This is a genomic window from Paenibacillus sp. FSL K6-0108 (genome assembly GCF_045040695.1).
Taxonomy (GTDB): Bacteria; Bacillota; Bacilli; order Paenibacillales; family Paenibacillaceae; genus Paenibacillus; species Paenibacillus pabuli_B.
This window is the reverse complement of the sequence record NZ_CP150288.1, coordinates 1,845,482-2,306,854: the sequence shown is the minus strand read 5'-3', so window position 1 is coordinate 2,306,854 and position 461,373 is coordinate 1,845,482. Positions and strand designations below refer to the sequence as shown.

The 461,373-nt window shown below is 45.0% G+C and carries 461 protein-coding genes, 2 tRNA genes, 10 pseudogenes and 1 riboswitch (2 of these 474 only partly in view); of the genes and pseudogenes, 102 read left to right on the top strand and 371 right to left on the bottom strand.

Going from position 1 to position 461,373, the window contains the following annotated elements:
- The 3 genes from mdh to citZ form a co-directional block, all read right to left on the bottom strand.
- A protein-coding gene (gene mdh, locus MHB49_RS10730) for a malate dehydrogenase (protein WP_247901816.1) crosses the window boundary here: on the bottom strand, positions 1–282 show its 5' portion. It extends 660 nt beyond the left edge of the window; only the first 282 of its 942 coding nucleotides appear in the window; the start codon lies at positions 280–282; its stop codon lies beyond the left edge, outside the window.
- Positions 283–297: 15 nt separating this feature from the next.
- Positions 298–1,590 (bottom strand): NADP-dependent isocitrate dehydrogenase, encoded by a 1,293-nt coding sequence (icd, locus tag MHB49_RS10725; RefSeq protein ID WP_247901815.1) that lies wholly within the window; start codon positions 1,588–1,590, stop codon positions 298–300.
- Between the two features lie 146 nt (positions 1,591–1,736).
- A complete protein-coding gene (gene citZ, locus MHB49_RS10720) occupies positions 1,737–2,849 on the bottom strand; it encodes a citrate synthase (protein WP_247901814.1) in 1,113 nt (370 codons plus the stop codon).
- A 479-nt stretch (positions 2,850–3,328) separates the two neighbouring features.
- Between citZ and ytvI the strand changes: the two genes are divergently transcribed.
- Positions 3,329–4,447: a sporulation integral membrane protein YtvI gene (ytvI, locus tag MHB49_RS10715; protein ID WP_405156102.1), complete on the top strand. Its 1,119-nt coding sequence runs from the start codon at positions 3,329–3,331 to the stop codon at positions 4,445–4,447.
- Between the two features lie 108 nt (positions 4,448–4,555).
- Here the strand turns inward: ytvI and MHB49_RS10710 are convergent, their stop codons facing one another.
- The 9 genes from MHB49_RS10710 to MHB49_RS10670 all read right to left on the bottom strand — a co-directional run bounded on the left by MHB49_RS10710 (position 4,556) and on the right by MHB49_RS10670 (position 14,828).
- Positions 4,556–4,957: an FxsA family protein gene (locus MHB49_RS10710; protein WP_405156101.1), complete on the bottom strand. Its 402-nt coding sequence runs from the start codon at positions 4,955–4,957 to the stop codon at positions 4,556–4,558.
- 7 nt (positions 4,958–4,964) lie between these two features.
- Positions 4,965–5,471 (bottom strand): acyl-CoA thioesterase, encoded by a 507-nt coding sequence (locus MHB49_RS10705; RefSeq protein ID WP_405156100.1) that lies wholly within the window; start codon positions 5,469–5,471, stop codon positions 4,965–4,967.
- Between the two features lie 129 nt (positions 5,472–5,600).
- On the bottom strand, positions 5,601–7,028 hold the full coding sequence (pyk, locus tag MHB49_RS10700) for a pyruvate kinase (protein WP_063568089.1): 1,428 nt from the start codon (positions 7,026–7,028) through the stop codon (positions 5,601–5,603).
- A gap of 105 nt (positions 7,029–7,133) precedes the next feature.
- The gene (locus MHB49_RS10695; protein ID WP_405156099.1) at positions 7,134–8,177 is read right to left on the bottom strand and encodes an acetyl-CoA carboxylase carboxyltransferase subunit alpha; all 1,044 of its coding nucleotides are present in this window, start codon (positions 8,175–8,177) and stop codon (positions 7,134–7,136) included.
- Positions 8,178–9,071 carry an acetyl-CoA carboxylase, carboxyltransferase subunit beta gene (gene accD, locus MHB49_RS10690; RefSeq protein WP_247903097.1) on the bottom strand — a complete coding sequence of 298 codons (894 nt, stop codon included), beginning with the start codon at positions 9,069–9,071 and terminating at the stop codon, positions 8,178–8,180.
- Positions 9,072–9,134: 63 nt separating this feature from the next.
- A complete protein-coding gene (locus tag MHB49_RS10685) occupies positions 9,135–9,455 on the bottom strand; it encodes a hypothetical protein (protein ID WP_247901809.1) in 321 nt (106 codons plus the stop codon).
- A gap of 22 nt (positions 9,456–9,477) precedes the next feature.
- A complete protein-coding gene (locus MHB49_RS10680; protein WP_017689496.1) occupies positions 9,478–9,666 on the bottom strand; it encodes a hypothetical protein in 189 nt (62 codons plus the stop codon).
- A gap of 286 nt (positions 9,667–9,952) precedes the next feature.
- Positions 9,953–10,444: a phosphatidylglycerophosphatase A gene (locus tag MHB49_RS10675; protein WP_024629130.1), complete on the bottom strand. Its 492-nt coding sequence runs from the start codon at positions 10,442–10,444 to the stop codon at positions 9,953–9,955.
- Positions 10,445–10,736: 292 nt separating this feature from the next.
- Positions 10,737–14,828, bottom strand: a complete 4,092-nt coding sequence (locus tag MHB49_RS10670; protein WP_405156098.1) for a DNA polymerase III subunit alpha — start codon at positions 14,826–14,828, stop codon at positions 10,737–10,739.
- A gap of 305 nt (positions 14,829–15,133) precedes the next feature.
- Between MHB49_RS10670 and MHB49_RS10665 the strand changes: the two genes are divergently transcribed.
- From MHB49_RS10665 to MHB49_RS10655, 3 genes are all read left to right on the top strand, one after another.
- Positions 15,134–15,463 carry a YtrH family sporulation protein gene (locus tag MHB49_RS10665; RefSeq protein WP_024629128.1) on the top strand — a complete coding sequence of 110 codons (330 nt, stop codon included), beginning with the start codon at positions 15,134–15,136 and terminating at the stop codon, positions 15,461–15,463.
- Positions 15,464–15,484: 21 nt separating this feature from the next.
- Positions 15,485–15,973 carry a hypothetical protein gene (locus tag MHB49_RS10660; RefSeq protein WP_405156097.1) on the top strand — a complete coding sequence of 163 codons (489 nt, stop codon included), beginning with the start codon at positions 15,485–15,487 and terminating at the stop codon, positions 15,971–15,973.
- A 97-nt stretch (positions 15,974–16,070) separates the two neighbouring features.
- Positions 16,071–16,412, top strand: a complete 342-nt coding sequence (locus tag MHB49_RS10655) for a YtpI family protein (RefSeq protein WP_405156096.1) — start codon at positions 16,071–16,073, stop codon at positions 16,410–16,412.
- 159 nt (positions 16,413–16,571) lie between these two features.
- Here MHB49_RS10655 and MHB49_RS10650 read toward each other — a convergent pair whose 3' ends face one another.
- The 3 genes from MHB49_RS10650 to MHB49_RS10640 form a co-directional block, all read right to left on the bottom strand.
- Positions 16,572–17,906, bottom strand: coding sequence for a DRTGG domain-containing protein (locus MHB49_RS10650; protein WP_247901805.1), 1,335 nt, complete (start codon positions 17,904–17,906; stop codon positions 16,572–16,574).
- A 239-nt stretch (positions 17,907–18,145) separates the two neighbouring features.
- Positions 18,146–18,433 (bottom strand): hypothetical protein, encoded by a 288-nt coding sequence (locus tag MHB49_RS10645; protein ID WP_029880748.1) that lies wholly within the window; start codon positions 18,431–18,433, stop codon positions 18,146–18,148.
- Between the two features lie 93 nt (positions 18,434–18,526).
- Complete coding sequence (locus MHB49_RS10640) at positions 18,527–18,874, bottom strand: YlbF family regulator (protein WP_247901804.1); 348 nt, start codon at positions 18,872–18,874, stop codon at positions 18,527–18,529.
- Positions 18,875–19,153: 279 nt separating this feature from the next.
- Here MHB49_RS10640 and MHB49_RS10635 point away from each other — a divergent pair, with 279 nt between their 5' ends.
- The 5 genes from MHB49_RS10635 to MHB49_RS10615 all read left to right on the top strand — a co-directional run bounded on the left by MHB49_RS10635 (position 19,154) and on the right by MHB49_RS10615 (position 25,521).
- Positions 19,154–20,521: a YheC/YheD family protein gene (locus tag MHB49_RS10635; protein ID WP_247901803.1), complete on the top strand. Its 1,368-nt coding sequence runs from the start codon at positions 19,154–19,156 to the stop codon at positions 20,519–20,521.
- A gap of 30 nt (positions 20,522–20,551) precedes the next feature.
- Positions 20,552–21,742: a YheC/YheD family protein gene (locus MHB49_RS10630; RefSeq protein ID WP_405156095.1), complete on the top strand. Its 1,191-nt coding sequence runs from the start codon at positions 20,552–20,554 to the stop codon at positions 21,740–21,742.
- A 61-nt stretch (positions 21,743–21,803) separates the two neighbouring features.
- A complete protein-coding gene (locus MHB49_RS10625; protein WP_247901801.1) occupies positions 21,804–23,177 on the top strand; it encodes a YheC/YheD family protein in 1,374 nt (457 codons plus the stop codon).
- Positions 23,177–24,283 (top strand): YheC/YheD family protein, encoded by a 1,107-nt coding sequence (locus tag MHB49_RS10620; protein ID WP_405157100.1) that lies wholly within the window; start codon positions 23,177–23,179, stop codon positions 24,281–24,283. The genes MHB49_RS10625 and MHB49_RS10620 overlap by 1 nt, the downstream gene beginning before the upstream one ends.
- Before the next feature lie 35 nt (positions 24,284–24,318).
- Positions 24,319–25,521, top strand: coding sequence for a YheC/YheD family protein (locus MHB49_RS10615; RefSeq protein ID WP_405156094.1), 1,203 nt, complete (start codon positions 24,319–24,321; stop codon positions 25,519–25,521).
- 86 nt (positions 25,522–25,607) lie between these two features.
- Here MHB49_RS10615 and MHB49_RS10610 read toward each other — a convergent pair whose 3' ends face one another.
- Positions 25,608–26,294 carry an HAD hydrolase-like protein gene (locus MHB49_RS10610; protein ID WP_405156093.1) on the bottom strand — a complete coding sequence of 229 codons (687 nt, stop codon included), beginning with the start codon at positions 26,292–26,294 and terminating at the stop codon, positions 25,608–25,610.
- A gap of 288 nt (positions 26,295–26,582) precedes the next feature.
- Here MHB49_RS10610 and MHB49_RS10605 point away from each other — a divergent pair, with 288 nt between their 5' ends.
- Positions 26,583–28,301, top strand: coding sequence for a methyl-accepting chemotaxis protein (locus MHB49_RS10605; protein WP_405156092.1), 1,719 nt, complete (start codon positions 26,583–26,585; stop codon positions 28,299–28,301).
- Between the two features lie 120 nt (positions 28,302–28,421).
- Here MHB49_RS10605 and MHB49_RS10600 read toward each other — a convergent pair whose 3' ends face one another.
- Entirely contained in the window at positions 28,422–29,393 is a 972-nt protein-coding gene (locus tag MHB49_RS10600) for a Gfo/Idh/MocA family protein (protein ID WP_405156091.1), read from the bottom strand.
- A 407-nt stretch (positions 29,394–29,800) separates the two neighbouring features.
- Here MHB49_RS10600 and MHB49_RS10595 point away from each other — a divergent pair, with 407 nt between their 5' ends.
- The 4 genes from MHB49_RS10595 to MHB49_RS10580 all read left to right on the top strand — a co-directional run bounded on the left by MHB49_RS10595 (position 29,801) and on the right by MHB49_RS10580 (position 33,397).
- Positions 29,801–31,432 (top strand): thiamine pyrophosphate-binding protein, encoded by a 1,632-nt coding sequence (locus MHB49_RS10595; RefSeq protein WP_405156090.1) that lies wholly within the window; start codon positions 29,801–29,803, stop codon positions 31,430–31,432.
- A 12-nt stretch (positions 31,433–31,444) separates the two neighbouring features.
- On the top strand, positions 31,445–31,813 hold the full coding sequence (locus MHB49_RS10590; protein WP_405156089.1) for a carboxymuconolactone decarboxylase family protein: 369 nt from the start codon (positions 31,445–31,447) through the stop codon (positions 31,811–31,813).
- A 186-nt stretch (positions 31,814–31,999) separates the two neighbouring features.
- The gene (locus tag MHB49_RS10585; RefSeq protein WP_405156088.1) at positions 32,000–32,350 is read left to right on the top strand and encodes a hypothetical protein; all 351 of its coding nucleotides are present in this window, start codon (positions 32,000–32,002) and stop codon (positions 32,348–32,350) included.
- Positions 32,351–32,404: 54 nt separating this feature from the next.
- A complete protein-coding gene (locus MHB49_RS10580; RefSeq protein ID WP_405156087.1) occupies positions 32,405–33,397 on the top strand; it encodes a 3-oxoacyl-[acyl-carrier-protein] synthase III C-terminal domain-containing protein in 993 nt (330 codons plus the stop codon).
- An 82-nt stretch (positions 33,398–33,479) separates the two neighbouring features.
- Here the strand turns inward: MHB49_RS10580 and MHB49_RS10575 are convergent, their stop codons facing one another.
- The 7 genes from MHB49_RS10575 to MHB49_RS10545 all read right to left on the bottom strand — a co-directional run bounded on the left by MHB49_RS10575 (position 33,480) and on the right by MHB49_RS10545 (position 40,288).
- A complete protein-coding gene (locus MHB49_RS10575) occupies positions 33,480–34,049 on the bottom strand; it encodes a manganese catalase family protein (RefSeq protein ID WP_247901792.1) in 570 nt (189 codons plus the stop codon).
- Between the two features lie 93 nt (positions 34,050–34,142).
- Positions 34,143–34,418: a spore coat protein CotJB gene (locus tag MHB49_RS10570; RefSeq protein WP_063564297.1), complete on the bottom strand. Its 276-nt coding sequence runs from the start codon at positions 34,416–34,418 to the stop codon at positions 34,143–34,145.
- Positions 34,408–34,647 carry a spore coat associated protein CotJA gene (locus MHB49_RS10565; RefSeq protein ID WP_113051690.1) on the bottom strand — a complete coding sequence of 80 codons (240 nt, stop codon included), beginning with the start codon at positions 34,645–34,647 and terminating at the stop codon, positions 34,408–34,410. Before MHB49_RS10565 ends, MHB49_RS10570 begins: the two co-directional genes overlap by 11 nt.
- Before the next feature lie 237 nt (positions 34,648–34,884).
- Entirely contained in the window at positions 34,885–36,264 is a 1,380-nt protein-coding gene (locus MHB49_RS10560) for a hemolysin family protein (RefSeq protein ID WP_405156086.1), read from the bottom strand.
- 46 nt (positions 36,265–36,310) lie between these two features.
- Positions 36,311–37,447, bottom strand: coding sequence for a radical SAM/CxCxxxxC motif protein YfkAB (gene yfkAB, locus MHB49_RS10555; RefSeq protein WP_247901790.1), 1,137 nt, complete (start codon positions 37,445–37,447; stop codon positions 36,311–36,313).
- Between the two features lie 222 nt (positions 37,448–37,669).
- Positions 37,670–38,788 carry an HD-GYP domain-containing protein gene (locus MHB49_RS10550; RefSeq protein WP_247901789.1) on the bottom strand — a complete coding sequence of 373 codons (1,119 nt, stop codon included), beginning with the start codon at positions 38,786–38,788 and terminating at the stop codon, positions 37,670–37,672.
- A 69-nt stretch (positions 38,789–38,857) separates the two neighbouring features.
- A complete protein-coding gene (locus tag MHB49_RS10545; RefSeq protein WP_405156085.1) occupies positions 38,858–40,288 on the bottom strand; it encodes a bifunctional metallophosphatase/5'-nucleotidase in 1,431 nt (476 codons plus the stop codon).
- Positions 40,289–40,408: 120 nt separating this feature from the next.
- Between MHB49_RS10545 and MHB49_RS10540 the strand changes: the two genes are divergently transcribed.
- Positions 40,409–41,155, top strand: coding sequence for a molybdenum cofactor biosynthesis protein (locus tag MHB49_RS10540; RefSeq protein ID WP_405156084.1), 747 nt, complete (start codon positions 40,409–40,411; stop codon positions 41,153–41,155).
- 124 nt (positions 41,156–41,279) lie between these two features.
- Entirely contained in the window at positions 41,280–42,329 is a 1,050-nt protein-coding gene (locus MHB49_RS10535) for an HD-GYP domain-containing protein (RefSeq protein WP_405156083.1), read from the top strand.
- A gap of 142 nt (positions 42,330–42,471) precedes the next feature.
- On the opposite strand, the gene MHB49_RS10530 is transcribed toward MHB49_RS10535, so the two are convergent.
- From MHB49_RS10530 to MHB49_RS10490, 9 genes are all read right to left on the bottom strand, one after another.
- The gene (locus tag MHB49_RS10530) at positions 42,472–42,600 is read right to left on the bottom strand and encodes a YjcZ family sporulation protein (protein WP_247901786.1); all 129 of its coding nucleotides are present in this window, start codon (positions 42,598–42,600) and stop codon (positions 42,472–42,474) included.
- Positions 42,601–42,745: 145 nt separating this feature from the next.
- Complete coding sequence (locus tag MHB49_RS10525) at positions 42,746–43,465, bottom strand: M23 family metallopeptidase (RefSeq protein WP_405156082.1); 720 nt, start codon at positions 43,463–43,465, stop codon at positions 42,746–42,748.
- Between the two features lie 316 nt (positions 43,466–43,781).
- A complete protein-coding gene (gene sufB, locus MHB49_RS10520) occupies positions 43,782–45,179 on the bottom strand; it encodes a Fe-S cluster assembly protein SufB (protein WP_247901785.1) in 1,398 nt (465 codons plus the stop codon).
- Between the two features lie 20 nt (positions 45,180–45,199).
- Positions 45,200–45,631 (bottom strand): Fe-S cluster assembly sulfur transfer protein SufU, encoded by a 432-nt coding sequence (gene sufU, locus MHB49_RS10515; RefSeq protein WP_063564289.1) that lies wholly within the window; start codon positions 45,629–45,631, stop codon positions 45,200–45,202.
- On the bottom strand, positions 45,621–46,841 hold the full coding sequence (locus MHB49_RS10510) for a cysteine desulfurase (protein WP_405156081.1): 1,221 nt from the start codon (positions 46,839–46,841) through the stop codon (positions 45,621–45,623). Before MHB49_RS10510 ends, sufU begins: the two co-directional genes overlap by 11 nt.
- The gene (sufD, locus tag MHB49_RS10505; protein ID WP_405156080.1) at positions 46,838–48,142 is read right to left on the bottom strand and encodes a Fe-S cluster assembly protein SufD; all 1,305 of its coding nucleotides are present in this window, start codon (positions 48,140–48,142) and stop codon (positions 46,838–46,840) included. The genes MHB49_RS10510 and sufD overlap by 4 nt, the downstream gene beginning before the upstream one ends.
- A 25-nt stretch (positions 48,143–48,167) precedes the next feature.
- Entirely contained in the window at positions 48,168–48,950 is a 783-nt protein-coding gene (gene sufC / locus MHB49_RS10500; protein ID WP_095288227.1) for a Fe-S cluster assembly ATPase SufC, read from the bottom strand.
- 368 nt (positions 48,951–49,318) lie between these two features.
- Positions 49,319–49,894: a DUF1802 family protein gene (locus MHB49_RS10495; RefSeq protein ID WP_405156079.1), complete on the bottom strand. Its 576-nt coding sequence runs from the start codon at positions 49,892–49,894 to the stop codon at positions 49,319–49,321.
- Between the two features lie 126 nt (positions 49,895–50,020).
- Entirely contained in the window at positions 50,021–50,482 is a 462-nt protein-coding gene (locus MHB49_RS10490) for a Dps family protein (RefSeq protein WP_247901781.1), read from the bottom strand.
- A gap of 299 nt (positions 50,483–50,781) precedes the next feature.
- Here MHB49_RS10490 and mtnK point away from each other — a divergent pair, with 299 nt between their 5' ends.
- Both mtnK and mtnA read left to right on the top strand, forming a co-directional pair.
- Positions 50,782–51,999, top strand: coding sequence for an S-methyl-5-thioribose kinase (gene mtnK, locus MHB49_RS10485; protein ID WP_405156078.1), 1,218 nt, complete (start codon positions 50,782–50,784; stop codon positions 51,997–51,999).
- A gap of 22 nt (positions 52,000–52,021) precedes the next feature.
- Positions 52,022–53,095: an S-methyl-5-thioribose-1-phosphate isomerase gene (gene mtnA, locus MHB49_RS10480; protein WP_405156077.1), complete on the top strand. Its 1,074-nt coding sequence runs from the start codon at positions 52,022–52,024 to the stop codon at positions 53,093–53,095.
- Positions 53,096–53,199: 104 nt separating this feature from the next.
- Here mtnA and MHB49_RS10475 read toward each other — a convergent pair whose 3' ends face one another.
- From MHB49_RS10475 to MHB49_RS10460, 4 genes are all read right to left on the bottom strand, one after another.
- Entirely contained in the window at positions 53,200–53,502 is a 303-nt protein-coding gene (locus MHB49_RS10475; RefSeq protein WP_017689545.1) for a YunC family protein, read from the bottom strand.
- A gap of 1,443 nt (positions 53,503–54,945) precedes the next feature.
- Positions 54,946–55,959, bottom strand: a complete 1,014-nt coding sequence (locus tag MHB49_RS10470; protein ID WP_405156076.1) for a hypothetical protein — start codon at positions 55,957–55,959, stop codon at positions 54,946–54,948.
- Positions 55,960–56,333: 374 nt separating this feature from the next.
- Positions 56,334–56,432, bottom strand: coding sequence for a hypothetical protein (locus MHB49_RS10465; RefSeq protein ID WP_405157099.1), 99 nt, complete (start codon positions 56,430–56,432; stop codon positions 56,334–56,336).
- 516 nt (positions 56,433–56,948) lie between these two features.
- Positions 56,949–58,742 (bottom strand): ATP-dependent nuclease, encoded by a 1,794-nt coding sequence (locus MHB49_RS10460; protein ID WP_405157098.1) that lies wholly within the window; start codon positions 58,740–58,742, stop codon positions 56,949–56,951.
- A gap of 210 nt (positions 58,743–58,952) precedes the next feature.
- On the opposite strand from MHB49_RS10460, the gene MHB49_RS10455 reads away from it, so the two are divergent.
- The 3 genes from MHB49_RS10455 (at position 58,953) to MHB49_RS10445 (ending at position 60,673) form a co-directional block, all read left to right on the top strand.
- Positions 58,953–59,204, top strand: coding sequence for a stalk domain-containing protein (locus MHB49_RS10455; RefSeq protein WP_405156075.1), 252 nt, complete (start codon positions 58,953–58,955; stop codon positions 59,202–59,204).
- A gap of 290 nt (positions 59,205–59,494) precedes the next feature.
- A complete protein-coding gene (locus MHB49_RS10450) occupies positions 59,495–59,725 on the top strand; it encodes a hypothetical protein (protein WP_405156074.1) in 231 nt (76 codons plus the stop codon).
- Positions 59,726–59,890: 165 nt separating this feature from the next.
- Complete coding sequence (locus tag MHB49_RS10445; RefSeq protein ID WP_405156073.1) at positions 59,891–60,673, top strand: hypothetical protein; 783 nt, start codon at positions 59,891–59,893, stop codon at positions 60,671–60,673.
- A 222-nt stretch (positions 60,674–60,895) separates the two neighbouring features.
- On the opposite strand, the gene MHB49_RS10440 is transcribed toward MHB49_RS10445, so the two are convergent.
- From MHB49_RS10440 to MHB49_RS10385, 12 genes and pseudogenes are all read right to left on the bottom strand, one after another.
- Positions 60,896–61,702 (bottom strand): hypothetical protein, encoded by an 807-nt coding sequence (locus MHB49_RS10440; RefSeq protein ID WP_405156072.1) that lies wholly within the window; start codon positions 61,700–61,702, stop codon positions 60,896–60,898.
- A 67-nt stretch (positions 61,703–61,769) separates the two neighbouring features.
- Positions 61,770–61,904 (bottom strand): hypothetical protein, encoded by a 135-nt coding sequence (locus MHB49_RS10435; protein WP_405156071.1) that lies wholly within the window; start codon positions 61,902–61,904, stop codon positions 61,770–61,772.
- A 76-nt stretch (positions 61,905–61,980) separates the two neighbouring features.
- Positions 61,981–62,160: a hypothetical protein gene (locus MHB49_RS10430; protein ID WP_405156070.1), complete on the bottom strand. Its 180-nt coding sequence runs from the start codon at positions 62,158–62,160 to the stop codon at positions 61,981–61,983.
- Between the two features lie 43 nt (positions 62,161–62,203).
- Positions 62,204–62,953, bottom strand: coding sequence for a DUF6710 family protein (locus MHB49_RS10425; protein WP_340018391.1), 750 nt, complete (start codon positions 62,951–62,953; stop codon positions 62,204–62,206).
- A gap of 63 nt (positions 62,954–63,016) precedes the next feature.
- Positions 63,017–63,794, bottom strand: a pseudogene (locus MHB49_RS10420) (LA2681 family HEPN domain-containing protein).
- 806 nt (positions 63,795–64,600) lie between these two features.
- Entirely contained in the window at positions 64,601–64,903 is a 303-nt protein-coding gene (locus tag MHB49_RS10415; protein WP_340018393.1) for a YjcQ family protein, read from the bottom strand.
- A 45-nt stretch (positions 64,904–64,948) separates the two neighbouring features.
- Positions 64,949–65,587 (bottom strand): hypothetical protein, encoded by a 639-nt coding sequence (locus MHB49_RS10410; protein ID WP_405156069.1) that lies wholly within the window; start codon positions 65,585–65,587, stop codon positions 64,949–64,951.
- 50 nt (positions 65,588–65,637) lie between these two features.
- Positions 65,638–66,414, bottom strand: a complete 777-nt coding sequence (locus tag MHB49_RS10405) for a hypothetical protein (RefSeq protein WP_405156068.1) — start codon at positions 66,412–66,414, stop codon at positions 65,638–65,640.
- A gap of 34 nt (positions 66,415–66,448) precedes the next feature.
- Entirely contained in the window at positions 66,449–67,267 is an 819-nt protein-coding gene (locus MHB49_RS10400) for a type II CAAX prenyl endopeptidase Rce1 family protein (protein ID WP_405156067.1), read from the bottom strand.
- A gap of 47 nt (positions 67,268–67,314) precedes the next feature.
- Positions 67,315–67,857, bottom strand: a complete 543-nt coding sequence (locus tag MHB49_RS10395; RefSeq protein WP_405156066.1) for a hypothetical protein — start codon at positions 67,855–67,857, stop codon at positions 67,315–67,317.
- Positions 67,858–67,974: 117 nt separating this feature from the next.
- Positions 67,975–69,329 (bottom strand): IS3 family transposase gene (locus MHB49_RS10390; RefSeq protein ID WP_405156065.1). Its coding sequence is split into 2 segments (ribosomal slippage): positions 67,975–68,876 and positions 68,876–69,329, totalling 1,356 coding nucleotides; the frame shifts between segments, so codons are not numbered across the junction.
- Positions 69,330–69,409: 80 nt separating this feature from the next.
- Entirely contained in the window at positions 69,410–70,375 is a 966-nt protein-coding gene (locus tag MHB49_RS10385; protein ID WP_405156064.1) for a DUF4062 domain-containing protein, read from the bottom strand.
- Positions 70,376–70,550: 175 nt separating this feature from the next.
- Here MHB49_RS10385 and MHB49_RS10380 point away from each other — a divergent pair, with 175 nt between their 5' ends.
- Positions 70,551–70,724: a hypothetical protein gene (locus tag MHB49_RS10380; RefSeq protein WP_405156063.1), complete on the top strand. Its 174-nt coding sequence runs from the start codon at positions 70,551–70,553 to the stop codon at positions 70,722–70,724.
- Positions 70,717–71,280: a hypothetical protein gene (locus MHB49_RS10375; protein WP_405156062.1), complete on the top strand. Its 564-nt coding sequence runs from the start codon at positions 70,717–70,719 to the stop codon at positions 71,278–71,280. Before MHB49_RS10380 ends, MHB49_RS10375 begins: the two co-directional genes overlap by 8 nt.
- 544 nt (positions 71,281–71,824) lie before the next feature.
- Here the strand turns inward: MHB49_RS10375 and MHB49_RS10370 are convergent.
- Positions 71,825–72,040, bottom strand: a complete 216-nt coding sequence (locus tag MHB49_RS10370; protein ID WP_405156061.1) for a hypothetical protein — start codon at positions 72,038–72,040, stop codon at positions 71,825–71,827.
- A 231-nt stretch (positions 72,041–72,271) separates the two neighbouring features.
- On the opposite strand from MHB49_RS10370, the gene MHB49_RS10365 reads away from it, so the two are divergent.
- The gene (locus MHB49_RS10365) at positions 72,272–72,850 is read left to right on the top strand and encodes a hypothetical protein (protein WP_405156060.1); all 579 of its coding nucleotides are present in this window, start codon (positions 72,272–72,274) and stop codon (positions 72,848–72,850) included.
- Between the two features lie 148 nt (positions 72,851–72,998).
- Here the strand turns inward: MHB49_RS10365 and MHB49_RS10360 are convergent, their stop codons facing one another.
- On the bottom strand, positions 72,999–73,385 hold the full coding sequence (locus MHB49_RS10360) for a DUF423 domain-containing protein (protein ID WP_405156059.1): 387 nt from the start codon (positions 73,383–73,385) through the stop codon (positions 72,999–73,001).
- A 279-nt stretch (positions 73,386–73,664) separates the two neighbouring features.
- Between MHB49_RS10360 and MHB49_RS10355 the strand changes: the two genes are divergently transcribed.
- On the top strand, positions 73,665–74,141 hold the full coding sequence (locus MHB49_RS10355; RefSeq protein WP_405156058.1) for a hypothetical protein: 477 nt from the start codon (positions 73,665–73,667) through the stop codon (positions 74,139–74,141).
- A gap of 78 nt (positions 74,142–74,219) precedes the next feature.
- Positions 74,220–75,068: a DegV family protein gene (locus MHB49_RS10350; protein WP_405156057.1), complete on the top strand. Its 849-nt coding sequence runs from the start codon at positions 74,220–74,222 to the stop codon at positions 75,066–75,068.
- A 119-nt stretch (positions 75,069–75,187) separates the two neighbouring features.
- Here MHB49_RS10350 and pdaA read toward each other — a convergent pair whose 3' ends face one another.
- Together pdaA and MHB49_RS10340 are read right to left on the bottom strand one after the other, a co-directional pair.
- On the bottom strand, positions 75,188–75,967 hold the full coding sequence (gene pdaA, locus MHB49_RS10345; RefSeq protein ID WP_405156056.1) for a delta-lactam-biosynthetic de-N-acetylase: 780 nt from the start codon (positions 75,965–75,967) through the stop codon (positions 75,188–75,190).
- Between the two features lie 156 nt (positions 75,968–76,123).
- Positions 76,124–76,390: a hypothetical protein gene (locus MHB49_RS10340; protein ID WP_405156055.1), complete on the bottom strand. Its 267-nt coding sequence runs from the start codon at positions 76,388–76,390 to the stop codon at positions 76,124–76,126.
- Between the two features lie 280 nt (positions 76,391–76,670).
- On the opposite strand from MHB49_RS10340, the gene cysC reads away from it, so the two are divergent.
- On the top strand, positions 76,671–77,309 hold the full coding sequence (gene cysC / locus MHB49_RS10335; RefSeq protein WP_405156054.1) for an adenylyl-sulfate kinase: 639 nt from the start codon (positions 76,671–76,673) through the stop codon (positions 77,307–77,309).
- Between the two features lie 109 nt (positions 77,310–77,418).
- Here cysC and MHB49_RS10330 read toward each other — a convergent pair whose 3' ends face one another.
- From MHB49_RS10330 to MHB49_RS10290, 9 genes are all read right to left on the bottom strand, one after another.
- Entirely contained in the window at positions 77,419–79,320 is a 1,902-nt protein-coding gene (locus MHB49_RS10330; RefSeq protein WP_405156053.1) for an ABC transporter ATP-binding protein, read from the bottom strand.
- Between the two features lie 3 nt (positions 79,321–79,323).
- The gene (locus MHB49_RS10325) at positions 79,324–80,514 is read right to left on the bottom strand and encodes a nucleotidyltransferase family protein (RefSeq protein ID WP_247901770.1); all 1,191 of its coding nucleotides are present in this window, start codon (positions 80,512–80,514) and stop codon (positions 79,324–79,326) included.
- A complete protein-coding gene (locus tag MHB49_RS10320) occupies positions 80,504–80,986 on the bottom strand; it encodes a lasso peptide biosynthesis B2 protein (protein ID WP_405156052.1) in 483 nt (160 codons plus the stop codon). The genes MHB49_RS10325 and MHB49_RS10320 overlap by 11 nt, the downstream gene beginning before the upstream one ends.
- Positions 80,987–80,990: 4 nt before the next feature.
- The gene (locus tag MHB49_RS10315) at positions 80,991–81,290 is read right to left on the bottom strand and encodes a lasso peptide biosynthesis PqqD family chaperone (RefSeq protein WP_247901768.1); all 300 of its coding nucleotides are present in this window, start codon (positions 81,288–81,290) and stop codon (positions 80,991–80,993) included.
- Positions 81,277–82,233, bottom strand: coding sequence for an HPr kinase/phosphorylase (locus tag MHB49_RS10310; protein WP_405156051.1), 957 nt, complete (start codon positions 82,231–82,233; stop codon positions 81,277–81,279). Before MHB49_RS10310 ends, MHB49_RS10315 begins: the two co-directional genes overlap by 14 nt.
- Before the next feature lie 144 nt (positions 82,234–82,377).
- Positions 82,378–82,512: a paeninodin family lasso peptide gene (locus MHB49_RS10305; RefSeq protein WP_405157097.1), complete on the bottom strand. Its 135-nt coding sequence runs from the start codon at positions 82,510–82,512 to the stop codon at positions 82,378–82,380.
- An 84-nt stretch (positions 82,513–82,596) separates the two neighbouring features.
- Positions 82,597–84,528 carry an asparagine synthase-related protein gene (locus MHB49_RS10300; RefSeq protein ID WP_405156050.1) on the bottom strand — a complete coding sequence of 644 codons (1,932 nt, stop codon included), beginning with the start codon at positions 84,526–84,528 and terminating at the stop codon, positions 82,597–82,599.
- Positions 84,525–85,793: a sulfotransferase family protein gene (locus MHB49_RS10295; RefSeq protein ID WP_405156049.1), complete on the bottom strand. Its 1,269-nt coding sequence runs from the start codon at positions 85,791–85,793 to the stop codon at positions 84,525–84,527. The genes MHB49_RS10300 and MHB49_RS10295 overlap by 4 nt, the downstream gene beginning before the upstream one ends.
- Before the next feature lie 381 nt (positions 85,794–86,174).
- On the bottom strand, positions 86,175–87,515 hold the full coding sequence (locus tag MHB49_RS10290; protein WP_247901763.1) for an MFS transporter: 1,341 nt from the start codon (positions 87,513–87,515) through the stop codon (positions 86,175–86,177).
- A 262-nt stretch (positions 87,516–87,777) separates the two neighbouring features.
- On the opposite strand from MHB49_RS10290, the gene yhbH reads away from it, so the two are divergent.
- Together yhbH and MHB49_RS10280 are read left to right on the top strand one after the other, a co-directional pair.
- Positions 87,778–88,944, top strand: a complete 1,167-nt coding sequence (yhbH, locus tag MHB49_RS10285; RefSeq protein WP_247901762.1) for a sporulation protein YhbH — start codon at positions 87,778–87,780, stop codon at positions 88,942–88,944.
- Positions 88,941–90,380, top strand: a complete 1,440-nt coding sequence (locus MHB49_RS10280) for a SpoVR family protein (protein ID WP_405156048.1) — start codon at positions 88,941–88,943, stop codon at positions 90,378–90,380. The genes yhbH and MHB49_RS10280 overlap by 4 nt, the downstream gene beginning before the upstream one ends.
- Positions 90,381–90,445: 65 nt before the next feature.
- On the opposite strand, the gene MHB49_RS10275 is transcribed toward MHB49_RS10280, so the two are convergent.
- The 6 genes from MHB49_RS10275 to MHB49_RS10250 all read right to left on the bottom strand — a co-directional run bounded on the left by MHB49_RS10275 (position 90,446) and on the right by MHB49_RS10250 (position 101,072).
- Positions 90,446–92,917: an EAL domain-containing protein gene (locus MHB49_RS10275; protein WP_405156047.1), complete on the bottom strand. Its 2,472-nt coding sequence runs from the start codon at positions 92,915–92,917 to the stop codon at positions 90,446–90,448.
- A gap of 249 nt (positions 92,918–93,166) precedes the next feature.
- Entirely contained in the window at positions 93,167–94,936 is a 1,770-nt protein-coding gene (locus tag MHB49_RS10270; RefSeq protein ID WP_405156046.1) for a sensor histidine kinase, read from the bottom strand.
- 11 nt (positions 94,937–94,947) lie between these two features.
- Positions 94,948–96,564 carry a response regulator gene (locus tag MHB49_RS10265; protein ID WP_405156045.1) on the bottom strand — a complete coding sequence of 539 codons (1,617 nt, stop codon included), beginning with the start codon at positions 96,562–96,564 and terminating at the stop codon, positions 94,948–94,950.
- Positions 96,565–96,794: 230 nt separating this feature from the next.
- Entirely contained in the window at positions 96,795–97,799 is a 1,005-nt protein-coding gene (locus MHB49_RS10260; RefSeq protein WP_247901715.1) for a LacI family DNA-binding transcriptional regulator, read from the bottom strand.
- Between the two features lie 129 nt (positions 97,800–97,928).
- On the bottom strand, positions 97,929–98,933 hold the full coding sequence (locus tag MHB49_RS10255; protein WP_405156044.1) for a protoglobin domain-containing protein: 1,005 nt from the start codon (positions 98,931–98,933) through the stop codon (positions 97,929–97,931).
- Between the two features lie 243 nt (positions 98,934–99,176).
- Positions 99,177–101,072: a PrkA family serine protein kinase gene (locus MHB49_RS10250; RefSeq protein WP_247901713.1), complete on the bottom strand. Its 1,896-nt coding sequence runs from the start codon at positions 101,070–101,072 to the stop codon at positions 99,177–99,179.
- Between the two features lie 360 nt (positions 101,073–101,432).
- Between MHB49_RS10250 and MHB49_RS10245 the strand changes: the two genes are divergently transcribed.
- On the top strand, positions 101,433–102,281 hold the full coding sequence (locus MHB49_RS10245; protein ID WP_405156043.1) for a DUF2161 domain-containing phosphodiesterase: 849 nt from the start codon (positions 101,433–101,435) through the stop codon (positions 102,279–102,281).
- A gap of 96 nt (positions 102,282–102,377) precedes the next feature.
- Here MHB49_RS10245 and MHB49_RS10240 read toward each other — a convergent pair whose 3' ends face one another.
- The 3 genes from MHB49_RS10240 to MHB49_RS10230 form a co-directional block, all read right to left on the bottom strand.
- A complete protein-coding gene (locus MHB49_RS10240; RefSeq protein WP_247901711.1) occupies positions 102,378–103,004 on the bottom strand; it encodes an FMN-dependent NADH-azoreductase in 627 nt (208 codons plus the stop codon).
- A gap of 244 nt (positions 103,005–103,248) precedes the next feature.
- A complete protein-coding gene (locus tag MHB49_RS10235) occupies positions 103,249–104,472 on the bottom strand; it encodes a PLP-dependent aminotransferase family protein (RefSeq protein ID WP_405156042.1) in 1,224 nt (407 codons plus the stop codon).
- A 142-nt stretch (positions 104,473–104,614) separates the two neighbouring features.
- Entirely contained in the window at positions 104,615–105,271 is a 657-nt protein-coding gene (locus tag MHB49_RS10230; RefSeq protein WP_405156041.1) for a response regulator, read from the bottom strand.
- A gap of 441 nt (positions 105,272–105,712) precedes the next feature.
- On the opposite strand from MHB49_RS10230, the gene MHB49_RS10225 reads away from it, so the two are divergent.
- The gene (locus tag MHB49_RS10225) at positions 105,713–106,123 is read left to right on the top strand and encodes a hypothetical protein (RefSeq protein ID WP_063564256.1); all 411 of its coding nucleotides are present in this window, start codon (positions 105,713–105,715) and stop codon (positions 106,121–106,123) included.
- Complete coding sequence (locus tag MHB49_RS10220) at positions 106,120–107,184, top strand: phosphodiester glycosidase family protein (protein ID WP_405156040.1); 1,065 nt, start codon at positions 106,120–106,122, stop codon at positions 107,182–107,184. The genes MHB49_RS10225 and MHB49_RS10220 overlap by 4 nt, the downstream gene beginning before the upstream one ends.
- Positions 107,185–107,533: 349 nt before the next feature.
- Here the strand turns inward: MHB49_RS10220 and MHB49_RS10215 are convergent, their stop codons facing one another.
- The 7 genes from MHB49_RS10215 to MHB49_RS10185 form a co-directional block, all read right to left on the bottom strand.
- Positions 107,534–108,550, bottom strand: coding sequence for a LacI family DNA-binding transcriptional regulator (locus MHB49_RS10215; protein ID WP_247901707.1), 1,017 nt, complete (start codon positions 108,548–108,550; stop codon positions 107,534–107,536).
- A 108-nt stretch (positions 108,551–108,658) separates the two neighbouring features.
- On the bottom strand, positions 108,659–112,030 hold the full coding sequence (locus MHB49_RS10210) for a GH36-type glycosyl hydrolase domain-containing protein (RefSeq protein ID WP_405156039.1): 3,372 nt from the start codon (positions 112,028–112,030) through the stop codon (positions 108,659–108,661).
- Positions 112,031–112,076: 46 nt separating this feature from the next.
- Entirely contained in the window at positions 112,077–114,242 is a 2,166-nt protein-coding gene (bglX, locus tag MHB49_RS10205; RefSeq protein WP_405156038.1) for a beta-glucosidase BglX, read from the bottom strand.
- Positions 114,243–114,375: 133 nt separating this feature from the next.
- The gene (locus MHB49_RS10200; protein ID WP_405156037.1) at positions 114,376–115,974 is read right to left on the bottom strand and encodes an ABC transporter substrate-binding protein; all 1,599 of its coding nucleotides are present in this window, start codon (positions 115,972–115,974) and stop codon (positions 114,376–114,378) included.
- Between the two features lie 54 nt (positions 115,975–116,028).
- Entirely contained in the window at positions 116,029–116,931 is a 903-nt protein-coding gene (locus tag MHB49_RS10195; protein ID WP_247901703.1) for a carbohydrate ABC transporter permease, read from the bottom strand.
- Positions 116,932–116,949: 18 nt separating this feature from the next.
- Positions 116,950–117,909, bottom strand: coding sequence for a sugar ABC transporter permease (locus MHB49_RS10190; protein ID WP_247901702.1), 960 nt, complete (start codon positions 117,907–117,909; stop codon positions 116,950–116,952).
- 11 nt (positions 117,910–117,920) lie between these two features.
- Positions 117,921–118,685, bottom strand: a complete 765-nt coding sequence (locus MHB49_RS10185; protein ID WP_405156036.1) for an alpha/beta hydrolase — start codon at positions 118,683–118,685, stop codon at positions 117,921–117,923.
- A 471-nt stretch (positions 118,686–119,156) separates the two neighbouring features.
- Here MHB49_RS10185 and MHB49_RS10180 point away from each other — a divergent pair, with 471 nt between their 5' ends.
- Both MHB49_RS10180 and MHB49_RS10175 read left to right on the top strand, forming a co-directional pair.
- Positions 119,157–120,074, top strand: a complete 918-nt coding sequence (locus MHB49_RS10180; RefSeq protein WP_405156035.1) for a serine hydrolase domain-containing protein — start codon at positions 119,157–119,159, stop codon at positions 120,072–120,074.
- Complete coding sequence (locus MHB49_RS10175) at positions 120,071–120,502, top strand: GNAT family N-acetyltransferase (RefSeq protein WP_405156034.1); 432 nt, start codon at positions 120,071–120,073, stop codon at positions 120,500–120,502. The genes MHB49_RS10180 and MHB49_RS10175 overlap by 4 nt, the downstream gene beginning before the upstream one ends.
- A 116-nt stretch (positions 120,503–120,618) precedes the next feature.
- Here the strand turns inward: MHB49_RS10175 and MHB49_RS10170 are convergent, their stop codons facing one another.
- From MHB49_RS10170 to MHB49_RS10090, 17 genes are all read right to left on the bottom strand, one after another.
- Positions 120,619–120,873 (bottom strand): AbrB/MazE/SpoVT family DNA-binding domain-containing protein, encoded by a 255-nt coding sequence (locus tag MHB49_RS10170; RefSeq protein WP_024629045.1) that lies wholly within the window; start codon positions 120,871–120,873, stop codon positions 120,619–120,621.
- Positions 120,874–121,043: 170 nt separating this feature from the next.
- On the bottom strand, positions 121,044–121,508 hold the full coding sequence (gene trmL, locus MHB49_RS10165) for a tRNA (uridine(34)/cytosine(34)/5-carboxymethylaminomethyluridine(34)-2'-O)-methyltransferase TrmL (protein ID WP_247901698.1): 465 nt from the start codon (positions 121,506–121,508) through the stop codon (positions 121,044–121,046).
- Positions 121,509–121,645: 137 nt separating this feature from the next.
- Positions 121,646–122,734 (bottom strand): 3-phosphoserine/phosphohydroxythreonine transaminase, encoded by a 1,089-nt coding sequence (serC, locus tag MHB49_RS10160; RefSeq protein WP_405156033.1) that lies wholly within the window; start codon positions 122,732–122,734, stop codon positions 121,646–121,648.
- Between the two features lie 233 nt (positions 122,735–122,967).
- Positions 122,968–124,392, bottom strand: a complete 1,425-nt coding sequence (gene glnA / locus MHB49_RS10155; RefSeq protein ID WP_405156032.1) for a type I glutamate--ammonia ligase — start codon at positions 124,390–124,392, stop codon at positions 122,968–122,970.
- Positions 124,393–124,806: 414 nt separating this feature from the next.
- Positions 124,807–125,871 carry a 3-deoxy-7-phosphoheptulonate synthase gene (gene aroF / locus MHB49_RS10150; protein WP_405156031.1) on the bottom strand — a complete coding sequence of 355 codons (1,065 nt, stop codon included), beginning with the start codon at positions 125,869–125,871 and terminating at the stop codon, positions 124,807–124,809.
- 232 nt (positions 125,872–126,103) lie between these two features.
- Positions 126,104–127,057: a 4-hydroxy-3-methylbut-2-enyl diphosphate reductase gene (locus MHB49_RS10145; RefSeq protein ID WP_405156030.1), complete on the bottom strand. Its 954-nt coding sequence runs from the start codon at positions 127,055–127,057 to the stop codon at positions 126,104–126,106.
- A 68-nt stretch (positions 127,058–127,125) separates the two neighbouring features.
- Positions 127,126–128,586 (bottom strand): sensor histidine kinase, encoded by a 1,461-nt coding sequence (locus MHB49_RS10140; protein ID WP_405156029.1) that lies wholly within the window; start codon positions 128,584–128,586, stop codon positions 127,126–127,128.
- A gap of 1 nt (position 128,587) precedes the next feature.
- On the bottom strand, positions 128,588–129,277 hold the full coding sequence (locus MHB49_RS10135) for a response regulator transcription factor (protein ID WP_109999564.1): 690 nt from the start codon (positions 129,275–129,277) through the stop codon (positions 128,588–128,590).
- A 193-nt stretch (positions 129,278–129,470) separates the two neighbouring features.
- Positions 129,471–131,168, bottom strand: a complete 1,698-nt coding sequence (locus MHB49_RS10130) for a S1C family serine protease (protein ID WP_405156028.1) — start codon at positions 131,166–131,168, stop codon at positions 129,471–129,473.
- A gap of 148 nt (positions 131,169–131,316) precedes the next feature.
- The gene (locus MHB49_RS10125; protein ID WP_405156027.1) at positions 131,317–131,979 is read right to left on the bottom strand and encodes a response regulator; all 663 of its coding nucleotides are present in this window, start codon (positions 131,977–131,979) and stop codon (positions 131,317–131,319) included.
- Positions 131,976–133,013 carry a sensor histidine kinase gene (locus tag MHB49_RS10120; RefSeq protein ID WP_247901693.1) on the bottom strand — a complete coding sequence of 346 codons (1,038 nt, stop codon included), beginning with the start codon at positions 133,011–133,013 and terminating at the stop codon, positions 131,976–131,978. Before MHB49_RS10120 ends, MHB49_RS10125 begins: the two co-directional genes overlap by 4 nt.
- Before the next feature lie 3 nt (positions 133,014–133,016).
- Positions 133,017–133,994: a cell wall-active antibiotics response protein LiaF gene (gene liaF / locus MHB49_RS10115; protein WP_405156026.1), complete on the bottom strand. Its 978-nt coding sequence runs from the start codon at positions 133,992–133,994 to the stop codon at positions 133,017–133,019.
- A 169-nt stretch (positions 133,995–134,163) separates the two neighbouring features.
- Entirely contained in the window at positions 134,164–134,349 is a 186-nt protein-coding gene (locus MHB49_RS10110) for a hypothetical protein (protein ID WP_247901691.1), read from the bottom strand.
- A gap of 111 nt (positions 134,350–134,460) precedes the next feature.
- Positions 134,461–134,994 (bottom strand): 3D domain-containing protein, encoded by a 534-nt coding sequence (locus MHB49_RS10105; RefSeq protein WP_247903091.1) that lies wholly within the window; start codon positions 134,992–134,994, stop codon positions 134,461–134,463.
- 421 nt (positions 134,995–135,415) lie between these two features.
- A complete protein-coding gene (thrS, locus tag MHB49_RS10100) occupies positions 135,416–137,353 on the bottom strand; it encodes a threonine--tRNA ligase (RefSeq protein ID WP_405156025.1) in 1,938 nt (645 codons plus the stop codon).
- Between the two features lie 5 nt (positions 137,354–137,358).
- On the bottom strand, positions 137,359–137,586 hold the full coding sequence (locus MHB49_RS10095; protein WP_247901689.1) for a hypothetical protein: 228 nt from the start codon (positions 137,584–137,586) through the stop codon (positions 137,359–137,361).
- A 195-nt stretch (positions 137,587–137,781) separates the two neighbouring features.
- Entirely contained in the window at positions 137,782–138,726 is a 945-nt protein-coding gene (locus MHB49_RS10090; RefSeq protein ID WP_405156024.1) for a putative sporulation protein YtxC, read from the bottom strand.
- A 180-nt stretch (positions 138,727–138,906) separates the two neighbouring features.
- Here MHB49_RS10090 and MHB49_RS10085 point away from each other — a divergent pair, with 180 nt between their 5' ends.
- The 4 genes from MHB49_RS10085 (at position 138,907) to MHB49_RS10070 (ending at position 142,386) form a co-directional block, all read left to right on the top strand.
- Positions 138,907–139,311 (top strand): hypothetical protein, encoded by a 405-nt coding sequence (locus MHB49_RS10085; RefSeq protein ID WP_405156023.1) that lies wholly within the window; start codon positions 138,907–138,909, stop codon positions 139,309–139,311.
- Positions 139,312–139,629: 318 nt separating this feature from the next.
- Positions 139,630–140,124 carry a cation:proton antiporter regulatory subunit gene (locus MHB49_RS10080; protein WP_247901686.1) on the top strand — a complete coding sequence of 165 codons (495 nt, stop codon included), beginning with the start codon at positions 139,630–139,632 and terminating at the stop codon, positions 140,122–140,124.
- Between the two features lie 4 nt (positions 140,125–140,128).
- Positions 140,129–141,367, top strand: coding sequence for a cation:proton antiporter (locus MHB49_RS10075; RefSeq protein ID WP_090895207.1), 1,239 nt, complete (start codon positions 140,129–140,131; stop codon positions 141,365–141,367).
- A gap of 113 nt (positions 141,368–141,480) precedes the next feature.
- Positions 141,481–142,386, top strand: coding sequence for a YitT family protein (locus MHB49_RS10070; protein WP_405156022.1), 906 nt, complete (start codon positions 141,481–141,483; stop codon positions 142,384–142,386).
- 87 nt (positions 142,387–142,473) lie between these two features.
- Here MHB49_RS10070 and MHB49_RS10065 read toward each other — a convergent pair whose 3' ends face one another.
- From MHB49_RS10065 to metA, 6 genes are all read right to left on the bottom strand, one after another.
- The gene (locus MHB49_RS10065; protein ID WP_405156021.1) at positions 142,474–143,487 is read right to left on the bottom strand and encodes a zinc-binding alcohol dehydrogenase family protein; all 1,014 of its coding nucleotides are present in this window, start codon (positions 143,485–143,487) and stop codon (positions 142,474–142,476) included.
- A complete protein-coding gene (locus MHB49_RS10060) occupies positions 143,484–144,461 on the bottom strand; it encodes an aldo/keto reductase (RefSeq protein ID WP_405156020.1) in 978 nt (325 codons plus the stop codon). Before MHB49_RS10060 ends, MHB49_RS10065 begins: the two co-directional genes overlap by 4 nt.
- A gap of 249 nt (positions 144,462–144,710) precedes the next feature.
- Complete coding sequence (mqnC, locus tag MHB49_RS10055) at positions 144,711–145,847, bottom strand: cyclic dehypoxanthinyl futalosine synthase (protein ID WP_405156019.1); 1,137 nt, start codon at positions 145,845–145,847, stop codon at positions 144,711–144,713.
- Positions 145,848–146,091: 244 nt separating this feature from the next.
- Positions 146,092–147,285, bottom strand: a complete 1,194-nt coding sequence (locus MHB49_RS10050; protein ID WP_405156018.1) for a trans-sulfuration enzyme family protein — start codon at positions 147,283–147,285, stop codon at positions 146,092–146,094.
- On the bottom strand, positions 147,278–148,465 hold the full coding sequence (locus MHB49_RS10045) for an aminotransferase class I/II-fold pyridoxal phosphate-dependent enzyme (RefSeq protein ID WP_405156017.1): 1,188 nt from the start codon (positions 148,463–148,465) through the stop codon (positions 147,278–147,280). The genes MHB49_RS10050 and MHB49_RS10045 overlap by 8 nt, the downstream gene beginning before the upstream one ends.
- Positions 148,466–148,489: 24 nt before the next feature.
- A complete protein-coding gene (metA, locus tag MHB49_RS10040; RefSeq protein WP_247901679.1) occupies positions 148,490–149,407 on the bottom strand; it encodes a homoserine O-succinyltransferase in 918 nt (305 codons plus the stop codon).
- Positions 149,408–149,641: 234 nt separating this feature from the next.
- A riboswitch (SAM riboswitch) is annotated at positions 149,642–149,766 on the bottom strand.
- Positions 149,767–150,220: 454 nt separating this feature from the next.
- Here metA and corA point away from each other — a divergent pair.
- Positions 150,221–151,156: a magnesium/cobalt transporter CorA gene (gene corA, locus MHB49_RS10035; RefSeq protein WP_247901678.1), complete on the top strand. Its 936-nt coding sequence runs from the start codon at positions 150,221–150,223 to the stop codon at positions 151,154–151,156.
- Positions 151,157–151,249: 93 nt separating this feature from the next.
- Here corA and MHB49_RS10030 read toward each other — a convergent pair whose 3' ends face one another.
- The 8 genes from MHB49_RS10030 to MHB49_RS09995 all read right to left on the bottom strand — a co-directional run bounded on the left by MHB49_RS10030 (position 151,250) and on the right by MHB49_RS09995 (position 158,554).
- Positions 151,250–152,251, bottom strand: coding sequence for an HRDC domain-containing protein (locus MHB49_RS10030; protein WP_405156016.1), 1,002 nt, complete (start codon positions 152,249–152,251; stop codon positions 151,250–151,252).
- Positions 152,252–152,435: 184 nt separating this feature from the next.
- On the bottom strand, positions 152,436–153,314 hold the full coding sequence (locus tag MHB49_RS10025) for an ROK family protein (protein ID WP_405156015.1): 879 nt from the start codon (positions 153,312–153,314) through the stop codon (positions 152,436–152,438).
- A 69-nt stretch (positions 153,315–153,383) separates the two neighbouring features.
- The gene (locus MHB49_RS10020) at positions 153,384–154,079 is read right to left on the bottom strand and encodes an MOSC domain-containing protein (RefSeq protein WP_405156014.1); all 696 of its coding nucleotides are present in this window, start codon (positions 154,077–154,079) and stop codon (positions 153,384–153,386) included.
- A 29-nt stretch (positions 154,080–154,108) separates the two neighbouring features.
- Positions 154,109–155,215 (bottom strand): phosphodiester glycosidase family protein, encoded by a 1,107-nt coding sequence (locus MHB49_RS10015; protein ID WP_405156013.1) that lies wholly within the window; start codon positions 155,213–155,215, stop codon positions 154,109–154,111.
- Between the two features lie 5 nt (positions 155,216–155,220).
- Complete coding sequence (locus MHB49_RS10010; protein ID WP_247901673.1) at positions 155,221–156,114, bottom strand: 5'-3' exonuclease H3TH domain-containing protein; 894 nt, start codon at positions 156,112–156,114, stop codon at positions 155,221–155,223.
- A gap of 173 nt (positions 156,115–156,287) precedes the next feature.
- Positions 156,288–156,653, bottom strand: coding sequence for an arsenate reductase family protein (locus MHB49_RS10005; protein ID WP_405156012.1), 366 nt, complete (start codon positions 156,651–156,653; stop codon positions 156,288–156,290).
- Between the two features lie 339 nt (positions 156,654–156,992).
- Complete coding sequence (locus tag MHB49_RS10000; protein WP_405156011.1) at positions 156,993–157,976, bottom strand: RluA family pseudouridine synthase; 984 nt, start codon at positions 157,974–157,976, stop codon at positions 156,993–156,995.
- The gene (locus tag MHB49_RS09995) at positions 157,973–158,554 is read right to left on the bottom strand and encodes a cob(I)yrinic acid a,c-diamide adenosyltransferase (RefSeq protein WP_405156010.1); all 582 of its coding nucleotides are present in this window, start codon (positions 158,552–158,554) and stop codon (positions 157,973–157,975) included. Before MHB49_RS09995 ends, MHB49_RS10000 begins: the two co-directional genes overlap by 4 nt.
- A 225-nt stretch (positions 158,555–158,779) precedes the next feature.
- Between MHB49_RS09995 and MHB49_RS09990 the strand changes: the two genes are divergently transcribed.
- A complete protein-coding gene (locus tag MHB49_RS09990; RefSeq protein ID WP_405156009.1) occupies positions 158,780–159,391 on the top strand; it encodes a DedA family protein in 612 nt (203 codons plus the stop codon).
- Positions 159,392–159,496: 105 nt separating this feature from the next.
- Here the strand turns inward: MHB49_RS09990 and MHB49_RS09985 are convergent, their stop codons facing one another.
- The 7 genes from MHB49_RS09985 to MHB49_RS09955 form a co-directional block, all read right to left on the bottom strand.
- Positions 159,497–160,033 carry a bifunctional adenosylcobinamide kinase/adenosylcobinamide-phosphate guanylyltransferase gene (locus MHB49_RS09985; protein ID WP_405156008.1) on the bottom strand — a complete coding sequence of 179 codons (537 nt, stop codon included), beginning with the start codon at positions 160,031–160,033 and terminating at the stop codon, positions 159,497–159,499.
- Between the two features lie 37 nt (positions 160,034–160,070).
- The gene (locus MHB49_RS09980; RefSeq protein WP_247901667.1) at positions 160,071–160,622 is read right to left on the bottom strand and encodes a hypothetical protein; all 552 of its coding nucleotides are present in this window, start codon (positions 160,620–160,622) and stop codon (positions 160,071–160,073) included.
- A 161-nt stretch (positions 160,623–160,783) separates the two neighbouring features.
- On the bottom strand, positions 160,784–161,005 hold the full coding sequence (locus MHB49_RS09975; protein WP_323374397.1) for an aspartyl-phosphate phosphatase Spo0E family protein: 222 nt from the start codon (positions 161,003–161,005) through the stop codon (positions 160,784–160,786).
- Positions 161,006–161,194: 189 nt separating this feature from the next.
- A complete protein-coding gene (locus tag MHB49_RS09970) occupies positions 161,195–162,403 on the bottom strand; it encodes an aminotransferase class I/II-fold pyridoxal phosphate-dependent enzyme (protein WP_282189454.1) in 1,209 nt (402 codons plus the stop codon).
- 13 nt (positions 162,404–162,416) lie between these two features.
- On the bottom strand, positions 162,417–162,917 hold the full coding sequence (locus MHB49_RS09965) for an Lrp/AsnC family transcriptional regulator (protein WP_247901666.1): 501 nt from the start codon (positions 162,915–162,917) through the stop codon (positions 162,417–162,419).
- Between the two features lie 159 nt (positions 162,918–163,076).
- Complete coding sequence (locus tag MHB49_RS09960; RefSeq protein ID WP_247901665.1) at positions 163,077–163,466, bottom strand: spore coat protein; 390 nt, start codon at positions 163,464–163,466, stop codon at positions 163,077–163,079.
- A gap of 35 nt (positions 163,467–163,501) precedes the next feature.
- Entirely contained in the window at positions 163,502–163,735 is a 234-nt protein-coding gene (locus MHB49_RS09955; protein WP_247901664.1) for a hypothetical protein, read from the bottom strand.
- Between the two features lie 97 nt (positions 163,736–163,832).
- Here MHB49_RS09955 and MHB49_RS09950 point away from each other — a divergent pair, with 97 nt between their 5' ends.
- Positions 163,833–165,053: an NAD(P)/FAD-dependent oxidoreductase gene (locus MHB49_RS09950; protein ID WP_405156007.1), complete on the top strand. Its 1,221-nt coding sequence runs from the start codon at positions 163,833–163,835 to the stop codon at positions 165,051–165,053.
- Positions 165,054–165,127: 74 nt separating this feature from the next.
- Here MHB49_RS09950 and MHB49_RS09945 read toward each other — a convergent pair whose 3' ends face one another.
- The 4 genes from MHB49_RS09945 to MHB49_RS09930 all read right to left on the bottom strand — a co-directional run bounded on the left by MHB49_RS09945 (position 165,128) and on the right by MHB49_RS09930 (position 170,006).
- Positions 165,128–166,327: an MFS transporter gene (locus MHB49_RS09945; protein ID WP_405156006.1), complete on the bottom strand. Its 1,200-nt coding sequence runs from the start codon at positions 166,325–166,327 to the stop codon at positions 165,128–165,130.
- A gap of 130 nt (positions 166,328–166,457) precedes the next feature.
- A complete protein-coding gene (locus tag MHB49_RS09940; RefSeq protein WP_247901661.1) occupies positions 166,458–167,024 on the bottom strand; it encodes a hypothetical protein in 567 nt (188 codons plus the stop codon).
- A 120-nt stretch (positions 167,025–167,144) separates the two neighbouring features.
- Positions 167,145–167,522, bottom strand: coding sequence for a DUF350 domain-containing protein (locus MHB49_RS09935; protein ID WP_053780553.1), 378 nt, complete (start codon positions 167,520–167,522; stop codon positions 167,145–167,147).
- A 114-nt stretch (positions 167,523–167,636) separates the two neighbouring features.
- Positions 167,637–170,006, bottom strand: coding sequence for an endonuclease MutS2 (locus MHB49_RS09930; RefSeq protein WP_405156005.1), 2,370 nt, complete (start codon positions 170,004–170,006; stop codon positions 167,637–167,639).
- A 188-nt stretch (positions 170,007–170,194) separates the two neighbouring features.
- Here MHB49_RS09930 and MHB49_RS09925 point away from each other — a divergent pair, with 188 nt between their 5' ends.
- Together MHB49_RS09925 and MHB49_RS09920 are read left to right on the top strand one after the other, a co-directional pair.
- The gene (locus MHB49_RS09925) at positions 170,195–170,560 is read left to right on the top strand and encodes a phage holin family protein (protein WP_247901659.1); all 366 of its coding nucleotides are present in this window, start codon (positions 170,195–170,197) and stop codon (positions 170,558–170,560) included.
- A gap of 202 nt (positions 170,561–170,762) precedes the next feature.
- Positions 170,763–171,149, top strand: coding sequence for a cytochrome C oxidase subunit II (locus tag MHB49_RS09920; protein ID WP_405156004.1), 387 nt, complete (start codon positions 170,763–170,765; stop codon positions 171,147–171,149).
- 104 nt (positions 171,150–171,253) lie between these two features.
- On the opposite strand, the gene MHB49_RS09915 is transcribed toward MHB49_RS09920, so the two are convergent.
- The 15 genes from MHB49_RS09915 to leuB all read right to left on the bottom strand — a co-directional run bounded on the left by MHB49_RS09915 (position 171,254) and on the right by leuB (position 192,113).
- Positions 171,254–173,962, bottom strand: a complete 2,709-nt coding sequence (locus MHB49_RS09915) for a hypothetical protein (RefSeq protein ID WP_405156003.1) — start codon at positions 173,960–173,962, stop codon at positions 171,254–171,256.
- Between the two features lie 138 nt (positions 173,963–174,100).
- Entirely contained in the window at positions 174,101–176,554 is a 2,454-nt protein-coding gene (pheT, locus tag MHB49_RS09910; protein ID WP_405156002.1) for a phenylalanine--tRNA ligase subunit beta, read from the bottom strand.
- A gap of 72 nt (positions 176,555–176,626) precedes the next feature.
- Positions 176,627–177,661 carry a phenylalanine--tRNA ligase subunit alpha gene (gene pheS / locus MHB49_RS09905; RefSeq protein ID WP_405156001.1) on the bottom strand — a complete coding sequence of 345 codons (1,035 nt, stop codon included), beginning with the start codon at positions 177,659–177,661 and terminating at the stop codon, positions 176,627–176,629.
- A 457-nt stretch (positions 177,662–178,118) separates the two neighbouring features.
- A complete protein-coding gene (gene abc-f / locus MHB49_RS09900; protein WP_405156000.1) occupies positions 178,119–180,011 on the bottom strand; it encodes a ribosomal protection-like ABC-F family protein in 1,893 nt (630 codons plus the stop codon).
- Between the two features lie 485 nt (positions 180,012–180,496).
- A tRNA-Gly gene (locus MHB49_RS09895) sits at positions 180,497–180,567 on the bottom strand.
- An 11-nt stretch (positions 180,568–180,578) separates the two neighbouring features.
- A tRNA-Pro gene (locus tag MHB49_RS09890) sits at positions 180,579–180,652 on the bottom strand.
- Between the two features lie 141 nt (positions 180,653–180,793).
- Positions 180,794–182,920, bottom strand: a complete 2,127-nt coding sequence (locus MHB49_RS09885) for an EAL domain-containing protein (RefSeq protein ID WP_247901654.1) — start codon at positions 182,918–182,920, stop codon at positions 180,794–180,796.
- A gap of 406 nt (positions 182,921–183,326) precedes the next feature.
- Positions 183,327–184,283 carry an aldolase catalytic domain-containing protein gene (locus MHB49_RS09880; protein ID WP_053780435.1) on the bottom strand — a complete coding sequence of 319 codons (957 nt, stop codon included), beginning with the start codon at positions 184,281–184,283 and terminating at the stop codon, positions 183,327–183,329.
- 83 nt (positions 184,284–184,366) lie between these two features.
- A complete protein-coding gene (locus MHB49_RS09875; protein WP_405155999.1) occupies positions 184,367–185,683 on the bottom strand; it encodes a DUF4129 domain-containing protein in 1,317 nt (438 codons plus the stop codon).
- On the bottom strand, positions 185,680–186,795 hold the full coding sequence (locus MHB49_RS09870; RefSeq protein WP_247901652.1) for a DUF58 domain-containing protein: 1,116 nt from the start codon (positions 186,793–186,795) through the stop codon (positions 185,680–185,682). Before MHB49_RS09870 ends, MHB49_RS09875 begins: the two co-directional genes overlap by 4 nt.
- A gap of 3 nt (positions 186,796–186,798) precedes the next feature.
- Positions 186,799–187,767: an AAA family ATPase gene (locus tag MHB49_RS09865; RefSeq protein ID WP_405155998.1), complete on the bottom strand. Its 969-nt coding sequence runs from the start codon at positions 187,765–187,767 to the stop codon at positions 186,799–186,801.
- 127 nt (positions 187,768–187,894) lie between these two features.
- The gene (locus tag MHB49_RS09860; RefSeq protein ID WP_247901650.1) at positions 187,895–188,998 is read right to left on the bottom strand and encodes an ATP-binding protein; all 1,104 of its coding nucleotides are present in this window, start codon (positions 188,996–188,998) and stop codon (positions 187,895–187,897) included.
- A gap of 441 nt (positions 188,999–189,439) precedes the next feature.
- A complete protein-coding gene (locus MHB49_RS09855; RefSeq protein WP_024628323.1) occupies positions 189,440–189,856 on the bottom strand; it encodes a hypothetical protein in 417 nt (138 codons plus the stop codon).
- A gap of 358 nt (positions 189,857–190,214) precedes the next feature.
- Entirely contained in the window at positions 190,215–190,754 is a 540-nt protein-coding gene (locus MHB49_RS09850; RefSeq protein WP_247901649.1) for a peroxiredoxin, read from the bottom strand.
- Positions 190,755–191,027: 273 nt separating this feature from the next.
- Entirely contained in the window at positions 191,028–192,113 is a 1,086-nt protein-coding gene (gene leuB / locus MHB49_RS09845) for a 3-isopropylmalate dehydrogenase (RefSeq protein WP_247901648.1), read from the bottom strand.
- A 231-nt stretch (positions 192,114–192,344) separates the two neighbouring features.
- Here leuB and MHB49_RS09840 point away from each other — a divergent pair, with 231 nt between their 5' ends.
- Positions 192,345–193,325, top strand: a complete 981-nt coding sequence (locus tag MHB49_RS09840; RefSeq protein WP_405155997.1) for an aldo/keto reductase — start codon at positions 192,345–192,347, stop codon at positions 193,323–193,325.
- Positions 193,326–193,557: 232 nt separating this feature from the next.
- Here MHB49_RS09840 and MHB49_RS09835 read toward each other — a convergent pair whose 3' ends face one another.
- The 4 genes from MHB49_RS09835 to ilvB form a co-directional block, all read right to left on the bottom strand.
- The gene (locus tag MHB49_RS09835; RefSeq protein WP_247901646.1) at positions 193,558–195,099 is read right to left on the bottom strand and encodes a 2-isopropylmalate synthase; all 1,542 of its coding nucleotides are present in this window, start codon (positions 195,097–195,099) and stop codon (positions 193,558–193,560) included.
- 118 nt (positions 195,100–195,217) lie between these two features.
- On the bottom strand, positions 195,218–196,210 hold the full coding sequence (gene ilvC / locus MHB49_RS09830; protein WP_024628318.1) for a ketol-acid reductoisomerase: 993 nt from the start codon (positions 196,208–196,210) through the stop codon (positions 195,218–195,220).
- Positions 196,211–196,508: 298 nt separating this feature from the next.
- Complete coding sequence (gene ilvN / locus MHB49_RS09825) at positions 196,509–196,991, bottom strand: acetolactate synthase small subunit (protein WP_076289931.1); 483 nt, start codon at positions 196,989–196,991, stop codon at positions 196,509–196,511.
- A complete protein-coding gene (gene ilvB / locus MHB49_RS09820; protein WP_247901645.1) occupies positions 196,988–198,739 on the bottom strand; it encodes a biosynthetic-type acetolactate synthase large subunit in 1,752 nt (583 codons plus the stop codon). Before ilvB ends, ilvN begins: the two co-directional genes overlap by 4 nt.
- A 599-nt stretch (positions 198,740–199,338) precedes the next feature.
- Between ilvB and MHB49_RS09815 the strand changes: the two genes are divergently transcribed.
- The gene (locus MHB49_RS09815) at positions 199,339–199,782 is read left to right on the top strand and encodes a GNAT family N-acetyltransferase (protein ID WP_405157096.1); all 444 of its coding nucleotides are present in this window, start codon (positions 199,339–199,341) and stop codon (positions 199,780–199,782) included.
- Positions 199,783–199,788: 6 nt separating this feature from the next.
- On the opposite strand, the gene MHB49_RS09810 is transcribed toward MHB49_RS09815, so the two are convergent.
- The 9 genes from MHB49_RS09810 to MHB49_RS09770 all read right to left on the bottom strand — a co-directional run bounded on the left by MHB49_RS09810 (position 199,789) and on the right by MHB49_RS09770 (position 208,571).
- Positions 199,789–200,139 (bottom strand): hypothetical protein, encoded by a 351-nt coding sequence (locus tag MHB49_RS09810; RefSeq protein ID WP_247901644.1) that lies wholly within the window; start codon positions 200,137–200,139, stop codon positions 199,789–199,791.
- A gap of 217 nt (positions 200,140–200,356) precedes the next feature.
- Entirely contained in the window at positions 200,357–201,319 is a 963-nt protein-coding gene (locus MHB49_RS09805) for an ABC transporter permease (RefSeq protein ID WP_063564195.1), read from the bottom strand.
- Positions 201,320–202,399: an ABC transporter permease gene (locus MHB49_RS09800; RefSeq protein WP_247901643.1), complete on the bottom strand. Its 1,080-nt coding sequence runs from the start codon at positions 202,397–202,399 to the stop codon at positions 201,320–201,322. It lies immediately after the preceding gene.
- Positions 202,392–203,930, bottom strand: coding sequence for an ABC transporter ATP-binding protein (locus MHB49_RS09795; RefSeq protein ID WP_405155996.1), 1,539 nt, complete (start codon positions 203,928–203,930; stop codon positions 202,392–202,394). The genes MHB49_RS09800 and MHB49_RS09795 overlap by 8 nt, the downstream gene beginning before the upstream one ends.
- A gap of 339 nt (positions 203,931–204,269) precedes the next feature.
- Complete coding sequence (locus tag MHB49_RS09790; protein WP_405155995.1) at positions 204,270–205,310, bottom strand: BMP family protein; 1,041 nt, start codon at positions 205,308–205,310, stop codon at positions 204,270–204,272.
- Between the two features lie 558 nt (positions 205,311–205,868).
- Positions 205,869–206,228: a 50S ribosomal protein L20 gene (rplT, locus tag MHB49_RS09785; protein ID WP_247901641.1), complete on the bottom strand. Its 360-nt coding sequence runs from the start codon at positions 206,226–206,228 to the stop codon at positions 205,869–205,871.
- A gap of 77 nt (positions 206,229–206,305) precedes the next feature.
- Positions 206,306–206,506, bottom strand: coding sequence for a 50S ribosomal protein L35 (rpmI, locus tag MHB49_RS09780; protein ID WP_062320217.1), 201 nt, complete (start codon positions 206,504–206,506; stop codon positions 206,306–206,308).
- Positions 206,507–206,530: 24 nt separating this feature from the next.
- Entirely contained in the window at positions 206,531–207,025 is a 495-nt protein-coding gene (gene infC, locus MHB49_RS09775; RefSeq protein WP_153980623.1) for a translation initiation factor IF-3, read from the bottom strand.
- Between the two features lie 307 nt (positions 207,026–207,332).
- The gene (locus MHB49_RS09770) at positions 207,333–208,571 is read right to left on the bottom strand and encodes a glycosyltransferase family 2 protein (RefSeq protein ID WP_099854876.1); all 1,239 of its coding nucleotides are present in this window, start codon (positions 208,569–208,571) and stop codon (positions 207,333–207,335) included.
- 713 nt (positions 208,572–209,284) lie between these two features.
- Here MHB49_RS09770 and MHB49_RS09765 point away from each other — a divergent pair.
- On the top strand, positions 209,285–209,812 hold the full coding sequence (locus MHB49_RS09765) for a phosphatase PAP2 family protein (RefSeq protein ID WP_109999523.1): 528 nt from the start codon (positions 209,285–209,287) through the stop codon (positions 209,810–209,812).
- A gap of 50 nt (positions 209,813–209,862) precedes the next feature.
- Positions 209,863–211,011 (top strand): MGDG synthase family glycosyltransferase, encoded by a 1,149-nt coding sequence (locus MHB49_RS09760; RefSeq protein WP_405155994.1) that lies wholly within the window; start codon positions 209,863–209,865, stop codon positions 211,009–211,011.
- Between the two features lie 83 nt (positions 211,012–211,094).
- Here the strand turns inward: MHB49_RS09760 and MHB49_RS09755 are convergent, their stop codons facing one another.
- The 3 genes from MHB49_RS09755 to MHB49_RS09745 form a co-directional block, all read right to left on the bottom strand.
- Complete coding sequence (locus tag MHB49_RS09755; protein ID WP_405155993.1) at positions 211,095–212,648, bottom strand: ABC transporter substrate-binding protein; 1,554 nt, start codon at positions 212,646–212,648, stop codon at positions 211,095–211,097.
- 111 nt (positions 212,649–212,759) lie between these two features.
- The gene (locus tag MHB49_RS09750; RefSeq protein WP_247901638.1) at positions 212,760–213,659 is read right to left on the bottom strand and encodes a carbohydrate ABC transporter permease; all 900 of its coding nucleotides are present in this window, start codon (positions 213,657–213,659) and stop codon (positions 212,760–212,762) included.
- 31 nt (positions 213,660–213,690) lie between these two features.
- Positions 213,691–214,596, bottom strand: a complete 906-nt coding sequence (locus MHB49_RS09745) for a sugar ABC transporter permease (protein WP_113051604.1) — start codon at positions 214,594–214,596, stop codon at positions 213,691–213,693.
- A gap of 402 nt (positions 214,597–214,998) precedes the next feature.
- On the opposite strand from MHB49_RS09745, the gene MHB49_RS09740 reads away from it, so the two are divergent.
- Complete coding sequence (locus MHB49_RS09740; protein ID WP_405155992.1) at positions 214,999–217,245, top strand: AraC family transcriptional regulator; 2,247 nt, start codon at positions 214,999–215,001, stop codon at positions 217,243–217,245.
- Between the two features lie 159 nt (positions 217,246–217,404).
- Here the strand turns inward: MHB49_RS09740 and MHB49_RS09735 are convergent.
- The 3 genes from MHB49_RS09735 to MHB49_RS09725 all read right to left on the bottom strand — a co-directional run bounded on the left by MHB49_RS09735 (position 217,405) and on the right by MHB49_RS09725 (position 219,784).
- Positions 217,405–218,549 (bottom strand): IS3 family transposase gene (locus MHB49_RS09735; RefSeq protein ID WP_111620854.1). Its coding sequence is split into 2 segments (ribosomal slippage): positions 217,405–218,276 and positions 218,276–218,549, totalling 1,146 coding nucleotides; the frame shifts between segments, so codons are not numbered across the junction.
- A gap of 132 nt (positions 218,550–218,681) precedes the next feature.
- Positions 218,682–219,431, bottom strand: coding sequence for a tRNA (guanosine(46)-N7)-methyltransferase TrmB (gene trmB, locus MHB49_RS09730; RefSeq protein WP_405155991.1), 750 nt, complete (start codon positions 219,429–219,431; stop codon positions 218,682–218,684).
- A 152-nt stretch (positions 219,432–219,583) separates the two neighbouring features.
- Positions 219,584–219,784, bottom strand: a complete 201-nt coding sequence (locus tag MHB49_RS09725) for a hypothetical protein (RefSeq protein WP_062320234.1) — start codon at positions 219,782–219,784, stop codon at positions 219,584–219,586.
- Between the two features lie 272 nt (positions 219,785–220,056).
- On the opposite strand from MHB49_RS09725, the gene MHB49_RS09720 reads away from it, so the two are divergent.
- The 4 genes from MHB49_RS09720 (at position 220,057) to MHB49_RS09705 (ending at position 223,821) form a co-directional block, all read left to right on the top strand.
- A complete protein-coding gene (locus MHB49_RS09720) occupies positions 220,057–221,010 on the top strand; it encodes a TIGR01212 family radical SAM protein (RefSeq protein ID WP_064639508.1) in 954 nt (317 codons plus the stop codon).
- A 1-nt stretch (position 221,011) separates the two neighbouring features.
- Positions 221,012–221,596, top strand: coding sequence for a class I SAM-dependent methyltransferase (locus tag MHB49_RS09715; RefSeq protein ID WP_405155990.1), 585 nt, complete (start codon positions 221,012–221,014; stop codon positions 221,594–221,596).
- 186 nt (positions 221,597–221,782) lie between these two features.
- A complete protein-coding gene (locus tag MHB49_RS09710; protein WP_405155989.1) occupies positions 221,783–222,760 on the top strand; it encodes a type I phosphomannose isomerase catalytic subunit in 978 nt (325 codons plus the stop codon).
- A gap of 83 nt (positions 222,761–222,843) precedes the next feature.
- Positions 222,844–223,821 carry an alpha/beta fold hydrolase gene (locus MHB49_RS09705; protein ID WP_405155988.1) on the top strand — a complete coding sequence of 326 codons (978 nt, stop codon included), beginning with the start codon at positions 222,844–222,846 and terminating at the stop codon, positions 223,819–223,821.
- A 134-nt stretch (positions 223,822–223,955) separates the two neighbouring features.
- On the opposite strand, the gene odhB is transcribed toward MHB49_RS09705, so the two are convergent.
- The 11 genes from odhB to MHB49_RS09650 all read right to left on the bottom strand — a co-directional run bounded on the left by odhB (position 223,956) and on the right by MHB49_RS09650 (position 238,343).
- Positions 223,956–225,233 (bottom strand): 2-oxoglutarate dehydrogenase complex dihydrolipoyllysine-residue succinyltransferase, encoded by a 1,278-nt coding sequence (odhB, locus tag MHB49_RS09700; RefSeq protein WP_405155987.1) that lies wholly within the window; start codon positions 225,231–225,233, stop codon positions 223,956–223,958.
- Between the two features lie 5 nt (positions 225,234–225,238).
- On the bottom strand, positions 225,239–228,115 hold the full coding sequence (locus tag MHB49_RS09695; RefSeq protein WP_405155986.1) for a 2-oxoglutarate dehydrogenase E1 component: 2,877 nt from the start codon (positions 228,113–228,115) through the stop codon (positions 225,239–225,241).
- Positions 228,116–228,833: 718 nt separating this feature from the next.
- Positions 228,834–231,908 carry a DUF5704 domain-containing protein gene (locus MHB49_RS09690; protein WP_405155985.1) on the bottom strand — a complete coding sequence of 1,025 codons (3,075 nt, stop codon included), beginning with the start codon at positions 231,906–231,908 and terminating at the stop codon, positions 228,834–228,836.
- A gap of 621 nt (positions 231,909–232,529) precedes the next feature.
- On the bottom strand, positions 232,530–233,816 hold the full coding sequence (locus MHB49_RS09685) for an S-layer homology domain-containing protein (protein WP_405155984.1): 1,287 nt from the start codon (positions 233,814–233,816) through the stop codon (positions 232,530–232,532).
- A gap of 341 nt (positions 233,817–234,157) precedes the next feature.
- Positions 234,158–234,601 carry an NUDIX domain-containing protein gene (locus MHB49_RS09680; protein ID WP_405155983.1) on the bottom strand — a complete coding sequence of 148 codons (444 nt, stop codon included), beginning with the start codon at positions 234,599–234,601 and terminating at the stop codon, positions 234,158–234,160.
- Positions 234,602–234,742: 141 nt separating this feature from the next.
- On the bottom strand, positions 234,743–235,105 hold the full coding sequence (locus MHB49_RS09675) for a cupin domain-containing protein (protein WP_405155982.1): 363 nt from the start codon (positions 235,103–235,105) through the stop codon (positions 234,743–234,745).
- Entirely contained in the window at positions 235,102–235,620 is a 519-nt protein-coding gene (locus tag MHB49_RS09670; RefSeq protein WP_062320254.1) for a GNAT family N-acetyltransferase, read from the bottom strand. The genes MHB49_RS09675 and MHB49_RS09670 overlap by 4 nt, the downstream gene beginning before the upstream one ends.
- A 165-nt stretch (positions 235,621–235,785) precedes the next feature.
- Positions 235,786–236,208: a GNAT family N-acetyltransferase gene (locus MHB49_RS09665; RefSeq protein WP_405155981.1), complete on the bottom strand. Its 423-nt coding sequence runs from the start codon at positions 236,206–236,208 to the stop codon at positions 235,786–235,788.
- A 169-nt stretch (positions 236,209–236,377) separates the two neighbouring features.
- A complete protein-coding gene (locus MHB49_RS09660) occupies positions 236,378–236,746 on the bottom strand; it encodes a YybH family protein (RefSeq protein WP_405155980.1) in 369 nt (122 codons plus the stop codon).
- 27 nt (positions 236,747–236,773) lie between these two features.
- Positions 236,774–237,283, bottom strand: a complete 510-nt coding sequence (locus tag MHB49_RS09655; protein ID WP_405155979.1) for an 8-oxo-dGTP diphosphatase — start codon at positions 237,281–237,283, stop codon at positions 236,774–236,776.
- A gap of 274 nt (positions 237,284–237,557) precedes the next feature.
- Positions 237,558–238,343, bottom strand: a complete 786-nt coding sequence (locus MHB49_RS09650) for a DUF3891 family protein (protein WP_405155978.1) — start codon at positions 238,341–238,343, stop codon at positions 237,558–237,560.
- A 194-nt stretch (positions 238,344–238,537) separates the two neighbouring features.
- Here MHB49_RS09650 and coaA point away from each other — a divergent pair, with 194 nt between their 5' ends.
- Together coaA and MHB49_RS09640 are read left to right on the top strand one after the other, a co-directional pair.
- On the top strand, positions 238,538–239,467 hold the full coding sequence (gene coaA, locus MHB49_RS09645; RefSeq protein ID WP_247901621.1) for a type I pantothenate kinase: 930 nt from the start codon (positions 238,538–238,540) through the stop codon (positions 239,465–239,467).
- 57 nt (positions 239,468–239,524) lie between these two features.
- A complete protein-coding gene (locus MHB49_RS09640; RefSeq protein WP_405155977.1) occupies positions 239,525–239,887 on the top strand; it encodes a DUF423 domain-containing protein in 363 nt (120 codons plus the stop codon).
- A 69-nt stretch (positions 239,888–239,956) separates the two neighbouring features.
- Here MHB49_RS09640 and MHB49_RS09635 read toward each other — a convergent pair whose 3' ends face one another.
- The 23 genes from MHB49_RS09635 to MHB49_RS09525 all read right to left on the bottom strand — a co-directional run bounded on the left by MHB49_RS09635 (position 239,957) and on the right by MHB49_RS09525 (position 259,608).
- Complete coding sequence (locus MHB49_RS09635; protein ID WP_405155976.1) at positions 239,957–240,508, bottom strand: histidine phosphatase family protein; 552 nt, start codon at positions 240,506–240,508, stop codon at positions 239,957–239,959.
- Between the two features lie 31 nt (positions 240,509–240,539).
- Entirely contained in the window at positions 240,540–241,364 is an 825-nt protein-coding gene (murI, locus tag MHB49_RS09630; RefSeq protein ID WP_405155975.1) for a glutamate racemase, read from the bottom strand.
- Positions 241,365–241,396: 32 nt separating this feature from the next.
- On the bottom strand, positions 241,397–241,783 hold the full coding sequence (locus tag MHB49_RS09625) for a hypothetical protein (protein ID WP_405155974.1): 387 nt from the start codon (positions 241,781–241,783) through the stop codon (positions 241,397–241,399).
- Positions 241,773–242,336, bottom strand: a complete 564-nt coding sequence (locus MHB49_RS09620; RefSeq protein ID WP_247901616.1) for a GNAT family N-acetyltransferase — start codon at positions 242,334–242,336, stop codon at positions 241,773–241,775. Before MHB49_RS09620 ends, MHB49_RS09625 begins: the two co-directional genes overlap by 11 nt.
- Before the next feature lie 16 nt (positions 242,337–242,352).
- A complete protein-coding gene (locus MHB49_RS09615; RefSeq protein ID WP_405155973.1) occupies positions 242,353–243,015 on the bottom strand; it encodes a GNAT family N-acetyltransferase in 663 nt (220 codons plus the stop codon).
- A 268-nt stretch (positions 243,016–243,283) separates the two neighbouring features.
- A complete protein-coding gene (locus MHB49_RS09610; protein WP_405155972.1) occupies positions 243,284–244,168 on the bottom strand; it encodes a serine/threonine protein kinase in 885 nt (294 codons plus the stop codon).
- Positions 244,165–244,746 carry a GNAT family N-acetyltransferase gene (locus tag MHB49_RS09605; protein ID WP_405155971.1) on the bottom strand — a complete coding sequence of 194 codons (582 nt, stop codon included), beginning with the start codon at positions 244,744–244,746 and terminating at the stop codon, positions 244,165–244,167. Before MHB49_RS09605 ends, MHB49_RS09610 begins: the two co-directional genes overlap by 4 nt.
- On the bottom strand, positions 244,743–245,324 hold the full coding sequence (locus tag MHB49_RS09600; RefSeq protein ID WP_405155970.1) for a DJ-1/PfpI family protein: 582 nt from the start codon (positions 245,322–245,324) through the stop codon (positions 244,743–244,745). The genes MHB49_RS09605 and MHB49_RS09600 overlap by 4 nt, the downstream gene beginning before the upstream one ends.
- Positions 245,325–245,376: 52 nt before the next feature.
- Entirely contained in the window at positions 245,377–246,297 is a 921-nt protein-coding gene (locus MHB49_RS09595; protein WP_405155969.1) for an SDR family oxidoreductase, read from the bottom strand.
- Between the two features lie 76 nt (positions 246,298–246,373).
- A complete protein-coding gene (locus tag MHB49_RS09590) occupies positions 246,374–247,690 on the bottom strand; it encodes a F390 synthetase-related protein (RefSeq protein ID WP_405155968.1) in 1,317 nt (438 codons plus the stop codon).
- Positions 247,687–248,550 (bottom strand): MBL fold metallo-hydrolase, encoded by an 864-nt coding sequence (locus MHB49_RS09585; protein ID WP_405155967.1) that lies wholly within the window; start codon positions 248,548–248,550, stop codon positions 247,687–247,689. The genes MHB49_RS09590 and MHB49_RS09585 overlap by 4 nt, the downstream gene beginning before the upstream one ends.
- Positions 248,544–249,539, bottom strand: coding sequence for an NAD-dependent epimerase/dehydratase family protein (locus MHB49_RS09580; RefSeq protein ID WP_405155966.1), 996 nt, complete (start codon positions 249,537–249,539; stop codon positions 248,544–248,546). Before MHB49_RS09580 ends, MHB49_RS09585 begins: the two co-directional genes overlap by 7 nt.
- A complete protein-coding gene (locus MHB49_RS09575) occupies positions 249,536–250,837 on the bottom strand; it encodes an ATP-grasp domain-containing protein (RefSeq protein ID WP_405155965.1) in 1,302 nt (433 codons plus the stop codon). Before MHB49_RS09575 ends, MHB49_RS09580 begins: the two co-directional genes overlap by 4 nt.
- A complete protein-coding gene (locus tag MHB49_RS09570; RefSeq protein WP_405155964.1) occupies positions 250,827–251,828 on the bottom strand; it encodes a beta-ketoacyl-ACP synthase III in 1,002 nt (333 codons plus the stop codon). Before MHB49_RS09570 ends, MHB49_RS09575 begins: the two co-directional genes overlap by 11 nt.
- A gap of 240 nt (positions 251,829–252,068) precedes the next feature.
- A complete protein-coding gene (locus MHB49_RS09565; RefSeq protein WP_405155963.1) occupies positions 252,069–252,968 on the bottom strand; it encodes a TIGR01777 family oxidoreductase in 900 nt (299 codons plus the stop codon).
- An 82-nt stretch (positions 252,969–253,050) separates the two neighbouring features.
- Positions 253,051–253,572, bottom strand: a complete 522-nt coding sequence (locus tag MHB49_RS09560) for a hypothetical protein (RefSeq protein WP_405155962.1) — start codon at positions 253,570–253,572, stop codon at positions 253,051–253,053.
- A 39-nt stretch (positions 253,573–253,611) separates the two neighbouring features.
- Positions 253,612–254,169 (bottom strand): DJ-1/PfpI family protein, encoded by a 558-nt coding sequence (locus MHB49_RS09555; RefSeq protein ID WP_405155961.1) that lies wholly within the window; start codon positions 254,167–254,169, stop codon positions 253,612–253,614.
- Between the two features lie 26 nt (positions 254,170–254,195).
- On the bottom strand, positions 254,196–254,711 hold the full coding sequence (locus tag MHB49_RS09550; protein WP_405155960.1) for a DUF4937 domain-containing protein: 516 nt from the start codon (positions 254,709–254,711) through the stop codon (positions 254,196–254,198).
- Positions 254,712–255,175: 464 nt separating this feature from the next.
- Positions 255,176–255,907 carry a YdcF family protein gene (locus tag MHB49_RS09545; RefSeq protein ID WP_405155959.1) on the bottom strand — a complete coding sequence of 244 codons (732 nt, stop codon included), beginning with the start codon at positions 255,905–255,907 and terminating at the stop codon, positions 255,176–255,178.
- A gap of 52 nt (positions 255,908–255,959) precedes the next feature.
- Positions 255,960–256,511: a nucleotidyltransferase family protein gene (locus tag MHB49_RS09540; protein WP_405155958.1), complete on the bottom strand. Its 552-nt coding sequence runs from the start codon at positions 256,509–256,511 to the stop codon at positions 255,960–255,962.
- Positions 256,512–256,769: 258 nt separating this feature from the next.
- Positions 256,770–257,651 (bottom strand): glycoside hydrolase family 43 protein, encoded by an 882-nt coding sequence (locus MHB49_RS09535; RefSeq protein WP_405157095.1) that lies wholly within the window; start codon positions 257,649–257,651, stop codon positions 256,770–256,772.
- A gap of 78 nt (positions 257,652–257,729) precedes the next feature.
- On the bottom strand, positions 257,730–258,587 hold the full coding sequence (locus MHB49_RS09530; RefSeq protein WP_405155957.1) for an EamA family transporter: 858 nt from the start codon (positions 258,585–258,587) through the stop codon (positions 257,730–257,732).
- A gap of 67 nt (positions 258,588–258,654) precedes the next feature.
- On the bottom strand, positions 258,655–259,608 hold the full coding sequence (locus MHB49_RS09525; protein WP_405155956.1) for a metallophosphoesterase family protein: 954 nt from the start codon (positions 259,606–259,608) through the stop codon (positions 258,655–258,657).
- A gap of 272 nt (positions 259,609–259,880) precedes the next feature.
- Between MHB49_RS09525 and MHB49_RS09520 the strand changes: the two genes are divergently transcribed.
- The 3 genes from MHB49_RS09520 to MHB49_RS09510 all read left to right on the top strand — a co-directional run bounded on the left by MHB49_RS09520 (position 259,881) and on the right by MHB49_RS09510 (position 262,453).
- Positions 259,881–260,651 carry a DeoR/GlpR family DNA-binding transcription regulator gene (locus tag MHB49_RS09520; RefSeq protein WP_405155955.1) on the top strand — a complete coding sequence of 257 codons (771 nt, stop codon included), beginning with the start codon at positions 259,881–259,883 and terminating at the stop codon, positions 260,649–260,651.
- A 76-nt stretch (positions 260,652–260,727) separates the two neighbouring features.
- Positions 260,728–261,258, top strand: coding sequence for a TetR/AcrR family transcriptional regulator (locus tag MHB49_RS09515; RefSeq protein WP_405155954.1), 531 nt, complete (start codon positions 260,728–260,730; stop codon positions 261,256–261,258).
- 88 nt (positions 261,259–261,346) lie between these two features.
- Positions 261,347–262,453 carry an MFS transporter gene (locus MHB49_RS09510; protein WP_405155953.1) on the top strand — a complete coding sequence of 369 codons (1,107 nt, stop codon included), beginning with the start codon at positions 261,347–261,349 and terminating at the stop codon, positions 262,451–262,453.
- A 37-nt stretch (positions 262,454–262,490) separates the two neighbouring features.
- On the opposite strand, the gene MHB49_RS09505 is transcribed toward MHB49_RS09510, so the two are convergent.
- From MHB49_RS09505 to MHB49_RS09495, 3 genes are all read right to left on the bottom strand, one after another.
- Positions 262,491–263,534 (bottom strand): formylglycine-generating enzyme family protein, encoded by a 1,044-nt coding sequence (locus MHB49_RS09505; RefSeq protein WP_405155952.1) that lies wholly within the window; start codon positions 263,532–263,534, stop codon positions 262,491–262,493.
- Between the two features lie 70 nt (positions 263,535–263,604).
- The gene (locus tag MHB49_RS09500; RefSeq protein ID WP_405155951.1) at positions 263,605–264,174 is read right to left on the bottom strand and encodes a hypothetical protein; all 570 of its coding nucleotides are present in this window, start codon (positions 264,172–264,174) and stop codon (positions 263,605–263,607) included.
- Between the two features lie 56 nt (positions 264,175–264,230).
- Entirely contained in the window at positions 264,231–264,749 is a 519-nt protein-coding gene (locus tag MHB49_RS09495) for a GrpB family protein (protein ID WP_405155950.1), read from the bottom strand.
- Between the two features lie 241 nt (positions 264,750–264,990).
- Here MHB49_RS09495 and MHB49_RS09490 point away from each other — a divergent pair, with 241 nt between their 5' ends.
- Entirely contained in the window at positions 264,991–265,308 is a 318-nt protein-coding gene (locus MHB49_RS09490; protein ID WP_405155949.1) for a hypothetical protein, read from the top strand.
- 270 nt (positions 265,309–265,578) lie between these two features.
- Here MHB49_RS09490 and MHB49_RS09485 read toward each other — a convergent pair whose 3' ends face one another.
- The 10 genes from MHB49_RS09485 to MHB49_RS09440 all read right to left on the bottom strand — a co-directional run bounded on the left by MHB49_RS09485 (position 265,579) and on the right by MHB49_RS09440 (position 279,524).
- Positions 265,579–266,541 (bottom strand): glycosyl hydrolase, encoded by a 963-nt coding sequence (locus MHB49_RS09485; protein WP_405155948.1) that lies wholly within the window; start codon positions 266,539–266,541, stop codon positions 265,579–265,581.
- A gap of 91 nt (positions 266,542–266,632) precedes the next feature.
- On the bottom strand, positions 266,633–267,643 hold the full coding sequence (locus tag MHB49_RS09480) for a carbohydrate ABC transporter permease (RefSeq protein ID WP_163755022.1): 1,011 nt from the start codon (positions 267,641–267,643) through the stop codon (positions 266,633–266,635).
- Positions 267,644–267,675: 32 nt separating this feature from the next.
- The gene (locus MHB49_RS09475; protein ID WP_405155947.1) at positions 267,676–268,575 is read right to left on the bottom strand and encodes a carbohydrate ABC transporter permease; all 900 of its coding nucleotides are present in this window, start codon (positions 268,573–268,575) and stop codon (positions 267,676–267,678) included.
- Entirely contained in the window at positions 268,572–271,157 is a 2,586-nt protein-coding gene (locus MHB49_RS09470; protein WP_405155946.1) for a DUF5696 domain-containing protein, read from the bottom strand. Before MHB49_RS09470 ends, MHB49_RS09475 begins: the two co-directional genes overlap by 4 nt.
- A 14-nt stretch (positions 271,158–271,171) precedes the next feature.
- Complete coding sequence (locus MHB49_RS09465; RefSeq protein WP_405155945.1) at positions 271,172–271,792, bottom strand: YIP1 family protein; 621 nt, start codon at positions 271,790–271,792, stop codon at positions 271,172–271,174.
- Positions 271,773–273,239 (bottom strand): gluconolactonase, encoded by a 1,467-nt coding sequence (locus MHB49_RS09460; RefSeq protein ID WP_405155944.1) that lies wholly within the window; start codon positions 273,237–273,239, stop codon positions 271,773–271,775. Before MHB49_RS09460 ends, MHB49_RS09465 begins: the two co-directional genes overlap by 20 nt.
- Before the next feature lie 11 nt (positions 273,240–273,250).
- Positions 273,251–274,114: a carbohydrate ABC transporter permease gene (locus tag MHB49_RS09455; protein ID WP_405155943.1), complete on the bottom strand. Its 864-nt coding sequence runs from the start codon at positions 274,112–274,114 to the stop codon at positions 273,251–273,253.
- A 2-nt stretch (positions 274,115–274,116) separates the two neighbouring features.
- Entirely contained in the window at positions 274,117–275,028 is a 912-nt protein-coding gene (locus tag MHB49_RS09450; protein ID WP_247903083.1) for a carbohydrate ABC transporter permease, read from the bottom strand.
- 75 nt (positions 275,029–275,103) lie between these two features.
- Complete coding sequence (locus MHB49_RS09445) at positions 275,104–278,031, bottom strand: extracellular solute-binding protein (RefSeq protein ID WP_405155942.1); 2,928 nt, start codon at positions 278,029–278,031, stop codon at positions 275,104–275,106.
- Between the two features lie 116 nt (positions 278,032–278,147).
- A complete protein-coding gene (locus tag MHB49_RS09440; RefSeq protein ID WP_405155941.1) occupies positions 278,148–279,524 on the bottom strand; it encodes an ABC transporter substrate-binding protein in 1,377 nt (458 codons plus the stop codon).
- A gap of 519 nt (positions 279,525–280,043) precedes the next feature.
- Between MHB49_RS09440 and MHB49_RS09435 the strand changes: the two genes are divergently transcribed.
- A complete protein-coding gene (locus MHB49_RS09435) occupies positions 280,044–281,084 on the top strand; it encodes a LacI family DNA-binding transcriptional regulator (protein WP_247901584.1) in 1,041 nt (346 codons plus the stop codon).
- A 110-nt stretch (positions 281,085–281,194) separates the two neighbouring features.
- Here the strand turns inward: MHB49_RS09435 and MHB49_RS09430 are convergent, their stop codons facing one another.
- From MHB49_RS09430 to pgsA, 9 genes and pseudogenes are all read right to left on the bottom strand, one after another.
- Positions 281,195–282,373 (bottom strand): DUF4272 domain-containing protein, encoded by a 1,179-nt coding sequence (locus tag MHB49_RS09430; protein ID WP_405155940.1) that lies wholly within the window; start codon positions 282,371–282,373, stop codon positions 281,195–281,197.
- Between the two features lie 19 nt (positions 282,374–282,392).
- On the bottom strand, positions 282,393–283,613 hold the full coding sequence (locus MHB49_RS09425; RefSeq protein ID WP_405155939.1) for an RtcB family protein: 1,221 nt from the start codon (positions 283,611–283,613) through the stop codon (positions 282,393–282,395).
- A gap of 199 nt (positions 283,614–283,812) precedes the next feature.
- Positions 283,813–284,235: a hypothetical protein gene (locus tag MHB49_RS09420; RefSeq protein ID WP_405155938.1), complete on the bottom strand. Its 423-nt coding sequence runs from the start codon at positions 284,233–284,235 to the stop codon at positions 283,813–283,815.
- Positions 284,236–284,341: 106 nt separating this feature from the next.
- Entirely contained in the window at positions 284,342–284,782 is a 441-nt protein-coding gene (locus MHB49_RS09415) for a GNAT family N-acetyltransferase (RefSeq protein WP_405155937.1), read from the bottom strand.
- Positions 284,783–284,819: 37 nt separating this feature from the next.
- Positions 284,820–285,245: a GNAT family N-acetyltransferase gene (locus tag MHB49_RS09410; RefSeq protein WP_405157094.1), complete on the bottom strand. Its 426-nt coding sequence runs from the start codon at positions 285,243–285,245 to the stop codon at positions 284,820–284,822.
- A gap of 120 nt (positions 285,246–285,365) precedes the next feature.
- Positions 285,366–285,695, bottom strand: a pseudogene (locus MHB49_RS09405) (GNAT family N-acetyltransferase); the annotation flags it as partial.
- 212 nt (positions 285,696–285,907) lie between these two features.
- A complete protein-coding gene (locus MHB49_RS09400; protein ID WP_405155936.1) occupies positions 285,908–288,001 on the bottom strand; it encodes an S-layer homology domain-containing protein in 2,094 nt (697 codons plus the stop codon).
- A gap of 135 nt (positions 288,002–288,136) precedes the next feature.
- Positions 288,137–290,806 (bottom strand): LuxR C-terminal-related transcriptional regulator, encoded by a 2,670-nt coding sequence (locus MHB49_RS09395; protein ID WP_405155935.1) that lies wholly within the window; start codon positions 290,804–290,806, stop codon positions 288,137–288,139.
- A gap of 190 nt (positions 290,807–290,996) precedes the next feature.
- Positions 290,997–291,584 (bottom strand): CDP-diacylglycerol--glycerol-3-phosphate 3-phosphatidyltransferase, encoded by a 588-nt coding sequence (gene pgsA / locus MHB49_RS09390; protein WP_405155934.1) that lies wholly within the window; start codon positions 291,582–291,584, stop codon positions 290,997–290,999.
- A gap of 116 nt (positions 291,585–291,700) precedes the next feature.
- Between pgsA and MHB49_RS09385 the strand changes: the two genes are divergently transcribed.
- Complete coding sequence (locus MHB49_RS09385; protein ID WP_405155933.1) at positions 291,701–292,162, top strand: hypothetical protein; 462 nt, start codon at positions 291,701–291,703, stop codon at positions 292,160–292,162.
- Positions 292,163–292,273: 111 nt separating this feature from the next.
- Here MHB49_RS09385 and MHB49_RS09380 read toward each other — a convergent pair whose 3' ends face one another.
- From MHB49_RS09380 to MHB49_RS09320, 13 genes and pseudogenes are all read right to left on the bottom strand, one after another.
- A complete protein-coding gene (locus MHB49_RS09380; RefSeq protein ID WP_405155932.1) occupies positions 292,274–294,199 on the bottom strand; it encodes an FtsX-like permease family protein in 1,926 nt (641 codons plus the stop codon).
- Entirely contained in the window at positions 294,196–294,951 is a 756-nt protein-coding gene (locus tag MHB49_RS09375; protein ID WP_405155931.1) for an ABC transporter ATP-binding protein, read from the bottom strand. The genes MHB49_RS09380 and MHB49_RS09375 overlap by 4 nt, the downstream gene beginning before the upstream one ends.
- Positions 294,952–295,051: 100 nt before the next feature.
- A complete protein-coding gene (locus tag MHB49_RS09370; RefSeq protein WP_405155930.1) occupies positions 295,052–296,056 on the bottom strand; it encodes a sensor histidine kinase in 1,005 nt (334 codons plus the stop codon).
- Positions 296,053–296,742 carry a response regulator transcription factor gene (locus tag MHB49_RS09365; protein ID WP_405155929.1) on the bottom strand — a complete coding sequence of 230 codons (690 nt, stop codon included), beginning with the start codon at positions 296,740–296,742 and terminating at the stop codon, positions 296,053–296,055. The genes MHB49_RS09370 and MHB49_RS09365 overlap by 4 nt, the downstream gene beginning before the upstream one ends.
- A gap of 303 nt (positions 296,743–297,045) precedes the next feature.
- Positions 297,046–297,786, bottom strand: a complete 741-nt coding sequence (locus MHB49_RS09360; RefSeq protein WP_405155928.1) for an SDR family NAD(P)-dependent oxidoreductase — start codon at positions 297,784–297,786, stop codon at positions 297,046–297,048.
- Between the two features lie 72 nt (positions 297,787–297,858).
- A pseudogene (locus tag MHB49_RS09355) lies at positions 297,859–298,326 on the bottom strand (class I SAM-dependent methyltransferase); the annotation flags it as partial.
- A 49-nt stretch (positions 298,327–298,375) separates the two neighbouring features.
- Positions 298,376–298,882 (bottom strand): GNAT family N-acetyltransferase, encoded by a 507-nt coding sequence (locus tag MHB49_RS09350; RefSeq protein WP_405155927.1) that lies wholly within the window; start codon positions 298,880–298,882, stop codon positions 298,376–298,378.
- A 30-nt stretch (positions 298,883–298,912) separates the two neighbouring features.
- Complete coding sequence (locus MHB49_RS09345) at positions 298,913–299,386, bottom strand: NUDIX domain-containing protein (RefSeq protein WP_405155926.1); 474 nt, start codon at positions 299,384–299,386, stop codon at positions 298,913–298,915.
- Positions 299,387–299,413: 27 nt separating this feature from the next.
- Positions 299,414–299,938 carry a YfiT family bacillithiol transferase gene (locus tag MHB49_RS09340; RefSeq protein WP_247901561.1) on the bottom strand — a complete coding sequence of 175 codons (525 nt, stop codon included), beginning with the start codon at positions 299,936–299,938 and terminating at the stop codon, positions 299,414–299,416.
- Positions 299,939–299,985: 47 nt separating this feature from the next.
- Complete coding sequence (locus MHB49_RS09335) at positions 299,986–300,525, bottom strand: GNAT family N-acetyltransferase (protein ID WP_405155925.1); 540 nt, start codon at positions 300,523–300,525, stop codon at positions 299,986–299,988.
- Positions 300,525–301,064 (bottom strand): hypothetical protein, encoded by a 540-nt coding sequence (locus MHB49_RS09330; protein WP_405155924.1) that lies wholly within the window; start codon positions 301,062–301,064, stop codon positions 300,525–300,527. The genes MHB49_RS09335 and MHB49_RS09330 overlap by 1 nt, the downstream gene beginning before the upstream one ends.
- Before the next feature lie 20 nt (positions 301,065–301,084).
- A complete protein-coding gene (locus tag MHB49_RS09325; RefSeq protein ID WP_405155923.1) occupies positions 301,085–301,525 on the bottom strand; it encodes a cupin domain-containing protein in 441 nt (146 codons plus the stop codon).
- A 58-nt stretch (positions 301,526–301,583) separates the two neighbouring features.
- Positions 301,584–302,255, bottom strand: coding sequence for a bifunctional 2-polyprenyl-6-hydroxyphenol methylase/3-demethylubiquinol 3-O-methyltransferase UbiG (locus MHB49_RS09320; protein ID WP_256222194.1), 672 nt, complete (start codon positions 302,253–302,255; stop codon positions 301,584–301,586).
- Positions 302,256–302,480: 225 nt separating this feature from the next.
- Between MHB49_RS09320 and MHB49_RS09315 the strand changes: the two genes are divergently transcribed.
- On the top strand, positions 302,481–303,254 hold the full coding sequence (locus tag MHB49_RS09315; protein ID WP_109999463.1) for a sporulation protein: 774 nt from the start codon (positions 302,481–302,483) through the stop codon (positions 303,252–303,254).
- Between the two features lie 102 nt (positions 303,255–303,356).
- Here MHB49_RS09315 and MHB49_RS09310 read toward each other — a convergent pair whose 3' ends face one another.
- Genes MHB49_RS09310 through MHB49_RS09300 form a run of 3 tightly spaced genes read right to left on the bottom strand, consistent with a single transcriptional unit; the run spans position 303,357 to position 304,788 of the window.
- Entirely contained in the window at positions 303,357–303,644 is a 288-nt protein-coding gene (locus MHB49_RS09310) for a hypothetical protein (RefSeq protein WP_405155922.1), read from the bottom strand.
- A gap of 12 nt (positions 303,645–303,656) precedes the next feature.
- Positions 303,657–304,193, bottom strand: a complete 537-nt coding sequence (locus tag MHB49_RS09305) for an AAA family ATPase (RefSeq protein WP_405155921.1) — start codon at positions 304,191–304,193, stop codon at positions 303,657–303,659.
- A 25-nt stretch (positions 304,194–304,218) separates the two neighbouring features.
- Complete coding sequence (locus tag MHB49_RS09300) at positions 304,219–304,788, bottom strand: DUF4375 domain-containing protein (RefSeq protein ID WP_405155920.1); 570 nt, start codon at positions 304,786–304,788, stop codon at positions 304,219–304,221.
- Positions 304,789–304,944: 156 nt separating this feature from the next.
- On the opposite strand from MHB49_RS09300, the gene MHB49_RS09295 reads away from it, so the two are divergent.
- Positions 304,945–306,105, top strand: coding sequence for a glycosyltransferase family 4 protein (locus tag MHB49_RS09295; RefSeq protein WP_405155919.1), 1,161 nt, complete (start codon positions 304,945–304,947; stop codon positions 306,103–306,105).
- A gap of 60 nt (positions 306,106–306,165) precedes the next feature.
- Here MHB49_RS09295 and MHB49_RS09290 read toward each other — a convergent pair whose 3' ends face one another.
- The 46 genes from MHB49_RS09290 to MHB49_RS09065 form a co-directional block, all read right to left on the bottom strand.
- On the bottom strand, positions 306,166–306,696 hold the full coding sequence (locus tag MHB49_RS09290) for a hypothetical protein (RefSeq protein WP_405155918.1): 531 nt from the start codon (positions 306,694–306,696) through the stop codon (positions 306,166–306,168).
- 216 nt (positions 306,697–306,912) lie between these two features.
- Positions 306,913–307,431, bottom strand: a complete 519-nt coding sequence (locus MHB49_RS09285; protein ID WP_405155917.1) for an NUDIX domain-containing protein — start codon at positions 307,429–307,431, stop codon at positions 306,913–306,915.
- A gap of 61 nt (positions 307,432–307,492) precedes the next feature.
- On the bottom strand, positions 307,493–308,155 hold the full coding sequence (locus MHB49_RS09280; protein ID WP_405155916.1) for an HAD family hydrolase: 663 nt from the start codon (positions 308,153–308,155) through the stop codon (positions 307,493–307,495).
- An 84-nt stretch (positions 308,156–308,239) separates the two neighbouring features.
- The gene (locus MHB49_RS09275; RefSeq protein ID WP_094030689.1) at positions 308,240–308,410 is read right to left on the bottom strand and encodes a YHYH domain-containing protein; all 171 of its coding nucleotides are present in this window, start codon (positions 308,408–308,410) and stop codon (positions 308,240–308,242) included.
- Between the two features lie 103 nt (positions 308,411–308,513).
- Positions 308,514–309,293 carry a Cof-type HAD-IIB family hydrolase gene (locus MHB49_RS09270; protein WP_405155915.1) on the bottom strand — a complete coding sequence of 260 codons (780 nt, stop codon included), beginning with the start codon at positions 309,291–309,293 and terminating at the stop codon, positions 308,514–308,516.
- A gap of 227 nt (positions 309,294–309,520) precedes the next feature.
- Entirely contained in the window at positions 309,521–311,056 is a 1,536-nt protein-coding gene (locus tag MHB49_RS09265) for a PH domain-containing protein (protein ID WP_405155914.1), read from the bottom strand.
- Positions 311,053–311,550 carry a PH domain-containing protein gene (locus tag MHB49_RS09260; protein WP_405155913.1) on the bottom strand — a complete coding sequence of 166 codons (498 nt, stop codon included), beginning with the start codon at positions 311,548–311,550 and terminating at the stop codon, positions 311,053–311,055. Before MHB49_RS09260 ends, MHB49_RS09265 begins: the two co-directional genes overlap by 4 nt.
- Before the next feature lie 114 nt (positions 311,551–311,664).
- Entirely contained in the window at positions 311,665–312,225 is a 561-nt protein-coding gene (locus MHB49_RS09255; protein WP_405155912.1) for a GNAT family N-acetyltransferase, read from the bottom strand.
- Positions 312,226–312,253: 28 nt separating this feature from the next.
- Positions 312,254–312,676 carry a hypothetical protein gene (locus tag MHB49_RS09250; protein ID WP_405155911.1) on the bottom strand — a complete coding sequence of 141 codons (423 nt, stop codon included), beginning with the start codon at positions 312,674–312,676 and terminating at the stop codon, positions 312,254–312,256.
- Positions 312,677–312,747: 71 nt separating this feature from the next.
- Positions 312,748–313,449: a hypothetical protein gene (locus MHB49_RS09245; RefSeq protein ID WP_405155910.1), complete on the bottom strand. Its 702-nt coding sequence runs from the start codon at positions 313,447–313,449 to the stop codon at positions 312,748–312,750.
- 63 nt (positions 313,450–313,512) lie between these two features.
- Positions 313,513–314,289, bottom strand: a complete 777-nt coding sequence (locus tag MHB49_RS09240) for a hypothetical protein (RefSeq protein ID WP_405155909.1) — start codon at positions 314,287–314,289, stop codon at positions 313,513–313,515.
- A gap of 195 nt (positions 314,290–314,484) precedes the next feature.
- Positions 314,485–314,817 carry an HIT domain-containing protein gene (locus MHB49_RS09235; RefSeq protein ID WP_247901543.1) on the bottom strand — a complete coding sequence of 111 codons (333 nt, stop codon included), beginning with the start codon at positions 314,815–314,817 and terminating at the stop codon, positions 314,485–314,487.
- A 20-nt stretch (positions 314,818–314,837) separates the two neighbouring features.
- On the bottom strand, positions 314,838–315,287 hold the full coding sequence (locus MHB49_RS09230) for an NUDIX hydrolase (RefSeq protein ID WP_090894908.1): 450 nt from the start codon (positions 315,285–315,287) through the stop codon (positions 314,838–314,840).
- Positions 315,288–315,330: 43 nt separating this feature from the next.
- Entirely contained in the window at positions 315,331–315,933 is a 603-nt protein-coding gene (locus MHB49_RS09225) for an HD family hydrolase (protein ID WP_405157093.1), read from the bottom strand.
- 45 nt (positions 315,934–315,978) lie between these two features.
- Positions 315,979–316,776, bottom strand: a complete 798-nt coding sequence (locus tag MHB49_RS09220) for an inositol monophosphatase family protein (protein WP_405157092.1) — start codon at positions 316,774–316,776, stop codon at positions 315,979–315,981.
- A gap of 34 nt (positions 316,777–316,810) precedes the next feature.
- Positions 316,811–317,578 carry an aminoglycoside adenylyltransferase domain-containing protein gene (locus MHB49_RS09215; protein WP_405155908.1) on the bottom strand — a complete coding sequence of 256 codons (768 nt, stop codon included), beginning with the start codon at positions 317,576–317,578 and terminating at the stop codon, positions 316,811–316,813.
- Positions 317,579–317,604: 26 nt separating this feature from the next.
- Positions 317,605–318,498 carry a PhzF family phenazine biosynthesis protein gene (locus MHB49_RS09210; RefSeq protein WP_405155907.1) on the bottom strand — a complete coding sequence of 298 codons (894 nt, stop codon included), beginning with the start codon at positions 318,496–318,498 and terminating at the stop codon, positions 317,605–317,607.
- Positions 318,499–318,515: 17 nt separating this feature from the next.
- On the bottom strand, positions 318,516–319,154 hold the full coding sequence (locus MHB49_RS09205) for a Type 1 glutamine amidotransferase-like domain-containing protein (protein ID WP_405155906.1): 639 nt from the start codon (positions 319,152–319,154) through the stop codon (positions 318,516–318,518).
- 32 nt (positions 319,155–319,186) lie between these two features.
- The gene (locus tag MHB49_RS09200) at positions 319,187–319,564 is read right to left on the bottom strand and encodes a hypothetical protein (RefSeq protein WP_405155905.1); all 378 of its coding nucleotides are present in this window, start codon (positions 319,562–319,564) and stop codon (positions 319,187–319,189) included.
- Entirely contained in the window at positions 319,561–320,073 is a 513-nt protein-coding gene (locus MHB49_RS09195) for a nucleoside deaminase (protein WP_405155904.1), read from the bottom strand. The genes MHB49_RS09200 and MHB49_RS09195 overlap by 4 nt, the downstream gene beginning before the upstream one ends.
- 107 nt (positions 320,074–320,180) lie before the next feature.
- Positions 320,181–320,747, bottom strand: a complete 567-nt coding sequence (locus MHB49_RS09190; protein ID WP_405155903.1) for a histidine phosphatase family protein — start codon at positions 320,745–320,747, stop codon at positions 320,181–320,183.
- Positions 320,748–320,836: 89 nt separating this feature from the next.
- Positions 320,837–321,685 carry an adenylyl-sulfate kinase gene (locus MHB49_RS09185; protein WP_405155902.1) on the bottom strand — a complete coding sequence of 283 codons (849 nt, stop codon included), beginning with the start codon at positions 321,683–321,685 and terminating at the stop codon, positions 320,837–320,839.
- Positions 321,686–321,723: 38 nt separating this feature from the next.
- Positions 321,724–322,251, bottom strand: a complete 528-nt coding sequence (locus tag MHB49_RS09180) for a hypothetical protein (RefSeq protein WP_405155901.1) — start codon at positions 322,249–322,251, stop codon at positions 321,724–321,726.
- Complete coding sequence (locus tag MHB49_RS09175; RefSeq protein WP_405155900.1) at positions 322,248–322,925, bottom strand: HAD family hydrolase; 678 nt, start codon at positions 322,923–322,925, stop codon at positions 322,248–322,250. The genes MHB49_RS09180 and MHB49_RS09175 overlap by 4 nt, the downstream gene beginning before the upstream one ends.
- 242 nt (positions 322,926–323,167) lie before the next feature.
- Entirely contained in the window at positions 323,168–323,506 is a 339-nt protein-coding gene (locus MHB49_RS09170; protein WP_405155899.1) for a hypothetical protein, read from the bottom strand.
- Positions 323,507–323,511: 5 nt separating this feature from the next.
- On the bottom strand, positions 323,512–323,907 hold the full coding sequence (locus tag MHB49_RS09165; protein ID WP_405155898.1) for a hypothetical protein: 396 nt from the start codon (positions 323,905–323,907) through the stop codon (positions 323,512–323,514).
- A gap of 88 nt (positions 323,908–323,995) precedes the next feature.
- Complete coding sequence (locus MHB49_RS09160) at positions 323,996–324,397, bottom strand: hypothetical protein (protein WP_405155897.1); 402 nt, start codon at positions 324,395–324,397, stop codon at positions 323,996–323,998.
- 191 nt (positions 324,398–324,588) lie between these two features.
- On the bottom strand, positions 324,589–324,972 hold the full coding sequence (locus tag MHB49_RS09155) for a hypothetical protein (protein ID WP_405155896.1): 384 nt from the start codon (positions 324,970–324,972) through the stop codon (positions 324,589–324,591).
- Positions 324,973–325,003: 31 nt separating this feature from the next.
- On the bottom strand, positions 325,004–325,516 hold the full coding sequence (locus MHB49_RS09150; RefSeq protein WP_405155895.1) for a hypothetical protein: 513 nt from the start codon (positions 325,514–325,516) through the stop codon (positions 325,004–325,006).
- 56 nt (positions 325,517–325,572) lie between these two features.
- Positions 325,573–326,076, bottom strand: a complete 504-nt coding sequence (locus tag MHB49_RS09145) for a DUF4188 domain-containing protein (RefSeq protein WP_405155894.1) — start codon at positions 326,074–326,076, stop codon at positions 325,573–325,575.
- Between the two features lie 88 nt (positions 326,077–326,164).
- Positions 326,165–326,647, bottom strand: a complete 483-nt coding sequence (locus tag MHB49_RS09140; protein ID WP_405155893.1) for a GNAT family N-acetyltransferase — start codon at positions 326,645–326,647, stop codon at positions 326,165–326,167.
- 2 nt (positions 326,648–326,649) lie between these two features.
- On the bottom strand, positions 326,650–327,264 hold the full coding sequence (locus MHB49_RS09135; RefSeq protein ID WP_405155892.1) for a hypothetical protein: 615 nt from the start codon (positions 327,262–327,264) through the stop codon (positions 326,650–326,652).
- A gap of 86 nt (positions 327,265–327,350) precedes the next feature.
- The gene (locus MHB49_RS09130; protein ID WP_405155891.1) at positions 327,351–327,812 is read right to left on the bottom strand and encodes an NUDIX domain-containing protein; all 462 of its coding nucleotides are present in this window, start codon (positions 327,810–327,812) and stop codon (positions 327,351–327,353) included.
- Between the two features lie 85 nt (positions 327,813–327,897).
- Entirely contained in the window at positions 327,898–328,305 is a 408-nt protein-coding gene (locus MHB49_RS09125; RefSeq protein WP_405155890.1) for a hypothetical protein, read from the bottom strand.
- Positions 328,306–328,344: 39 nt separating this feature from the next.
- Complete coding sequence (locus tag MHB49_RS09120; RefSeq protein WP_405155889.1) at positions 328,345–328,851, bottom strand: GNAT family N-acetyltransferase; 507 nt, start codon at positions 328,849–328,851, stop codon at positions 328,345–328,347.
- Positions 328,852–329,059: 208 nt separating this feature from the next.
- Positions 329,060–329,548 carry a cysteine hydrolase family protein gene (locus MHB49_RS09115; protein WP_405155888.1) on the bottom strand — a complete coding sequence of 163 codons (489 nt, stop codon included), beginning with the start codon at positions 329,546–329,548 and terminating at the stop codon, positions 329,060–329,062.
- Positions 329,549–329,566: 18 nt separating this feature from the next.
- Positions 329,567–330,130 (bottom strand): AAA family ATPase, encoded by a 564-nt coding sequence (locus MHB49_RS09110; RefSeq protein ID WP_405155887.1) that lies wholly within the window; start codon positions 330,128–330,130, stop codon positions 329,567–329,569.
- A 166-nt stretch (positions 330,131–330,296) separates the two neighbouring features.
- On the bottom strand, positions 330,297–331,010 hold the full coding sequence (locus MHB49_RS09105; RefSeq protein WP_405155886.1) for an AAA family ATPase: 714 nt from the start codon (positions 331,008–331,010) through the stop codon (positions 330,297–330,299).
- Positions 331,011–331,097: 87 nt separating this feature from the next.
- Positions 331,098–331,526, bottom strand: a complete 429-nt coding sequence (locus MHB49_RS09100; protein WP_405155885.1) for a VOC family protein — start codon at positions 331,524–331,526, stop codon at positions 331,098–331,100.
- A gap of 173 nt (positions 331,527–331,699) precedes the next feature.
- A complete protein-coding gene (locus MHB49_RS09095; protein WP_405155884.1) occupies positions 331,700–332,713 on the bottom strand; it encodes a GtrA family protein in 1,014 nt (337 codons plus the stop codon).
- A gap of 2 nt (positions 332,714–332,715) precedes the next feature.
- The gene (locus MHB49_RS09090) at positions 332,716–333,702 is read right to left on the bottom strand and encodes a phosphodiester glycosidase family protein (protein ID WP_405155883.1); all 987 of its coding nucleotides are present in this window, start codon (positions 333,700–333,702) and stop codon (positions 332,716–332,718) included.
- 216 nt (positions 333,703–333,918) lie between these two features.
- On the bottom strand, positions 333,919–334,875 hold the full coding sequence (locus tag MHB49_RS09085) for a radical SAM protein (protein ID WP_405155882.1): 957 nt from the start codon (positions 334,873–334,875) through the stop codon (positions 333,919–333,921).
- A 126-nt stretch (positions 334,876–335,001) separates the two neighbouring features.
- Positions 335,002–335,592, bottom strand: coding sequence for a hypothetical protein (locus tag MHB49_RS09080; protein WP_405155881.1), 591 nt, complete (start codon positions 335,590–335,592; stop codon positions 335,002–335,004).
- A 65-nt stretch (positions 335,593–335,657) separates the two neighbouring features.
- Positions 335,658–336,227 carry a GNAT family N-acetyltransferase gene (locus MHB49_RS09075; protein ID WP_405155880.1) on the bottom strand — a complete coding sequence of 190 codons (570 nt, stop codon included), beginning with the start codon at positions 336,225–336,227 and terminating at the stop codon, positions 335,658–335,660.
- Between the two features lie 67 nt (positions 336,228–336,294).
- Positions 336,295–336,603 carry a hypothetical protein gene (locus MHB49_RS09070; protein WP_274570168.1) on the bottom strand — a complete coding sequence of 103 codons (309 nt, stop codon included), beginning with the start codon at positions 336,601–336,603 and terminating at the stop codon, positions 336,295–336,297.
- Positions 336,604–336,624: 21 nt separating this feature from the next.
- A complete protein-coding gene (locus MHB49_RS09065; protein ID WP_405155879.1) occupies positions 336,625–337,281 on the bottom strand; it encodes a pyridoxal 5'-phosphate synthase in 657 nt (218 codons plus the stop codon).
- Positions 337,282–337,646: 365 nt separating this feature from the next.
- Between MHB49_RS09065 and MHB49_RS09060 the strand changes: the two genes are divergently transcribed.
- A complete protein-coding gene (locus MHB49_RS09060; RefSeq protein ID WP_405157091.1) occupies positions 337,647–337,988 on the top strand; it encodes a GNAT family N-acetyltransferase in 342 nt (113 codons plus the stop codon).
- Here the strand turns inward: MHB49_RS09060 and MHB49_RS09055 are convergent.
- Positions 337,980–338,594, bottom strand: coding sequence for a histidine phosphatase family protein (locus tag MHB49_RS09055; RefSeq protein WP_405155878.1), 615 nt, complete (start codon positions 338,592–338,594; stop codon positions 337,980–337,982). The two genes, MHB49_RS09060 and MHB49_RS09055, sit on opposite strands and share 9 nt — an antisense overlap.
- A gap of 154 nt (positions 338,595–338,748) precedes the next feature.
- Positions 338,749–338,829, bottom strand: a complete 81-nt coding sequence (locus tag MHB49_RS09050; RefSeq protein ID WP_405157090.1) for a DUF2569 family protein — start codon at positions 338,827–338,829, stop codon at positions 338,749–338,751.
- Between the two features lie 230 nt (positions 338,830–339,059).
- Between MHB49_RS09050 and MHB49_RS09045 the strand changes: the two genes are divergently transcribed.
- Entirely contained in the window at positions 339,060–339,998 is a 939-nt protein-coding gene (locus tag MHB49_RS09045) for a hypothetical protein (RefSeq protein ID WP_405155877.1), read from the top strand.
- Between the two features lie 26 nt (positions 339,999–340,024).
- On the opposite strand, the gene MHB49_RS09040 is transcribed toward MHB49_RS09045, so the two are convergent.
- From MHB49_RS09040 to MHB49_RS08995, 10 genes are all read right to left on the bottom strand, one after another.
- Complete coding sequence (locus tag MHB49_RS09040; protein ID WP_405155876.1) at positions 340,025–340,318, bottom strand: RNA polymerase alpha subunit C-terminal domain-containing protein; 294 nt, start codon at positions 340,316–340,318, stop codon at positions 340,025–340,027.
- Between the two features lie 45 nt (positions 340,319–340,363).
- Positions 340,364–341,371: an aminoglycoside phosphotransferase family protein gene (locus MHB49_RS09035; RefSeq protein ID WP_405155875.1), complete on the bottom strand. Its 1,008-nt coding sequence runs from the start codon at positions 341,369–341,371 to the stop codon at positions 340,364–340,366.
- A 3-nt stretch (positions 341,372–341,374) separates the two neighbouring features.
- Positions 341,375–342,364: a GNAT family N-acetyltransferase gene (locus MHB49_RS09030; protein WP_405155874.1), complete on the bottom strand. Its 990-nt coding sequence runs from the start codon at positions 342,362–342,364 to the stop codon at positions 341,375–341,377.
- A 52-nt stretch (positions 342,365–342,416) separates the two neighbouring features.
- Entirely contained in the window at positions 342,417–342,920 is a 504-nt protein-coding gene (locus tag MHB49_RS09025; RefSeq protein ID WP_405155873.1) for a GNAT family N-acetyltransferase, read from the bottom strand.
- Between the two features lie 177 nt (positions 342,921–343,097).
- The gene (locus MHB49_RS09020; RefSeq protein WP_405155872.1) at positions 343,098–344,138 is read right to left on the bottom strand and encodes an alpha/beta fold hydrolase; all 1,041 of its coding nucleotides are present in this window, start codon (positions 344,136–344,138) and stop codon (positions 343,098–343,100) included.
- 87 nt (positions 344,139–344,225) lie between these two features.
- Positions 344,226–344,768, bottom strand: a complete 543-nt coding sequence (locus MHB49_RS09015) for an NUDIX hydrolase (RefSeq protein WP_405155871.1) — start codon at positions 344,766–344,768, stop codon at positions 344,226–344,228.
- 168 nt (positions 344,769–344,936) lie between these two features.
- A complete protein-coding gene (locus tag MHB49_RS09010; RefSeq protein ID WP_405155870.1) occupies positions 344,937–345,614 on the bottom strand; it encodes an ABC transporter ATP-binding protein in 678 nt (225 codons plus the stop codon).
- Positions 345,611–346,735, bottom strand: a complete 1,125-nt coding sequence (locus tag MHB49_RS09005; RefSeq protein WP_405155869.1) for an ABC transporter permease — start codon at positions 346,733–346,735, stop codon at positions 345,611–345,613. The genes MHB49_RS09010 and MHB49_RS09005 overlap by 4 nt, the downstream gene beginning before the upstream one ends.
- 66 nt (positions 346,736–346,801) lie before the next feature.
- A complete protein-coding gene (locus MHB49_RS09000; RefSeq protein WP_405155868.1) occupies positions 346,802–348,178 on the bottom strand; it encodes a sensor histidine kinase in 1,377 nt (458 codons plus the stop codon).
- Positions 348,175–348,852, bottom strand: coding sequence for a response regulator transcription factor (locus tag MHB49_RS08995; protein ID WP_247901499.1), 678 nt, complete (start codon positions 348,850–348,852; stop codon positions 348,175–348,177). The genes MHB49_RS09000 and MHB49_RS08995 overlap by 4 nt, the downstream gene beginning before the upstream one ends.
- Positions 348,853–349,291: 439 nt before the next feature.
- On the opposite strand from MHB49_RS08995, the gene MHB49_RS08990 reads away from it, so the two are divergent.
- The gene (locus tag MHB49_RS08990) at positions 349,292–350,260 is read left to right on the top strand and encodes a cation diffusion facilitator family transporter (protein WP_405155867.1); all 969 of its coding nucleotides are present in this window, start codon (positions 349,292–349,294) and stop codon (positions 350,258–350,260) included.
- A gap of 303 nt (positions 350,261–350,563) precedes the next feature.
- Here the strand turns inward: MHB49_RS08990 and MHB49_RS08985 are convergent, their stop codons facing one another.
- Complete coding sequence (locus MHB49_RS08985; protein ID WP_405155866.1) at positions 350,564–350,776, bottom strand: hypothetical protein; 213 nt, start codon at positions 350,774–350,776, stop codon at positions 350,564–350,566.
- Positions 350,777–350,825: 49 nt separating this feature from the next.
- Here MHB49_RS08985 and MHB49_RS08980 point away from each other — a divergent pair, with 49 nt between their 5' ends.
- Complete coding sequence (locus tag MHB49_RS08980; RefSeq protein WP_247901497.1) at positions 350,826–351,254, top strand: hypothetical protein; 429 nt, start codon at positions 350,826–350,828, stop codon at positions 351,252–351,254.
- A 185-nt stretch (positions 351,255–351,439) separates the two neighbouring features.
- On the opposite strand, the gene MHB49_RS08975 is transcribed toward MHB49_RS08980, so the two are convergent.
- On the bottom strand, positions 351,440–352,303 hold the full coding sequence (locus MHB49_RS08975) for an imm11 family protein (protein WP_405155865.1): 864 nt from the start codon (positions 352,301–352,303) through the stop codon (positions 351,440–351,442).
- A 113-nt stretch (positions 352,304–352,416) separates the two neighbouring features.
- Entirely contained in the window at positions 352,417–352,680 is a 264-nt protein-coding gene (locus tag MHB49_RS08970) for a hypothetical protein (RefSeq protein ID WP_405155864.1), read from the bottom strand.
- Between the two features lie 219 nt (positions 352,681–352,899).
- Here MHB49_RS08970 and MHB49_RS08965 point away from each other — a divergent pair, with 219 nt between their 5' ends.
- Positions 352,900–353,154, top strand: a complete 255-nt coding sequence (locus MHB49_RS08965; protein ID WP_405155863.1) for a hypothetical protein — start codon at positions 352,900–352,902, stop codon at positions 353,152–353,154.
- Positions 353,155–353,176: 22 nt separating this feature from the next.
- Complete coding sequence (locus MHB49_RS08960; protein ID WP_405157089.1) at positions 353,177–353,521, top strand: anti sigma factor C-terminal domain-containing protein; 345 nt, start codon at positions 353,177–353,179, stop codon at positions 353,519–353,521.
- Positions 353,522–353,684: 163 nt separating this feature from the next.
- Here MHB49_RS08960 and MHB49_RS08955 read toward each other — a convergent pair whose 3' ends face one another.
- The 5 genes and pseudogenes from MHB49_RS08955 to MHB49_RS08935 all read right to left on the bottom strand — a co-directional run bounded on the left by MHB49_RS08955 (position 353,685) and on the right by MHB49_RS08935 (position 356,011).
- Entirely contained in the window at positions 353,685–354,548 is an 864-nt protein-coding gene (locus tag MHB49_RS08955; protein ID WP_405155862.1) for a DUF4085 family protein, read from the bottom strand.
- A gap of 193 nt (positions 354,549–354,741) precedes the next feature.
- Positions 354,742–355,131 carry a hypothetical protein gene (locus MHB49_RS08950; RefSeq protein ID WP_405155861.1) on the bottom strand — a complete coding sequence of 130 codons (390 nt, stop codon included), beginning with the start codon at positions 355,129–355,131 and terminating at the stop codon, positions 354,742–354,744.
- A 59-nt stretch (positions 355,132–355,190) separates the two neighbouring features.
- Positions 355,191–355,493 (bottom strand): annotated as a pseudogene (locus MHB49_RS08945) (NUDIX domain-containing protein); the annotation flags it as partial.
- A 12-nt stretch (positions 355,494–355,505) separates the two neighbouring features.
- On the bottom strand, positions 355,506–355,685 hold the full coding sequence (locus MHB49_RS08940; protein WP_405155860.1) for a hypothetical protein: 180 nt from the start codon (positions 355,683–355,685) through the stop codon (positions 355,506–355,508).
- Complete coding sequence (locus tag MHB49_RS08935) at positions 355,682–356,011, bottom strand: winged helix-turn-helix transcriptional regulator (RefSeq protein WP_405157088.1); 330 nt, start codon at positions 356,009–356,011, stop codon at positions 355,682–355,684. The genes MHB49_RS08940 and MHB49_RS08935 overlap by 4 nt, the downstream gene beginning before the upstream one ends.
- Positions 356,012–356,360: 349 nt before the next feature.
- Here MHB49_RS08935 and MHB49_RS08930 point away from each other — a divergent pair, with 349 nt between their 5' ends.
- Both MHB49_RS08930 and MHB49_RS08925 read left to right on the top strand, forming a co-directional pair.
- Positions 356,361–356,948: an NAD(P)H oxidoreductase gene (locus tag MHB49_RS08930; protein ID WP_405157087.1), complete on the top strand. Its 588-nt coding sequence runs from the start codon at positions 356,361–356,363 to the stop codon at positions 356,946–356,948.
- Positions 356,949–357,467: 519 nt separating this feature from the next.
- On the top strand, positions 357,468–357,872 hold the full coding sequence (locus MHB49_RS08925; RefSeq protein WP_405155859.1) for a VOC family protein: 405 nt from the start codon (positions 357,468–357,470) through the stop codon (positions 357,870–357,872).
- 225 nt (positions 357,873–358,097) lie between these two features.
- On the opposite strand, the gene MHB49_RS08920 is transcribed toward MHB49_RS08925, so the two are convergent.
- Positions 358,098–358,970, bottom strand: coding sequence for a carbohydrate ABC transporter permease (locus MHB49_RS08920; protein WP_405155858.1), 873 nt, complete (start codon positions 358,968–358,970; stop codon positions 358,098–358,100).
- Between the two features lie 16 nt (positions 358,971–358,986).
- Positions 358,987–359,844 carry an ABC transporter permease gene (locus MHB49_RS08915; RefSeq protein WP_405157086.1) on the bottom strand — a complete coding sequence of 286 codons (858 nt, stop codon included), beginning with the start codon at positions 359,842–359,844 and terminating at the stop codon, positions 358,987–358,989.
- A gap of 276 nt (positions 359,845–360,120) precedes the next feature.
- On the opposite strand from MHB49_RS08915, the gene MHB49_RS08910 reads away from it, so the two are divergent.
- The 3 genes from MHB49_RS08910 to MHB49_RS08900 all read left to right on the top strand — a co-directional run bounded on the left by MHB49_RS08910 (position 360,121) and on the right by MHB49_RS08900 (position 365,775).
- A complete protein-coding gene (locus MHB49_RS08910; RefSeq protein WP_405155857.1) occupies positions 360,121–361,923 on the top strand; it encodes a sensor histidine kinase in 1,803 nt (600 codons plus the stop codon).
- A gap of 231 nt (positions 361,924–362,154) precedes the next feature.
- A complete protein-coding gene (locus tag MHB49_RS08905; RefSeq protein WP_405155856.1) occupies positions 362,155–363,762 on the top strand; it encodes a response regulator in 1,608 nt (535 codons plus the stop codon).
- A 330-nt stretch (positions 363,763–364,092) separates the two neighbouring features.
- On the top strand, positions 364,093–365,775 hold the full coding sequence (locus tag MHB49_RS08900; protein ID WP_405155855.1) for an ABC transporter substrate-binding protein: 1,683 nt from the start codon (positions 364,093–364,095) through the stop codon (positions 365,773–365,775).
- A 185-nt stretch (positions 365,776–365,960) separates the two neighbouring features.
- Here the strand turns inward: MHB49_RS08900 and MHB49_RS08895 are convergent, their stop codons facing one another.
- Together MHB49_RS08895 and MHB49_RS08890 are read right to left on the bottom strand one after the other, a co-directional pair.
- Entirely contained in the window at positions 365,961–366,302 is a 342-nt protein-coding gene (locus tag MHB49_RS08895; protein ID WP_405155854.1) for a hypothetical protein, read from the bottom strand.
- Positions 366,303–366,338: 36 nt separating this feature from the next.
- Positions 366,339–366,524 carry an aspartyl-phosphate phosphatase Spo0E family protein gene (locus MHB49_RS08890; RefSeq protein WP_405155853.1) on the bottom strand — a complete coding sequence of 62 codons (186 nt, stop codon included), beginning with the start codon at positions 366,522–366,524 and terminating at the stop codon, positions 366,339–366,341.
- Positions 366,525–366,688: 164 nt separating this feature from the next.
- Here MHB49_RS08890 and MHB49_RS08885 point away from each other — a divergent pair, with 164 nt between their 5' ends.
- Complete coding sequence (locus tag MHB49_RS08885) at positions 366,689–366,931, top strand: helix-turn-helix domain-containing protein (RefSeq protein ID WP_405155852.1); 243 nt, start codon at positions 366,689–366,691, stop codon at positions 366,929–366,931.
- A gap of 247 nt (positions 366,932–367,178) precedes the next feature.
- Here the strand turns inward: MHB49_RS08885 and MHB49_RS08880 are convergent, their stop codons facing one another.
- The 8 genes from MHB49_RS08880 to MHB49_RS08845 all read right to left on the bottom strand — a co-directional run bounded on the left by MHB49_RS08880 (position 367,179) and on the right by MHB49_RS08845 (position 375,382).
- Positions 367,179–367,727 carry a hypothetical protein gene (locus MHB49_RS08880; protein WP_405155851.1) on the bottom strand — a complete coding sequence of 183 codons (549 nt, stop codon included), beginning with the start codon at positions 367,725–367,727 and terminating at the stop codon, positions 367,179–367,181.
- Positions 367,728–368,292: 565 nt separating this feature from the next.
- A complete protein-coding gene (locus tag MHB49_RS08875) occupies positions 368,293–368,934 on the bottom strand; it encodes an ion channel (protein ID WP_405155850.1) in 642 nt (213 codons plus the stop codon).
- Between the two features lie 1,030 nt (positions 368,935–369,964).
- Entirely contained in the window at positions 369,965–370,759 is a 795-nt protein-coding gene (locus MHB49_RS08870; protein WP_405155849.1) for a hypothetical protein, read from the bottom strand.
- A gap of 159 nt (positions 370,760–370,918) precedes the next feature.
- The gene (locus MHB49_RS08865; protein ID WP_405155848.1) at positions 370,919–371,758 is read right to left on the bottom strand and encodes a hypothetical protein; all 840 of its coding nucleotides are present in this window, start codon (positions 371,756–371,758) and stop codon (positions 370,919–370,921) included.
- 183 nt (positions 371,759–371,941) lie between these two features.
- The gene (locus MHB49_RS08860; RefSeq protein ID WP_405155847.1) at positions 371,942–372,580 is read right to left on the bottom strand and encodes a DUF4145 domain-containing protein; all 639 of its coding nucleotides are present in this window, start codon (positions 372,578–372,580) and stop codon (positions 371,942–371,944) included.
- Between the two features lie 413 nt (positions 372,581–372,993).
- Complete coding sequence (locus tag MHB49_RS08855; RefSeq protein WP_405155846.1) at positions 372,994–374,025, bottom strand: DUF4062 domain-containing protein; 1,032 nt, start codon at positions 374,023–374,025, stop codon at positions 372,994–372,996.
- Positions 374,026–374,269: 244 nt separating this feature from the next.
- A complete protein-coding gene (locus MHB49_RS08850) occupies positions 374,270–374,959 on the bottom strand; it encodes a hypothetical protein (protein WP_405155845.1) in 690 nt (229 codons plus the stop codon).
- A 219-nt stretch (positions 374,960–375,178) separates the two neighbouring features.
- Positions 375,179–375,382: a helix-turn-helix domain-containing protein gene (locus tag MHB49_RS08845; RefSeq protein ID WP_405155844.1), complete on the bottom strand. Its 204-nt coding sequence runs from the start codon at positions 375,380–375,382 to the stop codon at positions 375,179–375,181.
- 170 nt (positions 375,383–375,552) lie between these two features.
- Here MHB49_RS08845 and MHB49_RS08840 point away from each other — a divergent pair, with 170 nt between their 5' ends.
- On the top strand, positions 375,553–375,840 hold the full coding sequence (locus MHB49_RS08840) for a hypothetical protein (RefSeq protein WP_405155843.1): 288 nt from the start codon (positions 375,553–375,555) through the stop codon (positions 375,838–375,840).
- Positions 375,841–376,005: 165 nt separating this feature from the next.
- Here MHB49_RS08840 and MHB49_RS08835 read toward each other — a convergent pair whose 3' ends face one another.
- Positions 376,006–376,389 (bottom strand): tyrosine-type recombinase/integrase, encoded by a 384-nt coding sequence (locus MHB49_RS08835; protein ID WP_405155842.1) that lies wholly within the window; start codon positions 376,387–376,389, stop codon positions 376,006–376,008.
- A gap of 370 nt (positions 376,390–376,759) precedes the next feature.
- On the opposite strand from MHB49_RS08835, the gene MHB49_RS08830 reads away from it, so the two are divergent.
- Together MHB49_RS08830 and MHB49_RS08825 are read left to right on the top strand one after the other, a co-directional pair.
- Positions 376,760–377,329 (top strand): matrixin family metalloprotease, encoded by a 570-nt coding sequence (locus MHB49_RS08830; protein WP_405155841.1) that lies wholly within the window; start codon positions 376,760–376,762, stop codon positions 377,327–377,329.
- Between the two features lie 23 nt (positions 377,330–377,352).
- Positions 377,353–377,958, top strand: a complete 606-nt coding sequence (locus MHB49_RS08825) for a hypothetical protein (RefSeq protein ID WP_405155840.1) — start codon at positions 377,353–377,355, stop codon at positions 377,956–377,958.
- Between the two features lie 505 nt (positions 377,959–378,463).
- Here MHB49_RS08825 and MHB49_RS08820 read toward each other — a convergent pair.
- From MHB49_RS08820 to MHB49_RS08770, 11 genes are all read right to left on the bottom strand, one after another.
- Positions 378,464–378,757, bottom strand: coding sequence for a hypothetical protein (locus tag MHB49_RS08820; protein ID WP_405155839.1), 294 nt, complete (start codon positions 378,755–378,757; stop codon positions 378,464–378,466).
- A gap of 121 nt (positions 378,758–378,878) precedes the next feature.
- Positions 378,879–380,678, bottom strand: a complete 1,800-nt coding sequence (locus MHB49_RS08815; RefSeq protein WP_405155838.1) for a serine hydrolase domain-containing protein — start codon at positions 380,676–380,678, stop codon at positions 378,879–378,881.
- A 190-nt stretch (positions 380,679–380,868) separates the two neighbouring features.
- Complete coding sequence (locus MHB49_RS08810; RefSeq protein WP_405155837.1) at positions 380,869–381,165, bottom strand: hypothetical protein; 297 nt, start codon at positions 381,163–381,165, stop codon at positions 380,869–380,871.
- A 180-nt stretch (positions 381,166–381,345) separates the two neighbouring features.
- Complete coding sequence (locus MHB49_RS08805) at positions 381,346–381,813, bottom strand: DUF4279 domain-containing protein (RefSeq protein WP_405155836.1); 468 nt, start codon at positions 381,811–381,813, stop codon at positions 381,346–381,348.
- 558 nt (positions 381,814–382,371) lie between these two features.
- A complete protein-coding gene (locus MHB49_RS08800) occupies positions 382,372–382,617 on the bottom strand; it encodes a hypothetical protein (protein ID WP_405155835.1) in 246 nt (81 codons plus the stop codon).
- A complete protein-coding gene (locus MHB49_RS08795; protein ID WP_405155834.1) occupies positions 382,614–382,793 on the bottom strand; it encodes a hypothetical protein in 180 nt (59 codons plus the stop codon). Before MHB49_RS08795 ends, MHB49_RS08800 begins: the two co-directional genes overlap by 4 nt.
- Before the next feature lie 48 nt (positions 382,794–382,841).
- The gene (locus MHB49_RS08790) at positions 382,842–383,150 is read right to left on the bottom strand and encodes a hypothetical protein (protein WP_405155833.1); all 309 of its coding nucleotides are present in this window, start codon (positions 383,148–383,150) and stop codon (positions 382,842–382,844) included.
- Between the two features lie 61 nt (positions 383,151–383,211).
- Positions 383,212–383,649 (bottom strand): oxidoreductase, encoded by a 438-nt coding sequence (locus MHB49_RS08785; RefSeq protein WP_405155832.1) that lies wholly within the window; start codon positions 383,647–383,649, stop codon positions 383,212–383,214.
- Positions 383,650–384,203: 554 nt separating this feature from the next.
- Complete coding sequence (locus MHB49_RS08780) at positions 384,204–387,425, bottom strand: S-layer homology domain-containing protein (protein ID WP_405155831.1); 3,222 nt, start codon at positions 387,423–387,425, stop codon at positions 384,204–384,206.
- 307 nt (positions 387,426–387,732) lie between these two features.
- Complete coding sequence (locus MHB49_RS08775) at positions 387,733–388,101, bottom strand: hypothetical protein (RefSeq protein WP_405155830.1); 369 nt, start codon at positions 388,099–388,101, stop codon at positions 387,733–387,735.
- Positions 388,102–388,339: 238 nt separating this feature from the next.
- A complete protein-coding gene (locus MHB49_RS08770; protein ID WP_405155829.1) occupies positions 388,340–388,909 on the bottom strand; it encodes a TetR/AcrR family transcriptional regulator in 570 nt (189 codons plus the stop codon).
- Between the two features lie 178 nt (positions 388,910–389,087).
- On the opposite strand from MHB49_RS08770, the gene MHB49_RS08765 reads away from it, so the two are divergent.
- Positions 389,088–389,789, top strand: a complete 702-nt coding sequence (locus MHB49_RS08765; RefSeq protein WP_405155828.1) for an NAD(P)-dependent oxidoreductase — start codon at positions 389,088–389,090, stop codon at positions 389,787–389,789.
- A 293-nt stretch (positions 389,790–390,082) separates the two neighbouring features.
- Here the strand turns inward: MHB49_RS08765 and MHB49_RS08760 are convergent, their stop codons facing one another.
- The 6 genes and pseudogenes from MHB49_RS08760 to MHB49_RS08735 form a co-directional block, all read right to left on the bottom strand.
- Positions 390,083–390,493 carry a 3-hydroxyacyl-ACP dehydratase FabZ family protein gene (locus MHB49_RS08760; RefSeq protein ID WP_405155827.1) on the bottom strand — a complete coding sequence of 137 codons (411 nt, stop codon included), beginning with the start codon at positions 390,491–390,493 and terminating at the stop codon, positions 390,083–390,085.
- A gap of 442 nt (positions 390,494–390,935) precedes the next feature.
- A complete protein-coding gene (locus MHB49_RS08755) occupies positions 390,936–391,418 on the bottom strand; it encodes a DinB family protein (RefSeq protein ID WP_405155826.1) in 483 nt (160 codons plus the stop codon).
- A 209-nt stretch (positions 391,419–391,627) separates the two neighbouring features.
- Positions 391,628–392,134, bottom strand: coding sequence for an HIT family protein (locus MHB49_RS08750; protein WP_405155825.1), 507 nt, complete (start codon positions 392,132–392,134; stop codon positions 391,628–391,630).
- A gap of 139 nt (positions 392,135–392,273) precedes the next feature.
- Positions 392,274–393,044: a hypothetical protein gene (locus MHB49_RS08745; protein ID WP_405155824.1), complete on the bottom strand. Its 771-nt coding sequence runs from the start codon at positions 393,042–393,044 to the stop codon at positions 392,274–392,276.
- Positions 393,045–393,293: 249 nt separating this feature from the next.
- Positions 393,294–393,947, bottom strand: a complete 654-nt coding sequence (locus MHB49_RS08740; RefSeq protein WP_044877425.1) for a lysozyme inhibitor LprI family protein — start codon at positions 393,945–393,947, stop codon at positions 393,294–393,296.
- A gap of 261 nt (positions 393,948–394,208) precedes the next feature.
- Positions 394,209–394,301: pseudogene (locus MHB49_RS08735) on the bottom strand (tyrosine-type recombinase/integrase); the annotation flags it as partial.
- Between MHB49_RS08735 and MHB49_RS08730 the strand changes: the two are divergent.
- Positions 394,294–394,521, top strand: a pseudogene (locus MHB49_RS08730) (ABC transporter ATP-binding protein); the annotation flags it as partial. The pseudogenes MHB49_RS08735 and MHB49_RS08730 overlap by 8 nt on opposite strands.
- Before the next feature lie 148 nt (positions 394,522–394,669).
- A complete protein-coding gene (locus tag MHB49_RS08725) occupies positions 394,670–395,095 on the top strand; it encodes an exosporium protein C (protein WP_090894686.1) in 426 nt (141 codons plus the stop codon).
- A gap of 228 nt (positions 395,096–395,323) precedes the next feature.
- Here the strand turns inward: MHB49_RS08725 and MHB49_RS08720 are convergent, their stop codons facing one another.
- From MHB49_RS08720 to MHB49_RS08705, 4 genes are all read right to left on the bottom strand, one after another.
- Positions 395,324–396,160 (bottom strand): carbohydrate ABC transporter permease, encoded by an 837-nt coding sequence (locus tag MHB49_RS08720; RefSeq protein ID WP_405155823.1) that lies wholly within the window; start codon positions 396,158–396,160, stop codon positions 395,324–395,326.
- A 17-nt stretch (positions 396,161–396,177) separates the two neighbouring features.
- Positions 396,178–397,113: a carbohydrate ABC transporter permease gene (locus MHB49_RS08715; RefSeq protein ID WP_405155822.1), complete on the bottom strand. Its 936-nt coding sequence runs from the start codon at positions 397,111–397,113 to the stop codon at positions 396,178–396,180.
- Positions 397,114–397,183: 70 nt separating this feature from the next.
- Positions 397,184–398,485, bottom strand: a complete 1,302-nt coding sequence (locus tag MHB49_RS08710) for an ABC transporter substrate-binding protein (protein WP_405155821.1) — start codon at positions 398,483–398,485, stop codon at positions 397,184–397,186.
- Positions 398,486–398,964: 479 nt separating this feature from the next.
- Positions 398,965–400,089 carry a GntR family transcriptional regulator gene (locus MHB49_RS08705; protein WP_405155820.1) on the bottom strand — a complete coding sequence of 375 codons (1,125 nt, stop codon included), beginning with the start codon at positions 400,087–400,089 and terminating at the stop codon, positions 398,965–398,967.
- Between the two features lie 515 nt (positions 400,090–400,604).
- Between MHB49_RS08705 and MHB49_RS08700 the strand changes: the two genes are divergently transcribed.
- The 5 genes from MHB49_RS08700 (at position 400,605) to MHB49_RS08680 (ending at position 405,357) form a co-directional block, all read left to right on the top strand.
- The gene (locus tag MHB49_RS08700) at positions 400,605–401,312 is read left to right on the top strand and encodes a CAP domain-containing protein (protein ID WP_405155819.1); all 708 of its coding nucleotides are present in this window, start codon (positions 400,605–400,607) and stop codon (positions 401,310–401,312) included.
- 562 nt (positions 401,313–401,874) lie between these two features.
- Entirely contained in the window at positions 401,875–402,243 is a 369-nt protein-coding gene (locus MHB49_RS08695) for a hypothetical protein (RefSeq protein ID WP_405155818.1), read from the top strand.
- A 69-nt stretch (positions 402,244–402,312) separates the two neighbouring features.
- Complete coding sequence (locus tag MHB49_RS08690; protein WP_405155817.1) at positions 402,313–403,413, top strand: ABC transporter permease; 1,101 nt, start codon at positions 402,313–402,315, stop codon at positions 403,411–403,413.
- Positions 403,414–403,417: 4 nt separating this feature from the next.
- Complete coding sequence (locus MHB49_RS08685; protein ID WP_405155816.1) at positions 403,418–404,674, top strand: ABC transporter permease; 1,257 nt, start codon at positions 403,418–403,420, stop codon at positions 404,672–404,674.
- Positions 404,674–405,357 (top strand): ABC transporter ATP-binding protein, encoded by a 684-nt coding sequence (locus MHB49_RS08680; RefSeq protein WP_405155815.1) that lies wholly within the window; start codon positions 404,674–404,676, stop codon positions 405,355–405,357. Before MHB49_RS08685 ends, MHB49_RS08680 begins: the two co-directional genes overlap by 1 nt.
- A 120-nt stretch (positions 405,358–405,477) precedes the next feature.
- Here MHB49_RS08680 and MHB49_RS08675 read toward each other — a convergent pair whose 3' ends face one another.
- The 21 genes and pseudogenes from MHB49_RS08675 to MHB49_RS08575 form a co-directional block, all read right to left on the bottom strand.
- Positions 405,478–407,199 carry a helix-turn-helix domain-containing protein gene (locus MHB49_RS08675; RefSeq protein ID WP_405155814.1) on the bottom strand — a complete coding sequence of 574 codons (1,722 nt, stop codon included), beginning with the start codon at positions 407,197–407,199 and terminating at the stop codon, positions 405,478–405,480.
- A gap of 45 nt (positions 407,200–407,244) precedes the next feature.
- Positions 407,245–408,021 (bottom strand): (2Fe-2S)-binding protein, encoded by a 777-nt coding sequence (locus MHB49_RS08670; RefSeq protein ID WP_405155813.1) that lies wholly within the window; start codon positions 408,019–408,021, stop codon positions 407,245–407,247.
- Position 408,022: 1 nt separating this feature from the next.
- Positions 408,023–409,063, bottom strand: a complete 1,041-nt coding sequence (locus MHB49_RS08665; RefSeq protein WP_405155812.1) for an ABC transporter substrate-binding protein — start codon at positions 409,061–409,063, stop codon at positions 408,023–408,025.
- A gap of 136 nt (positions 409,064–409,199) precedes the next feature.
- Positions 409,200–409,478 carry a hypothetical protein gene (locus MHB49_RS08660; RefSeq protein ID WP_405155811.1) on the bottom strand — a complete coding sequence of 93 codons (279 nt, stop codon included), beginning with the start codon at positions 409,476–409,478 and terminating at the stop codon, positions 409,200–409,202.
- A gap of 102 nt (positions 409,479–409,580) precedes the next feature.
- On the bottom strand, positions 409,581–410,165 hold the full coding sequence (locus tag MHB49_RS08655; protein WP_405155810.1) for a chloramphenicol phosphotransferase CPT family protein: 585 nt from the start codon (positions 410,163–410,165) through the stop codon (positions 409,581–409,583).
- Positions 410,166–410,183: 18 nt separating this feature from the next.
- The gene (locus MHB49_RS08650) at positions 410,184–410,378 is read right to left on the bottom strand and encodes a hypothetical protein (protein ID WP_405155809.1); all 195 of its coding nucleotides are present in this window, start codon (positions 410,376–410,378) and stop codon (positions 410,184–410,186) included.
- 123 nt (positions 410,379–410,501) lie between these two features.
- Entirely contained in the window at positions 410,502–411,242 is a 741-nt protein-coding gene (locus MHB49_RS08645; RefSeq protein ID WP_405155808.1) for a cyclase family protein, read from the bottom strand.
- Positions 411,243–411,583: 341 nt separating this feature from the next.
- A complete protein-coding gene (locus tag MHB49_RS08640) occupies positions 411,584–411,961 on the bottom strand; it encodes a VOC family protein (RefSeq protein WP_405155807.1) in 378 nt (125 codons plus the stop codon).
- A 70-nt stretch (positions 411,962–412,031) separates the two neighbouring features.
- On the bottom strand, positions 412,032–412,799 hold the full coding sequence (locus tag MHB49_RS08635; RefSeq protein WP_405155806.1) for a nucleotidyltransferase domain-containing protein: 768 nt from the start codon (positions 412,797–412,799) through the stop codon (positions 412,032–412,034).
- A 113-nt stretch (positions 412,800–412,912) separates the two neighbouring features.
- On the bottom strand, positions 412,913–413,626 hold the full coding sequence (locus MHB49_RS08630; protein WP_405155805.1) for a hypothetical protein: 714 nt from the start codon (positions 413,624–413,626) through the stop codon (positions 412,913–412,915).
- Positions 413,627–413,631: 5 nt separating this feature from the next.
- Entirely contained in the window at positions 413,632–414,036 is a 405-nt protein-coding gene (locus MHB49_RS08625) for a DUF4259 domain-containing protein (RefSeq protein WP_405155804.1), read from the bottom strand.
- An 87-nt stretch (positions 414,037–414,123) separates the two neighbouring features.
- Entirely contained in the window at positions 414,124–414,594 is a 471-nt protein-coding gene (locus MHB49_RS08620; RefSeq protein WP_405155803.1) for a hypothetical protein, read from the bottom strand.
- Between the two features lie 43 nt (positions 414,595–414,637).
- Positions 414,638–414,844, bottom strand: a complete 207-nt coding sequence (locus tag MHB49_RS08615) for a hypothetical protein (protein ID WP_405155802.1) — start codon at positions 414,842–414,844, stop codon at positions 414,638–414,640.
- Positions 414,845–414,866: 22 nt separating this feature from the next.
- Positions 414,867–415,152, bottom strand: a pseudogene (locus MHB49_RS08610) (GrpB family protein).
- Positions 415,153–415,363: 211 nt separating this feature from the next.
- Entirely contained in the window at positions 415,364–415,792 is a 429-nt protein-coding gene (locus MHB49_RS08605; protein ID WP_405155801.1) for an NUDIX hydrolase, read from the bottom strand.
- A gap of 191 nt (positions 415,793–415,983) precedes the next feature.
- Positions 415,984–416,379, bottom strand: coding sequence for a hypothetical protein (locus tag MHB49_RS08600; RefSeq protein WP_405155800.1), 396 nt, complete (start codon positions 416,377–416,379; stop codon positions 415,984–415,986).
- Positions 416,380–416,544: 165 nt separating this feature from the next.
- Positions 416,545–417,000 carry a hypothetical protein gene (locus tag MHB49_RS08595; RefSeq protein ID WP_405155799.1) on the bottom strand — a complete coding sequence of 152 codons (456 nt, stop codon included), beginning with the start codon at positions 416,998–417,000 and terminating at the stop codon, positions 416,545–416,547.
- Between the two features lie 165 nt (positions 417,001–417,165).
- A complete protein-coding gene (locus tag MHB49_RS08590; protein ID WP_405155798.1) occupies positions 417,166–417,654 on the bottom strand; it encodes a histidine phosphatase family protein in 489 nt (162 codons plus the stop codon).
- 214 nt (positions 417,655–417,868) lie between these two features.
- Positions 417,869–418,588: a ferritin-like domain-containing protein gene (locus MHB49_RS08585; RefSeq protein ID WP_405155797.1), complete on the bottom strand. Its 720-nt coding sequence runs from the start codon at positions 418,586–418,588 to the stop codon at positions 417,869–417,871.
- Between the two features lie 632 nt (positions 418,589–419,220).
- On the bottom strand, positions 419,221–420,291 hold the full coding sequence (locus MHB49_RS08580; protein WP_405155796.1) for an ATP-binding protein: 1,071 nt from the start codon (positions 420,289–420,291) through the stop codon (positions 419,221–419,223).
- A gap of 14 nt (positions 420,292–420,305) precedes the next feature.
- Positions 420,306–420,980 (bottom strand): response regulator transcription factor, encoded by a 675-nt coding sequence (locus MHB49_RS08575; RefSeq protein ID WP_405155795.1) that lies wholly within the window; start codon positions 420,978–420,980, stop codon positions 420,306–420,308.
- A 144-nt stretch (positions 420,981–421,124) separates the two neighbouring features.
- Between MHB49_RS08575 and MHB49_RS08570 the strand changes: the two genes are divergently transcribed.
- Together MHB49_RS08570 and MHB49_RS08565 are read left to right on the top strand one after the other, a co-directional pair.
- On the top strand, positions 421,125–422,078 hold the full coding sequence (locus tag MHB49_RS08570; protein WP_405155794.1) for an ABC transporter ATP-binding protein: 954 nt from the start codon (positions 421,125–421,127) through the stop codon (positions 422,076–422,078).
- Complete coding sequence (locus MHB49_RS08565; protein WP_405155793.1) at positions 422,075–422,776, top strand: ABC transporter permease; 702 nt, start codon at positions 422,075–422,077, stop codon at positions 422,774–422,776. Before MHB49_RS08570 ends, MHB49_RS08565 begins: the two co-directional genes overlap by 4 nt.
- Positions 422,777–423,007: 231 nt before the next feature.
- Here the strand turns inward: MHB49_RS08565 and MHB49_RS08560 are convergent, their stop codons facing one another.
- From MHB49_RS08560 to MHB49_RS08535, 6 genes are all read right to left on the bottom strand, one after another.
- Positions 423,008–423,370, bottom strand: a complete 363-nt coding sequence (locus MHB49_RS08560; RefSeq protein WP_405157085.1) for a group II intron maturase-specific domain-containing protein — start codon at positions 423,368–423,370, stop codon at positions 423,008–423,010.
- Positions 423,282–423,554, bottom strand: a complete 273-nt coding sequence (locus tag MHB49_RS08555) for a hypothetical protein (protein WP_405157314.1) — start codon at positions 423,552–423,554, stop codon at positions 423,282–423,284. The genes MHB49_RS08560 and MHB49_RS08555 overlap by 89 nt, the downstream gene beginning before the upstream one ends.
- Before the next feature lie 322 nt (positions 423,555–423,876).
- Positions 423,877–425,085 (bottom strand): L-serine ammonia-lyase, iron-sulfur-dependent, subunit alpha, encoded by a 1,209-nt coding sequence (locus MHB49_RS08550; protein ID WP_405155792.1) that lies wholly within the window; start codon positions 425,083–425,085, stop codon positions 423,877–423,879.
- A gap of 65 nt (positions 425,086–425,150) precedes the next feature.
- On the bottom strand, positions 425,151–425,969 hold the full coding sequence (locus tag MHB49_RS08545) for an enoyl-CoA hydratase/isomerase family protein (protein WP_405155791.1): 819 nt from the start codon (positions 425,967–425,969) through the stop codon (positions 425,151–425,153).
- Positions 425,970–425,973: 4 nt separating this feature from the next.
- The gene (locus MHB49_RS08540; RefSeq protein WP_405155790.1) at positions 425,974–426,813 is read right to left on the bottom strand and encodes an enoyl-CoA hydratase/isomerase family protein; all 840 of its coding nucleotides are present in this window, start codon (positions 426,811–426,813) and stop codon (positions 425,974–425,976) included.
- Between the two features lie 29 nt (positions 426,814–426,842).
- Positions 426,843–428,069: a M20 family metallopeptidase gene (locus MHB49_RS08535; protein ID WP_405157084.1), complete on the bottom strand. Its 1,227-nt coding sequence runs from the start codon at positions 428,067–428,069 to the stop codon at positions 426,843–426,845.
- A gap of 224 nt (positions 428,070–428,293) precedes the next feature.
- On the opposite strand from MHB49_RS08535, the gene MHB49_RS08530 reads away from it, so the two are divergent.
- A complete protein-coding gene (locus MHB49_RS08530) occupies positions 428,294–429,607 on the top strand; it encodes a transcriptional regulator (protein ID WP_405155789.1) in 1,314 nt (437 codons plus the stop codon).
- Between the two features lie 115 nt (positions 429,608–429,722).
- On the opposite strand, the pseudogene MHB49_RS08525 reads toward MHB49_RS08530, so the two are convergent.
- The 4 genes and pseudogenes from MHB49_RS08525 to MHB49_RS08510 all read right to left on the bottom strand — a co-directional run.
- Positions 429,723–429,845, bottom strand: a pseudogene (locus MHB49_RS08525) (LysR family transcriptional regulator substrate-binding protein); the annotation flags it as partial.
- 261 nt (positions 429,846–430,106) lie between these two features.
- Complete coding sequence (locus MHB49_RS08520; protein ID WP_405155788.1) at positions 430,107–432,149, bottom strand: B12-binding domain-containing radical SAM protein; 2,043 nt, start codon at positions 432,147–432,149, stop codon at positions 430,107–430,109.
- Between the two features lie 595 nt (positions 432,150–432,744).
- Positions 432,745–434,625 carry a DNA helicase RecQ gene (gene recQ / locus MHB49_RS08515; protein WP_247901410.1) on the bottom strand — a complete coding sequence of 627 codons (1,881 nt, stop codon included), beginning with the start codon at positions 434,623–434,625 and terminating at the stop codon, positions 432,745–432,747.
- 343 nt (positions 434,626–434,968) lie between these two features.
- Positions 434,969–435,620: pseudogene (locus MHB49_RS08510) on the bottom strand (Rpn family recombination-promoting nuclease/putative transposase).
- A gap of 329 nt (positions 435,621–435,949) precedes the next feature.
- Here MHB49_RS08510 and MHB49_RS08505 point away from each other — a divergent pair.
- Positions 435,950–436,471: a DUF5412 family protein gene (locus MHB49_RS08505; protein WP_405155787.1), complete on the top strand. Its 522-nt coding sequence runs from the start codon at positions 435,950–435,952 to the stop codon at positions 436,469–436,471.
- 304 nt (positions 436,472–436,775) lie between these two features.
- Here MHB49_RS08505 and MHB49_RS08500 read toward each other — a convergent pair whose 3' ends face one another.
- From MHB49_RS08500 to MHB49_RS08480, 5 genes are all read right to left on the bottom strand, one after another.
- Complete coding sequence (locus MHB49_RS08500; protein WP_405155786.1) at positions 436,776–437,906, bottom strand: glycosyltransferase family 2 protein; 1,131 nt, start codon at positions 437,904–437,906, stop codon at positions 436,776–436,778.
- A 157-nt stretch (positions 437,907–438,063) separates the two neighbouring features.
- On the bottom strand, positions 438,064–438,810 hold the full coding sequence (locus MHB49_RS08495) for a class I SAM-dependent methyltransferase (protein ID WP_405155785.1): 747 nt from the start codon (positions 438,808–438,810) through the stop codon (positions 438,064–438,066).
- Entirely contained in the window at positions 438,797–440,413 is a 1,617-nt protein-coding gene (locus tag MHB49_RS08490) for a nucleotide sugar dehydrogenase (protein WP_405157083.1), read from the bottom strand. Before MHB49_RS08490 ends, MHB49_RS08495 begins: the two co-directional genes overlap by 14 nt.
- A 25-nt stretch (positions 440,414–440,438) precedes the next feature.
- Positions 440,439–441,428 carry a polysaccharide biosynthesis protein gene (locus MHB49_RS08485; protein WP_405155784.1) on the bottom strand — a complete coding sequence of 330 codons (990 nt, stop codon included), beginning with the start codon at positions 441,426–441,428 and terminating at the stop codon, positions 440,439–440,441.
- A 17-nt stretch (positions 441,429–441,445) separates the two neighbouring features.
- Positions 441,446–442,135 (bottom strand): glycosyltransferase, encoded by a 690-nt coding sequence (locus tag MHB49_RS08480; RefSeq protein WP_405155783.1) that lies wholly within the window; start codon positions 442,133–442,135, stop codon positions 441,446–441,448.
- 350 nt (positions 442,136–442,485) lie between these two features.
- Between MHB49_RS08480 and MHB49_RS08475 the strand changes: the two genes are divergently transcribed.
- The gene (locus MHB49_RS08475) at positions 442,486–443,196 is read left to right on the top strand and encodes a GT-D fold domain-containing glycosyltransferase (protein WP_405155782.1); all 711 of its coding nucleotides are present in this window, start codon (positions 442,486–442,488) and stop codon (positions 443,194–443,196) included.
- Between the two features lie 124 nt (positions 443,197–443,320).
- On the opposite strand, the gene MHB49_RS08470 is transcribed toward MHB49_RS08475, so the two are convergent.
- Complete coding sequence (locus MHB49_RS08470; protein ID WP_405155781.1) at positions 443,321–443,728, bottom strand: hypothetical protein; 408 nt, start codon at positions 443,726–443,728, stop codon at positions 443,321–443,323.
- 329 nt (positions 443,729–444,057) lie between these two features.
- Between MHB49_RS08470 and MHB49_RS08465 the strand changes: the two genes are divergently transcribed.
- The 12 genes and pseudogenes from MHB49_RS08465 (at position 444,058) to MHB49_RS08410 (ending at position 453,708) form a co-directional block, all read left to right on the top strand.
- A complete protein-coding gene (locus tag MHB49_RS08465) occupies positions 444,058–445,053 on the top strand; it encodes an RluA family pseudouridine synthase (protein WP_405157082.1) in 996 nt (331 codons plus the stop codon).
- 25 nt (positions 445,054–445,078) lie between these two features.
- Positions 445,079–445,657 carry a DUF1273 domain-containing protein gene (locus MHB49_RS08460; RefSeq protein ID WP_247903072.1) on the top strand — a complete coding sequence of 193 codons (579 nt, stop codon included), beginning with the start codon at positions 445,079–445,081 and terminating at the stop codon, positions 445,655–445,657.
- Between the two features lie 191 nt (positions 445,658–445,848).
- Positions 445,849–446,667, top strand: a complete 819-nt coding sequence (gene speD, locus MHB49_RS08455; RefSeq protein ID WP_405155780.1) for an adenosylmethionine decarboxylase — start codon at positions 445,849–445,851, stop codon at positions 446,665–446,667.
- A gap of 177 nt (positions 446,668–446,844) precedes the next feature.
- A complete protein-coding gene (gene flgB / locus MHB49_RS08450) occupies positions 446,845–447,255 on the top strand; it encodes a flagellar basal body rod protein FlgB (protein ID WP_405155779.1) in 411 nt (136 codons plus the stop codon).
- A 207-nt stretch (positions 447,256–447,462) separates the two neighbouring features.
- Positions 447,463–447,954 (top strand): annotated as a pseudogene (locus MHB49_RS08445) (GNAT family N-acetyltransferase); the annotation flags it as partial.
- A 174-nt stretch (positions 447,955–448,128) separates the two neighbouring features.
- Positions 448,129–448,566 carry an NUDIX domain-containing protein gene (locus tag MHB49_RS08440; RefSeq protein ID WP_405157081.1) on the top strand — a complete coding sequence of 146 codons (438 nt, stop codon included), beginning with the start codon at positions 448,129–448,131 and terminating at the stop codon, positions 448,564–448,566.
- 233 nt (positions 448,567–448,799) lie between these two features.
- Complete coding sequence (locus MHB49_RS08435; RefSeq protein ID WP_247901399.1) at positions 448,800–449,315, top strand: sigma-70 family RNA polymerase sigma factor; 516 nt, start codon at positions 448,800–448,802, stop codon at positions 449,313–449,315.
- Positions 449,312–450,634: a DUF4179 domain-containing protein gene (locus MHB49_RS08430; protein WP_405155778.1), complete on the top strand. Its 1,323-nt coding sequence runs from the start codon at positions 449,312–449,314 to the stop codon at positions 450,632–450,634. Before MHB49_RS08435 ends, MHB49_RS08430 begins: the two co-directional genes overlap by 4 nt.
- A 112-nt stretch (positions 450,635–450,746) precedes the next feature.
- Positions 450,747–451,799: a S66 peptidase family protein gene (locus MHB49_RS08425; RefSeq protein WP_405155777.1), complete on the top strand. Its 1,053-nt coding sequence runs from the start codon at positions 450,747–450,749 to the stop codon at positions 451,797–451,799.
- A 64-nt stretch (positions 451,800–451,863) separates the two neighbouring features.
- Positions 451,864–452,169: a hypothetical protein gene (locus tag MHB49_RS08420; protein ID WP_405155776.1), complete on the top strand. Its 306-nt coding sequence runs from the start codon at positions 451,864–451,866 to the stop codon at positions 452,167–452,169.
- A gap of 374 nt (positions 452,170–452,543) precedes the next feature.
- Positions 452,544–453,239, top strand: a complete 696-nt coding sequence (locus MHB49_RS08415) for a threonine/serine exporter family protein (RefSeq protein WP_247903070.1) — start codon at positions 452,544–452,546, stop codon at positions 453,237–453,239.
- A gap of 19 nt (positions 453,240–453,258) precedes the next feature.
- Positions 453,259–453,708: a threonine/serine exporter family protein gene (locus tag MHB49_RS08410; RefSeq protein WP_405155775.1), complete on the top strand. Its 450-nt coding sequence runs from the start codon at positions 453,259–453,261 to the stop codon at positions 453,706–453,708.
- 127 nt (positions 453,709–453,835) lie between these two features.
- Here the strand turns inward: MHB49_RS08410 and MHB49_RS08405 are convergent, their stop codons facing one another.
- The 8 genes from MHB49_RS08405 to MHB49_RS08370 form a co-directional block, all read right to left on the bottom strand.
- Positions 453,836–455,671 carry a transglycosylase domain-containing protein gene (locus tag MHB49_RS08405; protein ID WP_405155774.1) on the bottom strand — a complete coding sequence of 612 codons (1,836 nt, stop codon included), beginning with the start codon at positions 455,669–455,671 and terminating at the stop codon, positions 453,836–453,838.
- A 20-nt stretch (positions 455,672–455,691) separates the two neighbouring features.
- Positions 455,692–456,498 carry a hypothetical protein gene (locus tag MHB49_RS08400; RefSeq protein ID WP_405155773.1) on the bottom strand — a complete coding sequence of 269 codons (807 nt, stop codon included), beginning with the start codon at positions 456,496–456,498 and terminating at the stop codon, positions 455,692–455,694.
- Between the two features lie 91 nt (positions 456,499–456,589).
- Positions 456,590–457,735: a sensor histidine kinase gene (locus MHB49_RS08395; RefSeq protein WP_405155772.1), complete on the bottom strand. Its 1,146-nt coding sequence runs from the start codon at positions 457,733–457,735 to the stop codon at positions 456,590–456,592.
- A gap of 53 nt (positions 457,736–457,788) precedes the next feature.
- Positions 457,789–458,511: a response regulator transcription factor gene (locus MHB49_RS08390; protein WP_405155771.1), complete on the bottom strand. Its 723-nt coding sequence runs from the start codon at positions 458,509–458,511 to the stop codon at positions 457,789–457,791.
- 88 nt (positions 458,512–458,599) lie between these two features.
- Complete coding sequence (locus MHB49_RS08385) at positions 458,600–459,334, bottom strand: DUF2785 domain-containing protein (RefSeq protein WP_405155770.1); 735 nt, start codon at positions 459,332–459,334, stop codon at positions 458,600–458,602.
- Positions 459,335–459,576: 242 nt separating this feature from the next.
- Complete coding sequence (locus MHB49_RS08380; RefSeq protein ID WP_405155769.1) at positions 459,577–460,038, bottom strand: DinB family protein; 462 nt, start codon at positions 460,036–460,038, stop codon at positions 459,577–459,579.
- 183 nt (positions 460,039–460,221) lie between these two features.
- Complete coding sequence (locus tag MHB49_RS08375; RefSeq protein ID WP_405155768.1) at positions 460,222–461,166, bottom strand: YwqG family protein; 945 nt, start codon at positions 461,164–461,166, stop codon at positions 460,222–460,224.
- Positions 461,167–461,321: 155 nt separating this feature from the next.
- Positions 461,322–461,373: the 3' portion of an ammonium transporter gene (locus tag MHB49_RS08370; protein WP_405155767.1), read on the bottom strand. It continues 1,238 nt past the right edge of the window; 52 of the gene's 1,290 nt are visible here — the last part of the coding sequence; its start codon lies off the right edge, out of view; it ends in the stop codon at positions 461,322–461,324.

The following is a 461,373-nucleotide window of genomic DNA, read 5'->3' as shown; positions in this document are numbered from 1 at the left end:
ATCACGACTCATTCCCGGTTTGCGGGCAATGCCTGCCGTAATAATAACAATCTCCGAACCTGCAGCATCCTCGTAATTGGAAGTACCAACGATATTGCTGTCGAAGCCCTGAACAGGACTCGCTTCCATCATATCGAGTGCTTTACCTTTAGTCGGGTTTTCCAATTGTGGAATATCAACCAGAATAACATCCCCGAGTTCTTTTTGGGCAAGCATCAAAGCCGTTGTAGCTCCGGTAAATCCGGCGCCGACTACTGTGATTTTTTTGCGCTGAATAGTCACGATTCACATCTCCCCTTACAGGTTTTTAATGATTTGATCAGCAAATTCAGAACATTTCACTTCAGTAGCGCCGTCCATCAGACGAGCAAAGTCATAAGTAACTGTTTTGTTGTTGATGGATGTTTCCATACCTTTGTAGATCAGGTTAGCCGCTTCTTGCCATCCCAGGTGCTCAAGCAGCATAACGCCGGACAGAATAACGGAACCAGGGTTCACAACGTCTTTGTCAGCATATTTAGGTGCAGTACCGTGAGTAGCTTCGAAGATAGCATGTCCAGTTACATAGTTGATGTTCGCTCCTGGAGCGATACCAATTCCGCCAACTTGTGCAGCCAGTGCATCGGACAGGTAGTCACCGTTCAGGTTCAACGTTGCGATGACATCGAACTCACCTGGGCGAGTCAATACTTGTTGGAGAGCGATATCGGCAATCGCATCTTTCACGATGATTTTGCCAGCATCTTCAGCAGCTTTTTGAGCTGCATTTGCTGCATCTGTGCCGTCTTTTTCCTTGATGATATCGTATTGTGCCCAAGTGAACACTTTGTCGCCGAACTCATCTTCAGCTACTTCGTAACCCCAGTTTTTGAAGGCACCTTCGGTAAATTTCATGATATTGCCTTTGTGTACCAACGTAACACTCTTACGGTTGTGATCGATCGCATATTGCACTGCTGCGCGTACCAAACGTTTCGAACCTTCAGAGGATACAGGTTTAATACCAATACCGGATGTCTCAGGGAAACGAATTTTGTTAACACCCATCTCCTGTTGCAGGAATTGGATTACTTTTTTCACTTCTTCGGAACCTTCTGCGTATTCAATACCTGCATAGATATCTTCCGTATTCTCACGGAAAATGACCATGTCTACCAGTTCAGGACGTTTAACCGGGGAAGGCACTCCGTCGAAATAGCGTACAGGACGCAGGCAAGTGTACAGGTCAAGTTCTTGACGCAAAGCTACGTTCAGGGAACGAATTCCGCCGCCGATTGGTGTAGTCAGTGGTCCTTTAATCGCTACGATATACTCGCGAATGGCTTCAAGCGTATCGTTTGGCAGCCACTCCCCGTATGTATTGAATGCTTTCTCGCCAGCAAACACTTCATACCATGCGATTTTTTTGCTGCCGTCGTATGCTTTTTCAACAGCTGCATCCAATACACGTTTGGAAGCTTTCCAGATGTCACGGCCTGTACCGTCACCTTCGATAAATGGAATGATCGGGTTATTAGGTACTTGCAGTGTACCGTTATCAATTTGAATTTTTTCGCCTTCAGTTGGGTGAGCAAATTTTTCTAATTTCATTAGTATAATTCCTCCTTGGGTTTCGATGCAGTATGATAACACACCGCTTGTCTTATTGGAGGAAGGGTTATGAACTTGCTGCTCGTTTTAGCCAACAGGTTACATCCCTTCACCCCGTCCTGTTTATTATACTGGTTTTGATGCCATTAGCGAAGTTCGATTGAAACGTACTTCTGATCTGTTGGGCCTGTGTACTCGGCACGCGGACGAATAATGCGGTTATCCGCAAGCTGTTCCAGAATGTGAGCAGTCCAACCTGATACACGGCTAATCGCAAAGATCGGTGTAAACAGTACTTCTTCAATACCCAATTGGGTATATACGGAAGCGGAATAGAAGTCTACATTTGGTTTCAGACCTTTTTGACCTGTCACCAGTTCTTCGATCTTCACCGACATTTCATACAGGCGTGTATCGTTGTTCATTTCGCCCAGTTCCTTGGACATCTTTTGCAGATGTTTCGCACGTGGATCTCCATTTTTGTATACACGGTGTCCAAAGCCCATGATCTTCTCACGGTTGTTCAATTTTTCTTGAATAGCCGCCTCCAGACGATCAGGTGTACCAATTTCATTCAGCATTTTCATAACGGCTTCGTTCGCACCGCCATGCAATGGCCCCTTCAGTGCGCCAATCGCAGAAGTTACTCCCGAATAGATATCGGAAAGCGTAGCAACGGTTACACGTGCTGCAAATGTAGAAGCGTTCAACTCGTGATCCGCATGCAGGACAAGCGCCTGATCAAGGGCTTTAACAGCGGTCTCGGCTGGTTGTTCTCCAGTCATCATATATAAAAAGTTTTCTGCGATGGAAGCGCCTTCTTTTGGAGCCACAGGTTCTTTACCCTGACGGATACGGGCTATGGCTGCCACAATGGTTGGCAACTGCGCTTGCAGCTTAACCGCTTTATTTTCATTCGCTTCCGCTGTCATCTCGTCAGCCTGCTCATCGTAGAGAGCCAGTGCGGATACCGCAGAACGCAGTGCTGCCATGGTACTCATGTTTTTCGGATACAATTGGATTTGTGCAATCAACTCGCTCGGAATCGGCGCGTAATCGCTCAGGCTTTTGCGAAGGGATTTCAGTTCATCCGTAGTTGGCAATTTACCAAACCACAGCAAATAGGCAACTTCTTCAAAGCTTGCATGTTGAGCCAGATCGTCAATATTGTAACCACGGTATGTAAGCACACCGTCTACAATGGAGCTGATCGAAGAGGTTGTTGCAACGATGCCTTCCAGACCTTTGGTAGCTGTCATATTACATCTCTCCTTTAATAAACGAAATCAAGAACCCATCCGGAGTGTCATCTACGTGCTCAAACGCACTCGTCCTTCTTTTGTAACCATTTACATTTTAAAATTAATAAATACCTCATTCTCCGGTTTTCATATCTGTCAATCGGTATTTCCTTATATCATCATACTGGATTTTGTCGTTTATGTGAACATGATGCGAGGTCATCCGCACATCAAACTTCTTTATCAGACCGATAAAGCATTTTTGAAAACCTTTACAAAAGCAAGGTTGACATTTTATTCTTTTTATATAAATCCATGTTATAAATCAAGTTTCTATTGCTATATTTTGTGAATATAAGGCATACTCTAGGCAAAAGAAAAGATATAATTCGACGACATCCTAGCGTTTCAAATTACTGTATTTGCTCTATATTAACTAGATAGCCTCCTGTGCTTCTTTGGTGGGTAGCTTGAAATGGAATAAGGAGAGTTGATGCTTGGATAGAATTATAATGAAACGTCTATTGCGCGGCTTATGGGTGATTATTGCGACCATACTTATTGCCGTTGCCATATACTTGTTATTCCCGTTGTTATATCCTTTTGTCATTGCCTGGATTATCGCCTATGCGATGAACCCTCTGGTTAAGCTGCTTCAATACAGGGCACGATTTCCTCGTTGGCTGGCTGTAACCTTGTCCCTAATCATATATTTCGGTGCCATTGTCGTTGTATTGTCCGCTGCGATCACCCGCATGGTAAAAGAAGTCATTTCACTAACGACGAGCTTCGATCTTCATGTCGATGAGATTAAGGCTACGTTTGTCCGCTGGACCCAGAATGACACCATTCAGAGTTTAATTGGGCAAATCAACGAATTTTACAAAGAGAATCCAAACTATCAGGAAACCATTAACAGCAATATTAGCAAAACAACCGAAACGGTAGGTACAGCAGTAACGGATCTGGTCACCGGATTTTTCAACATGATCCTGAACCTGCTCACTTCTCTACCCAATATGGGAGCCGTATTAATCGTAGTCCTGCTGTCAACTTTCTTTATTAGCAAAAGTTGGACCAGGCACAGCATTACTGTATCGGGCTGGGTGCCCTCATCCATTCGCAAACCGATTACCGACATATGGAATGATTTGAAAAAGGCACTGTTCGGTTATGCACGAGCCCAGTTGATCATGATCTCCATCACCGCATTATTTGTCATGATCGGATTGCTTGTCCTCCAGGTCAAGTCTGCCTTCACGATTGCTTTGCTCATCGGTCTGGTGGATCTGCTCCCTTACCTCGGCGTTGGCCTGGTGATGGTTCCATGGGCGGCATACCTACTTATGAATGGAGACCTGTACTTGGGAATAGGTATCAGTGTTGTTTATCTCATTGTGCTGATTGCCCGCCAAATCATTGAGCCCAAAGTGCTTGCCAGCAGTGTCGGATTGGACCCTCTCGCCACATTGGTTGGCATGTTTGTTGGATTGAAGCTGTTCGGGGTACTCGGTTTGATTATCGGCCCTGTCAGCCTCGTGATTCTTGATGCATTCAATCGGGCAAACGTGTTCCGTGATCTCCGAACATACATTATTAACGGACGTGTTCGCTGATATCATGATTTCTGTTTTCTGTCACCCACATATCATCAAGATCAAAAAAGGCACCGCTCATCAGACTAATCTGGTGGTCGGCGCCTTTTTAACTGACTCTGGTATCCCCTATTGTTTCGGACCACGATAAAACTTAATACTTCCGTTTCTCATTTTTTTCTCCAGCCAGCCCAGGAAGAATAGACGGTACACTGAACGTGTTATTGGAAACAACAGTGTAAACCCGATTAGATCTGTGACAAATCCCGGAATCAGCAGCAGAAAACCACCGACAAAAATAAAAAGTCCATCTACCATTTTTCTACCGGGCACCTTACCGCGCTCCATCTCGGATTTGGCATCGATAAGTACTTTTCGTCCTTCAAATTGCAACATGGCTATACCGATCAAGGACGTGAGAATCATGAGAAGCAATGTCTTTCCGGCGCCAATCCAGTCACTCACAAGAATGAAACCAAACAGTTCAATCACCGGAATGATTAATAGCAGGGCCCACATCCATCTTCGCATTTACGTATTACCCCTTTCCTGAAAGCCACACTTTCTCAAGCGCGCTGTAGAGCTCAGAAGCTGCCTTATCCAGCCTGACTGGCTTCCAATCCCCATTGACCCATACATGTTGGGTAGATCCTGTAACCAATCGTTCACCAGGAAGGGACTCCGCTGAGGACCATACTCTTTGCCCAATACCTATCTGCTCATTAAGGTCTGGAGTCATGCGCCTTATGTCATACTCATAATTCAGTCGCAGACCACTAAATGCAGCAATACGGGTGAAAATAATGATATCATCATCATACCGGGCAGGTTTATGATATTTCACATCCAGTCCGGTTACCGGAAGCAGTAACCCCTGTTCCTCCATTTTACGATATGTATACCCCATTTGGCGAATCATCTCGGTTCGACCGATTTCAAACCAATTCAAATAGTTGGCGTGATAAACCACACCCATCTGATCACTTTCTTGATAACGGACGCGAAGGCGTGCCGTGTACCAACTGCCATTGCTTTGTTGTTGCATATAACGGCCTCCTTCGATATACCATTCCTTACGTATCCAGCGGCGTTAAAGTGTCATAAAGATGGAAAAAAGCAACGGGACGCAAACGCCCCATTGCTTCATTCCTGCTGCTTTTCATCCCAAACTCAATTATGCGTTGTTTGGAATTTGGCTTACTTTGATCAGGTTAGTGGAACCGGAACGACCCAAAGGTACACCCGCTGTAATAACAACAAGATCTCCTTCTTTAACGAGTCCGGATTTCACGCCGCCTTCGATTGCATTTTCAAACAAAGCGTCAGTGGAATCAACAAGTCTTCCTTTGACTGGTGTTACACCCCAAGCTAGTGCAAGACGACGGGAAGTTCTGTCTTCCGTTGTCACTGCGATGATTGGAGATTCTGGACGATATTTAGAAATCATCCGTGCTGTATGACCGGACTCAGTCGAAGTTATGATCGCTTTAGCGTTCAGATCTTGAGCTGACAGGGCAACAGATTGGCTGATTGCTTCAGTAACTGTTGTTTGTTGAGCAACACGTTGTTTCAGATACAGCTCTTGGTAAGGCAGAGCGGATTCTGCTTTTTCGGCAATACGGGACATGGTCAGAACGGATTCAACCGGGTATTTACCCGCAGCTGTTTCACCAGACAACATGATTGCATCTGTACCATCAAAGATCGCATTGGCCACGTCACTTGCTTCCGCACGTGTTGGACGCGGGTTGCGTTGCATGGAATCCAACATTTGTGTAGCTGTGATAACTGGTTTGCCTGCTACGTTACATTTTTCGATCATACGTTTTTGTACCAGTGGTACTTCTTCCGCAGGAATCTCTACACCCAGATCTCCACGAGCAACCATCAAGCCATCAGACACTTCAAGGATTTCATCCAGGTTGTCCACACCTTGTTGGTTCTCAATTTTGGAGATGATTTGGATATGTCCAGCATTGTGTTTTTCAAGCAATTCACGAATTTCAAGAACGTCGCTCGCTTTACGTACAAAAGAAGCCGCGATGAAATCGACACCTTGTTCGATACCAAATACGATATCGTTAGCATCTTTTTCAGTAATACCCGGCAGAGAAATGGCAACGCCCGGAACGTTAACACCTTTTTTGCTTTTGATCGTACCGCCGTTAACGATACGGCATTTGATTTCGGTCCCTTGTACTTCCACCACAGTCAGTCCGATCAGACCGTCGTCGATCAGAATTGTAGATCCCGGTTCAACATCACTCGGAAGATCTGCATACGTAATGGAAAGACGTTCTTTGGTGCCCAGAATTTCTTCTGTTGTCAAAGTGATGTACTCGTCTTGAACCAGTTCGATCGGCTCCACTTCGAGTTTACCTGTCCGAATTTCCGGTCCTTTGGTGTCCAGCAAGATCGCTACTGTCTTGTTCAGCTCTTCGCATGCTTGGCGAATTGCTGTGATCCGTCCGCCGTGCTCATCGAAATCACCGTGGGAGAAGTTCAAACGGGCCACGTTCATACCGGCCATAATCAATTTTTTGGTATTCTCCAATGATTCACTGGATGGACCAATCGTACATACAATCTTTGTTTTGCGCATTTTGGGTTTCCTCCGATTTTAAAGGTCTATCTTTTTATCTCTTTTTCTTTTTCCAACTATTAAATTTACTATACTTTTGCTCATTTGTATAGGAAATTCATCACATCATTCCGCATTTCCCGACAAATTACCTGCTGTATCGACTTCAACAGGCACTTGAGGAGTTTCAAGTGGAGTTTCAATCTGCACTTCAGGTTCAAACGTGACTGATCCAATTTTGCGGAATTTCTCATACCGATCCTGCTTCAATTGGTCACCGCTCCAGCCTTTCATATCATCTAGATGACGAACCAAAGCCTTGCTGATTGCAGCCGCGGATTCTTCATAGTCCCGATGAGCGCCTCCGCGCGGCTCAGGAATTATTTCTTCAATGACTTCCATCTCCAGAAGGTCTTTGGCTGTTATTTTCATCGCTTCGGCCGCTTGATCTGCCTTGGATGCATCTTTCCAAAGAATGGATGCGGCACCGTTCGGAGAGATCGCAGAGTAAATGGCATGCTCCAGCATCAACACACGATTCCCGACTGCCAAAGCAAGGGCCCCGCCGCTTCCGCCTTCACCAATGACCACTACAATAACAGGAACCGAGAGCTTCGCCATTTCCAGAAGGTTTCGGGCAATAGCTTCCGATTGACCTCTCTCTTCAGCAGTATTACCCGGATACGCACCTTTAGTATCAATAAAAGTAATAATTGGGCGACCAAATTTATTTGCTTGCTTCATCAGACGCAGCCCTTTCCGGAAACCTTCCGGATGTGCGCTCCCAAAAAAACGGGCGATGTTATCCTTCGTATCTTTCCCCCGCTGTTGGCCAATGACCGTCACTGTTTTTCCATTCAACTTCGCCAGTCCACCAATAACCGCCAGATCGTCTCCGAACATGCGATCTCCGTGCAACTCAATGAAATCAGTAAATATCAACTGTATCAAATCCAGTGCTGTCGGACGCTGCTGATGCCTCGCCAGATGCATTTTCTGTGCGGCCGTTATGCCGGAATAAATCTCTTCTTCGAGTCTATGATAACGTTCTTCCAGGCGGGCAATTTCGTCGGTAAAGTCAATGCCTTTTTCCTGTCCAAACTGTACGAGCTCTTCAATCTTTTTGCGCATCTCAACCAGAGGCGCTTCATATGGCAACTCACCCGCCATTTAGACCCCTCCTTTTTCACTATGCATGTCTAGAAGCTTGCCAAGGGTGGCTCGAAGTTCTTTCCGATGGACCACCATGTCCAGCTGGCCGTGCTGCAGATTAAATTCTGCTGTCTGGAAATCATCAGGCAGTTTCTGACGGATCGTCTGCTCAATGACGATTCTGCCGGCAAAACCAAATACAGCTCCTGGCTCGGCGATAATGATATCACCAAGGCTCGCAAAACTGGCCGAAACTCCGCCTGTCGTCGGATCGGTGATGACCGAAATATACAACCCGCCCTGTTCATCCAAACGTGACAACGCAGCGCTTGTTTTAGCCATTTGCATAAGGCTAAGAATACTCTCTTGCATCCGGGCTCCCCCGGATGTTGAGAAAATGATCAAAGGCAAACGTTTCTCTGTTGCATGCTCAATCGCACGGGTAATTTTCTCCCCTACAACCGAACCCATACTGCCCGTGAAGAAGTCGAAGCTCATGACAGCAACAACCACAGGCAGACCTTCTATAGTTCCCTCACCCGTAATAACAGCTTCCTTCAGGCCTGACTTCAGACGCTGTTGTTCCAGTTTGTTGCTATATCCAGGGAAATCCAGCGGATCAACTGATATCATATCAGCGTCATACTCTACGAACCCTTGCTCATCTAGAATCATGGCAATCCGTTCCATAGCATTCAAACGCATATGGTAGCCGCAAGCCGGACATACTTTCAAGTTTTTTTCCAATTCCTTGCTATATTGAATCGTGCCGCATTTGCTGCACTTGTTCATAAGCCCTTCAGGTATTTCACGTTTTGGACGTTCTCCAGCTTCCTGACCTTCGCCACGAAGCGTACGCTCGGAAGGTATGGTGGCGTACTTCCGTTTTTTCTGGAATATATCTTTGAACACAACTACACCTCTCCAGCTGTTGATTTGATGGCCGCAACCTGCAGTCCGTTGCATGTAGCAACTTCATCCACGTGCTGCGGTAAACCGCTTACGACCCATACGCTGCCATGGGCCTTGTCCAGCATTCACAACAAAAAAATCCGCCGGTATAAGGCAAGGATCAGCGGCTTCTGTCAGCACGATTGATGTTACCTGCAATAACCGAAAGATTGTTGCGCTGATGATTAAATCTGTCTTGGTAGGGTCTCTGGGAGCAATCTGGTCGGTCCTTGTCCTAACAAAAAAAGAAGGAAGGACAGCAGCATACAATACATGCAAGTCGATTCCTCTTTCCGCTTCCGCGGTCAGTCCCTTATGTACCATTGGTACTTCTACATCTGCCAAGGCACGTCTGATATCGAATGAATCAGGAATGCAAGATCGAATTCAGCACTTCCTGAACCTCTTCCAATTCCCCTGAAGGGACGCGAATTTCAAATTGCTGCTTGGATAAACTGATGGGACGGGTCTGTACCAGAAAACCTTCTTCCGAAAGCTTGGTCTTAATCTTGTCCGCAACCTTTGCTGTCGGTGCAATGTAAATCACCGTCCACATGCCATGTCCGCCCCCTAAGCTAATGTTCAGAGCCCGTATATTGGACTAATGATAACATACCTCACTTTTTTTCTGCAAGGAAGGGTTCGGGACCTTTGGGGAGAAAACAGGAACTAGAGGGACATTTGTCCCGCGAGGATAACCAATATGGTTGATGCAATGTTCCTAGGACTCTCCTTTTTCAAAAAGCAATTTCAGGCCCTCTAGGGCAGCAATAGCCGCCCGGAATGACCTTCAAATGAAATAATAAAAGACAGCAATTGAACGAAAACACAAATAAAGGAATTCAGATGTCCGATGGATATTTCTTGGCTTTAATATTTTTGTGAGCTATTCGGGCGGAGGCAGCTGCGGCGAGTCCGGCAACCAGGTCGTCCAGAAAAACATGGATAGCTGGTCCTGCTTCGTTGAGATCATGAATAACACCAATCTTTTCTTTATCCAGATAACCAAAACTGGTTAAACCGATCATACCATACACATGGGTAATACCAAGAGCAAGAGTCTCGTCCACTCCATACAGGGATTCATCCGCCTCCATAATTGCCTGCAAGGGTTGCGGCAAAAGACGTTTTTCAGCAAGTTCGTCGAGGGCTATACCTGTGTACAGCGTGTATTGCACCTCACGTTTCTGAAGTACCGATTTTACACTCGTGACACAGTCATCCATAGTCAGTTCCGGGTGGTACCCTTTTTGCAGACGATATACAATTTCCGCGATTGCATCAATCTGTACACCCCGCCGGGCAAGCATGGCTTCTACGATTTCATATGACATATCTCGACCTCCCGCATCGCTCCCCGAGGACCCCCAGGTCCTTCGGTGTTCTCAAGTGTATGCGGCAAACTCGTAAAATGTTCATAAAAAATGCAGAATGTGCATTCGCTGTGGCAGTCTGCTTATCCTATAAATTATGTAAAAAGATTCACATGTTATATGCTTGCCTGCGTTGAATATCTCCTTCGCATGCATACCTGATGGAATTGATCAAATAAATACAAAAAACCTGCTCGGCAGTTGGCCGAACAGGTTTCACCATTGGGAATAAATCACGGCTGATAGCCTATTATTATTTTACTTTGACCGTGCCTTCACCCAGCATCTTCTCCATTTCGGAGAACAAAGCGGGCGAAGGTTTAATCCGGTAGGCATCACTCAAGGCGAGCAGCTTCTGCTGCTGTTCGTAGAAGAGAACCGTCGGAACCGGACCCGAATGCTGCTGAAGCAATTGTTTCAGTCGGGCCAGAAGCTCTGGATTCTCCGCCTGCGGAGTGATCTTCACAAACACTCGCTGCTCCACCACTCGCGGCCCACGACTCTGCTCCGTGCCGCCAGCGGCCTCAGCGGCCCGACGAGCCACGGAAGCGGCCTCTTTAGCATCGGCCGCTCCAGGTCCACCCCCAGCGCTGTGCGCCGCTGCCGGGCCCTGGCTTCCGCTGCTGCGCGCAGCTCCAGCATTCACACCTGCGCTGCTGCGCTGCGCTCCGGCGCCCGCGCCAGCCGCCTGCCGCAGAGCGGCCGGGCGCGAAGCACTGCCGCTGCCGGGCTTACCGCGCCGTTCGCGGCTGCGCAGCTGCTGTTCCAGTGCCGCCGGTGACAGCGGCGCCACTTCCTCAGCCAGCAGCTTAAACCCTTCGTCCTGCTGCTGCACCTTGGCACGCACGACGAGCAGTTCACCTTTCCCGACATGCTGCTGGCTGCGCCGCCATACTTCGGGAAAGAGAACCACTTCACAGCGTTCGATCTGGTCTTCCAGCTCCATGAACGCCATCGCCTTGCCCTGTTTCGTCGTAATCGACTTCACAGACACAACCATTCCGGCTGCGACGGCCATCGTATCGTCAGCCGCTTCCGTCAGCTCCATAATACGATCTGCGCCGCTGGATTCAAGCACATCTTCGTAGTCATCCAATGGGTGACCAGAGAGATACAAACCTAAAAGCTCACGCTCCAGTTCCAACTGCTGACTCCCGGAATAAGGCGGGATTTCAGGATATTCAATCTCCCAGTTTGGCGTCTCGACAAAATCAAACAATTGTATTTGCAGATCCTCGCGTTCCTTCCGCCATTTCAGAGCTGCTTCCACGGTTTCATCCAGCATCGCCAGTAATTGGGCACGGTGTCCAGGCAATGTGTCAAAGGCTCCCGCTTGAATAAGCGATTCAATCACACGTTTGTTGCATACACGCAAATCGACACGTCGACAAAAATCGAGCAAACTGTCGAACGGTCTTTCCTGACGTACAATCATGATACTCTCCATCGCCTGGGTACCTACATTTTTCACCGCAGCCAGACCAAACCGTATCGCCCCGGCTGCTTTACCTGCATCCGAATTCTGATTCGGCGATTCTTCTTGCGCGTGCACAGTAGACGATCCACGTGGCTCAACTTGCGAGGACTCCTCTTCCCCAATCCTACTCAGACGTTCTACTGTAGAAACATTCACTACGTCCGAATGAATCCGATCCTCGGACTGCTCTGGCACAGCTGTCATTGCCTGCCACTCATATGCACCAGCATCTTCGTCCGGCACGGGACCCGGGTCATCCGGCAGAGGCGCTTCACCGTACTCCGCTTGTCCCGAATAACGATTTTCATCATGTACGGCATATCCCGTTGCAGGACCTCCTGTTCCGTCCTCGCCATGCTCTCTCCCTGAACGTTGGGTTTCAGCAGCTTGTCCAGCCCTGCTGCTGGATGATACAGGTACAGGTGTAAACAGAATGCCGCTCTCATTCACATCGGGTGGAAGTACTTCAATATCCATGCGTCGGCATTCCACAACGTACTCGGCCACTTTACGGTGACTGCCCATTACAGCCGTTAACATCGAGGCCATAAAATGAATGGGATAATGTGCCTTCAGATAAGCCGTCTGAAAAGCCAGCACGCCATACGCTGCGGCATGGGCGCGCGGGAAACCGTAGTTGGCAAACTTGACGATCATGTCATAGACCAGGTCTGCCTCCGCTTCGCTGTACCCTTGCTTCAGACTGCCCTGAACAAAATGCCCACGTTCGAGATCCAGTACCTCCCGTTTCTTCTTGGAAACCGCTCTGCGGAGCAAATCCGCTTCACCGAGGGAGAATCCGGCCATCCGAGAAGCAATCTGCATGATTTGTTCCTGATATACAATGATGCCATACGTATCCTTAAGGATGGATTCCAAATCCGCATGGGGGTAATCGACTTCGATCTGACCATGTTTGCCCTGAATGTATTTGGAAATGAACTCCATCGGACCTGGACGATACAAGGCCAGTACGGAAATAATATCTTCAAATACACTTGGCTTAAGCTCCTTCAGGACACGGCGTACCCCTGCAGATTCAAGCTGGAAGATACCCATGGTATCGCCTCGACCAAGCATCTCATACGTGAGTGCATCGTCGTCCGGAATATGACGGAAATCCGGAATTTCGCCATTTTCCCCAATCCAGCGCAGACAGCGTTCAATTATCGAAAGGGTACGCAGGCCGAGGAAGTCCATTTTGAGCAGTCCAATAGACTCTAGGTTTTCCATGGAATATTGTGTTAAGGCCGTTCCCTCGCTTCCCTCCTGAAGCGGAACAGCATCCGTTAGCGGATCACGGGAGATAACAACCCCTGCGGCATGGGTGGAAGCATGGCGTGGCATGCCTTCCACTTTCATCGCCATATCGAGCAATTCACGTGTTTTGGGCTTGGTCTCATACAGAGCCTTCAGTTCAGGTGTGGCTTCCATTGCCCGCTGGATGTTAATACCAAGCTGTGCAGGGATCAGCTTCGCTGCCTTGTCCACCTCGCCGTAAGGCACATTCAGTGCACGTCCGACGTCCCGAACGGCTGCACGGGCAGCCATCGTACCAAAGGTAATGATTTGGGCGACATGGGCTTTGCCGTATTTTTTCGCAACATATTCAATAACTTCGTCCCGACGTTCATCGCTGAAGTCGATATCTATATCTGGCATGGAGATACGTTCCGGATTCAAAAACCGCTCGAAGAGCAGGTTATACTTCATGGGATCAACGTCTGTAATACGCAGGGTATAGGCAACCAGACTACCTGCCGAGGAGCCACGACCCGGTCCGGTGACAATTCCCTGCTGATGAGAATAAGCGATAAAATCCCATACGATCAGGAAATAATCCGAGAATCCCATACTGTCTATAACCCGGAGCTCGTAATCCAGCCGCTGTTCAAGTTCGGCTTTGAGCTCCGGGTTCGTCCAACGCGATGATTCAGAATAGCGTACTTCCATTCCCTCTTCGCACAACTGACGCAGATAGGCAGAAGGACCTTTCCCTTCTGGAAGGGGTCTGTACTCCGGCAAAATCGATTTTCCGAATTCCAGCTGCAACTCGCAAGACTCCGCAATGCGAACCGTATTCTCTAATGCCTGGGGCACATGGGGGAACAAACGCGCCATCTCTTGTTCACTTTTGAGATAAAGCTGATTGGTTCCGATTCGCAGCCGATTCTCGTCATCTACCGTTTTCCCTGTTCCGATGCAGATCAACACATCCTGAAGCTCGGCGTCCTCTTCTGAAAGATAGTGTGCATCATTGGTCGCCACTAGTGGAATATCCAGCTCTGCTGCAAGACGAATCAGCTGAGGGTTTACTCTTTTTTGCTCAGATAACCCGTGATCCTGCAGTTCCAGATAGAAATCGGGACCAAAAATATGTTTGTAACGCAGCGCCGCACGCTTTGCCTCTTCCTCGCGTCCATGCAGCAGATGCTGGGGAACCTCGCCTCCCAGACAAGCACTTAAACAGATGATCCCTTCGTGATGGGCGGCCAGACTCTCCATATCAATACGCGGTTTGTAATGGAAGCCTTCCAAATGACCAATGGAGCATAGTTTCATCAGATTTTGATAACCCGTCATATTTTTGGCTAGTAAAATCAGATGATGGATCGGCTGATCTTTGCGGCTTCCCCGCTCTTTGCGAGACCCGGCAGTCATATAAGCCTCACAACCTATGATCGGCTTAATTCCCCGCTCGACGCATGCTTTATAGAAAGGAATAGCACCATACATTACACCGTGGTCGGTCAATGCCAGCGTAGTCATTCCGAGATCCGCGGCCTTATTCACGAGATCCGGTATACGCGCAGCGCCGTCCAGCAAACTATATTCACTGTGAACGTGCAAATGCACAAAAGAACTCATGTTTTTTTCTTCCTTTCGCCAAGGACAGTCGCAGCTCCCGTCTTGAGACAGTTGCTGCACAATCTTCTTCTATCCGTATTTTACGCCCTTCGGTTCAGACCGAAGGGCGCTTTCTGTATTCATTTAAAATGCTGTTATGGATAAATGAATGAAATGTAAGAATTCTTCCTAATGAAGAGTGCTTTATTATTCTATTTTATCATAACGTTCGGGGGCACGCCCATAGAATAGAAGTACAAGCCGCTCCCCCTGTTACGGACCAAAGACAGGAGGTGTGCTGCTGGGTCTGAAAGGGGTGTTGCCGGATGAGCACATTTTTGTCCAAAGCCATTCTTGATTTCTTCATTGCGTTTGGGATCGTGCTGGGCGGCGCGATGATTGGAGGTATAGGAGCAGTGGTCTCTCTCCAGCCTCCAACACAGACGATGCTTGATGTCGCTGGGAAAATTAAAATTTGGGCGCTCGCAGCGGCCGTTGGCGGTACAATCGATCCGATGCGGGTGATTGAAAGCAACGTGCTGGATGGCAACCTGTCTCCGGCAGTCAAACAAATTTTGTATTTGATATCCGCATTCATGGGCGCCCACATGGGTACCGAACTGGTGAAATGGGTATGCGGTGGAGGACGGGGTTAGCATGACTCCAGGACAGCGCCCATGAGAATCCCGCCATTTTCACGTTACCGCCCGCTTATGCGCATGACTGCTGTCTTTGTTCTGGGAATGATCGCCGGTTGTGTCGTGTACAACGGTGTATTTCACTTGAGTTACAACGAGTTGTGGCTCAACAATCAGGAGTTGCAGCTTCAGCTGCATCAGAATGAGGAGGATATTAAAACGCTGAAAAAATACAGTAAACGCCAAACCGTCATCAAAGAAATCAAGGTCCGTGCTGAAGATTCTGACAAAGGTCCGGACGAGGCATCCTTGAAAGTAATGCTGCAGAAGCTGGGGGATGAACTTGAGGTTCTCCGGGGTCGTGACGTCTTTAACATTGACGAGTACAGCAAAATGACCCGGATCATGCTGAACCAAAAAGTGTACACGGTCAGGGAAAAGGAGTATTCCGTGCAGGTGAAAACGATGCTGGTGATGGAAGGTGTGCTGCAAGTTTGGGTACAGATTCGGTTGCACGTTCCAGCTTAAAAATGGATGACAGCCCTTCAAAAAAATTGCCCTTGTCCTCTTCCTGCATGGTACAATAAGGGCAGTCAATGCTTTCCAGAAAAGGAGCTGCGTCTTTGTGTTCATCGATGTATTCAAATATGCCCTAATCGCCATATTTGCCCTGGCCATGGTCTGTTCGGCTCTGAACAGCATTCGTTCGCGCGGAACCACTGATCCCATCGCCACAGGTCTTTATCGCTCATGGACCAATATCTGGATGGGCAGCATGATAATTATTCTTGCCCTGATCCTGATGTTTGTGTTTACCGGTTCTACGTTATCCGTCATCGTGGAAGCGCTATTTCTAATTATCGGAGCGTACAATTTGTTTGCCGGGTTACGTAACCGCAGTTACTATGCACGTCTTCAGCAACATGCAAACAATGAAACGACCAAGACATCCGGACAATCTGTCTGATACATTAATTCGGGATGGCTTGCGACAAAAAGAGAGTATTCTCATGTATCGAATAAGCTTTAGCGCAAGGTGATTCCAGGATACAATGCGCTATTTCGATAAGAGATACTCTCTTTTTTCAAAATATGATATTTTTCAAACCCAAGATCAATCGCATTTCTAAGCATGATCAATGGATTGCAGAGTCATCACCGCTTTGCATACCACATTCCCATCACGGGAAATAACAATATCCATTTTGCAGGTCCGACGGCTTGTCTCCAGAATAATGGGACGGACCAGAATTTGATCTTCAATCTGTACGGGACGAACAAAATACGTTGTTACATTATCCACAATATGATCGTTTCCTGTAACGTCCCAGGCTGCACGCCGTCCCGCCTGTGTCATTACATTCAGCAAAACACCTTCCGAGATGGTACCGAGGTCTGTTGCCATCTGCGGAATGATAAATCCATGGAAAAACAATTCGTTCTGTTCTCCCCGCTCCTCGGCAAATCCGTTCCAGATCAGATGATCAAACGTTTCTCCAAGCTGTGGCTGCTTCTGTGCATCACGCATCGCCTGCAGCACTTCCCTACGCGTGACGGATGCAATCAATTTACGGTTCCGATCCACAATCGGCAGGAAGTCAATTCCCTCCCATGTCATGATCTGTGCAGCCGAAGCAAGTGAGGTTTGCAGTGAAGCTGTAATCGGGCGGCGTACAACACATTTCTCTATACTCTGATCCTCTTTTAGCTCGCTAACATCTTTGAGACTTACAATACCGATAACCCGGTTCCATTCATCCACTACAGGGAAGCGATGCTCTCCCGTCTCCGAAACCAGCAAGTGAAAATCCGCGGCAGAACTGGTCACTTTGAGCACCTGAATTCGGGGTTTCTGACCGATGATATCCTCTACAAGCATAATCTTTTTCTTAATCAGTCGATCAAAGATCGCGCGGTTAATCATTGAAGCCACTGTAAACGTATCATGTCTGGAGGAAATGATGGGTAGACCCAGTTCATCCGCCATCACTCTCACTTCACGGCTTGTACCGAAGCCACCTGTAATCAATACCCCTGCGCCCTGTTCAAGGGCAAGTGAATGGGCATTGTCCCGGTTTCCAACAATCAACAGGCTTCCTGCGTCAATGTAACGGGCCATGGCCTGTTCTTTCATCGCACCGATCACATACTTGTGAAGCGGTTTGGCCAGACCGTCGCTTCCACCCAGCACATGACCTTCAACAATGGTTACCACGTCGGCAAAAGTCAGCTGCTCAGTCATGCCGCGGGGCCTTTTCTCAATCCTCACCGTCCCGATTCGTTCCTTGGTGACGACAAGACCAAAGTTTTCCGCCTCTTTTACCGCCCGATACGCTGTTCCTTCGCTTACGCCAAGCTCCCGTGCCAGTCCGCGCACCGATATTTTACTGCCTACCTTCAGCTGTTCAATATGTTGAAGCAATTGTTCATGCTTCGTCACGTTTTCTTCCTGTCCGTCCATCTGTACCACCCCCGAAGATGCATCTGTACTATTCTGTATCTATTATAACACGACCTTAGGAAAATAACCCCATTCTACTCTCCTTTCTCCTAAAGAACCACGAACATTGATCTAAATTATAGGAACAGAATTACGGTTATCAAAAAAAGACCGGTCCCTTTCATAAAGGGAGTCCGGTCTTACTTGGACAGCTAACTGATAGAATCATCTCTGTCACCATGTCGCATGTGATCCAAACCTTATACAGACTTGCTCTGCTCCTGCTTGTCCACCAGTTTCATCTCCCACTGCCGCAACTTTGCCCGCCGAACAGCCTCCAGTGCACGCTTCTTCTCTTCATCCACACCAAGAATAAAATGCAGATGTGCACCAACGATTAATAACGAGAACAGCACCCATACGATGCCAAAAATATTAACCCAGTCCATTCCACCAGCAAAGGAAATCCGCGGCAACGCGATAACCAGCATTGACAATGCGATAAGCAGATAGATCACATGTTTTGCTTTTTTCAACCTTTTCACCATTCACAGCTCCTTCGTTCTTGATCGACTCTATATGTCTAGTCTATGAACGATAAGAAGCAAATATGAGAGGTTCAGTTAAAAAAGGGACAAGGTTTAGGCCTCAGCACCACCGTACAGATGACCCAGGCTGTCTGCAATAATTTTGTTTACGTCTTCGATAATGACACTCAGGCGACGTTCAGCGTCAAACAGACGACGAATGTTCAGGTTGAGGCTCAGCACTTCAAACAGTTTCTCCATTTTCTCCATCTCGTCCGGTGCAGGCATATCCCCACTCATCATCCGTTGTTGCAATTCCATCTGTTGATCACGGAAATTGTCCAGCATAGCCTTTGCTTCCGGATCTGTTTCGATCAGCTTCATCGCAGAAGTAATTTCTTCCACCTCAGTACTTTCTCTCAGTGCTTTGGCCAAATCATTGGCTTTGTCATAAATGTTCACTATAATTCCTCCTCAAGTTGGGTTGTTCTTCTGTTATCCATTCGCTTTCATTCGAATTCTCATCGCACGTTCATCCGTGTTAATACACGTATTTCACTTCCGTCAAACAAAGCTTATGGAAACATGCCATGCATGAGCTGTCGAGCATCAAATGCATTTAATCCAAATGGGTCAATCACCAAGGGTTATATGTCCTCATATGATGAAGCACATGCCATGTTCAGATGCCGCTCAACTTCGAGATCAGACATCAAGCTGCCGCCCGGAAGGAGATCCGTGATGTCCACTAAAAAAGTAACGATTCAGGTTACCGGCTCGGGCATCCTGCAGGACGACGTCATCATGCTGGGTGAAGGGGTGCTCAAGGCACTTAAAATACCTTCGGGAAGGCCGCTTCAACTGCAATTCGGCTCTTTCCGCCGTGAAGTCACTGTCATCCCTGTTCCAAGGTATGACGGTCTACGCATCAATCAAACGGTAGCCAGCAAAACCGGCCTTGTTCCCCGTTCGGTTCTGAGGATATCCTATCGTTCAGCCAGCCGTACGCTGCGTCTTGGGCCCCACATCAGTGTATTGGTCAGCCGGGATTATCCCGATCAGCCCGATCGGCCCTTTGGCTCCATCACGATGTTCTGTCAAGAACTGGTGAACGCCTGCCGGAAGAAGGGCGCCTATGTATCCTTTTTCACACCGGAGGATATTGGAGCGGTAACGGGTTATATGAAAGGCTGGGTGTACGATGACGGCTGGAAAAAGACTGTTCTGCCTATAGCAGACGTCGTCAATAATCGGCTGACGTCCCGCAAGCTTGAGAACAAACCTAGCGTACAGCATTTTATGAAAGAAGTAAAATCGCTCTACGGTACACAAACCTTCAACGAAAAGTTTCTGGACAAAAATGAAGTATTCGATGCCTTGAAGTCCATTTCAACACTGAAGAAGGTACTGCCGGAATCACATTTACTCAAAGCTTCTGCTACGCTTAAAACAATGTGCAACCGATATCCGGTTGTCTTTCTAAAGCCGGTTCGCGGGTCGCTTGGCAAAGGAATCATTCGGGTCTCCCGTCAAAGTGACGGAAGCTTTCTTACGCTCGCCACTGGCGTTGGAGGTACCCGCAAACAAACATATGCTTCTCTGGATAAACTTTATGCCAGTCTGTCAGGAAAAATGAAAACGACACGTTATCAGATCCAGCAGGGTCTAACCCTTATCGATAATAGTGGCAGACCCGTGGATTTCCGTGCGCTTGTGCAAAAAAACCGCACAGGTAAATGGAGTGTTACTTCCATCGTCGCACGTATTGCAGGGGGCAGCCACTACGTATCCAATCTGGCACGTGGTGGAAGTCTCAGTACCGTTAAGGAAGCAGTAGGTAAAACCCAGTTGTCCGGTTCAGCCAAAGCTTCGGCTTATGCCGGTCTGCATACAGCTGCGCTGGATATTGCCAAGGGCATAGAGGGGGCCATCCCCGCCCATTTTGGCGAACTGGGCATCGACCTGGCCATGGACACCAGCGGAAGGGTCTGGCTGCTTGAAGTGAACTCCAAACCATCCAAGAATGATAATACGCCACTTAGCGAGAGCAAAATCCGGCCTTCGGTCAAAGCGATGCTGGAATACTCGACCTACCTGGCCGGATTCTGAAGAGTCATCCATTAGAGGAGGTGCAGCAGGATGTTCCTGAAACATCAGACAAACACAGTAGCCATCCTAGTTCGGGCAACAGAAGGCTCGCCTCCTTTCGTGGATGAACTCTTCTGTCGTCGTCTCAGTTTGGAAAGCCACCGTTACAATCTAAATATAATCGTGTTGGCTGTAGCGAATAGACCCAGCGCATCCCGGCTCACATACGGCTATGCATTCGACAGAGGAGAATGGAATATCGTCCCCCTTCCTGCTGTGAACCTGATTATGAATCGGTGTCTGCAGCCGCTCCCCAGGACATTCAAGCAGCAGCTTCAGCAGCTAGTTTCCTCAGGCAGCGGACACCTTTGCCGTTACTGGTCTGCTTCCTTGCCTGGTAAATGGAAGGTATACCGCGCCTTGTCTGCTGAACCCAGACTGCGTACTCTTCTTGCGCCTACGACACTCCTTCAGTCGGATACTTTATGGGAGCAGTGGCTGGAGCTCTGGCCGAAAGGTATTTTCTTCAAACCTGTTTCGGGCACCCATGGCAAGGATACGTTTCGCCTTTATCGCGAAGATCACCACCCCTTCTGGAAAGTGGAGGGAAGAAATAAAGACAATGAATTCATTCACCACACATTTGAACGTCGCCAGGATGTCTCTGCCTGGCTGGACTTACAGAAGGCCGGTAAAAAGATGATCTTACAGCCATATCTGGAACTGAATCATCATGGACGACCGTTCGACATTAGGGCCTTGGTGCAAAAAAATGGGCAAGGACGCTGGTCTTTAACCGGATGTATGGTACGGGAAGGACCAGCTGGCTCACTCACTTCCAATTTGCATGGAGGGGGAAAGGCATACCCTGTGCAGCCTTATCTGCTGGACCGATACGGAAGGGAACAGTCCAACACTCTGTTGGAGTCGATCAGGCAGGCTGCTGTACGCATCCCTCTTCTGTTAGAAAGTCGATTTGGCAGGCTGGCCGAACTAGGTCTGGATTTCGGAGCAGATGTTCAGGGGCGCCTTTGGCTGCTCGAAGTGAATTCGAGACCAGGACGTTCCTCGTTTACAGAGGCGGGCGACCCCCGTATGCACAGTCTGGCCTACACCCGACCGCTTGCCTATGCCCGTTATTTGCTGCAGCAACATGTTCTCACGGACGGGAAGCGTCCAATGAAAATGCCGAATACATCCAGCACAGCTGGCCTGAAACCCGTCCCGATTCACGGCAGTTGAGGCACAAAGCGCCCCGCTGGCCATGGAGCCGAAGGATCTTTTCAGGATAGGAGGATAAATCATGAGTTTGACCTTTTGCAATCTGCATTTCACACAGCAGCCGGATAAAGTGGTTTATGTATCCAACGCATTAATGAAAAGCCTCAATCTATCCGGCAAAAAAACGATTCATTTGCGGTTTGGCCGTGACCGGGTTCCCGCAACCATCAAACCGATCAAAAAGGCAGGCAAACATCTTTATCTCGCTTCGGGCATACGCAATCTGATGAACGTTCCGAAACGGGGCAGCATCTACCTCCGCAACTTGCAGAACGATGAAGTCCAATTGGGTCCGCTGATCGGCGTACTGTCTGACGGACCTTCATCTGGTTCCAATCCGTTTGGATCCCGTACCGGTTTTATCAAACAACTGCTCCGCGAAGGGAGCCGTAAATCCTATATTTATGCGTTCACCCCAAGGGATATCAACTGGCAGAATGAAACGGTATCCGGTTTTTTCCTTAACGATAATGGAAGCTTTAGTCGTAAAACGGTACCCCTGCCAGATGTCGTATACAACAGACTGCCCAGCCGCCGCTCAGACTTCTCACCAGCGATCAATCAATTGCGGGATCGATTCGTCAGACGGAAAATTCCTTTCTTCAACTGGAGTTTCTTCAATAAGTCAGATATCTACAATTTGCTGGAGAATGATCCGGCAGCAGGAAGATATATTCCTGAATCCATCACCAATCCGTCAGTAGAGCAGATGAAAGAAATGCTGGAGCGTCATCAGTTTGTTTATTATAAGCCAACAGCAGGAAGTCTGGGCAACGGCATCTACCGACTGACCTATTCGCCAAAACGTGGATATTTCGCTCGTTATCGCAAAAAAGGCGGCAACGCCCTGCTCCGATTCGGCTCATTCAACAGCCTGATGCGCATGCTTCAAGGCAGGCACGGTAAACAGCTTCGCGGTTATGTCGTTCAGCAAGGCATCCGGTTAATTGAGATTGATGAATGCCCCATTGATTTTCGTTTTCACATGCACAAAAATGGCAACAATCAATGGGTGGTCGTCGGCATCGGCGCCAAAAAAGCCGGTCGAGGCAGTGTAACCACGCATATTAAAAACGGCGGCTCCCTGATGACCCCTGAGCAGGCACTCAAACGCAACTTCGGAGATCGCTCTGGAGAAGTGCTTCAGCATGCCAAATCTGTTGCTATTACACTCGCCCAGGCGATTGAAACCCAGCACCAGCATCTGATTGGTGAAATAGGCTTTGATCTGGGCATTGATCAGGAGGAACACGTATGGATGTTCGAAGCGAACGCCAAACCCGGTCGGTCCATTTTCCGTCACCCTTCGCTCAGGCTGGAAGGAAAATCATCGGTGGAGCACATCCTGGAACATTGCCTGTATTTGAGCAAATTCCGGAAGAAAGACGGCATTTGATGAGCTTGCAGGATGATTTTAGACCCATCATTGCCATTCTGACCATGCATGATGATCAACGGATGTTCAGAGGAAACCAACAGAACTTCCTGGATATTGTGCAAACGGGCGAAAATATGGGATATGTGGTGTACGTCGTGACTGTAAGGGATTTAAACGTGAGCGGCCCCACCGTAAAAGGATACACGTACAACAATGGGAGCGGGAAATGGACTTCACAGTCCTTCCCTCTTCCCCATGTGCTCTACAATCGGATTCCCAACCGGGAAGATGAGCGCAAATCTTCAGTACAACGCAAAATTGAAGAATGCATGCGTTCCGGCATCGAACTGTATAACCCGTTTTTCTTCAATAAATGGAATCTGTTCGAATGGCTAAAGAAATCCAAATCCACCCAGCAACTGATTCCCTATACTCGCCGGATGCGAACAGCCTCCGCTCTGGGGACGGTGCTGAGATCATATCCTTACCTGTATCTGAAACCCGAGAGCGGCAAGGCCGGAAAAGGCATCATGATGCTCAAGTTCCAGGAAAAAGAACGCCTGCCTTACCGGCTTAAAATACAGAGTGCCCGAAAGAGTACCACGTACAAAGCGGCAACTCTCTCCAAATTATGGGCAAGAATTCGCAAGGAAACCGGTCATACGCCCTATATCATGCAGCAGGGTATTGAGCTGGCCTCGTCCCACAAGCGTCCATTCGATCTGCGGGTACTCGTGCAGAAAAACGGCAAGGGTCAATGGAGCGTAACCGGTGTTGGCGCCCGTCTCGCCGGCTCTCGAAGCATTACCACCCACGTTCCGCGCGGAGGCACTGTGGAGGACCCGGAGAAGCTGCTCACCGATCTCTTCGGAGAAGAAATGTCGAATACTCTGATGAAACGGGTAAAATCCACTTCATTGTTGATCGCAAGACAAGTGGAACGGGGCTCAGGGCATACGCTTGGCGAAATGTCCATGGATTTGGGTGTTGACGATCTGGGTGAAATCTGGTTTTTTGAAGCGAATGCGAAGCCGATGAAGTTTGATGAACCGCAGATCCGGCGGAGGTCATTAGAACGTATTTTTCAGTACAGCGCCTACCTTGCCCGTCAGTCCAAACGATGATGAACAGGAATAACTGCAAAAGAAGGTGATTGTTTGTGTCCTCACCTGTTCTGGGCATTATGACGCTGTACTTAAATGAACATCGCGCTCTGGAAGAACGGAGCATATACCGCAGAATGATCCTTGAAGGGCGCAAGCGGGGACTCGATATTTATGTGTTCACACCTGCCGATGTACATCCAGGAGGCAAAAAAATTGAGGCAATGGTCTTCCATTCGGATAAAGGCTGGTCCCGGGAATGGCGTTCATTTCCGGATATCATCTTCGACCGATGCCGCATACAGCGAAATCGCAGATTCCAGCAGCTGCTTGCCTTTCGTCAAAAGTATGGTCACTTGCTCTTTCTCAACCGCCCATTACGCAATAAATGGACCATACATCAGACACTCTCGGCGAAGTCAGCCTTTCGCGAGCATTTGCCCGATACTTTCCTGTATCAGGATATGTCCGATGTCAATCGAATGCTGAAGGCCTCCCCCCTAATCTATCTGAAGCCCATTAATGGAACCGGAGGGCGCGGAATTCTTCGCATCGAACGAAATGGCAGCGAGGCCAATACGGTTCTTGTTCAGGGACGGGACCAAAAACGCAAGATCATCACCCCGCGTAAAGTCCATCTGTCACGTCTCGGCTCACTTCTTCAGAACTGGAATATGAAAGACAAATACCTGGTTCAACAGGGTATTCAACTCCAGCTTCCGAATGGCCGTGTTCATGATTATCGAATGCTGGTCCAGAAAAACGGCGAAGGACAGTGGGAACTAACCGGATGTGCAGGACGGATGGGCGCTGAGAAAAGTGTTACCTCGAACCTGCATGGCGGTGGTCAGGCCATAGCAATGAACAAACTGATGAAACAATGGATTACGGATGAACAGCAGCGAGCCGAAATTTACGCCGCGGCTGAGAAATTCGGAATTGATGTTGCTACATTTCTGGAAAATACCTATGGCAGCTTGTGTGAACTCGCACTGGATTTGGCGATTGACAAAAGTGGGCACATCTATCTGCTCGAAGTGAATCCAAAACCCGCACGTGAGGTATTCGCTCGCATTGGTGAGAAGGATATCTATTTCAAAGCGATCACCCAACCATTGGAGTACGCCTTGTGGGTATACCGCAATCACGCAAAAGCAATACGTCCCCCTCAAGGCGTGAAGGTAACCAAACCGGTCAAACGCGTAAAAGGTAAATCTGCCACCCTCAAGAGGACCAGAAAATCCCGGTTAAGACCATAAGACTTCATCCGCAGTGAAATGCATCCTATTTGAACCAAAAAACCGACCTCCCCAACGTCCGAATGGACTTGGAGAGGTCGGTTTTTCTACTCGGCTTCCCGATATAAACGAAGCAGTTCCGTAAAATCAGAGATTAGTACATCTGATCCTGCAAGTTCTTCATTTCTTCCGAACCCTGCATAGGCACAGCCGATGACGGTCTGGTTGTTCATTTTGCCTGCCTCCACATCAGAAGAGCGATCCCCTACCATCCATGCATCCTGAATCCGATGCTTCTCAAGCAGGATCTGAACCAAGTTCACTTTGGAAGGGGTTTTGTACTGTCCTGCACTATAAACGCCTTCAAAGAGCGGCATGATCTCATGGGCAAAGGCCACGCCTTTGACGTAATCCTCCAGCCCATTGCTAGCAACAAATAACCGCACGCCCTGTTCTTTCAACGCTTCCAGCGTCTCTTTGACTTGGGGATACAGGAGAGAGCTTCCCCCATCCAGCCCTTCAATCTCCAACTGAAGAAGCAGTTCGTCTGCACGGCGATGGGCTGCAACGGAAGCTTCAGGCATAACCACTTTCCATATATCTTCCAGCAACATCCCTAAACTTCCCAGCATTCGTTCTTCAGGGGGAGTCTCTCCCTCATAATGCCCTTCGGCCCGCAATGTATCAAACAACTGATGATAAGCTGGCAACAGCAGTGTTTCCGTCTGAAACAATGTACCATCCATATCAAAAATCATCGCTTCCGGTTTTCGCAATACCGTCTCTTTTGTCATGTCCAATGTTCCTTTCGGATTGGGATATGTATTCGGAATCGTTCCCCTTCCATGATAAACATAAACGTTTGGCAGTGTAAACCGCGCAATGTAAAACATAATGTATCTTCAAGGTCATACACTATTCACAAACATTATACAGAAGTTAATCAAACTATGTACATTTGCACTTTCTTTAAGTATAATACTGAAAAATAGTTCTTTAGACACCCAACCCAAAGAACCACCCAAGCGATCATTCAAGTTTTTTCGACAAATACATATACCCCAGGGAGAGGAATAACAAACATGAAAAAGCACAGGACCTTCAAAATTTTTTATAAGATTGGTTTGGGCTATTTGCTCGTACTTGCTGTGTTGGCAGGTTGCATTCTTTTAATTCAAAACAGTACCAGCAAGCTTCAAAGCGAATTGGATTTTCTCGTAGATCACGATATGACTGTACACGCCCTTACTTATGAAATTGAAAAGAATATGGTGGATATGGAGACAGGTCAACGGGGTTACGTTATCACCGGGCAAGAAAATTACCTCGCCCCATATACCAATGGAAAAGAACAAATGGTTACACTCAAAGAACAGCTCGCTGCTTTGATCTCGGACAACCCATCACAGCTGAAGCTTCTGGAAGATGTACATAGTACTATGGAACATTGGATTCAAGTTGCGGGAGAACCGGTTGTTGCACTGCGCCAAGCCGATGATCTTCCTTCTATCCAACAGTTTTTCGAAATAGATCCCGGAAAGACGGACATGGACCAGATTCGGCAATCCCTGAATACGTTCCGAACCAATGAACTGACTCTCACCGAAACCCGTACAGAAGAACTGAAACAGAAAAACAAGTTGCTCAACTTGGAGTTGTACGGAGCCCTGTTCCTTGTTGCCTTAATCTCGGTCATTGCTGCCTTAATCCTGTCCCGATCCATTGTAAGGAACATCCGTACAGTGACACGTGCGCTGAATGATATCGGCTCCTCCAATGGGGATCTGACCCTGCGAATTGCCACGCCGATGAAAGATGAAACACGGGAGTTGGCCGAGGCGGCCAATTCCATGCTCTTTGGTTTGCAGCAAATGATGCTCGATATTCAAAGCAATGCCGCTATTCTGAGCACAGCTTCAGATCGACTGGATAAAGGCGTGTCTGACAATCATATCGCAGGAAAAGAGGTCGCCGCGGCTATGGAACGTGTTGCTGAAGGTGCGGATGAACAAGTTGCCCTTGCTCAAACCATGGTCGCTGCGATGGAACAATCTGTCATCGGACTTAATCGGGCAGCAGCTTCAACTGCAGACGTCGCGGAACGTGCTGTACGCACCGAATCCATTGCCGTTGATGGACAAGAGCGTATTGATAATGCCGTAGGGAAAATAACGTTTATTGAGCAATCTTTCCTCTCTGTACAGGAAGCCATTAACGAAATATCCGAAATGTCTGATCAAGTAATCAACATTGCCGATTCCATGTCGGGAATCGCTAGGCAAACCAATTTGCTCGCACTCAATGCCGGAATTGAAGCCGCTCGTGCGGGGGAACACGGACGTGGATTTGCTGTCGTTGCCTCTGAAATCCGCAATCTCGCAGATCAAAGTGCTGTGTCAGCAAAGGAAATTACAAGCATATTGGAAACCGTTGTAACCGGAGTCCAAAGTACGGCACAAGTTGTGGACGAAAGTACGCTCCATGTCAATGAAGGATTACGGACAATTGAAGATGCAGGGCATGCCTTTACAAATATCACTCAGCATATTCATGATCTTAGCGGTGAGGTTCAGGATGTATCGTCTGTTATAGAACAACTGACAAGCGGCAGTGAAACAGTGATGAAGTCTATCAACGAAGTCTCAGCCGTAGTTGAGGATACCGCATCAGCCACGGAAGAAGTATCAGCTATGACTGAAGAACAACTTGCTTCCTTGCTGGAAATGAAGGACACCTCAAAGCAGTTAAATGAAATGTCAGATGCGCTTGATCAGCTGGTTAACCGATTCAAGCTGTCTTAACTTTATAGAACAGATTCAAATATCACAAAGAAGCAGACCCTCTTCCACGAGAATCTGCTTCTTTTTTTCAAAAGATAAAAATTTAATACAAGTTCGCTTCTGGGTCAGTTCATTTAAGTATCAAGATTGATCTGGATTACGTAAAGCTTCAAGGACAAGCTGTGCATGATAACCATCGTTGAAATCGTATATTTTGGCAGGCTGGCCCTGAACACGGGCAATGACGTGTTTGAGTACCGGCAGCTCGCTCAAGGTTTCCTCTGCTTGGACAGGAACCAGCGGCTCTCCGATGCTTCCACTCCAAAGTTGGTCCCAGTTTTCCAAAGCAATTGTCCCTTCTGTACCGTAAACCACCATGGATACTCGCTCTTCTCCTGCAAAATGAGCGATCCCATTCAACTGAATTCGGGTACCATCCTCCAGCTCCATCGTGGCCAGAACTTCATGTTCACATTCACCTGTATTTTGGGGAAATTGAACCTGACTGTTAATCACACGGATAGCACCAAATACCTTTTGGATCATATGAATCCAGTGAATCCCCACTTCAAGAATGAATCCGCCCTGCTCGCGGCTCGTAATCCAGTCATTTTGCTGCCATGCTCGTGGCCACTGAGGAAACTGAAGGATCAACTCGATTTTGCGAATCTCGCCAATCGTCTCCTGACGGATCAGCTCTTGCAGCTTCACTACAGCGGGTTCATGGGGCATGGAGAAATGTATTGCGTGTATTACACCAGCCTTCTCGGCTGCCTCCAACATGGCTCTTGCTTCCTCTATGCTATTCGCAAGTGGCTTCTCACAGAAAACATGAATCTTGCGCTGCAATGCCTCCATAACGACGGAATAATGATATTTGGGTGGAACGGCAATGTACAGGAGATCCACCGGATGTGTGTCGAGCAATTGCCTGAAATCCGTATACGTCTTCGTCTCCGGATGAGAGGAAACAAACGATGTTAAATTTTCGTTACTTGAATCGCAAACCGCTACAATCTCTACTTTTTTGGACAGTTCTTCCTGTGCAGCCTGATGTATCATATGTAATCCCATTTTGCCCAGCCCGATAACAGCCATTTTTAACGTTGTCATTCAACTCACTCCCATCAAATTTCAGTATAACAGAAAGCTTATTATTGCCAATCCTTGAACGGATGTGAAACAGAAAGCATGCGAACCTAATTTGATCTACACAAAAACAAACTACATTTTTTTATTCCATTTTACATTTTATGCTATAAATATTGTTTATAGGAAATTTGTTGCAGGAGTATATAACTAATTTATTTTCCCATATAGGGCAGTACCTTAAGCGTTTCCAACCTAAGAATCAGGAATTTATACTCATAAAAGCAGTTGACAAAAAACCACAAAAAAAGCTACTCTTCCTATTAACAAGGAATTATTTCCTTTTACTACCTTAGACAACGACATACACTCCAAAAATGGAACTTGACCTGTGGGTCCAAAAACCTATTTTATGAAGCGAGGTGTCCCGCATGAGAACAGTTGCGGATTATTTGGCAGAAGCTCTGCGTAATTTAGGCGTTACTCATGTCTTTGGTATTATCGGAAAATCCATATGTCCTGCCGTCCTGAAAATGGTTGATCATGGCTTGGAATTCATTCCTGGTCGACATGAATCCAGTTCAGGTTTTGCAGCATCTGGCTATGCCCTTCAAACCGGGAAACTGGGTGTGGCCTTCGCAACTTCCGGTCCGGGCGGCACCAACTTGCTCACCGCTGCTGCCCATGCCAAGGCTAATAACTTGCCAGTCCTGTTTATTACGGGTCATCAGTCCATTCAGGAGTTGGGGCTGCCACAATGTCAGGACTCTTCATCCTACTTGGCCGATTTGGCAGAGATGTTCCGTCCTGCCACACTGTTCAGCAAGCTGGTAGAACGCGGTGATCATTTTAGCACCATATTGAATCATGCTCTTTCCATTGCACTCGGTCCCAACAAAGGTCCGGTCCATCTCTGTCTTCCGTTTGATGTACAAACCGAACAGCTCTCTGACTTCCGGGTTGTCATTCCGGAGCCTGAACCCCTGATTAGCGTATCCAACCTGAATCGTATCCTCCCCTTACTTCAACAGTCCAGTCATCCTTTAATTATTGCAGGCAAAGGTGTCAGCCGCGCCAGAGCTCATGATGAATTGCTCCAGTTTGCTGAACATTTCAATATTCCTGTCATTACTTCGCCTGGCGGAAAAGGTGCCATTGCTTGGGATCATCCCCTTTATCATGGGCCTTGTGGTGTTGGCGGCTTCCCACACGCAGACGAACTATTGAATCAAAGTGACCTCTATATCGTACTCGGTTCACGTCTGAGTGATATGACCATCTGTAATTTGAAGCCTGAAAACCATCCTGCACATTTGATTCAATTCGATGCTGATCCAACATTCGTTGGTAAAATACTTAACGCTCAAACCATACATATCACCGGCGACTTGAAGGACAACCTGCAGTTTTTGCTTGGTACACTGACAGAACAACCTGTTGTTCCAAGAGAAACAATAACTGTAGATTACACCCTGCCTCTCCCTGATCTGCCGAACCTGTCCCTGGCTTCCGTCCTGGAAGAAATGAGTGAACTGCTTCCATATGATCATAAGCTGTTTGTGGATGATGGCAGTCATGGTTTTCATGCGGTTCAACGATATAAAATCAAGAAACCCGGCAGCTTTGTGTTTGACGCCTACTTTGCCTGCATGGGTAATGCCATTGGCATGGCTATTGGAGCCAAGACTGCCGCACCGGAAGAAACCATTGTATGCATTACTGGTGACGGATGCTTTATGATGCTTGGAACCGAGATTAACACCGCTGTATGCAACAATCTGCCCGTTATCTTCATCGTGGTGAACAATAAGCAGCTGGATATGGCACTGAAAGGCATGGAAAAAACAACAGGCCGAATCGATGGTACCTTGTACGAGGTTCCCATGGATGCAGCAAAGTTTGCGGAGTCTCTCGGTGCGGTTGCTTTCAAGGCGGAAACCCGGGCTGAATTCACCTCTGCTCTCCAGACCGCGCAGAAGCTAAACCAGGTTACTGTCATTGAGCTTCTTACCGATCGCGACGAAATTCCACCCACGGCTCACCGTACCGTGACTTTGAATTAGGAGGAACATAGCATGAGTGAACAAGTGACTCAAGGATTGGAGCGTTTTGCAAAGCTTTCCGGTGAATATGGCGCAAAAGCACTGGCACCCATTAAGGAGCAGTTCCCTGAGCTAGCTGAGTTTATTATGGGAACGGCTTACGGGGATATTTTTCAGCGTACAATCATTACCGATCAATGGAAGGAAGTTGCGATTATCTCCTCACTGATCTCCATGGGACAATATGAGCAGCTGGGAGTTCATTATGCAATGGCACTTAGCGTCGGTGTAACCGTGGATCAGCTCAAAGGAATTCTGCTGCATCTGGCACCGTGTGTTGGTGCTCCACGGATCATCAGTGCATTTAATGTATTGATCGCTACACTGGATGAAATCCAATAATTCAATCTTCTACATTTTTATACATGATTCGACTTTTTTATTGATCTTATTACATCTCTACCTTTATAATATGGTTAAATTATCCTTCGAATCCGCCTACATCACAGAAGCAGTCAACGAGGGCCTCAAGGCCTATGTCTTGGTTAGCAGGATAGCCTTAACTCATTTAAAGGAGAGAGAACAATCATGGGAAGTTTTATACTGAAAACTGACGTTCCGAACAAGGTGTTAAACATTGAGCTGGAGGGCTCTTTCTCTCAAGAAGACGGTTTACGCTCCATTTCGGCATATCAGGATACAATCGCTTCGATTAATACCAAGGAATATCAGCTGAACATCGATTGCAAAAAGTTGAATGTTACCGCTCCGGAAATTGTGCCTCTTCTCGAGGGCTGCCTGCAGATGTTCAAAAAAGATGAATATAAAAAAGTGGTGTTGACGCTTGAGAATAATGCCATTCTGAAAATGCAGCTGTCCCGTCTTGGACGGTCTGTTGGACTGGACAATCTTGAGATCATCTCCACAGTTACGACCTAATAAACCAGGCGGACAAGCTGAGGGTTCACCCATCCGCTCAAGAGGAGAATGAAGATGGCTGGAATTCGTATTGTAGATATCGATATCTATCATCCCACGAACAAGGTGGGCAATGACTTTTACATTGAACATTTTGATGCAAGAGGTGTAGATATTCGGGGATTGTTAAAGGCACTTGGGCGTGAAACACGTTACAAAATTGACAACGATGATGAAAACTCACTAAGCATGGCCTTTGAGGCCGCCAGTAATCTGCTCGAGAAGACCGGACTTACCGGTGCCGATATTGATCTGATTGCTTATGCAAGTCAAACGCCGGAATACATCTTTCCTACGAATTCCTTAATGATTCATCGCCTGATTAACGGGGCAGCCCATACGATCTGCATTGATAGCAATGCCAACTGTGCAGGCATGACCGCAGCCTTCGAACAAGTTAGCCGTCAGATGCTGGGTAATCCGAGAATTCGTCGTGCTTTGATTATCGGTTCGGATTACGTGGCTCCCCACGCCAGCCCAGATGATCCTGTATACTTCGCAAACTTTGGGGATGCAGCGGCAGCGGTCATTGTTGAACGGGACGAGCAGGCTGTCGGTTTTATTGACTCAATCTATCAGACCGATACTTGTGTTTACGGCAATTCCCTCTTCCCGGCACAAGGTCTTGCAAAACTGGGCCAAACCGGTGTAGATGCAGGTGCATTCCATGTGAAATTCATACCGTTTGATGATTCCATCTGTGTAGGGGCTGCCTCTGAATCGATTCGCACGCTGCTGAGTCGTAACGAGATCGGAGCAGACGAAATCAAAGCTGCTTGTTTCTCCCAATTATCCATTGCGAATATACGTGCTGTATCCGAAAACATTGGCATTGGCGAAGATATTGCCGTCTACATTGGAGACGAGTTCGGTTACACCTCAACCAGTAGTCCGTTTATTGCATTGCATCGAGCCATAACATCCGGCCAAATTCAGCGTGGTGATAAAGTGCTGTTCTGGACCGTTGGCGCCGGGTGGCAAAATGTTGCCATGGTTGTTGAATACTAAGTGCTAACATAGAATCAAAAAAACAGGACAATGCTTTTTATTAAAAAAGATTGTCCTGTTTTTCATTTTTTATGATATTTTTTCAGAAAATTTTCTTCGTCTCCCGATCATCCTTCAAAATCTCGACTGCCTCACGAAAACGCAAGGAATGCACAATCTCCCGTTCCCTTAGAAACTTGAGACTATCCTGCAGATCAACGTCATCCGTCAGATCGATCAACCACTGATATGTAGCCCGTGCCTTCTCTTCCGCTGCAATATCCTCGTACAAATCAGCAATGGGATCTCCCTTCGCTTGAATATAAGTAGCGGTGAAAGGTACACCAGAAGAATTCGTATAAAACAAAGCAGAGTCACGCTGTGCGTAGTTCGGCCCCAGACCGGCTTCTTCTAGTTGCTGTACTGTTGCATCCTTCGTTAACTTGTAAATCATTGTAGCAATCATTTCCAGATGAGCAAATTCCTCCGTGCCTATGTCATTTAACAGCCCGATAATCTTGTCCGGAATGGTATAACGCTGGTTCAAATATCGCAGGGCGGCTGCCAGTTCTCCGTCTGCACCCCCATATTGTTCCGCTAGTAATTTCGCCATACGAGGATCACATTTGCTAACCCGAACGGGATATTGCAATTTTTTCTCATACACCCACATGCAGACGCCTCCTCCTTTAAATCAAATCCAACCTGTTACGATCCCTCGAGTTCCCGGCCTGGAACAACTGCAAGGAAACCCGAGGCTGTTATTTCACACTTGCCAAGGCCAAGGCGTCTGAGACCATTCCCACGGATATTTGGAGAACGCATGCCCAAAGTTCATCAGCGGTCCGTACAATTGCTGAAACTCATGTGCCACCCTCATCCGCTCCTGGCTGAACTTGTTGTATTGCTCAATGCTCTGGTAGTCACCAGGGTGGGTGTCCAGATACAGATTCAGCTCAACCAATACAAAGTCCAGGGCCTGAAGTTCCTCCAGCAGCTCATAGTATTTTGCATCACAGGCTTTAGGTGCTTCAGGTTCCATCTGCTTCCACCTTCCTTCCCTTCGAGCTCGCAGGTGTATAAGGACTGTACAAAGCAGGCCACAACGTTCCAATTCTTAAGGCTTCTGCGGGACTGAACTGCGGCCAACCCATCGGCTGAAAGGGGATAAACAATTGCGGAGGAACCAGGTACGTCCGAATGGTCTTCGGTGGACATGGATCAAACGGCCCCACAAAAGGGGCGTAAGCACGAAGCTGCGGATCTGACACAGAACAACGCCTCCTTCATCACTGATTTGGTACATTCCACATCGCATCATTACAAGCTTTCATTTCCCGTCTCTATATCCATATGTCGCTGTCCCCAAGTTAATCCCATATTTAGCGGAACGCAAAAAAAAGACCTTCGAACGACTCACCCCGCTGGGCAGTCTCCGAAGGTCACTTCAACGATATGGAGGACACACGTTTCAATTATGATTTCATCATCGCTCGGTCCCGGCTATGTTAACGATCATCGTCCTGTATCAAACCTGATTCCTGATCTACCATTTCCACCTGAACTTCCTTGGAATCCGGTTTCTTGTATATCTTCACTCGGGTAATACGGAGACGCGTGGATTCTTCGACTTCAAAGATATAACCGTTCTGCTCCCGTGTTTTACCTTTGACTGCACTACCTTCCAATTCCTTGAACAGCCAGCCGCCAATCGTATCAACTTCCTCATCCTCAATGACAGCACCTGTCCATTCATGGACCTCTTCGATCAGGGAACGACCATCAATGGAAAAAGCTTCTCCACTGCGCTCCATATGCGGACGTTCGTCCTCGAACTCATCATACAGGTCGCCAACAATCTCTTCCAGAATTTCTTCAGCAGTCAGCAAGCCGGCTGTACCGCCATACTCGTCGACCACAAGGGTCATCTGGGAATGCTTTTTCTGCATCAGACGAAGCACATGACTAATCTCCATCGATTCAGGAACATTTAGAATTGGACGAACCAGCGCGGCCAAATCATGCTGCTGGTCTGGTTCAGCCAGGAGCAGATCGGTAATGTGGATAAATCCAATAATCTCATCCTTATCTTCAACAGCTACAGGGTAACGGGAATGTTTCGTTGCATTAATGATTTTCAGGTTTTCTTCCAGCGACATATGGGTGTATAGGCAATCCATATCCGTACGCGGCAGCATAATCTCACGTGCCAGCATATCCGAAAAATCAAAGATGTTATCCATCAGTTTGATTTCATCCTTGTCGATGACACCACTCTTTGCGCTTTGCTTCATCAAGATGCGAAGCTCATCTTCCGAATGGGCTTCCCCTTCGCTCGCGGGTTCAATGCCTGCCAAACGCAGCAGTGCATTGGCTGAGGCGTTCAGCACCCAGATGAACGGGAAGAAAATTTTATAAAATAACAGCAACGGTGCCGATAGCAGTAAAGCCACTCCGTCTGTTTTTTGAATCGCCAGAGATTTGGGTGCAAGCTCACCCAGCACAATGTGCAAAAACGTAATGATACAGAAACCGATAATGACCGATACCGTGGATATTAGTCCTGTATCTGTTACACCAAGCTTGAACATCAGAGGCTCGACCAGCAATTCGGAAATGGCCGGTTCACCGAGCCAACCAAGCCCCAGCGAAGTCAGCGTGATTCCGAACTGGGTTGCCGATAGATAGGCATCCAATTTACCATTCACCTTCAGTGCATAGCCAGCCAACTTATTCCCTTCACTCTGTAATTGAGTAAGGCGCGTTTGTCTAACTTTGACCAGAGAAAATTCCGCTGCGACAAATACGCCATTCAAAAATACGAGCAGAAACACACAGACCAGATTAAAAACCAACTGCCCGAGATGAAATTCGGTATGAATACCCAAGTCGAAACTCCCCTTTTCTATCTATTTCAGGAATACACCTGGAATATCAACGTGTAATTGCTTTTCTCGATTTGAAATCCACACCTTTATAATACATATCTGCCACCAGCAGATTCGGGCCGCAGCAAGAAGCAGCATCACAATGACAGTTCACAGTCTGGTTCAGAGGATGTTCCGCCGACCACTCATGGAATACATCATCCAGCTTACGATCACGAATGTTGCCAAAGGCCGGAATGTCAGCAAAATCGGTAACGTACACGTTCCCGGTGAACATGTTTACATTAACGCGGTTACGACCGTCGGGATCATTACGAACCGTCACCTTCGGCTCGCTGTACAGACGGTTGATGAGTTCGCGATCCTGCTCAGCTGCACTGCAAGCGAAGAATGGCAAAGTACCAAACAGCATCCACATATCCTTGTCACGTACATCCAGCAAACGATGAATCGCCGCTCTCATATGATCAAGAGAAAGCACTGGCAGGGCAGAAGCAAAATTCGAATTATACATCGGATGCACTTCATGACGGACACAGCCCATCTCACGGATCAATTGGTGAATGCCTTCAAGCTTGTTATGGGTACGGAAATTGATCATGGACTCCGCGGAGATAAACATGCCCGCTTCACTGAGTTTACGGGAATTTTCAATCATTTTCTCATACATCTTCACCGCGACTTCCCGCTTTACGGGTCTACCACTGTTGGCAAAACCGACTTGGTGAAAGTCATCGGCATTCAAATAGTTGAATGAGATATGCATAACGTCCAAATAAGGCAGAAGCTGCTCGTACCGACGGTAATCGAGTGTCAGATTGGAGTTGATCTGAGAACGAATCCCCCGTTCCTTGGCATATTTGAGGAGCGGAATAATCATCTCATCCACAGTCTTCTGGCTGAAGCTCGGCTCTCCTCCCGTCAAACTGATCGTCTGAAGGTGCTCCACCTCATCCAGCCTTTTAAGCATCAGAGGCAGCGGAAGCGCAGGTGCTTCGCGCATCGTTAACATATCTCCAACCGCACAATGCTCACAGCGCATATTGCACAGATGTGTTACGGTCATTTCTACACTGGTCAGCACATGGCGTCCATATGTACGCAAAGAGCCGATCGGATCCCATGGATCATTAGTCGGCGATAAAGGCATCGGCTCTACCGATCCTGAGTTTAGCATGGTCATTGTTCTTCACCTTATTCCTTTTATTAACCTAAAAAGTTTTATTTACAACATACCCCGTCTTGATCTTTTGGAGTTATCTTTAATCATAGCACAATTTCCTGCGCTCTGGCATGAGCATGCTCTGTCCATTACATGACAAAAAACGCCCCCGTAATATCAGGCCAACTGGCGCTGATATTACGATATGAGCGTTAACCCATTCTGCATTTAGACGTCAGGATATCAAAATAATTCGCCACGCGATACAGCTGGCGTAGCTTCATCCACACCTTCAACGCCTGTAATCATAACAGACAACGCTGTAGACAAATCGATTTCATAAGGTGCACTTAATGTCTGTCCATCTGCATCCTTGAGAACACGTATGCGTGGTCGTTGCGGCACGCGCGAATGGATGTCTGCTACAACTCCGATCTCCCCCGTACTCAGCGTGACGGAAATACCCAAAGGATAAATGGCTACACAGTCCCGAAATTTCTCCAGCATTCGCTGTTCATATAATGTCCCTGAACCCGTGTATAATACTTCCACAGCCTGATGTGGCAGCAAGGCTTGTTTATATACCCGATTGGTTGTCATTGCATCATACGAATCAGCAAGGGCCAGCCATTTGGCATACTCATGAATCTCATTGTCCTTCAAACCAAAAGGATACCCGCTTCCATCAATCCGTTCATGGTGTTGTAATGCGCAATGGGCAGCAAGAAGCGGTATACCCGGTTCATCTTTGAGAATACGATGTCCATATGTAGTATGCTGCTGTATGATTTTAAATTCCTCATCGCTTAATTTGGCAGGCTTATGCAAAATTTCTGGAGCGATCTGCGTTTTACCAATATCATGCAATAGGGCTCCCAGTCCAATTTCCATTAACTGCTGACGAGTATAGCCCGATGCCACACCAAGTACCAGCGTATACACACACACATTGAGAGAATGATTATACAGATCAAAATCACTGGCGTTCATATCCATCAGCATAATCATCGCTTCCTTCTGACTGCCAATGTCCTCCAGAATCGTATTCATTAACCCGCTAAGCGCTTTTCCGAAGTGAGGGATTCGGCTTTTGGTTTTGAGACCCGACATACTCTGAAACTGCTGTTTGATCTCAACCAGCGCTCTACGCCTGGTCTCTTCCTGCAGCATATCCGGAATGATGATATCCTCTGTTGCGGCATCCGAAATATACACATATCCAATCCCCAAATCCTTCAGACGTCCAATTAACCGATTGGTCAGCTCCACTCCCTCGCTAAGCAGAACCAAACCCTCTTCACTATAAATTCGTTTCCCCAGCTTCATGCCAGGCTGCAATAGGTTTATATGTACTAAACGCACAGCCTATCCTCTCCCGCTCCGTAGATGTAATTTCCACCAGCCGCCGCTTTAGCAGAAGGCAAGTACTTGTTAGATTTCATGCCAACGGGATCGCAGGCTGTCATCCAGCGCCCCTGGCCTTTTTAATTCCGTTTCGAGCAGGTCACGTATAAATTCGGGAAGTCGATACAACGTATCCCTTCCAAGAGCAAGGGACGTATAACCTACATTAAACGTAAACATGTCGAGTGTTCCTACCACATATTCTTGTTCATCACGCATCGGCTCGCCCTCAATATAGATGGCACGGATTTTCTCGTATGGAGGCGAATGGGGATCATACTCCACATCCATTCCATCCATGCACAATGTTCCTAAAATCTCCCCGCGAAATCCGAATCCGATGATCGGTTTACGTGAAAACTCTGGCAAGAGAGACTGTTCCAATGCTTCACGAATTTGACTCCCATTCAAACATATTGTACAGGCATTAATCGGAGATGGACATAGGGAATGTAACATTCCTTTCGTGATATTCCCCTGCGGAAGATCCCCAAGAAGCTGTCCGGCGTTAACAAGAGACAACTGCGCTCCAGTGAACTGACGAACTGCCTGGGCAAGCAATGACGCAAACGGAGACTCATGGTCATAATCAATGATTAGTGTCCTGTCCGTAACAACGGCTGTCTGACCCAGTGCCCGCTCAGCTTCCATCCGGTGTGTGTCTATAGCCAGCGATACGCTTTCTTCGAGCAACATCCTCTGGACCGGAACACAGCCGCTGCTGACCAATGTAAGTTCATTACCTTCATTTTCCCGTTCCAGTACCACTTTACCGAGCCACTGGCCAAACTTGCCTGCCGCTCCAAGCAGCGTTTGACCAATGACTAATGGTTCTTCCAGTACATGATGTGTATGTCCGCCCAAAATGACATCAATGCCCTGGATCTGTTCGGCCAATCTGCGGTCTGTTGAAATCCCCAAGTGGGACAAGATAACGACTACATCCACCTGTGGACGCAAAGCTTCAACCTGCTCACGCAACGTTTCTACTGGATCCAATACATCCCAGCCTAACAATTCATAAAAAGCGGTAAATGGTGCTGTAGCACCAAGCAAACCAATGCGAATTGGCCCCTTCTCCAGGATGAGAGAGGATTTCATCCAGACGGGCGGCAGCCCAGTTGCCTGATCCACAACATTTCCACATACAACAGGACACAGAAGTCCAGAGTATGATTGGGTCAGTTGTTCGGGTGTAAATGTTAATCCTTCATTGTTCCCAATCGTTATCGCATCATAACCGGTCAGATTAATGACGTCCACGTTGGCAGATCCCAGTGTGCCCTCCGTCTCAACTGCCATCCGATCCATGTGGTCACCGATATCCACTACCAGAAATTCTCCACCCTGTTCCCTTTCGTGTCTGATCATGGCGGCGATGGAACTCATGGAGCCAAAATGACTATGGATGTCATTGGTGTGTAGAATCGTTAATGTTTGCGTCTTCTTGGTGCTCATCACACCGCCTCCCTCTTATTGTCTATAACGTACATTCCTCTAATGGATAAGCATAACATTTTCCGCGTCGTTATGATATATTTATAGGGTTTAGAGATTAAAAAGAGGTGAGTTATTTCCATGAGATTAACAATTCAACTATTTGCAGGCATTGCTGAACGACTGGGCACATCCCTGCTTGAATATGATTATCCCGGATCGAATCCGACTCCTGCGCAATTGAAAGAACAGCTGGGCCTTGCTTACCCAGAAGCGGCTGCTCAAATCCGTGTTTCTTTCCTGGCAGTTAACCAACAGTATGCTTCTGCCGATATTATAATCAATGCCGAAGATGAACTCGCCTTAATTCCCCCTGTGTCGGGAGGAGATGGTACCGACTTAACTGGTGATGGATTTCGTCCTTCCCATCCTGAACATCGTACGGAAGACGGACTTTATTTGATTACCCAGTCCCCGCTGTCTGTGGAAGCTACAACAGAGCTAGTCATCACAGCAAACCATGGAGCAGCCCTTACCTTTGTTGGCACCACTCGTGAGATGACCGGACAACAACGAACGGTTCATCTTGAATATGAGGCTTATGTACCTATGGCACTTTCTCAGATGGCAGCTATCGGCAGTGAAATCAATGAACGCTGGCCAGGTGTAAAATGTGCGATTAGCCACCGGATCGGAAAGGTAGACGTAGCAGAGATCAGCGTTGTGATTGCCGTTTCCTCCCCGCATCGCAGTGACTGTTACGATGCAAGCCGTTATGCAATTGAAAGACTCAAACAGAATGTCCCCATCTGGAAAAAAGAAATATGGGAAGATGGTTCCGAATGGAAAGGTCATCAATTAGGACCCTGGAACCCCATAGACAATTAAATAACTAGCCATTCGACCTGTTCAACAGGCGGCGAAATTAGTAAATAAGTCGTTGTCAACCCATTTTTTTCTTGTTATTATAATCATATGTGTCGATATTAGTCGAGGAAAAGGTGGTTTATACGTGAGAGTGCATGTTACTGATCTTAAACCTGGCGACCTGTTAAAAAATGATGTGTACAATAGTTCGGGTCTCCACATGCTGATGAAAGGTTCCACACTCAGCGACGATGATATTGCCAAGCTGCTGCAGCACGGAATCGATTACGCAGATGTAGAACATACAACTTCTGACCTACACTCTGATGCACAAACCTTACCTTCCGATCAAACCCGTCTGTTAACTAACCTGTTTAACGATACGATCAAAGGTACAGAATCTCTGTTTGAACAAGCCATAGAAAAGGGTTTTATTGATGAAACTCAGGTCGACGAGATTTTGATAACCCTAACAGAACAGCTTGAAAAACAAAAGGATGTAGTCTCCTTGCTGCTGATGCTTGACGGGGATAACGATTATACCTACAACCATTCCTTACAAGTCGGAATGCTTGCTTTTTATATCGCCGGCTGGATGGGATACAACCCTGAAGAGTGTCTCACCGTAGCCAAAGCAGGGTATCTTCACGATATTGGCAAGTCCAAGATTCCTTCTGAAATTTTACATAAGCCGGGCAAGTTAACGCCCGAAGAATTCGAAGAAATGAAGAAACATACGTTATATGGTTATGAGATTGTCAAAGAATCCACTCAGGACGAGATTCTTGCAACCGTTGCCCTCCAGCATCATGAGCGCGAGGATGGAAGCGGCTACCCTTATGGACTTAAAGGTGATGAGATTCATCCATTTGCCCGTATAACGGCTGTAGCCGATGTATACAGCGCGATGACGACCAATCGGGTGTATCAGACCAAGCAGGAACTGATCTCCGTGCTATGCGAATTGTACAGCCTCAGCTTTGGTCAGTTGAATGCTGAAGTTACGCAGGAACTCATCAAGCACATGCTGCCCAATTTTATTGGCAAAAGGGTTCTGCTCACGACCGGCGAAACTGGTCTGATTGTATTAAACAACCCCGCGGATTACTTCCGCCCACTCGTTCAGACCTCTACAGTCTTTATTGATTTAGCGAAGGAAAGGGATGTAGCTATCGTTGAAATTTATATTCAATAAGCATTAACATTCCGGTAGATGCAGCAGCATTCAGAGTGACCCAAACTCAAGGGAACATTCTACACATTTACATCGTTTGCACGTGAAAAAAAGGGGAGCCGTTACGGCTTCCCTTTTTGTATTTCATTTCGGTCATATGAGTTTAAACACAGAAGGCTTTTGTGATGATAACCAACAGAATGAACAGTACCAAGATTGCACCCGTGCTTGTGAATGGGTTGTAGCCAATACCAGCTACGTTGCCACCACAGCCATAACCTACTTCGCTCATGTGATTGCCTCCTCTTCATCAGGTATACCCTAACATATGACATTTGGGTTTGAATGAACCGGGCGAACTGGCAACATTAAATAAATGGTTGTCTGCCTGCTTTCAGCTGGAATTCAGGCTTCACGTTCACACTTGAATGGATTAGTTAATTTGGGGAACCGGAGGAGACCCTGATTCCCTTCTCCTTGCGATACATGATGACAAGCAATCTCCAAAAATCGTAACTGCCTGTATCGTTCATGATAAATGGCTGGTAATAATGATAAGCTTCCTTCGCCCAAGACGGACAAGCCATACTTGAAATGTTTTTTTGCTGCTGAATCCAGGCAGACTGGGATTCCAACATCTTCTCCATCGTGGTTAACCGTTCTTTTTCCTCAATCGTCATTGGCATCTCCTCCTGACCTTCAACCGTTGAACCATATTCCGATTGCAAATAGATTCCTGGATCAACAACACCATTCTCACTAGCTGTGTATCCATACGAAGGGGAGCTGGTTTTGCGTACCTCATAATGCACATGAGGCCCCGTACTTTCCCCCGTGCTCCCTTGGTTGCCAAGAAGCTGCCCTCGTTTCACTTGCTGTCCAACTTTTACTGCAATTCGGGAGAGATGAGCATAACAATGCAAGTACCCTCTGTGGTCCTGTACCGCCACCGTAAGCCCGTAACCGCCAAATCCCGAGCCTGTAGCACCTTCCGAAGCAAAACGTACAGTCCCATCCATAAATGCATGTATGGGCCCATTCCATGGCTCTGTGACGAGATCAATTCCACGATGAAATGTCTGTCCGCCAGAAATAGGATGAATTCGGTAGCCAAATGAACTTGTAATCCGATATTCCTTAAACGGATTGTTGCTCATGTATTCACATCCTTTTCTATCATTAGATGCTTAAATCTAGTAAAAGGCTTGTGCTTTTGGTCTTATTTTAGAATAAATAAACCAGGTTAGGTATAAGAACACATCTACTATATTCTCCAATTCCAGTCTGTAAAAGGGTTTAGTCGAAGTGTCGCGTAGTCCACGTTCATACGAACCCTGCATTGACAAAAAAAAGATCAAGGGATGGAACTCCCTCGATCTTTTTTATACCTTATTTAGATTACATGAAACTGATTCTGCATAATTTCGCCACAATCAGAATCGACGTTTTTGAAACGGGCTAGGGCCAGCTGGATTAACCGATGGACCCTTCCATTTCGAATTTAATCAATCTGTTCATCTCTACCGCATATTCCATCGGCAGTTCCTTCGTGAACGGTTCAATGAAGCCCATGATGATCATCTGTGTTGCTTCTGCTTCAGTCAGACCGCGGCTCATCAAGTAGAAGAGTTGATCCTCGGACACTTTGGATACCGTCGCTTCATGCTCCAGCATGATGTTATCATTCATGATTTCATTGTAAGGAATTGTATCGGATGTGGACTCATTATCCAGAATGAGCGTATCACATTTGATATTGGATTTCGCACCTTCCGCTTGGCGACCAAAGGAAGCCAAACCACGGTAGGTTACTTTACCACCATGTTTACTGATCGACTTGGATACAATTGTTGATGTTGTATCTGGAGCCAAGTGAATCATTTTCGCACCTGCATCCTGATGCTGGTTTTTACCAGCTACAGCGATGGACAGAACCGAACCTTTAGCTCCACGGCCTTTTAGTACAACTGCTGGATATTTCATCGTCAGTTTGGAACCGATGTTGCCATCGACCCATTCCATCGTTGCATTTTCTTCAGCAACCGCACGTTTAGTAACCAGGTTGTAAATGTTTGGTGCCCAGTTTTGAATCGTTGTGTAACGAACACGGGCATTTTTCTTGCAGATGATCTCAACAACCGCACTGTGCAGTGAGTTCGTGCTGTAAATCGGAGCTGTACAGCCCTCAACATAGTGAACGAAGCTGTCTTCGTCTGCAATGATGAGTGTACGCTCGAATTGACCCATATTTTCGGAGTTAATCCGGAAATAAGCTTGCAGAGGTACTTCACATTTCACGCCCTTAGGAACGTAGATGAAGCTTCCTCCGGACCATACGGCACTGTTCAGTGCTGCAAATTTGTTGTCCGCTGGCGGAATAACCGTAGCGAAGTATTCACGAAGGATTTCCGGGTGCTCTCTAAGAGCCGTATCGGTATCCATGAAGATTACGCCCTGATCTTCCAATTCTTTTTGCATATTGTGATATACAACCTCGGACTCATATTGAGCCGATACACCTGCGAGGAACTTTTGCTCCGCTTCAGGGATACCCAGTTTATCAAAAGTTTCCTTGATTTCGGAAGGTACTTCTTCCCATGTTTTACCTTGTTTCTCAGAAGGACGAACATAGTACTGAATATCGTTGAAATCCAATTCGTCGAGATCTCCGCCCCATTTAGGCATCGGCATCTTCTCAAATTGTTTCAGGGATTTCAAACGGAATTCCAACATCCATTCCGGTTCGTTCTTAATCTTGGAAATCTCCCTAACGATCTCTGCAGTCAGACCTTTACCGGTTTGAAAGATGGATTTGTGTTCATCGCGAAAACCATATTTATACTCTTCCATTTCTGGTGCTTTTTTAGCCATCTTGCTCTACCTCCCTATCGTTATTGTACATTGTCCTCTTCGTCAATCCCTTTGCGTAATGCATTCCAGGCCAACGTGGCACATTTAATGCGAGCAGGGAACTTGTTCACACCGGATAGGGCTTCGAGATCTTCATAATCGTCGAAATCGACTTCTTCCCCTTTCATCAGTGAGGAGAAACGGTTAGCCATGTCGAGTGCCTGATCCATCGTTTTGCCTTTGACTGCCTCGGTCATCATCGATGCCGAAGACATGCTGATGGAACAGCCTTCCCCCGTATACTTGGCTTCCTGGACGATTCCGTCTTTCAGCAAAAGTTGCAGTGAAATCCGGTCGCCGCACGTTGGATTATTCAAATTCACCGTGACAGCTTCATTATCAAACGTTCCGCGGTTCCGCGGGTTTTTGTAGTGGTCCATTATGACACGCCGGTACAGATCATCAAGTTGCATCGCCAAAATACTCCTTTGTCTGGATTAAGGCGCTAACAAGCCGGTCCACATCTTGTTCGTTGTTATATAGATAGAAACTGGCACGAGCTGTTGAACTGACTTCCAGCCAGCGCATTAGCGGTTGGCAGCAGTGGTGTCCGGCACGAATGGCTACACCACTCGCATCGAGCACAGTTGCCACATCATGCGGGTGCACATCACCAAGGTTAAATGTAACAACTCCAACATGACGCTTCGCTGGACCATAAATGGTCAGACCGCCAATCTCGGCCATACGTTCCGTTGCATAAGCTGCCAGCACACTTTCATGATGAGCAATCTCATCCATGCCAATCTGCTCCAGGAAATCGATAGCAGCGCCCAATCCAACCGCACCTGCGATAATCGGTGTTCCACCTTCGAATTTCCAGGGAAGCTCTTTCCAATTGGATTCATAGAGACCTACATCATCAATCATTTCACCGCCGAACTCAACCGGCTCCATGGACTCCAGCAGCGCCTTTTTGCCGTAAAGTGCACCGATCCCGGTTGGTCCGCACATTTTATGGCCGGATAATGCATAGAAATCACAGTCCAGATCCTGCACATCCACCTTCATGTGCGGTGTGCTCTGCGCGCCATCTACCACGATGACAGCACCTTTGCGGTGTGCAATTTCAGCGATTTGTTTTACCGGATGAACAACACCCATAACATTGGATACATATGCGATTGCAACAATTTTGGTATTGTGTGTAATCGTCTTTTCCACGTCAGCCAAATCAATGTTACCGTCCGGCTGAAGCGGAATGTATTTCAATGTCGCTCCCGTTTCCTTGGCTACCTGCTGCCATGGAATCAGATTGCTGTGGTGTTCCATCTGCGTAATAACAATTTCATCGCCTTCTTTGCAGACTGCGCGTCCGTAGGACGAAGCCACCAAATTCAAAGCGGTCGTTGTCCCACGGGTGAAAATAATCTCCTGTGTGCGCCGTGCATTGATAAACTTGGCAACCTTCTCGCGTGCGCCTTCATATGCGTCCGTTGCACGGCTTCCAAGTGTATGAACACCACGATGCACATTGGAGTTCTCATATTCATAATAATGTTTAATTGCATCGATTACAGCCAGCGGCTTCTGGGAAGTCGCTGCGTTATCTAGGTATACGAGCGGGTGTCCGTTGATTTCCTGGTGGAGGATCGGGAACTGCTCGCGAATGGACGGGTTCATTGTCCCAGTTTCCGTTCAATGAGAGACTGTAATTGGGTGCGCAGTGCTTCCAAAGGAATATCCGCCACCACCGGAGCCAGGAAGCCGTAAATAATCAGGCGTTCCGCATCCGTACGGTTAATCCCGCGCGACATCAAGTAGTGAATTTGTTCTGCATTGACTTGACCTACAGAAGCCGCGTGACCTGCTGTTACGTCATCCTCATCAATAAGAAGAATCGGGTTGGCGTCTCCACGTGCTTTCGGGCTAAGCATCAGTACTTTCTCTGTTTGCTGTCCGTCCGCTTTGGTAGCACCTTTCTCAATCTTCGTGATTCCGTTAATGATTGCAGAAGCTTCTTCACGCATAACTGCACGTGTAATCATCTGACTTGGCGTGTTTTTACCGAAGTGACGAGCTTCTGTCGTATAGTTCAGTTTCTGGGAACCGGAACCTACTGCGATAACTTTGGAATCGGAGCTTGAGCCATTCCCTTTAAGAACTGTCATCGTGTTGCTCGCTGTATCTCCGTTGTTCATTTCACCAACGATCCATTCAATCGAACCGTCGTTCTCCACTACTGCACGGCGGAAAGATACGTCAGTAACATTCGTGCTCAATTGGTGAACGGATGCAAAGCGGACTTTGGCACCTGCTTTCACGAACACTTCCACAACACCGTTATGGAATACAGGAGAAGACAGTTCACCGGATACATAGTTATCCACATAAGTAACGGAACTGTTTGATTCAGCAACTACAAGCACATGTGGTGCAAACGTTGCAGAAGCATCATCTGTGAGAAGTACCGCTTGCAGCGGAACTTCAATCTCTACGTTTTTCGGAACATAGAGGAATACCCCGCCGTTCCAAAGTGCAGCATGCAGTGCTGCAAGAGAATGCTCATCTGCTTTCACAGCCGTATTTAGATATGGTTTCACCAGATCGCTGTATTCGCGAACCGCTGTAGCCAGATCTGTGAAGATAACTCCTTTAGCAGCCAGTTCAGCAGACAACTTGGAGTACACTGCACCGGAATTACGCTGGATAACCAGACTGCCTTCCGCTTGATCCTTGACCAGATCTTTAATGGAAGCTGGTACTTCCTCAAGTGAAGCAATAGCCTCACTAGCTTTATATGTGCCGTACTCGCTGACATTCCAGCGTTCGATTTTTTGTTTTTCCAGTTTGGGAAGCGCAAGCCCACTTGCAAGCTTAAGGGCTTCAAGCCGCTGCTCGGTCAACCAGCCGGGTTCATTGTTGCTTTCCGACAAGGCGCGAAGCGCTTCAGATTCAACCGGAAGAATTGTTTGTGTAGTCATTGATTATCCTCCTCCGTTTTTGTCTTTACGCTTCTTGACCTACAGTTTCGTCTGTAATTCCCAGCTCTTCCTTAACCCAGTCATATCCTTCAGCTTCCAGGCGGTGTGCCAATTCAGGTCCGCCAGATTTCACGATACGGCCTTGCATCATTACGTGTACATAGTCAGGAGTAATGTAGTTGAGCAGGCGTTGGTAGTGAGTGATGATCAAGAATCCACGATCTTCGCTCTTCATTGCGTTTACACCGTTTGCCACGATTTTCAGTGCATCGATATCCAAACCGGAGTCGATTTCATCGAGTACTACAATTTTTGGATCGAGCAGCATCATTTGCAGAATCTCGTTCCGTTTTTTCTCACCACCGGAGAAACCTTCATTCAGATAACGGTGAGCAAATTCAGGATTCATGTCGAGTTCTTTCATTTTACCTTCCATTTGGCGAATGAACTTGATCAACGAGATCTCGTTGCCTTCACCACGACGTGCGTTGATTGCGCTACGCAGGAAGTCAGAATTCGTTACACCAGCAATTTCACTCGGGTATTGCATAGCCAGGAACAGTCCTGCACGAGCGCGCTCGTCCACGGCCATATCCAGTACATCTTCACCATCAAGTGTAACTGTACCGTCTGTTACTTCATATTTAGGATGTCCCATAAGTGCAGATGCCAGTGTTGATTTACCAGTTCCGTTAGGACCCATGATGGCGTGGATTTCTCCACCTTTCATTTCCAGGTTGATGCCTTTCAGGATTTCCTTACCTTCGATCGTCGCTTTCAGACCTTCAATGACGAAATTCGTAGCCATGTGTATTGTTTCCCTCCATTGATTAAATTGATGTTTGCGTCGAAAACGAAAAAGCGCCTATTAATATCTGAACAGGGCTTCCCCTGAATTTCTCCTGTACTCCAATTTTCAAAGCAAGAATCACTTTAGAATAATTCTAAACTGATTCTCAATGATTATCAAGTCATTTCCTAAGAAGAATTGTCCCTTTCAGGAAACATTATTCTATCTGATTCTATAATAAAAGCCAGATTGAATCAAATGACAAAACTTCTTCGTCATAAATAGACAGTGAGAAAAATCACAGGAACCCAATCTTTTATCAACTCTGCACTTCTCACGAAAAAGGACCTATCCATATCATGGACAAGTCCTTCACATAAATAACATTACATTTTGAGCGTCTCGTTAATCTTCTGTACCTGTTCGTCAAAATCCACAACGTCCAACACCGGCGTCATTTCGCGCGGCACCGGACCATTCGGAATGGAAATCCATGAACGGCATCCGTTGTATTCGGGCAATACGGGAATCTCCATCGGTTCCTTCAAACGGTACACTCGAAGTAACAATACGTGGAGCGGATCTTTGCGTTTCCACTTTAAGCGGTCCTCGGCAAAATCCGCAGTCCACATATGAAAATCATGAAGTCGATCCAGCATCTCCTGATCTCTAATCTCCAGATCCTGTGTCACTTCAGCATATGCCGTGAGACGGATCGTCGAAGCTTCAGGCACCCATTCCGCCAGTGATTCCTCAACAGAGGTATGATCAGAAGACTTTATCAGTTCTTTACGCTGATGTTCATATGTCGGATACAGATAGAACGCTGGACTTTTCAACTCAAAACGTTTGGTTTCCTCCACAATCCCGCCTTTTCGCATCACCATAACCTGACGACCCGTTTCCAGCGCTTTGATTGCGGAGGCCCATTCTTTTAACGCAGGTATCGTTGTGCCTAACATAAAGTTCTCCTTCCGAAAGCAGTCTTGTCAGCAGTATAGACGCTTGGCGTCGTCCTGACAACGTGAAAGTTGGTTAGAGTAACTGTATAGTTTATAAGGCAACTAACTCAGCTTGTGAGGATGAAATTAGCCCAAGAAAGAGCGAAGCATCCACATATGTTTCTCCAAATCAGCTTTGAAGCCAGTCAGCATGTCGGAAGTTGGTTGGTCTTCTGCAGCCTCTGCTGCTTCAATACCTTCCTGATACTCGTTTGACAATGTAGCAAAATCCTCGATCAGGTTCTGTACCATTGTATTAGCATCTTCGCCACCTGCTGCTTCCTGAATGGAAGAAAGCTCAAGATACTCTTTCATCGTAGCTGCAGGGCTACCTTTGAGCGTAAGAATGCGTTCAGCGATTTCGTCCATTTGTACAGTCACTTCATTGTAGAATTCTTCGAATTTCACATGCAGTGTGAAAAAGTTAGGTCCTTTTACATACCAGTGATAATTATGGATTTTAACATACAGGACGTTCAGGTTTGCCACCTGACGATTAAGTACTTGTTCCACCGATTTTGCTTGATTTGTTTTGTTTTTTGTAGCCATCTTAATCCCATCCTTTTATTATAAAATTAGTCTGTTAAGCAGTGGTAAGCAGGTTGTCCTGCAATGCATAACAGAGAGTTAACCATGTGTCACCGCTTGGCAACGGAGAGGCTTGCTTGCAACGTTTCTCTTAACCGTCCAGCCTATTTGTTTTTACCCCTGAACAGGAAGATCGAATCAGGATCGACTTGGCTTGTCTCAAAAAAAAGTTCAAAAACCGCGCTATTTCCGATATACTGACATATACCAAGCAAAGAAGTGGGTTTTCCTGTTTCTTCATATATATGGAGGTGGCATTCTTGTCCCAATATCGCCCTTTTACCCCCCAGGATGCAATCGAACTAGCCAAAACATTACCGGGTCCGTTTGCGACAGATGCAAATCTGGAATGTCGTGAGATCGGTGACGGCAATCTGAATTTGGTCTTCCATATCACGGATCAGAACTCCGATAAAAGTATCATTATCAAACAAGCCCTTCCTTATGCGAAAGTGGTTGGAGAATCATGGCCACTGTCTCTGGTACGTGCCAGAATTGAACGGGAAATCCTGCAGGAAGAATATCGCTTATGTCCGGGAATGGTACCCGAAGTGTACCATTATGATGATGATCTCGCCTTAACCGTGATGGAGGATTTGAGCGATCATGTGATTATGCGCAAAGGCCTTATCGACGGTGGAACATATCCTCTTTTTGCCCAACACATTGGGGAGTTTATGGCAAGAACATTGTTTTTCACGTCAGATCTAGGCATGAACCAGCAATTAAAAAAAGAGAAACAGGGCAGATTCGTCAATCCCGATCAATGTAAAATAACAGAAGATCTGATCTTTGATGAACCGTATCGCATTGCGGAGAAAAATAATTATGAAGCTTCCATTGAAGACGAAGCGGAAGCACTTCGTACAGATGAGGAACTTCACCTTGAAGTCGCCTTGCTGCGTGAGAAATTCCTTACGCACGGTCAAGCTCTGATTCATGGGGATTTGCACACAGGCAGTATTTTTGTTACTCCTGAATCGACCAAAGTTATCGATCCCGAATTTGCCTATTTCGGTCCAATGGGCTTCGATGTAGGAGCTGTTCTTGCCAATCTGCTTCTCCATTACGCCTCGCTGCCAGGTCGATTCCAGGATCAGACAGCTCTTCATGAGCGTGAAACGATTTTACTGGATATGGTTCGTGACGTATGGACTGAATTTGAAGCCCGCTTCCGTGGTCTGTGGACTTCAAATTTGGTTGATCCTATGGCTAAAACCCGCGGATACGAAGATCTCTATGTACAACAATTATTCAGAGACTCTGCAGGCTTCGCTGGCGCAAAAATGGTCCGCCGCATCGTCGGACTCGCACATGTCGCAGATATCGATACAATTGAAGATGCGACACAACGTGAACGTGCTCAGCGCAAAGCGCTGGCAATCGGTAAAGCTCTCATCAAGCGTAATCGCAATCTGAATACTGTTGGCGAACTTCTAGATACTGTAGCTACTGCGGTTACTTCTACTAAAGCCTAACTCAAGGAACGGAGGAACATCCATGACAACCCCTGAACATAAGCCTCTGTCCTCCCTTATATGGAAACAGGACAAGCTTGAAATGCTTGACCAGCGTCTGCTGCCTGAAACGATTCTGATGCTGAAACTGTACACGCCCGAGGAAGTATGGGAATCAATACACTCAATGAAAGTACGCGGTGCTCCGGCGATTGGAATCGCTGCTGCATTCGGCGTCGTGCTCGGTGCCAAGGCCTATGACGGACTTGCCATTCAAGGATGGTTGGATCATGTAAAAACTATCTGTGCCCATCTTGCCACTTCCCGTCCTACTGCTGTGAACCTGTTCTGGGCGCTGGATCGCATGATGCAAAAAGCCAGTGACCTCGCTGAATCCGGTGCAAGCATCGAAGATAGCAATGCTGCTCTTGAAGCGGAAGCTCTCTTGATTCAGAAAGAAGACGAAGAAGTCTGCCGTCTTATCGGTGAAAATGCTCTTCCTTTGTTCGCAGACGGTATGGGTGTGCTCACACACTGTAATGCAGGCGGACTTGCAACCGCGAAATACGGAACGGCGACTGCACCGATGTACCTCGCTCACGAGCGTGGCATCAACCTGAAAGTATTCGCAGACGAAACTCGCCCTGTCCTTCAGGGTGCACGCCTTACGGCCTTCGAGCTCCAGCAAGCCGGTATTGACGTTACCTTGATCTGCGACAACATGGCAGGCATGGTCATGTCCAAAGGCTGGATTCAGGCCGTTATCGTGGGTACAGACCGCGTCGCTGCCAATGGGGATGTAGCTAATAAAATTGGAACTTACAGCGTAGCGGTCCTTGCCAAAGCGCACAACATTCCTTTTTATGTTGCCAGCCCACTGTCCACCATTGACCTGTCTACACCATCCGGAGATCTTATTCCGATTGAGGAACGTGCTGCGGAGGAAGTAACCGAAGGTTTTGGCAAACGTACAGCACCGCAAGGTGTGAAAGTATTCAACCCTGCGTTTGACGTAACTCCTAACGAATATGTAACGGCCATTATTACGGAAAAAGGCGTTGTTCGCGCTCCTTTCAAAGAGAATCTGGCTGCCTTGTTCGCCAAGGATGAAGCATAATTAGTGGAAGCATGTTTTAGCGTTTGATATAGGATGGGCACATGTAAGTTAAAGAGAGGGCTTCCCAGTAGGGGAGCCCTTTTTAATCGCCTAATATTCAGGGATTAGATCATCTTGAGCAATGCTTCTACACCCGTCATGCCAACCGTAATGCCCATAGCCTCGGCTTCCGTGGTCACCGACTCCATAGGTGCATGCAGCAGCTGTTCCAATGTGCGCACGCCAACTGCCCGAGCTGCAATAATTTTGCGATCCCCAAGCTTCTCATTAAGTAATCCCACATCGAGTGCTCCGCACATGATATATCCTTTGGATGTATTAATCGTCAGTAATGTCGTTTTGGGCAGCTTCACCTCTACCCCGACCAACACATGCTCCCCAACCACAATCGGCTCCATCGTCACCATAATTTCCCGATACACCTCCTCTTCCACAGGTCACGATAATTGTATGCCTCATTCTGGATAGCCGTGTGGACACCTGCCGTGATTTGAGAAAATGTAAGTTATTTTGGGATGAAATGAATTCATTACTTCTAGATGTGTTAAACGAAAAACGCAAAAAAAGAAATTTGTACATGAATCAAACACTGAAAACCGGAGGGTATTTTTGTTGCGTTGGTAGGAGGCGTACACCTTTAATCGATATAGCAAAGAAAGAGGTTGTTCGTTTGCTAGTATAAAAAGTTGGGTTGGGTTTACGGTCGGATTATGGATAAGGTTATGATTAAATGAGAGCCAGATTATCACAGGAGTTCGTAAAAACCAAAACTGAGAGATAATTGGATAAGTCTGTAGTAACGCATTTAACATAAAAATTGATGGCTTATTTGAACCAGTTGATACACCTGAAACAATGTAAGGTAAGACCAACAATAAGCTAATTACTTTATATACACTTTATCTAAAATAGGACAAAGCAAAAAAACAGCTATTATATTAGCTGTCTGAAATAATTCCTCCAATACTTTATGGTTTCATCGAATCTGCCTACAGTCTGAATAAAAAGCCATTGGTTATTTTCCTCACACATACTCATGTAAGTAAAAGAATGCTTTCATAGAAATATAGTTCACCACTCAATGGGAAAGTGCAGGAAAAGATAACATTTAAATAGCTCCCTAATTTCAATCGGTATGATATCGTACCCAACTGTTCATGTATTTGGGATTACCACATTATAATCACATGGATCGTGATTCCAATCGTGTACGATACAACAACTCCCATTTATCCAGTCATATCAACGTTTTAGCTACTAAGCCAGGTCAATTTATCCTATATCGTAAGTACAATCGTGAAATGACCGAAAAGTCACTAAAAAGCTAGTCGTAGCAACGATTCTAGCCATATTATTAAAATTTATAAATTCGTGATTGAAATTTCAAGAAACCTAGACAGGACAAGGGATTTTAGCGTTTTTAAAAGTTCAATCGTAAGGTAACAGGATTATCTAAAATGATGACTTATTTATGCAATATTTCACGTTTATTCATAATCCTAATAGAGCAAACTTCATGATTGTAATCAAACACTTTAAAAAAAGAAAAGCAAACCCTTAATCGATATCTTAGTATAACAATTAGTATTTATCGAAAGACTTATTTATTACATTTTTATCGATATTCATTTCTTACTTTCTATTCACTTCTTTTCTCAACTTCAACCCTTCCATTACTTTCTAAATAAAAAAGAAGCTGTTTATTAGCAGACTCCTCTTTTAGTATGTAAATGTAACATTTGATCTAGTTTTCATCACACTTAATAAATAAATTTTCTCTAATTATATTAATATGTTTATACAAAAAATAGAAAAGGAACAGCGTGGTTGCTGCTCCCTTTAAGTTTTGCTTAGTTTGATACATACTCATTAACTTCAAACATCTCAATTTTACTGAAAGCAATGAAGTCTTTTCTGCTAATATAGTTTTTTAAGTCATAATTTTTGTTGAATGCGTAAACTTCTTGACCAATACCATCAGCACGATTGTTATACCAAGAAATGAATGCAGTTAGTTCGGAATTGGAAAGGTCATATTCCTTCTCTAAGCCACTGATCAAAGATACTACAACGCGAGCCCTATTTCCACTAACTACAGGTGTTGCAGTAGGGGTAGCTGAGGCTTCATTTGAATATTCGCTTTCAATACCGTTAAGATTTGCGGTCACAACATAATAGTACGTTACTCCATTGGTAACAGTTGTATCCGTGTACTTCGTATCATATACATTATCTGTTACAGTTTGATACGGCCCACCCGATGTTGTCGAGCGTTTGACTTTATAGCTTGTTGCTTCAGGAACAGTGCTCCAAGATAGATCAATTTTGCTGTCTCCTGCGTTAGCTACAAGATCAGCCGGAGCTTGAACTTCTGGCGATTGGACTTGATCGGAATATGCTTCAATTGAATATAATTTTAAAGGTGCTTTATTTGTAACATAAATACGTATTTGTTTAACCTCTTTAGACATTTTAACTTCATCAAGAATTATAGTTTGTTCGGTCGATTTCAATTGTACAGTATAGAGCCCTTTGCCAGCGGCATCTTCAAATCCTATGCTCTTAAAATTTTCGATGCTATCCACTTTAATTCTAACTTTGCTTAAGCTCATTGCTTGAGGCAGTTTATATAAGTATGCATAACTTCCATAAGGATCATTATTAACTGAAAAATTATAATTAGTTTCCAGATATGTGTCATCATCCCCATCTGTTGCATTGCTAATTGAATTTACAAACACTGTCCGTGCAGCATTTACAGGCTCCGTTCCTTTTAATATGTCAACAGATGATGCAGATACACTTGCAAGTGGTAAGCAAAGCATAAGCACTGATAATGTTAATACTAGTAAATACTTTTTCATTCTAAATTATATCCCCTTTTCCTTTTGTTTAAGAACAATTGTTATTATATTCCTACATAGATTTAAAAGTCTAAACACAAGTTGTTATATAATGTATATTATGTAATTATTTATAATTCAATGATTGTAATGAAAACTTAAAATAAAAAACAGCCCCTTGAGGCTGCTTATGAAAGACTGGTTTTATGTAAAATATGTCAGTTGTCTTCTTTTCCTAATAAACGCTAAAATCGTTATGCTCAACGATGATACTGTACCGTAATTTGATATCTATGCAGGGTACTAAAATCAATACTTCCAATACGATACTGCCATGCTAAGACTCCTATTGCTCCAAAAATCATGAGATTTATAACACAGTTCACATAGAATTTTTATTGAGTATTTCTCGTGTGATTTCTTGCTACTGCCAATGATTTGTCTTTATATTGTGGCATTTTAGCCTTTTCAACACTGGCATAAAACGATTGCATGTCAATTAACATGATTGTTCGCTCTCTTTTACCCATTAAAATAGCTACTCCATACACCAATTAAAGCAGTTATCCAGAAAGTCAGTCTTTATGTAGATGGAGCAAAGAAATCCACAACGGATGCAATAACGTACAAAACACTACATATGTACCAGTTAAAAGTATTAGTAATGCGATTGGAAAAAAAGTTTCATTAGAAGAGGGTAATCTCTACATTGGAGAACAAGGAGTTGCAAAGGTTAGCTTAGACAAAGCTTTTAAATTGCTTTACGAAAAAGCAAAGGAAGAAGCTAATGAATACGACCTTAAGTTCATGAACGATGGTATTATGGAGGGTAAGTTTTATCTATTTAGAGCATTTCAGGACATTCCAAACAATATAATTACTTATGGTGATTTCCTTGTAGATATATACACAGGAGATGTCTATTCATGGGATTAGTTAGATAACACCATGGTAAAACTGTAGGGTGGATTTCTCCACCCCTTTTTTTGTCTTCTCGTAAAACTTGTCTTTTATCTGGAGCTACTCTCGTTTTGAGTAACTTGTAAGAAACCAATAACATCGAGAATCTCTTTAAAGTTTGAAACTGTTTCATCTGAAAGTCTAGTGATTTCCTTATTGTGTATTCGCTCGTTGAATTTTTTTGAAACTAACACTTTATCAAACTTTGTTTTTTCTAACGATTCCAAGACAATTTCGTTAAAATCTTCTTCTGAGAACACCCCTTCAATTGCTGAGTAAGCTTTGCTTTTTGCTGGTGTAAACAATATCTTACTGTTTTCAATTCCACATTCAGTTATTAATTTCTTTTCAGTTTGCTTACCTGCTTTATCGTTATCTAATAAAATGTAATAATCCGTTTCGGAATCAATGATCAAAGTTAGAACATTTATTATTTGCGCTGAGCCTAAACAAGGATAAATTTTGAAATTATCAAGTTTAATTTCCAATATCTCATTAAAATAATACCTCATTGCTTCCAGGTAATAATAATCAGAATAGCCCTCGACAAGAACTACTCTTTTACCAAATGTGCTTATATTATTCTTTAGTCCTAATCCTATAGCAGAAAGTATTGGCTTCATGGTGTTATTGTCGGCACCCTTATGAATTTTATTTTCTACATAAGTACGATCATTGTCTTTTAGTACCAATCTAATCCTTTCTAATCTATTGGGGTCCATGAGCCAATGGCTATGCGTGGAAATTACAATAGGACTGCTTATAGCAAGCTTATTAAGCATATTTAAAAGATCTTCCTGGGCAGCAGCATGTAAATACAAGCCAGGTTCATCAATCAACAAGACACTGCCTGTTTTCATTTCTGCTTGTAAAGTTAGATAAAAGGACAGAAACCATTGCAAACCCTGACTTCTCTGTCTTGGCTGAAAGGGTTTCTGACCATCTGTTCCATAGACAAAAAAATTAAGTTCATCCCCATCTAAATTAATTTTAAGTTCAACATTGTCCTGCGAATAATAGCCCATAAAGTCACCCGAAATCTCAGCAGAAATTTTATCGGTTAGAAATCTTCTTCTTTGTGGATTGGCTTCTTCAAATAAAACATCAGGATCTTGATTTACCACTTTAAAAAACCTGTCTACGATAGGAGTTATTTCTTCATCGCTTGAAATTGAGTTTGGAATTATATCTTCAAACGAACTAAAGTATACGAAATTGGGGATTGTTTTTTTAAAATCATCGCTATTGATGTAACTTAGGAATTCGGTTAACGATACTATATAGGAATCAACTTCATCAATAATTGACTTTATTTTATTTAATTGCTCATTATTCAAATTGCTCTTAATATTTATAAAACAAGACTTAATTTCTTCAATTACTTTCGCAAGGTTGTTCGATGTAATTGCTTCTATATCAGGTTTAAACTTAGACTTAAATTCCTTATTAATTGCACTAACAGCTGTACCGATCGCTACTGCAACATTCTCAATGGTGTTCCGATAAAGTTCTACTTCGATAACTTCATTATATATAGATGTTCTAGTTAGTGTCACGCCGTTGCTAATAGTTGGACTGTTTTTATCTAGAGTAAAAGTATCACAAATATATGCTACAATATCTTCCTCTAGTTCATAGTGAACGACGACCTCAGGATATTCATCTATGTAGTCAATTGGGAAATCATTATCTTTATCAAATTTATTATTCGAAAAACAATCTAATGCTTTCAAAATATTAGATTTGCCTGATTCGTTTTTCCCAGCAAGGATTGTTAGATTCCGATTAAAATAAATTCTTCCCGAGTCTTTAATTGATCTAAAGTTCTTAATTTGAGCCCACACTAATTTCAAATTGAGTACCTCCTATTGTCTAAAGTTTCCATGTGTATATTATAGCTTTTACTGACTTCGAATTCTACAACATCAACAACCCCGTTGAAATATGTATTTCATAAATATTGTATCAATTAGAACTCAGGAAAATAGCGGAACTTATGACCTACAAGTGATACTATAGACTCATCTGTCTATATTAAATTGGAGGTTAGAAGTATGAAGAAACGTACATTAATTGTCTCTACAGTTGTACTTTCATCAACAATGTTTGTAACAGGAGCACTAGCAGCTTCAAATGGCTTTTCGATTTTCATTAATGGTTCCAAACTAAGTACTGAAGCAAAAATTATCAATGGAACGACATATGTTCCACTAAGAGCTATCTCTGAGTCATTAGGGGCTCAAGTAAGTGTAAACAACTCACAGAAAAACATCTATATTTTCAAGTCTAAATCAGAATACTTCTAACAACAACACAATAAACCAAGGAACTAACAATAACACGCCTACACCAGCAAGTACTCCCGAAGTCGCATCAAGAAAAAATCCCGCTAAAACTGGAGAAGTTGTACCATTTGTAACAAGTAGCTCTTCCAACAAACGTAAAGGGGAACATCTCCATAACAGAAGTTATCCGTGGTGATGCTGCATGGAAAATTATCTATGACACAAATAGTTTCAATAGACTTCCCAATGATGGGCATGAGTACATATTGACTAAGATTAAATACGAGGTTACATCTAGTGCAAATAGTGAAGTGGCTGATGAAGTTAGTGATTATGACTTCACTTTGGTTTCTGGAAACGGTGTAGATTATCAAAGAGTCTCTGTAGTGTTACCTGACCCAAAATTCAGAACCAAAATTTACGCAGGTGGTTCTTATGAAGGCTGGGCTGCTTTTATGGTTAAAAGTGATGACCCTAATCCATTGTTGGCTTATAACAGAAAACGGGATGGTTCAAGTGGGGTTTGGTTTAAACTGAATTAACTTAAAATCAGGTTGTACCTTTAAGGGGTGCGACCTTTTTTTATGAAGCACGCATTTTATAAATTTACTTATTTATATAATTTATCCTTTAATATCCATAAAAGAAAATGAATATTAAACATAATTGAATCGAACAATAACAGCAAAAAAGGAGTTGAATTTAAATTGGCAATTACATTTAAAGGCCGTATTGCAGAATGTTTCGGTCACACTAAAAACGCAAGAATAACAATAAATTTAGGACAGCCCGAGCCACAAACAGGCCATGTTAACTGGGCTATTCATCAAGATGTCTCAGCGGTTCAAAATGAGATACAAAATGATTCAAGTCAGGTTTCTGCTAAAATTCCAGATGTCAGTAAAGATGTTCTTGACAATGTATTTGGATTTCTTAAAGATGCGCGCCTTGTTCTTACTAGTGGGAAAATCGAAAAATATGACGATCATGTTGCTTGGGCCAAACAGAACGACCGACAGACTGTAATCAATGAAATAAACCATGAAATATCTACAATACAAAATAACAATCAATACTCAACTCTTGATCTCTTCCCAATTGTGGCTTCTGAGCATACTGGATTGGGGCAACACAGAAACATGGAAACTAAAATTACCATATCCAAGAACGGAAGAATTGATGGTGACACACATACAGATACAGGTGACCATTATCAGGGATTCCATGGTTATGTGGCAGTATTCTTGTGTGATGTTATGGGAAATATTCTTTGGTCAACACAAGAAGAACATAAATTTGGCGTAGATGGTGTGTATTCTGGAAAACCGAGTAGAAATGACAATTGGACAGAAAACATTCCTAATGAAGTTTTAGGTGACATTGAAAAATGCGTGATTATTCACTCCACTACCAAAGTTTCATCCTTAACTCCTGAAGAAGTGGGGAAATGGATCAAGGCATTCGAACCAGTAATTAAAGCATTTGCTTGACCTAGGCCAATTACGAGGGCAGATTGCCCTCTTTTTATAAAATAGACCTCTCCGTTAATTCATGATATTATGTAAAATCTCCACCTTATCATTAAGACTGTTTTTAAAATATTTTACCATTATAGTAATTTATTCAAAAATCCACTTTAACAGATCATACTGAAAAACCCGCCATTTAATTGGTGGGTTTAATTATTGAGTCTATGTGAAATCTACATTTCATTATAATTTTCTGATTTGCACGATTCTATTAGCATCAATATTTGTTTCTTCTTTTAAGTAAACCATATGATTGTCATTGCGGTAACCTGTTTTTTCAAAAAGAAGGAATTCAAAATAACTTATTAAGAAATACACCATTATTTCTTCTTTGCTTTTTGCTTGTTGATCGTCCTTAAATGTAGAACCATCAATTTCGTCGATCATTACCTTAAAAGTAATGACTGAAGGAACTGATCTACTCTCCCATTCTCTCACAAGTTGTTCGGTAAACAATAGCTCTCTTCCTATATGGATCACTAATTCAGGCGCGCGCAACAAATGATCTATATTACTATCTTTTTCAACATTAGATTCAAACATAAATCCATTTATACACTTGTCTTTTGTAGCTCTATGGGTTGTATACTTGGTTGATTGAATTTGATCATTAATGTATAACTTGAATACATCATTTTCCCTTTTAAAAGTCACACCAAATTCTTTCAGAAAACGTATGAATGAATTATCCGTTGAGAATAGTTCGTCCAAACTTAGTAACCCAAATTCATAATAGGAATTGGTATCAAGAATTGCTGCTACATGACTAACAGTTATTGAATTAATGATAATATCTTGAATATCCAAATCAAAGTATTCTAGAATATCATCAATAACAATTTTTTTGTAGTCCCAGTGATATCCATCCTTTTTAACTCTATACGTTTGTGCCTTAATAAATTCTTCAATGTCGGAACTTGTTACATTTAAAGCTTTTGCCAAAGATTCATAGATATCCATTAAATTAATTGCACTCAAATTATTTTCCACTATATTCATACCCTCTCGTATCTATCTCTATGTAAAACTTGCATTTCATGATAATGCATTCTAGTGTTTACTTTTTTTCATCTTCATCATCTTTTTCATAAGGATAGTCATTAGGATTGTAGTTCAGACTGCATTTTTCATTGTTAAAAGAAGAACCCTTAGCTGCATATCTTCCACATCCACAAACACAAAGCTCTGCCATATTTTTCACCTCCAAGTTGCCACTCAAATATCATTTCTAGATCATGTTATAAAAATTTCATTGCCAGCTAAATTCCTTAATTAACTTGGCCCACTCTATTGGTATCAATGTATCTTACCTTTGCCTTGTCTGTAAAACCGCATTTATTTTCTATGAAGTCAGTTACTTTAATTTCAGTAATTCTAACACTCCACTGATTTTCTATATTGCGTTCCACATGTACTCTATATCCATCAGGCATGTCTTCAATAAACATAAGTCACCCTCATAAACACTAAGAATATAAAAGATGCCTTTCATTAAATGAGTCTCTTTTCAATCATTATCCTTCCAACCTCAAACAATACAGCAAACTCAACTTCATTAACCTTCTCAATTTTTGAATTATCATCTTTTCTATAGTAGTAAACCCCATCAGTATACACGTAATTGTAAATAGGGCTCATATCATAAACATAATTAGGTTCCAGCGTTCCAATACCTTGGACTATCCCCGAGGTAATTGAATGATTTCCGCCAATGATAAATACAATCCTCATTGGCAACCAAAGTTCCACATTATGATTTAAAACATCCATTTTCCAATTTCCCCAATGTCTATCCTCACCTATACTCACAAGAGAGCCAATCAATCTTTCATAATTCCACGGCCAAGGTAAAACTAAATCATCTTTAAGACTGATAGAATACGATTCATTTGGAAGTTTTTTAAGATAACTAGAAATGTAGCTTCTATTCTCAATCGGTTCCTTAAAAAAAGCTTCATCAGAGGTGATATCTGGGAGTCTAGAATGTGAGGGATCATATAGTTTATTAGTGAGATACTTTGCCTGGATTCGTAGTCCTATCATTTTTATTAAATCATAGATAGGATGTCTTAATGGCGATTGTTCCAGCTCCTCATTTTGAGAGATGGTATCTTTTACTGCTGCTATCATGTTGTCAAACAATTTTTTCTTATCATCGTCACTTTCATTAATGGACTGGTTGTAGACACTTAACTTGCTTTTATTTGAATTAAAAAATATTTTTTTCACTTTTTTTATCAAGATCATTTCACACTCCACGTGCAATTATAATAAAATATCCATCTGATTAAGACTCTTGCATTCCTAGAATGTTTTCCACTCGTCCTTGTATTCGTCCATTGTCACTTGCACTGTGGAACTTTCTCGCCGAACTACTAATCTCTGTCTTTCCTCCACATTTACTAATAATGATAGTAAAACAATTGCTTCTCGAGAATATCTCATTAGTTCTAATGTTGCAGATTGAAAATTTATGAGATCAACTGAATGCGCAAGAGTATCCATGGAATTTTCGTTTTGATGAAGTAATGAGTCATGAATTTTAAGGTAACGATGTTCCAATGCATTTCTTAAATCGTAAAGCTTCAATAGAAGGATCTAAATACTTGTGTTTTATCTGTTTCTTGGCAATATCTTTGCATAACCAATATAAACCGACACCAGGATGATTGTACGTCTCATTATCTGTAATATGTTTCTTTAGATCCAGCTTGTAATCATACCCATTCTTGCCGTATTTCTTATTGTGCCAAATTGATTTATAAGAAACATCCTGTTCTTTTATACCTAAATCGAAGTACTCATTTAGAAAATATGCTATTCTATCAAAAATTGAATAAAGACTTCTAAACCCAAATTTTATTTTTTCAATCCCAATACCATATATAGGATAATCCAAAGTGTTATACATAAAAACTTCTTTGTCTGAGAAATGCGGAGTGTTGTTGTTAATTCCATCATAAATAACAAATCTTGCTGATACATATTCTTGCTTTAACTGATTAAATAAACCATGATATTTAGGGCCAATCCTTATATCAGTTACAATGTCGGGAAGGTGTAGAACGTCGCATGCAACCATCGAAACGTTAAAATAATCATTCAGTGTATTCAAGAATAAGCTGTTGTGCAAACACCAAGATCTATAGTCTTTTTCTTTCTCAGAAGACCCAAGAGAAAATTCATCAAAAATATTCTCATTAACGTAGTCCTTAACACGTTCAACTTCAGCATTAAACACAATACGTGCATATTCATCTACGTCAGGACTTGTAAGAGCTTGTTTCAGCAATCGACTTCCTTCGTTAAGTAGAACCTGACTATGTCCCTCATCGTAGTCAATGCGAGCGTAATCTATAAGTTTAAGTCCCATACTTCCTAAAGCCATAGGAAATTCTTCATTTACTCCGTGCTTTAACTGATTGATTGATCTGGTTAGTCTTCCGATACTATGTAGTTCATTTGCATAATTTGTAGTTGACCTTAAAAAATAGCCAGTGTAATACGCCTCATCTTCCCTTGTAGCTGAAGCCCTTTGCAGTGGTTCACTTTTATACTTGCTAAAGTACTCCAGTGACTTACGATATAAATACAAACTTAATTCAAAATTTTCTTCATTATTGTTTTCATCTGAGTGTTCTAGTTGCCCACTATAGAGCAGACCATTTCTATTTCCTTGAGATGTCGCACCATGATAAGCAAATATAGCTCTTTCAAGATCGTTATAATCTGACGAATCTATAAACTCAAGACACTCTCCCACTATCGTTTCTAAAGAATGAATATCTTTTTCATCGAATGCTTGATCTGCTCTGAGAGCAACACTAAGTACGTTAGGATGCATTGTTTAAATTCTCCCCTTAACCCACAAAATAAACAACCATTACACTAAAGGCTTATCCACTCTTTAATTTCTTTTGCAAATTTATACGCTTTAACGTGCAGCTTGTTGTCATTTAAATACTCTTCACCCTTTTCCGTTAACTTGGAGTTATAGTAGTATATCGTATCGTCAGCATAAAAAGGTTTGGTTAAGTATCTCTCTCTGACCAAAAAGTTAACCTGCTCCTCAAATTGCTCCCAACTGAACCCTAGGTCAAGTTGCTCAAAATTACTCTTGTCAACATTATTGAAAAGAGTGTCTTTCTCAGTTTCTTTGAGAATCACGTATCTAATCTTTTCTTTGTTCATGTTTCTTCAACTCCATTCTAAAAGAAAGTAAACTTCTACGACAACTCAATTCTCAGCAAATTGTGAATCCATTAGTTCTTTTACCTGCATCATATACTTAACAGTCTCTAAAGTAATAAACGGATCGGAAATAGTATTCTTAGAAATTATCGTTGAGAATGCTTTTCCGATATTGTAGTAAATCCCCAATTCAGGCTTCGGAGGATCTTCTCTATACTTTTCACTATATTGAACAACTCTTTCATTGCAGGTTTGAATGTTTACTCCTTTTGATGAGAGAGCATTGTAATACGCATCCATTATCATGGTTTTTGATCGACTCTCCTGAAACGCTTGATATGCTGACAAGTCTACAATGAATGCTATAAGATATACCAACTCTGTCTTAACAAGCTCGTCGTTGTTCTCACTGTAAGTTACACCACGTTGTCTTAATCTAAATGTTGACTTCGCAGCGGCATTTCCCATTTGTACATGCGAATCGATTGGAGTTAAGGAATCGGTTGCAAAAATATCATCATTCTCATTTAAATTCTTTCCTTTCGCTAATAAAAACGAAATAAATGAACCAATTGCAAGCACACCAACACCAGACAAGATTGAACCCCATCCCCAATCGCTATACTTATAGATTGCTAAATAGATAGCAACCAAGATACTAATTCGAAGAACCCACTTTGCCATTAGGACACCCTTATTATGTGTTCTTAGGACAGAAATACTTTATTTGAACTCTATACATCCTTATATAGTCGCCCATCTTTGATGAATCCATATCGACCATAAAATCGTATTAAATCCTCTCTTGTTAGACCTCTTCCCGGCACAATTTTACCAGTAATGTGTGTTATTTTTCTCATCGAATTGCTTGAAGCAATGAAGTCGCCATAGGTTAGTCCAGTATTAAATTCAGAAGCGTATAGTTGCAAATTATATACTTCTATTTTTTCGTTTAGTTTTTCAACGATCTTAAGAAGTGAATTAAGCATTAGACCACCATGTCCTCTTCTCTCTACTCCTGAAAGTAAATCAACTATCTCCAAATAGCCTTTACTGTAATATGATATATACATTTTAGATTGTGGGCCCGTACTTTTACCATAAGATAAATACAATGTAGGATCACATGTGTCTCCTGGTGTAAACTCACCCAAATTAAAAAATACTGCAACCAAGTCACTTAGATTATCTCTATATGTTTGAAAGAACACATCTCCAGATCTAGATTCATATTCTTCATCTGTTAATTGAACCAAATCGCCGATTAAGCCTTTAATATGAATGAACTTTATGTACTCAGAACTGAACTTTATAGCACTAAAGGCACCTATTTTATATTCTAAATCACCATTCATCATCAATATCGAATCAAGATCACCTTTTAGAATTGTGTTCTCTAAGGATTCAATATACTGATACAACAAATCCTTTTGATTATTTATATTTTGTGATGAGTTAATTGGGATGTCATTATTTTTTTTATTGAAAATAGATTTGAACAAATTTCTCATGTCAAGACCTCACTATCTGAATGAAAGGAAAATTTTAATGTAATTCGATCTGACTTGATTCTTTACCTTTTGAATTTGACTTGGCTGATACGTACACTAAAAATATCATTGCAATGCCTAAAACTGAGTATTGTATCAACGTCCCCAGATCTGAATTGTACAAGGATATTGATGTGTACATATTGCCTAAAATATGGGCTATTATTACTGACCACAAATTTCTTGTTGCAAATAATAGCAATCCGTACATTAAGCCCATCAAACTTAGGGCAACAGTAATGTCAGTATTAAACCAGCCTCCGCCGTAAGGAAATGTGTGCAGCCAGCCAAACATTAATGAACTTACCAACAAACCAACCAACAATGATATTTTTGCAAAACGCTGTCTACATATTAGATGCGTTATTTTTGCAACAACAAGAATTGTTGCAAATCTCCATACTTCTTCAGCGCCAGAAAAGAAATTTGAAATTGTACTACGCAGCAACTGATCAAGTGAATATTCTTTTAGACCTTGGGGGTTAGAATCAATTGGGATGACAACCATAAAAAGGCCAACGAGGATTTTCATAATTATTGGTGCTACAAGAGGGATAACAATATAGTTCAGAATGAATCTTTTCATCCCATTCTCATGGATACCTCTACCACCAATTAACTGCTTTTGATATTTAGATACAACGAATAATATGCAAAAATATAATACTAGTAAATAATAAGGGAAATGTAATGACCTCTCCCTGATAATAATCAATGTAGGAAGGCTCACAAAAATCATAAAATTAAGAATTTCTATAGTTCTTGTATTATTCAGGAACACACCTGTTAAGTTCTTAAAATGTCCAGTCTCCATGTTTCTTACCTGCTCTCTCTACAACCTTAGTTGCTGAAATGTACGTTTCACAGATAGTTTATTCTAAGTTGCACTTCTTTTAAGCTCACATAGTACATTTCAAGTCCTTTTAATCCTGCTTCTTGAAGATATCCCGATTCCTTATAAATTTCACGCTTATTTATCTCATCTGTTAAATACATGATCAAACTCTCAAGCCAAACTGTAGTCTTTTCGCGCCCCATATTCTTTAGAACATACTGATCTGCCTCTAATTCATATGGGCTTACAATTCCTTCTGTGACTTTCCCTAGTCTCCCTTTTAGTCCTAATGGGTGTTTATTTTTCACATGTCCAAGTTCATGATACAGCGCGCACCAATCCAACATTGTATTATTTTCAGAAACGATAAACACCAATCCCTTGTTAGCAAAATCTGGTCTGTCCTTAGAAGTCCATCCTTGCGCCTCAAAATTAGTATAAAAAGAATGCTCCCATTTTTTATATGTAATGATAGGGGTATCTTCAAACATAAAAAAATTGAAAGTCTCTTCGTTTCCATCCTTGGTGACTATCGAAAATTTTTGATCGAACACCATTTCTCTTTCCATGGTCAGATCTCCCTAAGTAAAGTATTTGATTTATCAAAAATGAAAACTACACTGGTATCAGAGAAAAGAATCCATGTTAAATGAAGTGACCCCCAAAAGCTAGACACGGTTATCTCATCAAGCAGCTTTCTCAAAATGAGTTCGGTACTGTACCGGACTCATTTTGATTTTTGCTTTTAACCGTTTGGTATTGTAGTATTCAATATATTTTTCCAATTCTTCTTTGAAATGTTCCACATTTTTAAACTCTTTGTAGTACAGAAACTCTGATTTGAGAATGCCGAAGAAATTCTCTATGACGGCGTTGTCGTAACAATTCCCTTTTCGTGACATGCTTTGGAGAATGCCTCTCGACTTAAGCGCATAGCGATATTGCTTCATTTGGTAATGCCAACCTTGATCTGAATGAAAGAGAAGATGGTGCCCTTCCGGCAGACGCTCCAGTCCTGCATCCAGCATCTCAGCTACCAGAGAATATGTTGGTCGTGAACCAATGGTATAGGTGATAATTTCCCCATTGAATAGGTCCAAAATAGGCGACAGATACAGCTTTTCTCCAAATAACTTAAACTCCGTGATGTCCGTTACCCACTTCTCATTTGGCGCCTCCGCCGTGAACTGGCGATCCAAATGATTCGGTGCAGTCTCGCCGACTGTCCCTTTATATGACTTATACTTTTTCATGCGGAATAGGCATTTAAGGCCCATCTCCTTCATGAGCCGCTGAACCTTCTTGTGGTTCACTTTCCGCCCACGGATTGCCAATTCATCACGAATACGGCGATATCCGTAACGTCCGTCATGTTCCGCATAAATGGACTGGATCTCAGCTCTCAAATCCGCATTCGGATCTGGTTGGCTTATACGCTTTATAAGGTTGTAATAGGTGCTGCGCGGGATACCAGACAGCTGTACGAGTGCCTTCACCGGATATTTATGCCTCAGTTCCCAGACGGCTTGTGCTTTGTCCTGTTTGGTGATTTTTCCTTGTTTCGAACTAAGGCGTTCAACTTTTTTAGATACTCATTCTCCATTTCAAGCTGCTTGATACGTTCTTCGAGCGCTTCGACAGACCCTTCAACTACAGATCGTTTAGTAGACGAATTGGAGTTTTTCTTCATGGATGGACGCCCCTTCTTTTTTGGCTCAAGGGCTTCTAAACCGCCTGTCTCCATCTTTTTCTGCCAGGAATGCAAGATGGAGAAGTTCGGAAGGTTGAACAGAGCAGCGGTATTCATGAGAGAAGCTTTCGATTGAGCCATATGATTAAGTACGTCCAGTTTAAAGCTTGCCGGATAATTTGTATAGCCGTTAGTAAAGGCACACTCACCATGCATCTCATAAAGCTTTAACCAATATTGGAATTGGGACTTGTTAACACCCATTTTGTTTGCGTATTCCGTCAGCGACAGAAGATCAGAGTTATACCCTTGAATGATCGCCAATTTCCTATCCTTCGTAAATTTGGTCATAAAAAACTGCACCTCCAACTGTTAGAGTGTGTCTAACATTTGGGGTGCAGTTCATTAGGACTGCTTAATTATTGTTAAAATTAATCTTTTACTGATTTTTTTCGCGCAACTTTATCGATTTCATACTGTGCCAAAAACCTCAAACCTTCTTTTGTAGTCTGTACCTTTTCATACTGTACCCCTGGAACATTAATTTTCTCAACTAAGCCGAATTTCATCAGTTTTGGTGCAACATTGTAATAAATATATAGTGTGAGAGCACTCGATTTCGAACTATTTGTAGCACCCATTGAAAATAAGCTCGCTCTTCTTACAAAAAACCTCAGAAGAGTTGTTTCAGTTTCAGTTTCATCGACTCTTTTCGGTAATTTAACTACTATATTCTCTAGTGTAGATTTGATTTCTGCATATTGATAACCATTTAGGTCTGTTTTTTGAGTTAACCTTTGGTTCAGAGTGTCATTTTCTTTAGATAGTCGTGCATTTTCTTTTAATAACTCTGCATTCTCCAAGAGTATGTTCTCATTACTCTGGATGCTGTCAGATTTAACCCAACCCACTAAATTGTCATCTGTTTCGTATTCTCTAAGAGACTCCATCACTGTTAATTTAATATCTTTGATATCTTCATAAAACTTAGAGATATTGTTCAACACTTCGCTCTTGAAATCTTGATATTTGGCATAGTGCTCGCGTTCCATAAAATTTGGATTTTCTCTAGCCTTATCCATTAATTTTTCATCTGTAATAACGATTGCAAATCTTCTTTTTCCTTGATCACCCGCATAGTCATATTCCCAATGCGTATAACTTTTTCCACTTTCAGGGTCAAGACTACCATAGCGGCCACCCAAAATGAGCATATAAACGTCAGACTCATCAATCCAACGTTTAATGGTTTCCTTTTGAGTTTGATCTCCTGATTTAAACAATTCCATCCCCGCTGGAATGTGCCCTGAATTTAAGACTGCTGTAACTGCTGCTTGTCGCTCTTCAATCATATCTATGTAAGTAGATGAAATAAAAACTTGAAGTTTCTTTTCCATAAATAAAAACGACTCCCTCATGTATAATATTCCCTATTATACTACAGAAGTCGCCAAAACCGTACAATGCTCCTATGTGATTTGACAATGAAATCAGACTTTCGTTTGAAAGAAGTACAGTGTATAGTTTTAAATTATTCGAGATGGTATATTTGAATAAAAAAGGAGTTTTTAAATGTTTTCAATTTATGATCTCTCCAAAGAAGAGGACAGATTAATTCAGAATGCAAAAGATAGCCATGGTCGTTATTTTACATTTACAAAAGAAGTTATAGAATACTCTTGGACTTTTATTGAAAAGATTGATGCCACTGCATATGTATTTAATGTTCTCAACCCAAATGAATAAATCTTTGTCCCTTTCTTTGCTGTCAATAATTAGACTTCACACAATTCAAGCTTACCAATCACTAAGAAATGCAATTGAGTCTGTAGGACTAGCAAGTTACTCACTTTACAAGCCCAATCAAAATAACTACGTTTTAGATAATCCTGAATTTCCAGGACATCTTATTGCGAAAAAAGGCGTTTCAGATAAAGTAAATAAGTGGCTGAACAATAATTATCCTTCCCACTCCGATAAATTGAGAAGCATTAAAAGCGAGCATATAAACAAACATTTTGCACACTCAAATCTAACAGATGCTTTAACTAATGTGCACTACATTGACAATAAAACCTATAATTCTGTTTTTGATGAGACCAGCTTTATACTTACAAAAATACATTTAGTAAGCTTATCAAACATGGCTATACATATGATCGATCTATTGGGTAATGTCTTGAAAGATTATCCTTTAGCTAAAATCAAAACTGGCCACTCAGTAAAACTAGATGGATTTTATAGGACTTGTAGACAACAATACTTAAGCCTCAAAAATGATGCTACATTCCCTAAATATTAGCTGCCCTAGTGGTAGCTTTTTTCTTGAAATTCAACGTTCGTCGTGAATCATGTAATATTCATGGTCTTTAAGAATTATTCTTTCAACCTCTTCATCTGTTGCGTCTTCCCAAACAGTTATCATCCTGTTATACGTAACAATCGGCCTTGCACGTTGGAGAGACAAATTATTGAGATTTATTCTGAATTTAGTAGCCATCATCCCCCCCACTGTTAAGCATAAGATTGGAGGCTTTTCTCCATTACGTTAAAGACCTAATGCCTAAACTATTCCAGTACTAAATCGTTTAGAATAATAATCCCCTACACTTTTAAAAGTTATTTGGGTTATTTTTTATTGTAACTGTATATGCAAGTGAGGGTTTTGACAATATGCCAAAAGGGTTGATAGCAATCATAAAATACGCATAATAACCGTCACAGAAAAAGATTAATTCGCCTTACAAATCCACACCAGTCAACAGCCTGCCCCATCTATCAAACGTTACAAAAAGCGTCACAAAATCGAGTCACAATTGATTTTTTATAGCGTTTCCCAAGTCCTTTCAAACACTTTCGAAAACTAATGAAAGCTTGTCCCATATGGGTCCATGACGTGTACCAGCACTTTGCGACTCTGTTCCAAAATGGGATACGGTAGTTGCTCCGCACATGATATATCCTTTGAATGTATTAATCGTCAGTAATGTCGTTTTGGGCAGCTTCACCTCTACCCCGACCAACACATGCTCCCCAACCACAATCGGCTCCATCGTCACCATAATTTCCCGATACACCTCCTCTTCCACAGGTCACGATAATTGTATGCCTCATTCTGGATAGCTGTGTGGACACCTGCGGAAAAGAACTGGAAATGCATATGGTTTTACTTGAACTAGCCCAAGTGGTTTGCTCATTTTCTATGTCTACAGCACTATGATTATTGCCTTTTTAATGATATAGTGTATTGAAGCATGTTTTTGCTGACATATCTTTTAACGGGGCTGGGATGAATGAAAGAAACCATATCCAACGAAGAAGAAATCGGCTTTTTATTCAATGTCGACATTCTTATTAAGAGCCGCTCGAATGCATTGGCGCTGCAGTCCCTGTTGGAGTTCATTAACAAAGAGGAACAAATTGCGGACTTCCGGATTCAATCCGGCATAGAGCTTGGCAAAATTATTGAAGTGACACTCCAGTCCAAAAAGGACTCATTTGCCTTTCTTCATAAAGAAAGAAAAAAAACACAATCTAATGCAAGACAAAAAAGCTCATCACCAAATCAAGCGACGGCTTCAACCGTTCCTGGTAAACCAGAAAATGAAGCCGAAACACCTGCTTCCCAGAACACTCCTTCAACCGAAGCATCCAACACTACCAACGGAAATTCATTCGACGTATGGATTGATACCCTTATCAAAGAAAACCGTCTTACTCGGATCGTTGTGAACAACAAGAACGGTAAGCACCAGAGCATACCATGCCGCATTTTGAATTTTGATCGGGATAACAGCATTGTAAGCGTCTACCATGTGGATGAAAAACAAGTGTATACATTCCGAACCAATGAAATTGATGAATTTCTCTAACTGAATGAGCATTCAAAACAAAAGCAACTTACGGGGAAATTGGGTACATTTCTCACGCAAGTTGCTTTTTTGGATTTTCTTTCTGATAACTGGTAACTGGAACAACTTCAGCTGTGCCTTGGCCTTTTAATGAGCTTATGAGCACGCATTAAGAGCGATCTTTCCCCCGCTGCCATACGTCGATTGCGAATAACAACCACCCGACAATAAAGGCAACCCCGCCAATTGGCGTGATGGCTCCCAACATTTTAATACCTGAAATACTCAGTACATACAGACTGCCCGAGAATATGATAATTCCTGTAAACAACAGGCGTGCTGCCCACTTGAGCTTGGTTGACGGTCCGAGCTGACCCGCTGTGAGACCAATAATCAGCAGTGCGATTGCATGTATCATGTGGTACTGCACTCCGGTTTCATACACGGCTATTGCGTCTGCACCAATTCTTTCCTTGAGCATGTGTGCACCAAACGCACCAATGGCTACAGAAAGCATTGTAAGTACAGCACCAAGCATCATCCATTTCCGTTGCATTTTCCTTCTCTCCCTTAATTCATCTCTCAATATTCATTTTAGCGAATCCTTGCCGTGTTTACCAGCAAGCTGCAATGCGGAAGGCATTCATATGTCTGGTTATATATACTTTGCTAAGCTTTTGCCCCAAAATGGACGAAAACTGGCGTGAAACCTTGATTTTTATCGATATTTATGGAAAAGTAAAAAGGAATGCCTTCATTCTCTTGAAGAGAATCTTAACACCCGGATTAGGTTAATTACACTCATGACCACGACTAAGGGAGGGACACACCATTTATGGATAATCAGAATAACCAGAATAACAATCAATCTTATCCATCCGGCTCCAGTACGGAGCATTCAGATCCATATCATGACAACCTGTTTACACCTTATCCTTCCGCTCAGGAAGATCCATTCGTGGGTCGTTTGAAACATTCCGGACCTGGCATTGCAAGCTTTGTGATTGGATTGGTCTCGATTATTGGTTACATGCTGACTTTAGTTATTGCCACAATGGCTATCAACAGTTCGATTGGCGCCTTAGTCACTCCGATACAAGTGGAAGAGATCGCACTGCATCCGGCAGTAGTTCTGGCTTCTCTGGCTGTTCTTGTTTGTCTGATTCTGAACCTGGCTGGACTTATTCTCGGGGTAATTGGGCTTATTCTCAAGAATCGAAAAAAAGTCTTTGCAATCATTGGAACCATTCTTAGTGGTGTCATGATCCTGGCGTTTGCAGGGCTTATCATCGCAGGCATCTATATGATGTAAAAGCTAAATGAAATAACAAGGATCCATATCAACCTGATTCATTCTATTGCCAAATTTTCGTATCCAAAGGAGATTGACATGTCACGAATTAAAATTTTCACGGACAGCACAAGTGATCTGGCCCCAGCATGGATCCAGCAGCACGATATTGGTATCATCCCTTTATATGTCGTGTTTGGTGAGGAATCACTAAAGGACGGTGCTGAAATTAAGCCGGAGCAGCTCTATGAACGTGTAAGCAGGGATGGGCGTTTGCCCAAAACGGCAGCGCCTTCACCTGCTGATTTCATGACGGCATTTCAACCTTACATAGAACAAGGGTATGATATCTTGTATATCAGCCTGTCCTCTGAACTTTCATCAACTTACCAAAATGCAAGATTGGCCAGTTCCGAGTTTCCGGAAGGTCGCATCTCTGTCGTGGATTCTTTGAATCTTTCTTCCGGGATTGGCCTGATGGTCATGAAGGCAGTTCATGCAGCTGAACAAGGACAGAGCCTGACGGAGATTACACATCTCGTTGAAGCCATCAAACCGAATGTGCGAACTGAATTTGTCATTGATACATTGGAGTATCTGTACAAAGGTGGACGCTGCTCCGGCATGCAAAATCTGATTGGCAGTCTGCTAAAAATCCGCCCCGTCATTCGGGTAGCCGATGGAAAGATGTCTCCTGCGTACAAAGTCCGTGGCAAACGGGAAAAAGCGCTGGAACAAATGCTGCAAAACACGCTTAACCATAAGGAACAGATCGACCGCGACCTTGTTATCGTTGTGCATACGATGGCCGAGGAAGATGCGCTTGATTTGCAAAAATCACTGCAGGAGCAGACCGGTGCACGAGTGGAATTGACTACGGCTGGTTGCGTAATATGCAGTCATTGTGGTCCCAAAACGATCGGTATCATTTACAACACGATTCTATAAAGGACCTCTCATCATACTGCATGTTCCTTAATAATTAATAGCACGAAAGATCAAGCAAAAAAGGCATCCCAAAGCTACCATAGCTCAGGATGCCCTTTTTCAATTATAAACATGTAACATTAATAAGTTTTTGTTTTCAGGTCATTCAAACTTTTGAACGCATATCCTTGCTTACGCGCTTCATCAATTATGGAGGCTAGCGCCTCCGTGTTATCTTTCGACACAGAGTGAAGCAGAATCACAGCTCCCGGATGCAGTTGTTTCAGGACTTGCTGACGTGCATATTCTGTCCCTCGTTGCACTTTGGTATCCCAATCTTTATAAGCAACGGACCAAAACACACTAACGTAACCTTGTGCATGGCTTTCTGCTAGCGTCCGGTTGTTGAAGATTCCACGTGGCGGTCGCAAGAAGGTCGCCTGCTGTCCAGTTAACCGGTTGACTTCAGACCGTACCTGATCGAGCTCTGTTCTTATTTTTTCATTGGAAACCCGGGTCATATCGGGATGGCTCCAGGAGTGGTTACCCACAATATGTCCCTCTGCTGCCATTCGCTTCACCAATTCAGGCTGATCTTTCAAATAATGTCCGGTGACAAAAAAAGCAGCTGGCACTTTCTTATCACGCAGAACATCCAAGATAGCTGGTGTAAACCCATTTTCATAACCGTTATCAAACGTAAGATACAGTTCTTTCTGTTTCGTATCCCCCAGGAAAATGGCATTGTTATGCTGCAATATTTCCTTAAATCCTTCCTGATCAATGGAAGGCAGCTGGCCGTTTTGGCTTTTTTTGAAACCAAAGTGATAAGCTCCATTTATTGGCGATGCTTCAGTATGTGCCGGTAATACACCGAAAGTCAATATAGCCAGCAGCATGTAAAGAACCATTCGCTTCATTGCTATCCGCTCCTGTTCCTGAAAAATTCGGTTTGTCGCTTCCTATCACGAACACCTTCAGGTAATATGCCACAGGAACAGCTAATGTATGTAAAATTTCAGATCACGATTGTTTCACATACATGACCAAATTGGCCCCAAATCGCATCTCTACGTTCAAAACCGTTTATTGTCTCGCTCCGGATGATGAAACAACTCAAGTAATGTTTCAGGTTTCCCACTGGAAGCCAGCCACTCTCTCACCATTTCTATCGCACGTGTCTGACCATCACCACTATCCCTCCAGGTAAGCAGCTCAATAACCTTAATAATCAGGGCAGACATATTGTGGTTATCATGTTCAGACCGATCTGCCCGCAATTTATGATATAAAGCCTCCTGCTCCCAATCAAGCAAAATCTCATCACCAATGGTAGGTTTCATTAAAGTGTATGCTCTACCACATCCAGAACAGCGAACTGCACTAACCTGCTCTTGAGCAAAAATTGCTAGGATCTCCTGATCGCAATCCGCGCACTGAAAATTGACTTGTATGTTGTGTATGTTATTGTTCATGTTGGTGTTCCTCCTGCTATGTATGTACTACATCTATACCCGAATTATCGTTAACTCACGCTAAATTGCGCCAAGTTCAGAAGGTGCTATAATCTTGTAAATATGTTAAAATATTATTCATATGATACGTAGGAAGAGGCGGATATCCATGTCAAAGGAAGAACGTAATATTACCTGGCAGCAATCCAGCTTAAACAGACAGGACAGGGAGAAACTTAACGGTCATCGCAGTCGTGCCTTATGGTTCACTGGCTTATCAGGTGCAGGCAAATCCTCGCTTGCATTTGCCCTGGAGCAGTATCTCTACGAAAAAGGGATTCATTGTTATGTGCTGGATGGGGATAACGTCCGTCATGGACTGAATCGGGACCTTGGCTTCACGGCTGAGGATCGGCAAGAAAATCTGCGCCGGATTGGTGAAGTTTCCAAGTTGATGGTAGATGCCGGTGTATTTGTTCTTTCCGCCTTTATCTCCCCTGACGCACAAGATCGAAATATGGTTAGACAGCTCTTTGAAGCTGATGATTTCATTGAAATCTATGTGCGTTGTTCAGTTGAAGAATGCGAACGCCGTGATCCAAAAGGACTTTACAAAAAGGCGCGCAGCGGTGCCATTCCACATTTCACAGGGATTTCTGCCCCTTACGATATTCCGGAAGATCCTACACTGATCATTGATACTGAAGAGCTGTCCATCGAAGAAGCAGTGCATAAAATTGTGAAGCATCTGGAACGTGTCGGTGCATTTCATCTTTCACAACCTATTGGTAATGCCATCGTTCATTAATTGAACTTCGGCAATAATTTCGAACTACTTTCCTGATACATACAGATCAAAGGCGCTGCCTCCAATGGCGCGCCTTTTTGCATTTTCATTTCGGAATTTAATGCGACACTCATTGCCCCACAACGCCAGCTTGCATATTCAACAGTTTGCTGAACGTGCCCACCGGGTCCGTTGATAATTGCTGATAGCCCCCCTGTTGGATAACTCGGCCCTCATCCAATACAATCACTCGATCTGCTGTTCGAATGGTGGATAGTCGGTGTGCGATAACAATTACGGTAACGTGCCCTTTCAGGCGCTCAAGGGCCTCATGAATATGCTGTTCATTCTCACTATCCAGCGCACTTGTCGCCTCATCCAATACCAATACAGAAGGGTTCCGAAGCATGGCGCGGGCAAGCACCAATCGCTGACGTTCACCGCCGGACAAGCGGATGCCCCGATCACCAATAATGGTATCCAATCCCTGTGGAAGTTTGCGGACAAACCCTGCAGACGAAGAGAACTGTAAGGCATGCCACATCTGTTCCTCACTGGCATTGGGGTCAACCAGGCGCAAATTTTCGCGAATGCTCGTATGAAACAGAAAAGGGTCCTGAGAAACATAACCAATTGAACTTCTCCAAGCTAACAATCGATTTTCGGTTAACGGCACACCATCCACCAAAATCTGACCGCTTTCCGGACGAATGAGTCCCATAATCAGATCTATCATCGTGCTCTTCCCGGCACCCGATTTGCCTACAATGGCCGTCATGCCTCTCGCAGGGATGGATGCATACGCTTCAAATAACGAGTAGGTATCGCTTCCTTCGTAGCGATAATTGACTTGCTGACACTCGATAGACTCCTTAAGCTCCAAGGGTTCAATGTGTCGCACATCGCCATCGTCCTGCTCATCCGTCTTAACCTGAGCCCTCATTCTAACCGAACGCGGACCGGGAACCATTAATTCCTGATCATATGGTTCACCAGCATGAACTGCTTTTTCACTAATCTCACGGCTTTTCTCCGTCTCGGTCTGTAACTCTCTCACAATCTGAAACGCGGGCAGCATCGAACTCATATACTCCAGATTGGACTGAATGGACGTGAATCGCGGCCACAACCGTGAAAAAATCAGAATGATGAGCAACAAACTTGCCGGAGGTACAGCGAGAACATGCAAGGATAAATAGATAAAAGCAGCAATAATGACAGCCGCCGATACTCGATGAATCAATTGTGTGCCACTGTTCAACTGGCTGAACTGAATCACGTTTTGTTCAATCCGTCCACACATACGCTCAAACCAGCTAATATGTGATTTTTCGAGCATATTGCTCTTAATATCCTTGATTCCGTTAAAGTGCTCTGTAATACCATTATAATAGCTCTGGGAATATTCTGATGTCTGGTCCCCAATCTGTTTTGCCCGTTTCACGAATTTTCTCAAGACAATAAATAATACCAATCCGCAGACCAGGACAAGGGTGGTTAATTTGGCAGACAGCCAGAAGGCCAAGCCAATCTGAATGCCGGTGAAGATCAAGGAAGCCGCCATTTGCAGCATAATGTTCGTTCCCTGGCTAACTCGGGCAAGCTCGGTCGTTAATATATGATTAAAATCGGATTTTCGTTTTTGGAGAAAAAAAGACCACTGTGCCATAATGATGGCACGATAGGTTTCCATGCGCAGCGTTCGAACGAATTGCTGCTGAATTCGAGTGTTGCGAATCGTCTGAAGACGTTGAAGCCACGCCTGTCCTGAGACAATGAGGACAAAAGTCAGCAGCACCAGCAGTAGCCGGCCATTTTCCGGAAAACGATTCAAAAATTCGGATAGCCAGGGTAAGTGCAGACCTGTTGATCCCATTTCAAAAACACCAATGAGACTTAACATCGGAACGAGCATATATATGCTGATTCCTTCCATCAGACTGATACAGATCATGCCCAGCAGGTTCCAATACAACACTGGGCCCGTTACTCGATGCAGCTTGCGCATAAAGAATTGCAATTCCGATATCATACGTTATCCCCTCTCCGTCATCGTGTTCCTTTTGATTCGCCGCCAGAACCAGAGAAACGGACGTAACGGAAAATACAAAAAATGCAATGAACGCGGAAGCGGTAGTTGATCAACATCCCAGGTACTCGGATACAAACGTTCAATGAAGAAAAACAGCTTCTGCCTTGTGCTTCGCAGTGCAAACAAATAGGAACGATAACTCTTCACAGCTGCCGGGGTCTCAATCATTTCATTCATGAACACTACACCGTGTCTGGCTAATTTCTCTCCCTGACGTTTGTGCAAGGATAATAAAGCAAGGTAACTGTTATTTATAGGGGTATCCAGCAGTACAGAAGCTAGATGAAGAGCTTGTGAACCGATGGACAATCTGCCTTCTGCTTTCAGACGCCGCTCCACTTTTTTGACGTCCAAGGGCATACTGCGAATCATCTGATCGATATCCAATAACCAACGCAGTCTGAACCAACCGTGTCTTGCGCCATGTGTCACCAAATATGCCCACAGATCCTCCCTTTCCAGCATACGGACAGGCGTCTGGGTATAGTTGCTGAATCGGCTGCGTTTCCACAGTAATTCAAAATCCGTTTCTCTTCCGGAATCCGGATTAAGCCGCCAATGGATCTCCACTTGGGTTCTTTTGATCGGATGTTTGTAACAGATATGATGTTCCCGCCATTTCCAGCTGGCAACGGTTGGTGTTCTCTTCCCTTCCTTCGATTCATAACCAAGTGATTCAAGGATCTCTTCTGCGGTCTCCACATCATCAAAAGGGATAAGAATGTCCAGATCTTTAGAGGTCCGTAAGGATATATCTCCATATAGATCATGTGCCAACGCGGGCCCTTTGAGCGTAATATTGCGAATGCCTCGTTCGCGCAATGCACCACAAACCTGCTCCATCTCGGCAGTCAGATGCAACATGCGGAATGTATTCGACGTATATTGCTGTCTCAAGTTTTCCACAACAAAAGCGGGAATGATCGCTGAATTCAAATCTTTTATTTTCAGATAGAGAACAGAATACAAGCGATGATGATAGACAAGCCGCAAAAAGAGCTGCCAGTCTGTTCCCTGCAATTGCGTTTTGACATCCTCGGAGGTTAAATCTGTGAATTCACCTCTAATCATGCTCAAAATCAGCTTAAGCTCTTGCGGAAAATTGGTTGTATAGTAATCAAGTTCATGTGTCATAGACAATCTCCCCAGATCCCTTCTCAGGACACCGCTTGCCAAACACGCCGACAACCGTATATTGGTCCATAGTATCAGCTCCGGTCACGATTAATTTCCCACTTCGCAGCCAGGCATGAGCCATCATTTGTCCATTTTCATTCCGTGCAGTTCCCATATATAGAGTACTGTCAATTTTACGATGCTCCAGCATCTTCATCGCGGCTATAGCCATCACCAGACAACGGCTTTCCCATAAGGTGTATTTGCTGGCCACCAGTATGGCTTTGGAAATATTTCGTATCGTCTTCACTTCATTTCTTTGAAGTCCACTCATCGGCGTTTCGTACATTGGTGTGCCCAAACCTGGAGCAATCTTGGCAAAGGGCATCGCCTTCAGGATTCGTGCCCATCCAAGATGGATGTAAGCCTCCCACACCAATCCACGAATTTCACGTGGCAACGAGAAATAAGCTTTTATTTTACGTAACATGGCTTTATTCTCCGCGGGTAACTTCAATCAGACCTTCTTGTGTAAGATGATCCAGAAATTGGACAACCTGATCTTGGCATACTGCTGGTTCAATATCATATTCAGAGGCTAACACCTCTACCAACGCAGCCAACGTTTGTTCCTCACTCAGCAGATCCCAGATGCGTCCACCGGTGCTGCCCAGGTTATAATACTTTCCGGTATGAATGCTCATCATGACTTTCTCTCCGCCCATATCACTGACCAGGTTGCCTTCCTTGCGCATTACACGATCTTCGCCATTCATAGATTTAGTTGTTGTCATTTCCTGTATACACTCCTTTGCGTACATGATCGATAATCCGGTCTGCCATCTCAAAAGCAGTAAAATCAGGTCCTGATCTTGTGATTCTGAAGACTTCGATACTTGCGGACAAACGTGAAACCGTCTCAAATAACCACTGCGCCAAACCTTGTCTGGAGACAAGCCCACTACGGAAGGTATGAGAACAAAGCATATGCAAGCGTTCCAACCCGGCAACTTCCATCAGTTGAACGGGCATTTGTACTTCCTCCGGCTTTGGATCAAGCTCAAATACAGCAGCAAGCGGAACACATCTATCATGAAAATAGTGCTGGACAGGAATCGCGTATTTCGTAATCTCTGCATGAACCGTCGCATAATCCTGCTGCTTCATGCCGAATCCGTCCAAGCTGGGCTGCCACAACTTTTGCTGCGGATACCCGGGCGATACAATCGCTCTACCGCCTGCATCCCACGTCAGTGCCACAACATCATCCGTCAAGAGGGGATAACCACGCGAAGCAAGTGCTGCGGACAATGTGGATTTGCCTGCACCTGAATGTCCTACAAATGCATATGCCCAGCCATCAATGACTACTGCGCTTCCATGTAGAGGCAAAATGCTGCGCTGCATCATAATGACGGCCATACATGTGCCCAGAATAAATAATCGTACCTTTTTATTGTCAGCTCCCGGCTCAGGAGATACTATGATTCTATTTCCCTGTTCCATAAAAAAAAGACCGATATCTTCAATCCGAAAAAAAAGACTTCCATCCCGGGCAACAAAGTTGTCTCTCCCCACGTCCCACTCGTTCCAACGTGTTTTTAAATCCGCTACCTGGATGTATACATCCACACTGGAGGTATCTACATCTGCACCGCCTTGTACGATTTGGAGTTCGGGCAATGGAAATTGGCTCATCCAACGCAAGCCATAAGCTTCATACTGCACAGGCAACAATGAATGACTCCTCCTTTGCAATTCTTCATGTATATAAAAAAGCCCTTATATTCATATTGCTCAAATATAAGGGCGGAGGCGAAAAGATGGATTTGTTGCCTTTCCGCCCTTTAAGTATAATGGCACAGGTTAAAGCTTAAAAACTTAGGAAGTAGACGGATCGTAAAGGTCAGCATCGTGAACAGTTACCCAGTCAATTTGTCTGTAACCTGTTCCCGCCATGGTTTGGTTCACTTCCAACACTTCCAATGCTGGTGCTTGCCATTCCTTTTTTTCCATTTGCATCGTATTCACCTCCTCTCATGAGTAAACTGAAAAATTGAACCTGTATCCTGTTTCATATCGCCACACCCATGAACTGCATCAGAACTTTCGAATGAATCGATACACAATCAGGCTATGCATCATCAACCGCAAGTCGGGGTGGGAAGCAAGCTCCGGACGAGGGTTTGGAAAATTAGCAAGTGCGGACTTGATCCGCTCTGTGTTCAATATGCCAGCGACCCGGCTGTCAGAACATAACGCACGCAATTCGGCAGTAAAATCGCCCCAATTGGGAATCATGCGGTGCAACCAATCCGCGGGCTGAACACCACGCACTCGCTGGTTTAACCTAACTTTGTCAGGCAGCTCAGGTGATGTAGCTCGCCGAATCAAAGCACGATCCGTCCCTTGATTAACATATTGTTCAATCGGTACGGACAGACAGAAACGGATCACTCTGGCGTCACTCGTAGGATCACGCTCCCATGCCCGATAACGAAGAGAGCATTTCGTTGCGACAGCACCATTTTTGTTCGCAATGGCCAGATTGTTGAATTTCTCTGCCCGTACTTTGAGCGCATCTGCCTGAGCACCGCCTTGCAGAACAATAATGGATTTGAGCCGTTCCAATACGCCTGTTCGTCTAGCAAACTCCGGATGGATTAATTGCACCGATGCAGCTTGGGCAGCTCCCTTTGACATGGATTTGAACAATTCCGGATACGCTTTACGGCCCGTAATTTTGGCAATTCGCGAGAACTTCATCCCGGTACGTTCACTGTACTGCTGCATTTCCCGGAGCCACCGGAACCAACGTCCGCTTTTTAGCAAACTGGCGTAATAATCCAGTGCTGGGCCCCAGGAGACCGTGAAGTTGCCCCGCGCTCCAGTCAATAGAATGCCTGCATCCTGCTGGCTCGCTTTTTCATAAAAACCACGAATCCAGAATGAATTCTCAAAGTATTTATAAGGCATTTCCATAATATCAAGCCAGGTGTCCACTTCACTAAGTGGGTTTCTACCCTCAAAATCAAGATAATTCTCCTTGATATTACCAACATGATTAACCGTTGACTGGATAAACGGGCGTTCATCTGCTAACAGTGTTTTGGATGTGTAATCCGTAAAATCAGACACCGGAACGTAGCTGTACGCATTTAATGTTTTCCCTTGACTCCGTAGTGTTCCTGAGGCATATCCAACCACAGCTCCAGAATCCAGCCCTCCACTTAAAGCAGCAGCCACCTGCCGGTGCGTTCGCAAACGCGATCCAACAGCTTGACCAAATACCTCACGGAAAGCTTCTACATATTCCCCGTCGGACTTGAGTCTTAAAGGCTCCACTTCATCCCAGCGATGGTATTGTTTTTGTTCCAGCCTTCCATCTCTGAAGCTGAGGGTATGGGCAGGAGGCAGCTGGCTCACTCCGCGATAGACGGTAGAATGAATATCTGCGGAGTCATGCATATCAGGAATGGCAAGAAATTCGGATAACCAAATTTCATTCAGTTCTTTATGTACGCCCTCCAATTGTAGCAACGGATTCATTAAGGTACAGAAGGCAAACCGCTCGCCATCATGTCGAAAATAAAAGGATCTCATGCCAGTAATATCTCTCGCTGCGAAGAGTCTGCGCTTGCGATCATCCCAGATTGCGAAGGCGAAATCACCAAGCAGCTTCTCGGCCATATGTTCATCCCACCGCTGATAGGCTCGCAATATCAGTTCACTATCCGACAATCCTGCTAACTCCGCTCTCGATATGGACAGTTGATCTGCCAGCTGTTCCCGATTATCCAAAATGGCATCCGACGTGATGGTCAGACCGCTCACTTCATCATGTAAGGGCAATTGCTCGCTAACCGATTCTGGAGTAATCCACTGGGCATGGCAGCTCAGAAAAGCTTCATTGCCTTTCCAGACTCCCGTTGTATCTGCCGGGATGTGTCCCAGACTGGCATATAGGCGCCAACTGTCCTCCCATAACGCTTGCTGACCATCGGTGTGAACAATTCCTGCTATCGCGCTCATGACTTTCCTCCCCGAAGTATCTTGCGCTGTGAAGCCCAGGCGCTTATCTGGTTACCAAAAGGAATCAAGGATTTGATACGCTGAATCTTGCTGTGAGCAGAGGCGAGCTGTGCCTTCAATCGTTCCCGCTCATTGTAACCTCGTTCCAGTCGATTATCGGCTGCACGCAGCGCGGCTTCCAACTGCCTGATCGTTGCCAGTGCGGCCAGTGTCGGGTCAATCGTATCCGGTTCATTCACTGCCCGATTATCCCTGTTTCCATCTTGAGTATTGTTCGCTAGGTTGACAGGCTGCATCCGGTAACCTTGCTGCCAGCTGCTTCCCGTTGCTTCCGAGAATTGACGCGTAAGTTTGGCAATGACTTCCTCATCTGGGCCAGCTTCGTAACGCACACCTGTCCAGCGCTCTGCTTCTTCGAGCTGTTTACTGTATCCCATTCGATGGAACAGATCTGAGCCTATCACCCGGCAATAGAATTCAACTTCCTGTGGATTGAGTATTTTTTTCCAGTTGTTAACAGAATCTTGATGAGCTTCCTGATGCGACGATAGAAACGGATCACCAACACCCATGCTATAAAACATATTGGACTTTGTACTGTCCACAAAACGTCCATATTGCTCTATTCCCTCTTCATATCCGATGCCAAGAAAGCCGCATAACTTCTCCATCTCCTCCCGAGGACTGGAGACGAGCTGTTCGTACTGAACTTCATAGGCATTCGTGTGTTTGTCCGCAAAATAATCATTCAAACGGAGCATACCCAGTGTGAGATCGACTGCTTTCATATTAAGATTCGAACTCTGCAAGCTGCTAATCAAATCGAATCCTTCTCCTGTATGACGGTTTACCTTTTTGTAGGAAGCAGCTATGGCAAGGGGGTTACGCTGGAGATGAATGCGCTTGGACTGTGGAAACAGGCGATCAAGCCATTCCAGCATATAATAGTAACGAGGAGATTTATCTACGATAAGGTCTGCCCCGCTCCCCTCCAGAAATCCGTTATAAATTTCCAGAGCAAAGCTTCTGCAGGCCTTTTCAAAACCTTCGACGGATACCATAGCGCTGTAAAACTGACGGATGATTGCACCCCCGCCATAGGGGCGGGAATCAGCCTTCTGCAAATCTACAAGATTCATCAGAAACCACATTTCCTGTGTGGCAAATACTCGGCTGTGATTTTGCAGCATCACGGTGGATAGCGAACTTCCACTGCGAGGTACACATAATAGCAAGACAAGTCCGTTACCATGAACATCTACCAAGGGCAGCCTCTCCTCTGTACAATTAAAATGAGCATGCAGTTGGTATAGCTCTTTATATCAATATCCGCTTATATACCCACATGGGAATAGGTAAAAGGGATGATGTACTTTCGACAAACTTTAGATACGATATGTATTCATACTTTTACTCTATGATACAAAATGTATCATGTCAATCTTTTATTTTCACCTTTTCATAATATCTTTCTATTCACTCTATTCTGTTCTCTGTCGTTTAAGCACTTCTATATATTCTTTGCCCCTTACTATGTATAACTATTGCACATACATGAAGAAGCTCCGGAGCAGTTTACGAATAAACAGGCCCACGGAGCTACTATTATTAATAATGAATATTAGCTATAAATCGTCAATAACCAATCATCCTGTTGATCTAGCCTCTGTACCTTTCCCCGACTTGGAATGATGTACCCAGCCCTGCCCTTCTTCCTGATCCGCCTGAATCGCATCCGACATCCCCTGCTGCACTTTAACCGTCAATAACACTGCAATCCCGGCAGCAAAAAAGAAAATTAGAGACAGAATGCCCCAACGGGTAGAACCTGTTATCTGGCCCACCCAACCGAATACAAACGGCCCAAAAATGGAAGAAAATTTGCCTGTAATATTAACAAATCCAAAATACTCTCCTGTTCTTCCGGCAGGCATCAAATTGCTGAACAAGGAACGCGCTGTTGATTGACTTACGCCCTGCACTACGCCAACCAGGCCAGCGAGCAGATAGAAATGGATGGCTGATGTCATGAAATACCCCAAGATGACGATGCATATGTAAATGGACAAGCTTACCATCAATACCTGCTTCGCGCCCCAACGCTGTGCCCATGCCCCCAACAGCAATGTACAAGGGAACCCGATAAATTGGGTCAGCAGCAAGGCCAGCATCAGATCGGCTGTCCCGATTCCAATGCTTGTTCCATAGATCGTTGCCATCAGGATAATGGTATTAATGCCGTCATTGAAAAACCAGAAAGCAACCAGCATGCGCATCAACTGTGGAAAACGCCGGATTTGGCGAAAGGTTTGACGAAGCCTGCGAAGGCCTACATTGGCATAGCCTTGCCATGACTTCGGCATATCCGGTGCAGCAGGACGGCGCGGGGCATGGCGAAATAACGGAATGGAGAATACAAGCCACCACAATGCTACGGATATAAAAGCAAGTCTTGTTCCCGCGAGTGTACTCCCCATCCCGAACCATCCCGGCTGCTGAATCATCAGCATATTGATGGCAAGCAGTAATCCTCCGCCAATATAACCATAGGCATAGCCTTTGGAGGAGATCATATCTCTTCGCTCAGCTGATACCAGGTCAGGAAGCATCGCATCATAGAATGTATTGCCACCCGCAAACCCGATAGTCGAGATGACCAGCAGTGCAGAAGCAAGCAGCCAGTCTCCCTCACCAATGATGCTGAATCCGAGGGTTGCGATGATGCCAATGATGGAAAATACCCGCAGGAAATCACCTTTACGCCCTGATAAATCCGCTAATGTCCCCAGCAAAGGAGTTAACAGCGCTACACATAACATGCCAATGGAATGAGTATACGCCAGATAAGATGCTGCGGTATCTGCATCCAGTGTAGCTGCAGCCACTGAAGCGTAGAAGACGGGAAGAACGGCTGCAAGTACCGTCGTCGCATAAGCCGAGTTGGCCCAATCATACATAATCCATGCTTTAACTGCCCGTTTATTCAAATGGTATCCTTCCTTTACACACATCCCTCATAGGGATGCCAAGTAAACACCTGTCCCTATTGTAAAGGAAGTTCGTCACACTTGTTCATCGTTTCTGTAAAAAAGTCCCGGATGATCTGTACAAATTTAGAGGAGCCCAGAAGGGAATCTCGCATAATTGTATCATTTTATCTACTCACGCATCACATATCGTCCCCGCCCGTGAATATACTTAATTACCGACAGGCCAAACTGTGCCGCGTAATCAATGGGGGGTGCCTACATGTCAAATTCACACCAGCCTTACTCGTTCGTCGTTTCCCGGGAAGATTGGTCGCTTCACCGCAAAGGGTACCAGGACCAGCAACGCCATCAGCAAAAGGTTAAAGATGTCATCAAGCAGAATCTGCCTGATCTAATTACCGAAGAAAACATCATTATGTCCGATGGACAACAAATCATCAAGGTACCAATCCGCAGTCTGGATGAGTACCGTTTTGTGTATAATTACCAAAAGCAAAAACATGTGGGCCAGGGAGACGGTGACAGTCAGGTCGGGGATGTCATCGGACGTGATCCCGCTTCGAAGAAGCCGGGCAAGGGTGAAAAGGCCGGAGATCAGCCCGGGCATGATATCGTTGAAGCCGAAGTGAGCATCGAAGAATTGGAAGATATGCTTTTTTCGGAACTGGAGCTTCCGGATCTGAAGCAAAAAGACAAGGATCAGATTGAGACACATACGGTGGTATTCAACGATATTCGCAAAAAGGGCATGCAGTCCAATATTGACAAAAAACGTACCATACTGGAGAACTTGCGCCGTAATGCCACCACTGGCAATCCGGGTATTCACCATATCAGTCCGGACGATCTGCGTTACAAAACATGGGAAGACAAAATCATTCCACAATCCAATGCCGTCATTATTGCCATGATGGACACTTCCGGTTCCATGGGTTCCTTTGAGAAATATTGTGCACGCAGCTTTTTTTTCTGGATGACCCGATTTCTCCGCCGCCAGTATGAGAAGGTTGAGATTGTTTTCCTCGCCCATCATACCGAAGCCAAGGAAGTGACCGAGGAGGAATTCTTTACCCGCGGCGAAAGTGGGGGCACTATCTGCTCCTCTGTATATATGAAGGCATTGGAAATTATTGATAGCCGCTATCCACCTTCCAGCTATAACATCTACCCGTTCCACTTCTCGGACGGGGATAATCTGACCTCAGATAATGAGCGTTGTGTCAAACTGATTGGCGAGCTGATGAAGCGCAGCAACATGTTTGGTTATGGCGAAGTGAACCAGTACAACCGCAGCAGCACACTCATGTCGGCCTATCGTCATATCAAGCTCGACCAGTTCATGTATTATGTGATCAAAGAAAAAGGCGAAGTATACAAAGCTTTGCGCAGCTTTTTCCAGAAAAGAGAGGGAGGCAGCGTAGGATGACAGATGAGATCCGTGACCTTGAATACGCCATTGCCGAAATTATGGAGATTGCCGATGGATTCGGCCTGGATTATTATCCGATGCGTTATGAAATATGCCCTGCCGATATCATCTATACTTTTGGAGCGTATGGTATGCCAACCCGGTTCAGTCACTGGAGCTTCGGGAAAACTTTTCATAAAATGAAGATGCAATATGACTTCGGACTCAGTAAAATTTATGAGCTTGTCATCAATTCCAACCCTTGTTACGCCTTCCTGCTGGATGGCAACTCCCTGATCCAGAACAAACTGATCGTGGCACACGTGTTGGCACACTGCGATTTTTTCAAAAACAATGCCCGTTTCTCCAAGTCCAATCGTAATATGGTGGAGAGCATGGCAGCAACTGCTGATCGGATCAGCAACTATGAGATGGAATATGGTGCAGAGGCTGTCGAAGCATTTATCGATGCTGTCTTAGCCATTCAGGAACATGTTGATCCCCAGTTGATCAAACCCCGCCATTTGGACAAACAACGTTATATGGAGATGAAAATGCGGGAGCAGCGTGGCGAGAAAGCGCCAAGGCCGGAAGGTCGTTATGATGATCTTTGGTCCCTTGATGATACCCCGGCTGAAGAAGCACCTGCGGATGGGATCCAGGTACATCACTTCCCGCCAGAACCGGAAAAAGATATTATGTGGTTCATCCAGGAGTTTTCCGAAGTGTTAACGGATTGGCAGCGGGATATTATGAGTATGATGCGTGAGGAAATGCTCTATTTCTGGCCACAAATGGAAACAAAGATTATGAATGAAGGCTGGGCCTCCTACTGGCATCAACGTATTATACGGGAGCTGGACCTGAACAGTGAGGATACGATTGAATTTGCCAAACTGAACTCTTCCGTCGTGCAGCCATCCAAGCAAAGTTTGAATCCCTACTATTTAGGGCTGAAAATTTTTGAGGATATCGAACGTCGCTGGGATAACCCATCCCGGGAAGAACGGGAACGTTTTGGACGTCAGCCTGGGCAAGGTCGTGCCAAAATGTTTGAGGTTCGGGAATTCGATTCCGATACCTCATTTATTCGCAATTACATGACCAAGCAATTGACCGAAGACCTCGACCTCTATGTATTTGAGAAAAAGGGCCCGGACTGGAAAATCACCGACAAGTCCTGGCAAAACATACGGGATCAGCTTGTTTTCTCCCGCATCAACGGGGGTTCTCCGTATCTGGTCGTTCAAGATGCCGACTATCTGCGCACAGGAGAGCTTGTGCTCAAGCATCAGTATGAGGGCATTGAGCTGGATCTGAAATATATGGAACGGACTCTGCCTTATCTGTACCGCCTTTGGGGGCGTACCGTCCATGTGGAAACACGGGTGGAAGATAAACCGATCTGGTTCACATATGATGGCAAGAAGCACCACCGCAAGTTTTTAACATAAGAACTCAAAAAAGCGGCAAGTCCCTGGCATATGGCGGGGACTTGCCGCTTGGCATTTAAGTAAACCTAGAAGATCGGCGGAGCTTCATGCAGCCGCAGGGGCACAAAAAAGTCATGCTCCACTTCACTTGCCGGCAATGGACGGCTGAAATAGTATCCCTGTATTTCGCGGCAATCATTTTGCATCAGAATGTCCAGCTGTCCTTTCGTCTCAATCCCTTCCGCAATCACTTCCATCTTCAAATTCTGAGCCATCGATATGATCGTGGCCACAATCGCCTGGTCACTTCGACTCTCCGTAATATCCGTCACGAAAGATCGGTCAATCTTTAACTTATGGATTGGAAAATGCTTCAGATAACTCAGCGAGCTATATCCTGTTCCGAAATCATCCAGGCTGATTTTGACCCCAAGCGCTGTAAGTTCATTCAGAATACCGGTGGATACCGACGCATCCATCATCATGCTCTCTGTAATCTCCAATTCAAGATAGCGGGCATCAAGGCCCGTCTCCGTGAGTGCATTTTTGACCTGCTCCACCAGGTTGGACTGATGAAATTGTTGACTGGACAAGTTAACGGATACCGGGATGAGCGGTCCGCCACTGACATGCCAAAGTTTCATCTGCCTGCATGCTTCGCGCAGTGTCCAGTTCCCAATCTCATAGATCAAGCCTGTCTCTTCTGCCAGTGGAATGAACACATTCGGAGACAGAATGCCTTTGTCCGGATGATTCCAGCGAATCAAAGCCTCCACGCCAATCATGCGGCTGTCTTCTGTACGTATCTGAGGCTGATAATAGAGGACCAGTTCGTCCCGTTCCAGTGCTTTGCGCAAATACCCTTCCAGTTCGATTCTTTCATATAGTTCCGAATCCAGTTGGGCCGTGTAAAACTGAAAACCGTTCTTGCCATTTTTCTTGACTTCGTACATGGCAGAGTCTGCATGCTTCAACAACGCATCCGCTCCTGTTCCATGATACGGATACATCGCAATCCCGATACTGGCAGTAACGTAAAAGTCATTTTCCTTTAATCGATAAGGCAGCTGAATCGCTCGAACAATCCCTTCTGCCAGTTCAGCCACCCGCTCCTCATTCCCCTGCTCATTCGTAACAACCAGCGTGAATTCATCGCCCCCCATACGAGCAAGCATGACATTATCCGTCGCTTTCGGGTCTGAATCCTGAATTGCACTCATAATTCTGCTGCTCACTTCACGAAGAAACACATCTCCAATGGAATGTCCCAGAGAATCATTAATCATTTTGAAACGGTCGATATCCATCACCATAACCGCAAATGAACTTTCTGTTGATCCGGAAGTCGTGATTGTGCCCTCCAGCACGTCATCCAGCTTGCGACGGTTTGGGAGCCCGGTCAGCGGATCGTGCAGAGCCTGGTGACGAATGCTCTCCTGGGCCTGTTTCTCCTCGGTAACATCTTTGATCAAAATGTGACTCCCCTGATGTTTACCATCTATCAGCACAGGCACCACAGCAATACTTAGATCAAGATGATCTCCCTGGACGTTTTTCATTTCCCCCATGAAATGCTGCTGCTCACGACTATCATCATCCCACACCACATGCTGCATTTCACTTGTCCAATGTATATGAACATACTGTGAAATCTCATCAATAGAACGATGAATAATTTCACTTTCCTGGTACCCTGTTATTCGAGTGACAGCGGCATTAATCCCCTTGATAGCCCCTTGCTTATCCACCGAGATAATGGCATCTGAATGGTTTTCGTACAGGGCCTGATACCACTGTTCATTCTCATGAATCCGACGATCCTTCTGAGATAAACGCTGATTAATAAAGATACCAAATAAGGTTAGCCCCAATGCAATAAAAGTACCCGCTGCGATCAGATACGCAAGAAGCGAAGGTTCAATCTGCATCCCGGAACCTGTCATCTCATCATGCGCATGATGAAATTGTGCAGCAGACATTCCTGTATAATGCATTCCCGAGATGCCCAGCCCCATAATGAATCCGCTGCCCATCTTGTAAACCCAAGTATAACGTGACTGATGCTGCATGAAGAAAAACATGAGCCATAAGGCAGCGAATGAAGCGATCGCTGCAATTAGGATGGATAATACCACCCTGCCCAGTTGATACGTAATGGTAACCGACATGGCAGCCATCCCGATATAATGCATGGTGCTAATGCCTGCGGTCATGAGCACTCCTGCGATCGGGAGCCTGCTTATTTTACCTGACTGCTGACCTGCAATATTTAACGCTACACCAGATGCAATGATTGCAAGAAGAACAGATAGAAAGACCTCACCTGTGGAATACGACACATGCATGGGAAGAACAAAAGCCAGCATGCCCACAAAATGCATGGACCAGATCCCCAAACCCATGGAGATTGCCCCGCAGGTAAGCCAGATATTACGGGACATACCTTTCGCCATACTTACCCGGCCCGCAAGGTCAAGGGCTGCATAAGAAGCCAACGCTGCAATAATGTAAGATAAAATAACCAATTCCAAGTTGTACGTTCCATGTATGTGCTCCACTTACTCTGTCCTTTCAACCGGGAAAAGCCTTGTATGTAAGCAAAATGTAAAAAAGAAGCGAGTGGCTGTCCGAACGACAGCCACTCGCTCCGCTTCATTTGTCTTGTGACTACAGACTTATGCAAAGCCGGAGTCATACATCTCAAACCCGTTAATAATGATGTATATAGTCTAAACGTCCCAGCTCCGAAAATCAACACTTTTTTCCAGAAAAACTCGCTGAATTCACTAGGTTTTCCCCTAAAATATTTAGTGTTTTGATGAATGGTCCGCTTTCTCCAAAGGGACTCCAATTTCCACTCGCGTACCTTCCCCAGGAGCACTATCGATATGAATATGAAATCGGCTGTCGTAGATCAGCTTCAGACGATAAATGACATTTTGTACACCTACACGATCACCCATTGATTCGTCCATTTCCATGTAAGAGAGCAGTTGCCTTTTTTTGTCTGTTGTCATGCCAGCCCCTGAATCCTCCAGCACACAGATCAGCTCTTTCTCCATTCGCTGAATCCGCAATCGTATTTCTCCACCTTCTTTCAAAGGCTCAACGCCGTGAATGCTGGCATTCTCCACAAAAGGCAGGAGTGTCATCTTGGGAATGGCACACTCCGCAGCTTCCGGGTCCAGATCAATCGTATAATTCAGTTTGTCGCCAAAACGATATTTCTGAATTTCAAGAAAGCAGGTTACATACTCCAATTCTTCACGAATGCTTACTTTATCCCGATTCCAAGTCAGTGCATTTCGGAAAATCTTGGCCATATGCTGGATTATCCTTGCTGTCTCATCCTCATCCTTCATGAGGCTGCGCATGCGGATTGTTTCCAGCGCGTTGAATAGAAAATGCGGGTTGATCTGGCTCTGCAAAGCATTTAATTGGGCATGCCGCCGCTGTAATTCCAAATTTTTATGTTCAATGTCCGCTACATAAACATCGTTAATCAAACGATGGATTGTCAACGTCATACGATTGAATTCAGCCGTTAGCTGCCCAATCTCATCCGATGTTTCAGGCTGTTTGATCGGTTCAAATTGCTGATGCTTCACTTTTTTCATATGTTTCAGGATGTGGGCCAATCTTACGTGAATTGTGCGAGTCATCCAGATGATGATCCAGGTGGGTAGAATCAGATTGATACAGGCCAGAATAATGACAAGATGACTCGGTTTACCTAACTCCTTGTAGATTTCCGATTCATTGAATACCCCATAGATGTTCCACCCCTCTAATTCACCGGATAAGGGATACGCCATTTCGAAATCCTGTTTGTTTTGCTGATTCATGATATCGCCATAGCTCAATCGTTGACTGGTCCAGGGGATGTCAGAGTCTGTCGAGTAGTCTATTTCTCCACCTGAATTTACGAGATACAAATTGCCTTGTGCGTTAAGATTGATGAAAATCTGGCGAAGCAAGGATGGCTTCAGGTCGAATCGCACGAACTTTTCCTTCCATCCCGGCAGCTCTTCATAATAATTCAGTTTGCGCAAAATACTGAGCGTCTGTCGATTCCCTTCAGGGCCGGTTCTGATCAGAAGGGGAGCAGATTGTTTACTTGCTGCCAGCAGCCTGTATGGTTCGGACTGTCGAATCTCTTCGGTCAGAAATTCAACCCCTCCGGAAGGTAATATGCTTTCGTTATCTACATATATCGTCAAACCTTGTAAAAAGCGATATCCGGAATAATAGGTATTAAAAATTTTACGAAGATAGGAATTGTAGGCTTCAATATACTGGACCGGAAGTGTGTAATCTACGTCCAGCATGTCATTTAACATACTGTCAGTATAAAAACTTGAGGAAAGATCGGCCGCATTGCGAATCTCCCCCATAAATTCACTTCGAATCTGCTCCATCGCTTTGGACAAGTCAGCCGTTCGCTGAGACTTTACATTCGCTACGGTCACCTGATAGAAAATAACATTGGTGAGAATCACGGGGAGCAGCACAAAGAAAAGATATAAAATCAGCATCTTGTCCCTCAGACGGATATTATTGAAAAAGTTGAGCTTCACTTTCAGTCTTCCTACCCTTCGTCCAGGATGCGATTACGATATTCCGTAGGGGAGCATAGTTCCGTTTTCTCAAATTGAGTCGTGAAATAATCACTGCTTCCGAATCCGACCTTCTCGGCAATTTCATATATTCGCAGATCCGTCTGACGCAGCAACTTTTTGGCTTTCTCAATCCGCAGCTGAAGCAGGAAGTCGTTGAAATATACGCCATACACCTTGCGGAAGCGTTGACCCAAATAGACCGGATTCATGTAAAATTCAGAGGCAATACTTCTCAAGCTGATATTACTGCTGTAGTTGGTTTCAATATAATTTTTGATTTTCGTCATGGCTCCCCTGTGATAGTATTGACGCTGTTCTGCCAGCTTTCGGGCTGAATCCAGCATGAAAACGGTCAATAACTGCCTGGCCTGAGCCATTGTTCCACGCTCCGCTTGCCATGCCAGAATCGGCCTGAACGAAGAGATCTCCTTCACATTCACCTCGGCCGATTTCAGAATTGACAGTATGGCTGAGATCAGTTGGTGAATTGCCGACGTCACGGCTACAGGAGCATAATGTGCAGTTTTCATACCGGTGAACCATTCACCCAATGCATTCTCCAACGCCTGAACCCTTTGTTCTTCCATAAGTGTCAGGAGCTCCTGCTCCTTTTCATGATTGGTATGCACCCACTGCACAGGTTCATGCTGCATATCATCATACAGGACGATCCCGTTCTTATCTGAAATAAATTTATAGGCGATTGCCTGCAATGCGGTCTGATAGGCATGTCCAATGAGCAAAGGTTCATAACAAATCGCCCCGATATATATGCTTACAGATTCATGACTCATCTCGGCGAAGCAGGATTGTATTTTCCCGGCAACGGCATGGAGATTCATTGAAAAGGGACGAAGTTCTCCTCCGGTTAACAGAAGCCCAACACGTTCACCGTGCTCTTTCACATGAAGATACGAGCGATTCGGATACATCTTTCCAAGAACAGACTGCACAACCCGGCCAAAATTCTCTCCATTCCCGGCTTCCCGCTTCTCCTCCTGAGCAGTATCTGAAACCTGCATGTGTGGCGCGTTATTCTCAAAAAGCAGATACACCAGCGGGTCGTCAGCATATGTACCCGTCAACTCGGTCCACTGTTCAACCGTTTCCAAATTCGACTCGCCATAGATAAACTGATCCAATAATCTGACGTATTCCAGCTCACGTCTGGTTTGTTCAGCAAGCTTGTGACGATTCAACTCCTTCGCCAGCTTGCATAAAGTTCCTTCCAGCTCAACCTCATCAATCGGCTTCAAAATATAATCCTGCACCCCGTACCTTACGGCTTGCTGGGCGTAAGCAAAATCATTATATCCGCTCACGATGATAAAATAAGGCTGTTTGCTCTTGGCTAAAACCTGAGCATCACGCTCAACCATGCGCCGGATCAATTCCAATCCATCCGTCTCCGGCATACGTATGTCTGTAATTACAACGTCGGGCTGCAGCTGTTCGATCTGGGTACAAGCCTCATCTCCGTCATTCGCCTCTCCAGCCACTTCAAACCCGCACGCTTCCCAGCGAATCAGTTTTCGGAGACCTTTGCGTGCGTATACTTCATCATCAACCAGCAGTACCTGGTGCATGAGCATCCCCCTTCCTTTAATGACGATTGCAGTGTCTTTATATTCTTCAGACAAAAGTAAGCGGTTACATAAAAATTTGTTTTGTTCTGCTTTTATTGTTAAGGTCTGTATTGCACAAAGTCAACAACTTTCCTTCCAAATTTGTCCATAAGATTCTGTTAACCGTTTTTTCCAAAAGAAATGGCACATTAAAAAAGCACAGCCCATAGGCTGTGCTGGTTTCAGGACCTTTACACTTTCGCAGGTGCTGTTGTTTGACGAATCACCAGATTGGATGGTTCCGTAATGACAGGAGGAGTATATGCAGAATTCTCAATCATGGCAATCAGATATTCGATGGATTTGATCCCAATCGAATAAATATTCTGATTAATTGTGGTCAATCCTGGTTTGAAGACTTCGGCATAATATGTGTTATCAAACCCAACAACAGACACATCCTCCGGCACCCGTAAACCATGCTTCTCAATTTCGTGGATCGCACCGAAAGCAGACATGTCTGAAGCACAGACAATCCCCGTAGGCTGGTCCTTCAGTGCAAGCAATCGGCGAGCTGCCTTACTGCCGCCATCGAAAGAATAGTCACAAACTTCCAAATACACCGTTGAATATGGAATGCCGCAAACACGCAGTCCTTCCCGATATCCATCCAATCGTAAATTTGCTACGGCAGGCCCAAGTGTACCTGAAATATAAGCAATTTTCTGGTGACCCAGTTCATGCAAATGCTTCACACTCATGGCAATGGCATTTGCATTATCCGTCGTTATGTATCCTGCCCGCTTGCCAAACAAGTCGGTATCAATGAACATCGTCGGAATTTCCGCAGTAACCAATTCCTGAATACTCTTGTTGTCTCTGCCTTCCCCGAATACAACAACGCCGTCCACATTTCGGCTGCGGCAATGTTTAATAAACGAGTATGTTGGATCATCAAAACGTGTAGATAAGCGGACAAGATCGTATCCGCTGTTCTCCAGCGCTGTTTTGATTCCTTCCAGCAGCTCCGATACAAACGGATTGGTAAACGGAACCGTCAACAACACACCTACCGTCCAGGAACGGCGTTTTACAAGTCCACGTGCAACCACATTCGGTTGATATTTCAATAGTTCGATGGCTATATTGACTTTTTTGCGAGTTTTGTCACTTACATCGGGATAATCGTTAAGCACTTTGGAAACGGTTGCAACAGATACGCCCGCCTCTTTGGCCACATCATGGATAGAAGCCACCTGATCACCTCAACCTCTTTCAAATCCCCTGTCTCCGGCTGCATTTACTATAACATCGGCAGGTTTGTCTACCCATTATAGCTTAAAACAGCCAGAAACGGTATCACAGCTTCCAGCCGGTATGACCGCCTATTCCTGATGATCCAATTTTCTTAGATCACATGCCAGTTTCTCCATAGTGGTAGCAAAAACCGCAAGCTCTTCTGAACGGGATGCCTGACGCCTTGCCCCAGAGGCGGTATGTTCCGCCTCCTGTTGAACGCTGCCCAGCTTCTTCATGATTTGAGCCAGATTCGATTGAATTTTCCCTTGGGCCTCACGAGAACTAGCCGCAAGCTTGCGAACCTCACTGGCAACCACCTCGAATCCTCGGCCGAATTCGCCTGCATGTGCAGCTTCAATGGCAGCATTCAAACCCACGAGATGACTCTGGTCCGATATTTCACGAATGATCTCACCCATTTTGCCAATCTGATGAATTTCTTTGGTCAGCTCCTCCAACAGTCCGTTGGCCTGATCCTGAGAGGCAGCCGTTTCCCTGGCCACATCAGAGATCGCCTGAGCATTTTCATTCAATTCACTAATCATGCCTGTCAGCTGCTGGGTAATCTGCGTGATCGCCAGCAACGTATGCTGCTGGTCTTCCGCGAGTTGATTTAATTTTTCCTTTTCCTTCTTCTCGTAAGCCTCCAGTACAAGCTGTGAATCGAGGTTGAACATTTTACTCAGGGCCTGAATAACCAGATGCCAGTGCTCAGGGATGACCTGCTGGAATATGCTTGTTGCAATATCGAGGTAAACCATATACGTGCCCAAATAATAATCTTCGGACAAACCAATGCGAGAATGGACCAGTCCAATCGCAATGCGGTGTTCAATGTATGTATCATCAACTACACCATCGGTCATGGATAACCAGTATAGCTTTTGTGTTTCCTTCAAACGGTCAATGGATGAAAAGCGGGCAATGAGATCGACCAAATTCGGATAATTGCCCACATGATTGTAGAAGTGGTCCACCACTTCATCTACCACTTTCTCAAAAGCAGGTCGATGATCAGCAAGCAATTGCAGATCTCCGGCGGTCAATCCAATATAATCAAGTTGTTGTTGTCTTGCTATAGCAATACTCATAACTGGTTCTGTCAGCTCCTTAATAACCACAAAAAAGATTAAATTGTAAATATATGTATCGATTATAGACTAAATGTCCTAATTTTACATATACCATTAGAACTAATTTGTCATCAAATTGACCTTCTTTGTCAGTTTCCTGATCCCCATTGTACATTTCCCTATATAAAAAGGCCCCCATCCTGCTGCGAAGGAGCCTCACAGCAGGCATAAGGAGCCTGATCCGGAATGGTTCGTTGCTGATCAGCGATTCAACAGACTGCCCACATAACGAAGCAGTTCATTTGCGCTGGCTGCGGTATATCCATGTTCTTCAATCAACCGTTTAATCACTTCATTCATTCGTTTCAGTTGCGTCGCATCGGGTGTCTTGGTCGAGGTTGTGATCTTCACGATGTCCTTCAAGTCAGCGAACAGCTTTTTCTCAATGGCTTCACGCAGACGGTCATGGCTGCTGTATTCGAACTTGCGCTCCTTGCGGGAATAGGCCGAGATACGAATCAATATCTCTTCCCTGAAGGCCTTTTTGGCATTTTCGGAAATACCGATCTGCTCCTCAATTGAACGCATCAAGCGTTCATCCGGATCCATCTCCTCATCCGTTAGTGGATCACGAATTTTGGACCAGTTGCAGAATGCCTCGATATTATCGAGGTAGTTCTCGAACAGCGTTTTGGCCGATTCTTCGAATGAGTAGACAAATGCTTTCTGCACTTCTTTCTTCGCCAGCTCATCATATTCCTTTCGAGCCAGGGCAATAAAATTCAGATAACGTTCGCGTTCCTCTTTTGAAATTGAAGCATGCTGATCCAGACCATCCTTGATGGCGCGGAGGATATCCAGCGCGTTAATGCACTGAAGATTTTGCTTAATCAAAGCACTGGATATCCGGTTGATGACATAACGGGGATCAATGCCTGACATGCCCTCATCCAAATATTCATTTTGCATCTCACGCAGATCGGCTTCTTTGTACCCTTCAACTTCTTCGCCGTCATACATCCGCATTTTTTTGACCAGATCCATGCCCTGTTTCTTCGTTTCTTTCAAGCGGGTAAGTATGGAAAAAATGGCTGCAGTTCGCAAGGCATGCGGTGCAATATGGACATGCTTCATATCACTTTGCTGAATGAGCTTGCCGTAAATCTTCTCTTCCTCGGAAACCTTCAGGTTATAGGGAATAGGCATGACGATCATCCGGGACTGCAAGGCCTCATTCTTTTTGTTGGAAATAAAGGATTTATATTCGGATTCATTCGTATGTGCCACAATCATCTCATCTGCACTAATCAAGGCAAATCGGCCCGCTTTAAAGTTTCCTTCCTGCGTCAGCGACAACAGATTCCACAGAAACTTCTCATCACATTTCAGCATCTCCTGAAATTCCATCAACCCACGGTTGGCCTTGTTCAATTCACCGTCAAAACGATAAGCGCGTGGATCGGACTCGGAACCGAATTCGGTAATGGTTGAGAAGTCGATACTTCCGGTCAGATCGGCAATATCCTGGGATTTCGGATCGGATGGACTGAAAGTTCCGATCCCCACCCGATTATCCTCCGAAATGATGACCCGTTCCACCCGTACCTTGCTGATATCACCGCCATATTCGGTCCGAAGACGCATCTGGCAAGACGGGCACAGATTGCCCTCAATGCGGACACCGATTTCCTTTTCCACTTCGGGACGAAGCTCCAGCGGAATCAGATGCAGAGGTTCCTCATGCATTGGGCATCCTTCAATAGCGTATACAGCACCCTTCTCTGTGCGGGAGAATTGTTCAAGACCACGTTTCAGCAGTGTTACGAGTGTTGACTTTCCTCCGCTGACCGGACCCATAAGCAGCAGAATCCGTTTACGAACATCCAGGCGGCGTGCTGCCGAGTGGAAATATTCTTCCACCAGCTTTTCAATGGAGCGATCCAGCCCGAAAATTTCCTGTTCAAAAAACTTGTACCGTTTGTGCCCCCCAACTTCCTCCACGCCGAACGATTCAATCATCTGGTACACTCGTGCGTGAGCCGTCATTGCCGGAGTCGGGTCCTCTCTCAGCAGTGCAATATAATCTTCAAATGTCCCGTTCCATGATAAACGGTCACTCTCTGCCCGATGTTCCGCAACGCGTTCAAAAATATTCATGCTTGGTACCTCCCATGGCTCCTTTAGTGTGATTGTCAACCATTCCGAATGGTATGAAGAAATCAATAGAATTACGGCTTCTGCTTGAATACCAATCTTGCGGTCCGGATTAGTCCCGCCACCCTCTGTCCAAACATCATGTATTGTTGTGAAAAGTGTATTACATACCTATGCGGCAAATCGGATAAGTTGACCTCTTTTTTTCAATCCCCAGTTCTTAATTTGGGGCTTTCCTTGTTCTATCAGACATCTTGTGTGCTCAGAAAAAAAAGAACGGATATGATATAATGAAGGTTCTAAATTCAGGAAACGGGACATTAGTTGGCCAGAGACAAGCACTTCAGGAAAGGAGCAGAAGCGATGGCAGTAAAGTACGAAACCGAGTTATATTCGCCTGTAAAGGCTTTTTTCGAACGACGCGGTTACGACGTGAAGGCTGAGGTCAAACATTGTGACCTGGTTGGGGTCAGATCAGATCAGAATGAACCACTCATTGTGGAGATGAAAAAAACATTTAATCTGTCTCTGCTGCTACAGGGTATGCAGCGCCTGAAGCTCAGCCCCTTCGTGTATCTAGCCGTTGAGCGAAACCGCAGCAAGCGTAGTGCCGTGAACCAGCGCTGGGGCGAATTGACTGCCCTGTGCAGACAACTCGGACTAGGGCTTATTACCGTTACGTTCTACAAAACCAAATCACCTCTGATTGATGTGCTGTGCGAACCTGCTGTCCAAGCTTTTACACCTGGTAACAGCACCGGTGTACGTAAAGGTGGTATCCGGCGGCAGCGACTGCTAAAGGAATTCGACGAGCGCAGTGGTGACTACAACACAGGGGGAAGCACACGCAGGCAGCTGGTCACTGCTTACAGAGAAAAAGCATTACGTGTGGCTTCCGCCCTACGCGCTCAGGGAGAAGCCTCCCCAGCCTTGATCAGCAAACTGACAAGTGTGGGTTCTGCTGCGGCCATTCTGCAAAAAAATTATTATGGTTGGTTTGAGCGGCTCTCCCGTGGACGATATGTGCTGACGATTAAGGGTGTGCAGGCATTGACCGAGCATGCTCACATGCTTGAGGATAATAATATGTTTGAACGGGATATAAATGAACTAGAAATGGATTCCCCCCTGATTCAACATATTGTTGATACGAAGCTGGAGCATATTGCAGAAATAGCGGTTCCCTATCAGATCCATGGAAGGGATGACTGAGGCACCATTGCTTTATTCCAAAAAATGAAGATGCAAAAAAGCCTGTCATCTCCAATGGAGATAACAGGCTTTTTCGTGTTTCTAAGTATGAGGCTATTAGAAGCTTGCTGCTACTTCAGAAGCCAATTTCAGACCAGCTGCCACGATTTCTTGGGAACGGTCAGGAGAAGCATTGTGACCTTCAACGATAACCAGTTCAGGGTTTTGGATACCCCAGAAGTTCAATACATTCGTAATATATTTCACGGACATTTCAGCGGATGCCATAGGCTCTACGGAGTACACTCCGCCACGTGCGTTCAGCAATGCCACTTTTTTGTCGCCTACCAGACCTACTGGGCCTTCAGCAGTGTATTTGAACATTTTTCCAGCTTGGCTCAGGTAGGAAATGTAGTTCACCAATGGTGCTGGAACAGTGAAGTTCCACAGTGGGAATGCAAATACCACTTTGTCTGCTGCCAAGAATTGATCTTGCAATTGTGCTGCCAGTGCAGCTGCTTTTTGCTCTTCAGCTGTTGCTTCGATACCGTTAGCGGCTTTGTATCCACCTGTAATTACAGTGTTGCCGTAGTAAGGAAGATCTGTATTGTAGAGATCCAGTTCGGTAACTGTGTCACCTGGGTGGGATTCTTTGTATGCGCTCAAAAATGCATCGTACAATTGTACGCTGACTGCTTGATCTGCAGGACGGTCATTTGCTTTGACAAATAAAATATTGGACATGTTTGTTCCCCCGTTAGTTAAAATATATGAGTGCTTCTCCCGAACTTGCAATGAATGCAGCTTATATAAAGAAAACAACAACTCATTAATACATATTATATATAAAAATGTTAGTGGATGCAATAAGGTAATTACTTTTGGGGGTAACATCTTTGCTTCCAAATCCAATGCCTGGATCTTCTGTGAGCCTGAATTCCAGGCATCGATTTGGTCATACTTACTTTCTTTCTTTTCTATATCCGGTTTAACTCCGGGCTGTAAACTCTGTTATGGACTCACTGATCAGATTCATGCCAAGGAGTAACTCATCCCGGCCGGGATGGCTGAAGTTCAATCGAATGTACCGATGATCCTGTTCACCAGTGGAGCAGAGAGAACCGGGAAGAAAAGAAACCCCTTTTAACAAAGCTGCTTTGAGCAGGGCTCCGCTGTCCAATCCTTCCGGCAGCTGTACCCACAGATACATCCCCCCCTCAGGAATGCTGTACTGACTCCCTTTCCAACCTGGACGCTTCAATAATTCAAGCATAAGCTTGAGTCTGGTCTTATATTCTCGGTTCAGCATGGAGAGATGATCGCTCCACTTAAAAGGAGAATGGGCGAGCAGTTGATACAATAACCGCTGATTCATGGGGCTGGACTGTCCATCCGCTATCCGTTTCACGGAGGCCATAGCCTGGATCAGAGCCGGGTGTCCGGCAGCCCAACCTGTACGCAGGGCAGGTGCTACAGTTTTGCTAAATGAACCAATGTAGAGAACATGTCCACCCTGATCCGCTGTATCCAGCGCAAAGAGGGAAGGATACTTTCGGTAGAAGTCCCTCGGTTCCAATCCATCGAAATGAAGTTCACCATAGGAATCGTCCTCCACAAGCAGCACACCATAACGTGAGCACAGATCAAGCACAGCTTCACGCCGTTCCATACTCCACAGCACACCGGTTGGATTGGAAAAACTGGGTGCAGCAAAAAGCAGCTTCGGTCTCACCTGCTGCATGTGATGCTCCAATAGGTCAGGCAGAATACCATCCCCATCACCTGTGACGGGCACGATTTTGGCGCCTTGCATCTCCAGAACCTCGAGACAGCCTGGGGAGGTAGGATGCTCGACCAATACTGAATCTCCAGGCTCAAGCAGCAAACGCATCACAAGATCGATGGCCTGCTGGGTACCTGTGGTCAATAGAATCTGATCTGGTACTGTCCGAATGCCCTTACGGGCATTCCAATCATTGTCCAGCCATTCTCTCAACGGTCCGTACCCTGCCGGTTCGCCGTACTGCAATGCGGAGGGTCCGGAACTGAATACAGAAAGCGCCGCTTCTTCCAGCAGTTTGAATGGAAACAGCTCCTCCGCAGGCAGCTCTTCTGCCAGAGAAATGAAATAATTCCGGCCAGACATCTCACGAATGTCCCTCAGCGGTGATGTCAAAAGCCTGTTTGTACGGGAGGCGAAGAAATATTTCATCGGTCCGTTCCCCTTTCATCCCTAATCCGAACTATGCTCGCAGTCCGTAGCCCCTACAACCTATTCCTCATGGACACTGAATATGACCAGAACGGGACACTTGACGATTCATTGTTCCCATGAGTTCATGGAACCATGCTCATCAGGATACGGTTTTGTTCTGCCTCGCATATAAGGCATAACGTTCAATCGCCTGTGCCCTGCTGCTCACATCCAGCTTCACGTATATTTTGCGCAGGTAATTATCAATTGAACGTCTGCTAACGTTAATCTCACTGGCTATTTTATCATAGGTTACGCCCTGAACAATTCTTTCCATGATAAAAGTTTCGGTTTCTGTTAATTCAACGATAAGTTCTTCTGCCGGAGACTCGACGGGCTGGGCCCATTCCGAACTGGCTAACCAGGATAATGGGATGGATACACATCCCTCACGCAGCCCGGAAATCAGATGAATCAGCTGGCTAGGGGAAGCCTGTTTGGACAGCATACCACTTGCACCAAGACTGATCAGATGACGAAATAATTTTACATTGTCCTCGTCTGTGAGAATAATGATGTGACTATGTGCCGACAGATTTTTCATCTGGGCAATATACTGATCCGCCTGACCCTCAGGAAGCCGATAATCCATCAAAATCAGATCGGGTTGGTGAATATTCACCAGATCAAGTCCTTCGGACCCAGTCGAAGTCATCCCCCGTACCAACAGATCCTGCTGTTCTTCCAAAATCAATTTTGTGCCCAGCATGCTGGTGGGGTGGATATCTATGATGACCACCTGCCATACTTTTTTCATTGTTGTTCCCCCTGTTATGTATTGGACAATTTCCGTTTCTACCGTGAGCCAAAGTGAAGTCTCTATCCTTGCGACAGTCCGTATATATAAGAAGTAAAAGTCGGATAATGTCGAAAAAAAGAAAAACACTTGATACAGCTGTATCAACAGCTCTATTTTTACTGTATTTTGCTGTCACCACATCAGGACTTTTGTCTTCCCGAGTGAAGAAAGATCAAAATATAGTATAAATTTCCTGCATTTCTATCTAAAAAAGTCGAAAAACATGCCCAAAGTTCCTACTTATTGCATCTATAAGAAATTGTATCCTAGGACTTCCTTCCGATGCAATCTCTTTTTATCCTATTTCTCAAAGAATTTCATTTTTGCGTAATCAATAGGGGCGTGATAGAATGAGGACTGGAAATTTTTTTGTACCTATAAATAACCAGGAGTGATGATATGAAACCTTCTGTCCAACCCTCTGACATCCATCACACCCGGAGCGCCAAAGGTAAGGCCGGATCTTCAGTCAAGCTGTTTCTGGTCATGTGGATTGTTCTTATTGCACTTGGAGTACTCGGAACCTACTATTATAGTAACCACCTCCAGCAACAGATGATTAATCAGCTTCAGACCCATAATCAACAGCAGATTGCAGCGCTCAAAGCTGACTACGAAAAGCAGCTAACAACGATATCCAAGGAAGTAGCCGACCTGCAGGGCCAGGTGCAGTCCTTTAATGAATTGCTGACGTTCACCAAGGATAATGCAAACGATAAAACCGACAACAGCAACAAATTGTATACCCAGCTGAGCGAAGTCAAAAAACAACTGGAGACACTCCAGAAAAAGATGGACCTGCTCAAATGATTACCCCCGTAAAAAAGGTTAATCGTTTATTTATGCTTGGACTTGCTCCTTTTGTTGGATTAATTTTATGCATGCTGTTGATTCGTCCTCCGTTTGAACCCGGAGATTTCATTGATTCCGGTCTGGCTGAAGAGACCGTTACAACCCAGACTCAGGCCATTAGCCATGAGCTTGCAGGGGCAAAAGAAGCTGCTGTTCAGACTTCTTCTTCTATTAAAAGAACAACACAGCTGTACAATCAGACAACGAGCACGATGTCGACGCTTGTGCAGAAGGCTACAGTTCAAGCTGCTCGCCCGGAAAAGATCTATAATCAACGGATCTCATCCAAGCTGGGCGTTCCGTTTGAGCGGATCGACAGTGATCGGCTTACGATTGAACTCTATAGGGTCAACCCGGGCACCTATAAGGGCTATGCGATGAAAATCAAGTTAAAAGATCCTACGGCCATGAAGATGGCTCTGGCCAGCGAACCAGGCCGATCTGAGACAACCATGCAGGCGGTTAAACGCAATGGTGCCATTGCCGGAATTAATGCCGGAGGATTTGCAGACAGCGGCGGCAAACGGTATCCGCTGAGTACAACTGTTATGGACGGCAAGTATGTGAATGGTTTTCAAGCCAGCTTTAAGGATCTGTTTTTTGTAGGTCTTGATCATGCCGGTAAGCTGGTAGGCGGTAAATTTTTCGACAAAAGTTCCCTGGATCGCCTACAACCACATTTTGGTGCCACATTTGTACCCATGCTCTTGCAGAACGGACAAAAAACGGTCATTCCGGCCAAATGGAAAGTGTCACCCAAGCGAGCTCCACGCACGGTGATCGGTAACTACAAGGATGATCAATTGTTGATTATAGTAGTTGACGGGTACAACGAAGCAGGTAGCTCTGGAGCAACCCTGGAAGAGCTGCAAGGACGGTTGTACAAGCTGGGCGTAGTGGACGCCTATAATCTGGATGGCGGAGGATCGTCTTCACTCATCGTAAACAACCGGGTTGTGAATAACCCTTCGGACGGGAGCCTCAGACCGGTACCCACTCACTTTTTATTTTACAAATGATGGAGTGAAGCATTCCTTTTCTTTCTGTAATGGTTATAATAGAAGTAAAGATTGTGCAGGAGGTGCTATGGTATGTCATTTTCACTGACATTTTGGATTATTGCAATTGTACTGGCTCTCTTCCTTACAGGCATTCTCACTTCATCCTACAACAATGACAAAACCAAAGGCCTCTAAGGGCAAACCTCTCCTTGTGAGAGGTTTTTTTCATTGGATAATTGGTCAATTAAACAATCTAAACAAGAGACAAGGCTTAAAAGAATGCTTCAATTCTTCTAAGCCTTGTCTCTTGCTGTACAGTCGTCGTTACACACAACATCCATGGAATGAAGAAGGAGCAGCGTCTTCGTCAATAGCTAACCGCCTCTTCACCCTGGGCTTGCAAAAGACATTCAGACTGAACCTGGCTGTTTACCGAGCCGCCCTCCACCAGTGTCACGTAGATTCGTTCATGATCGACAGGCTCTCCAGCAATAATCTTGATTAATTGTTCGGCTGCGAGTGCGCCCCATTTTCGTTTGGAATAATCGATCGTGACCAATCTTGGCTGCACATATTTGCTAAGCTCAATATTATCAAATCCGATAATATCAATCTCCTGGCCAATATTTAACTCACTATCAGCGAGCCGGTCACACATCCCAATCGCCATCTCGTCATTGAGACAAAACACCCCAACTGGTTGAGTATACTCCTGAATAATACGTTCAGCTGCCCGTTCTCCGCCACTCTTTTCGAAATCTCCTTTAATTTCGATCCATTCCACATTCGCTTCACGCTCCGATACCTGCCTCACAGCCTTCAACCGTTGAGCTGAGTCAAATGAACCTTCAGGACCTGTCACGACATAGATCTTCGTGTGTCCCTGTTCAATCAAATGCTCCATTGCGAGTGTCGCTCCTGCCTTATTATCCAGCAGAACCTGATTAATATTCGGGTGTTCCAGTTCCCGGTCAAGTACAACAATCTTGTGTCCTCTGTCTGCATATTGCAGTAGTTCCTTGCTCGCAAATGTATGATCCAGAATGACAGCACCATCAATCATTCGTTCCGGAAGCATTCGATGAGATTGTTTCCCGCTGCACACAATCAGGTCGTATCCTTGCGCGTTGCATACAGACTTCATGCCACTAAGCAAATCCCCATACACATCTCCGCTAAAATCCGTCAGAAAAACACCCAGAATTTTGGACTCTCTCTTCTTCAATGTTCTGGCAGCAGCATTGGGAACATAGTTCAGCTCTTTGGCGATAGCCAAAATTTTGGAACGGGTCTCATCTGTCACTTTGTTGCTGCCATTCAGAGCATATGACACGGTAGAGATCGACACTCCCGCCTGTTTGGCGATATCCTTGATACTGACCACATTCTTCGCTCCCCTGTGATGTTCATCAGGCCCTTCGAAATCGAAGGACCTGACATCTTAGATATTTATACTTGATTACATAGACTAACGTTTACACGATTAACCCGATTAACTGTAAATCTCAATTACGTTATTCTCGCTCAGGCTCTGTTCAAGAGTCGTGCGTGAAATACGCAGTCCACCAAGACGATAAGGTTGCTGCAATCTTGTCGCATCCAGATCCTTGCCATTCAGCACGATACGTTGTACGGCCTCTCCGGTGAGATGATAGACGAAGGTTACTTTCTTGTCGGCAAATTGGAAATCAAAATGCAAGCCATCCAAGCTTACAGGTAATACAGGATCCAGAACCAGATCTTCTTCCTCCTGACGTATACCCAGGGCGTTTGAAATGAGCTGATTCATGTAGATTCCCGGTCCACTGGAGTAGATTCTCCAGCCCCCCTTCACCTGCACCTCTCCGGTGCGAAGTTTATCGAATTGCTCCTGCGCTGCATAACGGTTGTTGAATTTCCCGTCAGAGCTGCTGAAGTAGGCATTGCTTTGACGCAAATCTGCGTTAGGAACAGCCTCCTGAATACCTACTGGATTGATAATGCCGAGGCCATTCCAGACCTCATCCCGGTTGCCCAGCTTCGCCATGGCTTCAATATAGCGGATATGAGCATGAACATATTGCAAGCCCACTTCACGTCCGAAATTGGATGCCTGCTCTGCACGTTTGAAATGAGTGCTGACGCCACCATCATACTGTGCTGGACGATTCATCAATCGGACGCCATCCGGGCAGTACAGCTTGTCCCTGATCAGTTCATAATGGGATTGGGCTTGCTCAGGCTCCAGCAGCTCGGCAATCATGCTGCGTGTCATCGGCAGCAAACGGTACTGAATACCCGTCTCGCTGTCATCCGGGTGCAGCATACGCTTCGCATTTGCCGGATCTTCCATATATACAAAACCTGGAATTACATCGGTATCCAGCATATACTTGCTGAAGTCTCTTTTCACACCCGCTGCCATGTCGCTTAACTCGGAAGATAGCTCCGGTTTTACAGGCGCAAGTGCTCTGGAAAGCTGTTTCAACGTTTGATAGGTGAGCGCTACAGTCCAGCTGCTGACCATATATTGCTTCAATTGAGCATTGGCAGGCTGTAATGTATCGTCCCAGTCCCCGTCACCATAGGAAGAGAGGAATGTATCATGCAGGAAATGGCTGCGGATATACTGCAGTTCCTTCTGGGCATGCTCCAGCAAGCTGGCTGTTTGATCCGTAAAATCAAAACCATGTTTTACGGTATAAGGTAATTCCTCGTTCAGAATCGAATAATCCTTGGTGGCAATCAGATAATCACTTAGTACTTTAAGAGGCCAAACAATAATGTCACCATGGCTTTCTTCCTGCTGAACCTTGAAATAACGATCAAACATGAACCATTGCGGCCAGTTCCCGTCATCCTCATACTGATGCGAATATACGGTCTTCAGAATATCGCGGACCTGCTCATACTTTTGTGTAGCCATAAAGTATTCGACCGGACCCTGGCAGACATCCCGCGTTCCCCATGCTGCACCGCCATATTGCTCCAGTCCGTGGGGAACAGAGTAATGCACCAGCATATTATGGGTATACCACCATGCAAGAGCATTCACTTTGAACAGCTCATCGGCTCCTTGCTTCTGAGGCTGTGATAAATGGAACCCATTCATCACATCTGCATAGAAGGTACGATAGGCTGCTACTTCCCCTTCGAAGCTGCGTGTTGATGATGCAGTCTGTCCACCTTCCAACAGACCTTGAATGGTCAATGTCCATTCAGCGCTGCTGTCCAGCCGTAAAGTCGTCAGTGATGCATCGCCTGCGTTTACTCCACTAGCCAGCTCAGTCTCATCGCCAACCTTCACTCCTGCTCCGAGTACCCGCATGCGGTACTCCAGATTCGGGTACACGTTGGCACTGAGGGAGCTGTGATCTGCCTTGAAGCTCAGTTCACCGTTTTGCTGGGTAACATGAACAGGCAGTTCATATTCATTCACATTCATCGTAATCTGATTGGTGATCAGGTATCGGTAAGCTCTTCCTTTTTCCGATTTCACATGCAGATGTACTTCAGGCGTATCCAACGTTGTATAATTTGTGATGATCAGCGTATCCTCAGCTGTTTTGTAATACCAGCGAACATAATTGAAGCCCATCTCGAACAGGGAAGGCATCGTGAGCAGATGGAAGATTCCCTCCATCTCGACGTAGATCCGCTGACCGGAAGATTTGGGTATATTGAGTGCACTTCGTGCATTGCTCATCATTTTATTGAAGTTTGTATTACCCACAACCACATGGGAATTGAAAATACCATACATATAGGAAGACGTAGTAATTACGTTCTGACCCAGCTTCACATTGTTACCGCTCATCAGGATATGTCCATGCGGACGCTCCACGCGCATTTCCTTTTCCTTGAGCACAATATGCTCATACGTATCTGTAAAGAACGCCAGCAATTCACCATCCGCGCGCTCTTCCTGATGTCTCTTCGTAGCTGGGAAAAGGGAATTCACTTCTTCTTCAGTCATCGATAAAGTGGGCAAAGGTTCACCCATTACCGGATGGAGTGATACTTTTGGGAATACGTTGGTTACTGCATGTACCGTGCTTGTGTTCTCTTGACGCTTCGCTTCATACTCGTCCCAAGCCTGTTGAACAACATCCTGGTATTCGAGTTCCTTCACCGCTTCAGCGTGGTTGGCCTGAAAGAGTCCATAGAACACAAAACGAGCTTCGCCACTCAACACTACCTTCTCGGACTGCAGGGCTGTGTATGCAAATTCATACTGGTATACTTCATTCGCAAGTGTCGGCTTACCCAAACTTTCAGGGACATTCGTTTCCTTGTAACTCAAGCCAAAGAACTGGAATCCATCGGTGGAGTAACCTGCTGCACGGGTTAATGAACCCTGTTGAAGATAAGGAAAAACTCCGCCCTGTGGCTGATTCTGTCTTGAAGCTACGATATATCCCAACTTCTCATCCTCAAACACGGCATGGTCAATATACTGCGACAAGTAAGCCTCATTGCTGCGTACCGCACCTGGATCCGCATTGCCGACGTCCTGGCCATAGACTACATCAATTTCTTCTCCATTCCCGTTTACGGTTACATCCCAGAACCATACACCTTGTGCTGTTGGAGCAAATATAACCTGATAGCCTACGCCCTCGGCGGTACCTGTCCATTCCATACGACTGCCGTCGGTGCTCACCTGGCTGTCGGAGTGAATGCCAAGCATTGGCACAAAACGAATACCGGAATCACTGTGAAACCGCAAGTATAGATTGTTCATGGAGCCGTCCACCGGACTAGCCATCCACTGATTAATCATCGTTGTTCCACTTACGGCCTTGAACAAATCACCGCTTTCCCAGAACGTAAAGCACAGCTCGCCGGATTGTACGTTGATTTGAGATTTATTCATGGTCTTCATATATCTATTGTTATCCTCCTTCATTCATCATTATGAGGTGTATCAATTACACCAGTTTGAATGTACTTTCCAGTGTATCGCGGCTATTCGGCCCTACGAAAATGTGGAATGTTCCTTTATCACTGCGATGGCTCAAATCGGAATGATGATAACGAAGCTGTTCTTCGTTTAATATAAATGTAGCCGTACCACTTTCGCCCGGTGCGAGTGACAGCTTCACATACCCCTTCAGCTCACGCATCGGACGAACTACTTCACCTGTGACATCACGTACGTACAACTGAACTGTCTCCACGCCAGCACGCTCGCCAGCATTGGTTACACGCACTTGGATCGTCAGAGGTTGATCAGCAGTCATCTCATTGCTTGATACTTCCAGGTCACCATACTCAAACGAAGTGTATGACAAGCCGTAGCCAAACGGAAGCAGCGGATCATTCGGACTATCAATATATTTGGAAACATAACGCTCTTCCGTCTTTTGCGGATTGAGTGGACGTCCTGTATTAAAATGATTGTAATATACCGGTATTTGACCTACAGATTGCGGGAAGGACATCGTCAAACGCGCTGATGGATTCACTGCACCTGTCAATACATCGGCGATGGCTGCTCCACCTTCACTGCCCGGGAACCACGCTTCAAGCACAGCATCAGATTCTTCAAATACACCATGCAAGTCCAGAGGGCGACCATTGAAAATAACGCTGGCGATTGGTTTACCCGCTGCTTTAAGCTGTTTAACCAATTCCAGTTGAGCAGCTGGCAAACGAATATCCGTACGTGAGCCACCCTCACCACTCATTTCGGAATCTTCACCAAGTGCAAGCACGATCAGATCGGCTTTGCTTGCTGTTTCAAGTGCATCAGCGATCTGTTCAGCCGTAATCGTGTGAACATTGCTGCCTTGAGCCATATGAACTTTCCCGGCATTCAAACGTTCCTGCAACGCAGTTCCGAGCTTAACCGCATCTTCTTTGACACCTTCACAGGACCACCATCCGAGAATGTCTTCGCTTTGGGCAAAAGGTCCAATCAACGCTACATTCGCTTCCGGATTCAGCGGAAGAACGTGGTTATCGTTTTTCAACAATACTGCCGATTTGGTTGCAAGTTCATACGATACCTGACGATGTTCTTTTGAGAAGACAATCTCGCGCTCACGTTCCGGATCAGCTGCACGCAGTGGATTGTCGAACAATCCGAGCTTTTCTTTCAGCTGCAAAATACGCAGTACCGCTTCATCAATGAGCTTTTCGTCGACTTCTCCGTTCTGGATCAGTTCAGGCAGATGATGGACATAACAAGGTGTCATCATCTCAATATCCACGCCTGCACGGATAGCACGATAAGCGGCTTCACGGTCATCCTCAGCAGCGCCGTGAGCAATCATCTCACGAATGGAAGCCCAGTCCGAGATTAATACACCATCAAAGCCCCACTCATCACGCAAAATGTCGCGCATCAGCTTCTCGTTTCCACTCGCTGGAATTCCCTCTACGGTATTGAACGAAGCCATGACCATTTCGACGCCTGCATCCAGTGCTGCCTTGTAAGCCGGTAAATAGTACTCGCGCAGGTTGCGTTCAGACATGTCGACCGTGTTGTAGTCACGACCACCTTCTGCTGCCCCATATGCTGCAAAGTGTTTTACACAAGCGGCTAGACGATCCGGCTCATCCTTCAAACTATCGCCCTGATAACCACGTACAAAAGCCGCTGAGAAGAGACTGTTCAAATAAGGATCTTCGCCTGTCGTCTCCATTACACGACCCCAACGCGGATCACGAACGAGATCGACCATCGGTGCAAAAGTCACATGGAGGCCAGATACGGCGGATTCACGTGCTGCAATCTCAGCACTTTTCTCAGCCAGTTCGGTGTCCCATGAACAGCCAATGGCAAGCGGGATGGGGAAAATGGTTTTGAAACCATGAACCACGTCCGCCATGAACAAGAGCGGAATGCCGAGGCGGCTTTTTTTCAGGTAAGCTTGCTGTACATCAATAATGGCCTGTGCACCGGACAATCCCAGAATGGAGCCACTGGCATCCACGGACATCTCCGTGATACCCATCTCTTCCATTGGGCCTGTGATCTGACCTTCGACATTGGTTCCTTCATAAAAGTTAGCGGTCAGCTGAAGCAGCTGGGCCGTTTTTTCTTCCAAGGTCATCTGGTTTACAAGGTCTAGCAACTGCTCGTTATTCATAGACATTATCCTCCACTGCATGTTGTTGAAATAAAGAACCCGGCTGCGTTCGGGGAGAGACCGCGCACCGGGTTCAAATTGGATGAGACTGACAGAATACACTCTGTCATGTTCCATCTTGCTAACTGAATGATTACTTAAATTTTTCGTTCAGTTCATCCAGATATGGTTGAACCAGGGACATCTTACTGTTCACCCATTCTTTCCAGTTCGCTTCAAGATCTCCACTTTTGAGGATCAAGTTGGCATATTCATTCTGGTAGTCGAATGAAGCCTGACTTTTAGCTTTGGAATCGTACAGATTGACATCCCAGTCGTATGCTGCGAGTGATTGACCTTCTGTACCGAGTTTTGCTTTTTCCTCGAACAGCTTCACAGCTCTATCACGGTAATCCTTTTTAATTGCAGGGTTTACAACACTGAAGTCGTCACCCAGAAGATACAGACCTTCGAAGCGTGCTGGGTATTTGTCTTCCAGAACTGTTCCTTCTGGCAGCAAGCTAACCAGTTCGTTGTTTTCATCATATTTCCAATCTGTTCCTTCAAAGCCCATGTTGATGAGCAATTGTCCTTCTTTGGTAGTTGAGTAGTCAATCAGATCCATGATCCGTTCGAATTTCTCGTCACTGATGTCTGGATTGAAGATCAATGCAGACCAGAAGTTGGCTTGCTCCATGTTGCGGTATTTCCCGTCATCGCCCAATACGATTGCTGTGTGTACCAGATCATCACTATCTACACCCAGATTCTTTCTCATATCGGAATCCAGACCTTGTCTGTACGAAGCCAGTCCACCCAGACTTGTTACTGCAGCTGTACCTGTTACTTTAAAGTTGTTTTGACCTTCATTGTTTTTCCATGTGTAGAACTCAGGATTGAGCAAGCCATCTTTGTAGGCTTTTTGCATCAATTTAAGTCCTGTCAAAGTTTCAGGATCTGCTGGTCCCCAGTGGAATTGGCCATCTTCTCCTTTATAGAATGGAGAGTCCGTCATGGCATGCACACTGTTCGGCATAATGATATTTGTCATGGCATCTGCCGCGTTGTAGGACAAAGGTACAAGTTTGTTGCCCACTTTGCCTGGATCTTTTTCTTTTACAAGCTCAGCGTATTCATTCAGTTCTGATGTTGTATATGCATCTTTCAGTTCGAAACCAACCGCTTCAGCCCAGTCTTTACGAAGCGCAATAACACCAATTTGGTTCGTCAATGGGTCAGCAGGTTTGTTCTCGAAATAGATTGGTCTTGGCAGGACGTATGTTCCACCTGTCAGTTCTTCCAGCTTGTCTCCAAGACCGGTCAACTTGTAGGCTGCTGCCACGTTAGGCCAGCGTTCTTTCCAGTCATCCGGGAATTTGTAGAACAGGCCTTGATCAATACTGTTCATGGCATCGCCATGCACGTAGTTCCATACCGCTACATCCGGCAAATCGCCAGAGTTGATCCACAGACGAAGCTTCTCGCCCCATGAATCCCAATCGATATAGTTGTAATCCCAGGTTACATTGAACTTGTCTGTCCAGAACTTGTGGAAGTCATTATCCAAGTTCCCGTTTTTAATTTCTGTCAGGTTAGCTACAGAGATGGTCAGGTTATCTTTGTAATTTCCCTCTGCATCTTTTTCGTTACCACCTGAAGCTCCTTGGCTGGAACAAGCGGTCACCATCAGCATAACTACACTAAGCGTGATGGCAAAGAGAGCTCGTACTGACAACTTTTTGTTCGTTTTCATGTTTTACCCCCATGTTTTTTAGTAGAATTTTAATGCAAAATCCTATACGTATAATCAGGTCTTGATAGCCCCTGTCAATACCCCTTTGGCAAAGTGTTTTTGCAGCATTGGGAAGAAACACATAATTGGTACCATGGTGACAAATACGGCAGCCATCTTCATACCCATGGAGAAATTGCTTGCTTGGGCAGCATCCACACTGGATGCATTGGATGCGTTCGTCTGCGATGTGACGATAATGTTTCTGAGTACATTCTGGAGCGGCAACTGATCCGCTTTTCGCAGGAATATCATCGCATCGTACCAACTGTTCCAGTACGCCACACCGTAGAACAACGTGATTGTAGCCATAATTGGTGTAGCCAGCGGAAGAACAACTGAGAACAGAATTCTCCACTCTCCTGCTCCATCCAATCTCGCGGATTCCATAAGCGACTCAGGCAAGGTATAGAAGTAGTTCATCATCAGAATCATGTTGAAAGCACTGAAACTTCCTGCAAGGATAACGGACCACAGCGTACCTGTAAGGTGAAGTGATTTCATGATCAGGTACAGCGGTACGATACCACCATTGAAGATCATGGTGAACAGTACCAGGAAAAAGAGAAATTTCTTGAACGGAAATTTGTTGCGACTAAGGCCATATGCCATGCTTGTTGTCAGGAACAAGCTGAGTGGCAAGCCGATGACTAGCAAAATAATAGTATTTTTGTACCCCGACAGAATTGTTCCGTCAGCGAACAACGCCTTATAGGAATCCAACGTCCATTCTTTAGGGAACATCAAAAATGGATTATCAGCATATTCTTTTTGAGTTGCGAACGAGATCATGATGACATTCCAGAATGGAATTAGAATCATCAGGGCAAGCACAAGTAATATGGCGAAGATGATGTAGTCGATAAGTGTCATTTTTTCTGTACCAATTCTTGGCTTTTTATTAGCTTTCTTGCTCATTTCATTTCCCCTCCTCTCTTATCGGAACAAACCGTCTCCGCCAAGCCACTTGGCAAATCTGTCTGCGAGAAGCAGCAAGACCATATTCACGAGGGAACGGAACAAGCTGACCGCTGTCGAGAATGAGAAGTCCGTTGAAGACTGGAACGTAATCCGATAGATGTATACATCCAATACTTCCGATACATTTTTGGTTGCGGCATTCGCCAAGTTAAAGATCTGGTCGAAACCGGAGGACATCAATCCACCAACCGACAGAATGAACATAACAGTGATTGTTGGAAGAATGTTGGGCAATGTAATCCGGAACATCTGCTGCATACGGGAAGCCCCGTCAATCTGTGCTGATTCATACTGGTCCTGGTCGATACCGGAAATAGCAGCCAGGAAGATAATCGCACCCCATCCGCTTGATTTCCAAATATCCGTCAACAGCAGCATCGGTACAAAGTTGGACTCAGAACCCAGGAAGTTAATCGTTGGCAATCCAAGCAAACCAAGTGCACTGTTTACAAGCCCATCATAAGCCAGGACGTTGATAACTACCCCGGATACGATGATCCATGAAAGGAAGTGAGGGAACGTAAGAATGGTCTGGAACCACTTTTTCCCTCTGCGCATCCGCAACTCATTCAGCAACAAGGCCAGAATGATTGGGAACGGGAACTGAATAATCAGTTTTAGAATGTTGATGTACAGCGTGCGCCATACTGCGTCAATAAAGGTTGGATCACGGAAAACGTATTTAAAATTCTCAAATCCGCTCCATGGGCTTCCCCATATTCCCAGGTTCGCCTTGTAATCTTTAAACGCAAGAGACAGGCCGCCCATTGGCATGTAGGCAAACAGAATTAACCAGACGAGTCCTGGAACAAGCAGGGTGTACGTCATTCTGTGCTTCCAGATTTCACTCCAGAGCGAATTGCCTTTCAAGTTTCCCTTCAGCTTTTTGCTAGGTCCTTCGGCTGCAGGTTTCAAATTGCATCTCCTCACTCTACTTTGGTCTTGTCGTTATGCAGAAAATCAAACATGGTTCTCAGGTGGTGCTCCCAGAATCTCCATTCATGAGTTCCTGGCGTCTCCACATACCGAAACTCAAAGTCTGTTTCCTGCATGTATTCAGCGAATTTGCGGTTCATATCCACAAAAGGATCAATATCTCCGCAACAACTCAGAATATCCGGTAAATTTCCACCTTGCTTCAACAGCCTTGCAGACAGTGCGTACAGGTCCTGATCGGGTTTTACCTGTAACCGTTCTCCAAAAACCGCTTTCATTTCCTTGACCATGCCTGGTGGCATCTCCGGATCATGAAGCCGGGTCTGAATATCGGTTACACCTGATAAGGACACCACCTTGCGATACCTATCGGGATATGTCAGTGCACATTTCAATGCACCGTACCCACCCATGGATAGACCGGCGACGTAAGTCTTTGCCGGGTCTGTATTCAGATTGAGCTGTCGCCCGCAGAATTCAGGCAGCTCCTGAGTGATGTAATGGAAGTAATTCAGGCCGTATTCCATATCGGTGTAATAGCTTCGGTTCGCTTCCGGCATAATGATGGTACAGCCATATTGTTGCGCGTACATTTCAATTGTAGTCAAACGTTGCCATGTACTTGCATTATCGCCTGCCCCATGCAGCAAATATAGCGTACCGCCTGAAGTGTCTCCGGAGTCACTGGACACTACATGTATGCTTGTATTCATGCATAACGTAGGCGATCCGGTTTCGATCGTTATATGCGCCATATGTAACCCCTCTCATCGTCGGCTGCTGTCTGTAGTTTCTGTTTCTCTGCCTTTTTGTTGCAACTTCCAGTGATTCCCCCGTATTTCGCTTGGTTATCGAAACGATTCTCTCGAATCGTTTCAAAACATAGCCAACGTTGATTTACTTGGACTTGATTACAACACTTTTTACGTGGAAGCGATTTCTTCGAATCGTTTCGAATAAATCATAATCCCGAAGAGCAAAGCCTGTCAATAACCTTTTTACAAATTTCGCGCTTTTTTCTCAAAAAACTGATTTTTCGTGATAAAATTTGCGTCAAAAGGCACTTTTAATGTAAAACAATATCTTATAAGTAACCGTTTGCACTTCTTCATTGACATCTAACCAAGTTTGTACTAACATAAGTTCTAATTTTTGATCCAGATAACGGAAACGTTTCACCAACATCAAAAAATATAATTCTTCTTTTTTTTAGAAAGGATGTTACGATGTCGAGTATTATAGATTCTTTTGTTCATCATATTAATGAGCAGCAATTAAACGTACATTCTGTTCGTGTATTGCAGAAAGGAATTACAATTGGAGCATGGGATCGCACCAGCGATATGCGCCGTTTACAGCATTCCGTCAGCAAATCCTTTACCTGTATGGCGATTGGACTGGCTTTGGATGAGGGCACACTTACACTTGAATCCAGACTAGGGGACTATTTTACATCACCAACCCCTGCTTCTCATTTAACAGCCTTCCCTCCTGCGGATCTCACCCTGTACGATTTGCTGCGAATGTCATCAGGGCATGACGTACCCGTGTTATGGGCAGAAGAGCGAGCTACCCTTCCTGAGAAAGATTGGGCTAAATATTACATGTCCCTTCCTTTAGACAGAGTTCCTGGTGAAACGTTTACATACAGCAGTGCAGATACGTTTATGATCTCTGCCATGTTCCAGGCTGCCGCTGGTCAAACTGTCAGGGACTATCTCATTCCACGGCTATTCGAGCCACTAGATATTTCAAATGTAGAGTGGGAGACTTCTCCCTTAGGTATTACATTGGGTTGTGCGGGCCTGCAACTCACTAACGAAGAATTAGGCCGATTTGGTCAATTATTGCTTCAGGAGGGCCGCTGGAACGGCAAGCAGCTCATTCCTGCGGAATGGATCCAATTGGCGACAACCCAGCAGATCCCTACGTCAGGAGAAGGCGATTGGGGACAAGGTTATGGTTATCAATTCTGGAGATGTTCCCATAACGCTTACCGTGCTGACGGCGCCAATGGTCAACTATGCGTTGTCCTACCAACGCTCGAGTCCGTCGTTGCCATCAATAGTGATGAACAAAATATGCAGGCCATTCTTGACAATGTATGGTTGGATATATTGCCTATTCTGGAGGGAAATATTTGAATATTCGAACAGCAGTTGTTACAGATTACCCGGATTTAAGAAACATCTATCTTGAATCGCGACACGCTCGCTTCCACTGGGCACATCCGGAAAACATGTCCTTGCAGGATTTTGACTCGGATACGGTGGATGAGCATATCATCGTGGCTGAAAATGAAGATGGACAGCTTCTCGGCTTCGCTTCGCTTTATCTTCCCGACAACTTTATCCACCTTCTGTTTATTCATCCCAGTTTTATCGGCGGGGGTACAGGCTCACGCTTACTTGAAGCATCAATTTCACTTATGCATCAGCCTATTCGATTGAAATGTGTATCGGACAACCATAAAGCGATTGGTTTTTACGAACGCAATGGTTGGAAAAAAGTCATTGAAGAAGGCAACCCCGGAGAAAAATATTGGGTGATGGAGTATGACACTAACAGCTGAATCCCATTTGCTTCTTCCTGTATGATAGAAGTGGAAGTGGATGTGGTTGTGGATATATTCTACCCACACAAAAAAAGTATCATGGCCATCAGAGGTCATGATACTTTTTATTTTGTTTACCCGTGCTGTGGAAGCTGGGTCATTTCATCTAAACATTGTGCGCATATGTAACGCTCTTTGAACTCATTGACTTCTTCCATCGATCCACAAAAAATACATTTTGGACGGTATCTCTCCAGAATGATATGGTCCCCTTGTACTAAGATCTCTACAGGATCTCCCTCATTCATTTGATACCTTTTACGCAAAGATTTAGGCAATACGATCCTACCCAATTGGTCAACTTTGCGAACGACTCCAGCTGGCTTCATAGCTACGGCACACCTCTCCTATCTTACTCTAAATTTCTAGGTACATTTGTACTATGTTTATTAATTCGCCAACATTTTGTCGAATCCTGCTGGAAATAAACATTTTTTGTCCTTTTTTTTGAAAAATGTTTTTTTAGCGAATTCTAACCGTCACTTATGCGCGAATAGGATTAATCCAGACCCGGGAATTGAAGTTGACGCAATGCCTCATACACAATAATTGCTGCTGAGTTGGACAAGTTTAATGATCTGACGTCACCTGTCATCGGCATTCTCATACAAGTTTCCGGGTTAGCAGCTATCAATTCCGGAGGAAGGCCTTTTGTCTCTTTACCAAACACCAGGAAGTCTCCATCCTGAAAATTAAAATCACTATAGCGATTTTTCGCCTTCGTGGTTGCGTAGAAAAAACGCCCTTCAGGATACTTTTCCTGAACTTCGGAAAACGAATCATGATATTCAATATGAACGGCATGCCAGTAATCCAGACCCGCACGTTTCAGTGTGGCATCATCCGTACGGAATCCGAGTGGACGCACGAGATGCAAATGTGTGCCAGTAGCTGCACATGTACGGGAAATATTGCCCGTATTTGCTGGAATCTCCGGTTCAACCAGAACGATATGTAAAGCCATATGTGTTCAATCTCCTTTTCATTTCATGTAGATGACAATTCTCTAATCTTAAAGAAAAGCCCTCCACACGTCAATGTGGAAGGCTCTGGTAAAACACAAGTATGAGTGCTTGCATTCATAACTTCCTGCCAGTTTCTTTAACCATTTGTCTTCTGGAAGTGGCTCATGAAGTCCGTAAGTGCTTTAACACTTTCATATGGAGCAGCATTGTAAATGGAAGCACGCAGGCCACCCACACTACGATGCCCTTTCAGACCTACAAAACCTTCTTGCTCGGAAGCCTTGATAAACCGCTTCTCCAAATCCTCGTTAGCCAAGCGGAAGGTCACATTCATCAAGGAACGATCTGCCTGATCTACACAACCACGGTAGAAGTCTCCAGAGGAATCGATAGCGTTATAGAGCAGTTCTGCTTTCTTCACGTTCTTTTGTTCGATTCCAGCCAATCCGCCTTGTTCCTCGATCCATTTCAGAACCTCATTCACCATGTAAACGGAGAAGGACGGTGGTGTATTATAGAGAGAATTATTGTCCACATGTGTACTGTAACGAAGCATGGTCGGAATCGTTTTTGGAGATTCACTCACCAGTTCTTCGCGAGCGATAACAACCGTAATTCCGGATGGGCCCAGGTTCTTCTGTGCACCCGCGTAGATCATGCCGAATTGATTCAAATCAAACGGTTTGCAGAAGATGTCACTTGACATGTCGGCAATAAGCGGAACTGAACCGGTATCCGGGAATGACTTGAACTGCGTTCCCTCAATCGTTTCGTTAGAAGTCAAATGAACATAAGCTGTACGATCCGGTAAGCTAAGATTCGACACATCCGGCAATCTCATGTATTTATCTGCTTCGGAAGATGCAGCGACCTGTGTCTCCCCAATCAGTTTCGCCTCAGACAGTGCCTTCTTCGCCCAGCTGCCTGTCATGACATAACTGGCTGTCTGCCCTTCCCCAAGCAGGTTCATCGGCAGCATGGCGAACTGAGTGCTGGCTCCGCCCTGCAGGAAGAGGACCTTGTATCCCTTGGGATTCCCTAGCAGAGACAACAAACGCTCCTGAGCTTCATTATGTACAGATTCGTACACCGCTCCACGGTGAGACATCTCCATAATCGACATTCCTGTATTCCGAAAATCAACAAATTCTGCCTGAGCACGCTCCAGAACCTCAAGCGGCAATGCCGCAGGTCCTGCATTAAAATTATACGCTCTCTTTGTCACAAAATCCCCCGCCCTTTCCATCCGTAGCTTACATATGAAGTGAATATTATCGCTATGATATCAGTATTCCTTATCTGCTTCAAGGGCAATAAGCACCGAAGCAGCGAATCAGGGTTATCAAATTCCTTTATCACCCTGCAAAGTTAATGCACTACATCGTTCAATTCAAGGAAAAGCCTCCGAGAGCGAGTCCCGGAGGCTTTACATTGGGAACAGTTTCTGTTCCGACCGGATTAACAGTCGAAGTAGAGGCTGTACTCATGCGGATGAATGCGAATTGCTACGGCTTTCGCTTCGTCACGTTTGAGGTTGATATAGTTCTCGATGAATTCTTTTGTGAAGACGCCGCCTTCAGTCAAGAATTCGTTGTCCGCTTGCAGAGCATCAAGCGCTTCTTCCAGGGAAGCTGGTACGCTGCGGATATTTTCTTTGTCTGCATCAGACAAATCATAGATGTTTTTGTCGAGCGGACCATATCCAAGCTCAGTTGGATTGATTTTGCGTTTGATTCCATCCAGACCCGCCATCAACATTGCAGCGAACGCCAGATAAGGGTTAGCTGTGGAGTCTGGTGTACGGAACTCGATACGACAACCTTTTGGTGTCACAGCTGCAACCGGAATACGTACGGCTGCCGAACGGTTACCTTTGGAGTATACCAGGTTAACCGGTGCTTCATAACCAGGTACGAGACGTTTGAATGAATTCGTACTAGGGTTAGTCAAAGCAATCAGAGCTGGTGCGTGGTACAGAATTCCTCCGATGTAGTGCAGAGCCATTTCGCTCAGGTTTGCATATCCCGTTTTGTCATAGAACAATGGGGAATCGCCATCGAAGATGGATTGGTGAACGTGCATTCCGCTACCATTATCACCAAACAGTGGTTTTGGCATGAATGTTGCTACTTTACCATATTGACGTGCAGTGTTATGCACGATGTATTTGTATACAAGCAGGTTATCTGCTGTTTTCTTCAACGTATCAAAACGGAAGTTGATTTCGGCTTGACCTGCTGTCGCCACTTCGTGGTGATGACGCTCGATCGAGAGACCCGCTTCTTCCAAAATGCGACACATTTCACTACGAATATCTTGTTGTGTATCCACTGGGGCTACAGGAACATATCCGCCTTTCGTGCGAACTTTGAAGCCCAGGTTACCGCCATCTTCCTTACGGTTGGTGTTCCAAGAAGCTTCTTCGGAATCTACGAAATAGGAAGAGCTGTTCGTGCCGCTCTCATAACGTACATCGTCGAAGATGAAGAACTCGGATTCAGGTGCGAAGAATGCAGCTGTACCTACTCCGCTTTCTTTCAGGAACTCTTCCGCTTTCACTGCAATACCGCGTGGATCACGCTCATAACGCTCGCCATCCGGAGTGAAGATATCACACATAATATTCAATGTAGGGTGTGCTGTGAACGGATCAACATAAGTTGATTCAGGATCTGGAATCATAACCATATCGGACTCTTCGATTCCGCGGAAACCTGGAATAGAAGAACCATCAAAGGCTACTCCATTCACAAAAGTGTCTGCGTCAACTGCCGAAGCTGGTAACGAAATGTGATGCGCACGACCAGATAAATCTACAAAACGAAAATCTACCCACTCGATATTGTTCTCTTGAATTGATTTCAATACGTTTTCAACCGACATGTATTCGTCCTCCCAAATATTCCGAACATTAAACAACCCCGCTAAGAAAATGTCCATATTCGAATTTTTTTCTGTCGTCATTATAAAATCCCAAATGTGACATCGTCAATACTTATGTAAGGTATTTTTTGCGAGTATGTAAGCTATGCTAACATTTTATAAACCTACTTACTTCACTTAACAACGTATATAAACTAGATTTAACTGGTTTAATGCGGTAAAGCAGGGGTATATTTACCCTAAATTATGGAAATAACATTACATCATAAATGTTTCTTATCACCTATGATTAATAAATGCGTTCAAAGCTCTAAATAACACAAAAACCGGACATTTTGCCCTAGCTCCATTCTCATTGAACGGAGCTAGGGCAAATGCCCGGAAGATATATATTCCCTATACTATGAAGATCAATTATACACCTACACGAGCCGGAAAGAAATCCGCTGGTTGCTTGGCTGTATTAAATGTTTTACCCACGATTGGTGCCAATTTCTCCAGATCCTGAAGCAGGTTGGCAAATTGGTCAGGGAACAGAGACTGTACGCCGTCACCCGTCATGGAGTTATCCGGGTCCGTATGCATCTCGATAATTAGGCCGTTAGCACCAGCAGCAACAGAAGCCTTCGTCATCGGTTCAACCAGCTCACGGCGACCCGTACCATGACTTGGGTCCGAAATGACTGGCAGATGACTGAGAGACTGCAGGACAGGGATCGCCGAGAGATCGAGCGTATTACGTGTGTAGGATTCGAATGTACGAATACCACGCTCACACAGCATTACATTCGGGTTGCCACCCGCAAGAATGTATTCAGCGGCATTCAACAGCTCATCATACGTTGCACTAAAGCCACGTTTCAGCAATACCGGTTTGCCACACTCACCCAATTTACGTAACAAATCGAAGTTTTGCATATTACGTGTACCTACTTGCAGAATGTCTGCGTACTCGGCACAGATATCCACATATTCAGGCGTCATGACTTCTGTAATCGTCAGCAGGTCATGTTTCTTGCCTGCTTCAGCCATCATGATCAGACCTTCAACACCCGTTCCCTGGAAGCTGTACGGACCTGTACGCGGCTTAAATGCACCACCGCGCAGCACCTGTCCGCCGGCAGCCTTAACCAGTCCGGCAATCTCATCAATCTGTGCAGCTGATTCAACTGCACAAGGTCCGCCCATAACGACGAGTTCTTTCCCGCCAATATCTACACCTTTGATCGAGATCACGGTATCTTGAGGATGGAAATCCCGGCTTGCCAATTTGTAGGACTTCGAAATCTTGACGACATTCTCCACGCCTTTCATTTGACGGAGATGTTCAGCCATTTTCGGCTCTACTTTACCAATAAGGCCAATGATGGTGCGGTCCTCTCCACGCGAGATATGAACCTGAAGTCCTTCCTTTTCAATTGCAGCGACGATATCCTGAATATGTTCCTCCGGAGTAGCTTTACCTGCGATAACGATCATTATAAATCCCATCCTTCCTTGTATGAGAGCGCCTTAAGCGCGTCTGATTTAATCCCCAAAACTCTTCTTCACTTAAACGCTTGTTCGCTTTTAAGCTTTTAACCACTAAAGTAAATATAACATATTCACCCTTTTCAGTCAAGCCAACTCTTATCCCCCTCAAAAAAAAGAATCCTACAGTCAGTCACCGGATTTCGGCTCTGTGCTGCAAGATTCTTATATTAATGTTTGTTTACGTCGTACGAGTCTTTTCCCTTACAGGAGGCAGTAGCTTGCTCATATTCACCGTACGTTTGATTTCCCATGTTTCCGGCTTATCATGTTCATACTGCTCCAGATACAAAATGACTTCCTTTGTAATCGGTGTTGGCGTAGAAGCACCTGAAGTAACTGCCACTTTATTCACACCTTGCAGCCATTCCTGCTGAATCTCTGCCACATCTGATACTCGATATGCCGTTACACCCGCAATTTCCTCCGATACTTGTGCAAGTCGGTTGGAGTTATTACTGCGAGGATCACCTACAACGATGACCAGATCTGCCTGCCCTGCTTGCTCAGCAACAGCTTCCTGACGAACTTGGGTAGCCAAGCATATCTCATTATGAATCTCTGCGCCTGGATACTTCTCCAGAAGACGGCTCATAATGTGTTTAATGTCCCATTGACTCATCGTTGTCTGATTTGTGATAAGAATTTTGCCAGGAGGTACGTTCAGTCCGTCAATCTCCTCTTCCTTCTCGATCAGATGAACATGATCAGGTGCAACACCAACCGCACCTTCCGGCTCTGGGTGGTTCCTTTTCCCGATATAGATAATGTCATACCCTTCAGCCGTCTTCTCCCGAATAAGGTCATGGGTTTTGGTTACATCCGGACAAGTTGCATCCACCGTAGTCAGACCTTTATCACGTGCCATCTTGCGCACTTCCGGAGATACACCATGGGCTGTAAAGATCACTGTTCCGCTCTCTACCTGGCTCAAAATATCAATCCGGTTCGGTCCATCCAGTGTAATAATGCCCTCATCTTCAAAAGAGTCCGTCACATGTTGGTTATGCACAATCATACCCAATATATAAATAGGCCGTGGTAGGTCCAGATTGCGTGCCGCCTGGCGCGCGAGCACCATCGCATCCACAACTCCGTAACAATATCCCCGCGGCGAAATTCGCAGTACTTCCACTTGGTTGCCACCCGCTTTCTTTCTCGGCAAAGATAGCCGATGTAATTGCAGTCCTGTCTATTATAACCTTATTCGATAGGCGGAGCAAAGACAACCGGCAGCCAAATGATAAAGGTCGTTCCTTCTCCACGTCTGGTTACAACCTCGACAGATCCCTGGTGTTCCTCAATGATCCACTTGGCGATCGACAGTCCCAGACCTATACCTGGTGTGGCACCGCGGGACTCATCCGCCCGATAGAACCGGTCAAAGATAAATGGAACTTCATCCCGATCCATTCCAATTCCCGTATCACTGATACGTAGTCCTACCTGACCTTTATAAAGTATTGCATCAAGCGTGACCGAGCCATCTGGAGTGTACTTGAAGGCATTCTCGATAAAAATAAACAACATTTGCTGCAAATAGTCCTTGCTGCCGTTTACATATATACCGTTCAGAATCGATAAATCGCCTGGACGCCATTCTGCCTGGTGGTCAAGGAATTGTGATCTGCGAGCCACTTCCTGCACCAGAATCTGCAACGGAATCGGATTCAGCTCGATTTTCTGTCCTGTATCCGCTCTCGCCAATGACAACATGTCACTGATCAACCTGCTCATCCGTTTACCTTCATCCGCCATATCCTCTATCGCTTCAAGCGACATTTGTTTCACCGTTTCTTCATCCAGATTCGGTCTGTCCGTGCTCTCCTGATCCCACAGCTTCTTGAGGAAATCGACATTTCCACGAATAGTGGTCAGCGGGGTTCGCAGCTCATGTGAGGCATCAGATACAAATCTGCGCTGAGCTTTATTCGTCTCCTCGAGCCCTCTGAATGACAGCTCTGTCCGTTCAAGCATATTATTGACTGTTTCAATCAGACGTCCAATCTCATCCATAGGACCCGTGTATTGAATACGCACACTAAGGTCATCCCCGGACTGAATCTGATTGGCCGCATCAATCACATTGACGAGCGGACGCATGGATTTGCGAGCCAGAATCAGCCCCGAAGTAATGGCAAGTGCCATTGCAACAAGCCAGCCAAAAACCAGAATATTTCGCAGAGCTTCCAGCAATCGTTCCTGGGAACTAACATTGGCGCCGACTTGAAGGAGCCCTCTTATTTCATTGGTTCCCTGAAGAGACAGGGGCTGTTGATTCACCAAGAAAGGGGTCCCATTCACATAGATCTTGGATATTCCACGTTTTTTCTGGATCTCATTGGATTTCACAACAGGAAATTGAATCTGAAGCTTCTCCATATTGCCTGAGATTTTACCCGATCGGCTCTGGTAATCCCATAACTGGATGTAGATCTGAGCTTCCTGAAGCTGGCTTTCCGTAAAAGGGTCCAGGTCCAGCGACTGTGAAAGCGGATTGACACCAATCTGATTCGTAATTCGTTCACTTTTATCTTTTAGTTGCTGTTCCACTTCTTGATACGTATTAAAATAAACAAAAGCGTAGATCACAACTCCCCAAAAAATGAGCACGGCTGCCAAGATGCCTGAATACCACGCGGTTAATCTTAACCGAATGGACATGTCAGGAGTCACCTCTCAAAATATAACCGGCTCCCCGGATCGTCTGGATCAAACGTTTGCCGCCGTATTCTTCAGTTTTTTGTCTGAGCATGGCAATATACACTTCGAGCACATTGGACTCACCACTGTAATCATAACCCCAGATTTTATCCATAATCAGATCACGGGAAAGCACACGTTTCGGATTCTGCATGAACAGATTCAGCAATTCGAACTCCTTGGCAGTCAGTTCCAGACGCTGACCGTCCCGCAAAACCTCACGAGAATCATTATCGAGAATAATATCCTCATACATAAGACGATTATCAGGCGTGTCTGCAATATCCGCTTTACGACGCAGTAACGCACGGACACGAGCCAATAATTCTTCAAGTGCAAACGGCTTCACCAAATAATCATCTGCACCTGTATCAAGTCCGGTTACCCTGCTCTGTACTTCATCTTTGGCAGTGAGCATCAGCACGGGTACCTTACTTCCCGCTTCTCTCAGTCTGCGGCATACTTCAAACCCGTCAATTTGCGGCATCATGACATCAAGAACCACGATATCCGGCTCTTTATCCATCAGCTTACTGAGGCCCTCTGCCCCATTCGAAGCTGTCTGTACATCATATCCTTCAAAAGCAAGTCCCCGCCGAAGCATGGACACGATTTTTTCATCATCATCAACAATCAGAATAGTTGAGCGCATGGTCTTTCTCCTTTATCCCTTAACGTTTTAATCTTATTGTAACAGCCAAAAGCGCAATCTGCATCTTCTCCAAACACCTGTTGCTTTTCAAGTCCACCTAGCTGGAGTACAAGCGTATGTAAGGTAAAAAAAGCGAAAGGGCACTCGAACCCTTCCGCTCTTCTAACCTTATTCTATAACTCATAATTCGGCATTATGGTTGTTGTTGCTGTTGTTCCGTCGTTTGTGTGGTATCATAATCGTTTTTGTTGCCGATTTTGATTTTCAGATCCATTTTTTTGCCGTCCCGAACAACATTCAGTGTTACTTCACTGCCGATTTTCTGTTTCTTGATGAAATCAATCAAATCCTGGCTTGTGCTGTATGCCGTACCATTGGCACCTGTGATGATGTCATAAGCACGCAGGTCTGCTTGGTAAGCAGGAGATTGATAGATCGTGCTGGCTACAACTGAACCTTCAGTGATATCTGTCCCCATCTGTTTAGCCACTTCAGGCGTAAGGGCCATCAGAGATGCACCAATGAACGGTACGGGCTCTTTGGGCACTTCTTTGTTTTCTTTCAGATATTTAACCGCATCCGAGATTACACTCGAAGGAATGGCAAACCCAATACCCTGTGCATCCGCACTAACGGCAACGTTCATACCGATAACTTCGCCATTCAGATTGAGCAGCGGTCCACCGGAGTTACCTGGATTGATGGAAGCATCCGTTTGTAACAAGTGGCTGTACTCACGAGTTTTGCCTGTTTCTTCGTCTGGAATGCTAATCGTACGTTCTTTTGCACTCAATACACCTGCAGTAACGGTGTGTTCGAATCCTTCCGGGTTACCAATAGCTACAAGCCATTCGCCAACTTGTGTACTGTTGGAATCACCCAGAGGAGCAACAGGGAACGCATCATCCCCACTGTTTTTCTCGATTTTCAATACAGCAAGGTCAAGGTCAAAGCTGCTTCCCAGCAATTTCGCTTCATAAGGCTTGCTGTTGTTCTCCAGCGTTACCTGAATCACATCTGCACCCTGAACCACGTGTTGGTTCGTCAGAATGTAACCTTCTTTGTCAAAAATAAATCCGGAGCCAATGCCGAGTGGAACCAACTGATTGCTGCTTTGTTGTTGCTGCTGATTATTTTGGCCTTGGTAGCTATCAGTTCCGCCATTGCTTCCATTACCAAAGAAGTATTGGTACAATGGATCACTCAGCGTAGAACCACCCTGGCTGCTGCTGCGCGTAGACTGCTTGGCAAGTGTTTCGATTTTGACGACAGCCGGACTTGTACTCGTTACGACTGAGGATACATCCTCTTTGCCCGTTGGCAGTAATGACGCTGTCACGTTATTGCTGCTGCCTGAATTGGTAGGCGTAGATGACGGATTGGAGCTTTCATTTTCTGCACTTGTCAGCGCTTCCTGTGGTGTAAACATGTTTGTTCTGTCTGCTGTATACATCAGCACGGTAATGACCAGCATCCCGGCGATGAAAGAGAACAAAAGCGATCTTACGGAAGAACGTGGCCGACGGTTATTATAATTCCAATTGCCATTGTTCTTGCCGCCGTTCCCCTGATCTCCACCGTTACCGCCTGAACCATTGCCGCCGCCTCCTCTGGAGGACGTGTTGGCTTGATCAGATGAGTCGTTATTGTAATTACTGTAGTAAGTAGGTACGGGCTTCACGGGATCGGGTCTTGTAATCTCTACATTTCCTTCTTCACGTTGATTTTGGTCCCCATTGTAACCCGCTGTATCTTCTTGATTCACGGACTGAAAAGGTCCATAAGAATAATAATAAGAGGAATCGTCCGTCCCGGATGAATTGCGATTTTCCGCTTGTTTAGTTTCATTTTCCTCGTCATGACGGTTCGCTCTGTAATTACGTTCGTCCATGCCTCTCTACCTCCCAATCTCTTCTTCGCAAGAGATATTCTTTAACTGTCCTTATTTTGTACTTTAAACCTTAACCGTACCTTAAAAACAATTAAAAAGGAGATAAAAGCAGGCCGATATAGAACATTTTTCCCGCCAAATCTGCATTCTAACCCTTATTCTTCACCCAGCCCTGACGATGAGCGTAGATTGCCAGCTGTGTCCGATCGTCCATTTCACATTTCATCAACAGATTGCTTACATGGGTTTTGACGGTTTTGATACTAATATGTAGTTCTTCCCCGATGTCCTTATTGGTCTTGCCCTCTGCAATCAGCAAAAGCACTTCCTTTTCCCGTTCCGTCAGCCCTGATTCGTTCTCTCTTGCTGTTCGCTGCCTTATGCCACGGGTCAGTGCCTGTGATACATCGCCTGTCATCACAGGCATACCTCGGTATGCTCCTTGCAGAGCATAGATTAGCTCTTCGGCAGATACAGTCTTCAGTACATAACTAACAGCACCAGCTTCAATCGCTTGTACCACAAGGTCATCCTCCAGAAAGCTGGTCAGCATTACAATTTTCATCCCCGGAAATTCGGTCATAATCGCTAGAGTTGCTTCCGCACCATTCATCACCGGCATCATCAGGTCCATCAGAATCAGGTCAGGCCGTTCGTTTTCTCCCAGCTTGCGCAGCTGATTCAATGCATCCAGTCCATTACCGGCTTCCCCCATCACATGAAATGTAGGCTCCAGCATAAGATACGTTTTCAACCCCATTCGCACCATATCATGATCATCCACAATCATTACATTTACTTTTCCGCTCATTCCGTTTCCCCCTCTGGTTCTTTCGGGAATTTCGGGATGAAAACCCGCACCGTCGTCCCCGCTCCCGGCTTCGATATAATCTGAACCTGACCTCCAAGCTTCTCTGCCCGTTCACGCATCGTTGATAATCCGTATGAGCCAGGCCGCTCTGCTTGCTGCAAAAAACCCTGACCATCATCGCTAATGCTCATACTGATCTGATGTTCACTCTCTCGTAAGGACAAGCTGACCAGATTTGCTTCCGCATGTTTTACCACATTAGCGACCGCTTCCTGAATAACAAGAAACAGCTGGTGCTCGATGGCATCGGAAATTCCGCCATCCAGTTCCAGCTCTTTCACACCTTTGAGTCCATTCTGCCTGCAATAATCCGGGAACCAGCTATCCAGCGCTTCAGTGAGATCCCTTCCCTCCAGCTCCACCGGGCGAAGCTGTGCAATAAGTCCGCGCATCTGTCGCTGTGCGATATGTGACATCTGGATAAGTTGATCCAGCACCTTGCTGCCATGCTCGGGATTCATCTCCAGCAGACGCGGTAGAGAAGAAGCCGACATATGCATAGCGAACAGCTGCTGGCTTACCGTGTCATGCAAATCTCTTGCCATGCGTTTGCGTTCTTCAATCACTGCGCGTTCAGATGCCTGTTCCTTTTCAATGACTTCCTGCTCACCCAGCCGCTGAAGCAATCTCATTTTTTTCTCAATCGAATCCATCATGACATTGAATTCCTGATATACCCGCCCAAAGGAGGCATCATCTGCCTCAGGCATGCGAACGGTGAGATTACCCTTGGACACTTTCAGCATGTTGAGATCCAGAAGATCAATCTTGCGTTGAAGCCGCAGGGCGGCAATATACCCCGTGATTATGGTAGCCAGGAGAACAACAGCAACATAGGTCCACGCACGCTGTCGCCCTGTTCCCATCAGCACTTCCCCGTACAGCAGGTAAAACCCGCCCAAAGTAATGAGTCCGGTCAGCGCAAAATACATCATCAGTTCCCATTTATTGGCCTTGAGAATCGTTCGAATCATGCGTTAACCCACCTTATTCACTTTGACATCTCCAATAAAGACACTAACGACAATCCGTACTTTTTTTCCTGCTTCCCGATATTGCGGCGTCTCAGCCTGAGCGCTGCTAAGGAATCCACCCCGTTTTTGATTTAAGAGCGAAATGTCTCCAATAAAAGAATTCGTCGTCACGGTCACACCCAGATCCATATCTTCGGGTACAAATACCTTCACATCCCCGATAAAGGAGGAAATGTTAATTTTCGTCTCACCGTAGGGTATTTGTGCTTTCGTCAAATCAATAACCGTATCGCCAATAAATGCAGATATGTTCATCGGTTTCAGCGAGAACACTTCCTGTCCCATATACATATCGCCGATAAATGCTGATTTGTTAATCGTATTTCCATGGCCACCATAATAATTGGAATCATCATCATAGTGGTGGTGATGTTGATGTCCGTGTGATTTATGGTCTTCCTTATCTGAATAAAATGAGCCATGCTCATCATTCTTTTGTTCCTGTTTCGGTTTGCCAAATGTTTTCTCGAACTGTTCGTCAAACGAAGACGGCATTTCCAGGTCCTCAGGGGACAATGGCTTATAAGGTGGCTCCGATGGTGGAGGCGGTTGTGTTTGATCACGATGTTTCCGGTCACGACGACGGGGTCCGACCAGAACGAACAATCCCCCACCAATCAGCATCACCGGTATCAAGTAGCGAATGAACTCACCCATGGAATAGTCAATCCATCCCAGATTGCGTGCCAGAAAGTATCCACCGATGGCCAGTACAATGGCGGGTCCAATCAATGCATGACTCCCGTTGCGCCGAATCTCGGTCATACCTTTTACGCCCCACCAAATCAAAAATAACGGCCAATATGTTCTGAACATGTATCCAATATCTATGTCATAGCCCAATTGCCTGAACAATATTATTGCGCCAATCGCAATAAGAGGAATGCCAACCCACCAACGGTCACGTGTAGATCGTTTCATTGCTCATGTCTCCTTTGTCTGTATTCTGTATCCAGTTTACATCAGACTAGGATACGTTAACAGCGGCGGCAGATGGAATTGCTCTCGGTCTCCAGACGGAGGCGGAAGGATATTTCTGTAAAATATTAAAAACACCTTGGAGAATTCTCCAAGGTGTCTGTGCATTGATTTACTTTTGTGTTTTGCCTGTGTTCTCTGTACCAAACTCAGCATTGTATTTTTCATCAGGTGTTTGGAAGTTATCCTTCACTTTGTTTTGTTGCGCTTGTTTCACTTTACTTGCCACGCTCTCTTCTCCAAACTCTGCATTGTACTTCTCGTTTGGCGTTTGTGAACCTTGAGATTTCTTAGCCACGACAATCACCTCTCTCTTCATATTTACATTGCATATCTGCAACGCGGGGTTCGTCCCCAGAGAGTATTATGTGAAGAGTGCGCATGAGTTATTCATGAATTAAAATCATCATCAAACGGCCTTGTCCAGCCATGAATCCGGTACGGATTTATACACATCAATAGCTTCCGATAACTCTTCCAGCATTTTTTCAGTGCATTTTCCAGCACCTTGTTTGATCACCTGTACTTCGACGTCCTTTTTGCCCCATTCTTTATACACTTGCTTTGTTGTAGGGAAATAAAGATCAATTTTGTTGCCCTTGATCGCCGAGCCCGTGTCTGCAACGATGCCGTAACCGTATCCGGGAATATATAAAATGGAACCCAGTGGGAACAGCTTCGGATCAGCTGCAATCGTTGAGACGGTTTCTTTATCACGGCGCACTTTTACACCTGAATACGTAATTCCGTACTGTGGATGCTTTGGCCCTTTTCCGGTTGATTCCACCCCTGCAGTGTATCCTGTAGCCGTTACCTTGTGTGTATCCAATATCTGCTCTGTCCGTGGAGCGAGCACCGGCATGGATGGGTCAACTCCGGTCTGCTTCTCCGGAACTTCCGGCCGAGGAATAAAAATAGGCTGCGGTGACCACAAAAACCCCATATAAACCAAGGTTGTGAGTTGAGCCTGATCGCTGTATTCATAAACTGCCGCTTCTGAATGTACGCCTTCAAGCTCTCCTGAAGTTTCCCTGTGCCGATTCTCCACATACATGACTTCATTTTCCTCTTCAAAGGTGTATGCTTCTGCCTGATTCCAGCCTAAGACTATTCCAGTGAGCACTACACAGCAAGAGATGATGAACCTTATGTCTTTCTTCTGAATTAAGAATTGCTTTTTCATTATAGAACCTCCCCCTTACTGCAAAGGTTTTCCAAAATGAAAAAATTCTATACTTTTCACCTATTAAGGCTTTTAAAACGGATGTCCAGAAAATCTTAAAACAACAAAAAAACCGTCTGAACCATTGGATTTACTCCAATCTGATTCAAACGGTTTTCTATTATAGATGCCACAATTAGGATTACACCAGTCTTGTTGCAATCTCTTCTTTAAGCTGGGCTACAATTTCGTCCACAGGTTTCATGCCGATATCGCCTTCTCCACGTTTCCGCACAGATACACCCTCTGCATTACGTTCATTTTCACCAACCACGAACATGTAAGGCATTTTCTCAAGCTGTGCTTCACGGATTTTATAACCAAGCTTCTCGTTACGCAGATCCGCTTCAGCAGAGATGCCTGCACGTTTCAGCTTCGCTTCCACTTCACGTGCATAGTCATCGAAATTGCCGGATACCGGAATAACCTTCGCCTGCACAGGAGACAACCACAATGGCAGAGCCCCTGCAAAGTTCTCCAGCAAGAATGCAGTGAAACGCTCCATCGTACTGATTACACCACGGTGGATAACGACCGGACGATGTTTCTGGCCATCATCACCCACATATTCAAGCTCAAACCGCTCTGGCAAGAGGAAATCCAATTGAACGGTAGACAATGTCTCTTCTTTGCCCAGTGCTGTCTTAATCTGAACATCCAGTTTTGGACCGTAGAATGCCGCTTCGCCTTCTGCTTCATAGAATGGAAGGTTGAGTTCTTCCACAACTTCACGCAGCATGCGTTGGGACATCTCCCACATCTCGTCATTCTGGAAGTACTTCTCGGTATCCTGAGGATCGCGATAGGACAGACGGAAACGATATTCGTGAATGCCGAAATCTTTATAAACCGTTTGAATCAGTTCAATAACACGAGCAAACTCTTCCTTGATCTGATCCGGGCGTGCGAATATGTGCGAGTCGTTCAGCGTCATCGCACGTACACGGTGAAGACCTGTCAACGCGCCCGACATTTCGTAACGATGCATCATGCCAAGCTCGGCAATCCGGATCGGCAGATCACGGTAGCTGTGCATGCTGGACTTGTACACCATCATGTGGTGAGGACAGTTCATTGGACGAAGAACGAGTTCCTCATTGTCCATAACCATTTTCGGGAACATGTCTTCCTGATAGTGCTCCCAGTGTCCGGAAGTTTTGTAAAGCTCAACATTACCAAGCACCGGTGTGTATACATGCTGATATCCGAGGCTCTCTTCCAGATCCACGATATAACGCTCCAACGTCCGGCGAAGCTTGGCACCATTAGGCAACCAGATTGGCAGACCTTGTCCAACCAGTTGGGAGAATGTGAAGATTTCGAGTTCTTTACCCAGCTTACGGTGATCCCGTTTACGTGCTTCTTCCAGGAAATGCAGATGCTCATCAAGCTGTGCTTTTTTCACAAAAGCTGTACCGTAAATACGTTGCAGCATTTTGTTTTTGCTATCTCCACGCCAGTAAGCACCGGCAACATTCATCAGTTTGAACACTTTGATTTTGCTTGTGGATGGTACGTGTGGTCCACGACACAAGTCGAAGAATTCACCTTGCTCATAAATAGTGATGACACTGTCTTCCGGTAAGTCACGAATCAATTCGAGCTTGTATGGATCGCCCACTTCTTCGAAGATTTTAATGGCTTCCTCGCGGCTAACTTCCTTACGTACAATCGGCAAGTTCTCATTAACAATACGTTCCATTTCCTTCTCGATCTTTTGCAGATCTTCGGGATTGAGCGGTTGCTCCAGATCCATATCATAGTAGAAACCATCTTCAATCACCGGACCAACGCCAAGATGAACCTCTTTATTTCCGTATAAACGCTTCACAGCTTGAGCGAGCAAGTGAGCTGTACTGTGACGCATTACTTCCAGACCTTCTGGTGAATCGAGTGTTACGATTTCCACCAACGCTCCCTCATGAAGTGTTGTGGACAAGTCCACGACGATTCCATCCAGTTTGCCGGCTACGGCATTTTTGCGAAGTCCACTGCTAATCGAAGCGGCTACATCTTCAATGCTGCTTCCGTCGGCATACTCACGCACCGAACCATCGGGTAGTTTAATGTTAACTGCCATTTGTCTCATTCCTCCTGTAAATTCAACCTCTGTCCATGCATGATCATGGATGGATAATCTATTGCTGTTCCTTGGATTTTGGCAAAGGAACGCAAAAAACACCCGTCCCGGCAAAGGGACGAGTGTTGTATACTCTCGTGGTTCCACCCTAATTCAGCTGCTTTATCTATAATGATAATACAGCCCTCATTGGCATGACGGTAACGGGCATGACCCGGCATATCCTTACTCATGGATGACTACCTGATAAATAGAGGTAACCTTCATACTCCATTTTCAAAACTGCAGCTACAAAGGGGTAAACCAAACGTGGCATCCGGAGGAAATTTCAGCCTGGTTCCCTCTCTCTGCTCTGACCGTGCGTGTGGTTCTTGTCTTTGTCAACGCTTTTGCTTATTGTTCCATAATAACTTCTAATAAATCATGGATCAACAGTTATTATAATTGCCGAGATCACTTGCGTCAAGACCTGTCAACAATCCGGAGCGCAGCACTTCACACTCGGGACAATGATGGCATAATTGCACCTTGTCCTCAAAGATTTGACGGATCGTAGAGATGATGGACAGATCTGGAGTACGCGTATGCAGCATCACTTTTTCAGGAGAGATGGAGATCAGTGTGCTCACAATCATATCTTCGATATCCATTTCCAATTCTAGTCCAGGCATCTCAACAACGACCTGTTCATCTTTTTGTACGGGCAACGCATTAAGCGCAGCATCCAGTACCTGAAATTCATGTAAACCTTTGTGTATCAAATGTACAAGAGGTACTTTCGCTTCCTGAAAGAAGACAAAATACTTGAGCAGCCCCATAAATTCTTCATATTGACGATCCATCCAGAATTCATCAAGCGCATATTCTACCAGCTCATGAAGTTCCTGTTTATACTGCCGAATCCGGAAATTAAGGATGCCTTCAAGGTGAAAAAAATGAATCTCCTCCAAATCCTGCTTCAATCCATTGACCAAAGTGGTGCGGCGACGCTCACGCAGTCCTGGTTGATCCAAGTCACCATTGAATAATAAAGGCATGCATATCCGGTTTACCTTCTCCACCTCATGTTCATCCATAACTGAGCAGGCCTTGGAAATCATCTCTTCCACCATCACACGTTCTTGTGTATCCATGATGAAATCTGCAAGGCCAGCAGCGATCAAGTCACTGATCTGAGGCAGCCACTGCTGAAAGTCAGCGTGATTCTCGTTCCCTCTGCATACCCAGGCCGCTCTTCCGTCATTATGTTTGAAGGTAAGGCGAAATCCTCTTTTGCTTATATGTAAACCTTTGGTTTTTTCCTTCACACAACGATAAAATTGATCCGCTTCCTCTTGCCCTGATACATCGGTCCATACGGCGAACAGTTCCATAAGAATCACTCCTTTCCTTCCTGTTCAAAGTATATGGCAAGGCCGATAGGGATATACGAAGCGGATTGATGGAAAGCGTGTCATGATTTCTCAGTATATTATCAATTCGTTTGGAGTTAAGACAAAAATGTGTTATTATTTTTATAACAGTATGTTTCACGGAAAAGGGGGGAAGCCAAAATGAGACAACAACCAAGAATACTCCGTTACGCTTTTATTATCATTTTGTGCGTATTCCAAGCGTTGTCCTTCCCTATTCCGATGCAGTCGGAATCCGCTGTCGAGGTAACCGTTGAGACGACTTCCAACAAGGAAGTACTTGTCCACAACTTGGAGTCTCAACAAAAGCCTGCCATTCGCAAATACCCACAAGTCATGTCGAAGTTGATTGCGGTCACGCATAACAAACCTGTCTTTCTTGTGCTCGCTTTGTTGCTAATGCTGCGAATTCCTACACCGCGTCTGCCCTTTAAACCGTTGATTTGTCTGTTTAAACGCAGATTATTTCTGCTACCCATCAAATTCACCAGCATGTATGTATCTCCCACCCCTTCAGCACCAAAATACGTGAACGCTCTGAACTAGCCGTTATACCGTATTTGTAGGTTGCTTTGCATGGAGACACCTCTATCTGAAAGACGGTGTGCTTGTGCATAACTTATAACCCTTTTATCTAATGTAAGATATCAACAACCCATTTTCATAAAATAACACCTAGTTAATAACCATTATTTTGTTTTACCCATTTTCAGCAAAAATTCCAAACACAAGGCTGTGTGTCAGGAGTCCCTGGCTCTGTTTACCCGCATCTTTTAATGTTCCTAATAGCAGCAGATCATTCTATTTTCGGGAAATAAGCCTGTCTTCTGTGGCCAGCCCTCACTTTAAGGAGGCATACTAACCATGGATGTACGCGAAACAGATTTGCCGGGAATCGGCAAGAAATTTCAGATTGAAACGAGCAGTGGAGATAAAATTATTGTTATTATTCACGATGATGGTCGCCGGGAAATGTACCATTTTGAATACGACGATCCAGATCAAAGCATCTCCATGATCACGCTAGATGACTATGAGGCAAGACAGATTGCTGCCATCGTTGGTGGATTAACCTATAAACCAAAGCAGCTTGAAAATATTGAAGTAACGTTTGACGACCTGATTATTGAATGGTACAAAATCGAGCCATCCTTTGGATGCATCGGTAAATCTATTGGTGAACTGGACGTACGTCAAAACTCAGGGGCAACGGTTATTGCCGTTGTAGAGAAGAATCACAAAAAACATATCAGCCCCGGTCCGGAGGTCGTGATTAGTGCAGAGTCCACGGTAGTAGCCGTTGGCGAACGCAATCAGCAGAAGCTATTCAAATCCCTCCTCCTGACCGGAAGGGGGTGAGTCGATGGATCATTTGATATTCGAAGTAGGTCTGGCACTTGTGCTCATTGCAGCCGCCGGACTCTTATCCGCAAAACTGAGATTTTCGGTCGTTCCATTTTACATCCTGATCGGGATGGCCGTTGGACCTCATGCCATGAAAATCTGGCATCTGGACTTCCGTTTCATTGAAAGTCAGCCGTTTATTGAATTTATGGGACGAATCGGTATTCTCTTCCTGCTCTTCTATCTTGGACTGGAATTCTCGGTCGGTCGCCTGATCAAATCAGGTAAATCCATTGCAGTCGGCGGTTCCATCTATATTGGGATTAACTTCACGCTGGGATTGATTTTTGGTTTTGCTTCCGGTTTCCCAGCTGCCGAGGCACTTGTCATTGCCGGAATTACAACCATTTCATCCAGTGCTATCGTCGCCAAAGTACTCGTTGATCTGAAACGAACAGCGAATCCGGAGACGGAAATGATACTCGGAATTATCATGTTTGAAGATGTGTTTCTCGCAGTATATATCTCCATCTTGTCTGGACTTGTACTCAGTGATTCATCCTCCATCGGAGGTGTCATTGTATCCGCACTCATCGCGCTTGGTTTCATGCTCATTGTCATTATTCTTGGACGTAAAGCAACACCGCTGCTTAACAAGTTGCTTAAGATTCGCTCCAATGAATTGTTCTCCCTTGTGATTTTCGGTGCATTGTTCCTCGTAGCCGGTTTCTCCGAAACCATTCATGTCGCTGAAGCGATTGGCGCCTTGCTTGTTGGTCTGGTGCTGGCTGAGACAGAACATGCCAAACGGATTGAACATTTGATTCTGCCATTCCGTGATTTCTTCGGAGCTGTCTTCTTCTTCAGCTTTGGATTGTCCATCGATCCGTTGTCTCTTGGCGGTGAAGCTGTATGGCTTGCGTTGATTGCAGTTGTGCTCACACTATTCGGAAACTTCCTTGCAGGCATGCTCGCTGGCCGCAGTGCAGGGTTATCACCGAAAGCATCAGCCAATATCGGCTTGACCATTGTGTCACGTGGTGAATTCTCCATCATTATGGCCAACATGGGTAAAGCCGGAGGACTTCTCCCGCTGCTGCAACCATTCGCCGCACTATATGTACTCATTCTGGCCATCCTTGGACCGTTATTAACAAAAGAGTCCAAACATGTGTTCAGACTATTGGATAAAATATTTAAGTTCAAAGACCCTCGGAAGAAGAAAGAAGAACCGAAGGTTCTACAGAAAGAAGGATAACCCCCCTTGTCTGTTCAGAACAGACAATGTATCGTAATCGCGGCTCTACCGCCGATCTTTCTGCGAATAACCCAGGGAGAATAGCACGAAAGCCGCACAAAGGAGGATGACCTATGAAAGCACCTCTGATATCGGCTAATCCGGTGCCACAAACTGCCAGGACCAGAATATCATCTACCCGTCGCCTGTTGAATTTATTGTTTGTCATTGCGGGTGGTATTCTGGCCTCCGTGGGACTTGAACTGTTTTTACATCCCAATAAGATCATTATTGGCGGCATTACAGGCATCTCTTCATTATTCGCCCACTGGACCGAAATGAGGATTGGTTTGTTCCTGTTTTTGTTCAACGTTCCCTTTATTTTTCTGTCCTACAGACTCGTGCAAAAGAAATTTGTACTGGTCACTGTTCTGGGTTTGGTTGTCTTTTCGATTGGCGCCATTGTGCTTCATCCCATGCCGCCGCTTGTCGAACACCCACTGGCTGCCGCCATGTTTGGCGGATTATGTCTCGGTCTGGGGATCGGTTTAGTCGTGCGGTATGGTGGGACACTGGATACGCTGGAAATCGGTGATCCGTCCTCCCGTCCACCAGAACGCTTGTTTAGCGGGAAACGGATGCTTCTCGAAAAAATAATCATGCTGCTCAACTTGTTGATTCTAACCGCTGCCGGTGTTGTCTTTGGTTGGGATCAAGCGATGTACTCGGTAATTGCTTATCTCATTGCATATGAAATGGTATATATTGCATTCCGCGGATTCACAGCTAAGCGCAAAATCTGTATCTTAACCACGCAAAGCGCTCAAGTTGAAAAAGCTATCCGTACACGGCTGCGCCGTGAACCTGGAACATTGCATTCTTCAACGGAGCCAGGGCATCCTGCTGTCGCTGAAGGATGGATCCAGCACGTTCCCGGAGCGCTCTACTATGAGATTCATTTCCTCGAAATGATCTGGCTCAAATCCATTGTGCGTCATATTGATCCAAATGCAGGTATTGTGACGAACCCGGAGAAATAATCAGGCTAGGCAAACAAAAACTCTCTCTGATTCCTATGGATGTTAACCATTCATTCAGGATCAGAGAGAGTTTTTTTATTTATTCTTTTATAACTCCACTATCGCTTTCACTACATGCGAATCCGGTTGTAACCAGGTATCCATCGAATCAGGCAATTGTTCAAAACTCGCCCGGTGTGTAATGTAGCCATCCATGTTTAACTTCTTCTCCCGCAAAGTCGACATGACCTGGTCAAAGTCCTCCCGTGTTGCATTTCGGCTGCCCAGAATGCTCATTTCCCGCTTGTGAAATTCGGGATCATGAAAGGAAATATCGGCTTTGACCAATCCAACAAAAATTAATTGACCGCTATGAGCCACATATTGGATGGCATCATTCATCGATTGTATGTTTCCTGTTGCATCAAAGACAGCCGTCGCATAGTCCCCATCCGTGATTTCGGCAACTTTCTGTGCGGAATGTTCATTGGCTTGAACCAAAGCATCGACCCCAGCCCACTTGCGGCTAAGCTCCAGTCTGTCCAGATTCCGGTCAATGGCTATGACACGAGCACCCGCCTGTTTGGCAAATGCCATCACGCCAAGACCAATCGGTCCAGCTCCAATGACAACAACCTGATCTCCAGGCTTTAGATCTGCTCTTCTGACCGCATGAGCACCAATACTCAGCGGTTCTACCATCGCGGTTTCATCAAATGTAAGTCCTTCAGCTTGGATCAGATGAGAGACTGGCACTGCGATCCTTTCTCGCATGCCACCATCCACATGAACACCCATGACCTTCATGGACACACAACAGTTCGTTTTCCCTGATCGACAAGCAATACAATAACCACAATGCAAATATGGAATAATGCTCACCTGATCTCCGACCTTCAAGCCCGCTTCATTTTCCCCGATTTCTTCAATAATCCCGGCAAGCTCATGACCCAGTACACGAGGATAAGTGAAAAATGGCTGATTGCCTCTGTAAGCATGCAAATCTGTGCCGCAGATTCCAATTCGTCGGATGCTTATCAGCGCATCATTCTCGTTTCTAATGGGTTCAGCTATGTCTCGCAATGCCAAACGATTTATATTTTCACAAATAACCGCTCTCATTCCTGTTCCCCCTTCCGTGATGCTTGTGATTTCATGTTATGTTCAATGTTATATTCAGGGCGGCCGCTGACCCAGCTCTCATTATGAATTGGAGCCAGAATACGCAGCACCTCCGATAACAGTTCCTGGTCTAAAGGTTCCTCAATCCAGGCTGCATTGTTGCGGATATTATGTTCACTTGCACTGCTGACCAGTGTCGTTGGAATCTGTTCATTGGCTGTTGCAAACTGTACGGCAAGCTTTGCGATATCACTGCCTTGTTCAGCGCAGAACCGCGCCGCTTGCATACAAACCTGCTTCACACGCTCATCTGCAGGATGCCAGGCAGGAGTGCCTCTTGTGCTTAACAAACCCATGGAAAGAGGCGAAGCATTCACAAGGCCAATTTCTTTCTTTTCCAAAAGGGGCAGCAAGGACAGCAGTGAAGTATCATTCAATGCATAATGACAGTAGGAAATGATGGCGTCGGCATCAATCTGTGGCAATACCTTTTCGAATAACGGTAGCGGTAACCCACAAATTCCTGCATGACGAATGACTCCCTGCTCTTTCAGGTGGAGCAATGTTGGGAAAGCTTCTTCAATAATAATATCGGCCGGAACAAACTCAATGTCATGCAAGAACAGAATGTCGATATAATCGGTATGCAGTCTACGCAAACTCTCTTGTACACTGTCATGTATCCGCTTACGTGAAAAATCAAATACATTCTCCCCATAACGTCCGGCCTTGGTCGACAACGTAAACGAGCTGCGTGGCAAACTGCGGATGGCTTCTCCAAGTACGATTTCGGCTTTTGTTAATCCATAATAGGGCGAAACATCTATATAATTCATCCCTGCATCTACAGCAGCGTGAACCGTACGAACACCTTCACCTTGGTCTATATCACGAAATACCGAACCTAAAGAGGATGCACCAAAGCTTAATACAGGAACTTCCAGTCCCGTCTTTCCAAGTCTCCTTGTTTTCATCAGCTTGCCCCTTCCCAGCATGTCTTCTTACTCACGTGCCCTTTCATTGTAACAGTTCAATTCCAATATAAAATATCGCCAAATGCGTAATATGTACTGTTTGATGATCTGTGAATCATCGCTAGGTGTAAGAAAAATTAAAAAGTCCGCCAATCCCCTTATCAAAGAGTAATCAACGGACTTCGTATCCAAACTGACTAAGAATCTTATCGATTCAATTCATCAGCGTGATGTACTTTAAAATTAATATTAGTTCTGCATGACAAAATCTTGTTGAATGGCATTATTCTCATCAAATGTCCGCAGGATGTCATATCGTGTGTTACGCTGTGCCGGAATATAACCTGACTCCCGAATCAGTTGCGTAATTGAATTAATGTTGACTTTATAGGTCGCACCTGCAGCAGATACCACGTTCTCTTCGATCATGGTACTACCAAAGTCATTGCAGCCAAATTCGAGTGATTTTTTGCCAACTTCAGGTCCCATCGTAACCCATGAGGATTGAATGTTTTTGATGTTGTCCAATACCAATCGACTGATCGCTACCGTCTTCAGGTACTCTTCTGGCGTCTGACGCTCCAGCTTCAGGTTTGTATTATCCGGTTGGAATGTCCAAGGAATGAACGCCAGGAATCCTTCGGAATCATACTTGTTCGCAATGCACTCATCCTGAGCTTCACGTACACGAAGCAGATGCAGTGCGCGCTCTTCCATCGTTTCACCAAGGCCGATAACCATCGTTGCTGTTGTGTTCATACCGATACGGTGAGCTGTCTGCATAACGTCCATCCAATCGCGCCATGAACCTTTCAAACGGCTGATTTTGCGGCGTGTACGGTCATCCAGGATTTCGGCACCACCACCAGGCAGGGAATCCAGTCCCGCTTCGTGAATCGCACGTACAACCTCTTCCAGAGTAAGACCGTCGGACACTTCAACCATTTTCATAATTTCGGCCGGAGAGAAGGAGTGCATCGTAATATTAGGGAAACGCTCCTTGATTGCTTTGAGCAAATCTGTGTAATAGCTAAACGGCAGGTTTGGATTCGTTCCACCTTGCATCAAAATCTCGGTACCATTCACGTCTTCGGTTTCTTGAATCTTCTGGAAAATGACTTCATCGGGAAGTACATATCCTTCGTCAGAGCCAGGTCTGCGGTAGAAAGCACAAAAACGGCAGTACACATCACACACGTTCGTGTAGTTGACGTTACGCCCAATCACAAAAGTTCTGTATGGTTCGGGATGCAAGCGTTTTGTAATCACATTGGCGGCTGCCCCGATTTTGTCTACTTCATTTGATTCAAACAGCTGAATCGTGTCTTCCAAGTCCAAACGTTCGCCCCGAAGGGCTTTATCTAAGATACGGTCTACCGTACTCATCGTAAAAAAGCCTCCCTCATGAAGAGAAAATATAATCACGATCCGTCCCAACTTGTTCATATAGATGAAAGTTTTGGTGGCAACATCGCATTTCTGTACTCCACATATCGTAACACAGGTTACATGTGAAAAAAAGCACCTTATGAGCAGGTGCTTTAAAAATTAATAAAAATGTTTACATATGCCATCTAATTCATTTCTTTTTCGGGCACGCTCTAACACCCGTATTTCAATACAGCGGACTCTACGTATCCTGAAGTGCCTGATCCAGATCTGCAATCAGGTCATCGATGTCTTCCAGACCAACCGAGAAGCGCAATAATCCGTCAGTTATGCCCCGATCACGGCGAACCTCAGCCGGCATAGCCGCATGAGACATCATCGCAGGATAAGACAGGATACTTTCCACCGCACCCAAACTCACGGCAACAATTGGCAATTTCACACGGTTAAGTACTGCCTTGGCCCGATCTCCTGAACCTACGTCAAACGATACAACAGCCCCATATCCGCTTGACTGACGTTCGTGAGCTTCACGACCGGGATGATCCAGCAGCCCCGGATAAAATACAGCCGTAATATCACTACGTCCACTAAGCCAAGCAGCCAGCTTCGCTGTACTTTGTTCACTGTGTGCCATGCGCGCACCCAAAGTTTTCATACCACGCATCAGCAGCCAGGATTCTTGAGCCCCAAGCACGGTTCCAAGTCCATTCTGCAATTGTTTGAGCTGTCTTCCCAGTGAATCCGTTCGAGCAACGGCTAAACCTGCCAGCACGTCACTGTGTCCGCCAAGAAACTTGGTGGCACTATGTACGACAATATCCACCCCAAGCTCGATCGGACGTTGGTAATAAGGCGTCATGAAGGTGTTATCAAGAATGGTGATTAACTCCTGTTCCTGTGCCCAGGCGGTGACTGCAGCAATATCCGTAATCCGAAGTGTCGGGTTGGATGGTGTTTCCATATATACGGCCTTCGTGTTCGGTTTGAGCGCTGCCTTTACTTCCTCAATGTTGGTCATATCTACAAAGGTAGTCTCGATCTGCATCCGGCTCAAAATCGAAGTAAGCAGTCGATATGTTCCTCCATATACATCCTCTGTCACAATCATGTGATCCCCTGCAGAGAACATCATGAACACACTGGAGATGGCAGCCATGCCTGAAGAATAAGCGAAACCACGTGCCCCACCTTCCAATAATGCGATGTAATCCTCCAATGCCTGACGAGTGGGATTACCCGAACGACTGTAATCATGTTGAGGTGGATTAAAAATATCAAAATGATGGAATGTGGAGGCCTGATAAATGGGTACGCTGGAAGCCCCGGTAGTTTTATCGATTTCGTCACCGAAATGCAGCAGCTTTGTATCGAATTTCAGGTCAGAATGAACATTCCGTTCACGATTGTTGTCATTATTGTTTTGCTCACTCATGATGCGCTCCCCCTTCTATCTCCTGCTGTGCAGCTGTGAGTGCATTGCCCAGATCGGCAATCAGATCATCGGCATGCTCGATCCCTACAGAGAAGCGCAACAAACGGTCATCTACACCTACAGCATCACGAATCTCAATCGGAATATCCGCATGAGTCTGTACCGCAGGATAAGTCATCAACGACTCTACACCCCCGAGACTTTCTGCAAAAGCAATCAGCTTGATGTGACGGAGTAACGGTTCAACATAACGAGCATCCTTTACTTTGAAGGAGAAAATGCCTGTGTTTCCGCTGGACTGTTTATTCTGTATTTCGAATCCGGGATGATCCGACAAACCTGGATGATACACTTCGGCAACGGCTGGGTGCTCCAAAAGGTACTTGGCAATTGTCAAGGCATTATACTCATGCCGCTCCATACGAAGAGCAAGTGTTTTCATGCCTTTCATCAGCTGATAGGAGTCGCTAGGAGACAACACTGCGCCAATGGAATTGTGCAGGAATGCCATTTCGGCCGACAATTCTTCCCCTTTGGTAATAATCAATCCGGCAAGTACGTCATTATGACCACCCAGATACTTCGTGGCACTATGGATGATGATATCTGCACCAAGTTCAATTGGACGCTGGAAGAACGGAGTTAACAGTGTATTATCCACAATGGTCAGCAAGTTGTGGCTCTTGGCCCAAGAGCAAACCGCTTCCACATCTGTAATCATCATTAGTGGATTGGTTGGTGTCTCGATGAATACCGCTTTTGTATTCGGTTGTCTGATATTTTCCAGAGCCGCAAGATCATTGGTATCCACGTAACTTGCCGTCACACCAAATCGAGACAGGATGCGTTCAAGCAAACGATACGTTCCGCCGTATAGATCCAATGATACAATCAGATGATCTCCTTGTCCGAATAACGCAAAAATCGTTTGCAAAGCGGCCATGCCGGAGCTACAGGCAAACCCTGCATCACCGGATTCCAACGCTGCCGCTGCTTCTTCCAACACTTTACGGGTTGGGTTGGTCGTACGAATATAATCAAATCCAGTGCTTTGTCCAAGCTTCGGGTGGCGAAACGCAGTGGACTGATAGATCGGAAAATTGATGGCGCCCGTTACCGGTTCATTGACAGACCCGATCTGGGCCAATCGGCTTTCGATTTTCAACTTGTTGTCTTCCATTGCTGCATCCTCCTGTAATCACAATTAGATTTGCGGACCAATATCGTAAGGGGTTTCCTGATACACATAGTAATTGAGCCAATTAGAGAATAATAAGTTTGCATGGGCCCGCCAAGTGGCCGGGGGAACACGGGAAGGATCATCGTTCGGGAAATAATGTCTAGGCAGCGCAATGTTCATGCCTTTAGCTGCATCCCGGTCATATTCCCATTTCAATGAAAGCGGATCATACTCGGCATGTCCGGTTGCAAAAATCTGTTTGCCGTCTTTGGTAGCAACTAAGAAAATACCTGCTTCCTCTGATTCAGCCAATATTTCAAGGTTATCATTTTTTTCAATATCTTCACGACGCACTTCCGTATGGCGGGAATGCGGTACGTTGAATACTTCATCGAATCCGCGCAGCAGCTGCACATTGGATCTGTTGATCGTATGTGAGAATACACCGAAACATTTTTCATCCAAGGGAACTTTGGGAACTCCGAAATGATGGTATAAACCCGCTTGGGAAGCCCAACATATATGCATAGTCGAAGTCACATTGGTTTTGGTCCATTCGAAGATCTCTTGGATTTCCTTCCAATAGTTCACGTCTTCAAAGTCCATTTGCTCTACGGGAGCGCCTGTAATGATCATGCCGTCAAAACGGCGGTGTTCGATCTCATCAAAGGTTTTGTAGAACAAGTCCAAATATTCTTGGGACGTGTTCTTGGACGTATGAGACTTCGGATGAACCAGAACGATATCTACCTGAATGGGTGTGTTACCCACCAGACGAAGCAATTGGGTTTCTGTCGTTTCCTTTGTGGGCATCAGGTTTAATATAGCGATACGTAGTGGACGAATGTCCTGCTTATAAGCAGATGTCTCGTCCATGACAAAGATGTTCTCTCCTGCGAGTACTTCCTTGGCAGGCAGTGCGTCTGGAATTTTGATTGGCATGGTGGTTCTAACTCCTCCTTGTGCATAAATAGATGCAGCCACTGTAGGTGTGATACGACCCGCATCCGTACAGTTATAGGCTGCCATGAGCTTGCATGCAGGCGCTGGATTGCAACCACATTGCTGGCGGCAAGCTCAAGTTCCTTAGCGAAAATCACTGCTGAGAAGCCGGTGCATATAACAAAGACCTTCCTCGGATTCCGAGAAAGGTCATATGTAAATAGATATGCGCCTCTCTCATCTCTCAGTTACAACAGTGTCACTTGGACACTTGGTCGCTGCAAGAATTAGCACCGTGCGGTATACCGCCGGTTGCCGGGTTTCATCGGGCCAGTCCCTCCACCTACTCTTGATAAGATTTCGCTTTATTTAATTGTAAAAACTAGTGTGGCTCAACGTTTACTTTAAAACATTAATTCCCTCACGTCAAGATGTAGTTCAATGTCTGTTCCTCAGGATCGGAACCGTTCATCATCCACTGTCATACACTGCTCCAGAGCGCGAAATCGACACATTTTTGCGCTTGAAAGGACCCTTTACCAGCGGTATACTAGACAAGTGTTGCAAAACCTTATGTGAGAGGTGACATATTCAATGGATGGCGACCCGAGGCCTGACTGGCAGCCGAATTCCGACAAACTGCATAGAGAACTGATATCAGCATGCCGGCAGCGGGACGTTACTTCCGTTTGATTATAGAGCGAACGCAGTCCTGACTTCCAGGCACTCCGCTGCCGACCGGCTGATCTGTTCTTTTTGCGCCCATATTGATGAAATCCGCCATTTGGCGGGTGCAGAAGGAGTAGATGAACAATGAAAATCCGGTTGGTAAATAACGGTGTATTTATTCCGGTGGACGACATTCAGCAGGCGCTGACTCCACCAGCGGAGGGATTTTACTGGATTGATGCGGACGTAGACGATTTGGCGGTACTTCAACCGCTGTTCATGATGCATGATCTGGCCGTGGAAGACTGTTTGAGTGACGAAGAACAACGTCCGAAGATTGAAATTTATGAGAGCCATTATTTTATTGTAATTAATAGCATTCGTTTTGATGATGAAGAGATTTTTTTACGTGCCGTCAACTTGTTCCTTGGCAGGCACTTTATTATCAGTGTGACCAAACAGAAAGTTAGTGAATTGCGGACGTTGAAACCGATCCTGTGGGAACAGGAAATCAGTACGCCGGATAAGCTGCTGTATCTGCTGGTTGACTTAATTGTTGATAATTATTTCACCGTCGGTGACCGAATCGAAGCACGCATTGAGAAGCTTGAAGAAGACATCCTGATGCATACCAAGAAATCTCATCTGAACGAGATTATCGGGCTGCGCAGTGAGATTTTATGGCTGAAGAAAGTGCTGGGGCCTCAGAAAGAGGTCATTAACACACTCAATAAAAAAGATCTGCGTCTTATTGATGATCAACTGCAGAAGTATTTCAGTGACATTTATGAGAATGCTGTGAAAATATCCGAAACCTTTGAGACGTATCGCGACTTGATGGGGAACTTGCGAGAAGCTTACCAATCCAGTATCGCCAACCGGGCGAATGAAATCATGCGTGTGTTCACCGCCATTACCACGGTGTTCATGCCGCTGACCGTTATCACGGGCATCTATGGGATGAACTTTACGAACATGCCTGAGCTGAACTGGAAGTATAGTTATTTTGTGGTCATTGGCCTGATGGTTACACTGGGCCTGAGCATGTTCTTTATTTTCCGCAAAAAAGATTGGGTCTGAAATTGCAAAGACGAAGCGCTCCACATCTGGAGAAACGCCTCGTCTTTTTTTATCTTCCTTTTACTGCATGACAACTACCGTCCTATTTTCAATCTAGCCCACATTCTGCTCCGTCTCTGTGTGACGACGAAACCGGATGCGAATCATGCGCAGTCTTTCGTAGACCTGCTCCAGATTGCTCCCGCCAGGCTTCTCTTCTCCATACACCTTATGTAACACGGGCTTCAGAAAGTTATCTCCCAGCTCCTCATAGGCACTCCATACCGCCTCTTGCTCCTCATCGGGCATAACAGCAAGCTCAGCATCGAGTAGACAATCTGTGTCATACCCCTCCAAATCCAGTGTCTCCAACAGCTCAATCAGCTCCCGCCGGGACAATCCGGAACGATTCACGATTTCCTCAAGCGTATCCCCTTCCTTCATGCCTTCGAGAACCTGCTTGCGTGTCGTAAATCTGTCTAGCTCCTGCTTGTATTTCTGCTCTCTCTGTTTATACAGCCAGCTCTCATATTCTTGTTCCTTCAGAACCGTGTACACCCAATCTAGCGGAAAAGATGTGGAACGTTCCAGTCCTTTCGTAAGCTCCATCCATTCAGCTCCGTACTCGGAAGCCTTGCTCTCTCCTACGCCAGGCAATTGCATCAATTCATCGATGGTTTGTGGAACAAATGCACTGATCAGGCGCAGCAACCGATTCGTTGCAATAAAATAGGGGGCTTTCCGGTCAGATGCTGCTCTCTTCCTGCGCCATATACACAGATCCATATACAGCTCCTCATTGCCATATAATTCACTGTAACAATGAAGACGCTGGCCGCCATAACTGCGTGACTTCAAATCATCATTTTCGTGAAATAAACCCCGCAGCAACGGACGGTAGCCTTCACCCATCTGTATGGCTAGCTGATGACGGTAAACGTGTAGGAGTTCATCCCACGAGCTTCCATAATACCAGGTAGCATCCGTACGGTCCCCTGCCTCATATTGGCTCCACCCCAGATGCCACTCCCCTTCTTCTTCACCGATCCACAGCTGGGCATGCTCTTCATTCTGACCTGACATTCTGGATAATCTGTTCATGAAAATGACTTCCATTTCTTGTCCCTCCTTCAAAAGTTCAGCTCCACACAGTCTGTATTGTGCTATCTTAATAAGCACAAAAAAACACCTCTCCTGCAAAATGCTTGCAAGAGAGGTGCTTCCTCATTAACCGTGCTATGCTGTTGCTCATATATTACCACAATGGAAAAATTCGTCAACTGCTTGTTTGTAAAGCTATTTACTTGTTCAAAGCCAACTTCGCCAGCGCAAGTGAACCACACAGTCCCGCATTATCGCCAAGTCCTGGTGAAACAACGTACTGGTCAATTTCAGACTGAAGTGCAGGATGCTGAACGTACCCAGCGAGCAACTCCTGAAGCTTGCTGCGAACCATCTGGAACAGATGCTCTTGCTTCATCACACCGCCGCCCATTACAATTTTCTGCGGAGTGAGGATCAATACATAATTCATCAGGGCATGTGCCAGGTAATGTGCTTCAATCTCCCAGGCCTTGTGATCAGCTGGCAGTTCATAAGCCGGTTGCTCCCAACGTTTATTGATGGCAGGACCTGCCGCAAGACCCTCGAGACAATCTCCATGATACGGGCAGAACCCTTCATATGTATCTTCGGGATGTCTGCGAACGATGATATGCCCCATCTCTGGATGCGATAATCCATGGACCATTTTGCCACCTACAACAGCACCTGCACCGATACCCGTTCCAACCGTAATATACAGACAGCTATCCAGGCCTTGTGCAGCCCCCCAGGTTGCTTCCCCAAGTGCTGCACCATTAACATCCGTGTCGAACGTCATCGGCACATCAAAGTGCTCTTTGAGCTTGCCGATCATATTGTACTGTCCCCAATGAGGCTTAGGTGTTGTTGTGATGTAACCATAAGTCGGGCTTCCTTCAATCGGATCAATGGGACCAAATGAACCCACACCCAAAGCTTCAATGCCTTTACCTTCAAAAAAAGCGATCACTTGTGCCATCGTCTCTTCCGGTGTTGTCGTTGGAAAGCTTACGCGTTCAAGTACTTCTCCTTTTTCCGTACCAATACCACATACAAATTTGGTTCCTCCAGCTTCAATTGCGCCTAAAATCGTCATGTTAGTCACACTCCCAAGTAGTTTAAAATTAAATGGATCTTCGAAACTGTTCTCTGAATAGCGGCAAGATTAATTCTGTTCAGCAGCTTCGAGCTTCGCCAATCGCTTCAATAAGGTCTGCTTCCAGCTATCGGATAGCGTTGGAATGGCCATCAGAGCACGCATACCAGCGGCATCCTGCTTCCCTTGATGCATAATTCGATTAGCTTCCAGAATGGTCATTGATGCAGGGTCCGTGCTGAGCCGTCTGAATATTGCAGAAGGCGTTACCTCCCCCTCTTGCAACACCCGAAAATAAAATCCGGTATGCCCGCTATCCTGAAAATAAACAGGCAGCTCTTTGTAATCATACCTTGCACCAAGCTTGAAGCAAGGTTGTCTTGGTTGGCTGACCTGTACCACGGCTTCCCCCAATTCATACACATCGCCAATCCGGACTTCGTCCTCCATACAGCCTTGAACGGTCAAATTCTCACCACAAGCCCCCCAGTCCAGCTTGCGATCCATCAGTTGTTCAAGTGCCGGATAACGACTGTAATCGTATACACAAACTGCCTTATCCGGTCCGCCATGATGCACCAGATCGGCCTGAGCATCCCCTGTCATTCCGGTGAATGACAGGAAGACCGGGCTGGAAATGGGATGTTTCACGATGCCGCTCATCACTTCACGCTTCTGGCCAGGCAATGCCTGGGGTTCCCCCACGTTTACAGCTAATACAGCTGTTTTGCTTTCATCTGGCTTTCGATTGTGTGTGAGTGTCACCTGTTCATACCTCCCATATTAGTTTTCTTTTAACGAACAGAACCACCAAAAACAAGTGTATTACTTAACAAGCGGCCTGGGGAAGTAAGCATTTTGCCGCCAGCATACATACCAGAAGATGCACCACCATCCAGGTTCATTGCCTGCTTGGCACCGAGCTTCTGCATGACAGCAGCCCATTCCTTAATCGTCGCTCCTGGCACGGTAGCCAACATAACCGAACCGTCAGCCATAATGGCAATACCGCTTCTTGCGCCGGAGGCATTGAGAATTTTGGTATCCTTGAAGCCCTCACTCACTGGATTTACGGCAACTTTGCCGTCTTTCACCAGACGTGGACCCGCGCCCACAGCGGTGACTACATCTTGCCAAGGAATCTCCTTGCCTGCTGCATTGGTGTATTTATAATTCATCTCTACAGTTGATCCAACGGTGAAGCGGTCCGACGAAGATTTCTGATTGCCCATGAAGACCAGCACCGAGCCATTCTTCGGAATGGCTACATTGGTATTCGGTACTTTCTTGGTGACAATCCCTTTCTCCATCACAACGGCCGTACCTCCTTTGAATCCAACTGTGGATCCCCGCTCTGGCGTGTATAACATCGTAATACTCGCATTCGCGGAGGGTGTTCGATTGATAAAGGTCGCATACCAACTGCGTGATTTCCCCTCTGGATCGGTTACTTTACCCGTCAGATTCACTTGAAGTGAATCCATCATGGCTGAGCCATCTTCCTTAAATCCGATCGTTGTTCCGTACCTTCCAATATGTATAACCTTGCCGTTTGCTATTAACATACCATATGGATCTGGGGCTCCGTTATAAGCTTCAAAAAATGCTCCGTTAATGGCCGCTTGCGCGCCATAAGCTTTGACAATCGAAGGTAATGTTGCGGTCTGACCAACCTGCTTCTTCGCCAGTCCTACAGTAACTGGTGTACCTTTGGGAATACTAACCGTCTGCACGGTAAAACTGCGTCCTGCTGCTTTTACTTTTTGTACTTTGGTGCTAATTGCCGCTTTGGCATCGGCAGTCTGTGGAGCACTCACCGATCCTGAAAAGATTACAGGCAAAGCAAGGACGAGGGCCATAGCCCCTGTCCACCACTTTTTGCCCGTCCGTTTTGTCTGCATGCTGCTCACCCTATTGCCACTCCCATCCAAGAGCCCAGGCTCTTCATCTCAAGTTGTTCGAACTTGTCCATCACCACATCCGGGTCAAGACGCAATTCACATACATCCAGTGCACAAGCTACCGGAACTGCACAGTGAATCTCTGCCAGTTTACGAGACAGATGAAGCATGTCGAGATCATTCTCAATTTTGTTGCGTACCGAAGGAGTAAGCTTATCCATATTATTCAAAATACCTTCAATGGAGCCAAACTCCTGCACAAGCTTCAAGGCCGTCTTCTCTCCAATGCCCCTTACCCCAGGATAATTGTCACTGGCATCACCCATTAGACCTTTCATGTCAATGACTTGACGAGGTGTCAGTTGTTTCTCTGACATTAGGGATTCAGGTGTATACACCATATAATTGCCATGACCTTTTTTCATAATAATAATGCTTGTGCGGTCATCAATCAGCTGCAGCATATCGTGGTCACCCGTAAGTACCATCACGTTCATATCCGTCTGCTCGGTATAGTACTTGGCAAGTGTACCGATGCAATCATCCGCTTCATATCCTTGAGCACCAATATTCGGAATGCCCAAACTATCCATCACTTCGCGAATCAGAGCAAACTGAGGAATCAGATCATCCGGGGCTTCCGGACGGTTTCCCTTATATGCTGCATACTCTTCACCGCGAAACGTCTTGCCCCCCATATCCCAACAGCATACGACATGACTTGGCCCAAAGGTCTGAACCGCATCCCAGAAATAACGGATAAATCCGTATACTGCGTTGGTTGGCACGCCTGCCTTTGTACGTCTGATATATCCGCTTGCAGATGTTGCATAGAATGCACGGAACAACACCGCCATACCATCTACCAGCAACAAAGTAGGTTCATTACGTTGATTCACTTGAATTTGTTCTCTCCTGTCCTGTATATAGCAAATAAAATATCGAACTAATTCTATCATTATAGCATAGTTCCGCCAAGGATCGAGCAGCCAAAAAAGCCCTGAATTTTGAACATTCAGAGCCTTTTTCACCTTGGTTCATTTAACAATCAATGAAATCATTCATCTATAAATTACGCGTTGTTCCATTCCTGCTCATACGTATCTTCCTTGAATCCGACGGTTACTTTGTGACCATCCGTAACAATTGGACGTTTAATCAGACGACCATTGGAAGCCAGCAAACGGATCTGCTCTTCTGTGGACAACCCTGGCAGCTTGTCCTTCAATTGCTGTTCCTTGTATACTTCCCCACTCGTATTGAAAAACTTCTTCACTTCAAGTCCGCTCTTCTGAATCAACTCCGTTAATTCTGCTTCGGATGGTGGCGTTTCAAAAATCGGGATTAATTCCAGCTCATGCCCCTGAGCTTCCAGCCATTTTACCGCTTTGCGGCACGTGCCGCATTTGGCGTATTGATATATTTTCAGATTGCTCATCGTTACTAGTCCTCCAAAATTGCTCAGGTTTCGACTTCTCGCTTCCCTTGGTTTGCTTCGCAAATCCAAAAGTCGCTCCAACCCGATACCATCGCAATGTAATTTTAAACCTCAAACCTTTTGGCGAATAAAAAAATGTCCATTCGGCCTTAGGATCAAAAACCCTAAAACACATAAAATTTTACAACCTTAAAAAATTCAACCTTAGCCTTCGGCATTTTGTTCGGGTGCAGCTTGCATCCCTCACACGGGTTAAGCTAACTAGCCATTGACATACAGCAAAGACACAATGCACTGAAATCCGCACACAGCGCGAATCACAGGCCGTTTGACAGATTTTCAAAACACTTCTCTAGGGAATGCCTCGGCATCCAAACGTGCCTCCAGGGAAGCCATATCAGCGGGCAACGGGGCTTGGAACGTCATTCGACTTTGCATAATGGGATGGTCAAACGACAGCTCACATGCGTGCAATGCCTGACGTGCAATCCAAGTATCTCGTTCTTCCCGAACAGCCATGGTCTGCTCATCGATCTCATGCACAGGAAGGGTCTTGTACATCCGGTCCCCAATTAACGGGCAGCCGATCGATGTCATATGCACCCTTATTTGATGGGTCCTGCCGCTCTCCAGCTTCAGGCTCACTGCACTGGCACTTCCACCCGCCCACCTTGCGACTGTCGTGTATAACGTTCTTGCCGCATACCCGTCAGGTGTAACGATTCGACGATGTGGTTCTTCGGGATCACGATCAATCGGGCCATCAATGGCCCCCTCTTCTTGGGCAGGACTACCGTGTACAAAGGCGATATATTGTTTATCCACCGTTCCTGCGATCATCTGCTCAGACACATGCTGGTGCACATATGGATTTTTCGCGATCGCCAGCACACCTGATGTTTCCTGATCCAGTCGATGAATCGGTCTAAAGCGAAAACGCTCGCCTTTAGATTTCCAATAATGGACAACTCCATTTGCCAATGTACCTGTGTAATGCCCATGTGTTGGATGTACGATGACCCCAGCATCCTTGTTCACGATAAGTAAGTACTCGTCTTCATACAGAATTGTAAAAGGAATTGGTTCAGGTAAAATATCATCCGACTCTTCCTGTTCCATCCGGACTTCCAGGACGTCTCCTGCGCTTACTTTGACGCTGATGTATACCCGTTCGCCATTCAACATAATTCCCTGCTCTGTGAGTTTGAGTCTCGACAGGAGCTTGCGCGAAACCTGTAGACGGCGCTGAAGCACGGTCTTCAGCAGCCAGCCATCTTCATGTACGGGAACCGTGTAAGTAAGTGGTGAGTAATAACCGCTCATTCTTTGTCTTTGCGGCGGAATACTTTTTTGCTCCGCACATACTCAATGTCAGCAACCTGTTGTCTTGCATTGGCAGTCCGTGCAACAACGAAGAAATAATCAGACAAACGGTTCAAATAACGTCTCACGGAAGGGTTAATATCCGTATGCTGTCCAAGGGTTACAGCGCGACGTTCAGCACGGCGGCATACTGTACGGCAGACATGCAATGTGGAAGAGAGTAAACTACCCCCAGGTAAAATAAATCGTTCCACTTTCGGATTTTCCGCATCATACTGATCAATCCACTGCTCAAGGCGGGTGACCATTTCATCCCGTACTTTATATTTGGTTTCGCTGATTTTTACAAAGGCCAGATCGGACCCGCAATCAAACAATTCTTGCTGAATTTCGAGCAAATGTTCACGCAAATCTTCAAAATCCCCATTTGCTTGATCAATAAAACTGATGGCCTGCCCAACAAAACAGTTCAGCTCATCAATTGTACCGTAAGCTTCGACACGATCATCATCCTTAATGACCCGTCCACCGATAACAGAGGTCTGCCCCTCGTCACCTGTTCGTGTATATATGCCCATTGTAATCCCTCCTATTGGTAGTATCATTCACATGGTAGAACGCTGGGTTAACTAAGAGAACATGCCCTTCTAGAGTATAACTTAACCAGTATACTTGACCTGCTATGAATACGGGAATGCTATTATTTTCAGAAACCAGTGAGATCCTTCACACGTATATATGATTTGGTGTACTCTGCCGAGTATACGCCAAATCCTTGCAAACCAAAAGTAGAGGAGACGAATATGCAAAACTGGATAACCGATTTCATGGAACAATACGGATACATAGGCATTGCACTTATTATTGCTCTTGAAAACGTATTCCCCCCCATCCCCTCCGAAATCATATTACCATTTGGCGGCTTCATGACCACCTACACCAGCCTGACCCTTCCTGGCGTTATTATTGCTGCTACCATTGGTTCTGTGCTTGGTGCTGTCATTCTGTATGGGATCGGACTGCTGATTGATGTCAATCGGCTGGAGAAGATTGTTGAACGTTGGGGTCATATTCTGCGGATCAAAAAAGAAGATATCCACCGTGTCGATGCATGGTTTGACAAATATGGAATGTGGACCGTACTATTCTGTCGCATGGTTCCCCTTGTTCGGAGCCTGATATCAATTCCTGCCGGCATGTCCAACATGAAATTTGGTCTATTCATTCTCTTCACCACTATTGGAACTCTGGCCTGGAATATTATTCTCGTCTCAGTTGGTGCGGCTCTCGGTGCGTCATGGGAGAGTATCCTGCACTTTATGGACGTGTACTCCCTGGTCGTATATGTACTTCTGGCGATTATTGTTGTGGGCTGTATCATCTGGTGGATCAGACGAAATAAAACTCGGAAATAAAGAAATGTACACACATAGCTTTTGTCATAATTTAAAGCCTCCGCACCAGCATTTGTGGTGACGGAGGCTTTTTGAGGCTTGTCTATCGTTTCATGTTATGAAATGCTAATCTTCGAATTGCAGCCCTCGATTTTTGAGATCAACAGCCAAACCAGATATCAACAGATACATCTGTTCCGAATGCGCCTGTAACGCTCGGTTAACCGATGCCATTCTTGCCGCAAAAATTCGTTCTTCCTCTGAAGGATACAAAGAACCGTGCATTTCATTGGTAATCACCAGCAGCTTTCCATGGTAGGAAAGAAGAGCGTCCAGCAACAATTGCGTTTCAGAACGCTGCTGATTCAGATCATCATTTGCCCTGAACCCTGCTGCCATCCATGCTGTCAGACTATCCACAATAACGATTCGCTGATCTGCAAGGAAGAGATTGGATTCCCGATTAATCTGGTGAAGCACCTCCGTCAGGTGCTGGCCGTTTCCAGCCTGGATGGCACGATAATGAGCGGATGGCAATTCCGGAATCACGGGATCATGATCTCCAGTGGATAAATAGATGCCCTCCCGGCTAATCCGAGCTGCGTATTCAAGCGCAAATCGGGTTTTACCACTACCCAGGCCGCCTGTGACCGTAATTAGCAATCCACTCCCCTCCTTCAGTAGCCATACTAGATTGCACTTACTCTGTCAGCGCCTTCAGCACTTTCTTGGATTCTTCGACATTGGACGCTGAAACTGGAATGGTCGCAAACAGATTTTGCGCAGCATAATCTACATCTTTGAACATTTGCATGTCTTCCAGTGGAATGCCATAGAGATGTGATTCTGTCTTAATATCTGAACCGTCATCTCCTTCACCCTTTTCAACTAGGACCCCGCCTTCAAAAACACCGCGCTTATACTTCTCCGGATCAAATGTATCATCAAGCGGAATATTGGAGCCGTTACTTCCGTACTGCTTCATATCAGCCTCAGGCAAAATGAAAATATCATGTCCACCGGCTGCATACTCTACCATAATTTTCTGAACATCATACATTGCACTGGTGATTACCTCCACCTTGGGTTCCTCGCCCAGCTTCTGCTGCAAATTAGCTTGCAACTGTTCCGAGATCACGGATGGATTTCCTTGGTTATCAATAATAAAAATTGTAAAACCGTCCTTACCGCCACAGCCAGCAAGCAGAAAAATCATAGAAATAATTGCGGTAAGCCCCCAAAATCTCTTCATTCCAGTTCCCCCTTTAGTCTCCTATGTACAATATATCACAATTGTTGCACGCAAAAAAATAACCCTGCTTATCCAAAGCAATCTGTTCATAGCGCAAAAAAAGACCCCTTAAGGGTCTTCTTTGATTCACAATAAGCGTAACGTTTCGATTCAACGAAAAATTATTTTCCTTTAATCGGATTAGCCTTCATGTATTCATTAATCTTCAAATCTAGCAAACTGCTAATTTCAATTACAATATCGGATGTGAATGATTTCTCTTCAAGGAATATCTGTTCCATCTTGCGGCGTAGCATATGGATCTCATCTTCCAAGGAAACGTTATGCAAAGATGCGTGATCCGGTTTCACCGACCATCGGTCGCCATGATCGCCTTCTGCCAAATAATGCCCACGATTAGTCGGTAAATCATATTCAACACAAAACAAAGCCAACCCCTCCTTGGAAAATTAGTTTCCAAATACAAGAAAAACATATTTCAAATTGAAATTATATCACAATATTTTGTAAAAGAAAGTTATTTTTTTCTAGTTTGAAGAAACTTTATGTCGATCAGAAGCTTCTAATCCCTATTAACCCTCTTTTTGCAGTTTGTAAACAAAGTTTCCGATTCGTTCCAATGCTTCATTCAATTGGGTCACAGATGTTGCATAGGAACAACGAAGAAATCCTTCTCCTTGCGGACCAAACACATTACCCGGAACAGCAGCCACTTTATTTTCAGTTAGTAGACGCTCGGCAAAAAGATCCGAACTCAGCCCTGTCTTCTGGATACTAGGAAATGCATAAAATGCTCCCTGGGGTTCATGACAGTCCAGTCCAATATCCCTAAACCCTTGCACAATAAGGCGTCTGCGCTGATTATAGGATTCAACCATTCGATCCTTCTCACCCAAACCGTTTGTCAATGCCTCAAGCGCGGCCACCTGTCCCATGGCAGGAGCACACATCACCGTATACTGATGAATTTTGAGCATGGCTGCAATCAGTTCTGGATGTCCACACATATACCCGATTCGCCAGCCGGTCATCGCAAAAGCCTTCGAAAAACCACTAACCAAAATGGTACGTTCCTTCATATCCGGAATCGAAGCGAAACTAACATGTTTTTGCGTATAGGTCAGCTCAGCATAAATCTCATCCGCGATGACGATCAGATCATGCTTTTTGATCACTTCAGCAATAGGCAACCATTCTTCATAGGTCATGATGGCACCTGTCGGATTGCTCGGATAACATAGGATAAGCACCTTGGACTTCGGTGTAATTCCCGCTTCCAACGCTTCAGCAGTCAGTTTAAACTGATCCTTCGCATACGTTTCTACACCAACCGGTACACCGCCACCAATCGAAGCGATTGGAGAATATGCCACATACGAAGGTTCTGGAATCAGAATCTCGTCTCCGGGTACGATTAATGCACGTAATGCCAAATCAATGGCTTCACTGCCACCAACGGTAACGATGATTTCGTTCTTTGGATCATACTTGGTATCAAATTGAGTATCCAAATACTCGCTAATGGCTTCCCTCAGTTTCGGCATACCCGCATTGGACGTGTAACTGGTCATACCTCTTTCGAGTGAATATACACATGCTTCACGCATATGCCATGGTGTTACAAAGTCAGGTTCACCTACACCCAGTGTGATGATGTCCTTGTTATCGCCAACCAGATCAAAAAATTTACGTATGCCGGATGGTGGTATCTGTTGAACCAAAGGTGCCAGATACGAAGTCATTTTCTTGTTTTTTCCTGTTGTCTGTTCATTCACTATCATGACGCATCTTCCTTTACGGCGAGATCATGAGACGGTTGTCTTCCTGATGGTCTTCAAAAATAATCCCGTCCTGCTTATATTTTTTAAGAATAAAATTCGTTTTGGTTGAAAGTACAGAGTCAATCGGAGACAATTTCTCCGATACAAAATTAGCGACTTCACGCAGATTGCCACCTTCTACTTCTACGAGCAGATCATATGCACCTGACATGAGATATACCGATTTCACTTGCGGATACAGGTAAATGCGTTCTGCGATCCCTTCGAAGCCACGACCTCGCTCAGGCGTAATCTGTACTTCAATCAAGGCTGTTACTTTCTCATCATCAATCTTGCTCCAGTTCACAACAGTTGCGTATTTCACAATAACGTGGTCCTGTTCAAGCTGTGTCACGGCGTTCTTGATATTATCTTCCGACTCCCCCAGCAGCGTCGACAGCAGTGCGGGAGTCCTTCTCGCGTCTTCCTTCAACAAATCCAGAACTTTTAATTGCAGATCGTTCAGATCCTTCATGTCTTTCCCTCCAGCGTCATCCAGGTTCCTGTAAATGAATTAATACTTATATTACATGAATTCAACGATCATGCAAAGACAAAAACCGCCCGCCCTGAATTCGGGCAAGCGGTGGTATGGTCAGTAACAGTCGCCTGCTTCAAACCATAATTACAAAGGTTACATGTAATAAGGGTTACCGTAATTCGCCTGATGCTGTGGCACATTGGGCGCCTGACTGTAGGGACTGGACTGCGTATTCTTTTCCTGAACGAATTGCTGGCACTTCTGTTGGGTCTGGTGGGCCGATTGAATCTGCTTGTCTACATCCTGTCGCAATGCCTTCGAACCTACCGAATACATGTTGCTTTGCTGCAACACATTGAACAGCTCACCTTGCAAACGGAGTGTATCATTGGTCAAGTCCGTGAACATCCGACGTGTGATTGGACAGGAAGCTTCGGTGGTTGCTGTCGTATATTCGCGCGCGGTTCGTCTTAAATCCGCAAGAATCGACTTCAACAAATCCTGCTCCTGCATAAATGATCCATTAGAAGATTGAGAATACACAAGGTTTCCTCCTATACGAGTAGATTCGGTTTCTATTACTGCGCTTGAGTGGGAGCAATAGATTGATGTTGCTGCAGAGCGTTGACGAGTGTGTTCAGATGCTGTTCATGGGAACGAACATAGTGATTCAGTGCCTGCTGAATTTGCGGATGTTGTGAGATGGAAGCTGTGGCGGCACACTGCTTGATGAGCAGTTCTTCATTGGATATTGAATCCGCAATATAATTCAATTCTTTCGGACTCAGCGGTTGCATGGATTGATTCTGCATGTCTCGTTGACCTCCTCGGCATAAAGTTTATGCGCAATTATTGTTAACCCGGTCACTCAAAAGTATACAAACGTTAATGACAAAGGAGATGTTAATCATGGATCTGGTCTATGGCACACCTTTCTGGCCTTCCACTTTTACTACAAGTCCCACCTACCCCCCGCTCGAAACGGACATCTCGTGTGACTGTCTGATCATCGGTGGTGGAATGGGGGGCGCACTGACTTCCGAATTGCTTACGGAGCGTGGAGTTAATACGGTTGTTATCGATAAGAGAAAGATTGCACATGGCAGCAGCTCAGCCAATACAGGTCTTTTACAATACACAAACGACAAAACACTAACCTCCTGTATTCATACCTTTGGCGAAAAGACAGGCGTTCGCTTCTATGAATTATGTCGTGAAGCGATGCAGAAGCTCACCCAAATTGCAAACAGGCTGGATACGGATCCCTGGTTTATTCCGCGCAACAGTCTCTGTTTAGCCAGCAGTATTGATGATCTAGCCAAGGTGGAGGAAGAATATCAGACGTTGAAGCGCTATGGCTTTGAAGCTGAACTGTGGAATTCCGACAAGATCAGCAGGTATTTTCCTTTCAGCAAACCTGCAGCACTGTATACGTTGGGGGATGCCGAAGTGAATCCGTATCGCTTTGTTCATGCCTTGTTTGAATCTGCGAGCAAACGAGGCGCACGAATCTATGGACAAACGGAGATGATTCATTGTGAATTCGATGATGATGGTGTGCTGTGTTATACCTCAGATGGTAAAATTCGTGCCAGTAAGGTTATTTTTGCTACCGGTTATGAGACACAGGCCATCAAAAGAGATCAAGGAGCCTTCCTGCAAACCACCTATGCTATTGCTACTAAACCGCTGCCAGACCTGAAGGAATGGTATGGGCACAGCATGATTTGGGAAACAGCACGCCCTTACCTGTATATGAGAACAACACCAGACGGACGGATCATTGCCGGAGGTCTGGATGAAGAGATACCGAAGGAAGATCAGCGTGAGATTCGGGCAAAACACCGGGGAGATACACTCCTGGAAGAAGTCCGCTCTTATTTCCCGTTGGATGGTCTTGAAGTCGATTATGCCTGGGGTGCCGTGTTCGGAAATACACATGATGGGCTTCCGTTTATCGGGCCACATCCCGAATATCCACATTCTTATTTTCTAGAGGGTTATGGTGGTAACGGGACAGTGTACAGCATGTTTGCCGCTTCTATTTTGGCCGATGCTGTTGCAGGAGTTAAAAATGAAGATATGGAACTTTTCTCATTAAATAGAACGAGTAAGCCTACTCCTGTGTAGCCACAATTCAATAAATAAGGGTACAGCTCAGGATTAGATCCCTGAACTGTACCCTTTTCCTATGCCGATGGTTTTTACTGATCCGGATGTACTAACATTTTGCGCATGAATATCCAGCCAATAAGTGGGAATGCCCCAAGCGCCACAATAAGCCAGGTTAACGTTTGTAACGATGGACCGTTCATGACAGTCAGAATAAATACAGCGAGTCCGAATAAACGACCGACCATTAAACACAGCTCCCTTAATACGACAAGTTCAACCCTTTTCTCTACATTTTCGCCGCTCGTTCCCATCAAGTCGAATCCTGCCGAAATCATCGGCAAAATATACAACGGCATCGACAAGGCTGAACCGATTCCCATAATCAAAAGCGTGCCATAGCTAACTTTCCATAATAAAGGAATCAATACGATGAATAACAATATCGCTCCGGCCAACATCCCCCTGGACCTGTATTGCGGTTTAAACCATTTTCCTGCAACCCAGTAACTGACCAGAGCTACGGCAGAAGTGATTAACGAGAACTGCCCAAGCTTATATTCCTGCTTCGTAGCTATATAGACGAGCAATGCAATCAGAAAGGCAAATACACCCTCTCGTACGCCTTGGGCAAACAATCCAATGCCAAGCGGTCTCCATGGACTATCTTTGGCAGATAGCTGTCGCCAGGGTTCAGACCACCGGTATGTGCCGCTGACCTCCCTTTTTTTCAGAAAAAAACTGAACACGACAGCAATCACGTAGATCACCAGCGACACCGTAAAAATAAGACGATAACCCGAATTGTCAGCCATTCGTGAAATGATCAGACCTGAGAACCACGGACCGATGATGCCTGTCATGGAACCCAGTAAACCCACCCAACCATTGAACAGGTCCCTATTTTCCCGGTCAGTCACTTCAAAGTAAACCACATTAAAAGCAATCCAGAACAATCCGAGTGCACATCCCAACAAAATCCCCAAAGGCCATATCCAGTCAACCGCTTTTGGCCCGGCCCATAACACAAGCATGTAAAAAATACCTGATAAAGCCGTTCCCAATCGCAGCGCATTCATTTTGTTATGTTCCTTGACCCACTTTCCTGCAAGCCAAAACGTGAGTCCGAGTGCAATTTGCTGACTGATCGTGAACCATCCCAGCATGGCGTAGTCCGGACGACTTTTCCACAGATACACATTAAGAAACGTACCCGACAAAGCTCCGGCTAACACAAACAATCCATTCACGCCTAGCAGCAGAATGGATTGTCGGCCCAGAGAAATTTTCATCTGCTCCCTCCTTATTCCACCTGAAGTCAGCACTTCACAGGCAAGGTCTCAGGGTTAACGTACCCCAAGCTGAAGGAAAACATGATGAATTTCCTGAAATATTATATTTTCACAATGTTATATTACTCCCTTATTTCCGGGCACTCAAATTCTGGATCAGACGCAGACGGTCATCCTCGGACAAGCTATATTGAACCTGGAAGCAGCCAGAGCATACATACATTTGTACAGAGAATGGAGCATCCAGCAGCGAGTCCGTACCAGACACTGCATTGGCAACAGGATTGAACGTATCTTTGGTTGCCTTCTGTGTGCCTGTGAGAATCATGAATTCACGGCAGTGTGGGCATTCGGGCACTTCTTCTTGCAGATCAAGCTGCTTTTCCACGCCTTCTTCGTATTGAATCAGATCATTGCCCTCATCTGCGTACTTCGTCAATGTACGAAGCTCCGGCAATTTCAGCTCTACTTCATCTCCCCATAGATTAGCAAGATCCGTAGTTTGTTCATCGTCCTCAACATCATCCATATCATAGATGTCTTCCTCGGCTTCACCGTTCTCTTCATCACCGATATTAATGTTTAGTGTACGGTATCCCTTTAATTCATTGTGACAGTAGGGGCATTCTTCTTCCGGACCTAGCTCCTCATCCCATACAATCTCCGTGTGGCACCATGGACATACTGTTGGTTCCATATTGAATCAACCTTTCTCTTTCAGATAATCATGTGTTCAACACATATATGACGCCTATGGCAAAAAATACAATCGATGCAGCAAACAGAATCCGTATCAATATTTTCATGAACGGTCCCCCTACATGATGCTCGCGCCAATAACAAATGACAACGAGACGGAAATAATCATGGATATCAATCCAACGGCCCGGTTATCCGCTTCAATCTCCTTGTCTATGGAGAAAACCGGTGTCAGAAACTCGAATAGAAAATAGGCAATGAGCAGAAGGACAAATCCTACAAATGACCATGTCATAGCTTCATACACCGATGATTTCGCCTGAATGCAGAAATGAAGCACGTTGCAGATTCCAAAGATTTTTCCTCCTGTAGCCATCGCAACCGCCACATTACCTTTCTTAATTTCATGCCAGCATTTGTACTTGGTTACCAGTTCAAAGCAAGCCAGAAATACAAGCAGCTCCATAATCGCTACGGAGAAAAATCCGAGCACCATCCCCAAGGGATGAGACAGCAATTCGTCAATCGTCCCTTTCACTCACCGTTCCCCTTCCCCATTCTGCTGCCTGAACTCAGTCAGGTGGCAGAACTTCTTTGATTCCTGGTCGGGCTATTCCAATTCTGCGACGGTCACACCGTTTCCGCCTTCTCCGTAATTGCCCAGCCGGTAACTTTTTATATGTCTATGCTTACGCAGGTAATCCTGAATACCGGAACGCAAAATTCCTGTTCCTTTACCGTGAATAATATAAACCTGACCCAGATTAGCAAGGAAAGCTTCATCGATAAAACGATCTGTCTCCATCAAGGCTTCTTCCAGATTTGTTCCCCGCAAATCCAGTTCACTTTTCACATTGTCATCGCGAGTTCGTTTCACACCGGTTACCGGTTTCTGCTTCGGTTTGGCTTCTGCTGGTGCAGACTGCTGTAGTTCAAGGTCATTCAGGGATACTTTCATTTTCATGATCCCCAATTGAACCACGGCATCCTTAGTGCCTGACATCTCCACCACATGACCTTTTTGATTCAAACTGTAGACAAGAACTTCATCGCCCGGTCCGATGGCCCGAGACTTCGTTGCCGTAGAAGTGCGCTTAACCGTCTTCTTGCGTTTCTCAGGTTCAGCTTCATCAAGTTGTTTGCGAGCAGCAATAAGTTTGTGCTCCTTCACCGATGCGCCTTCTTCCATGGCAAGCTGGCGAAGATCAGCTATAATCTTCTCAGCTTCAGCTCTGGCCTTATCCACAATGTTACGAGCATCTTCTTCGGCTTTTTCAATACGACGGTCACGCTGTTGCTCCAGCTTCTCCAGTTCGGCTTGATGACGGCTGCGCAGTTTCTCCATATCCTGACGCAGACGCTCCGCACTCTCACGTTCTTGCTCCGCGGTAAGCCGGTTTTCTTCCAGGGAAGCAATCATATGCTCTACGCGCTGGTCTTCCTCTTTCACTTCGCCGCGCGCATAATCCAGAATGTATCCTGGCAGTCCCAGTCGCTCTGCAATTGCGAACGCGTTACTGCGTCCCGGCACACCGACGAGCAGTCGGTAGGTAGGGCTCAGTGTATTAACGTCGAATTCCATGCTGGCATTAATAACACCTTTGCGCTCATAAGCGTAAGCTTTAAGCTCACTGTAATGCGTTGTTGCTACCATGCGGCATCCGGTCTGATGCATATGCTCCAGAATGGAGATCGCCAGCGCAGAACCTTCTGCCGGGTCAGTACCTGCCCCAAGTTCGTCGAGCAGCACCAGACTTTTTGTCGTCATGTTTTTCAATATTCGAATGATATTCGTCATATGGCTGGAAAACGTACTCAGGTTCTGTTCAATACTCTGCTCGTCACCAATATCCGCGTAGATCGCATCAAATACACACAGCTGGCTGCCATCTTCCGCTGGAACAAACAAACCAGACATTGCCATGAGGCTCAGCAATCCAATGGTCTTGAGCGTAACGGTCTTACCACCCGTATTGGGACCCGTTACAATAATGGACGTATAATCGTTGCCGAGTTCAATGTCGGTTGGCACCACATTTTCAATTGAGATCAGCGGATGACGCCCCTTCTTGAGCTTGATGAATCCGCGATCATTCATGCGTGGCAATGTGGCTTTCAATTCACGGGCAAGACGTGCTTTGGCAAAAATAAAATCCAAAGATCCCAGCAGGTCAACATCGTACAATAACCACTCTGCCTGTTCGCTCACAAGTGCCGTTAATTTCTGCAGAATCACTTCAATTTCGCGTTCTTCCCTGATTCGGGTTTCACGCAATTTGTTATTCATCGCAACAATGGATTCAGGTTCAATAAACAGCGTTGCTCCTGAGCCGGATTGATCATGTACGATACCACCAAAGTACGAGCGATACTCCGATTTTACGGGAATAACAAAACGGTCTCCCCGGATTGTAATCAGTTGGTCCTGCAGCATTTTGGAAACTGTCGAAGAACGAATCATCGAATCCAGTTTCTCACGAATCCGTGCTTCACCACCGCGCAGCTCACGACGAATCTGCGCCAGAGTTACACTCGCGCTGTCTGAGACCTCGGCATTGTCATCAATACAGATACGAATCGCATCTTCAAGCGTTTTTTGCTCAGATAACTGATCACTGATATAGAAAATGGATTCCACCTTTTCGTCTTCATGGAGCGCGGCAATCTGACGTTTCAATCGACGTGCTGCCAAGGTGGTGTTGGAAATTCCTAGTAACTCATGTGGATTTAACGTCCCACCTATTTCGGCACGTTTAATGGAAGCAGTTATATCCACAATTCCCCCAAATGATGGAGAACCTTTCAGACGATCAAACGTAAAAGCTTCATCCGTTTGCTGAAGCAGTCTCTTCACTTCTTCCAGTTCACTGATCGGCTCCAATTGTTCCGCTTTCTTTTTTCCCATCGTAGTCTGGGCAAAGCTTTGCAATGTATTTAAAATTTTGCGGTATTCCAATGTGTGTAATATTTTCGTGTCCAAGTGTACAACTCCTTCCAAACTATAACTGTATTATAACGAAAGAAACTTTCTAGCGCTATTTAACGAATCCTTCCATACATAACTTGCAACATGGCGCCGCAAACTACAGGTGTCAGGATTGTGCAACCTCGCCAACTGAACAGGATGTACAATGCTCAATCCGATCTGAAAAAAGGAGGTATAACGCCATGAATTTTCTGGGACATGTCGTGCGATTTATCATCGCCGCGATTGTATTAATGGTCGTCAGCTGGATCGTACCCGGTTTCACCGTCGGCGGTTTCTGGAGCGCACTGATGCTCGCTCTGGTTATTGCTCTGCTTGGCTGGGTTATTGAAGGCATCTTCGGTAAAAGGGTTAATCCTTTTGGCCGTGGTATTGTCGGCTTCATCGTCAGTGCACTGGTGATCTGGATTGGTCAATATATCGTTGATCATGTGCATGTCAGTCTGCTTGGTGCTGTTCTGGCTGCATTGGTCATTGGGATCATTGATCTGTTCATCCCGGTTTCCACCCCTTTTGATGCCGGAAGAAGATCCAAAGATCACGCATAGGCTCCAACGTGTTCCTCCCATAGGCTTTCCCTAAACCTCTGATGGCTTAAACGCCTGATGAGGTTTATTTTTTTTAGATTACGTACATTGCTGATGTTCAAAAAAACGACATAGGCAGCATGTACAGGCATCGTTAATATGCGGTATGATGACTGGAGAAATCATTCAAATTTTATCCATATCACGCTTTTTAAGGAGGCATATGATGAAGAAAAGCATGGCATGGCTTGCCGCTTGTATGTTAATTCTGGTCCTTGCTGCATGTGGAGGAACTGGACAATCCGCAGAATCCAACGACGAGTCCGATTCAGGCGTAACTGCAAGCGAAGAACTGGTAATCAAAGCAAGCAACTATGAATTTGACCAACCTGAATATCATTTAAAAAAAGGTGTACCGGTTAAAATTGTCTATGAGAATACAAACGGCAACCATGGCGTTCTCGTGCCTGAACTGAACCTTCGGCTGGATATCAAGAACAGTTCGAAAGTAATTACTCCTGACAAAACAGGGGAATTCGAAATGTCCTGTTCAGTCTACTGCGGAAGCGGTCACGGCGGTATGATCTCCAAAATTATTGTAGAAGAATAATGTTCAAGACAAGGAGCCCCCGTACCGACGGGAGCTCTTTCTTCATTATAACAAATTGTACAAGAGTGCGCTGTCCAGGATTCCAGTTATGACGTAATCATCAGCTAGGTCTGATCCTGCTCAATCAATTCAATCCATTCGTTATATTCCGTCTGCAATTTTGTATATTCATCCCGCAATTGGCGGTAATCCGTATTCAGTTGCTCCGCCTTCTCCTGCTCCATCTCACGTTCAACCTGCAGCAAACGCAACTGATTAGCCGCGAGTTCATACCGCTCTCCAATCTCCAGCAGTTCATTTTCCATCGTTTGCTTTTCTTCGATCGCTTCTGCACGCTGCTGGGCAAGCTGCTGCCGCTCGTGTTCCAGCTCTTCTAGCTTCTCCACACTGGCAGCACTTTCTTTCTGCCAGAGATTCAATTCATTCTCCAGTGCAGCCCATCGATCTTGCCAGGACTGTTCCTGAGCCGCCCATTCATCAGCACGACGTTGCCAAACCTGATCTTGTTGTTCCGCTTGTTCTACTCTGGATTTCAGTTCAACCTCCCGTGCGGTCAACTCTTGAAGGCGAGAGGAGAGCTCTGCCTGTTTGGCAGACAATTCTTCATACTTAATCTGCCATTCAAGCGCTTCTTCTTCTGTCTGAGTCAGTAAGCTGCCTTGATCATCAATCCGCGCAGATAGCTGATTGGCATGCTGCCTGGATTCTTCAAGCGCACGCACGATTTCTTTCTTTTCTTCGGTCATCTCATTCAGCTTGCGAGTATAGTCCTCTTCGCGCTGCAGAGCATCTCCATAATCCTTGCGGATTTGTTTATAATTCTCCTGCAGCTTGTTCAGTTCTTCACGCGCATCATTCAACTCAACATCAAGCTCTTTCAGTTGCAGCTCCAAACCATCTGCTTGGGCAATATAACGTTCTGCTTCTTCGCTGGCGTGACGAGCTTCTTCTTTAACAACCGATAATTCATCATGAAGAGACTGTACACCTGACTCCAACGTTTCATTCTGTTCTGCAGCTTCAAGCACCTGTGTCTCCAATTCCCCGATCTCGATCAGACGTTGTTCAGCCTGCACTTTCCAGGACTGCTCGCTCTGCGTCAGTACACCAAGTTCATGTTGTAATGTGCGAACTGCCGCATGAGCCTGCTCAAGCACTTTTTGCAGCCTGCGCTGCTCATCCTCGGATTTCACTTCCGCTTCACGGAGTTTCTTGATTTCCTGTTCAAGTTGACCGTGCTGATCCTGTACTTTTCGCAGCTGTGCTGTCAGAGAAGATTCACGTTCAACGGTCTCGTTATACTGCTGTTTCCATTGCTGTTCCGCTTCCCGGAAATGTTCGGCCTCCGCTTCTGCGTTGCGGAGTTGTTCAGTCAGCAGAGCACGATCAGCTTTTAATTGTTCCAGCTGCTGCTCCAATTCCGTAATTCGACGAATCTGAGCATCCTGCTCCTGTTTGTATACGGCTTGTTCATTGCGCAGCGTTTCAGATTGACTACGTTCTTGTTGGAGCTGTTGCTCTTGATCTACAACAACCTCCTGAGCGTTTTTGAGCTGCTGACGTACCTCGGCTAATTGACTTTCAACATCAGTTAAACGCGACTTGGCTTGTTTACGTTCTTCTTCCAATTGGTGTTTCAGCTTGCTTCGTTCTTCCTGCAACAAAGTCTCGGCAGAAACTGCGGCTTCTCTTGCCTGAGCTCGGGCTGCTTCTTGGATTTGCTGAAGCTGTTCCTCATAAGCCGCTTCTTTTTCCATCCATTCCAATTCAGCCTGTTCGGATGACTCCTTGAACGTTGCATTCAGCTGTTCAATCTCAGCCAGTCGCTTCTGCTCTGCTTGTTGATGCAGTGCGGCTTGTTCTTCTTTTGCCTTTTCAGTCAATTCTTGAACCTGTTTCGCGGCAGCTTGCTCTGCCTGCTGTAAGCGTTGTTCCATTTCAGATTGAAGTTCACGGTATTGAAGCTGCGCTTCTTCCTGCGCTTTTTGCAATTGGGCCTCCGCTTGTTCCAATTCAGACAAAATTGCAGCTTCTGCTTGTTCCTTCGCTGCTTGTATTTGCTGTGCGGCCTGTACCTCAATTTTTTGACGTTCTGCCACGGCCCGAGCTTCCGCTTCTTTCAGTTGGGCTGTCATCTTATCCTGAAGTTCCTTGTATTGTGCAGCGGCTTTGGCCTGGGCTTGCTGCAACTCATTTGCTGAACGTGTCTGTGCTTCCTTCAGCTGCGCTGCCGCATGGTTCTGTGCATTCTTGAGTTGATTCGCTGCTTTTTCTTCCGCTTCTTTAAGTCGCGCCTGCGCCTTCTCTTCCGCGGCCTTTAACTGAGCAACAGTTTGGGCCTGAAGCTTTTGCTCACGACCTGCTGCCTGAGTGCGTTCTTGCTCCAGTAGTGTATTCAGCTTGGCTATTTCTGCCTGCTGATCCTTTTGGAGCTTCGCGATGGCCTGTTCCGCCTCAGTTTTAAGCTTCGTTGCTTCAGCGAGTGCTTGGTCACGGCGTTCCAATTCCTGCTGATGTTCATTTTGTATGGCGTTTAACCGGTTCAATTCGTTTCTCAGTTCTGTACGTTCTCCAGTAAGCATCTTCAGCTCATTCCGGATTTCATGAGTCTGAAGAGACTGTTCAGCCATATGTACAGCCGCCAGCACCGCAATACGCGGAGTATCCAGACGGGAATTTTGCTTGGAGATCGCGCTCATACGCTCATCTACCAGGTTAGCTACTTGTTTCATATAGTCGGCACTGCTGCCAACCAGTTTATAGGAAGTCCCGTAGATCTCTACGGTGACGCGTGTACGATCAGGTGTAGTCACAGTTGTGCCCTCCTTCAAGTCTGTATGTTGATTCTAAGCTGTTTAACAAAAAAAGTCACATCGATCCTCTAATGCTAAGGATTCGATGCGACTTCAAGCAATTCCTGCTAATCTTTGTTCAAAAAATTGACTTATGTTCTATTTACGCAATTCGGCTCCAAATTGCTCCTCCAGACGAGCAACAACACGAGCATGAACCTCGGTAATTTCCTCATCCGTCAATGTGCGTTCACGGTTGCGATAAACGAGAGCCATCGCTACGCTCTTCTTGTCTTCACCCAATTTGCTGCCTGTGAACACGTCGAATACCTGTACGGTTTGCAGCAGCTCACCGGCAGACTCACGGATTGCACGCAGCATATCCCCAGCTTCAATATGTTTACTTACAACAACCGCGATATCCCGCTCAACTGCCGGGAAACGCGGAAGCTCACGATAACGGATATCCGTATCTGCTTCACTATAGATGGCTTCAAGTCCGATTTCTGCGAGGTACACATCGTTCAAATCATATTGCTGTTGCAGTTCAGGATGCAATTGACCCATCGTACCAATCAGTTTGCCCTCTCCGCCATCTTTTGCTTCAAGGTATACCGATGCGGAACGACCAGGGTGGAAACCTTCCGGACTGTTTGCTACCAAACGAATGCGCTGCTCCAGGCCTACATAGGCGAACAGGTTCTCAAGTGCACCTTTTAGATCAAAGAAGTCCACTTTATCTGCCCCCACATTCCACTGCTGGGATGCACGGTTTCCGGTGAGCAACAAGCTCAGGACCGGAATTTCATGCGGCTGCTTCGTCAGATTTTCTTCTTCGGTGAAGAACACACTGCCTACTTCAAATACAGCCAGTGAATCATGCTTGCGGTTCATGTTATACACCGTTGCATCCAACATTTGTGGCAAAATACTCTTACGAAGCACGCTGCGATCCTCACTCATTGGCATAGCCAACTTAACGGCTTTACTGCCTTCTGTAAGAGCAGGGAACAAGGATACTTTATCTGGGTGTACGAACGAATAACTAATCATTTCCTGCCAGCCACTACCTGCGAACAGGCCACGAATCGTACGGCGCATCGCTTGTGCACGCGTGTAAGCACCCGGTGTTGTTGGTCCTTCGATCAACGTTGTTGGAATATTGTCGTATCCGTACAGACGGGCAACCTCTTCAAACAGATCCACATCAAGTGTAATATCCCCTCTGCGGCTAGGTACTTCAACATCAAGCACTCCCTGCTGCGCATCACCACACGCAAAGTGCAAACGAGCGAAGATGGTTTTCACTTCAAGCAGAGACAAATCGGTTCCCAGATAGCGATTCAGTTTATCCAGCGACAGCTGCACAACATGTTTATCCGCTGCGGCTGTTCCAGCTTCCACGATCCCCTGATGAACTTCACCTTCCGCATAACGCTGAATCAATTCGGCCGCACGGTTCAATGCCGTAATGACAGCAGCCGGATCAACTTCTTTCTCAAAACGCATGCTTGCTTCGGAACGCAGCCCCAGTTGGCGCGACGTTTTCCGAACGGTTCCGCCATCGAACTTGGCGGATTCCAGCAACAGGCTCACAGTGGTTTCCGTTACCTCGGAATTCTCGCCACCCATAACACCCGCGATGGCTACAGGTTTAACGCCATCAGTAATGAGCAGCATATGCGGCTCCAGCTTGCGCTCCTGGCTATCCAACGTCACGATCGTTTCGCCTTCTTTGGCCATCCGCACTTCAATGTGGCCCTTCTCCAGTTTATCTGCATCAAATGCATGCAGCGGTTGTCCGTATTCCAGCATGACATAGTTCGTGATGTCAACGATATTATTGATCGGACGGATGCCAGCGGCCATCAAACGATTTTGCATCCACTGCGGGGAAGCCCCGAGCTTGATCCCAGTTACATAGCGGGCTGCATAATGACTGCATTGTTCTGTAGCCGTAATCTCAACCGAGATATGATTCGCAGCTGCATCACTGATTTCGACCAGCCGCTCTTTGGGATCAGGCAGCTTCACTTCACGACCGAGAATTGCACCTACCTCATAAGCTGCACCAAGCATGCTGAGGCAGTCGGAGCGGTTCGGTGTCAGGTCCAGTTCAAGAACATGATCATCAAGACCAAGTACTTGGCTGATTGGTGTACCAACTTCGGTTTGTGCTGGCAGAACGAGGATGCCTTCCTGTTGGTCCTTCGGCAGCAACTTGTCGTTCATGCCCAGTTCTTTCGCAGAGCAGATCATGCCAAGGGATACAACGCCTCGCAGCTTGGCTTTTTTGATATCGAGTCCGCCAGGGAGCTTCGCTCCCACTAGGGCAACGACTACCTTTTGACCAGCATCCACATTTTTCGCACCACATACGATCTGCAGATCTTCTTCCTGTCCGGCATCAATCACACATACATTCAGCTTGTCAGCGTCAGGGTGCTTCTCCTTGCTCTTCACGTAACCGACAACCACTTTGTTCACGCCCTGGTTCCGGTTCTCCACTACTTCAATCTCAATCCCCGCACGGGTGATTTTCTCAGCCAACTCCTGCGGCTCCACGCCTTCCAGCGTAATATAATCAGACAGCCAATCTGTCGATACTCTCATGGACGTTCACTTCCTAATCTATGAATTGGTGTTGCAAATGAAGGGCGTTCGCCCTGTATGCTGGTTCGGTAATTACAGCCGTCCGAATTGTTTCAGGAACGCCATATCACTGTTGTAGAAATGACGAATATCATCAATGCCGTATTTCAACATAGCAATACGCTCTACACCCATTCCGAATGCAAACCCGCTGTATTTCTCCGGATCATATCCACCCATCTCAAGCACTTTCGGGTGAACCATACCACCGCCCAAAATCTCAAGCCAGCCCGTCTGTTTGCATACCCGGCAGCCGCTGCCACCACATTGCACACAAGTAACATCCACTTCAGCACTTGGCTCGGTGAACGGGAAGAAGCTTGGACGGAGACGAATTTCGGTGTGCGAACCAAACATCTCGCGTACGAATTGCAGCAGGGTGCCTTTCAGGTCGCTCATGCGAATATTCTCGCTGATGACCAGGCCCTCAACCTGATTGAACTGGAATGAATGCGTCGCATCGTCATCGTCACGACGGTATACTTTACCCGGACAGATGACTTTTACAGGCACTTCACCTTTCATGCTTTGCATCGTGCGAACCTGAACCGGTGACGTATGCGTACGCATCAACAAATCTTCTGTTACATAGAAAGAATCCTGCATATCACGCGCCGGATGGTTCTTCGGCAGATTCAGTGCTTCGAAGTTGTAATAATCCATTTCAACCTCAGGACCTTCCGCTATGCGGTATCCCATACCAATGAAAATATCTTCGATTTCCTGTACCACTTTGGTCAGTGGATGCAGTCCGCCTTGACGTCCGCGACGTCCTGGCAGGGTCACATCGATTTTTTCGGATTGCAGGCGTTTCGCCGTCTCTTCCTTCTGGAATTGCTCTTGCTTGCTGTCAATGACTTCTTCAATCGCGCCGCGAACATCATTGGCAACCTGACCAATCATAGGACGTTCCTCTGCACTAAGCGCACCCATGCCGCGCAAAATCTCGGTCAGCGCACCCTTTTTCCCCAAATACTTTACACGCAGATCACTCAGCGTCTGTGGATCATTCACGCCAGACAGTTGTTCCAGCGCTTCGATCTTTAATGCCTCCAAACGTTCTTTCATGTGTAAATGCCCCCTTTATGTGGTTAAATGCAACAAAAAAAGGCCTTCTCTCCCCTAAAGGGACGAAAAGACCGTGGTACCACCCTTGTTAGACATTCAGTGCTGCCCGGCCCTTCCGGCCTGCAACATGTTTGCCTCACTCTATACGGAATAACGACCGTTAACCGTTAACCCCTAATAACTCCTGCGACGAATCGCAAGATATGGTTCAGGGAACCGCTCCGGAGTGAATTTCAGCAGCCTTGTTCTACAGAAACGCTCTCAATCCACGGCGCTTCCTCCCTGTCCAGAGGCACTGCTTACTTGTCTCCATCATCACGTTTGCATGTCAGAAAACCTTCAAATATACTGATGATCGTCCATTATTATATGCAAAATCGCTCGAAATAGCAAGCCGTAAAGCCGCATGACAGAACGGTATGCATAAAACTGTGTTTGATTTTGCTTCGTCAATCAATTACTTCTGTTTTCGCAGCTCGTGCAACTGTTTCAAACGACGCTGAATTTTGCGGACCTCCGCAACTTCAGCAACCCTTTCAATTACGTCATCAGGCTTCGTCAACACATTATTGCCCGCACTGTTCATCGGAGACAACAATTCGGACAAACGCATCTCAAGCCGCAGCCGTTCATCATCTGACTCCCGAACCTCAAGGGCGGACTCTCGCAGTTTAATGGATTGCTCCCAATCGTCCACTCCACCTTCATACAGTGTAGCCTTTCCATCAGGTCCCAGATCAAGCAAGCGGCTGGCGAGCACTTTCGTCAGCATGCGGTCATGAGAGACGAGCACCAGTGCTCCGGATGCCTGCTTCAATATATTCTCCATCACTTCCTGTGTGTCAATATCCAGATAATTGGTCGGTTCATCCAGTACCAGCACGTTGGCTCCCCCGAAATATAACCGCAGGAACGCAACTCTGCACTTCTCTCCCATACTCAAATCCCCTATACGCTTGAACACATCATCCCGAGAGAATAAAAAACAACCCAAAATGGTACGTGCAGCACTCTGTGTCATCGATGGAAGAGTGAGCAGACTATCCAGAAGCGTCTCACTTTCCGGTAACCCTTCAAGCTCTTGCGAAAAATAACCGATCTTCAGTTGTGGATGACGTGTAACTTTGCCCTGGGATGGTTCCAGCTCTCCAATCATCAGTTTGAGCAGTGTCGTCTTGCCTGTGCCATTCGGTCCACGTACGGCAAGACGATCTCCACGTTCCACTGCAATCCGAAGGTTGTGAAGTAATGTTCGGCTTCCCGGATAGCCAAAGCTAACATCTTCCAGTACAAGGAGCTGGCGGGCAGCCAGCGTGTTCACTTGCAGCTCCATGTTCAATTTTGCAGCTTCGCGGGGTTTATCCACGCGTTCCTTCTCCAAACGCTCCAGTTGTTTTTGCTTGGCATGGTAACGGGAAATGTTCTTGTTGGCCTTGGCTTTATAAAAGCTCTGGGTGATTTTGACCTCTACATCGGTCGCTGAATTGTGAGCCTGATGAAACCACTGCTGATAATTGCGGATCGTCTCTTCCAGCGCTTTGCGTTCCAACTCCTGCTTGCGGTAGGTTGCTTCCTGCTCACGCAATTCGCGCTCCTTATGGCCTTTGTAGTCCGTGTAACCTCCCTTATATTTGGTCAGCGCATCGGGGCTAAACTCGATGACACCCGTAGCGACCTGATCAATAAAGGTCCGGTCATGAGAGACGAACAACAAAGTACCTTCATAGGTGGAAAGCCATTCTTCAAGCCAGCGCATACTCTCTTCATCCAGATGATTTGTCGGTTCATCCAGAATCAGGAATTTCGGTCTACTGACTAGCAGTCCTGCAAGACGGGCCTTCGTTTTTTGCCCACCACTCAAGGAATGATACGGCCTGCTCCAATGTTCCGACGATAATCCAAGACGTGTCAGCACCTTTTCTACCTCAGTTTCCCACATATACCCGTTCAATTGTTCATATTGTTCCATCGCTATTGTGTAAGCTTCGAGCAGCCGCTGCCCGTCTGACGCTTCACTGCTGCTCATCCGCTCTTCCAGTTCTTCCAGATCACGCTTCACCTCGTAGATCCGTCCACTTTCCTGCCGGACGGCATCAAGTACACTCTTCTCAGGGTCGATCAAGGAGCGCTGGCGCATAAACCCCCACTCCTGCTGCGGAATGTGGCGTTCGATGCGTCCACCACCTTCTTCTTCTCCCAGAATGATGCGCAATAAGGTGGTCTTGCCACAGCCGTTGCGCCCCAGAATAGCAAGCCGCTCCCCTTCATTTATTTCCAGATTCAATCCTGCGAACAACTCATTCCCGTTCCACTCTTTCGATACTTCATGTAAGCGTACCATTGTCATCATGAGGCCTCATCCTTCCTGCATTTCAATATAAAAAAACCGCTGGCATCAGCCGGCGGTCTGGCAATTCAGGATTGGATAAAGCGTCAAAAAACAAGCATAAGATACCCCACGGTATGAACAAAGAACCCTAAAAGGATACAAACAAGCCAGAACAGACTGCCTGTTTCCATACCTGATCCCATTGCTGAATTTGGACACACGAATCCCCTCATTGCTCAGCCGCTTTTTGGCTGACTGCGTATAAACTCTCTGCAGTTACTGGGGTTTAATTCATGTGTTTTACTTCATGGGACGTATGGTTACCTCTCATTCATGTGTAGTATCGATTTCTCCGTTATTGTACCAGATGATGGGGAAAAAGCAAAGGTTTTCAATTCGGATAACTCAAAATCAACTTCTCCATTCAAACATGAAGTAAAATAAACTAACTTTCAAAAAAAGAAAAACCCTTGTTTTCACAAGGGTTTCAGATGTTGCATTAGTTAAGCGGGTGATGGGAATCGAACCCACGCTATTAGCTTGGAAGGCTAAAGTTCTACCATTGAACTACACCCGCGCGATTGACGATCGGGACGACACGATTTGAACATGCGACCCCCTGGTCCCAAACCAGGTGCTCTACCAAGCTGAGCTACGTCCCGTCAAGTTCCGAAGAACATTAACACGAATTTTACAAAACTAATATACCATGCTCATCCAACGCTTGCAACTTCTTTTTAACATCTTGCCCCTAATCTTTCATAATAAAAAGACAGAAGCGTGTTCTACGCCTCCGTCTATCCCTACCCTGTGGGTTTATCTACATCTCTCAAAAACTTTGTTTCAAAATCGGCTGCCACAATCGGTTTGCTGAAAAAGTACCCTTGGGCCTCATGACAATGTTGATCACGAAGGAACGAAAGCTGCTCCTCATTTTCAACACCTTCAGCCGTCACTTTCAACTGCAGGTGATGAGCCATCGACGTAATGGTTGACACAATCGCCGCGTTATTGCTGTCCTCCATCACTTCATTGACAAAGGAACGGTCGATCTTGAGGCGGTCAATGGGCAGATCTTTCAAATAATGCAGTGAACTGTACCCCGTGCCAAAATCATCAATACTGATGTGCACACCAATTTCCTTAATTTTGCGCAGCTGCTCAAACGCCCGATCCTTGTCAAACGTCATGCTCTCCGTAATTTCAAGTTCAAGCCATACAGGTTCCAAACCTGTCTCCTTGAGTATGCCGCTGATGTTATCCAGCAGATGGGAGTGCCTGAATTGTCTCATGGAAAGGTTAACGGATACACACAGTTTGCGATAACCTGCTTCTTGCCACCTTTTATTCTGTGCACAGGCCTCACGCAGTACCCACTCTCCAAGCGGCACGATCAGCCCGCTCTCCTCAGCAAGAGGAATAAATTCCGCAGGGGATACTGATCCTCTCAGCGGATGCTGCCAACGAACCAAAGCCTCCATTCCCACAATCAAACCACTCGCCAGATTAACCTGCGGCTGATACACAAGATAGAATTGCTTACGATCCAGCGCTTTGCGCAAATCATTTTCAAGCTGCAAACGTTCTTGGGCTTTCATCTGCATCGCATGTGCATATCGGTTTAGCTCCAATCCCTGTTCTTTGGCATTATGCAGCGCTGTATCCGCATTCTGGATGATCTCTTCCGGTGAGTCTCCGTCATGCGGGAATATCGCCATACCAATACCCAGCGTGAGATGGTACTCATTCCCGTCTACCGTTACAGGCTTTTCGAACAATTGCAAGATTGATCTTGTCCGCCGCAACGCCGTATCTGTTGTGCAGAAATCTGTCATTGTCACTACGAATTCATCTCTCCCCAGTCCGAAAACTTCCTCTCCCGGAAGTGAAGAATGCTTCAAACGCTGTCCAACCTGACGAAGTACACGGTTAGCCGCTTGCTGTCCCAATGAATCGTTAATCGTTTTGAACCGGTTAATATTTAATACCAAGACTCCGACAAGCTGCTCTTCTACCATAGCTGCATTCATCATCACTTTCAGCCGCTGAGAAAGACGACGGCGATTCGGCAGCCCAGTCACATCATCATGGTGAGCAATAAAATTCATTTTCGCTTCAGCCACCTGCTGCTTGAGAAAAGGCGTATCCACTACAGACGAATACAGTCCCTTCTGGATGAAGAAATAGCCCAAACAATCACTTAACAGACCTAACAACAGATTAAGATCATTCATCTTCGTAGCAGAGACAAAGTAACATTCTCCAAAGAAAAAACAAAGAATTGCACAAAGGATGGTAGGCAGATCAGCGTCTTTGCCTTTTTTCCATTGAAGGAACAACATGACCGCAGTCACCCCATACAGGATTCCAATCAGAAAGTGAATTCGGGTAAACATGCCGCCAATCACATTGCCCTCCAGCAAGTTTGGCAATATAGCCCATTCCTGAATGGCCACCGTATACAAAACAACAAAAATACCCAGTGTTCCGCTGAAGAGTAAAAATTTGCGTGGTAACGCAATTTCCCTCTCTCTGACTGCATATATATACAGCAACCCTGCCGCACAAACAATAGATCCAAGCGACATCATCTTCAGCGAGAACTCCGACTCTGCCATCGCGCCATTGGGCATTTCTTCGGCAAAAGAAACGATGTGAACCAATTCAAACAAACCAATCAGTAAAAACAGCGTAGTCATAAGAACCCTTCGGAGGGTCAGTCTTTGAGTCTGAAATAACCAGCTTTGATTATAAATGCCGATACAGGCCGCTGCCGCGGCGAAGCCACCCAAGAGTGTCAAAACCGGGTAACCCGATATGATCAGATCAGAGCTTGCAGAAGAACGAAACCATTGACTTGCGAGGAAACACAATAAGCCGCCAACCGCGACCCAACCTATTTTTCTCTGATCTTGCTGATTAGCCTTCATGCCGTGTTTGTCCTTCCCGGGGTAACCTATCCTGAAATAAACTTAACGATATATATAAATCTACATTGTTACAATATTCGACATTTTATATCTACCAACGTTCAATTCACATGTGAAAACATGCTATCTGGTACATAATAACATTTATTTCCGCAGACGTGAACAAAAAAATAAACGCTCCTAGGAATATTTATTCATAGATATGTAGAAAAACAAGGCAATAAGAACTAAAAAAAACATGAACCCCCCATAGGAGTCCATGTTTTTTTAAATTTGCAACTGTATTTAAGACTATTTTTCGCCCCATTTACATCTTTCGACTTAAAACGCTAATGCGCTAAAGTTTTAGATGAATTGCATCCAGCTCTTTTTGACTTGAAATCAATTCGAGAAGCATGCCGCAAACTTATTTGTCAAAATTCACTTCTGGTGTTGTCAGTTTATCATAAAAATCAACAACCTTATCTTTGTCTTCTGACGAACGCAGTGCCATCGCCGAGCGAGGATGCTCGTCCAATGTACCTGTAATCATATAAGGCAAAATGTAACCCCATTCTTCTTTTTCACGGAGAGGAACCATCAATTGCTCCAATACACCAAGTACAGGACGCAGATTGTATTTCGTGCCTTTCAAATGAGCTACAAGCAGTTCAGTCGGACAATTCCCTGCAGCACGTCCCATACCGTATACGGAAGCATCCAGCAGTTCAACTCCAAGCTCAGCCGCTACCAACGTGTTTGAGAACGCCAGCTGCATGTTATTGTGTGTGTGAACGCCAAGGCGTTTGTTCGGCAGATGAGTTTTGAACTTCTCCACCAGATATTTCACATCGTTATGATCCAGGCTGCCATAGGAGTCTACTATGTATACAACATCCACAGCACTTTCCTTGATCAGTTCAAATGCTTCCAGCAGTTCATTTTCCATAACATTAGACAATGCCATAATGTTCAGTGTCGTTTCATATCCACGATCATGGAACGTTTGAACCAGAGCAAGTGCCTTGTCTACATCCTTGCTGTAGCAAGCTACACGGATCAGATCCAGCATGCTTTCGCTGCGTGGCAAAATGTCATTCTCGTCCACACGTCCAACGTCAACCAGTGCAGACAATTTGGTATTTCCTTTTTGCGGAATCACTTTGCGGAGGAAATCATCATTCAGAAAACGCCACGGTCCTGCTTCTTCTGCACCTTTCAAGAGCTTAGGTGAATTTTTGTATCCAATTTCCATATAATCAACGCCAGCTTCATTCAATCCAGCATAGAGCTGTTGAACAAAGTCCACGCTAAAGTCCCAGTTATTTACCAATCCGCCATCACGAATTGTACAATCTACTATTTTGCAATGATTTGTCTTCATTAATGTCTGCTCCTTTTCTGACCATCTTGTGTATTCCTCTCATGATACTTGAACGTAACAAGAAAAGTAAAGGGATTCCCGACTTATTTACTTCGATAAGATTTCCATATCCGATCAATCTCACTCATCTCGGAATCGTCTGGAGATTTCTTGCCATAGCGCACAGCGTTATAGGTATCTGGTAGCATTGCAGAGAGCTTCTGATCATCTTCTCTGGCTCCATGCTGAACAATTGACTCCGCAGCCTCCAGTGGCGTATGTGCACCTTGTATGTCCACTCCCCGGTGTGCAGCTCTGTCGATCCACTTCCGATAATAGTATCGAACACGTTCAGCTTCCTGCGAGGGCAGTGATTCCTTCTTCCGGAACCAGGATTTGCGTGTTTTTGCAGGTGCCTCTAACGTTTCGCTAATGTCCACATACTCCGTCCGGGGCTCTACCTTCTTCTGACCGGGCTGCAGGAGCCCTTTGAAGCGCTCCATGATCTTGTTTATGGCCTTCTGCCCCAAACGCAGGATAAGCCACAGGATCACAACTGCGACAGCCCCCATGACTACCCAACCCAGGATGTCCCAGAAAACAGATGGCTCCCCTGCCGGTTCCATCTCTTCAGGTATCATTGGCGGCTCATTTGGAGCTGTAGGCGTAATAGGTGGCTCCTGATTGGAACTCGAGCCTATTAAACCTCTGATCCAAGCAAGCAGACGGTCACGAAGTGGTCCTAGCCAAGCAACAAGACTGGGAAAAGCACCAATTCCAGCGATCACAATCAGCATCCATAACAAACGCTGGTGATTCGCCCGTGCAAACTCACGTAACATGATCCTTCTTGAGCCATCATTTAATATCGCACGATCCAGCTGCACACTGTACTGGCCTACCAACCAGCCAACAAAACTGATGACTCCCGATGCATATATGGTTCCAGTGTAAGACCGAAGAGGTTGCATGAATTCAATTCCATTGGCCGCCCCACTGAGCACAATCGCACTGACCACACCCCAAATCTGCAAGCGCCAAATCAAAATCGAACGGAAGGCAGGTTGAAAATTTAACCCAATATAGGCTGAAACTACACCCCAGACCACTGCCGTCAGCAAATCTGGTAAAGGAAGTCCCCATAATATTGCGATGACCAAGGAGAGCAGCAGTCCCATAAGCAGCGCTGCACCCCATCGAATAAACGTGTTTTTTTCACTGATGGTTGGTAATTTGTGCTGTACCCACTGACCTGACCAGCCGGCAATAACAAAGATAGCCATTAATATGTATGGCAAATGTCCCGTTGTATATAGGGAAGTCATCGTTAGAACCGGATAAAAATATACACCAATCAACAGAACACTCGTCATGGATAATAACACTCTTTCGTTGGGACTGCTGCTGTTGGACTCATTCATGCACTCACCGCCTTAGCATCGCTTTTCCCGCCCTCTACCGGGAGTATGGTTACACGATGGCCTTGCTCATGCAAACGCGCAATTTCATGCTCCATTGCTGGAGATACATAGGACGTAATTAAGAGATAACTGCGAACCTGCTGGGCTTCTTCATTCCGTTCTACTTCATCATTCAAGAACTGCTCCATCGGAACCATACATTTCAATTCCGTCTCCGCCATAGCTTCCAGCAGCATTTCCAGATGAGGACTGCCGTAATCCGGCTCAATCCGCAATGGATCACGCCCTCCACTCACACGGTAGCCATTATGAGCAAACCCTGCGGGTAAGCCCCTTCCAATGGCATCTACCGCAGCAGTTGCCGCATAACGGAGTGCTCGTTCGATGATCTCCGGACGGGTAACAACACTCCACATGTCTGCCGACTCCTGAATGTTGACAACAATCCAAGATTGAGGATCCGCAGTCCATCCCTGCTTATACACCTGTAATTCTCCCGTGCGTGCACTCGCTTTCCAATGAATACGGTTCATCGGGTCACCTGCACCATACGGACGCACCCCAAGAATCAAAAAGGGATCTTCAACAATCCAACGGGATACTTCAACCTCCCCCTGCCATACCTGATAGATCGCAGGCAGATCCTCCGCATGAACAAGCGAAGGGTATACGATCATGGATAGATGAACGGGAATTGGCTTCGAGGTACGCCAAAGGCCGAACAAGTCTCCTCCGGTCATAGTTACAGTGTTTAACGTGTATATCCCACGTCTGCTGCATACAAAAGGATGCTTGCGTGTAATGCGGGTAAACGGTTTCAAAGTAAAGATGCTTTTATGATTCTGATAAATATCTCCCTGACTAATATCCATGCCTGAGCCGGAACGAAATACAAATGAAACTGGCATCATAGCTTCAAGTCTGAGCCATGGAACCGATATTCGTTTTTCATTGGCAATTGTCTCAACCATCTCCAGCTCATCCCCGGCGTAACAACGCAATTTGCTGAACTGTCTGGTGTACTTCAGTTTGCGTAAAGCCGGACGACCGAACCATATGCCGTGTACTCCAATAACAATGCCTCCAACAATGACAAGCCATAGTAATGCCATATGTTATCGCCCGCTGCCTGCAGCAAGATTCTCCGTTGGCACTTCAGTCTGGCTCAATAGTTCCTGAATAATACGTTCCGCCAAGCCCCCTTGTTGCCTCACCCGGTTGCGGAATACAAGTCGATGGGCTAGCACGGGCTCCGCCAATATTTTGATATCATCAGGAAGAACGAAGTCCCTGCCATGTAATGCAGCCCAGGCCTGACTTGCCTTGAGCAGCGCCTGAGCTCCTCGCGGACTTACGCCCAGTGACAGCTCTGGATGTTGTCGAGTGGCTTCTGTCAGACGAATAATATATCGCAACAAATCATCGTCAATCTGGACTGATGTATAAGTGCTCTGTGCCTCAAGCAGCTGTTCACGGCTAATAATCGCGGACAGATCGGTAACGGAACGGCTCTCTACCGTACGTCTCAGAATTTCTACACTTTCTTCACTGCTTGGATAGCCCATTCGGATCTTCATCATGAAACGATCCATCTGTGCCTCCGGTAACGGAAAAGTTCCCTGGTTATCTACGGGGTTTTGTGTGGCAATGACGATAAAAGGTCGCTCCAGCTGTCTTGTCGAACCATCAATACTAATCTGCCGCTCCTCCATACACTCCAGCAAACTGGACTGGGTACGCGGAGTAGCCCGATTAATCTCATCTGCCAGCACGAGGTTGGCAAACAGGGGGCCAGGTCTGAATTCAAAGTCCCCTTCCTTTTGGTTAAAAAAATGAATACCCGTCAAATCGGATGGCAACAGATCCGGTGTGAATTGAATACGCTGGAAGGTACAATCCAGTGAAGAGGCTACTGATTTGGCCAACATGGTTTTTCCCGTCCCCGGCACATCCTCCAGCAGAACATGCCCTGAAGCAATGATGGCTGTCATCACAAGCTCAATCGTATGGTCCTTGCCCACAATGATCTTCCCTACATGGTCCATTAGCTGTTTGTTCATTTGTTCCATTCCCTGGATATTCATAATTGGTTCTTCCTCCCGTAAGTTGAGCTATGTATTCGCATTCATTCTAACTATAACCCTAATCGTCTCAACAAAAAACAACAGGAACCGGCGGGTTGGCCAATTCCTGTTTGCATAACTCTTGCCATTACACCAAGGGAAGCATGATGATGAACCGGGTGCCCTCCCCTTTTTTGCTATCCACAGAGATGTTGCCTCCATGATTTTTGATAATACGGTAACTCACGGAAAGTCCAAGCCCTGTTCCGCTCTCCTTGGTGGTAAAAAACGGGTCAAACAGGCGCACAAGGGTATTGTGATCCATTCCCTGTCCATTATCGGCAATGGAGATCTGCACATATTTGTTATCGGTTCCCGTGGAAATCTGAATCAAGCCAGTATGCTCTTCGCCCACATCCTCGATGGCATCCATCGCATTCTTAACCATATTCAAAATAACCTGCTTAATCTGTTTGACATCAATGGACACATTTAACGGGACTTCTGCTTCATCCAGGGTGATTTCGCATCCCTTCATTAATCCTTCGCTTTCTGTCAGCAAGACCACCTCTTTGAGCAAAGAGTTAACAGACATAATGGTCTTCTGAGGAGCTGACGGTTTCGAGGAATTCAGAAATTCGTAGATAATGTCGTTCGCCCTGTCAATTTCCGTTAGAATAATTCGAGCATACTCGTCTTTCCCCAATTGCAGCAAATGGGGCCTGAGCAGCTGGATAAATCCGCGGATTGCAGTTAAAGGATTGCGAATTTCATGGGCAATTGATGCCGAAATCCGACCCAACATCGCAAGTTTGTCATTTTGATAAGCGGTCTGCTCAATCTGTTTATAATCGGAAACATCCTTCACACTGAAAAGGAAGTCCCCATCCATCTGATCCCCATACGTTACTGTTACCAGCCAATGCCTACCATACTCGTCAATTAATTCATGATAGCGCTTACGATGAAAAATGGTTTCCCGGTAAATGCGTAAAATTTTCTTTTTCTTGAATCGGCTCATCTGTGGATGATGCAGCATTTGCATCAGGGTGCAGCCGCTCAACAGACTTCTAGGAAGCTCCAACAACTTTGCCATCTGAACGTTAATAAACGTCAATACACCATTACTGTCAAACAACATAATACCGCTATCCAGATGTTCCAGGACATTCTCATACTTGTTGTAATCCAGATGTACAGGCGGGAATCCGTCCGTTGGTTGAGGCACTGTATCCTGAAATTCACTAATCATGTCAGGTTCCTCCTTTTCACGTAAATGATAAACTTGCCATTCGGACATCATATCATCACAGAAACAGGAAGGGCCGATTTATTTTTCATTACCGGTGCCCTTTCATTAGGGGGCTGAGCCGAAAATATGGATGGCATGTCCGGAACCACAGCTGGTCTATTCCGGGTAACCATGAGTCGATCCGGAAAACAATATACGTCTGTTCCATTCTAACCTTCTCCTATTCGCAAACACGAACATTTTTGCTCCGCCTCTTTTGCAAGTCTGTTTTTATCATAGACAAGTTTATAGAAGGGAGTCAATCGGAGAAAGTGTCGAATGGAAATTATTTTAAGAAAAACCGTGAATTAGTTTCTATACACAAGAAAAACGAAGCTTTTTCGCTCGATTAGCGAATCAGCTTCGTTCGTATAGTTTAAAATTTAAATAATTAAATTCAATCTATAATCCACTCTTGTTATGCTGAATTTTGAGTCTGCGCTGACTCATGACAGCTAACCGACGTTTGAGCTCGCTTTCCCACTTCTCATCTTTCATTTCCTTGGCAAGCCGAAGCAGATCCAAAGACATGTCGATCTGACGCTGCACAATGACCATGGCGTCCTCGCTTTCACGATTGACGCAATTTTCAAAAATCGCATCTTCATCTTCCGTCACGTAATCTTGGAAATCAATCTCCGACGCACCATCTCCATGCGCATATTCAGCCAAAATTTCATATTCATTCTCCACTTTATAATGCACCTCGACCCGGTGACACACCGGACAAAACAGCAGGGGAACATTATGAACCTGGGTGCGGTAATGCTTCAGCGTGCCCTTTGTTCCCACCATACTTGCCCCACAACAGTAACTCATTTTTGTTCACCCTCCTTATAACGTGCCGAGACTTTTTATTGGACAACAGCCCCGTACACTTCCAGCACTTCCGAAAAAGGAATAGTTCCATCAGTGTATCACATTCATGTACAAATTATAAATGCTGAGCACCGGAATATTTACCGGGTTTCCATACCCTATTCGCCTTGAAGCCCTTCGATTCCTCTTTCCAGAGATAAAATGAAGGCTTTCTTCTATTACTTCATTAACACGTTTACGTCCCTGTTTAAACAATTTCCATCCTTATAATGCTTATACTCTGGCAAAAGGGTGCAAAAAGCCCTCAATCCCATGAGGGATGAGGGCTTGAACAATAAACGTTCAAGTTCAATCAGGCTTACAGATTGCTGTCGCCTGGTTTCCAGTTCATTGCGCACAATCCACCGGATTGCAGAGCTTGCAGTACGCGAAGAGTTTCTTCAACGCTACGGCCTACATCATTGTGGTTAACGACTTGATATTTCAATTCGCCTTCTGGATCGATGATGAACAAGCCGCGCAGTGCAACGCCTTCTTCTTCAATCAAAACGCCATAATCTTTGGCAACTTGTTTCGTGATGTCGGAAGCAAGTGGGAAGTTCAATTGACCAAGACCATTGCTGTCTTTAGGTGTGTTGATCCAAGCTTTGTGGCTGTGTACGGAGTCAACGCTCACGCCAAGAACTTCAGTATCCAAAGCTTTGAATTGGTCAGCAGCATCACTCAAAGCTGTAATTTCAGTTGGGCACACAAAAGTGAAATCCAAAGGATAAAAGAAAAATACGAGCCATTTGCCACGATAATCGGACAGTTTTACGGAACCAAAGTCTTGTCCATCTCCCGATACTGTTTCCATTGCAAAATCCGGTGCGGGTCTACCAACCAAACGTTCTGCCATAACTAACAATTCCTCCTTTGGGATTATGTAAGCACTCGATTTGAATGCTCATCATCAAGAAAAACGTAAACGTTTTTCCTGTAATTAAAATGGGTTTGTTACTTGATAACAAGTACAAGTAAAATGTTATCATCCGGACTTCTCAAAGTCAAGATTATAATCGTTGTTTTTTTATAATTATTATAAATAAGGATTTTTCGTGGCAAAAATTATAAAGGAACAGCCCTCTGCAATTCCGGATCGGAGCAAAGGACTGTTCGGTTGTTACTATTATTAAGCCTGTTTCTGAATTGCAGCGACGATCAGGTCGCCCATTTCTGTCGTGCTGATCGCTTTGCTCTTGTCTACAGCGATGTCACTTGTACGATGTCCTGCATTCAGCACATCAGATACAGCTGCTTCAATTGCATCAGCGCCTTCTGCATAACCAAAGGTTGTACGGAACATCAATGCCAGCGAAAGAATTGTTGCAATTGGATTCGCCAAGCCTTGGCCAGCGATATCCGGTGCTGAACCGTGTACCGGCTCATACAGACCAAAGCTGCCTTCACCCAGTGATGCAGATGCCAGCATGCCGATCGAACCTGTCAGCATCGCCGCTTCATCACTAAGGATATCTCCGAACATATTTTCTGTCACGATAACGTCAAAGCTGGAAGGACGACGCAGCAACTGCATTGCACAGTTGTCTACAAGCACATGCTCCAATTCAACATCCGGATAATCCGGTGCCACCCGGTTAACAACTTCGCGCCATAGACGAGATGTTTCCAACACGTTGGCTTTGTCTACAGAAGCCAGCTTTTTACGACGTCCTTGAGCAATTTCGAATGCCTGACGAACGATGCGCTCCACTTCGCTTACATTATAAGCACATGTATCCACAGCCTCTTCGCCTTGTGCACTTTCCCGTCTGAATTTCTCTCCAAAGTAGATTCCGCCGGTCAACTCACGCACAACCATCAGATCCGTACCTTCCAGTACTTCCGGTTTCAAGGTAGAAGCATCCTTCAAGCAATCAAATACTACTGCCGGACGAAGGTTTGAGAACAGACCGAGTGCTTTGCGAATGCCAAGCAAGCCTGTTTCCGGACGCAATTCCTTGCTGTTGTTGTCCCATTTTGGACCACCAACGGCTCCGAGCAGTACAGCATCTGCACTCTTACATACTGTCAGTGTTTCTTCCGGAAGGGGTGTACCTTTCTCATCAATGGCGATCCCACCAAACAGCGCATGCTCTGTCTCAAAACGGTATCCGAACACTTCCTCCGTACGTTTGAGAACTTTCTCTGCTTCTGCTACGACTTCGGGACCGATTCCGTCACCTGCGATAACTGCAATTTTTTTCACGTCTGCCATGGGTTGTCCACTCCTTATATCGATTCATTCGATTGTTCGCTTCAATAATTAACGTGTCATTTTTAACTCTCTCTTTTGTATCATATTCGGAGGTCATTTGACCAAGATATACAATCTATGACTTTAATAGTTTTTACCTATAAGCTGTTTTGGATTAGTTGTTCTGCACCCTTGGCTGAGTTAAAATAAAGCCTGAAGACAAATTCAGGTAACTCAGGAGGGATTGCAATCATGCAATACACGTACTTGGGAAAATCAGGTCTCAAAGTCAGCCGGATCTGTCTCGGCACCATGAACTTTGGTCCTGCTACAGACGAAAAAGAAGCATTCCGTATTATGGATGCAGCGCTCGATGCCGGTGTGAACTTTTTTGATACCGCTAACATTTATGGCTGGGGCGAAAATTCGGGTCTCACCGAGGAGATCATTGGACGCTGGTTTAAACAGGGCGGCGGCAGACGTGAAAAAGTCGTTCTTGCGACCAAAGTTTATGGCTCCATGCACGATGAAACAGACGGTCCAAACAACGATGCAGGTCTCTCCGCATACAAAATCAGACGCCATTTGGAGGGTTCCCTCCGCCGTCTGCAAACAGACCATGTTGAACTGTACCAGATGCATCATGTTGATCCCGCCATTTCATGGGACGAGTTATGGGGTGCGTTCGAGAATGCTGTTCATCAGGGCAAAATTGGTTATGTAGGTTCAAGCAACTTTGCTGGATGGCAAATTGCCGTTGCTCAAAGTGAAGCCAAAAACCGCCATTTCCTCGGTCTTGTATCCGAGCAGCATAAATACAGTCTTAACTGCCGTTTGCCTGAACTAGAAGTATTGCCTGCAGCGAAAGAGCTGGGCCTTGGTGTTATTCCTTGGAGTCCGCTTGATGGTGGGTTACTCGGACGTAATGCACTCCAGAAGCTCGAAGGTACACGCAGTGGCGGCATTGCTGAACGGATTGAATCCCATCAAACGCAGCTGGAACAATTCGCAGCACTTTGCCGTGAACTCGGTGAACCGCAGGATACCATAGCTTTGGCCTGGGTTGCCGCCAATCCGGCTGTTACCGCACCCATCATTGGGCCGCGTACACTGGAGCAGTTCGAAACTGCCCTCAAATGTTTGGATGTTACTTTGGATGAAGCGGTCCTCAAACGTTTGGATGAAATCTTCCCTGGTCCAGGAGGACATGCTCCGAACGCGTATGCTTGGTAAGAGCTTATCAACTGAACTGAATACATCTTTTGAATGAAAATGCTTTATATAAAAGTGTAATTATCCTATACGTAACAACAAAAAAAGTCTGACCCTCAAAATAAATTTGAAGGGTCAGACTTTTTTTGTACCTCAATGAGCTAAAATACATACGTCTGGAAACTCCATCTTGGCTTCTCCAACCAGACGAATTCCAGTCCGATGAAGAGCTCTGCTTGCTGCAAATAATGTGTTACAGGTTCACATTAACACGATCCGTGTAGGTCTTGCGTTTCTCAACCAACTTGTTCAAACCGTCTACATAAGCACGAGCACTGGCACCCAAAATATCCGTGCTTACGCCTCGGCCTTGTACAGATATTTGGTTTTGAGTAAGTACAACGTGTACCTCACCCAATGCATCCTTACCGTGCGTAACCGATTTGATCGAGTAGTCGGATAGCGTTACCTCTTCCCCACTCACTTGATCAATTGCATTATAGATGGCATCTACCGATCCATTTCCTTCTGCTTTTTGTTCCACCGTATCCCCATCAAGTGTAGCAATACGAACTTTAGCCGTTGGAGTGGATTCATCACCATACGTCACAAAGATGGATTCCAGTTTAAACACCTCAGGTGCATCCTGCAATTTCTCTTCAATGACCGCCAGCAAATCCTCATCCGTCACTTCTTTTTTCTTATCAGCCAGATCTTTGAATTGGGCAAATGCACGGTTCAATGCTTCTTCTTCCAGTTCATAACCGAGCTCAATCAAGCGCTCACGGAAGGCATGACGACCCGAGTGTTTACCCAGTACGAGCTTGCTTTCCTTCAGACCAATGGTCTCTGGGGTCATAATCTCGTAGGTTGTTTTCTCTTTCAGCATACCATCCTGATGAATTCCGGATTCGTGTGCAAACGCATTCGCACCAACAATCGCTTTGTTCCCAGGTACAACCATACCCGTCAAACGACTCACAAGACGACTGGTCCGAGCAATTTCAGAAAGTTGCAGCGAAGTTTTCGCCTGGAAAAATTCCTGACGTGTCTCCAGTGCCATGGCAATCTCTTCAATCGCGGTATTACCTGCCCGTTCACCAATGCCGTTAATGGTGCCTTCAATTTGATCGGCTCCATTCAGAATGGCTGCGAGTGTATTGGCAGTGGCCATTCCCAGGTCATTATGACAATGTGCACTCAGCTGCACCTTATCAATGTTGTGTACGTTTTCCTTGAGATGTTTAAAAATATTTCCGTATTCATATGGGCTCAGATAGCCAACGGTATCCGGAATATTTACAACGGCAGCGCCTTCTTCCACAGCCATATTCACCATCTCAACGAGGAAATCATACTCGGTCCGACCTGCATCCTCCAACGAGAATTCGATCTTTGAAAAAGTTTTCTTTGCATAACGGATTGCGGAACGAGCTGTATCGAGAACCTGGGCTCTGTCCATGCGCAATTTGTGCTGACGATGAATAGGGGAAGTTGCCAAAAAGATATGGATACACGGGTCCTGAGCACCCTTCAACGCCTCTTTCACCGCATCGATATCCTGCTCCCTTGAGCGGGACAAGCCAATAACTGTAACATTTTTGACCGCTTTGGCTACCGCATTAACCGCCGCCAAATCGCCTGGAGAGGCCGCGGGGAAACCGGCTTCCATCCGGTCAATACCAAGCCGCTCGAGCTGGTGCGCAATTTCCACCTTTTCACGAGTATTCAGATTGACTCCCGGGGATTGTTCTCCATCACGCAGCGTTGTGTCAAATACATAGATTTTTCGCACGCCTCGCACCTCCTAGACTTGTATTTTATGTTCCTCTAAACCAGTAATAGCGGCACACGCATAAGCACGGCCGCTATTCCCGGTTAAAGCTGTAAGTTTACTAAAGTACGTTAAAACGTTACTTCTTGATCCAGTGCATCATCTCACGCAATTGTCCGCCAACCACTTCGATTGGGTGTTCAGCTTCGTTGCGACGAGTTGCTGTCAGGAACGCACGGCCGGATTGGTTCTCCAGAATGAAGTCACGTGCAAATTTACCTTGTTGGATATCTGTCAGGACTTCTTTCATTGCTTTCTTCGTATCTTCAGTTACGACGCGAGGTCCAGTTACATAGTCACCGTACTCCGCTGTGTTACTGATGGAATCACGCATGCTTGCAAGTCCACCTTCATACATCAGGTCAACGATCAGTTTCAATTCGTGCAGACACTCGAAGTATGCCATTTCAGGAGCATAACCTGCTTCTGTCAACGTTTCGAATCCAGCTTTTACGAGGGCACTTACACCGCCACACAGAACAGCTTGCTCACCGAACAGGTCTGTTTCTGTTTCTTCACGGAAGGAAGTTTCGATAACCCCTGCACGCGTGCAACCGATACCTTTGGCATAAGCCAAACCGATATCTTTTGCTTTTCCTGTTGCATCTTGCTCAATTGCGATCAGGCCCGGTACACCGAATCCTTCCACGTAGGTACGACGTACCATGTGACCAGGGGACTTAGGAGCTACCAGCAATACATCGCTGTCTTTTGGAGCAACGATTTGACCGAAATGAACGTTGAAACCGTGGGAGAAGAGCAATGCTGCGCCTTTTTTCAGGTTTGGTTCGATTTCGTTTTTGTATACAGAAGCTTGTGTTTCGTCAGGCAGCAAGATTTGAACTACGTCTGCACGGCTAGTTGCTTCAGCCGGGGACAGAACTTCAAATCCGTCATTTTTTGCCGTGTCAAAAGATTTACCTTCACGAAGTCCGATGACTACGTTCAATCCACTGTCACGCAGGTTTTGTGCTTGGGCATGGCCCTGACTACCGTAACCGATGACCGCAATCGTTTTTCCTTTCAATACGCTAAGCTCTGCATCCTGTTCATAATAAGTAGTTACTGGCATGTTTATAAGTCCTCCTTTGTATTGTAAAGAACCCTTCATTAATGAGCGGGTGTCTCAAGGGACCGGCGCTTCTTCTGCTTTGGCGTCTCTGGTCTGATCCGATCCGTTCAGACACCCACTCATTAATGCGGGTGTGTGGCTATATTGTCAAGCGTTACATCACTAAAATGTTAAATTGCAACTTGTATGGGACTGGCACCTCATCTAACATTATCGGTTTATTTCAGCTCAATGCTGCTAACACACCTTTGCCGTTCCATTGACAAGCATCAGACCATGCTTTTTTAATATAACTGTCTTATACGTTGCCTCGTACCAATGCAGTTACGCCTGTACGTGACAGTTCGCGAATGCCATATGGCTTAAGCAATTCAATCATTGCATCAATTTTATCCGTATCACCGACCACCTGTACAATCAGGCTGCCTGGACCAACATCTACAACGGATGCGCGGAATGTCTCCACCACACCCAGAATTTCTGGACGTTCGGATGGTTCTGCCTTGACCTTGATCAATGCAAGTTCACGGGCAACCATCGGCTTCAGACTGAAATCAACCACTTTAATAACATCGATGATTTTGTAGAGCTGCTTTTCAATCTGTTCCAGCGTTTTGTCGTCACCGATCGTTACAATGACCATCCGGGACAAACCCGGTTCCTCGGATTGACCTACCGTGATGCTCTCAATGTTGAATCCCCGTCGACCGAACAACCCTGATACCCGCTGCAGGACGCCAGGCTGATCGTTGACCAATATCGAAATCGTATGTCTTATCATTCCTCAGCATCCCCCATCAGCATTTGATCGATTGTCGCTCCTTGCGGAACCATTGGATATACATTTTCTTCCTTGCGTACTACAAACTCAACAACGACCGGTCCTGGTGTATCCAGGGCTTCTTGCCAAGCACGCTCGGCTTCTTCCTTGTTGGTTGCACGCAATCCTTTTACGCCATAAGCTTCAGCAAGTTTTACAAAATCAGGGCTGCCTGCCAGATCGATATGGCTGTAACGGTTCTCATAGATGATCTCTTGCCACTGACGTACCATTCCTAGTACCTGATTGTTGATAATAACAATTTTCACCGGGATGTTGTTAATGGCACAAATCGCGAGTTCTTGAGAACACATCTGCATACCGCCGTCACCGTTTATCGAAATAACAAGTCTGTCCGGGTTTGCCATTTGAGCACCAATTGCAGAAGGGAATCCAAAACCCATCGTTCCCAGTCCACCAGAGGTTACCCATGAACGCGGTTGGTTGAATTTGTAATATTGGGCTGCCCACATTTGATGCTGTCCAACGTCCGTAGTCACGATGGCTTCGCCTTTAGTTGTATCATTCAGCATTTCCACAACCCACTGCGGTTTCAATACTTCATCTGAATCGGTGTAGCTGTAAGGTTTTTCTTGTTTCCATTGTTTGATCTGGTCTCTCCATGCATCTGCACGTTCAGCACGTTGAACCTCTTTGTTCGCTATTTCCAGAACCGTCTTCACATCACCAACGATTGGAATGTCCGTGGCAATGTTTTTGCCGATTTCAGCCGGATCAATATCAATGTGCACAATTTTGGCATGTGGAGCGAATCCGTCCAGCTTGCCTGTTACCCTGTCATCGAAGCGTGCTCCGATGTTGATCAGCAAATCCGATTGTTGAATAGCCTGATTGGAAGTATATGTTCCGTGCATTCCCGGCATCCCGGTCCACAATTCGTGACCACTCGGGAATGCTCCAAGTCCGAGAAGTGTTGTCGTGATGGGAATGCCTGTCTTCTCCACAAATTCAAACAGCGCTTCGTGTCCACCAGAGTAAACTACACCGCCACCTGCCAAAATCATCGGACGTTCTGCTTCCTGAATCGCCTGAGCCAGACGATCAATCTGAAGTTTGTTCGGTACTGTCCGTGGGTTGTACCCTCTCAATATAACAGGTTCAGTCTTAGGTTCAAACAACGTTTTGTTTGCCGATACATCCTTCGGAATGTCGATTAATACGGGACCTTTACGACCTGTATTCGCAATATGGAATGCCTCATGAATGACACGTGGCAGATCTTCAACATCTTTTACCAGGTAACTGTGTTTTGTGATTGGCATTGTGATTCCGGTAATGTCCGCTTCCTGGAAAGCATCTGAGCCGATCAGACTGGAAATGACATTTCCCGTAATGACTACAAGTGGTACGGAATCCATATACGCTGTTGCAATGCCCGTAACGAGGTTCGTTGCTCCAGGTCCGGAGGTAGCGATACAGACACCCACTTTTCCGCTCGCCCGAGCATATCCGTCAGCTGCATGAATGGCGCCTTGTTCGTGACGGGTCAACACGTGCTTGAAATCCTCGAAACCATACATCGCATCGTAAATGTACAACACTGCACCGCCCGGGTAACCAAAAACGCACTCTACACCTTCCAGCAACAAGCTTCTCAGCAGAATTTCGGAACCGCTAATGACCTCCGGCTTCATCCATTTTTCACGTAATTCATCTGTCGATCGTACTTCTGGAATTTGAGCTCCCATCAGTCATCCTCCTCTCGGAATTTACATCATTCTGACATTTAAAGTTACAAAAAAAACCTTCCATCCCTGCAAACAAGTTCATGCTTGCGAGGGACGAAAGGTTATTGCTTCCGTGGTACCACCCAACTTTGTCCGAAATTTCGCAATAACGGACCTTACCAGGTACAAAAAACGATAGATCAAACGGATTACCCGTTCTCCATACCTGTTGTCTGTAACGCAGACATACGATTTTCCCTAATAACCAATGGAGTGACATCCAATGCTTTTCAGGAAAACAGCTCCGAGGTGAGCTCGTATATAAGGGGTAATGGTGGTGGTTTCAGCAATTCCAGCCACTCTCTGAGCAAAAGAGCCCTTAAAACTTCGTCCTCTTCATAGCCGATGAAATATTCTCGTTAAATGTTAGGAACATTATATGATTCCTCCAACCGATAAGTCAATACCCCTTTTGTATAAAAATTCAGAATGCCCTGAATCCTTCATTCTCCATCTTTAACGTTGCCCCAATCCCAATGATTCATTCAGTCACCTTTTAACTTGCTCCAGGCATAGGATATACGAGCAGCACGACTGGTCCTGAAAGGAGGCTTCCGATGGTGATTCGGCAACGTAAATCCAAGCTGGATGATGTCGCCATAATGAGGCTGATTGACTCTCAACTTGTTCCCCTATCTCATATGAGTGAAAGTGAAATCAATAAAATACGCAAAGAAATACCCCTGCGAATGAACAGGGGCATGACCTTTGTTGTCTCACAAAATCCTGACAACGAAGCTGTCGCATTCATCCATTTTCTCATGCACGGCGAACTGTTGTATGTGGATATGATGGCTGTAGCCCCAAAAGAACAGCGAAAGAAATATGGTCAGACCTTGCTGCTCAAAGCGGAAAATTTTGCGGCATCTCGTGGTTGCAAAAGATCCAAAGTCATGGTTGACGAAGGCAACACAAAAGGTCTTCATTTTTACCAAAAAAATGGATATACCTTGGTTCGATACATTATGTTAAGCCGCTGTTACGAGTTGGAAAAAACATTATAAATCGGTTTAGAAAAAGCCTGGTGGTCTTGGTCCGTAAGGTCCAAATCCAGGGCCTGGCCCATATCCACCACCAAAACCTGGTCCGTACCCTGGTTTTGGTCCGGGGCCATATCCAGGGCCATATCCAGGACCAGGGCCGTAAGCATAAGGCAGTGTCGCGATGGCGAGTAAATCAAATAAAACCAGCGGTAAAATGGCTTTGGTGCTTACTTTTTTGCCAACTGCACGTTTCAGCACCAGTTTATTACCAGATACTTTCAACAGCCTTCCCGTCACCCGAGTACCGTCCTTCTTGATCGCAACAATATTTTTGCCTATTAATTTCATCGCATCATCACGTGTAACATGTTGTTTCATACTTTTCCCTCCTCCTCGGATCGTTCAAAACAGTGTATTCGTCCAGGGCCGTCTTCGCCTGTTTCTTTGTCCCTAAATGGAAATATGGGTGCCTTTCTCTATAAGAGTTAAGAAAGCTGGTAATCTGATACTTTTGTTGTCTTTGAGAAACAAAAAAAGGTCCGCACGAGGCGAACCTTTTTAAGTAAAACAATATATGGAAAAAATATTAAATCTGTTATCTTTTCCCCGGATCGTACGGTTCCCCGAGTGCGGATGGAGCAGAAGAGCGTCCAACAGCCGCAACGAGCACGATAATAGTGAGCAGATAAGGCAGCATATAAATAATTTCCTGGGGAATACTTTGAGACCATTCGAACAGCTGTACATAGTTCCGGATCGCTTGTGAGAAACCAAAGAACACAGCCGCCCCAAAGGCTCCAATCGGATTCCATTTACCAAAGATCATCGCTGCAATCGCAATGTAACCTTGACCGGAAACCGTATTATGAGAGAATGTACCTGTCGTAGTCAGCGTGATTGCTGCTCCACCAATAGCGGCCAACGCACCACTGATCATTACCGCAACATAACGGTAACGACGCACTTTAACACCTACGGTATCCGCAGCACTTGGATGTTCACCAACCGAGCGAAGACGAAGACCGAATGGGGTTTTGTACATAATGTAATAAGTTAGGAAAACAAACAAGATAGCCAGATATGTTGTCGGATACACATTTTTGAAGAAAGCTTCCCCCAGCAAAGGAATATCTTTTAACAGCGGCACATCAAACTTGCTGAATCCTTGTACCAAAGGTGAATCTCCCGATCCTTCAAACAGCAGTTTTACCAAATAAAGTGTACTTCCTGCTGCCAGGAAGTTAATGACGATACCACTTATAATTTGGTCCGCCTTAAACGTAATTGAGGCAACTGCGTGGATTAGTGAAACAACTACACCCAGCACAACAGCAAACAAAATCCCCATCCAGGCAGATGTCGTTCCACCCATGCCCGCTTCTTGTGCATAATGCGCAGCAATCCCCGCAGCAAACGCACCAAATACCATGAAACCTTCAAGTCCAAGGTTGGTTACACCCGACTTTTCTGAGAAAATTCCGCCCAGGGATGCAAAAATCAATGCCGTGGCAAAGACAAGCGTCGTATTGATAATTTGCCCAATTGTCAACAAGTCCATCTACAACACCTTCTCTTTCTTGCGCTTGGAATAGAACGGTTTAAGTACCCAGCGCACGATGCCTTGTGCCGCAATGAAGAAGATAATCGAACCGATCACAATCCGAATAATCTCGGGCGGTACATCCGCAGCAAAGCTCATTCCCGCAGATCCATAAGTAAGCGTACCAAACAACAATGCGCCCAGCAGCACACCAAACGGATGATTCAAACCAATCAGTGCAACCGCGATGCCGTCAAAACCTGTTCCTGGCGAGCCCGACATAACAGTCTGATATTGGAACACCCCGAGCACCTGGAATGCACCACCAAGACCAGCAAGCATACCACTGATAAACATGGCTTTAACGATATTGCGATTGACATGCATACCTGCATACTCTGCCGCATTAGGGTTAAGACCTACAGCACGAATTTCATAACCTTGCTTTGTTTTCCACATGTAAATATAAAAGACCACAGCTATAACGAGTGCAATTAGTGTACCCAAGTGCACACGAGAGTTGCCCATCAGTTCGGAAAGCCATGTCAAACTAATCGATGCGGTATCACTGATATCCACCGAACGATTTTCACCTTTTAACAGCAGGAATTGGCGCACGATCAGATTGGCCAAATACAGACCAATCCAGTTCAGCATGATACTACTGATAACTTCGTTAACTCCACGCGCTGCTTTCAGGTAACCTGCAATAGCTGCCCACAGGCCACCAAATACTGCACCAGCGATCAAAGCCAGTGGGGCATGAATGTAGATTGGCAGACCTGCAAACTTTACGCCTACAAAAGTCGCTGCAGTCATGCCGACGAGAAATTGTCCTTCTCCCCCGATATTAAACAGTCCTGCACGTGCCGCAAATGCAAATGCAAGTCCTGTCATAATCAGCGGTGTCATTTCGCGTACCGCTTCACCAAAGTTATACATGTCTCCGAAAACCTTCGTAAACAATGCACTGTACGCTTCAATTGGATTGTATCCGCCAATCAGCATGACAATACCACCCAGGATCAGACCCATAATGATGGCTACAATAGGTAATATAAATGAATCACGGGTAAACCATTTCAATACGTTACTCATGCACAGTACCTCTCTTTTGGGTGCTGCCCGCCATCATTAAGCCGAGCTCCCTGTCATTGGTTTCTTCCGGCAGCACCTCACCCACGATCTGTCCTTCATAGATGACAGCAATCCGGTCGGATACGTTGATAATTTCATCCAACTCGAATGAGATCAGCAATACGGCTTTGCCCTGATCACGTTGTGCAATCAATTGTTTTTGAACAAACTCAATAGCACCTACATCCAGGCCACGAGTTGGCTGGGCAGCAATAAGCAGTTCAGGGTTCTTATCAACCTCACGTGCGATAATGGCTTTCTGTTGGTTCCCTCCCGATAAGGAGCGGGCCTTCGTTTCAATGCTTGGTGTACGCACATCAAATGCCTCGACAAGACGCTTCGCTTGCTTCTTGATCGCATCGAAGTTAAGGAATCCTTTACGAGTATAAGGAGCCTTATAATATGATTCCAGGACAATATTTTCACTCACAGAAAAATCAAGGACAAGTCCATGTTTATGCCGGTCTTCAGGAATATGGGCTACACCAGACTCTGAAATATGCCGTGGAGAATGATTGGACAGCTCTTTGCCCTCGAGACGAATTGAACCACCATCTACTTTACGTAGTCCGGTAAGAGCCTCAATTAGTTCGCTCTGTCCATTACCGTCAACACCTGCGATTCCTACAATCTCTCCTGCACGTACATTCAGGTTGAGTTCGTTCAGTACCGAGATACCTTCTTTATTTTTGGCGGTCAATTTACTAACTTCAAGCACATTGTTTCCTGGAGTCGCTGGCTTTTTGTCCACTTTAAATGTGACATTGCGGCCAACCATTTTTTCTGCCAGCTCATTCGGATTCGTTTCTGATGTTATAACTGAATCAATCACTTTACCACGGCGAATAATCGTCACTGTATCGGAGATTTCCATGATTTCTTTCAGCTTGTGTGTAATCAGAATAATGGACTTGCCTTCGGCCACCAGCTTCTTCATGATGACCATCAGTTCTTTGATTTCCTGAGGTGTTAACACCGCAGTAGGCTCGTCAAAAATAAGAATGTCTGCACCACGATACAACGTTTTTACAATCTCGACACGCTGCTGCATTCCGACGGAAATGTCATGAATTTTGGCATGTGGATTCACTTTGAGTCCATACTGTTCAGACAGACGCTGCACTTCAGCAGCAGCTTTTTTATAATTAATGTTGAGACCTTTCCTTGGTTCAGATCCCAAAATAATGTTCTCTGTTACCGTGAACGGCTGTACAAGCTTAAAGTGCTGATGCACCATGCCAATGCCAAGATCGATTGCTTTGTTAGGGCTGTCGATGATGACAGGCTTGCCATTCACTTCAATGGAACCTTCATCCGGCTGATAGAGACCAAAGACAATATTCATCAACGTTGATTTACCAGCGCCGTTTTCGCCCAATAGAGCATGGATCTCGCCTTTACGAAGCTGAAGGCTGATGGCGTCGTTGGCAACAATGCCTGGGAAACGCTTCGTGATTTGTTTCAACTCAACGACGGGGGTTGCTGCACCCATGTAAATCACCCTTATACCTGATATAGTTTGGTTCCGCAAACGTAAGAAAAACGTCTATCGACGTTTATTCAAGGAAGATGACCGCATTTTAGCGGTACTTTTCTTGAGGTTATCGAATCCTTCAGTTTCAATGAAACTTCTGCATTCCATAATCTTAAGAAAGGCTCCTACCGGAGCGTTGATACGAAGTCTTCTTTCTTTTGCTATGGGTTATCCCCTAGCACACACTGCAAAGCTGTACAATTGTTATGATGACTTGAGCAAATTTTCCTGTCCTGACAATCATAAGGCCGGTCAAGACCGGCCTCGATGATGATTCATTTTTACAACAGAATCAGATTACTCTGTAGGAACTTTGATTTCGCCGCTGATGATTTTTTCTTTGTACTCGTCCACTTTTGCAAGGATATCAGCAGAAACATTTTTCGTAGAAGTATCAGCAATCCCTACGCCGTTATCTTTCAGAGTCAGGTTTTCAGCTCCGCCTTTGAATGTTCCATCGATAAGTTCTTGGTTTACGCGCTTAACAGCTTCGTCAACTTTTTTGATCATGGAAGTCAGTGTTACATCATCACCAAATTCAAGAGATTGGTCTTTATCTACACCGATAACCCAAACGTCTTGACCTTGTTTTTTACGAGCGATTGCTTCGTTGAACACACCATTACCCGTAGCACCGGAAGCGTGGAAAATAATATCTACGCCTTTGTTGTAGAGTGTTGCTGCTGCTGCTTTACCCAGGTCAGGCTTATCAAATGCACCAGTGTAGTTTGAAATGAACTCGGCATTAGGATTAACCGCTTTAACGCCTTCTCTGAAACCTACTTCAAACTTTTTGATCAGTGGGCTTTCCATACCGCCAACAAAACCAATTTTGTTCGATTTAGTTGTCAGACCAGCTACCACACCTACCAGGAAAGAACCTTCTTCTTCAGCAAATGTTACCGATTTAACGTTAGGAGCATCAACAACACTGTCGATGATCGCGAGTTTGGAATCAGGATTTTGTTCAGCTACAGTCTTGATCGCATCAGCCAATTGGAAACCGATACCCCAAGTCAGATCATATCCACCTTTAACGAACTCGTTCAGGTTTGGAATGTACTCTTCATCAGATTTACTTTGCAGGTATTTAACAGCTACACCTGTTTCAGTTTCAGTTGCTTGCAGAGCTTCCCAAGCAGATTGGTTAAACGATTTGTCGTTAACGCCACCGACGTCAGTAACCATACCGATTTTCAAATCGGATTTAGCTTCAGTGTTTTCGCCACCTGCAGTTCCTCCGGCATTTGTTTCTTCTTTCGGTTTGCTACCGCAACCTGCGAGCATAACCGATACTGCCAGCAACATGACCAAAGACAAGCTGAGCATCTTTTTCATTTCTCTTGTTCCCCCTTAATGATATATACCTAATTCCTGTTCAGGCCAAAATGGAACGGATCAACAGATCGATAATATGGCTTTTATGCAGAATGTATGGTTTCTTCGACATTAAAAGCGCATTCTTACCGTTAAACAATTGTGTCACCTGTCGAAAAACCGAACATTATGACTTGAAGAGAAAATTTTAGGACTAGCCTACAGAGGTGATTATACATTCAACCCGTGGTAAAATCCAGATGTTTCATCACTAAATCTCACTTATTTTTGCTCTCATTTTATTGAAAACGCTTAATAATTTAACGATTTAACACACTAACGTTACAACGATGTGATGTTATATAACAAAAACTTACCATGTTTCCTAGCAAGAAGTGGAATTAGCCTGTTTTCATTTGCATTTATGCACCGTTCGTATTTTATGTATTGCCACACCCTGTTTCATTGTTCCCATACAGAGTGCAACATATTCGTTTCATTCCACACGTCCTATTGGGTAGATGCATCTTCAGCCCGTAAAAAAAGCCGCCATAGGTACGGCGGCTTGCATAACAAATTTTAAGCGTTGATTTTGCTTTTAGCTACAGTAGCCAAAGAGTTGAACGCATTGATGTCGTTAACGGCCAAATCAGCCAACATTTTGCGGTTCATGTCTACACCAGCAAGTTTCAATCCATGAATCAGTTTGTTGTAAGACAAACCATTCATACGTGCTGCAGCATTGATACGAACGATCCACAGTCTGCGGAAGTTACGTTTCGTGTTGCGACGGTCACGGTATGCATATACCAGGGATTTCATTACTTGCTCGTTAGCTGTTTTAAAAATGCGGTGTTTGGAACCGAAATAACCTCTTGCCAGTTTCAAAACCTTTTTATGACGACGACGTACTACAAAACCGCCTTTTACTCTTGCCATATTAAAGAACCTCCCAATAAATATTAAATGTATCCGTGGTATGTGTACGGCCTAAGCCGATCCCCCATACGGATTTACTATTTCAAGTTAGCCAGACCTTGTTTCAAACGTCTTACGTCCCCGGCAGCCATAACTGGGTTACCGTTCAGAACGCGCTTAGCACGTTTTGATTTGTGGGAAAGCAAGTGGTTTTTGTGAGCTTTGTAACGCAGGACTTTACCGGAACCGGTAATTTTGAAGCGTCCTTTCAAACTGCTGTGTGTTTTCATTTTAGGCATTTTGTGTTTCCTCCTTCAATGTTATCAGGCTTTAGGAGCCAGAATCATGATCATACTGCGGCCTTCCAATTTTGGTTGGCGCTCGATGGTGCAGAGTTCTGCAACTTCTGTTTTTACGCGTTCCAAAATACGTTGACCAATGGCTGCATGGGCAATTTCACGTCCGCGGTAACGAACTGAACATTTTACCTTGTCGCCTTCTTTCAAAAACTTAACCACATTACGAAGCTTCGTTTGGTAATCGTGCTCCTCAATATTGGAACGGAACCATACTTCTTTAATGTCAACAATTTTCTGGTTCTTACGGGCTTCTTTTTCTTTCTTTTGTTGCTCATAGCGGAATTTTCCATAGTCCATGATGCGGCACACCGGCGGTTTAGCCTGTGGTGCCACATTGACCAGATCCAAGTTCAGATCAATCGCCATTTGTAGTGCTTCCCGAATGGGCTTGATCCCAATTTGTTCTCCTTCAGCTCCGACAAGGCGCACTTCCTTCGCCCGAATCTCATCATTAATCATGTGATCTTTACTAATAACCGTCCACCTCCAGGTCATTTTGAATATCTTGTTACACAAAAATAAAAGGGATGCCGGTTAAGCTACCGACATCCCTGTAATCAACACAATTCTTCATGAGTATACACTTCATAAATTATTGGGATCGTTGACCAGCCAACATGTTTGTTGATCAGGTGAGAAGTCGGACTTCTACTTGTGATTCCGTTGCTATTCATTTAACGCACTTGAATACTATACCATCCTGAAAAACTATTGTCAACGTATCTACAATATTTTTTTCACGGACAACCTATATCCAAATCAATCATTATCCCTGCTTGCTCTGCACCTCATCCAAACGTACAACACGTGTATGCTGGGTGTGGCTCCATTGTTTGTTGTTCTGCGTAAAGAACGCATAGAACGTAATTGGATACCACGAAAGAAGATAAATCGGGAACAAGATCAGGTACAGATACACTTTGGCAAAAGTAACCTTTTCCAGCGCCATGGACAACAAGAACGTCAGAACGTTCAGGCCAATCGCAACAAATCCTACCCAGAGCGGGAAGTACCCGTATATGTTTGCAATATGCGGACCGCTAAAAATCGCTGTATCCACCCAGAGGACAGCTGTCATCAGGAACGTAAGCAGAACAACGTACACGTTTGCGCCATACACAGCAAGGTCAAATTTCACCAAGCTTCTTTCCTTGATACTTTGCCACAGCAGCGGGAAGAAATATCTACGCGCAACCGTAAAGTGACCTTGCATCCAGCGAAGGCGTTGTCTTGCTGAAGCTTTAAAAGTTAACGGCTTCTCATCAAATACTTTGGCATCATAGTTAAAGACAGGATATACATTACGCTGAACACTGCGCATCGTAAACTCCAAATCCTCCACCAGACTTGTAGCGCCCCAACCAATTTCCTTAAGCAAATTGGTCTCGAAGCACATTCCAGTACCGCCGAGGAAATTCGCCATGTTCAAATTATGACGGGACAACTGCCACAGACGGTTGATGTACCAGTAAGATACGCCATATGCTGCAGTGATCCAGGAATCCTCTGGATTTTTCGTATCGATGTATCCTTGAATAACACGCGAACCATTGCACAAGTCGTCATTCATCTCAAGCAGGAAGTTGCGGTCAACCAGGTTATCTGCGTCAAACATGACAACGGCGTCATACTGACGAGGCAATTTCCACAGGTATTTAAGCATCCATTCAATGGCATACCCTTTACCTCTGAGATCAGCATTGGTACGTACACAAGCATTCAATCCATGCTGTCTGACAATTTGAGCCGTTCCGTCCGTACAGTTGTCACAAATGACAAACACATCGTACAGATCTTCCGGGTAATCCAATTGTTTCAGGTTCTCCATCAAGGCACCAATGACTTGTTCCTCATTGTGTGCTGCGACGAGTACAGCGAATGATTTTGTCGCCGGATAATGTTTCTTTTTCTTTTTCTTAATCAGACCGAACAGCGAAAACGTGAATTGGTACACGGCTAGCAGTGCCAGAATGACCTGCATCGTGACGAATATAGCGTCCAACATCGTTCTCTGTTACCCCCTTTTTTTCAAAGCCAATTTACTTGTAGAACGTTTCTCTTCCTGAATTCTGCACTTTTATTTTTTTGTGGTGCGCAGAATTATGACCCTGTTCTTTTGTTTACTACGCCAATATTTCAAACATTGTTTCAAGCATGGTTGATGCCAGTTGGCTGCTTTATCGATTTTGTATTCTTTTCAGCCATTTGTCAAAACCGCAATTTCACTTCCTGAAGCAGAAATGTGAACTTTAAACGCTGAATAGGCACTTTGTAATACTCCAACCTCGCATTCATGCCTGTTATATCTTATTTTCAGCCGTTTACTTGATTTTTATTTCTAAAGTCCCTGCTTTTTTCATCAGGCTGATCCATATCGACAGAGGCTCTATATCAAATAACGTAAACGGACCTCAAAAAGTTCAGTCTTAAACTCACATTTTTTTAACCGCATTTCAGCCATGTTGAATCATTGTATCTTTTTTAGTTCGTCCGAGTCAAAAAGTTAAGCTGGTTACATATCCACTCTTTAACATGAATTTTACCTTTTTCACATGTGTTCTTCTTGAAAAGGACAACATTTAAAAATATGATAAACATATACCTGAAATAACCTCAAGTTCACGGAAAACGGTTATATACTAATCAGGACGAAACCGGACACAGCAATTTACCGGAAATACTGCCGCCAACACGGGGCCTGACTGGCAGGAGGCCAATATGAGCCGTTTATTCGTAAAGTTTCAAGAGTATGATCGAAATGTATTTATGTGGATTAATGGTCGACTTCATAATCGATTTATGAACTTTTGGCTGTATTATTTCACCCACCTGGGGGGAGCAACTTCTTCTATTGCAGTTTCGTTACTAATCTGGCTGCTGGCTCCAGCTCCTTGGAGTACAACAGGACTTCAGGCATGCATCGCTCTGGCGGTTAGCCACATTCCCGTAGCAATCGCCAAAAAATTGTATCCACGCATTCGGCCTTACCTGGCTCTGCCCGATACGATTACGTTCCGCAATCCCCTGACGGACCATTCCTTCCCTTCAGGGCATACTACCGCGGTATTCTCAGTTACGGTTCCTTTTATGGCTATGGAGCCGTTCCTGTTGCTGTTGTTACTCCCTGTTGCATTAATTGTCGGATTTTCACGAATCTACCTGGGATTACACTATCCCTCAGATGTGCTCGCAGGTGCTACGATCGGTACTTTAGTCGCACTTGCAACAGTTGCTTTATGGACATAATGTGAATATGTTAGACTAAGGAAAACCTAGCAGGAACAGGTGAAGCAAGCGTGGAGAAAAAAAGAGTATTACTTTTATCTGAAGGGTTTGGCGCTGGTCATACTCAAGCCGCTTATGCGTTGTCCAGCAGTTTGCGAAAACTTTCGCCGAATGTGCAAACCAAAGTGCTTGAGCTGGGAAGTTTTCTGAATCCCAGAGTTGCGCCACTTATCATTACAGCGTACAAAAAAACGGTCATTAACCAGCCCAAGCTCATCGGGTATGTATACAGGCACCAATATAAAAAATCCTTGAACCGGCTGACTACACTCGCACTGCATAAACTTTTTTACACCCATACACGCAGTATTGTTCGTCAGCTTCGTCCAAATGTTATTGTATGCACTCACCCTATTCCCAGTGCCGTCATATCCAGACTGAAACGTCTGGGTGTAGAGGTTCCACTTTGTACAGTCATCACCGATTATGACGCGCACGGGACATGGATTAGCCCGGAAGTGGATCTGTACCTTGTTTCCACAGATGAGGTAAAGTCCAAATTAATGCTGCGGGGTGTATCTTTAGACAAAATTCGAGTTACTGGCATTCCAATTCACCCCAATTTCTGGGAGCATCCAGGGCGGGACGAAATTAGAAGCAAATTCAATCTGAAGAACATGCCTACTGTGCTTGTGATGGGCGGGGGTTGGGGCATGCTTAGTGATGAAGTGGTTAACCAGTTATTGACACGCTGGCATGAGGATGTTCAGATTATTTTCTGCCTTGGCCGCAATGACAAAAGCCGAATCAGCATGGAACAAAATCCGCTGTATCAAAAAGAGAATATCCATATTATCGGCTACACCAATGAAGTGGACAAATTAATGGAAGTATCTGATCTTCTGATCACGAAACCGGGAGGAATGACATGCAGTGAAGGTTTGGCAAAGGGAATCCCTATGTTATTCCATAACCCTATACCGGGTCAGGAAGAAGAGAATGTTCAGTATTTCACCGCCCGTGGTTTGGGCGAACCCATCACTTCACTTGACATTGTTGTAAAGTGGATGAATAAACTGCTCCATAACTACCCAGACATTGTTCGCAAACGCAAACGCCATATGGAACAGATTGCCAAGTATCACCCGATGCAGAGCGCGCAAAGTATTATCGATCTTCTCGATCTGCGTCCCTTCTCAGCAGACCAAGCCAGACTGTAACGGCTTCAAACAAGCCTGCATGTACACAGTTAAGGTGCCTTCGAATCGAAGGCACCTTTTTTTAATATGAAGAAAAGTACAAACTATTGAATACCAGCAGACTTCAAGTAATCTTCCCACTGCTTGGTATACTCGCTCTGAATCTTCTCAAGCCCCGCTTGTTTGGCCTTTTCCATGAATGTATTCAAGCCTGCTTCGACATCCTCCACCAATCCGACATTCAGCGGATACAGATATTGTTTCTCTACTTGCTCCAATGCAGCTTTCTCAGCTTGGTATGGTGTCCAATCCTCAGCAAATCCCGTGTAGATATCCGGCTTTTTGATTTTATCCAGCTCTTTGAACATAGCGAGCACATCATCAAAGCTCTTATCATAGAGCATGAATTCCGGATTACGCCAAGCCCAGCCATTCATGCCTTCGCGCGGGAACCCATTGGTTTGGGCATCGCCCACCATTTTATAATAACCGTCTTGTACTTCGAAATTTTTGCCTTCCACACCGTATTCGGTCAGCCAGTTGTAACGTTTGTCGGTAACCAGTTTCTCATAGAATGCAAGTGCTTTTTCCGGATTCTTGCTGCTGCGTGGAATTGCAAAACCATTGTGGATCGGGTGAACGGGTTGTGCAAATCCTTTTGCATTTGGGTAAGGGAAATAACCGAGCTTCCAATCCGGATGAGTGGATTGGACCTTGATCACATCGGCATTAAATTTGTTCGGGTTCTCACCCGACAGGACAACAGCCGCTTTCCCATTTTGCAGCAAGGAGTTGGAGGTATCCTTTACATTCAGGACGTTTTTCGGAAAAAAGCCTTTGTCCATCCAGCGTTTGTACGTTTTCAGATCTTCCAGATGCTGTGCAGACCCCCAATAGGAAGCCACAGTTGATGGTGAATCATACATGATGTCCAGACCATAAGGGAGCTGACCTGCCGTATTCACCAGCTTGGATGTCAATTGACGAATCCCATGGGTATGGTTGGCATTACTATCCGCGATTGGAATCATATTTGGTTCATTGGCTTTGATTCCCTCCAGATAGGCTTCGAGGGTCTCCAGAGATTCCGGTTTGGGCAGATTGTACTTCTCGCGCAAATCCTCACGGTACGCAATCCCCTCCGTAACATACTCGGTCCATGTAGAGGGCACAGTATAAATCTTGTCATTGACAGTTACCGCTTTCCACATGTCCTCAGGTACATACGCTTTGAGGGTTGGTGCTGCCTTAGGCAGTAATTCATCCAACGCCAGGAATGCTCCTTTTTTGGCATAGGACTGATAGAACGTCCAATCCGCTGTAAAAATCAGGTCAATCGGTTGACCGGAAGACAGCAGCAGTTTGTATTTTTGATCCCAGTCTGTCCAGGAGGTATAGTTAAATTTTACATTAACGTTCAGATCGGCCTCAGCCAGCTTGTTGATTCCTGATTCAATGACAGGCAGATCCTTGGGTGCATCACCAAGCATGTAGAATTGCAGTGTTACCTTCTCCCCTTTGTTTTCAGAAGAGCCTCCCTGCTCACTTCCTTGCGCTGATCCCCCCGAACCGTTATTACATGCGGCAAGCACCCCGGCAAACAACATCATGGCAAGTAACATAGACAGGCGCCGAATTGTTTTGTTACGCATACGCATCCTCCCTTTTTTGTGTGATCAACCTTATATGTTAGCGCAGACTCGCCATGGTTCAGACGCAGACGGGCAGAAAGCTATCCCTGAAATCTGCAATCACAGCGCGTGCACGTTCTAACCTTTTACCGCTCCAATGGTAAGTCCCTTCACAAAGTAACGCTGCACAAATGGATACAGGAACAAGATAGGGCCTGTTACCACGATCGCCATCGCCATTTTGGTCGATTCGGTCGGTACATCCTGACTAAGTGTTATTCCGGTGCCAATTGCCATCTGGTCAATGAAGGTAATCGTGTTCATGGTGTTATATAAATAGAATTGCAGCTGGTACATATCCGGGTTATTAATGAACAAAGAGGATGTGAACCAGTCGTTCCAGTACCCGAGTGCCAGAAATAAACCCACAGTGGCAATGCCGGGCATCGCCAGCTTCAGCACAACGCTAAAGTAAATGCGGAAATCATTCGCACCATCGATTTTGGCGGACTCAATCAGCTCATCCGGAACAGCTGAACGAATGAAGTTTTTCATCAAGATAATGAGAAATGGCGTCATCAGTCCCGGAAATATCAACACTGTATACGTATCCGTAAGATTGAAATAGTTTGCCAGCATGATGTACCAAGGAACCAATCCCCCACCAAAGAGGGTTGTGAAGTAAATGAAAAACGAGAAGGCATTCCGGTATTTAAAGTCTTTGCGCTGTAGTACAAATCCGGCCATTGTAATAAGAAACAATCCAAGGACCGTACCTACAACAGTTGTAAAAACCGTCACGCCATAAGCTTTGAGCACCTGGGTCGGAAATTTGAACACCATCTTGTAACCTTCCAGGGAAAAGTCGGTGGGAAAAAGGTGATACCCTTCTCTCACAATAGATTCGTTGCTGCTAAACGAACCGGATAAAATCAAAATAAATGGCACGATACAGATTAAGGAAAGAAGCAGGATTACGATGTAAGCGATAACTTGAAACAACAAGGTAAATTCGGAATCTCTGGCACGTGTATGCATGATGTTTCTCCCTTCTGCCCTGGGGGGCGTTTTAGAACAAGGCGTAGTCTTCATTGACTTTGCGGATGATATAGTTCACGGTCATGATCAGGATAAAACCAAACAGCGATTGATACAGTCCCGCCGCGGTAGCCATTCCGATATCAAACGTTACTTTCAGGGAACGGTACACATACGTATCGATAATATCTGTAGCGTTGTATAAGACACCGTTGTTTCCAATCAGTTGATAAAAGAGATCAAACTGCCCCTTCATTATGCTGCCGAGTGAGAATAACAGAAGGATGACAAATGTGGGTTTTAGCATCGGTACGGTGATGTACCAAATACGCTGAAAGATATTGGCCCCGTCAATCCGGGCGGCCTCGTAATACTCATCGCTGATACCTGTAATAGCTGCAAGGTAGATGACCATGCTGTAGCCGAGGTTTTTCCACAGATAAAAAATGATGATCAGGAACACCCAGATCCAGGGTGTGTTGTAAATATCAATTGGACCTGCCTCAAAACGTTTGAGTACCGTGTTCACAAAACCAGATTCATAGTTGAACATGTTGTAAGCGATTACACTTAGTAGTACAAACGAGATAAAATACGGTAGAAACATGACCGACTGCGTAATTTTCTTAAACATTTTCCCCCGAATTTCACTGAGCAAAATCGCACAAAAGATCGCCAGCCCGTTTCCCAATATAATGAAGGCCAAATTGTAACCTACGGTATTGGTTGTCAGTTTCAGCAGCATTCCTGATTGCCACAGAAACTTGAAGTTCTCCAGGCCTACAAACGGGCTTCCGAACAACCCCCCTTCAAAATCATAGCGGGTAAACGCGTAATAGATGCCGACCATCGGAAAATACGAGTTGATTAGAAAAAAGATCAGTGTAGGCAGCAGCATCAGAAACATGATTTTGTTTTTGTTCAATTCTTTGAGCATGGCTCGATCCCTCCCGAATTTCTTACGGCGCGGCGCGCAGTGGAGCTCTGTTTTTATTGTAGATGCCCTGAGCGCTACCGGATACTGAATCATCCGGCCGGTTCATGAAGAATTCTGCGAAAAGGAATATGAACAATATGAACCAACACTGAAATGAATGCTGAGCGTTCACAAAAGTTGATATCGTGCATACGCTGAACCTAGTGAACAATAAAGCGAAAGTTGAACTTTAGCTAAGGAAATGGGGTATAGCATGCTGGTTCAGCGTTGATGTAAACGCATACATAATATATAATTCGAGATATCTCGATGATTCACCACGTTCATATATGAAGTCCTACACTTCACTATGAAGTCATACTTTTTTTCACCCAAAACAGGAGGCCAACGGGAGGAAAGGTTATGCGTAAACGTTCGGAAGACAGTCAGAAGGTGTTTACACGGATTCTGATCGGAATTATCGTCAGCACCGTTGCCACCTTACTTGTAGCTTCTGCCATTTTGTACGTCAACTACAATCGTATTGCCCTTCGCCAGGTCTACCGAACAGATATGAATGGTCTCACCCAGACCAGCCGGGAAGTCTCCAAGATGACTGAGACCGCCAAATCACTGTCTTATCAGATTTATCAGGATTACACGATCTCTGCCCTGCTGCTCTATTCGAATCCAAGTATCTATGAAATTACGTCAGCGATGGAACAACTCGACAACTATCGCATGTCCCTCCCTTTTATCGAATCCATCTATGTATATAACTCCAAAAATGATGAGTTCTTTATCAGTTCCAATGAAGTCCGAGATGGACAGCAGTCCATTTCTGAAATCGACGACCAGGGGATCAAAAGCATCCTCGACCGCTTCCATGATTACAAACCTTTTGTTCCGATCCCGCGCACTTACCAGGTTGGCTCTACCGAGGAAACTCAGGTCAGCAGCTATACGTACCTCTGCTATGACACGATCAATGACAATGCTACGCTGAATTATGCTGTCGTCGTAAATATCAAAGACGATTGGCTCAGTCCCAATATGAATTCAGCCGATCAGCCAGGGAAAACATTTATTATCAATGAACAGGGTCAGTTATTATCCGATTTTAGCGATCGTACATTGATGAAAGACCTGTCCAATGAAACGTTTATGCATCCGATCCTGCAAAATACAGGGCAATCTGCCTACTTTACCGCAGAGGTGGATGGGGAGAAGTCTCTCATTACCTACACCGCTCCTGACAATCTCGGGTGGCGTTATGTCCGGATCACACCGTATGATCTCATTACCTCAGATATCCGGAGTATGCGGACACACACCGTTCTATTTTGTCTTGGGCTATTAATTGCGGGAGTGTTCTTGTCGTACCTCGTGTCCCGAAAGCTCTATCATCCCATTGATAAAGTGCTTGTCCGTATGCGCGTGATGGAGGCCGAGCGTCGTGGCAGTCTGCATCTGTTGCGACAGGATTTTCTGCGCGGGGCCTTGCAAGGACGGGAAACGGTAACGGGAGGCATGTTGGAGGAACGAATGAAGTTCTATGGCTCTTCTGTGGATGTTCATCGTCTAACCAGACTGGTACTGCTTCGTATCGATCATTTTACCGATTTCAGCGATACCTACCGGGATGAAGTCCAACTTATAAAATACGCGATGATGAACATTTGTACGGAAACGGCTGACCTCTACTTCCACACCGAAGCTGTGGATATGGGCGGTGATCTGATTACACTTATCTTTAATGATAAAATTCAGAATGAGGCTGATTATGATCATAGCCCCATTGAGGACCTGCTGCGCATGATGCAGGCTGCCGTGATGACACATCTAAGATGTTCCATTTCGTTTACCATCGGACCAGCGGAAGATTCACTGGAAAACAGTATTGCTTCTTATACCCAATCAGCAGAAGCATCGCTTCATCGTTTGTTCATGGGTCCTGGATGCCTGATTTATACCTCGGACATCATGGCTTACCATGCCAAGGAATATGCCTTCCCTGTTGGAAAAGAGAGACAGTTGATTGATTGCCTGATGACAGGCAAAACAGGCGAAGCCAAACAGGTCTATGCAGACATTGTGAGCGAAACGGCCACATATCCATTTACCGTATTTCAATTGGCGCTGTCCCATCTAACCATGACTCTGAATCATGTGAGAAACACACTTAAAAAGAACAACCAGCTTACCCTTGAATCCATCTCCGACCGTTCAATGCTTCCGATCCATGATGCAGAGAATCTCAGTGAAGTTCACGCACACTTCTATCGCATGTTTGACGAACTTGGCTCCAAAGTAGAGGAAAAGCGATCGCTCAAACATGAGGAACTCATTCGCAAAATCAACTGCATTATTGAACGAGATTACGCAGACACCAATCTTTGTCTGACCTCCATTGCGGATGAACTCGCGATGTCACCCATATATGTCAGCAGGCTCTATAAACAACTAACATTAAAAGGACTCACCGATGTCATTAACGAGACCCGCATAGCCAAAGCGCAATATCTGCTCATTGAGACGGAAAACTCTGTAGCCGATATTGCGGAGCAAACTGGATTCACCAACAGTTCTTATTTCTATCGCATGTTCAAAAAGTTCAACGGGGTTACACCAAACGACTATCGCCGCAAAGAACTGCATTCGGAGCTTTAGCAGTGAAGAGAAATGAAATGAATTTAATTTAATTGAATTGAAACAAAGAGCCACAAGCATTGTTACCAGGTTTAGTCTAATTAGAACAACAAAAAAGCGTGATATGAACGTCGGGACTGCACCCCTTTTATGAGACAGAGATCAAAACACCTTGCAAGTTTAAGCAGCCAGTCTTCGGAAATTTATCGGAGACTGGTTATTTAGTTTCGCTTGAATCCGAATTAAGTTATAGTAGGTGATGTAGTCTCGAACGGTCTGTTCAACGATGGCTGTCGTTGTGCACCTGAGATCTTCGAGGTAAAACGTTTCAGACTTTAGTGTGGAATGAAACGACTCAATGGGGGCATTATCAGCGGGCGTTCCTTTACGGGACATGCTCATGGTAATGCCTTTTCCCTTTATTACGGTTTGGTAAACTTGAGAAGTATACACGCTACCCTGGTCGCTGTGGAGCAGCATATTTGTCCGCTCTGGAAGTTGGTCTAGCGTATCCAAAACCAAGGATGTGTCCTGCTTGTCCGCTATACTGTAAGCGACAATCTCTCCGTTGTACAGATCCAAAATGCTTGAAAGGTATAACATTTTATTACCGAAAGGCAAATAAGTAATGTCGGTCACCAGTTTTTGAAAAGGAGCTTCTGCATAAAATTTGCGCTTGAGTAGATGTTCTGCAGGTTTTGCAGGTTGCCCCGTGTTCTTTCGTTTTTTCATTCTCACTCGGCATTGTAAATCCTCGCACTGCATAATACGCTGTACTCGTTTATGATTTATGGGACCTTCAATCCGAAGCAAGGCAGTAATTTTTCGATATCCATACCGGAACTTGTGCTGAGTACAAAGCTGAGCTACTTTCTCGACCATCGGATCTGGATGCTTGCTCTCACAGGTTGTCTTCCAGCGATAGTAGGTCGCTCGAGCAATTCCAAGCCATGCACAAGCTTCAGATATGGTCACTTCTTTACGAATGGACTCGACCCAAGCGATGACGACTTCTGCTTCCACCTCTTTTCCAGTTCCTTGTACTTTTTTAGTAGATCGAGTTGTTGCTTTAAGAATCGGTTTTCTGCCTTCACTTTTTCCAGTTCTGTCGTGTGTTCTGGACCTCTTCCATAGCTATATTGCTTACCAACCGGTTGCTCTAAGCGATTTAATTCTCCTTTTCGATACCATCTCATCCACGTTTCTATCTGTGTCTTATTTCGTATTCCAAGCTGATCCATAACTTCTTTCACGGGTATCTCTGCCAATCTCATTTCTATGGCTTTCATCTTTAATTCCACGGGATAACTCACTCTTGTTGCCATTACAAAAACACCTCCAAGATGGTCTCCTTATCTTACGACAAGGTTTCATTCTCTTGAAGGTGTTTTGATTTGTCTCACGTTATGGGGTCAGTCCACGTCTGGTAGCCAGATGCATATCACGCTTTTTTATTATTACTCTTGATCTTCGCCAGACTCGTCTGCAGCTTCCCGCACTTTATACTTGTCCAAGCGGATTTGTTGATACTCGCGCAAAGCCTCTTCACCAACAATGACTTCCACCCGGTGAATGTTCATGCCTTTGCCCATGAATTTCTGCTCATACTCTGTCATGACATGCTCTTCATTCAATCCATCGCGGTGCAGGTTAAGGGACAGATTGGTCATTTGCAGACCAAAGTCGGCAATCGCATTAAGAGAGAAATCAAACAATGTCTCCGAATCTGTTTTGAAATGGATCTGTCCTTTGGTGTTAAGCAGTTCCGTATATTTCTTCAGAAAACGTGGATGTGTCAAACGACGGCGTGCATGCTTGGCTTTTGGCCAAGGATCACTGAAGTTCAGATAAATCCGTTCCAGTTCTTCCGGTTCAAATACTTCCTCAATCTGTTCGATATTAGCAAGCGCCAGCTTCAGGTTGGGCGGTGTCTCCACTGCTGCCTGACTCCATGCTTTCCGAGCCTTCTCGCTGGCACGACGCACCAATTCATCATACATATCAATACCGATAAAATTATATTCCGGATATTTATAACTCATTTGGCTGATAAATTGACCTTTACCCATACCAAATTCCACAAAGATCGGATGGTCATTGCCAAACAGTTCAGACCATTTTCCTTTGTACTGTTTGGGATCAAGAACAACGAGGTCAACTTGCTGCTCCAGATTTTCACGAATCCCTTTTCTGCCACGTAAACGCATCTTATTCCTCCGTTTATCCATACTTGTCTCAGAATCATTTTGCCGAAGAACCGGCTAATTGTAAAGAGCAATGAAAAAGGAATCTTCGGATCTGCCACTTTGGGGCAAATCTCAAAGATTCCCTCTTCGATTTATTTGGAATTGGGGTCCAACTACTTTAATAGTTCATAGTCTACCTTATCTTGGTGTGAAAAATCAAATGTCTTTTCGAAAGCATCCCGAACTTTTTGTCTTGCAGCCGCTTTCACTTTCGGATTGCCATTGAAACGAACACCTGTCAAAGCCAAAGCTTCTTCTGCCGTCAGTTCTACAGAAACATGATGAAGATCATTATTTTTAACTTGGGAATTCATTCATATCACCTCACGGTATAGTATGGTCCATGACGTCAATATTGATTCAAATGCTATGATGAATAGTACCCATTAGATGGTGTCTGACGCTGGTTTAAATATAACATAATGTGTAAACTATAGCAAGGATAAAACCTGATTTCTTCGGCCTATCTTTGTGACTAGATTCCCCTTTTTTTGAGTTTTTTGATACAATGGTAAGAGTTCAAAAAGAGTCGAATTCGGCAATATGATAAGCAAGCCATTAGGTAAGCCAAAGGAGTACCCTGAAGATGAATGCACCGTCAATACAACCTCCTCTTCTGTGGGGAGATAAACGATTCCATACCTGGAATTACGAAATGAGAGACGAATTTAACAATAAGGTTTTCAAAGTAATGCTGGATGCAGGTTTCACTTGCCCAAACCGAGATGGGTCGATTGCCAAAGGGGGCTGTACATTTTGCAGCGCTCGTGGATCTGGTGACTTTGCTGGCAGCAGACGGGATGATTTGGTTACACAGTTCAATACCATTCGGGATAAGCAGCACCTGAAATGGCCTACAGCCCACTACATTGGCTATTTCCAAGCCTATACCAACACATACGCGCCGGTTGAAGAACTGCGTGAATACTTTGAAGAAATTTTGAAGCAGCCCGGTGTCGTGGGTCTTTCCATTGCCACTCGCCCTGACTGTTTACCGGATGACGTCGTTGATTACCTGGCTGAATTGAATGAACGCACCTACCTATGGGTCGAGATGGGCTTGCAAACTATTCACGAGTCCACGTCAACCCTAATTAACCGTGCGCATGATACGCAGTGTTATGAGGAAGCCGTTGCGAAGCTGCGCAAACGGAATATTCGGGTGTGTACACATATTATTTACGGACTGCCGCAGGAAACCCATGAAATGATGCTGGATACCGGACGTGCTGTTGCCAACATGGATGTGCAGGGAATCAAAATTCATCTGCTTCATCTGATGCGCAAAACACCAATGGTGAAGCAGTATGAAGCCGGGCTTCTTCGTTTCCTGGAACAGGACGAGTACATTAAACTGATCGTCGATACGCTGGAGATGCTGCCACCCGAAATGATTGTACACCGCCTTACAGGGGATGCACCGCGTGATTTGCTGATTGGGCCGATGTGGTCCATGAACAAATGGGAAGTTTTGAATTCCATTGATCGTGAGCTGCGTGAGCGGGATTCCTGGCAGGGTAAATACTGGAGGGGTGCTTAAGATGGGCTTTCTTTCAGTTTTAAGTTGTGCCCATCAATGGATTTCTTCCCGTTTACAGCCTGGAGATTTAGCTATCGATGCAACGGTAGGAACGGGGGCGGATACTCTGTTTCTGGCACAAAAAGTGGGTAAACGCGGGCAAGTCATTGGTTTCGATATTCAGAGCGAGGCACTTACCCTGGCACAAGCCCGTATTCGCAAACAAGAGGACAGTGCCAAGTTGGGCTCCATCTCCATGCTTCAATTAAGCCATGATCGAATGGCTGAGGCCGTTCCTGAAACTTGGCAGGGTAACGTGGGTGCTGTAATGTTCAACCTGGGGTACCTGCCTTCGGAAGGTGCGGACTCCACCATAATCACGGAAACAGACAGTACCATTGCTGCACTTCATGCTGCTCTGGCATTGCTCAAGCCGCGTGGAATTATTACCGTTGTGCTGTATCCAGGTCATGATGGAGGGTCGCAGGAAGCGGAAGAGGTACTGAAGTGGTCTTCTGCTCTGCCTGTAGAGAAGGCACAGGTGGTGATCTATCGCCAATTGCAGCGTGAAGCCTCCCCTTTTCTGATTGGCATCGAGAAAAAATAATTTCCTTTATCCCACAAATACAATAAACTAGACACAGTCGCAACAAAGCAAACTTGGGTTTGATTCATGCGATTTGTGTACTACATAAAGACGTGCAACCGTATTCACTGTTACATTCATGCCGCATACGCGGCCATGATTGGTTAAAGCGATCCACCATTTCATATACTAGAGGAGAGATTAGAAATGCCTACGCCATACCCACTTCAATTTCAACCAGAGTTCAAAGAACGTGTATGGGGAGGCCGCGCGCTGGAGCAATTCGGCCTGACGCCACCTGAAGGACATATAGGAGAAGGCTGGATGATTGCGGATCATCCAAATGGTACAACCAAGGTATTAAATGGAGCACTTGCTGGAAAAGGTCTGGACGAAGTTCGTGAACAACTGGGCACAGCATGGCTTGGAACCAAAGGTGTTTCGGAAAAGGGCGGACGTTTCCCTCTTCTGATCAAATTGCTTGACTGTAACGATGATCTGTCCGTACAAGTTCATCCAACAGATGATTATGAAGCGCTCCCTCCCGGTGAGCTTGGCAAAACGGAAATGTGGTATGTGCTGGATGCCAAACCAGGAGCACACATCATCTACGGCTTGAATGAAGGCGTTGATCGTGAAGTACTGAAGGAAGCGCTGGAGAATGGTACGGTCATGGATACCCTTCGTCAAGTACCTGTAGAAGCTGGAGATACATTCTTTATCCCTGCGGGAACGGTACACGCTCTATGTGCAGGTGTCGTTGTTGCTGAGATTCAGCAAAACTCGGATACAACATACCGGATTTACGATTACAATCGTCCAGGCCTGGATGGCAAACCACGTGAGCTGCATGTTGAGGATTCACTGAATGTAACGGCTTATGAGGGTGCTGGCGCCACGACGATGAAGACCAATAACGCAACTCCAGGTGAGTGGCTGAAGCTTGCGGAATGCCCTTATTTTGTGGTGGAAAAAGGGATTGTTTCAGAACGCTGGGAACTCTCAACACATCCTGATAGCTTCACTATTCTTGTTGTCTGTGAAGGTAGTGGATCACTGGAGTGGGATAACTCGGAATCGGATAAAATTGAATTAAAAGCTGGACAATGTTACTTACTGCCTGCCAACCTGGGCTCCTATACGCTGGATGGCAACACTACTGTTCTCCGATCTTATTTGCCTTAATTAAATAATCCAGTATGTATTCAAGGTTATTTCCTTGAACTGAACCGGCCTTAATGTGACCTGTGAAGGAGGATTTACACGAGATGCAGGAATCTACCTTTAGCCTGGTTGGCAATGAAGGTACCCGTATTCATGTGTACCGCTGGCTTCCCGATCCGGAGTGCAATATCAAAGGTGTTGTCCAGATTGCACATGGCATGAGTGAGACTGCTGCCCGATATGCTGAATTTGCCCAACATCTCACCACTCACGGCTACGCGGTCTACGCAAATGACCATCGTGGTCATGGTAAAACGGTAGAAAACCCGAACCTGTTGGGCAATGCCGGCGCTGATGCTTTCCGCTGGATGGCGAGTGACATGATGAATCTGGGCGAAGTTGCCGCCAATGAAAACCCTGATGTGCCCCTTTTTCTAATGGGGCATAGTATGGGTTCGTTTTTAGTACAGCATCTAATGTACGCAGGTCACGAGCGTTATCATGCATTTATTTTGTCCGGCACCAATGGCAAACGCGGTCTTCTTCGGCTTGGGGAAAAGTTGGCTTTCCTGCAGTGTGGCATTCAGGGTACTGCTCATCCAAGTATGCTGCTCAATGCGCTTGTATTTGGCGGCTTCAACCGTTCTTTCCGTCCGGCGACCACACCGTTTGATTGGCTGTCTCGGGACCCCGAAGAGGTCAAGCGGTTCATCGATGACCCTTTGTGCGGAGCTATCTGCTCGGCAGGTTTTTTCCGTGACTTTTTCAAACTGCTGTTGGACATTCACTTGCCACACAACATGAAACGAATTCCCAAGGATAAGTCTGTATATCTGTTCTCAGGTGAACAAGATCCGGTTGGGCTTCATGGCAAAGGAGTACTTAAACTGGTCTCCCAATATCGGGAGCTTCAGCTTGAGGATATCGAATACCGCCTTTATCCGGGAGGACGCCACGAAATGCTGCACGAGACGAATCGGACTGAGGTTGCAGGGCATGTTTTGGAGTGGTTAGAGAGGCATACGCCTGACTACAGTTCTCGCCATTCCACAACACATGCAGAAACCGCCGATTCCGTATAATTCGATACGAACATTCAGACAATGATGAAAAAAGCCTCTGAACCGGTTAGCAGCTTGCGCTGTGCACCATGTTCAGAGGCTTTACTTTTTTTATTTATAAGATGGCAATTAAATGTTAATCGTTATGGATTGGATTACCCTTCGATCAGCAAAGACTCTGGATCTTCAAGCAATTCTTTCACCGTCACGAGGAAACGTACGGCCTCGCTACCATCAATGATACGGTGATCGTACGACAGGGCGATATACATCATCGGACGGTTCTCCATCCGCTCTGCATCAATCGCTACTGGACGAAGCTGGATTTTGTGCATCCCCAGAATACCGACTTGAGGTGTATTCAAAATTGGTGTAGACAACAGGGAGCCAAACGTTCCGCCATTGGTAATGGTGAAGGTTCCTCCTTGCAGATCAGACAAAGCCAGCGTGTTGGAACGCGCTTTGGATGCCAGGTCAGCGATGCTTTTCTCGATCTCAGCGAAGCCAAGACGATCTGCATCACGCACAACCGGTACGACAAGGCCTTCTTTGGCAGATACCGCAATACCGATATCATAGTACTTTTTGAGTACAACATCTTCGCCATCAATTTCAGCGTTAATGGTTGGGAACTTTTTCAATGCGCCTACAACCGCTTTGGTAAAGAAGGACATGAAGCCAAGATTGATTTCATGTTTCTCTTTGAATTTGTCCTTACGGCGTTTACGAACGTCCATGATTGCCGTCATATCCACTTCGTTAAACGTCGTCAACATCGCAGCAGTCTGCTGTGCTTCTACCAAGCGTTTCGCAATGGTAGCACGACGGCGGGACATACGTTGACGCTCCACTGGTTTGGTATACGTGGAACCACCTGCTGCCGGAGCACTAGGTGCTGCCGCGGGAGCTTTAACAGGAGGCGCTGAAGGAGCGGCAGCCTGGGTATTGTGAGTTTTCACATCATCCTGATAAACCCGGCCAATCGGATCCTTGCTCTGTACCTGATCCAGTTCAATACCACGCTCACGTGCGAGCTTGCGAGCAGACGGTGAAGCTGTCTTCGAGCTGCTGTCCGAAGATTCCGGTGCTGCAGCAACAGGTGCAGGTGGCGGAGTTGGAGCTTCCGGTGCCGGAGCAGCTGCTTGCTTCTCCTCTGCCGCTGCTGGTTGGGAAGCGGGCGCGCCGCTTCCTCCTCCAGTTCCTGCCGAGAGTGTTCCAATCGTTTCACCGATTTCTACAGTCTCGCCTTCCTGGCGAACAATTTTCTCAAGAATACCGCTCTCTTCAGCACTGATCTCAATATTTACTTTATCCGTTTCCAGCTCCAGAAGAACATCACCCTGATTAACGGTTTCGCCTTCTTTGACCAGCCATCTGGATACAGTTCCTTCCGTTATCGACTCACCCATTGCAGGTACTTTAATTTCACTCACAGCTGTTACCTCCCCAGTGGAATATTATTCTTCGTCGTTTGCTTTAATGCGGATGTAATGATCTGTTGCTGTTCCATGCCATGCACAAGTTGATAACCGCTTGAAGGACTCGCATGTTCAGGGCGACCTTCGTATTTAACAGTTATTCCTTCTGGCGCGATTTCACGAAGACGAGGCTCCATGTATGTCCAGGCACCCATGTTTTTATTTTCTTCCTGTACCCACGCCAGCTCTTTCAGCTTGCTGAAACGTGCAAGTACGCGCTTGATTTCTTCCGCCGGGAACGGATACAGCTGTTCGACACGAATAATGTGTAGCCAAGACCAATCCGCTTTTTTATCTTTCTCCAAAGCATCTTCCAGATCGATGGCGATTTTACCACTGCACAAAATAATGCGCTCTACGCGATCCGGTTTTGTGCCCAATCCTGCTTGCTCCAGCACAGGCTCAAACTTCCCTTCGCTGAACTCTGTTGCAGGTGATGCAACACGAGGATTACGTATGAGACTTTTCGGCGACATCATAACCAGCGGACGAGCATCTTCTGTTTCAGTCAAGGAAGCCTGACGACGCAGTAGATGGAAATATTGCGATGCACTTGTCAAGTTCGCAACCGTCATGTTGTCTTCTGCACAAAGCTGCAGGAAACGTTCCAGACGAGCACTTGTATGCTCAGGTCCCTGTCCTTCGTTCGCATGTGGAAGCAACATGACCAGACTGGATTTTTGTGACCATTTGGCACGGCCGGCAGATACGAACTGGTCAAAAATAACTTGTGCACAGTTGGCAAAATCTCCGAATTGAGCTTCCCAAATTACAAGAGTATCTGGTGAATAGACGTTATATCCGTATTCGAAACCAACAACGGACTCCTCAGACAACGGACTGTTGTAAATGGCAAAAGATGCTCTTGCCTGTGGCAGATGATGCAGCGGGCAGAACTTCGCGCCATTTTCGGAGTCATGCAGCACCAGGTTCCGGTGGGCAAAGGTTGCACGTTCTGCATCCTGTCCACTAATCCGGATTGGTTTGCCATCCGCAAGAATGGTAGCGAACGCAAGTGTCTCTGCAAGACTCCAGTCCACTTTCTCCCCTTCGTTCAGAGATGTGCTTCTGCGCTGCAAAATACGCTGCAACTTCGGATACACGTTAAAATTCTCTGGCCATTTCAGCAAGTCTGCATTAATTGCCCGCAGATTCTCCAATGGCACAGCAGTTGGAATAATCGAAACGGCTTCTGGTTCGCTGATTTGACGTTGGTAATATTCATGCACTTCATTGTTCTTCATCTGCTCGTAAGCTTCTTTTAAGCGGTTCGTCACAGCCTCACGAATGCTGTTGATGGAAGCATCGTCAACAATTGATTCCTCTTTCAGATAATCCTGATACAAATGGCTAACCGTTGGATGAGCTTTTACTTTGTCATACACTGTTGGCTGTGTTGTTTCCGGATCATCCGTTTCATTGTGACCATAACGACGGTAACCGATCAGATCAATCAGGAAGTCCTTTTTGAACAGGTTACGGTATTCTGCTGCCATACGAATAGCTGCGATACATGCTTCCGGATTATCTGCATTGACATGCACAATGGGAATCTCATATCCTTTTGCAAGGTCACTCGCATAATATGTTGAGCGTGAATCGCTGCTGTCTGTTGTGAACCCAAGACGGTTGTTCACGATAATATGAATTGTTCCGCCATTTTGGTAACCAGGCAAAGCTTTGAAATTGAGCGTCTCTGCTACAATACCTTCCCCAGGGAAAGCCGCATCACCATGCATCAGAATGGTTGCCGCTTTGGTTACATCCTGCTTCGGATATCCCGGATCACGGCGATCATCCTGTGCTGCACGTGCAAAGCCCTGTACAACCGGGTTTACATATTCCAGGTGACTCGGGTTATTGGCAAGCGTAAGACGCGCTTGTACGGTTTCTCCGTCTTTTACATAACGGTTTGCGCCCAAATGATATTTGACATCCCCCGTCCAACCGTAATTGATTCCTGTTGACCCTTCGGAAGGAACCAAATCTTTGTTCGGAGAATGATGGAATTCAGAGAAAATTTTGCTATACGGCTTGCCCAATACATGAGCAAGTACGTTCAATCGACCACGGTGAGCCATCCCCATTAGAATATGGCTTGAACCTGCGTGTGCCATAATTCGAACTGCTTCATCCAGCATAGGGACCAGCACGTCGTTACCTTCAATAGAAAAACGTTTTTGCCCAACAAATGTTTTGTGAAGGAAATCTTCAAATTGCTCCACTTCAACCAAACGTTCCAGCAAAGCTTTGCGCTCCTCTGGGTTAAGGGGTGCCGGCGAAGTACGAGATTCTGCACGGCGGTTCAGCCACTCCCGCTCATGAACTTCATGCACATGGCTGAATTCATAAGCGATAGGACCCGTATATATTTGCCGCAGGCGCTGGATGGCATCCAATCCTGTTACCGTCTGTCCATCTGCACCTTCCCAAATTAGGGAAGCTGGCAGAGCTTTCAAATCTTCTTCATTCAATTCAAAATGCTTCGGTTCAAGCAAAGAAGTATCTGAATCTTCACTGATTCCAAGGGGATCAATATCGGCGGCAAGGTGACCATAAGTACGAATATTCATTACCAGTTTCCCTGCTGTAACCGCTTTCTGCAATAATTGAATATCCACGCTTCCGGAAGCCTTTTGGGCGTTGCCAGAATACGAGGCTGTATGTGCATCCCTGCCAGACATCGGCGGTGCACCCCATTGTTCAAATAATTCCCGATAAGCCGGTGTAACTGCACCCGGGTCTTGGGAATATAATTCATATTGTTCCTGTACGTATCCCATATTCGGGCCATAATAACTTTCCCAGGGTTTCTTGTTGCCTTCCTCGATCGTCATCGACGTTCCCTCCGTCTTGATTTAGTCATAAGTTTTTGACGGAAATCATTGACTAAGCCGTAATTTGCGTTCGTTCAACATTTTAAGCTAAATTTTTCATGAAGTCCAATAATCGTGCTGTTGGTGGTAATAACGTTGTTCCGACGCTCCCGTCAAGGTTTGTCTGCGTTTTCAAAATCATAGTAAACTGATGATTGAATATACCGTCGCACAGATGTCGAATACTGTCCTGATCCGTTCGAAGGTTACACATTCCTCAAATTTATCAAAGTGAAGTCCGTGTTCTAATATCTATTCTATAAACTTTTACGCTCAGGAGCATTTCCTATTTTTAGTTCAATTGATGCATAAATTAGATGAATCGAATAATTGGAACATTTCCGACCCACAAATGACCTTAATTGTGTGGCGTTTTGTTGTTTAACGCTTATCCTATATTGGTTTCTACACATTTTCAGATTTCGCCCGATTTGCAGCCTCCTTATTTAGAATTGTGGTCCATAATGTTCAAAAACAAACCGTCAAGTTAAATATTAACCATTTGGCTTGGTATTCAACAAATAAATGGGTGTTTCTTGCAAATCAATGTTATAAGCCAAAAGCCGCCTGTAATGCGTAAAGCATTCAGGCGGCATCTTTTAGGCTTGGTTAACATGGTTCGTATATACTGACAACACGTACATCGATGAAATGTACCAACTAGCACTGATATCAGTGTTTAATGCGGCACCTGAGGTTGAAAATCACTCCGACTGGACTGATCTGCGTGGTAAAAGACCACATCGCCATCCTTCAGAGGCCAAGTTCTGCCCTGATCGTCAACTGGACTGTTGTTGAAACCTTCCATCTGCCACTGATTCATCAGTGGAGCATAAATGTATTGCAAGTGTGGAGCTTCTGTATTCCCATTGCGAAGTGTCTCGATATTGAAGTTGACCACAATATATCCGTCCTTCAGAAGTACAGAAGCCTTCTCATCCAATTGATTTTGTCTGGCAAGCGATTCAAGATTGGTTCCCTTTGGCACGACGTAGACATCTGCAGGCAGGCTGTATTCTCCGTACCAACGCTGGATCGCTGCATTCGCTCGGTCTACACTAACACCAGAAGGAATGTCTGTCTTTGGTCCAATCAGTGTACGAATGGAAGCGGGCAGGATCATCCAATCATAGCGGCCTACCCAGGTTTTCTGGTGAGAGATTTGATCTACAAGCCGAACCATATAATCAGCGAGCGGACTCTGGTTGCGTTCACTGTCGGTCAGTTCATAAGTATACTGATAACGCGCCGTATCTCCCAATTCCGTGCCGGGTACGTTACGCAGCCTCGAGTTCAGGACAACAAAGCGTTTTTCCAAGTCCTGCGCCGATCCTATCCGAATAAGTCGCTCTTGACCGCGGTGGTAGTACAGATCGACTTCTTGTCTGGAAGAGCCGTCTTTGCTCACAAAGTAGAAACTCGGTGTAATTCGAACACCATCCTGTTGGCCAAACATATTCCCTTTTGTTTTCAGGTCAAACTTGATATGGTAACCTGTTTTCACCGCTGCATTACCGAATCCCTGCACAGGGTGACTGCCTGGGCGAACAGGTAACACGAATGGTGCCAGATTCCCTCGCGGGTCACCATCAATACTGTTAAGTCCTGTCCAGTAGCTCACCCCTGTCGGCTCTGCACCCCCGAGCTGCTTACGGAACACGTTCTCCCAATTATAATCGGCGATATCCGTAACGTGAAAATCATACAATCGCCCAATAACCTCCACGGGAACCGTATCTGCCGCAACATGATGGATCAAATTCGTATTGGCATCCTGCTGCTCGGTGAATGATGCGGGAGCATTCTCCGCGATATTGCGAAATTCAATTCGGTAATGTCCTTCATCCACCCATACTGGAAGATAGAAAACGGTATCCAATTGGTTGACCGGAATGTCCACCCAGGTCTTGGCTGGAATGAACTGACTTCTATCGGCGTTATATACATCAAAGGGGAAACGAACCTGCTTGATGCGAAAATACTTGGCATAGTCCCTATTGCCATAACCCGGGTAACTGGTTACGTCCAGATGCTGCCCTGAGGTAGGGATGCGTACAATAAACGGTCGTTCCAAAATAAGCGCAGAACTGGTCGGATCAGGCACTGTTTTCTGGTTGTGCGGCTGATCATCAGACACCCATGCGTAGTTAACGACAGGCGTGTGCACTGTGACAGAATTAATTCCTTGAATAGAAAACTTCTGATCCTGACCCCCTTTAATGTTGCCAGGAATCAAGCCATAGGCGATCTCGCCCGTTGTCGGTTGGTCCGCCTTGTTGATCAGCGTATTCTGAATGGTTAAACGATTCTGGTACAGCACATTGTCACCGATCATACCAGGCTGAGGGATTGTCCCAGGTCGCGGAGCAGTCTTATCCATCGGAGCAGGATCCATCACAGTGGCATCATTAAATAATACCTTGTCATTATTCACAGTGTTCTCTTTGACCTCAGCCTCTGCTTTGGATTGGAATAATGACGTTTCAACGGGTGTAGCAGGTTCAGTGGAACCGCCTGGAACAGTTTCAGTGCCAAGATCGATTTCCTTACAAGGTGCTGGTTTCACATGTGCGGTAACGGCATCATCATTAGCCGATTGTAAGGTCGGCGGTGTATATCCGTTTGGAGTCAGCGTTACTGTACCACCGTAGCCACCAAGCGCATAATTGGATACCGTAGCTTGATTTAGCTGATAGACTTCCAAATTATCAATCTGCCAATAACTATATTGTCGTGTAACCTGCATTGAATCCTGTACAGGAACATCACGTTCTTTAGGCTCGGGAGGTGTACCCGGATCGTCAGGACCACTGGAGGGTCTCCCAGGAATAGTCCATGTTTTGTGATAGTTCTTCTTCACTTTCACCGTATATGTGACTGTACCCGTCATGTTCACCCAGCGGTGCTGGAACAAGTATCCTTTAGCCATTACATTTGCATAGAGGTCTTCAGAAGTCGGGATGCCTCGGGGGGCATCAAACTTCTCAGATCCCCGATCATCAGCTTTCAGCACGCCCTGGACGGATGGGTCCATGACAGCCGATTCGATCAACGCTCCTTTATTAGGTGGACTGATGGTCACAGGGCAACCCACAACACCTCCGCCGTTACCGGGATCATTTCCCCCGTCTCCTCCGCTGCCTGTGCAATCCTTTACATCTAACACCTGCGTACCTTGTTCATCCAACTGCTGGGCAGTGTCCGAAAATCGCGCAGTGATGGTGGTGGTCCCGACGATACCTTTGATCGTCATTTTCCCATCTGCACCTATGGTTGCTACTGCTGGATTGGAGCTTTGCCATGTCAATTTGGGATGCGCAGTAAGCTCATGAACAGAAAGGTCTGACTTGGTTAGGATAGCTTTAGCTTGCAGCGGTGTAGCTGTGTCTGCTTTACAGGCGTTTGGCAAGTTCACAATGAGGCCTGGTTCGGACGTAACCGTAATGTCAGCCGTATCCGAGATGAGGTATGTACCGTTGTTCCAGATTGCACGTACAAAAGCAGTACCCGGCTTTTCAGCCTTAACCATTCCTGTTTTCGGTTCAATACTGACAATACTCGGATCAGATGACCACCAGGTGGTTTCAGCATCACGCCGACTTACGTCGACGCCTTCACTCCACTGTGTAGAACCGTAGTTTTTTGTCTTCACTTTGGCTACCATCTGTTTGGTTTCTCCGACCGTTAGTGTGGAATCTGGTGTTACGTCAATTTCCTTTTCTTCTTCCAGATCCCCTTCCCAAATGATGTCCATTGGAGTGAAATAGGCAACTTTATGCTTAATACAACCTGCAGTTGTTTTACCGCCATTTTCAAATGGGTCGTTTTGAGTCCATTCATGATCTCCACCAGTTAAAGTCCGAATACCGACTATTGTGCTTGAGGGGGATATAACCGTTCTTCCCACCCCTGTATAAGATTCTTGTTCAGGTTTTGTTTGATACTCTACACTTTTGATTTTTACTTCCTTGAAACTTGAGGCCGACAAATTATTCCCGTTGTACTGCGGCCAAGAAACTGCTGGCCAACGTGAAAAGTCAACGCTATCCGGAACCTCTTTTAAAGCGGGATAGGGCGTGGTACACCCCCCGGCATTGTTAGAATATGTGGGACCACCATTGTGGTCTGCTCTAAAACTTCCATCATCAAGTTGATACCAGTAAACGCCGGGAGTGCCAATTGTTTTTTCAGCTTGAACAGATTTTAAAATAGGACTTTTCATTGACTTTGGACCGTACGGATCGCTTGCAGCATAAATAGAAATATTTATTGACAGCCCCGCCAAGGCAAAACTTATTACGAAGAATACAAATATTTTAGACCAATTGAATACGGGCAACCGCATTCGTTTTTTCATAAAAGTACAATCACCTCTCTAATAATACATATTTTGTATTTTCATTTCTCCTATATTCTCCGAAGTGATATGATACGTCCCATTTTTAAAATCTAAAGAAGATCTGGTCCAGAACCTAACTTTTTTCCCCTTGGTAATGAGTTCTTTAGGACTGTTAGGAATAGTAGTGAATCCGTTCTTTTTTGCAAAATCTAAGTCTAATCTTCTAAACTTCAATAATCCATTATTAAGACCACTACTAAAGGTTATTAAATCTGTGTTTTCTGTGTTTGAGGTAAAAGATAGATCTGCAAATGTTAAATAGTAATCACCACTTGAAATTTTGGGTTCCACGAAAAGTTTAGTATATACTCCTTGTGGTTTACCGTTTTGAACTTTCACTACTATAAATCTATGAAACGTGAGTACTCCTGAATTGTTAGATAATTTTATATCCCCCTTAGATAGATCACTTACCGTAACAGAATTTTTAGTATAAAAATAATTACTAATCGTCGTTAAATTCGTTCCCGTCGTGCCAACCTCACGCATTTCATTCAAATCACTGTACTTCCCTGCATCCGTACCCTCGACATCCATATAACGCAGCAAAATGGCAGACACTTCTGCTCGAGTTGTTGGATCAGCAGGCTTCAGGGAACCATCCTCAAATCCACCAACTATGCCCGTTCCGCGAACAAGTGCAAGATAAGGAATTTGCTCTGCACGAATCGTTCCCCGATTCACTTCAGGGGTAGGTAGCAGTGTATCTCGGGTGTCGTCAAAAGCATCCTGAAAACTGCTTCCCGACTTGATCAGTCCGTTTGCAATCCATTTCATCATCTCGTAGCGTGTCAGTTCAGCGTTGGGATTGAATCCTTTTGGATAATCACTAGCATGAATGAAGCCTTGGCCAACCAACTGTGTCACAGCTGATTCAGACCAGTGTCCCTTGAGATCAGCAAAAGGATTCTCGCCTTGTACCTTTTCCAAGCTGGTGGCACGGCTGAGAAGGGTAGCATACTCACCACGTGTGATTTTGGCATTGGGACGGAATGTACCATCCTGATAGCCAGAAATCAGATTTTTATCAAAGGCTTTGACAATCGTGGCTTGCGCCCAGTGCCCTTTGATATCTTTGAACTTCGTAAGCGCAGAAGCCGTTGTATCCGTTCCCTTCGTGCTTGTAGCAGCATTCACAGTAGACACCAGACCCACGGTTCCAGTAGTCAGCAGCGTTCCTGCCATCAAAGCCGTCGTCAACAAACCGACGATTAACACATTTTTTTTTGATTTACTAACGTTTAATCTCATCTGCTTCTTCAACCTACTCACTCTCCTATGTACCTTAGTATGGGGCAAACCACTGCTTCTTCAGCACTCGTACTACTCTTTAAGCCAAAACCTAAATTTGTCATAATCATCAATATTCTACCATGCAAATCTAGGCTATTGGTATTATTTTTCAGCAATCCCCATCACCACAAGGCATGCAGCCCCCCCTTCCAAAGACCCAATCCACCCCTAAAAACACAAAAAAAGGCCACGAATCCGCAGATTCATAGCCTTATGCTTTAAGGTGTCAGTCCTATTCAATTGAAAAAATTGTAATCTATCTATCACAGAATAAACGATTCTGTTCCATTTGACCAGCCCTAAAATTCAAATCAAAATAGGTTTCTATCAAAATTACTAATCATATACTGTGCAAATGGCGTCAATGATAACGCTCCGACCTCTTCCCAAGTAAACCATTGTGCGCCCATTGAATCTTCACCGTCCGGTTCCCTTTTGATCTCATAAGGCCGACTTTCGCTTGTCAAATATATATCGTACAAAATCCCAATATGGTGCAGCATTTCAGGTTCGCCTTTGTACATCCACTCTAGTACGACTGACTCTGCCGAACGAATCACCAATTGCAGATTGGAAAGGCCTGTCTCCTCTTCGATCTCGCGGTGTAGGGCTGTCTCCGGTTGCTCACCAAACTCCAACCTTCCTCCAGGCAAATCCCATTTCCCCATATAGGCTCCTCTAGCCTTATGTATTAACAGGACTTTTTGCTCCCAAGTGACTAAACCGTATACTCCCATGTGCGTGTGTTGATCCACTTAAAGGTTCTCCCTCTCGTCTGAAAGATGCCTAACTTGCTCTTCCAATCTACGAATACGTTTATTCATTTGATAGAACGTTGGAGCAAATATTGCTCCAATAATAACAATGATCCAGACACTCAAATCATCAGCTCCTATCTAAGAGTCTCCCGCCTCTAGCGATAACCGAACAATTAGTTCTTCACCTTCGATCAACAATGCGGTTAACCCTTTATCCGATCCGGATTGATGATTCTCACCGTTGCTCCAATACGCCGCATCTCCCGGATGGACAACTACTCGTTCACCTGTTTCTCCCACTACCCAACCTTCACCTTCTAGCACCAGAAACACCTGCTCACCTACCGCTGGATGCAACCCCAGAGTTCCCCCTGCAGACAGTTTCAGTTGGGCTATGTGGCAAGCTGTTGTGCTTCGGAGTATCGACGTAATCTCTGCTCCTTCACTGTTATAAGCGATAATACTGCGACGGTCCTCTGGTTTCAGGCGATATATCTTCACTTCTTGTTCTCCTCCGCCACGGTATCCAGATCCAGAGCCAAACGAATCATATCAACGCATCGAATGCCATCTTCTATAATCTCTTCTTCATAATGTTTCACAAAGAAATCCCGATCAACCCCTATAATGCGAAAACCGCAGCGCTGATACAGCTTCAACTGATGAAAACTTGAGTTGCCTGTCCCAATTTCTACCGTTCGCCCACCAAGCCTGCGTGCTGCTTCTATCGCTTCCTTGATCATGTGTTTGCCTACGCCCTGTCCCTGTAATTCCTCCTGTACGGCAATATTAACAATCTCTACCGTCTCTGGACGCGTCTTCAGCAAGACAAACTCTCCTACCATTTCTCCTTCATATTCAGCGATAAAACAAACACCACGACTTAGATATTCGTCAACTATGGCTTTGGACGGATCAGCCATCAATAAAAGCTCATAAGGTTTTTCTTCTTCCCAGTCCAAAATCCGGAACGACAATTTCACACCAATCTCCACCTTTTCCTCGTACATATTCATTTACGTCCCGTTTGCAGAAGCCTATGTATAGCTAGTCACCAAATATATAACAACCTTCCGTATATAAATGTTTTAGTCTGAATTCATATTTTTCTCTTTTTATAACTTCGGGTTACTCCGGAACGATTTTTATACTTATTTCAACCATCTAGTTCACCAAATCTATTAGCTCTTTACCGCTCCAGCCTGATTTTGATAATGACGAATCACCATGCCAGATGCTTTTTGCATGCCCTGTTTCCCATAGAACTCCTGGAGTTCGTTATCGCACAAAAGATCAATCATATAGAGATCACCCAGACGATTAAACATACGCTTGATGAGATCTGTTCCGATGCCTTTACGCTGATACTCCGGAAGCACTTCCAATAAGGGAATATATGCACTAAGAACTCCATCTGAAATCGCTTGAATAAAGCCCTCCACATTTCCGGTTTCTTCATCGATAGCCAGTTCGACAGCATAGGATTGCTCCAGCAACTTCAGGAAAGTAGCCGTAGAAGGAGGGTTTGGCCAACCTTCAAAAAAATTCCCGCTAAGTTTGTCGATACCTATTCCCGCCAGCGAGTCACGAAATGTAATATCCATAATAGCAAGTCCTCTCCTTTTAAAAAGTAAACTTCATTATATCATAATATCTGGATATAAATATATAGAATTGGCTGATAAAATTATGAAGCATTCTTCAAATAGAAGCCTTATTGATTAGCTTTATTCATGTAGACTGTTATAAAATCGCAACGTTCTATTCCTCACGTTATTCACCCGTGCTTAAGTGCTCGTGGATTAATTTCCATTCTCCGTTGATGCCTGCAACAAATACATTGGTAGCCCGACCTTTTCCAGCAGCTGGTTCCCCTTGATACATTCCTTTCCAGTGATAGGTATAAATACAGACCGCCTGTTCTTCGCCAGTCGTAATCCACGTGACATCTTCTGCACGATACACCTCATCCTTGACTGTCTCCCAAGCGTTTTCAAAATAAGCCCGAATTTCGTTAAGCGTAGTACAAGACGTTCCGGTAAACCAATATACAGCATCCGGTGATAACCACTTGCTTACCTCATCAAACTGATGTGTATTGGTCGCTGCAATGTATCCTTCCAGTGCATGCTGGTATCCCATGATTTATTCCGCCTCCTGCGTTTTGAATTATTTAACTTCACTCTGTTCAAGAACCGAATCGTCATACACCATAAATGTCTCTTTCAGTGTACGCCCCGTTGATTTCTCCCAGATCACACTCCGCTCAAACGTACCTGTTTGAAAAAATCGCGGGAACCGATCCGCAAACCAATCCTGCATGGGCAGCTCCAGCGCTTGCCCTAAAGTAACCCACAACAGGTCGCCTTCCGGTGGATCACTTAGTAACTCCCCCTCAAAAGAAGTAGCCACGTAGTTGAAAACCATATAACGCAACCCTTGCTCCGGATCGCAAAATTCATCAAGACCTTTATATGTAATTTCTGTTACCACAAGTCCTGTTTCCTCTTTAACTTCTCGCACGGCACCGTCCACAATACTTTCCGGAAAATCGACTTTCCCTCCAGGAGCGATATATCCGGGAAATCCTTTTCGATTCGGTCGGTTCATTAATAGTACCCGATCATTCTGCTTGTCCCATACCATACACATCGTTAAAATCTCAGTTCTAGTGTTCATGCTTATCCTCCCAGTTGCGTTGTTTCTGTCCGCTCCACTTTTGTGTAGTTATTGAATTAAGCCTATATACTTCGTTGTACACTAACACTTCTGGGACGTAGATCCTTTCTCCTGCTTAATCTCTATTCCGAATCCATCTTGACTTTCCTAACTATCTGCAAATTCAATTTCGATATAAACGCATACGAAAGACGGACACCGGAAATTTCGGAGGCCCGCCTTATTATGGTATATGAAATATTCTTCCTTTGAACCAAATATCAATAGACGATACTCAGCTCATGCCTGTAATTGATACCCGCCGCTCTTTCCACTCGGCACGGCGATAGGCCTGCAGCAGACCAAATTTGCGGATACTTGCTTTTGGCACCGATTTGTAAGGCATAACAACCGTAAAGTCCTCATCAAACGGCACAAAAGACAATCCTACTTTCTCATTGGAGAGCCACTCTGCCTTAATGGGTTGTCTTGAACATGCATCGAAGGTGCAGCCAAGTCCATCAGCGAAAAAATCATAACGTGCAGCAGGTGTTCCGGGTTCCTCCATACAGAGAAAAAGACTAAGTTGATCACAAAAAAGCATGATCTCGACATCATTTTTCAGCCTGAGTTTCAGCGCCTCACCACCTCCAAGCTGCTGTTCCCAACGTAACTGGTGCTCCCGTTCATCGTTCAGATACTCCCTGATGTCTTCATCATCATTGGCGTTTGCACCCAGATTGTTTTGAAACAATTCTGTATACATCATGCTGCACAATAACCCGGCATACAGGTTTTTCTCACGAACTTCTTCAATACCTTTACGGTAAAATACAAATCGCGGACGTAGCGGAAAATCACGAAACGAATACGGTATCTGACTATAATCATTCCAGAATGGCGCAGAATCCAGTTCAATCCATCCCCGATCATGCTCTTTTGCAGCAAGAATCAGATCTTCCCGATGCGCTTCATCAATTAACATTTCCGATTTCCAATGGGAAGCCATTTCTCCGGCTACTAGTCCATGCTCATGCTGTGCGGTCAAAACAAAATCATGCTCTCTCTCATATACGATCATTTGCTGTCACCCTTCCGCATGGTATACGTTGACTTTAACATAATTTGGTACAAAATTTCCTATAAGTTGCTTTTCACTCAACTTTCAGGGAATATACGAAGGAACCTATCCCTGTAAAGGTGTTGTCAGTTCCCTGAAATTTGGTACACTAATGATTGTGCCAACATAACATTACATACAGAAAGCGGGATCTCATGAATTTATACTCTCCTTACACCGAGTTTAACCGCAAGGAATGGGCTGACTTGAAAAAGTACCAGACCACTCTTCCACTTACGAAAGCGGAATTGGAACAGCTAAAGGGATTAAATGAAGAGGTATCCATTCAAGAAGTTGAGGATATTTATCTACCTCTTACCCACTTTATTGACTTATATGCAGGCGCTTCACGAGAGCTGAATCACTTAACGGCATCTTTTTTGAAAAAAGAGGCACATCATGCTCCCTACATTATCGGTATTGGGGGCAGCGTTGCCGTGGGCAAAAGTACAACCGCCCGCCTGCTTCAGGCTATGCTTGCAAGAGGCAAAGGAAATCCCAAGGTGGATCTGGTCACAACGGATGGTTTCCTGTATCCCAATGCCATCCTGCAAGAGAAAGGTATCATGAACCGGAAGGGATTCCCGGAAAGCTACGACATCAAGTCATTGATTCAATTCATGGGTGATGTCAAATCAGGCAAACCTGAAGTGATGGCCCCCGTATACTCCCATCTTGCCTATGACGTTATTGCAGGCGAGGAAAAGGCCATCTGTCAGCCGGATATCCTCATTATTGAAGGAATCAATGTGCTCCAGGTCAAAAAGGAAACTCCACTACTGGTCAGTGATTTTTTTGACTTCTCCATCTATATCGATGCAGAAGAGGAGCATATCCGTCACTGGTACATAGAGCGGTTCAAGCTGCTGCGCAATACAGCGTTCCAGAATGAGAACTCCTTCTTCCACAGTCGTTTTGCCAATCTGGAAGAAGATGAGGCTGTTATTACGGCAAGTCAGATCTGGAAAGATATCAATGCCAAAAATCTGCACGAAAACATCCTTCCAACCAAAGGACGAGCCAGACTGATTTTGAAAAAGGAAGCGGACCATTCGATTCAGCGAATCCAATTGCGTAAGCTGTAAGCATCTTAATGAGCAGAAACACTCTGCTTAATACTCATTCAAAGGAGACAAGACCACATGCAGACCTTGATTGTACTTGGAAGTATCATGATGTTTCTTGCCGTTGCCCTTGGCGCATTCGGTGCACATGCGCTCAAACGCAGATTGTCTGCCGACATGATCAAAATATACGAGACTGGCGTTCAGTATCACCTAATTCATGGAATTGGAATCATCCTGCTCGGACTGCTCGCTGATCGACTGGAGCAGCCTTCACTTGTGTTGCTGGCCGGATGGATGCTATTCGCCGGCATCCTCTTGTTCTCAGGCAGTCTGTATGCCCTAAGCGTAACTGGCGTTCGAAAACTGGGGGCGATCACTCCCCTAGGCGGAGTCGCTTTCTTGGCTGGTTGGATCATGTTATTAATTGCCGGTTTGTAAAACCAACATCGTAAACTGAAAAGAGTGTTCTAGCCGATCTTCAAAATCGCTGGAGCACTCTCTTTATGTTTAACTTCGCCATACACGACGAATGCTGTGTGAGATTTCATCTCCCTGCTGTTTTTCCAGGACATATACATCAGGATTAGTTAGTTTTTTCCACTCTTCGAATCCAAAGGATGCATCATGGCTACGAATGAGCAGAGATAACAGATTGCCATGTGTAAATACAGCCCCGCTATGCTCCGGTCGACTCCACAGCTCGTGCAGCACCTCAAGGCCCCGTGCTGTAGCAGAACGTGAAGATTCACCACCTTCTTCCGTCCAGTCTTCGTCCGTGTATGTACGTTCTAGCACATCCATCCAGTTGTCCAGATGAAGGGTACTAAGCACCCTTTCTTGAAGACGTTCATCCGTATGTATATGCTGCAGGACGGTTTTGCCCAGTGGCGCTGCGGTTTGAAGTGCCCTTTTCCACGGACTGGACACAATATATTGTATAGGGTGCTCCCCCAACATCTCAGCAAGTTCTACTGCCTGACGAAGTCCTTCATCCGTAAGCTCGGCATTCGGTTCTTGCCCTGTTGCTTTGGCATGACGGATAAGAAAAATAGACTGCATCGTCCCTCACCTCCTGCTAATACAACTTACATTAATGCTTCTCCAGATACTGGAGTGCAATTCGCATGTTCTCCCGGTCTTCCAAACGGCCAGATGAACTAAGAAAAGTAACCTGGTCCTCTGTCCACATCCCCTTCTGTTCATCCAATCCAAGAAGCCGCTTCAAGCGGTTAACCGTGCCTTTACTGCCATCAATAATCTGAATATGATCTGGCAGAACCGTACGAAGAATGGATGTGTAGAACGGATAATGCGTGCAGCCCAGTACTACTGTACCGTATAAGTCCAAATCAAAATCAGCCAGTTTGAGCCGGAAGTACGCCTCCATTTTCTGCGGATCAAAGTCCAGCTGCTCACACCACTCCACAAGTTCAGGTAATGGAAGGGAATCGACACTATGATGATCATCCACACGGGACACCAATTCATGATATTTGGTCTGACTTAAGGTCAGGGCTGTCGCAAATACAAGCACCCTTTTGCCGCTTTTTCGATTCATCTCGACAGCCGGCTTCACAGCAGGTTCCATCCCGATCACGGGGATATCATACTTGGCACGCAAATCCTTCACGGCCAGACTTGTTGCTGTATTACAGGCTATTACGATTGCTTGCACATTTTCCTGAACAATATCCTCCATACAATTGAAGATATGTCTTCTAACCTCATCGGCGGACTTGGTTCCATAAGGAACATGCAACGTATCGGCATAATACAGAAACGCTTCTTCAGGGAATTGATGCAAAGCCTTATGCAATACGGTTAAACCACCGATTCCCGAGTCAAAAAATGCAATTTTCTTCTTCAAGGGTTTCACCTCTATAACGTATTCTTTCGGGTTCCTGGAACCTCTCATTCCTGCTCATGATGACTGGGAGGTGAGTTATGTTATTCTACCTTCATTTTATACTGCCTGAGCCAGTCTTTGCCACTTTGCCAGTTTTCCACCGAATTACGTTCTCCGAGCAGCTCTGTACTTGCTTGAGCCATAAGCCATTCCTTAAGGCCATCATTTGAACTTGAGTCCAGCTGCTGAATCAGGACGTTCAGTCCCTCTTCACCCGTATCCAGAATCTGAGCATACGCGTCTGTATTAGCGGCAATATAATCACCTGGATTACTGCTGGTCAGAACCTCAGGTGCGTTCACGATTTGTTGAAGGTTGCTTTCAATCTTCGAACTTACGTCCTGACTTTCCGCCTGATTTGAGCATGCCAACAACGTCCATGCTGTACACAGCATCACCGCACCGCTTGCAATTCGTTTACGAATCATGGAATTCCTCCTGTACCTGCCCCAGAATCATTTCCCATTTCTCTTCCGTTAACTCCTGTCCTGAGAGGATCTGCTTTCGAATTTCAACCACTTCAAATCCGAATGACTGATACAATCTGCGCGCGCCTGACAGAGACTCATTGGTCCATAAAATGATCGATGAATAACTTTTATCTCTGGCAAAATGGATAGCCTGCTCGATAAGCTGTCGTCCCAAGCCTGCATTACGCGCTTCCGGCTCGATGATGAACCAGCGTAATTGAGCAGTATATTCATCCAGTTGAGTCAGGCCAATGCAGCCAGAAACGGTCCCGTTCAGCTCGATGATCCATACCATTTCTCTCTCGTAATTGCCGGTACGTTCAAAATCATTGACAGCTTTCTTGATAAAATCGGCAAAGCTCTGATCATAATTATACTCATCCCGATAAATACGGATATGCGCTTCAATGACATATTGCAGGTCATTTTGTACAAAAGTCCTAATCATTGCAGCACCATCACTTTTGTTTCCGGGTTTCTGCATAGCGTATCGACGTTCTTCATTTAACATAAAAAAATCCACCTTTTTATGAAGAAGTCGTGATGCTGAAATCCACACCAAACTGGAGTAGTCCCAGCTTCCGAGCAACATTTTGCGAAGCAACATTATCCCATGATGTACTATAGATCGGAATGCGTCCGCTCTCTTTAACATGATGCTGCCAGCACTTTACCGCCTCCGCTGCATAGCCGCGTCCTCTGAAATCAGGCGCCGTATACAGGCTTGCCTCTGCACCCTGAGTGGATACGCGGGCTGAACAACATACAGCGACAGCTGAATCCTCAATGACATAAGCTGCAACGGGCATTTTTTCATACGGCAGTTCTATAAAATCAGGAAAATGCTCTGCCAGCTGAAAGGTATGATGAGGATCAATAAGCTGAACATTTGGATGCCATTGCCCACACTTTTCGGGAAATGCATACGCCAGGCCCATCCATACACTTTTCACAGGCTTAAATGTCTCCACACTCCGAATCAGCTTCGGAATATCAAGTGGGAACCCCGTTTCATATCCCAGTTTCTCAATCAGAGAGGACGGCAACTGCTCATGATAAAAGGAACATGGCCCAGCAGAAGTTATTCCAATAAATAAAGCTGGAGCCTGCCCGCCATCCGGTTCGTTAATACGTAACAGACGTTTCCGATCGTCCATCGTATACAATGTATCGGCCTGTATGTTCATCATATCCAAGGGTGAAAGGTTTGATATAAAATCCATAATTACGGAATGTACCTTTCTAATAACAACTTGCCTGCAATTCTTTTTCCAGTTTCATGCTGCTTCAGCAATTCAGGCATCCATCCTGACAACGTATATTGATACATTAACAAGCACCCCCTCATTAATTTCCATTATACGGTATACCCCTTCCAGATACGAATGAATATTGCGCAATTGCGAATGCGTAGTATACCGATGTCTGTTATGCTTGAGCTAACTTATCACTCCACACTCATTTATCCTGTAACTTTGCTTTTTTCCATGCAGCACCCAATTCAGCAACCGACGCATAGCGTCGTGCACGCTCTGGGTCTATCGCTCGAATAACCACCTGGTACAATGCTTCTCCGGCATCCCATCTGGCATACGAACGATCCAGCTCTCCACCCAGCAGCGAGAAAGCCATCGCCCCCATATTAAATACATTCGTGACTCCATCTATTCGTGCACCTAATTCAAACTCCTCAGGAGACATAAAACGGGATGACCCCCACATCCGTCCCATCGTATTCGTGAAAGAGCCCTTTCGATACAAATCAATATCACATATTTTCATCATTTGTATGTCAAAATCATAGATCAGACTGCCATCGTAAAAATCAACTGCTACATACCCTCTCCGCTCCACTTCGATATGAAAATCCAAAATCTGCTCCATCGCCTGAATACGTGTCTTTACCGGGAGCTGCCTGAATCGATAATAGGGTGAAAGAGGGTCATCATATTTGGCTGGTGGTGGAAAATCCCAATGGGAATGCAGACATTCTCCTTCCACCCAATCAAATACACAGGCGTAACCATGTTCCGTTGCAAAATGGTCTTTTAAACGAATCAATGTGTCATGTGCCAAATCTTCGTATATGGAAGCGGATGATTTCAAACCATGAATCGCTTCGGCAGGTGCACTTAAACTGTTTGCATGTATCGTACGTGCTCCCGCATATTTCACGAATTTTCGCTTTCCGTCCTGACCCAGAACACCAAAGGACAAATTGCCGGAATCCTGCTGGTCAAACACACGAAATACGGTACCCAGGCGCGCGATCCAATCGAATGAATGAGATTCTTTTAACTCAAAAGAAATGCCGTCAAGTTCAAGCTGAATCGTGTCCGTCATATGTCACCGCCTTTTTGGACATGCTTAACCCTCTCATGTAAACGATCAGCATAAAAGTACGTCATATGAGCCTCATCGTAACCTTTTCCCTGAACAACCAGTGCATTACGCTCAATGCCATAGGTTTCAAAACCGTGCTGCTCATACAATCGCCTTGCTGACTCGTTTGTGGTAACTACACTGAGATTGATTTGCTCTATGCCGTCCAATTCCCTACCCCGATCCAACACTTCGCGGAGCATGCGAGAAGCAAGTCCACATCCACGATAAGACAGTAAGACATAAACTCCCCAGATGTATCCTTTGTGTCTCAGCTTTAGTCCCTGTTCTCTTTTGAATCCCATTGTACCTGCGAGAATGCCTTCTTCTGTATATGCCCCCAGAATGTAATCATCAGCTTCATTATGTATACGTTCCTGCACTTCACTCATGGGAAGCTGAATGGACATTTCAAATGAAGCCCCGAAGGCTTCCGGATGATTTTTCAGCGCTTCCAGCCGCAAAGGCCAATATTTCTCTGCCTCATCTCTGCGTATATTGCGAAGGATGAACACGTTCTCCTTTTGACCTTCATTCATGCTTCAACCACTCCCTGCATGTCATAAGGATAATCGATCTGGAGCTTTACATTCGCTGCGGCTTCCTGGCCTGCAAGCAAACCTACGACATAGATCCCAAGATCAATGGACGTTGCTACCCCTCCGGCTGTAATCACATTTCCGTCTTTCACAATCCGGGTTTGAATGACCTCGGCAGCATAAGGCTCAAGCAGATCATAGACATTGGGATGCGTCGTTGCTTTTTTACCTGTTAAAAACCCAGCTGCCCCCATCAGCAGAGAGCCTGTGCACACGGATACCTTTAGTGGAACATTCTCGGCTTGTCTCAGCCAACCCACAAAAGCCTCATCGAATCGAAGCTTGCGTGTTCCCATGCCACCGGGTACAAAAACGAGATCATATTCCGCCAGATTAGGCTTCACCCGGTCCACCTTCAACGTTAGGCCTGATTCGTCTGTAACCTGATCTGTCATCGCACAGGTTTCCCACGTTGTGCCTTTGGTTTGTTCAAAGAAATTCAACCGATTGATCACATCATAAAATCCTGCAAAATCAAGGAAAGTCAGACCATCAAACAAAACAAAAGCGATTTTCATATGAAAGCCCTCCAGTGTTTTTTTATTTGGTGATTGAGTTTCTTAGCTGATTCTATTTCAATCCACGCGCAATAATCCACTCCAGCCATTTCCATGGAAGCAGCAGCTTGCCGATGATGAGCAAACGCGAGCCTTTGCCCAGCGCATAACGAAGCCTTGGTGCACGCATCCGTGCAATACGAGCAATCAGATCGGCCACTTCCTGCGGATCGGGTGCAGTCTCTCCAGCATGCTGGGAATAACGAAGAACCGCATCGAGCTTATCTTTATAGGGAGAATGATCACTTCTATGAATTTCACCCAAACCTTTATTCCAGATGGGTGTGCGATAAGCACCCGGCTCCACCAGCACAACCCGGACGCCGAAGGAAGACATCTCATGACGCAAACTTTCCGTGAAACCTTCCACGGCGAATTTGGATGCAGCATACGGCGCATACCCGGGAAAACCAGACAATCCACTGACGCTGGACAAGTTGATGATCAATCCCTGCTCTTGCTCACGCATGACAGGCAGGACCGCACGTGTAACGGCAATCAAGCCAAACAGATTCGTTTCCATTTGCCGACGCCAATCTTCCATGGATACTTCCTCGATAAATCCGCCAAGCGCAAACCCTGCATTGTTCACCAGCATATCGATCCGCCCATGGTTTTGAAGTACCGTCTGAACAGCCTCCTGCACCGAATCAGCATCCGTCACATCAAGTCGAATAATCTGTACCCGATCCGATATGCCCGCCTGCTCCGCCAGCCTTGCCAATTCCACATTCCGACTCAAATCTCGCATCGTTGCCACAACACGATATCCTTGTTTAGCCAGCGTAACCGCCGTAAGCATACCGAATCCACTCGAAGTACCCGTAATTAACGCCACACGGACGTTTGAGTCGAACTCTTTCGATTTCCCCACAGTTGAACCTGTTTCGCCCTGTATATGATCATCCTCTGTCTGTATCTTCTGTTCTGTCATCTGCTTCACCTCTTCCCTCGGTGGATTTAGTAGATGTAATGGATTTATTTTCGTTACCACCATCATCAAAACGCACTCAAGTGTGCTGTCTCTCCACTCGGCGCAGCTTCGTTATTCCCGGTTCAAACGTATAAGGAACGAATCTGATCTCGGGTACAGTACATTCCAGCCGTTCTCCCAGCTTCATCAGCTCCTGCTTCACATCAACTTCCACCTGCTGCATCCCTTCTCCTCCTCCGAGCCGAAGTGATACTTCCAACACCCCGTTACCTAGCTGTACGACCCGATAATGATCAATAGCGGGAGAGGCTGCAATCACTGCACGTGTAACAAAATCCGGGAATACAGGTACGGCTTCGCCCGTTTGTCGATGTGGAAAATAAAGCGTGTCATCACAGCGGCCTTCGATCCGCTCAATGGCAGTGAATGGAGACCCACAGGCACAAGGAACCGCTGCCTCGGTCAAAATGTCGTTCAGCCGATACCGGATAATCGGCTGTGAGGTTCTGGAGAAATCCGTGATCACAGGCACGAACCTCCGGGTCGCGGGATCAATGAACTCTTTCTCAATATGAACGATGTCTTCATTCAAATGCAGCGTGCCGAAGCGGCAGGTAGCGCCCAGAAATCCTTCCGTACACTGGTACACCTGATGAACCGTTTGTCCAAAAACGTGCTCCAGTACCTTGCGATCCAGCGGGTCCAGTACTTCGGCAACCGAAATGATTTTGTCCGGTACAGTGGTCAATGTCCCAGACGTATAAGCGTCAGCCAACATTCTCAACATGGAAGGCGGCGCTACCCATACGGTAGGACGGTATGTTTCCATACGTTTAACCAAGGTATCGACACGTTCCAGCAGATCAAAATATTGAAATTGCAGCTTCCCCCGCTGCACAGATTCATACAGATTACTGTTGGCTCGGAGGAAAAAGGCGATCTTGGCAGGCTTCCACAGTCCACCAGGCAGGAGCTTCGCCAGCACCGTCCCTGTCCACGCATCCTGCTCCTGATCACTCACCAGAAACAGCCCCCGGTTGCCTGATGTACCTGAAGACAAGCCTACCGTCACACCCTGAACGGATGGCTTGAAATCACGCGTTTCCTCGCTCTCCCCAGCGAGAGCCATCGCTTCATCCTTGGAAATGCCCACCGTATTGAGCTGATCGAAATGCTGCATCATGATTGTTTTGTCAATCAGCGGGAAGCTTCTCCAGTTGGCTGCATCAACATCACCCCACCACTCCCGGTAAAAAGGCGACTTTTTACGAACCCGCTCCACTTGCCGAATGATCTGGCGTTCCTGCCAGCGTTCAAGCTGCGCTCGTGTTTTCCATTTTCTCAATCCCCGTGCAAGTGCATAATGGTAGACAATACGCAGTGTATTGCTCATATGTCCTCACTACCCTCTGTACCCCAAGCATCCAGGGCGTCACGGCAATGACTGGGCACAATCCGAATCGCCGGAAACTGCTGATGCAGCTGAACGAGTCTGTCAAAATTTCTTCGATACGCCTGACGATCCGACATAATGATTCCAGCGAGTACGTGAGGTCTGCGTTGTTCCTGAAAAGCACGACTCGACCACACCGCGTCCGCGCACAGAAAATAATTATTGGCCTCTGTACTGAGCAAAATCCCCATCATGCCTTCCGCATGACCCGATACGTCAACGCCCAGCATACTGCCATCACCGAAAATATCGTATACCTCGGGAAAAGGAAAATCCTCACCCGCTTTTACCCATCGCTTCGGCTGCTTCGTAACAGGCAATGATCGGGCATCAAAGTCCTCTGGCAGCAATCCGGACAGAAACCCTGCCTTTACAGCCGCAATGGGTCCAAGTGAACGCACAGCGTCATAGGCTCTTGGCAGATAGATTAGCTGCGCCTGCGGGAAATCCCGCACACCTGCGATATGATCCCCATGAAAGTGGGAGAGGATGATGTACCGAATATCCGAAGCTTTCAACCCTATACGAGCCAGAAATTGTACCGCACTGTCTTCTTCACGATAGACAACAGGTGTAATATGACGGTACAGCGCGTTCGGCAGATGAGCGGTTTCCTTAAAGAAACGGGAGCTATATCCCGTGTCCAGCAAAATCGGACCATGTACAGGATGAATGATGCACGCAAAGCCGGCCGGAAAGGCCACCGGACGCAAACTTCCACCACGCAGCGTCAGAAACTCCGGATGTGTGCAGTAACCCGCTGCGCCCAGATGAAGCTTTACCGGGGTTGTTGTCAGCATGATTCAGCCCTCCACCAGTCTGCAAATTGTTGTAACCCCTCATCAATGGTCAGCCGAGGTACATACCCCAGCTTCTCACGGGCATCTGTAATATCCAGCGTCTGCGGGATCGATAACGAACCAACCGTATACCGCGTCAGTTGAGGTTCGCCTAGCGCAGGAATCAAGCGATGTACATGTTCCAGCACTGTGGCTGCTCCGTATGCTGCTCGATAGGGAATGTTTCGATGGCGTAAGGGCATTTCCAGCATTTCAAACAACGTGCTCACCAAATCCCGGAACGGTCTCGGATCTTCATTAGAAATATTGTAGGCACGACCCAGCGCCTCTGTCTTGGCATCCCGGCATAACAACAGCGCATCCACCACGTTATCCACACAAGTCAGATCAATGAGTGCCTGTCCGCCTCCAATCATAGGTACACCCGATTTGGCATTTGCTGCAACAATTCTGGGAAAAAGGGTCTGGTCATACGGTCCAAAAATAGCTCTTGGACGAATCATGATCGATGGAAGTCCATTAACATGAGCCTGCATAACCACTTGCTCAGCGAGCCGCTTGGTGGCTGCGTAATGATTAGCCGGTTTGGATGGCAAGGGGTCATTCTCGTGTATGTTATATCGCGGACTGTAGTTAAAATAGATGCTCGGCGTTGATACATGAATGAATCGCTGTACGCCACCTTTGATGCAACGATTCACCAAATGCTGTGTCCCCTCCACATTGCTGCTGTAAAAATCCCGGTATTTGCCCCATGGCGACGATAACGCCGCACAGTGAAACACAACATCCTGACCCGAACAGACATCATTTACCGCCGCCTGATCTCGTATATCTCCGTTATAAAATCGAATGCCTGCCGCCTCAAGCTCTGTACCGTGCTTTTGCTGGCGTCCCATACCCGTAACTTCCCAGCCTTGCTCGGCAAGCCGTATCGCCAGATGCCTGCCCAGACATCCGGTTGCTCCTGTAACCAATGCTCTATTCATTGTTGTTCACCGTTCCATTCTATGTCGTGAGTCAAAGCTTCAGTCAGCGAAAACTTATGTTTCCTTGCCAGCCGCCAGGCAGAGAGTACAATTGCAAATTGCTCAAACAAAGGTTTCGCATCATGTCTCAGATACACCACATCCCTCGTTCCCCGCCAGGCTTTTATCCATGCCCGTAGGCTTCCCTTCCCCCAGAGCTGCTGCAATCCACTTCCCAACATCGGAAGCATCAACATTGCTTTGCTGCCTTGCTTGGGGATGATCACCTCTGCTGCCTTCACCAGTCCTTCAGGTGCAATTAAAGCACGTACCAAGCCATCACCAGGGTGAAACAAATGGATTCCACTGGTCGCCCTCGGATTACATTCAATGGCATACAACTGCCCGTCCTCTGTTTCGATAAAATCAAAACCAACCTGCCCGCTAAACCCTGTCGCCTGTACAAATTGCCTTACCCACTCGTAAATTTCTTCATGCTCCACATGTTCAAAAAAAACACTCGCGCCTACGCTGCCCGTTCGATAGCGACTGTCGTAGGTCGTATGTGCAACGATTTTCCCTTCATAAGCAACGCTGTATGTACATAACATTTGCCCGGCAACATAAGTCTGCGCAACCCAAGGGGAAGCCAAGGATATTTCCGTGTCACTAGGAGGATCATTCTGTAAACGGTGCTGCTTCATTTTACCTGCGTATATCTTCTGATTAGATTCAGGTGCGTCTCCATCAAAGTCTGCTGTGGAGGATATCGGCATACGAACTCTGGCGGCAAAGCGGGAATACACGGGCTTCCATACCCATTCCCCCTCCATGTCCAGAACAGCCTGCTCTTTCATCCATTCCTGCCTACTGTTGATCAGACGGGTATCCGGAACCGAAAGACCAAGCGACTCTGCAAGCTGGATAAAGTGATATTTATGATGCAATTCATGCAGCTGCTCTATAGGCGAAACAAGTACACGACAGTGATCACGCAGCTGCTCTGCTCCTTGAGCAATATAAAGGACTTCTTCACACATCGGAATCAACAAGTCGATCTGCCAGGTTTGAACCAGACTCTCCATCTCTAACAAGTATTTCTCTGTTTCATGACGTGGAGATGAAACCGTGAAGCACTGCTCCACCGCACCGGACAATCTGCACAAATGACGCACCACGCTCTCCGCGACGTAAACGCGGTGACCCGCACGATGAAGCATACGCGCCAGATCGAGGGTTACCGGGGCTCGGCCGCCTGTGAGCAGCACATTTAAGGATTCTGATGCTTGATGTCCATTCTTCGTGAATCTAGTAGTCAAAAATGAGTCCTCCCAGTGACAATCCGGCGGCTGTTCCGATCATTAACACCCGATCTCCCCGCTGAATACGCTGCTGCTTGATCGCTTCATGCAGCCCCATCGGAATGGAAGCTGCAATCGTATTGCCGTGATTTCGTGTAATGTCCATAAAACGGTCCTCTTCGATTCCCAGTTTCTTGCGGATCAGCCTCATCGCCATGGCACTTCCCTGATGAGGAATCACCAATTGGAAATCCTTCATCTGATTACCGGTTGCCTGCAGCATATCGTCCATAAATGCTGGCAGCAACCTGGAAGCCATACGGAAAATGGCCTGTCCATCCATATGAAAAAGATAGGGGGCCGGCTGCTCTGCCACATAATTTGAGGCATGCAGACGAGTACCTCCACCGGCAATTTCCGAAAACCGCGCGCCGCGGCTGTACGTTTTCAGCGAGGCATGTACAATCTGCGAAGACTCTCCTTCAGCAGAGCGTTCAATAATGACAGCAGCAGCTCCATCACCGAACAGGGCAGCACTTTCCTTGTTCGACCAATTCAATCCCTTCGAAGCGATCTCCGTAGCTACAAGCAGCACCCTTTTATAACGCCCGGCATCCACCATATAGGAGATAACATCCAACCCGTTCAGAAAACTTAAGCAGGTCGCATCCATGTCAAAAGCCGGTACCCCTGAATCCTGCTGCCCCATCGCCTGCTGAATAAATACGGCCGTACTTGGTAAAGGCTGTTCCTTGGTACCGCTCGTACACACCAGACAGTCTATATCTGCAAACGTCAGTCCTGCATCCGCAAGTGCAGCTTCAGCAGCCCTCGCTCCCATGAAGGAAGAGGTCTCTGTACCGGAAGCATAATGACGCACACCTACACCTGTTGCTTTACTGACCCAGCCTGCAGGCACCTGCAAACGGTGATCCAGCTCCTCATCTGTGACTTCCTGTTCAGGCAAATACTTGCCTGTTCCCACAATTCTCACTCTTCTAAGCTGCATATGACCTACCTCTTTCTCTTCTGCTGACTGATCCATAATATAAGTTCAACTAATGAATATTTACACTAAAATCGATGACGGAACACCCTACCGATCGCAGTTATCGTGTAAATGTTTAGTCGATATATCTAAATGAAAATTACTTCACCCCGCCTGGCTAAACGCCATGACGAAGTGAAGAAAATACAGCAGAAGGGCAGATATCTCTGCCCCTCCCGTTGTGTTATCTTTTTTATTCCGTCACGTTGATTCATTTCCTTGCTTTAAAATCTCGGCCAGTGCGAGATCGAGCGTATCATATTTGAACGTAAATCCTTCCCGCTCCAGCCTTTCGGGAATGACCCAACGACTTTTGAGAACCAATTCTGTTTCGGTCCGAATGAATCGCGCTCCCAGTTCCAGCATCCAGCGAGGTGCAGGTAGTCCAATCCGAACTCCCATCTGCCGCCGCAGACTCTCCATAAGCTGGCGGTTCGTGACAGGATGCGGAGAGGAAGCATTAAATACACCTTCCAGCTGCGGATGCTGCTGAACATAGATCACCATGCGGAACAAATCTTCGATATGAATCCAGCTAAACTGCTGGGTTCCAGGTCCTTGTGATCCACCCAGCCCAAAGCGGACCAAATTGGTCAGTGGCTCCATAACGCCACCTTCTCCCAGCACAATGGCAATTCGTAATGCAATCTGACGTGTAGACGGCAGACTGAATTCAAAAAAAGCCTTTTCCCACGCCTTGGCGACATCCACCGAGAACCCGGAGCCAATCTCGCCCTCTTTCTCCGTCATGGGGCGATCTTCTGCATGTCTATATATCGTGGCCGTACTCGAATTAATCCATAATTCAGGAGGATTGCTGCACGCCAGAACAGACTCGCCCAAAATGCGGGTTGTGCGTGTTCTGGATTCCAGAATGATTTTGCGGTTCTCGTCCGTGTAACGGCAGTTTACGGATTTTCCGGCCAGGTTAATCAGCAATTCTGCACCTTCAAGTGCCTGTATAATTCCAGCCTGGTTCTCCCAGGCAATATGACCGGGCTGGCGTGAGATAATGAGCACCTCATACCCAAGCTTCTTGAATCTTTGGGCAAAATCCTGACCTACAAACCCTGTTCCACCCGCCAACACAACCTTTTTCACGGTATCCCCTCATTTCCCCTTACTGGGTAAAGCAGCTACGCTATATATGGACTAACACTGTCTGCGACCGTTTTGTTTGATTTTAATTTATGCCCAAGGCTGCGTATAAACGATTGCGTTCTTCAATCGCCCATGTGTTCGCCGAGTTTTGCTCCAACTGGTAGCGAAGCTCGTCATGAAAATCATGAATCATGAATCCTTCAGGCAAATTTCCCAGCATAGCTGTAAAATCGTATTCAGGCAGTTTTCTTTGTCCTTTACCGATCTGCTTTAACCATTCCATCCATTCGGCAAGCGTCAGCACTTCTTCCTGCCATAGCTCGGCCTGTAATCCAAGTGTATCCTGAAGCTGCTCGTAAGCAGATGGATCGGAAAAGCGGCGGCATGCTTGCACAGCCAGCTCATACAACTCGATGACTGCGCGCCGCACCTCATGCTCAAGCTCAATCTCCAACCCTTCCATGAAGTCCTGAACTTGAATTGTCCGCCCGTCATCATATAGTAAAGGGGCATGCGCCAACAGACGTATAATCTCTTCCATGTCCTGCGCTGAAACTTTCTTTTGCTCATAGAGAGCAGGTAACCTGTATGCTGTAATGATCATTCACTCCTACATCGTCTTCTATTAATGACGTATATTATATCATGATTTGGCGTTGAAATATTTGAACACTTGAATCGTTTCTTCCAGATCTTCAGGACCTGAATAAATATTCATCACTTTACCGATTTCGATTCCAAAATCCACATAAGCACTCGCCTTGGCTGTAATAATATGTCCATCAACAACCACACCTTCATTCACATATTCCCCTTGGGCTGTGACTGCTCTCATCTCGGATTCAGCATTAGTCGTAAATGATCTGCCCTCCAATACTTGCGCTTGACCAAACAATAATGTTCCTGCACAGATGGCTGCAATGGGCGTCTTGCGCTCATGAAGTGCTTTGATGAAGTACATCAAGTCCGGACGTTGCAGCATTGCCGTAACATCTCCTCCGGGAATGATGAAAAGGTCGACTTCGGACGGATCAATCTCATTTAATAGAACAGAGGGATTAACTGAAAATTCCTCATATGACTGTAACGCTCCCTTTTCCAACGCCACCGTTATGATGTCTCCTTGCGTTTTCATAAAATAGCTGGCTAACATAATCTCAAATGATACGTATCCTTCAAATAATAATATGTATGTTTTCAACTTTAACTACCTCCTTCCTTATCGTTCTACTCTTGAGATACAGTCCATTCCGGAATTGTTGTAAAGCCTGCCTCCCATTGCATCCCATCAGTCACACCATCCAGTGGTTTCCAGCCGACAAAACTCATGGATGCGTCTGGATCATACGGTTGTAATAAAATCCCACCAGGTATTGTAGCATCTAACAAAGTCCCGGATTCTGTGCATTTATAAACATAGAATTGCTGTGATGCTTCTGCCTGAGAGACAAACGTATTATTTACGTTAGCAGAATACAAACAAACGCTGATAGACGTGTATGTATCTATCTGACGGTTGTTGCTTATCAGCTGATCATGAGTCGACCTCATGAATTCGTCATAAGCAGCTTTGGACTCCCACACCGCCAGAATCACAGCTTGCCGGGGATTCATCAGATTCCAGCCACCTCGTTGCATCACAAAACCCGGCATCTTGCTCAGTTCCCCCCACTTGGATTGCGCCGAATAAAATGCTTTTTGATGCTGCTTTTCTACTTCACACCAAATGATCTTGAATAGCATCGTAACACCCTCTCTTTCAAGCCGCTCTCCCAATTCTGTTTCAGTCTTCCAACCATCTCATTGTACAAGATCCTTTCCGGTTATTGGTAGTTTTCTACCACAAAAACAGCCCTAAATTCCGATATAGCGTGTCTCAGGTTCCACAGCCTTCTTTAGAATACTTTAAACCCTTTAATAACACGTCTCATGTTCGTTGGCGCTCTAGCCACCGCTAGGGAGAGGGACGCCCACGATTTCGACGAAGCAGAACTCTCGAGACAAAGCTCTTCCAAGGAGATTGCCGGCTACCTCAGATTCATTTTCCGATCGCACTTACCCTCATATTTTTCTTTCCATACTTTTCAGAATGTAAGATATTAAATAACAAAAAAAGCAACGCTCAACTCGTTTAGGAGTGAGGCATTGCCTATTTTAATTCATACGTCGTAAACTGAAAAACCTTCTCGGAGTTATCGCATTATCCATTAGATAAATGCTTTAACCGCTGCAAAATATTCACGGATCATATTAATCGGTTTCAGATAACCCGGCGAAGGAGCCGAGATGCCGTATTCAGCGGCGTAACCGTTCTTGGCGGCCAAATACTTGGATCTGAACATATGGTAATCACTTGTGACAATCATGATCTTGGGATGCTCCAGCCCGGATGCATCGATGATTTTTTTGGAAAAAGCCATATTCTCCTGCGTGCTCGTCGATCGATCTTCCATAATGAGTTGTGTGGGGCTGATGCCCTGATCAACAAGATAGTTTTTCATGGCGAGTGCTTCAGGAATGGATTCCCCCGGCCCCTGACCGCCGGATACAATCACTGGCGTCTGAGGATGACTGCGGATGTAGTCCAGACTGGCATCCAGCCTTTGTTTCAAAGTCAATGACAATTCCGTTCCTTTGATGCCCGACCCCAGAATAATGACATAGTCCGCTTCTTCCGGATCATTCGCACGAAGCTGAGTAAACACAAGCGCTTCAATAATGACAAATGAAACCGCAGCGATCCCGAACCCTGTAAGCAGGATGCGTTTTAGCAGGATATGTTTTTGATAATCAATCCGCCTCAACACAATAAAAGCTACAGTGATCATGCCAAAAAACTTCACCGCGAAGTTCCAGCCCCAGAAGACCAGAAAGAACACAAAACATGCAATGAAAATAAGATCAAGAATCAGGCCTTTTTCTTGTATAAACTTTTTCATAAATCCAGAAACACTCCTTCACGGGCCTTCTCTTGCCTCATATGCCCTTGATTCAGGATCTTATGATTGTAAGCTTGGGCCACTGCTGCTGCCAGCACTTCTTCTCTACACGCTGATTATAATAGTCTGCATCCGTGAAAAACGGACTTTGGCGTACGATTAACGTATACAGATCCTCCAACCCATGCGGGGCACAGATATCCACCTGATCCTGATCATCCAACCTTACACCTATGGCAGTGACGATTTCTGGCCAATAGCGAAGAGCATCTTCTGTGGATTGATATGGTCTGTCTCCATTGTTCAGATGCATCCTCGCCTGGTTTTTCACCGACCACTTAAAATTGCCTGTCTCTTCACGAAGCCTTTGTTCCAGCAGCTGATCCCGCTCCTCACGCATATCTTCCGTATCGTAGTAAACGACATCAATATCGCTGTGCAGTTCGCGAAGAGGATAGCCATGAAGTACATCCCAGATATAATTGCGAATATACCCCGCACCTATGTAGCACTGAGGCAGTTCAAGACTACGAGCCCGCCGCAGATCGTGCATTAATTGGTCATGCTCCGTAATCGCCTGAATCAACTTTTCCTCATGCAGCATATAACATCTCTCCCTGATACTCTGTCCTTTTAATCGTAAAGCTATCATTGCCCGCTTTTACATTACCGACACGCTGCTTGTTTCCAATATATCACGTTTGAGTACCTCCAATAAAATAAACAAATCCCCTCAGGCATTCGTCCTAAGCTCATCTGAACAGATGTTCCTTAAGATTATTACCCAGAGGGGATTGAATGAGGAGATCGAATAAGCGATTAGGCCAGTTCCTGTTTGTGTCCCGAATACGAGATCTGTATTTTACATTGGATTATCCATAAGCGTAAGTTGCCCCTGCTTTTCCTGCATGCGAAAAATAACGGGTCGTTCATGCGGATGATTGTTCGGAGCATGAATGGTGAGACACAGTTGTCCTTCAAATGTTCGAAACACCATCCCATGTCCTCCATTATTGGCGAACAATGGCTTGTCATCCTGCTTCCATGGACCTTGCGGTTTGCCGGACACCGAGCGGGCCAACCCCAGTGTATAACCGTCTTGACCGGATGTGGACCACATCATGACGAGTTCATCATTTTGCATCCGATATAAAAACGGACCATCTGTGACATAATGGTTTCGCTGTTCTCCACCTCCGACAGACCATGGCGCTTCGGAAGCTTTGAATAACAGATCCGGCTTGCCTATCGTTCCTTTCAGATCCGGTTTCAGACGTACTGCGTACATCTCACCATCCTCCACCTGCACCCATTCCTTGCAAAAGATCATCCATGGATCACCCTGATCGTCCACGTACAATGTACCGTCCAGGCACTCCCAATCGGGAGGAGTCAGGGAGCGACACCACAGTTTAAAAGGCCCTTCGGGCTGATCAGCAACCAATACACCTGTTACTCGCGGAATGCCTTCTGCCTTGAAGCTGGCAAACATATAAAAGCGACCTTCCCATTCATACACTTCCGGGGCCCAATAGTGGTGATCGGACCAGAAGTCCGCAGGTGCACGGAAGCACGGGGAAGGACTGCTCCAATGAATTAGATCTTCACTCTCATAGACATCAAAACCGATGGCTGGCCCATTCCACACATTTTGCCCGATAGAGCCGTACAAATAATATTTCTTGCGGGATGGTATGGCCAGTATGTAGGGATCACGAAAATGAATATCTTCCAAACGGTGCACGTTCAATGGTTCATCCTCCTCATGAAAGCGGTTCATTAACCATGAGTATACACCATTTCTCCAAATACTGGAATTCCATTAACCCCACATACCAATCAACAATATGCCGCCAAAAATAACGATGGAACAGAGAATACGCTTCTTCCCCTGCTGTTCTTTCAGTAACAAAATACCGAGGAAGGCCGCAAATACCGTCCCTACTTCCCGAAGCGGGCCCAATCTCGCCATCGGCGCCTGCTGTAATGCAAATAGAAATAACAAGTACGATCCCGGATTCAGCAGCGCCCCCAGCATAATGGTCGATCGATTCTTCTTCCATTCCTGACGCAGTTGGCGGGAAGCGAGCAGCGCCGGAGTCAAGCCGGCAACAAAGCCAATATTCGTCACTTCCAGTAACGACAGGGGTGAAATATGCTCTAGATTTAATTTGTCCACGAACACATAACTGGTTGTACATAACCCGACACATAAGGCCATCAGAACCGGCTTAGATCCGGTTACCCTTGAGCCAGATTTGCCAACTCTGCTTCCCACACCACTCAGCACCGTAAATCCTACAATCATGCAGGCAATGCCGACCCAGCCGAACATGGATAACGTTTCCCCCAGAAAAGCAACACCAATCAACGGCACCAACAAGGTGCTTGTTCCCCGCATAATCGGATAAATCTGCGACAAATCGCCCATCTCATACGTCTGCGACAGCAGCCAGGAATACAAGGCTTGCAGTGCCATCGATAACACAAGCAGCGCATAGGCTGACATGGATAATGGTTCCCGTACCAACTCCACGATGAGCACAGGCAGCAGTATTACGGTCGGAATCATCATGATGGACCATAAAAACACGCTTTTGTTTAAACTGCGTTTGGTGAACATACTCCAGACAGCGTGAGCCATCCCGGAAGCGAGCACCAGAACTATAGGTAAAATCATAATCAAAACGTTCCTCTCTAATGCCTTGCTCGTCTATATTCTCGAATGTGCCGAAGTGGAAGTCTTCTCAGGTCTCAGGCTGATGTTCTGGCTGTTCCCTTACAACAGATCCGTCCTCCAGACGGAGCCAGGTATCAAAACTTCTTTGTCCCGCCCGCAATTGAATCACCCTTCCTCCGCGCAGCATGCCTTCCCTTCCATATGTACTGTGCCCACTCGAACGTCCGTAGCAGAGACGAATACCGTGATAAGTCCCCTGAAAATCATTCACATGATCATGTCCACAAAAGGTCCCCATCACATCGCCCATCTCCTGCAGTGCAGAGAACAGACCCGAGTTCACTTGGGCAGAACAGACAGGTTCGTACTTGCTGCCGTAACAGATCTGTGTGTCCCACATGGACTGATATTCAGGAATCGGGATATGGAAAAACGCCAAGGCTGGAAGCTTATCCCCGCGGCTGCGGCCGGGATTGACGCGTGTGGATTCAGACATCAGCCACTGGATCTGATTGGGCTGAATCCAGCCATAACCTGGAATGGACTCGACCTGGGAGTAGCTCCCTGAATCGAGTAAATACAACACTGCTGCCGGACGGCCATCCGGTCCGGCAATCTCCAATGTGTAATTGCCTAATCCAGCAATCTCACGTGGACCAGGCTCCGTCACAGTATGCATATGTTCCTGAATCACATCCATTAATCCATCGGGGGTAATCCGATTCTCTGTATCATGGTTGCCATACACAAAAGCCCACGGAATACCACGCTCTTCCACCACCGACACGGCATCACGGAATGCCTGCTCCGGGTGTTCACATTCCTTATTGCCAGGATCAACCGGTCCTGTGTAGATGACATCGCCTGTAAATACAACCAGATCGGGTTGTTCCGCTTCAATGACCGTTTTCATTAATTGCCGGGTCCGAAGATCTTCAGGTCGCCCATCCTTCCAGTGTAGATCTGTAAACTGCACAATTTTGAATGTTCCATTTTCTTGAAAAGCAAGCTGACGTTTCACCCTTTTTCCTCCCTAACGATCCATGTACTATGGACCAAAATATGCAATGTTGTTTGTTGTGGTTTTTCGTTGTTTTATATGATCTTATCGTCACATCATATTACTGTCAATACATATTAAGAACAGAATCCTAAACCCTATTTATAACATTTACCATTTCAAAATTGACAAGGTCTTCTCTCCAACTTACACTATTAAAACAACAACAATCCACACTATCTCACAAATCCACAATATCCATACCCTTGATCAAACTTCAGGAGGCAACACCGATGTCTTTAACGTATGAAGAACGCAGACACACCATTCTTATCCAGCTTGCTACGAAGGGCAAGGTTCAGGTACAGGTTCTGGCGGATTTGTTTCAGGTATCCACGGAAACCATTCGGAGAGATTTGGATCGGCTTGAAAAAGAAGGAGAATTACGCAAAGTATACGGAGGCGCTGTACGTGTTCGCTCAGGCATGACCGAAGCCCCTTTTCAAAAACGTGCGCAGCTTCAACTGAAAGAAAAGCAGGCCATTGGCGTGGCAGCCGCCTCTCTAATTGAAGATGGAGAGACCGTCATTCTGGACAATGGCACAACAACGCTGGAAATTATGCGACAGCTGCGACATCGGTCTCAGGTAACCGTTATTACCAACTCCGTTCCCATACTTACCTGTGCACTGGAGGAGTTTGCAGGCAAAATCATTTTCGCCGGAGGAGAAGTCACCCCGGTTGTACAAGCCTCTACCGGACCCATTGCACATGAACTGCTGAGTCAATTCAAAGTCAACAAGGCGTTCATCTCCGCAGGCGGCGTTTCGTTAACGGATGGGATCACAGATTATGTGCTGGAAGAGGCACTCATCTCCCGCAAAATGATGGAGCGTGCAGAGGAGGCCATTTTGGTCGCTGATCATACCAAATTTGGACGATCCACTTTCGCCCAGATTGCCCCTATAAATCACATTTCCATGGTGATCACAGATGCCGGATTTCCCGCGGAATGGACAGATGCTCTTCGCCAAATGGAAATCGAAATGGTTCACAGCATTTGACAATGTGAGCCATTTTCTATATTTTAGAAGTATAATGATCGTTCTATATTATTCCTGAAGGGGAGTGTCGTTCCTTATGAGCAGCAAAAAAGAAATGCTGTTGAACGTGGCTGAGGAATTGTTCTACCTCCATGGATTCCATTCCATCGGATTGAAGCGAATCATCACAGATGCTGGGATTGCCATCATGACGTTATACAATCATTTTGACTCCAAGGATGATCTCATTGTAGAAGTACTTCGGCGGCGCGAACAGCGCTATCTGGAACAGCTGCGGCAGTATGCCGACAACAAAGCGCAGCCCGTATTTCACAGTTTGGCGGAAGGACATGCACGCTGGTTGATGGAGCATGAGTCGAGAGGATGTTTGTTTTTGCGTGCCAAGGAGGAATTTGGCGGAGATCCAGACAACGTTATTGTGCAAACGGTAAACGCGCATAAAAAATATGTGATGACCTTGATCAAAAATCTTGATCCTGCCGCAAGTGACCGTGCAGTGTTGCAATTTAACCTGCTGCTGGAGGGTTCCACCGCACTCGCTGAGTCAGAAAATGTAAATAGCGTATGCCGGGAACTCATTCACATGACGAAAAATAGTTTCAAGTAGTCCCACACCGGGTGAGTTAGTAGTTCAACTCACTTTTTTATTTCAAAGAAAATATAATGATCGTTCTATCTAAAAGGCGGTGGATTTGATGAAAAAAATTATTTTTCCAGGGATTGCCCTTATCGCTGTATGTTATGCATTCGGGAGATTCAGCTATGGGCTGTTTATGCCGGAAATCTCGGAAGCACTCCAACTGGACGATGCTCAATCCGGAGCAATTAATTCCGCAACCTACATTGCGTACTGCCTGTCTCTACTTAGTGCTCCACTGTTAATTAATCGCATTGGGCACTATCATGTCATTCAAATGGCGGGTATTAGTGCTGTGCTCGGTTTATTGGGTATTGCCCTATCTCCAAACGCGTTTGTTCTCACAATAGGCGTATTTCTTGCCGGATTAAGTACAGGCTTGGCCTCTCCTGCATTGGGTAACACCGTTTATGCTGAGCTTGCTCCTGATCAGCAAGCCAGGGGGAACAGCTGGATTAACACAGGGACCAGCTTTGGCATCATCATATCCGGTCCGGTCTACTGGCTGTTCACCGAGTATTGGCGTTTGACCTACATCTTCTTCGCTGTTCTCGGAGTAGTGGTGGTGCTGTGGAATAGACGTGTTCTCTCCACGCGCAAAACAGAGCCATGTACCAAGTCCCTCTGGGCCTGCATGAAGCCGACCAGACCGGGTATGGCTCTGCTTATGGCATCCCTTCTGACAGGCATCAGTTCTGCGATCTATTGGACCTTTGCCCGAAACTTCCTTACGGACGAAAAAGGGGCCTCCGATTCGGAAGCCGTACTGTTCTGGATTGTGATGGGGATTATGGGGATTCTCGGCGGGTGTGCTGGCCGTATTATTGAACGCATTGGAATTGGATGGTCCTATCGAATAGGCCTTCTGCTCTTGTCAGTTTCACTTGGCGTTATCCTTCTTCCTTCGATGGCCGCAAGCCTGGTCTCAGCCATTATGTTTGGCAGTACCTATATTTTCCTGACCAGTGTATTCATCGTATGGGCGACCAGGCTATTTCGTCCAAATACGTCCATTGGGATCAGCCTTGCTTTTCTTGCGCTCGGTGCAGGGCAATTTCTGGGTTCATCGCTAGCGGGTTACACCATTGAAATGTTCTCCAATACCACAGCTTTTCTGGCCTTTTCCGTAATGGGTCTGCTCGGATTACTTATTCGAGTGAAATAACCAGAGCCTTATTCTACTAACCAAGCAAACCAACAGACTATACATCCGCTGCGCATCTGAAACCAATATGCCCAGTAGATGTATCAGGCGTGTTGGGTATTCTCGCTGCCACTCTATAACGGTTGCAGTAGGATCGATGGCATAGGTAGGAACCGCCTTTTAACACCTTGCGTTCTTCATTGGAAGATCGTTCCGTGTCAGCAACTGTAAACTTCTCATGATCCGTTACGTAATTGTCTGCGCACCACTCCCACACATTGCCTGACATATTGTACAGTCCGTATGCATTGGGAGGGAACGATTGGGATGGAGAGGTACCTGCATAACCATCGGCTGCGTTATTTTTCGTTGGAAATACACCCTGCCAGATGTTGCAATAGTGTTGGCCATTCGGCCTTAATGTATCACCCCAAGGATATTTCTTCTGGATCAGGCCACCCCGTGCTGCGTATTCCCATTCCGCTTCTGTGGGCAGACGTTTACCCGCCCAGCGGCAATAGGCATTGGCATCATTCCATGAGATATGAATAACCGGATGCTCAGCGCGATCGTTTACATTAGAATCGGGTCCTTCGGGATGAGCCCAGTCTGCACCTTCAACAACCCACCACCAGGGTGTCTGTTGTACAACGGTTCGAACTTGAGCCGCCGTTTGCGGAGAAACGAACAGATGAAAAACAAAAGACCAGCCAAACCGCTCCGCCTCAGTCCGATACCCGGTCTCACGTACAAACTGTACAAATTCCGCATTGGTTACCGTACAAGCATCCAGATAAAAAGAGTTCACCTGAACTTCCCTCACAGGGCCTTCCCCGTCAGCTTCAAAAGCTTCGGGGTCATTTGTGCCCATCAGAAAATGTCCACCTTCAATACGAATGCTTTCTTTCTTCTCTGCTCTATCGGTTAGAGCTATCTTGAAATCAGCTGTAGAGCTGGTATGACTGTATGGCTTGTCCTTGGCAGCCTCTACCAACGCAGCCTTTTCCTCTGGCAGACTCTTTTCCTCCAGCTTGCCGCCCCGACTTGCAGCGCAGCAGCAGGAAGAAGGTTTCATTGGCAGCCGATCATGCATCTCAAGCATCCCCTTCTATAGATAGAATTAAGACCCGTTCTCCTATTGTACACGGCAGGGTGAATATTCGGATGAACACCTAAAAAAAGGGGCTTCTACAGGCCAATAAAAAATGATCTTCGGGCCTGATCATTCTCTCGTTCCACACCTGTACTTCGATATAACGCTCCGGGCCGAGATTGCCCAGTTGATTCCATTCCTGAGGCCATCCATAGGATTGAATAACGTCCAGAATTTCATCTTTGGTGTAGACCTGCTTACGGTAAGGTTTATCATCCGTATAACGCATCGTTGGAAACAAATCTCCGTAGGTAAAACTTACAGAATTAGCAGACAGATCCCCCCAAGAGATCGTGACCCAATCCGGTTCGGTATACCATGATTCCAACCAAGTGCATGCACCCAGGGTCATATAGTGAGGATAATGGTTGATCGGTTTCCCACCTTTGGAGATAAACTGCTCATACGCTTTTTGCTCAAGTTCTCTTCGAATCATCATGTAATCTGCAGATCGCTGACTGGCAAAATTCCGGCCTTCCCGCTGAATAGACTGCGAAACCGCCTCTGCATCCTGTTCGGACAGACTGGAGAGGTTGCGGAATGGTCCAACACTTTTTTCAAAATAATGAAACGCGTTCAGGTTTATCATTCGGGTCCCGCCTCTTTTTCAACGATATAAGATACTCTCTTTCACGAATACAGAGTTTATTCCTCCTGCAATCTGGCCTTCTGAATGATGGATTCAATAAACGGAGCCTTGGCAGCAGTGTATCCAACACGGTCATGTCTGAACTGCTGTTCCAGTTTCTTTTTCAATGCATAATACGCTAGCATAACTTCAGGGTCTCTCCTGAGAGCATTGCGAAACAGCAAATTATCATTCCATTCCTTGCTCTTATACATATATACATGAAGATGATGAGTACCCGCTCTCCATTGTCCTTTACGAAAAAACAGGCGCTCCTTAAACTCCGGCTTGGGCACATATTCATATCCTAGTTCTGCCAATGCTTCAATATGTACTGGTTGTACATCGTCCAAAGCACGTACCCCCACCATCATATCGATTAATGGTTTCGCTCCCAGACCTGGCACAGATGTACTGCCAATGTGTTCCAGATCCACACAGATACTTGTTAGAACCCTCTTGATTTTTTCGCGTTCTACGTTATAGTCCTCTACCCAATTCGGGTCATACTTAGATACAACCACAACTTCTTTCATTCCCATTACGCCTCTCTGTCTCTTACATTTAATAGTCATAGTGTACATCATGCCAACATGTATGGAAATAACTGTAGCAATCATTCCATATGGAAAAAGTTAGTACTTCAATTGCAGCACCATCTTCTGATCGTTGTTTTGCTTCTTCAGAATGATTTAGTACTATCTGTCCAATAAATGGTAAACTAATAACAAAGAGCATTTATCTTCAACAGGCTTACAAAAAAGAGGGGGCGTGTGTATGTTAGGTATCAAAGTAGAACAGATAGAACATCACCTTGTGATTCGCTGGCAGTTTTCCAAAATAGAAATTCCCATCTCAGATATTAGAGCAGTTACCCTTGATGATACATATGGTGGCAGCGAACCATCAGCTGTTCGAATCGGCGCAGCGTATGGCGCTTCCGAAACAATTCTAATCCGCACAACCCATCAATCCTACATCCTGTTTACTTCCAATGAGGCTTTATTTCCAAAAATCAGTGCCATACTATCCAATAATGCAGGTGAGCGGAATGCGTCAAACTTGCAACATGCTAACGAATCTAGCGCACCTTAAACGTCCGATTTTCAAGGCATGCCAATTTTAACGAACTTCAGTGACGTTATTTCGGTTCAAGCACGGCGTAAGAGCCTAAAATGCGAAGCAATCCATGAAATAACGTCTCTGGGATTCGTTACATCTCAAAACGGTGCAAATGAGAGCGAATAACGTGTGTCAGGTTCGTTAGGCAAAATTAACGCAAACAAGGGGCGTCCACCGTCATGTTCATGACTTCATGGGACACCCCTTTTTTTCACGTTAGTAGGAGTTCAGATAATAACCCTCCTAAAGCCAACTCCACTTCGGTAATTGATCCAGCGTAATCACATCTTCGCTATTGTATACTTCTCTCAAATACGCCACGGTATTATGATTGCCACCCTTTAGGAATTCTCCCGTCCAGGTACAGAACCAGCTCCAATGTACACCTTGCTCCTTCATTTGCTTCGGATCAGGAATGGAGCCGTTCTCGGCTAGGGCAATGATTTTGCTGTCTTTCACCAGTTCACGCAGATTCTCATAACGTTTAGCTAGTGGGCTGTGATCCCCTGCTGCTGGGTACACATCCACACTCACAATGTCCACGACATCGTCACCCGGATACCACTCCGGCTTTTCAGAGTTCCACACCCAGATCAGATTACCCAACTTATACGTATGGACCAATCGTTCATATAGCAGGCGATATAACTGTTTGGCAGGTTCAGCTCCTTTGGCTCCCCACCAGAACCAGCCTCCTTCCGCTTCATGAAGCGGCCGGAATAACACAGGCACCCCAGAGTCCTTTAGTTCTTGCAGATGTACTGCAATTGCATCAATATCCTGGATCAATAAGGTATACTCCACCGATTCGGGATGTGCCAACGCAGAAGCAAGATCGTAAGTGGTGGCATCGGTATAGAAACCGCGCCACCATTCCTTGCCTGGTTCATCTATCAAATGCGTAGGTGCATTCCAGTGCCAGCACAATGCCACAATTCCACCCTGCTGGTGCCATGTAATCGCATCCCGAATTTCCTGGGATGTCGCGCCGCGCTGTGCTCTTGATGGAGAATATTCCATGAGATCGAATCCGATCACCGCCGGCTTGCGGCCTGTATTCTCATTAATCCAGTTCAGATTACCGTAATCCTGCTGACCCGACAGCACCCCTTTTCCATAACGCTCTGCCAAGTACTTCATCAGTTCTCTAGCCTCGGAAGTCGCATCTTTATTCACTAAATTACTGCTTATCTTTTGCTCCGTCATTGATAATCCTCCATTCCAAGGCAGGGTACATAGCGACCCAAATATCAAAAACACCCAAATTACGCATCCTATACGACTACTCCAAGCCCGGTTAACCAACCACACCTGAACGTTCAATACTCTCCACGAAATAGCGCTGTACAAACAAATACAAAATAATGAGCGGTGCAATCGCCAGCAAAATTCCTGTATCCACGATCATGGCAACATAATTGGGGTCTGCCTTCATGCCCGAGTTCGAGCCAAAACCCATCAATTGGGGAATTAACTGGTTCGCCTGGGCAGGCAATGAAGCTACCTTCAGCGAGATAAGCGGGCTTTCACTCATGAATAGCGCGGAATAGAACGTATCGTTGTACTGCCAGACAAACGAGAACAGAATGACTGTGATCAGCGGCGAAATGGCGTTCGGCAGCATGATGCGGGCAAATGTCCGAAATCCGCCTGCTCCATCAATCAGCGCAGCTTCTTCGATCTCCTTGGGCATGCCCTTGAAGAACTGGCGGAAAATATAAATGAACAGCCCAGCCTTCAGCCCACCAGCCGTAGCCGCGGTAATCATGGACGGCCAATATGTATTCAGCAGGTTGATCCCTTCTCGCCCCGTGAACAGATGAACCATTCCCAGGATATCAAAGTTGCGGAAATGCAGATACATCGGCACCATCAGGGTGCTTGTCGGAACGAGAATGGTGAGGATGACCAACACAAACAGCACATTGCTGCCAGGAAAAGAAAAGCGGGCGAAGCCGTACCCGGCTAACGCACAGGATATCGCTGTAAGCAGCGTTGTAATGGTGACGAACAACAACGTATTCGCCAGCAATGGCAAATAATCCATCACCTGCGCCGCAAGCTTGATATTATCCAGCGTAAAATGCTGGGGAATCATATAGATCGTCGGATTATAGATATCCTGTTTATCCTTGAACGCAACCGAGATTTTAAGAAATAACGGATACAAAATAATAAAAGAAATACCGATCACCAGTGCATATCTGAATATGGAATACAGGAGGTCCGATGTCTTGTTTCGTACCCTCTGCATGCGATAGTTCTCTTTCGGAACCACCACCATGCGATCCGTTCCCGACACAGCCATAGTCTCATGCCTCCTTCAACGTTCGTTAGCTTTCAGTTGTAATGAACCCGCCGTGACAGCACCCATCCGACAACAACCAATACCAGACCGATGACCAGCGTGTAGAGCCAGGACATGGCCGAGCTCAGACCGAAGTTTTGGGTTTTGAACGCGGTCTGATAGATGGCCTCGGTCACCGGGCTGCCTGCGAAGGAATCAATGATGGTATAGATGACATTTGTCAGGATCAATGGACTCACCATCGGAAACGTAATTTTCCAGAATGATTCATAGGCCGTTGCGCCTTCAATTTTGGCCACTTCGTACATGGAACCGGGTACCGATTGAAGCGCCGCAAGGAAGATCAGAATCTGTACGCCAGAGCTGCTGACAATATCGTAAATGCGCATAATCGCTTCCACGATATAATCGACATAGGCCATCGGCAGCCCCACATCATTCAGCATTCGCACAATTGAAATGACGTTGAATGAAGCTCCCCCTTCGGTAGACGATTCAACCGCACTGGCGTCCCCCATCAGATTGATCAACCCAGCGGACTCAGCCGCTGCCACCGCACTGGAGGCTAGTATCACTGGCAGAAAGAAGATTGCACGCGCCATCGTTCTACCCTTGAATTTCTGGTTAAGCAGTGTCGCCGTAAATAAACTGAAGAACAGAATCATCGGCACATTCAGCAGCATCGCTCCGACCGAATCCACCAAGATCCGGTTGAATGTAGCATCGACCAGGATGGCATCCTTGAAATTTTTGAGCCCGACAAAATCCAGTACATATCCACCTGGGGCAACCGACAAATTGCTCAAACTGAACCGGATCGATTGCAGCAGCGGCGTGGCGAACAGGAAGATGAAACCAATCAGCCATGGCGAAATAAATGCAAGTCCAAGCAGCGCTCTCCTGGATTTCAGCGATAATCGAAGGGCTCTCATCGGTTCACTCCTTCCACGGCATAGTCCGCCCCGCCAACGGTAATTTCATCAATTGTTACCGGATCATCCGTGTAATTGATCAAGATCGATGCACCGCCACTATAAGTGACTCGTACAACACCATCCTGAACTCGTTCATGCTCGGTTATTGATTGGTTCCTCAAATGACCTAATACCTCATTTGCTTCCTTGTATAATGCAGCTGCGTCATTTACCCAATATGCAAAATCCGTGGCATAAGCCGAATCATAATTGGTCAGCTTCAGCTTAGACGACGGTTCATACGTCCATTGAAATTGCGGTGCTGAGCCCAGCTCCAGACTGCGGAGCAGCTGTTTGCGCAGATCCTGATCCCCTGACATATTCATTGCGGGAGCAGCATAATCCATATATCCATGAATGACCATTTCATAAAAAGGAACTTCCTCATCGGTAATGTTAAATCGGCTGGAGCCTGAGGGAGCATCAACAATATGCTGCGCATATCCCCATGCATAGGCGTTAGCGGATGATAACATCATGTTTGGATACTCCTGCTGCAGTCTACCCAGCTGCTCCTTCACAATGTTCTTCGCAGTCTCCCTGTGGATGACACGACTATCGCGATAATCCGAGCTCAATACCTGCCCGAGATCACGCAGCGATAATGCGCTGAGTTCCAGTTTATTGATTTTCCCGGCAAACTCGTTCACCACATACGGCAGCTTGGCGGCCGATAACAGATAATAACTGTCTTTGCTCTGATCCATCCGGTTGAGGGCAGGACTGTATGGATACAGTTCAGCTGTCTCCTTGGTGACAAAACGCGCTGCATCGGAGGAGGGAGCAGAGTTCCAATCGTCGTGGTAAACACGCTGGAACGCCACATCAGGGAATAACGCTCCACCGGACTGCTTCAGTTGTTCAGACAGATCATGCAGCTCGGAACGACTGCCCACTTCACTGTCCAGCTTGACCTGGGTAGGTGTATGGTGACTGAACCCCCCGCCAAACCATCCCTGATACCGCATCTGCACGCGGTTCACACCTTCCTGCTGTAACTTGGAGGCCATCTCAGCCGCTTGTTCATATGTCGTCATAGCTAATGTGGTCCGATAAGGTACACCCAGGAATGAAGCTTTTTTGTCCACTGCACCTAACACATCCACGTAAAAAGGTAAGACCGACTCGTCTTCCAGCGGTTTCAGTACGTTCTGCCCCACCAATTGCTGCTGATACAAACGGGCCATCCCGGAATAGCTGGCATCCTTGCCGTTGAGAAAATGGTATCGCACCTGAATATCTCCGCGGAATGGTTCCTCGCTTAACAGCTGAATCTCCTGCATCTTTTGTGAGGTATACATCTCCAGCTCATCCTCACCCCGCAGGGAGAACGTTCCGTAGACGTGGTTGTAGCTATTTTGCCTGCCTCCAATATCCGCAGAGATACTGGCCATACCATCTCCTTTTTCAATCACGGCAAACCAGGCATGTTCACCGTTCTTCAAACCAAAGACAGGCATATGGACAGATTCACTAACCTGCGGGCGACTGAGTGAATTGTCATTCGGATCTGCACCGTACACACGCTGTACGTACTGCTCCTCCTTGATCTTTCCGTTATTCAGATGGATCAGACTGCCCGAACCATCAGGTACAAACATATAACCTTCACCTTTCGTATCCGCGGCACCAAAGTAAGCAAGCAGATCGATATTGCGAATACGGTACTGACCGCTCTCTTTCACCTGACTTAGTGGCACCGTGACCACCAGCGAACCTTGATCCAGCCGATATTCCACCGGAATGACGAAGCTTGGTTTATCCGATGTGCCCCCGCCTTCGACTCCATTCTCCGCATTGTCAAAAGCAAGATCGTCTGCGGTATAACCCGCCGTCTCAAAGGCATCCAGCATCTTGTTCAGCACAAGCTGCTTTGAAATCTGTCCATCCAGCCGTTCCAGCACATCCGGATTATTCTTGGATGGATAGTAGCGGGCAGAGGTATATCTTGCGACTGTGGCATCCAGTTTGGAAAGAACCTTCTCCTCCAGACGTTGTTTGCTGATCAGTTTCGGCAGGGCATCAATACCAAGCGAGGTATCGCCAAGTGTGTATGTAACACGAATACCCTGATCCACATTGGCAGCTTCGAACTGTTTGTTGCTGATACTGGAGCTGAAGTTTGGAAAGTTCTCCAGCGTACCGATCGCATCCCGAAATGACACGTTCAGCTGGGAGGACAGAACTTCCTTTTCATAACCGGAAGCCAGGCCATCCTGATTACGTTCGTTCGGATTGCTGTACCATATCTGTCCACTCGCTCCATCACGAATGGCAATTTCCGTCGTTTCCTCGTTATAATAGAGCGCCAGTCCCTGGTCTTCGGCGACCAGTCGCATACCCGGCACACCCTCTGAAGAATCGGTGAGGAATTGCAATGACTCCGCCTCGGTTGGCATGGCCTCTGTTGTTGCTTCAAGATAAGCCGCTGCTTCCACGGCAGGTACTCCCCTGTTATTGATATACAGCAGTCCAGCCGCGATCAGGATCACAGCAGCACCGCTGGCCAGCACCGTATATATTCCTTGCCTTTTGTTCACGGATGCCGCCTCCTTTAGGTCCGAAAAATCAACTCGCGATAGATGTTGTAACCGAATTCATATAACTGCTGCAGCATACTGAATACCAATGCCCCGAGGAACACGATGATGCCCATGACTATTACTGTCAGCAGCATCGTCAGGATCGTTTTGATCACGGTGTACTGGTGTACCGTCATCGTGCCAATGAAGAGCAGCAGCAGGAACCAGAAGAACGCGATGCTATTAAACAAATAATAAAAAGCCGTCTCTTCCTGTACCATAAACCGGCTGATGATAATCATGGGGATATAGATCAGAATAATCGGGATAAGCGAGTATCCTGTTGCCAGAAAAATTTCCCTGAACTTTCCTTCACCCTCCATCAGAGTGGTTACCGCCCAGTTCGCTATGCACCAAAGAAAGAACGGCACTGCAACCGTTGCGATCTCCCCTATGCTGTTGATTGTGCGAGGATCAATGTAATTCACAAGAAACCCCGCGTATTGTTTCTGCAAAATCATCATGATAATGGTAAGCGCCAGTGCTCCAAAAGCAACGGTCAGCCTGCCCCGCTGATCCGACTTGATATCCCAGAATGCATCAATGGGGTGAAAAATGAGATGCAGCGGAAACTTAATGTAATCCTGCTTCATGGTCATTCTGCCTCCTCCGTCTCCATTTAGCCGCCACTCGGACCAGGATCAGCATACAAATCAATGCGATGGCAAGCGTCAGAAAGGTGCCGAAATGTTCCTTCATCATCTCTCGCCGATATCTTTTGAACGCAACAGAATAACTTTTGCGATCCATCCCCAGTTCGAAGTAACCTAGCGCTTCCTCGTTTTTCTTCTCCATCAGCAAGGACTTGCCAATACCGATATAGGCGATATCATAGTTGGCATTCAGCTTCAGCACTTCTTTCCAGATATGAACAGCCTCCGTATCTTCACCCTGATAATGAAGGGCAACCGCCTCATTCACGCTGGTTCCAAACCGTGTTGGCTCATAGATAACCAGATTGCTTTTCCCCCGATCCAGTACCAGTTGATGATTCCCGGATTGTTCCATGGCGACTGGTGTTTTGAGCGTTCCCACCTGATTTCCTTTGCCTCCATATACGTAGAGCAGATGACCTTCATCATCGTAAGTAAACACCCGGTTCTGCGTTGCATCCAGCACACTGTACATACCGTTGCCCAGTACCTTCACATCAATCAATTTGGATGGACCCGGGTTATTGCGGAATCGGATATCTCCTTTGACTTCAAAATAACCAAATCTTTTCAGCACATCCTCGCCGGATGGGTTCAGTCGTTTAATCGGTTCGCTGGAACCCGGATCGATATTGGTCGCATAAACAAACCCTTTCGCGTCGATATCCACATTGGAAAACTCGGTCGGTACAAACAAAACCATCTGCGCCCGCTGGGCTTTGGTTGAGAATAGTCTCCAAATGTATTCACCGTAGTCCCGTTCCACCTTGTTGGTACCGACGTATCCAATGAATTGACCGTGCTCGTCAAATTGCATAATTCCTTCGTAAACACCCTGGGTCACCACATACACCCGGCCTACACGGTCCACAGTCAATTTCAGCGGTTGGAACTGAAAATTGGTCGCAAGGATATCAGACTCTGGCTTCGTAATGGTATGGACCAGCTGACCTTCCGCATCCAGGACAACTACGCGGCTGTTCCCCGTATCAGCGATGTATACTCGGTCCTCTTCATCCACAAATAATCCACTCGGAGTATTAAAACTCTCCTTGCTGCCGTCCATCATAAATCCTTCAATCACCCGCAGCAGCTTATACTCCCCGTTAAGGACAACAATTCGGCTGTTGCCACTGTCCAAAATATAAATTTGCCCGGAGGGAGAGACATTTACATCACCGGGGTCTTTGAATTCTCCAATGCCCAGGTCGCTTCCCGAGATGGTCCGCTTGGGCAGATAGGCGTCCGGTGCAGAAACGGCCTCCTTCCAGTAGTTGTAGTTATAACTCTCATACGGCGCCGGGGAGGCCGCCGCAGGCACGGCATTCACCAGCAGCAGCGATACTGCCGCCAGAAGAACAATCCATCTTTTCACTGTGCGTGCCATATCGTTCCCCCTTATTCCTTCATGCCCGAGCTCGCCATCGTCTCAATGATGCGGCTCTGTGAGAAAATAAACAGCGTAATAGGCACACTCATCAAGATAAGCGCTACCGCAGCGCCTGCCCCGGCCCGGGATATCCCGCCCTGAATGATCTGGCCTGCTGCATAGTGCAAGGTCTTGAGCTGTTCGCTGTAGATGTATCCGTTGCCATCACTGCCCCACAGCATCTGGAACAGCAGAATGATCAATGTGAGCCAGGCAGGCTTTACATTTGGCATGACAATGGACCAGAAGATCCGGTATTCAGTGGCACCGTCAATTTTGGCTGCTTCCAGCAACGCATCCGGGATCTGCTCCATGAACTGTTTCATCAGATACAGACCTAATGAATACGCGAATGCCGGAATAATGACGGCCCAATACGTGTCAATCCATCCCAGCCATGACATGATCATATAGTTGGGAATGGCCGTCACGGCAGGCGTGAACATCAGGGAAAGCACAACGACCTGAAACATGAACACTTTGCCCGGAAATTTGTGCTTGGCGAGCGGGTACGCCGCTGCCGAAGCGAGCAGCACATGGCCGACGATGCCGATGCCCGTAATAAATACCGTGTTGAATATATATCGTGAGAACGGAACCCACGAGTCACTCAGCAAATTCAGCAAATCTGTGAAATTGCTGAACGTTGGATTTTTGACAAATAGTGTTGGTGGAAAAGTAAAAATCTCATCCAGCGGTTTGAACGCATTGTTGATTGCATAGATCAGCGGCAGCACCATGAAAGCACCAAATACGAGCAGAAGGACAAACAGGGAGATGCTTCCTGATAAGGAGCGGTTCACCCGCTTTTTGCCTGTCGCAATTGCAGCCATAGCTATTCTCCCACCCTTCGAAGCAGTTTCTGTACCAGCAGGTTGGTGCCCACCATAATCATGAACAGCACGGTTGCAATCGCGGAGGCATACCCCATCTCAAACCGCGTTGTACCAAAATCGATCAAATGGGTCACCACTGTCTCTGCCGCATAGTTCACACTCGGGAACCCGGCCAGCGCAATGGACACATCTGCCACCGCGAATGAGGTCGTAAGTTGAATGACCGCACCAAACATCAGCTGCGGACGCATTGAGGGCAGGGTAATATACCAGAGCTCCTGCCAGCGATTTTTGATCCCGTCCACCGCACCTGCCTCATATAACGTCCGGTCTACGGTCTGCAAACCGGCGATGAACGCCAGAAAGCCTGTGCCAAGACTGAGCCACAATTGCACCAGGATGAGGATCGGCATAATGTAGGCTTCGCTTTTTAACCACTGGATCGGTTCCAGCAGAACCCCCCATTTGATCAGCAGTCCATTGGCTATTCCGTAGCGATCCCCCGAGAAAATCATCAGCCAGATAAAATAGACATTCCCCGAAATGGATGGCGCATAGAAAATCAGCGTCATGAACGCTCTCCATTTTGGCGTTAATTCATTAATGATCCACGCAAACACAAAACAGGCAATATAACTGATGGGTCCGGTAATGATGGCAAACAGCAGCGTATTTTTGATGGCAATCAGAAATACGTCATCCTCAAGAAACAGGCGGGTATAGTTCTGCCAGCCAATAAAACGCGGAAACTCCAGCATGTTGAAATAGGTGAAGCTGAGTATGATGGAGATGACCACCGGAATTACGGTGAACATGGTGAACAGGATCATGTAAGGGGCGAGCAGTACATAGGAATGTTTGCTGGCCTTCATTTCCTTGAGCTTCCATGACCACCATGATTTCATACCCATACCTGGTGTTTTCTCAGGAGGACTGTTTTGTCCGTCTCGGAGTGATATTTGTGACACTGTTAACCCTCCCTCTGCTTACGGAAGACCAAATTCATTACGCTTGATCCGAATCTCGTCCTGAATATACTGGGTATAATCCATGATGGACTCCCTTGCTTCCACTTGGCCCACAACCGTTTTGTAAAATGCATTGAACAGATGACGTCCGGTAAAATAACCGCCAGGCACTTCGGGGATGCCTTTCACCGTCTCGAATTGTGCCTTCAGGTTCGCATAATCTTCAGCAGGCCACGGAAGTGAATCCAGCGCCTTGATGTTGGCTGTCGGATAACGCGCAGCCGCGCCCATCAGTCCCTCCATCTCGCGGCCAAACTCGGCCTGAACCGGTGTACTGGTCCACCATTTCATGAACTCCCACGCGGCCTCCTGATCCTTGGCGCTCTCCAGCATCATGACCGCGCTGCCGCCACCCGGAACGTCCCGATTCAATGTTCCATCCGGCTGCACCGTCCCCGGAACCGGAACAAATCCCCATAATCCACGGATTTCCGGTGCAAATACGGACAACTGGTTATACATCGTGTAGTCCGTCAGACCAATCGGCATCTGTCCGGTCCGGAAACGGTTGGCAAAGTCGTACTCCCGCTCCAACTTGTAATCGGTATAAAACTCTGTCCACTTCTTAAAGGTCTCAATACCGATGCGCGAATCCAGATCCGATTCCTTGCCGTCATTCCGATAGAAGGAGCCGCCGTTCTGCAGCAGCATCGTGGCATACTGCGAGTTAGGCGGGATGTTCACACCCTGCATGTTGGCCTGGGCCACCACCGGCATGCCAAATTCCATATGATTTTTACTCAAAATCGCCAGCAGGCTCTCGACATCATCCCACGTTTGAGGAACTTCAAGCCCAAGCTCTGCAAGCACGTCTTTTCGGTAAAACAGCATATTAAAGGTCTGTGTCTCCGGCAAGGCGTACACACCTGAATCATAAGCGTACGGTACGATGGCACTGTCTCTAAACTCCTGTTCCACCGTGGTATAGTCACTGAACTGGGTGAGATCCACAGCCGAATTCCGCATCGCAAAGTTCACAGGCAGATCATTGCCGATCTGCATCGCGACATCCGGTCCTTCACCCGATAAAGTGGCTGGCAGCAGCGTACCCATGTTGACCAGCTTCAGATTGACGTTGATGCCGCTCTCCGGTGTGAATGTCTCATCAATCATCGCTTTCATCGTATTCGCCTGATCACGACCACTGCCGATCCAGACCGTCACCGTGCGCTGATCCTCTGATGTGGCTACGTTCCCGATCTGGTTATAATCAATGAAGAACGAATGATAGAATGTCTTCGCTTCATGACCGAGCTTCGCCAGCGGACCCATACCCGTGCCGGGAATGGTACTGTCTAATGAAGCTACATAGAGTGCATCAATTTCAAGCGGTTGCTCGCGCGCCTGCTGCACCCAAGTCCCCAGTCCGCCTGTATTCGTTTTGTAAGCGGCAAGTCTTCTTGGAATGGTATCCGGTTTATCGATCATCTCATCCAATTGTTGAGCCATCGTTTTGATCAACGCTTCCTGATCGCTGGACTGGCCTGACAGAAGACGAAGCTGCCCTGCCACTTCCTTCAGACGTTTACTTTCTCCGCTAAACACCTCCAGCAGATTCGGAATTTGCTTCTCCACCCGATAATCCCGGAATTCATCCGGCTTGGTGCCTGTAATCATCAATATTCTCCGGTACATGGAGTTCAGGTTGTACAGGCTGTCCTCTACATTTCGAATAAGCGGTGCGAAGTCGCCCAAGCTGTTCTCCAGCCGAATGACATGTTTGCCTTTATCCAACTGAAACTTGTAAGCTTCCTCACCGCCCAGCACATCAATGCGATAGTCACTTTGGTAACGGAACGGCGCCTTCGTCATCTCCGCAAACGGAATTTTGCCATCGATGGTCAGCTTGCGCGTGGAATAGATGCCTTTGACAAAATTTTGCTGAGCGGTAAAACCGATATGATAAAGTCCACTCTCCGGCACGTCCACTTCCCATTCGATCCACTGTCCTGGCAGACGCCAGTTAAAACCACCAATCGTATTAATACGCACTTGGGAAGCGCTGTAAGGCGATACGGCTGAACTTGATCTTTCACTGGTTGGATATAACGTAGGTGAGGATTTGGCAACAGCCGCTTCCCCTTCAATTCGGATGAGCACATCCTTAGGCTGGCTGGAAGAATCCGTCTGCTTGGCCCCCGCGGTTTCCGCATAAGGAATGGCTGGCTTCTCATTGAATAGCCGTATGGATCGAATTATCATGGGTTCGCGGGAAGATTTTAGCGTTAACGTGTGCTCTCCCTTTTCAAAATAGAACTTGAATGGAGCCTGTTCATACCCGTCCGAGTCCTGAAATGTTTCCTCCATCCAGCGAGGCTTCTCCACTTGTTTTGGACGAAGATCATTGCCCTGATTATCCTGTTCAACAGCTTGTTTCTCATTGCCCCACACCCGGTCGAACTGCAAATAGGCGGCTTCCGCAAACGGAAGTTCACCGTCAATGTACAATGCACGCTCAATTGCCGAACTCTTGCCTTTTACGGGAAAATAGACAGCAGAGAGGTTGTACAGCCCGGTTTCCGGCACGTCAACAACCCAGTCGATCTCCCCCGTCTCCCCGGTATGAAGCGATACACCTGGCTTGCCCTCATAATCATTCAGCTTGCGCGCCTCTTCACCTTCTGCCCGTATGTAGTCTCCTGCTTCAATGGTCATGTCCACATTCGGTTGTGAGGCCTCGCCTGCTTGGGACAGATATTGTTCATATCCTTTCTTCTGTCTCGTCTGCTGCAAGATGGTATCCACCTCAATGACAGGCAGACTGCCAGAAGACACAACTTCATTCTTTACGCCTGCACCGGAAGTAAGCAAAAATATGACACAAGCTGCCGCTGCTGCAATGACTACAGGCAGGATCCATTTCTTTCGTTGTAGAATTCCAGCCATTCTACGAGCCCTCCTCATCAAGGCTGATGCCAGCAATGCCCAATTGGTGATACAGGAAAAGAGGTACCCGTGCGCGAGCCCGGACACGAGGCACCCCTGACTGAATCATGCTGGTTTTATTGTTTGCCAAGCTTATCGACTGCGGCTTGTGCCTGTGCTTTATACTTCTCAGCTGTTGCCGTAACAGAAGCATTGTTTTTAATAATGTCATTTACATAGTCACCGATTGGATATCCCGTATAGGCATCATCCAGCAGGATACGACCCGTTCCAGCGATATGTTCGCGAATCATGGCGATATCCTTTTCATCGGTATACCGGCTTTCCAGGTAATCCTGACCTGGGTACTCTTCAATCTGCGGAATATCGAAGGTCTCTTCATAGATTTGGTATACGATTTTGGGATCTTCCACACCTTTTGGAATGAATTTGGCTGAGGCAGCGTTGTTGGCGTAAGTTACATCCTTGCTGCCTTGAGGGCCATTCGGAATGGGTACGACTCCAGCAGCAAAGGTGATATCGCCCAACTGCCATTCTGCAGCAGTGAACAACGCCACATCTCCATCCTTGAATGTGTTGCTTTCCTCCCAGTTCGTTTTGTCGCCTGTTTTGACTTTCACAACATTCTCTACGTTATACAGGCGTTTGACGAATTCGGCAGCTTCAATCGTTTTCGGATCGGATAATCCTTCTTTTGAATGTTCGTCATCTACAATCGTGCCTCCATTGGCGGCAGTAAAGTGACGAAGCACGTCAATCGCCCAGCCGGAGAACCCATATACGTCAATTTTTCCGTCGTTATCCGTATCTTTGGTAGCCTGTTTTGCCAGTTCCATGAATTTGTCCCAATTCCATTCGCCTTTGTTGTACAGCTCCTGAGGATCCGGCAGGGAAAGTTTCTTGAACAAGTCTCGGTTATAATGAAGTCCCAAACCAATGCTGGTTGGAGAATCGAATGCGTAGTCGTTGCCTGCGATGGCAGGATATTTCGCAATCAGGTTTGCCTCTTGGTTGATGTTGTTCTCAGCTGTGGTGAATTCGGAGATAGGCAGCAGCTGCCCTTTGAGGATGGCGGGTAGTGCGGATTTGTATTCCATCTGAACAATGTCTGCGAAAGGTTCGCCAGCCAGCGCAGTTGTTGTGAATTTATTCATGTATTCTTCGAACGGTACGTTTACAAACTCAATTTTTACGTTGTATTTCTTCTCGACTTCAGCGATTTTATCCAGTCTCGCCTTATCCGATGCGGTCTCCCCCGCCGGCTTCAGATCCCACCAGGCCGCAACCTTGATGACACGTCCACCCAAATCCGGCACATCGACGGCCACTTCTTCCGCTTCGCTTTCTTTGTCTGTCTCAGCGGTTCCAGTGCTATTGCCCGAATTGGTTGTTGCATCCGTGCCCGGCTGAGCCGTACCACCGCCACTGCAAGCGGATACAAAAAGCATTATGGCCAATAACATCAGCGGCAAAACGTTCCATTTTCTTATCATGAATTTAACAACCTCCCCGAATGTGTATACAAATCATGGTCCGGCATAATCCACTGACTTCCAATTCCCCTAATGTAATTCGACAACCACCACCATTTGTTATTTCATTGTTTGTTTTAGACAAACAAAATTTAACATAGAGAAATGTAAGCGTCAACAATTTTATTGTTAACATTTTCTAATTATTCTGCTAAAATGCTGTCATATCGCTTTTAACCTTATTTGAACAGGATATTATTCAAAAATCATCCTAAGTACTCCCATATTCAAAACGGAAAGACTCTTGCCAATTTTGTTATTTTATAAAATAACAAAAAGATAATATTACATTTCAAAATTCGCCTTTTCTCCTGAAACATGTCCATCACTGAGGTCTTTTTCCGTCGTTACATGTATGGGACACTAACATTTTCACTTCTCCAGCCGTTATTAGATTAAGAGAAATACATCATGATATACTAGAAACAGCTTTATTACCCATGGTAAGGAATACGGCAGAACTACGAGTGTAAGGATGGTATGATGAAGACGAAGGTAACTATTCAGGAAATTGCACATTTTACAGGTCTGTCGAAATTTGCGGTATCACGGGCACTGTCCGGAAAATCAGGTGTTAGTGAACAGACACGAGATGTTATTCTCAAGGCCGCTGGCAAGCTTGGATATTTCAAAGATAACAGCATGTTATCTGGTGATATGTATAGCAGCAATGAACTTCAGGACCCGCATAATACGCGGTGGAGTGGCACCATTTTGATTTTGTTTCCCAATGTTCGTTATCAAAATCAGGAATCCGTATACTGGGGGCCGGTCTTTAACGGCATATCATCCAGACTGAATCAGAAAGGCATCAATATCCTCACCCTGACAGAGCCTTCTGCGGATCAGCTATTTACACTGCTGAACCCGGATGCCATTCGGGGCATTATTACGGTGGGTTCCATCTCAACACCGATTTTGCTTGAAATCAAGCGTCTGGGCATTCCCGTCGTCATGGTGGATCATCTGGACCCAGTCTTTCATAGTGACAGTATTTTCACCGACAATTTTGCATCCATGCGTGACATTATGCTCTATCTTCTGCGCAAGGGATTCAAACGGTTTCAGTTTGTTGGAAACACCAGTGATGCTCACAGCTTCTATGAACGTTGGGTGGCCTATACTTCAGTATTGATGGGACACGGCTTGAACCTGAATCAGATCCCGCAACTGAGCAGCCCGGATGTGGATGATTTCCATAAAACGTTTACTTCGGTCATTAATGAGGAGAACTTGCCTGAGGTTTTTGTCTGTGCCAATGACTTCTTCGCGCTTTACACCATTGAGGCCCTGGAGAGCATGGGAATTCGCGTACCCGATCAGTGCGTTGTCACCGGTTTCGATAATGTATACGACAATATACCGGTGCTTGCCACAGTGAATGTGAACAAGGAGCTGCTTGGTGCACGTGCAGTCGACCAGATGTTATGGCGTATTGTGAACCCGGAGAGCAATGTAGAGAAAAAGCTGATTCTTGCTGATGTCATGATTCGGGAACAATACGGAAGGCATAGCAGTTAAAATCGTACGGTATTCAAAAACAACAAAACACCCCCACAACCAGTGTTCAACTGGCCTGGGGGTATACAAGTTTGGGTACCATATACAATAATTGATTGTAAAAGTCCATTCTACGTATCTGTCCGCACATCATCCCAATCCTGATCCAGATAACAGATCAGCCAATTCAGCGCACGGTGACGTTCGTAGGCCACTCCTCCATTGAGGCCTGCGGGAGGGATTTGCTCCTTCACACGACTGTCCACACACACCCAGTTGTACCGGTAAATTAGGTCTGCTGCATCCAAAATCTCACTTTTGGAGCGAAGCTGTGACCCATATACAAAAGCCTCAACATCGTCACATTGCTGCAAATAACCCACATCTTGTCCTACGTTACAAAGATTTACTGGAGCTCCAAGTTCCTTGACGTAGCCAAGTGCCCATAACATCACATGATAAGCCTCGTATCCCCATGAAAAGGAGATAACCTCCTGATGTTCTGCCCCATGCTGCTCCACAAATCTTCTCTCCACAGGTGAAAAGAATGAAGCTGCATCATACTTGTCGATCACTTCCTGGACCAGCGCTGCTGTATCTTCTGCGCTCTCCCCCGCTCCCAGGCACTCACCCTTGAGAGCTGCAATACAGAGGGCTACCGCACGCTCTGCCACTTCTTGGACACTACGGATCTTTGTATGCTCATCCCCCGCTCTTGCAGGCAGATGAGCATTGAATGGGATTCCTTGCTCTGTCAGAAGCTGCTCCGAACGCTCTTTGCGCAGCATTGCAGATTCCGAAGGGGGTCTGACATCGTCCAGAAAACTGGTGTGGGCTGTCACTTTATAATCCTCCACTTCGGATTCTCCGTTGACATCCAACAGCAGTTGACCTTGCGCATTCAGCAGGGAGCCACCACCCCAGAAGATGACTGCATCGAGAGCATCGGCTAGATGCAATAACTCATTGAAGAACTCCTCGGAGATGTCCTCTTCGGTCTCGATGCCAACAACCATATTCAGTGTAGAGCATTTAATCAGTACCTTTTCCTGTAGCGAAGGATTCTTCCCCTCGATCTGACTCAGAAATCCCAGCATCCCCTGGATCATGGAGGTAAATTCCTCAGGATGTGTATGGCTGGTCATGATATTAAAGCCCTTCGTCTTCTTACTGAACAGCTTCTTGCGTGTCACTTGAATGTGGGTTTTGTCTTCCTTACGCTCAATGGTATCCTGAGGGTATATGGATTGAATCATTTCATACAGCTGATCCAGATCAAATTGGGAGCTGTATATCGCACAATTTCTCATGAGGTTCACCTTCTTCTTTCTAGTCCTTATACGGGTCGAATTCGTTCCCTCCGGCCATGGCGACACCTACGGGGCGAAGAGTATGGTTAATTTTCAAGGTATGCGCATGCGCATTCAGCACGTCCTGCAGCTTTTTGTACACAAATGGACTTTCATCCGTTCCTGCTCCCCGAAGCTCCACACCATAGGCACGGATCGCCGCTTGCATCTGTTCTTCGCTAATCTCGCCGCCCATGCGTGTACGCAGCTTGTAATTCATTTTACCAGCCGCCTGGGTTCGGCTCATGATGCGTCCAGCCCCATGTACGGTGCTGCGAAACGACTCGGTATTCTCCTCGCTGTGGATCCCCTCCACAATGACCGAGATATCTCCCATGCTGCCTCCCACAAAACCAAGCTGGCCCGGGGCGAGGGGCGTTGCTCCTTTGCGGACCACCACCACTTCTTCGCCCATATGCTGTTCTTTCCAGGCAAAGTTATGATGGTTATGAACCGTGTACTCTGCGCTCGCCCCGAGAATGCCGAGAACCTGTTCAATTACATAGTCACGACCCGCATAAGCATATCGGCCGGCCAGCGTCATCCCGTCCCAATACATATCACCCATTTCACTCTTGAGGTCAAACAATGTCGGCGGCTGATCCATCGATTCTCCCGGCGCTTTGCCGCTAAACTTACGTCCGGCAGCCAGATTCAGAAAACCACTCGCAACCTTGTGACCGAAGCCGCGGCTGCCAAAGTGGTTCGCAATCCACACTTTACCTGTTGCCTCTTCTACAAAAATATCCACAAAATGATTGCCGCTTCCCACCGTCCCGAGCTGGTTGCGCGCGAGTATTTTCAATTTGTGCTGTAATCCGGGTTCAATGGAATCAAACAGCTTCCAGCTGGCATCGTCAAACAGCTCATGATCTACAGGCTTTGAATTGTTACGGCCTACGCCGAAGGATATCGTCGAATGAATGTCATCCATAATCACGACAATCTGATCCCGGATATCATCCCACATCAGGTTGGTACGCACAGCCTTGTTACCGCAGGCAATATCATATCCAACCCCTGACGGACTGATCATGTTCCGGTAGGCAACCACGCCCCCAATGGGTTGTGAATATCCTTTGTGATGATCCGCCATTAAAGCCACGCCCAGTACATCTCCATACTGCGAGCAAGTCACCGCCTGACTTACCGCATTCTCCAGCGGCTCCCCCCAAACTTTAATGTTATCTACGATACGCATAATATGGTTGACCTCCCTTTGTCTCCATTAAAATTTACAAATAAATATGTACATTGAAATCTATACGTCCCTGCCCATAACTTTCTTTATTTTACCAAAGAGAGACCTTTCCCGAAACTATACATTCCTTCAGTTCAAAGATATCAGTATAAAGTAAAAAAAAGAGAGCTAGGCTCTCTTTTACATAATTAGTCCTATTTTATTTCTTACTGATCTTAAACTTAAACTCCCATGTCGCTGTGTTACCCGAATAACGGCCTCTGTTCTCCGTCACGACAACCGATAGAGTCTTGTTGATTGATTTGGAAATGGAGGAAACTTTAACATTCATGCTTTTGCTTCCGAGATCCGGGATTTTGTCCTGCTCCTCAGCAATGGCTTTTAGTTTCAGCGTATCTGTGGATTTCAGATTCAACGTGACGGAGGAACCCTCATCCAGGCTCTTGCCGTTCACACTTGCCCCAATGGCCCATTCATTACCAACGGAATTGTTTTCCACCAGTTCTGCACTGACAAGCGTCACGGTCACTTTAACCGTCTTGGCAGCGGCATAGGATGTTGGGGAACATACAGCGAATACCAGACTCAGAATCATCAAGACATTAGCCCATTTTTTGAACACGAGAGTGCCTCCCTCATATCAGTTCATTTATTTCGAGACTATGCCTTATTCGCCCTGCTCCTTAAGTAGTCCTTCTACCGATCAGACATTTTCCGTGCTAAATTGATTAATTAAAATGCTTCCGGTATCCCTGAACTTTCTCATCTTTAAAGCCCAGCTTTTCATAGAAAATATGAGCCTCTTTGCGCTGATCGCCAGACACCAGAATCATGTATTCACATCCAAGATCTCTCGCAATGTGCTCAATCTGAAGCATAAGCTTCTGACCAATTCCTTGTCTTCGTACCCCATCAGATACAATCACATTCTCCACAACCATGAAGGGATTGCACTGACCCGCCAGATCCATACATTCAATACCCATCACCGATCCAGCCAGTTCGCCGTTGTAAAAAGCACCAAGTACATGGTAGTGTCCATTTTGCTGGATATAGTGAAACATCTTCTGCATCTGCTGTTCATTGGTCGGTGTACCCATCAATTCGTTGTATAATTGGCTTAGCGCCGGCAAATCCTCAAGTTCGATTGCTTTAATGGTAATCATCATAACCCTCCTGATTTTTTCCTATTTCGCATACGTTGCCTTAAGTTAGGTCCTTTTTAAAATAATAATGACGGTGTCCGGTCGGTGCATTCTCGATCGTTGTGATCAATTGGTAGCCATGCTTCTTGTAAAATTCCGGTGCTTGATATGAGAATGTGTTCAATTGGATGAAGTCACAGGATTTCTCGCGCGCAATACGTTCAACCTCACGCAGCAATTGGGAACCATAACCTTGCTGCCGTTGCTCTGCATCCACCCAAAGAATATCAACCTCCAGCCAGTTCCAGCAAAGTGTACTAAGCACACCTGCAACGATCTCTCCGTCGCCATTTTTGATGTTAAAATTCAATTCTTCGTAACGATGCCTTAATTCCTCGCTCACATGCGCAGCATTAAATTCGATAAGCTGCTGGCGAACATATTCTGATTCCTCCGAAGTACTTGAATTGATGTTGATTTGGGACATCCTATTCTCCCCTTTCTCGTTATTACATGTGGTAAATATTTGGATGGGCCCTTCCCAGTCAGGCTCTCTAACCTCTTGGTATTTGTTATGGGTATAACGTGCAACAACCTTACGCCAGAAAGCCTGAGCAGGCACATTCGTCTCCAACTCCGCTACTTTCCATGTCCCAGGGAAAAGGTTGAACAATTGAATGGCGGCTTGTGCACCCATTCCGAGTTTTCTGTATTTTTTCATTACAAAAAATTCTGCCATTTGATATATCCTTGTTCCCTGTTCACTCCCGATTTCACGGATAAGTGCGAATCCAGCCAGCTGTCCTTCTACCCGGAATAAAAAAGGATGTCTGCCCGTTTCTGTCCAATAATGGTCCAGATACACATATTCGTATAACCCGTTTTCATTGACGTCCTCCGGGTCATATTCAGTAAAATCATATTTGTATAATTCCATCAGATTGCGCAACGTTGATTTGTGTTGATACTCCGCTTTATGAATCGATAACATGAGAGTGCTCCTTCTTTCCAGCTGATCATCGTATGACGTTGTCAATCGCAGCCGTATTCATTTCTTGCATATTTTAACATGATCTGATTCCATATAAAATAAAACAACGCACCTCCATGGGAGATGCGTTCAACGTACTATTTATTCAATTCGTTATTTCAAAGCAATTCTTCTCTTATCTTGAGCATGACTTCTACATATCCCGAATCCATTTTGCCCAATATGTCTCTTGCCTGCACGTAAATCTGAATCGGGATCTCGCTAAATCCAAGAGCTTTAACGTATAACTTCTGTCCTTCCATTCTGACTTCAGCCAGTTGTGGATCTGCTGAATCCGCAGTGAGAACAAGTGTCGAACTCTCGTCATCTTCATCTTCAAACATGTATGCCAGGTCGATCTCGGCCTCTTCTTCACCAACATAAGCGGTATTACCCGCAGGCGCCTCCACCAGTACAGGGGGAGCATCATCAAAATCATACATGGACAAACGTTGCAGCAATGTTTGATGCAAAGTGAAATCAGGCTCTTCTCTCAGTCGTATGGAGTTGTCATTTACATTCAAGTATTGCAAATCAGACAGTTCAGCAACGCCAACAGGTAAATGAACAAGCTCATTACTATTCATATCAAGTTCCTGCAAGGAATGTAGTCCGTTCACATCCAATAAAGAAAGTCGATTGTTCGCGAGATTCAGATATTCCAGCTGATTCAGTCCAGTAACATTGATCTCCGTCAGTTGGTTACCTGATAAATCCAGCCAATTCAAGCGATCAAATCCAGAGGCATCCGCCTTGCTTATTTCGTTTCCGGATAGGTCTATTTCGGTTACATTCATGCCTTTGAATATCTCCACTCCGGTCAGATCGGAAATGCCTGCATTCCTTGCATATAATCCCCCATTGGTCTGTACGAGAGCTTCCACCAATTCATCTTTGGTCAGCGGATCATCCACATCCTTTTGCAACCAATAAGCAATGGCTCCTGCGAGATGTGGATCAGGGAATTGGCGGCTTATCGTATTGGCCTGTACCTTAACCTTAAGCTGCGCGGTGACACTTGCGCCCTGATCATCGACAGCTTTGATCGTCAGCGTTGTTTCACCAGCAGCCTGTGGTACAAGTCGAATCACTTGGCCCACCACCGTGGAAGAAACGATGGCTTCATCTCCTGCTATGATGCTGAACTGCAGTTCATCACCATCTGGATCACTAAAATAAGAAGAGGCTTGCCAGTCCAGTGAGTTGTGATCCAAGGTAAGTTCCTGATCTGGCAGACCGCCACTTCTGACCACCGGAGCCTTGTTCGCTGTACCTGGGTTGGAAGGAGTGGAAGGATTCGTCGGATTGGTAGGCGTGGATCCACTTCCTCCACCCGTGCTTCCGTTTCCGTTTCCGTTTCCATTTCCACTTCCATTTCCTGGCGTCGCCCCGGAATTACCGTTTGCGTTTCCTGCGTTATTGCCGCCTGAAGTTGTACCCTGCACTTCAGTTACCTTTCCTGGCTCATTAGAATTGGATTCCGGATTGGCGCCCCCCTGGCTCGCAGCTTCATCAAGTGCTTTAATAACTTCGGTTGTGCGTAATGCGATTACGGCCATTTCCTGCCTGGAAGTAGAGCGCTTGGGAGCAAAGTTGCCATTCTCCCCTTTCAAGATCCCCAATTCAACCGCCTGTTGTACACTTGGCAAAGCCCAGGCACTAATGTGAGTTGTGTCCTTAAAAGATAAAGGTTTGGTCAAATTTAATGTTTCATCATATCCCTTGATTTTAAGCGCGCGAATGATCGTCGTAGCCAGTTCTTCCCTTGTCACCAGACCGCCAGGACGAAACGTTCCATCCGGATAACCATTCATAATTCCGGCCAATTTGAGAGCTTGAATATAGGATACATTCTCTTCGTAACTATCCATATCCTTAAATAACAGATTAGGAAGCGGAGCCGACGTCAGCAAGTTCATATCCAGTAGTTGTGCAAGGGTGTAAGCAAGGTCACCTCTTGTCAACGTTGCACCCGGGTTGAAATTTCCTGCTTCATCCGTCAGAATCATCTGTTGCTCAGCAGCCCTTTCAATGGCTTGCCTGGCCCACGGTGCTGCCTGCTGCAAATCACGAATGCTTACTTCATCGGCAGCTGCACTCACTGTTCCGGGAACAGCAATGACTGATAAAGACAGAAGGGCTGCCCAATAAGGCGAAACTCTACGAATCTTATTTGTTGTACGAACTTTTCGTTTGGATATACGTGTTAACATCTCTTTATGTTACCTCCCACATGAACATAACCCTGATGTCAGCAAAGGCTCGTCAGCGTTAATTGATTATCTTCATTGTAGGAAAGACCTTAGTTCGAAAACAGTCTACAAAAGAGTAGACATTGTTTCATCACATTATAACAATCCCCGCTGCTCAGCAATTTGCACAGCATGCGTACGACTACTCGCACCCAGCTTTGCGAACACTCGGCGAATGTGTGTATTAACAGTGCCAGGTGAGATACCAAACTCGGCAGCAATCTGTTTGCTGGTAAGGCCCTCAGCGATATAACCGAATATTTTTTGCTCCATCGGGCTTAGACCCACTTCCTTCGTATCCGGGTTTGCCTCCCCTACATAGGAGAGGCCCCTTGCCCGTTTGTCTCTTGCGAATGCCGATAATAATCGCTTCACATAAGCCATTTTCACACCTTGATCCTGTATCGCCTTCGTACGGAGAAGATACAGATATTGCTGCAGCAGTCGCTTCATCTGCTCACCTTCAGCAACGAATGAACGGATATATCCTTCCGGTCCCCCCAGCACCAGAGCACGCGATAAAGCTGCAACACTAGCATCGGAGATGCCTTGTTTTTGCAGCATGATTGACTCCAGCAGAGCACACTCTACCTGTTCAGTTAGCCAGTCACGCTCTTCAGTTTGCTTGCGAATTCGTCTCAGTTCCTCTCGCGCAAGATCATACTGCTCAAGGACGATCATCGCACGTATACGGACCATGGCATGGAAGATCTGATCACAGCTGGTCTCAGCGGCCATACGATCTTCGCCTACTGCCTTAACCAGAATGGTTTGGGCCGATTCCACAGGACTCATTTCAAGTAAAATTCGGTGTTGATGTGCTTCCAGTGCTGGCTGCCAGTAATCCATATCCTTCACAGATAATAAACCCGTAACCTGTTGAAGCAGCTTCATACCTTCCTCCGGTCTGCCCAGTGTAAGTTCAAGTCTGGCCTTGAGTATATACGCAGGAACGAGCAGCGCAGCTACCTTGATCTGTAAAGCCACTTCAAGCGCTCGGTCCGCATAACATACCGCTTCTGGTAATCGATCCTGTTCCATTAAAATTTCACCATATCCGACACCATAGTACGACGTTACATAGGCATGTTCAGCATACCAACGTTCTGTAATCTTAGCGAAGCAAGCTTCCCCACGCCTCAAGTAGCCATTCACGCCATGAAAGCTGCGTAGACGCATGCTTTCTCTCCGATCATAGTCCATATACTGAAAGGCAATATCGTCGGGATATCCCTGATCAATGTAGGACACCAAATAATGAGCCAGCCCCTCCAAATCTCTGTTCAGATATGCCATGTAGGCTCGCATCACACAAACGACTTGCAACAAATACCCGATAATCTCAGGTTCAAGCTGACCTTGCAGTTGCACCCGGATGACGTGTTCCAGTTCATCAAGCTGCTTCACCATCTGTCCATAAGGCATTTCACGCGCAACAAGAAACAGGTAGGACATATATAATTTTGGACGTGCCTTCACAATTTCCAGTGGCAAAACATCGAAGTACCGCCGGAGCGTCCACCACTCTCCCATAATAAAATGGGCAAACAACTCTTCCAACAGTCTGGCTGCATCCTGCATATGCTGTCCGAGAATATAATGATCCAGCGCTTCAGCGGGGTATCCTTGCTGCTCATACCAATGTGCAGCAAGGACATGCAATTCATTCACCTGATCTGTGCCATACCGGGCCAGTTCACGCTTTAGGAATGCAGAGAACAAATGATGATAACGATACCAGTTCGCTTCCCGATCAAGCGGAATAAGGAAGAGATGTTCCTTCTCCAGCTGCCTTAACAATTGTGGAGCTTCCTGCATACCACTTAATACCTGGCATAGACCGCTGTTCATTCTTCTCGTGATCGCTGTTCGAAGCAGAAACCGCTGCATTTCCGGTGACTGACGCTGAAACACCTCTTCCAGCAGATACTCCGAAATCGATCTCTGCCCCGTCTGTCCTTGAACTTCATGAGTCAGAGAAGACGATATCTCATGTATTGGGCCGACCAACGAGTTTGCACCCAATGCGTGAGATAAAGCAAGCAGCTTCAATCCGGCAGCCCAGCCTTCTGTCTGTTGTACCCAGCCACGCGCATCCCCCCCGGCAATATCCAATTGCATAATTTCCTGGCAAAATTCAATACCTTCTTCTGCCGTAAACGCCAGTTCCTGAAGCGTTAATTGCTTCAATTCCCCTCGCAGACGCAGCTTCTCAAGCTTGAAGGGAGGATAGGTGCGACTTGACAGTATCAGATGAATAGAGCGGGGAAGATTTTCAATAAAGTACTGCATCTGCTCATGAATCTCGGGCCGGGTTACTGCATGATAGTCATCCAGAATGAGCAGTGTATGTTGACTGGTCAAAGCAACGCGGTTCAATAATAATATTAATGCTGAACTTGGATCTATCGGGTACCGTTGCAAAAAGTGTGGCAGGACTTCTCCACAGAGCCCCTCTCTCACTCGATCCAGTGCATGAATAATGTAAAGCCAAAACTGAAGCGGGTCCTGATCTTTATCATCCAGGCAGACACATGCCGCATGTACTGCTTCACTTCTCACCCAGCTGCCAAGAAGTGTTGATTTTCCTGAACCCGCCGGGGCAGTCAACAAGGTAACTTTGGTTTGGAACAATTCTTCGAGATGCACATTGAGCCTTGGACGATCCATTGTATCCGCTGGCAAGGGTGGCAGTTCCAGTTTGGTTGTTAAAATCATAAATTGAAGCCAGTCCCCGTGGAGACCAGTATTATGTTCCTGTTGCATTGAGATCCTCCTGAATCAGCACCATGGTGCCTGTTTTCCGATTCATTGTATGTACATTCAGATACACTAAGTATACTAGGAACCCCGGCTATGCCCCACACATTTTTGAACAGAAGTAACGACAAAGAAACCCTGCATAATAATGCAGGGTTAACAATTGTATTGAGGACCATGATTCCCTTGACTCTTCCTATCTTCCGTTGTGAAGCAACTTATAGTTCACCACGATATAGTTCAATCCCGATAACAACGTAACTCCTGCCGCCAGCCATAATAAAATCATATCCATCCGCACATCAGTCAGCAAACTAAACGAAGCATTATTCAATAACACAGTGATGATAGCTGCCACCTGGAGCACCATTTTAATCTTGCCATATCGATCAGCAGCCAGAGCAATTCCCTGTTCAGTAGCAATCATACGCAGCGCTGTGATGACAATTTCACGTCCAATAATGATCACAGCAATCCATGAACCGATCAGATTCTCCTGAACCATCATGATCAGAGCAACCGAAATCAACAGTTTATCTGCCAGTGGATCAAGCAATTTTCCCAGATTGGTGATTTGATTATATTTTCTCGCCACATACCCATCCAGCTTATCCGTACCTGCAGCTATTGCAAAAATAATAACTCCTATCACCAAACCATGCTGATCCAAAAAACGAATAAACTCACTCGACTCCTGTATCCAAGACGGAAACGGGATAAAGCACAACATAAACAATGGAATCAATACCATTCTCGCCAGGGTGATTTTGTTAGCCAGGTTCATGGAAACCCTCCCTCTTTTTCACTCCATATGTTGTGATTTCTCCACCCTCGTGCCATCCTCCTTTTTTTCACAAAAGGCTTAGACTATTACTGCTTCAAATATGATGGAAAAAACGTGTGAGCAGCTTTATCTTTCAGACTTCACAGGAAGAATCTCAACCGAACAAGCAATCGGATTGGAGTCCTCCAGTTGAGATTTCAATTGAAGATGCGGAAGCTAAGATTCCGTTTGAATTGAAACAGCCGTCCGTTCCTTTCCAAGTTGATCAAAAAACAGCAAGAGTTTTAGATACCAATGGTACATTTGATGCTGTGGAAATCACGTATGAAAATACCGATGAAGGATTGACCTTGATTCTCATGATGACAAACTCAAAGGCTGATACGCCTCCAAATGGAAAAAAAGGACTACAATTAGCTAACGGTTCGCAGACGTGGGACCAAGGAGACGAACATGTTAACGCCATTTATTGGAGAAATGAGGGTTTAACTTACTCTCTTGTTTCAGGGAAAAATAATAATCTTGAACCGTTATACGATCACCAAACATTAATTGAAATAGCAAATACAATAAAATGATTTGGATAAGCAACACGATTTAACATTAGCCTTCACAAAAAAAGAAAGAGCAAACTGTACTTCACACAGTTACCCTTTCTTAATGTAATCCTCTGTTCCTTACTATCTGATCTACAATGATTCTTTAATCACACGTTTGTAATACAATACGGACAAAAGGCCGAAGATTGAATACAACAACGTATACACAATCATAACGATTACCGTAGGTGTGACCAGTTCTGTACCAAAGAAGAACCAGCCTGATTTCACGGCAAAATAACTATGGCTCAGTCCCACAACAAGTGGAATGCCGAAATTAAACAACTGCTTGAACTGAATCCCACGTAACAGATTGCCTTGAGTAAAACCAAGTTTTCGCAGAATCGTATAGTTCGATTTCTCCTCTTCGCTCTCATTCATTTGTTTGAAATAGAGGATGCACCCGGATGTAATCAGAAAGGTCAGACCCAAGAAACCAACAATGAACATGATTAAGCCCATAGTGGTACGCTGGTTATTTCTGAATTCGATCTGAGAGAAACTTGGGGCCTCTAATTGCAATTCTGCAAAAATGGCATATGCATTCTCGTCCTGCCCTGGATCTGTAATTTGCACACCGTAATAATCTGTTGCTCCCTCTTTTTGAAGTTTCGGATCAAGATCCTGCGCAAGCTCCGCATAAACCGATTCATCCACAACGGCCACGGGCGTGCCCAGGGTATAGTACACGGGAAGCACGCCCTGTTTTGTGGTTCCGATTAGCTGCTGATCAATCGCTTGCTTCAACCCGTGCAGAACAACGGGACCTTCATCCCGAATGGAAAAGAATTGCTGAATCACATTGCCATATCCCATGAAAATAACTTCGCCTGGTTTCAGATCAATGTTCTCCACCATGCTGTCACTTAACACACTGCTGAACAATCGATCCTCCGAAAGGGAATCATTCATCACCTTGGTTGCATCAATTTCAATATACAAAGGTTGTCTGTGCTTTTCTTCATATGGAATTTGTTTGTGATCCAACTCCGCTACAAAACGATTTTTCACATCAACTTGGGCAAATGAAAAATCTTCCGGCAAGCTTTCCTTGGCTTGCGCCTCTGCCGAATAATAGGAAATGTAACTGAGCGACAACATACCTATGGCGAGTGCCGATACGGTAGTAATAATGGTCAGCAGCAAGGCATTCGACTTCATGCGAAACATGATGGAGGATAACGACAATACCTCGTTAATGGAGAGGTAGCCTTTTTTGCTTTTGCGAATCATATTAAAAATAAAACTGACGGAACCTTTATAGAATAGATATGTCCCCAAAATAACCGAGAACAAAATCAAAATCATGGTGTACATTAACTGCTGCATATCCAATTTCTCAACGCTGAACAGCCGTGCAGACAGGATGTAACCGAACACAATCAAAGCAATACCCAAGATGCCCATCAGAATCTGCCCTACAGATAACTTTTTCACCTTCTGCTCTGTTGTAGAAGACACCCGAAAGAGTGATAGAATACTCTGTGCTCGGATAAATGTGTAATTCATCAGCATGACAAGCAGATACATGACGGCAAAGACAATCAGCGTTTGTACTAGTGCCATCGGTGAGAAGTATAGCTTCGTGATCACATCAACGCCAATAATTTTGAACAAAATCATCAATATCAGCTTGGAACCCAGAAACCCGATTAGAATACCGATTACCATAGAACCAAAGTAGAGAATGCAATTTTCCGCACTCAAAATGCCAAATATTCTCCCCTTCGTCAGTCCGATCAGCTGAAACAAACCGATCTCCTTACTGCGCCGCTTGATAAAGATCGTATTGGCATAGAGCAGAAAAATGCCCACAATGGCAATCAGTAACACGGAGGATGCGCCTATTGCAGCAGCTCCTTTCGTTGATTCAGCAACCTCATCCATGGAGGGATCATACTGCAATGTCACAAAGGAAAAATACAGCGCCACACTAAAAATCAGGGCAAAGACGTAAAGATAATAATTTTTCAGATTTTTTCTTAGATTGCGAAAGATGATATAGTTCAGGCTCATGGCTGCACACCACCCAACACGCCCTGAGTTTTGATAATGTCATTGAAGAAGGATTGCCTGGACTCATCTCCCTTATTTAATTGGGTGTAGATCTGACCGTCCCGGATGAAAATCACCCTGCTGCAATAACTTGCGGCAAACGGATCATGTGTAACCATAATAATCGTAGCCTGATGCTTCCTGTTCATATCACTTAATTTGCCAAGCAGGTCCGAAGCCGATTTGGAATCGAGTGCACCTGTTGGTTCGTCAGCGAAAATAATGCTCGGATCATGTACAAACGCACGCGCGGCCGACGTCCGCTGCTTTTGTCCACCCGAGATTTCAGACGGATACTTGTCTTTCAGCTCATATATGCCCAGCTCACGGGCGATTTGTTCGAACTTCAGGTGTGCTTCATGCTTCGGAATACTCGTAATCGAGAGCGGCAGCAATACATTTTCCTTCACCGTGAGGGTATCCAGCAGATTATAATCCTGAAAAATAAAGCCGAGATGAAATTTGCGGAATTCAGCAAACTGTTTCTCTTTCATGCCGGTGAACTCCTGACCCTCAATGTCAATCGTACCCTGACTTACCCGATCGATCGAAGAAAGAACATTCAGCAGCGTCGTTTTCCCCGAACCCGAGGGTCCCATAATGCCAACAAATTCGCCTTTACTTACCCCGAGATCAATCCCCTTGAGGACTTCCTGTTTATTTAATTTGTTGCCATAGACTTTATGAATTTTTTTGGCTTCCAGTATCCACATATCCCACTCACTCCTCTTTGGTATATCTCCATCATAGGCGGGATGCTCCAATTTATCGTGCGATTCACCGAACAAAACCAAAAAGCATGTGACAATGTTGTCACACGCCTGCTAGGTGGATCATGTCATTTTTTCTCGGGAAGGTTAGCTTGACGCTGGTGCCCTCTCCGGGAGCAGACTGTACCTGAATGTCTATACGAAGTGTTTGTGCCACCTGTCGGGTCAAATACAAACCCATCCCCGTTGCGTTTCCTTCCAGCCTGCCTTGGGTTGAAGTGAAGCCTTTATCAAAGATACGTGGTAAATCCTGCGCTTCGATCCCTCGTCCATAATCCTGAATGGTCAATAAAATGTGCCCATCCTGTTCCTTGCTTTCAATGACAATGTCAGAGGAATGGCTGTATTTCACCGCATTACTAAGCAGCTGCCGTATGATAAATCCTAACCATTTGCTGTCGGTCAGCACCTTGGTCACATGTAATGACACGTCGAAGCCAATCCGTTTGGATATGCACCATGACTTCAAAGCTCTAATCTCGCCGTTCAAAATCGGTTCAAGCTCTGTTTCTTCCAGAAACAAATCATTATGCATAAATGGAATACGCTTCTGGTGAAGCTGCTGATCAAGCAGTTGATGAATGCGCAGCCATTCATACGTCATTTGGCCCTGAAGCTTTTCATCCGGCATACGCTCAATCATGAGTTGCAGTGCGGTTAGCGGTGTCTTCACCTCGTGAATCCAGGCCAACATCTCATCCTTCTCCTGCTCCAGCAAAATAAAATGAGACGAGGACTCCTTCCGATAACGCTCGGTCTGGGAAGTCACGGCATCGTGCACAATCCGTTCATAAGGACTTTCCGCGATATCCAAATCCCCCGAATCATAGGTGTGATCCCAGGTGGTTAATCTTTTGTAGAAGAGGGTTTCTCTTGGATATCTCGCCCAGATAAACACAATGCATACCACTACATTCAGCGCAACGATGTACGCTACAGATTGGAATGGAATGGACTTGTCGATATAGGCTACAAATAAAAAGATGAGCTGTATGCTTATAAGCAACACTAGCCAGCTCAGCTTTTCCCGTATGTATTTTCCAATCATGTTTCCGCCTCTTCCGTTGCCATATAGCCCTGCCCCACCTTGGTTTCAATATAACCATCCAGATCCAGAGGCTCCAGCTTTTTGCGAAGACGATTGACGTTAACTGTCAGCGTGTTATCACTCACAAAATGTTCATGATCCCAGAGACTGCGAATCAGGTCTTCCCGGGTCACAATCTGATTTTTGTGCTCAACCAGCACTTTGAGAATGAACATCTCATTTTTGGTCAAAAGGACCGACTCATTGTCATGGGTAAGCGTATTTTTCACATATTCAATGGCAGCCCCACGCCATGTGCGCAGCTCAATCCGCTCTGTATTGTAGTTATATACCCTACGCAGGATTGCCTGGATCTTGGCTATCAGCACATCGAAATGGAAGGGCTTCTGGATAAAATCATCTGCGCCCAGATGCATCGACATGACCATATCCGTAGGATGATCCCGTGAGGACAAAAAGATAATCGGCACATTAGAATGAGCGCGGATCATACGACACCAATGAAATCCATCATACTGCGGAAGCTGAATATCAATAATGACCAGCTGTGGCTGAATGGCACTGTATTCCTGCAAGACTTTGCCAAAATCCTGCACGCCATACACGTCATATGACCACTGGGATAACCGTTCTTTGATTTCACTGAATAACGATTCATCGTCTTCAATGAGCATAATTTTAAACATATATCTTCACCACGTTTCTGTTCTTCTTGGGCATTGCCCGAAGCATATTGTTTGACAATCTACGGGGGACCGTTCCAGATTCGGATCGTTCTTCCGATCGCTGTTGTCCCCAAATTTCCTTTATTAAATTTATTAAATGTAGAAATTAGGAGACAAAGGCGAACGCTATCGCTTCTTCAGAATCAATTCCGTCTCTTCCACTCCTGCCGCTATTAATAGAACAATACAAAATATCGAGGCAAAGTAAAACCCATAATCTCTTATCAATTTAGATGAATCTAAACGTATATAACTGTTAATCTGTTATCCCTCCATAGTATAAAGAACCTTGCTTGGATCACTGATTTCTTCTATCCGTTCGATTAATTGCTTTGCGACATCTTGTGGTGATCTTAATTGGCCCGCTTCATAGACCTGACCGAATACCCCAGACAGTGCAAATTCCTCTGCACTTTTGCCCCTTGCCACAGCCTGTAGCTCCGTATCTACCATCCCTGGATCAAATGCAATCACTTCAACGGGATTGGGTTGCCCGGATTGTTCTATCGCTACACACTGGGTGAACATGTTTATTCCAGCTTTGGAGGTACAATAAGATGCCATTGAAGGTGCCGGATAACTGCCTGAACCGGACGATACATTGACAATTTTTCTCCGTGCGGTCAGATGGTTGGTATAATGTATAAAAGATGAAGTCAGAATCATGGGCGCCGCCAAACTGATCTCCAGCTGCTGGCTGATCTCCTCTGCGATGCACTGATCGATCGGCTTCAACGGCTCAAGTATGGCCGCATTGTTTATGAGCCCGATGAATTCAACTTCCTGCAGCGGAATATGCTCTAATAAGCTTGAGACAAGATCATCGATGCTATGGATATCCGCCAGATCAAACTGAACATGCTGGTAACGCTCGTAAGCTTCCTCCAAGTCAGACGTTCCGCGTGCAATCCCGTAGACGTGATCTCCCTTTTCCAATAACAGCTCCGCGAGCTGTTTGCCGATTCCTTTGGATGTACCTGTAATAATAAAATACCTTTGTCCCATATTCTACCCGCCTTTCTCTCGCTCTGTGCAATATTGGTTAAACGTCAAATCTATGACCTTATAAATCTACAACTACACGTTGGCTTTTCTCCACAATGTCACCCATAGGATGGGCAGGCCAAAACAATCTTCATCCTGATCCATCGCCTTCATCGGGCGCAACTCTACGCATTCAAATGGATCTTCCAGCAAATAGCGAAGCTTTTCCTCCGTAAAGGCCAGACCACCTTTCATCGACTTCTCACGGTATACCTCCCAATCGTCCATAACGCTCTCCGGTCCACCCTGACCGCCAAATCCTGGAGCAAAGCAGGTCATTCCAAAATATCCTCCAGGTTTAAGTCCGCTCTGAATCATCTGTATGTAGGGAATTCGCTGATGTGGCAGCAGATGGTGAAGACAGCCCGAATCATAAACCAGATCGTACTCTTCATGTGGCGTGAGTTCAAATACTGATTTGCATTGGAAATTCACTTCAAGCTTTTCCTCCGCTGCTCTTTCCTTGGCCCAGGCAATGGCTGCCTCCGAAAGATCATAAGCATCAACCTCGTCCTGGAAGTCGTTTTAATCATTTTTATTCAGGATTCAATTAGCTTAACTTCTTCGTTAGATAGAGCACCACATCGTCATCGATGATCGTTTCATCGCCCCATTTTAGATAACGATCATGCTTGTGAATGCCCTGTCCATCTGGTATATATCCACGACGGGCATACAGAATTTGAGCTTTGCCATAATCAGAAAACACCCCGACACCAATCCCGGCAGTATCGGTTCGCTCCCGAATAACTTCTTCTGCCCGGTCCATCAAAAGCGTTCCTATTCCTTGGCGCTGATATTTGATCAGCACATTGAAATCATTAATTTCCGGAATGCCCTGTTCCTTGAACGATGGGTAATACGAATTCCACAATACATTCACATAACCGGCAAAAGCTCCATTGAGCTCTGCTACCAAAGTCACCCGTACACCATTCTGCTGTTCTGCAAGATATTGAATGTACTGCTCTGCCGATTTCGCCCAACCCTGTTCCTGAAACGCCTGCGAAATTACGATCGGATCGCCTTCATTTAATAGTCTGATATGTATATTCATCGATGTAATCTCCTTAATATTATGAGATATTTAAATGTTATTTTCACAAAGAGTCAGATCCACAAAATGCTCGTGTGTCCCTTTGGCAGAATATATCCTCCATCGATGCAAAAAAGAATAAAACATGTCCCCAAAATTCATGCCCTCTGGCAATGTATCTACCATCTTCATTGCACTAATTTCTGAGTTGGGTTCCAGCGACAAAGCACGAAATTCCGTAATATTAGCATAATAGACCATGCCAAAACTTCCATTCATTTGATAGATTCCAAAGGGTTCTAACATGAACCTCAATGCTCCAGTCTCTTCGTACAGTTCTCTTTCTGCAGCCCTAAGAACTGACTCGCCATGTTCACGATTACCTCCTGGGAATTCCCAGCCTTGGCGTTTAAGGTTATGAATAATGACGTGTTTCTCCTGAAACTGAGTAACCATAATAACAAACTGAATCTCTTGCTCCAATTCGTGAAATTCACTTAAATCCAGCCACTGTTTCTCTATCATCGAAATCACACCTCACAGATCTCACAACTAAATTCCCAACCTGCTTCTGAGCGACGTGATATGGGCAACGTGGTGTCTTCCGTGCCATGCATATACGCCTAAATTATAATCCAGTCTTGTCGTTTCTTTGGATGCGGGATGATAAAAGGTTTTGGCATAGTCTGCATCTGTTAATGTGTTTAATAACGCTACCCAACGACGATGCAGCGCATCCAGGATTTGCAGAGAAAACTCGATATCCAGCTCCCGCGAATCACTCAGTTCAGCCCATCGTTCCTCGTAATATGGTCTTATCGTGGGGTTATCCTCCGTCAGTGCCAGCTTGAAACGAACCATGCAATTCATATGGCTGTCTGCCATATGGTGTATGACTTGTTTGAGCATCCAGCCGCCTTCCCGGTAGGGCAGCCTCAATTGTTCTTCACTCAATCCTTTGACTGCTTCGCGGGCGCGCTCCGGCAACTCCGCAATATCCTGAATCCACTGCTTCCGCTGCTCTAATGTAACCTCGCCTGTATGTTCAAATGTTCCAATCGGGTACCTCAAATCCATCGATCATTCCTCCTTGGTTAAATGTTTTAATATACACTGTACACTGCCTAGGGGGCATACTCCATCAGCCAGCAGTCTCTCATTTGTCCTTCGTGAAGCTCGTGTTCTGGTAATAGTCTTACCTTCCTGAATCCACACTTCTCGTAACAGGATATGGCTCGTTTGTTCCAGGATTGCGGGTCCATGACCACTTTCCGGGCTTGCTTATCGTTGACCAGATAGCTCAACATGGATTGTACCAGTTGTGTGCCAATACCGCGATTCCAGTAATCCGCCTCCCCAATAAACTGATCTGTTCCATAGATAATTTCATCTGTGTCTCCATATCCATACTCGTTTCGTTCATCCTCCTCCAGTTCATAGAACTGGATATAGCCGATAGGTTTACCTTTGTATTCAACCATACACCGATGTGCATCATCGTCTTGCCGATAAAAGTGCTCTCTGACCAAATTCAGATCATGCGGGCGATCACGGCCTTCATAATATTGAAGTACTTCTGGATCAGACAACCATTGAACAAGGAGCTGTTCATCTTTTTCATCCAGTAAACGTACCGTAATCTCATTCCATTGATAGATTAGCATCACTCTGCATACTCCTTAATGATTTCCAGAGGTTCTCCTGAGACCCAACTCAGGTCCTTGCCCAGTAATTTTTCCTGATGGACATAATAGATCATCGGTTGCCGAATCGGTTCTGCCTGCTCACCCAAAGGATGAATGGTAAAACGCATCTTGTATGTGCCCACTGCATCAGGTATAGAGAAACCTGCAAATTCAGTAATCGCTGTTGCTGTCTGCCTCTGTAATGCTTGACGAAGAATCTCTTCCATTGCACCTGTGCTGCCAACGGAAGTCGGTCGAATAAATCGGTTGTCCTGTTCGTTAAAAGAAATTGAGCCCCAGCCAGGTACAAGGGGATATACAGTGTGCTGACCCTTATCTTCTTTTGTGCGTGTAATCGTTAATTGCACCTCGTATTCATCCGCAGCTGTCTGCCGAATCGTGCCCTTCATGTTAACATCCTGCGCTGTAACACTTGGAGCCAAATTATTATATACAATGAAAACTGCTACAATAACAATTGCAATGCCAGTTAGCCAAAATATCGTACTTCTACGCATGCATTTAACCCCCAAGCTAATTAACCGTAAGTCTGAAGTAACTCGCTCTCGATCAGTGTTTGTGTAACTCTGTCCAGTTCCGGAGAAGCAGACCAATCACTGTCTGTATTCAAACCATATTTAATCGTATGGATAACGCTATTGGCTGACATATATAAATTATGGTGTACTCCTGGTTGCACAATGATGTGATTTCCTTCGCCCATAACTCTGATTTCAAGCATTTGATCATTCGCAAAATTTGCATAAGCAATCCAACCAGACTGCACAACATAGAACTCGGTTATATGGTTATGAAAATGGCTATTTTGCCATGCTCCCTGAGATGAAGCTACCGTTCTGCAATAATAACTGCCATCCGCTGAAACCATTTTGTATTTCCGTTCCCCGTTAGCCATCTGCTCGAAGGTGGTAATCACGTTGTCCGGCCCTAGATTTCGTTCTAAAGTTTCTCTATCCAAACCATTACACCTCCTGATCTGAAATACGAAGGCAGCATTCCAACTCTATAATCTTCCTTTAACGCCTTACGGCCTTCCAGATATACTTGTGCTCACGCACAGCAAGTCTCCCATCAATCAGATTTTCCTTCAGCTTAACTTGAAGCTGTTCATGGTACTCAAGCCGTGTGTAATCCGGGTTGCCAGGGATATCGGAAAGAAAGATAGCGAACTCTTTTTCATCAGGGAAAACCATTAAAGCCTCGTTGAATTCCTCAATCTCAATGTTTTCATACTGATTCATGTGCAGCCTTTCTTGTACCTTGCTTACATCGGTATGAATGCCAAAGATCACGCCACCCTTTCGCAGCAATCGCCCATGTTCAATAATGGACGTAGGTCCTCTGCGGTCATAGATCAGGTCGAACTGTTCGTCTTCGAAAGGCAATTCTGTTTTGGTTGTAGCGTAGACAAATTCAATATTTCCAACGTCACTGGCCTCAAGCCCAGCTTGAGCGATACGCAGCAGCTCCTTCGAATTGTCAAAACCCGTAATATGATCGGTATAGGCCGACATTTTTAATGTGAATTCACCATGACCACAACCCGCATCGAGCACGGATTTATGCTGAGGCAGCAACTGCATCAAACGCGCTTCAAATACATCTTCTGCTGAATTGCCCTCCCAGGTAAATACAGACCTACCCGTGTATCCTCCGTTACGCCGTGCAATCATGTCATACCATTCCATGCCCAATAGATATCCCCCCAGAAGAAAATCCCATATTAAACAACATTCGACACAGGCAAGTCGATTTCCCTGTACATCAGTTAACTTTTTTCTCACTAAAAAAGTTATATCTATTCACATCTTGTGCTTGTTAAAATTTGAAACGCTTCTCTTATAGGCGCCGTATTAAGCTCGAAGTCGTATTTTTTAACTTGGATAAACCAATAAGATGTGGAGGTTAAATGAATGTCTTTTTTTAAGAAAATGTTAGCCAGTGTAGGTGTTGGAGCAGCCAAAGTAAATACAGAATTACATACACCTCAGGTTACGCCTGGAGGAGTCATCTCTGGGATTGTGTACATCGAGGGCGGAGACGTGGAACAGAATGTAGACCGAATCTACCTTACGATCAAAACCCATTACATACGGGAGCACAACGATCGAAAAGTAAATGAAACGGCCGTTGTAGCCAAATACTTGCTTACCGAAGGTTTTATATTACAGCCTGGCGCCAAACTGGAGAAGTCCTTCTCATTTGATCTGCCAGAAAATCTTCCCATTACACTTCATCGTGCAGAGGTGTGGGTTGAAACGGGCCTCGATATCTCAAGCGCCATGGACCCCTCAGACCGGGACAGACTGCATGTCGTTCCTACAAAAGATATGAACACTGTGCTTGATGCGATTGATCTCCTCGGTTTCAAGCTGCGTGAAGTGACCAACGACTATGCTCCAAAGCTTGGTGGCAATCTTCCCTTTGTACAGGAATTTGAATTCGTGCCAACGAGCAAATTCCGCGGTTATCTGGATGAGCTGGAAGTCCTGTTCTACCCGATGGGAGATTCACTGGAACTGTTGCTTCAGATCGACCGCCGCGCACGTGGACTTGGTGGCATTTTCTCGGAGGCGATGGGGACGGATGAGAGCTTTGTCCGACTGCATCTCTACGAGAGACACCTTGCCCGGGGTGCGCAGTCGGTTGCCCAAGGTCTGGAAGAAGTCATCTCCAAACATTTATAATCTATTAAAAATAGACCAAAAAAACAGTTCTCCTACCAACTTTCATTGGTGTAGAACTGTTTTTTGGCTATGTTTTTCTTTTATTAATAAACAAGTCCAACCTTAGGACCGCTGTGTCCAGCGCTGTATCCCCGATCGAAGTGCATAATATGCAGCAGCAAGCAAGAGAAATCCAACAGCAGCGATGAGGATGGAAGTCGTGTCCCAGCGGGCAATAGAGCCAAAAGCAACTTTGGACTGCAACAATGTGATGGATGAATCGTTGTTCATTTCAGGTACATGATTCAGCGTCATTAACATTCCTTGAACGACATTCCAAGCCATAAAACCCAGTGTGAATAGCAAAGTTACCAACAGGGATTCCACACTTAATCGTTTGTTGATCCTCATGATTTTGCCTCCTCAATTACGGTATGACAATACTTTGGAAGTTATAACATTCACTACATCATCTGTCGTTTGGCCATCTGTCTGTATGTACTCTTCAAAGCGTGCTCCATGGAATGCTTCGACACACTTAACCGCTTGTTTAAAAGTCCATCCATCGGGCTTATCCCCGCGCTTCAACAATCTCTCATGTAATGTTTCCATGGATGTCATCAGGGTAAAATGAAAAAGGTCAGCGTCGAGCTCTTTCAGCCCCCGATGGATGTAATTGAACTGCTCTGACTTGTAGATCGTCATTGGAACAATCAGATGTTTGTTGTACTTCTGCCTGATTTCACGGGCGACTTTCACGGTAAGGACTTTCCACAGCTCCATATCCTGAAAATCGTCCGTTTTCTCCACTTCCATCCGGACGTCATCCGTAATCACGTTTCTTAACATGTAACCAATCTCTTCAGGGTCGTAGATCATGCTGTTCGGAATTAACGTCTGCAGCTTGGTTGCAGCAGAGGTTTTACCCGAGCCAAATGCGCCATTAATCATCACAATCATAGTGATGCCCTCCTGCATGCCAGATTCAATTAGACAAGAGGTGCTGCAACTCCTGTTTCAGACGATCTTTGTTCGTATCCACATATTGATAAAGGAGTTCAAATACCTCTTCATTATCCGATTGCATACTTAAATGACCCGCTTCCAGCTCCACCCGTTGCAAAACCTCACGGATCTGTTCTCCATGCGTATTGAGGGTCGTCGTTACATCCTGCTCGGAGAGTGCATTCACATTTTCTCTTAACTGCTGAGGCGTTACACCACTTTCGGATAACATATGCTGGATGTTCTGCAGAATCTCTGCATCTGCATCATTGCCTATGCGCTGCATCGCTTCCGTCGTTTCACCCAGAAACTGCCCACTCGCATTTTCAAGAAAACCAGTAATACCACTCATGGAAAGCTCTGTATCCAGATCTACGATCAGGATGATATCTCGCAGCACCTGCGGAAGTTCCGGTCCGCATTCCCGAGTGGTCGCAAATTCAGCACGATACATATCCATGGCAACACTCCCCACCACTTCCTCACCCGACATGCTTTCAAGCTGATCCAAGGGCAACAATTGCTGCAATTCTTCCTGTAATTTGTTCATCTCTCTGCCTCCTGCATTAGTTTATCCTATGTATGTTTTCACCAGACCACTTCACCCACACCCTTTACACGAAATACAGATAAAGTTAACCTGCATTTGACCTCTGGAAAATGATCTGCTGTTATGATCTTGTCATCAAGAGTCATGGGAGGGGTTATGATGCGCCTGGCCTTGTTCACCGATACCTATGTTCCGGATACCAATGGTGTTGCTGGCACGCTGCACCGCTTAAGTAACCAGTTAAACCGCAAAGGAATTGAGCATCTGCTACTTACGCCGCAGTCAGTTATTGAAGGCAATCACGCCGCACCGGCCCGTTCGGTTACCAATATCCCCTTTTTCCTCTATCCGGAATGTCGTATTGCCTTACCTAATCGAGCAGCCATTCATCGGGAGCTACAGTCCTTTCAACCAGATCTGCTGCATATCGCCACTCCATTCAATATGGGTCTTTTCGGTCTCAGGTATGCGCTCAAGCATCAGCTTCCACATGTCATCTCCTACCACACTCACTTCGATCGGTACCTCGAATACTACAAGTTGAAAAGTGTCATTCCTCTCTACTGGAAGTATATCCAATGGTTCCACCGGACCTGTGATGCAACACTAACACCGTCTCAGGAGACCTTAAACGCATTGCAATTGAAAGGTATTCCACGTCTGAAGTTATGGTCCCGCGGGATCGATTGCAGCCTGTATTCTCCTGATAAACGAAGTTCCGATATCCGTACTCGCTACAACATAACGGCTCCTCTAATTTTACTCTACGTTGGACGAATTGCCCCGGAAAAAGATATCGCTACCCTCACCCTTGCCATGCAGCAGTTGCCAGAACCTATGCAATCCCGTGTACACTGGATCATTGTAGGCGATGGGCCATTGCTTCCCAAAATGCGTATGCAATCCCCACCCAATGTCACCTTTACGGGGTATCTGCATGGTGAAGAGCTTGCTGTTATGTATGCTTCGGCAGATCTCTTTGTGTTTCCTTCCTCAACAGAAACATTTGGCAATGTGGTGCTGGAAGCGATGGCTTCGGGATTGCCGGTGCTCGCTGCGAATGGAGGCGGTGTAAAAGATTTGGTCACACATCATCGAAGCGGTGTTCTGTTCGAGCCGGGTAATGCGGATGCATTGATTCGGGAGATATGCCTCTGGGGAGATCATCTGGATCAACTGAGGAATATGGGTCTTGAAGGCCGAAAACTTGCTGAGCAGCGTTCGTGGGATCATATTTTTGACAGATTGGTCGGAGATTATGAGGAAGCCATTGAGAATCGGAGAAGACGTACGAAAGATCGAATCATTACAGCTTGAACAGGTTTCACGTTTAGAATTAAGGAGTTTGGCCGAAAGATAATGCCGCTCTGATACAGATCAATTACGTTCCAAAACCCACCACATCAGCTTATGAAAGCCCATCAATTTCTCAGGAATCTGTTTCTCATTGTTAATCACCGGATCAAAGGTCCGGTTACCTGCTTTCTCATAGATGTGAAATGAACCGTCCATCGGAATGTCCTGCCTAAATTTATAAAGTGCTACAACATATCGCTCATTGGAATCCCCAATAATTTTGCCGCTCTGATCTTTATTGAGCTTGAGATCCTTTGGTGTGATATCTTCAGAATGCCTTATGGCAAGTATTCCATCTTTGATTTGAACGACAATGTGCCGATCCGATGCCTGAGGATATAACGCAATGGTAACCAGCAGAGTTAAGAGTATGATTAATGCATTTCGTAATGTCCCCTTCACGGTATGGGTTACTTTCTTTTCTGTTTTTTGTCCTGCAATGAAGATAATGCCTGCATTGATCATCACAATTAAGGGAAACATGATCAGTCTCATTAGACTCGTGTAAGGAAATAACTGAACCAGCAAATATAACAATAGAATTGTGGGCATCAGCAAAAGACATCCCTTGAACCATCTGTTATGTTTTAGGTTGGATCTCATACCTTTCCCCTTCCAAAGAAAGCATCTGTTTTCAACACGAGGTAATAAAAAAGAGTGGGGATGGCCATTATCCTCACTCTTTTTAACAGTCGCCTACTCGGTTGACAGTATGCCTTTTTCCAACAGTAATAGGTCAGCTCGTGGCAAAGGCGACTAATATTAATATTAGACTATGGACTCAAATGATATCGTGTCTTGCATGATGCTCCATTCCACCCTTGGTCTGGCCGCTGCCCCTTCTCCATTCAGGACATTTCCGATCCATATTTCGTCGGTCTCCTGATTCTGCAAAAAGTGCCGGATCGCAGCTTTAATCAGAATGGATGTATGTAAATCCAGCAGCTCATCGAAAGGAACCCAAAATAAATCCCCTTCATCCGATGGAATAAAGGCTCGATGTGTCGTCTCACCAAAATATACAAACTGCTGCCGAACTTCACCGTCGCTATACTGCAACAGCACATATCGAAGACGGAAATGATCAATTTCCGATTGCTTGAACCCCGTCTCTTCTTCGATCTCCCGATAGCTGGCGGTCATTGGTGAGTTAAGCTCGCCGTGCTCCAGATGCCCGCCAATACCACCCCAGAACTCAAAATCGAACAGCCTGCTGCCTGCCTTCTTCATCATCAACATGTCGTTTCCATTACTCAAAAACGCCGTAGCCATTTGTCTGATCTCCATGCGCACCTTCCTCAATGTTCTGTTATGTAGTGTAATTTCGAATCTAATCTGACGATCTTCTCTAGAGCAAGCCCTTTAATTCACCAAGATGCTCAATAGCATGCAATGGCTGGGTTGTAATGCTGTCCTGCCAAGGCTGATTGACCTTCATCCAAATCGTGCTCATGCCTACTTTTGCCGCTCCTTCCACATCATTGACGGGATGATCCCCAATGTAGATACATTGCTCGGGAGAGAGGTTGAAATGATCCAATGCCAATTTAAAAATACGAGGATCGGGCTTTTTAACTCCAGCCTCTTCCGAAACGATAATATGATCAAAATCATCCCGGATGCCAAGTTGATCGATTTTTCCATACTGAATCTCAGTCTTACCATTGGTGATTAAACCTGTTTTGTATTTTCCTCTTAGATGCTGAACCACTTCTCGCGCCTGCTCCATCAGAACAGCACTTCTCACATACTCTCTGCCATAGAAATCCATAAGCTCCGCGTGAGGCGGATTCTCAGCCCAAGGCAGTTCATGGAGCAACTCGTTGAACAAGACATCCTTGTCCTTGTAACCGTCCTCATCCAGCTCAATAATTCGTTTAAGAATATCATCCGTAGTCTCAAGATGGGCAAAATAAGTGTTGATCAAGCTCTGGCTGAAGCCTTCAAAGGTACTTGTTCTGTTGAGAATCGTATTGTCCAGGTCAAAAATAATCGCTTTAATATGATCCATCGTCATGCTCCTCCTGTCCGGTCTGTAACACATAACCCAACCATAGTTTAGGCCAGGGCTGGGTTTACCTTGTAAAACTCATTTTCATTTCTTCTTTTTGTGATAATGGTAGCCTGTGCACAGGCCCTTTTGTTTGGATTTCGCGGAACAATTATGTCCACCATTTTTGTCCAGTCTGCCTGGATGGGCATAAGCTGAAGAAGACACACCAATAAGTACGACAAGAGACAGAATTACAATGACAACCTTTTTCATAAGTCACCCTTCGATCACACCCTATGCTTTAGGGCTTAATTCATCCTCCATCATTCTACATGAAAACCCATAATTAGGATATCCTTATTACTCCAAAATTTGCTTATTCTATGATTTTAAACTTCCTCAACGCATGTGTGATGCCATCCTCACTTGCTCGCAGTGTGACATAGTCGGCACTTTGTTTGACGCGCTCTCCTCCGTTTCCCATCGCAATGCCAAGACCCACGTACTCTAGCAAATCAATATCATTTTCACCATCGCCAAAGGCCATTGCTTCCTCTTTCGATATATTCAGGTGGGCGAGCACTTTCCCTGCCGCTATCGATTTGGATACTTCGTTCTCTTCCAGTACGTTAGACACGTAAGGATGAAACCTCACGAATTTTAATGAAGGAAATCTGGAATGAAATTTCTCTGCCTCTGCTTGATCGGCATATAAACAAATGCAATACACTTCCTGTTCCAAAGAACTGATGTTCAAGGGGGACTCCATCAGACCGAGCGTATCCCTCAATGCATCCGTGACACGCACATCCGCCCCGCATAAACCATTCATCTCTAATGACTCTGTAAAATAAGAAATACTTCTTCCGTTCAGCTCGGCAAATTCACTGAATTCTCTAACCATTTGTGGAGACAGCACTGATTTATGTATCACTTCTTCACCGCTCTTGATTAATGCACCGTTAGCCGAAATCAGGGTCTCAATGCCAAGTTTCCTGAACTCCCCGCATAAATTATAAGGTCTGCCAGTGACCAGAACAACCTGTATGCCTTTACGAATCAATTGTCGAATCGATTCCTCTGTACTTGGCAAGAGACTTCGATCCTTCTCACTGAGTAACGTACCGTCCACGTCCAAAAATACGATTTTAATCAATGACACACCTCCTAAGCTATATAAATTGAACTAAAGGATATTTACACCTGCCACTCCGATGACAGAACAACCTTCCGATCGCTGTTATCCCCAGATTTTTTTAATTTTTATTTTCAAAGGGTAAAATCCGGGGATAGCGTATGCTTCCGATGTAGCTTTCTTTCAGAAAGCTTTTAGGCGAACGCTTCGTTTCTTCAGGTTATTTCTGTCCTCTCCGTGCCTTTACATTAACGGGTCTGGACGTTCTGGCTCCGCTCCATATACCATAACTGAAACGCCTCTACAGCTTCAGGCGGAATATCGTTTAGCGTGTGACGCAGAACAGGTTTGGCACGATTCACGGTTTGAATTGAAGCAACGCCAAACCAGCGTTGCAGCAGATTTCGGGTGATCTGTACCTCAATGACTTTTTCCCGCTTGGAGATGTATAGTGTTGAGGTTAATGCACCCGTTCGCAACTGGATAAAGTTCTGATTCAGCACGTATCGTGTATGGAGGAAATCAACTAATCTGCATATGACCACCCACAGTAACAGAATAGCGGAAATCATCCACCACGCCTGATGCTGACCCATAATCACCGGTTTGAAATAAAACAGTATACCTGTTGCAATAATCCACACCCAGCTTGGTATCAACATGCGCAGCCATAATGATTTTCGTGGAAGCTTTTGCATCTCCTGCGTTACCTGATAAGATGGCAAAATCTCCGAGATCATCTCGTAAGCTTGCTTCACAGGCAGAAAAGGATAGAGCGAGTTAACTTCCTGGTCGGATTCACCCACACCACCCGCTGTCGTTAGTTCCACTTCTGCCAGTCCTAGCAGTCTTTTCATTGGTGACTGCGTGATTTTAACCGCCTGGACTCGTTCCTTTAGAATTGAAAATGCGGTCTGTTCCAACATGCCTTTCGTAATGTAGATCCGTTTGCGATCAGAGGAGATTTGGAAATCACCATACTTTACAAAGGTTCTGATAATCCCTAGCATAATGGAAACAGCAATAAGTCCTGTAATGATCAATGCGGTAATCCACCAGGTATCCAGCCACGTTAATAGGATGCTCTCCGTCACTTTTTCATCGGGAAAGAAATCTTTTATCGACGAATAGAGCGATCCCAGAATCGGAATAAGTACCAGAAAGCTGAGCGACGTAAAAGAAGCTTTGAATATATCTTTTCGGGTGGACTTGTAATGGATAATCCGTTCAAGTTCTTCTTTTACCGTCGAGGGGATATATTCTTCCAGTGTTACGTGTTCAGGTCGTATCACTGGTTCTTCGTTTGGTTCTACAGCATCACTGGTTACATTCGCTTCCGACATGTGTCCCGCTACAAACTTTTCAAGCCGATCTGATTCTGAAAGTGAAACGACTTGCAGCTGAAAAGTAGCATCTTCTCCCTTGATGCCCGTCTCAAAACGGATGGATGTGACGCCGAACAAACGATGAAACAGCGACGTATGCCGGTTTACATTCTGAATTTTGGTATAGGGAATCGTTCTTCTTGTACGATTGAACACCCCACTGTAGATCTGAAAAGCCTTATCCTCTGCGGTATAACGCAGCGTAAACCAGCTCCAAATAATGACTATTACACTACACGCGATGGCTATATAGAAGACAATTCTGCCATACATAACCCACGTGGACACCGAGCCATGACGAAGAATAAATAAAAAAACGATAAATGCAAACGAATTTTTCACCAGTTTCCACAAACTCCAGAGCATGGCTAACGGGTGCTGTCTTTTCAGCTCATTCATTCATCCACCTCGTTAATCCTTGCATAGGACGCAATCTGATTACGCAGTTCAAACGCCACTTCCTCTGGCAGCGCCGGGATCGTATGAGATGAACCCATCGTACCAACCGATACGGAATATAGACCATATTTTCTCAAAAGGGGACCTTGGTTCGTCGTGACGGATTGTACTTTGGCCATGGGAATGATCTGATGTACCTTTTTCAGGGCCCCGTGTTTCAATTGCAAGAACTCCTCATTCGCATCGTAATACCAATGCTTGTATAACAATGAAGGCCGGATAAAAATCTCCCACACCGCATACAGCACTGAGATGGCAGTCACTCCCCACAGCAACCAGCCAATCCACGCCCTCCATCCAAAGACGGAATCCAGAACCAGCAGTGCTGCAAGCACAATCAACCCTATTCCGTTCGATATAATCGCACTAATTCTCCATATGGTTATGGCATCCGGCGATAAACGTTGCTCGGGTGTACTCTGTATGTACTGCATAACTTCACTCCTTTTTCTTACTGTACGAAGAATAGTCCTCTATCGATGCAGAAAGATTGACTCAGTAAAAGAGATGACCCCTGTTCAGTACAGGTCGTCATCTCTTAGGTTATTTTATTTTGCTGCAAAATCATTCACATCACATAACCACACCATATGGTCCGTGACTTCACCCCAATAATTCTTTGCCACGGCATAGGGTTCTCCAAACTTCCGCTGCCATTTCTTCTGCGCTGTCCGATATCCACTATCCAGGCAAAAATGCGTAATCTCACGCCTCTGAAGTTCAGCAGCCAAAGCCTGAATGAGAGCAGAGCCAATTCCATGACCCTGAACCTCTGGCAGAACGTAGAGACTACCCAGTTCCCCTATGTGGTTCAGTTGGTTATCTGTGCATTCTTGAATCTCCTCGCCGCAAGGCCCATACGAAATGGTGCCTACGACGTTATCTTCTCTTTTGGCTAATAGAAAGAAGACATCTGATTCCTGGTTGTTGTCAGGATACAAGGCTGAGTGAAGCATCGCTTTTTTGTGTTCAATTTCATCGCGTATGTCTTCGTGCAGGGAACCCAGCCCCTCCTGTATAAATGCTTCCGTAATGGATGCCTCGAATACCCGGCAGGCACCCTCCATATCCGATGATGTTAAAGGTTGAATAGTAATTAGGTGACTCATATGACCGTCTCTCCGTTTCAATAGCTGGTTAATCCGTATGACTCTGAATTAGTTTTCTTATTCGGTTTGCATCCTGAATGGATATACTATATCCGGTGGTCGTATCTTCATGGTTTACCAGAAGAGCTTTCATTTCGGGATCGCTTCCTATAGAGAAATCATACTTCATCAGGGAATCGTCCTTATTCATAATATTCATCTTATACTGTGCTACATAATTCATATTTCCAGGTATAATTTCCGCCTCTTCAATGGCCTCAACGAACATTCGGATCTCGTCAGGCTTATTAAACTGCATATTTTGACAGGGTTCAAATCTGAAGTCCGGGTTGCAGGTTAATGTGATGAGCGAAGGAAGAGCTTCTTTCGGACTAGAATTAGTTACATTCGGAGGGTTGCAGCCTGCAAGAAGCACCGCGAAGAGACCCAAGAGAATCCCTGCTTTTTTCATTAGCATATATACCTCCCGGCTCAACTAAACACCATAGTACTCAGTCTATACGAAATCATCTGTATTTAGCTCTAAATGCTTATGTTCACATGCTGTAACTCGGGGTCCCATCCTTGGAGCAGCACTTTTAAACGCTGGGCGGTATCGGCCACGAAAGCACTTTTCTTTACATCCGTAATGTACTGGGGAACAATACCGGGTTCGTTGGCGCTTTCATTAAAAAAGGAAAACGTACGCTCCCGCCAGCCCAGAATCTCCTCGGCGGTTAACAGATCAGCAATATCATAACCAGGCGCAATCGCAAGCATCTGCCAGACTTCTTTACTCCAACTCGCCTGTTGGTAAAGGTTAAAATCAATCTGATCCGTTTCCTGGTAATACAGACATCCAAGTTCATCCTTGGTTCGGTTTATACCCGAATCTTGATCCGTAATGGTAACCTGCTCCACAAATGCGGGATGAACGCTTCGGAACCAGTAAAAGTCTGTCAGGACATGCATAAAGTAGCCCCGCACGAACCATTTCCACCCCTCATCTGCATGTTGCTGAATGTAGGTTGAATACCGTTTTTTTAGTTGTTCAACGTAATCTCCCTCAATCTGATCCTTAGGGTTGAAATGAGTATGTTCCTTATCCGCTCTTGTCCAATTCTCGCGCATATGAATAGAGTCGGGTGCGATATTTCCCAGATAGAACGGAGCTCGCTCTACATGTCTTTGCAAGGATTCTTCAAAAAGAACAGCTACATTTAAATGGACCATTGGCAGTGGCATAGAGATCATCTCCTTTTTCACAGATCTGCTATACATACAAAAGAAAATCAATATAACCTATGTTCAAGCCTGCACTCGCTCTGTTTGTATCCTCTCAAATAACTGCCCCAAATCCGTCTGAAGTTCCGGCTGTTCGTTAACGAGCAGGTTTATGTATTCCGACCCGCATTCATAGAAAACAAGACGATTAAACGGGGCTGAGTCCCCAATATGATTGATTTCCAGTCCAAATTTCTCCCGAATTCGATTCTCCAGATAGCGCGCGTAACCTTCGTTCCATTCCAGCCAGTTGAAGTACTCCCCTTGTTCTTCACTCAAAGAGCTGAACAGGGCAACTCTAGCCTCTTTCACTTGCAAAAGATCCTTACTCTTCAAGGCTGACAGCAACGAAGTGATCCGCTGGACAACCATCTCATTGTCATAAGGAAACTCATAATCCAGTTCCCATGTTACACGTTTGATTTGCTCCATCTTACGTTTAATCTCAAGGCGGTCACCCATGTCGGCATACTGCTCATATACATAACAATGGACAAACTCATGATAGAGGTAGACCTTCTGCTCAAAATTTTGGAACGCCGCATCTGTCACCACTGCGCACATCCGCCCATCCATGTGATGCACCGGGAATGCTGCAAGGCATTCATCCGGAATATTCAGGTCATCTGGAACAGTTTTTACCCATTCATATTGCTGTGTCTCGGACGAATAATCATAGATATATAACAAAGTTTCATATGCCACAACCACGGGATAATGCTCTCTGAATAAGGGATGTATACTGACCAAATCTTTTTGAAGCTCCTGCAATTCGTTGATTTGCTCTAAAAAAGTATCCATGTCATTTACCCTCTCTTTAGTTGAATGATGATTCAATCATATCAATAGAGCAATAATAAAACACTGAGAGAAAAATGATAATTCTATTGTTGAGTGAGATTTCTACAGCTTAGAACCGTTCTCCTCGTTTCTCATATAGATAAAACAATCAAAAAATCTTCCCCCGAACATCCGGCAGGAAGACCTTACTTTATTTTATTGGACACGTTCACCACTTACCACATGCCAGTGTTGATGCTTCGAATCCTGGTAAGTACCCAGATTAGTTACGATTTTGGAAGAACCCGTTTGGACAACCATGTCCGCAGCAACCTTTTTGATAACGCGCATGATCTCCAGTAATAGTTCTTCATTATTCTCTTCTTCCTGTGAAATGAACGATTGGATATGGATCTTAGGAATAACAACGATATGATGTTTGTAGTATGGTCGGGTATGATGATAGGCCAGCACCTTGTCTGTTTCCATGACGATATTCACTTTGGTATTACCACTAAGCACTTCATCACAATAAAAATCCTGCGTCATATACGATCTCCTTTCACTAATTAGTTAATATATCCTGCTTTTTTCAGCACATATTCCGTGAACGGATTAATCTCGGGGATCGGCATGCTCAGATCAAAATAACGCAGTTCCAATCCTTCATCATCCATGACGGTTGGTTCGCCCTGAATTTCAGTAGCTTCATAGACTGCCATGACATTATACACTTCATCTCCATGCGGATACTTGTAATACATGTCCTGACCTGAAAAAACGGTAATGAGTTTATACGCACCCGCTCTCAGTCCAGCTTCCTCATATAATTCACGGGCAGCAGCTTCCTCCAACGATTCTCCCGGTTCCAATGATCCGCCAAGGGTTCCCCAATCCAGACTATCTGTACGTCTTTGCAATAACAGATGGCCCTGCTCATTGAAGACCAACACACATGAACCAGCCATGATTAGAGGGCGCGAACCCACCAGCTTTCTCAACTCCATGATATATCCCATAAAGATTTTCCCCCGTCTGTAATCAGATAAGTTCTATGTGTCTCTAAGACTTGGATTTAGTCAAGATTCCCTTGTCTACGGAATTTTGGATAATCTGCTGTGCGTACGTCCACAATGTTTCGGAACCGTTCTCAATCTCCCGATTTCTGTTTAACACCTGTTCACTTGAAATATTGTATTTCTGCCACGTATCTCCCTCATTCTGATGATTGTGGATCAACGGCTGCAACCGATCCATCGACGAGGCAAACTGTGCTTCATGGGTCTCCTTTGCCTCAAACTCCAGCCACAAGTTCAACATTTCTTGGGCCTGTTCCTCAGGCAATATCCCAAACAGTCGATGGGCAGCCTTGATCTCGCGGTCATATTTATCCGTATGCCCTACCGTATCGTAGGCAAATGTATCTCCGGCATCGATCTCAACGAGGTCATGAACGAGGAGCATCTTAATGACTTTGAGAATATCCACCTCCTTGTTGGAGTGACTCTGCAAAATCAAGGCCATCATCGCCAGATGCCAGGAATGCTCCGCATCATTTTCGAGTCTGTCGCCATGCATGATTCTCGTTTTTCGTTCTATCGTTTTCAGTTTATCAATCTCAATGAGAAATTGAATCTGACTCTGTAATGATTCGTTCACGATCATTCTCCTTCGGATTATAAAATTCATGCTTATTAAGCTCGCTAATCATCAGTTCATTCCCTTCCGAACGACACTCAGGAAATAATCACGATGGTCCGGATGACAGGCAATCAGATATGGCTCTGAATTCATGCCTTCAAAGGGAATCCCTTCAAAATCCATGACAATGGCACCTGCTTCTTTCGCCATTAATATGCCTGAATACAAATCGTCTCCTTCCGAATTGTAGAGCACAATGCCGTCAATATCCCCCTTAGCTAACATGCACCACTGTAAGGTTGGAGCCCATAATCGCATCATCCGTTTGAAACGAACATCCAGATGTTGACGTAGCCGTACTGCCTTCTCCTCATTTTGTACCTGATGCCCTTGAATCCAGCCAATGGTCCCTTTATGAATCTGCTCTTTCTTCTGAACTTTCATGGGGTTCAGATTACAACTTGCTCCCTTCCCACGTGATGCCACAAACAAACGATCCACCAGAGGTTCGTAAATAACCCCGAGAACGGGTTCTGAACGATACATTAATGTAATGGAAACGGAAAATATCGGTAGACCAATGGCAAAGTTGTTTGTTCCGTCTAACGGATCAATCATCCACAGCCAGTCACTCTTCTGTCCGTTATGCCCCCGCTCTTCACTATGGATCTCATGATCGGGAAAACGAATGCTAATTTCATCACATATCATCCGCTCTGCTTCATGATCTACTTCAGTAACAACATCGCCAAAGATGCCCTTCTCCTCTGCGCAGGTGATCTGATCAAAATGATCTTTGGCAACTTTTCCTGCTCTTCGAATGACTCTCTCCGCAATCTCTTGGGCTACACGAATGGTTTGTTCGATGACCATCACTCCGTTCGGTTACTTGTTAACGGGATCAACCAGATTCCGCCAAACCTTTAATTTCGTTCAACATGTACTTCGCATAATCCAGAAGCATATCATCACTCAGATTCACGTTTTCCAGCTCTCCGTTATACTTTGCGAGACATTGTGAGATGACTTCTTTGTACTTCGGTAAAATATGAATGAGTGCCCACTCGCCTGCTTCTCGCTTGGAGTATATAACCGACTCTTTCACATACAATAGCACCCGTGATAGGTTCAAAACATAGTAAACAGGGTTCTCCGTTATTTCTTCCATAGCTGAACCAACGTCAGATGTAATAGAGGCCAACATATATTCACGTTTTACGGGCTGGAATAACTCCTTAATCGGTTTGCCGACAAGCACAATTCCACGGTCAACAATAACGGCCAGATGTGCTACCAGATCCGGATCTTCGTATCCACCGCAAAGATATTGATCATCCGTTCTATACTTTTCCCGGTGATACCCGGAGTAATGAAATTCAAATGGAGTCGGAAACGTCAGTTTAGCAACCGTAGACTCCAAAATAATACTAAGTTCAAACCCTGTGACAATGTGCATTTCATCTTCGGTGTGCATCAATCTCTTCGCAATCCTTCGATAGGTATCAGCAGACAGCTGCTCCCGGCATACCACCAGTATATCGATATCGCTTTGATTGGGATGGAAGCACCCCATAGCCATGGACCCGTGCAAATAAATTCCCACCAGGGAATCCGAACATTCTTCTTTTAACAAATGAGTAACTGTATGTAGTACCGCCTGTTCATCCACCTAACTCCACTCCTTCATTTACGTTGTTACGTATCCAACTCCACTTTCATTTCCTCCACAAAAACAGCCGTTCCTCGTATTCTGACATCCATGTCCTGTCCATTTCTGACCACACTAACATGAACTTTCCCATCTCTCCCAATCTCATGCCCTTGCTCCACAACAAAATGAACCTGATCCATCTCAGAATTCATATACTCCAAATAATAGGCACCCATCACACCGGATGCTGTTCCCGTAACCGGATCCTCCGTAGTACCCGAAAAGGGCGATGAAAAATGTCTGGCATGCATTAGAGCATCTGAATCGCGGGTTTCCAGAGTAAAGGGATGCAAAGAGGCTTTCGGATTCTCATTTAATATCTCAGGAAATTGAGAAGAATCCGGTTTCATTTGTTGGAAAGAGAGCAGTTTGCGAATCGGTATCAATAACGTCCAGGTGCCCGTACTGCCATATACGATGGGTGTGGATAGATCAAGATCATCCATAGTTAGATTAATGGAATTTGCCAGCTTTTCTATATCACCTTGGAATGGCATGAAACGGGGTTGATCCTGCTTCATCTCGATGTTAATTGTATCGCCATCCTGCTGGAACTGAATCGGCAATATACCTACATTAGTCTCAATGGTAATTGACTGTTTGTCCTCCAAAAGCTCTCTAGTCTTTAACCCATAGATGGATGCCATCGTGGCGTGCCCGCACAGATTAATCTCATGACCCGGTGTGAAATATCGTAATCTAACGTCTGCCACGTCGGAACTCATCACGAAAACCGTTTCATTAAAGCCGACTTTATGCGCAATCTGCTGCATTGCTACCTCATTCAACGAATCGGCATGAAAGACGACTCCGGCTGGATTTCCTTTACCGGGAACTGTCGAAAAAGCATCATAATGATATACAGTGATTTCACTCATTGTAGCCCACCTTATTTTCAGTTTATACGACGCACATCGCCATATGACTCTACCACTTCACCATCGATAACGATCCCGCCACCATCTTTGCAAGCATAAATTGTTGTTGAATTGGCATGTGCGTAATCTCTTAATGAATCCAAAGCTTCGTCCGTTCCATCCCAATGTGGCGAAAATTCAAAATCAACGAGCGCCAGAGCCTGCTTGTCCATTAATCCAACCTGGTTCTCGTCTGCATCTTGGCCATATCCAGCAATTTCAATCGTTGGTGTAGTCAGAATACTGCCTGCGCTAACCCCAATCAGAATGCCGCCCTTATTCACATAGGAACGCAGTAATCCCATTGCATTTCTCTTCTGTAATAAACTTAGAAAATAAAATGTATTCCCCCCAGATAAATGAATCGCATCGGTTTCAAAAATCGTATTGAATCTGTTTTCCTCGTATTCCAGGTCTAGATCATAATAATCAATTGATTTGATTCCCAGTTGATTATAGTAATGTCTCGTATGCTCGAAATATTTCCGTCCCGGGTCGGAACACGAAGGCACATAACCAATGGAAGGCTGGTCAGAGTTGAACAAGCTCAATATTCTCTGATTCAGTTTCTGGTTATTTTCGAAATATAAATCACTTAACAAGACCAACTTGGTCATCTGAATTCCTCCCTTCCTTAATTCCAGATTACTTAATGCAACTGCCCATTAATATATCTTCTATGACTTGAAGATGCGTCCTGAGCCCACAATTCCAACTCGATTCTACTAACCAAAAATTGATCTTGGACCTTGATGAAAGGAAACATTTTCCCTTCAAAGAAACCCGATGCCGAGAAACTTCCTTGTTCGGCCTTGATTATGTCCATCACCTGTTCTTTAGTCATACTCAGATACTCCGCCGTTTCTTGGATGGTCATTAATGTTTTGTTATTGTTCGGCATATTCTGTTCCACTGCCTGAGCCGGTTCACTGACTCTTCCCTGATTTGATAGCAGCAGGCAGCCAACAATAAACGATATTCCCAAAATGGCACTAGCTAACAGTATGGATATCGGAGTGGATTTCATTGTTTGGGAGTCTCCCACTCTGTATTAAGCAAACCTCTACCAATATTCCATTGGGCAAGCAATGCCCGCTGTCTATTTTCCAAATCAAGATATGGTGCTGCAACACAGGATAGTGTGTCGAACAGATGGATAAAATGAGGTCCCTCCTTGAAACGTCGAAGCCCGCCATACCCTTCATCATCCGCTGCCCATACGATCTTTTTGATCCCCGACATTAGGATGGTGCATGAACACATGGGACAAGGTTCACAAGTGGTGTAGAGGGTCAGGTCATTCTTCGTGTACCGCTTCTTACTTACATCCAGCAAATGTTGCCCTGCCTGACGAATAGCATCGACTTCAGCGTGTGCGGTGGGATCACATTCGGAGAAGACTCGGTTTCTGCCCCTACTCACGACATTCCCATCTGCATCCACAATGATTGCACCAATCGGATAGGTTCCCTCGATTAGCGCCTGATCTGCCTCTTCCAGAGCCAAGGTTAAATATTCATAATCTGATAATCTCACGAAAAATCCCCCTTAGTGTAGATAGTGACCGCTTACAAAATAAAGTCTTGGTCCTTCAATCTTTAATCCGAGAAAAGGTTTGATGTCCAAATGTCCTCTCTTCTCTATTACAGATCTCTAATCGTGTAATGACCCGCTTCGCCCAGAAAGTCACTTCGGGTTAATCCCTGTTCTCCAAGAAAAGCTCTATAGCTCGTTATCGTACCATCATGTGAAATGATAAAGGTTCTCGCGCCGTAATTTCTGCACCATTGAACTAGCTGTCCAGCATAGATCTCAAATCGATGTTCCTCCATCCGATTAATCCCATCCACCCAGCAATCAAGTTCAAAATCAAGAATTCGCAAACCCGTATACTGAGCATTTAATTCATCTTTCGAATAGATCTGATCACAGCGCAGAACCGGGAACTCCGGGTTTTGAGGGAACATTCTCGGGCCAACAAGTGGACAGACTGTCAGTTTATCGCTTGATGTTAAGATGAGTGCCGTTTCTATCGTTCGTTTCGTAGGACTCACCAAAACGATGTCGTTCGGTAAGATTTTAATTTGCTTTCGTAATTCAGTTGCCTGCCTCTTTCCTAGTTCAGTAAGTCCCGGATGCAACTGGTTTAGCTGATGAGGATAATGAAGCAAATGTTCAGCGTGACGATGACGAATAAATGTAAGATCCATAAGCTCCTCCTATTTCAAATACACCGGATAAACCTCCATTATGTATTGTATTGCCGCACGAAGAAATCTCGTACTTGTACTTTAGTATCTCAAAGTGAAATTTTCAGGATCCTCTCCAATTCCTCCTGACAAGCAGCGCGGTTATATTCCGAATTGTCCAGCCAATACTTGTCCATCTTCAGCAACTGATAAATATCTGTCTCCAGCTCTTTTCTTGCCTGAAGAACCTTCACCGTGCCTTCAACACCATGATATCCTTCCGCGAGCCCCCATCCTTGATTGGTGTAATATTGTACGAATCCGTCTGACCATTCCTTGGGTCTTTCCTGAATTGCTTTGTCAAAGGTATGTGCAATATCCTCCTGATGAATATAGATTAGCAGCGGATTCAATGGTTGAACGATCTGCTCCAATTCCAGAACATATTGCACGTTTTCTTCTCTGGATTGATTGGTTTTCACCAAACCTATGGTCAATGGATTTTGAATAAAACAACATTCAAATATGGTAATGGAGTCATCATCCGCCCTTATCACGCTTTCGGTAAAACCCCGCCATTTTTCGGTGATTAGCTTCATATTTTGTTCAAAAGGTAGTTCATAAATATCTTTGCAAAATATCTCCTGCACCACATAATCGGGGAAATCCACTCCAAACTCCTCTTTCATTTTGCGATAAGGAATTAGAAAACCATTTTGATAGACTGTAGCTCTACTCTCCAATATATGTTTACACGTCTCGTGAGCATCCACCAAAGACCTGAACTCTTCCGCAGAATAAAAGGCCACACCATCATAATCAGCAGGGTGATCCAGATTCCCTTCCTGAAAGAGCTGCACCTTCTTGCCTTGCTCAATCAGAATCTCGGAAACCATCTTGGCAATCGTCGACTTTCCTGAACCCGGTAATCCCTCAATAAGTATCAATTGTTTTGTCATGATTTCATCACCCTTTACTTCATTTCATTCAGTTATTGTTAATCGATGTCTGCAAAAATCCATTTCGCAGCATCGCCATCCGCTTTCTTTTTCCAGAACACCATGCTAGAACTGACCTCTTCCTCGTTCTCTCTTAATTCAGTAACCATCACAAGTGCCTCATAGAGCTTCTTTTGCTCTCGAATCGTGATCTCGCTCATAGAAACCACCTTGCGAACTTTAAAACCTGAAAAGCTTGATACTGGCGTGCCTGAGACTGGCGATTGTGGATCAAAAAGGCTCCTATAGCCCTGCTCATCTTCTTCCCACATATAACGCATGCGGGAATTCATCAGTTTGATGATTTCCAGTTCATCACCTGTATACTTCGTTTCATCAAGGTACACAGGAGGAATGCCTTTGTCTTTTTTGGGTGCTTCTGCTTCATCATCCTTCTGCTCGTTTGCTTCATCAGTAACGCTTTCCGTCACTGGAGTCGTTGGTTTCTGCACAGCTTCATGGGTTGTTTTATCCTGACAGGCGATTAAGAACAGAAATAATAACGACAACGCAGTTAACTTTTTCATGTCCAAGCCTCCAACATATGCACAACCTCGGCAAGACTCTTGCACTCATAATCCGGAGTAATCTGTTGCGGTTTGGGTTTTCCTTTTCGATTCAACCAGATAGCCTTAATTCCCGCATGTTGCGCTCCTTGTACATCACTCACCAGAGAATCCCCTATATGGATCACCTCATCTCGCTTCAAACCATACCTCTTGATCGCTTCATTAAACATCTCTGACCTTGGCTTATAAGATCGGACATCCTCGCTGGTAATCACTCCGGCCACTTCAATGTTATGTACCTTCATTGCGGCTTTCACGTCATCCGTATCGATATTGGAAAGGATATATACCGGAACTTCAAGAGAATGAAGAAAGGGAATTGAATCAGCAAATATGCCTGGGTTACGCCAATGTGCCAACTGTTCCTGATTAAGCGACTCAGCTTGTAGATCCGATTGAAAATGGAGAAGCGTTTCTGCCAGGGATTGCACGTTCAGCATTCTTTGCGTGGTAAACTGACTGCCGTGGCTTGCATGAAACAACGTTGAAAAAGCCTTCCACCAATATGCACCTATCTCATCCGTTGTGCACTCCACCTGCGCTGAAGCTTGAACCCGTTTATAAATCACGGGAAGAATATCATCATCTTCATGAACAACGGTCCCATAGAAATCAAGGAAAATGGCTTTCATTCAATTCCTCCCACTAAAATACTCTTAATCCCCAAAAAAACTTCCTATGTATGTTAAATTTTCTCTGTAGGTACATCATAACCCATAATGTGGAATTTGCGAATGAACCAAATAACGTAATCCGCCCCTCCTTGCGAATTCTGTTCAACACAAAAACCACGCTGCTCTGCATGTTTGCATCATACAATAGCGTGGTATGTGAATACGTCTTTTCCTACTCCCAACATCTGAATAGTAACCTATTATCTCTTAAAAAACATGTTCATTACACCAAGGGCTTTAATCTTGATCTCATTACCCTCACCATCTGTGTAAAGCTCGTCATACGTCGTAAAGATTCCCACATGCTGTATATGTCCACTTCTGGAAATAAGAATTTTTTCCTGGCCGTTCGTGATCTGTGTATACGTTGTTTCATTGATGTCGTAGGAGACATGTATACCATACTCGCTTTCCAGCCATGTATAAAAATCGGTTCTGGTTGGATTGGTAATAATCATAATGACAACTAAAGTGACAAGACTCATAACAACTGGTAATTTGCGGATCATATTCGGGTCATAGCTAAAAATACTCTTCATCTTGTTCATTCCGCCATCTTCGTTATCAATTCAACCTTTTTAGCCAATACCCAGCCACTTAATCCATACGATGAGGTAATGACCAGGTACAGATATTCCCCTTCAATCAACTTGTACTCCAGCTCTTCATCCGTTTTATACGTAATAGGCCAGCCCTGACCTCTCCCGTTTTCCAACAAATCGCGGTTGTAGTTGATAAAATGCTCTACACCAACGTCGTTAATATCGAAGATAATGCTGCCTTGCATCGGTGTATCAAACGAATGTGCCAATACATCCGAGAAAAGGATATCCGTATCTTCAGACAAATCAGAGTAATACGAACGGGTACGCATCCTTATACGTTCATTCTCCAAATCGACTTCGTAACTTAATATGATGTTATCATGCACACTTGGCATTGTATGGCTCCTTTCAACGTTCCACTTACTCATTACTTGCTCTGCTTATGCTCTGTTCAGCAGCTGCTCGTCAAACCATACATCCTCATTAAGGTAGTTTATAGTACTGTTTATAGTTAGAGACCCATTCCTCTTTCGAAAAATCAACAAAGTCATATAACTCACATTGTCTAAGATAGTTCAACTGTTCTCCCGCTGAGTCGTCGGGATTCTGCTCCAGATAAGTCACTGTCTTCTCATAACCGGCACCACACAGAAGCTGCACATCAATATAACTGCCTGTATCCTGGTTCTTACGTTTTGCCTGCCAGATCAGCCCAGTGTCCTCTACATTTCCGATGCAGAATAACATAATACATAAGGTTTTGAGATACTCATGATCCACGGCTTCTTGATTCTCGATCTCTTGCTGCAACAACTTCCTGATTCGCTCTCTATGTTTGGTATCTGGATCTAAACCGTACAACTGCAAAATTTCTTCTTCGTTCATCTCTTTGTTCCCCTTGCTTACTTCAGAATATGGTTTAATTCTTCCGCTTTTTTCCTGCTATCCATTCTAGCATAAAAGCAGAATTGAATTGTGGCAGCATAGTTTTGCCTTCAAAATCATGACAAAAAGAACTACTCCACGAAGAGTAGTCCTCCTATATCCTTTACCCATACCTGTTACTAAAGATCAAATTATCGATCCGTTATCAGCCATGTCTTGGCCTCTTCAGGATCAGCATAAAATGATACAGACTGTCCCATCCCCAGACTCTTCAATCTTCTTTTCAATCTCCAACGATCCATCCCTGATAATCCTACAAATGAGAGCTTATCCACATGATCTTTGAGATTATTCATATTGCAGACTAACTGATCCAGGACCTCTTCGGTAATCTTTGTCTCATACATATCCACCCAAACCTTGAGCTTTTTATTGATCGCTAAGATGAAAGCTTCTTCTTGTCTCATGATATCGAAAAGCTTATTTTGGTCCTTATGCTTGCTGCCATATTTCAGACAATGGATTTCTCCACCTTTATAATAATAAGGAAAAATGGATCCACCTGGAGATTTCATGAAATGACCACTCCTTATATTTTCAATTAATTTAGGCGTTGATCTCCTTAATCTCCAGATACATCTCCTGGTTTTGCCAAATGATTTCATTCATGTGTAAAATAGCTTCCTGAGCCGCAGCTCGATATTTAACGTATAGTTCTTCCGTTCTTTGCAGCAGGATCGGGTCTTTCTCCAAGTCCGTGGGCAAGACCTCACGCCATGTGTCTCCAACTTTATTTTGATCTGTAATCAAACGCTCGATGTCATCCAGCAAAATTATTATTTCATTTTGGTTAAAGTAGCGCATCCCGTTCTTTATCCCATCCCAGCTCTTCATGTCGATAATGTTGTATGCGGAAAACCAATAAAACTCCGCCAAGCTCTTCGTATGGTTATGATAGGAATAGAACAAAAATATCGCTTGTTGTCCTTCATGTAACTGCCGATATACCTCTACTTTTGCTGCAACATCTTTACCACGAACGGAGATCAACATCGGCTCTACACACAGCCAACTAAGCTGCTCAGAACCCAAATCCTCAGGTTTGACTTTAACTTTCAATAACATGCTCCTCTCTACTTCCGATGATTGTACATTCGAACTACAATAGTCATATGTTAAGGATTTTCTGGTGTTTCTACTGCTGGATCATTCTCTCCACCCATTCTCCGTCTAGACGTTTCTTTCCTGCCTGTCGCCGGAACATGGTTAGACACTTTAGCCAATCCGAATTTGGGCATATTCGCATATATGGTCTCATATGAACCGGGTTGAGATTTATACGTTTCATGATATATCCCCACGCTTCCATCCGACCCAACGGATTGGTTAAATCGTTTCCATGCCTCCAGGTGCAGGCCACCACGTGCGTATTTCTCCAACTCATCATAAGATCTCCAATATTGCAGCAGAGTCACTCCACGCCAGCTCATAAAATATTCCGTCCCCAGAAACCCGGTATCCGGGTTCATGTACAGTTCTTTAATCATCGGGCCCATGGATTTAAAAACAGGTAACCATTTATGTATGGCCCACAAGCGATTAACTCTCATTCCAATAATAAACACAACAAACTCGCCATCGATCTCCGCTGAAAATCTTCCCTTGTGTATGTGCGCCACGTTGCTCCTCCTTTTCATCCAATATACCTTAGCGCCCGTTCGGAGTGGATTGTGCCAACGATATTGGAAATTACTGTATTACCAGGCCCTACTCCATTCTATATTGCAACATCAGTTGAAGACCTTTGATGCCCATTTTCCGCTCGCCCATATCCAGAAAACCTGCTTTTAGATACAGCTTTTGTGCTGCAATATTTCCCTCGTTCACAGCTAAAATAATTTCATCAACCTTCGGATCAAGCTGCTTAACTAACCCAGGCAGTGCTTTCATGGCATCCAATGCATACCCGTTCCCCTGATGTTCTAACGTAATGGATAGCGCACGTACAAGTATCTTTCGGGAAGAATCCCTTTCCTCTACGTATTCAGAATTTTTATGTAATATGAAGAAACCAACTGGAGTCTTATCATTTAAAATCACTACTGGATATTTGTTTGGATTTTGGAATGCCTCCTCCATCACTTCCGCAGGCATAGCAGTAAATTGGACTTGTTCATTACTTAACGAAAAATTAGCCAAGTCTTGATTGTACTTCTCATTATATGGGGCCAGGCTAATTCGTTTTTTCATTTTTAAAACACCTCCCACTCTGTAAACAATTGTCTAATTCTCAGGGCAGTTGTTTGAATGAATTCTTCGATCGCTTGCATAGATATAATGCTCAAATCACCTAAGGGATCATTTTCAAGGTTATTCAAAAAGTCTACTTTTTCTTTTCTATACTGGTACACCTCTTGCTCCAGCAATCCACCTAAATCAAAAGCTTTACCTGCTTCCAGCTTATTCAATAAATCATGGCCATCAGATCCTTTTCTCAAAATCATAAATTCCAGCTTCGTAACATCCTGCGTATAAATACTTCGTCCATTCGGATGAACTTCATATGCGGGATAAATCTCGAAAGTCCAAACCCGATCCGTATATATATGAGCAATGTACCCGCACAAATATTGCATGAACTTAGGATCATTATGCGCGCGTTCTTTGTTGGTATTAAAAAATGCCCCGAGCTCTTCGTCTGTTGCAAACTGTCCTGCCTCTGGCATGAGATGAGTTTTTGCCTTTTCGGCTCTTTCATTCGTTCTCACATGAATAGAGTCAGGTGCAAGACTGCCCACTATAAATTCAGAGGTTGGATCAGATAATAATTCAGATGCGACTGCAAAATGAACCATGGGCCAAGGCATAATAAATGCTCCTATCTCTATTAAAATCGGGAATTTTAATTTACAAACCTATTCCCTCTAAGAATCTTATTTAAATCCTCTAGGACTTAACGCAGAATTGTGAGTTCCCCTTGCATCAAATCTACCAATACAGGCTTCTGTACCTTGTTGATTGTGGAAATATCAATTTTATCCAGACTTTTAAAAACAAGCTGTAGCGATTCATTCTGTTCATCTTCAAATAAAAGGGTTGCTTGATCAATATCAAGTTTCCCCTCCAACTCCGCAGTAACGTTAAACAGGAACATTACAAATACAACCTCGTTGCCATCCGGATATGTATATTTCATTTTCTCCCCTGTATAAATGGAGGCCAGTTCATATGAACTCACATCAAGACCCGTTTCTTCTTTTACTTCTCTAATCATGGTTTCTTCAATACTCTCACCGGGCTCCATACCACCACCTGGTAATCCCCAATCGCCATAATCTGACCTTTTTTGCAGCAGAATTCTTCCCATATGATCACGAATAATAGCTCCGCCCGTAACGACAATGCGGCTAGTCATTAATCATACTCCTCTCTAATGGCTCGCTTCCCCTCTAATAACCCTTTCCATTCATCATAACCCATGTATTGGTAAATGCGAATATCTAAAAAATCCTTCTTTTGACCAGAATCTCAGTTCCTTTTTCTTTGTACTTCTCAATAAATTCATTGGTCACATGATCATGATGAAGTGCACCCATATAGTCTGCGCCCGGCTTCTTCGGTCTGTAATCGGAATCAACCGTATAGATATTGAAGTGCACCTCATCTTCGTCTACTGACACGTCCGTATTATTGAAAAGTACAATCACTTCATTTTTAGTTAGAAACTGAAAATCTCTTTGACTCTCAATAATATAAAAAGGATATTTCATGTCCTCTACGTAAATTAGATTTTGGTATTCTTTCAGCTCTTCAGGAATTTGTTCCATGTAAAGTATCGCTACCTCTTCTGACTGAAATATGCCTGAGATCCAATTGGACTTGCCTTGTGAAGCTACTATAACAAACAAATAATCATCCTTCCTAGCTATAAAAAGATCCTAGTCCGTTCATGCACGTACAAAGGCTTGGGACAGAATCCGATGGCTGCCAGCGACGTTCTCGATTTCAATGCTGTATTCAGACTCGACATATTCAATGTGAAGTTGTTCATAATATTTCTTCCAGAATGAAACAGCTGATCGGTTATTGGCCAGTTGCTCCACTTTGAATCTGCCCTGAAATTGTGCAAACACCAGATTAACCGCTTGAGCCGCCAATCCCTGTCCACGATACTTTTTGACCAGAAACAGTTCTTGTACCGTATAATCGACATCATCATCTACATATGGAGGGGAGCAAACCAGAACAAATCCGATCACCTTCCCATCATAAAGAATAAAGAATGGATGTAATTCCGCTCGTTCCAGATAGAGATAGGTATTCGTTGGATCGTACTTTCCCTCTTCAAGCAGTTCCTCCCCCGAGAATTCGGACAGATCATACAGATACAGGTTGTACAGGTTAAAAAATAATTCTTTCTGACTGTTATCGATTCTGGTGATTTGTACATTCATGTCATTACACCTCTTCCTTATCCATAAGTGACAATCCCACATCTATAGTTGCATAATGCGCTTCCTTTTTCCCACTTTTAATGTATCGCTTTAGCTCGAGTAGGTATAGATAAAGTTTAATTTAATCGATAAAGTACCCTTTTCATTCCAAAAGGTTATGTATAACCAAAAACGGACACGACATCGTCGCATCCATTGGCACTCTCCATTATTTAATTAGATAATCAACCACAGGATAAGAAATCACGTTCCGGTCTCTGTAGGTTGAAATTACCGCTTCGGAATGCGTACTGAGAATCCCATTTTGCAACATGACCGGTCTGAATCCTCGCTCCATCGCTCCATTGTAAGTGAATAGAACACATTCCTCGGCGGAAAAGCCCGATATGATCAACAGCTCAACACCGTGACTCTTCAGAATCTGCTCCAAATCTGTCTGCCAGAATGCATTGGAGCTCTCCTTCGTCACGGTCAGATCCTTCTCATTCACATCAACCTCAGAAATAATACGATACACCTCAGAATTTGAATCTTCCATCCCTTCCACGTCTTGTACATGAACGACCACATGGCCGCTCGAACGAAGCACATCTGCAACATGATTGATATATTCACAAGCACGGTCTATTGCTTTTTGATCCAACTTATCCCGTACAATACTCTCTTGCATATCCACGATCAGAAAACCTATTTTCATATCATCTCTCCTCTAAAATTAATCTTCTACTGAGCCATTTTCATTTGCATTTTCATTCAGATATTGCAGCACAATATCCACACGCTCTTGGACAGAATGACTCCCCTCAATCTTCAAAATCGGGCAACTTATATCTTTCATCCAATGTTCATGCAGCGCTTTACTACGTACATTCAAACCTCCATCCTCATATTGCGAGGCCCACTCTATAAACGCCTTGGATTCCTCATACATGCTTCCACCTGGTAAAATCGCATCACCATACCTCAGGGCTTCTCTCTTTCTCAGACGTTCAAGTCTGATCTCATTGGGTACATGCAGGAAAATGACCAGATCAAAAAGAGGTTTCAACGAATCTCCCCAACCACAAACCGATCCTGAGAGAATCCACTGCTGATGTTGATCCAGATCTTCCGATAACATGTTTAATCTGTCCAATGGTGTCCTCCGTGAGGTGAACTTCTTAAGCCAATAATAGTCATCCCCATCCAGGTTGATATGAGGAAGCTTGGTTGTCAGTTCCTGACCCAGAGTAGAAGCTCCTGAGCCAGATGCCCCAAAGATATGTATTCGATGTTTCAAGTCAATCCCTCCTAATTGATCTTCGGACTCTATGAATCCACTTTTTTGACTGTCTATCATATCTTTATGTTTCGTGATCTCCTAAACGCCCTTTCCGTCCTAATTGCAAAAGCATAATCCTCTCGCCCTATCTACAAACTTGCTGTCTTACAGCAACACAAACCTCCTAGTCCTTGAACAACTCATTCAGCATTCGGTTGCGGTTTTCCAGGAAACTGCGGGTGATTTGATAATGCTCTGTATCTTCATAGTCCACTTCATGAATGCCACCATCGTCAAAGCCCAGAATGCATGCTCCTGGATATCCCAATAGAATCGGCGAATGCGTTGCGATAATGAATTGGGAATGGTCTGACAGATCATGAAGAATGCGTAACAAGGAGAGTTGACGGGCTGGAGATAAGGCGGCTTCGGGTTCATCGAGCAGATAGACGCCTTTGGAATTGAATCGGTTCACAAACAGATTGAGAAATGACTCCCCGTGGGATTGTTCATGCAACGAACGCCCACCGTAATACTTAAGTGACTCCGGCCCCAACTCATCGACATGCGATGCGAATTGGTAGAAGGACTCTGAACGCATGAAGAAACCATTCGTAATTTTGGGCAACCAGGATAGACGCAAATAGTCTCCTAATGACGATTGCGCAGCATCAATCTCAAATGCATTATTTTTCCCGCCCCCGGCTGTATTAAATCCACATTGATGAGCGATGCCTTCCAGAAGTGTGGACTTGCCTGATCCGTTTTCTCCAACAAAGAAAGTAATGTTATTGTTGAATTCCAATCGCTCCAATGACTGTATGGACGGTATATGAAACGGATATTGTTCGGGATGCTCGACTTTAGCAGACAGTAACTCCACACTTCGAAGATACATAGACACACTCCTTTTTTATAAAGTTCGACTCCTGCGGGTTTCAGTCCTCTTGGTTGATCCACGGATGGAGGATTTCTTTGCGGGTAATTAAAATGTGATCATGGCTCCTTTTTTATCAAATACGGCGGTTGGATTCCAGGTGACTTCCCAGCAGTTATTCTCCGGGTCCAGGAAATAGGCAATTCTTCCTCCCCAGGCAGCATTATATGGCTCTTTGATCACATTTCCTCCGGCTTCACGAATTTTTGAAATCGTATCATCAACGTCTTCTGCTTGATCCACATTAATGGCCAGCAGCGTTCCCTTCAACCCGTCAGATGCACGGAAAGTCATACCCGTATCTTTCTCAAGTTCCTGAATGGGATACAACGATAATAGGACACCTGTCGTTTCAAAGACACTGTACTGATCTGAACTGATTGGGGTCTCACTCCAGCCAAGCTTCTGATAGAACGAACGCAATTCAGGCAAATGCATTGCACCAATAGTGACCAGGCTCACTCGCTGTGGAACCATATTTTACCCCCCCAGTTTACGAATTATGGTGCTGTTCATAGTACGAACTCATCAATGTAAACTTCCAGTTCATTACACAAAATGACTACCTACATCGTACCCCATAAAGCGGTAAACATGAAACAGTTTTGAATGAAAAAAGAGAGCAAGCGGCATGCTTACTCTCTCCGTATTTAATACACAAATCTGCGCTGCGCCCAATAGCTGAACACAAAGATCGACACCTCCGTTAACAGCTTGGCTGCAAGCAGCGGGATAATGAGTTGTTCATTGTAAAAGTATAACAAGCCGTAATTTAATAGCAGCACCAGAATGACCAGCGAGAAGTATTTCGGTAAAGACTGACGAACTTTGGATGTTTTCCCGGCTGAAAATACATACTTCCGATTGATTGTATAGTTGAAGATGGAGCTGCAAAGTCTCGCTGCAACGACTGATAGAAACAGATTATGGGTGAAGTACTGGATCACGAACAATAAGCCAAAATCGATCAAAGCCGATAACACCGAAGACGTGCTGAACATCAGAATGGGCATATAAATGCGGAATGAATCCACTAACGGGCGAAAATGAGAGGATTTGTTATGATCCAGATAGACCGTATCAATAAACTCCTCCGTGATCTCATACCCTTCTTTATGCGCTGTTAACAGCATGTTCATTTCGTATTCAAATCGTTCCCCCGGAATCTGACACAGCCAGTCCAGCATTGAGTACGGAAAACCTCGCAGGCCTGTCTGTGTATCATATACTTTCGTACCTGTCGTGAGTGAAAAGACACCTCGTGTGACCGTGTTGCCGAAACGGCTGCGCGCTGGAATGGTTCCACTGAATCGACGGCTTCCCAGCACCATGCCCGGCGTAGTCTGCTCCAATAGTACATCGAAGATGCGTTTGATATCATGCGGCAGATGCTGTCCGTCACTGTCGGCGCACACAATTCCGCCCTGTGGTCCATGTTCCTTGATATGTTGGAACCCTGTCTTGAGCGCACGTCCCTTGCCTAGATTGACCGTATGTGTCAGCACCGTACACCCATAGGCTTCTGCCGTCTCAAAAATCCCCCGGTAACCTGGGCCGCTGCCATCATCTACAATAACAATGGGTCCTAACTGAAACGTCTGCAATTGTAATATGAGATTTAATAAACGAACATCCGGTTCGTATGATGGAATTAATATCGTCATAATCATTGTCCCTCCTTCAGATAAAGGATGTCACTTACGCCGCGTTCCTGGTTTCTTCCCAGCGGATTATTAACAACCCGGCCCATGAAATACATCGTGGATGAACCGCCGCCGTCCAGATTGTAGGCTTCCGTTGTACCAAGACCTTTCATGACATCGGCGAGCTCTGCCAGCGTCATGCCACGGCTGTCATCCTGTCGTCCGTCCACTACAACGAATACATAATGATTCGGTGCGATCATGCCGATTGCTGTTCTTGGATTAGCATCCTGGATCGACCGGTTGCCAAAGTTGTTATCAATTTTCACGCTGCTAAAATCACTAACGATCTCACCGTCCTGAATTAGAATGGGTCCAAAGGATAACGTATTGGTCGCGCCTTCCGCCAGCAGTTCCGATGAGGAAATCTGCGTCTCGTTGTACGTCTTCATTGTGCCATCACTGAACAGCGCCATCGCATCACGTACCGGATCATCTCGGTATACCGTACCATTCCGTATAATTACGCCATCATCACGGAAGCCATAGTAGTCACCATTAATCGCAAAGATGGCGTTGTTGGCCGCTGCAATCTCTGAGGTGTTTTCGGTAATATTCGTGCCAAAGCTGTTATCTGCCAGAGCCGATCGCAGACTGCTCGCATCTGTCAGCTGTACATCTGCGACGTAATACGTGATCTGATCTGAACCGGAGCCTGTCTGCACCTTATCGATCTTGACTTGCATATCATCGCTTGAATAGTTCCAGTCATCTGACGTTGCATTCTCTTCAGTCGTCGTAGTTGAAGGTTCGCTGGAGTTGCTGTTTGCTGATGTATTGTCATCCGCTACAACAACCTGCACATGTCGGATTAAGTAGCGATCTGCCAGGCTGTATATCACGGTACCAAGACCCAGAATAATAACAAGGGTGATCATCAGCCATTTGCGCCTTGGTTTTGCCTTTTTATATGGGTCGTTCTCGTTGGTTTTTGGATAGATCTTCATCATGTGAAGTTCACCTCTTCATCTAAGTTCTTAAGGCTAATGATAGGCGGGCTAGCTTAAATGAATCTGAAACAGGCTGAACGCAAAGAAAGAAGGTCATCCTTTCCCCCGAGAGGAAATCAGACAACCTTCCATATAAGTGATAATGATGGATCTCAATCTATATATGTACCCCAAATAGGGACAAGTACAATGCTAAACAGCTTTCTATAAACGTGACTATTCACTTGCAAAGAGAGCATCGTATGCAGGGCAGGGTTTCTTTTCAAGATAATCCGTTAACGCTTGTGGCTGCTTGGTATAAATATCCTTCAAAGACGTACCCGTATAGATATTGCCGATCACGACTGGGTGGCATAACTCACAGATGAGAATATCTCCATTGCCGTGCAAATGCAGCTGCTTCCTCCCATCCACACAATTGGAGAAATACACACCCGGTTGTTCTCGTAACCCCAATTGCTCCGCGAAACGATCCATACAGGTAAAATATAACGTCGTATCTTCCTTCTTGTGATTGATCAGATCATTTACGGACTGGATGAGGGACTCCTTGGAGGCAATCTTGCTCCATTTACTGTGTGGCATCACGATGCTGTTCTGAATCTCATGGATGCGCACACCCAGTTCATAGACTTTATCGCTAATAGCTTGCATGTTCGCTTGGGTTCCTTCGAATAACAGCGTTTCAAGCACAGTTTCCAGCCCCGCTTCAGTACAAAGACGAATGTTATGCTCTAATCGCTCATACATGCGGGGATGTACGCGGTAATAGACTGCATAAGCCTCCCGGTCTGTATAGTTAAAAGATATATGAATATTGGACAAGCCTGCATCCCGCAAAGCATGAATTCGCTCTTCCGTTAGCAGACTGGCATTAGTATTCAATTGGGTGTCGATGCCATGTGCCCCGCAATACGTCACAATCTCCAGGCAATCCTGATATTTCAGGGTCACCTCTCCCCCGGACAAACGCACCCGCTTGAGCCGCGGAAGCTCACTAATGATCCGAATCACTTCCTGACCGCTGATGCATTGCCCATCGTCCCGATTGTAAGCACAGCAATAGTCGCATTTGTAATTACAATTGGAGGTCACGCCCACCTCCAGTCCTTCCAGTTCATATACGCCGGGTGTTTCAAGCTCAAGTGCTTTATATTTGTTTTTCACTGCCAATTCGCTGTACCTCCCGATTCCTTAATCCATGTTATTGCAACTTGGAGATTATAGCGGAAATCGGCCGATACCCGATATGACATTATGTACGCTGGGATGTGAAGAACAGAGTAACCCCCAGCCATTTTATTGAGTTTCAGTCCATCTAAATTCAGGATGATATGCAAATTCATAGTCTGCGATCATCAAGAATGACACACGGCCTCGCTGATCGAGCACCATGGATAAAATCATCAAATTTTCATAGCCACCTTCAAGTACAAATTTATCAAATGACGATATTACACTGTAGTCGCCTTGTTTATTTCTCTCCATGACATACGTAATTGAGCTTACTTTTCTTTGATTAGAATCAATAAAGGCTTTCTTTCCATATTGCTGGATTACTTCTTGGATTGTACTGCCAAAGCCTATCCCTCTGGGCGTTTTATATTTTCTGAAAATTGCCGAATCATCAATCATGATCCCATCCACGATCCCTGCTTTGTAATGAATTCTCATATTTTTGTACTGGTAGACATTCGTATGGTAATAATAATCCACGGGATGTCCAAGTTGCTGCTCAACCTCTTCACGTGTATTTCCTATCTTAATGGCAATATCATTTGATTTAATCTGAAATTGAAATTCTTCCTCCGTAAATATCATAGATGCAGGAGGTCCATTTGAAGCGTTAATCAGGTTATTTGATACTTCTGAGGTACTTAAAATAGTCATGAATAGAACAACTAATAGAATTTTTTTGATCAACATTAACATTCCTTTCAAACATGTTCAGCAGGTTATAACGATTGAAAATCTTCTCTAGTCATCGCATACATTTTCAAATCCTGCATTTCGTTTTTAATTTTCATATACTTGCGTAAAAGCCCTTCGAATTTCATGCCTGTCTTTTCCATGACCTTTGCGGAACCGATGTTACCCACCAGACATTTAGCCTGAATTCGCTCCAACCCGATGTCTTCAAACCCAAATTGAATGATTCGGCTAACCGCTTCCGTCATGATGCCTTGGCCCCAGTACTCATTGGATAATACATAACCTAATTCCACCCTCATACTGTTGCTGTCGCACCCCAGATAATTGCAGCTGCCAATCAACTTCTTCGTTTGTTTATCCTCAATCCCCCATGGCCCCAGCTTATCCACCTCATATCGACTCATGACAAAATCAATAAAGGCTTTCGTATCCTCCTTGCTCTGATGTGCGTCCCAAGTTGTGTACTCCGATACAGCAGGAACCGCACAATAACGGTACATCTCATTCAGATCAGCATAGGTAATGGGCCTAAGGAGCAATCGTTCTGTTTCCAATTCCGGAAATGGGTCAAAATAACTTTCAATGGACTTCATATGTATACCTCCCCGGCTTTTCAAATTAGTTTAACAACCGTTATTGATAAGGAATCACACTATCCAGTTAATCTGTTTTGTTCTGGCTTCCCGCTTCTTGATCTACAGATTCATAACTCACAAAACGCTTGAGACTTTCTTTGGTTTTGGAGCTGGTTGCTTCATATTCCGCCCATACTAAATAGAACAAACCCAGGATTAAAGCAGCTATACTCCAACTTTGCGGAGCGGTTCCCACATAATTCAGCATCTCCTGAAACAATTCCGAATTCCACGAAGCCACACCAGAACCAAAAATGGCAGCACTCAAATATCGAACACTGTACAGAAATGCCGCTATGACCAGCAGCAGTGTCCCTGTAGTTCTACGACTCACACATATTCCCCCTTTATAAAATCACGGCCATAACCTCTGGCACTTCCACTGACCTTGCTGCAGAACATATTGAATTCGCACATGCTTTCGCTCCGGGTCTCCCTGCCAGAACTCAACTTCCTTTGCGTTCACGGCGTACAGTCTCCAATTCGGTGTAATGACATCAGGATCTCGGCTGATTCTTTCCTTCTGAGCGGCAATGGCGCGTTCCAATTCTTCCTCGCTGTCCAGCTCCTGACTCTGTCGTCCTGTCATCGCAACTGTGCGTGCCCCTGCCGATCTTTTCCGAAAATCCGCTGCACCTGCTTCCTCGCCCATATCCACGGCTTCTCCCTTTATGCGAATCTGTCTGCCCAATGCAGGCCAGTAAAAGGTCAGTGCCACATGCGGATTGCTCTCCAGCTGCTGTCCTTTTCGACTCTCCGAGCCAGATGCAAAATAAAAAGCTTCGTCAACTACGTCTTTCAAAATCAACACTCGTGCATCTGGAAATCCATTCGAGTCCACTGTCGAAATCGTCATCGCATGAGGTTCTTTCACACCGTAATCTATAGCCAGTCTCAGCCATTCCAGAAAAAGATCCCCTGGTCGATCCGGTAACTGTTCGGTATCCCAAGCCGGAAAAGGTCCAGACAAGGACTTCAAGCCACGCAGCAAATCACTTGGTTTATCACTCACAATGCAACCTCCTTACACTTCCATTTCATTCCATTGTAGCGTAGTAGGCTATTTTCTCAACTATTTGTTTTGAAATGATGCATATGTTCAATCTATTCTCACTGATAAAAGAAGGATATATTAAACAATAAAGCAAATAAGCTACATTAGAGTTTTTTTCATTTCGAAAGGAGTGATGTGGTATGAAGAATATCCATGTTGCAATGGTTTTTAGGAAGGATACGAAGTAACCGCAGAGGATAAATTCCTCTGCGAAGTAAAATTTGGGAGGAATTTTGTATGGTAGTTGTATTAAAGCCAGTGTCTAATGAAAATTGGTATGAATGTACCCAGCTTAAAGTTAAGCCAGAACAGTCGTTTATTGGATTGCTGAATCTAAATATGTTGATGATTTTGAATTACGCGCTATTTACTCGGAAGAGGTTTTAGTCGGTTTTCTCGTATTCTGTGCGAACCCAGACAAGGATGATAACTACTGGATTCCTGCCATAATGATTGACGAGAAGCATCAAGGAAAAGGTTATGGCAAGGCAGCAATGAAAACTTTGATTCAGCATATGCGTATTTCAAATTGCACAAGAATCATGATTGGACACCGACCAGATAATCTAATTGCGGGAAAATTGTACGAATCTTTAGGGTTTATAAAAACTAGTGAAGAAGTAATAGATGGTGAAATAGTACGACTGCTTCAGACTCTAACCTAGATGACTCATCATATTCATGCTGCTAAACTCCCAACCATTTACTCCTTTTTCAACCGTATGAACACTGGTATTTCCAATAGAATGAAACTCCGATGTATTAGTCCAATTTTGGTTTCCTAATAGATAATAAAGGATGTTGATTACTCCGCCGTGCGTGACCAGCAGGACATTGGATTTGATCTGTTGCTCCTCTATACTTCGGCATAAATCCCGAAAGGATGTACATATTCTGTTATAAAATTTTCGAGGACTTTCTCCTCCTGGGAACGGGGTATCCATGCCAAGAGTGTTAAAATAAACTCCTGCATATTTCACTTCTGCTTCCTTATTTGGCATTCCAGCCAAATCTCCGTTGTTCATTTCTCTCCAGTCTTTCAGGTAATCCCCTTTGATGTTAAGCCTTTTTTCAAGCTCTTTTGCAGTCTGAACTGCACGCGGAAGATCACTACTAATCACCGTGTTTATGTTATATTGCTCTAAATGATGGTGCAGGTAGTCTCCGAGTCTCTCCGATTGAGTAATACCTTCTTCAATGAGCCCTCGCTGACTCCAGCCACCTCTGTAACCCTCCTCATCCATCCCGTGTCTTACTAAGATAATCTTCAATTTATCTCCTCCTTAATTTAGCAGCCAATCCCTTCCCCTTAGGTGGATTAATCTCATCCACATCTATATGCAGTTCATCTGGCCATTTTTTTGAATAATTGGATGATAACAACCCCGTCCTTAGATCTACCATCTTAGGTCGGGGTGTATGTTTTTATCTGACAAACGTATTATGAACTCGTACTGATTTGATAAAATATGGGGTCCATATCGAGGACCTACAACGGCTGATCATAATCAAATTGAGCTGAAGTTAACATTTCCTCGCATAATATTTTACATAACCGTCTTATTATACAATGCAAAGAAGCAAAACGATACCCATTTCACCAGTTCAAGTCACTCATCGATAAAAGAAAGCCTTCGCTATACTTACGCCGTGTTCGGCAGGGTATTCTTCCTGCATACTGTACTTAATTCGTGCAGATGGCACATCTGCACTAACGTTCAAGGAGGAATAATCCAATGTCCAATCCCAAGATAAAACTTCTGCCCTTTGCAGAGATTTCAGCACATTTGGAAGGCTTCGATATAGTTTCCACTCAGTGGGGCGGCGATGGTCGGGTCTATGTGCTGCTCATAAACCAAATTCCCGAAAGAAAACAAGGCATGTTTGTACAGACCAAACTAAACCAAACCTACACATACAAAGTTCTGATTGTGACGGAGCAATCCATTGAGGAAGTTGTTATTTGGGGGCAAACGTTCAATTATCATTACGTGCAACCATTACATAGTCACCTGCTGCTCGTCGGGGCGCGCTGCACGTATTATGGGAATGACAAGTATGATCTGAACGCCAAAGTGTGTGATCGGGAAGGAAACACGATTCGCGAGTTTCTGCTGGGAGACGGTATTCAGAGTGTGCAGGTGACCGAGAACGGGACCATTTGGACCAGCTACTTTGACGAGGGTGTATTCGGGAACAATGGGTGGAATAATCCGATTGGCTCACAAGGACTGTTAGCTTGGGATATGCACGGTAACAAACTATACGAAGACCATAAAGCCGATATTGCCGATTGTTACGCACTCAATGTGGTGAATGAACAGCAGGTATGGTTTTATTATTATACCGATTTTATGCTTGGCTGTGTTTCCGGCGGTACCCAGCAACCTAAAGTAACATTTGTAGATCCTAACCTATCCGGCTCCTCCGGTTTCTGTACGGATGGGTATCATTTTTTGTTCGATGCCGGGTATGGTAAACACGGGACGTTTGTTCTCAAGAAAATGGAGAAGCCCGGCACACTTACAAAAGGGCAGAAGATTGAGTTCGTGAATGAACAGAATAATCCCTTCAAGCAGGCACGTCAGGATTTTCGTCAGAACCGACTGCTCCTCAGTGAGGGAAATCTGTTGTATCAGGTGACGGTTGGGGAATTGGCTTCAGGTTTGGTTTAGGGAGATTAGATTAAGAGTGAAGAGGGTTATTTATTAAAAGATAATCCCTCTTCTTCGAGTGCTTGTCGAAGTTTAGGGATCGCAGAAGGCCCGATCCCGTGCAGCTTCAAAATCTCTTTTTCTGTATACTGCGAGAGTAGTCGCAACGTCGTAATTCCCTGATTCTCCAGCGCGCGTCTGGCTGGTGCGGACAGCAATGAAAGAAATCCCTCTTTCGGTTTTCGCTCCTTCTCACAGACCGGACAGGTTGGGCAATCACTACTTTTGTAGTAGGCATGCCCTTGTTCGCATGACCTTAATGTTCCTCTAGCGTTTGCCATGCAGCTCACACCTTTCTGTTTTATCGGATAACGAGTTTCTTGGGCTTAGCTGCACAACCAGTTCTCAACATATGGGATCATGTCCTCGTATTGTTTCAAAGCCTCTATCGTCCATGTGACTTGTGAAGTTCCCATTTGTTGTTCTTTATCGTCTGTGCATTCAATCCACAAAGAGCGTTTCAGACTGTATTCGAGCCAGTCCAACTTTCCGGCAAAACCATTTTCGAGAACCATTCTCCAATTGGCATTTAAATTCCCCACTCGAGACCGATACCCATTTATAAAAGTCATAAATCTTCCTTTGTCCACGTTTCCAATGTGATCTACAGACCAATACATAGCGGTTTCCACCAGATCATGCATCGGATTGATATAACCCGCTGATTCCCAATCAATAATGATGGGTTTGTTCTGGTGCCACATCACGTTCTTAGGCTCCAAATCCCTATGGCTAATAACTGTATTTGAACCCAGCATGACTGATGATTTTTTTGCTTGAGCACTCCACTCATAGAGCTTTTGAATGGTATTACTTAATAGAACCGTCCAATCTGAATTTTCCTTCTGCCCTTTGGTTAAATAATATTTCCAATTAGTTTCTTTGGAATGATCCAACTGAAGGTCAGGAATATGAAGCTGTGAAAAATCAGTTTTATGGATATCTGCAAGAATCATGCCCATATGCTTACAATGGGTTTCAGTTACTTCATGAGGCTCCAGACTTTTACCATCGATCCAGTCAAATATAAGGTAGCATTGATTTTCTAAGATTTGTATTGAAGAACCGTTTATTACTTTGGCAGGTTGAGCATGGATAGAATTCGCTGCCAAGTTTGCTATTTTCTCCGATTGAATATAATTCTGCATAGCTGTAGGTCTACTCATAATTTGAGGATTCAGTGCTTTCACAGCATATTTGGCATGCGTGGTTTCAATGGCATACATTCGATGTAAAAGCCCACCTGAGATTGCCTTGGGTGTACTGATCAATTCACCAAGTTCTAATTCAGTGACGAGTTTTTCGAATTTTAGATTATATTGAATATGATTCATACGCTACAATACCTTTTGGAAACTACCAATATCCAATCTGCGATCAAACTTATATCCCACACCTCTAAACATCGCACACTGCTCATATCCATGCTTTTCAAATAAAGATATGCTGCGCGTGTTTTCCATACAAACGGTAGCAATCAACGTGTAGAATCCCTGCTCACGTGCAACATCCTCTATATAACCTAGCGCTTTTCCGCCAATCCCTTTCCCTACGGTACCCGGTTTCAAATAAATCGTGACTTCTCCCGAGAAATCATAGGCTTGTTTACTCTTGTATTGGGTAATTAGCACATAACCTTTCATTTCGTTCTCTTCTTTAATGACAAATGATTTAAAGCGCGGATTTTGGTTCATGACAGATGTTTTGATTTCTTCCAGAGTCAATTCTTCGGTATGAAACGAGATGGTCGTGTTGGAGACATAATAATTATATATTTCCCTGACTTCAGTCAAATCCTGCTCCGTTATTTCTTCAAAAGAGTAGATAGGCATTTCCATTTCCATTCTCATTTTCATACTGATAAATAACATGTCTTCATTATTCACTTTGCTATAAAACGCCTTATCCTTCTGAAAGCCAGCCCGCTCATACACTTTGATTGCTCGCTCGTTGAAAGTGGCAACCACCAGCCGAAACTGAGAACTTTTAAATTGGTTTTGCAAGAATACTAAACTTTGTTTAAGAAATACAGACCCTAACTTTTGCCCTGTCAGATCTGGAGCTAGTCCAAGACCTATATCCAGATATCCTTCTTCTTGATACAGTCCGATTGTGATTCCTCCCGGTACACGGGCTGATTCCCCACAACAAATAAATCCCACTAACCTCTCCCGTTCATCCAGAACTGAAAAGTATTCCCCATTCATTAATTCATGAATATCTTCATTGGATTCAGAGAAACTGTACATTGCATATTCATTTTCATACGTCCAGGTAACGATTTTTTCCGCATCAGCTAATCTCATTGGATAATAGGATAAAAGCATGAATAGACCCCCTTCTTAAACTTACGGGCTTAACGAACTTGATAGAGACACATCATTGTTTTTCATATAGACTGGCACTCCAGCTCCCCAGTTCCACTCTTCGGATATATTGGAATCCATAATCCTTGTAGTATTGATTGAGTCTCCAATTATCCGCCATGCAATCCAGCCTGATCAAGTTCTTTCCTTTAAGCCTGATGTTCTCTTCTGCTGATTTTAAAAGGAATAATCCTATATCTTGCCCTTTAAACTCTCTATTTACTGCGAATCGATGTATGTATCCGGAATTGGGGTTGTCGAGTTCTTTCCAAATCAGAGGATCTGACCATGTTAAGGTATACGTGCCCACGACTTCATGATTCATTTCTGCAAGATATACTTCTGATCCATCATTCATGAATTCAATGACTTGTTCCAGATTGAAATACTCGGGACGCCATTGATATATTTCTTTGGAGTTCAGCCATCGGGCAGACTCTTGCCATAGGTTCAATACAGTTGAAGCTTCCTCCGGTAAGGCAAGTCTAATCATGAGTTCAGTTTCACGTTGTACCATCCAGATCCCTCGCTTAATCTAAAGTAAAATCCCTACTTGAGTACACCATTTAATAATTCTCCTTACAAGTTTAGGTGTTATGAGATTATCGTCTCCCATTTTGGTGTTATCACACGTTTATATTCTCCACTACGAATTGCGAGCCCTTCAAATTCTTTCCCTTCTTATATTTATTGCTTATTTCAAACGATCTACTACCCCGATCAACCACGCTGTAAATCGTTCCTTCTCCTCGAACTGTGGGTAATGGGCCGACTCTTCAAATACAACAAAATCTTTTTCGGGTGCTTCAAGCTCACTGAAATACTCTCGTGCAGCATTCACGGATGTCATATAATCATATTTCCCCATAACAAAATAAGTCGGGAGCTCCAGTTGATCTACAATGTCTGGCAAACGGCTCGCGGACTCTTCCTTCATGAGAATTTCCTGTGTAGCCTGCACACCCATGGAATACCGAATTACATCCAGCGCATTATATTCGGTTCCCAGTAGAAAGCCAAGCGTATAATCTCTGTTGTCATCAATAAGCCTGGCTGCACCGCCATACTTGCGAACCAGATCTCTTGGTGTGTACGTTTCTCCTCGCTGGATTGAATCGCGAAGAAACTCCAGACTTTCCACATCTTCTGTATTGCCTGCTTGTTCTGCTTGCTCAATCGTATATTCCAAACTATCCAGCTCACTCTGAGGCGTATTCGCCATTTGTCCAATACCGATATAAGCCATGAATTTGTCCGGTGCTTTGGCCGCGGCTTTTGTTCCTATGTATGTTCCAAATGAATGACCGACCAACACAATTTTCTCTTGTCCCAGTTCGGCAGTTACGTAGTCTGTTAAAGCGAGCAAATCATCTACAAGTACATCCGAAGTCACACCCGAATAATCCTCCAACAAATGATATGACTTTCCGCTTCCACGTTGATCATAATGTACAACGGTAAAATGTTGCTCAAGCTCCTGCTGATACTTCCTTACATAAGGGATCTCGGAGCAGCCTGGACCACCATGCACGAAAATAAGGATAGGATTGTTCCGATCCGTCCCGCGAATCATAACCTCATGACCTGCACCATTGATCTCAACCTGTCCTAATGTGCTGATACTATTTTCTCCTTTGATCCCAGGGGTCCATGTGGGAAAGATCAGAGCGAGTATTACGACTAAAAGAATACTAAACATGACGCGTCTGAATATTTTAATCGACTTCTTGCGCATGAGATGGCTCCTCCGGCAGATTATTCGTTTGTTTAAAAAGCTGAATCCAAAATCCTCAATGGTTACCCCTTACTCTTCCTACTCCATCTACTCACCATTTGCTTCTTCTCGCAGCACATAGGCCAATCGATACATATCCGCAATGTCATATCTATTCTGTTCTTCAAATCTCCTGATCGCTTCCGAGATTTCCACAACCTCTACAGCAATCACCTGCTCCCCATCCACCGGATTTAATGGTTGACCCACAATTTCAACTTCTCCATAGCCAATGAGTCTTACAAAATGAGGATGCGGAATATGCGATCTATACGGCTCAGGTGCACTCGACATGCAATGAAATTGCCCAAATAATTGATACGTGATCAACTTGGCTCCAAGCTCCTCCATCACTTCACGTTGTAGTCCATCCATATACTTCTCTCCAGCCTCCAACGTTCCTCCGGGCAGCTCCCATTTCCCATTATCGATCTGAAAAACAACCACTTGTTCCCCGACAAACGGGATGATGCTCACATTGCTTACCAGCGTTTCATCCACGATGTCATTCAATTTAAACTCCGCTTCAACAATCCCCCAATGAATCGATGTGCTGAGCGCAGGGAACTGTTCCCGATCCAAAGTCTTCATTTTTCTATCCGATCCTCTCTATGTAAAATAAATCTTCCATTATAAGTTCTATCTCTCATTATAGATCAAAAAAGAAAAAAGAAGGCCATTTTTCCCAACGGGAATCCATGGACCTTCTAATGTTATATCCGTTGAACCAAAGAATACCTACACTATCCACTCTGAGCGCTAATGCTGTACCAGTTTCCCCTTTTCCAAAAAGAGAACCCGATCACATAACGGCAAAATCCGCTCATCATGTGTAACCATCACCGCACTCTTGCCCTGCTCTGCAACCAGCTTTGCAATCATACTCACAATATCATAACCGCGTTCCGCATCCAGACTGGCTGTTGGTTCATCCGCGAGCAGGACGGCCGGATCATTCATCAATGCTCTGGCAATGGCAACCCTCTGACGTTCACCGCCGGACAGCTTCTCGGCATATGCCTTACGCCGATGCGATAAGCCTACCTTATCCAGCAGTTCATCGACTCGCTTCGCGATCTTGTTCTTGTCCGTTCCGGCAAGCCTCGCAACCAGTGCCAATTGTTCTTCCACTTTCAGATAAGGAATCAGGTTGGCGCTTTGAAAAATAAAACCGAGCTGCTGAAGCCGCACATCGGAAATGTCCTGTTTGTTTTTGCCCATAATCGATGCGCCATCCAGCAGAACCTGCCCCTTCGTCGGTTCAAGGAGTGCACCTGCAATGGACAGAAATGTGCTTTTACCCGAGCCGGAAGGCCCCATCACTGCGACGAGTTCCCCTTGGGCAACCTCAAGGTCCAGCTTATCCAATATCGTCCGTCTGACCCCGCCATCTTCAAAGGTCTGAGTAATTCCCTGCAATATCAATCGGTTTCTCATGCTGCTGTCCTCCCAATCGCATCAAGCGCATCAATTTTGGTAACCTTCCACACCGAGAATAATGAACCCGCCACAGACATGAACACAAATAACACGCAGGTCAGGGACAATGTGGACAAACCTAACTGAAACGGCATCGAAGCTGGCAAGATGGATGCAAACAGCTGAACCAGCAGAACACTAATCACCAGACTGCCGACAGACAGAACCAATACTTGTAATGATACACTGCCGGCCAAATACGCATTTCTCGTTCCAATGGCTTTCAATATGCCAAATTGACTCGTTTTCTGAATTGTGATGACGTAGAAGAATACCGCAAGCACAAACGCCGAGATCACATATAAAAAGGCAATCATCATGAGCAGCGAGCCCTGCTCTTCTTTGTAGCCAGGAATGGCCGATACCGCATCGGACTTCGTAATCACTTCCGTGTTTGGTAATGCCGCACCAAGGCTGTCCGCCTTCTCGCCTGCATCATTAATGGCGATGGCACTGTAAACCGGAGCATTCGAGTCCACTGTTCCTTGAGAAGTACCTAACCCGGCTTGAATAGCAAGCCACTCCTGCTCGTTCAGGAACACAACGGGGGAATGACTGTAAGACTCATTTTGTACAAATCCGGCCACCGTCCACTCCCTGCCCGAAGCTTTATCTACCAGGACTGTTCCAATCTTCACGCCGTCTTCAGACAGCGTGTGATCCACCACAACCTGTCCATTCTTCAGATCCTTGATTGGTGATCCTTCGGTTACGGTTGGAACGAGCCAGCCTTCCGGGTTCACCATGAACAGCGCTACATCGACCTTCTTCGTGTCGCCAGCTGGACTGACGGTTGTCATTTTTACACCCAGCGGCTCAGCGTTCTCTTGACCTACCACAGAGCGCGCCTGTTCAAGCTGATCCTGATTCACCTGGGATCGGGTAAAACGATGATTCGAATCCTGCTCCAGAACAAAATGGGTTGCTGCCATATTTTTGATGGATGCCGCGTTATCATACGCAAGCCCCTGTGCCAGACCTGTGACAAACAAAACCAAAAAGGATACAAGCACCATAATTGTAGCAATTAATGCATATCGCCCTTTGGCAAACCTCATCTCTCTAATAGCCAAGTACATATTCTCTGACCTCCTCTTGATAACCCAAGTATAGGAGGCGAAAATGAACGGCAAATGAATAACAGATTACATCTGCGGGAGCGTCACGGTAAAGACCGTTCCCTCTGACGAACTGGAGACCTCGATCGTGCCGTCATGGATGCGAATAATTTTCTGCACAATGGCAAGTCCAAGCCCGGTTCGGCCAGAAGAGCGCTCTCTTGCACGGTCAACCCGGTAGAAACGATCGAATAGGAAAGGCAAATGCTCTGCTGCAATCCCGTCTCCTGTATCCCGAATATGAATTACGCACTGGGCACTGGTTTCCTCGGCACGTATTTCGATGCTTCTTCCCTGGGGAAGATGATTGACGGCATTCCCCAGCAGATTCATCCACACTTGCATGAGCAGCACTTCATTGCCATAGAGCTGGATGGATTCGGGTACCGAAATTCGGAGCAGCAGCTCCTTTTCTTCCAGCTGCCATTGCAGCACCTGAACCGCTTGGCGGAATTGATCCCGCAGAGAGAATCTCACTTTGGTCAAATCCTCATGACCTTGTTCCAGGGAGGACAGGAGCAGCAACTGTTTACTCAGCAAAGACAGATGACGACTCTCCTCCTCAATAATGGAAGCGTAATGCTCCCGTTCCTGTTCAGGCAGATTCTGATCTCCCACCAGTTGGGCAAAACCCTGAATCGAAGTCAGCGGGGATTGAATCTCATGGGATACGTTGGATACAAACTGCTGACGCGCCTGATCTACCCGTTCCAACTCACGACTCATGGTCATGAAATGCCGGGCCAGCTGTCCAATCTCATCGCGCCGCGTAGTACGTAATTTCAGATTATAGTTCCCTTGCGCAATACGCTTGGTCGCCTCGGACAGACGTTCAATCGGATTCACCAGATAGCGGGTACTGATTATAAAGAGCAGAATGCTAATGCCCACCGTAAAAGCTCCAATCAGCGCAAAAAAGATACGCAGTTCACCGAATTGCAAAATGACATCCGGGCGCATAAACAACGCATAACTTGCATTGCCCATCTGTAGATGAACACCAACGGTATTGCTCAATTGATTATCGAAGAACCCGGTAATGAACGGTTTGCTGGGAAACTCGGCAACGCCGTGGTAAACCTCACCACTCAGTACCCGTTCAACAGCCTGCTTGTCCAGATCCTTCTGGCGGAATTCACGGCCATAGAATTGGTCATTTCCTTTTCCATCCGTCACATAAATTTCGTAACCAAGCGCTGCGGCATTGTTCAGGTAATGCTCCACCGTAGCGGGTTCCTGCTCCACAAACTGCTTCATTTGAGTCGCGATGCCCACCAACTTCTCGTCATTGAAAGACTTCAATTTCGCATGATAATAAATATTCGATAAAAGAAAACCCAGCATGGCGCTGACCAGAATCACCGCGATTGTAATCATAAATACCCGAAAGTACAGTGATCTCAATGCGCTTTCACCTCAATCTTATAACCAATGCCCCGTACCGTCTGAATGACAAAATCATCCGCATAATCGGCAAAACGATCACGCAGCCGCTTGATATGTACATCTACCGTGCGATCATCTCCTTCATAGTCGGCTCCCCATACAAGTCGAATAAGTTCATCACGCGAGAACAAACGGCCCGGGAACTGCGCCAGCTGCGAGAGCAGCTCGAACTCCTTCATTGGCAAAAAGAGAATCGATTGCCCATCGGAGACCTCCACATTGTTTCGGTCAATCACGATGCGATTCATGCGAATGATATCACTGGACGTGCGATGGTATCGGCGAAACAATGCCTTGACCCGGTATACCAGTTCCTCGGGCTCAAACGGCTTCGTCACATATTCATCTGTGCCTCTCAAGTACCCATCCCGCTTGTCGGATAGCTGATCTCGTGCAGTCAGCAGCATGATCGGAATGTCATAATGTTGGCGAATGAAATCACATAACTCCAGTCCATCCATGCCTGGCATCATCACATCCAGAATCGCCAGATCGATTGGTGTTGCTTGCATCACCTTGACCGCTTCCACTCCATCTTGTGCTTCATGCACGCGGTACCCTTCCTTGGTCATGACATGCCGGAGGAGTGCTCTAATATTGGCGTCGTCGTCCGCCAGAAGCAGATGCTTCATATGGTTGTCCGCCCCTTTTCTGTTAAGTTGAAATGAATCATTTTTACACTAGCCACTACAAGGTCAGAACAATCTTCTGATCGCTGTTATCCCCAGATTTTTTCTGACCTCTCCGTTACCGTGTAAATATTAGTTTTAACTTATATTTTCTTCATTTTATTATTTGTAGCGGGAACTTCCTCGACATTGATCCTGCACAGATGGTAGCACAAAAGCAACGTAAATCGCCAGCACACATGCGATTGGCGCACCGGGTATGTTTATATTTTTTCAAATCTGGTTGACACTATTATTAGGCGCACCTATAATAAAACCATAACATATGAGTGATTGCTCATATATTCATTTGTTTATGTTTACCCCTTACCAAGGGTAAATTTTAGTCACATAAGAAATCAACTTACATAACGGAGCTACGCTCCAAAGGAGAGGATCATGTATGTCCGGACATCATCACAGCCACGACCATGGACACAATCATGGTAGTACCAATAACAAGAAAGTACTGTTGTTTTCCTTCATTATTATTACCGTTTATATGATCGTTGAAGCCGTAGGCGGATTCATAACGAACAGCCTAGCCCTCATCTCCGATGCAGGTCATATGTTGTCTGATTCCATAGCTTTGGGAATTGCCCTGCTGGCGTTCATGTTTGGCGAAAAAGCGGTGAATTCAGGTAAAACCTACGGCTACAGACGCTTTGAGATTTTGGCAGCCACATTAAATGGGGTCACCTTAATCGCCATCTCCCTTTACATCTTTTACGAAGCCATCGGTCGCTTCATTAACCCGCCTGAAGTGGCAACCGTAGGCATGCTGATCATCAGCATCATTGGCTTGCTCATTAATATTCTGGTGGCCTGGATCATGATGCGCGGCAGTGATACGGAGAAAAATCTGAATATGCGCGGGGCTTATCTCCATGTCATCAGTGATATGCTGGGATCCGTTGGCGCCATTGCTGCCGCTCTGCTCATGATGTTCTTCGGATGGGGCTGGGCCGATCCACTCGCAAGTGTCATTGTTGCTGTACTGGTCCTGCGCAGCGGATTCTTCGTCACCAAATCATCCTTGCATATCTTGATGGAGGGTACACCAGCGAATGTCGATGTGAATGACCTTGTGCAAACCATTCAGAAAGTGGATGGTGTCAAAGGCGTACACGACGTGCATGTCTGGTCCATCACCAGCAACCTGAATGCATTGACCGCTCATATTGTGGTGGACGGAACGATGGATGTATACGCATCCGAGGTGCTTGTTCAGAAGATTGAACATCTGTTGGAGCATAAGGAAATCAAGCACGTGACCTTGCAGGTCGAATCAGAGAAACATCTGCATGACACCTCGGTTTTATGCACCGTCAAAGGCGACGCACCGGATGCCCATGCGCATCATCATCATTGAGATGAGTAGCTGTAAATGGAAACAGGATTATTCCCGTAGTGGAATAGTCCTGTTTTTCATTTCAACGTAACTTTAATTCCTTCCGGGTGTTATGTAATACAGATGATATTTTTCAATTAACTTGTACTGCACCGTGATTCTCTTAAGATAACGAGGAGGTTAAATTTACCATGGGATACTTCCGTAAGTTCATGTCAGTGATCCTTGTACTGATAACGGCCCTTCTATTTCTTAATTACCTGGAGTTAAGAGAAAACAATAGACTACAAAACATCATCATTGAAAGATTGTATAACTAAACATCTATACTCTCTCGTCAATAATATATTTTTTCTCATCTTGTTTATGGTTGTTTTGTTTTTTGATTTCCGTTTTCAACTCATGCACTTCTTTGATTAGATACTCAAGTCTTTTTGATGTTTTTGATGAATCTATGGCATATCGTACAACTGCTACAACGATAAGAAATACAAAAAAACATATAATTAATAATATTAAGGCTCCAAAGAGATCCACTTAGATCAACAACTCCTACTTATTAAAATTATCAAGAGAGGTAACGATCATGATAAATAAGGAATTTTTCCCGATTCTTATGCTCCTCCTTCTTCTCACAGCCTGCGCTTCAGAAGTTCCTGCTGAAAATCATGATACTGAAGTCATCCAAAGAAATGAGACTAGGCCCATAATTACAACTGTTCAGACCAACTATCCAGAAAAAGAAGGTTGGATTGTAATTCCTACAGATAGAACCCAGTTAGATGTCACAGTTGAGGCGACCAACGCGGAAACACTTCTTTTCTGGGCCGTTCCAACAGGGACAGAGACTTGGGGAGAACGAGAACTGATTGGATATGATACCAACGAGGACGATGGTTGGAAAATAACGTGGGATATTAAGGGTAAGTCTTTGCATCACCACGTGATTGTTCAGGCATTAGGAAGTGATGGTAAGACTGTTACCGATGAAACGATTAATATTACGAATGAGTAAGGTCGATTTAGATCATTTCATTAACGAAGATATTTATTAAAATGGAGACCCACCCCGACAACTATTATCTTAGGTGGGCCTCCAATATTTTTGTATGTAGTTGTCTACTAACTATTTGATCTTTAAAAGCAACTTCTCTTTCTTTTAGATCAAATTCAAAACTACATATCCAATTTAATTATTTGTTATTTAAAACCAACACTCTCTTTCAACCGGCTAAACATCGTTTTACCTCTTTCAGTAATCCCCCACTGGAGTTCTAATATAATGGGAGGATAATAGATGGGTCTGATCCATGAGTAGCTTCCATCCAATTGAAGGTTTCCTAGCCAAATTTGCTTATCCTTATCTGCCTTGATTGCCCACTTACCTGAGTACACCACATGGCCTTTATTTTTACGAGCGAACTTCTTGGCTTTATCAAAATCAAACACATCTATCAGGGAGCTATCAATTTCCTGACCCATCCGCTCATGCTTTTCTTCTTTGGCTTTCCAGGAAAATTCCGAATCCCAGATCTCCACCAATTGGTAACCCACGATGGATTGACTTAATATTTCATGCAAAAAATCTGAAACATATATGTAAGATAACTCTCTATCCTCACTTGGTAGTTTAATTCTGAATATGTGTTGTCCTTGTAAAGCTTTTTGGTATAAAACGAGTGAATACTCATCAAACTGAGGAACGTCGTCATAATAAGTCCTTACTTTAGAGTTTTCCGGGTCTATACAATCGATAACACGCAGCACGTGTAAAATATAGTATTCCTCTTCAGTAGCCGTTGAGAGTGGCAAAAACTCGATATGTTCGATGTGGTTCTGTTCCAATAGTTCTTTCACTTTCCTACTGATGATAAGCGCTCCCGTGTATCTGTTTAAAATATCGGCTGGTTTGCCCACATCATTAAATTCTACGTTAGGTGCAGACCATTCCTGAATAATCGGCTTATCACTACCTAAAGCCTCATAAACTTGATCCAATTCCTCCGAATCGCTAAATTCAATCGTATTATTCGGTGGATAGTAATCTAACAACCATGCTTTCATTCATTTCACTCCTGCTTATAAGATGCGTACTATTGTTATACAAACCAAAAATGATAAAAGTCTTCCGAAAACCAAAACCAAATGATTCCTAATATCATCATGATGCTTCCTATTTATATAAAATGTGCCCTTTCTACTTGGTTAGAACTAAAAATATAGTCTGGATACTTGTTTGCAACAGGTGGAAGCTCATGATCGGGGAAAAATTGCAGATCCTTCATCTCTTCATTATCGGATGTCAGTTGTCCAGATTTGATACTGCATTCAAATACGATCGTTAAATATTCAACCTGGTAACCATTACTGTATATAGACCTCTGCTCTTCACCACCATAGATCCCTATCACTTTCTCCGGTTCTAATGTACTGATCTTCATAACGTTCCCTCCATAATTTCAAAGTATAATATGTCATGCTATATTCTCACGTGCCATACCTAGCCTAAACACGTGAATTTCTGGATTTACTCATAATTTATTTAGATCAATCCTTTTTAAAGAAACCTCCTAAAATTTTCAATTTTACTGTAACATTATTTGACTTGACCCGTTGTCTTAAGAGAAGGAGGAGGAAACTTGAAATGAGGAGCGATCAATATGCCGAACTATTCAAGCAGTACCAATCCTCCCCGCATCTCTATCTATACCCAATGTGTGGATCTCAGGAGACAGCGTGGAGAAATTCAAATGAATCAAGAGTTAGAAAAGCAAGGCGCAGAAAATACATATCGTACTCCTGAGGAAGTATTGACTGCTCATGAACGTACCACTCGTATTCAACAAGTGATGAAAAGCTTCCCGAACAATACAGAACCATTTTGTTCTACGAGAATTGAACGAGTTACCTTATAAGGAACTTTGCGAGGTTCTGGATATGAATATGAGCCAGGTCAAAGTTACCCTTTTTCGCGCCCGAGAACGATTCAAACTAGAGATGCTTCAGATGAAAGGAGACCTTAACTATTTCGTTCCAGAAAATTCAGGCCAGATGCAGGAACAGGTTCAAGCGATGATGTCTGATCTAAAATGGATGTCAGACCATCTTGAGTACAGCGGTGCTGAAGTGGATAAACGACGTTTTGCCTATTTAAAAAAGAATGGCGTTCAAGTATATGGTGCGGTGGTAACTGGTCCCATACGAGAGTTAGAGAAACTTACAAAGATTCCGGAATTCCAACATTTCTATTTGAATCGTGTAGAGATATGGAATTGGGATTAAGATGACTTATCTAGTATCGACATTACGTTTCATATAAAAAAAGAGATGATACCTGTTTAATCAGTGGTATTATCTCTTTTTTTCTGATTTCTTTTTACCATAAAATCACCTTGTGTAACGTTATTGTTACAAGAAGCTCAGTTTCTCTACCGCCGCCTCTGTCTCACTCTTCCTCTGCAAGAATATCTTCACAGCGAACAATCAATTCAGGCATATTTTCTCCATCAAATAGAACATGAAGCTCATATCCGTTATCGATCCGATACAGCTCTTGATACAGCCAGTAGCTGCCTACAATCTCACCCTCTTGCTTGATGATTTCGGGTTTAACCAGCGTAAGTTTATTTATATTGGTGAAACCTCCACGGGTGTCAAAACGAATGAGCACTTCCTCTCCCATCAGCAGTTCCGTTACCGTACAATCATGAAATTGAACCCGGTTACGAATTTCAGCGGGAATATCCTGAGCTAAAATGGCTTCCCTGTATTCATCCGATACGCGTTCCATCTCTCTCCTATTTTCTGCACTCTGTTTCTTCAGCTGTAGCATTACTTCTCTCGTGCAGTAGCCCAACGTAAACACACGAATATCTGCAATTTGCTCACTGATTTCCTTTGGCAAACGCTCTGCCTTATGCTCAAAATTCCACTCCATCGCTTCTTTATACTCTTCTTTGCATTTCTTCTCGTCAAAAGGTGGACGGGCATCATACTCTGCAATAAGCCTCTCGATATGCGCTCGTTCTTCAGGCGGCATATGGTAAACCATCTGATCCTCTTCCGCCACCTCTTCCCCACTGAAAGCTTTGTCTACACGAGTGAGCACCTGACCATCATGCTCTAACATGTAACGGGGATCAATGTCATATATTTCGCGCTCCTGCTTTATATGTTCTTTTTCCTTTCTTTTATACAGCCGTTGAAATAGAGCCTCGTTCCATTCGTAAGTTCCGCTATGTACTCTCAATCCAAAATGAAGACCAGTCTGCTGGCAAGTTTCGTACCATTCTTTCGTTAGATATTTCATAGGCATCTCTCCTGCTGATTTTTAGAATCTACTTTGCTATTGAAGTGATCGGTCTCCTTCGTCTTCTCCTCCCCCTCTTGTTCTATTGTTATCAACGTGTACACCTCCAAAATTTCATTTCGCCAAAAGTGAACAACATTACGTCCTCATCATCTTCATGCCATGACGGTCTCAATGAAATAAACGTACAAGTCTACGCTAAGGTTTGGAAGAATTTGTGTTTCATATCTTTATGATTCCGTGCTGCCCAGGCATGCAACTCCTCTAATCCTTCGCTCTCCTGATTTCTTTGGAAATAAAAGCATAAATCCATCGGCACTAAGCGTTTTCCATAGAGTTTAATACCAATCCGTTTGTAATTGACATAAATACACTCAATCTGTGATGCATCGTATTTCCGATGATTTGTAGAGATCACATGATCGCTTTCCAGCGTAATGCTGGGTTTGGTAAAAAACAAACGCCGGATCAGAAAAAGGATATAACCCAGAATAAAGGTCAATATAACGATCAGGAAATATTTCAGAATACCATTTTCGTCGAATATAACATTTCTGAAAAAAACAACTTCAATAGCCAACATGCATATTAGATTCAGTACAGCTCTTGGGTAAGTCGTCGAATATGTAATAATCTAACCTCCTATTCTTTCTCTCCATTAATCCGCAGCCACTTAGACGGAGACTTCTTGGCAAAATGCTTTTCAACAAAATCCAAAATATCATCGATTCCGGGCAATGCCGCGTTTTCTTTGGCTTCGTCAAACGTCATCCATTGATACTCGCTATGTTCATGATTTAACCGGACATGCTGACTTTCATCCACATATCCTATGAATACAGGAGCGGTATAAATATAATCCTCCATTGGTGAATAGAATTGTTCGAATTGGTTGGCAGAATACAACCGTACTTCCGTAATACCTGTTTCCTCGCGAACTTCTCTTAAAGCAGCTTCCTATGCCTTCTCGCCCAGCTCTATACCGCCGCCAACATAACACCATTCATTATGCAACATATGACCAGCCCGCTTTAGCATCAGTACACGGTATTGATTGAGGCTCTTCTTCAACAGAACTACAGCTACGCCTTCACAACGAATAGGGACTGCCTGTTTCACGTGCTCTGCACTATTCAATTTCTCGCCCCCTTCTCTTCAGAATCGAAGTCCTCCAAAACTTTAAACTTATCCCCGTAAACCTTTTCCAGGTGTTCCTCTCCCCAGTAGCACAAATGGTCCAAGGCAGGCTTGAGTCCCCAGCCGTAGTCCGTTAACTCATACTCCACTTTGGGAGGAACCTCCGAGTACACCTTTCGCTGCACAATCTCGTCCTTTTCCAAACCTCTGAGCTGAGTCGTCAGCATCTTCTGCGTAATGTCAGGGATCAAGCGCCGCAGCTCCGATGTACGTTTCCGTCCTGTCATCAAATGATAAATAATTAACGGCTTCCACTTCCCACCCATCACTTCCAATGCTGCTTCCACACCAACTTTATATTTCTTTGGAGCACTTGTTTCTCCATGTTCCGTCAACGTTGTTCCCTCCTTCATTAGCCTCTCGCTGAGACGAAAGCATAACCCTCACACTTCTACCTCTAACTTTATTTATACTTCTTACCTTCTCGCTTCATCCGTTATTTAAGCCCAATTTCGAGGCAGTGATTCAGGGTACTTTAATGTTCCTATAGCACTTCATTCTTCCTATAGAACATCAAAGTGCGTACTTCCAGATGTTTTCATACCTGTTTATAATAGCATCAGCCACTGATTTATGGCTACAAGACTGCAATGCAGAAAGGTAGTGAAAGATAAGATGAACGTACTCGTTGTAGTATCCCACCCAAGAAAAGACTCCTTGACCTTTCAGGTAGCTGAACGTTTTGCACAGGGGCTTACCGAGGCCGGTCACGGCTATGAGATATTGGATTTGCATCGGATTGGGTTCGACCCGATTCTCCGAGAGATGGATGAACCAGACTATACCCAAGAAAATCAGGTGTTCTCACCTGAGGTTGAAACCGAGATGAAGCGATTGAAGAAACACGATGCTGTCGCTTTTGTGTTTCCTCTCTGGTGGTGGCATCTGCCAGCCATGCTGAAAGGTTATGTGGATCGTGTCATGAACAACGGCTTTGCCTATGGCGCAAACAAACTTCCTCATCAGCAGATCTTGTGGATCGCTCTTTCGGGCGTGACGGAAGAACAGATGCAGAAGCGCAACTATGGTGAATCGATTCAGAACCTGCTCAACGTAGGTATTGCCGATTACTGCGGAGTGTCCCAATCAAGGGTTGAGTTTTTATATGAAACGTTGGAATCCAAGCCTGAGCATTATGAGGCACTGCTGAACCAGGCGCATCACTTGGGACTGAATTATGCCAAAGATACTTCGACGCCATAACGGTATTATGGCGCTACGATGATATTCCTGATATAAAGTCTGATGATTCGTTTCAAATTCTATATCTTCATACCTCTTTGCGAAAATAAATCACGTTTACCAGCACGTTAACCTCTGGCGATGACAGAACATGCAGTATCCTTTCATAGCCGTCATCCGTACCAGAATTGGATTCGTGAGGAAGCCCAAAAGATATTAAAACGCTACTGACATACCGTTGTCAGTAGCGTTTTTTTATAATCGGAGTAAGTAAACGTAAGGAGCGAGAGATAAATGCGAGGTATGTCTTGCATAGGCTGGGGACACTCTATGCATCAATGCCGCAACTAGGCGTGGAAGTTGGTCATTAGACCAACATGGGGTAGAACTAGCGAACATCAGTCAACCCGCAAATTAGGCTATCTAATGGGTTTGATGCTTGGCTATTTACTACAGCTACTCTGCCCCTTACGGAAGTTTCGCTGGTTCTTGTCCAAAATGATATATTGTTTTATTTAATTATGGGAAGGATGATATTTTGTGAATTTCGCTTCTGTACGCATCATTACCGACGACGTGGATCGTCTCGTCGAGTTCTATGAGAAAGTCATGGGTGTTACTGCTGAGCGCCCCGCACCCGTTTTTGCCGAACTCGTTGTGCCATCATGCACCCTGGCAATCGGCCACTCCCAGACAGCGCAGCTATTCGGCGCTGGTTCCGTAGTAGCAGCCAACAATCATACTGTCATCATCGAGTTCCGCGTCGACGATGTCGAAGCCGAATACGCGCGCTTGAAGCCGTTTGTCACTGATTGGGTACAGGAACCAACCACGATGCCGTGGGGGAACCGTTCTTTGCTGTTCCGTGATCCCGACGGCAACCTCGTTAACCTCTTCGAGCCGGTGACCGAGGAAGCGATCAAACGGTTCAGCGGTAGGCGTTAAATCAAGTCTTCAATCAACGAGCGCTTTTCTTGAATAAGAGAAAAGCGCTCGTTTGGCATTGCAGGATATGAGCATGGAGTTTTGAAGGTTTCTTATTCCACCATTTTGAGGGATGGGTAAAAACACCCATTTATTGTTCTTTTTTCATCAAAAAAAGAAGCCACCTCCCTGGCCTTCCCCAGTTCAGTGACTCCTTTTCATTCCTATTCGTACCGTTACTCACTCCTACTCCTTCACAGCCCCAACCACAATCCCGGTTACAAAGTACCGTTGCAGGAACGGATACACGAGCAGGATCGGCAGTGCGCTGATAAAGATCTGCGAAGCGCGAATGGTCCGTTGGGACAGGTTCGCAACCGCTTCCGGATCAAGCTTCGACATGTCCGCCTGTACGATGATTGTCTGCATGAATGTCGCCAGTGGCAGCTTTTCTGCATCACGGATGTAGATAATTCCGTCAAAGTACGAGTTCCAATGTCCCACCATCATGAAGAGAGAAACCGTGGCGATGACGGGTACGGAGACCGGCAGATAGATTTTGATAAACGTCTGCAAATGCCCTGCTCCATCAATAAATGCAGCTTCCTCCAGATCCTTCGGAACGGTACGGAAGAAATTCAGCAGCAGAATGATGTTGAACACTGCAACCAATCCCGGCAAAATCAAGGCCAGTAATGTATTCATCAGCCCCAGCTTGAGAATCAGGATGTACCCCGGAATGAGACCACCGCTGAACAGCATCGTGATGACAAAATACCACAGATAGATGTTGCGTGCCCGGAACACCCGCGTCTCCTTGGAGAGCGCATAGGCAGCAACCGTATTCACGATTAACGCAAGCCCTGTTCCCAGCACCGTCCGCTCTACGGACACCCACAGGGAGGAAAGGAAATTGCTATTGGCAAACGTCTTCGCATATGCCTCCAGTGTAAAGCCAATCGGCCAGAACGTTACCAGTCCAGCATTGGCAGGAGCAGATGCGCTAAGGGATACCATGAGCAAATGATACAAAGGCAGCAAGCAGAGCAGTGAAAGGATGGTCAGAAACACATTGTTGAATATGCTGAATATGCGGTAAGGCATCGTTTTATGATACATGGGCTCGTCATCCTTTCTAGAAAATTCGATATCCGGCGAATCGGTAAGCCAGTCGGTAGGAGATCACAATCAGGATCAAACTAATGACCGATTTGAACAGATTCACGGCGGTAGCGAAACTGAACTGTCCACTTAGCAGACCTTCTCTATACACAAACGTATCGATAATATCCGCTTGCTGGTAGATTAATGGACTATATAAGTTGAAAATCTGGTCAAAGTTGGCGTTGAGTACATTCCCCAGTGCCAGGGTTGCGATGACGATCCCAATCGGAACGAGCGCCGGAATGGTGATATACATCGTTTGTTTCCAACGCCCTGCTCCATCCACTTCGGCCGCTTCATAGAGTGCCGGGTTAATGCCGGACAGTGCCGCGAGGAAAATGATTGTGTTGAATCCAAACTCTTTCCAGACATCACTCGCAATAATCGTAAACCGGAACCAGCTGCCGTCCCCGAGGAAGAAGATTGGCTTGATACCGAATACCGATACCAGAAATTGATTGATGATCCCGGTCTGCGCCAGAATGTCGATCAGAATGCCTGACAGTGTAACCCAAGACAAAAAGTGCGGCAGATATACGAGCGTTTGAATCGTTCTTTTCAGCGCCATCTTCCGTACCTCGTTAAGCAATAAGGCGAAGACAAACGGAATAATCAGGTTCATGATGATCTTGGAACAGGCAAAAAACAGCGTATTCCACGTAATTTGCAGGAAATAATCATTTTCCCACATGTATCTGAAATGCTTCAATCCGACCCATTCGGAATCGAAAAATCCCAGTGCAGGTTTATAGTCTTGAAATGCCATCAAAATCCCGGACATCGGAATATACGAAAATATAAAGACCATAATGGCCGCCGGCAGCACCATCAAGTGCAGAATCCATGGCTGTTTATAGCGTTTTTTTCTCTTTTGTTCCAGCTTGTTCCTCACGTTAGCCTGCGGGACCCGCTTACCCTCCAATTTAGCCTCCATAGCACTGCTCCTGTTCCCAAAAAAAGTTTTTGTGTGTGATGGGGTTCTCTGATATAAATAGTATCAAGCCATTCTGAGGTCTGACTATATAACATTGTTAGGCTTGATAGTGTTTTGTTAGGGATATCATTGGAGAGGTTTATTTACACACGAATTTGAAGGAGACACTTTATGAATATATGGAAGCGCTTTATATCATTTGGAAGAACATCGAGGTCCCGGTTTAGTCTGTTTGCCAAAATAAACTGTTTAATTGTGGTCCTGTTCATCCCCATTATTATCATGTATACCTACTCGAACAACGTCACTTATGATGTGGTAAGCAAAGAGCTACAGGTCTCCAATACGAAGCAGCTCACGTTTTTATCCAGTCAGATCGATTCCCGGATTAATCAGATGATGGATTTAAGTCTCATTCTTTCAAGAGATCCCAATATCCGAGCATTCAACGGCTTGAACATATGGAACGATCGTTATGACAAGATGCAGACCCGTTATGTCATTCAGGAAAAGCTCATGCTTCAATCCGGAGTTACCGATATATGGCCTACCCGATATGCTGTGTACTCACAGCAGAACCAAGATGTCATTGCCAACTATAATAGAACAACCGGGTATGATGAGGATTATCTAAAAAGAAATATGAGTGGACAATGGACATACGGTGATGGTGCCGAGTCCAAAGAGGATATGAAATCCTTTTACTGGTTCTTTACCGATTCCTTGGCCCAGCCGGGCATGTTGACGGGAAGCAATCTGGTGATTGAAGCCAGCTTCAGTTATGAGAATATTCAGAACATGCTGGATACGTATAAGGAAGGTGGACAAGGTGATCCTTTCTTTTATCACAAAGGGGATTCGCCCATTCTGAACCGCAGTGCAGACAAGCAGCTGTCCGAGGAACTTATTCGTTATCTGGATGAGCACTCGCCCGAGGATACCACACAGGATGTCGTCAAGCTGAACGGGAAAAAGTATCTCGTTAGCACGGTGAAATCCTCCTATCTGGATTGGCATTTGGTCGATGTGGTCCCACTCTATCAGATTCTGCAGCCGATCTCGCTCAGTCGGAACTTGTTCTATCTCTTTATGATTCTGCTGTTTGTGGTGGGCATTTCCGCTTCGATTCTGTTATATCGAAACATTCAATATCCGATCAAAAAGCTGATCCAGGGTTTACGCCGCGTGCAGCGCGGAGATTATTCCGTACGTCTGCATAGCAAGGATCAGAATGAATTCTCGTTTTTGTTCCATCGATTCAATGATATGTCCCATCAGATTCAAGACCTGATCGAGAACGTGTTCCAGGAAAAGATCAGAGCCAAGGAAGCTACGCTGAAACAGCTACAGGCGCAGATCAATCCGCATTTTCTATATAACTGTCTTGGCTATATCATCAACATGGCCCAGATGAAGGACGAGCAAGCCGTCGTCTCCATGGCGCATAACCTAAGTGCCTACTATCGTTATACAACACGAGTGGAGCGAGAGACATCTTCTCTGAAGGAAGAAATTAATCTACTCGTCAACTATTTGGATATCCAGAAGCTGCGTAATGGCAGAATTGAGTACCACATCGACATCCCCGAGGATATGCTCGCCCTGTCGGTACCACGATTAATGCTTCAACCGATTGTGGAGAATTCCGTCATTCATGGCGTGGCGAAGTCTTATTCATCCGGTGAAATTCGAATTACGGGCGAGATCTCAAACGGGTTCTACAAAATTTACATCGATGACGACGGACCCGGATTGAGCCCGGATCAGTTGGAGGCGTTGAATCTTAAAATGCAGCAGCCGCTGCAGGAGGAAATGGGCTGCGGACTATGGAACACGAACCAGCGAATCATTCACCTGTTCGGCAATCAATCCTACCTTCTATTCGGCCCATCTCCTCTCGGCGGATTCCGAACCGAAATGGTCTGGGAGATACCCAAAGATGATACTGAAAGAGGAGATGTTTCTAAGAGTTAAAGTTAATACAAACAATAAATTGACGATTTAATTTTGAACAAGATCACGTACACGAAAACGCAGAGGACAGAAAGAACCTGAAGAAACGAAGTGGTCGCCTTTATCCCCATATTTTTACCTTTGTAAAGTAATTCAAAAAAATCTGGGGGTAACAGCGATCGGAAGGTTGTTCTGGCATCGGAGTGGCAAGTGTACAGACGTCTGCGTTCAACCACTAAGGAGACAAAAACCATGCAAATGATCATCGTAGATGATGAAGCACACTGGGTAGATAACCTGTCCATGACCAAACCGTGGCATACGCTCGGGATTGAACAAGTACACAAAGCATACTCGGCACACGAAGCACTTCAACTGATTGATACCCACCCTATCGATATTGTGATCTCGGATATTCAAATGCCTGAAATGACAGGTATTGAACTGATCGAACGAATCCGAGTCCGTGACAAAAAAATAAAGTGCATTCTTTTATCGGGACATTCCGAATTTGATTATGCCAAAAAAGCCATCCAGTTCGAAGCCGTCGATTACTTGCTGAAGCCTCCGACGGATGACGAATTAATGGGTGCCGTTCAGAAAGCCATCGATCAATTAAATACCGAATGGGAACTCGTAAGCTCATTAAAACGAACCCAATTTACCCTGCGGGAAAATCTGCCGCATTTGCGGGGGCGATTGCTGCTTGAAGCTTTGCAGGGACATCGAATTGCCTCCAGCGAATGGGCGCGGAAACTTGCCAATTACGATCTGCCCTTTCACGCCGGGGACTGTGCATTAATGCTTGTACGTATGGAAGAAGAATTCGGGCAATATGACAACAACGACCAAACCTTGCTTGAATATGCGGTCATCAATATGGCGGAAGAGATTATGGGTGAGTTTATGGAAGTGTGGGGCGTGAAGGAGGAGCATGGATATCTGGTGTTTTTGCTTCAACTGAAAGCGAACGATACCGACATTGGCAAAGAAACCATACTGGAGAAGCTTTCCGTACAGCTCCAGTCCAAGGTTAAGCAGTTTCTGAAGGGCTCCCTCTCCATCGTCATCACCGAGTGGTTTGCGTTTCCCGATCAGCTATATGATCGTTTTCGGCAGGCCTCCGCTTATTTCCGGCAAATTGTCGGCGACGAGCGCGAGTTCGTCATGCGGGTCAGTAACGTGGAGACTCCGTCGGCACAAGGTCCACTGGATGTCCTGTATACCCCACCTACTTTCATTCATCTGTTAGAGAGTGGTCAATGGGATGCGGCAGAAGAAAAAATACTGGCCGTCTGTACGGAGCTGGATGAGAAATGGTCGGAATCGTGGGAGCATTGCATGGAGGCTGGTTTTTTAATTACGGCTTCGTTCACTAATCTCGCACACCGTAATAGGCTGACTTTGGCTAATTTAATGGGTGACGATATCGAGTGGTTGCAGAGCGGAGAAGCTTTCACCACCATCAGTAAACTGCGCAAATGGTCGCTTAGTGTACTTGGGAAACTCAAGGAAGGCACGTCCAACGAGATCAAGGACATCCGTTCCGAGTATGTGAAGAAGATTCAAGATTTTACGGATAAAAACCTGCATCTGGATGTTTCTTTGCGTGTACTGGCCGACCATGTTAATCTGCATCCGACCCATTTGTCCAAGATCTATAAGATCGAAACGGGTGAAGGTATCAGTGATTATATATCGCGCCTGCGCATGGATCGTGCCTGCCACAAGCTCGTTACGACCACCAAAAAAGTATATGAAATCAGCATGGAGATTGGATATATGGACCCGGCTTATTTTATCAAAGTGTTCAAGCGCCAGTTTGGCGTCACGCCGCAAGAGTACCGAGACCAACATTAAATAACATAATTTAGAGGTTGTTCAAAAAGTCCGCTTTTGATTACGAAGGATACCTCACGGCATCATCAGAATCGAATATGGGATTCAGCCGAAATAAGCGGGAGGCTTACGAAGTATGTTTCCTTTGGAAACATTGTAGTTGCTCACGTAGTCACCCTACGCTCCGCTACTCCATTTCTAGCTTTATCCCATCTTCTCGGTACTGAAAACCGAATTTTTTGAACTTGCATAATAGAGTCCTATCAAAACTAACAAACTCATATAGATGCCCTCCCGCCCAAATTGGTACAGTTACACTGTAAAGATCATACATCGTAGGGGGATTGAACAATGATCAAATTCAAAACATGGTGGTCACTGCTCATGGTTATCGCACTCATCACGATCACTGCGTGCGGCAGTGGCGATACAGCGAGTGACAATGGTACTAAAGATGATACACCGGCGACTGTCGGTTCAGCTGAAGCAGAAGCTGCTTTTGCCAAAGGAAAATACGACCCACCCATCGAATTCAGCTCGGTATTGATGCCGAAGAAATACGTGCAAGGGGACACCAAAGAAAATAACGTTCACGATCGCTGGATGCTGGAAACGCTGGGTATGAAGCATAAAGATACCTGGTATCCGGCCAATGACGATCAATACAGACAAAAGCTGCAACTGGCTATCGCCTCTGGCGAGAAGCTGCCTGATTTCGTATCCGTACCGACCAATGCGGTATTGACCAATCAGCTGATCGACTCCGGTCAATTCATCGCCATCGATGAGTTGTTCGACAAGTATGCGAGTCAGACCCTGAAAGATCACGCAGCAGCACACCCTGAACTGTGGTATCCATTCACCAAGGACGGCAAGAAATACAACATGCCGATCATGGAGTACACCGATAACGACGATACGCTGCTCTGGCTCCGCGAGGACTGGATGGAGAAGCTGAACCTGGAAGCTCCGAAAACCATCGCAGACCTTGAGAACATCATGGACAAATTCAAGAACGAGAACCCGGACGGTCTGTCTCCAGACAAAGTATTCCCGCTGGCGATCTCGCTGAAAAATAACACCAACACCTGGATGGGGCAGCTCGACTGGTTGTTCGGTGCATACGGCACAATCGAGGAGCAATGGAACAAAGACGCAAACGGCAATCTGGAGTACGGCTCCGTTAACCCGGGTGCAAAACAAGCCCTCGCCAAGCTGGCTGAGTGGATGAACAAAGGTTATATCCACGCCGACTCCGCCCTGTGGGATGAAGGTAAATCCGCTGAAAGCTGGACGGCTGGCAAAGCGGGCATTCTGCCTGGCGCAAACTGGGTACCCGACTGGCCGGCACCTGACCTGCTGAAGAACGTACCTGGCTCAAAATATAAAGCTTACCCTGTTCCGGCTGGCCCAGACGGCAAGATCGGTACGAAGTGGCAGAACTCTGGCGTCAACGCCAGTATCATGATCAACAAGGATGCGAAACATCCAGAAGCCATCTTCCTGTACTACAACTACCTGCTCGATAACCTGGCTAACCCGTCTGCGGGCAGTGAGTATGAATACGGGTTCGCCAAAGGGTACGACTGGGATATCATTGACGGACAACCGACCAGTGACAAAGAGAAGATCAAAGACTTCTCCAACGAATTCCCGTTCCTGACCGGCCCGGCGCGTATTCCAGATCTGTACATGAAAACACTCGTGAAGCTGGCTAACGGCGAGAAACCCGAAACACCTTACGAGAAACAAATTGCCGAATTCCGTAAACCTGAAAACTGGTATGCAGGTAAAGTCGTGATGTCCCAGATCGACATCCGCAAACAAAACTATTTCACGGGCGCAGCCACACCAACCATGGTATCCAAATGGAACCTGCTCCGCCAGTCCGAAATGGAAACCTTCAACAAAATTATCTACGGCAAACTGCCAGTTGATGCCTTTGACCAATTTGTCGCCAACTGGAAATCCAATGGCGGTGATCAGATCACGCAAGAAGTGAATGATTGGTTTAAGTCGGTGAGTGGGAAGTAAGGATTGCATTTTGGAAAAGTAGAGAATTAAAACCCGAGCCGAAGCGAGTTATTCACGCTTCGGCTCGGGTTTTTAAGTTGAAGATCGGGGTCGCTTCCCCTGATTTTGGGGTCGCGTTAGTGGATAGAAACCTTTCACTCGGTGTGCAACTCCTAATAGGATTAGACTAGATCCTGCTTTGCTTACTAGTCTTCACCGCTAAGTTCGTCCGATGCTTGGCTTTGGCCAGCTTCATATCCTTTTTCCACCAACATAGACTGGCCCAGCAAGGAAACTGTGAGCTGAATACCATCTCGTAGTCCCTGCATATACAACCGCTCATTCTCTACTCCTCTGCTGACAATGTAACGATTCTCCCATTTAGCATATTTGGGTGTCTGTTCGACACTCTTACCTGCAAACAAAGCTTCGAACGCTTCGTCGGTTTCCCCACGAACGCGACTCAGTTCAGGATCTTGCTCGATTCGCTCAGATACCTCATCCAACCTTACCTGAATCGCTCGTTGTAACCATGGTGGAAATTCCATTGCTTCTCCTCCCCTACGCATTATGTACCCTACTCATCATCGCACAACTCGGTTATGTCTCGCCTTCATTTCACTAACTCGTGCCACCAGTTCGTCCACCCTTCTGCTCTGTTCCTGAACCTCAGGATTGTCCCACAACTGAATCGCTTGCTTTAAGGATGCCTCTCCAAGCTGATTAAGCTTGCGCCGTTCCTCTTCCAATAAGTCAAGCAACCGGCTCATACATCCACCTCTCTGATGGGTCTAAACTGCGCCATGTCTTGTTAAGAATAGACATGAGCAGTCATTTTTAATGCGATTATCGGTTTATTTTATTTTAATTCGATATCCGCATTAAAACAACCATTATTTCTCATACAATTTGGTTGAAATGAGGGGTGTACGTAATGAAGCATAGACAAGAACCACCTGGTGATAAAAACATAATCGGCTCCCGAGTGGTTGCCATACGTAAGAGTAAGGGAATTAAACAAAGAGAATTTCTTGCCAGACTGCAAACACTAGGACTTGATATAAGCCAAACCAGTCTCTCACGTCTTGAGGGTCAATATCGTCTTGTTCAAGATTACGAAGTGGTGGTAATTGCGAAGGCGTTAGAGGTTTCTATTGGATACTTGCTTGGGGAGTGAATAAAATTAAAAACGAACATTACCTATTAAAGATAGGCAGCTTACTGTTACCAACAATCTAAGATAAAAAAATTTAAATTGTATTATATATAGATTACTTACGATGAAAACCTATTAACTCCATAATAATCCCAACTTAGTTAATTAGTAGGCAGACTCCTACTAAATTAGAATATGCTAACTTCTCTTCAACAAAGTTATCAGATGGTTTTCATTTCAAATCTAACCCCTGTAAAATCCTTTTTTATTATTCTCTGTAATGATCCTTTAAAGCCAAGAAAATCCATGTTTGCAATACTGTTACAATCATAATGAAAATCATTAGGATTATTAAATAAACTAAACTGATTTTGAATATACCAAATGAAATTACATTACTAATAATAGTTAAGACAGTAACGATAATTATGGATAAACTAATCAATTTAACTAATCCATATTTCTTAGAACCTAAAAAAGTTACACTGTTAACTATCATCAGTGTAACTGCTATAAACAGGAGATAGTATAGTGTAAAGTAACCTATCTCCGTAATTCCCTTCTCAGAAAGCTTTACAAAATTAAATGTGAAGGAATTCATAAAATGTAGTGCAAGTAAAAGTGGAATTGCTAGATTAAAAAGTGTAACAAACATGATGTAGCCTTCATCTTTTTTATCTTTTCTACCAGATCTGGACTCTTTTCTGTTTATCATTACATAAGTGTAAACAACAAAAATAAAACCAATAAATGTTGCACTTGTTGCTACTAATGTGCTTAATAAGGAGGTTAGACTCGAAATTTGCTCTGACTTCATTTATTTTCCCCTCTTAACATTTCTGACTTCTGTAAATCTTTTGAAACGTATTGTTATAATGCCGATTAGCCCTTTAAGTTTGGACGCTCTTAATCTTATTTTTTCTTAGCTTTTCAAATTACAATCTAAACGTTTCAATTGGTATGGGCTGAATCAGATTCTGCTTGTAGAAGTCAAAGAACCCAGGTCTTTAATACGGGAATACATTTTTCTTTATCTTGTAGAAGATCATGAATTTAGTGACTATCTCAACCGCGCCTCACCATAGGTGGAAAAGTCATAACGAGATAGACAATTATATACTTAATATGATCGTTCACATTTGGCGTTTATAGTGGAATCGTTCCTGCAGAACTCCAAAGCTCTTACAAGCCAATTCAAATGTATAAGCAATAAACTACGAGCCATTATCAGAACGTACGACGGACTTTAAAATCGCAGCAAATAGCTGACGTATTATTGCCTGTTTCCAGTAATTCTTTGGTGTGCGAGTTCCTAGAGAGCTAAATAGCTACCTCTCCTAACCAATCATTTGTAGGTCGTTCGAATAACTATAGCCCTTACCTTACTTATTTCTTTTATCCTTTTCTTTATAATCATTTGGAAATACAGATTTTTTCGCAAAATGATCCTTGAACACCGGAAATAGAGACAGTCCATAAACTACTGTTATAAATGCTGTAATTATTTGCATTACAACAACAAGTCTTGACACAGAATCGACTGGATTAATATCACCATATCCAACAGTTGTGAACGTGATAACACTAAAATATAAAAAAGATATGTACTGATTATAGATATCATTTCCTATTTCTCCAGAAAATGCATTAGCTTCACTGACACGAAATATCATAGTATAAATTAGAGAATAGAATATACAACAGGATAAAACCATAGTTCCAATTTTAACAATAGCCCCAGACTCTGAATCATTTATATTTGCTCCTGCAATCTTTTCAAACATAAACATTATATATGTCGAAGATATTATTAATGAATAAATAAGAAGAACATTTAAAGCATTTGTATGAAACAATGAAAGAAATATTCCAAGAGAAACCTCCCCTAGAAAAGCAATAATTAAAGTAAGTACAATTGGAGCTATCATTAAGTTTTTTTCATTTATGTTTTTACGGACAGCGTATAACAATAGAATAGCAATTATGAGGAAAATTAATGATACCATATCTTTCAGATAACCCACCTCGTTTTCTGTTATTCAAAAAATCTACTTTAATAAATACTATTTGTATAACAAGCATGTATTTTATTTAATGTGAATTTGATTTAGTAGCCCAAATATCATTTCTCACCCTAGCCTCAGCTAGTTTTAAATCATTAAGTAATCTAATGTAATATTCTCTTCCAAACCAAAGTGAATATTTTGTCATAATTTCTCCTTTTTTACTATTTACTTTCTCTAAGCAATAGTAATAAGCAAACTTTACATCCGAATCGATTATATCAGCAGAAATTTTTGATTGATAATTCAATTCTTCTAAAAAAGCTATCTCTTCGTTACTCTTTATTTTTTCTAAGATATTACCGAACTTTTCATATCCATAATACTCCGTCTCAAACTCGCCATTCTCCGGATCTCTTATATCAACAGTGTACTTTTTCAGTTTTTCAGGATTTCAATCGCTTAGTAAATACTCCTCTTATCACATATTTTCTTTCTTATGAGGATAATAATTTCTTTGGGTCATAGGAAGTGAGGAATTGACCAAATCCGTTCTTTAACAAAAGTATTGAGAACTGCCGCATACATTGTCCCCGTCTCTGAGGATTAGGTAGTGGATTTTCAGTTCTAAGAGTAATTAGCATTTCATTATTTACAAATGAAATTTTTAAGTGTTTTTTAAGACTAACTTGTTGCTTAGTAGCATTCCGATAATAAGAGTTCAATTGAGTAACTAATACTTGAATCTGCTTCTGAACAGATAGATCGTTAAGTTTGGATCTATACTGAGGATTCTTGAACGTCATAGTTAAATTGTAAATATTCTTATACATCTTATCTATTTCCTCCTAGTTTTTGTATTTAGTTTTCTTCTGGTTCTTCCTACAATGATTTCTTATAACGTTTCCGTATTCACGACGTCCGACGAAGTCGGATGTGTCCGGCTGACTATACTTCCCTAACCTCCTCTGCCGGACCGAGGGTGTGTGCCCGATGTGTGAATATAATGTTAGAAGAAGTTACTTCCTTCCTTGAGAAACTCTCAATTCCACTAAACTGCACTCTTCTCATATTCATTAAATAAACCTCTTCTTAATTTAGAAAATATATTAATATAATCAGTTATTATACTTATGATGCTTCCATTTTTTCCTGAGTTCATTATATATAAATGCTTGATTGTATACCCGTCATTTACAAACTCAATTAACTTATCTAATATTTTATATGTTGTGGGACCTGCCATGATCGCTTTCTCTTTCAACTCAATCTCTTTTGAACTAAATTCAAAAAGACAAGAAAACAATTCTTTTTCATTTTTGCATTCTTTAATTCTTTCCATTAATTTTTTAATTTCAGTGATAATATCACGTAACGCAAGATCTTTCTGTGGAAAATCTTTAATAAACTGTTGTTTATTATTATGACTTATCGTAAGCCTAACCCCTATCAAAGTTAATAAGCCCCCGAATAATCCACCCAAATAACTACCGTAAAATGAAATCCAATCTGAAGTTTCTCCAGCAACATTTTTAGATGGTATGTTAAAAATTTTATTATAGATAATTGGGAAAATAAGCAGAACTAAAATAATTCCTAATCCCCATATTACATAAATAAGGTATTTCAATTTAAACCTGTCCCAAAACTTAAGGATTTTTCTTTTTCTATTTAATTTGTTTATCACGTGCATAGTTAATGGTTCAGCTTTTTTGTTCTTTTTATTTTTGCCACCATCGAGTAATCTCGCGCCTTCTTCACCGAAATACAACTTGTTTGATAAGTCCTTTAGTTTTTGAATATCGAGTTCATTTTCTTGAAATATGTTCTTTAATTTCTTTAACAAAATTATTAGCCTCACTTCATATTAAAATAGATCTAGTCTTATGACCTTTTAGTAAATTCTTCTAACGTTCCTGTATTCACGACCCGACGCATGTCGGGTGGCCGGCGAACGCCGGGCCAAGGGCGTATGCCCGCAGCGTGAATATTATGTTAGGCGCAGTTACTCTCTTTCATATTTTAATTCTTTAATCTGGTATTCTAGATCGCATAAGATCATTATGGTTCTCATAGTGGGTTCATAGATTTTAAATTCACAGATAAGCTCATTCTCGTTCTTATAAAAGTCAGTTAGCACAAGCTCTCTATAATCTTCTTTTATTCTTTCAGCTATAATCTTTCTAAGTTGTTTAAATTTTTCATTATCTATAAAAGTGGCTTTAATGCTTGTACGTTCATCTTCAAGTTTATTAGTCAAGATTCCTTTCAGAACGTCCCAAGTAATTCCTGACAAAACCGAACTACCAATGAAAAGCAAAAAGTCTTCGGCTCCTCCAGATAATCCTCCATCAAATCGAGACTGATAATGCTGTATCGCCTTAAAGTCTATATGTTGAGTAGCTAACAGCTGCTTTATTTCTTCCGCCACTCCCCATTCTTCGACTTGATGTGCTTTAATCATATATCCATCTTCATTCATTATTTTGTTCAATAAATCAATATCATTTGAAGTTAGCTTTAAATCAGATTCTTGTAAATTCCTAAAATAAGATTCGCATACTTCCATCACTCTATTAAGAATTCTCTCTATTTCAGTTGCTAGGTCAGTATCATCAAAGATTAAAGTAATATAGATATAATAGTTTTCTCCTACTATATTAATTTTGAAGCTTATCCAGTCTCCTTTAGTTTGAAGAACTTGTGTATGTAAATCATCAATCATTTTTTCAGTTAGACGAATATTTTTTGACTTGTAGTTTTTGGAATGTATAGGTTCTGCTTCTGAATAATCAGAACTCCACTTCATTTTTTGTAAATATAATTTCAAATTCAGGTTTGACATAGTAAACCTCCTACCCTTAGAGGTAATTTCGCCTAACGTTCCTGTGTTCATGAACCCCGAAGGGGTTGTCTGCTGAAATTCCTCTTCGAAATCCACCTCGCAGACCAAGGCTCCGCAAGGAGCCTTGGCTTGAATATTATGTTAAGCGTTGTTCCTTCTTCTTCGAAAACACCACAAGTTTATTTAACTTAAATTAACGATTTCCTTGTTTTCTCTTCTAGCCTTTATATCTTTAAATCTCGGTCTAAGGTGATATAAAATTTCCAAAATTGATTGTAAAAAATCAAGAGAATCCTGAGCATCATTTATAGAAATTTTTTTGTCAGTTGCGTGGGCACCTTGATTCCCTAAAAATCTAAGCTCTTCAGACCATTCAAGTAAATCACCACTGATAAATCCATTCTCTTTCATTTGCTTTAATCCATCAAAAACTGTCTTTGTTCCTGGAACAAAATCTTTGCAGACTGCTTCTAGAGATCTTCTAACCATAACTACAGTTGCAATTGCTGCTTTTGCTTTTTCACACTTTATAGCTTCTTCATATGATTCTTTAACAATCTCGGGTATTTGAAATGTTAAGATTCTTTCGTCTTTTGGAAATAAACACATATCATAATCCCAAATATCTGTACCAAATCCCCAAAGATCTTCACGATAGAAAAGTGAAGGTAGATCACAAGATGTACAAGACATCAAAGCATACTCTTTGTCATTATCATTTTTTTTAGCACCTTTATGTATGTAAGATCCATGTATTGAAAACATTTTTTTATCTTGACAATACGAACAATATGCAATGATTGGATTAGTTTGATTGCTCATTTTTTTATACCTCTTTCTACCGCATAGGGTTAATGGTTTAATTCAGGGAATTTCGCTTAACGTTCCTGTATTTATGAACCCCGAAGGGGTTGACTGCTGAAATACCTCTTCGAAATCCATCCCACAGACCAAGGCTCCCTTAGGAGCCGCTGCTTGAATATAATGTTATACGACGGATTCACTTCTTGAATCTGCCCGCAACTATTGGTTTTCTTTGGTACGTATTCAATAAAATTAGATAATTTGTGATTGAATGTAGCACATAAAATTGAATAATCACTCAGCCTTCTTGTTCCTATGTTCATTTCCCAATACAGTTTTTTTAATTTAATAATTTGAGTTAATTCCAAATTATTCTCCAATGTCCGCTTAATGGGTAAAAATCCCTACCGAAAGATCCTATTTTTGTAATATTATTCTCTTCTTATTGCCCTTAAATTTGTAATTATTTCATTACCATAAGGTGTTAATGACCAATATGTCCCTTTATCTCTCACGCTCCTCTGTCGATTACTTTTTAAAATTAAGCCAAGCGCTCTAAATTGAATTAATATTGTTTGAAAGTCAGACTCATTAATCTCAAAATTTTCTAGTATTTTTCCTTTCAAATCAGCATCCATTTTCAATTCCTTTCTTTCGGATTCACTTATAAAGTCATTTATTGCAATAAGCAACCTTTGTTCATCAGACTCGTCAATCATAAAGGGCGCTAGTCGAGAAAAAAGTTCATTCCAAGTAATACTAAATTCTGCTAAATATCCATTTCGTTTATAAGTTTTTGGATCTCTCACAACAAATGAATATTTAATTGTAAGTTCATCTATACCTTGTGCCAAGTTTTCCGAACCGTGCGGAGCTTGCGTTCGTGCTTCAGCTAATAACTTTTCAAGTTCTTCTACTTGTTTGTGTAACCTTAATATTTCTTTGGGTGAGCTTTCATCTGACACTTGGTCTGCTCTGACCCATCCAACTGCAGGATTGGTTTTTATTAATCTTATTAAACTCCTTGATACCATTGATCCTAGATCAAAAGGAGTTGTCCAGTACTTTACTAGTTTATTCTGCGCCAAATTTCGAAAATCATTTAATTTCATAAGACTGTCAGGATCTTTTTCAGTACGATTTGCCGATAACTCTCCTGGATTTTTATGTAAGAAGGCAATTACAGGTTTGCCACAACTAACAGCATACCGATATTCCATTTCGGTAAAACTTAAACCCTCAGGCCCTATAGAACCGTATCTTCCTCCAATGATAACCATATAATAGTCACTATCATCAATAACTTTCTTTATCAATGTCCATTGATCATCGTTTGCTGCAGGAAATAATTCCATACCGGAAGGAATACAATCCAGTTCAAGAAGAGCTTGAATAACTTCTTGTCTCTCTTCTTGAAGATCTTGATATGTAGAGCTAATAAAGACCTGATATCTTTTATCCATTTTTATCCCACTACCTTCTCACATTTAGAATTCTGGTAACAAACTTATTAAAGTTACAGTAATCTTTACTTTCAATAGTTTGAGAGCCATTTGGTTTTTCTCTCATTTAATTCTGTCATATAACGCTCCTGTATTCACGACCCAGCGCATGCTGGGTGTCCGGCGTATGCCAAACCGAGGACGAGTATCCGATGCGTGAATTATATTGTTATGCGCTGTTGATATCTTATTTGATTAATCTAAACTATGTGACACAAAAAATCTCTCTTAAACTGTCAGAAGAATACTGCCTCCTATAGTTAGAATGGCAATAACAAGATTTACACCTTCTTTTAACTTTCTTGACCTGTGAATAATCGTATTCACTTTCTCTCATTGCTTTTGTTAAAACCTTGGTTGCTGTTTTATATAAAGATACACTTCCAATTCGAACGTTTGGAAAGTCTAATTTAATTTCCTCAAGATAATCAAAGGATAATGGGAGAGACGACCTGAGAGTAATCATTTCAATGTAAGATTTATCCGAGTAGCTCTCTTTTACTTCATCTAAGTTTGAAAAATATCGTTCTTTCTCAGAAAACTCTAAATTCCAACGTATAGGATTGTCTTTAGTTATCCATACATCAAAGTTTTCTTGTATAAGAAATTCTGTCTTGAATTTAAATAACACTGGGCCATATTTATTTTCTCTTCCAAATCGTATATGCAAATCATTACAGTCCAAGAAGATATCATTCCAAACATTAAATATTTTATCAATGTCATCTGAATCTTGAGCAGTTTGATACAATCCTAATTGCTCAACCGCTCCTCTCGAAAGAAGTTCTCCTGCTTTGATGAATGAACAAGCTGTCGGTACTGTATTCGCATGATACGAATGACTAACTCCGATAGAGTTGAGGTATTTATATAATGATATCGAATCTAATTTCATTATTAAAATCCTTTCTGAATACACTGTTGAATAATTCACTTCATCAATTGCGTATACCGTTCCCGTATTCATGACGTCCGACAAAGTCGGATGTATCTGCTGAATCTACTTCCACGAAATCCATCCAGCAAACAAAGGCTCCATAAGGAGCCGCTGCTTAAATATTACGTTATACGACGTAATCTCCTCTTAGAGTAATTAGCAGATGTTCTCAACCCATCATTGATCAGCTACATGCTCCAATAGATCGCCAGGCTGGCATCCCAATGCCGTACATAATTTATCAATCACTTCTAAAGATACGTACTCATTTGTATTGAGCTTTGCCATCGTTGCCGATGAAATCCCCGTCATCCTTAATAAATCTTGTTTCTTAATCTCCCTGTCAATCAATAATTTTTGAAATGGTTTATAACTTATCATCTGGTATCCTTTCATATCCGAATTGAATTTTCTTTAATTATATGAAAGTATATTTACTTAATCAAAAATATCTTTGATATATCTTGACTATGTATTTCATTATGATAAAATAATATTCAATAAGTTAAATTTTTGTTCGTAAAATAAAACAAAATGGACGGTGATCATTCATGCACAATTCTTTAGAAGTCTTACTTGATTCGTTGATTCGTAATCGAATTGAAGCTTTATATAGCGCCCTTCTCAAAAACAACTCCGACTATAATCAATTCTCATCCGATCGGAATCTTTACTTCAAAAAGTTACATGAGCTTTTGCCTCAAGATATGCATAAAACTCTATTTCTTTACGATGACGCAGACCTTTCTGTTCATACAATATTAGAACGTGAAATCTATTTACAGGGTTTTAAGGATGCTCTTCAATTACATAATGAATTAAATATATCAACTAATTGAGAGCCAAATGGCTCTCTTTTCATTTGAGTCTGTCGTATAACATCTAATCTATGTACTTCGTAAATACCACACATCCTGTCAGATATCTAAACTACGTATATGATAACCTATGCAGTGATATTTGCGAAGAAAAATTTGGTGAAAAAGGGAGATATATTAGGATACTCAATCTCCCATGTCCATACGATCCAGTGGGCTTTGAATACGTTCAATATTTTTCGTACTAACATGCGTATATCGCTGTGTTGTTCGTGCACTCGTATGACCAAGTAGCTCCTGAATGTAGCGGAGGTCTGTCCCGTTTTCCAGCAAATAAGTGGCGAAGGAGTGTCTCAGCGCATGAATACTTACCTTTTTCACAATTCCTGCGCGTTGTCTAGCTTCTTCAAATACCTTCTGCACGCTCCGCTCGGTAAGATGTCGTTCAGAAGATTGCCCCGGAAACAGCCAACGATTGGGTCTATATTCAGCTATGTATTTCTGCACCATATCCCAGGCGAGACTTGAAAGAAGCGTCCTCCGATCCTTTTGACCCTTCCCCTGTTTCACAATAAGTGTCTGCCTTTCAATATCGAGATCGCTGCAACGCAGACGCACAACTCACGAAGCCCGGAAGAATAGGTCAGGAACTGAATTGCTTTATGTTTAGGGTTGGTAACGGATTTGAGTAATTGAGCAACTTCCTTTTTGCGGCTGTACCCTCTTAAATTTAATACTTTCTCTAACGGTTCTTAGGTCCATTCGTATTTTCCTCTACTAGCTTTCCATTGCTGTTGATCTTCGCTCTCAACCCACAACTCCAGGATAATCTAAACTTCATCTCAATCAAACTGGTTCGTAAACTTCTGGATAATCACAATAGTGTAGGGGAGAATCACACTATAGTATTTTTAATTTCTAACATTGAATCCGCTTCCATATGCATAAAAAAATTATTATTCTAAGTCTCGCCATTCTTCCTTTAAGTCTCGGTCTGCTTCAAACAGATGCTGACGCTGTTAGATTTTCTGGTGGTAGAACAAGTGCTACGTATAATGTATGGTACTCTGATTCTGTTTCATCGTACGGTTATGTGTCAGCAATAGATGAAGCTCGTTTCAAATGGAATGATACATCAACAAAAGTTAATTTGACTAGAGTTCTCTCCTCAACCGGAACACCAGACAAGTATTATGTAGGTACAACTGCTCATCCAACATGGATTGGTTTGCAGGAGGGATATAAATTATCAAATTCAGGCGGTTATGTTATTGCAACTGGCAGTGAAACGTGGAGCTTTAGCAATATAAGACTTTTTCATAACAATATGTACAGATTTAACATGACAACTTCACAGATCATTTCTAACGCTACTCACGAATATGGCCATGCATTAGGATTAGATCACACACCAGACTCTGGTTCTAGCTCTGTAATGAAATCTGGAATTCAAGACATAGGACCCACAACATATGATATCCAAGAGATTAGACTTAAATGGGGAAATTGAAATATAACTGAGAGGGTGAGATCATGTCTTTATCAAAAAAGAAATATATAGTAATCCCTGCATTGTTATTATTGATTATCTTTGTTGGTTCAATTGCATATTTAAATGAAGATTCGGAAACAGATCCACAAATCAATAAAGTTGTGAATCTTTCTGCGAATTCAATAACATTTAATGAAATTAATAAACTAGATGAATTTGCTGAATTGGTTGTCATTGGATATGCTACAGATGAATTTATAGATAGAGAACATGTGGTAACTGCTTTCGATGATGGAACGATGCAATCATTCCACACGAATACAAATATAAAAATTGAAAAGATATTGAAAAAGCCAGAAGATTTCCCTTCAGATCAAAAGGAGTTAACAATCATTGAACCAGTCAGTCTTGATGGTGATGTCAAATATACAGCTGATCATTATGTTGAATTACAGAAGGGTGATAAAAGTGTGATTTTCTTAATGAAGAACACTTTTGGAGATTATGGACTAATTAATGATAACTTAGGGAAGTTCAGCCTAGAACAGACTAATCAAAGTAAGTTGTCTCAATCCTTCACTTCTCAAGAGTTATCAGAATACGAATTATTTCGTGACTCAGTAATGGAGAAGTACAATATAAATTAATGTTCGTAGCCCCATGACGTATAGCTTCCATCAGCCCCATAAGAGTTTTATTATCTAGCGCTTGGAAAAGGCGAATTGAAAGTCTGCCGACCGCGCTTTATTTCAAGCGACCTCTCTAAGGGGCTCTTTTATTTAACTGGTTACTGAATTCCCCGTAAACGAGTTAGTCAGTTGTTCGTTTATCCCAAGTTGTTCGGAATTCTTATCACTAAGTAATGTTATAAATCCTGATTAATTATTCTTTAATACTCTAGATATAACCTTATGGCGCCTTTGCTTTCATCATTTATCAAAGGGGGAAGGCTTTATTGGATGTTGTCGGAACCTTCTACGTGACTTCGAAACAGAAAAAAGGAAGGCCCTTCTTCATCCCATAGGGACTCAGACGACCTTCCGATGCTTTCGGAATCATATAGGATGTTTAGAAGTAGAAATGAGCAAAGCAAATTCAATAACAAACCGCTACTCGTAGCCTTACCTAGCTGCACTATTTATCAATTTGTCCTCATGGATAACAGTAGACGATTGAACCAGCGGGTACTTCGTCTGGGGAAACCCCTTCCCCCAAACATATACCGATATTCTTCTTGCCGGCTATAGAATGATTAATTTGAGAAGAAACAACTTTATATATTTGCTCTTCCCCATCCGTTTTTTTGATGATAATCTGTTTACCGATCATCTCTTGGATTTTTGACGGAAGTAGTTCAGCCAACTCTTCATTGGCCCCCATAACGATGGTTCCGAATTCCGGTGTATCAAAGACTAACCCCACGCTAAACATCATTTTGGCTTCCATTCTGAGGCCTCCTTATCTCTGATCTATCCTTTGACATCTCGCACCCTGAGATCGGAATTACGAAGTCTAACCATGGCATCTCTCAATAATCTTAAGTCATCATTTATCCCTTCCCGCTTTTCTAAACATACAAATGCCACCCCACAACAAAAGCAGCCAAGATAAAAGCCGAAATGCCAGACATGATGTACATAACCCTTTGCTTTTTGCTGTAACTGCTCTTCCTTAGTTTGTAAATAAGCAAGCCAAGATACGCCACTGCCAGAACTACATAAAGCAGGTTAAACATTAAATTGATTCGGAGCGAAGAATAAGCGGGATAACTTGAAAGTCTCGTGTGTATGATTAAAAGGTTAAGAGGAAGTACCGCACCTGCGAAATTAATGGCAAGATGGTATTTATCAAAATGGGTTGGGGGATTTCCTCGTTTATATAGTTTGTTAATTAGCATCCGGATCAAATTGACGATCAAAGCACCTAAGCTAAAAATGATGGCTAGTGCAACAGGAATAAGAGATATTACAATCAAGTTCACCTTCCATTTCGATACAGGCAAGTAATCCATGTAAGGAGTGTAGGAAATTTTCTCAATAACTCCATTATGCTCGACCACATTATAAAGGCTACTTAACTCTGCTTTTGAAAATTTGGTTATATCAAGCTGCCTGAATAAATCAGTAAATCTAGCGGCTGGCCGTCGTGCGGATTGAAAATATCCCCCACCCTCAGAAGTAACTGAATTAACGTATGTACTATTACCAAAGATTTTGCTAATAAGTCCATAATAATAAATTTCCTCGAACGCAATGTTTGTCATGACCACCATTCCAAATTTGGATACTGGATCAAAGACAACCTTGCTTGAAAATCCTTTTAAATTCCCCTCATGCATCAGCGTAGGCACCCCGTATTCCATCTCAACGAACCCGTGAGCAAATCGCGGAGTAGAAGTCTCGTCATAATACAGACTGGTTGACAACATTTCGTCTAACGTATCCCTCTTTGCAAATAATACATGGCTATCATCGACAGGCATCAGCGCAGCAAGGAATTTCCCTAAATCTTCTGCTGTCCCGATCGCTGCCCCTGTAGGATAGAACGTTACGTAAACTCTGTTCTCGGGGATCCGTTTCAAATCTTTCGTATATCCCTCAATCTCATTCCTTCTATGTACTAGGTCTGGACGATCTTGCCCCGTTGGATGAACCGTAGTGTCGTTCATATGAAGCGGTTCAAAAATATGTTGATTAACATATTCATAATAAGGTTGCCCACTTACCAATTCCACGATGTAACCGGCTAATCCAACGCTATAGTTTGAATAACCGACGACGCTATTCGGTTTGTATATCTGTTTTGGCTCGTTTTTACGCAAAATTTCTCCTAAATCAACATTTTCATTCTCGTCGTAATAATACACTTCGGTCGCTGTTTGATCTTCCCAACCCGCATTGTGATGCATCAGGTTCATTAGGGTGATCGGTTCGTCGTATTTCAGTTTTTTGAAAAATCCCTCTGGCAGATATTCTTTGATATCTGTCTCCAAATCAAGCTTTCCTTGTTCTACAAGCTGCATCACACTTGTATAAACCAACAGTTTCGAGATGGAAGCCCATTCAAAAACAGTAGAGGTATCCGCCTTTCGCTGATTCTCAATATCTGCGTAACCATATGCCTTATTCACAATGGGTTCGCCGTCTTTAATAACCACAACCGAAACGGCAGCGGTGTACTTCTCATACGAGGCAACATAAGCATCAATCGTTTCCTCTAGCTTGGATAAAGGAATCCTGGATGGTGTAGCCTCAGCCTGTTCTTCTTCAGCGTGGGCAGGTACCGCTATTGCCATAATGATAAATATAAATGACAGAACACAAGCGATTACTTTGTTTATAGTGTGATATCCACGATTCATCTGCATCAGCTACTCTCCTTTTATTTTAATGTTAATTACATACTCTTTTTCACGTATGCGTTTTCAAAAAAGTGCCCACTAATCTAAGTTATTCTCAAATGCAATTAAACTCCTTTCAGGAGAGAGTCAAAGAATTTCACCTTTCAAATTAACGATTTTCTTTATCTATCAGGAAGCCCAATTAATGATATAGCATCTACGGTTTTAATATGTAATTATTTTCTCTTGCCTGGTTATTTATTGCTTTAAGCAAACTTTCTTTATAGATCGAAAAACTACATGGAATTTCTCTATGATTTTCATCTGGATGGATATTCTCTGCATAGATAATAAAGTTGTTTAAATCCATTTTCTTGATGATGAAATAGTTCCCCTCGAACTCACCATTACGAATGTGAACTGAGTCAATGAAATCAAATATAACCTCATAAAGTTCTTGCGATGAAATCTCATCTTCTAAAAAACGCTTGATCACTTCCTGGCTATTAATCAATCTTTCTCACTTCCTTTACAATTTTTCTACTTCTTGAGGATTACATAAACGTTCTTGTACTCACGCCCCAATGTATGCTGGGTGTCTGGCTCTTGCCGGACCCAAGACGAATATCCGCAGCGTGAATATAATGTTATCTGATGTCCATTCCTTCCAAGCGTGTCTTACGAAATTTATTTCTTATTCCAATTCTTCATTATATGGATTTGTATACAAATCCACATCAATTTCAGCATGAATCCTATTAACGAATTCAATAAAATCAGAATCGAAATAAAGAGCAGGAGTTTTGCCCTCTTCTATTCTTATTACAATGAAAAATTTCGTGAATAATCGATGTTCAATCCGAATCGAATTGATTTCTTTCACTTTATTTTTTAATAAATCGACTACTTTTGTTAATTGGTGATTTACATCTAATGATTGTTCATAATCCGTACCTAATGTCCATGATGTTTCTTTTATTCGATGCTTATTGTTAATTATATCGCCTTTATAAGCCGTATTCGTAGGTTCAATTTTAAGTATTGAAGTTACATAATTCGGATCGAATTCATCTCCAAACAAACTAAAATAAGCCATTACTTCGGTTTTGTCTTTCAGGAGTTTCACCTCTTTATGAATTGATGTATGGATTTCGCCTAACATTCAAAGATTCACGACTGCCTTCATTTAGATAGCCCTTATCTTAGGATAAAACCTGTGTGGGTAAGTTATGCTTCTACTGTATCTACTTCATACAATCAAGGGCGTATGCTGGTAGCGTGAAACTTTTGTTATGTGATGTCTCATTCCACCTGAAATACTCCAAAAAATATTGTTTAATCAGAAAATATATACCAATTGAAATCCTCATTTAATCCAGAAATTTTTAATATCTTCTACTATAATTTCTGAAATATGTTTGGATGAATCCTGCGGGTATAAACATATTGTTACGATAAGAGTTAAACATATCATTAACCCTACAATAACTCGTCCAACGACTCTAAATCTGGTGTATTTAAGCAAATAATAAACTACACTAGATGAGATCAGAATAATCACACCATTCACTATAAAGGTTAATGGCAAGCTTATAATTCTTCCTAATCCGGTGTTAGGATATTTTAATAAAAGTAAAATCTCTAATACTACAAATGGAACTGACAGTAGAACAATATAAAAAAAATGACTTTTGAATTTTCTCTCCACCACTGAACTCACCTACTCCAACTCTTTTAATACAATTTCACATAATATTTGGTGTTTACAACCCGAGAACCCTAAATGACCACCAATAACTAGAGAAATTTCACTCTTTCCCTGCTTATCGTTCATCAGCATATGTATATTATCATCCATTGTAATAGACACAACAAAATATTCCGGTCCGCCTCCAACTAATGCTGGATCTGTGTCTGTTATCTCAAAAAAAACTAATGTAAATTTATCACCATCGAGTTTTCTCAACAAACGTTAACTGTCTGCCCATACCCTTGATCTTCTGCCTGCAATGAAATGTTAAGCAGATCATCAACTTCACCGAAACCAAATACATATGGCTTTTCTAACTCTGTAATGGTGCCCTCATATGTCCTTCTTTCAGCATCATCGAAGGCAATCTTTCTACCAAGTCTGAGATCCATCTTTCCTGTTGCGAAAGGGTACCAATAGGAGAAGGAACTAGGCTTTCATCACATATATCCATCTTCAGGTTCACCAACATCAAAACCTAATATTTTTGACGCTTCCAATTTGAACGTTTCTATCCAAGACATCCAATCATCATTATTCATCTGTGCATAAAACGATAAACCACTAGGCTCTACGGATGCTTCAATAAAAACATCGTCCTCTTCAGACCCAAACCAATATGGAATTCCCTTTTTATAACCAATCCACCCTGGCATACGCTCATACACTTTTGAAACTTTATCCCATACCTCATTAGGCAGATCATACCTTATATTTAGGTTGCATTGATGAGCATTTATATTGTTCATTCACATTCTCTCCTTATTACCCTAGACTGACATTAAGATATTTATCCTTTCCAGAAACTAATTATAAGTTGTACTTCACCTTAATTCTTTCATATAACTTAACATCCGTATTTCGATTTACAATCTCTCCAATTAACTCTCTCCATTTGTTTTCAATCCACTTAGGACTTTGTTCTTTCAGAATATCCTCGTTAAATTGACTATCAATATACTCCAGATCTTGTTTAAGAACCCCTATATCCTGAATAAGTTGATTTCTCGATTCTTTTGCTAGCGATACCTTATTCGATAAAATGTCGTCTGTGATATCTGCTCTTATATACCAATACATATCTCTAAACACACTATAGATGAAATAGGTTGATGATGATTGATCTTCCTTGAAATCGGAATCCAGAAAGATGAACGACTCTTCACCCACTTTCAAAGATACTGCCAGATTCCCTAATGTGTATATGACTGTTTCCTTCGAAGAATTGTCCTCTAAACTTTTTATCACGTACTCTCAATTCTGGATTGATTCTTTTATACCAATTTGGGTTCCATGATTTAGTTTAATCGCGTAATCAACCTTTTGATTGTCTTTGTACGCTTTGAATTGATAGTTAAAGTAAAGGCTTATGCCCCATGCGTGAATTGTTCTCTAATCTCCCTCCACTTCATGGGTCCTGCATCCTGTTATTCACATTGGTTCTACTTTCTATTACTCTAACATATATCCATATTTTATATAATTCTTCTGCCAATCTGACGTTTACCTGGACCAATAACGTCTGTTATTAATATGATTCAGTTAGGTAATCAAAAACTACAAAAAAACCGCCTCCTTTGGTACGTGGCTGCCAACACCCCACATTACCAAGGAACGGTTTCTGATTTTATCATTTTATTAATGGGGCTAATAAAATCACAACTCGTATTGTATAACCGTACACATAAAAATGCCCCCTCACTGTAGCAGGTTATATCTTTACACCTGTCTACCATGAGGGGATAATACCAAATCTTTTTTTTACGTCGGTTAAAATTTAAAAGCTATAAGCTATTTCATGGTTAACCCAGCAATTTATTTATCGTTGGATTCTCTCTCAGCATGCGCATTATAACCGTTAAGGCTTCCGCCCTCGTGAGGTTAGCGTCCGGTTCAAACCGATTCTCGCCCTTCCCCTCGATAATTCCGGCCTTAGCGGCCAATTCAATGATCTCCTTAGCCCAATGCTGGGGTGCTACATCAACGAATGTTGCGGTATCGTCAGATTGAATGTTCTGAAGAATCAGAATTTTCGAAATCATGGCAACCATCTCGGCTCGTGTAATCCTGTAATCAGCGTGGAACGTTCCATCAGAGTACCCGTTGATAACTCCATTGGAAACAAGAATTTCTATAGAGTCTCGAGCCCAGGAGGTCTGAATATCCCGTAACTCAATCGTCCCGCTTCCAGAACGTAGGGCAAATGCTTTAACAAGAATTGTGCTGAACTCTGCTCTCGTAATAGAAGCATCCGGTCTGAATCTGCCGTCTGGGTATCCATTGATTATACCTATCTTGGCAGCGGATAAAATATCTTTGGAAGCCCAATGGGACGCCGCATCCTGGAACGTTACAGAGTTACGGGCCAATGCATCTTGTATATAAGCTGTGAGCCGATCGGGTTCAACAAGATCGTAAAAAGTCTTGGTTTCCTGAGCAGGCGGCGTTGAAGGGTCCGATTGGGCTGGGGTGTTCGTATTGATTGAGTTGCTTGTATTGGTTGTTGAACTGCTCGTATTGGTTGAACTGCTCGGAGAAGATTCTGACCCTGAAACTGGCGTGCTGGTTACTGTTACGTTTATATCTACCGATTGGGTTCCATAGACAGCACTTACGACAGTACTGCCCGGCGTCTTACCTGTAACCCTCCCGCTGGTAACACTAGCGATTGCCGGATTCCGAACGGTCCAGGTTACCGATGAGGTCACATCTATATGCGCCTGATTTGAAAAAATAGCTGTAATCGCTACGGATACCGTCTGCCCGGTCGATACGCTTAACGTATTCGAAGTGGCCTTTAAACTGCTTAATGCATGCAAGGTAACACTCTTTGTTGCGATGCTGCTATTATTAGTACCATCGCTTACAGTGAAGCTGATCGTGCGTGTCGTCGTAATCGGAGTGACGGCTGTATTATTGTAAGTAACTGCGTGCAAAGCGTTCTGCCACTGCGCCAACGTTGCAGTTCCGCCCGTTGATGTCAGCGTCAGCACACCAGTAGCTGCATCATAACTGGCTGTAATATTACCCATGGTCAGCCCGTCAGTGATGAAACTCAGTACATCCTCTCCAGCATGAAAATTACCTGTGATGGCCACTGTTGCGCTTGCAAGCGTAGTGCTGCTATCTGAGGTTACCGTTATGCCGGAGTCGATAGCGACCGGATTCGATATCTTGTTATCTCCAGCGAAGAATGAAGTCGAGCCGCTGCTTGTGGTCAGACTGGGAGGCATGATCACAGTTACTTCCACTGTATGTGCAGCAGCAGCGCTGGTCTTCGTTCCATCGCTTACGGCGTAGCTAATGATGCGTTGCCCTGGCGTTGCGCTCGTGCTCGAGAACGTAATTCCCCTCAACGCACTCTGCCACTGCGCCAGCGTTGAGGTTGCGCCTGATGATGTCAGCGTCAGCACGCCAGTGAAAGCATCATAACTCGCCGTAATATTTCCCATCGTCGCCTCATCATTGGTGTAAGCCAGTATATCTTTTCCCGCGTCGAAATGGCTCGTGATGCTAACCGTTGCACTGCTCAATGTCGTATTGTCCAGGTCTGAGATCGTCAAACCGTTGTCCATAGCTATCGGAGTCGAAGCTGTACCATTCACAGAAATGTAATTGGTCGAGCCACCATTCGTGGTCACGATCGGTGTCTGGTCCGTATCCGTCACTGTTACAGTTCGTGTCGCCGTATTGCTTGCATTGACGCCGTCCGTCACTGTGAAGCTAACTGTACGTGTCGAATTATCCGGCGTGATCGCTGTATCTGTATAAGTTATTGATCTCAACGCGGCTTGCCACTGCGCCAAAGTTGCAGTTACATCCGCTGATGTCAGCGTCAGCTCGCCAGAGACTGCATTATAACTGGCTGTTATATTACCCATGGTCAGCCCGTCATTGATGAAACTCAGTACATCCTCTCCGGCATGAAAATTGCCTGTGATCGCCACTGTTGCACTTGCAAGCGTTGTGCTGTTATCTGAGGTTACCGTTATACCAGCGTCGATAGCGACTGGGGTCGAGGGCCGGTTATCTCCAGCCACGAATGAAGCCGAACCGCTGCTTGTGGTCAGACTCGGAGGCATCATCACAGTTACTTCTACTGTATGTGTAGCAGCAGCGCTGGTCTTCGTTCCATCGCTTACGGCGTAGCTAATAATTCGTTGCCCTGGCGTTGCGCTCGTGCTCGAGAACGTAATTCCCCTCAACGCACTCTGCCACTGCCCCAGCGTTGCGGTTGCGCCTGATGATATCAGCGTCAGCACGCCAGTGGAAGCATCATAACTCGCCGTAATATTTCCCATCGTCGCCTCATCATTGGTGTAAGCCAGTATATCTTTTCCCGCGTCGAAATGGCTCGTGATGCTAACCGTTGCGCTGCTCAATGTCGTATTGTCCAGGTCTGATATCGTCAGACCGTTGTCCATAGCCACCGGAGTCGAAGCTGTACCATTCACAGAAATGTAATTGGTCGAACCACCATTCGTGGTCACGATCGGTGTCTGGTCCGCAGCCGTCACCGTCACAGTTCGTGTCGCCGTACTACTTGTATTGACGCTGTCCGTCACAGTGAAGCTAACCGTACGCGTCGCCGTATTTGGCCTGAGCGCTGTATCTGTATAAGTAATTGATCTCAAAGCGGCTTGCCACTGCGCCAACGTTGCGTCCGCTGATGTCAGCGTCAGCACACCGGTAGATGTATTATAACTGGCTGTTATATTCCCCATGGTCAGCCCGTCATTGATGAAACTCAGTACATCCTCTGCAGCACGAAAATTACCTGTGATTGCCACTGTTGCGCTTGCAAGCGTAGTGCTGCTATCCGCGGTTACCGTTATGCCAGAGTCGATAGCAACCGGAGTTGAGGACGAATTATCTCCAGCCACGAATGAAGCCGAACCTCCAGTTACAGACAATACAGGACCCGCGGCTGCAAAGGTGGTCGGTGTAATATAATTACCGAGTCCCGTCTGGAAGGTTAATGCAATGGTAAGCAGGACCATCAATTTACGTAATAAGTTCTTCATTGACTACTTCCCCTGTCATTTAGATTTAATCCTGAATGTGTAACCATTGCTGTAAGGTAAGCATCAGACTATATCTAATCAATGTGCTCCATATTCGATGGATACTATATCTCCTTTTCTACTTAGATAAAACCCATTTTGCGACATTCTCGAAGAGAATTCCTGTGCTTTATGAACTATTTTTAGGACTTCAAGCATATTTTTTTGATTTTTCTTTAGTGTACTATTGATCTAGTATTCATAAGGTCTGCATTGTGAATTTTGACTATATTAAATCGTATGAAACATACTATTCAGATAAAGAAACTTACTTCTCTCTTACCTGTCCCTCGCTAAGCCTAAAAAACAGGTCACTTTTCCTCTTACCTGAGACAAAAGATGACCTCTCAACCGAGATATGATAGGCCGTGTCGGGGGTATCTGCTACAAACAGCGGAACGGGCAGACCTAGATCACGGTACAGCACAGCGCCTGTGCGATGAGCGGCGGAATGGACGCGAACGAGAGAGTTCAGCGGACGGATCAGTGCCCCTGCCAATACCGTAGCCAGTTCTTCAGACAGCAAAGCAGTACGTCGATGATAATCCGCCATAATCTGTTTGGCCTCATCTCGCTTTCCTGTCAGTTCACCGAACAGACTTAGAATCGTCTGCCAGTTTTCATTACGCTTGAACATGAGTACTGGAGCAATCCCAATGGGTGGGTTACCCCGCGATATGTGATCGCGGGGCTCATGCTGACATCACGGGTGCATGACCGTGATGTCAGCATGTGCGTGCATCACGACGGCTACTTGTGATGCCCATAACGTGCAGCATCACATTGGGCAACTGTGATGCACGCCAATAAGCGCCACGATCACGTCGTCGTGGCGCTCCTCCCCGCTGCATGATACCAATCGCATGCAGCTTCTTTCAATTATCCGTATCCAGATTCCTTTCGAGCAATGCACCTATACGCTCGGCCATATCGGATGGAGGAAGTGGCTTTTCTTTTTTAAACCACCATTCTACTACGCCAACAATCGCCGCCCCCAGAAACTGAACCTCCACATTTATCCCTTCCGTTATTGCTGCAATGCTTCCACCTTCGGATACACTGTTCCCTTTCTCCAATTCTCCGATGAAAAAGGCCAGAAACTGATTTCGGAAAAAAGAACTTCCTTTACTCGCCAGCAATGCGGAGAAAAATAAAGAATGATTTTCAAAATATTCGAACCACACTAACCCCATATCGTTATAACCAGCATCATCTTCTGTAGATTCACAGATCTCGCGCAGGTTCGTAATATGTTCTTCGATGAGCTTATCGAGAAGATCGAATTTGTCCGTGTAATGAAGATAGATCGTTCTTCGGCTAACATCCGCTCTGTCGGAGATATCTTGTATCGTAATTTGATCAAAATCCTTTTCAATCATCAGTTCAATAACTGCCATTTTGATGGCTTCCTGGGATTTACGTACCCTTCGATCCACCTTTAACACTTGAAAACCTCCAGTTTTCTTCATAGTTCTTACACAATTTCAGTGAACCTGTGAACTAATGCACGAAATCCGACTTTTTAAGACTTGTAGCGTTTTTATTTCTGTATACCATTATACATACATGATAAATAATACACTATCGTGCATTTATGCATGAATGGGAATGGAGTTAATAAACATGAAAATTGCAGTTATTGGGGCTACAGGAGGAACTGGAAGGAAAGTAATGGATCGTGCGCTTGCTTTAGGGCACGAGATTATCGGCGTTGCTCGTCGGCCGGAATCCCTATCGCCAGAAGAGGGATTCACCGTTAGAAAAGGAGATGTATTAGACGAACATAGCATGGTCAACGCCATTACGGGGGCAGACGTTGTGATCAGCTGCATAGGTCCTCCCAGTAATTTGTCGTCGGAGTCCGCCGCGAAGAACTTGGGAAATATCAGAGCTGGAATACATACAATCGCGGCTAATTTCTCACCAGGTACGGTCATGTCCGAAGGAATTCCAAATATCGTTTCAGCTTGTCAGCGTACAGGTGTGAAGCGCATAGTTATGCAGAGCGGCATTAATTTGAGCGATGGGAAAGAGCTTTCTCTTTTAAACGGGTTGGCGGTGTGTCTGATGCGTAGCATCTTTCGGAAGGCGATTCAGGATAAAAGTAAGGCAGAGCAAGCACTCATCCAGAGTGAACTGGATTGGGTCATTGTACGTGCATCCGTGCTTCAATATGCGGAGGGTACGTTGCACTATACGGCAGAACCACTGGCTCGCATCAACCCACTCGGGGCACTTCCCTTTGAAGACTGTGCCGACTGTCTGGTGCGTGCGGCGACCAGTGAGCCCGAGTGGACAAGAAAAATTGTTAATGTAGGACGGTAAAATTGATAGCGATGGTATATTAATTTCATTTTCTTTTTCATTATTACAACACCACAGCACACTGCCTTGAAGAAATTCAAAAATTGCAGTACGACCCAGCGTGTGTTGAGGTGCTCTTCTCCTACTTGGTCCAAGGACGGAAGTCTGATGTGTGAAGTACGAATTTTAAGTATAGAAAGTGCTTCCGAAATAAAGCCCGGAACCTCGTCGAAAACCCCGGGCGGTCCAAGGAACGACAGTACATCGACTTGAATGCATTGTTATCGGATGTTGTCGCCTTTTCCTCAATATGCTTACTCGGTGTTGGCTTGTAAGTAAATCATAATTTCATCAGCTCTTATAATGACTTTATTCCCCACAGTAGCTACTCCTTCTCCAATAATGAAGCCCCTTTTGTTCTTTAAAACCTTATAGTACAAATCTAATCGATCACCTGGGTATGCCTGGCCTAGAACTTCAATACCCTTTAAAGCGGACAAGAAGCCTAGCCCGTTATTGTCTGACATTGTTGCAAATGCCCCCAATTGGGCAAGGCCCTCGATAATCAAAGTGCTTGGAACTGAATTATTATTTTCATAAAAGAACCATTCATTAATTGTTATGTTCTTGTATCCCTTAACCCACTTGTTCTGTTCAATTTCAAGAATTTGATCTACAAATAAAAAAGGATACCTGTGAGGTAAAACGTTTGATATTTTTGTCATGTTTGAAACTCCCTTAAGTCATCTTTCAGCTCATAAATACTTTTCCCGATAACGTCTTTGTATTCACGACGCGAGCTGACCTTAGATAGCTCCTATCTTAGGTCGGCTCGTATAAGTCCGATTATCTACCATGATTATACATCGGACGACCAAGGGGTGTAAGCCCCGCAGCGTGGATATAATGTTATCTGAAGGATCGGCCTTCATCGAATCATCTAGTACCAGGTGATTGCTATTAATTGTTGAATAATTCCCACTGTATTATCGGGGTCATTAATGATAAATATATAATTTGCTTCCTCTTTTAGCTTCTGCTTCTTTGGGAGACGTATAACACGTTCTTTCAGTAAATCATTGGGTAGATCAAAATAAACAATTATACTTTTAAATCCTACATAGTGTTATCTGATGGAACCCTCATCTGTGAAAAGCATTCATAACATTATTTATTAACTCGAATTTGTTTCTTTAACATAATGATTTGCCCGATATGATATGCATTATGAATACTCATATTAGAAACCACTCCCCACCATGGAGCATTAAAATATTCTGGAAGTTGTTTGGTAAGTTTTGATTCATCAGATTCTTCTAATGCTATTTTCCAATTCTTAAATACATTCTCAAGTCTAATTAATGATTCTTTCCAGCCAAATTCATTCAACTGATCTTGATTCAATGCAAATGTTTCTTCATTGTTAATCGCACTGTTCAATTCAAATTCTTCAGCATTAAATCGCTCAAGCCATTTTTCATTCCAATAAATAAGATGATTCACTATTGACCATATAGATTGTTTGTATTGATTCTCAGAAACTGCTTCTTTCACTGTTAGATCTGTGAGTATATCCACAAGAGGAACAAACCAGCTCTTATCGTTATAACATGCAGTTAATTGATCTATTAAAATTGATTTATAAGACAACTTAAATCCTCATCTCTAAAATAAATTGTTTTACGGTTCTTTCGGATAACATTCTTGTGTTCACGAACCCGAGAGGCTTAAGGAGACCAACGGGAGCCGGGTCGAAGACTTAGCCTCGTAGGGTTGTCTGGTTGCATCCACTTCCCCGATAACTCCTCTGCCAGACCGAGGGGCGTAAGCCCGATGCGTGAAAATAGTGTTAGATGAGGTTACCTTGAGCTACTCACAAAATCCCTCATGCCCTCTCTTAGCATGCTAACCCCTTCTTCTACACTCTTCATATTCTCATCGTCATTCATGTTATTCCTTGCATGTAATAAAGCCGGTCTTAATGATTCTACTGAATTTCCAAATTGGTACATCCATTCATATCTGGGAACCATCCATAAATGAAAGTGATGCGTTGTATCTTCATTATAAAAGTAATAGACCTTATCAATTCCCAATCGTTTTCTTTGTTCACTTCTGAGCTTATGGATTAACGAAACGAATTCTAATTGTTCTTCATCTGTTAATTCATCCATGCAGTAAAAATGCCTCTTTGAAGCTAGTATAACTAACCCTTTAATTGGGTAAGCAATATCTTGATGGACATGAAAGTGACTTGATTCAAAAATAACTCCACCTGTTGAAGAAATTAAACCACTTGTCAATGCGCAACTTACACATTCAACTTCTACTGATCTTCCATCAGCTAATGTAATTAGTCTTGGCATTATGCACCTCATAGTTTTTGATTTTGATAAGAGCTTGCATCGTAATTTCATCTAACGTTCCTGTATTCACGACCCGACGTATGTCGGGTGTCTGGCGAATGCCGGACCCAGGACGAATGTCCGCAGCTTGAATATTATGTTATCTGTTGTGACCTTCTTCTTCCGAGTTACCCTCATCACTTTCATTCTTTCTTCGAAAAAGTTCTCTATACATGACGTTTAAACTGTTTTTCATATTATCTATAGTCCATTGATATTCAAAAAACATATTGTAATATTCCGCTTGAGACTTCCACCAACTTAGATCTGATTCCCATTGAGTATTATTTATTATTTTTTGTAGTTGATCTGTCGATTCCTTGAAAAATCTAATTGCAATATAATAATCAGTCTTATGGAAAAAAGAACCCCAATCGTGTAATAAAGGATTTTGAGGCGTTCCATCGTCTTTCGTAAGCACATAATGCTCCGGTGAATACTCTTTAGTCGTAAATATTTTGAGCAATGTTGGAATCAAGTAGTGAGCAGACTTGTTTCTTAATTTGCTTGCTACGCTTTCCCACCATTCAATATCAATTTGCTCTGGAATAATATTAGAAATATTCGGAGCATTTAATAAAGCTTTGATAGACTGATATTTATCCAGTTGTGTATTTGAAATTTGTCTTTTAAGTCCATTAGTATCAGGGTTGAGAATTGCCATTCTCAAAGTATGTTCTAATAGAGTGCTAGAACATATTATTGAAGCATAGAAATTGCCTGTGACCAACGACGATGCTGCATTTAAATACAACATATTAATTGAGGGTTCAATCCAAGGCAAAGGTACAGGCAACTCTTTAAATAGTCGAACGGCTTCACCAGCCATAATGTTAAAGTAATCAGGATTACTTCTGACTTTCACTACCATATTAACATCCTCCTCTAAGTTCTTAAGGTCATTGCAGATAACGTCTTTGTATTCACGAACCCTCACTGGCTTAAGCGCGCAAGCGCGGGTCCGACGGACTTAGCCAGTGCAGGGTTGTCCAGCTGCCGCCACTTCCCCGAAATTCCTCGGCCGGACCGAGGGCCGAATGGCCCGAAGCGTGAATACATTGTTATGCGCCGTTACTGTCTTCGAAGCATCACCTAAAAATCTTTGATCAAGATTCCAACTCTATTTTTTACTTTGGTATAAAAACTCAACTTCACCATCTTGCAAATATCGATATTCAAATAATTGCATTGTTCTTTCCCTAATTCTCTCCCGTATAACCGTTCCTAGGCTTACCGATCCTTGTGATCCAAGGTAACCATTATTAATAAATGTCTTCTCTACAAATTTTGTTTCCCTTAAGTGATACTGTAACCATTCTTTTTGCGATTCAATTAGTGCTTCTCTTGGTTCTCTATCCAACTTAGAAAGAAGCTTTTTATATATTTGATTCAACTCTTTATCCCAAATCTCTGTATATTTGCTTTCCAACGCCTCCCATCCCAATGTTGTAATAATCTCTTTGGAATTTTGAAATTCATTAAATTCCACTTCATAATCATGATCTATAGGATTTCGAAGCATTTCATCATAAAATTCTCCTTTCAAATCATAGTTCCCAATGCTCATGGATAACACTTCATTGTTAGAAGGATCTGATCGACCTTCAGTTATTTCTTTCGATTCTGTTCCATTACCTGTACTCACTGCATCAGGAGGCAGTTCAGAATTCATTATTGATTTAGTTTCGCTGTTCAAGGTAGTCGATTGACTAATATTTTGACAAGCTGAAAACACTATCGTTATAAAAAATAATAAGAGTATCTTACCTTTCATAAATTATCTCCTTAAATATTATCTTTAATATTTACCGGTAATGGCGTATAACATCTAATTTATGTACTTCGTAAATACCGAACATTCGGCCACTTATCTGAACTACGTATATGATAACCCATGTTGTGGAATTTGCGTAGAAAAAATTAGCGAAAAAGGAATATTTACCGAAGCACTCAATCCCCATGTCCATCCGATCCAACGGGCTTTGAATACGCTAAATACTTTTCTTACTAACCGCTGAGTTGTTCACGCTCTCGTATGACCGAGTAGCTCCTGAATGTACCGTAGTTCTGTCCCATTTTCCAGCAAATGAGTGGCGAGGGAGTGCCTCAGTGCATGAATACTTACCTTCGCCAGAGCTTTGGTCGGAGAACCTGAATTAATTCTGGCCGATGAGCCGACTGGAAATCTGAATCGAAAAACCGGAGAAGAGATTATGAATCTCTTACAGCAGCTCCATCAAGAAGGGAAAACCGTCATTATCGGAACGCATGATCTGGAAGTCCCAAAAAGATGCAACCGGATCATCGAAATTGTTGATAGAAAAATAAATAAAGATCAGCTTCAATGATAAAAAATAGCACTGTAAGGAAAAAAAAGAAGGCCCCCTCTTCCCTATTAGGGAATCAGACGACCTAACACACATCTTATATCATTGTCCAATCACTCTCTTTGTGTCCAACATATCTTGAAGATATCAAACAAGAGGAGTTGATATTTTGGTACGTATTCTTGATAAAGCTGCCGTACAGCCGCGCCGTAGGTTCAACTTAGCAAACTCATTTATTATCCGGCGTTCACCAGCAAGATCTCGCCTTGCAACAATCACTTTACGGATTCCAGTCAATGCTCAACCTAATCGGGTAGATTTAGTAGCAACCGTTGGTGTTCGAGGTGTCACTGGCATTGCGCAAATACTCTTTAGAGTCTTCCGCGATGGAAGAGAGATTTTCAACACCCAACAAGGTATCGAATCTAGTGGTTCTGAACAAAATTATGCAGTTACGTTCCAGGCAGAAGATAGAAATGTAAAAGCCGGTTCCCATGTTTACACAGTCACAGCAGAAAACCTTACTGCAAATACAAGAGCCGATGTTGTTGGGCCCATATCGTTTAGTGGGTTAGCCGTTAAAACGAGAACATGATACCATTTTTCCCAATTCTCAGCACTTGAATGATAGCCCTATAGAAACCTCAATTTTTGAGGGAATAGGTACTCTAAGATGGAAAAAGAGATAGAAAAGTAATAAGCAGCTCGTTCTCGTCAGAGGATGGGCTGCTTTTGCTCATGCCTCATCGAAACCCATCTCGCAGGCCAAGGCTCCACCTACACTGAGGTTCCGAATCGCTAACTTCATTCACACAAATGATGTTTAACCTTTTATACCGCTAAATGTAATGCCGCTAATAAACGTTTTTTGAAGAAAAAAGAACAAAACAATAATAGGTAATGTCATCAAGGTGGATACGGCCATTAATAGACCCCATTCGGATCCCTTTTGACTCTGAAATTGCTGCAATCCGAGCGAAACAGTGTAAGATGGTTCATTGGTTAAATAAAGCAAGGGGCCCATGAAATCAGTCCAGCTCCCCATAAATTGAAACAATGCCACGGCTAAAACGGCGGATTTGGCGAGTGGAAACATGATCTGTAAATATATGCGGAACTCACTAGCGCCGTCTAAGCGGGCCGCTTCGCGCAGGGCATCAGGCAGTCCCATGAAAAACTGCCGCAATAGAAAAATGTAAATGGGCACTCCAAAAAATTGGGGTACAATCAGTGGAAGAGGTGTTCCTACCCAACCTAATTTAGTAAACAACAGGAATAGAGGAATCATCGTCACCTGTCCGGGAATCATCATAACAGCGAGGGTTACAAAGAAAAGTATACCTCTCCCACGGTACTCTAACTTGGCGAAACTATATGCAACCAAGGGACAGGATATGATCACACCAAGCGTACTAGCGATTGTTATAATTGCCGTGTTTTTCAGATATGTCCAGAAAGGGATATACTCAACGGCACGGGAATAATTACTCCACAGAATGGGATGCGGAATCCACTCTGGTGGGAATGTAAAGATTTGTGTGAGTGGTTTAAGAGAAGTCGAAAGCAGCCAAATGAACGGAATCATGAAAAATGCAGAAGCAACAATTAGACATAAATAGGCTAACGCACGATTGATTCTTTTGATAGCGATAGGATTCATCCCTTACTTCCTCCTCCTTATTTCCCTTGATAATGAACCCAGCGTTTAGACGTAATAAAAATAATTCCGGTTAATGCCATAACGATAATAAATAAGATCCAGGCCATTGCGGAGGCATAACCCATTTTGAAATACCTGAATCCGTTCTCATATAAATACATGACGTAAAAAGTCATGGAATTTGCAGGAGTTCCTTGCCCTTTGGTCAACGTATAGGGAAGAGTAAACTGTTGGAATGCACCGATCATTCCCATGACAAGGTTGTAGAAAATAACGGGAGTGAGCAAGGGCAGGGTTACCTTTCTCGTTTTCTGAAACCAGTTAGCTCCATCGATTTGTGCTGCTTCATAGTACTCATCAGGGATGTCTCCTAGTCCAGCAAGGTAGATAACGACAGCTTGCCCAATACCCCAAAGCGACATCAAGATGAGCGAAGGCTTGGACCACGACTCACCACCAAGCCAAGAAGGCCCATCGATGCCGATATTCGCTAACAGCCCATTCACCAATCCGAAGTTTGGATGTAACAACCACATCCACAGAACAGCCAGAGCCACTTGTGGCACGAGAGTAGGTAAGAAAAAAATCGTTCTGAATATAGCCATACCCTTGACCTTCATATTCAACATCATAGCGAGTGCCACACCGAAAAATATACTTAAGGGAACAAAAAATATGGTGAAATAGATCGTGTTGTATATGGATTTCCAAAACAGAGGATCATGGAAAAGATCTCGATAATTATTCATTCCGACAAATTCACCAGGCTGCAGAATGCTGTAAGTAGTGAAGCTGAAGTAGATGGACATTAGCATCGGAATTGCATAAAAGCATAGCAGCCCTATAGCCCAAGGTGAAGCAAACAGCCACCCAGTCACGTTAGTTCTGTGGAGTGCTCGTTTCCTTGCCGAAGGAATTGCGTTTACTTGAACTGATTCGGCTAGTTTTGCCATGTGCATTCTCCTTCCAATTGTCATTCATGAATAGGCAAGGAGAAAGTTCGCTCCCTGCCTACCGAGCACCCTATTTGTCGTATTTTTCTAAAGCCTTATTAACCGTCTCAGTTACTCTATCCAGGTTCTCTTTCGGAGTACCGTTACCGCGGGTTGCCTTTTCTGTAGCGGAAGCTAACTCATTCCACAGCAGCTGTCCTTCAGGAATAACCGGGCGGTTGTGTGAATTGGGCAAAATATTAATAAATTCCTTCATGATCGGATCGTCCTTGTAACCGTACTTGTCGTTAACCGAATCGATAACGGAAATTTGAGAGTCAGCGTTTAATAACGTTTGCCCCTCTTCTTTCCCTAAGAATTCGAGGAATTTCCAAGCAGCAGCGACGTTCTTGGCACCTTTAGGAATAATAGCGGAGCCGCCTCCTGACCATGTCGTAAAATCCGTTCCCGTTGGAGTCGGTATCGGTGCAACGCCGTAATTTAGATCCGGCTTAAATTTTTCGATACCCTTAACCGTGAAGTTTCCACTTATCTTCATGCTGACTTGACCGGAAATGAAGGGATCCATTTCCTCCGTGCCAGCTGCGCTTGTGAATCCGGCAATATCCTCGACATTGTATTTTTTGCCGAAGTCGGTCATCCATTGCAGCGCTTCAACGACTTTAGGATCATTTGCAGTAATTTTGCCGGTGGCAGTGTCCTGGAATTCTCCTCCAAATGCCCATCCCCAAGTATAAAGCCAACCTTGCGAATACCATGGGATGAACCCAATCCGTTTGAAACGTTTACCTTCCTTGATGGTTAACTTTTCGGCGGCCGCTTCAAGCTCGGCGATCGTTTGTGGTGGTTTGTTGGGATCCAGCCCTACTTCTTTGAAATGATCCTTATTGTAAAATAGCAGGCGAGAGTCCGTATCCATCGGCATGGCATAAAGCTTTCCTTGATAACTGGACTCCTCCCAAGCAAATGGATAATACATTTCCTTACGAATTCCGGATTCTGCTGCCATCGAGGATAAGTCAGTCAGAGAACCTTGCGCAGCCCAAGTACCGACCTTAAAGCGGTCGAAAAGTGCAACGTCAGGAGGATTGCCGCCTGCGACTGCAGTCAGCAGCTTCTGATCGGATCCCTCGCTGGATTCGGTATAAACCAAATTCATTTTGATGGTAGGATTTTTCTCTTCAAATGCCTTCACGACTTTATTCAAATTATCTAAATCAATGGAGGTAAGACCATGCCACATCGTAACTGTTGTATTCCCCTCTCCGGCCGGATCGCTTGAGTCCCCCTTCGTTGAGCAAGCGGTTACAAGCAGTGACATAGCCAGAAAGCAAACAAGAATTGGAAATGCGATTTTTTTGGATCTCCTCATTCAAAGTCCCCCTTAAGTTAAATGAATTCGTTTAACTTGAATTCCTATAGAATCCACTCCATTTTTCTGATCAATCCACAATTTATGTAAGCGTTAACAAGACTGGCGATATGAACTATTAAAATCAGAAAATGATGAACGAAGTGAATTTGGTATAAGAATCCTACAAGTTATACTGGTTATGCCGGTTATACTAAGTATATTAATATGACATTACGAGGCGTGTCAATTGCAATATTACGACATAATATTGAAGACGTATGGCTATAATTAGATATGTAAATCGACGTTTCGAGGTTCGTTAATCAGACAGACGGCATCTAGAAGTTGTTTATCTTATGCGATATCAGGTCTGGAAGGCCATGCTTCGAAGTTTATATTTCTGATATCAAAAAAAGTGCCGATAAGCCCCTGGGGACTTCTCGACACAATGAAAAATATCCTTGATTTTGTTGAGCTGCGCTGAACTTGTATTAACCCTACCTGTTATTTTTCACGACCATACGATGTTCTATAATGTTCAGCTCGGGAACTGCTGTTCCATGCAGCTGAGAGATTAGCATATCCACTGCCAATTCACCCATCTGCTTCTCATCCTGCTTAATATGAGTGAAGATGGGTTGACCCAGGTGATCGTTCAGGGAGTCGAAACAAACAATCTCGAATTCCTCCAGAGATTTCCCCATCGAGTGGATAACTTGAGCCAGCATGGTAGCTATTAGAAATTCCGACGCGACAAACGCCTTTACATCAGGGTGTTGTTTCAAAAAATGCTTTACTGTTTCTTTATCACTTTCAATCGCTGTTCCGTTTATGTTCTTGGGAAGGGTTCCCTTCAAGTTCGTCAATACATAATCTTTGTTCAAGTTCATTCCTTCTTGGGTGAAGGCAAGCGTATATCCGAGCAGCCTTTCCTCCAATGTTGAAGTGTTCTCTTCCGGCGGAGATAAAAAGGCAATTTTTTTATGGCCTTTGCTAATCAGATGACGCGTAAGATCCATGGCTGCTTTCTTATTGTCTGTGTATACCGAACAAACCGGAATTCCTTTTAGATATCTATCGGCCAAAACAATTGGAAACCGATCTAATACAAGTCGAAGCAGTTCCGAATTATAGTGTTGACCATGAATGGGGGTCACGATTAATCCTTTGATGCCTAAACCAATAAATAAGTCGATCGCACGTTTTTCCTCATCCCGATCCCCGCAAGTTCGCTTGATAATGAGTTGATAATTATGCTCTGCACTCCGCTTTTCCATCGATCTAAGAAGTTGTAGGCCAAACTCGTCAGAAAAATTCGGTATAATAAAACCGATCAACCGCTTATCATCCTCAGGAACCAAGGTCGTTTTTACCTCTGAATAGTGCTTCGGTTCTTGTCCTCCAATTATGCCATCGGCCACAAATGAACCCTTCCCTTGTATTCGTTTAATAACCCCAGAATCTGCCAATTTCTCCAGAGCCTTTTTAGATGTAATACGACTGACGCCAAATTGTTCAGCTAACTCTTTTTCAGAAGAGACCCGGTCTCCTTCTTTTAATCGACCGTCTTTGATCTCTTGTACAATATAGACATATATCTGCTCGTATAAATGCAATTCCACAAGACCACCCTGACATCATAATATTAATATACTAAGTATATTACACAAGAAGTAATTCGCAAAGTTAATCAGATTACCGACGAACTTCTGTGGCATGGAGTTTTCCAAGTCTACTCTGTCAGAGCTTTGCTTACAGTTAGACCCCATCGTAGGGCCATGGATTAACAGGACTTCGAAAAGTACACTGTATCTCGCAGCAATAATGAATGAGTGAAATTAGTTTGAATAGATTCTCCCAATTATCCATCGAAATACTCCAATCATCAGGAATCCATTGAAATAGATAACATTCATCCCGTGATGCATTTATGACCCGATATGGCCTTCTTTATCCATAACCATTCGCAATACGCTTTGCTTTCCTCGAGACACAAAAAAAGACAAGGCTATCTAAATGGTATCGATCATAAAAAAGTACTGGATAAGGAGAGAACCATATTAGGAATAAGTAAATGGCATAAAGGAAAACATAAATCCGGGAACTTCATTAACTAATGGATCTGGGAGGTTGGCAAATGGCAAAGTTTTTCGTTTTAACAATATTATTATTGGTGGCAGGCTGTTCGTCCCATAACAATATGATGCAAAAACAAGTGACTCCTGAGCAAAAACAAATTTCAATTCATGATCATGCTGCTGCACCAAACTCAGTCCTCACACAGGCATCATCAACAGCTACATCTTGGCAAGAGAGATCTATTACAACAAAAGAAGCCCAAAATGGAATTCCATTGGATTTGTTGGATCTGATTCGAACACCGGATGGAAATCCAGTAAACCAGGCACCTGCAGGAAATCCTGAAAATAAGGAGCCAACGGGACAAGTACAGGAAGGTAAAAAAAATACTACGGATAAAACCGATTTTGAGCAGCAGGTTCTGGATCTAGTCAATCAAGAAAGGGCCAAAACAGGATTAAGTTCCTTGAGTAGGAATGAAGAATTGTCAAATGTGGCTATGGTCAAGGCACAGGACATGTACAACAACAGTTACTTTGATCATAATTCGCCAACACATGGATCCCCCTTCGATATGATGAAGGAATTCGGGATCACATATAATACCGCTGGAGAAAACATCGCAAAAGGGCAAACCACCCCTACCCAGGTTATGAAGGAGTGGATGAATAGCCCGGGCCACAAAGCAAATATACTGAATAATAGTTATACTCATATCGGTATTGCTTATTATAACAACACATGGGTCCAGGAATTTACTGGGTAGCGCCTTTCATCTCCCAACAATAAAGTATCAAAAACCCGCAATTTATGTCGGGTTTTTGATGCTTTTGTTTCCTCGAACCGGATTAAATTGTAAATATTATCCATGTCTTCGCCTCCTTTCGAAGGGAAACCATGCCCACCCAAGATTCAATTGTAGATATATTTTACCTTTATTTGTACAAGCCTTCTTTATCTTGCTTCCCTTTCATATAACATCTAATCTATGTACTTCGTAGATACAACACGTTACGTCCATATTCGAACTACGTATATGATAACCCATATTGTGGCATTTACGAAGAAATGTTTGGCGAAAAAGGGAGATTTAGCAGAGCGCTCAATCTCCCATATCCATCCTATCCAATGGGCTTTAAATACGCTGAATATAAATTGTTATAGGAAATCCGGGGACGCGGAGAAATATAATATCGTGTATTTCCTTATGGATTATCAATTTAATGTAAACTAGTTGTTAAATTTTAGTAAATATATTGATATGCGTTTTCCATATGGTAGTATTTGTATGTGGCCACAAATTAATCTAAAAGGAGCGAAGTTTTTACATGAAAAGTTTGTTGAAAAAATCGTTAGCGTCACTAGGGATCACAGCAATCTTATTAGGTACTGTTTCTTCTGTTTCCTTTGCCTCAATTGATTGGAACTCCACTGCTACTTGGTTTGGTTCAGGAGCGAGAGCCAATATTAATGCAGTCACTAAACAGACAAATGAACCGTACTATTACAAAATGACTGTTTCGGCCAGAACTAACGATGGTTCATCCGGATATAACGAAAAGGATCCAGCCAAATCGACTGACAGCGTATCCGTGAATTTTCTAACAGGTGGAGCCATAAGCAGTGGTACTTCGACTCATGAGTGGGTCATGGTGGGCGATAGTGCATATGTATCAAAAAATCTCGATTTTAAATAATTTTTAGCATTACATAGCGTGAATAAGGCCTACTCCGCCTTATTCACGTTTTAGTTATTGGAGGCGACTATGCGACAAATTCTAAAAGATATACTAGCAAGCAAAAAAATATTTATCATTCTTTTTATAGGCTTCGTCTTAACGACATTGCCCTTCCTTATCGCTCTATCCACTCAAAGCTATTACGATGAGCACTTTTACCATTCGAAAAATGGATATTTCAAAAATTATTATTCTGTCACGTTAACCAACTTTAAACAACTAGATCTGCTTGAGGTTCAAAAAATAGCAGATGCTAATTTTGATCATGCAAGCGTAATTACCGGTGATATTACGACTACGGTACCAGAAATAGGACAAGTTCAGATCGTTGGGCTGTTAAATTATAAACATTGGTCCCCTCCTCTGATTGAAGGAACAAATATAGACTCAAATGAATCAAACGAAATTATTGTAGGCAGACTCATATCCAATCATGTTGGAGCCCTGACTCTGATGAATAAACAATACACAATCAAAGGAATAGCAGGCAAAGATTTAGGGGACGAGTTAATTAATGTCTACAATTATAAGATGTATGTTTATTTGAATGAACTGCCTGATTCCATTAAACAGGACATCATGAAGCAAAAAGTACTCCAACTTATCGTCAGGTCGAATCAAAATCCGGAGACCGAAATCAATCATTTTATTAATGAGATCACACAAAATAATGGTGAAGTACAAGCGGAGATTGTGAATGAAAACGAAAATTACAAAAATGAAAAAAATGCAAGACAAGGCGTAAAAGAAGTACTCAGTTATCCTTATAAACTATTTTTGATTGCCCTGATCAATTGTATTAACGTAAGCTATCTTTGGATTTATTTGAAAAGGAAAGAAATTTCGCTGAGAAAAGCTCTAGGAGCAAGTCATTTCGATTTGTTCTTTTATATCCTCAGTCAGCTTTTTATATGTGCGGTTCTGGCAGGAACCTTTTCCATCTTAATTCAATGGCTTCTCAGCAAACAAAGTCTAAAGATTCTTGATGTGACCAGCTATTATATCAGCGTAAACCTTAATCATTTTATGCTCGGAATACTAATCACACTTGCCATTTCAGTGATTACAGCAATCATCCCATTTTTTCATATGTTGAAAATCGAACCTGCCAAGGCATTAAAGGAGTAACGCCATGTTTAGAATACAAAGTGCTATCACTGCATTGAAGAATAGATGGGTCATTTCAATCCTGCTGCTTATTCAGTTCACCTACGGTTTATCCACCATAACAGGCTCAGTCAACATCTTCTATAACCTGTCTTATCTAAATAACCAATCCATTCTGGACTTAAAAAGCACCTATTTAGTTGTCCCTGGTAAGATTACGAATGGATTCCAGAAAGAAAAGTTTAACCAAAAACAAGTAGAAGACATATACACCCAACTTGGTCATAATCCAGATGTTATCTCTTATGGTACGTACTATGAGGATAATATTATGCTTGACCCAAGCATGGGTCCACTTAACAATACAATGGTGGCTGATTTAACCAAAACCAACTTGGGATATAATGAACCTTCGATTAGTGCAATCGTAATGGATCAAAACTATTATCAGCTTTTAGACTTGAAATTGGAGCCAGGACAAGGCTTTTCTGCACAGGATTTTATTAAAAATCGCAATGAGAACGTCAATGTACTGGTTGGTTCCTACTTCAAAAAACATTACAAGATCGGCGATGTCATTAATGGACAATACAAAATTAACGGTTTCTTGCCTGATAAATACATTGTGAACAACAACACTTCAAACATTTATCAGAAATTGGATAAAGCGATGTTCATCCCCATGTCTAAGGATATCTATAACGATTATAACTCCATGTTTACAAGATTACATTTAGGTACGGTTTTGAGTTTGCGTGAAGGGGCGCATCTGGAAAAATTGACACAAATCCTTCGACTACCGGGAAATGATGTTTTGTTAAGTTTGAAAAATTTTGGGGATGAAGTACGACAGAACGTGCGGGACAATGCCTTTATCGAAATTCCTCAACTCATATTAGGAGCATCTTTTATTATCTTTTCCGTCATTGGCATTGTAGTTACAACCATCGTATCTATTATGATCCGAAAAAGGGAGTTTGGGATAAAGTTGGCTTTAGGAGAAAGTAGGCTTGGAATTTTAGGCCAAATCAGTATCGAAAATTCATTCATCGGCCTCACGGGGGCGGTATTATCCCTGACACATTTTCTATGGAAATATAACGGGCTGTTACGGTTCTCAAGTGAATTCAACTATGCCAGTCCACTCGACTATAAACTGAATGGTACAATCCTTTTCTTTGTTTTTTTGGTGTTGTTCATGATCATTATGATCTCAAGCTGTATTGTATATCTATTCATTCGGAGACTGGAGCCTAAATCATTGATTGGAGGAATGGAGTGATGGAAGAGCTAATTCAATTACAAGAAATTAAAAAAATATATCGTCGTAAACATCATGAGACCTTTGCTCTGGACGGTATTAACCTGAATATTCACCGGGGTGAACTGATTGCCATCATGGGGCCTTCTGGTTCTGGTAAAAGTACACTGTTAAATATACTGGGGTTGATTGACTCCCCTACGGAAGGTGATTTTTTTCTAAAAGGCAACTCGCTTCAAGAAATTAAGAATCATAAAATGCACAAAACCAGAAATCAAACGATTGGATTTGTTTTTCAATTCTTTGCGTTATTAAAAGACTATTCTGTTCTTGATAATGTGGCACTGCCCCTCACCTACCGAAAATCAAAACATAAAGACCGAGTCGCCAAAGCCCAGCTGTATATTGAAAAAGTCGGTTTGAAGGAGCACATGCACAAAAAACCGGATGAACTATCGGGTGGACAACAGCAGCGGACTGCCATCGCGAGAGCTTTGGTCGGAGAACCTGAATTAATTCTGGCCGATGAGCCGACTGGAAATCTGGATCGAAAAACCGGAGCGGAGATCATGGATCTCTTGCAGCAGCTCCATCAGGAAGGAAAAACCGTCATTATCGTAACGCATGATCTGGAAGTCGCCAAAAGATGCAATCGTATCATCGAAATTGTTGATGGAAAAATAAATAAGGATCAGCTTCAATGATAAAAACCAAGGAACGGTTTCTTTTGGTTTTATCATTTTAATCATGGGGATATGCCTAATTATTTACGACTTATGGGACGGCTGCACGAGCTATATATTTCTTGCCATCAAAAAGTTCCCTCAAGCCAACAAAGCCTGAGCGATCTGATCCACAATACCATTAATGCCTGTTGGCCCATAACACCCAATCCAGGTCGCGGCATCGACGGAGTGGATATGCTGTTGCTCACTGGTATCAAGCATTGTCCACACACGCTTCTCTGTAGCAGATATGCCATTTTGCATCAGTTCATTACTGAGCAAAAAATAGTGGCTGGCTTGTACAGCCGGTAGTCTCTCAACCGAGATGTGATAGGCCGTGTCGGAGGTGTCTGCTACAAATAATGGAACGGGCAGACCCAGATCACGGTACAGCACAGCACCTGTACGATGAGCAGCTGAGTGCACGCGCACGAGAGATTCCAATGGACGGATCAGAGCAACGCCTTTGCCTGCCAATACCGCAGCCAGTTCCTCAGACAGCAAAGCCGTTCGTCGGTGATAATTCGCAATAATTTGCTTGGCTTCTGCCCGCTTTCCTGTTAGTTCACCAAACAGGCTCAGGATCGTCTGCCAACTTTCATTGCGCTTGAACATGAGCACTGGAGCGATCCGGCTTAACCATTCATGATGCTGATTATGCACCTCGGTGCAAATAATCAGATCGGGTGACAGTCGCTCTACCGCAGGCAGATCGGGGTATTCATATGTACCGAGCAATTCGGTATGCTGAAGCCCTGCTCGAAGTGATGGAGGGAACGTTAACACGGTACTTCCCACTCCGACACTTCCTGCTGGAGACAACCCGAGCGCAAGCAGATGATCGGCATATTGCACATCGAGGACAGCAATACGTTGTGGTGATTCGGTGACGGTATACTCCCCTCGCATATGGCAGATGACTGAGCCTTGGGCAGATTCATATGATGAAGCTGTGCGGTTTTGCAGCAAAGCATTGGCATAGTCTGCATCCTTTCTCGAAGCGGAGGCAAGTCGGTAATGCAGCGGTGGGACGCCATAATATTTCTTAAACGCTCTGCTGAAATAATACATATCCTGATAGCCCATTTTGTCCGCAATTTCACCGATGGAAGCATCCGTATGACGCAGCATCCGTGAGGCACTTTCCATGCGCAGTTGAATGACGTACTCCATCGGGCCGAGCTGCTTCTCTTGTTTGAAACGGCGCTGTAACTGCCTTACGCTGCATCCCGCAAGGGCTGCCAGCTCTTTCAGCTCCAGATTCTGGCGATAATGCGAGGTTATATAGGAAGCGACCACATCCACCATATCGGACTCCGGTCCCCCTTGACCATGTTCGTACTCCATGATTAGCTCGTAGATCATCCCCTGGAGCAGCGCATTGGCATAGAAACGTTCCAGCCCTTCGCCGCGGCGCCATTTGGCAACGATTTTTTCGGCGTTTTCGATCCATTCGGCGTGGGTTACCGAATGTTGCACAAATGACCTGCGCAGCGGATGTTTGCGATATGAAGGCACAACAAGAGAGGCTCCTTCCATCGAAGAAGCCTTGTACATGATCATAATATAATGAATGTCTTCTGATCTGGCCGTCATCGAAAAGGATGACCCCTCCACCACATGACAGGCAAAAGAAGCCCCAATGTGGCAGCCCTCGCCATCCATTGCAAGCTCCCCTTCCCCTCCGCATGCCAGCAGCAACACATTTGAAGTTAAATCCGTTTCGCGTAGAACGCTGCCTGTCTGTAAAGTACCGCTATACCCGCCAAGCATCTTGATCGCCGTATCACTCCAACCACTTGTCTGTTCTTGCAGCGGCATTTCTCTCATCTCCTGACAATCGCATAGGTAAAATTGTTGCTGTTGTCATTTTAATTGAGATTCTTTCTCATTGTCAATTTTCGGACATTTGAGGCAATATTCCCCTGACATCTGGTAGTAGAAACAGCAGGTGATCCGCTCGCTTTTGGCAACATGCACATTGTCCTTACAATCGGTGAAACGAGTTAGCGGATTCTTTCTCACACCAAACACTTGCCCGGACGCCACCTGCGTCAGATATGAAAAGTCCTCTCGAATGATCTTACTTTCCTGCTCAGTTTGATCTTCATCAGGGGTGAATAGTCGGCCGATACGTACCATGATATTCTCCCAGAGAATGCTCATCGAAAGAGGCGCAATCGCAGCAAGAGCCTTTAACAGAGGTGTCAGCTGTACCGCAAACATCTCCTGGATCGCCTTTTCCCTCCATACGTCCCTGTCTCCAGTCAGTGCTTCAGCCCGAAGTCCGTTCACTGCTAGAAAAGGAAATCGTGTACCCTCCTCATGTTCTTCGAGCCTCGGATGATAGAGAAAGCTGTTCTCCAGCTGAAAGGTTACATGCTGATGATGAAACGTCATTGCGGTCACCAGCGGAGCCGTCCATAGATAGCCAAGCCGCTTGGCTAACATGGAAGCAGCAACCTTCATATCAGGCGCATCGATATAGTCCTGAAACCAGCGGATATACTCTCGGCACGCCTCTTCGTCATGCAGCTCACTCAGAGCAATGGTACGGACACAATGTTCAGGCGGCTCACCAAGCAAAATCGAATGATCCTCTACGGTCTCTTTCCATAAGTCAGTCGTGAGATACAGATTCATATTAATTCGATCCGAGCAGGGCTTCCGATGCCTGATCTACAATCAGATTAATCGCAAGAGGTCCGTAGTATGCAATCCAAAGTGTTGAATTCACGTCATAAGCACGGTTATTTTTCACGGCATCAAGGGACGTCCATACAGGATTGCTCGCCATAGCTTCTGCCTCTGCGGCAAACAGCTCATCCGACAGTACAAAATAACGATCTGCTCCAATCTCAGGCACTTTCTCCATTGAGATTTCTACGGAAGTATCATCCTTGATTCCTTCAACGAGTGCTGGCATTTTCAAGCCCAAATCATTATACAAAATGCCGCCTGTACGGTGCTCGATGCCATGGACACGAATGCCTTCTTTTCTCGGACGAATCAGCGCTACCGTTTCATCACCCAGCTTCTCCGCCAGTTTCGTTTTCATTCCTGCCACTTTTTCTTCATACGCCGTGCGTACTTTCTCTGCCTCGTCCTGCTTGTCGGTAATCTTAGCCACTGTAGCTAACGTATCACGCCAGTCTTCGTAGAAATCGAGCACCAGGGTAGGTGCAATTTTGCTTACACTCTCATACTGCTTCTCTTGAAAGTCGGTCATGATAATCAGATCCGGGTCGAGCGCAACAATGGCTTCAAGGTTAGGCTCGTCCCGTGTACCCAGAACTTCAACGCCACTCGCCTGATCACTTAAGTATTCTGGAAAATCGGTGTTACCTCCAGCGATAACACTACCTGCTGGTTTTTCACCGACCGCTAACATTTGATCCAAAAACTTAACATCCAGCACCGCAATTTTCTTCGGTTTTTCGTTTAGAGTCAGGTCACCCTTCATGCCCTTGATCGTTACAGGGAAAGCGTCATCCGTCTTCGTCTCCGTACTCGCAGGTGTATCCGAAGGCGTTGCTGCGGATGGTTTGCCGCTATCTGTACCTGTTCCGGCACCGCAAGCCGTCAGGATAAGAATAAGGGCCAGCATTAAGCCCATGAGTAATCGTGATTTGTGAGCAGCATAGCCTTTGCTTCCGGCCGCTTGCCCGTTTGTTCCTTGATTCATGATGAATCCCCCTTATGTATATTACTGATAATGATTTTCATTATCGAAACATAAAGAGAGTATATACGATCTTCGCATCGTGTTACCATGTACTTTTGCGACATTTCAGCCGGACTAATGCGACATCACACTCCTCTTATCCACCTTTTAATTTCTCAGCAATATACGTTTGCAAGCGGTAGATATCCGAAAGAAGCGCTTCTTCCTCTGGCGTATTGCCATACTCCCCCAGCCAGCGCGGTGTGCGGATATGCCACTCGTCTGTCAGGTATTGCTTCTCATCCCGATACTCTAATATATGTCCCAGGAAATATTCCAAAGAGCCGAAGGATTGCTTATGACTATCGTTGATGATGGATTGTGTGTTTTCAATGATCGCCTGTAACATGTGTTGGATATGATCTTCTGGATTCATGATGTTGCCCCTCCTTTTTGCATCATTTGAACTTGTACAAAAAAAGAAGGCCTTCTTCCTCCCAAAGGGAATTTGAAACCTTTCTATGCATTAGAGTATTATTTATTCTCTTCTACTTAACTTCTTAAATGCAGAGTATTCCTGCTCAGACTCCATATAGCTTAATATCTTTTCTGCACATGCAGCCGAACTAAGCTCTTCCGTGTTCACTTCCAGATCATATTCATCATAGGAATATATGTAGTCGAACTGGGAATGGGCAAGTCCAATCTCGCGATCTCCCCTGCTCTGCTCTCTTCTGGTGAGTTCTTCTTTCGAGCAGTGTACGCCTACAAACAATATCGGATAATCTGAGAGCAAATCATAAAAATCATTAAACCACTTGTCATTGCTGATGACCGTATCCACAATCACATTCAGACCCAGCTCCGAAAACAGTTTAATGGTTGCATAGTACAATGAGCCAATCGGGCCGAAAAGGATATCTGACATCACATTGGCTTCCAATTCTCTTGTTGGTTTCATATCTGGATATGTAGTATCGATGAACTGATCATAATTTTGGAAAAATTGATCTACAGATAGATGATGGAATGGAATTTCTCCCTGCTTTTTCATTTCCATCGCGATGCTCGTCTTACCTGAACTTGACGTTCCGTTCAAAAATATAATGAGTCCTCGTTCCACATTAATCACCGTTATCTTTTAAATTGGCTTATCTTTTAGAGCACGTTCTTGCATCACTTGTTTAAAATACTCCCTAAACACATCATAAAGCTCCTGGATTTCAATAATCTCGTTTCGAAACTTACCCTGGATCTCTTCTCTTTGTTTATACTCAAGCTCAATATTGAATTCTTCGGCTTCGTATTCATTGGATAATTCAAAAAAAGTATTCACAAGGCTCTTTCACAGCCTCACAACTGTCAGCATACTGACCCGATTCCAGCAAAAAGCTGGCCTAGGATATTTCTCTTCTTTCGTACCTTATGTACAAACAAGTCAGCCAAATCTCCCAGGTAACTACGCCAGTAAAATTGGACGAATAGGAGAGCCTGATCCATTTTTAATTTTTAAAGGAAGTGCCATAAATATGCCAGCTGCTGGAGCCTGATTCATTCTGCTGAACCCCTCCATGATCAAGATCTGATTAGGCAAAAAATATTCTACATGACCTGGAGCGCTCAGTATTTCCCCGTTCACCATACAAATATCTACCCCTGGTGTATCTGCTCCAATGGCTTTGATTCCCGATTCGTAAAAGTACTGGCACACCTCACGGGTGAGACCCGGTTCATTTTTCCCCCACCAGTCTCTCTCCTTGCCGCTCGCATCCGGTTTATAGTATTGGTCCCAGCCAAAGTCAATCAGCACAATATCACCTGCCTGAAGAGTGAAGTTATCCCGCTTCTCTACCTCTCGGATCATGTCCAATCCAACAGGTTTGCCTGCTTCAAGAGCATAGTTTGCCAGGTCGTATTTCTTGTAGGGACCAATCAGACAATCCACCGGAAGTTGATCAATTGCTGCCTGTTCTCCGTGACAATGCACTGGGGCATCCACATGTGAGCCCGTATGCTCTGATATGATCAACGTCTGTGCATAGTATCCATGATGGCAGAAGTTGCGATGATTCTCCACAATCCCGAGAGACGGATGATGATGAAATCCCGGCATATTCGTTTCAAATACGGGGGAAATATCGTATACGTTCAGTTGATTAAAACAATTCATAAATTGATGAACAAGCTCAGAAGATTGCAAAAGAAACGCCTCCCTACTTGAGTAAACGTGATATTTTACTCTGCTCTCATTCTATTTTTCATGATTCTCTGAATTCGACTGATGCTCGTTTGAGTCCAATGCAGATTATAACCGTAGCGGTATAGCACAAAATTACCTGGCACATATTCGCCAGCAAAGTTTTCGGGATTCAACATCTCATAGATCAGACGTATTCTATCCAAGAAACGTTGGCCGTCTGACTTCACTTCTTTGAAAAGCCTCGGTCGAATCAAGGGGCACGATAGCGACCCGCATGTGAATACGATGTTATATAATGCTGACTCTTTCTTGAGATACTTACAAATTCTCTTTATATTGTGTCATTCTTTTGGCTGAAATGCTCCTAACTCATTCCCAAATGGGTCTGTAAACTTAATCACCCATCCAAACCCATGATCTTCATATAGTCTTATCTTTACATCATGTGATTGTAATGTTGTGTGTAATAATTCAATGTCCTTTGTTAGAAACATAAATGATGGCATAGGAAAACCATCATTGGACAACCATAAAGTCTTATCATTTTTCGAACTGAGATGAAGCATCAGTAAGGGGCCTGAATTGAATTTCAGCCATGCTGCGTGAGGATAAACTATCAGTGGTTCTAATCCTAACACTTCACTGTACCATCCCACTGCCTGATCAACGTCTTTAACAGGTATTTGAACATGATCAACATTCTCAATCAAGTTATTCAATGAATTTCCCTCCTTGATTTTGTGTTCTGATCACTCGCTTCTCAGAGCGAACCAGAGCGTCAATATGGTGTTAGCCAAAGGAAGTTCTGGAAGCAGCCATTATTTTTAAGGCATTCTCAAAATAGTCATATACTTCATCTGCAATTCTCAGAAACTCTTCAACAAGTACATTGCTATCCAAATAACAAGCATACAGATATTCAACTAAAGCGGGGTCAATCTCGCAATAGTTTAATATAGCATTTTTCATCTTAGTCATGTCGTCTTCCCATACCCCTGTATCTTCTAAAACCAAGGAGTATAATGCGCGAAGTAATCTCTTAGAGTAACCTTTAATATACCTAGTTTTCATTGTGTGATCACTAGCATTAGAAAGTGAACGATGTACACGATCTACTTCCTCCTTCGTTTCTGTATTCAAGTCTAAAATGAACTCTGGAGAAATCATGATCGGTGCTACTTTTTCACCAATGTCATCACCATATATGCAAACACAAATGATCTTAACCCAAAAACCCCACTCATTCGGTTTACTTAATACATCATCAATCGAGCAAATGGTCGTATCAATCTTAGTTACGATTGGATATTCTTCCAAAAGCCTGTCTTTCATAATGGACAATCTTTCGTAATCAATATCTTCGGGATTTGCACATACAATGGTAAAGTCTGCATCTGACTTAAAAGGTTTAGCCGTTCCTTTTGGAATCGAGCCACACATATAAATGCTATGAATCTTATCTTTAAATTCGTTAAGGATATGATCCACATACTTATCAACCAAATCCTTATATTCACTTTGTATTACAATTCCATTTATAACTTTTTCTAATATCATATAAACTCCTCCTAAACTAAGAACTTCTTTCGGCTAACGTTACTGCATCCACGACGTCTCACCGACTTAAGGCTCCGATGCGTGGATATAATGTTAGATGACGTTCCGACTTTTTAGAATATTCCTACTGTTTCACCTTGAGTTGGATAATATGAAATATAGTCTTCTCCATTTGAGATTGCTAAAGTGCAATTATCAAGCAAATCATTTTTTGTCAATTCATTCATTATTGTTTCTATTGCAATTTTTGAATTGATCACATAACAAAAAATATTCATTGTACCACTTCCATAATCTCCTCCATCACAGTGACCATTTCCAGTCCATCCTAGACACTCATTCATTAATGATTCAACAAAATGACGTTTTTCTAATTCTTCTTCTACTATTTTATTTTCTTCTGTTTTATATTGAATCATTAATTCTTGTAGTAAATCGTCTTCAAGATACATATATCCTTCTTCTAATTTTCCTTTAGCAAGCTGATCCATATATTTAGGTACATTGATTCCTTTTTTCTTCGCTTCTATTTGATGGTTTCCGATGTCTCCTAGTAATCCAAAGTGAATATTATATTCTTTTGAATCCTCGTCATACCAGACTTCCCAATAATTCAATTGGTTATTTTGTTCTTTTAACATTTTTATCATCACTGATTCCTCCCTAAACAGATGATTATTCGGAATTTCATCTAACGTTCCTGTATTATGACCCCCTTCGTCTGCTGAAATGCTTTCCCGAAATCCATCCTCCAGACCAAGGCTCCAAAGGAGCGGCTGCTTGAATATTATGTTATGGGAAGTTCCCTCTTCTCGAAAAGCTATCAATCTCTTTACAATCGATTCTCTAAGTCATTTATTGTATTTAACCAGATTGGATATTCTTCTGATTCTTCCCATAGCTCTTTTAGTTCTGAATCTTTTTTAATTTTCTTAACTGCTCGTTTAGCTTTTGAAATGAGTTTTTTTCCTTTACCTTTATGTGTATTGATCCAGTCATATAGATCTTCAGTATTACTTTGATTATTCAATATCTCTTTCCCAGGACTACCTTGTAATGCTGCAAGGATCTCAATTGCACCTAGAGCATTTGAAGCTGAATCTAACTCAATATATTCATCTTCTAATACTTCTTCAATCGTCTCTTCAATTAATTCGATGTCATCAGAATCAAGTAAATCTGCCTTCCAATCTAATACATCATCGTTCTCAAAAATTCCAGTTCCCCATGCTCCCATCAACTTAACCTCCAAAAAGTGTCATTATGTTTTAAAGCTCTTAGAGAATTTCACATAACGTTCGTGTATCCACGACGTCCCACCGACTTAAGCCCCCTCCGAAATTATCCACGGAACGATTCCTTCAAATTCAATTTGTAATATCGGCTTTGGAAATCCATCACGCACTAAATTAATCTCATTCGTAAATCCAAATCTGAAATTAGCAATTTGATATAAATCTTTGTCTAAAGAATTCACTGTTCCCGACACATCATTTTTAGTCCATACTTCTGGTCCACTAATCATTCTACCAACTATATGAAAAAAAACACCATATAAGTGAGTTCCATCTTCATTCTCGCAGTACTCAGATACTTCTCCCTCTTTCCTTGGATCGATTCCTAAACTTTCAAAAAAAGTAATAACATCCTTCGGTAAGACTGGAATTGCTTCAACAAAGTTCTTACAATTTATGCAATCGCAACCTTCAGTTATTAAATGATAATCTTTATAGAACTCTTTGGTTTTATTATAGTCATATTCAATAATCCATTTATATATTTGAACCCTTTTCATGTTTTCACATCACTTTTCTCTGGTAATTTCATCTAACGTTTCTTTATTCATGAAACCCAATGGGGTTGTCTGCTGTAATGCCTTGTTTGTTGTTGTTAAGCCATGTTATCATCTTTTCAAAGTTTTCTGGGTCTTTCTCACTCACCCATGGAATCATATCTTCTCCACTTTGTTTCCATTCCTGATAAAAACTCAAATAGGAGTCTTTTAGTTCAATACTCGGATTAGATAAAACCAACTGATCGTTCAACAGCATTGTCCCCTTGAGCTAACTACAAAGTCTTTCCACATTCATTAAGTACTTTATTTACAAATTCGGGATTGCTAATTAATGCATCTCTGAAGGATATATGTCTTAATAACTCATTGCTCTCTTTATTACAAACATATAAATGATGTTCAGGTTTCTGTATTTTCACTAGGTACTGCTGTACTACCAACGTGCTCAATTCTAAGTACTAGATCCCCGAGTCTATGTTCTATGATGGATTTCAGATCAGAAAACATTTCAGACCATTCATTGTTGTAATCTTCAATAATTATTGTTTCTTTACTCATCCTTGGATGCCCAAAAAAATAAAGTATTTATGAAGATTTCAACTCATGTTTCTGTATTCACAACGTCCATCCCCCTTAGATAGCTCTATCTAAGGGGGATGGATGTATCTCTTCTTCCTCGAAAACACTCCTGGCAGATCAAGGGACGAGTAGCCTGCAGTGCGAATATTTTGTTATATGAAGGATATGCCGTCTCGAACAACTCACAAAATCACTTATTGCCTTCGTTAAAATATGTTATTTCATATCCTTCTATTAATCTTCTTATTCCATCTTTATAATAAGGCATTAATTGTTCAGCCTTTTCTATATCAATCCAAGCTATTTCAGAAATTTCATTAGGTCTAACTATTTCTTCATTCCCACCGATTACCTCACCTTTAAATGTTATAAATATTACATGTTCTTCTTTTTTCGGAAATTTACATTCATTTACTGCCACTATTCCATGAACTTTAATATCTAGTCCAGTTTCTTCTTTAGCTTCCCTTATTGCTGCTTGGTCTAATGATTCTTCTCTTTCAACAGCCCCGCCTGGAAGTGACCATCGGTCACTAGAATCATCTACATTCCTTACCATTAATATTTTGGAATTGGTTGGATCAGTAATTAAGGAATAAGCTACATCGACTCTTATCATTATGTTTGACTCCCTTCTGACTTAGATCTGAATATCTTTCATATAACGTTCAGGTAATCACGAACTTGCGCAGCAAGTTGGCACATGAATTCACTACCCTGACAAAAGCATCACAGTGACCAAAGCGTATCCGCTGCGTGAATTATGTTATCAGAAGTGACAACTACTTGAATTACTTTCATTATCTTCAATTATTTAATTCTCTTTAAGATATATGTATTAATTTGCAAGGTATCATCATTAACATAGACTGGGTGGACCGATTCAGAACTATCACCAATTATTGATATATAATTGTATCCATCTTGATAATCCAACTCATAACCACCTGTAATTGTTGGAAATTCAATTGATCCGTCTCCAAGTATTGTTATTACGTTATCCTCTTCAAAATGCTCTGCAATTCTTAAACCTTCATATATTCTAATCATTCCATGTGTCGAAGTGAATTTTTCTAGATTAACCTGTTCGCTTGTTACTTTCCATTCACCAATTATTTGATCTATTGCAATTTGTTTTTCAGAACATCCTATTAATAATAGGAAAAATATCATTGCTTTACTCACAAATATTAATTTTACTTTCACAAATTCACACCTCGATTTTTTAAAATTGTAATTTCTGATAACGTTCCTGTATTCACGACTCAGCACATGCTGAGTATCCGGCGAATGCCGGACCAAGGACGAATGTCCGCAGCGTGAATATTATGTTATGTGACGCCACATCTTCTTCGAACTCCCCACCTACAATTAGTTATGGATTTGAGATTTGATTTTAGAAATTTGTTTATCTATTAAGTTATAGATTTTTTCGATTTCATCTTCTTTTACCTTGTTTTTTACCAATTCTTTTTTAATTTCTTGTTGAATTTCAATTAATGCTTCCAGTTTCAATGTTATATACCAGCCTGTCCATTCTGTAACTAGGCTATCGTCAAAACATTCGCCATCGGTATAAAAGAACATATTATAATAACCTATTCTATTATTTTTGTAGTAAATGTCTAACGTAGATATAACCCTCTGAGAATAGTAACTGTCTACGATCTGATAATCAGGATGAAAAATAGTTTTATACTCTATTGTATCTATTGAAGGCTTAATATTTTCCAGATTCATTTCATCAAAAAACAAACTAACTTCTTCTGGGCATTCTTTCAAGTAATTATTGAATGCTACCCAAAAACCTTCTAAAGTTCTATCCATAATTTTATATGTACCGATCCAGCTTTCTAGCTCAATATTATTCAATTGAATCACCCATTCTTAAAAATCTTATTTGGTTTCGCATAACGTTCCTGTATTCACGACCCAGCGTATGCCGGACCGAGGGTGTATGCCCGAAGCGTGAATATGGTGTTATCAGAGGGATCAGCCTTCCTCGTTATTACCCTCAAGATGTTTTGTGCAGTTATGCAGTTCACAAGTCCATTGATTACCTATTTTCTTTACTATTGTTATTGAAGTATTGCCGAAGTGTTTTGTAGGAAAATCAGGAAGTAAATTTATAAAATTAAATTCGATTAGGGCACCATGAGAAACAACTAGCACCTTTTCACCTTGATGATTCAACACAATTTCTTCTAAAAATTCTTCACCTCTCTTTTGGACAGCTTCAATTGGTTCAAGCCCCAGATTTAAATCTCTCCAGTCTGTTCCCCACTTTTCTATTCTTTCCTCTTCAGTAGTACCTTCAATCAATCCTGCCCTTTCCCTGAGACGATCATCAAGATGAATATCTACTCCGATAGAATTCCCTATGATAAGAGCAGTTTGCTTTGCTCTTTCTAAAGTACTTGAATAAATATGATTCCAATTGTCTGAACTTAATCTCTTAGCGTTATGGTTGCCATTTTGCACTCTTTCTTGAATTTAATGTTAATTCACTGATCTTTCTGATAACGTTACTGTATCTACGACGTCCCACCGACTTAAGCCACGTTAGGGGCGGCCGCGATGCGGTTAGTCGGTGCGGATGTGTCCGCTGATTCCACTTCCCTGCCAATTCCCTTCGGGCTGACCGAGAGAGCGTCAGGACCCGAAGCTTGGATATAATGTTATCTGACGTAAACCTCTACTGTGAATTAGCTATAATCTTCTTTGTTAAGTTAAACTCATGACGGCATTCATAGTAATAACTTTTGAGTTTATATCCCCCAGCTTTAAATACAGGCTTATGTTGATACCACACTATAATTAGCGTTCCTTCAAAAAGGATTCTACGAAGGATATAAACTGTTCTATTAAAGAGAACGCTTCTATTTTGAGCAAATTTATGAAGTGTTTCGGATTGAAACTGAACATGTTTCTCCTCATCACTTAAAATCTGATTACATAAATCTATTAATACTTCTGACTTTGTAGATTTTTGCAAGGCTTTATAGTACAACTTGGCAATGATCTCAGCAGTTAATAGAACAATGACTGATTGTTCTAGACTCGCATATCGACGTAATCTTCTAAATACATTGTCCACCCAATGTCTACGAAGGAGTGGGATTCCCTGTACCTTCATAAATCTGCCTAAATCTCTAGCGTGCCTCTGTTCTTCTTTAATGAATTCTATAAGTGCTTCATAGTAATCCTGATCTTGTGTCTGATGTACATATTCTCGCGCACGTTTAATTAGATGTTTACCTTCAGAGTTTTCTCCTAATTGAAACTGTTGAATTGACTTAATGATTATTTCTCTTTCATTAGTTGTTAATTTATAGTTGTCATCCCAATGAATATATTTGAGGTTTTGATTATTTCTTCGATAATATTGCACCCATTTCGAGAAAGTGATATTCATTATTTGCTCCTAAAATGTAATAGGTTTATGTCAGATAACGTATTTGTGTTCACGAACCCGAGAACCTTAAGGGAGCGTAGCGAGCGGCCGCGATACGGTTAGGTTCGCAGGGTTGTCTGCCTGATTCGACTTCTTTGAAATGCCTCGGGCAGATCGAGGAGCAGCGTCAGCTGCCCGGAGCGTGAACATTTTGTTATCAGATGGTGGGGTCTTCCTCGAGTTCGTTAAAAGATTATAATCCTTCGGGAACTATAGGTTCAATAACTTTAAATAAGAATGACTTGTCATTTATATATTCTGTAATATAAGCCAGAGCATATTTCTGTTCTTCGATTAAGCCAGGAGTTTCTCTAACATCAGACGAGTGGTGACAATAGTTTTCTATCATAAACATAATGAAAAAACATTCTAAATCGCGAATGAAATGCTCTTCTAGCTTAACTATACTCTCATAACCTTGAATAAGTAACCATCGGTGTTTAGGATAAAGCTCTCTACCTGATAAACCACAGACCACGAAAGTGTTTGGGATGGAGAAGCGCTCACGAATCCTTTTCAGAGGAACTGTCGCACTTGGCTTGACAATCCGTCAATCAAAAATCCCGTAATGTTTACTACTATTTTCCTGAGCTTCAATTTCGCTTTTGCCCCAAAGGCAGCCTGATCGTAAAAATCGAACCTCGCTTAAGCTCACTTTCTACCTCAATCGATCCTTCGCACAAATCGACAATCCGCTTTACCAGCGTTAATCCGAGTCCGTTCCCCGCCGTTGTACGAGAAGCATCGCCTTGATAAAATTTGTCAAACATCCGCCGCATCGTCTCTTTGCTCATCCCGCATCCTTGGTCCTCAAGCCGAAACACCGCCTCTCCTCCGCATTGCCATAAGCCAACCTTTAGCGTCCCGCCGCTGTTCGAATGCTTGATCGCATTATCCAACAAATTAATCCACACCTGCTGAATCAAATTTTTATTGCTGCATATTTCGATCTCGTCGTCCAAGGCAAGCTCCAAATTGAGGTTGCGGGTACTCCATTTCGGCTCCAGCATCAGAATCGCCAGCCTGACTTGCTCGTCCAAGCGGTAGTCGGACTTTTCGCTCACGATTTCAATATTCTCTACCTTCGACAAGTTGAGAATACTGGTCGACAAGCCGACCAATCGTTCCGATTCCTGGATAATGCTGTCCAAGTAGTCCTGTTTGTCCGCCTCACTGAGGCCGCCCTTCTTCAACAATTTGGCGAAGCCGCTGATAGAGGCTATGGGGGTCTTGAATTCATGAGAGAAATTTCGCACGAAATCGCTGCGCAACGTTTCAATCCCCCTCAGCTCCTGCACCATTTTGTTAAAGCTCGCCGCCAGCGCATCCATTTCAAAAACAATGCTGCCCTTCGCTCTCACCTCAGCGGAAAAATCTCCTTTCGCCACCTTGTCGGTGGCTTCCATCATATCCCGGATCGGTCTCACCGAGCGCCTGCTCAGCAGCGCGGCAATTACCACCCCCAGAAAAAGGCTGATATATAACAACACATACACCCCGCGAATGGGCTCAGGGTTACTCATGTCAAGCAGGCCTGCCCGATAAAGTAAAAAAGCAAGCAAACCTGCCGAACCAATAGATAGCACCATGACTACAAACACCAATGCCACCAAGGAAAACGCCAGACTGATTTTTTGTGGAAGTATCCTTCGCCTTCTTGGCATCCTCTTCATCCCCTTCACCCACGCTTCACCATCTTGTACCCCAACCCGCGCACCGTCACAATCTCAAAATCAGGATTGTCCCTGAATTTGTCGCGCAATCGATTGATATGGACATTCAGGGTATGGCTGTCTATCTCCGTTTCCAGCCCCCAAATTTCCTCCATTAAATGCATGCGGGTAAAAATTCTGCCGGTATAGCTCATCAGCTTAAACAGCAGGTAAAACTCCTTTTGGGGCAGATAGGTTTGCACCTCTCCTCTCATAACCGTTAGAGCGTTGTAATCCAATGTAGTATCTCCCAACACGAGTTTGTGCTCACTGGCAATCTGCGCCCTGCGAAGCAGCGCTTTAATGCGGAACAGCAGCTCCTGCTCGTCGAACGGCTTCGTCATATAATCGTCCGTGCCAGCAAGGAAGCCGTGATGCTTGTCCGTGATTTCATGCGCAGCCGTGACCATCAGAATCGGGATATTGTCCCCGGCGCTGCGCAATTCCTTGCATAATTGATAACCGTCCATCTCTGGCATCATCAGGTCCAGCACAATCAAGTCAAATCGCTGCTCCTCCATCCTGCTTAGCGCTTCGAGCCCGTTCTTAACCGGATGGGCATTAAAGCCTCCATGCTTGAGCACTGCACATAGCAGCTTTTGCGTATTGGCATCATCTTCGACCACAAGTATATCGAACACTGTGCACTCCTCCCTCCACCCTATCATTATTATACTGTTTCAACGTAAACCGAACATCAACTCCGATTCGCTGCATCACTTGAGGTTCAGTTGATATTTAGCGATTAAAGTTCTGGTTATCCCATCATAAAGAGAGGTTATGTAATGAGATCAAGCAGAACAGGCAACATTGGCAGTGCCAATGCCATCCATCTTGAGAATGTCAGCAAAAATTTCGGCGATTACCCGGCCGTGCGCAATCTTTCGTTGGAGGTGAACCGGGGGGAGGTTGTTGGCTTCCTTGGGTTGAACGGAGCTGGTAAGACCACGACCATCAAAATGCTCCTTTCGCTGCTAAGGCCATCATCCGGCAGCATCCACATGTTGGGGAGCAAGGTTGACGCCGGCAATTATAAGCTGTGGGAAAAGGTTGGCTATCTGGAGGAGGCAACCTTCTATCCAGAACTTACTGTCACGGAAAATCTGGACATTGCCCGCAGAATGCACCTTATCTCTGACCGCAATGCCATTGCTCGCGTCATCCAGCAGCTTGATCTGGGCGCTCATCAGGACAAGCAGGCCAAAACGCTATCCCTGGGAAACAAACAACGGCTAGGATTGGCAAAGGCTATGCTCCACAACCCGGAGGTATTAATACTGGACGAGCCGATCAACGGGCTTGACCCGGCCAGTGTCGTCGAAATCCGGGAGCTGCTGCTCGACTTGTCGCGCAATCATGGCGTCACCATCCTCATTTCCAGCCACCTGTTAGAAGAATTATCCAAGCTGGTAGACCGTATTAGCATCATGCACAAAGGGCAACTCATCCAGGACATGAAGGTGAACCAGTTGGAGCACTCCCTGCAAAAAAGTGTAATCCTGGACGGGCGTAATCGTGTTGCCCTGATGCGTATCCTCACAGAACATGGGTACAGCTATGAAGAAGCCGCTGACGGGCGCTTGGTCTTGACAGAAGGCCGCGCGATAGCGCAGCCGGAGGGAGTCGCAGAAATGTTGGTGCGATTGGGCCAGCCGCCGACTCACCTGAGCGTCGTTACGGAAGATCTGGAAGGATATTTCTTGCGCATGATCCGTACAGAAGGGAGGAAGCAGGCATGAAGCTCCTTTCTCTCATTCACAACGAAGCTCGTAAAATAGGGCGGTCTGTCGTCTTTTGGGTCATGCTTGGGGCCTTTACGGCCTTGCCCTTGATGATTGCTATATTCAACAGTTCCGCTGCCAATTGGGAAGCCTACTTCGCGGATCTGCTCGGCTCCATAGGCTCCCTGCTGGTCGTAGGATTCGCATTCACCTCCGCCTGGGTGTTTGGAGTGGAGTACACCAACAATACCATCAAGGACATCCTTGTTAAGCCGGTCCCCAAGACCTATACTGTATTGGCCAAATTTATCGCCATCATTATGTGGAATACAGGACTGGCTGTTTTCACCTTTGCGGTAATCGCAGGCGCCGGTTCACTGATTGGCGTCAGCGGAGGCTCGATATCCACCATCTTGCATGTTTTCTGGATATTCATGGCTGCCTCCCTGCTGATTATACTCGTCAGCACAACGAGCGCTTTATTTGCCAATCTTACCCGAGGCTACCTCGCTCCGATCGGAATCACCTTTGTCATCGTAATCGTCTCGAATGTGGTCGTGCAGTTAGGCTTCGGACCTTATTTTCCTTGGACGATTCCAGTTCTGCTGCTAAGCGGTTCAGAGCTCGGCTTGATCAGTATGGTGATACTGGCTGCCACAGGGATAGCAGGGTTTGCCGGAACAGTGGCTTGGTGGCGATTTGCCGAGCATAAATAACAGCCCTGCTTTGGAAAAATATAGCCTCCCGGTATCCGCCGAGGTAGATGGGACAAGGTTGCCTTGAACCATCCCATTGTGCCCCCTCCTACGTTGTAGGAGTTTTTTTTTACATGTCCTTACTTATTACATGCTGGAAAACTGTATATACTTGATTGTTTCTTCCAAAAAAGCTTGACGTTTTTCATTTTCGCCAAAATCATGAGAAAGGGTGTCGTTTTTTCCATTCTCTCAATAATCAATTCGAAGAGATGAAACGGGACCTGGTTTTTCTATAAGCGAAAACGAGGGATTGGAGGGATCAAACAATTCGACGCACTCCTTGCACCGCAGGTAAATGACGCACTGTAGGGAAACACTGCAATTGGCTTTCATGATGATAAAGAAGCAAATCAACAAGTCATACAAGCAGAGCAAACAATTAGAATTGAATCTGCAACTGTTCACATCGTTCGGCTTCTTCCATTGCTTCCAGATGTACATCCGCATTCGTCTTCTCAGCCATTCATTCCAGCTTTGCAAGATTCGTTTCATGTCCGCTACGTAGAAATAGCCGATCCAGCCACGAATGTAGACCTTCACGTTCTCCATCACTTGTCGTGCATTTCTGCCTTGACTTCGGCTCGTCAGTTCCCTCAGCTTCTTCTTTGCCTTGCCCAGAGCTTGGCGGTGTACGCTGTATATATACACCATTTCCGTTCTTGCCGAGCGTAAATCCGAGAAATTTGAAGTGTTTCTGCGCCACGACACTGAGGATCTTGCTTTTCCGCGTGTTCATTTGGAGCTTTAGCTTCTGTTCCAAATAGTTCCGGTATTCCAATGCGTAGCTGTTTCATTCGTAGTCCTTCTCTACTTAATTCACTGCTGCATGTACATGCATACATTTTCTAATCCCGGCTGCGCCCTGTCAAATCACTTCTTGCCGGACGACCAACTCTGCCTTGGTCAGACTGCCCTGCTCGACCATGCTGAGACCGCAGCAGCCCGCCTTACATAGCCTCCCAAAAAAGAACGTCCCTTCTGCCAATCGGCAGCAAGGGACGTTCTTCGTCTCATTACACAAGTATGGAATTAATGCCCCATCATCATGGCAGTATCATTTAACTGCCCATATTGTAGAACTTAGCGAGCCCGCCCTCAGAAGTTTCGCGGTATCTGCTGTTCATGTCCAGGCCTGTCTCATACATGGTCTGAACAACCAGATCAAAGGATATTTTACGGGTACCCGACAAGAACTTAGCCAGACTCAGCGCATTGATCGCCCGCATCGCACCGACAGCGTTCCGCTCAATGCAAGGGATCTGAACCAGTCCGTTAATCGGATCACAGGTTAACCCCAAGTGATGCTCCATGGCAACCTCCGCCGCATACTCAATCTGGTCGATCTCCATCCCGGACAGTTCAGCCAGCGCAGCCGCTGCCATAGAGCAAGCCGTGCCAACCTCTGCCTGGCAGCCGCACTGAGCGCCGCTGATCGAGGCGTTATGCTTGACCAGATTGCCAATGAGCCCGCCGACGGCCAGTGCCCGGAGAATCTGTTCGTCCGGGACCTGCAGCTTCTCCTGCATATAACGGAGCGAGGCGGGCACAACACCGCAGGCCCCGCAGGTTGGAGCCGTTACGACTGTACCGGCAGCCGCATTCTGTTCATTGACGGCAAAAGCGTACGCGCTGACGATCCGATTCTCCCGAGTCTCCGGGCTCTCATCCACAGTCCCCTGATGATACAGATATTTCGCCTTGCGCTCGACATTCAGGCCGCCCTCCAGAATGCCTGTGACAGACAGCCCTTCGTCGATTGACCGTTTCATCGCTTCCCAGATTCCTTGGAGGAATCCCCAGATCTGTTTGCCTTCACGCAACTCGACGTAATCGCTTAGCCGGATCTGATTCGCTTTACAGAAGGTGCTGATCTCTGCAAAGCTGTTCTCCGGGTAGACATCAGGTCCCCGCACCTCCTCCCGCCCCTCAATCACAATGTCCCCGCCGCCGATACTGACAACGCGCATGGAGGCTGTTTGCTGACCGTCTTGGTAAGCGAACAAGTCCATCGTATTGGGATGGGGCAGAACAAAATCCGGCTGCGGAACAAATTCAACCTCTGCTGAAACGGGTGACAATGCGCGAATAATGGCCTTGTCCGTCATATGGCCTTTGCCTGTTTTGGCAAGGGAACCATAGATCAGTGCCTTGAACTGGTCTGCGTCTTCATTTTCTGCTTTGAAGATTCTGGCCGCGTTCTCCGGCCCCATGGTATGGGAGCTGGACGGTCCGCTGCCAATCTTAAATAGCTCAGTCAACGATCTCATAGCACCCTTATCCCTTCTAAGTTGTCTTTGGCTTAGATCTTCCTCTTGCGGCTTGACCAGGCTTATTACCCATTCCTCTGAAAACGTTCCTTAAGCTTCATCAGCCGCTCATGAATCCCCTCTTCATCAATCGCCATGTCAACCAATTGGTGGGTAAGCTGAAGACCTTGATTCTCTGCCAAAGCTTGTTTCCACGGGTGCGATACAATCGAATGCGTAAGATGTCTTGTAGAGCGGGGTGCCTGCATGATCATCTCTGCCAGCTCCCATGCCCGTGGAAGAAGCTGTTCACGAGGCAATACCTCATTGACCAGACCGAGGTCTAGTGCCTCTTGGGCAGTAATGTTCATCCCCGTGTATGCATAGTATGCCGATTTCTTGGTTCCCAGTATCCTTTGAAGTGCCAGGACGATTCCGTCTCCAGGCGGAACACCGCCCAGATAATGGGCATCGAAGAACGCCGTGTCTTCCGTACAAAGGGTAATATCACAAAGTGTTCCCAGTTGCCAGTGTGCGCCTGTGCCATTGACCGCCCCGATCGTGGGGATGTCAAGGCAATGAACCATATTTTCAATCATTCGGAGCGATTCATGGTACATTTCCAGCTTCCGGCGATTCGGCCAATCCATGAATTTGGTGGTCCAGACTTCAGGATTGCCTGTTTGCCACAGCTCTCCTGTCCCTGTAAGGATCATGACCTCATTCTCAGGATCACGGCCAATATCTGACCATACATGACCATATGCCGCTTGAACCGGCCAGTCGAATTGTAACGGTCCCCCGTCAGTGTGCATACGCACTTCGAGGATGCCGCCGCGGCGGGTCATGAGGAATAAGTCCTTGTACTTCTCCGAGTATTCTTCGAGCCGGCTAGGTCCCGTCATCTTTCTATTGAACATCGTTGCCCATCAGGCGTCCTTGCATTTTCTTCAGCCGCTCCAGCGCTCCTTCTTCATCAATGGCCATGTCGTACATCTGGTGGGCAAGCTGGAATCCCTGATCGGCGACCAGAGCCTGCTTCCATGGCCGGGAGATAATGGAGTGAGACAGATGTCTCGTTGAACGCGGTGCCTGCATGATCATCTCCGCCAGCTCCCATGCGCGCGGAAGAAGCTTTTCGCGGGGCAGCACTTCACTGACAATACCCAGATCCAAGGCGGTCTGACCATTGATATTCTTGCCGGTGTAGGCGTAGTAGGCTGCTTTCTTGAACCCGATCATGCTCTGCAGTGTGAGCAGCATTCCATCCCCTGGAGGCGTGCCTCCCAGATAATGCGGATCGAAAAAGTCCGCGTCTTCAGTACAAATGGTAATATCGCAGAGCGTTGCAAGTTCACAGTGCGTTCCCGGCCCGTTGACAGCCCCAATGGTCGGAATGTCAATGCAGAAGATCAAATTCTCAAGTAATCTCAGCGATTCATGATACTGTTCGAGCTTCTTTTGCTTCGGCCAGTCCATGAATTTCGTATTCCAGACCTCAGGGTCGCCAATCAACCATTTATCCCCAGTTCCCGTAATAATCATGACTTCGTTCTCAGGGTCACGGCCAATATCTGACCAGGCATGAGACCAGGCGGTATGAGCTTCCCAATTGTGCGTGTACGAACCTCCATCGGTGTGCAGACGCACTTCAATGATTCCATCACGGCGGGTCATTAACAGGAATTCCTTGTATTTCTCCGAGTACTCTTCGAATTTGGTGGGTCCAATCATACGTCTCTCTGTCATTGTAATTCCTCCTAAGTTTGGTTTAGAGCTTAACTGTTACTTTCAAGCCAGTCTCTGGCAAAAGCTGCGTAAGCCGCAGCCCCTCTATGAAGCACCTCATCCGAGAACATCGTCTTAGGATGGTGTACAGGGTAACTATAACCTTCTTCGGCATTGCCTGCGTTAAGAAACACTGTGGTACTTGGCACCGCCTGTGAGACAAAGGCGAAGTCTTCCGAGCCCATTAATTTCCCACCGGGTACCAGCTCAGTTATACCGATATAGGAGCCGTCCCCGAAGGTATTTGCAATCGAAGATCTGATTTGCCCATTAAGCCCGCCATCCGTTTTTACCTCAGGACAACCCCGCGTATAGATCACTTCCATTTTTGCCTGAAAAGTTTCTCCGATACCTGCGGTAATTGCGCGGATACGGGCTTCCACTTTATCCCGCAATGCAGCGTCAAATGTTCGCACGCTTCCTTTCAATCTGGCCGTATCGGGAATCACGTTGTTCGTAGTTCCGCCCTCCATCACGCCAATGGTAAGCACTGCATTGTCAATCGGTGAAACTTCCCGGCTTAGGATACCCTGCAGCGCCAGATGAAGATGAGCAGCTACATTTAAGGGGTCTACTGCGGCCTCGGGCATAGCGCCATGTGAGCCCCTCCCCCGGATGATGATTTCGAACCAATCCGACGAAGCAGAGATCGCTCCACCTTCCTCAGGTACTACAAATTGTCCGAGAGGTAGCGGCATTCCGGTCAATACGTGAAGCATCATGGCTGCATCCACCTTGGGATTGTCGAGAATCCCATGCTCCAACATCATTTTTGCCCCGTGCAGCGTCTCTTCACCCGGCTGAAACATAAGCTTAACCGTGCCGCGAAGCTGCGCTTCATTAGCCTTCAGAATCTCCGCAGCTCCGAGCAGCATGGAAGTATGCATGTCATGACCGCAAGCATGCATGTTTCCATTCAACGATGCGCAAGACAGCTCTGTTTCTTCTTGAATGGGCAAAGCGTCCATATCCGCACGGATCAGAACCACCTTCCCGTCATGCTGTCCGCCAATCGTAACCGTTAGCCCTGATTCTCCTACCGGAGCGGGCTTAAGACCCATAGACTCCAAGGCCTCTTTTACGTAGGCCGTAGTTCTGGGCAAACTTAAATCAAGCTCCGGAATCGCATGAAGATGATGCCTGTACGTGACCATTTTGTCCTGCAACTGCCGGGCCATACTCATTAAGTCTCCAGCTTCTTCACTCACAATGAACATCTCCCAAAGCACAAATTAAATGAACGTTAGAACAGAGCAGGCATTCCCCCTTTATATTTTAGGACTTTTTAAGAACACTTTCATCGTACTGGCATTTTCATTCGCTGTCAAGAGATATTAAGACATTTTAAGAACATTATTTCAGAGGCTGTCGGAACATTGTAATATCACATTTATTGTGATATAACTCTTTTGATTGAACTGTTTTATGAAAGGAATCTACCATGACAATCAAGCTGGGTATTATCACGCCAGAGGCCCATATGGATTATTTCCGCGCCATTGAAGAAGAGATGCGGCCATTATGCCAGTTCCGCTTCCTTACCATAAGCAATTTCAGGGAAACAACAGACCTATATCTGCAGAACTTAGATTCGGTGGATGGATTTGTGATCAGCGGCAGGATGCTTTACGAGTCCATCGATAAGGAATGCCTGGATGATAAAGTCCCTGTTCACATTTTGCACGATGATGAGAACCTGCTGTACAGGGAGCTTTTCCGGCTGCTGGTTACAGAACCTGGACTTGATATCTCCCGGATCTATGTGGATTATGCATATGTTATCGAATCGTTCAGCGAATTCCAGCAATACCTGACTCATGAGGGGAAGCCCGTTGACAGCGGAGATCTGTCCGAACGGGTGGAGACCATGCTGGAGAACCATATCCGTCTGTGGGAAGACAAGAAAATAGATCTGTCCATTACTGCGTTCGGCCACTTTGTTCCAGAACTCCAAAAGCACGGAGTCAAATATATCTTAATCCGGCCCACTTTGGAGAACGTTAAAGAGACCATCAGCGAGATCATCAACGAGATTACCATCCTCAAGCTTAAGAACCAGAGGGCAGTGGTCGCATATCTATCGGTCCAAAATGAGCAGCAGTCCTCCGAAGAGGAGCTTCATGAGCTGAAAGTTCTTGTCGGCAGGTTTCTGCGCAGCGTGAATCTGGCAGACACGGCGCAAATTTCGGATGGCTATGTCAGACTGTACACCACCTACGGAAATTTCATGAGAATCACCTCTAACGCGCATAACTGTAGCCTGCTGGAGTATTTGGAGGAGCGCATCCAGGGCAAGGTGAAGATCGGGTGGGGCTCGGGGCATGAATATTTTCAAGCAAACGTCAACGCCACCAAGGCGCACAGACAGGCGGAAGCCTTTACGGGCAGTTGCAGCTTCTTCATAGACGAGAATCAGAAGGTTGCCGGCCCCATGCGGAGCATGAATGTCATCCAGTTCTCTGAGCAGGGGGACCCGGAAATCATTGCACTCGCCAAAACCATCGGAATCAACAACATCAATTTGCAGAAAATCATGTCCTATGCTGAAATCATGAGGACCAATAAATTATCCTCTGAGGATGTTGCGGAGTGCCTGTCCATGACCGTCAGAGGCGCGAACCGTATCCTTAACAAAATTGAGGAAAGCAACTATGTACAAACGGTATTTGAAAAACGCGATAACAATAAGGGGCGGCCAAAAAAATACTACGAGCTGTTGTTTCTCGACCATGAAGGGCTCAAATTAAGCAGATGACACGCATTGTTACGTTTTCCATTTCGACTTTAAATTAATGGCAAAAAAGGCACATTTTCAAAACTGAAAACGTGCCTTTTTTGCGCTTGATTTACCAAGTCAAATCACTTCCTGGCCGGACGACCAGCTCCGGGAGGATGCTGATGCCCAGGCCTTTCTCCACCATAGCTATAATCGCATAATCATCCCCGGCGGAGAACTTGATGTTCGGCTTAATCCCGGCCTTCTCCAGTACCCGCTGTGTGGCAGTGATTGATTGCGACGCTTGCGTGCATCACGATAGCTGATCCGTGATGCAAAAACTTGCGTGAATCCACCATTGCTGCGCTGTGTGATGCACGCAAAAAAGCGCCACGACCTCATAGTCGTGGCGCTTTTTCCTGCTGCATGATGCCAATCGGCCATGCAGCTTGAGTAAGGCTACTGCGTCCCATAGGCGCAGCAGCTCACGGGGATGCACCGCGTCAATGATTGCGGTGCTCTCCCAAGGCCGCTGCATCTACATGGCAGCGGCTTCTTCTCCCAGCGGCAGCGTGTAATACTGCGCCTGCTGCCCTTCATGCTGCTGGTACACAACGACCAGCAGCGTCCGGCCTTTCGCGGCAAGCGGGCTGGCGCCAGCTAGCACACGCTCAAGCCGGAACGGAAGCACATCGAGTACGGTGTGCTTCTGCAGTTCTTTTTCGCCGAGACCAAGGTCGGCGAAAGCACGGGCTCCCATGACCGTCTGTGCGGTCATGGCCGAGGTCATCGGCAACGCACGCGAAGCGTTGCCGTCCACCCCGTCCGCCGCTCCATCCGCGGCGGACCCTGTTGCGTCGCCCGCAGGGAGCGACGCCACATCCCCGCCATCACTGCCGATCACACCCGCCGCATCCGCGGCAGAGTCTTCCCCGGCAGCAGCCGAACTTGCCCCAGCAGCCGTTGCACTCGTGCCGCTGCTTTCCAGCCATGCCGAGCCTGCGGCACCGGCAATACGTGGCAGACGAACGTCTTCCGGACGTTCAGCCAACGTTTTCATATAAACCGCCCACTGATCCTTCTCCAGCGCATCATCCCACCAAATTTTGCGTGGTTTGTATTTGTGACCGAGGAAATAATCGAGCTTCATCAGGCCAAGCACAACATCCATATGCGGTGTGTTGCGCGACTCCAGGAAGCTGTGCAGACGGGTAAACAGATCCTCCAGCTGGTGACCGATCTTCTGCCAGCCCTGACCCTCCCAATAATCCCCGAACGCCTGGAAGAAATCAAACGGCGAGTTGAACTCCTGTTCCATCAGATACTTCAGCGTATGATCCATCCGGTGGGCGTTCCAATATTTCTCCAGCACATCCTCCAGCCGCTTCAGGCGCACAATATCGCTGAACGGCAGCACGTCACTGCCCAGAATCTCATACGGCGCGTGATCCATATACGTGTAGTTGTACTTCTCCGCATCCAGACGCAGACCGGTACCGCGCAGCATTTTGAGGAATCCGAGCTGAAGTTCTTCCGGCCCCAAAGCAAATACGTCGTTAAATGTCTTGCGGAACGTATTGTAATCTTCCTCCGGCAGTCCGGCGATGAGATCCAGATGTTGGTCGATTTTGCCGCTGGCTTTGACCTTGTTCACCGTACGGCTCAGCTTGGCAAAGTTCTGACGACGTTTCACCAGTTCATTCGTCGGATCATTCGTGGACTGTACACCGATTTCAAACCGGAAGGTGCCCGGCGGCGCATTCTCTGCCAGATAGTCCAGTACCTCGGGACGCATAATATCCGCCGTAATTTCAAACTGAAAAACCGTCCCCTGATGATTCTCGATCAGGAATTTGAACATTTCGAGCGCGTAATCCCGTTTGATGTTGAACGTCCGGTCCACAAACTTGATCAGCTTCGCACCCTTCTCGATCAGGTACAGAATGTCCGACTTCGTCCGCTCAATATCGTAATACCGCACGCCGACCTCAATACTGGACAGACAGAACTGGCAGCTGAACGGACAGCCACGGCTCGTCTCAAAATAAACAACCCGTTTCCCGAGATCCGGGATATCCTCTTCAAAACGGTGCGGTGAAGGCAGATCGTTGAGATCCGCTTTCGGCCGTCCCGGCATGAGAATGACCTCTTCACCTTTGCGATACGCCAGCCCATACACGAAATGGAATTTCTTGTCCCCCTCCAGTTCCGTCAACAGCTGATGCAGCGTCTCTTCGCCTTCACCCATCACGATGAAATCGACATTGGGAATCCGGTTCATCCAATATTCCGTGTCGTAGGACACTTCCGGCCCGCCCAGCAGAATTTTCACCTCAGGCATGACCTTTTTCAAAATATCAATAACCTTGATCGTCTCTTCGATGTTCCAGATGTAACACGAGAACCCAATCACGTCCGCACCGCGCTGGTACAGATCGGACACAATATTCATGACCGGGTCTTTGATCGTATACTCCGCCAGCTCAATATCAAAATCCTTCTCACTGTAAGCCTTCAAACACCGCAAAGCCAGCGAGGTATGGATGTATTTTGCATTCAAAGTAGAAAGAATAACTTTCATGGTTCACAACCTTTGCCTGGACACCCAGACCATATTTTTTTGGTAAAAGAAAAGCTGAAACAGTCATCCTGCCCCGGATGCTGCTCATGCAAACTTCTCTAAAGATAGCCATTCCACCGATCATGGACATATTCAACTTTTGTCTTTCAAAGAGCGGACAGTCCTTTCAAAAAGACATACACACCACACTACACTCAAACCACAACATACAGTATAAAACACATACAATCAACTACATATTGTGCAAGAAGTTGTAGACCACTCCTAACGCCAATGTCCACCTTTTGAAAGACAATCCGCCCTCTTTTGTCCATGCTACAGATACACTTTAGTCACCTTGAGCTTCGAGCCTGTACCGAACACTTCTCTCGCATCATGGACGAACCCTTGAACTATCCTTACCCTAATGCCGTATATCTCATTTCTCTTCTATAACAATTCATTGAACGTTACGAGCATGAACTCACGATCATTAGCTTTATGCAAATAAGCTTTACATTTCGAGCGAACGAACCCAACTCATCATACTCGCTCATACTCATTCATGATCACTTCTACTCACTCACACTCAACACTTAACCATGCAGACTCACACTTACTCGTACTCATAAAAAGCGTCATCATCCGTATCCACTTCTTCGCCCGATTGCTTCTGGAAAAATTCCAGGAATGGCAGTCCATACTTGCGGTATTTGACCTCACCGACCCCTTTGATATCCAGCATGTCACGTTCTGTCTGTGGACATACCACACTCATCTCACGCAAGGTCGCGTCATTGAAAATAATGTACGACGGCACATGCTCTTTCGCCGCCAGATCACGACGGATCAGACGCAGCTGCTCAAATACCGTCTCGTTAACCGCAGATGGCATTGCATCGCGTCCACGACGTCCGCCATAGTTCGTACCCGAAGCCGTCGCCGCTGTCTTGCGAACTACACGCTGCATTACTTCACGCTGGCCTTTGAGTACTTCCACTGCTAATGGCTGCAAACGAACGACCGGATACTGTCCCTCGGACAGCATCAGATACCCTTCCGATACCATGACGTTGATGATCTCTGCGATCTCACGTTCTGTACGATTGCCCATTACGCCATAGGTTGGCAGGGAATTGAAGCCGTAATCAAGCACTTTTTTGGCACGGGAGCCTTTGAGCACCGAAGCGACCAGCGATACACCATACCGTTCACGCATGCGATGAATGCAGCTGAATATTTTCTGCGCATCAATCGTCATATCCACCAGCTCGCGGTCGTCCGTACATGAACTGCAAATGCCGCACGGTTTGTCCTCATGCACTTCGCCAAAGTAATCCAACTGCGCACTGCGCAGACACCGCGTCGTGTAACAGTAATCGACCATCTGTTGCAGCTTCCGATAATCGTTTGCTTTGCGGTCGCCCTCCATCGGGTTCTGCTCGATCAGAAACTTCTGGGTGATAATGTCCTGTGCTCCGAATAACAATATACATTGACTCGGCTCACCGTCCCGGCCTGCACGTCCGGCTTCCTGCACATACGCCTCCATGTTCTTCGGCATGCTGTAATGCAGCACATAACGTACGTTGGATTTATCAATTCCCATGCCGAACGCATTCGTCGCCACCATCACTCGAATATCATCGTACAAAAACTGTTCCTGGCTCTGGGCCCGTTCATCGTCCGTCATCCCGGCATGGTAGCGTCCTGCCGGCAATCCCGCCTGCAGCAAACGCTGATGCAGATCGTCCACGTCCTTGCGCGTCGCGGCGTATACAATACCCGGTTCGCTCGCATGCTCACGTGCGTAATTCAGGACAAAGTCCTTCTTGCTCTCGCCGCGCAGCACGCTAAACGCCAGATTATCCCGCCCAAGTCCGGTCACATACGTCTGCGGGTCCTGCAAACGCAGCAGCCGCAGAATATCCCCCATGACCTCGGGCGTCGCTGTTGCCGTAAAGGCCGCAACCACCGGCCGCTCCGGCAAACTGTCCACAAACGGCGCTACCGCCAGGTAGCTTGTCCGAAAATCATGTCCCCACTGCGACACACAGTGGGCCTCATCCACAGCAACGCACGAGATTGGCAAGTAGCCCATCTCCTCGCGGAACCAGTCCAGCTCCAGTCGCTCAGGCGCGACATAGAGCAGCTTCAGCTCTCCGCGCTGCGCAGCGCGGATGCGATCATTCACTTCTTTGCCGCTTAACGTACTATTAATATAAGCGGCTGCAATACCAGCCGTGGTCAAAGCATCGACCTGGTCCTTCATAAGCGATATCAATGGGGAAACGACAAGCGTCAGTCCCGAATATAACAATGCGGGGATCTGATAACAGATCGATTTCCCGCCCCCGGTTGGCATAATACCCAGTGTATCTTCGCGTTCGAGCAAGCTGGCTACGATCTTTTTCTGTCCCTCGCGAAAGTCGGGGTAGCCATAATATTTTTGCAGGAGACCCTGCGCTTCTTCTAGTGTAGGTGTTTGCACACTCATGTAAAGACTCCTTACTTATCACCGGTGTTCTTCCACCAGCTTGGTCCGATCCGATTCTGACATCCGAAAGCGGTATAACCCGCATCCTTGACAACAAAATGGCGTTCTCATGACTTGTCCGTCAAGCAAACGCCGCTCCCTTTAGTTTAACGGCCCAGACCCGAATGAGCAACCGCGTTTTCAAGTAAAACGATCTTTGGCAAATGTATAACAGCGGTATTATCTTAGTGATCGGAAAGATTGAATTTAGAATCAGGTGTGATTGAACATTCCAGGACAAATAAAAAAACAACCGCTAGCCCTTTTTGGGACAAGACAATTGTTTGAATATAAAGTACATTTGCTAATCTTTTAACGCCTCTACTTCTGACTCTGTTAGACCACTCGTTTTGGCAATGACCGAAACTTCAATGCCGAATGAAAGCATATTTTTAGCTATTTCAATCGCCTTTCTTTTTTCACCTTCCGCTAATCCCTTCTCCGTAGCCCATTCAATCATTGAGGCTTCATCATGCAAATACTTTTGCCGCTCTTCATACAAACGACGTGCTTCACGATCCTGACTCAGAAACTCCAGCGTATCCATCGCTTTCTTCAACGTAGGTTCATTCATTTGCAGCACCTCCCAATTCGATTTGTCAGCACACACACTTTTTCAGTTCCTTGTACGTCTGGCCTTCCTGCAACTGACTGGAATAACGCTTGCTCCAATAGTATAGGGTCCGCTTTTCAATATCATATTTATTAAATAACTGCATCTCAATGTTGATCAATTTACCTTCAGCTGTTTTCGCCCAAATATCAAATATGGACTGTTTATCGAGTGGAGCATCTTTATCTGTGTACGGGTTGAGAAGTACGATCTCTGTCAGCGGCTGCTCACCCGACTCTGCAAACGTCCGGTTCAGGAACACCAGCAGCACATCTTTATTTTCTTCACTGCCAAAAATACGCTTGAAAACAAAATCGTTCCGAGGATCGAGCAAATCAGCCATCTGACCATCAACTCCGTTTCTTTCTATTATACCATGCTTAGTGTGCTTAATTGCAGCATCAACCACCTTTATACAAGTTAAACATTCCACACCAATCTACAATCTCTTACTGCTTCTTCCAGTCCTGAATTGGCAAACAAGGCTCCTCTCCTCCATTTAACTTAGCTCTCATTTGATTAAGGATTATTTTAACTTATTTGTTATTAATTAATATTCACGATGTGTTACTATCGATTAATGATTGGCTCACAGAAAAGACATTTGCATAACTACATATCCATTTCCACATATCTTTCAAACCCAACACCTCTAAAGGAGAGCATTTTATTATGAAACAACATTTACACGCTAGTGACTCTTCAAACATCTCACCACCAAAACCATGGATACGCCGACATCCCATATTCACCGCATTTTCGATATTGATTTTTGTTCTGTTTGCCGCTGTATTCCTGTATTTCTGGCTTCGCCCTTACTTCTCTACGTTTGATCGTTCCGAGCAAGGGGAACTCGCCTACTCGATGTCATCACCGGATGGAGAGTATGTCGCCGAGATGTACGGCGTGCCTTATGGTGGTGCAGCTGGTGGAGTCACAATCTGGGTCGATGTGAAGAAGGTCCTCTCCTCGGGCATGTCCACAGTAAAAACCATATACCGTGCCAAATATCACGGGGCCAACCACCTTGAATGGGAAAATGAAAATACGCTCCGTATTGAAAACCGGAACGAGTACAGCGATGATAGTATTACACTTAACATCGATGATGAAATCTATGACAGTTGGGGCTGGGCATGCCGAAGCCTGCGCATGAAGGATCAGTACGTGCGGTGCCTGGCACCCGAAAAATAGAAAATACAAATAAGCAGCCCCGCTCGCCGACTCTCATGGCCAAGCGGGGCTGCTCTTATTTCACATCTGCTGAATGATCTTTACCTCGTATAATCGCCCAATCTGTAAATGCTCTTCACTCACCGAATTACGAACTCAACCCAAATCTGACTCCCTGACACCTTTAAGTCTCTTTTCGTCCTTTCTCTTTAACTTCACTTCCATATACAGATACTTTTACGTCCCTTCTTCACCCTTCGCGGTCTACTTCTATCTTCTACCTTCTATTTCTATCTCCAACTTCTGCTTTTCTTCCTGCTTCCACCTACTTGTAGGGTGGCGCATCCCCACACTCCTCCTGGATCTTCATCCCTTCACGCAGCAATGCTTCAAGCTTCTGCTGATTGGCGAGCAGGCCGGGATCATTCGGCAGATACTCTCTTGCTTTGCTGTTATGCAGGAGCGCGTGCTCCCAGTTTCCCATGTGAGCGTAACAAAGAGAGAGCCGGGCATGGGGCAGCCAAGTGCGGCATCCCACAGGTACCGGACGCAGCCCGGTATCCCTGCTGCTCACGTCCAGCGCTTGCATATACCAGTAGATGGAAGCCATCCAATCCGTGCGCTCCTGAAAGCAAGCGGCTATCGAACAGCAGAAGTCGGCATGCGGCAGGTCGAATTGAAATGACTGCAGCAGTGCACCCAGCTTCCGGCCCGGTTCGCCAAGACGCTCATAACATTCCGCCAGCCGCGCGCAGGCAATGAGTCGATCCTCGCGATAGCCGCTCGGCTCCTGCAGCAGCTTCGCGTACGCCCGAACCGCCGCCGCATAACGCTGGCGGTCGAAACATTCGCCTGCATAATAGAACAGCAGGCGTCCCTGGGCTGCGCCCTCTTCGGCGATCCATTTGCGCAGAATGCGCACGTTTCGCGCCGAATGATGGCCCGCTTCGCGGCGGTGTGTGACGGCAATGTCTGCCGTAATGACCCCGCCCGGCGGGAAGCTTAACAGCTCGTGCAGCCGGCCATGCCAGCGGCACCCCGCATCCCGCTTGACGAGGCGCAGCCGTCGGTCCGTCACAAGCGGACTTCCCTCCGGCCCCTCGGCCAGCGTATAGCTCAGGACCACAGCCATCGTCTCGCCACCTGACGGCAGCTGCTGCTTCAACCTTTCCAGCTTCGCCCGTTCCGTGGGCAGCAGCACATCATCCGCATCCAGCCACAGGATATATTCCTGCGTGGCCTGATCGAATGAATAATTCCGCGCTGCGGCGAAATCATCTTTCCACTCATACGTGTAGACCCGGTAGGTATACTGCGCGGCAATCTCCATCGTACGATCGGATGAACCGGTATCTACAATAACGATTTCGTCCGCAATGCTGGCGACCGAATCGAGACAGCGCGCAAGCGTGCGTTGTTCGTTCTTCACAATCATGCACAGACTGATAGTGATCACGGTTTAAGCCCCTTCCTGTCATACACGTATTACTTATAGCTATGTTACTGCCAAGCTCTGTTCTACTTACTTGTCACTTGTTTATTTGCCTACTTTTCTTCCTTCCTCCTACCCTGACATTCACCCTCGTGCTTCAACCTCATCCAGCTACCGTCCACTATCCTTCTCCATTCTCCTGACGGCGCAGCCGTTTCACCTGCTCCACCGCACTGTCGAGAGCTTTCTTGCGCTGCTTCATGACCCGCAGATGCTGCTGTTCCACCTCGGCAAAATGTATGTGATCCAGCTCCATCCATTCCTTCAGTTGGTTCAGGGTTGGTGACATATGCAGCTGCGTTTTCCTCCTCTTGCGTGCCACGCAACATAGATATTTATGATGAACTTCCAGCTTCAATACTTCAAAATATGGCATCAGGCACATCGCGAGATTCCCGGCATAGAACGTCTGCTTGTGATCATAAAAGGGATGATATCCGTACGGCACGGTTACCACCAGGGTTCCTTCCTCGTGTAATAATCCGTGAATTTGCATCAATAACGTCTCCGGATGGGCAAAATGCTCCAGCACTTCGCCCAGCAGTACCGTATCAAAGGTGGTTCTGGCTTTCCATTGCGTAATATCCAGCAAACGAAAATCCACATTGCTCCGAACGGGTCTGGACTCTTTCTCAAGTTCTCTTTGTGCATACCGGATACTTTCTTCCTCCAGGTCGATGCCTGTAACACGAAACCCTTCGCGCGCCAACAAAATGGAGGTCACTCCCTGGCTGCAGCCAACATCCAGAATCCGCTTGCCTGTCGTTTCCCTGCACATCCAGTGAATGCGGGTACGTGTGGCCTCGTGCGATTCCTCCGAATTGATCTCACCATAATAACGCTCGTTTACCCGGTCATGATTTGCCATGGCTGCCTCCAAAATCTTCATGCGAGTGTTTGTTGGTTGGTTCAATGCTCGGTTCACTGGCTGGTTCGATAATAGGTTCAGTCTGTGCTTTAACGTTTACCTCACGGTCTGACCGGATAGAATCGGTGTGTCCCCGCTTACCCCCATCCACCGTCCGAGGCACTCGCATGTTCTCGTGAGTTTGCATTTCATGTATTTCGACTGTATTCACGCCTTGCACCACGTTCACATCCGAGCGAATGGGCTGTCCAAGCACCACGATATTTCCACCGATACATCCTGCAGTGGCATTACGTGTATCAAAGATGAGCTTGGCATGATCCGCCATCTCCTGATAATCGAAGCCGGTATGATCCGTTGTAATGATGACCAGATCAGCCTCGGCCCATAATTCGGGTGATGCGGATTGAGCATGAGCAACCGTGCCATCATCCTTGCGGAACACCGGCACCATTGGATCGGTGAAGACGACATCTGCCCCCGCTTCATGAAGCAGTCTGTAGACATCCAGCGCCGGCGATTCACGCAGATCGTCGATATCTTTTTTGTACGCCATACCTGCCAGCACAATTCGCGATCCCTGCATCGACAAACCGTTCTGTTCGAGCAGCTCCGCTGCACGCTTTACTACTCTTTCCGGCATTTGCCGATTGGTCGCATCCGCGAGGGTAATGAATTGCAGCTCTGATCCCTGACGGCCTGCGGCCCAGGACAGATAGATCGGGTCGATCGGAATGCAGTGTCCACCAATGCCCGGCCCGGGATAGAATGGCATATAGCCGAATGGCTTGGTCGCCGCAGCGTCCAGCACCTCCCAGATGTTCACGCCCATTTGCTCACAGGCGGGTGTCAGTTCGTTCACAAGCGCGATGTTCACGCTGCGGAATGTGTTTTCGAACAGCTTTGCGGTCTCCGCCACTGTCGTTGAACTGACGGGAACGATTTCGTTCAGAAACGAACCGTAGAATGCTTTTCCAAACGATAGACAAGACGGCGTGGAACCGCCAATGATCTTTGGTGTATTTTTCACGCCGTAATGCACACTTCCGGGATCTACCCGCTCTGGAGAATAACAGACATGGAACTGCTGCCCTGCTTTCCACCCTTTCGCGGCCTCGATGGGCTGCTTCACACGCTCCTCGGTGGTGCCGGGATACGTAGTACTCTCCAAAATGACAAGGCAGCCCTTCTGAAGATAAGGTGTGATGCCATCCACTGCTGCAGCGATAAATGAAATGTCCGGCTGATGCTCCGCCGTCAAAGGCGTAGGCACGCAGATCACAATAACATCGGCATGCGCCACTGCTGCGTAATCCGTCCCGGCCATGAATAATCCGGCCCCAGTAAGGGATTGCACAACCTTATCCTCAATGCCGATCACATACGATTTTCCTGCAACCAACTTAGCCACCTTCGCCCCATCGATATCAATTCCGTATACCTGATACCCAGCATGGGCCATCTCCACTGCCATCGGTAACCCCACATACCCCAGACCAATAACGGCGGCTTTCAGGGAGCGGTTGTTTATGGATTGAAGCGTGGTACGTTCCTGTGATTCTTTATTTCCTTCGTGCTCGCTATTCTCTATCAACCCTTCCACCTTCAAACGGTCCGCCTCCCTTCTATTAATCGATAAAGCCGCCTGCACGTAAAAATTGGGCAATCGCCGAACGATTCATCATCGCGCTGTCCGAACGATACTCGGAAAAGGTCACACGAGGCAGACCACTATACGGATCTGTCAGGCTCTTGTCTGGTTCCTGTGGCAAAATCACATAATATTGCTCGTCATATTTGTAGGTACGCGGTGCCTCGAATGGAGAAATGAGGACTTCATGCAATTTTTCACCCGGCCGAATCCCGGTTACTTTGTAATCGTGAGCCGGACGACCCGCCTGTTCCAGCATGACCGAGGCCAGGTCCGTCATCTTGCAGGCTTTCATTTTCATCACAAATGTCTCACCACCCACCGCAGCCTCGGCAGCCTTCAGCAACAAATGAATGGCCTCCGTGCGGGTCAGGAAAAAGCGGGTCATGCCTTGGTCCGTAATGGTCAGGCTCTTGCCTTCATCAATCTGGCGGCGAAACAATGGGACGACACTGCCGCTGGTTCCAAGCACATTGCCTCCGCGAATACAGACAAAGCGGGTGGACTCGCTCAGCCCATTGGCACGGATCATCATCTTTTCTCCCAAAGCCTTGGTCATGCCGTACACATTAATCGGATCAACCGCCTTGTCAGTGGAGACGTCAATGACCTTGGTAACCTGCATGCGAATCGCAGCGCGGATAACATTCTGGGTGCCGATGACGTTGGTCTTGAACGCTTCATCCGGCTGATCCTCGCATACCGGAACATGTTTCAATGCAGCCAGATGAAAGAGAACATCCACTCCGCGACAGACATCCTCCACTGCCCTATAGTCGCGAATGTCACCAATGACAAAACGCAACCGTGCATCCTGACCAAAATCCCGCTGCATCGCAATCTGGGCGTACTCATTACGCGACAGAATCCGAATCTCGGCCGGATTGTGCTCCAGCAGTACCTCGGTCAGCTTTTGTCCCCAGGAGCCCGTTCCCCCAGTGATCAAGATTGTTTGGCCTTTAATCATGGTGAATCCCTCCTTGATCAGATCATGAATTCGCGTAATACCGCAGCCATTTCTTCCCGGCTCAATCGGTCTTTGGGTGGTACTTTTTTGATGGATGTATTGTTGGAATGCACAATATTCACATAATTGCGCGGAGCCAGCAGCTCATGCGGCAGATCGATGACGTTGCCATGTGTTCCCCGACCTGGCAGCTTCACCCGGTATCCCGCAGCGTACTCTGCCGTTTTGTATAGGTAGACATAGAACTGCGGGGAACGGTGGAACGCTGGTGCCATTTCATGATTCACACTGTCCCACAGATATCCATTCTGATTGATGAGTGCCATTGTTCCTGGCTGTGGCTGTACGTCATAGAGCTGCTGAACAAATGTCTTGTGATACAGATCATCTGAATCCAGTCGGGCTATATAGATATCCTCTGCTCCCTCGGCAAAAGCCAGAATGGCCCGCACACTTTCGATCGTTGTTCCAAAACGGATATTGGAAGGCAGCGGTTCCTGTTCAGCCAAAATCTCTTGCATCAATTCCCCCGATTCCTTGGAAAGCTTCACTACCGTCAGAAAATCCTGATTCGTCTGCGCCTTAAGACAATGAAGGGTGAATGTACGAAAAATGCCCATCCGCCGCTCCAGCCACTCTCTTGTCAAACGCTGCGGGTCCATTCCGTAATTGTTGAAGTTAATCTCAATAACCACTTTTCTGGACATACCCTTCCTCCTCATTTTTCTGTGATGTTATTTCAATTCGTTCAGACTATTTTCATAGTTTTACAGCCCTCTCCACACCAAAAATGCCTCCTTCAGCCCGTAACTGCCATACAGAAGCTCTCTCCAATCCAGCCGACTCTATAACGTATGAAAAAATAATAGAATCGGTCCGGACGCTTGCACAGGTTCTTGCATAAATCAGCTTTTACATAAGCCCTTCAACGCTTGTCGTCAGAAAATAGATTGATATGCAAACGAAGATGCACCTTGCGGGTTGAACGCACAATACGTTGCCGAAGCCGCAACATAGAATAGAGCAATTGAATTTTCAAAGGGGGCCTTATACCACAATGAATCCAATCTATCTTGAAATGAATGGTGTGCTGGATCAACTGGAAGCCGCGGTGAGGGAGCAGCGCCCCTTCTCTCTGGTCCGTGTGGGCGATGGCGAAAATATCGTCATGTCTCAGGAAACGGTCTGGACTACGGAACAGGTTCTGCAGGAGCGGTGGGCCATCAAGGCCAATCTGGGGCAAAAAGGGCTGCGTCTCCCCAATCTGCAGCTGCGGGATGAGGTTGCCGCTTCCTTGCAGCGGGCAGATATCGTAGGCGTTCTTCCCCACGGGGACAGTACCATCAAAGCTCCGGAGCATCTCAAAAGACAGCTGACCGACACGGTGTTTGCACATTTCGGCATCGCTCCGGCACTGACTTGCCATGCCTGTGTGAATCGGGAACTCGTGCAAGTGCCCCGCTTCTGGAATATGCTTGCAGGCAAACGAATTCTGCTCGTTACCCGTGAGATTGAACAGCTGCGGGCCATGCTCGTTCAGGAGCCCTACCATCTGGATATCACAGCTGCGCTGCCTTTCGACAGCTGGGATCAGATGCAGGAGACACTGCAATGGATTCAAGAGAATCGGGATACCTTCGATATAGCTCTCTTCTCCTGCGGGGTGAACGCAGTTGTACTTGCTGAGCGTACAGCAGCACTTGCGGGCAAAGTCGCCATCGACTTTGGCAAAGCCAACAACATCATTTTGAAAGGCCGCGCCAACTAATCGGTGAAATGAAATGCGTAAACAACACCATAAAAATCCCGGCTCCTTGCTTGGAACCGGGATTTTTATGGTGTTCGCTTTTTTTCGGCAAGATGTCAGTCCTAACAAACTCTTCTCATTAAATCTAGTTGCTGGCGGCAATACCATAGAACACTTCAGGTCCTGTCCGTACCGATGTGGACACCCCGGAAATAAACGAAGTATACACACTTTCCAGTGCTGGTGGTGCAGACAGATCCTGGGCAGTGAACGAATGAAATTCGGTACCACCGTTCTGACTCACCGTACCCTCCGCACGATAGATGATAAAGAACGGATCGTAAACACTCCCCCGCACAAGCTCAACAACGAACGTATCCCCGACTTCTCCCGTAACACCAACTGTACCATTCAAGGTGATAATCGGATTTGGGATACCGAGAGTCTGCAGACCAATAGAGCCGAACGCTTCCGGGGATGGACCCAGAGACACACCGGGCTGTCCAACATTTCCCGAGTTCATCGAACTTCTCATATCAAGAAACACACCCATGAGTAACACCTCCAATGCTATGGGATAGGTTATTCTATGAATCTCGACTCTCTTTGGATTGGATGGGTAACAGATTCTCTCCACCTATTTTTATTTGCCCCCGGTTAATGGTATATTGAACTGCATAACGAAATGAACGGATCGTATGCACACAAGCGGTACAGGCTGTTCAGAAGGAGATTATATTTATGAATAAACGCAAACGCCCAACAGGCAATACATCGTCCAAGGGGAAAGCAACTACAGGTTCGTCTACAGTGCGGTCCGGGCGGTCCACCTTTACTTCCGCCAAATCATCAGGACCTTCCTCATCCCGCAATACAGGAGCGATGCAAAAGCCAATAGCTGCTAAACCCTCCGCCGCTCCCAAGAAATCCGGAGCACCCAAACCTAAATCAGCCAAACGCTCGGGCAATTCCTATTATCGTAAACAAGAACCACCACGCCCGTACAAAGTAACTGAACCGGATGAACTGCTCAATTTCTTGCTAAAACATTTGAAGTCTGGCCGGAATGCGGTTAAGTCCATTCTGGGTCGCGGACAGGTATCTGTCGATCAGAAAGTGGTTACCAAGTTTAATCTGGAGCTGACGCCCGGTCAGATCGTAACGATTAGCAAAGAAGGCGCCGTTGCCGCTCCTTCCCTGACAGGCATTAACATTTTGCATGAAGACGATGATATCATTGTCATTCGGAAGGAAGCCGGATTGTTATCCATTGCTGCTGACAAAAGTGATGATCTTACCGCTTATCGCCAGCTGACCGAGCATGTTCGTCGTACCGACGCGCTGAACCGGATATTTATTGTCCATCGTCTGGACCGCGACACTTCGGGTGTCATGATGTTTGCCAAGAGTGAAGAAGTACAACAGAAGCTGCAGGACAACTGGAAAGAAAATGTACAGGAACGTGTGTATGTTGCCCTTGTGGAAGGCGCTGTTGCGAAGGAAGAAGGCACCATCTCCTCATGGCTGAAAGAAACCAAAACGCTCAAAATGTATTCCAGCCCTCGTCCGAATGATGGACAGCATGCCATTACTCATTACAAACGTCTACAGTCGAACCGTGAGTTCTCCCTGCTGGAAGTCCGTCTGGAAACAGGTCGTAAAAACCAGATCCGTGTGCATATGGAAGATCTGGGCCACCCCATCGCAGGCGATAGAAAATACGGAGCTCACACTAGAACGCTGGGACGCCTTGGGCTTCATGCACGAGTGCTCTCATTCATACATCCAACGTCGGGTGAGCTGATGAGATTTGAGACCGATATTCCAAAACAGTTCCTCTATCCATTCCGTAATGATGCTCCGTCAGCGAAGGTCTGACCACGCCTGAAAGGAGGAACTACTGCTGAAAAACTTGCTGATTACCGGTTACCGTGCACATGAACTACAGATTTTTGGACAGAAGCATGAGGGAATTCCGTTTATCAAAAAGGCCATTTCCTCCCGGCTTACGCCTCTGGTCGAAGACGGGCTCGAGTGGGTGCTGACGCCAGGCCAATACGGGGTAGACCTGTGGGCGTGCGAAGTGGTGCTGGAGCTGAAGAAGACATTCCCGGAGCTGAAGCTGTCGATCATTACCGCTTTTCAGAATCCCGAGGAACAGTGGAAGGAAGACAAACAGGAGTATTATCGCTCCATCCTGCAAGGTGTGGACTATTACGGCGCGATCAGTCGCCAGCCGTATATCGGCCCATGGCAGTTCACTGCGCGGGATGACTTGCTGCTGCGCAAAAGCGATGGCCTTCTGCTCGTCTATGACGAAGATGCCGGGGAAGGCAGTCCCCGTTTTATAAAGGAAAAGGCCGTGAAGAAACAACAGAATGAAGATTACACCATCATCAGTGTTACATCGGAGGATATCCAATCGGTCGCCGAAGAGGAACGGATGAACGATGTTGGGGCTTACGAAGATTCCTCATTCTGAACCATGTAACTCGTACCCAGGTCCATCGGTTAGCTTGAGCCAACCGTGATTTACAGGTCACTGCACAGCCGTCAGATCGGGGACAACGTTCCAAAAATGGCGTACATATGTTTTTTTTGCCGGCAGGTTGGGTATAAGTAGTAGTAAAACTGCGATTACCATGTCGTATGGGACAAAGGGGAACTGCAACCATGACATTAACGCCAGAGCAGCGCATTCAACTGCATGGATTCAACAACCTGACCAAGTCGCTGAGTTTCAATATGTACGATATCTGTTATACAAAAACCAAAGATGAACGCGAAGCTTACATTGAATATATTGATGAACAATATAATGCGGCCCGGCTGAGCAAAATCCTGAACAACGTGTCTGACATTATCGGTGCCCATGTGCTGAATGTCGCCCAACAGGACTATGTTCCCCAGGGTGCAAGTGTGACGATGCTTGTTTCGGAAGGCCCCATTGTGGAGATCCCCGAAGAATCCTTCGATGAATCTCCAGGCCCCCTGCCCGATAATGTTGTCATGCAGCTCGACAAAAGCCATATTACCGTTCATACGTACCCCGAATTCCACCCGAGCGAAGGCATCAGTACGTTCCGGGCAGATATTGACGTCTCTACCTGTGGTGAAATCTCGCCACTAAAGGCACTGAACTATCTGATCCACTCGTTTGATACGGACATCATGACGATGGATTACCGGGTCCGTGGATTTACGAGGGATACGAGTGGACGCAAGCTGTTTATTGATCATGAGATCGGTTCAATCCAGAATTATATTCCGGATGAGATCAAGAGCAGCTTCGACATGATTGACGTGAACGTCTATCAGGAGAACATTTTCCACACCAAATGCAAGTTGAGGGAATTCGACCTTGATAACTATCTTTTTGGGTATACCAAAGAGAAACTGAGCAAGGCCGAGCAACAGGAAATTACGGAGTGGCTGAAGCTGGAGATGGATGAGATTTATTATGGCAAAAACATCAATCGCCCCTCTTCTTGATCCATTCATGAGAGCTGATTCATTATGAACGCAACAAGGATAAGATGTCATGAAGCAGGATTTCGTAATGGAAACCTCCGGCATGCGCTTGTCCTTTTCTTTTACCTAACTTGACAGGCAGCAGCTCATTTTTTTATGATGAAAGCAATTGCATTTCCATCGAAGGAGACTGAGCCGTTGATTGAAACGAACACTTCCAGACGCAATGAATCTCTGTTACAAGCGCTGAATGCACAGCATAATGCCATTACCAACAACATTGCCAATGCAGACACGCCCAACTACAAAAAGAAAACGGTAGAGTTCGAGGAAGAGCTGCGACGTATCGTTGAAAATGGCAAAACAGACCAGCTCGCCATGAAGCGGACTCATGAAAGACATTTTCCAATCAGTAATCCCAATACTTCAATCGTTAACTACCGGATTATCCAGAACAACGAAACAGCCATGAACAATAACAACAATAACGTTGACATTGATAAGGAAATGGCGAACCTTTCGGAGAATCAGCTTATGTATAATTACATGGTTGATCGGGTAAGCGGGCATTACAAGAAAATGAAAAATCTGTTGCAGGATATGAAGTAATGAAATATTGGAGCAGCCCTATGGCTGCTTTTTGTTTTGTCTATTTTCGGAAATCTCAGATGATCTATATTAATGGCATTTAGCGCTGTGTTGGTTTCCTAATCAGAAGGATTAACTCCCCTGCTTATGCCCTTTTTCGGTATCCTCTCCCTTTCGTAGTATAATGAAATAAAAAAATGATTTCATATCATATAAAAGAGGTGCAACATGGCTCCACGTCATTTCAATGCTTTTCAAGGCTCCAAAGTCCGGCTTGCCGCTCCTTGCCCGGAAGACTGCATGCGGCTCGCCCACTTTACTGACAGTTATGATTACTTGCGTAATCTGGATACCGATATTGCTGTTCCTCTAACGCCGGATGAGACAGGGTCATCCGCAGTTCGGAGAGATAACGGCTTTGAATTCGCGCTGCGAACACTGGAGGACAATCGGTTCATCGGATTCGCTGCCCTCTACCGAATTGAGTGGAATAACCGCTCTGCACGCCTGGCTATTGGTATTGGTGATGATAAAGATCGGGGCAAAGGATACGGCAGTGATGCTCTCGCCCTAATTATTCGTTATGGATTCCATGAATTGAATCTGAACCGGATTGCGCTGGAAGTGATTGAATACAATGAAGCTGCCAGACGTGCGTATCTGAAAGCCGGATTTCGGGAGGAAGGCCGCCAACGCTCTGCCGTCCTGCGAGATGGCACGCATTATGATCTGATCTCCATGAGTATTCTTGCGGAAGAATGGTCTACACAGACCAAACTGCCGTTGGCATTTCAATCCACACATGTCCAAGGAGCTAAAAAGACGGAGGAGGAGCCCCCAGCCTCGCGACAGCTTGCTGCTGAGGAATATTCGTTATTCGGTTCAGAGGCCAAGGTGACAGCGGAGGCTTCTGTTCAACCTCGCATCGGTGTTGGCGCGGTCATCCTCAATGAACGTAATGAGGTCCTTTTGGTTTGGCGTAATCGTCAGCCTGAACAATACACCTGGAGTATTCCCGGAGGCAAAGTGGACCCATACGAATCGGTCGAAACTGCTGTCATTCGGGAAATTAAGGAAGAAGTCGATCTGGATATTGCCATCGACAAGCTGCTCTGCACCGCAGAGACGATCCAGCCTGAACAGCAGGAGCATTGGATTTCCATTCTCTACTCGACACGAGTTACTGGCGGCATTGCTCGTAACCTCGAAGAAGGCGGAGCCATTGGTGAAATCGGTTGGTTCCCGCTGGATGATCTGCCTTCGCCGCTCGCCTGTTTTGCCATACCTGGCCTTGAAGCGGTGAAACAATTCCATCTTTATTCTGAAGATTGAAATCGGGAGAAACTAACCTCATTATGGTCAGACCAGTCATATAAAGATAACAGCCGCCAAACTCCTCTCTCTAACATAAAGGGGAGCTTCGCGGTTGTTTCCATTTTCTGCGCAATTTTTCCTTCTGTGTGTAGTCTCAGTACGTGTATACATAACTTTTTTTCCAAAATCAAGAACCGTTTGGTCTTTTCCAAGGTCTAATACGCAACAACATCCATGAAAGGAGGAGCCATGTGACCCCCGCTCAACTAACCATCGCTGCACAGAAAGGGGATGCCGAGGCTTTTGCAGCCTTAATGGAGATGCATCAGAGCCGACTGTACCGGATCGCCTATGCCTATCTGCACAACGAGGGCGATGCGCTTGAAGCGATTCAGGAATCCACCTATAGAGCTTATCGAAAGCTCAAGAAATTAAAAGAACCCACCTATTTCGCCACTTGGCTGATCCGCATTCTGCTGAACTACTGTGCAGACGAACGCAAACGCAAGAGCCGGTTCAGCCACGTTACCAAAATTCATGAACCTAGCAGCTGGGACCGTCCCGCAGACCCTGATCTGGCCGCAGCCGTCTCTGCGCTGGATCGGGATTGCAAACAAATTATTATTCTAAGTTATTTCGAAGGTTTCTCCTTAACAGAAGTCGCTGATATTCTGGAAATCCCGACCGGAACCGTAAAATCCCGACTGCACCGGGCACTCGGACAGCTCCGTAACCAACTTGAAACGAAAGGAGATGTAACCTCATGAGCGATGAGATGAAGTCATATGAAGAAGCATTGGAACAGCGTCTTAATGCTCGTAAAACAGAGTACGATGCCATGTCTGTACCGGATGCCGAAGTATATCAGGCTGTACAGGCCGGAATCCGTCAGGCTGCGCGCAAGCGCAAGTCCCGGCTGCGCTGGGTTATGAGCTCCATATCGGCAGCTGCAATCATCCTTGTCTTTACGGGATGTATCCGCGTCTCCCCCGCCTTTGCGTCCTTTGTGGAGCAACTGCCAGGCATGGAGGGCATTGTCAGCATGATTCGCCAGGATAAAGGATTAATGATGGCGATTGATCAATCCCTCTTGCAGAAGGTCGGTGTAACCGACGAGCATGATGGAGCTTCTGTGACCGTGGAAGGCATCATTACAGACGAATCACGCATGGTCATTTTTTACACGATGAAAGGCATGAAAGACCTGGATAAAGGTGGATATGATATCGATTTGCTTGATAGAGATGGAGAAAAGCTGCCTGTTGCGTTTAGTTATTCCTCTCCTCAACCAGCTTCAGAAAATGGCGTTTACGAGGATAAAATCGATGTCTCATTCACAGAATCTTTACCGCCACAAGAGCTGACCGTTGTATTTAAGGAACGAGGTAAGGAACCGAATAATAAGTGGAAGGTCACCTTCCCAGTGGATCGCAGCTTAACGAAAGGCATGAAAAAAATCATTCCCGTAAACCAAACAATGACCGTGGACGGGCAGCGTATTCATGTAAAAGAGGCCGTTCTGTATCCCACTCGCCTCGTACTTGATATCGAATATGATCCGAACAACACCAAAAAAATCTTCGGAATTCGTGATTTGCAGTTGGTAGATGAACAAGGCCGGGCATGGCGAACCGATTCCTCCTCTATCTCAGGCTCTGGAAGTTCCGTCTTTTTCGAAAGCATGTATTTCACCACTCCGAAAAAATTGACGCTGCAGGGATCTGGCCTTTCAGCGGTGGATAAGGATGAACTGGTTATCAGCATCGATCCATCTTCAAGTGAAATACAAGGTGGCCCATCGAGTTTGAAATTGCTGCAAAGCACGGTCCAGGGCAAAAATCTGATCCTCGAGTTTTCAATTGCAGACGCTCAAAATGCTACTTCAGGGCTATCATTTACCAATATCGAGGACAGCAAAGGAAGCACCTTCGAAATAAATGAAGTCGGCTGGAGTCCTTCCGTATTTGAAGCAAGGGTTGTCATTAAAAATGGAGCCGCAGCTAAAGGAAATCTGACCATGGAGATATACTCTTACCCTGATCAAATTCGTGCACCTTTCTCCATTGAGATTCCTGTGACTCCCTAAAGAACATGTGAGCAGCCATACTAACAAGCCACATGAAGCAGTCATGCACTATAATGAAAATATCAAACATCTACATTAAATCGATATGTTCACAGGAAAGGGTGTTTCCACAATGAATAACCGTTCGATCCGTTACCCGCAACCCCTTGCTCCGGGAAATACTATTGGCGTGGCTGCACCCTCCAGCGGTGTAAGTGAGTCCTTGCATCATTACCTTGAAGAGAGCAGGCACAATATGGAGCGCCTTGGTTTTGGAGTACTGGAGAGCCCCTTTCTACGGCATAACGCCAAATGTGTAAGTTCTTCCAAGGAAGATCGCGCTGCTGAGATCAATGCTTTTTTCCGCGATCCGGGGATTCAGGCTATTATCCCTCCGTGGGGTGGAGAGTTCCTGATGGATATTCTGCCCCTGCTGGATTGGGAAACGTTGAAGACGCTGCCGCCCAAATGGGTTATGGGATATTCAGATATCAGCACCTTTTTATTTGCATATACCCTGATCACCGGGACGGCTACAGCGCATGGAACGAACTACGTAGATCTAAGATCCAATGAACTCGATCCGGTGACCGCCCGCTGGATTGATGTATTACAGACTGGCCAGGGAGGGCAGGTTACTCAATCTTCCTCCACTCATTATCAATCGGAATGGAAACCGGAGTTAGCCGGGTTTAATCTGGATACCCCTTCCCGCTGGAAACAGCTGGGTCAGCCTGTGGGAATGGACTCAACAGACTCACAGATTACCTTCTCAGGTCGGTTAATCGGCGGATGTATGGATACAATCACCTGTCTGATTGGCACGCCTTACGCACCTGTTGAAGCGTATCTTGATCAGTATTGTGCGGAAGAAGGAACGATCTGGTATCTGGAGAGCTGTGAGATGAATGCGGGTGATATCTACCGTCATCTGTGGCAGATGAGACAGGCAGGCTGGTTTGCTGGTATTAAAGGCTTCATGTTCGGCCGGCCTGCGGGATATTCGGATACAGGGGATTTTAATTTCACCGATGCCCTGTCTTCGGCTCTAGGAGATATGGATGTTCCCATACTGTATGATGTGGATCTGGGCCACATCCCGCCACAGTTAACCTTTGTGAATGGCGCACTGGGCAAAGTGGCTTATGAAAATGGGCGCGGGAGCCTTGAGATGGCATTTGTGTAAACACCTTTTGTAGGCAGATGCATACCTTGAAGTAAGAACTTATTTTGAGGAAGGGTTGTGCATCATGTCTGAATCCACGTCCACACCATCCGCACGGGTTGTATACCAAGCCAATCAACCAATGCTCCAATCCGTGCAAAGTGTGCGGAATATGCTTCATCATACAGTCCGGCAGCATGTAGGCAAGAAGGTGCAAGTCCAGAATATCGATGGTCAGGTATGGGAAGGTGTCATTATCAGCGCAGATCGGGGAATATTGTATCTCCAGGTTACGCCGATGCATGGATATCCTGAGCCACGTGCCTTGTTTGGACCAACCATTCTGCCACTCGTGCTGTATGAGCTGTTGGTCATTACGCTGTTGATGTAGTGGATTTGTGCCTGTCGTTGTTCAGCTTAATCCAAGAAGCTTCGCTCCCTGTGCCCTAGGGCCCATTGAAGCGGAGCCTTTTTGGGTTATAGGAGTGAAGCGCGATAGGCTAACATTTGGATGTAAACGTCAGGATTTATTTTGCAATCTGGGTGACGTCCTGTCGTTCGTGCGGTATGTTTCCTTTCTAACGTGTGAAATATGATACAATGGTGTCGGCACCAAGCCTTATCTCATATGAACGGAGCTTGATCCGGTTGGAATATATCCCTCATGATCCTCCACCCGTGCCTCAGTCTGAGACGGAGCTGGTGGGGACAAATCATACTGAACAATCCCGCGTGATTGCGATCTGTCTATTGGCAGGCAAAATCATGCTGCAAAGCGGCGGTGAGACCTACCGTGTGGAAGATACGATGAAACGCATGGCTGCCGCGCTGGGCCTTCCCCATTCGCACAGTTATGTGGTGCCCACAGGTATCTTCTTCTCGGTTGATGCAACCGAGCCTGCCAAGCTGATTCGGATTTCCGAACGAACTACGGACTTGCACAAGGTATCCGAAGTAAACGCTGTTTCCCGACGTATCGGACAAGGGGAGCTGACCGTTGAAGAAGCACATGCTTTGTTACAGCAAATTGAAGGACAGCCCTCCTCTTATTCTGCGATTGTGAAGCTTACTGCGGCGGCGTTATCCAGTGGGTGCTTTACCATTATGTTCGGCGGAGGCTGGGGCGACTTTCTCCCTGCGGTACTCTGCGGCGGTATCGGATATGCTGCGGTTATTGCCTTCCATCGATTGGTACTGGTGAAGTTTTTTGCCGAGCTGACAGCCTCATTTGTCATTGGTCTGCTCGCCTTTTTGCTTGTCTATATGGGTGCGGGTCATGAACGAGACAAAATCATTATTGGCTCAGTCATGCCCCTGGTACCAGGGCTACTGATTACCAATGCTGTGCGTGACCTGATGGCCGGGCATCTCGTGTCCGGATTATCCAAGGGAGCCGAGGCGTTTCTGACGGCTTTTGCGATTGGTACCGGCATTGCTGTTGTTTTTTCACTTTTTACGTAAGACGGAGGAGTTGCAGGTTATGCTTCATTTTATTGAACAAGCCCTGACCAGCTTTGTCGCCTCGGCCGCATTTGGCATTATTTTCAACGCTCCTCGGCGTATGCTGCTTCACGGTGGATTTGTCGGCATGATCGGCTGGATCATCTATATTGTGCTCGAATATGCTGCGGATGCCGTTCCTGCTACATTGGCAGCGACCATCGCGGTAGGTGTCATAAGCCAGCTGTTCTCCCGCATGTTTCGCGCGCCCGTCATTATCTTCAGTGTGGCTGGCATCATTCCGCTCGTTCCCGGTGGACTGGCGTATAATGCGATGCGTAATTTTGTACAAAATGACTACGGTGCTGCCATGGAGATGGCTGCCAAGGCACTCATGTTATCCGGTGCCATCGCAATCGGACTTGTATTGTCCGAGGTATTGAACCAAATGATTCGTCGTTTACCCGGTTCGTTGCGAGCAAAATCCTAACAGTAGATGAAGTGGATAATACCACCAAAACGATAAAAGGCCCGTTGGAGACAGGATAAATGCTGTCCTTCACGGGTCTTCCATATTACAGCCATGTTGATCCGGGATCCGTTAAAACCATTCTCTTTTATGGCAAAGCATGCTTCATAACCGACGCAAATAAATCCGCCGCCACACTACTTCCGGATCTCATATAATGCTCTGCATCTGTACGATCAAACCCCATCCAGACCGCAGCCGTCCACTTGTCGGTATATCCCACGAACCACAGATCCCGATTGGCTTCCTTGCTTATACCTGGTAATGCAGCCTGCGTTGTCCCGGTCTTCCCTGCCACCTTATGCCGACTCAGCTGTGCCCGGCTTCCTGTTCCCTGACTGACCACACTTTGGAGCATACGGGTCATAACCGCTGCTGTGTTGGCGGAGATCACCTGCTTGTTCTTTGGCTTAAAAGTATAGATTGTCCTACCACGTGAATCCGTAATTTCACGAATTAGATGCGCTGTATTGAACTTGCCGTTATTGGCAAACACGGAATAGGCCTGGGCCATTTTTAACGGAGACACCCCTTTATGCAAACCACCCAAGGCGATCGACAGATTGAGATCCTCCTTCCCCAGTTCAATGCCCAATCGAGATGCAAATTGATGCGCCTGATTCAACCCTGTTTCATGCAGCAGCCATACAGCAGGAGCGTTAATGGATTTTTCCAGTGCTTGCGCCATCGTTACTGTACCTCTGTAGCGCCCGCCCAAGTTGCTCGGTTGATAGCCGCCATACTTCATGCGTTGATCGGGCAGCTTACTCCCCGGATTAAAGCGGCCAGATTCCAGGGCAGGTCCATATGCAATAATCGGCTTAAAAGCAGAGCCTGGTTGCCTGGCATCCGTCGTCGCTCGGTTAATGCCTCCTTTCACGGGGTTGCGCCCGCCCATCATGGCTTTGACTTCACCATTATGCTGGTCCAGAATGACCATGCTCGCCTGTACTTGCTCATCCTTACGATCATCGGTGAACCGGGAAGATTCACGGAATGTTTGCTCCATCGCAAGCTGCGCTTGATCATCCAATCCCGTACGAATAGTCCAGCCTGCGGATTGTATCTCTGCTCCACTCTTGCCTGTTAAACGGGAAGCCTCCTCGATAACCGCATCCAAAGCAGACACGTAGGCAGGCACTGACGAGTCTGAAGCCGATGCAGATGTTGAATTGGGCGGTGTATAATCCACACTTCGCGCTTCCTCCATCTGTCTCTTGGTAATGATTCCTTGCTCATGCATGAGGCCAAGAACGACAGAACGCCTTTCTTTGGATAGGTCTTCCTGATCCACCGGATTGTATATAGAAGGTCCTTTGGGAATTCCGGCCAGTGTAGCCATTTGCCAGATCTCCAACTGATGTAAATCCTTAATCCCAAAGTAGCGCCAAGCCGCTGCTTTAACCCCATATTGCTGTCGTCCCATATAAATATGATTCAAATACAGCTCCAATAGCTCATCCTTGCTAAATCGCTTTTCCATCGCCACGGCAATCGACATTTCATTCACTTTGCGAACCAGCGTTTTATCCCCGTTCAAGTACAGATTCCGGGCCAGCTGCTGTGTAATGGAGCTGCCTCCCTGACTCAGGTTCATATGTAAAACATCCTGCACAACCGCCCTGCCAATGCCGATAAAATCCAGTCCGTCGTGGGTATAGAAACGTCGATCTTCCGTAGCCAGAAACGCCTGCTTTAACAGATCAGGCATATCCTTTAAACTGGCATGCTCCGCATATCCCTTGGTTTGTACTTGTAATCTCGAAATTTCTGTTCCATCCGCATTGATAATGACGGTGGAAGAGGCCACCGAAATGGCCTCGGGATGATTGCGAAGTACACCTTCGCCATAAGTAACCAGATAGATATAGCCGAACGCTAGCAAAATAACGAATACTACAGAGGCATCAAATATGTGATACATTCCGCGCCTTATGTTGGATCTCAACATTCATGCTCCCTGAAGACATGTGGAATGGAGCCTGAATGTTCCTGTGACTTCATTTCCATGGAATCCAGGGCAAGCTCCAGCCTTAACGTCTGTTCATACGCCAGCCTGACCCAGTGCTGAATCTCAGCTTCATCACGGCAGTGTCCCTCCATAATCGTATCCAGCGAGGAACGGACACCGTAGAGTGTAAGTTTAATCGGAAGATCAGCACTTATGCGACCAGATGGTAATGGTGATCCATTCAACTCCTCCTGTATGTATTTCTTATGGTTTTTCTCGCTTTCTAATACCATTTGTTGGGTTATTTGTGGCCGGCTACTTTCATCACCATGCACACCAGAACTGATCCAATCTTCCCCTCTCGGTTCTCGATCTATCCAGTTATAGTCTGAATTGTTTATCCGCTCTGTTTGTATACGTATGGCAACTTCATTCAGATCGGCAGCAATCTGCCGCAGTTCTCCGCCGTTCATCACTTCAATCTGTGCTGGAATTCGGCCATGTGCCAGTTCATAAGTTCCATGACCAATCACCTTGAGGTCATCCGCAATCTTCTGGGATCGAATCCAAAAAAATAAAGAAAACAGACCACCCCCGATGAAAATAATCAATGGCGTTGTACCGATGTGGTTGATCATCCAATACATAACGCGAGTTAAACCTGTTGTCTCAGATAGAATATGTTGGTGGGCAAAACGTAACATGTGATAAACGACAAATAGGAGCGCTGCGCTAAGTATTGCGCTCGCTCCACAGATATATATGTATCTCAGTCTGACTGTACGTAAAAATAATCTCATATTCGGCATCCTCCTCAATTTTGCAGATCATGTATACGATTGAGGTTAAGAATACCGAATATTTCTTAATAAGGAAGTGGGTAACTTCTTATCATTTTCTTAACTGTTCCTCTTGATTTCTGTTCATCGGAGGAGCAACGACTGGAAAACGCGTAACAAAATCGGTTCTGCCTTGTTCACTATATGCAGCAATACTCCCGTGATGTAATTCAATCATGGATTTGGCAATAGCCAACCCCAGTCCGGTCCCGCCCGTATCACGAGAGCGGGATTTGTCGACCCGATAGAATCGATCGAATAGATGCGGCAAATCCTGCGCCGGAATCGGTTCACCATAATTGCTAATGCGCACCACGGCTTCTTCCCCTTCAAGAGACAACGCGATTTCCATCACCTTTCCCTGTGCTCCATAACGGATCGCGTTACTGAACAGGTTCTCATATGCACGAACAAGCTCGCCTGGAGCGGCTTGAATCCACAAAGGCTCTTGTCCGCCAATGATCTGGTATGTCATGCCCGCTTCTTCCAGCATCGGAGCGAATTCTTCTGCAAGCTGCATCAGAAACGGGTTCAGGTTCAAGGAAGTCAATGACAAGGGCAGGATTCCACCACTGACACGAGTATATTCGAACAAATCGTCGATCAGCTTCCTTAATGTTAAGGATTTCTCGTACGCTATACTCACGTAATAGCGCATCTCAATTTCATCCTGGTACCGATCCTTCTCGATGTACTCCAAAAATCCAAGAATGGAGGTTAGCGGAGTCCTCAAATCATGAGAAATGCCCGTTATCAAATCATTTTTTGCAGCGACAGCACTACGCTCCTCCTGCAATGACAACTGTAATTGTTCAGCCATCTGATTAATACTGGCAGCCACAACGCCAAATTCATCCGATGTCTTCACCTCAATCCGATGAGACAGCTCTCCTTTGGCAACTTCCTGAATCCCCGCCGTTATCTCGTCCAGAACCAGCATCACCCTGCGCGTAAACAGGAAAAAGAACAGCACAAAGCCAAGTACACCAACCATTATCATTAATGGCACCGACCCGATATTGTTCACCAGCCATCTGATGCCCCTTGCAGGGATCGAATAATCAGGATAGGTCTGAGCCGCCAGAATGGAGTGTACCACTTTGCTGCCCCCATACAAAATAGCCGCCGTCAAAATGCCACTCAGCAGAAATGCGTAGATAAATTTCCACCTTACTGTGTTAATTAATTTTGAATTCATCTCGGAACTCCCTGCTCACGCTCTATATCCAACAACCTTATAGACGCACTTGCTTATTGTGGTTTGATCATCTTATATCCAACACCCCATACCGTCTGTATGAACTTGGGATGTTTGCTGTCGAGTTCGATTTTCTCACGAATCTTGCGGATATGCACCATGACGGTGTTGTTGGACTCCATAAACTCTTCATTCCAGACCTGCCTGTAGATCTGCTCCATACTAAGCACAGAGCCTTGATGGCGTGCCAGGAGCTCCAGAACAGCAAATTCACGGGGAGTCAGGCGAACAGGCTGCTCATCCACCCACACCTCATGCGTATCCGTGTTGATGACCAGATCGTCAATCACCCACTCATGCTCCTTGTTCTCCCGGCCCTCATTGAAGGTATGATACCTGCGAAGCTGTGACTTTGCCCGTGCCACAAGTTCAAGCGGGTTAAACGGCTTGGTCACATAATCATCAGCGCCGATGCTCAGCCCTGTGATTTTATCCATATCCATGCTTTTGGCGGACAGCATAATGATCGGCATTTTCTGCTCTTCCCGAATTTTCATGCATGCTTCAATTCCGTCCATATTTGGCATCATGACATCCAGAATAATCAGATCAATTGACTCTTTATTCAACTGCTCAAGCGCCTCAATCCCATCACTGGCTGTCAGAACCCGGTACCCTTCGTTGCCAAAATAAATCTCCATCAGTTTAATAATATCCTGCTCATCATCCACAAGCAGAATGGTTGCTGGCTGTGCCACGGCATTATTCCTTTCCATTCCATGAATCATTGCTTGTTCAAAGTATACCATTAGGAAATGAATCTGCGAAAATCATCGCCTTTGAAAGAAGAGAAAACGTTGTTTCTCAGGAATAGTATACTTGTTCTATTTTATATAAAGTATGCTCGATTGTTGGGCAGAGATCAGCATCCACTTTCTCCACATCACCAAAACGCTGAATCCATTGTTCTATATAAGTCTGACTAAGTATTTTTCTATTTAAAACACTAATTATGGATTTTACTATTCTTTCATCTTCCCCATCGGAGTAAACTCGATCAGTTACGGTCATCTTTTCGTAAACCAAATCGAGGATGGTTAAAAGGTCAGTTTTATCCAGCTCGGAACATTGGGCCAATTCGTCTAAAGCATCTGCTGCATGGGCTATGGCATGAGCCCAACCTTTTTCTTCGTCATACCCGCGGTAATCTCGCTCTTTTTGCACATTGTAAAACACGTTCTCTTTTATCTGATGAATATGCTCACTTGAGAGATATGGTGACTCTCTATGCCTCATAAGGAGGAGCGGGATAACCAGCATAGAGAATGATCGAGTAAAGACAGAGTCTGTATGGGTTTCACCAAGCCTAAAAAGCAAATGCTTTTTATCCAAAACAACGGGTAGAAGTTGTTCTAGTTCCCTTACTGTTAAAGTATTATCAGGAATCCAATTGGATAAGGTTGTATAAATTAGGTCATCACGTAGTTGGGCATCCAAAGAACCGATGTTAACCATCATTTCTTGTATCAACTGGAATGTATCGTGAGGTGCTTGGTAGCCATTCTCTTTTATTAATATCAACTTTTCTTTTAAACTCATTTTACACGTCCCTACTAGAAGATTTTCCGAATTTACTATTTTAGTTTCTACTGACAATATGGCATTTGGAGACGTTGGTTTTCTTTACTTGTAGCTGATCCGGCAATCCCTATTATTAACGTATAGGATCGTCGATCTAATCCTTGCTTAACCGCTGCTTATAGCCGATAAAATGCTCTATGTATTCTATTATATCTTGCTCTATATTCAGGCAAAATCCCGCCTTATGGACCTGGGTCTATCTATTCGAACAATGCCACTTTGGGCTCTATACCAGTCAGCGTCAGCATCGTATGCAGTTGCCCCCTGTGGTGATACACATGTCCCATGATCTCAAGCAGCCACTCCAGACGACTGTACGAAGCGCCCCAATAGGAGTCCGTCACCTGTAATAATTCCTCCGTATTAAACTGTCTGTATCGATGGTAGAGGTACATCTGATTCGCAATCAGCGCTTCCTTGATCTCACTGAGTGTATTGGGCTGATTTTCCTCGTAAAACAAAGCCATTTCTTCTTCGGAGGCTCCTTCCGAAATATGTACATCTGCACGGCAAATGACAGATAGATGAGAAAGCAATTCTCCAACCGGCCGTTTGCCTTCGATCGGAGTCAAAGCCAGATCCTGCTCCGACAGTTGGTCACATAAATTGATTAATGATGTCACCGCCACATCAATATGTTTAAATGCGGATTGAATCAACATAAACACTCCCTTTTTATCCCATTATACAGAACGTATGATCGCCAATCAACCATGAATTCCCCCCTTTATATATAAACCAGCAATGCTCGAAAACCAACCATGACCAACAAAAAAAGTCCCTCCTTCCTCTTATAGACGGAATTTGGGACATTTTGTTGCTTCTATAAATAATAAACACAAAAATCAACTTGAATATAACGAACAATACGTTTGATCAAATCGTCCCGCGAGCAGGTCAGCCTTGCGAATGAAAAATTGCAGTTCCCCACAATCCCACCACTGAAAACCGATAGCGTCATGCGTATCAATTTTTAATAGAAGCAAGGTATCCGCAAGCTCCTGTTGTGTCCGTTCCTCATCTCCGCCGTAATGAGCAGTTAGCTTTTTCTCACAAGCTTGTTGGTCATAACCATACTCTTCACCAAGTAAGATCTGCAACAACGCTTGATGCTCCGCATCCGGATGCTGTCCGTCAGGGTATCCAAACATGCCACCCCAGTTCTGCGTACTCGGATGGTTCCAGCTGGACTCAAATTCAAGGTATCGGTCATATAGACCTTCCTCCCCTTCGACGGCTAACGCTCCATCAGACAGCGGGGCGGCGATTGCATTCAGAGCCAGAGAATCAATGTATGCATATGTAGGAAACTCGAGATTAGGCAGCACCGTTACCGAATGCGCTACAAAATTGTCCTCACCCAGTGCGGTTTCGCCATTAGGCTCTCGCCTTGTCAGGTTATGAGCATCCGGTTCGTAAATCACACGATGCTCAATATGATAAGCAGGTTCATCCACACCAATGAAAAAATATAACATGCCTCGTTCCGGCAAACTGCCACGGCCGTCATTAGGCGTATATGGCGTCAAGTCCACGAGATTCAACTGGGCCAAGAACGTCATGGGCACCCCATCCTGTGTCAAAGGCCATTTCATGCTACCTGGCAGATCCGGGTTTCCACCTACACGTGAATTTCCTGTTCTGCGATACTCATCGATTGTCGATACATCAAGACGAATTCCCCAACGGCTTGAAGATAACAGCAGATCGGCAGCACTACCCAATCCATATTCTTCAAGAGTTTTCCGGGCTTTTCTGGTCAGACGTTCACATTGTTCCGGTTTAATCATACAGATCCTCCCCTTCTGACAATAGATCTATGGTGAGACATATTCAGGTTCACCCCTGTATATTCTTCCGCTACCTCTTCTTTCCCTGCTTCTAGCAAAAAAAGAGACTGACATCCGGTGTCAGCCTCTTTCCTTATCATCCATTCAATCCATATTTAACGATTTCGATTCGGTGATCCATCCTGGAAAGCACGAATATGCTCCTCG

What these genes read in the sequence shown, in the direction of transcription:
- icd (WP_247901815.1), bottom strand. Translation starts at nt 1,590, where the DNA reads ATGAAATTAGAAAAATTTGCTCACCCAACTGAAGGCGAAAAAATTCAA.
- citZ (WP_247901814.1), bottom strand. Translation starts at nt 2,849, where the DNA reads ATGACAGCTACCAAAGGTCTGGAAGGCATCGTTGCAACAACCTCTTCG.
- MHB49_RS10710 (WP_405156101.1), bottom strand. Translation starts at nt 4,957, where the DNA reads ATGCGAAGATGGATGTGGGCCCTGCTATTAATCATTCCGGTGATTGAA.
- MHB49_RS10705 (WP_405156100.1), bottom strand. Translation starts at nt 5,471, where the DNA reads ATGCAACAACAAAGCAATGGCAGTTGGTACACGGCACGCCTTCGCGTC.
- pyk (WP_063568089.1), bottom strand. Translation starts at nt 7,028, where the DNA reads ATGCGCAAAACAAAGATTGTATGTACGATTGGTCCATCCAGTGAATCA.
- MHB49_RS10695 (WP_405156099.1), bottom strand. Translation starts at nt 8,177, where the DNA reads ATGGCGGGTGAGTTGCCATATGAAGCGCCTCTGGTTGAGATGCGCAAA.
- MHB49_RS10680 (WP_017689496.1), bottom strand. Translation starts at nt 9,666, where the DNA reads ATGTGGACGGTGATTTACATTGCACCGACAGCAAAGGTTGCGGACAAG.
- MHB49_RS10675 (WP_024629130.1), bottom strand. Translation starts at nt 10,444, where the DNA reads ATGTCATATGAAATCGTAGAAGCCATGCTTGCCCGGCGGGGTGTACAG.
- MHB49_RS10670 (WP_405156098.1), bottom strand. Translation starts at nt 14,828, where the DNA reads ATGAGTTCTTTTGTGCATTTGCACGTTCACAGTGAATATAGTTTGCTG.
- MHB49_RS10665 (WP_024629128.1), top strand. Translation starts at nt 15,134, where the DNA reads ATGAGCACATTTTTGTCCAAAGCCATTCTTGATTTCTTCATTGCGTTT.
- MHB49_RS10660 (WP_405156097.1), top strand. Translation starts at nt 15,485, where the DNA reads ATGAGAATCCCGCCATTTTCACGTTACCGCCCGCTTATGCGCATGACT.
- MHB49_RS10650 (WP_247901805.1), bottom strand. Translation starts at nt 17,906, where the DNA reads ATGGACGGACAGGAAGAAAACGTGACGAAGCATGAACAATTGCTTCAA.
- MHB49_RS10645 (WP_029880748.1), bottom strand. Translation starts at nt 18,433, where the DNA reads ATGGTGAAAAGGTTGAAAAAAGCAAAACATGTGATCTATCTGCTTATC.
- MHB49_RS10635 (WP_247901803.1), top strand. Translation starts at nt 19,154, where the DNA reads ATGTCCACTAAAAAAGTAACGATTCAGGTTACCGGCTCGGGCATCCTG.
- MHB49_RS10630 (WP_405156095.1), top strand. Translation starts at nt 20,552, where the DNA reads ATGTTCCTGAAACATCAGACAAACACAGTAGCCATCCTAGTTCGGGCA.
- MHB49_RS10625 (WP_247901801.1), top strand. Translation starts at nt 21,804, where the DNA reads ATGAGTTTGACCTTTTGCAATCTGCATTTCACACAGCAGCCGGATAAA.
- MHB49_RS10620 (WP_405157100.1), top strand. Translation starts at nt 23,177, where the DNA reads ATGAGCTTGCAGGATGATTTTAGACCCATCATTGCCATTCTGACCATG.
- MHB49_RS10610 (WP_405156093.1), bottom strand. Translation starts at nt 26,294, where the DNA reads ATGACAAAAGAGACGGTATTGCGAAAACCGGAAGCGATGATTTTTGAT.
- MHB49_RS10605 (WP_405156092.1), top strand. Translation starts at nt 26,583, where the DNA reads ATGAAAAAGCACAGGACCTTCAAAATTTTTTATAAGATTGGTTTGGGC.
- MHB49_RS10600 (WP_405156091.1), bottom strand. Translation starts at nt 29,393, where the DNA reads ATGACAACGTTAAAAATGGCTGTTATCGGGCTGGGCAAAATGGGATTA.
- MHB49_RS10595 (WP_405156090.1), top strand. Translation starts at nt 29,801, where the DNA reads ATGAGAACAGTTGCGGATTATTTGGCAGAAGCTCTGCGTAATTTAGGC.
- MHB49_RS10590 (WP_405156089.1), top strand. Translation starts at nt 31,445, where the DNA reads ATGAGTGAACAAGTGACTCAAGGATTGGAGCGTTTTGCAAAGCTTTCC.
- MHB49_RS10585 (WP_405156088.1), top strand. Translation starts at nt 32,000, where the DNA reads ATGGGAAGTTTTATACTGAAAACTGACGTTCCGAACAAGGTGTTAAAC.
- MHB49_RS10580 (WP_405156087.1), top strand. Translation starts at nt 32,405, where the DNA reads ATGGCTGGAATTCGTATTGTAGATATCGATATCTATCATCCCACGAAC.
- MHB49_RS10575 (WP_247901792.1), bottom strand. Translation starts at nt 34,049, where the DNA reads ATGTGGGTGTATGAGAAAAAATTGCAATATCCCGTTCGGGTTAGCAAA.
- MHB49_RS10570 (WP_063564297.1), bottom strand. Translation starts at nt 34,418, where the DNA reads ATGGAACCTGAAGCACCTAAAGCCTGTGATGCAAAATACTATGAGCTG.
- yfkAB (WP_247901790.1), bottom strand. Translation starts at nt 37,447, where the DNA reads ATGACCATGCTAAACTCAGGATCGGTAGAGCCGATGCCTTTATCGCCG.
- MHB49_RS10545 (WP_405156085.1), bottom strand. Translation starts at nt 40,288, where the DNA reads ATGAGCACCAAGAAGACGCAAACATTAACGATTCTACACACCAATGAC.
- MHB49_RS10540 (WP_405156084.1), top strand. Translation starts at nt 40,409, where the DNA reads ATGAGATTAACAATTCAACTATTTGCAGGCATTGCTGAACGACTGGGC.
- MHB49_RS10530 (WP_247901786.1), bottom strand. Translation starts at nt 42,600, where the DNA reads ATGAGCGAAGTAGGTTATGGCTGTGGTGGCAACGTAGCTGGTATTGGC.
- MHB49_RS10525 (WP_405156082.1), bottom strand. Translation starts at nt 43,465, where the DNA reads ATGAGCAACAATCCGTTTAAGGAATATCGGATTACAAGTTCATTTGGC.
- sufB (WP_247901785.1), bottom strand. Translation starts at nt 45,179, where the DNA reads ATGGCTAAAAAAGCACCAGAAATGGAAGAGTATAAATATGGTTTTCGC.
- sufU (WP_063564289.1), bottom strand. Translation starts at nt 45,631, where the DNA reads ATGCAACTTGATGATCTGTACCGGCGTGTCATAATGGACCACTACAAA.
- MHB49_RS10510 (WP_405156081.1), bottom strand. Translation starts at nt 46,841, where the DNA reads ATGAACCCGTCCATTCGCGAGCAGTTCCCGATCCTCCACCAGGAAATC.
- sufD (WP_405156080.1), bottom strand. Translation starts at nt 48,142, where the DNA reads ATGACTACACAAACAATTCTTCCGGTTGAATCTGAAGCGCTTCGCGCC.
- sufC (WP_095288227.1), bottom strand. Translation starts at nt 48,950, where the DNA reads ATGGCTACGAATTTCGTCATTGAAGGTCTGAAAGCGACGATCGAAGGT.
- MHB49_RS10495 (WP_405156079.1), bottom strand. Translation starts at nt 49,894, where the DNA reads ATGTTAGGCACAACGATACCTGCGTTAAAAGAATGGGCCTCCGCAATC.
- MHB49_RS10490 (WP_247901781.1), bottom strand. Translation starts at nt 50,482, where the DNA reads ATGGCTACAAAAAACAAAACAAATCAAGCAAAATCGGTGGAACAAGTA.
- mtnA (WP_405156077.1), top strand. Translation starts at nt 52,022, where the DNA reads ATGACAACCCCTGAACATAAGCCTCTGTCCTCCCTTATATGGAAACAG.
- MHB49_RS10475 (WP_017689545.1), bottom strand. Translation starts at nt 53,502, where the DNA reads ATGGTGACGATGGAGCCGATTGTGGTTGGGGAGCATGTGTTGGTCGGG.
- MHB49_RS10470 (WP_405156076.1), bottom strand. Translation starts at nt 55,959, where the DNA reads ATGAAAAAGTATTTACTAGTATTAACATTATCAGTGCTTATGCTTTGC.
- MHB49_RS10465 (WP_405157099.1), bottom strand. Translation starts at nt 56,432, where the DNA reads ATGCAATCGTTTTATGCCAGTGTTGAAAAGGCTAAAATGCCACAATAT.
- MHB49_RS10455 (WP_405156075.1), top strand. Translation starts at nt 58,953, where the DNA reads ATGAAGAAACGTACATTAATTGTCTCTACAGTTGTACTTTCATCAACA.
- MHB49_RS10435 (WP_405156071.1), bottom strand. Translation starts at nt 61,904, where the DNA reads ATGGCAGAGCTTTGTGTTTGTGGATGTGGAAGATATGCAGCTAAGGGT.
- MHB49_RS10430 (WP_405156070.1), bottom strand. Translation starts at nt 62,160, where the DNA reads ATGTTTATTGAAGACATGCCTGATGGATATAGAGTACATGTGGAACGC.
- MHB49_RS10415 (WP_340018393.1), bottom strand. Translation starts at nt 64,903, where the DNA reads ATGAACAAAGAAAAGATTAGATACGTGATTCTCAAAGAAACTGAGAAA.
- MHB49_RS10410 (WP_405156069.1), bottom strand. Translation starts at nt 65,587, where the DNA reads ATGGCAAAGTGGGTTCTTCGAATTAGTATCTTGGTTGCTATCTATTTA.
- MHB49_RS10405 (WP_405156068.1), bottom strand. Translation starts at nt 66,414, where the DNA reads ATGAGAAATTTGTTCAAATCTATTTTCAATAAAAAAAATAATGACATC.
- MHB49_RS10400 (WP_405156067.1), bottom strand. Translation starts at nt 67,267, where the DNA reads ATGGAGACTGGACATTTTAAGAACTTAACAGGTGTGTTCCTGAATAAT.
- MHB49_RS10395 (WP_405156066.1), bottom strand. Translation starts at nt 67,857, where the DNA reads ATGGAAAGAGAAATGGTGTTCGATCAAAAATTTTCGATAGTCACCAAG.
- MHB49_RS10385 (WP_405156064.1), bottom strand. Translation starts at nt 70,375, where the DNA reads ATGGAAAAGAAACTTCAAGTTTTTATTTCATCTACTTACATAGATATG.
- MHB49_RS10380 (WP_405156063.1), top strand. Translation starts at nt 70,551, where the DNA reads ATGTTTTCAATTTATGATCTCTCCAAAGAAGAGGACAGATTAATTCAG.
- MHB49_RS10375 (WP_405156062.1), top strand. Translation starts at nt 70,717, where the DNA reads ATGAATAAATCTTTGTCCCTTTCTTTGCTGTCAATAATTAGACTTCAC.
- MHB49_RS10370 (WP_405156061.1), bottom strand. Translation starts at nt 72,040, where the DNA reads ATGGTGACGATGGAGCCGATTGTGGTTGGGGAGCATGTGTTGGTCGGG.
- MHB49_RS10365 (WP_405156060.1), top strand. Translation starts at nt 72,272, where the DNA reads ATGAAAGAAACCATATCCAACGAAGAAGAAATCGGCTTTTTATTCAAT.
- MHB49_RS10360 (WP_405156059.1), bottom strand. Translation starts at nt 73,385, where the DNA reads ATGCAACGGAAATGGATGATGCTTGGTGCTGTACTTACAATGCTTTCT.
- MHB49_RS10355 (WP_405156058.1), top strand. Translation starts at nt 73,665, where the DNA reads ATGGATAATCAGAATAACCAGAATAACAATCAATCTTATCCATCCGGC.
- MHB49_RS10350 (WP_405156057.1), top strand. Translation starts at nt 74,220, where the DNA reads ATGTCACGAATTAAAATTTTCACGGACAGCACAAGTGATCTGGCCCCA.
- pdaA (WP_405156056.1), bottom strand. Translation starts at nt 75,967, where the DNA reads ATGAAGCGAATGGTTCTTTACATGCTGCTGGCTATATTGACTTTCGGT.
- MHB49_RS10340 (WP_405156055.1), bottom strand. Translation starts at nt 76,390, where the DNA reads ATGAAACCTACCATTGGTGATGAGATTTTGCTTGATTGGGAGCAGGAG.
- cysC (WP_405156054.1), top strand. Translation starts at nt 76,671, where the DNA reads ATGTCAAAGGAAGAACGTAATATTACCTGGCAGCAATCCAGCTTAAAC.
- MHB49_RS10330 (WP_405156053.1), bottom strand. Translation starts at nt 79,320, where the DNA reads ATGATATCGGAATTGCAATTCTTTATGCGCAAGCTGCATCGAGTAACG.
- MHB49_RS10325 (WP_247901770.1), bottom strand. Translation starts at nt 80,514, where the DNA reads ATGACACATGAACTTGATTACTATACAACCAATTTTCCGCAAGAGCTT.
- MHB49_RS10320 (WP_405156052.1), bottom strand. Translation starts at nt 80,986, where the DNA reads ATGTTACGTAAAATAAAAGCTTATTTCTCGTTGCCACGTGAAATTCGT.
- MHB49_RS10315 (WP_247901768.1), bottom strand. Translation starts at nt 81,290, where the DNA reads ATGACAACAACTAAATCTATGAATGGCGAAGATCGTGTAATGCGCAAG.
- MHB49_RS10305 (WP_405157097.1), bottom strand. Translation starts at nt 82,512, where the DNA reads ATGGAAAAAAAGGAATGGCAAGCACCAGCATTGGAAGTGTTGGAAGTG.
- MHB49_RS10300 (WP_405156050.1), bottom strand. Translation starts at nt 84,528, where the DNA reads ATGAGCGCGATAGCAGGAATTGTTCACACCGATGGTCAGCAAGCGTTA.
- yhbH (WP_247901762.1), top strand. Translation starts at nt 87,778, where the DNA reads ATGTCAAATTCACACCAGCCTTACTCGTTCGTCGTTTCCCGGGAAGAT.
- MHB49_RS10280 (WP_405156048.1), top strand. Translation starts at nt 88,941, where the DNA reads ATGACAGATGAGATCCGTGACCTTGAATACGCCATTGCCGAAATTATG.
- MHB49_RS10265 (WP_405156045.1), bottom strand. Translation starts at nt 96,564, where the DNA reads ATGCACCAGGTACTGCTGGTTGATGATGAAGTATACGCACGCAAAGGT.
- MHB49_RS10255 (WP_405156044.1), bottom strand. Translation starts at nt 98,933, where the DNA reads ATGAGTATTGCTATAGCAAGACAACAACAACTTGATTATATTGGATTG.
- MHB49_RS10250 (WP_247901713.1), bottom strand. Translation starts at nt 101,072, where the DNA reads ATGAATATTTTTGAACGCGTTGCGGAACATCGGGCAGAGAGTGACCGT.
- MHB49_RS10245 (WP_405156043.1), top strand. Translation starts at nt 101,433, where the DNA reads ATGGCAGTAAAGTACGAAACCGAGTTATATTCGCCTGTAAAGGCTTTT.
- MHB49_RS10240 (WP_247901711.1), bottom strand. Translation starts at nt 103,004, where the DNA reads ATGTCCAATATTTTATTTGTCAAAGCAAATGACCGTCCTGCAGATCAA.
- MHB49_RS10235 (WP_405156042.1), bottom strand. Translation starts at nt 104,472, where the DNA reads ATGAAATATTTCTTCGCCTCCCGTACAAACAGGCTTTTGACATCACCG.
- MHB49_RS10230 (WP_405156041.1), bottom strand. Translation starts at nt 105,271, where the DNA reads ATGAAAAAAGTATGGCAGGTGGTCATCATAGATATCCACCCCACCAGC.
- MHB49_RS10225 (WP_063564256.1), top strand. Translation starts at nt 105,713, where the DNA reads ATGAAACCTTCTGTCCAACCCTCTGACATCCATCACACCCGGAGCGCC.
- MHB49_RS10220 (WP_405156040.1), top strand. Translation starts at nt 106,120, where the DNA reads ATGATTACCCCCGTAAAAAAGGTTAATCGTTTATTTATGCTTGGACTT.
- MHB49_RS10210 (WP_405156039.1), bottom strand. Translation starts at nt 112,030, where the DNA reads ATGAAGACCATGAATAAATCTCAAATCAACGTACAATCCGGCGAGCTG.
- bglX (WP_405156038.1), bottom strand. Translation starts at nt 114,242, where the DNA reads ATGAATAACGAGCAGTTGCTAGACCTTGTAAACCAGATGACCTTGGAA.
- MHB49_RS10200 (WP_405156037.1), bottom strand. Translation starts at nt 115,974, where the DNA reads ATGAAAACGAACAAAAAGTTGTCAGTACGAGCTCTCTTTGCCATCACG.
- MHB49_RS10195 (WP_247901703.1), bottom strand. Translation starts at nt 116,931, where the DNA reads ATGAGCAAGAAAGCTAATAAAAAGCCAAGAATTGGTACAGAAAAAATG.
- MHB49_RS10185 (WP_405156036.1), bottom strand. Translation starts at nt 118,685, where the DNA reads ATGGCGCATATAACGATCGAAACCGGATCGCCTACGTTATGCATGAAT.
- MHB49_RS10180 (WP_405156035.1), top strand. Translation starts at nt 119,157, where the DNA reads ATGTCGAGTATTATAGATTCTTTTGTTCATCATATTAATGAGCAGCAA.
- MHB49_RS10170 (WP_024629045.1), bottom strand. Translation starts at nt 120,873, where the DNA reads ATGAAGCCAGCTGGAGTCGTTCGCAAAGTTGACCAATTGGGTAGGATC.
- trmL (WP_247901698.1), bottom strand. Translation starts at nt 121,508, where the DNA reads ATGGCTTTACATATCGTTCTGGTTGAACCGGAGATTCCAGCAAATACG.
- glnA (WP_405156032.1), bottom strand. Translation starts at nt 124,392, where the DNA reads ATGTCGGTTGAAAACGTATTGAAATCAATTCAAGAGAACAATATCGAG.
- aroF (WP_405156031.1), bottom strand. Translation starts at nt 125,871, where the DNA reads ATGATCGTTATCGCAGGTAAAGCTACTCCGGAGGAACATATTCAGGAT.
- MHB49_RS10140 (WP_405156029.1), bottom strand. Translation starts at nt 128,586, where the DNA reads ATGTCCATTCGGTTAAGATTAACCGCGTGGTATTCAGGCATCTTGGCA.
- MHB49_RS10135 (WP_109999564.1), bottom strand. Translation starts at nt 129,277, where the DNA reads ATGCGCTCAACTATTCTGATTGTTGATGATGATGAAAAAATCGTGTCC.
- MHB49_RS10130 (WP_405156028.1), bottom strand. Translation starts at nt 131,168, where the DNA reads ATGGACGAACGTAATTACAGAGCGAACCGTCATGACGAGGAAAATGAA.
- MHB49_RS10125 (WP_405156027.1), bottom strand. Translation starts at nt 131,979, where the DNA reads ATGAGCGGAAAAGTAAATGTAATGATTGTGGATGATCATGATATGGTG.
- MHB49_RS10120 (WP_247901693.1), bottom strand. Translation starts at nt 133,013, where the DNA reads ATGATTCGAACGATTCTCAAGGCCAATAAATGGGAACTGATGATGTAT.
- liaF (WP_405156026.1), bottom strand. Translation starts at nt 133,994, where the DNA reads ATGAAACGATCTACACGTGACCGTTGGTGGGTTGGCATTCCTCTTATT.
- MHB49_RS10105 (WP_247903091.1), bottom strand. Translation starts at nt 134,994, where the DNA reads ATGGGGTTTTTGTGGTCACCGCAGCCTATTTTTATTCCTCGGCCGGAA.
- thrS (WP_405156025.1), bottom strand. Translation starts at nt 137,353, where the DNA reads ATGGCAGTTAACATTAAACTACCCGATGGTTCGGTGCGTGAGTATGCC.
- MHB49_RS10095 (WP_247901689.1), bottom strand. Translation starts at nt 137,586, where the DNA reads ATGAGTAAGGATATGCCGGGTCATGCCCGTTACCGTCATGCCAATGAG.
- MHB49_RS10090 (WP_405156024.1), bottom strand. Translation starts at nt 138,726, where the DNA reads ATGGAACTGTTCGCCGTATGGACCGATGTATCAGGGCAAGAGGAAGCG.
- MHB49_RS10085 (WP_405156023.1), top strand. Translation starts at nt 138,907, where the DNA reads ATGAGACAACAACCAAGAATACTCCGTTACGCTTTTATTATCATTTTG.
- MHB49_RS10080 (WP_247901686.1), top strand. Translation starts at nt 139,630, where the DNA reads ATGGATGTACGCGAAACAGATTTGCCGGGAATCGGCAAGAAATTTCAG.
- MHB49_RS10075 (WP_090895207.1), top strand. Translation starts at nt 140,129, where the DNA reads ATGGATCATTTGATATTCGAAGTAGGTCTGGCACTTGTGCTCATTGCA.
- MHB49_RS10070 (WP_405156022.1), top strand. Translation starts at nt 141,481, where the DNA reads ATGAAAGCACCTCTGATATCGGCTAATCCGGTGCCACAAACTGCCAGG.
- MHB49_RS10065 (WP_405156021.1), bottom strand. Translation starts at nt 143,487, where the DNA reads ATGAGAGCGGTTATTTGTGAAAATATAAATCGTTTGGCATTGCGAGAC.
- MHB49_RS10060 (WP_405156020.1), bottom strand. Translation starts at nt 144,461, where the DNA reads ATGAAAACAAGGAGACTTGGAAAGACGGGACTGGAAGTTCCTGTATTA.
- mqnC (WP_405156019.1), bottom strand. Translation starts at nt 145,847, where the DNA reads ATGAGTACGGTAGACCGTATCTTAGATAAAGCCCTTCGGGGCGAACGT.
- MHB49_RS10050 (WP_405156018.1), bottom strand. Translation starts at nt 147,285, where the DNA reads ATGAGTGAGCAAAACAATAATGACAACAATCGTGAACGGAATGTTCAT.
- MHB49_RS10045 (WP_405156017.1), bottom strand. Translation starts at nt 148,465, where the DNA reads ATGGAAGACAACAAGTTGAAAATCGAAAGCCGATTGGCCCAGATCGGG.
- metA (WP_247901679.1), bottom strand. Translation starts at nt 149,407, where the DNA reads ATGCCAATCAAAATTCCAGACGCACTGCCTGCCAAGGAAGTACTCGCA.
- corA (WP_247901678.1), top strand. Translation starts at nt 150,221, where the DNA reads ATGAAAATCCGGTTGGTAAATAACGGTGTATTTATTCCGGTGGACGAC.
- MHB49_RS10030 (WP_405156016.1), bottom strand. Translation starts at nt 152,251, where the DNA reads ATGGAAGTCATTTTCATGAACAGATTATCCAGAATGTCAGGTCAGAAT.
- MHB49_RS10025 (WP_405156015.1), bottom strand. Translation starts at nt 153,314, where the DNA reads ATGACGATTTTAGGCGCAATTGAAGCTGGAGGAACCAAATTTGTATGT.
- MHB49_RS10015 (WP_405156013.1), bottom strand. Translation starts at nt 155,215, where the DNA reads ATGCAGACAAAACGGACGGGCAAAAAGTGGTGGACAGGGGCTATGGCC.
- MHB49_RS10005 (WP_405156012.1), bottom strand. Translation starts at nt 156,653, where the DNA reads ATGAGCAATCTGAAAATATATCAATACGCCAAATGCGGCACGTGCCGC.
- MHB49_RS10000 (WP_405156011.1), bottom strand. Translation starts at nt 157,976, where the DNA reads ATGAGCGGTTATTACTCACCACTTACTTACACGGTTCCCGTACATGAA.
- MHB49_RS09995 (WP_405156010.1), bottom strand. Translation starts at nt 158,554, where the DNA reads ATGGGCATATATACACGAACAGGTGACGAGGGGCAGACCTCTGTTATC.
- MHB49_RS09990 (WP_405156009.1), top strand. Translation starts at nt 158,780, where the DNA reads ATGCAAAACTGGATAACCGATTTCATGGAACAATACGGATACATAGGC.
- MHB49_RS09980 (WP_247901667.1), bottom strand. Translation starts at nt 160,622, where the DNA reads ATGAAGAGATTTTGGGGGCTTACCGCAATTATTTCTATGATTTTTCTG.
- MHB49_RS09970 (WP_282189454.1), bottom strand. Translation starts at nt 162,403, where the DNA reads ATGATAGTGAATGAACAGACAACAGGAAAAAACAAGAAAATGACTTCG.
- MHB49_RS09965 (WP_247901666.1), bottom strand. Translation starts at nt 162,917, where the DNA reads ATGAAGGATCTGAACGATCTGCAATTAAAAGTTCTGGATTTGTTGAAG.
- MHB49_RS09955 (WP_247901664.1), bottom strand. Translation starts at nt 163,735, where the DNA reads ATGCAGAATCAATCCATGCAACCGCTGAGTCCGAAAGAATTGAATTAT.
- MHB49_RS09950 (WP_405156007.1), top strand. Translation starts at nt 163,833, where the DNA reads ATGGATCTGGTCTATGGCACACCTTTCTGGCCTTCCACTTTTACTACA.
- MHB49_RS09945 (WP_405156006.1), bottom strand. Translation starts at nt 166,327, where the DNA reads ATGAAAATTTCTCTGGGCCGACAATCCATTCTGCTGCTAGGCGTGAAT.
- MHB49_RS09940 (WP_247901661.1), bottom strand. Translation starts at nt 167,024, where the DNA reads ATGGAACCAACAGTATGTCCATGGTGCCACACGGAGATTGTATGGGAT.
- MHB49_RS09935 (WP_053780553.1), bottom strand. Translation starts at nt 167,522, where the DNA reads ATGGTGCTCGGATTTTTCTCCGTAGCGATTATGGAGCTGCTTGTATTT.
- MHB49_RS09925 (WP_247901659.1), top strand. Translation starts at nt 170,195, where the DNA reads ATGAATTTTCTGGGACATGTCGTGCGATTTATCATCGCCGCGATTGTA.
- MHB49_RS09920 (WP_405156004.1), top strand. Translation starts at nt 170,763, where the DNA reads ATGATGAAGAAAAGCATGGCATGGCTTGCCGCTTGTATGTTAATTCTG.
- pheT (WP_405156002.1), bottom strand. Translation starts at nt 176,554, where the DNA reads ATGAGAGTATCGACAGATTGGCTGTCTGATTATATTACGCTGGAAGGC.
- pheS (WP_405156001.1), bottom strand. Translation starts at nt 177,661, where the DNA reads ATGAAAGAACGTTTGGAGGCATTAAAGATCGAAGCGCTGGAACAACTG.
- abc-f (WP_405156000.1), bottom strand. Translation starts at nt 180,011, where the DNA reads ATGATGACAATGGTACGCTTACATGAAGTATCGAAAGAGTGGAACGGG.
- MHB49_RS09885 (WP_247901654.1), bottom strand. Translation starts at nt 182,920, where the DNA reads ATGAAGGCTAATCAGCAAGATCAGAGAAAAATAGGTTGGGTCGCGGTT.
- MHB49_RS09880 (WP_053780435.1), bottom strand. Translation starts at nt 184,283, where the DNA reads ATGAAGACAAATCATTGCAAAATAGTAGATTGTACAATTCGTGATGGC.
- MHB49_RS09875 (WP_405155999.1), bottom strand. Translation starts at nt 185,683, where the DNA reads ATGAATGAGTCCAACAGCAGCAGTCCCAACGAAAGAGTGTTATTATCC.
- MHB49_RS09870 (WP_247901652.1), bottom strand. Translation starts at nt 186,795, where the DNA reads ATGGCATTACTATGGCTTGTCATTGTTGGAGGCATTGTTATTGGAGTA.
- MHB49_RS09865 (WP_405155998.1), bottom strand. Translation starts at nt 187,767, where the DNA reads ATGAATATCCAGGGAATGGAACAAATGAACAAACAGCTAATGGACCAT.
- MHB49_RS09860 (WP_247901650.1), bottom strand. Translation starts at nt 188,998, where the DNA reads ATGATTAGTGAATTTCAGGATACAGTGCCTCAACCAACGGACGGATTC.
- MHB49_RS09855 (WP_024628323.1), bottom strand. Translation starts at nt 189,856, where the DNA reads ATGAGTTACTGTTGTGGGGCAAGTATGGTGGGAACAAAGGGCACGCTG.
- MHB49_RS09850 (WP_247901649.1), bottom strand. Translation starts at nt 190,754, where the DNA reads ATGGCAGAACGTTTGGTTGGTAGACCCGCACCGGATTTTGCAATGGAA.
- leuB (WP_247901648.1), bottom strand. Translation starts at nt 192,113, where the DNA reads ATGGCAGACGTGAAAAAAATTGCAGTTATCGCAGGTGACGGAATCGGT.
- MHB49_RS09840 (WP_405155997.1), top strand. Translation starts at nt 192,345, where the DNA reads ATGCAATACACGTACTTGGGAAAATCAGGTCTCAAAGTCAGCCGGATC.
- ilvC (WP_024628318.1), bottom strand. Translation starts at nt 196,210, where the DNA reads ATGCCAGTAACTACTTATTATGAACAGGATGCAGAGCTTAGCGTATTG.
- ilvN (WP_076289931.1), bottom strand. Translation starts at nt 196,991, where the DNA reads ATGATAAGACATACGATTTCGATATTGGTCAACGATCAGCCTGGCGTC.
- ilvB (WP_247901645.1), bottom strand. Translation starts at nt 198,739, where the DNA reads ATGGGAGCTCAAATTCCAGAAGTACGATCGACAGATGAATTACGTGAA.
- MHB49_RS09810 (WP_247901644.1), bottom strand. Translation starts at nt 200,139, where the DNA reads ATGAAACAACATGTTACACGTGATGATGCGATGAAATTAATAGGCAAA.
- MHB49_RS09805 (WP_063564195.1), bottom strand. Translation starts at nt 201,319, where the DNA reads ATGGACTTGTTGACAATTGGGCAAATTATCAATACGACGCTTGTCTTT.
- MHB49_RS09800 (WP_247901643.1), bottom strand. Translation starts at nt 202,399, where the DNA reads ATGAGTAACGTATTGAAATGGTTTACCCGTGATTCATTTATATTACCT.
- MHB49_RS09795 (WP_405155996.1), bottom strand. Translation starts at nt 203,930, where the DNA reads ATGGGTGCAGCAACCCCCGTCGTTGAGTTGAAACAAATCACGAAGCGT.
- MHB49_RS09790 (WP_405155995.1), bottom strand. Translation starts at nt 205,310, where the DNA reads ATGAAAAAGATGCTCAGCTTGTCTTTGGTCATGTTGCTGGCAGTATCG.
- rplT (WP_247901641.1), bottom strand. Translation starts at nt 206,228, where the DNA reads ATGGCAAGAGTAAAAGGCGGTTTTGTAGTACGTCGTCGTCATAAAAAG.
- rpmI (WP_062320217.1), bottom strand. Translation starts at nt 206,506, where the DNA reads ATGCCTAAAATGAAAACACACAGCAGTTTGAAAGGACGCTTCAAAATT.
- infC (WP_153980623.1), bottom strand. Translation starts at nt 207,025, where the DNA reads ATGATTAATGATGAGATTCGGGCGAAGGAAGTGCGCCTTGTCGGAGCT.
- MHB49_RS09770 (WP_099854876.1), bottom strand. Translation starts at nt 208,571, where the DNA reads ATGTTGGACGCTATATTCGTCACGATGCAGGTCATTCTGGCACTGCTA.
- MHB49_RS09765 (WP_109999523.1), top strand. Translation starts at nt 209,285, where the DNA reads ATGAGCCGTTTATTCGTAAAGTTTCAAGAGTATGATCGAAATGTATTT.
- MHB49_RS09755 (WP_405155993.1), bottom strand. Translation starts at nt 212,648, where the DNA reads ATGCGTATGCGTAACAAAACAATTCGGCGCCTGTCTATGTTACTTGCC.
- MHB49_RS09750 (WP_247901638.1), bottom strand. Translation starts at nt 213,659, where the DNA reads ATGCATACACGTGCCAGAGATTCCGAATTTACCTTGTTGTTTCAAGTT.
- MHB49_RS09745 (WP_113051604.1), bottom strand. Translation starts at nt 214,596, where the DNA reads ATGCTCAAAGAATTGAACAAAAACAAAATCATGTTTCTGATGCTGCTG.
- MHB49_RS09740 (WP_405155992.1), top strand. Translation starts at nt 214,999, where the DNA reads ATGCGTAAACGTTCGGAAGACAGTCAGAAGGTGTTTACACGGATTCTG.
- trmB (WP_405155991.1), bottom strand. Translation starts at nt 219,431, where the DNA reads ATGCGTTTACGTGGCAGAAAAGGGATTCGTGAAAATCTGGAGCAGCAA.
- MHB49_RS09725 (WP_062320234.1), bottom strand. Translation starts at nt 219,784, where the DNA reads ATGAATTCCCAAGTTAAAAATAATGATCTTCATCATGTTTCTGTAGAA.
- MHB49_RS09720 (WP_064639508.1), top strand. Translation starts at nt 220,057, where the DNA reads ATGAATGCACCGTCAATACAACCTCCTCTTCTGTGGGGAGATAAACGA.
- MHB49_RS09715 (WP_405155990.1), top strand. Translation starts at nt 221,012, where the DNA reads ATGGGCTTTCTTTCAGTTTTAAGTTGTGCCCATCAATGGATTTCTTCC.
- MHB49_RS09710 (WP_405155989.1), top strand. Translation starts at nt 221,783, where the DNA reads ATGCCTACGCCATACCCACTTCAATTTCAACCAGAGTTCAAAGAACGT.
- MHB49_RS09705 (WP_405155988.1), top strand. Translation starts at nt 222,844, where the DNA reads ATGCAGGAATCTACCTTTAGCCTGGTTGGCAATGAAGGTACCCGTATT.
- MHB49_RS09695 (WP_405155986.1), bottom strand. Translation starts at nt 228,115, where the DNA reads ATGACGATCGAGGAAGGCAACAAGAAACCCTGGGAAAGTTATTATGGC.
- MHB49_RS09690 (WP_405155985.1), bottom strand. Translation starts at nt 231,908, where the DNA reads ATGGACATCATTTGGGAAGGGGATCTGGAAGAAGAAAAGGAAATTGAC.
- MHB49_RS09670 (WP_062320254.1), bottom strand. Translation starts at nt 235,620, where the DNA reads ATGAATATGTACGAGGAAAAGGTGGAGATTGGTGTGAAATTGTCGTTC.
- MHB49_RS09665 (WP_405155981.1), bottom strand. Translation starts at nt 236,208, where the DNA reads ATGGATATTACATTTCGTGACTCGCTGGCGGGAATAGGTATCGACAAA.
- MHB49_RS09660 (WP_405155980.1), bottom strand. Translation starts at nt 236,746, where the DNA reads ATGGGATACCAGCATGCACTGGAAGGATACATTGCAGCGACCAATACA.
- MHB49_RS09655 (WP_405155979.1), bottom strand. Translation starts at nt 237,283, where the DNA reads ATGAACACTAGAACTGAGATTTTAACGATGTGTATGGTATGGGACAAG.
- MHB49_RS09650 (WP_405155978.1), bottom strand. Translation starts at nt 238,343, where the DNA reads ATGATCGTATATGAGAGAGAGCATGATTTTGTTTTGACCGCACAGCAT.
- coaA (WP_247901621.1), top strand. Translation starts at nt 238,538, where the DNA reads ATGAATTTATACTCTCCTTACACCGAGTTTAACCGCAAGGAATGGGCT.
- MHB49_RS09640 (WP_405155977.1), top strand. Translation starts at nt 239,525, where the DNA reads ATGCAGACCTTGATTGTACTTGGAAGTATCATGATGTTTCTTGCCGTT.
- MHB49_RS09635 (WP_405155976.1), bottom strand. Translation starts at nt 240,508, where the DNA reads ATGCAGTCTATTTTTCTTATCCGTCATGCCAAAGCAACAGGGCAAGAA.
- murI (WP_405155975.1), bottom strand. Translation starts at nt 241,364, where the DNA reads ATGAGAGGTTCCAGGAACCCGAAAGAATACGTTATAGAGGTGAAACCC.
- MHB49_RS09625 (WP_405155974.1), bottom strand. Translation starts at nt 241,783, where the DNA reads ATGATTCGTAAACGAATTGCAAGCGGTGCGGTGATGCTGTGTACAGCA.
- MHB49_RS09620 (WP_247901616.1), bottom strand. Translation starts at nt 242,336, where the DNA reads ATGTTAAATGAAGAACGTCGATACGCTATGCAGAAACCCGGAAACAAA.
- MHB49_RS09615 (WP_405155973.1), bottom strand. Translation starts at nt 243,015, where the DNA reads ATGATGAACATACAGGCCGATACATTGTATACGATGGACGATCGGAAA.
- MHB49_RS09610 (WP_405155972.1), bottom strand. Translation starts at nt 244,168, where the DNA reads ATGACGGACACGATTCAGCTTGAACTTGACGGCATTTCTTTTGAGTTA.
- MHB49_RS09605 (WP_405155971.1), bottom strand. Translation starts at nt 244,746, where the DNA reads ATGAATGAAGGTCAAAAGGAGAACGTGTTCATCCTTCGCAATATACGC.
- MHB49_RS09600 (WP_405155970.1), bottom strand. Translation starts at nt 245,324, where the DNA reads ATGAAAATCGCTTTTGTTTTGTTTGATGGTCTGACTTTCCTTGATTTT.
- MHB49_RS09595 (WP_405155969.1), bottom strand. Translation starts at nt 246,297, where the DNA reads ATGACAGAACAGAAGATACAGACAGAGGATGATCATATACAGGGCGAA.
- MHB49_RS09590 (WP_405155968.1), bottom strand. Translation starts at nt 247,690, where the DNA reads ATGAGCAATACACTGCGTATTGTCTACCATTATGCACTTGCACGGGGA.
- MHB49_RS09585 (WP_405155967.1), bottom strand. Translation starts at nt 248,550, where the DNA reads ATGCTGACAACAACCCCGGTAAAGCTTCATCTGGGCGCAGCGGGTTAC.
- MHB49_RS09580 (WP_405155966.1), bottom strand. Translation starts at nt 249,539, where the DNA reads ATGAATAGAGCATTGGTTACAGGAGCAACCGGATGTCTGGGCAGGCAT.
- MHB49_RS09570 (WP_405155964.1), bottom strand. Translation starts at nt 251,828, where the DNA reads ATGCAGCTTAGAAGAGTGAGAATTGTGGGAACAGGCAAGTATTTGCCT.
- MHB49_RS09560 (WP_405155962.1), bottom strand. Translation starts at nt 253,572, where the DNA reads ATGATCATTACAGCATACAGGTTACCTGCTCTCTATGAGCAAAAGAAA.
- MHB49_RS09550 (WP_405155960.1), bottom strand. Translation starts at nt 254,711, where the DNA reads ATGCTATTCAAGATCATTTGGTGTGAAGTAGAAAAGCAGCATCAAAAA.
- MHB49_RS09545 (WP_405155959.1), bottom strand. Translation starts at nt 255,907, where the DNA reads ATGAAAAAGTTTATACAAGAAAAAGGCCTGATTCTTGATCTTATTTTC.
- MHB49_RS09540 (WP_405155958.1), bottom strand. Translation starts at nt 256,511, where the DNA reads ATGCTGCATGAGGAAAAGTTGATTCAGGCGATTACGGAGCATGACCAA.
- MHB49_RS09530 (WP_405155957.1), bottom strand. Translation starts at nt 258,587, where the DNA reads ATGATTTTACCTATAGTTCTGGTGCTCGCTTCCGGGATGGCTCACGCT.
- MHB49_RS09520 (WP_405155955.1), top strand. Translation starts at nt 259,881, where the DNA reads ATGTCTTTAACGTATGAAGAACGCAGACACACCATTCTTATCCAGCTT.
- MHB49_RS09515 (WP_405155954.1), top strand. Translation starts at nt 260,728, where the DNA reads ATGAGCAGCAAAAAAGAAATGCTGTTGAACGTGGCTGAGGAATTGTTC.
- MHB49_RS09510 (WP_405155953.1), top strand. Translation starts at nt 261,347, where the DNA reads ATGAAAAAAATTATTTTTCCAGGGATTGCCCTTATCGCTGTATGTTAT.
- MHB49_RS09505 (WP_405155952.1), bottom strand. Translation starts at nt 263,534, where the DNA reads ATGCTTGAGATGCATGATCGGCTGCCAATGAAACCTTCTTCCTGCTGC.
- MHB49_RS09500 (WP_405155951.1), bottom strand. Translation starts at nt 264,174, where the DNA reads ATGATAAACCTGAACGCGTTTCATTATTTTGAAAAAAGTGTTGGACCA.
- MHB49_RS09495 (WP_405155950.1), bottom strand. Translation starts at nt 264,749, where the DNA reads ATGAAAGAAGTTGTGGTTGTATCTAAGTATGACCCGAATTGGGTAGAG.
- MHB49_RS09490 (WP_405155949.1), top strand. Translation starts at nt 264,991, where the DNA reads ATGTTAGGTATCAAAGTAGAACAGATAGAACATCACCTTGTGATTCGC.
- MHB49_RS09485 (WP_405155948.1), bottom strand. Translation starts at nt 266,541, where the DNA reads ATGACGGAGCAAAAGATAAGCAGTAATTTAGTGAATAAAGATGCGACT.
- MHB49_RS09480 (WP_163755022.1), bottom strand. Translation starts at nt 267,643, where the DNA reads ATGGCTGTGTCGGGAACGGATCGCATGGTGGTGGTTCCGAAAGAGAAC.
- MHB49_RS09475 (WP_405155947.1), bottom strand. Translation starts at nt 268,575, where the DNA reads ATGAGAGCCCTTCGATTATCGCTGAAATCCAGGAGAGCGCTGCTTGGA.
- MHB49_RS09465 (WP_405155945.1), bottom strand. Translation starts at nt 271,792, where the DNA reads ATGAAGCAGGATTACATTAAGTTTCCGCTGCATCTCATTTTTCACCCC.
- MHB49_RS09460 (WP_405155944.1), bottom strand. Translation starts at nt 273,239, where the DNA reads ATGGCACGCACAGTGAAAAGATGGATTGTTCTTCTGGCGGCAGTATCG.
- MHB49_RS09455 (WP_405155943.1), bottom strand. Translation starts at nt 274,114, where the DNA reads ATGGCTGCAATTGCGACAGGCAAAAAGCGGGTGAACCGCTCCTTATCA.
- MHB49_RS09450 (WP_247903083.1), bottom strand. Translation starts at nt 275,028, where the DNA reads ATGGGTATGAAATCATGGTGGTCATGGAAGCTCAAGGAAATGAAGGCC.
- MHB49_RS09445 (WP_405155942.1), bottom strand. Translation starts at nt 278,031, where the DNA reads ATGGCTGGAATTCTACAACGAAAGAAATGGATCCTGCCTGTAGTCATT.
- MHB49_RS09440 (WP_405155941.1), bottom strand. Translation starts at nt 279,524, where the DNA reads ATGATAAGAAAATGGAACGTTTTGCCGCTGATGTTATTGGCCATAATG.
- MHB49_RS09435 (WP_247901584.1), top strand. Translation starts at nt 280,044, where the DNA reads ATGATGAAGACGAAGGTAACTATTCAGGAAATTGCACATTTTACAGGT.
- MHB49_RS09430 (WP_405155940.1), bottom strand. Translation starts at nt 282,373, where the DNA reads ATGAGAAATTGTGCGATATACAGCTCCCAATTTGATCTGGATCAGCTG.
- MHB49_RS09425 (WP_405155939.1), bottom strand. Translation starts at nt 283,613, where the DNA reads ATGCGTATCGTAGATAACATTAAAGTTTGGGGGGAGCCGCTGGAGAAT.
- MHB49_RS09415 (WP_405155937.1), bottom strand. Translation starts at nt 284,782, where the DNA reads ATGATGATTACCATTAAAGCAATCGAACTTGAGGATTTGCCGGCGCTA.
- MHB49_RS09410 (WP_405157094.1), bottom strand. Translation starts at nt 285,245, where the DNA reads ATGTCCCAAATCAACATCAATTCAAGTACTTCGGAGGAATCAGAATAT.
- MHB49_RS09400 (WP_405155936.1), bottom strand. Translation starts at nt 288,001, where the DNA reads ATGTTAACACGTATATCCAAACGAAAAGTTCGTACAACAAATAAGATT.
- MHB49_RS09395 (WP_405155935.1), bottom strand. Translation starts at nt 290,806, where the DNA reads ATGCAACAGGAACATAATACTGGTCTCCACGGGGACTGGCTTCAATTT.
- pgsA (WP_405155934.1), bottom strand. Translation starts at nt 291,584, where the DNA reads ATGAACCTGGCTAACAAAATCACCCTGGCGAGAATGGTATTGATTCCA.
- MHB49_RS09380 (WP_405155932.1), bottom strand. Translation starts at nt 294,199, where the DNA reads ATGAGCCTGAACTATATCATCTTTCGCAATCTAAGAAAAAATCTGAAA.
- MHB49_RS09375 (WP_405155931.1), bottom strand. Translation starts at nt 294,951, where the DNA reads ATGTGGATACTGGAAGCCAAAAAAATTCATAAAGTCTATGGCAACAAA.
- MHB49_RS09370 (WP_405155930.1), bottom strand. Translation starts at nt 296,056, where the DNA reads ATGATTGGAAAATACATACGGGAAAAGCTGAGCTGGCTAGTGTTGCTT.
- MHB49_RS09365 (WP_405155929.1), bottom strand. Translation starts at nt 296,742, where the DNA reads ATGTTTAAAATTATGCTCATTGAAGACGATGAATCGTTATTCAGTGAA.
- MHB49_RS09360 (WP_405155928.1), bottom strand. Translation starts at nt 297,786, where the DNA reads ATGGGACAAAGGTATTTTATTATTACAGGTACATCCAAAGGAATCGGC.
- MHB49_RS09350 (WP_405155927.1), bottom strand. Translation starts at nt 298,882, where the DNA reads ATGAATATACATATCAGACTATTAAATGAAGGCGATCCGATCGTAATT.
- MHB49_RS09345 (WP_405155926.1), bottom strand. Translation starts at nt 299,386, where the DNA reads ATGATAGAGAAACAGTGGCTGGATTTAAGTGAATTTCACGAATTGGAG.
- MHB49_RS09340 (WP_247901561.1), bottom strand. Translation starts at nt 299,938, where the DNA reads ATGGATTTGAGGTACCCGATTGGAACATTTGAACATACAGGCGAGGTT.
- MHB49_RS09335 (WP_405155925.1), bottom strand. Translation starts at nt 300,525, where the DNA reads ATGCTAATCTATCAATGGAATGAGATTACGGTACGTTTACTGGATGAA.
- MHB49_RS09330 (WP_405155924.1), bottom strand. Translation starts at nt 301,064, where the DNA reads ATGCGTAGAAGTACGATATTTTGGCTAACTGGCATTGCAATTGTTATT.
- MHB49_RS09320 (WP_256222194.1), bottom strand. Translation starts at nt 302,255, where the DNA reads ATGGAATGGTATGACATGATTGCACGGCGTAACGGAGGATACACGGGT.
- MHB49_RS09315 (WP_109999463.1), top strand. Translation starts at nt 302,481, where the DNA reads ATGTCTTTTTTTAAGAAAATGTTAGCCAGTGTAGGTGTTGGAGCAGCC.
- MHB49_RS09310 (WP_405155922.1), bottom strand. Translation starts at nt 303,644, where the DNA reads ATGAGGATCAACAAACGATTAAGTGTGGAATCCCTGTTGGTAACTTTG.
- MHB49_RS09305 (WP_405155921.1), bottom strand. Translation starts at nt 304,193, where the DNA reads ATGATTGTGATGATTAATGGCGCATTTGGCTCGGGTAAAACCTCTGCT.
- MHB49_RS09300 (WP_405155920.1), bottom strand. Translation starts at nt 304,788, where the DNA reads ATGAACAAATTACAGGAAGAATTGCAGCAATTGTTGCCCTTGGATCAG.
- MHB49_RS09295 (WP_405155919.1), top strand. Translation starts at nt 304,945, where the DNA reads ATGATGCGCCTGGCCTTGTTCACCGATACCTATGTTCCGGATACCAAT.
- MHB49_RS09290 (WP_405155918.1), bottom strand. Translation starts at nt 306,696, where the DNA reads ATGCCCACAATTCTATTGTTATATTTGCTGGTTCAGTTATTTCCTTAC.
- MHB49_RS09285 (WP_405155917.1), bottom strand. Translation starts at nt 307,431, where the DNA reads ATGGAGATCAGACAAATGGCTACGGCGTTTTTGAGTAATGGAAACGAC.
- MHB49_RS09280 (WP_405155916.1), bottom strand. Translation starts at nt 308,155, where the DNA reads ATGGATCATATTAAAGCGATTATTTTTGACCTGGACAATACGATTCTC.
- MHB49_RS09275 (WP_094030689.1), bottom strand. Translation starts at nt 308,410, where the DNA reads ATGAAAAAGGTTGTCATTGTAATTCTGTCTCTTGTCGTACTTATTGGT.
- MHB49_RS09265 (WP_405155914.1), bottom strand. Translation starts at nt 311,056, where the DNA reads ATGAATGAGCTGAAAAGACAGCACCCGTTAGCCATGCTCTGGAGTTTG.
- MHB49_RS09260 (WP_405155913.1), bottom strand. Translation starts at nt 311,550, where the DNA reads ATGCAGTACATACAGAGTACACCCGAGCAACGTTTATCGCCGGATGCC.
- MHB49_RS09255 (WP_405155912.1), bottom strand. Translation starts at nt 312,225, where the DNA reads ATGAGTCACCTAATTACTATTCAACCTTTAACATCATCGGATATGGAG.
- MHB49_RS09250 (WP_405155911.1), bottom strand. Translation starts at nt 312,676, where the DNA reads ATGAAAAAAGCAGGGATTCTCTTGGGTCTCTTCGCGGTGCTTCTTGCA.
- MHB49_RS09245 (WP_405155910.1), bottom strand. Translation starts at nt 313,449, where the DNA reads ATGCCACTGCCAATGGTCCATTTAAATGTAGCTGTTCTTTTTGAAGAA.
- MHB49_RS09240 (WP_405155909.1), bottom strand. Translation starts at nt 314,289, where the DNA reads ATGGATACTTTTTTAGAGCAAATCAACGAATTGCAGGAGCTTCAAAAA.
- MHB49_RS09235 (WP_247901543.1), bottom strand. Translation starts at nt 314,817, where the DNA reads ATGACGCAGGATTTTTATTGTGATGAAGTGCTTAGTGGTAATACCAAA.
- MHB49_RS09230 (WP_090894908.1), bottom strand. Translation starts at nt 315,287, where the DNA reads ATGGGATATATCATGGAGTTGAGAAAGCTGGTGGGTTCGCGCCCTCTA.
- MHB49_RS09225 (WP_405157093.1), bottom strand. Translation starts at nt 315,933, where the DNA reads ATGATCGTGAACGAATCATTACAGAGTCAGATTCAATTTCTCATTGAG.
- MHB49_RS09210 (WP_405155907.1), bottom strand. Translation starts at nt 318,498, where the DNA reads ATGAGTGAAATCACTGTATATCATTATGATGCTTTTTCGACAGTTCCC.
- MHB49_RS09205 (WP_405155906.1), bottom strand. Translation starts at nt 319,154, where the DNA reads ATGACCAAGTTGGTCTTGTTAAGTGATTTATATTTCGAAAATAACCAG.
- MHB49_RS09200 (WP_405155905.1), bottom strand. Translation starts at nt 319,564, where the DNA reads ATGAAATCCACTCCGATATCCATACTGTTAGCTAGTGCCATTTTGGGA.
- MHB49_RS09190 (WP_405155903.1), bottom strand. Translation starts at nt 320,747, where the DNA reads ATGGATCTTACATTTATTCGTCATCGTCACGCTGAACATTTGCTTCAT.
- MHB49_RS09185 (WP_405155902.1), bottom strand. Translation starts at nt 321,685, where the DNA reads ATGACAAAACAATTGATACTTATTGAGGGATTACCGGGTTCAGGAAAG.
- MHB49_RS09180 (WP_405155901.1), bottom strand. Translation starts at nt 322,251, where the DNA reads ATGAAAAAGTTAACTGCGTTGTCGTTATTATTTCTGTTCTTAATCGCC.
- MHB49_RS09175 (WP_405155900.1), bottom strand. Translation starts at nt 322,925, where the DNA reads ATGAAAGCCATTTTCCTTGATTTCTATGGGACCGTTGTTCATGAAGAT.
- MHB49_RS09170 (WP_405155899.1), bottom strand. Translation starts at nt 323,506, where the DNA reads ATGAAGAGTATTTTTAGCTATGACCCGAATATGATCCGCAAATTACCA.
- MHB49_RS09165 (WP_405155898.1), bottom strand. Translation starts at nt 323,907, where the DNA reads ATGCCAAGTGTGCATGATAACATCATATTAAGTTACGAAGTCGATTTG.
- MHB49_RS09160 (WP_405155897.1), bottom strand. Translation starts at nt 324,397, where the DNA reads ATGAACGAAGAAGAAATTTTGCAGTTGTACGGTTTAGATCCAGATACC.
- MHB49_RS09155 (WP_405155896.1), bottom strand. Translation starts at nt 324,972, where the DNA reads ATGAAATCTCCAGGTGGATCCATTTTTCCTTATTATTATAAAGGTGGA.
- MHB49_RS09140 (WP_405155893.1), bottom strand. Translation starts at nt 326,647, where the DNA reads ATGAAAAAACGAATTAGCCTGGCCCCATATAATGAGAAGTACAATCAA.
- MHB49_RS09135 (WP_405155892.1), bottom strand. Translation starts at nt 327,264, where the DNA reads ATGCCTTGGCCCATGGTTCATTTTGCAGTCGCATCTGAATTATTATCT.
- MHB49_RS09130 (WP_405155891.1), bottom strand. Translation starts at nt 327,812, where the DNA reads ATGACTAGCCGCATTGTCGTTACGGGCGGAGCTATTATTCGTGATCAT.
- MHB49_RS09120 (WP_405155889.1), bottom strand. Translation starts at nt 328,851, where the DNA reads ATGAATGTACAAATCACCAGAATCGATAACAGTCAGAAAGAATTATTT.
- MHB49_RS09115 (WP_405155888.1), bottom strand. Translation starts at nt 329,548, where the DNA reads ATGAAAATAGGTTTTCTGATCGTGGATATGCAAGAGAGTATTGTACGG.
- MHB49_RS09105 (WP_405155886.1), bottom strand. Translation starts at nt 331,010, where the DNA reads ATGTATCTTCGAAGTGTGGAGTTACTGTCTGCTAAAGTCGAGCATCCC.
- MHB49_RS09100 (WP_405155885.1), bottom strand. Translation starts at nt 331,526, where the DNA reads ATGGTTCCACAGCGAGTGAGCCTGGTCACTATTGGTGCAATGCATTTG.
- MHB49_RS09095 (WP_405155884.1), bottom strand. Translation starts at nt 332,713, where the DNA reads ATGACGATATTAATTCCATCATACGAACCGGATGTTCGTTTATTAAAT.
- MHB49_RS09090 (WP_405155883.1), bottom strand. Translation starts at nt 333,702, where the DNA reads ATGATGAAGATCTATCCAAAAACCAACGAGAACGACCCATATAAAAAG.
- MHB49_RS09080 (WP_405155881.1), bottom strand. Translation starts at nt 335,592, where the DNA reads ATGACTATTTTAAGTACCTCAGAAGTATCAAATAACCTGATTAACGCT.
- MHB49_RS09075 (WP_405155880.1), bottom strand. Translation starts at nt 336,227, where the DNA reads ATGAAGTCCATTGAAAGTTATTTTGACCCATTTCCGGAATTGGAAACA.
- MHB49_RS09050 (WP_405157090.1), bottom strand. Translation starts at nt 338,829, where the DNA reads ATGATCAGCCGTTGTAGGTCCTCGATATGGACCCCATATTTTATCAAA.
- MHB49_RS09045 (WP_405155877.1), top strand. Translation starts at nt 339,060, where the DNA reads ATGTCCAATCCCAAGATAAAACTTCTGCCCTTTGCAGAGATTTCAGCA.
- MHB49_RS09040 (WP_405155876.1), bottom strand. Translation starts at nt 340,318, where the DNA reads ATGGCAAACGCTAGAGGAACATTAAGGTCATGCGAACAAGGGCATGCC.
- MHB49_RS09035 (WP_405155875.1), bottom strand. Translation starts at nt 341,371, where the DNA reads ATGAATCATATTCAATATAATCTAAAATTCGAAAAACTCGTCACTGAA.
- MHB49_RS09030 (WP_405155874.1), bottom strand. Translation starts at nt 342,364, where the DNA reads ATGCTTTTATCCTATTATCCAATGAGATTAGCTGATGCGGAAAAAATC.
- MHB49_RS09025 (WP_405155873.1), bottom strand. Translation starts at nt 342,920, where the DNA reads ATGGTACAACGTGAAACTGAACTCATGATTAGACTTGCCTTACCGGAG.
- MHB49_RS09020 (WP_405155872.1), bottom strand. Translation starts at nt 344,138, where the DNA reads ATGCGCAAGAAGTCGATTAAAATATTCAGACGCGTCATGTTTAGTATT.
- MHB49_RS09015 (WP_405155871.1), bottom strand. Translation starts at nt 344,768, where the DNA reads ATGAAGACTTTGGATCGGGAACAGTTCCCTGCGCTCAGCACATCGATT.
- MHB49_RS09010 (WP_405155870.1), bottom strand. Translation starts at nt 345,614, where the DNA reads ATGAGAAACCGATTGATATTGCAGGGAATTACTCAGACCTTTGAAGAT.
- MHB49_RS09005 (WP_405155869.1), bottom strand. Translation starts at nt 346,735, where the DNA reads ATGTACTTGGCTATTAGAGAGATGAGGTTTGCCAAAGGGCGATATGCA.
- MHB49_RS08995 (WP_247901499.1), bottom strand. Translation starts at nt 348,852, where the DNA reads ATGAAGCATCTGCTTCTGGCGGACGACGACGCCAATATTAGAGCACTC.
- MHB49_RS08990 (WP_405155867.1), top strand. Translation starts at nt 349,292, where the DNA reads ATGTCCGGACATCATCACAGCCACGACCATGGACACAATCATGGTAGT.
- MHB49_RS08980 (WP_247901497.1), top strand. Translation starts at nt 350,826, where the DNA reads ATGATAAATAAGGAATTTTTCCCGATTCTTATGCTCCTCCTTCTTCTC.
- MHB49_RS08975 (WP_405155865.1), bottom strand. Translation starts at nt 352,303, where the DNA reads ATGAAAGCATGGTTGTTAGATTACTATCCACCGAATAATACGATTGAA.
- MHB49_RS08970 (WP_405155864.1), bottom strand. Translation starts at nt 352,680, where the DNA reads ATGAAGATCAGTACATTAGAACCGGAGAAAGTGATAGGGATCTATGGT.
- MHB49_RS08965 (WP_405155863.1), top strand. Translation starts at nt 352,900, where the DNA reads ATGCCGAACTATTCAAGCAGTACCAATCCTCCCCGCATCTCTATCTAT.
- MHB49_RS08960 (WP_405157089.1), top strand. Translation starts at nt 353,177, where the DNA reads ATGAATATGAGCCAGGTCAAAGTTACCCTTTTTCGCGCCCGAGAACGA.
- MHB49_RS08955 (WP_405155862.1), bottom strand. Translation starts at nt 354,548, where the DNA reads ATGAAATATCTAACGAAAGAATGGTACGAAACTTGCCAGCAGACTGGT.
- MHB49_RS08950 (WP_405155861.1), bottom strand. Translation starts at nt 355,131, where the DNA reads ATGTTGGCTATTGAAGTTGTTTTTTTCAGAAATGTTATATTCGACGAA.
- MHB49_RS08935 (WP_405157088.1), bottom strand. Translation starts at nt 356,011, where the DNA reads ATGGGTGGGAAGTGGAAGCCGTTAATTATTTATCATTTGATGACAGGA.
- MHB49_RS08930 (WP_405157087.1), top strand. Translation starts at nt 356,361, where the DNA reads ATGAACGTACTCGTTGTAGTATCCCACCCAAGAAAAGACTCCTTGACC.
- MHB49_RS08920 (WP_405155858.1), bottom strand. Translation starts at nt 358,970, where the DNA reads ATGTATCATAAAACGATGCCTTACCGCATATTCAGCATATTCAACAAT.
- MHB49_RS08915 (WP_405157086.1), bottom strand. Translation starts at nt 359,844, where the DNA reads ATGGTGCTGCCGGCGGCCATTATGGTCTTTATATTTTCGTATATTCCG.
- MHB49_RS08910 (WP_405155857.1), top strand. Translation starts at nt 360,121, where the DNA reads ATGAATATATGGAAGCGCTTTATATCATTTGGAAGAACATCGAGGTCC.
- MHB49_RS08905 (WP_405155856.1), top strand. Translation starts at nt 362,155, where the DNA reads ATGCAAATGATCATCGTAGATGATGAAGCACACTGGGTAGATAACCTG.
- MHB49_RS08900 (WP_405155855.1), top strand. Translation starts at nt 364,093, where the DNA reads ATGATCAAATTCAAAACATGGTGGTCACTGCTCATGGTTATCGCACTC.
- MHB49_RS08895 (WP_405155854.1), bottom strand. Translation starts at nt 366,302, where the DNA reads ATGGAATTTCCACCATGGTTACAACGAGCGATTCAGGTAAGGTTGGAT.
- MHB49_RS08890 (WP_405155853.1), bottom strand. Translation starts at nt 366,524, where the DNA reads ATGAGCCGGTTGCTTGACTTATTGGAAGAGGAACGGCGCAAGCTTAAT.
- MHB49_RS08885 (WP_405155852.1), top strand. Translation starts at nt 366,689, where the DNA reads ATGAAGCATAGACAAGAACCACCTGGTGATAAAAACATAATCGGCTCC.
- MHB49_RS08880 (WP_405155851.1), bottom strand. Translation starts at nt 367,727, where the DNA reads ATGAAGTCAGAGCAAATTTCGAGTCTAACCTCCTTATTAAGCACATTA.
- MHB49_RS08865 (WP_405155848.1), bottom strand. Translation starts at nt 371,758, where the DNA reads ATGTCAAACCTGAATTTGAAATTATATTTACAAAAAATGAAGTGGAGT.
- MHB49_RS08860 (WP_405155847.1), bottom strand. Translation starts at nt 372,580, where the DNA reads ATGAGCAATCAAACTAATCCAATCATTGCATATTGTTCGTATTGTCAA.
- MHB49_RS08855 (WP_405155846.1), bottom strand. Translation starts at nt 374,025, where the DNA reads ATGGATAAAAGATATCAGGTCTTTATTAGCTCTACATATCAAGATCTT.
- MHB49_RS08850 (WP_405155845.1), bottom strand. Translation starts at nt 374,959, where the DNA reads ATGAAATTAGATTCGATATCATTATATAAATACCTCAACTCTATCGGA.
- MHB49_RS08845 (WP_405155844.1), bottom strand. Translation starts at nt 375,382, where the DNA reads ATGATAAGTTATAAACCATTTCAAAAATTATTGATTGACAGGGAGATT.
- MHB49_RS08840 (WP_405155843.1), top strand. Translation starts at nt 375,553, where the DNA reads ATGCACAATTCTTTAGAAGTCTTACTTGATTCGTTGATTCGTAATCGA.
- MHB49_RS08830 (WP_405155841.1), top strand. Translation starts at nt 376,760, where the DNA reads ATGCATAAAAAAATTATTATTCTAAGTCTCGCCATTCTTCCTTTAAGT.
- MHB49_RS08825 (WP_405155840.1), top strand. Translation starts at nt 377,353, where the DNA reads ATGTCTTTATCAAAAAAGAAATATATAGTAATCCCTGCATTGTTATTA.
- MHB49_RS08820 (WP_405155839.1), bottom strand. Translation starts at nt 378,757, where the DNA reads ATGGAAGCCAAAATGATGTTTAGCGTGGGGTTAGTCTTTGATACACCG.
- MHB49_RS08815 (WP_405155838.1), bottom strand. Translation starts at nt 380,678, where the DNA reads ATGCAGATGAATCGTGGATATCACACTATAAACAAAGTAATCGCTTGT.
- MHB49_RS08805 (WP_405155836.1), bottom strand. Translation starts at nt 381,813, where the DNA reads ATGTTAGGCGAAATCCATACATCAATTCATAAAGAGGTGAAACTCCTG.
- MHB49_RS08795 (WP_405155834.1), bottom strand. Translation starts at nt 382,793, where the DNA reads ATGGATCTCAGACTTGGTAGAAAGATTGCCTTCGATGATGCTGAAAGA.
- MHB49_RS08790 (WP_405155833.1), bottom strand. Translation starts at nt 383,150, where the DNA reads ATGAACAATATAAATGCTCATCAATGCAACCTAAATATAAGGTATGAT.
- MHB49_RS08780 (WP_405155831.1), bottom strand. Translation starts at nt 387,425, where the DNA reads ATGAAGAACTTATTACGTAAATTGATGGTCCTGCTTACCATTGCATTA.
- MHB49_RS08775 (WP_405155830.1), bottom strand. Translation starts at nt 388,101, where the DNA reads ATGTTCAAGCGTAATGAAAACTGGCAGACGATTCTAAGTCTGTTCGGT.
- MHB49_RS08765 (WP_405155828.1), top strand. Translation starts at nt 389,088, where the DNA reads ATGAAAATTGCAGTTATTGGGGCTACAGGAGGAACTGGAAGGAAAGTA.
- MHB49_RS08760 (WP_405155827.1), bottom strand. Translation starts at nt 390,493, where the DNA reads ATGACAAAAATATCAAACGTTTTACCTCACAGGTATCCTTTTTTATTT.
- MHB49_RS08750 (WP_405155825.1), bottom strand. Translation starts at nt 392,134, where the DNA reads ATGCCAAGACTAATTACATTAGCTGATGGAAGATCAGTAGAAGTTGAA.
- MHB49_RS08745 (WP_405155824.1), bottom strand. Translation starts at nt 393,044, where the DNA reads ATGGTAGTGAAAGTCAGAAGTAATCCTGATTACTTTAACATTATGGCT.
- MHB49_RS08740 (WP_044877425.1), bottom strand. Translation starts at nt 393,947, where the DNA reads ATGAAAGGTAAGATACTCTTATTATTTTTTATAACGATAGTGTTTTCA.
- MHB49_RS08720 (WP_405155823.1), bottom strand. Translation starts at nt 396,160, where the DNA reads ATGAATCCTATCGCTATCAAAAGAATCAATCGTGCGTTAGCCTATTTA.
- MHB49_RS08715 (WP_405155822.1), bottom strand. Translation starts at nt 397,113, where the DNA reads ATGGCAAAACTAGCCGAATCAGTTCAAGTAAACGCAATTCCTTCGGCA.
- MHB49_RS08710 (WP_405155821.1), bottom strand. Translation starts at nt 398,485, where the DNA reads ATGAGGAGATCCAAAAAAATCGCATTTCCAATTCTTGTTTGCTTTCTG.
- MHB49_RS08700 (WP_405155819.1), top strand. Translation starts at nt 400,605, where the DNA reads ATGGCAAAGTTTTTCGTTTTAACAATATTATTATTGGTGGCAGGCTGT.
- MHB49_RS08695 (WP_405155818.1), top strand. Translation starts at nt 401,875, where the DNA reads ATGAAAAGTTTGTTGAAAAAATCGTTAGCGTCACTAGGGATCACAGCA.
- MHB49_RS08690 (WP_405155817.1), top strand. Translation starts at nt 402,313, where the DNA reads ATGCGACAAATTCTAAAAGATATACTAGCAAGCAAAAAAATATTTATC.
- MHB49_RS08685 (WP_405155816.1), top strand. Translation starts at nt 403,418, where the DNA reads ATGTTTAGAATACAAAGTGCTATCACTGCATTGAAGAATAGATGGGTC.
- MHB49_RS08680 (WP_405155815.1), top strand. Translation starts at nt 404,674, where the DNA reads ATGGAAGAGCTAATTCAATTACAAGAAATTAAAAAAATATATCGTCGT.
- MHB49_RS08675 (WP_405155814.1), bottom strand. Translation starts at nt 407,199, where the DNA reads ATGCCGCTGCAAGAACAGACAAGTGGTTGGAGTGATACGGCGATCAAG.
- MHB49_RS08670 (WP_405155813.1), bottom strand. Translation starts at nt 408,021, where the DNA reads ATGAATCTGTATCTCACGACTGACTTATGGAAAGAGACCGTAGAGGAT.
- MHB49_RS08665 (WP_405155812.1), bottom strand. Translation starts at nt 409,063, where the DNA reads ATGAATCAAGGAACAAACGGGCAAGCGGCCGGAAGCAAAGGCTATGCT.
- MHB49_RS08660 (WP_405155811.1), bottom strand. Translation starts at nt 409,478, where the DNA reads ATGAATCCAGAAGATCATATCCAACACATGTTACAGGCGATCATTGAA.
- MHB49_RS08635 (WP_405155806.1), bottom strand. Translation starts at nt 412,799, where the DNA reads ATGATATTAGAAAAAGTTATAAATGGAATTGTAATACAAAGTGAATAT.
- MHB49_RS08625 (WP_405155804.1), bottom strand. Translation starts at nt 414,036, where the DNA reads ATGGGAGCATGGGGAACTGGAATTTTTGAGAACGATGATGTATTAGAT.
- MHB49_RS08620 (WP_405155803.1), bottom strand. Translation starts at nt 414,594, where the DNA reads ATGAAAAGGGTTCAAATATATAAATGGATTATTGAATATGACTATAAT.
- MHB49_RS08605 (WP_405155801.1), bottom strand. Translation starts at nt 415,792, where the DNA reads ATGATAAGAGTCGATGTAGCTTATTCCTTAATTACTGATCCAACCAAT.
- MHB49_RS08595 (WP_405155799.1), bottom strand. Translation starts at nt 417,000, where the DNA reads ATGGATAGAACTTTAGAAGGTTTTTGGGTAGCATTCAATAATTACTTG.
- MHB49_RS08585 (WP_405155797.1), bottom strand. Translation starts at nt 418,588, where the DNA reads ATGAATATCACTTTCTCGAAATGGGTGCAATATTATCGAAGAAATAAT.
- MHB49_RS08580 (WP_405155796.1), bottom strand. Translation starts at nt 420,291, where the DNA reads ATGCCAAGAAGGCGAAGGATACTTCCACAAAAAATCAGTCTGGCGTTT.
- MHB49_RS08570 (WP_405155794.1), top strand. Translation starts at nt 421,125, where the DNA reads ATGAGATCAAGCAGAACAGGCAACATTGGCAGTGCCAATGCCATCCAT.
- MHB49_RS08565 (WP_405155793.1), top strand. Translation starts at nt 422,075, where the DNA reads ATGAAGCTCCTTTCTCTCATTCACAACGAAGCTCGTAAAATAGGGCGG.
- MHB49_RS08555 (WP_405157314.1), bottom strand. Translation starts at nt 423,554, where the DNA reads ATGAACACGCGGAAAAGCAAGATCCTCAGTGTCGTGGCGCAGAAACAC.
- MHB49_RS08550 (WP_405155792.1), bottom strand. Translation starts at nt 425,085, where the DNA reads ATGAGATCGTTGACTGAGCTATTTAAGATTGGCAGCGGACCGTCCAGC.
- MHB49_RS08545 (WP_405155791.1), bottom strand. Translation starts at nt 425,969, where the DNA reads ATGACGGGACCTAGCCGGCTCGAAGAATACTCGGAGAAGTACAAGGAC.
- MHB49_RS08540 (WP_405155790.1), bottom strand. Translation starts at nt 426,813, where the DNA reads ATGACAGAGAGACGTATGATTGGACCCACCAAATTCGAAGAGTACTCG.
- MHB49_RS08535 (WP_405157084.1), bottom strand. Translation starts at nt 428,069, where the DNA reads ATGTTCATTGTGAGTGAAGAAGCTGGAGACTTAATGAGTATGGCCCGG.
- MHB49_RS08530 (WP_405155789.1), top strand. Translation starts at nt 428,294, where the DNA reads ATGACAATCAAGCTGGGTATTATCACGCCAGAGGCCCATATGGATTAT.
- MHB49_RS08520 (WP_405155788.1), bottom strand. Translation starts at nt 432,149, where the DNA reads ATGAAAGTTATTCTTTCTACTTTGAATGCAAAATACATCCATACCTCG.
- recQ (WP_247901410.1), bottom strand. Translation starts at nt 434,625, where the DNA reads ATGAGTGTGCAAACACCTACACTAGAAGAAGCGCAGGGTCTCCTGCAA.
- MHB49_RS08505 (WP_405155787.1), top strand. Translation starts at nt 435,950, where the DNA reads ATGAAACAACATTTACACGCTAGTGACTCTTCAAACATCTCACCACCA.
- MHB49_RS08495 (WP_405155785.1), bottom strand. Translation starts at nt 438,810, where the DNA reads ATGGCAAATCATGACCGGGTAAACGAGCGTTATTATGGTGAGATCAAT.
- MHB49_RS08485 (WP_405155784.1), bottom strand. Translation starts at nt 441,428, where the DNA reads ATGATTAAAGGCCAAACAATCTTGATCACTGGGGGAACGGGCTCCTGG.
- MHB49_RS08480 (WP_405155783.1), bottom strand. Translation starts at nt 442,135, where the DNA reads ATGTCCAGAAAAGTGGTTATTGAGATTAACTTCAACAATTACGGAATG.
- MHB49_RS08475 (WP_405155782.1), top strand. Translation starts at nt 442,486, where the DNA reads ATGAATCCAATCTATCTTGAAATGAATGGTGTGCTGGATCAACTGGAA.
- MHB49_RS08470 (WP_405155781.1), bottom strand. Translation starts at nt 443,728, where the DNA reads ATGGGTGTGTTTCTTGATATGAGAAGTTCGATGAACTCGGGAAATGTT.
- MHB49_RS08465 (WP_405157082.1), top strand. Translation starts at nt 444,058, where the DNA reads ATGCAAAAGCCAATAGCTGCTAAACCCTCCGCCGCTCCCAAGAAATCC.
- speD (WP_405155780.1), top strand. Translation starts at nt 445,849, where the DNA reads ATGACATTAACGCCAGAGCAGCGCATTCAACTGCATGGATTCAACAAC.
- MHB49_RS08430 (WP_405155778.1), top strand. Translation starts at nt 449,312, where the DNA reads ATGAGCGATGAGATGAAGTCATATGAAGAAGCATTGGAACAGCGTCTT.
- MHB49_RS08425 (WP_405155777.1), top strand. Translation starts at nt 450,747, where the DNA reads ATGAATAACCGTTCGATCCGTTACCCGCAACCCCTTGCTCCGGGAAAT.
- MHB49_RS08420 (WP_405155776.1), top strand. Translation starts at nt 451,864, where the DNA reads ATGTCTGAATCCACGTCCACACCATCCGCACGGGTTGTATACCAAGCC.
- MHB49_RS08415 (WP_247903070.1), top strand. Translation starts at nt 452,544, where the DNA reads ATGCTGCAAAGCGGCGGTGAGACCTACCGTGTGGAAGATACGATGAAA.
- MHB49_RS08410 (WP_405155775.1), top strand. Translation starts at nt 453,259, where the DNA reads ATGCTTCATTTTATTGAACAAGCCCTGACCAGCTTTGTCGCCTCGGCC.
- MHB49_RS08405 (WP_405155774.1), bottom strand. Translation starts at nt 455,671, where the DNA reads ATGTATCACATATTTGATGCCTCTGTAGTATTCGTTATTTTGCTAGCG.
- MHB49_RS08400 (WP_405155773.1), bottom strand. Translation starts at nt 456,498, where the DNA reads ATGAGATTATTTTTACGTACAGTCAGACTGAGATACATATATATCTGT.
- MHB49_RS08395 (WP_405155772.1), bottom strand. Translation starts at nt 457,735, where the DNA reads ATGAATTCAAAATTAATTAACACAGTAAGGTGGAAATTTATCTACGCA.
- MHB49_RS08390 (WP_405155771.1), bottom strand. Translation starts at nt 458,511, where the DNA reads ATGGAAAGGAATAATGCCGTGGCACAGCCAGCAACCATTCTGCTTGTG.
- MHB49_RS08385 (WP_405155770.1), bottom strand. Translation starts at nt 459,334, where the DNA reads ATGAGTTTAAAAGAAAAGTTGATATTAATAAAAGAGAATGGCTACCAA.
- MHB49_RS08380 (WP_405155769.1), bottom strand. Translation starts at nt 460,038, where the DNA reads ATGTTGATTCAATCCGCATTTAAACATATTGATGTGGCGGTGACATCA.
- MHB49_RS08375 (WP_405155768.1), bottom strand. Translation starts at nt 461,166, where the DNA reads ATGATTAAACCGGAACAATGTGAACGTCTGACCAGAAAAGCCCGGAAA.